Source organism: Dactylosporangium sp. McL0621, from assembly GCF_049995355.1.
In the GTDB taxonomy this organism is placed as follows: domain Bacteria; phylum Actinomycetota; class Actinomycetes; order Mycobacteriales; family Micromonosporaceae; genus Dactylosporangium.
In genome coordinates this window covers 5,140,029-5,601,401 of sequence record NZ_CP188259.1, presented here as the reverse complement: position 1 = coordinate 5,601,401, position 461,373 = coordinate 5,140,029, and the positions used below count along the sequence as shown (strand labels likewise).

General features: G+C 72.0%; 311 protein-coding genes, 10 pseudogenes and 1 riboswitch (2 of these 322 running past the window's edge). Of the genes and pseudogenes, 149 read left to right on the top strand and 172 right to left on the bottom strand.

Features of this window, described 5'->3' with window-relative positions; translation table 11 throughout:
* The 9 genes from ACPPVO_RS26445 to ACPPVO_RS26405 all read right to left on the bottom strand — a co-directional run.
* Nucleotides 1-55, bottom strand: partial view of a GPW/gp25 family protein gene (locus tag ACPPVO_RS26445; RefSeq protein WP_426513837.1) — the 5' end (the start) only. The gene continues 335 nt to the left of window position 1, outside the view; only the first 55 of its 390 coding nucleotides appear in the window; its start codon is at nt 53-55; its stop codon lies beyond the left edge, outside the window.
* Nucleotides 56-67: 12 nt separating this feature from the next.
* Complete coding sequence (locus ACPPVO_RS26440) at nt 68-412, bottom strand: hypothetical protein (protein WP_426513836.1); 345 nt, start codon at nt 410-412, stop codon at nt 68-70.
* A 12-nt stretch (nt 413-424) separates the two neighbouring features.
* On the bottom strand, nt 425-2,059 hold the full coding sequence (locus ACPPVO_RS26435) for a phage baseplate assembly protein V (RefSeq protein ID WP_426513835.1): 1,635 nt from the start codon (nt 2,057-2,059) through the stop codon (nt 425-427).
* Nucleotides 2,056-2,802 carry a LysM peptidoglycan-binding domain-containing protein gene (locus ACPPVO_RS26430; protein ID WP_426513834.1) on the bottom strand — a complete coding sequence of 249 codons (747 nt, stop codon included), beginning with the start codon at nt 2,800-2,802 and terminating at the stop codon, nt 2,056-2,058. The genes ACPPVO_RS26435 and ACPPVO_RS26430 overlap by 4 nt, the downstream gene beginning before the upstream one ends.
* Before the next feature lies 1 nt (nt 2,803).
* Nucleotides 2,804-3,616: an eCIS core domain-containing protein gene (locus ACPPVO_RS26425; protein ID WP_426513833.1), complete on the bottom strand. Its 813-nt coding sequence runs from the start codon at nt 3,614-3,616 to the stop codon at nt 2,804-2,806.
* Nucleotides 3,617-3,773: 157 nt separating this feature from the next.
* Nucleotides 3,774-4,139: a hypothetical protein gene (locus ACPPVO_RS26420; RefSeq protein ID WP_426513832.1), complete on the bottom strand. Its 366-nt coding sequence runs from the start codon at nt 4,137-4,139 to the stop codon at nt 3,774-3,776.
* Nucleotides 4,140-4,141: 2 nt separating this feature from the next.
* Nucleotides 4,142-4,588, bottom strand: coding sequence for a phage tail protein (locus tag ACPPVO_RS26415; RefSeq protein WP_360385632.1), 447 nt, complete (start codon nt 4,586-4,588; stop codon nt 4,142-4,144).
* Between the two features lie 3 nt (nt 4,589-4,591).
* The gene (locus ACPPVO_RS26410) at nt 4,592-5,737 is read right to left on the bottom strand and encodes a phage tail sheath family protein (protein ID WP_426513831.1); all 1,146 of its coding nucleotides are present in this window, start codon (nt 5,735-5,737) and stop codon (nt 4,592-4,594) included.
* 48 nt (nt 5,738-5,785) lie between these two features.
* The gene (locus ACPPVO_RS26405) at nt 5,786-6,610 is read right to left on the bottom strand and encodes a Pvc16 family protein (RefSeq protein ID WP_426513830.1); all 825 of its coding nucleotides are present in this window, start codon (nt 6,608-6,610) and stop codon (nt 5,786-5,788) included.
* Between the two features lie 309 nt (nt 6,611-6,919).
* On the opposite strand from ACPPVO_RS26405, the gene ACPPVO_RS26400 reads away from it, so the two are divergent.
* The 8 genes from ACPPVO_RS26400 to ACPPVO_RS26365 all read left to right on the top strand — a co-directional run bounded on the left by ACPPVO_RS26400 (nt 6,920) and on the right by ACPPVO_RS26365 (nt 15,336).
* On the top strand, nt 6,920-7,708 hold the full coding sequence (locus ACPPVO_RS26400) for an AfsR/SARP family transcriptional regulator (protein ID WP_426513829.1): 789 nt from the start codon (nt 6,920-6,922) through the stop codon (nt 7,706-7,708).
* A gap of 157 nt (nt 7,709-7,865) precedes the next feature.
* Nucleotides 7,866-9,482 carry an MOSC domain-containing protein gene (locus ACPPVO_RS26395; RefSeq protein ID WP_426513828.1) on the top strand — a complete coding sequence of 539 codons (1,617 nt, stop codon included), beginning with the start codon at nt 7,866-7,868 and terminating at the stop codon, nt 9,480-9,482.
* A 265-nt stretch (nt 9,483-9,747) separates the two neighbouring features.
* The gene (locus tag ACPPVO_RS26390; RefSeq protein ID WP_426513827.1) at nt 9,748-10,497 is read left to right on the top strand and encodes a hypothetical protein; all 750 of its coding nucleotides are present in this window, start codon (nt 9,748-9,750) and stop codon (nt 10,495-10,497) included.
* 165 nt (nt 10,498-10,662) lie between these two features.
* On the top strand, nt 10,663-11,475 hold the full coding sequence (locus tag ACPPVO_RS26385; protein WP_426513826.1) for a polysaccharide deacetylase family protein: 813 nt from the start codon (nt 10,663-10,665) through the stop codon (nt 11,473-11,475).
* A gap of 30 nt (nt 11,476-11,505) precedes the next feature.
* A complete protein-coding gene (locus ACPPVO_RS26380; protein ID WP_426513825.1) occupies nt 11,506-11,718 on the top strand; it encodes a hypothetical protein in 213 nt (70 codons plus the stop codon).
* A 27-nt stretch (nt 11,719-11,745) separates the two neighbouring features.
* Nucleotides 11,746-12,954: a M20 metallopeptidase family protein gene (locus ACPPVO_RS26375; RefSeq protein WP_426513824.1), complete on the top strand. Its 1,209-nt coding sequence runs from the start codon at nt 11,746-11,748 to the stop codon at nt 12,952-12,954.
* On the top strand, nt 12,947-14,584 hold the full coding sequence (locus ACPPVO_RS26370; protein WP_426513823.1) for an acyltransferase: 1,638 nt from the start codon (nt 12,947-12,949) through the stop codon (nt 14,582-14,584). The genes ACPPVO_RS26375 and ACPPVO_RS26370 overlap by 8 nt, the downstream gene beginning before the upstream one ends.
* A 5-nt stretch (nt 14,585-14,589) precedes the next feature.
* The gene (locus ACPPVO_RS26365; RefSeq protein ID WP_426513822.1) at nt 14,590-15,336 is read left to right on the top strand and encodes a class I SAM-dependent methyltransferase; all 747 of its coding nucleotides are present in this window, start codon (nt 14,590-14,592) and stop codon (nt 15,334-15,336) included.
* A gap of 166 nt (nt 15,337-15,502) precedes the next feature.
* Here the strand turns inward: ACPPVO_RS26365 and ACPPVO_RS26360 are convergent, their stop codons facing one another.
* Nucleotides 15,503-16,156: a TetR family transcriptional regulator gene (locus tag ACPPVO_RS26360; RefSeq protein WP_426513821.1), complete on the bottom strand. Its 654-nt coding sequence runs from the start codon at nt 16,154-16,156 to the stop codon at nt 15,503-15,505.
* A gap of 443 nt (nt 16,157-16,599) precedes the next feature.
* On the opposite strand from ACPPVO_RS26360, the gene ACPPVO_RS26355 reads away from it, so the two are divergent.
* Nucleotides 16,600-17,070: a nucleoside deaminase gene (locus ACPPVO_RS26355; RefSeq protein ID WP_426513820.1), complete on the top strand. Its 471-nt coding sequence runs from the start codon at nt 16,600-16,602 to the stop codon at nt 17,068-17,070.
* A 30-nt stretch (nt 17,071-17,100) separates the two neighbouring features.
* On the opposite strand, the gene ACPPVO_RS26350 is transcribed toward ACPPVO_RS26355, so the two are convergent.
* Both ACPPVO_RS26350 and ACPPVO_RS26345 read right to left on the bottom strand, forming a co-directional pair.
* Nucleotides 17,101-17,475 carry a RidA family protein gene (locus ACPPVO_RS26350; protein ID WP_426513819.1) on the bottom strand — a complete coding sequence of 125 codons (375 nt, stop codon included), beginning with the start codon at nt 17,473-17,475 and terminating at the stop codon, nt 17,101-17,103.
* A complete protein-coding gene (locus ACPPVO_RS26345) occupies nt 17,456-18,034 on the bottom strand; it encodes a helix-turn-helix domain-containing protein (protein WP_426513818.1) in 579 nt (192 codons plus the stop codon). The genes ACPPVO_RS26350 and ACPPVO_RS26345 overlap by 20 nt, the downstream gene beginning before the upstream one ends.
* 97 nt (nt 18,035-18,131) lie before the next feature.
* Here ACPPVO_RS26345 and ACPPVO_RS26340 point away from each other — a divergent pair, with 97 nt between their 5' ends.
* Together ACPPVO_RS26340 and ACPPVO_RS26335 are read left to right on the top strand one after the other, a co-directional pair.
* Complete coding sequence (locus ACPPVO_RS26340) at nt 18,132-19,148, top strand: methyl-accepting chemotaxis protein (protein ID WP_426513817.1); 1,017 nt, start codon at nt 18,132-18,134, stop codon at nt 19,146-19,148.
* A gap of 175 nt (nt 19,149-19,323) precedes the next feature.
* Complete coding sequence (locus tag ACPPVO_RS26335) at nt 19,324-20,085, top strand: ATP-binding protein (RefSeq protein WP_426513816.1); 762 nt, start codon at nt 19,324-19,326, stop codon at nt 20,083-20,085.
* A 9-nt stretch (nt 20,086-20,094) separates the two neighbouring features.
* Here the strand turns inward: ACPPVO_RS26335 and ACPPVO_RS26330 are convergent, their stop codons facing one another.
* Nucleotides 20,095-22,317 (bottom strand): MMPL family transporter, encoded by a 2,223-nt coding sequence (locus ACPPVO_RS26330; RefSeq protein ID WP_426513815.1) that lies wholly within the window; start codon nt 22,315-22,317, stop codon nt 20,095-20,097.
* A gap of 99 nt (nt 22,318-22,416) precedes the next feature.
* On the opposite strand from ACPPVO_RS26330, the pseudogene ACPPVO_RS26325 reads away from it, so the two are divergent.
* The 5 genes and pseudogenes from ACPPVO_RS26325 to ACPPVO_RS26305 all read left to right on the top strand — a co-directional run.
* Nucleotides 22,417-22,755, top strand: a pseudogene (locus tag ACPPVO_RS26325) (ArsR/SmtB family transcription factor); the annotation flags it as partial.
* A gap of 21 nt (nt 22,756-22,776) precedes the next feature.
* Nucleotides 22,777-23,241, top strand: coding sequence for an SRPBCC family protein (locus tag ACPPVO_RS26320; protein WP_426514698.1), 465 nt, complete (start codon nt 22,777-22,779; stop codon nt 23,239-23,241).
* On the top strand, nt 23,241-23,906 hold the full coding sequence (locus ACPPVO_RS26315; RefSeq protein ID WP_426513814.1) for a dihydrofolate reductase family protein: 666 nt from the start codon (nt 23,241-23,243) through the stop codon (nt 23,904-23,906). The genes ACPPVO_RS26320 and ACPPVO_RS26315 overlap by 1 nt, the downstream gene beginning before the upstream one ends.
* 110 nt (nt 23,907-24,016) lie before the next feature.
* Complete coding sequence (locus tag ACPPVO_RS26310; RefSeq protein WP_426513813.1) at nt 24,017-24,337, top strand: hypothetical protein; 321 nt, start codon at nt 24,017-24,019, stop codon at nt 24,335-24,337.
* A gap of 4 nt (nt 24,338-24,341) precedes the next feature.
* Nucleotides 24,342-24,854: a tetratricopeptide repeat protein gene (locus tag ACPPVO_RS26305; RefSeq protein ID WP_426513812.1), complete on the top strand. Its 513-nt coding sequence runs from the start codon at nt 24,342-24,344 to the stop codon at nt 24,852-24,854.
* 3 nt (nt 24,855-24,857) lie between these two features.
* On the opposite strand, the gene ACPPVO_RS26300 is transcribed toward ACPPVO_RS26305, so the two are convergent.
* From ACPPVO_RS26300 to ACPPVO_RS26260, 9 genes and pseudogenes are all read right to left on the bottom strand, one after another.
* A complete protein-coding gene (locus tag ACPPVO_RS26300; protein ID WP_360385592.1) occupies nt 24,858-25,085 on the bottom strand; it encodes a DivIVA domain-containing protein in 228 nt (75 codons plus the stop codon).
* 52 nt (nt 25,086-25,137) lie between these two features.
* Nucleotides 25,138-25,305: a DUF2278 family protein gene (locus ACPPVO_RS26295; RefSeq protein WP_426513811.1), complete on the bottom strand. Its 168-nt coding sequence runs from the start codon at nt 25,303-25,305 to the stop codon at nt 25,138-25,140.
* A gap of 9 nt (nt 25,306-25,314) precedes the next feature.
* Complete coding sequence (gene yidD, locus ACPPVO_RS26290) at nt 25,315-25,734, bottom strand: membrane protein insertion efficiency factor YidD (protein ID WP_426513810.1); 420 nt, start codon at nt 25,732-25,734, stop codon at nt 25,315-25,317.
* Nucleotides 25,735-25,767: 33 nt separating this feature from the next.
* Nucleotides 25,768-26,802 carry a LacI family DNA-binding transcriptional regulator gene (locus ACPPVO_RS26285; protein WP_426513809.1) on the bottom strand — a complete coding sequence of 345 codons (1,035 nt, stop codon included), beginning with the start codon at nt 26,800-26,802 and terminating at the stop codon, nt 25,768-25,770.
* 4 nt (nt 26,803-26,806) lie between these two features.
* Complete coding sequence (locus tag ACPPVO_RS26280; protein ID WP_426513808.1) at nt 26,807-27,202, bottom strand: hypothetical protein; 396 nt, start codon at nt 27,200-27,202, stop codon at nt 26,807-26,809.
* A gap of 121 nt (nt 27,203-27,323) precedes the next feature.
* Nucleotides 27,324-27,938 (bottom strand): annotated as a pseudogene (locus tag ACPPVO_RS26275) (family 43 glycosylhydrolase); the annotation flags it as partial.
* 32 nt (nt 27,939-27,970) lie between these two features.
* Nucleotides 27,971-29,458 carry a DUF6297 family protein gene (locus tag ACPPVO_RS26270; protein ID WP_426513807.1) on the bottom strand — a complete coding sequence of 496 codons (1,488 nt, stop codon included), beginning with the start codon at nt 29,456-29,458 and terminating at the stop codon, nt 27,971-27,973.
* Nucleotides 29,455-30,078 carry an ABC transporter ATP-binding protein gene (locus ACPPVO_RS26265; protein WP_426514697.1) on the bottom strand — a complete coding sequence of 208 codons (624 nt, stop codon included), beginning with the start codon at nt 30,076-30,078 and terminating at the stop codon, nt 29,455-29,457. The genes ACPPVO_RS26270 and ACPPVO_RS26265 overlap by 4 nt, the downstream gene beginning before the upstream one ends.
* An 18-nt stretch (nt 30,079-30,096) precedes the next feature.
* The gene (locus ACPPVO_RS26260; RefSeq protein WP_426513806.1) at nt 30,097-30,870 is read right to left on the bottom strand and encodes a hypothetical protein; all 774 of its coding nucleotides are present in this window, start codon (nt 30,868-30,870) and stop codon (nt 30,097-30,099) included.
* A gap of 146 nt (nt 30,871-31,016) precedes the next feature.
* Here ACPPVO_RS26260 and ACPPVO_RS26255 point away from each other — a divergent pair, with 146 nt between their 5' ends.
* Nucleotides 31,017-31,541 carry an NAD(P)(+) transhydrogenase (Re/Si-specific) subunit beta gene (locus ACPPVO_RS26255; RefSeq protein WP_426513805.1) on the top strand — a complete coding sequence of 175 codons (525 nt, stop codon included), beginning with the start codon at nt 31,017-31,019 and terminating at the stop codon, nt 31,539-31,541.
* Between the two features lie 25 nt (nt 31,542-31,566).
* Here the strand turns inward: ACPPVO_RS26255 and ACPPVO_RS26250 are convergent.
* The 5 genes and pseudogenes from ACPPVO_RS26250 to ACPPVO_RS26230 all read right to left on the bottom strand — a co-directional run.
* Nucleotides 31,567-31,899: pseudogene (locus ACPPVO_RS26250) on the bottom strand (universal stress protein); the annotation flags it as partial.
* The gene (locus tag ACPPVO_RS26245; RefSeq protein ID WP_426513804.1) at nt 31,815-32,897 is read right to left on the bottom strand and encodes a slipin family protein; all 1,083 of its coding nucleotides are present in this window, start codon (nt 32,895-32,897) and stop codon (nt 31,815-31,817) included. The gene ACPPVO_RS26245 and the pseudogene ACPPVO_RS26250, both read right to left, overlap by 85 nt.
* A 64-nt stretch (nt 32,898-32,961) precedes the next feature.
* Nucleotides 32,962-34,542: a wax ester/triacylglycerol synthase domain-containing protein gene (locus tag ACPPVO_RS26240; RefSeq protein WP_426513803.1), complete on the bottom strand. Its 1,581-nt coding sequence runs from the start codon at nt 34,540-34,542 to the stop codon at nt 32,962-32,964.
* Between the two features lie 73 nt (nt 34,543-34,615).
* Nucleotides 34,616-35,824: a sensor histidine kinase gene (locus ACPPVO_RS26235; RefSeq protein ID WP_426513802.1), complete on the bottom strand. Its 1,209-nt coding sequence runs from the start codon at nt 35,822-35,824 to the stop codon at nt 34,616-34,618.
* A complete protein-coding gene (locus ACPPVO_RS26230) occupies nt 35,821-36,480 on the bottom strand; it encodes a response regulator transcription factor (RefSeq protein WP_426513801.1) in 660 nt (219 codons plus the stop codon). The genes ACPPVO_RS26235 and ACPPVO_RS26230 overlap by 4 nt, the downstream gene beginning before the upstream one ends.
* Nucleotides 36,481-36,576: 96 nt before the next feature.
* On the opposite strand from ACPPVO_RS26230, the gene ACPPVO_RS26225 reads away from it, so the two are divergent.
* From ACPPVO_RS26225 to ACPPVO_RS26215, 3 genes are all read left to right on the top strand, one after another.
* A complete protein-coding gene (locus ACPPVO_RS26225; RefSeq protein WP_426513800.1) occupies nt 36,577-37,059 on the top strand; it encodes a DUF2231 domain-containing protein in 483 nt (160 codons plus the stop codon).
* Nucleotides 37,060-37,180: 121 nt separating this feature from the next.
* On the top strand, nt 37,181-37,645 hold the full coding sequence (locus ACPPVO_RS26220) for an FMN-binding protein (RefSeq protein WP_426513799.1): 465 nt from the start codon (nt 37,181-37,183) through the stop codon (nt 37,643-37,645).
* Between the two features lie 45 nt (nt 37,646-37,690).
* Nucleotides 37,691-40,291, top strand: a complete 2,601-nt coding sequence (locus ACPPVO_RS26215; RefSeq protein WP_426513798.1) for a cation-translocating P-type ATPase — start codon at nt 37,691-37,693, stop codon at nt 40,289-40,291.
* A 127-nt stretch (nt 40,292-40,418) separates the two neighbouring features.
* Here the strand turns inward: ACPPVO_RS26215 and ACPPVO_RS26210 are convergent, their stop codons facing one another.
* The 3 genes from ACPPVO_RS26210 to ACPPVO_RS26200 form a co-directional block, all read right to left on the bottom strand.
* Nucleotides 40,419-41,327, bottom strand: a complete 909-nt coding sequence (locus tag ACPPVO_RS26210) for a universal stress protein (RefSeq protein ID WP_426513797.1) — start codon at nt 41,325-41,327, stop codon at nt 40,419-40,421.
* A gap of 17 nt (nt 41,328-41,344) precedes the next feature.
* On the bottom strand, nt 41,345-42,004 hold the full coding sequence (locus ACPPVO_RS26205) for a CBS domain-containing protein (protein ID WP_426513796.1): 660 nt from the start codon (nt 42,002-42,004) through the stop codon (nt 41,345-41,347).
* A 195-nt stretch (nt 42,005-42,199) separates the two neighbouring features.
* Complete coding sequence (locus ACPPVO_RS26200; protein ID WP_426513795.1) at nt 42,200-42,955, bottom strand: hypothetical protein; 756 nt, start codon at nt 42,953-42,955, stop codon at nt 42,200-42,202.
* Between the two features lie 222 nt (nt 42,956-43,177).
* Between ACPPVO_RS26200 and gap the strand changes: the two genes are divergently transcribed.
* From gap to ACPPVO_RS26185, 3 genes are read left to right on the top strand one after another with little or no spacing between them, the layout of a single operon-like run.
* Nucleotides 43,178-44,200 carry a type I glyceraldehyde-3-phosphate dehydrogenase gene (gap, locus tag ACPPVO_RS26195; protein WP_426513794.1) on the top strand — a complete coding sequence of 341 codons (1,023 nt, stop codon included), beginning with the start codon at nt 43,178-43,180 and terminating at the stop codon, nt 44,198-44,200.
* Between the two features lie 59 nt (nt 44,201-44,259).
* Nucleotides 44,260-45,606: a GAF domain-containing protein gene (locus ACPPVO_RS26190; RefSeq protein WP_426513793.1), complete on the top strand. Its 1,347-nt coding sequence runs from the start codon at nt 44,260-44,262 to the stop codon at nt 45,604-45,606.
* A 14-nt stretch (nt 45,607-45,620) separates the two neighbouring features.
* Nucleotides 45,621-45,797 (top strand): hypothetical protein, encoded by a 177-nt coding sequence (locus tag ACPPVO_RS26185; RefSeq protein ID WP_426513792.1) that lies wholly within the window; start codon nt 45,621-45,623, stop codon nt 45,795-45,797.
* 4 nt (nt 45,798-45,801) lie between these two features.
* Here ACPPVO_RS26185 and pflA read toward each other — a convergent pair whose 3' ends face one another.
* Entirely contained in the window at nt 45,802-46,530 is a 729-nt protein-coding gene (gene pflA, locus ACPPVO_RS26180; protein ID WP_426513791.1) for a pyruvate formate-lyase-activating protein, read from the bottom strand.
* Entirely contained in the window at nt 46,527-48,785 is a 2,259-nt protein-coding gene (gene pflB / locus ACPPVO_RS26175) for a formate C-acetyltransferase (protein ID WP_426513790.1), read from the bottom strand. The genes pflA and pflB overlap by 4 nt, the downstream gene beginning before the upstream one ends.
* 133 nt (nt 48,786-48,918) lie before the next feature.
* Here pflB and ppdK point away from each other — a divergent pair, with 133 nt between their 5' ends.
* The 4 genes from ppdK to ACPPVO_RS26155 all read left to right on the top strand — a co-directional run bounded on the left by ppdK (nt 48,919) and on the right by ACPPVO_RS26155 (nt 53,469).
* Nucleotides 48,919-51,534, top strand: coding sequence for a pyruvate, phosphate dikinase (ppdK, locus tag ACPPVO_RS26170; protein WP_426513789.1), 2,616 nt, complete (start codon nt 48,919-48,921; stop codon nt 51,532-51,534).
* Nucleotides 51,535-51,630: 96 nt separating this feature from the next.
* On the top strand, nt 51,631-52,497 hold the full coding sequence (locus tag ACPPVO_RS26165) for a universal stress protein (protein ID WP_426513788.1): 867 nt from the start codon (nt 51,631-51,633) through the stop codon (nt 52,495-52,497).
* Between the two features lie 328 nt (nt 52,498-52,825).
* Nucleotides 52,826-53,203, top strand: a complete 378-nt coding sequence (locus ACPPVO_RS26160) for an HPF/RaiA family ribosome-associated protein (protein ID WP_426513787.1) — start codon at nt 52,826-52,828, stop codon at nt 53,201-53,203.
* 38 nt (nt 53,204-53,241) lie between these two features.
* On the top strand, nt 53,242-53,469 hold the full coding sequence (locus ACPPVO_RS26155) for an SHOCT domain-containing protein (RefSeq protein WP_426513786.1): 228 nt from the start codon (nt 53,242-53,244) through the stop codon (nt 53,467-53,469).
* A 138-nt stretch (nt 53,470-53,607) separates the two neighbouring features.
* Here the strand turns inward: ACPPVO_RS26155 and ACPPVO_RS26150 are convergent, their stop codons facing one another.
* Together ACPPVO_RS26150 and adhE are read right to left on the bottom strand one after the other, a co-directional pair.
* Nucleotides 53,608-54,588 (bottom strand): Acg family FMN-binding oxidoreductase, encoded by a 981-nt coding sequence (locus ACPPVO_RS26150; RefSeq protein WP_426513785.1) that lies wholly within the window; start codon nt 54,586-54,588, stop codon nt 53,608-53,610.
* Complete coding sequence (gene adhE / locus ACPPVO_RS26145; RefSeq protein WP_426513784.1) at nt 54,566-57,223, bottom strand: bifunctional acetaldehyde-CoA/alcohol dehydrogenase; 2,658 nt, start codon at nt 57,221-57,223, stop codon at nt 54,566-54,568. Before adhE ends, ACPPVO_RS26150 begins: the two co-directional genes overlap by 23 nt.
* Before the next feature lie 219 nt (nt 57,224-57,442).
* Here adhE and ACPPVO_RS26140 point away from each other — a divergent pair, with 219 nt between their 5' ends.
* Nucleotides 57,443-58,426 (top strand): Acg family FMN-binding oxidoreductase, encoded by a 984-nt coding sequence (locus ACPPVO_RS26140; RefSeq protein WP_426513783.1) that lies wholly within the window; start codon nt 57,443-57,445, stop codon nt 58,424-58,426.
* A complete protein-coding gene (locus ACPPVO_RS26135; protein WP_426513782.1) occupies nt 58,414-59,646 on the top strand; it encodes an acetyl-CoA hydrolase/transferase family protein in 1,233 nt (410 codons plus the stop codon). The genes ACPPVO_RS26140 and ACPPVO_RS26135 overlap by 13 nt, the downstream gene beginning before the upstream one ends.
* Before the next feature lie 15 nt (nt 59,647-59,661).
* Here ACPPVO_RS26135 and ACPPVO_RS26130 read toward each other — a convergent pair whose 3' ends face one another.
* Nucleotides 59,662-60,348, bottom strand: a complete 687-nt coding sequence (locus ACPPVO_RS26130) for a CBS domain-containing protein (RefSeq protein WP_426513781.1) — start codon at nt 60,346-60,348, stop codon at nt 59,662-59,664.
* Nucleotides 60,349-60,517: 169 nt separating this feature from the next.
* Here ACPPVO_RS26130 and ACPPVO_RS26125 point away from each other — a divergent pair, with 169 nt between their 5' ends.
* From ACPPVO_RS26125 to ACPPVO_RS26115, 3 genes are all read left to right on the top strand, one after another.
* On the top strand, nt 60,518-61,339 hold the full coding sequence (locus tag ACPPVO_RS26125; RefSeq protein WP_426513780.1) for a universal stress protein: 822 nt from the start codon (nt 60,518-60,520) through the stop codon (nt 61,337-61,339).
* A gap of 74 nt (nt 61,340-61,413) precedes the next feature.
* Nucleotides 61,414-62,505 carry an erythromycin esterase family protein gene (locus tag ACPPVO_RS26120; RefSeq protein ID WP_426513779.1) on the top strand — a complete coding sequence of 364 codons (1,092 nt, stop codon included), beginning with the start codon at nt 61,414-61,416 and terminating at the stop codon, nt 62,503-62,505.
* On the top strand, nt 62,502-63,173 hold the full coding sequence (locus ACPPVO_RS26115) for a hypothetical protein (RefSeq protein ID WP_426513778.1): 672 nt from the start codon (nt 62,502-62,504) through the stop codon (nt 63,171-63,173). The genes ACPPVO_RS26120 and ACPPVO_RS26115 overlap by 4 nt, the downstream gene beginning before the upstream one ends.
* Before the next feature lie 5 nt (nt 63,174-63,178).
* On the opposite strand, the gene ACPPVO_RS26110 is transcribed toward ACPPVO_RS26115, so the two are convergent.
* A complete protein-coding gene (locus ACPPVO_RS26110) occupies nt 63,179-63,547 on the bottom strand; it encodes a hypothetical protein (protein WP_426513777.1) in 369 nt (122 codons plus the stop codon).
* On the bottom strand, nt 63,544-63,789 hold the full coding sequence (locus ACPPVO_RS26105; RefSeq protein ID WP_426513776.1) for a chromate resistance protein ChrB domain-containing protein: 246 nt from the start codon (nt 63,787-63,789) through the stop codon (nt 63,544-63,546). The genes ACPPVO_RS26110 and ACPPVO_RS26105 overlap by 4 nt, the downstream gene beginning before the upstream one ends.
* 86 nt (nt 63,790-63,875) lie before the next feature.
* On the opposite strand from ACPPVO_RS26105, the gene chrA reads away from it, so the two are divergent.
* The 4 genes from chrA to ACPPVO_RS26085 are packed head-to-tail and all read left to right on the top strand — an operon-like array spanning nt 63,876 to nt 66,687.
* On the top strand, nt 63,876-65,228 hold the full coding sequence (chrA, locus tag ACPPVO_RS26100) for a chromate efflux transporter (RefSeq protein ID WP_426513775.1): 1,353 nt from the start codon (nt 63,876-63,878) through the stop codon (nt 65,226-65,228).
* A 51-nt stretch (nt 65,229-65,279) separates the two neighbouring features.
* Nucleotides 65,280-65,708: a hypothetical protein gene (locus tag ACPPVO_RS26095; protein WP_426513774.1), complete on the top strand. Its 429-nt coding sequence runs from the start codon at nt 65,280-65,282 to the stop codon at nt 65,706-65,708.
* Nucleotides 65,705-66,259, top strand: coding sequence for a Chromate resistance protein ChrB (locus ACPPVO_RS26090; RefSeq protein ID WP_426513773.1), 555 nt, complete (start codon nt 65,705-65,707; stop codon nt 66,257-66,259). The genes ACPPVO_RS26095 and ACPPVO_RS26090 overlap by 4 nt, the downstream gene beginning before the upstream one ends.
* Nucleotides 66,256-66,687, top strand: coding sequence for a chromate resistance protein ChrB domain-containing protein (locus tag ACPPVO_RS26085; RefSeq protein ID WP_426513772.1), 432 nt, complete (start codon nt 66,256-66,258; stop codon nt 66,685-66,687). Before ACPPVO_RS26090 ends, ACPPVO_RS26085 begins: the two co-directional genes overlap by 4 nt.
* A 56-nt stretch (nt 66,688-66,743) precedes the next feature.
* Here the strand turns inward: ACPPVO_RS26085 and ACPPVO_RS26080 are convergent, their stop codons facing one another.
* The 3 genes from ACPPVO_RS26080 to ACPPVO_RS26070 all read right to left on the bottom strand — a co-directional run bounded on the left by ACPPVO_RS26080 (nt 66,744) and on the right by ACPPVO_RS26070 (nt 69,139).
* Complete coding sequence (locus tag ACPPVO_RS26080) at nt 66,744-67,853, bottom strand: methyl-accepting chemotaxis protein (RefSeq protein ID WP_426513771.1); 1,110 nt, start codon at nt 67,851-67,853, stop codon at nt 66,744-66,746.
* Complete coding sequence (locus tag ACPPVO_RS26075; RefSeq protein WP_426513770.1) at nt 67,850-68,344, bottom strand: Tar ligand binding domain-containing protein; 495 nt, start codon at nt 68,342-68,344, stop codon at nt 67,850-67,852. Before ACPPVO_RS26075 ends, ACPPVO_RS26080 begins: the two co-directional genes overlap by 4 nt.
* Before the next feature lie 243 nt (nt 68,345-68,587).
* On the bottom strand, nt 68,588-69,139 hold the full coding sequence (locus tag ACPPVO_RS26070; protein WP_426513769.1) for a TetR/AcrR family transcriptional regulator: 552 nt from the start codon (nt 69,137-69,139) through the stop codon (nt 68,588-68,590).
* An 83-nt stretch (nt 69,140-69,222) separates the two neighbouring features.
* On the opposite strand from ACPPVO_RS26070, the gene ACPPVO_RS26065 reads away from it, so the two are divergent.
* The 3 genes from ACPPVO_RS26065 (at nt 69,223) to ACPPVO_RS26055 (ending at nt 71,937) form a co-directional block, all read left to right on the top strand.
* On the top strand, nt 69,223-70,086 hold the full coding sequence (locus tag ACPPVO_RS26065; RefSeq protein WP_426513768.1) for an SDR family NAD(P)-dependent oxidoreductase: 864 nt from the start codon (nt 69,223-69,225) through the stop codon (nt 70,084-70,086).
* Nucleotides 70,087-70,092: 6 nt separating this feature from the next.
* Nucleotides 70,093-70,674, top strand: a complete 582-nt coding sequence (locus tag ACPPVO_RS26060) for an O-methyltransferase (protein WP_426513767.1) — start codon at nt 70,093-70,095, stop codon at nt 70,672-70,674.
* 138 nt (nt 70,675-70,812) lie between these two features.
* Nucleotides 70,813-71,937 carry a serine hydrolase domain-containing protein gene (locus ACPPVO_RS26055; RefSeq protein ID WP_426513766.1) on the top strand — a complete coding sequence of 375 codons (1,125 nt, stop codon included), beginning with the start codon at nt 70,813-70,815 and terminating at the stop codon, nt 71,935-71,937.
* A 1-nt stretch (nt 71,938) separates the two neighbouring features.
* Here ACPPVO_RS26055 and ACPPVO_RS26050 read toward each other — a convergent pair whose 3' ends face one another.
* From ACPPVO_RS26050 to ACPPVO_RS26040, 3 genes are read right to left on the bottom strand one after another with little or no spacing between them, the layout of a single operon-like run.
* Nucleotides 71,939-72,907, bottom strand: coding sequence for an aldo/keto reductase (locus tag ACPPVO_RS26050; protein WP_426513765.1), 969 nt, complete (start codon nt 72,905-72,907; stop codon nt 71,939-71,941).
* 49 nt (nt 72,908-72,956) lie between these two features.
* On the bottom strand, nt 72,957-73,262 hold the full coding sequence (locus ACPPVO_RS26045) for a hypothetical protein (protein ID WP_426513764.1): 306 nt from the start codon (nt 73,260-73,262) through the stop codon (nt 72,957-72,959).
* On the bottom strand, nt 73,259-74,374 hold the full coding sequence (locus ACPPVO_RS26040) for a hypothetical protein (protein WP_426513763.1): 1,116 nt from the start codon (nt 74,372-74,374) through the stop codon (nt 73,259-73,261). Before ACPPVO_RS26040 ends, ACPPVO_RS26045 begins: the two co-directional genes overlap by 4 nt.
* 105 nt (nt 74,375-74,479) lie before the next feature.
* On the opposite strand from ACPPVO_RS26040, the pseudogene ACPPVO_RS26035 reads away from it, so the two are divergent.
* The 3 genes and pseudogenes from ACPPVO_RS26035 to ACPPVO_RS26025 all read left to right on the top strand — a co-directional run.
* Nucleotides 74,480-75,577, top strand: a pseudogene (locus tag ACPPVO_RS26035) (BTAD domain-containing putative transcriptional regulator); the annotation flags it as partial.
* A 235-nt stretch (nt 75,578-75,812) separates the two neighbouring features.
* The gene (locus ACPPVO_RS26030) at nt 75,813-77,240 is read left to right on the top strand and encodes a tetratricopeptide repeat protein (RefSeq protein ID WP_426513762.1); all 1,428 of its coding nucleotides are present in this window, start codon (nt 75,813-75,815) and stop codon (nt 77,238-77,240) included.
* 26 nt (nt 77,241-77,266) lie between these two features.
* Complete coding sequence (locus ACPPVO_RS26025; protein WP_426513761.1) at nt 77,267-78,352, top strand: DUF6461 domain-containing protein; 1,086 nt, start codon at nt 77,267-77,269, stop codon at nt 78,350-78,352.
* Here ACPPVO_RS26025 and ACPPVO_RS26020 read toward each other — a convergent pair.
* Nucleotides 78,349-78,924 carry a helix-turn-helix domain-containing protein gene (locus tag ACPPVO_RS26020; protein ID WP_426514696.1) on the bottom strand — a complete coding sequence of 192 codons (576 nt, stop codon included), beginning with the start codon at nt 78,922-78,924 and terminating at the stop codon, nt 78,349-78,351. The two genes, ACPPVO_RS26025 and ACPPVO_RS26020, sit on opposite strands and share 4 nt — an antisense overlap.
* A gap of 86 nt (nt 78,925-79,010) precedes the next feature.
* Here ACPPVO_RS26020 and ACPPVO_RS26015 point away from each other — a divergent pair, with 86 nt between their 5' ends.
* Genes ACPPVO_RS26015 through ACPPVO_RS26005 form a run of 3 tightly spaced genes read left to right on the top strand, consistent with a single transcriptional unit; the run spans nt 79,011 to nt 80,681 of the window.
* Entirely contained in the window at nt 79,011-79,946 is a 936-nt protein-coding gene (locus tag ACPPVO_RS26015; RefSeq protein ID WP_426513760.1) for an NAD(P)/FAD-dependent oxidoreductase, read from the top strand.
* Between the two features lie 10 nt (nt 79,947-79,956).
* Nucleotides 79,957-80,223: a hypothetical protein gene (locus tag ACPPVO_RS26010; protein ID WP_426513759.1), complete on the top strand. Its 267-nt coding sequence runs from the start codon at nt 79,957-79,959 to the stop codon at nt 80,221-80,223.
* Between the two features lie 56 nt (nt 80,224-80,279).
* Nucleotides 80,280-80,681: a DUF6855 family protein gene (locus tag ACPPVO_RS26005; protein WP_426513758.1), complete on the top strand. Its 402-nt coding sequence runs from the start codon at nt 80,280-80,282 to the stop codon at nt 80,679-80,681.
* A gap of 24 nt (nt 80,682-80,705) precedes the next feature.
* Here the strand turns inward: ACPPVO_RS26005 and ACPPVO_RS26000 are convergent, their stop codons facing one another.
* The 3 genes from ACPPVO_RS26000 to ACPPVO_RS25990 all read right to left on the bottom strand — a co-directional run bounded on the left by ACPPVO_RS26000 (nt 80,706) and on the right by ACPPVO_RS25990 (nt 83,806).
* The gene (locus ACPPVO_RS26000; RefSeq protein ID WP_426513757.1) at nt 80,706-81,077 is read right to left on the bottom strand and encodes a DUF1330 domain-containing protein; all 372 of its coding nucleotides are present in this window, start codon (nt 81,075-81,077) and stop codon (nt 80,706-80,708) included.
* A 41-nt stretch (nt 81,078-81,118) separates the two neighbouring features.
* The gene (locus ACPPVO_RS25995) at nt 81,119-82,063 is read right to left on the bottom strand and encodes a sodium:calcium antiporter (protein ID WP_426513756.1); all 945 of its coding nucleotides are present in this window, start codon (nt 82,061-82,063) and stop codon (nt 81,119-81,121) included.
* Nucleotides 82,064-82,168: 105 nt separating this feature from the next.
* Complete coding sequence (locus tag ACPPVO_RS25990) at nt 82,169-83,806, bottom strand: FAD-dependent oxidoreductase (RefSeq protein ID WP_426513755.1); 1,638 nt, start codon at nt 83,804-83,806, stop codon at nt 82,169-82,171.
* A gap of 44 nt (nt 83,807-83,850) precedes the next feature.
* Here ACPPVO_RS25990 and ACPPVO_RS25985 point away from each other — a divergent pair, with 44 nt between their 5' ends.
* Genes ACPPVO_RS25985 through ACPPVO_RS25975 form a run of 3 tightly spaced genes read left to right on the top strand, consistent with a single transcriptional unit; the run spans nt 83,851 to nt 85,732 of the window.
* Complete coding sequence (locus ACPPVO_RS25985; RefSeq protein ID WP_426513754.1) at nt 83,851-84,759, top strand: NAD-dependent epimerase/dehydratase family protein; 909 nt, start codon at nt 83,851-83,853, stop codon at nt 84,757-84,759.
* Nucleotides 84,760-84,771: 12 nt separating this feature from the next.
* Nucleotides 84,772-85,212, top strand: a complete 441-nt coding sequence (locus ACPPVO_RS25980) for a VOC family protein (protein ID WP_426513753.1) — start codon at nt 84,772-84,774, stop codon at nt 85,210-85,212.
* Nucleotides 85,213-85,261: 49 nt separating this feature from the next.
* A complete protein-coding gene (locus ACPPVO_RS25975) occupies nt 85,262-85,732 on the top strand; it encodes a hypothetical protein (protein WP_426513752.1) in 471 nt (156 codons plus the stop codon).
* 3 nt (nt 85,733-85,735) lie between these two features.
* On the opposite strand, the gene ACPPVO_RS25970 is transcribed toward ACPPVO_RS25975, so the two are convergent.
* Together ACPPVO_RS25970 and ACPPVO_RS25965 are read right to left on the bottom strand one after the other, a co-directional pair.
* Entirely contained in the window at nt 85,736-86,377 is a 642-nt protein-coding gene (locus ACPPVO_RS25970) for a response regulator (protein ID WP_426513751.1), read from the bottom strand.
* The gene (locus ACPPVO_RS25965; protein ID WP_426513750.1) at nt 86,377-88,242 is read right to left on the bottom strand and encodes a sensor histidine kinase; all 1,866 of its coding nucleotides are present in this window, start codon (nt 88,240-88,242) and stop codon (nt 86,377-86,379) included. Before ACPPVO_RS25965 ends, ACPPVO_RS25970 begins: the two co-directional genes overlap by 1 nt.
* Nucleotides 88,243-88,377: 135 nt before the next feature.
* Between ACPPVO_RS25965 and ACPPVO_RS25960 the strand changes: the two genes are divergently transcribed.
* Complete coding sequence (locus ACPPVO_RS25960) at nt 88,378-88,671, top strand: hypothetical protein (protein ID WP_426513749.1); 294 nt, start codon at nt 88,378-88,380, stop codon at nt 88,669-88,671.
* Between the two features lie 182 nt (nt 88,672-88,853).
* Here the strand turns inward: ACPPVO_RS25960 and ACPPVO_RS25955 are convergent, their stop codons facing one another.
* Complete coding sequence (locus tag ACPPVO_RS25955; protein WP_426513748.1) at nt 88,854-89,255, bottom strand: cold-shock protein; 402 nt, start codon at nt 89,253-89,255, stop codon at nt 88,854-88,856.
* Between the two features lie 727 nt (nt 89,256-89,982).
* Between ACPPVO_RS25955 and ACPPVO_RS25950 the strand changes: the two genes are divergently transcribed.
* From ACPPVO_RS25950 to ACPPVO_RS25940, 3 genes are all read left to right on the top strand, one after another.
* On the top strand, nt 89,983-90,579 hold the full coding sequence (locus tag ACPPVO_RS25950; RefSeq protein WP_426513747.1) for a nitroreductase family protein: 597 nt from the start codon (nt 89,983-89,985) through the stop codon (nt 90,577-90,579).
* Nucleotides 90,580-91,063: 484 nt separating this feature from the next.
* Nucleotides 91,064-91,861 (top strand): AfsR/SARP family transcriptional regulator, encoded by a 798-nt coding sequence (locus ACPPVO_RS25945; protein WP_426513746.1) that lies wholly within the window; start codon nt 91,064-91,066, stop codon nt 91,859-91,861.
* Nucleotides 91,862-92,493: 632 nt separating this feature from the next.
* Nucleotides 92,494-94,083 carry an MBL fold metallo-hydrolase gene (locus ACPPVO_RS25940; RefSeq protein WP_426513745.1) on the top strand — a complete coding sequence of 530 codons (1,590 nt, stop codon included), beginning with the start codon at nt 92,494-92,496 and terminating at the stop codon, nt 94,081-94,083.
* A 38-nt stretch (nt 94,084-94,121) separates the two neighbouring features.
* Here the strand turns inward: ACPPVO_RS25940 and ACPPVO_RS25935 are convergent, their stop codons facing one another.
* The 5 genes from ACPPVO_RS25935 to ACPPVO_RS25915 form a co-directional block, all read right to left on the bottom strand.
* A complete protein-coding gene (locus ACPPVO_RS25935; RefSeq protein WP_426513744.1) occupies nt 94,122-95,117 on the bottom strand; it encodes a helix-turn-helix domain-containing protein in 996 nt (331 codons plus the stop codon).
* A gap of 177 nt (nt 95,118-95,294) precedes the next feature.
* Entirely contained in the window at nt 95,295-95,993 is a 699-nt protein-coding gene (locus ACPPVO_RS25930; RefSeq protein ID WP_360394500.1) for a response regulator transcription factor, read from the bottom strand.
* A 37-nt stretch (nt 95,994-96,030) separates the two neighbouring features.
* The gene (locus tag ACPPVO_RS25925) at nt 96,031-98,742 is read right to left on the bottom strand and encodes an aminotransferase class I/II-fold pyridoxal phosphate-dependent enzyme (RefSeq protein ID WP_426513743.1); all 2,712 of its coding nucleotides are present in this window, start codon (nt 98,740-98,742) and stop codon (nt 96,031-96,033) included.
* Complete coding sequence (gene hppD, locus ACPPVO_RS25920; protein ID WP_426513742.1) at nt 98,739-99,755, bottom strand: 4-hydroxyphenylpyruvate dioxygenase; 1,017 nt, start codon at nt 99,753-99,755, stop codon at nt 98,739-98,741. Before hppD ends, ACPPVO_RS25925 begins: the two co-directional genes overlap by 4 nt.
* Nucleotides 99,756-100,466: 711 nt before the next feature.
* Nucleotides 100,467-164,288, bottom strand: a complete 63,822-nt coding sequence (locus tag ACPPVO_RS25915; RefSeq protein ID WP_426513741.1) for a non-ribosomal peptide synthase/polyketide synthase — start codon at nt 164,286-164,288, stop codon at nt 100,467-100,469.
* Nucleotides 164,289-164,549: 261 nt separating this feature from the next.
* On the opposite strand from ACPPVO_RS25915, the gene ACPPVO_RS25910 reads away from it, so the two are divergent.
* The gene (locus ACPPVO_RS25910) at nt 164,550-165,080 is read left to right on the top strand and encodes a hypothetical protein (RefSeq protein WP_426513740.1); all 531 of its coding nucleotides are present in this window, start codon (nt 164,550-164,552) and stop codon (nt 165,078-165,080) included.
* A 292-nt stretch (nt 165,081-165,372) separates the two neighbouring features.
* Here the strand turns inward: ACPPVO_RS25910 and ACPPVO_RS25905 are convergent, their stop codons facing one another.
* Nucleotides 165,373-205,737, bottom strand: coding sequence for a non-ribosomal peptide synthase/polyketide synthase (locus ACPPVO_RS25905; protein WP_426513739.1), 40,365 nt, complete (start codon nt 205,735-205,737; stop codon nt 165,373-165,375).
* Nucleotides 205,738-206,174: 437 nt separating this feature from the next.
* Here ACPPVO_RS25905 and ACPPVO_RS25900 point away from each other — a divergent pair, with 437 nt between their 5' ends.
* From ACPPVO_RS25900 to ACPPVO_RS25890, 3 genes are all read left to right on the top strand, one after another.
* Nucleotides 206,175-207,665 (top strand): tryptophan 7-halogenase, encoded by a 1,491-nt coding sequence (locus ACPPVO_RS25900; RefSeq protein WP_426513738.1) that lies wholly within the window; start codon nt 206,175-206,177, stop codon nt 207,663-207,665.
* A gap of 152 nt (nt 207,666-207,817) precedes the next feature.
* Nucleotides 207,818-208,897 carry a peptidoglycan-binding protein gene (locus ACPPVO_RS25895; RefSeq protein ID WP_426513737.1) on the top strand — a complete coding sequence of 360 codons (1,080 nt, stop codon included), beginning with the start codon at nt 207,818-207,820 and terminating at the stop codon, nt 208,895-208,897.
* Complete coding sequence (locus ACPPVO_RS25890) at nt 208,884-210,083, top strand: ABC transporter permease (RefSeq protein ID WP_426513736.1); 1,200 nt, start codon at nt 208,884-208,886, stop codon at nt 210,081-210,083. The genes ACPPVO_RS25895 and ACPPVO_RS25890 overlap by 14 nt, the downstream gene beginning before the upstream one ends.
* Nucleotides 210,084-210,135: 52 nt before the next feature.
* Here the strand turns inward: ACPPVO_RS25890 and ACPPVO_RS25885 are convergent, their stop codons facing one another.
* Together ACPPVO_RS25885 and ACPPVO_RS25880 are read right to left on the bottom strand one after the other, a co-directional pair.
* Nucleotides 210,136-211,215: a peptidoglycan-binding protein gene (locus ACPPVO_RS25885; RefSeq protein ID WP_426513735.1), complete on the bottom strand. Its 1,080-nt coding sequence runs from the start codon at nt 211,213-211,215 to the stop codon at nt 210,136-210,138.
* Between the two features lie 226 nt (nt 211,216-211,441).
* Nucleotides 211,442-211,996 carry a hypothetical protein gene (locus ACPPVO_RS25880; RefSeq protein WP_426513734.1) on the bottom strand — a complete coding sequence of 185 codons (555 nt, stop codon included), beginning with the start codon at nt 211,994-211,996 and terminating at the stop codon, nt 211,442-211,444.
* A 196-nt stretch (nt 211,997-212,192) separates the two neighbouring features.
* Here ACPPVO_RS25880 and ACPPVO_RS25875 point away from each other — a divergent pair, with 196 nt between their 5' ends.
* On the top strand, nt 212,193-213,524 hold the full coding sequence (locus tag ACPPVO_RS25875) for a cation:proton antiporter (protein WP_426513733.1): 1,332 nt from the start codon (nt 212,193-212,195) through the stop codon (nt 213,522-213,524).
* Between the two features lie 9 nt (nt 213,525-213,533).
* On the opposite strand, the gene dpgB (ACPPVO_RS25870) is transcribed toward ACPPVO_RS25875, so the two are convergent.
* The 7 genes from dpgB (ACPPVO_RS25870) to ACPPVO_RS25840 all read right to left on the bottom strand — a co-directional run bounded on the left by dpgB (ACPPVO_RS25870) (nt 213,534) and on the right by ACPPVO_RS25840 (nt 221,800).
* The gene (gene dpgB, locus ACPPVO_RS25870) at nt 213,534-214,214 is read right to left on the bottom strand and encodes an enoyl-CoA-hydratase DpgB (protein ID WP_426513732.1); all 681 of its coding nucleotides are present in this window, start codon (nt 214,212-214,214) and stop codon (nt 213,534-213,536) included.
* 121 nt (nt 214,215-214,335) lie between these two features.
* On the bottom strand, nt 214,336-215,337 hold the full coding sequence (gntD, locus tag ACPPVO_RS25865) for a guanitoxin biosynthesis L-enduracididine beta-hydroxylase GntD (protein WP_426513731.1): 1,002 nt from the start codon (nt 215,335-215,337) through the stop codon (nt 214,336-214,338).
* A gap of 405 nt (nt 215,338-215,742) precedes the next feature.
* Nucleotides 215,743-216,858 carry a capreomycidine synthase gene (vioD, locus tag ACPPVO_RS25860; RefSeq protein WP_426513730.1) on the bottom strand — a complete coding sequence of 372 codons (1,116 nt, stop codon included), beginning with the start codon at nt 216,856-216,858 and terminating at the stop codon, nt 215,743-215,745.
* Nucleotides 216,855-217,670, bottom strand: a complete 816-nt coding sequence (locus ACPPVO_RS25855) for an alpha/beta fold hydrolase (protein WP_426513729.1) — start codon at nt 217,668-217,670, stop codon at nt 216,855-216,857. The genes vioD and ACPPVO_RS25855 overlap by 4 nt, the downstream gene beginning before the upstream one ends.
* 12 nt (nt 217,671-217,682) lie before the next feature.
* Entirely contained in the window at nt 217,683-217,904 is a 222-nt protein-coding gene (locus ACPPVO_RS25850) for an MbtH family protein (protein WP_360390730.1), read from the bottom strand.
* A gap of 315 nt (nt 217,905-218,219) precedes the next feature.
* The gene (locus tag ACPPVO_RS25845) at nt 218,220-220,109 is read right to left on the bottom strand and encodes an ABC transporter ATP-binding protein (RefSeq protein ID WP_426513728.1); all 1,890 of its coding nucleotides are present in this window, start codon (nt 220,107-220,109) and stop codon (nt 218,220-218,222) included.
* A gap of 155 nt (nt 220,110-220,264) precedes the next feature.
* Nucleotides 220,265-221,800, bottom strand: coding sequence for a HAMP domain-containing protein (locus ACPPVO_RS25840; RefSeq protein WP_426513727.1), 1,536 nt, complete (start codon nt 221,798-221,800; stop codon nt 220,265-220,267).
* Nucleotides 221,801-221,968: 168 nt separating this feature from the next.
* On the opposite strand from ACPPVO_RS25840, the gene ACPPVO_RS25835 reads away from it, so the two are divergent.
* The gene (locus ACPPVO_RS25835) at nt 221,969-223,558 is read left to right on the top strand and encodes an MBL fold metallo-hydrolase (RefSeq protein ID WP_426513726.1); all 1,590 of its coding nucleotides are present in this window, start codon (nt 221,969-221,971) and stop codon (nt 223,556-223,558) included.
* A 3-nt stretch (nt 223,559-223,561) separates the two neighbouring features.
* Here ACPPVO_RS25835 and dpgD read toward each other — a convergent pair whose 3' ends face one another.
* From dpgD to ACPPVO_RS25795, 8 genes are all read right to left on the bottom strand, one after another.
* The gene (dpgD, locus tag ACPPVO_RS25830) at nt 223,562-224,377 is read right to left on the bottom strand and encodes an enoyl-CoA-hydratase DpgD (protein WP_426513725.1); all 816 of its coding nucleotides are present in this window, start codon (nt 224,375-224,377) and stop codon (nt 223,562-223,564) included.
* 85 nt (nt 224,378-224,462) lie between these two features.
* A complete protein-coding gene (gene dpgC / locus ACPPVO_RS25825; RefSeq protein ID WP_426513724.1) occupies nt 224,463-225,737 on the bottom strand; it encodes a (3,5-dihydroxyphenyl)acetyl-CoA 1,2-dioxygenase DpgC in 1,275 nt (424 codons plus the stop codon).
* Nucleotides 225,734-226,390, bottom strand: coding sequence for an enoyl-CoA-hydratase DpgB (dpgB, locus tag ACPPVO_RS25820; protein ID WP_426513723.1), 657 nt, complete (start codon nt 226,388-226,390; stop codon nt 225,734-225,736). Before dpgB (ACPPVO_RS25820) ends, dpgC begins: the two co-directional genes overlap by 4 nt.
* Nucleotides 226,384-227,577: a 3,5-dihydroxyphenylacetyl-CoA synthase DpgA gene (dpgA, locus tag ACPPVO_RS25815; RefSeq protein WP_426513722.1), complete on the bottom strand. Its 1,194-nt coding sequence runs from the start codon at nt 227,575-227,577 to the stop codon at nt 226,384-226,386. Before dpgA ends, dpgB (ACPPVO_RS25820) begins: the two co-directional genes overlap by 7 nt.
* A gap of 87 nt (nt 227,578-227,664) precedes the next feature.
* Nucleotides 227,665-228,483: an alpha/beta fold hydrolase gene (locus ACPPVO_RS25810; RefSeq protein WP_360390708.1), complete on the bottom strand. Its 819-nt coding sequence runs from the start codon at nt 228,481-228,483 to the stop codon at nt 227,665-227,667.
* Between the two features lie 7 nt (nt 228,484-228,490).
* Entirely contained in the window at nt 228,491-228,712 is a 222-nt protein-coding gene (locus ACPPVO_RS25805) for an MbtH family protein (protein ID WP_426513721.1), read from the bottom strand.
* A gap of 20 nt (nt 228,713-228,732) precedes the next feature.
* Nucleotides 228,733-230,316, bottom strand: coding sequence for an MBL fold metallo-hydrolase (locus ACPPVO_RS25800; protein WP_426513720.1), 1,584 nt, complete (start codon nt 230,314-230,316; stop codon nt 228,733-228,735).
* A gap of 110 nt (nt 230,317-230,426) precedes the next feature.
* Complete coding sequence (locus ACPPVO_RS25795) at nt 230,427-231,401, bottom strand: ParB/RepB/Spo0J family partition protein (protein WP_426513719.1); 975 nt, start codon at nt 231,399-231,401, stop codon at nt 230,427-230,429.
* Between the two features lie 191 nt (nt 231,402-231,592).
* Here ACPPVO_RS25795 and ACPPVO_RS25790 point away from each other — a divergent pair, with 191 nt between their 5' ends.
* Nucleotides 231,593-232,258: an ABC transporter ATP-binding protein gene (locus ACPPVO_RS25790; RefSeq protein WP_360390698.1), complete on the top strand. Its 666-nt coding sequence runs from the start codon at nt 231,593-231,595 to the stop codon at nt 232,256-232,258.
* Nucleotides 232,259-232,316: 58 nt separating this feature from the next.
* Nucleotides 232,317-233,069, top strand: coding sequence for a cyclase family protein (locus ACPPVO_RS25785; RefSeq protein ID WP_426513718.1), 753 nt, complete (start codon nt 232,317-232,319; stop codon nt 233,067-233,069).
* A gap of 175 nt (nt 233,070-233,244) precedes the next feature.
* Here the strand turns inward: ACPPVO_RS25785 and ACPPVO_RS25780 are convergent, their stop codons facing one another.
* From ACPPVO_RS25780 to ACPPVO_RS25770, 3 genes are all read right to left on the bottom strand, one after another.
* Nucleotides 233,245-234,174: a M56 family metallopeptidase gene (locus tag ACPPVO_RS25780; protein ID WP_426513717.1), complete on the bottom strand. Its 930-nt coding sequence runs from the start codon at nt 234,172-234,174 to the stop codon at nt 233,245-233,247.
* Nucleotides 234,175-234,259: 85 nt separating this feature from the next.
* Nucleotides 234,260-234,646 carry a BlaI/MecI/CopY family transcriptional regulator gene (locus ACPPVO_RS25775; RefSeq protein WP_426513716.1) on the bottom strand — a complete coding sequence of 129 codons (387 nt, stop codon included), beginning with the start codon at nt 234,644-234,646 and terminating at the stop codon, nt 234,260-234,262.
* Nucleotides 234,647-234,714: 68 nt separating this feature from the next.
* A complete protein-coding gene (locus tag ACPPVO_RS25770; protein WP_426513715.1) occupies nt 234,715-235,686 on the bottom strand; it encodes a ParB N-terminal domain-containing protein in 972 nt (323 codons plus the stop codon).
* A gap of 560 nt (nt 235,687-236,246) precedes the next feature.
* Between ACPPVO_RS25770 and ACPPVO_RS25765 the strand changes: the two genes are divergently transcribed.
* Nucleotides 236,247-237,692: a hypothetical protein gene (locus ACPPVO_RS25765; RefSeq protein WP_426513714.1), complete on the top strand. Its 1,446-nt coding sequence runs from the start codon at nt 236,247-236,249 to the stop codon at nt 237,690-237,692.
* Between the two features lie 160 nt (nt 237,693-237,852).
* Here the strand turns inward: ACPPVO_RS25765 and ACPPVO_RS25760 are convergent, their stop codons facing one another.
* From ACPPVO_RS25760 to ACPPVO_RS25735, 6 genes are all read right to left on the bottom strand, one after another.
* Nucleotides 237,853-238,290, bottom strand: coding sequence for an SRPBCC family protein (locus tag ACPPVO_RS25760; protein WP_426513713.1), 438 nt, complete (start codon nt 238,288-238,290; stop codon nt 237,853-237,855).
* Nucleotides 238,287-238,643, bottom strand: coding sequence for an ArsR/SmtB family transcription factor (locus ACPPVO_RS25755; protein ID WP_426513712.1), 357 nt, complete (start codon nt 238,641-238,643; stop codon nt 238,287-238,289). The genes ACPPVO_RS25760 and ACPPVO_RS25755 overlap by 4 nt, the downstream gene beginning before the upstream one ends.
* A 12-nt stretch (nt 238,644-238,655) precedes the next feature.
* The gene (locus ACPPVO_RS25750) at nt 238,656-239,096 is read right to left on the bottom strand and encodes an SRPBCC family protein (RefSeq protein ID WP_426513711.1); all 441 of its coding nucleotides are present in this window, start codon (nt 239,094-239,096) and stop codon (nt 238,656-238,658) included.
* A gap of 662 nt (nt 239,097-239,758) precedes the next feature.
* Nucleotides 239,759-239,986, bottom strand: coding sequence for an anti-sigma factor family protein (locus ACPPVO_RS25745; protein WP_426513710.1), 228 nt, complete (start codon nt 239,984-239,986; stop codon nt 239,759-239,761).
* Nucleotides 239,986-240,615 carry an RNA polymerase sigma factor gene (locus ACPPVO_RS25740; RefSeq protein WP_426513709.1) on the bottom strand — a complete coding sequence of 210 codons (630 nt, stop codon included), beginning with the start codon at nt 240,613-240,615 and terminating at the stop codon, nt 239,986-239,988. Before ACPPVO_RS25740 ends, ACPPVO_RS25745 begins: the two co-directional genes overlap by 1 nt.
* Nucleotides 240,616-240,683: 68 nt before the next feature.
* Nucleotides 240,684-241,394 carry a flavodoxin family protein gene (locus ACPPVO_RS25735; RefSeq protein WP_360390671.1) on the bottom strand — a complete coding sequence of 237 codons (711 nt, stop codon included), beginning with the start codon at nt 241,392-241,394 and terminating at the stop codon, nt 240,684-240,686.
* A 45-nt stretch (nt 241,395-241,439) separates the two neighbouring features.
* On the opposite strand from ACPPVO_RS25735, the gene ACPPVO_RS25730 reads away from it, so the two are divergent.
* The 3 genes from ACPPVO_RS25730 (at nt 241,440) to ACPPVO_RS25720 (ending at nt 243,109) form a co-directional block, all read left to right on the top strand.
* Nucleotides 241,440-241,754, top strand: coding sequence for a hypothetical protein (locus ACPPVO_RS25730; RefSeq protein ID WP_426513708.1), 315 nt, complete (start codon nt 241,440-241,442; stop codon nt 241,752-241,754).
* Complete coding sequence (locus tag ACPPVO_RS25725) at nt 241,751-242,203, top strand: hypothetical protein (protein WP_426513707.1); 453 nt, start codon at nt 241,751-241,753, stop codon at nt 242,201-242,203. Before ACPPVO_RS25730 ends, ACPPVO_RS25725 begins: the two co-directional genes overlap by 4 nt.
* Nucleotides 242,204-242,275: 72 nt before the next feature.
* Nucleotides 242,276-243,109, top strand: coding sequence for a GNAT family N-acetyltransferase (locus tag ACPPVO_RS25720; protein ID WP_426513706.1), 834 nt, complete (start codon nt 242,276-242,278; stop codon nt 243,107-243,109).
* Between the two features lie 109 nt (nt 243,110-243,218).
* On the opposite strand, the gene ACPPVO_RS25715 is transcribed toward ACPPVO_RS25720, so the two are convergent.
* Entirely contained in the window at nt 243,219-243,779 is a 561-nt protein-coding gene (locus ACPPVO_RS25715; RefSeq protein ID WP_426513705.1) for a TetR/AcrR family transcriptional regulator, read from the bottom strand.
* Between the two features lie 37 nt (nt 243,780-243,816).
* Here ACPPVO_RS25715 and ACPPVO_RS25710 point away from each other — a divergent pair, with 37 nt between their 5' ends.
* The 4 genes from ACPPVO_RS25710 (at nt 243,817) to ACPPVO_RS25695 (ending at nt 249,003) form a co-directional block, all read left to right on the top strand.
* Complete coding sequence (locus ACPPVO_RS25710; RefSeq protein WP_426513704.1) at nt 243,817-244,902, top strand: epoxide hydrolase family protein; 1,086 nt, start codon at nt 243,817-243,819, stop codon at nt 244,900-244,902.
* Between the two features lie 208 nt (nt 244,903-245,110).
* Entirely contained in the window at nt 245,111-246,211 is a 1,101-nt protein-coding gene (locus ACPPVO_RS25705) for a glycosyltransferase (RefSeq protein WP_426513703.1), read from the top strand.
* Nucleotides 246,212-246,257: 46 nt separating this feature from the next.
* The gene (locus ACPPVO_RS25700) at nt 246,258-247,391 is read left to right on the top strand and encodes a glycosyltransferase (protein ID WP_426513702.1); all 1,134 of its coding nucleotides are present in this window, start codon (nt 246,258-246,260) and stop codon (nt 247,389-247,391) included.
* 94 nt (nt 247,392-247,485) lie between these two features.
* Nucleotides 247,486-249,003 carry a protein kinase domain-containing protein gene (locus ACPPVO_RS25695; RefSeq protein WP_426513701.1) on the top strand — a complete coding sequence of 506 codons (1,518 nt, stop codon included), beginning with the start codon at nt 247,486-247,488 and terminating at the stop codon, nt 249,001-249,003.
* A 12-nt stretch (nt 249,004-249,015) separates the two neighbouring features.
* Here the strand turns inward: ACPPVO_RS25695 and ACPPVO_RS25690 are convergent, their stop codons facing one another.
* The 3 genes from ACPPVO_RS25690 to ACPPVO_RS25680 all read right to left on the bottom strand — a co-directional run bounded on the left by ACPPVO_RS25690 (nt 249,016) and on the right by ACPPVO_RS25680 (nt 256,508).
* The gene (locus ACPPVO_RS25690) at nt 249,016-249,993 is read right to left on the bottom strand and encodes a S66 peptidase family protein (protein WP_426514695.1); all 978 of its coding nucleotides are present in this window, start codon (nt 249,991-249,993) and stop codon (nt 249,016-249,018) included.
* A gap of 273 nt (nt 249,994-250,266) precedes the next feature.
* Nucleotides 250,267-250,980, bottom strand: a complete 714-nt coding sequence (locus tag ACPPVO_RS25685) for a hypothetical protein (RefSeq protein WP_426513700.1) — start codon at nt 250,978-250,980, stop codon at nt 250,267-250,269.
* 17 nt (nt 250,981-250,997) lie between these two features.
* Nucleotides 250,998-256,508, bottom strand: coding sequence for a trypsin-like peptidase domain-containing protein (locus tag ACPPVO_RS25680; RefSeq protein WP_426513699.1), 5,511 nt, complete (start codon nt 256,506-256,508; stop codon nt 250,998-251,000).
* Between the two features lie 209 nt (nt 256,509-256,717).
* On the opposite strand from ACPPVO_RS25680, the gene ACPPVO_RS25675 reads away from it, so the two are divergent.
* Nucleotides 256,718-257,026, top strand: coding sequence for a trypco2 family protein (locus tag ACPPVO_RS25675; protein ID WP_426513698.1), 309 nt, complete (start codon nt 256,718-256,720; stop codon nt 257,024-257,026).
* Nucleotides 257,027-257,190: 164 nt separating this feature from the next.
* Nucleotides 257,191-261,108, top strand: coding sequence for a hypothetical protein (locus tag ACPPVO_RS25670; protein WP_426513697.1), 3,918 nt, complete (start codon nt 257,191-257,193; stop codon nt 261,106-261,108).
* Between the two features lie 28 nt (nt 261,109-261,136).
* On the opposite strand, the gene ACPPVO_RS25665 is transcribed toward ACPPVO_RS25670, so the two are convergent.
* Nucleotides 261,137-261,304 (bottom strand): hypothetical protein, encoded by a 168-nt coding sequence (locus ACPPVO_RS25665; RefSeq protein WP_426513696.1) that lies wholly within the window; start codon nt 261,302-261,304, stop codon nt 261,137-261,139.
* Between the two features lie 82 nt (nt 261,305-261,386).
* Here ACPPVO_RS25665 and ACPPVO_RS25660 point away from each other — a divergent pair, with 82 nt between their 5' ends.
* Nucleotides 261,387-262,346, top strand: a complete 960-nt coding sequence (locus ACPPVO_RS25660; RefSeq protein WP_426513695.1) for a GlxA family transcriptional regulator — start codon at nt 261,387-261,389, stop codon at nt 262,344-262,346.
* A 10-nt stretch (nt 262,347-262,356) separates the two neighbouring features.
* Here the strand turns inward: ACPPVO_RS25660 and ACPPVO_RS25655 are convergent, their stop codons facing one another.
* Nucleotides 262,357-262,932, bottom strand: a complete 576-nt coding sequence (locus ACPPVO_RS25655; RefSeq protein ID WP_426513694.1) for a TetR/AcrR family transcriptional regulator — start codon at nt 262,930-262,932, stop codon at nt 262,357-262,359.
* A 124-nt stretch (nt 262,933-263,056) separates the two neighbouring features.
* On the opposite strand from ACPPVO_RS25655, the gene ACPPVO_RS25650 reads away from it, so the two are divergent.
* The 4 genes from ACPPVO_RS25650 (at nt 263,057) to ACPPVO_RS25635 (ending at nt 265,928) form a co-directional block, all read left to right on the top strand.
* Nucleotides 263,057-263,848 (top strand): SDR family oxidoreductase, encoded by a 792-nt coding sequence (locus ACPPVO_RS25650; protein WP_426513693.1) that lies wholly within the window; start codon nt 263,057-263,059, stop codon nt 263,846-263,848.
* A gap of 85 nt (nt 263,849-263,933) precedes the next feature.
* The gene (locus tag ACPPVO_RS25645) at nt 263,934-264,902 is read left to right on the top strand and encodes a DMT family transporter (protein WP_426513692.1); all 969 of its coding nucleotides are present in this window, start codon (nt 263,934-263,936) and stop codon (nt 264,900-264,902) included.
* Nucleotides 264,899-265,399, top strand: a complete 501-nt coding sequence (locus ACPPVO_RS25640; RefSeq protein ID WP_426513691.1) for a GNAT family N-acetyltransferase — start codon at nt 264,899-264,901, stop codon at nt 265,397-265,399. Before ACPPVO_RS25645 ends, ACPPVO_RS25640 begins: the two co-directional genes overlap by 4 nt.
* Nucleotides 265,400-265,406: 7 nt before the next feature.
* Entirely contained in the window at nt 265,407-265,928 is a 522-nt protein-coding gene (locus ACPPVO_RS25635) for a CGNR zinc finger domain-containing protein (RefSeq protein WP_426513690.1), read from the top strand.
* A gap of 22 nt (nt 265,929-265,950) precedes the next feature.
* Here the strand turns inward: ACPPVO_RS25635 and ACPPVO_RS25630 are convergent, their stop codons facing one another.
* From ACPPVO_RS25630 to ACPPVO_RS25620, 3 genes are all read right to left on the bottom strand, one after another.
* A complete protein-coding gene (locus ACPPVO_RS25630; RefSeq protein WP_426513689.1) occupies nt 265,951-266,595 on the bottom strand; it encodes an SIMPL domain-containing protein in 645 nt (214 codons plus the stop codon).
* A 59-nt stretch (nt 266,596-266,654) separates the two neighbouring features.
* The gene (locus ACPPVO_RS25625) at nt 266,655-267,497 is read right to left on the bottom strand and encodes a zinc-binding dehydrogenase (protein ID WP_426513688.1); all 843 of its coding nucleotides are present in this window, start codon (nt 267,495-267,497) and stop codon (nt 266,655-266,657) included.
* Between the two features lie 120 nt (nt 267,498-267,617).
* Complete coding sequence (locus ACPPVO_RS25620) at nt 267,618-268,493, bottom strand: sensor histidine kinase (RefSeq protein WP_426513687.1); 876 nt, start codon at nt 268,491-268,493, stop codon at nt 267,618-267,620.
* Between ACPPVO_RS25620 and ACPPVO_RS25615 the strand changes: the two genes are divergently transcribed.
* The 5 genes and pseudogenes from ACPPVO_RS25615 (at nt 268,449) to ACPPVO_RS25595 (ending at nt 275,143) form a co-directional block, all read left to right on the top strand.
* Nucleotides 268,449-269,060 carry a histidine kinase dimerization/phospho-acceptor domain-containing protein gene (locus tag ACPPVO_RS25615; RefSeq protein ID WP_426513686.1) on the top strand — a complete coding sequence of 204 codons (612 nt, stop codon included), beginning with the start codon at nt 268,449-268,451 and terminating at the stop codon, nt 269,058-269,060. The genes ACPPVO_RS25620 and ACPPVO_RS25615 overlap by 45 nt on opposite strands.
* A 21-nt stretch (nt 269,061-269,081) precedes the next feature.
* On the top strand, nt 269,082-269,219 hold the full coding sequence (locus ACPPVO_RS25610; protein ID WP_426513685.1) for an ATP-binding protein: 138 nt from the start codon (nt 269,082-269,084) through the stop codon (nt 269,217-269,219).
* Between the two features lie 210 nt (nt 269,220-269,429).
* Nucleotides 269,430-269,747 (top strand): annotated as a pseudogene (locus tag ACPPVO_RS25605) (WD40 repeat domain-containing protein); the annotation flags it as partial.
* A gap of 679 nt (nt 269,748-270,426) precedes the next feature.
* Nucleotides 270,427-273,306, top strand: a complete 2,880-nt coding sequence (locus ACPPVO_RS25600) for a P-loop NTPase fold protein (RefSeq protein WP_426513684.1) — start codon at nt 270,427-270,429, stop codon at nt 273,304-273,306.
* Between the two features lie 163 nt (nt 273,307-273,469).
* Nucleotides 273,470-275,143 carry a glycoside hydrolase family 27 protein gene (locus ACPPVO_RS25595; protein ID WP_426513683.1) on the top strand — a complete coding sequence of 558 codons (1,674 nt, stop codon included), beginning with the start codon at nt 273,470-273,472 and terminating at the stop codon, nt 275,141-275,143.
* A 244-nt stretch (nt 275,144-275,387) separates the two neighbouring features.
* Here the strand turns inward: ACPPVO_RS25595 and ACPPVO_RS25590 are convergent, their stop codons facing one another.
* Nucleotides 275,388-275,810, bottom strand: a complete 423-nt coding sequence (locus tag ACPPVO_RS25590) for an NUDIX hydrolase (protein ID WP_360390616.1) — start codon at nt 275,808-275,810, stop codon at nt 275,388-275,390.
* 138 nt (nt 275,811-275,948) lie between these two features.
* On the opposite strand from ACPPVO_RS25590, the gene ACPPVO_RS25585 reads away from it, so the two are divergent.
* The 3 genes from ACPPVO_RS25585 to ACPPVO_RS25575 are packed head-to-tail and all read left to right on the top strand — an operon-like array spanning nt 275,949 to nt 279,921.
* On the top strand, nt 275,949-276,257 hold the full coding sequence (locus ACPPVO_RS25585) for a hypothetical protein (protein WP_426513682.1): 309 nt from the start codon (nt 275,949-275,951) through the stop codon (nt 276,255-276,257).
* Nucleotides 276,254-277,558: an alpha/beta hydrolase gene (locus ACPPVO_RS25580; protein ID WP_426513681.1), complete on the top strand. Its 1,305-nt coding sequence runs from the start codon at nt 276,254-276,256 to the stop codon at nt 277,556-277,558. Before ACPPVO_RS25585 ends, ACPPVO_RS25580 begins: the two co-directional genes overlap by 4 nt.
* Nucleotides 277,555-279,921: a bifunctional lysylphosphatidylglycerol flippase/synthetase MprF gene (locus tag ACPPVO_RS25575; RefSeq protein ID WP_426513680.1), complete on the top strand. Its 2,367-nt coding sequence runs from the start codon at nt 277,555-277,557 to the stop codon at nt 279,919-279,921. The genes ACPPVO_RS25580 and ACPPVO_RS25575 overlap by 4 nt, the downstream gene beginning before the upstream one ends.
* Nucleotides 279,922-279,931: 10 nt before the next feature.
* Here ACPPVO_RS25575 and ACPPVO_RS25570 read toward each other — a convergent pair whose 3' ends face one another.
* Nucleotides 279,932-280,423 carry a tetratricopeptide repeat protein gene (locus tag ACPPVO_RS25570; RefSeq protein ID WP_426513679.1) on the bottom strand — a complete coding sequence of 164 codons (492 nt, stop codon included), beginning with the start codon at nt 280,421-280,423 and terminating at the stop codon, nt 279,932-279,934.
* A gap of 156 nt (nt 280,424-280,579) precedes the next feature.
* Between ACPPVO_RS25570 and ACPPVO_RS25565 the strand changes: the two genes are divergently transcribed.
* Nucleotides 280,580-280,936, top strand: coding sequence for a hypothetical protein (locus ACPPVO_RS25565; RefSeq protein ID WP_426513678.1), 357 nt, complete (start codon nt 280,580-280,582; stop codon nt 280,934-280,936).
* Nucleotides 280,937-281,101: 165 nt separating this feature from the next.
* Here the strand turns inward: ACPPVO_RS25565 and ACPPVO_RS25560 are convergent, their stop codons facing one another.
* Entirely contained in the window at nt 281,102-281,770 is a 669-nt protein-coding gene (locus ACPPVO_RS25560) for a response regulator transcription factor (protein ID WP_426513677.1), read from the bottom strand.
* A 5-nt stretch (nt 281,771-281,775) separates the two neighbouring features.
* Complete coding sequence (locus ACPPVO_RS25555) at nt 281,776-284,160, bottom strand: ricin-type beta-trefoil lectin domain protein (protein WP_426514694.1); 2,385 nt, start codon at nt 284,158-284,160, stop codon at nt 281,776-281,778.
* A 358-nt stretch (nt 284,161-284,518) separates the two neighbouring features.
* On the opposite strand from ACPPVO_RS25555, the gene chvE reads away from it, so the two are divergent.
* The 6 genes from chvE to ACPPVO_RS25525 all read left to right on the top strand — a co-directional run bounded on the left by chvE (nt 284,519) and on the right by ACPPVO_RS25525 (nt 291,173).
* Nucleotides 284,519-285,637 carry a multiple monosaccharide ABC transporter substrate-binding protein gene (gene chvE / locus ACPPVO_RS25550; RefSeq protein ID WP_426513676.1) on the top strand — a complete coding sequence of 373 codons (1,119 nt, stop codon included), beginning with the start codon at nt 284,519-284,521 and terminating at the stop codon, nt 285,635-285,637.
* A gap of 197 nt (nt 285,638-285,834) precedes the next feature.
* Entirely contained in the window at nt 285,835-287,409 is a 1,575-nt protein-coding gene (locus tag ACPPVO_RS25545) for a sigma-70 family RNA polymerase sigma factor (RefSeq protein ID WP_426513675.1), read from the top strand.
* A 91-nt stretch (nt 287,410-287,500) separates the two neighbouring features.
* On the top strand, nt 287,501-288,535 hold the full coding sequence (locus tag ACPPVO_RS25540) for a zinc-dependent alcohol dehydrogenase (RefSeq protein ID WP_426513674.1): 1,035 nt from the start codon (nt 287,501-287,503) through the stop codon (nt 288,533-288,535).
* Nucleotides 288,532-289,293: a 2-dehydro-3-deoxy-D-gluconate 5-dehydrogenase KduD gene (kduD, locus tag ACPPVO_RS25535; RefSeq protein WP_426513673.1), complete on the top strand. Its 762-nt coding sequence runs from the start codon at nt 288,532-288,534 to the stop codon at nt 289,291-289,293. The genes ACPPVO_RS25540 and kduD overlap by 4 nt, the downstream gene beginning before the upstream one ends.
* Nucleotides 289,290-290,294 (top strand): aldo/keto reductase, encoded by a 1,005-nt coding sequence (locus ACPPVO_RS25530; protein WP_426513672.1) that lies wholly within the window; start codon nt 289,290-289,292, stop codon nt 290,292-290,294. The genes kduD and ACPPVO_RS25530 overlap by 4 nt, the downstream gene beginning before the upstream one ends.
* 108 nt (nt 290,295-290,402) lie before the next feature.
* Entirely contained in the window at nt 290,403-291,173 is a 771-nt protein-coding gene (locus ACPPVO_RS25525; protein WP_426513671.1) for a FadR/GntR family transcriptional regulator, read from the top strand.
* An 18-nt stretch (nt 291,174-291,191) separates the two neighbouring features.
* Here ACPPVO_RS25525 and ACPPVO_RS25520 read toward each other — a convergent pair whose 3' ends face one another.
* From ACPPVO_RS25520 to ACPPVO_RS25500, 5 genes are read right to left on the bottom strand one after another with little or no spacing between them, the layout of a single operon-like run.
* Nucleotides 291,192-292,481 (bottom strand): ROK family protein, encoded by a 1,290-nt coding sequence (locus ACPPVO_RS25520; protein WP_426513670.1) that lies wholly within the window; start codon nt 292,479-292,481, stop codon nt 291,192-291,194.
* A 1-nt stretch (nt 292,482) separates the two neighbouring features.
* Nucleotides 292,483-293,679: a mandelate racemase/muconate lactonizing enzyme family protein gene (locus ACPPVO_RS25515; RefSeq protein WP_426513669.1), complete on the bottom strand. Its 1,197-nt coding sequence runs from the start codon at nt 293,677-293,679 to the stop codon at nt 292,483-292,485.
* Nucleotides 293,676-294,503 carry a carbohydrate ABC transporter permease gene (locus tag ACPPVO_RS25510; protein ID WP_426513668.1) on the bottom strand — a complete coding sequence of 276 codons (828 nt, stop codon included), beginning with the start codon at nt 294,501-294,503 and terminating at the stop codon, nt 293,676-293,678. The genes ACPPVO_RS25515 and ACPPVO_RS25510 overlap by 4 nt, the downstream gene beginning before the upstream one ends.
* The gene (locus ACPPVO_RS25505) at nt 294,503-295,492 is read right to left on the bottom strand and encodes a carbohydrate ABC transporter permease (protein WP_426513667.1); all 990 of its coding nucleotides are present in this window, start codon (nt 295,490-295,492) and stop codon (nt 294,503-294,505) included. The genes ACPPVO_RS25510 and ACPPVO_RS25505 overlap by 1 nt, the downstream gene beginning before the upstream one ends.
* A 3-nt stretch (nt 295,493-295,495) precedes the next feature.
* Entirely contained in the window at nt 295,496-296,764 is a 1,269-nt protein-coding gene (locus ACPPVO_RS25500) for an ABC transporter substrate-binding protein (protein WP_426513666.1), read from the bottom strand.
* A gap of 148 nt (nt 296,765-296,912) precedes the next feature.
* Between ACPPVO_RS25500 and ACPPVO_RS25495 the strand changes: the two genes are divergently transcribed.
* Nucleotides 296,913-297,683: a FadR/GntR family transcriptional regulator gene (locus ACPPVO_RS25495; protein ID WP_426513665.1), complete on the top strand. Its 771-nt coding sequence runs from the start codon at nt 296,913-296,915 to the stop codon at nt 297,681-297,683.
* Between the two features lie 79 nt (nt 297,684-297,762).
* On the opposite strand, the gene ACPPVO_RS25490 is transcribed toward ACPPVO_RS25495, so the two are convergent.
* Nucleotides 297,763-299,082: a cellulose binding domain-containing protein gene (locus ACPPVO_RS25490; RefSeq protein WP_426513664.1), complete on the bottom strand. Its 1,320-nt coding sequence runs from the start codon at nt 299,080-299,082 to the stop codon at nt 297,763-297,765.
* An 82-nt stretch (nt 299,083-299,164) separates the two neighbouring features.
* Nucleotides 299,165-301,603, bottom strand: coding sequence for a non-reducing end alpha-L-arabinofuranosidase family hydrolase (locus tag ACPPVO_RS25485; RefSeq protein ID WP_426513663.1), 2,439 nt, complete (start codon nt 301,601-301,603; stop codon nt 299,165-299,167).
* 409 nt (nt 301,604-302,012) lie between these two features.
* Here ACPPVO_RS25485 and ACPPVO_RS25480 point away from each other — a divergent pair, with 409 nt between their 5' ends.
* Nucleotides 302,013-302,714, top strand: coding sequence for a FadR/GntR family transcriptional regulator (locus ACPPVO_RS25480; protein WP_426513662.1), 702 nt, complete (start codon nt 302,013-302,015; stop codon nt 302,712-302,714).
* Here the strand turns inward: ACPPVO_RS25480 and ACPPVO_RS25475 are convergent.
* The 5 genes from ACPPVO_RS25475 to ACPPVO_RS25455 form a co-directional block, all read right to left on the bottom strand.
* Nucleotides 302,650-303,567: an amidohydrolase family protein gene (locus ACPPVO_RS25475; RefSeq protein WP_426513661.1), complete on the bottom strand. Its 918-nt coding sequence runs from the start codon at nt 303,565-303,567 to the stop codon at nt 302,650-302,652. The two genes, ACPPVO_RS25480 and ACPPVO_RS25475, sit on opposite strands and share 65 nt — an antisense overlap.
* On the bottom strand, nt 303,564-304,871 hold the full coding sequence (locus ACPPVO_RS25470) for an enolase C-terminal domain-like protein (protein WP_426513660.1): 1,308 nt from the start codon (nt 304,869-304,871) through the stop codon (nt 303,564-303,566). The genes ACPPVO_RS25475 and ACPPVO_RS25470 overlap by 4 nt, the downstream gene beginning before the upstream one ends.
* Nucleotides 304,872-304,934: 63 nt before the next feature.
* The gene (locus tag ACPPVO_RS25465) at nt 304,935-305,960 is read right to left on the bottom strand and encodes an ABC transporter permease (protein WP_426513659.1); all 1,026 of its coding nucleotides are present in this window, start codon (nt 305,958-305,960) and stop codon (nt 304,935-304,937) included.
* The gene (locus ACPPVO_RS25460; protein WP_426513658.1) at nt 305,947-307,488 is read right to left on the bottom strand and encodes a sugar ABC transporter ATP-binding protein; all 1,542 of its coding nucleotides are present in this window, start codon (nt 307,486-307,488) and stop codon (nt 305,947-305,949) included. Before ACPPVO_RS25460 ends, ACPPVO_RS25465 begins: the two co-directional genes overlap by 14 nt.
* Nucleotides 307,485-308,561: a sugar ABC transporter substrate-binding protein gene (locus tag ACPPVO_RS25455; RefSeq protein WP_426513657.1), complete on the bottom strand. Its 1,077-nt coding sequence runs from the start codon at nt 308,559-308,561 to the stop codon at nt 307,485-307,487. The genes ACPPVO_RS25460 and ACPPVO_RS25455 overlap by 4 nt, the downstream gene beginning before the upstream one ends.
* Nucleotides 308,562-308,832: 271 nt before the next feature.
* Between ACPPVO_RS25455 and ACPPVO_RS25450 the strand changes: the two genes are divergently transcribed.
* From ACPPVO_RS25450 to ACPPVO_RS25440, 3 genes are read left to right on the top strand one after another with little or no spacing between them, the layout of a single operon-like run.
* The gene (locus ACPPVO_RS25450) at nt 308,833-309,870 is read left to right on the top strand and encodes an ABC transporter permease (protein WP_426513656.1); all 1,038 of its coding nucleotides are present in this window, start codon (nt 308,833-308,835) and stop codon (nt 309,868-309,870) included.
* The gene (locus tag ACPPVO_RS25445; protein ID WP_426513655.1) at nt 309,867-310,634 is read left to right on the top strand and encodes an ATP-binding cassette domain-containing protein; all 768 of its coding nucleotides are present in this window, start codon (nt 309,867-309,869) and stop codon (nt 310,632-310,634) included. The genes ACPPVO_RS25450 and ACPPVO_RS25445 overlap by 4 nt, the downstream gene beginning before the upstream one ends.
* A 34-nt stretch (nt 310,635-310,668) precedes the next feature.
* A complete protein-coding gene (locus ACPPVO_RS25440) occupies nt 310,669-311,598 on the top strand; it encodes a sugar ABC transporter substrate-binding protein (protein WP_426513654.1) in 930 nt (309 codons plus the stop codon).
* 66 nt (nt 311,599-311,664) lie between these two features.
* Here ACPPVO_RS25440 and ACPPVO_RS25435 read toward each other — a convergent pair whose 3' ends face one another.
* The 3 genes from ACPPVO_RS25435 to ACPPVO_RS25425 form a co-directional block, all read right to left on the bottom strand.
* Nucleotides 311,665-313,488: a family 43 glycosylhydrolase gene (locus ACPPVO_RS25435; RefSeq protein WP_426513653.1), complete on the bottom strand. Its 1,824-nt coding sequence runs from the start codon at nt 313,486-313,488 to the stop codon at nt 311,665-311,667.
* A gap of 64 nt (nt 313,489-313,552) precedes the next feature.
* Nucleotides 313,553-314,848, bottom strand: coding sequence for a ricin-type beta-trefoil lectin domain protein (locus tag ACPPVO_RS25430; protein ID WP_426514693.1), 1,296 nt, complete (start codon nt 314,846-314,848; stop codon nt 313,553-313,555).
* 240 nt (nt 314,849-315,088) lie between these two features.
* Nucleotides 315,089-316,297 carry an ROK family protein gene (locus ACPPVO_RS25425; RefSeq protein WP_426513652.1) on the bottom strand — a complete coding sequence of 403 codons (1,209 nt, stop codon included), beginning with the start codon at nt 316,295-316,297 and terminating at the stop codon, nt 315,089-315,091.
* A gap of 95 nt (nt 316,298-316,392) precedes the next feature.
* Here ACPPVO_RS25425 and ACPPVO_RS25420 point away from each other — a divergent pair, with 95 nt between their 5' ends.
* The 4 genes from ACPPVO_RS25420 to ACPPVO_RS25405 are packed head-to-tail and all read left to right on the top strand — an operon-like array spanning nt 316,393 to nt 320,199.
* A complete protein-coding gene (locus ACPPVO_RS25420; protein WP_426513651.1) occupies nt 316,393-317,460 on the top strand; it encodes a sugar ABC transporter substrate-binding protein in 1,068 nt (355 codons plus the stop codon).
* Complete coding sequence (locus ACPPVO_RS25415; protein WP_426513650.1) at nt 317,460-318,179, top strand: ATP-binding cassette domain-containing protein; 720 nt, start codon at nt 317,460-317,462, stop codon at nt 318,177-318,179. The genes ACPPVO_RS25420 and ACPPVO_RS25415 overlap by 1 nt, the downstream gene beginning before the upstream one ends.
* Nucleotides 318,176-319,315, top strand: coding sequence for a sugar ABC transporter permease (locus tag ACPPVO_RS25410; protein WP_426513649.1), 1,140 nt, complete (start codon nt 318,176-318,178; stop codon nt 319,313-319,315). Before ACPPVO_RS25415 ends, ACPPVO_RS25410 begins: the two co-directional genes overlap by 4 nt.
* Nucleotides 319,312-320,199 carry an ROK family protein gene (locus ACPPVO_RS25405; RefSeq protein ID WP_426513648.1) on the top strand — a complete coding sequence of 296 codons (888 nt, stop codon included), beginning with the start codon at nt 319,312-319,314 and terminating at the stop codon, nt 320,197-320,199. Before ACPPVO_RS25410 ends, ACPPVO_RS25405 begins: the two co-directional genes overlap by 4 nt.
* A gap of 11 nt (nt 320,200-320,210) precedes the next feature.
* On the opposite strand, the gene ACPPVO_RS25400 is transcribed toward ACPPVO_RS25405, so the two are convergent.
* The gene (locus ACPPVO_RS25400) at nt 320,211-320,558 is read right to left on the bottom strand and encodes an ArsR/SmtB family transcription factor (protein ID WP_426513647.1); all 348 of its coding nucleotides are present in this window, start codon (nt 320,556-320,558) and stop codon (nt 320,211-320,213) included.
* Nucleotides 320,559-320,723: 165 nt separating this feature from the next.
* On the opposite strand from ACPPVO_RS25400, the gene ACPPVO_RS25395 reads away from it, so the two are divergent.
* Complete coding sequence (locus ACPPVO_RS25395) at nt 320,724-322,427, top strand: SulP family inorganic anion transporter (RefSeq protein ID WP_426513646.1); 1,704 nt, start codon at nt 320,724-320,726, stop codon at nt 322,425-322,427.
* Nucleotides 322,428-322,603: 176 nt separating this feature from the next.
* Here the strand turns inward: ACPPVO_RS25395 and ACPPVO_RS25390 are convergent, their stop codons facing one another.
* The 4 genes from ACPPVO_RS25390 to ACPPVO_RS25375 all read right to left on the bottom strand — a co-directional run bounded on the left by ACPPVO_RS25390 (nt 322,604) and on the right by ACPPVO_RS25375 (nt 326,626).
* Complete coding sequence (locus ACPPVO_RS25390; RefSeq protein WP_426513645.1) at nt 322,604-322,951, bottom strand: hypothetical protein; 348 nt, start codon at nt 322,949-322,951, stop codon at nt 322,604-322,606.
* 251 nt (nt 322,952-323,202) lie between these two features.
* Nucleotides 323,203-325,398 carry an FtsX-like permease family protein gene (locus ACPPVO_RS25385; RefSeq protein ID WP_426513644.1) on the bottom strand — a complete coding sequence of 732 codons (2,196 nt, stop codon included), beginning with the start codon at nt 325,396-325,398 and terminating at the stop codon, nt 323,203-323,205.
* Complete coding sequence (locus ACPPVO_RS25380) at nt 325,395-326,105, bottom strand: ABC transporter ATP-binding protein (protein WP_426513643.1); 711 nt, start codon at nt 326,103-326,105, stop codon at nt 325,395-325,397. Before ACPPVO_RS25380 ends, ACPPVO_RS25385 begins: the two co-directional genes overlap by 4 nt.
* Nucleotides 326,102-326,626: a PadR family transcriptional regulator gene (locus tag ACPPVO_RS25375; protein WP_426513642.1), complete on the bottom strand. Its 525-nt coding sequence runs from the start codon at nt 326,624-326,626 to the stop codon at nt 326,102-326,104. The genes ACPPVO_RS25380 and ACPPVO_RS25375 overlap by 4 nt, the downstream gene beginning before the upstream one ends.
* A 124-nt stretch (nt 326,627-326,750) precedes the next feature.
* Here ACPPVO_RS25375 and ACPPVO_RS25370 point away from each other — a divergent pair, with 124 nt between their 5' ends.
* The gene (locus ACPPVO_RS25370; protein WP_426513641.1) at nt 326,751-327,842 is read left to right on the top strand and encodes an SDR family NAD(P)-dependent oxidoreductase; all 1,092 of its coding nucleotides are present in this window, start codon (nt 326,751-326,753) and stop codon (nt 327,840-327,842) included.
* A 481-nt stretch (nt 327,843-328,323) separates the two neighbouring features.
* Here the strand turns inward: ACPPVO_RS25370 and ACPPVO_RS25365 are convergent, their stop codons facing one another.
* Together ACPPVO_RS25365 and ACPPVO_RS25360 are read right to left on the bottom strand one after the other, a co-directional pair.
* Nucleotides 328,324-329,805, bottom strand: a complete 1,482-nt coding sequence (locus ACPPVO_RS25365) for an endo-1,4-beta-xylanase (RefSeq protein WP_426513640.1) — start codon at nt 329,803-329,805, stop codon at nt 328,324-328,326.
* A 309-nt stretch (nt 329,806-330,114) separates the two neighbouring features.
* The gene (locus tag ACPPVO_RS25360; RefSeq protein ID WP_426514692.1) at nt 330,115-332,391 is read right to left on the bottom strand and encodes a beta-L-arabinofuranosidase domain-containing protein; all 2,277 of its coding nucleotides are present in this window, start codon (nt 332,389-332,391) and stop codon (nt 330,115-330,117) included.
* Between the two features lie 453 nt (nt 332,392-332,844).
* Here ACPPVO_RS25360 and ACPPVO_RS25355 point away from each other — a divergent pair, with 453 nt between their 5' ends.
* The 3 genes from ACPPVO_RS25355 to ACPPVO_RS25345 are packed head-to-tail and all read left to right on the top strand — an operon-like array spanning nt 332,845 to nt 336,552.
* A complete protein-coding gene (locus tag ACPPVO_RS25355; RefSeq protein WP_426513639.1) occupies nt 332,845-334,323 on the top strand; it encodes an MFS transporter in 1,479 nt (492 codons plus the stop codon).
* Nucleotides 334,320-335,231, top strand: a complete 912-nt coding sequence (locus ACPPVO_RS25350) for a hypothetical protein (protein ID WP_426513638.1) — start codon at nt 334,320-334,322, stop codon at nt 335,229-335,231. The genes ACPPVO_RS25355 and ACPPVO_RS25350 overlap by 4 nt, the downstream gene beginning before the upstream one ends.
* 1 nt (nt 335,232) lies before the next feature.
* Complete coding sequence (locus tag ACPPVO_RS25345; RefSeq protein ID WP_426513637.1) at nt 335,233-336,552, top strand: SGNH/GDSL hydrolase family protein; 1,320 nt, start codon at nt 335,233-335,235, stop codon at nt 336,550-336,552.
* Here ACPPVO_RS25345 and ACPPVO_RS25340 read toward each other — a convergent pair.
* The gene (locus ACPPVO_RS25340; protein WP_426513636.1) at nt 336,497-336,961 is read right to left on the bottom strand and encodes a MarR family winged helix-turn-helix transcriptional regulator; all 465 of its coding nucleotides are present in this window, start codon (nt 336,959-336,961) and stop codon (nt 336,497-336,499) included. The two genes, ACPPVO_RS25345 and ACPPVO_RS25340, sit on opposite strands and share 56 nt — an antisense overlap.
* Before the next feature lie 57 nt (nt 336,962-337,018).
* Between ACPPVO_RS25340 and ACPPVO_RS25335 the strand changes: the two genes are divergently transcribed.
* The gene (locus ACPPVO_RS25335; RefSeq protein ID WP_426513635.1) at nt 337,019-337,675 is read left to right on the top strand and encodes a hypothetical protein; all 657 of its coding nucleotides are present in this window, start codon (nt 337,019-337,021) and stop codon (nt 337,673-337,675) included.
* 49 nt (nt 337,676-337,724) lie between these two features.
* On the opposite strand, the gene atzF is transcribed toward ACPPVO_RS25335, so the two are convergent.
* From atzF to ACPPVO_RS25310, 5 genes are read right to left on the bottom strand one after another with little or no spacing between them, the layout of a single operon-like run.
* Nucleotides 337,725-339,398, bottom strand: coding sequence for an allophanate hydrolase (atzF, locus tag ACPPVO_RS25330; RefSeq protein WP_426513634.1), 1,674 nt, complete (start codon nt 339,396-339,398; stop codon nt 337,725-337,727).
* Nucleotides 339,395-342,889 carry a 5-oxoprolinase/urea amidolyase family protein gene (locus tag ACPPVO_RS25325; RefSeq protein WP_426513633.1) on the bottom strand — a complete coding sequence of 1,165 codons (3,495 nt, stop codon included), beginning with the start codon at nt 342,887-342,889 and terminating at the stop codon, nt 339,395-339,397. The genes atzF and ACPPVO_RS25325 overlap by 4 nt, the downstream gene beginning before the upstream one ends.
* A 4-nt stretch (nt 342,890-342,893) precedes the next feature.
* Nucleotides 342,894-343,535: an urea amidolyase associated protein UAAP2 gene (locus ACPPVO_RS25320; RefSeq protein WP_426513632.1), complete on the bottom strand. Its 642-nt coding sequence runs from the start codon at nt 343,533-343,535 to the stop codon at nt 342,894-342,896.
* Nucleotides 343,532-344,329 carry an urea amidolyase associated protein UAAP1 gene (locus tag ACPPVO_RS25315; RefSeq protein WP_426513631.1) on the bottom strand — a complete coding sequence of 266 codons (798 nt, stop codon included), beginning with the start codon at nt 344,327-344,329 and terminating at the stop codon, nt 343,532-343,534. The genes ACPPVO_RS25320 and ACPPVO_RS25315 overlap by 4 nt, the downstream gene beginning before the upstream one ends.
* Nucleotides 344,326-345,903, bottom strand: coding sequence for an amino acid permease (locus ACPPVO_RS25310; RefSeq protein ID WP_426513630.1), 1,578 nt, complete (start codon nt 345,901-345,903; stop codon nt 344,326-344,328). Before ACPPVO_RS25310 ends, ACPPVO_RS25315 begins: the two co-directional genes overlap by 4 nt.
* Before the next feature lie 190 nt (nt 345,904-346,093).
* Between ACPPVO_RS25310 and ACPPVO_RS25305 the strand changes: the two genes are divergently transcribed.
* Nucleotides 346,094-346,708 carry a TetR/AcrR family transcriptional regulator gene (locus ACPPVO_RS25305; protein ID WP_426513629.1) on the top strand — a complete coding sequence of 205 codons (615 nt, stop codon included), beginning with the start codon at nt 346,094-346,096 and terminating at the stop codon, nt 346,706-346,708.
* A gap of 105 nt (nt 346,709-346,813) precedes the next feature.
* On the opposite strand, the pseudogene ACPPVO_RS25300 reads toward ACPPVO_RS25305, so the two are convergent.
* The 11 genes and pseudogenes from ACPPVO_RS25300 to ACPPVO_RS25250 all read right to left on the bottom strand — a co-directional run.
* A pseudogene (locus ACPPVO_RS25300) lies at nt 346,814-346,900 on the bottom strand (SAM-dependent methyltransferase); the annotation flags it as partial.
* Between the two features lie 12 nt (nt 346,901-346,912).
* Complete coding sequence (gene clpB, locus ACPPVO_RS25295) at nt 346,913-349,549, bottom strand: ATP-dependent chaperone ClpB (protein WP_426513628.1); 2,637 nt, start codon at nt 349,547-349,549, stop codon at nt 346,913-346,915.
* Complete coding sequence (locus ACPPVO_RS25290; protein ID WP_426513627.1) at nt 349,540-349,830, bottom strand: chaperone modulator CbpM; 291 nt, start codon at nt 349,828-349,830, stop codon at nt 349,540-349,542. The genes clpB and ACPPVO_RS25290 overlap by 10 nt, the downstream gene beginning before the upstream one ends.
* Nucleotides 349,827-350,798, bottom strand: coding sequence for a DnaJ C-terminal domain-containing protein (locus ACPPVO_RS25285; RefSeq protein WP_426513626.1), 972 nt, complete (start codon nt 350,796-350,798; stop codon nt 349,827-349,829). Before ACPPVO_RS25285 ends, ACPPVO_RS25290 begins: the two co-directional genes overlap by 4 nt.
* Complete coding sequence (locus ACPPVO_RS25280) at nt 350,788-351,381, bottom strand: nucleotide exchange factor GrpE (protein ID WP_426513625.1); 594 nt, start codon at nt 351,379-351,381, stop codon at nt 350,788-350,790. Before ACPPVO_RS25280 ends, ACPPVO_RS25285 begins: the two co-directional genes overlap by 11 nt.
* Nucleotides 351,382-351,384: 3 nt before the next feature.
* Nucleotides 351,385-353,280 (bottom strand): molecular chaperone DnaK, encoded by a 1,896-nt coding sequence (gene dnaK, locus ACPPVO_RS25275; protein ID WP_426513624.1) that lies wholly within the window; start codon nt 353,278-353,280, stop codon nt 351,385-351,387.
* 209 nt (nt 353,281-353,489) lie between these two features.
* Nucleotides 353,490-354,170 carry an Hsp20/alpha crystallin family protein gene (locus tag ACPPVO_RS25270; RefSeq protein ID WP_426513623.1) on the bottom strand — a complete coding sequence of 227 codons (681 nt, stop codon included), beginning with the start codon at nt 354,168-354,170 and terminating at the stop codon, nt 353,490-353,492.
* 198 nt (nt 354,171-354,368) lie between these two features.
* Complete coding sequence (locus ACPPVO_RS25265; protein ID WP_426513622.1) at nt 354,369-355,052, bottom strand: BON domain-containing protein; 684 nt, start codon at nt 355,050-355,052, stop codon at nt 354,369-354,371.
* A 90-nt stretch (nt 355,053-355,142) separates the two neighbouring features.
* Nucleotides 355,143-356,813, bottom strand: a complete 1,671-nt coding sequence (locus tag ACPPVO_RS25260) for an FAD-dependent oxidoreductase (protein ID WP_426513621.1) — start codon at nt 356,811-356,813, stop codon at nt 355,143-355,145.
* 61 nt (nt 356,814-356,874) lie between these two features.
* Entirely contained in the window at nt 356,875-358,014 is a 1,140-nt protein-coding gene (locus ACPPVO_RS25255; RefSeq protein WP_426513620.1) for a glutathione-independent formaldehyde dehydrogenase, read from the bottom strand.
* Nucleotides 358,015-358,201: 187 nt separating this feature from the next.
* Nucleotides 358,202-358,645, bottom strand: a complete 444-nt coding sequence (locus ACPPVO_RS25250) for a DUF1931 family protein (RefSeq protein WP_426513619.1) — start codon at nt 358,643-358,645, stop codon at nt 358,202-358,204.
* Between the two features lie 196 nt (nt 358,646-358,841).
* Here ACPPVO_RS25250 and ACPPVO_RS25245 point away from each other — a divergent pair, with 196 nt between their 5' ends.
* Nucleotides 358,842-360,692, top strand: coding sequence for a glycoside hydrolase family 15 protein (locus ACPPVO_RS25245; protein WP_426513618.1), 1,851 nt, complete (start codon nt 358,842-358,844; stop codon nt 360,690-360,692).
* A 131-nt stretch (nt 360,693-360,823) separates the two neighbouring features.
* Here ACPPVO_RS25245 and ACPPVO_RS25240 read toward each other — a convergent pair whose 3' ends face one another.
* The 6 genes from ACPPVO_RS25240 to ACPPVO_RS25215 form a co-directional block, all read right to left on the bottom strand.
* Nucleotides 360,824-361,255, bottom strand: coding sequence for a DUF2267 domain-containing protein (locus tag ACPPVO_RS25240; RefSeq protein ID WP_426513617.1), 432 nt, complete (start codon nt 361,253-361,255; stop codon nt 360,824-360,826).
* 108 nt (nt 361,256-361,363) lie between these two features.
* Nucleotides 361,364-362,401, bottom strand: a complete 1,038-nt coding sequence (locus ACPPVO_RS25235; protein ID WP_426513616.1) for a hypothetical protein — start codon at nt 362,399-362,401, stop codon at nt 361,364-361,366.
* Nucleotides 362,402-362,430: 29 nt separating this feature from the next.
* Nucleotides 362,431-362,991 carry a DsbA family protein gene (locus ACPPVO_RS25230; RefSeq protein WP_426513615.1) on the bottom strand — a complete coding sequence of 187 codons (561 nt, stop codon included), beginning with the start codon at nt 362,989-362,991 and terminating at the stop codon, nt 362,431-362,433.
* Nucleotides 362,988-363,584, bottom strand: a complete 597-nt coding sequence (locus ACPPVO_RS25225; RefSeq protein WP_426513614.1) for a redoxin domain-containing protein — start codon at nt 363,582-363,584, stop codon at nt 362,988-362,990. The genes ACPPVO_RS25230 and ACPPVO_RS25225 overlap by 4 nt, the downstream gene beginning before the upstream one ends.
* A gap of 114 nt (nt 363,585-363,698) precedes the next feature.
* A complete protein-coding gene (gene trxA / locus ACPPVO_RS25220) occupies nt 363,699-364,133 on the bottom strand; it encodes a thioredoxin (RefSeq protein ID WP_426513613.1) in 435 nt (144 codons plus the stop codon).
* A gap of 119 nt (nt 364,134-364,252) precedes the next feature.
* Nucleotides 364,253-365,104, bottom strand: a complete 852-nt coding sequence (locus ACPPVO_RS25215) for an aldo/keto reductase (protein ID WP_426513612.1) — start codon at nt 365,102-365,104, stop codon at nt 364,253-364,255.
* A 106-nt stretch (nt 365,105-365,210) separates the two neighbouring features.
* On the opposite strand from ACPPVO_RS25215, the gene ACPPVO_RS25210 reads away from it, so the two are divergent.
* From ACPPVO_RS25210 to ACPPVO_RS25200, 3 genes are all read left to right on the top strand, one after another.
* Entirely contained in the window at nt 365,211-366,635 is a 1,425-nt protein-coding gene (locus ACPPVO_RS25210; protein WP_426513611.1) for an NAD-dependent succinate-semialdehyde dehydrogenase, read from the top strand.
* A 118-nt stretch (nt 366,636-366,753) separates the two neighbouring features.
* Entirely contained in the window at nt 366,754-367,887 is a 1,134-nt protein-coding gene (locus tag ACPPVO_RS25205) for a hypothetical protein (RefSeq protein WP_426513610.1), read from the top strand.
* A 106-nt stretch (nt 367,888-367,993) separates the two neighbouring features.
* Nucleotides 367,994-368,566 carry a general stress protein gene (locus ACPPVO_RS25200; RefSeq protein ID WP_426513609.1) on the top strand — a complete coding sequence of 191 codons (573 nt, stop codon included), beginning with the start codon at nt 367,994-367,996 and terminating at the stop codon, nt 368,564-368,566.
* Between the two features lie 442 nt (nt 368,567-369,008).
* Here the strand turns inward: ACPPVO_RS25200 and ACPPVO_RS25195 are convergent, their stop codons facing one another.
* Both ACPPVO_RS25195 and ACPPVO_RS25190 read right to left on the bottom strand, forming a co-directional pair.
* A complete protein-coding gene (locus ACPPVO_RS25195) occupies nt 369,009-369,689 on the bottom strand; it encodes a response regulator transcription factor (RefSeq protein WP_426513608.1) in 681 nt (226 codons plus the stop codon).
* A 477-nt stretch (nt 369,690-370,166) separates the two neighbouring features.
* Nucleotides 370,167-371,393, bottom strand: coding sequence for a glycoside hydrolase family 6 protein (locus tag ACPPVO_RS25190; protein WP_426513607.1), 1,227 nt, complete (start codon nt 371,391-371,393; stop codon nt 370,167-370,169).
* 1,204 nt (nt 371,394-372,597) lie between these two features.
* On the opposite strand from ACPPVO_RS25190, the gene ACPPVO_RS25185 reads away from it, so the two are divergent.
* The 6 genes from ACPPVO_RS25185 to ACPPVO_RS25160 all read left to right on the top strand — a co-directional run bounded on the left by ACPPVO_RS25185 (nt 372,598) and on the right by ACPPVO_RS25160 (nt 382,177).
* Nucleotides 372,598-372,810, top strand: coding sequence for a hypothetical protein (locus tag ACPPVO_RS25185; protein WP_426513606.1), 213 nt, complete (start codon nt 372,598-372,600; stop codon nt 372,808-372,810).
* Between the two features lie 245 nt (nt 372,811-373,055).
* On the top strand, nt 373,056-375,449 hold the full coding sequence (locus ACPPVO_RS25180) for a ricin-type beta-trefoil lectin domain protein (protein ID WP_426513605.1): 2,394 nt from the start codon (nt 373,056-373,058) through the stop codon (nt 375,447-375,449).
* Between the two features lie 220 nt (nt 375,450-375,669).
* Nucleotides 375,670-376,116 (top strand): Hsp20/alpha crystallin family protein, encoded by a 447-nt coding sequence (locus ACPPVO_RS25175; RefSeq protein WP_426513604.1) that lies wholly within the window; start codon nt 375,670-375,672, stop codon nt 376,114-376,116.
* Between the two features lie 56 nt (nt 376,117-376,172).
* Nucleotides 376,173-376,376, top strand: a complete 204-nt coding sequence (locus ACPPVO_RS25170) for a hypothetical protein (protein ID WP_426513603.1) — start codon at nt 376,173-376,175, stop codon at nt 376,374-376,376.
* 132 nt (nt 376,377-376,508) lie between these two features.
* Nucleotides 376,509-379,397: a hypothetical protein gene (locus tag ACPPVO_RS25165; protein WP_426513602.1), complete on the top strand. Its 2,889-nt coding sequence runs from the start codon at nt 376,509-376,511 to the stop codon at nt 379,395-379,397.
* Nucleotides 379,385-382,177 carry a hypothetical protein gene (locus ACPPVO_RS25160; protein WP_426513601.1) on the top strand — a complete coding sequence of 931 codons (2,793 nt, stop codon included), beginning with the start codon at nt 379,385-379,387 and terminating at the stop codon, nt 382,175-382,177. Before ACPPVO_RS25165 ends, ACPPVO_RS25160 begins: the two co-directional genes overlap by 13 nt.
* Nucleotides 382,178-382,228: 51 nt before the next feature.
* Here the strand turns inward: ACPPVO_RS25160 and ACPPVO_RS25155 are convergent, their stop codons facing one another.
* Nucleotides 382,229-383,077, bottom strand: coding sequence for an SDR family NAD(P)-dependent oxidoreductase (locus tag ACPPVO_RS25155; RefSeq protein ID WP_426513600.1), 849 nt, complete (start codon nt 383,075-383,077; stop codon nt 382,229-382,231).
* Between the two features lie 150 nt (nt 383,078-383,227).
* On the opposite strand from ACPPVO_RS25155, the gene ACPPVO_RS25150 reads away from it, so the two are divergent.
* The 3 genes from ACPPVO_RS25150 to ACPPVO_RS25140 all read left to right on the top strand — a co-directional run bounded on the left by ACPPVO_RS25150 (nt 383,228) and on the right by ACPPVO_RS25140 (nt 387,807).
* A complete protein-coding gene (locus ACPPVO_RS25150) occupies nt 383,228-384,820 on the top strand; it encodes an FAD-dependent oxidoreductase (protein WP_426513599.1) in 1,593 nt (530 codons plus the stop codon).
* 42 nt (nt 384,821-384,862) lie between these two features.
* The gene (locus ACPPVO_RS25145) at nt 384,863-386,119 is read left to right on the top strand and encodes a cytochrome P450 (protein WP_426513598.1); all 1,257 of its coding nucleotides are present in this window, start codon (nt 384,863-384,865) and stop codon (nt 386,117-386,119) included.
* A gap of 200 nt (nt 386,120-386,319) precedes the next feature.
* Entirely contained in the window at nt 386,320-387,807 is a 1,488-nt protein-coding gene (locus ACPPVO_RS25140) for a GAF domain-containing protein (protein ID WP_426513597.1), read from the top strand.
* Between the two features lie 3 nt (nt 387,808-387,810).
* Here the strand turns inward: ACPPVO_RS25140 and ACPPVO_RS25135 are convergent, their stop codons facing one another.
* The 5 genes from ACPPVO_RS25135 to ACPPVO_RS25115 all read right to left on the bottom strand — a co-directional run bounded on the left by ACPPVO_RS25135 (nt 387,811) and on the right by ACPPVO_RS25115 (nt 394,307).
* On the bottom strand, nt 387,811-389,304 hold the full coding sequence (locus ACPPVO_RS25135; protein ID WP_426513596.1) for a bifunctional 3-(3-hydroxy-phenyl)propionate/3-hydroxycinnamic acid hydroxylase: 1,494 nt from the start codon (nt 389,302-389,304) through the stop codon (nt 387,811-387,813).
* Nucleotides 389,305-389,377: 73 nt separating this feature from the next.
* Nucleotides 389,378-391,267, bottom strand: coding sequence for an acyl-CoA synthetase (locus tag ACPPVO_RS25130; protein ID WP_426513595.1), 1,890 nt, complete (start codon nt 391,265-391,267; stop codon nt 389,378-389,380).
* Nucleotides 391,264-392,202: a fumarylacetoacetate hydrolase family protein gene (locus ACPPVO_RS25125; protein WP_426513594.1), complete on the bottom strand. Its 939-nt coding sequence runs from the start codon at nt 392,200-392,202 to the stop codon at nt 391,264-391,266. The genes ACPPVO_RS25130 and ACPPVO_RS25125 overlap by 4 nt, the downstream gene beginning before the upstream one ends.
* Complete coding sequence (locus ACPPVO_RS25120; RefSeq protein ID WP_426513593.1) at nt 392,199-393,332, bottom strand: VOC family protein; 1,134 nt, start codon at nt 393,330-393,332, stop codon at nt 392,199-392,201. The genes ACPPVO_RS25125 and ACPPVO_RS25120 overlap by 4 nt, the downstream gene beginning before the upstream one ends.
* Before the next feature lie 339 nt (nt 393,333-393,671).
* On the bottom strand, nt 393,672-394,307 hold the full coding sequence (locus ACPPVO_RS25115; RefSeq protein WP_426513592.1) for a TetR/AcrR family transcriptional regulator: 636 nt from the start codon (nt 394,305-394,307) through the stop codon (nt 393,672-393,674).
* Between the two features lie 144 nt (nt 394,308-394,451).
* On the opposite strand from ACPPVO_RS25115, the gene ACPPVO_RS25110 reads away from it, so the two are divergent.
* The 3 genes from ACPPVO_RS25110 to ACPPVO_RS25100 all read left to right on the top strand — a co-directional run bounded on the left by ACPPVO_RS25110 (nt 394,452) and on the right by ACPPVO_RS25100 (nt 398,192).
* Nucleotides 394,452-395,381: a quinone oxidoreductase family protein gene (locus ACPPVO_RS25110; RefSeq protein ID WP_426513591.1), complete on the top strand. Its 930-nt coding sequence runs from the start codon at nt 394,452-394,454 to the stop codon at nt 395,379-395,381.
* A 200-nt stretch (nt 395,382-395,581) separates the two neighbouring features.
* Entirely contained in the window at nt 395,582-397,282 is a 1,701-nt protein-coding gene (locus tag ACPPVO_RS25105) for an FAD-dependent oxidoreductase (RefSeq protein ID WP_426513590.1), read from the top strand.
* Nucleotides 397,283-397,355: 73 nt separating this feature from the next.
* A complete protein-coding gene (locus ACPPVO_RS25100; RefSeq protein WP_426513589.1) occupies nt 397,356-398,192 on the top strand; it encodes a class II glutamine amidotransferase in 837 nt (278 codons plus the stop codon).
* 57 nt (nt 398,193-398,249) lie between these two features.
* Here the strand turns inward: ACPPVO_RS25100 and ACPPVO_RS25095 are convergent, their stop codons facing one another.
* Nucleotides 398,250-399,647, bottom strand: a complete 1,398-nt coding sequence (locus tag ACPPVO_RS25095) for an FAD-dependent oxidoreductase (RefSeq protein WP_426513588.1) — start codon at nt 399,645-399,647, stop codon at nt 398,250-398,252.
* A 310-nt stretch (nt 399,648-399,957) separates the two neighbouring features.
* Between ACPPVO_RS25095 and ACPPVO_RS25090 the strand changes: the two genes are divergently transcribed.
* Genes ACPPVO_RS25090 through ACPPVO_RS25080 form a run of 3 tightly spaced genes read left to right on the top strand, consistent with a single transcriptional unit; the run spans nt 399,958 to nt 404,244 of the window.
* Nucleotides 399,958-402,576, top strand: coding sequence for a LuxR C-terminal-related transcriptional regulator (locus ACPPVO_RS25090; protein ID WP_426513587.1), 2,619 nt, complete (start codon nt 399,958-399,960; stop codon nt 402,574-402,576).
* Nucleotides 402,573-402,977, top strand: a complete 405-nt coding sequence (locus ACPPVO_RS25085; protein WP_426513586.1) for a globin domain-containing protein — start codon at nt 402,573-402,575, stop codon at nt 402,975-402,977. The genes ACPPVO_RS25090 and ACPPVO_RS25085 overlap by 4 nt, the downstream gene beginning before the upstream one ends.
* A gap of 58 nt (nt 402,978-403,035) precedes the next feature.
* Nucleotides 403,036-404,244: a cysteine desulfurase-like protein gene (locus tag ACPPVO_RS25080; RefSeq protein WP_426513585.1), complete on the top strand. Its 1,209-nt coding sequence runs from the start codon at nt 403,036-403,038 to the stop codon at nt 404,242-404,244.
* Nucleotides 404,245-404,403: 159 nt separating this feature from the next.
* Here ACPPVO_RS25080 and ACPPVO_RS25075 read toward each other — a convergent pair whose 3' ends face one another.
* Nucleotides 404,404-405,369, bottom strand: a complete 966-nt coding sequence (locus ACPPVO_RS25075; protein WP_426513584.1) for a helix-turn-helix transcriptional regulator — start codon at nt 405,367-405,369, stop codon at nt 404,404-404,406.
* A 92-nt stretch (nt 405,370-405,461) separates the two neighbouring features.
* Between ACPPVO_RS25075 and ACPPVO_RS25070 the strand changes: the two genes are divergently transcribed.
* From ACPPVO_RS25070 to ACPPVO_RS25060, 3 genes are all read left to right on the top strand, one after another.
* Nucleotides 405,462-405,833: a VOC family protein gene (locus tag ACPPVO_RS25070; RefSeq protein ID WP_426513583.1), complete on the top strand. Its 372-nt coding sequence runs from the start codon at nt 405,462-405,464 to the stop codon at nt 405,831-405,833.
* Nucleotides 405,834-406,280: 447 nt separating this feature from the next.
* Complete coding sequence (locus ACPPVO_RS25065) at nt 406,281-407,546, top strand: MFS transporter (RefSeq protein ID WP_426513582.1); 1,266 nt, start codon at nt 406,281-406,283, stop codon at nt 407,544-407,546.
* An 8-nt stretch (nt 407,547-407,554) separates the two neighbouring features.
* Nucleotides 407,555-409,045, top strand: a complete 1,491-nt coding sequence (locus ACPPVO_RS25060) for a DNA-3-methyladenine glycosylase 2 family protein (protein ID WP_426513581.1) — start codon at nt 407,555-407,557, stop codon at nt 409,043-409,045.
* Between the two features lie 324 nt (nt 409,046-409,369).
* On the opposite strand, the gene ACPPVO_RS25055 is transcribed toward ACPPVO_RS25060, so the two are convergent.
* The 4 genes from ACPPVO_RS25055 to ACPPVO_RS25040 form a co-directional block, all read right to left on the bottom strand.
* A complete protein-coding gene (locus ACPPVO_RS25055; protein ID WP_426513580.1) occupies nt 409,370-409,750 on the bottom strand; it encodes a class I SAM-dependent methyltransferase in 381 nt (126 codons plus the stop codon).
* Complete coding sequence (locus ACPPVO_RS25050; protein WP_426513579.1) at nt 409,747-410,754, bottom strand: S66 peptidase family protein; 1,008 nt, start codon at nt 410,752-410,754, stop codon at nt 409,747-409,749. Before ACPPVO_RS25050 ends, ACPPVO_RS25055 begins: the two co-directional genes overlap by 4 nt.
* Before the next feature lie 158 nt (nt 410,755-410,912).
* Entirely contained in the window at nt 410,913-411,809 is an 897-nt protein-coding gene (locus ACPPVO_RS25045) for a LysR substrate-binding domain-containing protein (protein WP_426513578.1), read from the bottom strand.
* Nucleotides 411,810-411,870: 61 nt separating this feature from the next.
* The gene (locus ACPPVO_RS25040) at nt 411,871-412,293 is read right to left on the bottom strand and encodes a hypothetical protein (protein ID WP_426513577.1); all 423 of its coding nucleotides are present in this window, start codon (nt 412,291-412,293) and stop codon (nt 411,871-411,873) included.
* A gap of 108 nt (nt 412,294-412,401) precedes the next feature.
* Between ACPPVO_RS25040 and ACPPVO_RS25035 the strand changes: the two genes are divergently transcribed.
* Nucleotides 412,402-412,941 (top strand): TetR/AcrR family transcriptional regulator, encoded by a 540-nt coding sequence (locus ACPPVO_RS25035; RefSeq protein WP_426513576.1) that lies wholly within the window; start codon nt 412,402-412,404, stop codon nt 412,939-412,941.
* Nucleotides 412,942-412,980: 39 nt separating this feature from the next.
* On the opposite strand, the gene ACPPVO_RS25030 is transcribed toward ACPPVO_RS25035, so the two are convergent.
* A complete protein-coding gene (locus ACPPVO_RS25030) occupies nt 412,981-413,586 on the bottom strand; it encodes a response regulator (RefSeq protein WP_426513575.1) in 606 nt (201 codons plus the stop codon).
* Nucleotides 413,583-415,403 carry a sensor histidine kinase gene (locus tag ACPPVO_RS25025; RefSeq protein WP_426513574.1) on the bottom strand — a complete coding sequence of 607 codons (1,821 nt, stop codon included), beginning with the start codon at nt 415,401-415,403 and terminating at the stop codon, nt 413,583-413,585. Before ACPPVO_RS25025 ends, ACPPVO_RS25030 begins: the two co-directional genes overlap by 4 nt.
* Before the next feature lie 233 nt (nt 415,404-415,636).
* Between ACPPVO_RS25025 and ACPPVO_RS25020 the strand changes: the two genes are divergently transcribed.
* Nucleotides 415,637-416,200, top strand: coding sequence for a permease (locus tag ACPPVO_RS25020; RefSeq protein ID WP_426513573.1), 564 nt, complete (start codon nt 415,637-415,639; stop codon nt 416,198-416,200).
* Nucleotides 416,201-416,276: 76 nt separating this feature from the next.
* Here the strand turns inward: ACPPVO_RS25020 and ACPPVO_RS25015 are convergent, their stop codons facing one another.
* The 3 genes from ACPPVO_RS25015 to ACPPVO_RS25005 form a co-directional block, all read right to left on the bottom strand.
* Complete coding sequence (locus ACPPVO_RS25015; protein ID WP_426514691.1) at nt 416,277-417,473, bottom strand: SGNH/GDSL hydrolase family protein; 1,197 nt, start codon at nt 417,471-417,473, stop codon at nt 416,277-416,279.
* 82 nt (nt 417,474-417,555) lie between these two features.
* A complete protein-coding gene (locus ACPPVO_RS25010; protein ID WP_426513572.1) occupies nt 417,556-418,422 on the bottom strand; it encodes a hemerythrin domain-containing protein in 867 nt (288 codons plus the stop codon).
* A gap of 3 nt (nt 418,423-418,425) precedes the next feature.
* Nucleotides 418,426-418,887, bottom strand: a complete 462-nt coding sequence (locus tag ACPPVO_RS25005; RefSeq protein ID WP_426513571.1) for a carboxymuconolactone decarboxylase family protein — start codon at nt 418,885-418,887, stop codon at nt 418,426-418,428.
* A 111-nt stretch (nt 418,888-418,998) separates the two neighbouring features.
* On the opposite strand from ACPPVO_RS25005, the gene ACPPVO_RS25000 reads away from it, so the two are divergent.
* Nucleotides 418,999-419,436 (top strand): LysR substrate-binding domain-containing protein, encoded by a 438-nt coding sequence (locus ACPPVO_RS25000; protein WP_426513570.1) that lies wholly within the window; start codon nt 418,999-419,001, stop codon nt 419,434-419,436.
* Between the two features lie 161 nt (nt 419,437-419,597).
* Here ACPPVO_RS25000 and ACPPVO_RS24995 read toward each other — a convergent pair whose 3' ends face one another.
* Genes ACPPVO_RS24995 through ACPPVO_RS24970 form a run of 6 tightly spaced genes read right to left on the bottom strand, consistent with a single transcriptional unit; the run spans nt 419,598 to nt 427,075 of the window.
* A complete protein-coding gene (locus ACPPVO_RS24995) occupies nt 419,598-421,277 on the bottom strand; it encodes a right-handed parallel beta-helix repeat-containing protein (RefSeq protein ID WP_426513569.1) in 1,680 nt (559 codons plus the stop codon).
* Nucleotides 421,274-422,377, bottom strand: a complete 1,104-nt coding sequence (locus ACPPVO_RS24990) for a mandelate racemase/muconate lactonizing enzyme family protein (RefSeq protein WP_360391531.1) — start codon at nt 422,375-422,377, stop codon at nt 421,274-421,276. Before ACPPVO_RS24990 ends, ACPPVO_RS24995 begins: the two co-directional genes overlap by 4 nt.
* Entirely contained in the window at nt 422,374-424,038 is a 1,665-nt protein-coding gene (locus ACPPVO_RS24985; protein WP_426513568.1) for an ABC transporter substrate-binding protein, read from the bottom strand. Before ACPPVO_RS24985 ends, ACPPVO_RS24990 begins: the two co-directional genes overlap by 4 nt.
* Nucleotides 424,039-424,070: 32 nt before the next feature.
* Entirely contained in the window at nt 424,071-424,958 is an 888-nt protein-coding gene (locus tag ACPPVO_RS24980; protein ID WP_426513567.1) for a carbohydrate ABC transporter permease, read from the bottom strand.
* Nucleotides 424,955-425,893 carry an ABC transporter permease gene (locus ACPPVO_RS24975; RefSeq protein ID WP_426513566.1) on the bottom strand — a complete coding sequence of 313 codons (939 nt, stop codon included), beginning with the start codon at nt 425,891-425,893 and terminating at the stop codon, nt 424,955-424,957. The genes ACPPVO_RS24980 and ACPPVO_RS24975 overlap by 4 nt, the downstream gene beginning before the upstream one ends.
* A gap of 15 nt (nt 425,894-425,908) precedes the next feature.
* Nucleotides 425,909-427,075, bottom strand: coding sequence for an ROK family transcriptional regulator (locus tag ACPPVO_RS24970; protein ID WP_426513565.1), 1,167 nt, complete (start codon nt 427,073-427,075; stop codon nt 425,909-425,911).
* Nucleotides 427,076-427,200: 125 nt separating this feature from the next.
* On the opposite strand from ACPPVO_RS24970, the gene ACPPVO_RS24965 reads away from it, so the two are divergent.
* The 3 genes from ACPPVO_RS24965 to ACPPVO_RS24955 are packed head-to-tail and all read left to right on the top strand — an operon-like array spanning nt 427,201 to nt 432,657.
* On the top strand, nt 427,201-429,285 hold the full coding sequence (locus tag ACPPVO_RS24965) for an alpha-galactosidase (protein ID WP_426513564.1): 2,085 nt from the start codon (nt 427,201-427,203) through the stop codon (nt 429,283-429,285).
* Nucleotides 429,286-429,295: 10 nt separating this feature from the next.
* Nucleotides 429,296-430,261, top strand: coding sequence for an acetylxylan esterase (locus tag ACPPVO_RS24960; RefSeq protein WP_426513563.1), 966 nt, complete (start codon nt 429,296-429,298; stop codon nt 430,259-430,261).
* Nucleotides 430,258-432,657 carry a glycosyl hydrolase family 95 catalytic domain-containing protein gene (locus ACPPVO_RS24955; protein ID WP_426513562.1) on the top strand — a complete coding sequence of 800 codons (2,400 nt, stop codon included), beginning with the start codon at nt 430,258-430,260 and terminating at the stop codon, nt 432,655-432,657. Before ACPPVO_RS24960 ends, ACPPVO_RS24955 begins: the two co-directional genes overlap by 4 nt.
* On the opposite strand, the gene ACPPVO_RS24950 is transcribed toward ACPPVO_RS24955, so the two are convergent.
* Nucleotides 432,631-432,996, bottom strand: a complete 366-nt coding sequence (locus ACPPVO_RS24950; protein ID WP_426513561.1) for a DeoR family transcriptional regulator — start codon at nt 432,994-432,996, stop codon at nt 432,631-432,633. The two genes, ACPPVO_RS24955 and ACPPVO_RS24950, sit on opposite strands and share 27 nt — an antisense overlap.
* A gap of 139 nt (nt 432,997-433,135) precedes the next feature.
* Between ACPPVO_RS24950 and ACPPVO_RS24945 the strand changes: the two genes are divergently transcribed.
* Nucleotides 433,136-435,568: a X2-like carbohydrate binding domain-containing protein gene (locus tag ACPPVO_RS24945; protein WP_426513560.1), complete on the top strand. Its 2,433-nt coding sequence runs from the start codon at nt 433,136-433,138 to the stop codon at nt 435,566-435,568.
* 480 nt (nt 435,569-436,048) lie between these two features.
* Here the strand turns inward: ACPPVO_RS24945 and ACPPVO_RS24940 are convergent.
* A pseudogene (locus tag ACPPVO_RS24940) lies at nt 436,049-436,303 on the bottom strand (IS701 family transposase); the annotation flags it as partial.
* A 258-nt stretch (nt 436,304-436,561) separates the two neighbouring features.
* Between ACPPVO_RS24940 and ACPPVO_RS24935 the strand changes: the two are divergent.
* The 3 genes and pseudogenes from ACPPVO_RS24935 to ACPPVO_RS24925 all read left to right on the top strand — a co-directional run.
* Entirely contained in the window at nt 436,562-437,005 is a 444-nt protein-coding gene (locus ACPPVO_RS24935) for a winged helix-turn-helix domain-containing protein (protein WP_426513559.1), read from the top strand.
* Nucleotides 436,906-437,496 (top strand): IS630 family transposase, encoded by a 591-nt coding sequence (locus ACPPVO_RS24930; protein WP_426513558.1) that lies wholly within the window; start codon nt 436,906-436,908, stop codon nt 437,494-437,496. Before ACPPVO_RS24935 ends, ACPPVO_RS24930 begins: the two co-directional genes overlap by 100 nt.
* Nucleotides 437,464-437,684: riboswitch (cobalamin riboswitch) on the top strand. (Overlaps the previous gene by 33 nt.)
* 60 nt (nt 437,685-437,744) lie before the next feature.
* Nucleotides 437,745-438,729 (top strand): annotated as a pseudogene (locus tag ACPPVO_RS24925) (hypothetical protein); the annotation flags it as partial.
* 168 nt (nt 438,730-438,897) lie between these two features.
* Here the strand turns inward: ACPPVO_RS24925 and ACPPVO_RS24920 are convergent.
* Both ACPPVO_RS24920 and ACPPVO_RS24915 read right to left on the bottom strand, forming a co-directional pair.
* Nucleotides 438,898-439,563 (bottom strand): response regulator, encoded by a 666-nt coding sequence (locus ACPPVO_RS24920; RefSeq protein WP_426513557.1) that lies wholly within the window; start codon nt 439,561-439,563, stop codon nt 438,898-438,900.
* A complete protein-coding gene (locus ACPPVO_RS24915; protein ID WP_426513556.1) occupies nt 439,560-440,681 on the bottom strand; it encodes a sensor histidine kinase in 1,122 nt (373 codons plus the stop codon). Before ACPPVO_RS24915 ends, ACPPVO_RS24920 begins: the two co-directional genes overlap by 4 nt.
* Nucleotides 440,682-440,855: 174 nt before the next feature.
* Between ACPPVO_RS24915 and ACPPVO_RS24910 the strand changes: the two genes are divergently transcribed.
* The 3 genes from ACPPVO_RS24910 to ACPPVO_RS24900 all read left to right on the top strand — a co-directional run bounded on the left by ACPPVO_RS24910 (nt 440,856) and on the right by ACPPVO_RS24900 (nt 443,169).
* Nucleotides 440,856-441,590, top strand: coding sequence for an ATP-binding cassette domain-containing protein (locus ACPPVO_RS24910; protein ID WP_426513555.1), 735 nt, complete (start codon nt 440,856-440,858; stop codon nt 441,588-441,590).
* The gene (locus ACPPVO_RS24905; RefSeq protein WP_426513554.1) at nt 441,587-442,639 is read left to right on the top strand and encodes an ABC transporter permease; all 1,053 of its coding nucleotides are present in this window, start codon (nt 441,587-441,589) and stop codon (nt 442,637-442,639) included. The genes ACPPVO_RS24910 and ACPPVO_RS24905 overlap by 4 nt, the downstream gene beginning before the upstream one ends.
* A 209-nt stretch (nt 442,640-442,848) precedes the next feature.
* A complete protein-coding gene (locus ACPPVO_RS24900) occupies nt 442,849-443,169 on the top strand; it encodes a hypothetical protein (RefSeq protein ID WP_426513553.1) in 321 nt (106 codons plus the stop codon).
* Nucleotides 443,170-443,452: 283 nt separating this feature from the next.
* Here the strand turns inward: ACPPVO_RS24900 and ACPPVO_RS24895 are convergent.
* Nucleotides 443,453-444,029, bottom strand: a pseudogene (locus tag ACPPVO_RS24895) (transposase); the annotation flags it as partial.
* Between the two features lie 262 nt (nt 444,030-444,291).
* Here ACPPVO_RS24895 and ACPPVO_RS24890 point away from each other — a divergent pair.
* From ACPPVO_RS24890 to ACPPVO_RS24875, 4 genes are all read left to right on the top strand, one after another.
* Entirely contained in the window at nt 444,292-446,073 is a 1,782-nt protein-coding gene (locus ACPPVO_RS24890; RefSeq protein WP_426513552.1) for a choice-of-anchor D domain-containing protein, read from the top strand.
* A 51-nt stretch (nt 446,074-446,124) separates the two neighbouring features.
* The gene (locus ACPPVO_RS24885) at nt 446,125-446,610 is read left to right on the top strand and encodes a hypothetical protein (protein WP_426513551.1); all 486 of its coding nucleotides are present in this window, start codon (nt 446,125-446,127) and stop codon (nt 446,608-446,610) included.
* A 70-nt stretch (nt 446,611-446,680) separates the two neighbouring features.
* Complete coding sequence (locus ACPPVO_RS24880; RefSeq protein ID WP_426513550.1) at nt 446,681-449,626, top strand: helix-turn-helix transcriptional regulator; 2,946 nt, start codon at nt 446,681-446,683, stop codon at nt 449,624-449,626.
* Nucleotides 449,627-449,784: 158 nt separating this feature from the next.
* Nucleotides 449,785-450,572, top strand: a protein-coding gene (locus ACPPVO_RS24875) for an IS5 family transposase (protein ID WP_426514666.1) whose coding sequence is annotated in 2 segments (ribosomal slippage) — nt 449,785-450,118 and nt 450,118-450,572 — 789 coding nt in all. Because the reading frame shifts where the segments join, the coding sequence is not laid out codon by codon here.
* 117 nt (nt 450,573-450,689) lie between these two features.
* Here the strand turns inward: ACPPVO_RS24875 and ACPPVO_RS24870 are convergent.
* Nucleotides 450,690-451,757 carry an IS110 family transposase gene (locus ACPPVO_RS24870; protein WP_426513549.1) on the bottom strand — a complete coding sequence of 356 codons (1,068 nt, stop codon included), beginning with the start codon at nt 451,755-451,757 and terminating at the stop codon, nt 450,690-450,692.
* 248 nt (nt 451,758-452,005) lie between these two features.
* Nucleotides 452,006-452,839 (bottom strand): annotated as a pseudogene (locus tag ACPPVO_RS24865) (IS5 family transposase); the annotation flags it as partial.
* Nucleotides 452,840-453,120: 281 nt separating this feature from the next.
* On the opposite strand from ACPPVO_RS24865, the gene ACPPVO_RS24860 reads away from it, so the two are divergent.
* The 4 genes from ACPPVO_RS24860 to ACPPVO_RS24845 all read left to right on the top strand — a co-directional run.
* Nucleotides 453,121-454,251, top strand: a complete 1,131-nt coding sequence (locus ACPPVO_RS24860) for an IS701 family transposase (RefSeq protein ID WP_426514690.1) — start codon at nt 453,121-453,123, stop codon at nt 454,249-454,251.
* A gap of 732 nt (nt 454,252-454,983) precedes the next feature.
* Nucleotides 454,984-456,747 (top strand): ricin-type beta-trefoil lectin domain protein, encoded by a 1,764-nt coding sequence (locus ACPPVO_RS24855; protein ID WP_426513548.1) that lies wholly within the window; start codon nt 454,984-454,986, stop codon nt 456,745-456,747.
* 58 nt (nt 456,748-456,805) lie between these two features.
* Nucleotides 456,806-457,156, top strand: coding sequence for a hypothetical protein (locus ACPPVO_RS24850; protein ID WP_426513547.1), 351 nt, complete (start codon nt 456,806-456,808; stop codon nt 457,154-457,156).
* A gap of 935 nt (nt 457,157-458,091) precedes the next feature.
* Nucleotides 458,092-461,373: the 5' portion of a hypothetical protein gene (locus ACPPVO_RS24845; protein ID WP_426513546.1), read on the top strand. 819 nt of this gene lie beyond the right edge of the window; only the first 3,282 of its 4,101 coding nucleotides appear in the window; it begins with the start codon at nt 458,092-458,094; its stop codon lies off the right edge, out of view.

The following is a 461,373-nucleotide window of genomic DNA, read 5'->3' as shown; positions in this document are numbered from 1 at the left end:
CGATCCCCACTTGCAACGGGTACGTCATGCCCCGCCCGTAGAACTCAGCGTTCATCGTTCTCCCTCGTCACTGTGCGGTCAGCTTCGTCTGGTCGGCCGTCGCCGGCGTTCTCAGCAGCTGGAAGACTCCCGCGACCACCCCGTTGGTCGTGCCGGCCAAGCCGTCGAGCAGGACCGGGCCGGCACCGGCGCGCAGCTTGACCGCGACCCCGCCGGTGATGCCGGTGACGTTCTTGCACGGCGTGATGCCGGTTCCGCTGTTCTTGCAGCCGATGGCGGTGTTCGTCAGCAGCGGGTCGATCCGCACCAGCACCGGGTTCGTCGCGAACCGCAGCTTCGTCTGACCGGTGAACGTCACGGCCCCGTCGTGGACACACGTCACGGTGCTGGCGGTCGTGAGGACACTTCCCATGAGGGCACGCTCCTAGCTGATGTCGACGTGGTCGCTGGTCATGACGAGCTTGGTGGCGCCGCCGGCCGCCTCGAGGCTGATCTGACCGCCCGCCGCGATGGTGAGGTTCTGGGCCGCCCTGATGGTGACCGAGCCGCTCTTCGAGTCCAGCGTGATCGTGCTGCCGCCGGCGTCGCTGACGACGACCTGGCCGGCCCCGTCGGTGTCGTCCAGCACGATCGAGTGCCCGGACCGGCTGATGATCACCCTGAGGTCGTTGTGGCCGTCGTTGCGCACCGGTGGCGGCGCCTGGGCGGTCCACAGGCTGCCCAGCACGTACGGGCGGTTCAGGTCGCCCTTGGCGAACGCGACAAGCACCTGCTCGCCCTTCTCCGGCAGCGCGTAGAAGCCGGCGGTGTCGCCGGCCATCGGTCGCGCGCACGGCGCCCAGTTGCTCACCACGTCGTCGGACAGGCCGGGATAGCTCACCTTCACGCGGCCGAGCGGGGTCTGACCGGCGGCGAGCTCGTCGTTGTCCTCGACGGTCGCCACGATGACGCCGAGGTACGGCTCGGCCGCCGCCGGCGACGGCTCGTGCAACAGCGTCCGGCGCAGCAGGGGCAGCAGGCCCGTGTGCGCGTTGCGCGCGATGTCGAACGAGGTCCAGAAGCCCTTCTCGTCGATGACGTGGCTGACCTTGCGGGCCCGGTACGTGCCGCTGAACCGTTTGCCGACGCCCTCGATCGTCACGTACTCGCCGGCCCTGAGGCCGGGCAGGCCGATGCAGGTGCCGGTGCCCTCGTACAGGCCGTCGAGCACCTCGGCGAGCAGGGCCCGGGCCAGCTCGGTGGCCGAGAAAGGGTTGTCGGCGTCGTCGCCGAGCAGCGCCTGGCGGGTCAGCGACGCCAGCAGGTCGGCCGCCGACGAGCCGAGCTTCTCCAGCAGGTTGTTCCGGTCGACGTCCCCGGCGAGCGCGATGCCGACCATCGTCTGCGCCAGTTCCTGGTTGTACCCGCGCACGACCTGCAGTCCGGCCAGCACGCCGGCGGAGACGCGCGGTGCGAACGCGGACAGGTTGCGCCCCCACTCCAGGACGCGGGCTGACGTCTGCGGCCGGGGGAACTGGAAGTGCAGGCGGTCCCACTCGACGTACACGTCGAAGAAATGCCGCTTGGCACGCTGCTTGAGGAACGCGAAGTCGGATCCGGTCTTGGACACCCGGCCGGCGAACGCCGGCGTCGGGTCGACCACCGGGACCAGCCCGTTGGCGAGCGCGAGCTCCGCCGCGATGAGGCTGTCGGAGGTGTCGGCGAAGCTCGTGGGCGCCGGCTGCCGGCGGCGCATGCGGTGCGAGCGGTCGGCCCCCTTGATGACCACGGTCGGCGGCCCGTCCGGCGGGAACGACGGCTCGATCGCCGTGATCTCGCCGAGCAGCGCCGGTTCCAGCGCCGTGCCGTACCCGATGTGGATCTCGATCTCCTTGCCGAAGTCGAACAGCGCCGAGTCGAGCACGGCGTTGTCCGGGTTGCGCAGGACGAGCGCGAAGCTCCCGGCGACGTCGAGGTCGGTCGTGACGGCCAGCCGAGTCACCTGGGCGGCGATGTCGGCGGCCAGGGTGAGGCCGGCGATCCGGACGGCGAAGCGCGGCGCGAAGAACGGTTCGGTCATGGCTGGCCCCGCCCGGGGGACACCGGGCCGGCGCCGGCCGGCGCCGGAATGACCAGCGGCTGGCCGGTCCGCAGTGCGAACGGGTCGTCGAGGTTGTTGGCCTGTGCGATCTCCCGCCACCGGGCCGGGTCGCCGAGGAGCGCGGCGGCCAGGCCGCTGAGCGTGTCGCCGCCGCTCACCACGTGGATGGTGTGGGTGGTGATGCCGGCGGCCGTACCGGCCGCGTTGACGGCGCCGGACAGCACGGGCGAGCCGAAGAACACGCCCTGCTCGGTGCGCAGGTCGATCCGCACGAACTCGTGCAGCTTGACCGACAGCGTCGAGCGGACCGGCGTACCGTCGCGCAGGAACATGGTGAACCGCTGGGCCGCCTCGACCAGGACGCACTGGAACTGCAGCCGGCCCATGGAGAACAGCAGCACCGGCGGCGCCTGGGTCTGCGGCGCGACATCGAGCAGGGCGACGATGGGCGCGGTGTGCGCCCGCACGTCCTCGCCGGTCTCGTACGAGTCGAAGAACAGGTCCATGCTCAGCGTGCGCGCCCGGCCCCGGATGTACTGCACCGGCGACGCGTTGAGCCCGGGCACCGGGATCTCGGCGAACGCGTTGCCCTGGTCGAGCACCAGCTCCTCCGGGTTGTACATCACCGGTAGGCCGGCGCCGGTGGTGGTGTTGACGAGCAGCGCCTTGGCCAGTCCGTTGCCGGCTGGCACAGGCGCGGCCGCGAACCGCGGCTGGGTCATCTCAACCTCCTCGCTCGAACTCGTCGCGCAACTGCCCGATCAGGTCTCGCAGCAGCCCCGCCTTCAACGCCTCCAGGTCCAGCGCCGCGCCGCCCGAGGACGGCAGCGTGCGATCGGCCGACGCGGTCATCGGGCGGGACACGGCGTACCCGGCCGGCGCGGCGACCGGGTCGGGCGCCGGGCCGAGGGCGTGTGCCGCGACCGGTTGCGCCGCGGGTTCCGCATGTCCACCGTGGGCCGTCGGGAGTGGACCGGGCATCGGCGCCCGCGGCACGTCCGGCGCCAGGGCTCGCTCCTCCCGCGCCAGCGCGAGCCGCTCCTCCTCGCCCGCCCCGCCGGTGGTCGCCCGCCGCCACGCGGCACCCGGCCGCATCCGCTCGACGACGTGGGTCGCCTCGTGCACGAGCAGCGCGAAGCCGCGCGGCTCCCGCGGCCGGAGCTTCCCGGCCCGGAAGTACACGTCGTTGCCGACGCTCACCGCGTCGGCCCGGTGGGCGCGGGCCCGGGCATCGGCCGCGTCGTCGTCGTGGACCCGGACGGCCCCGGCGGTGTCGCCGACGAGCGGTCGCAGGCGGGCGGTCACGTCGGCCGGCAGCGCCCGCCCGGTCTTCGTGGGTGGGACGGCCGGGCGTTCGGGCGTCGTCTCCCGGCGGTGAAACCGGGGGCCGGCCGGCGACGGCAGCTGCCCGAGGTGGTCGAGCAGCACGCCGAGAGGCTCCGCCCACGGGAAGGCGAGATCGTGGCGGCCGGCGATCCGGCGGCCGAGGCCGTCGAGCCGCCGTCCCAGCGTGTCGGGCTCGGTTCGGGCGCTCACCGTACGCCCGCCGCTTCCTGCTCCTCAACCACGCTGGTGACCTCGCGCAGCCAGCGCAGCCGCTCGGTGTGGTCGAGCTCGAGCAGTTCGCCGAGGGTCCAGGGGACGTACCGTCCCAGCAGCGCTATCTCCCGGTAGACCCGGTCCGTGGGATAGCCTACGATTCCCCCAAGATCGGCACCTCCACCTCGTGCCGCTCGTCGCACTGCGGGCAGCGCACCGACATCACCCGCGGGGCCAGGCCGTTGATCCGGTTGTAGAGCTCCTGCAGGTACGTCAGGTCCTCGGAGAACAGCCCCTCGATGACACCCGGGTTGATCTCGGCCACCCCGCCGAGCTTCGTCACGACCCGCGAGAGCAGGACGACGATGAGGTACGCCGGCCAGCCCTGCACGCGCGGGTCCTTGAGCGGATAGATCTCGTCGGCCGCCGTGGCGAGCCGCATCGTCCCCGCGCGATGCAGGTTGCCGGCGCCGTCGATGTAGCCCTTGGGCAGCTCGAACGCAAAATCGGTGACCAGCATCGTCAGGCCCTCGTCAGACCCTCGTGCGCCAGGACGAGCGTGTCGATGGCGATGTCGTTGCCCTTGCCGCTGAACGTCGGGCCCTCCCACCGCGTCGGCCAGGCGCGCACGAAGTTCCAGCGCACGACCTCGGTGTGGTTGGTCAGGTCGAACACGACGATCGAGCCGTTCTTGCGTGCGACGATGCCGTCGACGATCTGCTGGCGCCAGTCCCACAGCTCGGTGGAGCTGGTGAGGCCCCACTTCAGCGTGATGTCGGTGTACGTGGTCTTGCCGGGAAGCTTGCGGACGGTCGTGTTGTCGCCGCCCTCCCGGGTCTCGATGATCTCGGTCGTCGAGCCGAGCCCGCTGCAGTCCGTGAAGCTGGCTTGCGCGATGCCGCTTTCGTTGAGCTCCACGAGGAAGTTGAAGTTCCGGTACGGATCGATGAGCTGTCCGGTCTGTGGCATCTCCTAGCCCTCCTCCACCCGCGCGCCGCCGTCCCAGATGCCGATGCGCGCGATGACGTACTCGGCCGGGCGGACCGGCGCCAATCCGATTTCGACGATGACCTGGCCCAGGGCCCGGGTCGGCGCGGGGTTGAGCTCGTCGTCGATCTTGACGTAGAACGCCTCGCCCGGGGTCCGGCCGAACAGCGCTCCGGACTGCCAGACCCGCGTGAGGAACTCGGTGATCGAGCGCTCCAGCCCCTTCCACAGCGCAAGGTTGTTCGGCTCGAAGACCGCCCAGCGCACGCCCGACTGGATGGAGTCCTCGACGTACGAGAAGAGCCGGCGCACATTGACGTACCGCCACGGCGTACCGTCGGTCAGCGTCCGGGCGCCCCAGACGAGCGGCGGCCGGCCGGGAAACATCCGCAGCGCGTTGATCCCGCCGTGGTTGAGTGCGCCCTGCTCGGTGTCGTTGAGCTTGTACGTGAGGTCGAGCGCGCCGCGCAGCGGTTCGTTGGCCGGAGCTTTGTGCACGCCCCGCTGCCCGTCGCTGCGGGCGAACACGCCGGCGATGTGCCCCGACGGCGGCTTGGCGAGCGTGGCGGTCGAGCCGGCCGCGGCCGCCGGGTCCCGGATGACGATCCACGGCCAGTACAGCCCGGCGAAGCCGTTCTTGGACAGCAGGCCCGCCCGCTGCTTCTGCAACGGGCCGTCGTTCTTGAGCGGCAGCTGGTCGAGCGCGCCGTCGAGGATCGCGAAGCGGTCGCCCATCGTCTCGCAGTGCGTGATGACCGTGGCCTGCAGGGCCGGATCGACCAGGCCGGGCACGGCGACCAGGCTCACGTCGGGCTGCCGGGTGAGCCGGTCGAGCGCCGCCGGCAGGCCGGTCGAATCCTTGATCGGCACGACGTAGCAGAAGCTGCCGCCGTTGTCGAAGAAGCCGCGGACCGCGAACGGCAGGCTCAGCGTGTTGTCGAATCCGCCGAACACGGTGGTGTACTGCGTCCAGTTGGTGATCGCGACCGGCACACCGAGCGCATCGTTGCTCACCGCCGCGACCACCGTGCCGATCAACGCCGGAGTGCTCGTGCCGGCTCCGGCGATCGGGCCCGCCGGGGTGATCTCCTCGATGTAGACGCCCGGCGCCTTGCTCTCATAGTCGACCATCGACCGTCCCTTCGGTTCGGGTCATCGGATTGGTAGTCATCGCGGGAATCAGGTGTCGGTCAGGATCACGTTGTGCAGCTGACTGTCGGCCGCATACGTGATCGCCGTGTGGACGTCGGGGTGGCCGGCCCGCGCCACGACCAGGTCGTACGGGCCGAACGCCAGGCCGGGGAAGCCGAACCGGCCGTCCGGCCCGACGTTCTGGCTGAGCCCGCGGCCGGCCAGCGAGACGGTCGCCCCGCCGACCGGGGCCAGGCCCGCGTCGACGACCCGGCCGAACAGGACCGCATCGGTCAGGGAGGCCGGCTCCACCCGGACCGCCTGTACGAGCGGCAGTTCCCCGGCGTCGTCGATGGGCTGCATGGCGATCGTGACCGTGAGCGAGAAGGTAGGTCGCGGCGCGATCCCCAACGCGCTCCAGAACTGCCCGTCGCTGCGGTCCTCGTTGAGCTGGGCCGCCATCGACGGCAGCGGGTACGGCTGCGGCGGGTCCGCGAGGCCGCCCCGCAGGAAGCCGCCGCCGATCAGAGGGAACCGGTTCAGCCACAGCAGCGCGGACCCGAGCAGCCGGTGCTCCTCCTGCGCCCGCAGCGCGCCGGCCTTCGGGGACCAGGTCGTGATCAGGTACGTGCAGTTCATGCGCAGTGGCGGAGTCCGCCGCACGGCACCGTCGCCGACCCTCTCGACGAACGGCGCGGGGTCCCGCAGGGTGCGGTTCTCCTGCACCTCGTAGAGGAACAGGCTGACGGTCGGGCGGGGCGGCCGGAAGTCCTTGTCAGGCGTTTCGAAGCTGACGTCGGCATCGCGCACGTCAGCCGGGGCGGCCGGATCGCCGAGCACCGCCCTGAGGGTGGCGTCGAGATCATTGAACATTTCCATCACCCCATTCCGGCCCAGCGGGATTTCGTCCCCGCTCACCAGGCTGCAACCCGGTTGTGGACGAAATTGCTGCGGGAATGTGGATGGCCCCGGACGCGACCCGATGTTCCATCCCGTGCCGATGCCTGTCCCGGAATGTCCCCGACTCCACTGTGGACAGAACCTTTTCGCAGCCCGGCGCCGGTTCCCTGGCACAAGCGATGGCATTGCACCGACGGGAAGACGGCAGAACGGTCGACAGACCGTCCGGCCCGCAAGCATCCTGGCCGACAGATTCGCATTCTGCCAGGGGGAGGTCGTGCGATGCTGCGGTTGCTCGGGCCGGTCGAGATCCGCGCGGAGTCGGGGTGGCTGGCCGCCGGCTCGCCGCGCCAGCGCCTGGTGCTTGCCGCGCTGGCGGTCGACGCCGGACGGACCGTGTCCCTCGACGCGCTGGTCGACCGGGTCTGGGGACCCGAGCCGCCGCCGAACGTGCGCCGGACCGTGCACTCCTACATCGCGCGGGCGCGCCGGGCGCTGGAGCGGATGCCGGCCGGGGCCGGCGGTCCGGTGCGGGTCGTCAATGCCGGCGGGGGGTACCGGCTGGACATCGACCCGGAGCGGGTCGACCTGCACCGGTTCCGGCGGCTGGTCGGCCAGGCGCGGGCCATGGTCGCCGCGGCGCCGCGGGGCGCCGCACTGCGCGAGGCTGTCGGGCTGTGGCGCGGCGACCCGCTGATCGGCCTCGACGGCTCATGGGTGGAGCGGGTCCGCCGGTCGTGGCGGCACGAGTGGGTGTCCGCCGTCGTCGCCTGGGCCGAGACCGAGCTCGCGGCCGGCGATCCCGGCGACGCACGGGGCGTGGTCACCGACCTGGTGGCCGAGTTCCCGCTCGACGAGTCGCTGGCCGGCGTGCTCATGAAGCTGCTCGCCGCGGGCGGGCGCAAGGCCGAGGCGCTGGAGCACTACACGGCGATCCGCGACCGGCTGGCCGACGAGCTGGGCATCGACCCGGGCCCGCAGTTGCGGGCCGTCCACCGGGCGCTGCTCCGGGGCGAGCTCGACCCGGCCGGCCACGACCAGGCACAGGTGGTGACGTCGTCGGCTCCCTGAGCCGCGCCGCGTGCGCGGCCGTGGGCTCACCCGCGGGGGTGGTACCGCCCGGGCTCGCGGGCTGGGAAGGTGTCGGGGTGACCGTCCCACCGCCAGGCAGGACCACCGATCGTGTGCTCACTCGGGCGCAATGACAGGTAACGGTCTGCTACGGTCCGTGAACGTCGGGCAACCCAAGGACGTGGCGTGGCAGGGGCGCACGGTGTTCACCGGCGTCTGGAAGCACCCGGTCGACGGCCCGGTCCGGGCGCGCCGGCTCAACCTGGACGGCGACGGCCAGGGCGACACAGCGGGGCACGGCGGCGAGCAGCGGGCCGTGCTGGTGTACCAGCTCGACTCCTACCGGTACTGGCAGCAGCATCTGGGCCTGGGTGACGACTTCGGGCAGTTCGGTGAGAACTTCACCGTCGACGGGCTGCCCGACGACGAGGTGTGCATCGGCGACCGGTACCGCATCGGCGACGCCGAGTTCGAGGTCACCCAGCCCCGCGTCACCTGCTACCGCGTCGGGATGCGCCTCGGCGTGCCCGAGATGGCCGCGCTGCTCGTCGCGCACCACCGCCCCGGCTTCTACATGCGCGTCATCCGCGAGGGCCACGTGCAGGCCGGCGACGCCATCGAGCGGACCGCCCGGGGCCCGATCACGGTGGCCGAGACCGACGCGCTGCTGTACCTGCCGAACCGCGACCTCGACCGGGTGCGCCTGGCCGCCGGCGTCCCCGCGCTGAGCCCCGGCTGGCAGGGCTCGTTCCGCGACATGCTCAGCCCGAAGACCGCCGCCACGGTGGCGTGGGACGGCTTCCGGCCGCTGCGCGTCACCCGCGTGATCCCCGAGAACGCGACGGTGACGTCGATCCACCTCGCGGGCCCACCCCGAACGGCGGCCCTCCCCGGCCAGTACCTCACCGTGCGCCTCCCGAGCGGCGCGGTCCGCAGCTACTCGATCTCGGACGACGCGTACCGCATCACGGTGAAGCGCGAACCGCACGGGGCGGCGAGCCGGTACCTGACAAACGAGCTGCGCCCCGGCACGACCCTGGACGTCGCCGCCCCCCGCGGCGACTTCGTCCTCGAGGACGGCCCGGACCCGGTGCTGCTGATCTCGGCCGGCATCGGCCTCACCCCGGTCCTGGCGATGCTGCACCACCTGGCGTCCGGCCCGAGCCCGCGGCCGGTCCGCTGGATCCACGCCGCCCGCAGCCCGCGCGAGCACCCGCTCGCCGCCGAGGTCACGGCCCTGCTCGCCACCCTGCCCGACGCGAGCGAGCACGTCTTCTACAGCGCCACCGGCGGCCGCCTGAACGCCGAGCGCCTGACCGCCCTGGCGGTACCCGCGACCGCGACGGCCTACGTGTGCGGCCCGGACGCGTTCATGGCCGACATGCACACCGCCCTGACGAGCGCGGGCCTGCCCGCGGACCGCATCCGCACCGAGCTGTTCACCGCCCGCCCCAGCCTCAACCCGGGCCTGGCCGACCGCCCCGCCCGCGCCCCGCACCCGCCGCCGGGCGAGCCGGGCGACGGACCCCGGGTGACGTTCGCCCGGAGCGGGATTTCGGCCGCGGTACCGCCGGCGCAGAGCATCCTGGACCTCGCCGACGCGTGCGACGTGCCGACGCGCTGGAGCTGCCGCACCGGCGTCTGCCACACGTGCGAGACGCCCCTGCTGTCGGGCTCGATCACCTACGCCCCGGCCCCGCTGGAGCCCCCGGCCGCCGGCTCGGTGCTGATCTGCTGCTCCCGCCCCACCACCGACGTGGTGCTCGACATGTAGACGCGGAATGGATCAGGCTTTCGGCCGCGCTTTCGGTTGCGCCGGTGGAGTCGATCACTGGTGCGCGAACGGTAGCGTGCGGCAGCGTGGTCGAGGATTTCGCGACGGAGGTCCGGCTCGGGGTATGGCTGGACCAGGCGGTCCCGGCGGCCGGCGCCCCCGACGAGCTGGACGCGACCGGCAACGTGCCGGCATCGGGGTACCGCGCCGGCGCCTGCGGCACCAGGAGCCGATCAGCATCGATTGGGTCGTCGACCTCGACGCGATGCCTGAGCCCGCGGCCCGGCCAGCACGCGCCCGCCTTGCGCCCGACCTCTACCGCAATGACGTCGACCAGGTGGCCCGCGTCCAGCTGGCGGCGCCCAACGGGCAGCTGGTGATCCTCGGGCCGCCGGGGTCGGGCAAGAGCACCGCGCTGCTGCTGCTGATGGAGAAGCTGCTGCGCCAGTCCGCCCGGCTGCCGGTGCTGCTCTCGCTGGCCGGCTGGGAGCCGTCGGTGGAGTCGCTCGACGACTGGATCGTCCGCCGCATCAGCGAGCAGTACCGGTCGGCCCGGTCCGGCCCCGACCACCTGCGGGCGCTGGCGGGCGGGTTCGCCGCTCCGGTCTGCGGCGCGTGGGCCGGCGGCGTGTTCGGCGCGCTCGGCGGGGTGACGCTGCGGCGGCGGTACGATCCCATGGCCGGCATGCTGTTGGCGGTCGGCGCCGGCACGCTGCTCGGGGCGGGGGTCGGATGGCTGGCCGGCGGGGCGGTCGACGGCCTTCTGGTCACGACCGCGACCGGAACGGGCCTCGGCCTCTGCTTCGGGGTCGCGACCGCGCTGGCCAACACGTCGTCGGGCTGGTACCTCACGACGCTGCTGCTGCTCGGCGCCCGCGGCCGGTTCCCGTTCCGGCTGCTGCGGTTCCTCCGCGTCGCCTACCGGAAGGGGCTCCTGCGCCGGCAGGGCTCGGTGTACCAGTTCCGGCACGTCGTGCTGCAGGAGTGGGCGCTGGAGTTCAGCGATGGGCGCTGACGGCGGCGTCCGGGGTGGGCCGGCTCGGCCGGGGAGAGCAGGATCAGGGACATGGGCAAGGCCACCTATCGGCCGCGGCGCGCCCGATCAAAGTGGGATCGTCGACGCAACCCAAGCGCACCCGTGCGACGTCTGGTAAATGTGCGTCTGGGGACCAAGGGGCCGGTGGCCGGAGTATTGATCGCCGCGGCAGTGCTCCTGCTGGGCACGACCGCCCGCGACAGCGAGCACGTCAACCGGGCCGCGAGCCCGGCGCCGCCGGCGGCGTCGGCCGTCCCGGTGGCCGCCGCGCCGCCTTCGGCCAGCCCCACGCCCTCGGCCAGCCCGTCGGCGCCGCCGGTCTTCCACACCGGCACCGGCCCGGCCGGCTCGTTCCTGATGACGGGCACCCCGGCGGTCGCGCTGACCTTCGACGACGGCCCGGACCCGATCAACACCCCGGCGCTGCTCGCCCTGCTGCGGGAGCGTCACATCCACGCCACGTTCTGCATGGTCGGCTTCCGCGTCCGGGACCGCCCGGACCTCGTGCGGCAGATCTACGCCGACGGCCACACCCTGTGCAACCACTCCTGGCAGCACCTGCTGAACCTGGCCCACCGCGACGACGCCTACATCGACTGGGACCTGAAGCACACCAACGACATGATCCACGCCGCGGTGGGGGCCGACGCGCCGATCCGGTACTTCCGCGCGCCCGGCGGCAACTTCACGCCCGCCCTCGTGGCGAAGGCGCGCGCGCTGGGCATGGACTCGATCTACTGGGACGTCGACCCGCGGGACTGGGAGCACACCCACGACTCGGGCGCGTCGGCGCACATCAGCCGCGTGATCGGCGACATCCAGCACAACACGCGCCCGGGCTCGATCGTGCTGTCGCACGACAACGGACAACCGAACACCATCACGGTGTACCAGCATCTGCTGCCCTGGCTCCAGGAGCGCTTCACCCTCGAAGGCCTCCCCGCTGCGGGACTGTGAGCCACAGGTACAGCGGCGGCAGGACGAGCCGTGCTGCGGCAGCGCCTTGCCGGCCGCGAGCGCGACGTGCTCGCGGCGGTGCTCACCGCCTGGCTGGTGTTCGTGCGTGCCCTCGTGGTCGACTGGCTGGCCGACGGTACCGTCGCCCGGAGCGAACTGCGCGCCATCTCCGTCGGCGCGCTCATGGGCGCGCTCGGTAGGGATAACCCTCTACTGTCGACTATGGACGGCCATGATGTGTGACGGCCCGCGCTTCGCCAGGCTTGACGCATGCCAATCACCCGCCGCGCCGTCCTCGGCGCCGCCGCCGCATCCGCGTTCGTTCCCGTGCTCGGCCGGGGCGGCGACGCCGACGACCTGATCCGGCTGCGCCGCGATCTGCACAGTCATCCCGAGCTCTCCGGCCAGGAGGCCTACACGGCCGGCGTGGTCGCGCGGCGGCTGCGCGCGGCCGGGCTCGAGGTCACCGCCGGCATCGGCGGGCACGGCGTCGTCGGGGTGCTCCGCGGCGGCGGCCGGGGCCGGACCGTCGCCTATCGCGCCGACATGGATGCGGTACCCGCACAGGGCCAGATCCCCGCCGGAGCCTCCGCCGCGCACGTGTGCGGCCACGACATCCACACGACGGTCGGCGTCGGCGTGGCCGAGGCCCTGGCCCGGCAGCGCCGCCGGCTCGCGGGCACCGTCGTCTTCGTCTTCCAGCCCGGCGAGGAGTCGCTCACGGGCGCGGCCGCGATGCTCGCCGATCACGTGCTGGAGCACACCCGCCCGCAGGAGATCCACGCCCTGCACTGCGGCCCGTTCCCGGTCGGGCAGTTCGCCGTCATGCCCGGGTTCGGTCTGCCCGGCCAGGACCACGCGACGGTCACGCTGACCGGGCCCGGCGCGGCCGACCGGGCGACGGGGCTCGCCGCCGCGATCAACGCGCTCGGCACCGTGGGCCTGCCCGCGAGCCCGGCGCAGATGGAGCGGCTCGTCGCCGACGTGCAGATCCCGCACGGCCCGTACGCCGAGTTCGTGTTCATGCGGGCGGCCGCCGCCGGGGAGCGGGTCCAGGTGTCGTACCGCTGCTGGCCCGAGGCCCGCTGGACCGCCCTGCGCGCCGACGTCGGGCGGCTCGCCGCGGCGGCCGGGCCGGCCACGGTGGAGTACCCCGGCGACCCGTTCCCGGCGATGGTCGTCCCCCCGGCGGACGGCGAGGCGCTGGCCCGGTACCTGCGCCGGACGAACGGCCGCGACCGTGTCGTCGGGCTGCACGCCGCGCTGCCGTACAACGGCGAGGACTTCGCGCTGTTCCTGCGGCGGCTGCCGGGCACCTACACGTTCCTCGGCGTACGCCGGCCGGGCGCCTCGATCGAGACCGCCTTCCCGCACTTCGGCGCCTTCGACCCGGACGAGCGCGCGATCGCCCACGGCGTGCGCGCCATGGCCGGGTGGCTCGCGCACCGGGCGGTCGGCGACCATGGTGACCATGGATGACTCCGGAGCGCACGACCGGCACCGCTTCGACTACGCGCCGTGGTCGTTCGCGGCCGAGGCGGCGGAGGAGGACCGGGAGCGCCAGCGGGTACGGCAGGAGGCACTCGGGCGGCGGCCGGGGCACCGCATCGGCGCGGAGTGCTTCGTCTCCGAGCTGGCGTCGATCGCCAACGACGAGCTGGAGCTGGGCGAGCGCAGCTACATCGCGGCGTACGCGTACGTGAGCGGCACCCTGCACACCGGCCGCGACTGCTCCGTCAACCCGTACGCGGTGGTGCGCGGCACGATCCGCCTCGGCACCGCCGTCCGCGTCGGCGCGCACACGTCGCTGCTCGGGTTCAACCACGGCTTCGCCGACCCCGAGGTCGAGGTGTTCCGCCAGCCCATGGGCAGCCTCGGCATCACGATCGGCGACGACGTGTGGATCGGCTCGCACGTCCTGGTCCTCGACGGCGTGACGGTCGGCGACCGCGCGGTCCTCGCGGCCGGGGCCGTCGTCACCAAGGACGTGCCCGCGGGCGCGGTCGTGGGCGGCAACCCGGCGAAGGTGCTCAAGTGGCGCGTCCGGCCGACGTTCGACAGCGACGTGGCACGGTTCGCCGACGCCGCCCGGTCGCGGGCCACCGCGATCCTCGACCGCTGCTTCGGCGACGACGGGCTGTTCCGCGACACGCCGGGGGCGCCGCCGACCGTGCGGGCCCAGTGCGACGCGATCGAGATCGCCGACCTGCTGCTGGAGACCGCGCCGCCGCAGCTGGACTTCCACGACCAGGTCGAGCGGCTGCAGGGCTGGCAGGACCCGGAGACCGGCATGGTCGGGCCCCTGAACCCGGACGGGAGCCAGCGGCCGCCGGAGCCGGGCCTGTTCGACCCCGGCGCCGACTACCACGTGCTCTGCGTCGGGTACGCCCTCGACCTGCTCGGCGCCCGCTTCCCCCACCCGATCCGGGTCGTCGCGGACGCCGAGCCGCAGGAGATCCTCTTCGGGCTGCGGAGCCGGCCGTGGTGGACGGACACCTGGGCGTCCGGGCACTGGGTGGACGTGCTGGCCACCGCGATGTACCGCAACCAGGAGCTCGGCGAGCCGGGCCGCCCCGGCGCGGTCGAGACGCTGTTCGGCTGGCTGCTGGCCAACGCCGACCCGAACACGGGCATGTGGGGCTCGCCCCGGCCCGACGACGGTCTGCTGCAGGTCGTCAACGGCTTCTACCGCGCCTCGCGGGGCAGCTTCGCGCAGTTCGGACTGCCGGTGCCGTACCCGGAGCGCGTCATCGACACCGTCCTGCGCCACGCCCGCGACGGGCGCGTCACCCGCCCGGAGCGCCAGAACGCGTGCAACATCCTCGACATCGCGCACCCGCTGTGGCTGACGCGGCACACCGGGTACCGCCACGAGGAGGTGGACGCGCTGGCCCGCACGCTGCTGCGGGACGCGCTCGGCCACTGGACGGAGGGCCTGGGCTTCGGCTTCCGCGCCCCGCACCGCGACGCCGCCGGCGACCAGGCGACCGTCCCGGGCCTGCAGGGCACCGAGATGTGGCTCGCCATCGTCTGGCTCCTGGCCGACCTGACCGGCCAGGCGGACCGCCTCGGCTACCGCCCGCGCGGCGTCCACCGCGCGGGCGGATGACCGCCATGGACTCCTCGACCCGGCGGAACCGGGCCATCTGGGAGGCGGCGGCGCGCAAGTACGTCGACGAGCACGACGAGCTGCTGGAGGAGGCGCGCACCGGCTCGTCGCTCTTCCCCGCCGAGGCCGCGCTGCTCGAGCCGCTGCTGCGGGACGGGCCTCTGGTGGTACACCTGCAGAGCGGCCACGGCCTCGACGACATCGCCCTGGTCCGGGCGGGCGCCCGCCGCGTGGTCGGCGTGGACTACAGCGCCACCACCGCCGGGGCGGCCCAGCGCCGGGCCGACGCCCTGGGGTTCGCGTGCACCTACGTGGTGGCCGCGCTGCCGGGCGCGCCGCTGGCCGACGGGTGCGCCGGCCTGGTGTACACCGGCAAGGGCGCCCTGATCTGGCAGCCCGACATCGCGGCGTGGGCCCGCGACGCGGCGCGCCTGCTCCGCCCGGGCGGACACCTGTTCGTGTACGAGGAGCACCCGGCGCATCCACTGTGGACGTGGGACCTGGACGAGCCCCGCATCCGCGGCGACCGCGGCTACTTCGACCGCAGCTACCTCAGCGACACCTTCCCCGGCGTCGGGGCGACGGTGTGGCTGTGGACGCTGGGCGAGATCGTGACCGCGGTGGTCGCGGCGGGGCTGACGGTCCGGCATCTGTCGGAGTACGCGGAACCGTTCTGGCGCGCGGGCGGCCTCGACGCCGCCGCCTTCCGCGGCCGCCTGCCGAACGCGTTCGCGCTCGTCTGCTCGCGCTGAGCCGTCACGCCTCGCTGAGCCATCACGCCTCGCTGAGCCGTCACGCCTCGCTGAGCCATCACGCCTCGCTGAGCCATCACGCCTCGCTGAGCCGTCACGCCTCGCTGAGCCATCACGCCTCGCTGAGCCGTCGCGCTTCGGTGAGCCGTCACGCCTCGGTGAGCCGTCACGCTTCGCCGGGCCGGAGCAGGACGGCGACGAGGTCGGACAGCGGCTCGGTGAGGTCCTGCTCGGTGGCGGCGACGAGCGGCTGGACGCCCATGGACGAGCGCAGCAGCGTCATGCCCAGGGCCGCCGCCAGCAGGATCTGGGCCCGCAGCAGCGCCGCCCGGTCGCCGGGCGGATGACCGCCGGCCGCGGTCGCCATCCGCTCGGTGATCGTGTGCACGAAGTCACGGCGGATGGCGTCGGCCCGGCCGTCGCCGGAGGACCGCAACAGCAGCAGGAGCATGTCGGGCAGGCGCCCGTCGTGGGCGGAGCTCGCGATCCGGTGCGCCATCGCGGGCGCGACGGCCGCGACGGACGTGTTGTCGGATTCGCGGCGCAGATCGGTGACCGCGGCGGCCAGGCAGGCCTCGAACAGCCCCTCCTTGGACGTGAAGTACCGGTTGATGAGCGCGACGTTCACGCCCGCCTCGTCGGCGATGTCCCGGACCGTCGTGGACGAGTAGCCGTCGCGGGCGAACCGGCCGATCGCCACGTCGAGCAGGGCCTGCCGGGTCTGCTCGGCGTTGCGGCGGCGGCGCACCGGCGCGGAGCCACCCGGCGCGCGGCCACCGGGTTCGGCGGGGACCGCCGCGTTCTGACCTGCTCGTGCCACTGCTCGTCCTCTCGTCCGCAAGCAGCGTAACGCGACCGAATCCCCGTAGTAAACAACCGCTTACTTCCGGCCGCATCGGGAGGCCGCCTCGGTGGTCGGGCTGGCCCTGCTCTCCACCGCCACGGTCGGGCCGCCGGCCCGGCGCACTCACCGGCCTGGCACGTCGTGCCGCCGGTCGGGATGCTCGCCGTGCTGCTCGGCGTCCTCGCGCTGCTGCGGCGGCGCTCGGCCAGGCCACCAGGGCGGCCGGCCACCAGGGCCGCCGGCCACCAGGGCCGCCGGTCGCGCACCGCCGCCGGTGGCGGTGGCGGTGGGCCGCCCGGCTGCACGAGGAGGCCCACAACGTCGCCGCCGTGGCGCGGGCCGTCAGCGTGGGGCGGCTCCCGCGGAGCTGCACGTCCCCTTCGTCCACCACGGCCGGAGCTGGCGTTACGCTTTCTGACGTGCTCACCGCCGCCGATCGGGCGTACCTGGAGCGGGCCGTCGCCCTCGCCCGCGAGGCCCGCGAGCGCGGCGACCACCCGTTCGGCGCGCTCCTCGCCGCGCCCGGCGGCACGGTGCTCGAGGCGCGCAACAGCGTCGTCACCGGTGCCGACCCGACCGGGCACGCCGAGACCAACCTGGTGCGGCTCGCCGCGGGCCTGGACCGGGCGACGCTGAGCGGCAGCACGCTGTACACCAGCACCGAGCCGTGCGCGATGTGCTCCGGCGCCATCTACTGGTCGGGCATCGGCCGGGTGGTGTTCGCGCTCTCCGAGGCCGACCTGGCCTCGATGGTCGCGGAAGAGGAGGGTGTACCGCCGCTGCGCCTGCCCTGCCGCGAGGTCTTCGCCCGCGGCGGCCGCCCGATCGCCGTCGAGGGCCCGGTCCCGCTGCCCGGCGCGGTCGCCGTCCACGAGGGCTTCTGGGCCTGACCGGGCGCTCAGCCCCGAGGGCCCCGAGGGCTACGCGACGGCGACAGCCTCGATCTCCAGCAGCCACTCCTCGGCGTAGATGTCCGCGATGATGATGGTGATCGCCGGGCGGTGCTCGCCCAGGACCTCGGCGCGGATGCGGGCGTTGGCCTCGCGGTGGCGGCGGTCGGACAGGTACGTCGTGATCTTCGCGAGGTTGCCGTAGCCCAGGCTCGCCGCGGCCAGGACCGTGCCGATGTTCGCCCAGACCAGGCGGCACTGGGAGTCGAAGTCCTCCGGGACCTCGCCCCACGGGACCTGGCCGCTGACGTAGACGGTGCGCTCGGCGCCGGTCACCAGGGTGCCGTGGGTGTAGTTGCCCGTCGGTTCGGGCAGGGCGGACGGGTCAAGGGCGGTGATCGTCACCGGAGCTCCTGACGCTCATGGCGGTGTAGTAGACACACTCGGTGCCGCCAGGGTTGGCGAAGGCGTGGGTGCGGTCGGACTCGTAGTACAGGGCGTCGCCGGGGCCGAGGCGGTGCTCGGCGCCGTCCAGGGCCACGGTCAGCTCGCCGGACTCGACCGCGACGTACTCGCGCGATCCGGCGGCGTGGGCGGCGAAGGTACCGATGGAGACGCCCGCGGCCACGTGGGTGCGGATGAGCTCGAACTCGACGCCCGGCAGCACCGGCGACAGGATGCGCCGCTGCCAGCCGTCGGGGTGGTCGATGGCGTGCTGCTCGCCGCGGCGCAGGAGGATCGCGCGGGCCGGGCGGTCCTCGCCGAGCAGCCGCGCCACGGTGGTGCCCAGGGCGGTCGCGAGGCGGGCGAGCACGAGGACCGTCGGCGACCGGGCGCCGCGCTCCACGTCGGAGATCATGCTGCGGCTGACCCCGCTCGCCGTGGCCAGGTGCTCGAGGCTGAGCCCGCGGGCCTGGCGCAGGTCGCGCAGCCGCCCGCCCAGCGCCGCGACGATCTCGTCCATGCCGTCCAGCATAGCGGAAAAAGTTCCGCTATAGCGGAGCCCCTTAACTCGGCCGGGCGCCGCCGACAGGTCATACGACGAGGACGGGGGTCTGCGCATGGCGTGGGGACGGGGAGCGAAGGACACGGCCGGATCGGGCGCCACGACGGCGTACGACACGAGCCCGGCGTCCGTGGTCGCGGAGCGGGACGCGCTCCGAGCCGAGGTCGCGCAGCTGCGCGAGCACCAGTCGGCGGCCCTGGAGCGGTTCGAGCTGATGACCGACGCGGCCGGGATCGGCCTGTGGGACATGGACGTCGTCGCCGACGATCCGGTGAACCCGAACAACACGTTCAACTGGTCCCAGGACTTCCGGCGCATGCTCGGCTTCAGCGACGAGCGCGACTTCCCGAACATCCTCAGCAGCTGGTCGTCGCGCCTGCACGCCGAGGACGTGGACCGCGTGGTCACCGCGTTCATGAACCACCTCAACGACCGGACCGGCCGGATCCCGTACAACATCGAGTACCGGCTGGCGCTCAAGGACGGCAGCTACCGCTGGTTCCGGGCGACCGGGGCGACGAAGCGGGACCGCCAAGGGACGCCCCTGCGCGTCGCGGGCGCGCTGTTCGACATCGACAACGAGAAGAACCTCATGGCCACCGCCGAGCACCAGCTCACCCAGCCGACCGCGTCGGCGGCGCGGCTCGGGCAGGTCAGCCGCGAGCTCAGCGAGGCCGTGACGGCGGCCGCCGCGCGGGCCGACGAGGCCGCCGCGACGATCGGCCGGCTCGACGCCAGCAGCATCGAGATCGGCAACGTCGGCAAGCTCATCACGAGCATCGCGGCCCAGACCAACCTGCTGGCCCTCAACGCCACGATCGAGGCGGCCCGGGCCGGCGACGCGGGCAAGGGCTTCGCCGTCGTCGCGGGCGAGGTCAAGGAGCTGTCCACCGAGACCGGGCAGGCGACCGAGCAGATCGAGGTGCAGATCAAGGAGATCCGGACGCAGACCGGCGAGGCCGTGAAGAGCATCCAGCAGATCAACGCCACGATGGCGACGCTGCGCTCGACCCAGGAGGCCGTCGACTCCCTCGTGCGGGAGCAGACCGTGTCGGTACCGGGGCGGCGTTAGGCATTTGCGGGGCCTCACTCGTTGGCCGTCATGCGAACGGTCATCTTGTGCAACGCACCGCCTGCAACTTTCGCTTTCTGATTGCGTAGTTCGCTCAGCGACCGGAGCATATCGATGGACAGCGCGCCAACCAGCTGACCAAATCGGGCCGGACTACTGTGCGAGGACATCCGACATGCTGCAAGCAGCGGTTACCGTGCGCGACATCGTCGATCTGGCCGTGGTCGAGATCGTGGCCCGGGGCCGGTGGACCTGGCGGCTGCGGGTCGATCTGCTGGCCGCGGTCCGCAAGGCGCTGGCCCAGCAGCCGCGCGCGCTGGTGCTCGACGTCGGGGGCCTGCTGGACGTCGACCGCGCGCTGACCCCGACGGTGCTGCTGGCCGAGCAGCAGGGCGCCGTGCAACGTCCTCCGGTACCACTCGTCGTCGTCGGCGGTGCGGACCACGTGGCCCGGCTGCACGCCAGCGGCGTGGCCAGCCGGGTCCCCATCCACCGGGACCGGGCGGTGGCCGTGCACCAGCTCGCGGGCACCACGCCGCCGTTCGGGCGGGCCCGCCTGCACCTGCAGCCCACCGTGCTGTCCCCGTCGGAGGCCCGCAACCTCGTCGACGACACCTGCCGCGCCTGGGGCCTGGTCAGCCTGTTGTACCCGGCCCGCCTCGTCATGTCCGAGCTGGCCACGAACGCGGTGGAGCACGCGGGCACCCCGTTCACCGTGACGATGACGCGCCGGGCCGCCGACCTGGTGCACCTCGCCGTGGAGGACGAGGTGCCGACCCTGCCGCGGATGCGCGTCTGGCCCAAGGAGGTCACGGTGACGCCGGCGATGCGCGGCAACGGCCTGCGCCTCGTGGCCGGGGCGGCGACGGCCTGGGGCTGCGACCGTACCGCCCGCGGCAAGGTGGTCTGGGCCACCCTGCGCGCGCGGCCGGTGTGAACGGGGATCTCAGCCGGCCGGCACCTCGACCGGCTCGGTGTCGACCGGCTCCGGCTCCGGCGCGACCGTCGAGCCGAGCACGCTGAGCAGGGCCGGGGCGAGCAGCGACCGTACGACGAACGCGTCGATCAGCACCCCGACGGACAGCGCGAACGCCAGCTCCCGGAACGGCCGCAGCGGCACGATGAGCAGCAGGCCGAAGCTCACCGCCAGGGTGAACGCGGCCGTGCGGATCGCCCGCGCCGAGTGCGGCAGGGTCAGGGCCAGGGCCTCGCGCAGCGGCCGGGTGCGGGCCTCGCGCCAGGCCGGGCCGATGCCGAAGATGTTGTAGTCGGAGCCGAGCGCGACAAGCAGCACCGCCGCCGCGAACGGCACGTAGAACGTCAGCCCGTCGGCGCCGAACACGTCCTGGAACAGCCACGTGGTGAGCCCGAGGGTGGCCCCGATCGCCAGGACGCTGCACGCGAGCAGCCCGATCGGCGCGAGCAGGGCCCGCATGAACAGCATCAGGAACAGCAGGTTGGCCAGCAGCGCGGCGATCGCGATCCGGCCCAGGTCGTGGGTCGTCTGGTCGACGATGACCCGGGCGACCGCGGTGTCGCCGCCGAGGCTCGCCTGCACGCCGTCCAGCCCGGCCGCGGACAGCAGGCCCGGCAGGTCGCGGTCGAGCCGGTTCAGCGTCTGCACGGCCCGAGCCCCGAGCGGCTCGTCGGCGAGGATCAGCACGTAGCGGGCGGCGGCGCCGTCGGAGGAGCGGAAGACGTCGTAGCCCTTCGGCAGGTTGGGCGTGGTCGGGCCGAGCACGGCGGCGACGCCGGGCTCGCGGGCGAGGGCCTGCTGCAGCTTCCCGAGCTCGGCCTCGCGGCCGCCGACCGCGTTGCCTTCCAGGAGTACCTCCGTGGGCGAGAGGATCCCGTCGGCGAACCCGGTCTCGGCGGCGGTCGCGGCGGCCCGTGCGGGGCGGTCCGCCGGCAGCGCCTCGACGAACGACACCCCGAGCTTGATGTGCGCCAGCGGCAGCGCGGCCACGACCAGCCCCGCCGTGCACACCAGCAGCATCGGCAGCGCGAACCAGCGCCGGGTCAGCAGCCGCGCCCACCAGCGGCCGCCGGCGGGCGCGCTCACCGGCGGTTCGGTGGGTGCGGTACGCCGCAGCGGTGACCAGAACGCCGCCCGGCCCAGGATCGCCAGCAGCGCCGGGACGAGCGTGACGGCCACGAGCACGCCGATGAGGATGGCCAGGGCCATGCCCGGGCCGAACGCGCGGAACGCGGGCGAGCCGGCCACGATCAGGGCCCCGGTGCCGGCGGCCGCGGTCAGCCCGGCGGTGGCGATGATCGGCGTGAACCGGGCGGTCGCCTGCCGGGCCGCGTCGAGCCGTGTCTCGCCGGCGGCCAGCGCGCGCCGGACCGCCGAGAGGTAGAACACGACGTAGTCGGTGACGACGCCGAGCAGCAGCGCGACGAGCAGCGGCTGGGTTTCCTGCGGCACCGGTACCCCGAGCTTCAGCGCCAGCGCCCCGCCGACGTGCAGGGTCAGCAGGGTCGCGGCGCCGGCCACCGTGAGCGCCACCAGCGGGGCGACGATCGAGCGGAACGCGACGGCGACGATGAGGAACACCGCCGCGATGGTGATCAGCTCCAGCCGCGACACCGACGACTGCACGATCCGCGCCTGCTCGACGCGGGCCGGTACCGACCCGGTGATGCCCACGACCTGGTCGTCGGCATCGTAGTGCGCGGCGACGAACCGCTCCGCGGCCTTGACCTGCCCCGCGAAGTTGACGCTGGGGTCGGTGAACAGCAGCGTCACGATCGTGGTGCCGTCCTCGGCCGAGCCCGGGAACAGCCCGAGGGTGTTCATGACGGGAACAGCCGCCCGGATGGGACCGGCGTCGGTGTACGTCCCGTCGCTGACCGCCTGCGCCCGCTCGATCGCATCGGCCTGCGTCTGCCGCGGCAGCCCCTGCGGGTTGCGCTGCACCACCGCGACCCGGCTGAGCAGCGGGAACCCGAACTTGTCGAACGAGCGCAGCTCGCTGCGGATCGCCGGGTTGTCGGTGGAGACGAGCTGCTCCAGGTCGCTGCCGCCCTGCCCGACGGCCGGCAGGTAGATCACCGAGGCCACGGCCGCCGCCGCCCACCCGCCGACCACGAGCCACCGCAACGCCACGACGAGGGTGGCGTACGCCCGCGGCAACAAGCTCGGCCGCCACCTGCTGCGCATCTCCATGCCCCGCGTTGTGCCCATCCATCGACGCGCGAAAACGGCCATGTCCCGTTCGTGCGAACTCACGGTTGACGCATTCCGTTATAGGCATATGATTGCGCCATGGCACGAGCGGCGACGACCTCGGACACGTTCAACGCGATCGCCGAGCCGCAGCGGCGGGACATCCTCGTGCTGCTGCGGGGCGGCGAGCGGGCCGTGACCGCGCTGGCGCGGGACCTGGGGATGAGCCAGCCCCAGGCGTCCAAGCATCTGCGGGTGCTCCGCGAGGTCGGGCTGGTGCGCGTCCGCGAGGCGGGCAAGCAGCGGCTGTACGGCCTGGACGCCCGCGGGCTGCGGCCGGTCCACGAGTGGGTGGGCGGCTTCGAGAAATTCTGGAACGAGACCTTCGACCGAATGGACGAGTACGTGCGAAGTCTGAAACAAGGCGGGGCCGGGGAAACCACCGCGGACCGCGAGATCGTGCTCTCCCGGGCCATCGGCGCCCCCCGGGAGCTGGTGTTCGAGGTGTTCACACAGGTCCGGCACCTGTCGCAGTGGTGGGGACCGGCAGGGTTCACGACCACGACGCGGTCCTTCGAGTTCCGCGTCGGCGGGGACTGGGACTTCGTGATGCACGGGCCGGACGGGACCGACTACCAGGAGTGGATCACCTGGACCGAGATCGTGCCGCCGGAGCGGATCGCGCTGGTGCACGGCGAGTCCCGGGACGATCCCAACGCCTTCGAGTCGGTCCTGACCTTCGAGCCGGCCGGCGAGGAGACCCGGATCGTGATGCGCACGGTGTTCCCCACCAAGGAGCTCCGGCAGGAGGCGGTGGAGAAATACCACGCGATCGAGGGCGGCCGGCAGACGCTGGACAACCTGGCGGCCTACGTCGCCGAGCTCACCGGGAACGAGACCATACCGAAGGGAACGCAGAGCTGATGGCCGGAAAGGTGTTCTTCAGCGTGACGATGTCGCTCGACGGGTTCATGGCGCCGGAGACGGTGCCCGTCGAGCTCGCCTTCTCGCCCGCCGGTCAGAGCGACCCGGGGGTCCAGCGCTGGATGACGAAGTGGTCGGAGCTGCAGGCGTGGCTGTTCCCGCAGCGGTGGTTCCGGGAGAACCTCAAGCTCGGCGAGGGCGGCGAGGAAGGTGTCGACAACGACGTCGCCCGGGCGACGTACGAGCGCACCGGCGTGAGCGTCATGGGCAAGCGGATGTTCGACGGCGGCGAACTCGCCTGGCCGGAGGAGGCGCCGTTCCACACCCCGGTGTTCGTCGTCACCCACACCCGGCGTGAGCCGTGGGAGCGGCCGGGCGGCACCACCTTCCACTTCGTCAACGACGGCATCGCCAGCGCCCTCGAACAGGCCCGCGAGGCCGCCGGTGACCGCGACATCCGCATCGCCGGCGGCGGCGAGACGATCCAGGAGTACCTGGACGCCGGCCTGATCGACGAGTTCTCGATCACCCTCGCGCCCGTGCTGTTCGGCACCGGCATCCGCCTGTTCGACCGCGTGGACCGCGACCGCATCTCTCTCGAGCAGACCCGCTCGGACGCGTCGTCCCGGGTGACCCACCTGACCTACACCGTCGGGAAGCGGTAGCCGGCGGCGCAATATCGGCGGCCCCCGGGGCAACCCGGGGGTGCCGGGCCGGAAACCCGGGAAGCTCTTCCCGATGCCGGCGCACGGCCTCGGACGGCAGCCTCGATGGTATGTCAAACCTTGTTCGCCGCGCCGGATCCGCCCTCGTCGTCATGGTCGCCGCCCTCGTCGCCGGGGGCGGGGCCGCGGCCGGCTCGCCGCCTCCGCCGGAGGGGTCCGGCCCGCCCGCGCGCACGGTCGTCGTCGCTGTGCCCGACCGCGATCGCGACGCCGAGGTCCTGCACCTGTTCGTGGCGGCCACGGCCGGGGCGCTCCTCGCGGGGCTGCTGCGGCGCCGGCCGCCGCCGACGTCCGGGCCCGGGCCCGGGCCCGGGGTGATCATCGATCTCGACCCCGGCCGCCGGCTCGCCGGCGGCGTCGGGCAGCCTTGATCGCATGAGTACGTGGGAGCAGCGGGTGCAGGGCGCGTGGGCGTCGATCGACGAGTACGAGGGGCGCGAGGATGCGTTCCGGGCGCTGATCGACGGCCTGGCCGGCGAGCGGCCCGCGGGCGATCCCGTCGCCGCGTTCGAGCGGGCCAGTGCGTGGGACTCGACCGGGCACTCCGACCGGGCCGTCCCGCTGTACCAGGAGGCGCTCGCGGGCGGGCTGGGCGGGTACCGGCGCCGCCGGGCCGTGATCCAGATGTCCAGCTCGCTGCGCAACGTCGGGCGGGTCGAGCAGGCCGTCGGGCTGCTCGAGGCCGAGCGCGCCGTCGACCCGGCCACGCTCGACGAGCCGACGCGGGGTCTCGCCGACGCGGTCAGCGCGACGCTCGCGCTGTGCCTGGCCGACACCGGGCGGGAGCGGGAGGCGGTGTCGGTCGCCGTCGCGGCGCTCGCCCCGCACCTGCCGCGCTACCAGCGCTCGATGGCCAACTACGCGCGCCGGCTGGTCGAACCGCAGTAGGTTTCAGTCGCGGTCGTCCGGGCGGCCCTTGGCGATGCGGCGCAGGTAGTGGTCGACCTCCTGCTTGTTGTACCCCCGCATCGAGGTGTGGAAGGTGACGGCCTGGGCCTCGGCGCGGGCCTCGGCCACCCGGGCCGGATCACCGGAGGCGATGGCGGGGTTGGCCTTGTCCACGAACGCGTCGACCTCGGTGCGCTCGTAGCCGCGGAACTCATTCGCGAAGTGCGTCATACCTGCGAGTGTGCGCCTGCCCCACCCGAAGCGCACACACCGTCCGGCAAGGTCACGCCGGATGGCCCCGGTCGTCGGTGTGGAACGACTGCGACGTGAACTTGTTCTGGAACACCTCGTAGCGGCCGTCGGGGCGCTCGACCATGGTCACGCCGTCCTGCCAGGGGCCGTTTTCGTCGTACCACTGGCTGTCCGCCGGATCGCCCTGACATGCCGTCATTGTGCCGTGTTACGGCACCGGGTCGTGGGTGCCCCGCGGGGTCGACGGGTTGCAGCGCTTGATCCGCGCGGCGGTCAGGCGCGAGCCCTCGACGAGGCCGTAGCGGCGCACCGCCTCCAGCCCGTAGTTGCTGCACGACGGGGTCTGCCGGCACCGGAAGGGCAGATGCGGCGACAGGAACCGCTGGTAGCCGCGGATCGCCACCACGCCCGCGCGGCCCGGGCCACTGGTGCGGCGCCGGGGCGGGCGGGTCGGGGCCGCGATCGCCATCATCGTCAGCAGCGAGCCCAGCATGAACGGGTTGCAGTCGCAGCCGTCGCAGCCGTCGCAGCCGTCGCAGAAGTCGAGGTCGAAGTCGCAGCCGCTGAGGTCACAGTCGGACCAGCCCTGCCACCAACGCCGCCTCGGGTTCGTCACCGCCTCGTCCACGCCCGGCATTGTGCCCAGCGGCGGCGGCGGTGATCAAGACCGCTGTACCGGATCGGACAACGGGCCGGTGCTCCCCCGGACCTTCAGCGTTGTGGCGAGCTCGACGCCCAGCTGCGGCGGCTGCTCGCCGCGGCCGAGGGCGAGCGCGAGCTCGGTAGCGGCCACCGCCATCTCGATCAGCGGCTGGTGCACGGTCGTCAGCGGCGGGTCCATCAGGGCGGCCACCGGCAGGTCGTCGAAGCCGACCACGCTGAGGTCGCCGGGGATGCGCAGGCCCCGCTCGCGGGCGGCCTGGTACACCCCGAGGGCCTGCAGGTCGTTGGCCGCGAACACCGCGGTGGGCCGGTCCGGCCGCGCGAGCAGCTCCCGCCCCGCCGCGAGGCCGCCCTCGAGGGAGAGCTCGGCCCGCACCAGCAGGGCCGGGTCGGCCGGCAGGCGCTCGGCGTCGAGGGCCGAGCGGTAGCCGTCGAGGCGCGCGCGGCAGTACAGCACCTGGTCCGGGCCGCCCACCATGGCGATGCGGCGGTGGCCCAGGCCCGCGAGGTGGCGGGTGGCCGCGCGCCCGCCGGACCAGTTCGTGGCGCCGACGAAAGGTACATCGTCGGGCAGCTCGTTCATCGGGTCGAAGACGACGAACGGGATGCCGCGGGCCCGCAGCTGGTCGCGCTGCTCCTGGGTGAGCTGGGCCACCGTGACCACGCACGCCGGGCGGCGCTCGATCGCGTCGTCGATCCAGTAGCGGATGGCGCTGCCCTGCGGGCCGAACTCGGTCAGCACGACGCCGACGTGGTGCTTGCGGGCGACCCGCTGCACGCCGCGGATGATCTCGGTGCCCCACAGGTGCTCGAGCTGCTCGAACACCAGCTCCATCAGGTCGCCGCGGTTGGGCGGGGCCGGGCGGCGGTACCCGAACTCGTTGACGAGCGCCTCGACGCGGGCCCGGGTCTCGGCGGCCACGCCCGAACGCCCGTTGATCACCTTCGAGACGGTCGGCACTGACACACCGGCGGTCTCGGCGATGTAGGCGATCGTCACCGGCGTGGACGGGTCGGCCCGCGTCGAATCCATCCGGTCAGGATAGGCGCTCATACTCGAACCAGTCCGCGTGCACGGTGCCCTGGGCGGCGTACAGACCGATGACCCGGCCCGTGAATCCGCCGGCGACCTCGGTCGACAGGTAGCGCCCGTCGAGCGTGGCCAGGGCGGCGAAGATACCGTCGGACCACTCCACGCCGATGGTCAGGCGGTCCGGGCCGTCGCGCGGGTCGTCGAGGTCCGCCGGCGCGGCCACGTCGATCCGCAGCACCACGGGGCCGGCCGGGATCGGGCGGCTCGCCACCAGGGTGCGCAGCGGGCCGATCCGGGCGAGCACCCCGACGGTGCCGCGGGCGGCCTCGATCGCGTAGTGGTGGCGCTCGTCGAGCCGGACGGCCAGGCCGCCGCGCCCCTCCCCCGGGTCGAACCGCACCCGGACCCGGCAGGACAGGTGCTGCTGGCGCCGGCCGACGAAGGTGACCCCGAGCTCGTCGAGCGCCGTCGCCGGCCCGCAGGGTCAGCCAGCCGGGGCGCTCCTTGGTGGTGCACTGCTCGGCCGCGCGCCGGCGGGGCGAGATCCAGCGCGGGTGCAGCTCGGCGTCGTCGAAGTCGTCGCGGGCCGGCTCGGCCGCCTGCGGGCGCAGCGGCCAGGGCGGGGCCGGCAGCTCCAGCGGCACCTCGTCGACGACCGGCCAGCCGCCGGCCCAGCGCACCGGGGCGAGGTACGTCTCCCGGCCCAGCACGTGCCAGCCGGGGGTGCCGCCGTGCGGGCGCACCCCGAGCAGCACCATCCACCACGAGCCGTCGGGCGCCTGCACCAGGTCGGCGTGGCCGGTGTTCTGGATCGGGTGGTCGAGGCCGCGGTGGGTCGCGATCGGGTTGTCCGGGCACGGCTCGAACGGGCCGGCCGGGGTCGGGCCGCGGGCGATGGAGACCGCGTGGCCGCGCTCGGTGCCGCCCTCGGCCAGCAGGAGGTACCAGTATTCGCCGATGCGGTACAGGTGCGGCGCCTCCGGGGCCTTCGCCCCCGGCGAGCCGGACCAGATCCGGCGCGGCTCGCCCAGCACCCGCCCGCTGTGCGGGTCGAGGCGCACCTGCGAGACGCCGGCGACCGTGCAGTAGCAGGTGCCGTCGTCGTCCCAGGCGAGGTCCGGGTCGATGCCCGGCACGCCCGGCAGCGGGATCGGAAACTTTCAGAAAGTCAGGGGCGGCGGGCGGCGATGATCATCGCCGCGACCGCGCCGACCGAGAACGGCAGCTGGTTCGCCAGCGCCGCCTGCGGGTGCCGGGTCACGATCGCCAGCAGCGCCGGCCACAGCGCCAGCACGGCGACGTCGACGCCGCCGGCGAGCCACATGAGCAGGCCGGTCGGCATCGTCCCGGCCGGCGACACCAGCGGGGCGATGTCGTGGCGGACCTGGCGGCGCCGGGCCGAGCGCAGCGCGCCGGCGGCCAGGCCCGGGCCGGCGCACACGCCGAGCAGCGCCCACGGGCCGAGGCCGCCGCCGGACTGGGCACCGACCGCGGTCATCGCGATCGTGGACCACACGGTGCACAGCAGGACCGGTACCGCGACCCGGCCGGTGAACAGCTGCCCGTCGGTCAGGCCCAGCAGCCGGGCCAGGGTCGGGTCGTCGCGGTCGCGGCGGGCGTTCGCGGTGCCGGCGGCGGCCGCGACCACCCCGGCCAGCAGCCACGCGCCGGCGATCACCCAGCGCGACACCGGCAGCCCGGTCGCGAGCACCGGCACGGTCGTCAGCGCGCCGGCCAGCAGCAGCCGCACCGGTGAACGGGCCACCAGCAGCGCGTCCTGGCCGGTGACGGCGAGCCGGCCCCTCAGGCGCGGCAGGCGGTCGGGGCCGAGCCGGCGGCCGCGCCAGCGCCGCTCCTCGGCCGCGCGCGAGGCGAGGCCCGGGTCCAGGGTGACGAAGACGGCGGTGGCCGCGCCGCTGCTCTGCGCGGCGTCGGTGAGGTTGGCGAGGGTGTAGGACCTCAGGCGGTACCACAGCGGAAACGGCACCCCGAAGGCCGCGGCGGCGACGAGGACCGCCACCCAGGTGTGCCGGCCGGCGAGCAGCGGCCAGCCCCACGGGCCGGTCGCGGCGACGGCGCCGACCGGGGTGCCGGTGGCGGCGAGGACCCCGACCGCGGCGGCCGTGATCGCGAGGACCGTGGCGGCGGCGGAGAGGCGGCGGGCCGGGCGGCGGCTCGCGGACTGCACGAGCGCCGCGGCCCCGACGACCAGCACCCCGCCGGCGACCGCGGCGACGAGCACCGCGGCCGCGCCGGTGGTGGACAGCGTCAGGGTGAGCAGGCCCTGCGCGAGCCCGGCCAGCAGCCCCAGCCCGAGCACCTGCGCCGCCGCCGGGGCGAGCAGCGGCCGCCGGTCCAGCGGGGCGGTGAACAGCCACTGCAGCGCGGGCGCCGACGTCGACACCGGGCCGAGCGCGGCCGCCGCCGCCAGCAGCGCCGCGCACCAGGCCAGCCCGGCGGCGAGCACGACGCCCTCGCGGACCCCGGCCGGGGCCGCCGTCTGGCCACTGAGGACGGAGCGCACCTGGGCCCAGATCATGTACCCGACCATCGCCGCGAGCAGCACGAGGGTGTACACGGTCTCGAACCGGTCGGACGCGTCGCCGTGGGCCCGCTGCCGCTTGCGGATCCAGCGGCGAACGCTGGTCGAGGTCATTCTTCGTCGACCCAGTCGTGCCCGAGCTCGATGACCTCGCAGCCGGCGGTGACCGTCGGGTCGTGGGAGGCGAGCAGCGCGGCGCCGCCCCGGCCGAGGTACTCGTCGAGCAGCGCCGCGACGGTCCCCCGGCCCTCCTGGTCGAGGTGGCGCTCCGGCTCGTCGAGCAGCAGCAGCCGGCTCGGGCGGTCGAGCACCATGGCGAGCGCGAGGCGCTGGCGCTGCCCGGAGGAGAGGCTGCCCGGCGAGGCGTCGGCGAACCCGTCGACGCCGAGGCGCCCGGCGAGCTCGCCGTCGGCGAACCAGTCCGTGCCGACCGGGGCGTTGGCCAGCCGGACCAGGGTCAGGTGCTCGCGCGCGGACAGCCCCGGATACCAGGCGGGCGGCTCGAGCAGCGAGGCCACGGCCCGGCGGAACCCGGCGCCGCGCTCGTCGACCGGCTCGCCGCCGACGAGCACCGTGCCGTCGGTGGGCTCGAGCAGCCCGGCCACACAGCGCAGCACCGTGGACTTGCCGATGCCGTTGGGGCCGCGCAGGGCGACGGCCTCGCCCGCCTCAAGCGTGAGGCTCAGCTCCTCGATGACGACCCGGTCCCCGTACCCGACCTTGAGCCGGTCCATGGTCAGCACCGGCCGAGTCTACGGCCGCATGGCCCGGCGGTCGCCCTCGTAGGCCTCGGCGACCCGCTCGACTCTGTCCTCGTCGGTGATACTGAGCACGGTGAGCGCGATCATCCGCACGCCGAGCGCCGCCACCGTGATGAAGATCAGCGTGAGCGGCGGCGCGCCGGACGCGTCGTCGACGGTCTCGGAGAGATCGACCGTCACCTCACCGGCCATCATGTACTGCGCCACGGTCATGACCGCCGCCACCACCAGGATCGGCATCGCCATCGCCCACCGCTCGGTCGCCCCGGTCGCCAGCCACACCCCGACGGCGATGATCGCGGTCAGGCCGGCCGAGACCGCGACCACGTCCGGCACGTCGATCGAGGTGACGTACCCGGACCGCGCCGACAGCACCGACTGCACGACCATCCCCGAGGCCAGCAGGCCGACCGTGACCCCGGCGCAGATCGTCCACAGCGTCCGCGGCCAGGCCGCGGCGACGCCGAGCACGGCGACGGCAATGACCATCGCGCCGATGGTCAGCAGGAGACCCGGGGCGAGGTAGAACTGCACCCGGTCGTCGCGCAGGTGCACGGCGGTGGCGAGCACGAACAGCGCGTCGTCGCGCGCGGTCTCGATCAGGCCCCAGGCGGCGCCGAAGACGAGCAGCGCCCGGTTGCCTGTCGAACGGCGCGCGTCGGCCATGCGAACCAGGCAGAACACGGTCAGCACGAGGCCGATGCCGTTGGCGAGGAAGACTCCGAGGACGTACCACGGGCTGTAGACGACAGTGACTTCGGTCATCCTTCTCCAGTCAGTACGCCACCCTCGGCCGCGCAGCTTACCGGGCGCGCGGGCGCGGCCATCTGGAGGGTGGCCACCTGGCCGATAAGCCGATACGGCGCACACCGGCGGCACCGGTACGCCGGGTCAGCCCCGACGATGTGGCAATGCCGCTGGCCTACGCCGACCGCGTGGTATTCGTGCCCGGCTACGGCCGGACCGCCGCCCAGGCCCGGCGGCAGGCGGCCGAGCTCGGCGAGCTGCTGCAGGAACGCGGCGTCGCGGTCAGCTATGCGATCCACCCGGTCGCCGGGCGGATGCCCGGCCACATGAACGTCCTGCTGGCGGAGGCCGACGTGCCGTACCCGCAGATGCTGGAGCTGCGGGAGGCCAACGAGGAGCTCGGCCGGGCCGACGTGGCCCTGGTGATCGGGGCCAACGACGTGACGAATCCCGCCGCGCACCACCCGGGCAACGCCGTCTCCGGGATGCCGGTCCTCGACGTCGTCAAGGCGCAGAACGTCGTGGTGATCAAGCGATCCATGGGCCACGGATACGCCGGGATCGACAACGAGCTGTACACCGATCCGCGCACCGGCATGTGCTTCGCCGACGCGAGGGCCGGCCTCGGCGCGATCGCCGCGGCCGCACCGCGCCGCGGACGACCAGGACCGGGGAGCCGCCGTACATGACGACCTGACCGGCGGTCGAGCCCAGCTGCCGGTCGGCGAACCCGCCCAGCCCGCGGCGGCCGACAACGGTCAGGGCCGCCCCGCGCGAGGCGGCGAGCAGCGCGACCGCCGACGGGCCGGCGGCCACCTCGGTCCGGATGGCCAGCTCCGGGTGGCGCAGCGCGGCCAGGCCGGCCGCTTCGGCCACGACATCCCCGGGGTCCTCGGGCGTACGGCCCAGCGCGGGCAGGTCGTAAACCGGCGGAACGGTCCAGCCGTCGGCGTGGACGATCTTCAGCGCGGCGCCGCGGCCGGCGGCCTCAGCGGCGGCGACGCCGACGGCGGTGAGTGCGCACCGTCCGCCGTCGACGCCGACCACCACATCCACCGGCCGCGCGATCGACGCCGCCACGTCAGCTCTTGGCCGGAACGGCGCGCGGAGCGGGCACGGTCGCGGCCAGCGGGCCGGGTGGCGGACGCCTCACGGGCAGCGGACCCCTCACGGGCAGCGGACGCCTCACGGGCAGCGGACCCCTCACGGGCAGCGGACCCCTCACGGGCAGCGGACCCCTCGCGGGCAGCGGACGCCTCACGGGCAGCGGACGCCTCACGGGCAGCGGACGCCTCACGGGCCAGGAAGGAGCCGAGCTCGCCGATGGTGCTCATCAGCGGGGCCGGGAACACCACTGTCGTGTTCTTGTCCACGCCGATCTCGACCATGCTCTGCAGGTTGCGCAGCTGCAGCGCGAGCGGGTGGGCCATCATCGTGTCCGAGGCCTCCCCCAGCGCCGCCGCGGCGAGCGACTCGCCCTCGGCGTTGATGATCTTCGCGCGCTTCTCCCGCTCGGCCTCGGCCTGCCTGGCCATCGCCCGCTTCATGCTGTCGGGCAGCTGGATGTCCTTGAGCTCGACCAGCGTGACCTCCACGCCCCACTCCACGGTGATGACGTCGAGGATCTCGCGGATGTCGACGTTGATCCGGTCGGTCTCGGCGAGCGTCTCGTCCAGCGAGTGCTGGCCGACGACCTTGCGCAGTGTCGTCTGGGCGATCTGGTTGATCGCGGCGCGCACGTTCTCGATCGCCACGACGGACTTGACCGCGTCGACGACGCGGAAGTACGCGACGGCGGACACGTCGACGCTGACGTTGTCGCGCGTGATGATGCCCTGCGACTGGATCGGCATCGTGACGATCCGCAGGGAAACCCGGTGCATCTGGTCGATGATCGGGATCAGCAGCCGCAGCCCCGGCGCGCGCGAGCCGACGACACGGCCGAGGCGGAAGACCACGCCCCGCTCGTACTGCTTGACGATGCGGACGGACAGCACCGCGACCACGAGGATCACGGCCGCGGCGACGATGAGCACGGTGTTCATGGCCACGCTCCCTTGCGTGTTGCACCGGACCGGGCGGTGTGCGCCGGTCCCACCGATCCCAGCGTCACGCGCCGGATGACCCGGCGGCAGGGCCGAACGTCCCGACGCGCGTGCCGTTGCCGGAGGCGGCGGAGCGCAGGGTGTGCCACTCCCGTCGCATGCCGGCCAGCACGACCGGAAGGTCCGGGACCCGGTCGCGGTCCGCGATCGCGGTGATGATCAGCTCGCCGGCGTAGGACAGGGCGAGGAACGCGATGGTCAGGTTGCCGGCGATGGCCCCGATCGGCAGCAGATACAGCACCGGTGTGCCGAGGGCGACGATCGGGGCGGGCGGTCCGGGCAGGTTGCTCTCGACCAGGTTCACCATGCGCTGGGTGCGGCTCATCCGCCGGGCCAGCCCGGCGCGGGCCGCGAGCACCATGCAGTGCTGCTGGGCGATGGCCGCCTGCTCGCGCTTGGCCCGGGTGGTCGCGGCCGCTACAGCCCGCAGCCGCGCACCGGGGTCCGTCCCGCCCAGTCGCAGGCGGACGATGATGCTGCCGTTTTGGTTGCCGTACGCCGCCGGCTCGCCCGGTTCGCGCAGCGAGACCGCCACCGCGACCCGCAGCGCGACGCCCTCGACCGGCTCGCCCCGCGTCTGCAGCAGGCTGCGCAGGCCGCCGCCGATCAGGCCGAGAATCACGTCGTTGACCTTGCCGCCGGCGTCGTGCGCCACCGCCCTCGCCTCGGCCAGGGCGAGCCGGATCACGCCCAGTCGCCGCCCGGCCCCGATCGGCGCGTTCAACGAGGTCCGCGGCGCGGACCGGGTCTGCCGCAGTGCACGCCAGACCGCCCGCGGCGAGCGCCGTGCCCCGGGCCCCACGGCCCGCCGACGCGAGCGGGCCGCCGACGGCACGGGCACGGCAGCGGCCGACGACGGCGTGGGCCCGGCCAGTCGACGCGAGCGGGCCGCCAACGGCGTGGGCACGGCAGCGGCCGACGACGGCGTGGGCCCGGCCAGTCGACGCGAGCGGGCCGCCAACGGCGTGGGCACGGCAGCGGCCGACGACGGCGTGGGCCCGGCCAGTCGACGCGAGCGGGCCGCCAACGGCGTGGGCACGGCAGCGGCCGACGACGGCGTGGGCCCGGCCAGTCGACGCGAGCGCGCCGCCAACGGCGTGGGCACGGCAGCGGCCGACGACGGGTCCAGCAGCGTGCCGATGATCCGCATCGCCGCCATGCCGTCGCCGATCGCGTGGTGCAGCGCCACGACCAGGGCCAGCCGCCGCTCGGGCAGCCCGGTCACCACCCAGACGCGCCACAGCGGCCGGGACCGGTCCAGCGGTACCGCCATGAGCCCGGCCGTCAGCCGCAGCAGCTCGGCCTCGCCGCCGGGCGGCTCGACCGCGACCGGTACGACGTGCTCCTCGACGCGGAAATCGGGGTCGTCCACCCACCGCGGGCGGCGGGCGGACCGGCTCACGACCTGCCGCAGGCGCGGCACCGCCCGGACACCGTCGAGGATGCGGGCCCGGATGTCCGCCAGTGGAGGGTGACCGTCCAGCAACGCCACCACACCGACGTGCATCGGGGTGTCGGGCGCCTCGACCGCCAGGCTGGTCAGGTCGAACGCGCTGAGCCGGTCGAGCGCACGGGCAGCCGCCATGCCCCCACCCTCGCCCCCGGACTCGGTGCATGACAGGGCGAGCGGTCCCGTCACGGGAGGACGTTCGGCCCGCTCACCCCGACGCCGGAAGGCGGATCGTGAACGTGGCGCCGCCGCCGGGTGCGCCGTCCGCCTCGATGGTGCCGCCGTGGCCGGTGACGACCTCACGGGCGAGGGCCAGGCCGAGGCCGAAGCGGCGGTGGTCGTCGTGGCCGCGCGCGAAGCGGTCGAACAGGCGTTTCGCGTCGGCCGGGTCGAGGCCGGCGCCGTCGTCGCGGACCACGACCTCCACGCGGGGCGGGGAGTCCAGCCGGCCGAGCTCGACGCCGATGTGACCGCCGTGCGGGGTGTGGCTGAGGGCGTTGTCGATCAGGGCGGTGAGGACGCGGCGCAGGGCCGCTTCCCGTCCGTGGGTGACGGAGGGCCGCTCGGGGTCGGCCCGCAGCGCGATCTCGACGTGCTGGGAGCGGGCGCGCTCCTGGAAGCCGGCGACGACGGCGTCGGCCAGCACACCGAGATCGACCTCCGCGCCGGCCTCCGTGCGATCGGTCAGGTGGGTGGACAGCAGCAGGTCCTCGACGATCTCGCCGAGCTGCCGCGTCCCGGCGACGAGACGGTCGATGTCGGGCGCCATGTCCGCGGCCGCGACGCCGGCCCGCAGATCGTGCTCGAGCAGCTGGGCGCGGGTGTGCAGCTGGGCGATCGGGGTGCGCAGCTCGTGACTGGCGTCGGCGACGAAGCGGCGCTGCCGGGCCAGGGCGTCACCGAGCGGCGCGGTGGCCCGGCGGGCGAGCAGCCGGCCCGCGACGACGGCGGCGGCGAGCCCGAGCAGCTCCGCCGGGCCGAGGGCGGCGAGCAGGCGGCGGGTCTCGGCGTGCGACGCGGCGAGGCTGCCCACGACCTGGATGGTGGAGGTCCCATGGCGGCGGGTGACCAGCAGGTAGTCGCCGATCCGGCTCTGTTCGGCCGGGCCGCCGGCGCGGACCCGGTCCAGCGCCGCACGGTCGGGGAACCCCGGCGGCGCGTCGTCGGTGGCGGTGAGCGCGCCGCCGGCGTCCAGCCGGAAGATCCAGCTGCCGGCGGGCGGGTCGACGACGTCCTCCTCGGTGGCCGCCGTCTGCTGGATGGACGCGGCGAGGGCGGCCCGCTCCTCACGGGACACCACGTAGAGCGCGACGGCGCCGACGGCGAGCAGGATCAGGGCGATCACCACCGTGTGCCGCACGGCCAGGGTGCGCCGTGCGCGGCGGACGAGCTCCTCGTCGGGATCGGGCCGGGTCACAGGCGGCCGAGCCGGTAGCCGGTGCCACGGACGGTGGTCACCACGGCCGCGCCGAGCTTGCGGCGCAGGTAGTGCACGTACGTGTCGGCCAGCGTGTCGGTACCGGACTCCGGAAAGACCCGTGCGGTGATCTCCCGGCGGCTGAACACCCGGCTCGGGTGCTCGGCGAACAGGCGCAGCAGGTCGCTCTCCCGGCCGGACAGCGTCGTGGCCGTGCCGTCCTCGGCGTGCACCGTGCGGGTGATCAGATCGAACTCGGCGGTGCCGACGGCGATGACGTGCCCGGCCGGGGCCGGCGGCCGGCGCAGCAGCACCCGGACCCGGGCCAGCAGCTCGTCGAGGTCGAAGGGCTTGACCACGTAGTCCTCGGCACCCCCGTCGAGCCCGGCGACGCGGTCGGCGACGGTACCGAGCGCGGTGAGCATCAGCGCGGGGGCCTGCACGCCGCTGCGGCGCAGCCGGGCCAGCAGGTCGAGGCCCTCGATCGCCGGCAGGCCGCGGTCGAGGATCAGCAGGTCGTAGCCGCGGGTGAGGGCCCGGTGCAGTCCGGCCTGCCCGTCGCCGGCCAGATCGGTCGTGTACCCGGCGTTGCCGAACGCGCGCACGAGGAGCTCACCGAGCTCCCGGTCGTCCTCGACGACGAGCACACGGGTCACGCTCCCACTCTCACAGGCGCGGGATTGGAGAACTCGAAGAATCGGATTCCTAATCTTGCCTCGTCACTGTTCACCGGCTCTCGACGGGGATCGTTCATGAACACACTCAACGGCCTGCCCGCGCACGTCCTGCTCGTGCACGGCGTCGTCGTGCTCCTGCCGCTGTCGGCCCTGCTGCTCGTGCTGACCTCGGTGTGGCCCGCCGCCCGCCGCCGGCTGGCCGGTCCGAACGCCGTGCTGGCCGTGCTGGTGGTACTGCTCGTGCCGCTGACCACGGACGCGGGTGAGTGGCTGGAACGACGCGTGCCGAGCAGCGAGCTCGTGCGCAACCACGCCGAGCTCGGCGACACCGCGATCTTCTACGCCGTTCCGGTCGCCGTGCTGGCGCTGGTCGTCTGGTGGCGCGACCGCGAGGCCCGCGTGACCTCCGGCCGCCGGACGTACCTCGCCCCGCTGTCGGTCGCCGTGACGGGTGTTGTGGTGGTGCTCGCCCTGGTCGTCGCGGCGGCCGGCGTCTACGGCATGTACCGCATCGGCGACTCCGGGGCCAGGGCCGCCTGGACCTCCGGGCATAGCTGAGCTGAGGGGAGTTTTCAGGCTGCCCGCAGCCGGTTCACAGGTTTCCTGCCGATGGTTGCTGTCATGACGACACCTCGCCGCTGGACCTCGACCGAACCCTTCGCCTGGTAGGAGCCGCCCCGTGCGACGCATCACCCTCTGGATACTGTCCACCCTCGCCGCGGTCGTCCTGCTGTTCAGCTACCGCACCAGCCTCGGTGCCGCCACGCCCACGACCACCACCGCCGCCACCGGCGCAGGCACCACCGGGAACAGCGACACGGCCAGCACCGGTCCCACCACCGGCGAAACCGGCACCACCGCGTCGGGAAAGACCTACCAGGGCTCGGTCGCGTCCACCCGCTGGGGCGACGTCCAGGTCAGCATCACCGTCGCCGACGGCAAGATCACCGCCGTGTCCGTGCCCGTCTATCCCAACAGCAACGGCAAGGACAAGCAGATCAACGCCCGCGCCCTGCCGATTCTCACCCGGGAGACCATCAGCGCGCAGAGCGCCGACATCGACACTGTCTCCGGTGCCACCGTCACCAGCGACGGCTACATCGAGTCCCTGCAGGCCGCCCTGGACGCCGCCCACGTGGGGTGACCTTCGGCCCTGCCCGGCCGCACCCCGGCGCGGAACAGTGGAACGATGGTCGCTTCGTCAGCAACCGCCGTCGCCGGACTGTCCACCGCCGAGGTCACCGAGCGGCAGCGCCGCTACGGCCCCAACGAACTGCCCGCCCCGCGCCCGCCCTCGGTCACCGGCCGCATCCTCACGCAGCTGCGCGATCCGCTCGTACTGGTCCTGCTCGCCGCCGCGGTGATCACCGCGCTCCTGCGCGACTTCAGCGACCTGGCGGTCATCCTGCTCGTCATCGTGCTCAACACGACCGTCGGTGTGGTCCAGGAGATCCGCGCCGACCGCGCGGTGGCGGCGCTGCGGCGCATGGCCGCCCCGGCCGCCCGGGTCCGGCGCGACGGCGCCGATGTCACGATCCCGGCGGCGCAGCTCGTGCCGGGCGACGTCGTGCGGGTCGAGGCCGGCGACATCGTCCCGGCCGACCTGCGCCTCCTCGAGGCGGTCCGGCTCAGCGTCGACGAGGCGGCGCTGACCGGCGAGTCGGTGCCGGTGGCGCGGGACGCCGGGGAGGAGCTTTCCGCCGGTACCGTCGCCGCCACCGGACGGGCCGTCGGCGAGGTGAGCCGCACCGGCGCCGACAGCGCGCTGGGTCGCATCGCCGCCCTGGTGGCCGGGCAGCCCCGCCGCGCGACCCCGCTGCAGCGCCGCCTGGCCGGCCTCGGCCGCGTGCTGGCGTTCGCGGCCGCCGGGCTGTCCGCGGTCGTCCTCGCCGTCGGCGTCGCCCGGGGCCAGCCGCTCGGCGAGATGCTGCTGGCGGCGGTCAGCCTCACCGTGGCCGCCGTGCCGGAGTCGCTGCCGGCCGTGGTGACGCTCGCCCTCGCGCTCGGCGCCCACCGCATGGCCCGCCAGGCGGCGATCGTGCGGCGCCTGCCGGCGGTGGAGACGCTCGGCTCGGTCACCGTCCTGGCCACCGACAAGACCGGCACCCTGACCGAGGGCGTCATGGCCGTCGACCGGCTCGTGCTGCCGGACGGCACCGCGGTCACCCTGACCGGCCGCGGCTACGACCCGGCGGGTTCCGCCGAGCCCGCTGCGGGCCCGGACACGCGGCGGCTCGCCGAGGCGATGGTGCTCTGCAACGACGCCGCGCTCGCGGCGCCCGGGGCCGACCAGCCGCTGTGGCGTGCGGTCGGGGACCCGATGGAGGCCGCGCTGCTGGTCGCGGGGGCGCGCTGCGGTGTGCCGGCGGACCTGCGCGAGCGGCTCCCCCGCGTCGGCGAGGTGCCGTTCGACGCGACCCGGCGCCGGATGACCACGGTGCACCGCCATCCCGCGGGCGGACACGTGGTCGCGTGCAAGGGCGCGCCCGACGTCCTGCTCGCGCCCGGCGGACCGGTACGCATCGACGACGACGGGCGGCACCGGGCCCTCGACGCCGCGGCCGAGCTGTCCCGGGCCGGCTACCGCGTGCTGGCCGTCGCCGGCGCCCGGCGCGACGAATCCGGAGCCGAGCACGACCTGGACCTGCTCGGCCTGGTCGCGCTGGCGGACCCGGTGCGCGCGGAGACGGCCGACACCGTGGCCGCCTTCCGCGAGGCCGGCATCGAGCTCGTCCTCATCACCGGCGACCACCCGGCGACGGCCGCCGCCATCGCCGAGCGGGTCGGCCTCACCGCCGGCCCGGCCCGGGTCGCGCTCGGCGACGACGCCGCCGCCGCGGACCTGCGCACCGAGGTGTTCGCCCGCACCGGCCCGGAGCAGAAGCTCACCATCATCGGCCGCCTGCAGCACAGCGGCGCCGTCGTCGCGATGACCGGCGACGGGGTCAACGACGCGCCGGCCCTGCGCCGGGCCGACATCGGGGTCGCGATGGGCCGCGGCGGCACCGAGGCCGCGCGCCAGGCCGCCGACCTGGTCCTCGCCGACGACAACCTCGCGACCATCGGGCGGGCGGTGCGCGAGGGCCGGCGCATATACGCCAACATCCGCCGGTTCCTGGTGTACGCGCTCTCGGGCGGCACCGCCGAGGTGCTCATCATGCTCGCCGGGCCGTGGATCGGCCTGCCCGTACCGCTGCTGCCGGCCCAGATCCTGTGGATCAACATGAACACCCACGGCCTGCCGGGCGTCGCCCTCGGCGGCGAGCCCGCCGAGGACGGACTCATGCACCGCCCGCCGCGCCGGCCCGGCGAGGCGATCCTGGGCGGTCTCGCGGCGCGCATCGCCATCAGCGGCTCGCTCATCACCGCGGCCGCCCTCGGCGCCGCGCTCCTGGCCCGGCACGCCGGCGGCCCCTGGCAGAGCGTCCTGTTCACGGTGCTCGGCCTGGCCCAGCTCGGCGTTGCCCTCGCCGTGCGCGTCCGGGGCGCCCGCGAGCGCAACTGGGGCCTGGACGCCGCCGTCGCGCTGTCGCTGGCGCTGCAGCTCGGCGCGCTTTGGCTGCCGTGGCTGCGCGACCTGCTCGGCACCGAGGCGCTGAGCCTGCCGCAGTTCGCCGCGGCGGCCGGGTTCGCGGCCGTGCCGGGTCTGGTCACGCTCCTGCTGGTCCGGCGGCGGCGCGGGGCCGAACGGGCCGGACGACCCGCCGCCGGGGGTCGCACGCCCTACGCGCCGCCGGCCGCGACGGCGTGTGATGAGGGTGCAACGACGCCGGAAGGAGGCGTGAGATGAGCACGACCAGCAGGCTCTTCCCGCTGGACCTGATGCAGCTGCCGAACACCCTGTTCGGGGTGCAGGCCGTCCGCGTCGAGGAGTACACCGACGGCGACATCGATGACGATGGCTGACACCCTGAGCCTTACGAACGACGAGTGCCCGGCCCCGGGTCATCCGGCCTCCCCGCGGGAGCCGTCGGGCCAGGGTCGGCCCGGCGTGTGTGGCGCCGCGAGGGGCGCACCACGGCCACGGGGCACGCGGCGTTGCGGACGAGGACCTCGGGCAGCCGTCCCGCCGGGCCGGGATCGACTCGGCCCCGGTCCCACTCACCGACGACGACCAGGCCGGCCTCGACGGAGGCGTCGAGCAGCCGGGCGACCGGGTCCAGGCCGGCCAGCACGTCGATGGCGACCGGCACGTCGGCGAAGGCGGCGCGCCAGCCCGCGACCGCCTCGCTGACCGCGCGCCGAGCCGTGGCGTCGTCCGGCCAGCGTCCGCCGTCGACCGGGCGGACGCAGCAGATCCGCAGGCCCGAGCCGCGCCACTGGGCCGCCGCGAACGCGTACGGCACCGCCGGCGATTCCGGGTCGGCCGGGTCGAAGCCGACCACGACCTCGCCGTGCTCGGGCAGCTGCGGACCGACGACCACCACCGGGCAGTTCGCGCCGGCCGCCACCCGCGCCGTGGTCGAGCCCGCGGGCGAGCGGCGGCCGGGGTGCAGCCCGCTGCGGCCCACCACCAGCAGGCCGGCGGACCGGGATGCGCGCAGCAGGGCGGCGGCGGGTCCGGACTCGGTCACCGCGGCCCGGACATCCAGGCCCGGGTAGGCGCGCCGGAGATCCTTGCGGACCGCGTCGATGAGCGCACGCGGGGCCAGGGCGTCATCGGCGGCGATGCCCGGCGGCAACAGCAGCGCGTAGTCGGCGACCGGCAGCCGGGCGTGCACCAGGCGCAGGGGCCGGTGCTCCGCGGCCGCCTCGGCCGCGGCGAGCCGGGCCGCCGCCAGCGAGGCGTCGGACCCGTCGACCCCGGCGACGATTCTGCTGAGCATCGCACCCCTCCTGGCAGTCAGACGTCGAAGGTGTACCGGCGCTGCAGCGTGGTGTCGTCGAAGGCCCACTCGAGCTCGTCGGTGACGCCCACGACGCCGTCGAGGGCCCGGGTCAGCCGGGCCGCGATCTGCGCGGTGCTGCGCCGGTCGACCTTGCCCGTGAGCGTCACGTGACCGTCCGCCACGACGACGGCGACCTCGATCGGGTCGAGCCAGAGGACGCCGAGCAGCACACCGTCCACGACGTCGGCCCGGATCTCGTCGTCCGTGCGCAGGTAACGGCGCAGCAGGTCGCGACGGGCCACGACGCCCACCAGCTTGCCCGCGTCGTCCAGGACAGGCAGGCGCTTGATGTCGTGGCGCTCCATGAGCTGGGCCGCCGTCGTCAGCGGGACCGACGCGAGCACGGTGACGGCGGGGCTCGTCATGAGCTCCGCGGCCGTCTCGCCGGTGGCCTTCTCCTTGGCCTGGCGGGACCGGCGGCGCTCGAACAGCGCCGGGTGCACGTCCGCGCCGTTGAACTCGACCTTGTGCAGCAGGTCGGCCTCCGACACGACCCCGATCACCCGCCCGTCGTCGTCGACCACGGGCACGGCGCTGACACCCATGTCCACGAGCAGGTCCGCGACCTGCTTGTAGCCCAGGCCGGGCGAGACCGTGACCACGGTCGTGCTCATCACATCACGTACTAGCAGCGGGCGCATCGCCTGCTCCCTTCTCCTGTCTCCTCCCACCACCGTGGTCCTCCCGCCCGCCCGGCACACGGGCTGAAGGTCCCGCCCGCGCCGGGCCGGCCTCCCTGTCTTCGCCGCCGCCGTCGCCGCTGCACTGGATGCATGAACCGCGATCTGGTCGGGCCACGGGAGATCACGTCACGGGGCGGACCGATGCGGCGAGGCCGTGAGCGTTCCGATCCGGCCGGCGATGCCGAGACCGAGCACCACCGCGGGCCCGTCCGGACCCGGCTCCGCCACGAATCGCTCCACCGAGGTGACCAGGCCGGCGGCGGTCGCGGTGAGCAGTACCGCGGACGTCGCCTCGCCGGCGGCCAGCCAGTCGCGGCGCGTGTCCCCGGCGGCTCCGACCACGAAGTAGCGGCCCGGGTGCCCGGGCAACGCCCAGGACGGTGGGTCCGCGATGGGGCGCAGCGTGGCGCCGAACCGCGCGGCGACGTCTTCCAGCGTCGTGACGTGGTCCGGCCCGAGCCGGGTGTCGGCGAACGAGCGCCGGTCGGTGCGCCGGACGGCGATGGCCCGGTGGAGCCGGTCGTCGCGGCGGCGGCGCGGAGCCGGTCCGGTGTACCGCACGACGGCGAGCAGGCCGGGGTCGCGCTCGTCCGGCAGCCGCTGCACCGCGGCTGCGGCGCCGCCGGACGCCAGCGTGACCAGAGCGTGGTGCAGCGCGGCGCCGCAACCGACCGCGACCAGGCGCCCGTCGATGTCGCCCGGCACCCGGCTCCGGTCGTCCTCGAGCAGCGCGGCCCGGTCGCCGTCGATCCGCCAGCGCCACGGCTGGCTGTCGCCGGCCGACGGCGCTTCCTGGGAAACCATGGCGGCCCGCATGAGCAGGTGCCCGGAGTCGCTCGTGCGTGCCGCCGGCGTGCGGTCGATGTACTGGATCGCCACCATGGCGCGCTCCCGATGCGTTCGGTCCGATTCGGCCCTACCACCGTGCCGCCCGATCGCGGTGGCGTGCAGGGGCGAAGGTCCCGATGCCGGCCGGGATGGGTCTCGCCCGTGACCTCGGCCCGTGCCGGAGGTGACCTTCGGCCCGTGCGCGCCGTGCGGCCGCGGGGAGACGGTGAAGGGGCGGGACGGATGAGCCCCGCGCCGCGCTGCTGGGAGGATGTCATGACCTACCGAATCGCCATCAACGGCTTCGGCCGGATCGGCCGGGACGTTGTCCGGGGTCTCGTCGAGCGCAAGCTGCTCGGAGGCCAGATCACGCTGGTCGCGATAAACGACCTGTTCGACACGGCGAGCCTGGCGCACCTGCTGCAGTACGACTCCACGTTCGGCCGGCTGCGGGCCACGGTCGACGTCGACCCGTCCGGCAGTGGCTTCAGCGTCGGCGGGCAGTACATCGAGGTGCTCCGCCAGCGCGATCCCGCGTTCCTGCCGTGGGCCGACCTCGACGTGGACCTGGTCATCGAGTCCACCGGGCGCTTCCGCGGCCGCGAGGACGCCGCCATCCACCTCAAGGCCGGCGCGCGCAAGGTGCTCATCTCCGCGCCGGGCAAGGACGTCGACGCGACGATCGTGCTCGGCGTGAACGGCGCCGCGTACGACCCGGACCTGCACGACGTCGTCTCCGCCGCGTCCTGCACCACGAACTGCGCCGCGCCGATGGCCCAGGTGCTGCACAACGCCTTCGGCATCGAGCAGGGCATGCTGACCACGGTGCACGCGTACACCAACGACCAGGTCGTGCTCGACGCCCCGCACAAGGACCCGCGCCGCGGCCGTACCGCCGCCACGAACATCATCCCGACCAGCACCGGCGCGGCCAAGGCGATCGGCCTGGTGCTGCCCGCGCTCGCCGGGAAACTCGGCGGCGTCGCCCTGCGGGTGCCGGTCGAGAACGGCTCGATGACCGACCTGACCGTCCGGCTGGCCCAGCCCGCCACCGTCGAGCAGGTCAACGCCGCCTTCGCCGCGGCCGCGGCGGGGCCGCTCGCGGGCATCCTGCGCTACAGCGACGCACCGCTGGTGTCCCGCGACATCATCGGCGATCCGGCGTCCTGCGTCTTCGACTCCGGCCTGACCGCCGCCGACGGGCACCTGGTGAAGGTCTTCGGCTGGTACGACAACGAGTGGGGCTACACCAACCGCCTCCTCGACCTCGCTCTGCTGTTCGCCGGCGCCGACCGGTAAGGCCACTTGACGCTCCCGCCTCCCGGGCGGGCACACTGTTGCCGACGACGGGAGGCGGGATGAGCAAGACCGGGGGCAGCGGCCGGGACGGCGCGGAGGTCCCATTCGTCGCCGATGCGCGCCTCGAGCTCGACGAGCTGCTCGAGCAGCTGGTCGAGCGCATCCGCGACGTGCAGAACACCCAGGGCCGGCTACGTGGGCTGCTCCGGGCCAACCTCGACATCGCCCAGGGCGTGGACCTGGAGCAGGTGCTGCGCCAGATCGTTTCGGCGTCGCGGCAGCTGGTCGACGCCCGCTATGCGGCGCTCGGCGTGGTGCAGGACGGCCACCTGGCCCGCTTCCTGCACGAGGGCATGGACCCGGCGATCGTCGGGCGCATCGGCGGCCTGCCGGAGGGCAAGGGACTGCTCGGCGCCCTCGTGGACGACCCGCAGCCCATCCGGCTCGCCGAGATCGCCGAGCACCCGGCATCGGCCGGGTTCCCGGAGGACCATCCGCCGATGCACAGCTTCCTCGGGGTACCGATCCGGGTCCGCGACCGCGTCTTCGGCCACCTCTACCTGGCCGAGAAGCAGGGCGCGGCCGAGTTCAGCCGCGACGACGAGGAGGTCGCCAAGGCGCTCGCCGGCGCGGCCGGGGTCGCCATCGAGAACGCCACGCTGTTCGACGAGGCCCGCCGGCGCCGCGACTGGCAGGAGGCGATGACCGCGGTCACCACCGACCTGCTCCGGGGCGCCGACCGCGACCAGTCGGTGCGCTGCCTGGCCGACTGTGCGCTGCAGGCGTCGGGCGCGGACGGCGCGGCCTTCACCGCGCCGCCCGGCGACCCGGCGTCCGAGCCGCGCGTGACGCTCGGCTTCGGCCTGCTGGAGCCATGGCACGGCCGTTCCGTGTCGCCGGTCGGCACCTTGGCCGAGAGTGTGCTCGACAGCGGCGTGCCGGCTCTCGTGACGGACCCGGCCGGCGACCCGCGCACCGCCGCCGAGCCCGGCGCCGTGCCCCAGCTGGGTTCGATGATGGCCGCCCCGGTGGCCGGCAACCACGGCCTGCACGGCGTGCTCACCATCGCCCACCGCCGTGGCTCCGACCGCTTCGAGGGCGCCGACCTCGAACAGTTCGCGGCGTTCGCCGTGCACGCCGGCCTGGTGCTGGACGTCGCGGCGCTGCGCCGGGAGAACGAGCAGATCCAGGCGCTGGAGGATCGGCAGCGCATCGCCACCGAACTGCAGGACACCCTGATCCGGGACCTGTTCGCGCTCGGGCTGTCACTGCAGGGTGTTGCCGCCCGCAACACCAACCCGGACACCCGGGCCGGTCTCGCGGCCGGCGTCGACGACCTGGACCGCATCATCCGGGCGGTGCGCACCGCGGTGTTCGCGATGGAGCCGCGGCCCGACCGGGACTGACCCGCGTCTTGCGTGTGACGTTACGTCACTCCCTGCTCGGCCCGCTGCTCGGGGTGCCGGAGGCGCTGTCCGGCCTCGGCCCGTTCGCGCAGCACGGGTGGCCCGGCCTGATCGCCCTCGCGGCGGTCGCGGTCGTGACCGCCGGCGCCGGGCTCGCCGGCGTTGCCCGCCGTGACCTGCGCATCGGCTGAGGTGTCACACGGCCTTCAGGCCGGCCTCGCGGAACTGGGCGCGCACCCGCTCCACGAGGCCGGGGCCCGGCGCCGGGGTGTCGCGCAGCGGGAACCGCAGGCCCAGCCGCTCGTACTTCGCCGCGCCGAGTTTGTGGAAGGGCAGGACGTCGACGCGTTCGATGTTGCCCAGGTCCGCGGCGAACCCGGCCAGGGCCTGCACGTCGTCGGGGTTGTCGGTGTGGCCGGGCACCAGGACGTACCGTAGCCAGACCGGCGTGCCCCGCTCGGCCAGGCGGCGGGCGAAGGTCAGGGTCGGGGCGAGCTCGCCACCGGTCAGCCGGCGGTATCCGGCCGGGTCCCAGCACTTGATGTCCAGCAGGACGAGGCCGGTCAGGTCGAGCAGCGTGTCGTCGGCGCGGACGCCGAGCGCGCCCGAGGTGTCCAGGGCCGTGTGCAGGTCCAGGCCCCGGGCGCCGGCGAACAGCGCCCGGGTGAAGGTCGGCTGGAGCAGGGGCTCGCCGCCGCTGGCGGTGAGGCCGCCGCCGGCCGCGCGCAGGAAGCCCGCGAAGCCGGCCACCGTCGACAGTAGATCCTCCACAGTCGACGAGGTGCCGTCGCGCATGTGCCAGGTGTCCGGGTTCTGGCAGTACAGGCAGCGCAGCGGGCAGCCTGACAGGAAGGCGACGAAGCGGGTCCCGGGACCGTCCACGCCGGTGGACAGGTCCCAGGAATGCAGCCGGCCGGTGGTCATCGCGCGCCGTGGAAGGTGCGGCCGAGGACGTCCCGCTGCTGCTCCGCGGTCAGCTTGACGAAGTTCACCGCGTACCCGGAGACGCGGATCGTCAGCTGCGGGTACCGCTCGGGGTGCGCCATCGCGTCCAGCAGCGTCTCGCGGTTCAGCACGTTGACGTTGAGGTGGAACCCGCCGGCGCCCATGTACGCGTCGAGCAGCCCGGCGAGGTTCGCGGCCCGCTCCCCGTCGGCGCGGCCGAGCCCGTCGGGCGTCACCGTGCTGGTGAGGGAGATGCCGTCGCGCGCGGCGGCGTAGGGCAGCTTCGCCACCGACAGGGCCGAGGCGGCCATGCCGTGCACGTCGCGGCCGTTCATCGGGTTGGCCCCGGGCGCGAACGGCTCGCCGGCGCGGCGGCCGTCGGGCGTGTTGCCGGTGTGCTTGCCGTACACCACGTTCGAGGTGATGGTGAGCACCGACTGGGTGTGGACGGCGTCGCGGTAGGCCGGGTGGCGGCGCACCTTCCGCATGAAGGCCTCGACCAGCCAGACCGCGATGGCGTCGGCGCGGTCGTCGCCGTTGCCGTACGCCGGGTACTCCCCCTCGACCCGGTAGTCCACGACGAGGCCGGTCTCGTCGCGCACGGGGCGGACGGTGGCGTACCGGATCGCCGCGAGGCTGTCCGCCGCGACCGACAGGCCCGCGATGCCGCACGCCAGGAACCGGCGCACCGGGTAGTCGTGCAGAGCCATCTCGAGGCGCTCGTACGCGTACTTGTCGTGCATGTAGTGGATGATGTTCAGCGCGTCGACGTAGGTGCGGGCGAGCCAGTCCAGGGTGCGGTCGTAGGCGGCGCGCACGGTGTCGTAGTCGAGCACCTCCCCGGCCACCGGCGGGGTCGCAGGGGCCACCTGCGCGCCGGACATCTCGTCGCGGCCGCCGTTGATCGCGTACAGCAGCGCCTTTGCCACATTCACGCGGGCGCCGAAGAACTGCATGTCCTTGCCGACCCGCATGGCCGAGACGCAGCACGCGATCGCCGTGTCGTCATCGCTGTACTGCCGCAGCAGGTCGTCGTTCTCGTACTGGATCGCGCTGGTGTCCAGCGAGACCTTCGCGCAGAAGCGCTTGAACGGCTCCGGCAGGGCCGGCGACCACAGCACCGTGAGGTTGGGCTCCGGCGCCGGGCCCAGGTTGTACAGCGTCTGCAGGTACCGGTACGACGTCCGCGTCACCAGCGTGGTCCCGTCGCCGCCCATGCCGCCGATCGACTCCGTCACCCACGTGGGGTCGCCGGAGAACAGCTGGTCGTACTCGGGCGTGCGCAGGAAGCGGATGATGCGCAGCTTGATGACGAAGTCGTCGACCAGCTCCTGCGCCCCGGCCTCGCTCAGCGTGCCGTCGGCGAGGTCGCGCTCGAGGTACACGTCGAGGAAGGTCGAGGTGCGCCCGAGCGACATCGCGGCGCCGTTCTGCTCCTTGGTGGCGGCGAGGTAGCCGAAGTACAGCCACTGGATCGCCTCGCGGGCGGTCCGGGCCGGCTTCGCGATGTCGTACCCGTAGGAGGCCGCCATCGCCTTGAGCTCGGCCAGCGCGCGCAGCTGCTCGGCCAGCTCCTCCCGGTCGCGCACCACGTCCTCGGTGGCCGCGTGGTGGTCCAGCGAGGCCTTCTCGCGCCGCTTGTCCTCGACGAGGAAGTCCACGCCGTAGAGCGCCACCCGCCGGTAGTCGCCGATGATGCGGCCGCGGCCGTAGGCGTCGGGCAGCCCGGTGATGATGCCGGCCTTGCGGGCCGCGAGGATCTGCGGCGTGTAGGCGTCGAACACGGCGTCGTTGTGGGTCTTGCGGTACCGGGTGAAGAACTCCTCCACGACCGGGTCGAGCTCGTAGCCGTACGCGCGCAGGCCGTTCTTGACCATGCGCAGGCCGCCGGCGGGCATGATGCCCCGGCGCAGCGGTGCATCCGTCTGCAGCCCGACGATCAGCTCCCGGTCCCGGTCGATGTACCCCGGTGCGTGGGAGGTGATCGAGGCGGGCGTGCTCGCGTCGACGTCGTAGACGCCACGTTCGCGCTCCGCCGGGAACATCGCCATGAGCAGGCCCCAGACGTGGGTGGTCCGCTCGGTCGGGCCGGCGAGGAATGCCCCGTCGCCCTCGTAGGGCTGGACGTTGGCGCGGATGAAGCCGGCGACATCGACCTCGTCGCGCCACGGCCCGCCGCGGAATCCACGCCAGGCGACGAGTTCGGTGTTCGCGGGAAGGCTCATGGTGGTCATGCCCCAAGCGTCGTCCGTCCCCGCCCGTGCGGGCAGGGCCGAAGTCCCTCAGTCCCCGGGCCCTCGGCCCTACGCGCGCGACCCGGGGATGCCTAGCTTCGGGAGCGACACCACAACGACGTGGAGGTGCGCCGTGACCAAATTCGTCTACGACTTCGCCGAGGGCGGGCGGGACCTCAAGGACCTGCTCGGCGGCAAGGGCGGCAACCTCGCCGAGATGGCGGGTCTGGGCCTGCCTGTGCCGCCCGGCTTCACGATCACGACCGACGCGTGCCGGGCCTACCTACGCACCGGCCGCGAGCCGTTCGGCCTCGCGGACGAGATCGCGCTGCACCTGGAGGGCCTGGAGCGCCAGGCCGGCCGGCGCCTCGGCGATCCGGCCGACCCGCTGCTGGTCTCGGTGCGATCCGGCGCCAAGTTCTCCATGCCCGGCATGATGGAGACCATTCTCAACGTCGGCCTCACCGACGCCACCGTCGGCGGTCTCGCCGCCCGGGCCGGCGACGAGCGCTTCGCCTGGGACTCCTACCGCCGGCTCATCCAGATGTTCGGCAAGACGGTCCGGGGTGTGCCGGGCGAGGTGTTCGAGCACGCGCTCGACGAGGCCAGGACCGAGGCCGGCGCCGCCGACGACACCGGGCTGGACGCCGAGGCGCTGCGCGGGCTCGTCGAGCGGTACAAGCACATCTTCACCGCCCACACCGCCGAGGAGTTCCCGCAGGACCCGCACGAGCAGCTCCGGCAGGCCGTCCGGGCCGTGTTCGACTCCTGGAACGCCGAGCGGGCCGTGCTGTACCGCCGCCAGGAGCGCATCCCCTCGGACCTCGGCACCGCCGTGAACGTGGTCGCCATGGTCTTCGGCAACCTCGGCGGCGACTCCGGCACCGGCGTCGCTTTCACCCGCGACCCAGCCACCGGCGAGCGCGGCGTGTACGGCGACTACCTCGCCAACGCCCAGGGCGAGGACGTCGTGGCCGGCATCCGCAACACCATGCCGCTGCAGGACCTCGAGCAGCGCGACAAGGCCAGCTACGACGAGCTGATGTCGATCATGTCCACGCTCGAGGAGCACTACAAGGACCTGTGCGACATCGAGTTCACCATCGAGCGCGGCAAGCTCTGGATGCTGCAGACCCGCGTCGGCAAGCGCACCGCGGCGGCCGCGTTCGTGATCGCGGCGCAGCTCGTCGACGAGGGCGTCATCGACCTCGACGAGGCGCTGAGCCGGGTGACGGGCGCGCAGCTGGCCCAGCTGATGTTCCCCGCCTTCGACCTCTCGGGCGCGCCGCGGCGGGTCGGGTCCGGGGTGGCCGCCTCCCCCGGCGCGGCGGTGGGCGTCGCCGTGTTCGACGCGCACCGCGCGGCCGAGGTCGCCGCGGACGGCACGCCGGTCATCCTGGTCCGCCGCGAAACCAACCCCGACGACCTGCCCGGCATGATCGCCGCGCAGGGCATCCTCACCAGCCGGGGCGGCAAGACCTCGCACGCCGCCGTCGTGGCCCGCGGGATGGGCAAGACGTGCGTGTGCGGGGCGTCGCTGGACGTCGACCTGCACGAGGGCGACCTGCTGAGCGTCGACGGCACCGCCGGCGCGGTCTACCTCGGCGCGGTGCCCGTGCAGCCCTCGCCCGTCGTGCGCTACTTCGAGGGGACCCTGTCCCCCGACGCCGATCCGCTGATCCGGGCGGTCGACCGGCTGCTGACCCACGCGGACAAGCGTCGCCGGCTGGCGGTGCGGGCCAACGCCGACACCGGCGAGGACGCGGCCCGGGCCCGGCGCTTCGGCGCGCAGGGCATCGGCCTGTGCCGCACCGAGCACATGTTCCTCGGCGAGCGCCGCGCCCTCGTCGAACGGCTCATCCTGGCCCGCACCACCGAACAGCGCGAGGCCGCCCTGGCCGAGCTGCTGCCGCTGCAGCGCGACGACTTCACCGACCTGTTCCGCGAGATGGCCGGACTACCGGTGACCGTACGGCTGATCGACCCGCCCCTGCACGAGTTCCTCCCGCCGCTGGAGGACCTCGCGGTGAAGGTCGCCGTGGCCGAGGAGCGCGGCGAGGACCCGGGCCACGACCGCGAGCTGCTCGACGCGGTCCACCGCATGCACGAGGAGAACCCGATGCTGGGCCTGCGCGGCGTGCGCCTCGGCCTGGTCATCCCCGGCCTCTTCGCCGTGCAGGTCCGGGCGATCGCCGAGGCGGCCGCGCTGGTGCCGGGGGCCCGGGCGGAGATCATGGTGCCGCTCGTCGGGGCGGTGCAGGAACTGGAGGCCGTACGCGAGGAGGCCCGGCGGCTGCTGACCGAGCTCGGCGTCGAGGCCCGCATCGGCACGATGATCGAGGTGCCGCGGGCCGCGCTCACGGCCGGCGAGATCGCGCGCGCCGCGGACTTCTTCTCGTTCGGCACCAACGACCTGACCCAGATGGGCTGGGGGTTCTCCCGCGACGACGTCGAAGGGGCCTTCTTCTCCCGGTACCTCGAGCTGGGCATCTTCGGCGTCTCGCCGTTCGAGTCCATCGACCGCGACGGCGTCGGCCGGCTCATCCGCATCGCCGTGGCCGAGGGCCGCGCTGCCCGCCCGGACCTGCACATCGGGGTCTGCGGCGAGCACGGCGGCGACCCCGACTCGATCCGCTTCTTCCACGACGCCGGGCTCGACTACGTGTCCTGCTCGCCGTTCCGCGTGCCGGTCGCCCGGCTCGAGGCCGGCCGCAGCGCGGTCGTCGCCGCCGGCTCCGACACCCGCTGAGAACGGGTCCTTGGACCCGCTGGGTGACACCGATGGTCCCTGGCCGCAGGAGCGCGCCGGGCCGAGCCTGAAGCCAGGGACAATCGAGGAGGAGCGATGAGCACCAACACCAACCCCCTGCGGATCGTCGTCGGCTACGACGGGTCCGAGGAGGCCCGCCAGGCGGTGGAGTGGGCCGCGGACGAGGCCGAGCGCACCGGCGTGCAGCTGCAGATCGTCAACGCCTACCAGGTTCTGTGGCCGGGCGCGTACTACGCCACCTTCACCGAGCAGACGGGCGCCGCCCAGGAGGCCGCCCAGAAGCTCGTCGGCGGGATCGCCGAGCGGATCCGCGCCCGGGGCACCGGCATCGACGTCGTCGGCCTGAGCGTGGATGCGCCGCCCGCGTCGACCCTGCTGGACCTCGGCGACACCGGCGCCCGGCTGCTCGTCGTCGGCAACCGCGGCTCCGGCGGGCTGACCAACCTGTTCATGGGCTCGGTCAGCCAGCAGGTCGCCACGCACGCACGCGTCCCCGTCGCCGTCGTGCGCGGGCGGACCGCTGTGACGTACGGGCCGGTCGTGGTCGGGGTCGACGGCTCCGCCTCCGGCGAGGACGCGCTCGGCCTGGCGTTCGCGGCCGCCCGGGCCCGGGGGGTCGAGCTGGTCGCGATCCGCGCCCACCTCACCCCGGCTCAGCCGTCGCTGCCGGTGGGGGACGTCGAGGAGTACGAGCGGGCGGCGCTGGACGCGTCGCTGGCCCCGTGGCGGCAGCAGTACCCCGACGTCAAGGTCGAGGCCCTCGTCACCGCCGGGCGCGCGGCGAAGGTCCTGATCGGCGTCTCGCACACCGCCCAGCTCGTCGTCGTCGGCAGCCGCGGCCACGGCGGGTTCGCCGGCCTGCTCGTCGGCTCCGTCGGACAGCAGCTCATGCACCACGCCGAGTGCCCGGTGCTCATCGCACACGAGCGCCGGGACGCATGACCGATCGCCACCGCGCCGCCGCGGTGAAGGGAGCAGCGCGATGAGCACCGCATCCGAACAACCTGGCGCGGTGCCCGTCGCGCAGGATCCGCGGGAACCGGTCGGCCTGCTCATGCGGGACCTGCGCTGCGGTCCGCGCGGCCTTGCGCGGCCGACCGCCGGCGGCTTGTGTACGGCCCGAACGAGCTCACCGGCGCGGCGGACGGCGGTGGTGGCGCGAACTGGTGCGCCAGCTCGTCCATCCGCGCCGGGTGGACGACCGGCACGGGACCACTGTCCCCGAACGCGGGTCGCAAGACCCTGCCCGAAGGCCCGCGACGGAGATCAAATGATCTCAGGCGGTCGGATCTCCACCGCCGGCCCGTTCGGCGAAAGGACGACGACGATGTCCCGCACCCACGACGAGGTCGAGATCAACGTGCAGCTGCAGCCGGGGATGGAGCCGCAGATCCAGCGCTACGCCCGGGAGAAGGTCACCGCGGTCCTCGGTCACACCGCCCGGCCGGTGCTCTTCGCGCGGGTCCGGCTGGACCGGATCGCCAACCCCGCGGCCGTCCGGCCGGTGAAGGCCCGCGCGGAGATCGACGTCAACGGCCGGGTACTGCACGCCGAGGCGTGCGCCGACACCCCGTACGAGGCCCTCGACCTGCTGCAGGACCGCCTGCAGGCGCGCCTGGACCGGCGGGACACCCACGAACACCGGTAGCCGTCGAGGTGCGGCGGCGACATCTGGAGGAGGTCACGATGATGTGGCATCACTACTACGCAATGATGGGCTTCCCGATGGGCGGCCTGGTGCTGACGCTGCTGGTGTTCCTGGCGGCCGCCGGCGTGGTCGTCTACGCCCTGCGCCGCCCCGGTTCGCCGGACAGCGGCCGGGACGCCGCGGCGATCCTCGCGGAGCGCTACGCCCGCGGTGAGATCGACGATGAGGAGTACCACCGCCGCCTGAACCGCCTGCGCACGTCCTGACCCGGAAATACCGGCGCCGCCGCGGGACCTTCCCGCGGCGGCGCCGTGCGGGGCGGACGCCGCCGGGCACGCCCCGTCGGAGCGGACATGAATGTGCGGCGCGGACCGGTCGGGTCCGCGCCGCTGTTCGCACGTCGTTCAGGATTGTCCGGGGAGTCCGATGATGTCGGTACCGGAGCGGCGCACGGCCGGTGGTACCGGTTCGCTGTCGGGCACCGGCACGCCGAGACGCAGCGCGATCGCCGGGTGGCCCGCGCCGAGCAGGCGGCCCAGGGCCTGCCGTACCGGCTCGACCTCGATCACCTCGCTGATCGGCGACGCGGCCAGGCCGCGGGCGGTAAGCGTCAGCCAGACGTCCGACAGCGCCTCCCCGGCCGCGACCCAGTCCCGCGGCTCATCGCCGTCGATGGCCAGCACCACGTACACGGTCCCGCGGTCGCTGCCCGGGCCCGGGTCCAGCGCCGCCGGTACGGCCACGGCGAAGTCCCGGGGCGCGATCCGGCGGTCGGTGGGTCCGGTGACGCTGCGGGGCGAGACGCCGTCGCGGTCCGGCCGCGTGCGGGTGGTCCACTTCTGCACGTCGTCGCGCATCGCGGGGTCGGCGCGTTCGAACGCGCCGGCGTGGTCGACCGCGGCGGCCAGGGCGGCCAGCTGGTCGTAGTGCAGCAGGTGCAGGCGCACGCCGTGGCGTTCGGCGGCGAAGCGGAGCTCGGCGAGGATCGCGCCGGCCGGTCGGGCGTCGGCGAACGGGCGCCGGTCGGTGCGCCGGCGGTAGATGGCCCGGTACAGCAGGTCGTGCGGCTCGCACGGGGAGCCCTGCCGCACCTGGGCCACCAGATCCGGCCGGTGCCGGTCCGGCAGCACGGTGATGTCGGCCGCGTAGCCGGCGGCCAGCAGTGCGACCGCGGCGTGGTGCAGCGCGGTGCCGCAGCTGAGCAGCAGGAGGCGGCCGTGGGGGTCGAGGCCGTCCAGCCGGCGGGTGTGGTCGGCCCACAGCTCGCCGTGGTTGCCGGTCAGCCGCCAGCGCCAGGGCTGGGTGTTGAAGATGGACGGGGCGCGCAGGGCCGCGATCGACGCCTCCGCGACCTGGTCGATCTCAGCTCGTCCGGGGGTTGTCATGACCCGCTCCTTCCCCGCCGTAGTAGGCGGTCCGCATGATCTCGCGCAGGTCGGCCAGCATCGGCATGCGCGGGTTGGCCGGGGCGCACTGGTCGAGGTACGCGTTCATCGCCTGCTGCGGCAGCGCCTCCAGGAACGCCTGCTCGTCGACGCCGGCCGCTTGGAACGACGGCTCGATGCCGACGTCGGCGCGGAGCCGCTCCACCGCCCGGGCGTAGGACTCGACGCCCTCCTCGGGCGTGGCCGCGGGCAGGCCGAGCATCCGGGCGATGTCCTGGAAGCGCTCCGGGGCCACGTACCGCTCGTACTTCGGCCACGAGTTGAGCCTCGCCGGCACCTTGCCGTTGTGCCGGATGACGTGCGGCAGCAGCAGCGCGTTCGTGCGGCCGTGCGCGACGTGGAACGTCGCCCCGAGCGTGTGGGCCAGCGCGTGCACGATGCCCAGGAACGCGTTGCCGAACGCCATGCCGGCGATGGAGCCGGCGTTGTGCATCTTCTCGCGGGCCACCGGGTCGGCCGCGCCGCGGTGCACGGCCGCGGGCAGGTTCTCGAAGATCAGCCGGATCGCGTGCAGGGCCAGGCCGTCGGTGTAGTCGCTGGCGTACACGGACACGTACGCCTCGGTGGCGTGGGTGAGCGCGTCGAAGCCGCTGTCGGCGGTGACGGCCGGCGGCAGGTCGGCGGTGAGCACCGGGTCGACGATTGCGACGCTCGGGGTGAGGGCGTAGTCCGCCAGGGGGTACTTCAGGCCGGTCTTCGTGTCGGTGATGACCGCGAACGGCGTGATCTCCGCGCCGGTGCCCGAGGTGGTCGGGATGCACACCAGGCGGGCGAGCCGGCCGAGGGTCGGGAAGGTGAAGGCGCGCTTGCGGATGTCGAAGAACTTCTCCCGCATGTCGGCGAACTCGGTGCCCGGGTGCTCGTACAGCAGCCACATGACCTTGGCTGCGTCCATCGGCGAGCCGCCGCCGAGCGCGATGATCGTGTCCGGCCGGAACTGGTGCATCAGCTCGGCGCCGCGCTCGACGGTGGCCATCGTCGGCTCGGGTTCGATGTTGTCCAGGATCTGGACAGTGACCGGGTTCGCGCCGGCCCGCAGCGCCGTGCGGATCCGGTCGACGTACCCGAGCCGGGTCATCGTCGGGTCGGTCACGATTGTCACCCGGTGGACGTCGGGCATGTCGGTGAGGTACCGGATCGCGTTCGGCTCGAAGTAGATCTTCGGCGGGATCTTGAACCATTGCAGGTTGTTCGTCCGCCGCCCGACCCGCTTGATGTTGAGCAGGTTGACCGCCGAGACGTTGCCCGACACCGAGTTGCGCCCGTAGCTGCCGCAGCCGAGCGTGAGGGAGGGCAGGAAGGCGTTGTAGACGTCGCCGATCCCGCCCTGCGACGACGGCGAGTTCCAGATGATGCGAACGGCCTTCACGCGCCGGCCGTACTCCTCGGCCACATCGGCCGCGGCGGTGTGGATGACGGCGCTGTGGCCGAGCCCGTCGAGCTCGACCATCTCCTGGGCCAGGCGGAACCCGTCCTCCCGGGAGCCGGCCCGCAGTACGGCCAGGACCGGGCAGAGCTTCTCCCGGGTCAGCGGCTCCTGGGCGCCGACCTCGGCGACGGGCACGAGGATGACCGACGTGTCCTCGGCGACCGCGAACCCGGCCTGCGCGGCGATCCAGGCCGCGGACCGGCCGACGACGTCGGGGTTGACCCGCGGGCCGTCGCCGAAGATGAGCCGCTCCAGCCGCCGCTTCTCCTCGGGCGTGGCCACGTGCGCGTGCAGCCGCTCGAACTGTGCGAGAGCCTCCTCCTCGATCGCCTCGTCGAGGATGACGGCCTGCTCCGAGGCGCAGATCATGCCGTTGTCGAACGTCTTGGACACCACGATGTCGTGGACCGCGCGCACCACGTCCGCGCTGCGCTCGATGTACGCGGGAACGTTGCCCGGCCCGACGCCGAGCGTCGGCTTGCCGGCCGAGTAGGCGGCCCGGACCATGCCGCCGCCCCCGGTGGCCAGGATGACGGCCACGCCGGGGTGGGCCATGAGCGCCTGGGTCGCCTCGATCGACGGCTGCTCGACCCACTGGATGCAGTGCCGGGGCGCGCCGGCGGCCACGGCGGCGTCGCGCACGATCCGGGCCGCCTCGGCGCTGCAGCGCTGGGCCGACGGGTGGAAGGCGAAGACGACCGGGTTGCGGGTCTTGAGCGCGATGAGCGCCTTGAACACCGTCGTGGAGGTCGGGTTCGTCACCGGCGTGACGGCGCAGACGACGCCGACCGGGTCGGCGATCTCGACGATGCCGTCGATCTCGTTGCGCGCCACCACCCCGACCGTGCGCAGCCCGGCGAGACTGTGGGCGATGTGCTCGGAGGCGAAGACGTTCTTCACCGCCTTGTCCTCGAACACGCCGCGGCCGGTCTCCTCGATGGCCAGCTCGGCGAGGCGGCCGTGCGCGCTCAGGGCGGCCACCGACGCCTTCTTCACGATGTGGTCGATGCGTTCCTGGTCGAGTCCGGTGTACCCGTCCAGCGCGCCCAGCGCCCGGAGAACCACGCGGTCGATCGCGGCCGCGGTGTCCTCGACACTCAGCTCGAGCTCGGCGGGCGTCGGGGCAAGCGTCCCGGTCACCGTCATCACATCCCTTCTCGGCGGCACGGATCGGTCGATCCACCTTCGATCGTTCGCCCTGCCGGCCCGGCCCCCCAGGGCCACCGGTCCCGCGCGGTTCCGCCTTTGGTCCCGAACCCCGGCCGCGGCCGGACCGGCCCCCGGGATCGGGACTATCGGCCCTGTCCGCGTCGGGCCGAATCCGCCACCGTCGGAGGGGCATCCGCCGCTGGAGGTGACGACACCATGTCCGAGCAGCTGTCGGACCGGACGACCGCCGCGTGCCTGCACGCCGCCGTCGCCGCACCCTCGATGCACAACACCCAGCCGTGGCGGTTCCGGTTCGACGGGTCCGGGTTCGACGTGTACGACGACGCCGAGCGCGCCCTCCCGGCCACCGATCCCGCGGGCCGCGCCCTGCACATCAGCGTCGGGGCGGCCGTGTGCAACCTGCGGCTCGCGCTCGCCGCCGACGGCTGGGTCTCGCGGCTGGAACGGCCGGCGACCGCCGGCGGGCCGGTGCGCGTGGTGCCGGTCGCCACCCGCGATCCGAGCCCGGACATCGAGGCCCTCGCCCTGGCGATCAACCGCCGCCGGACCAACCGCGGCCCCTACGACGACGCCGCCGTGCCCGGGGCCGTGCTCGAGGCGCTGCGCCGGGCCGCCGCCGGCGGGAGCACCCGGCTCGTCGTGCTCGACCCGGTGCGCCGCGGCGCGGTGCTGGCCATCACCCAGGCCGCCGATGCCTGGCAGCGGACCGATCCGCGGTACCGGCGGGAGCTCGCCCGGTGGACCAGCGAACGCGGCGACCGGCGCGACGGCGTGCTCGCCCCCTGGTTCGGGCCCCGCGCGACGACCGCGGGCCTGCCGCTGCGGGACTTCGGGCTCGCGCTGCCCCGGCTGTCGCGGGAGGCGGCCCGTTTCGAGCGGCACCCGACGCTCGTCGTCCTGCACGCCCGCGGCGATACCCCCGAAGCCTGGCTCGACGCCGGTGGTGCCCTGCAGCGCGTGCTGCTCACCGCCACCCTGCACGGCCTGGCCGTCCAGCCGATGACCCAGGCGCTCGAGGTGGCACACCTGCGCCGGATGCTCGCCGCGCCCGGCGGGGTCTGGCATCCGCAGATGATCCTGCGCGTCGGCTACGGCGGCCCCGTCGAGGCGAGCCGCCGACGGCCGCTGCGAACGTTCCTGCTGCATTCCCATCGGAGGGAGAACCCATGCGAACGGTGAGCGAGACCGAGTTCGGCCACATCCTCGGCGCGCTGCCCGGTGTGCCGAGGATCGTCGCGAGCGGCAACTTCGCCGCGCCGGCGCGGCTGCTGGCCATCGCCGACGCGAGCATCGCCGAGTTCCGGCTCGTGATGCTCAACGCCCAGCCCGGCATCCCGGACCGGGAGGGCGTCGTCCACGAGACGTCGTTCGTCGGGCCGGGCATGCGGGGTGGTGCGCGGCTGCGGTACTTCCCCTGCCGCCTTTCGCTCGTCCCCGACCTGCTGCGCCAGCGCCTCGTACCGGACGTCGTCCTGCTGCACACGTCGCCGGCCTCGGGCGGCGCGGTGAGCCTCGGCGTCGAGGTCAACGTGCTGCCCGCCGCGGTCGAGGCGGTCCGCGCCCGCGGCGGCATCGTCGTGGCCCAGGCCAACCCGCACATGCCGGTCACGTACGGCGACGCTCAGCTGCCGGTCGAGGCGGTCGACTACCTCGTCGAGGCCGGGGAGCCCCTGGCCACGCACGCCCCGGCCGCGCCCGACGCCACGTCGCGGACCATCGGCGAGCGGGTGGCGGCATTGGTACCGCAGCAGGCCACCCTGCAGCTCGGCATCGGCGCCATCCCCGACGCCACCCTCGAGGCGCTGCGGCACCGGCGCGGGCTGCGCGTCTGGTCGGAGATGTTCACCGACGGCGCCCTGGCCCTGGAGAAGGCCGGCGCGCTCGACGCCGACACCCCGGTCACCGCGTCGTTCTGCTTCGGCTCCGAGGAGCTCTACGACTGGATCGACCGCAACCCCCGGGTGCGGATGCTGCGCACGGAGAAGACAAACGATCCGGCCGCGATCGCCGCGCACCCGGGCCTCATGAGCATCAACAGCGCCCTGCAGGTCGACCTGTTCGCCCAGGCCAACGCGAGCCGCGTCGGCGCCCGGACCCACTCCGGCTTCGGCGGTCAGACGGACTTCATCGTCGGGGCGATGCACTCCGCGGGCGGCCACGCGATCATCGCGCTGCGCTCGTGGCACCCGAAGGCGGACGTGTCGGCGGTCGTGCCGCTGCTGTCCGGGCCGGTGACGTCGTTCCAGCACAGCTACATCGTCACCGAGCAGGGTACCGCCCAGATCTGGGGCCGCGACTCGGTGGAGCAGGCGCAGGAGATTCTCGACCACGCCGCCCACCCGGGCGTGCGCGACTCGCTGCTGGACGCGGGACGGCGCCTGGGTCTGCCCCTGCGCTGACGCCGTCCCGGCCCTTCAGAACATGACCGGCGCCTGGTACGGGCGCGCCTCGTCCTCGAGCACCGCCGACAGGTGGCTCACCACGTCGACCACGCCGTCGATGCGCTCGATCCGGCGGGTCAGCGACGGGATGACGGAGGCGCGCTCGACCTGGCCCAGCAGCGTCACGACGCCGTCATCGACCTCGGCCCGCAGCTGCGTGGCCTCCACGCCGGGCAGGCCGTCGGCGGCCTCGGCGAGGATGTCGCGGTGGATGGCCTCGTCCGTGCGCAGAAAGACCTTCAGCAGATCGCGGCGTGTCACCATGCCGACCAGCCGGCCGAGGTCGTCCACGACGGGCAGCCGCTTGAGCCCGGCCGCCTCCATGATCCGCGCCGCGGCCGGCAGTGACGCGCCACCCGTGATCGTCACGGCCGGCGCGTGCATCAGGTCGCCGGCCGCGGTGGCGTGCGCCTTGCCGCGCGCCTGGCGGGTGTGCCGGGCCTCGAACAGCCGGACCCGGTCGTCGTCGCCGGCGAACTCAATCTTCGCCATCAGGTCGGCCGACGACACCACCCCGACCACCCGGTCGAAGGCGTCGACCACCGGCAGCGCGTTCACCCCGTGCGCCTCGAGCAAATCGACGATCTCCTTGAACGGTGTGTCCTCCTGGACCGACACCGCGCCGACGGTCATCACGTCGGCAACGTCCCAGCGGCTCATCACAGGCCTCCTTCGCCCGGTAGTCCGATCGTCACGGTCCGAACGTATGACCGCCCGGCGCGCCCGCACAGGGTCTAACGGCACGTGCCGGGCGAGCCGTAGGCCCCTGGTTGCGGCGGCGTGGGCGTGCGACGTTCGAGGCAGATCCGAGCGGATGCGGGAGGCGGCCATGAACGGCATCGACGAAGTGATCGTGGGCATCGACGGCACCGCGGCCGGTGATGCGGCGGTGAGCTGGGCCGCGGACGAGGCGGTGAGCCGCGCGGCCCGTCTGCGAATCGTGTACGTCCGGTCCGAGGAGCCGGTCGCCGGGTCGTACGTCGAACGGGTGGCCGAGGCGACCCGCGCGCGGCACACCGGCCTGCCCGTGACCGCCGAGGTCGTCGCCGGTGGCGCGACCGAGGTGCTCACCCGCCTGGCCCGCGACGCCGAGCTGACCGTCGTCGGCTGTCACGAGCGCACCGCCCTGGCCGAGGCGCTGCACGGCGCCACCGGCACCCGGGTGGCGATGCGCGCGCCCGGCCCCGTCGCGGTCGTCCGCGGCCGCCCCGACGCCGAGGGCCCGGTCGTCGTCGGCGTCGACGGCTCGCACCACGACAACCGGCTGCTGGCCGTCGCGTTCGAGTTCGCGGCCCGGCGCGGCGCCGAGGTCGTGGCCGTCCGCGTCCTGGCGCCGCCGGCCGCGCCGTGGGGCATCGGCATCCCGCCGCTGGTCCCCAACGCGATACAGGGCCGCACGAACCTGCTCCAGGATCTCACCGACGACGTGCAGCGCTGGCACGACAAGTACCCGACGGTGCCCGCCACGGCCCGCGTGCCCGGCGGCGACCCGGCCGGTGTGCTGCTGGACGCGTCCGGCGAGGCGCGGCTGCTCGTGCTCGGCGGCCGGCCGCACGGGCCGGCGTCGGCGCTGCTCGCCGACTCGGTGGGCCACCGCCTGCTCTACCACGCCGCCTGCCCGCTGCTGTTCGTGCATACATCCGTGGTTTGAGACTTCGACGCGCACCCACGCGGCGAGTTCCGGCTCAACCTTCAACCGTTGTTACAGCGGTACGATCCGCATGTATGACGTTTGTTCCGGACTCCTGTGAGCTGCTCGCGTTCGGCGAGCCGACGCACTTCGAAGAGGCCTTTCCCCGCAAGCGCAACGAGCTGTTCGCCGAGCTGGCCGGGCGCGGCTTCCGCACGATCGCGCTCGAGATCGACCGCGTGGCCGCGCTCATCGTCGACGACTACGTGCGCGACGGGGTCGGCGACCTCGAGACCGTGCTGCGCGACGGGTTCTCGCACGAGTGGGGCCGGCTGGAGGCCAACCGCGAGCTGGTCGTGTGGATGCGGGAGCACAACGAGGCCCGGCCGCCGCACGAGCGGCTGTCGCTGCAGGGCTTCGACGCGCCCACCGAGAACATGAGCGCGCCGAGCCCGCGCGGCTACATGGAGTACACCCGCGGGTATCTGGGCTTGAAAATCGGCATCGACGGGCTGGCCGGCGACGACGAGCGGTGGTCGCGCACCGAGGCCGTGCTCGATCCGGCGATGTCGCCGGGCGCCACCCCCGAGGCCGGGCGGCTGCGGATGATCGCCGACGACATGCTGACCGAGCTGCACATGCGCGGGCCGGAGCTGATCGCGGCCACGTCCGCCGCGGCCTGGCGCCGGGCGCGGATCCGGCTCACGGCCGGAATTGCGCTGCTGCGGTACCACCGCGCCTGCGCCGTCGCCGACCCCGACCGCAGCACGCGGGTCTCGCGGCTGATGGCCGTGCGCGACGTGCTCATCGCCGAGAACCTGCTCGACCTGCGGGACACCCCGGCCTTGCTGTTCGGCCACAACTCCCACCTGCGCCGCGGCCCGAGCCGCTGGGCGATCGGCGACCTGGAGCTGGTGTGGAGCGGCGCCGGCTCGATCGTCGCCCCGCTGCTGGGCGAGCGGTACCACGTCATCGCCGGCAGCCTCGGCTCGAGCGCGGCCAAGGGTCTCGGCGCGCCGGACCCGGACACGTACGAGGGGCGCCTGAGGCCGGGCCTGACCGAGGCGGCCGCGGTTCCCGCCGCCCGCACCCGCACCGACGTCGAGCCGCGGCAGGGCTACCTGCCGCTGGACGCCGAGACCATCGCCGGGGTCGATGCGATCCTGCACATACCATCGTCACCGTGATCGAGCGGGTGGTGGATGGTCTCGTCGGCGTCTCCGTCGAGGGCCTCCTGGACGTGACGAAGGCCGTGACGATGATCCTCGCCCTGCCGCAGGCGGCGGCCGGGCGCGTCGACGCGCTCGCCGTGCCGAGCGGCCAGGGCGAGCACTGGCGCCTGGCGCACGCGATCCGGCTGTGGGAGGCGGGCCCGCACCTGCGCCGGCTGCTGCTCGCGACGACCAACGCGGCCGAGGCCACGTACGTCGAGCTGACCCTCGACCACCTGCGCGGCCTCGGTCTGCGCCGCACCGGGGGCGTGCACATCCAGCCCGAGCCGGCGGCCCACACCGGCGCGCAGGCGGTGTGGATCGCCGAGCAGGTGCGGGCGCACGGCCTCGCGAGCCTGGCGCTGGCCGTGTCGCCGTACCACCTGCCGCGCGCGTACCTCACGGTCCTCAGGGAGCTGGACCGCGCCGGCGTACGCATCCCGTTGATCCCGGTCCCGGTGGCGGTGGCCCCGCACCGGCGCGTCCCGGAGACCGGCGCGACGGCGTACGACCTGGTGCCGGGCGAGGTGCAGCGCATCCTGACGTACGCCGGCGAGGGCCGGCTCGCGACGCCGGCGGAGCTCGCGGACTACCTGCGCTGGCTCTGGGACACCCACGAGTCCCTGCTGCTGGGCGGGGCGTGACCGGCTCAGTACAGGTACACGTCCACGAGAAACGCCGCCAGCCCGGCCAGCATCGACAGCGCGACGACGCGGCGGGCCGGCGCGGTGGCGTGGGCACCGAAGCCCAGGACGATGGCGGTAACGGCAATGGTGAAGACCCCGGAGCCGGTGTCCTGCCAGCTGGCCGGCATGACGGCGATCGGGGCGTCGGTGAAGAACGTGGCGGCGTGGGTGGCGCGCAGGATCGCATTCCAGGCGATCGGACCCGCGAAGGCGCCCACGGCCGCGCCGGCCCCGGCCGGGAGCCGGGCACCCCGGTCGGCGGCCGCCACCAGGAGGCCGCCGAACAGCGCGGACAATGCTGCGCCGTAAAGAATCGCCGTCCAGCTGATCATGCCGCGGCCTGCGCTGTCCGACGCCGGCAGTGCTCGTAGAGCGCGTCGTAAACGAACAGCCCGCGCTCCAGCAGGCGCTGGTCCTCGGTCTCGACGTCGGCGCCGGCAGCGCCGATCGCGCGCACCGCCGCGCCGGACGGATGGGACCCGACGATTTCGGCTTCGTGGTCGATGAACCGGCGGATGAGCCAGGGACAGGCGATCCGGTCGACCTTCGGGCGTTCTCGTGTGACCCACTGCATGGCGGCACCTCCCGCGGCGGCAACCCCGCCATCCTACCGCCAATGTAACCGTGGTTGCATTAGGATGACCGGAAGAGGGTGTGGGCATGCGGGCGGACGCCGAGGACGGGCCGGTGGCGGTGCGGGATGTGGTGCCGCTGCGGCAGGCGGTGCGTGCGTGGGCGCTGATCTCGCTGCAGACGTTCGGCGGCCCGGCCGGGCAGATCGCGGTCATGCAGCGGCACCTCGTCGACGAGAAGCGGTGGATCGGGCAGCGGCGCTTCCTGCACGCGCTGAACTACTGCATGCTCCTGCCCGGACCTGAGGCGCAACAGCTGGCGATCTACGTCGGCTGGCTGCTCAACGGCACCGCCGGCGGGCTCCTCGCCGGCACCCTGTTCGTTCTGCCGGGCGTGCTGGCCCTGCTCGCACTCTCGATGGTGTACGTCGGATTCGGCACGACGACCGTGGTCACGGCGGTGTTCGCCGGCCTCGGCCCGGCCGTGGTGATGATCGTGGCCCAGGCGGTGTGGCGCGTCGGCCGGCGGGCGTTGCACAACCGGGTCCTCGTCGGCTTCGCCGCGGCGGCGTTCGCCGCCCTCGCCGTGTTCGGGGTGCCGTTCCCGATCGTCATCGTCGCGGCGGCCGTCGCCGGATGGGCCCTGCACCGGGTCCGGCCGGGCCTCGTCGCGGCGAGCGGCCACGCGGAACGGGCAGACGGGCCGAGTCCCCTGATTCCCGACGACGCCCTGCACCAGGCGCCGCCGTCCGGCCGCCGGACGGCGATCATCCTCGGCGTGGGCCTGGTCCTGTGGTCCGCGCCACCGGCCGCGGCCGCGGCCCTCGGCGGGCCCGGCAGCGTGCTCACCCAGCAGGGAGTGTTCTTCTCCGGCACCGCGGTGGTCACCTTCGGCGGCGCGTACGCGGTGCTCGCCTACGTCGCGCAGCGGGCGGTCGAGCACTATGCATGGCTGTCCAGCGGCGACATGGTCCACGGCCTGGCCCTCGCCGAGACGACTCCCGGCCCGCTGATCATGGTGGTGCAGTTCGTGGCGTTCCTCGGCGCCTACCACCACCCCGGCGGCCTGAACCCCTGGCTGGCCGGCGTCCTCGGCTCGCTGCTGACCACGTGGGTGACGTTCGTGCCATGCTTCCTGTTCGTCCTGCTGGGCGCCCCCTACGTGGAGCGGCTGCGCGGCAACCACGCCCTGTCCGCGGCGCTGACCGGCATTACGGCCGCGGTCGTCGGCGTGATCGCAAACCTCGGCCTGTACTTCGCGCTGCACACCCTGTTCGCCGCGAACCGGGCCATCACGGCCGGCCCGGTGCACGCTGTGGTCCCGGAGCTGGGCTCGCTGCGCCCGGCCGCGCTGGCGGTCGCCCTCGTGGCCGGACTGCTGGTGTCTCGGCCTTGCCGCCGGTCTCGCCGGCTTCGCGGGTTCCTGAAGTCCTGCTTGTGATGTAACCATGGTTACCGAGAGTCTGAGGTTGTCCCGGTGGAGCTGAGACCCATGACACACGGCGAGTCACACCCGCAGCCGGCCGCGGCCGCACCGGGCGGGCGGGTGGTGCTGTTCGTCTGCCCGCACGGCGCGGGGAAGAGCCGCATCGCGCAGGCGTACTTCGACGCCCTCCACGTCGGCGGCTGGCGCGCCGTCTCGGCCGGCACGCGGCCGCAGGCCACCGTCAGCGCCCACGCCGCGCGGCTGCTGGCCGGCACCCGGGCCGCCGCCGCGCTCGACGCCGGGCTGCCGCGGCCCGTCTCGGCGGTCCCGGACCCGGACCTCGTCGTCGCGATCGACTGCGACGAGCCCCCGATCCCCGGCGCGGTCAGCTGGCGGCTGCGGCACCAGGCGTTCGACACGCCGCTGCGTGACGAGATCCACGACCTCGTCACCGCGCTCGCCGCCGAGCTGACGGCACGCGGGACGCGCTCGTGAGCGCCGTCGGCGCGGGGCAGTGGGTGCTGCTGTCGTACCGCATCCCCCGGGAGCCCTCCAGCCCGCGCATCGCGGTGTGGCGCAAGCTCGACCGGCTCGGCGTCGCCCGCATCGGCGACGGCCTGGTCGCCCTGCCCGCCGACGCCCGCACCCGCGAACAACTCGACTGGATCGCCGAGGAGATCACCGACGCCGGCGGCACCGCCGCCATCTGGCTGGCCACCCCCGCGAGCACCGACCACGAACGCGACCTCGCCGCAGCGATGCAGCACGCCCGCGCCGCCGAGTACCGGTCCGTCCTGACCGCCGCCGCCCGGGCCGCCGCCGAACCTGCGGCGGAGCGAGCCAGAACCGCACGACGGCTGCGCGACGAACTGCGCCGCATCGACCGCCGCGACTTCTTCCCACCGGCCGACCGCGATCTCGCCCACGCCGCCGTCGCCGCCCTCACCACCGAAACGCACGGCACCACCGCGCCGGACAGCACCACGGCACCGGACAGCACCACGGCCGAGATGCCAACCGGCCGAGGTCGCCGGAGCCGGCCATGAGGTGGGCCACCCGCGCCGGCGTACACGTCGACCGCGTCGCCTGCGCCTGGCTCATCCGCCGCCACATCGACCCCGACGCCGAGTTCCACTTCGTCGACCCGGGCCAGACCGCCCCCGACGACGCCACCGCCTTCGACATGCGCGGCGCCGAGCTCGGCCACCACGGCGGCGACTGCAGCTTCGAGACCATCCTGCGCCGGTACGAACTCACCGACCCCGTCCTGTGGAAACTCGCCGAACTCATCCACGAGGCCGACCTCGACGACGAACGCTTCGACGCCCCCGAAGCCGCCGGCCTCGACGTCATCCTCCGCGGCCTGTCCATGCTCAACGACGACCAGGAAATGCTCCGCGTCGGCGGCGCGATCCTCGACGGACTCCACGAGTACCACCGCCGCCGGCTCCTCCTCGGCCGCGAACCCGCCTGACCGGACCCCGCGTCGCTGTCGCCGTCGAACGCGTCCCACCCCTGCTACGGCCGCGTTCAGTACCTGAACGTTGCGACCAGACCGGACAGCTCGGTCGACATGCGGGCGAGCTCGTTGGTGGCCTGCTGGGACTCGGTGACGCCGTGGCTGGTGACCCGCGAGGCCTCGGCGACGCCGGTGATGTTGGCGGCGATCTCGCCCACGCCGGAGGCGGCCTCGGCGACGCTGCGGCTCATCTCCGACGTCGTGGCGGTCTGCTGCTCGACCGCGGAGGCGATGGTCGTCTGGTAGTCGCTGATCCGGGCGATCACCTGCGAGATCTGCTCGATGGCGTTTACCGCGCCGCCAGTGTCGGCCTGGATCGCCTCGACCCGGCGGGCGATGTCCTCGGTGGCCCGGGCCGTCTCCTGGGCCAGGTCCTTGACCTCGGAGGCGACGACCGCGAAGCCCTTCCCGTCGTCCCCGGCCCGAGCGGCCTCGATCGTCGCGTTGAGCGCCAGCAGGTTCGTCTGCTCCGCGATCTGCGTGATGACCTTGACGACGTTGCCGATCTCGGCGGAGGACTCGCCGAGCTTGCTCATCGTCGACGACGCCGCGGCCGCGGCGGCCACCGCCTCGACCACGACCCGCGCGGCCTCGGAGGCGTTCTGCGAGATCTCCCGGATCGACGCGCCCATCTCCTCGCTGCCGGACGAGACGGTGTCGACGCTGCGCGAGACCTGTTCGGCCGCGGCCGACACGGCCTGGGCCTGCACCGAGGTCTCCTCGGCCGACGACGAGATCTGCGTGGTGACCCCCGACATCTGCTCGGCCGCGCCGGCCAGCGAGGTCGCCGAGCCGTCGATCGTCAGCACCGTCTGGCGCAGCCGGGCCAGCGCGTTGTCCAGCGACCGGCCCATGCGGCCGGGCTCGTCGTCCGACGCCAGGCCGGTGGTCGCGGTGAGGTCGCCGCGCTCCAGTGCCTCGCACACCGTCCGGACCCGGTCCAGGGCCCGGATGACGCCCCGGGCGACGATGAGGCCGAACGCCAGGGCGAGGACGATGCCCACCGCCAGCAGGACGATCGAGATGGTACGGCTGCGCTGGTAGGCGCTGCGCGCGGACGCGGCCGACTTCGCGGCGTCGGCCGACTCGGCCGAGAACAGCGCCGCGATGTCCGTGTTCATCGTCGTGAGCAGTGGTGCGATCTCGGTGTCCCGGGTGGTCTGCCAGGACACATGTCGTTGGCCGCCCCGGCCACGAGCTGCTTGGTCCTGGCGATCTGCACCCAGGTCCGGTACTTGGACATGAGCTCGTCGATCAGCTTCGGCTCGCCGGCCGGGCCGGTGCCGCGGTAGGCCGCCACCGCCGCCTCGAAGTTGCTCAGGTCCTGCAGGAACGAGTCGGTGTACTTGGCGACGGTCGGCGCGTCCTGGGAGACGGCCTGGTTCGCCAGGTCGATGCGCGCCTGGTAGAAGGAGCCCCGGATCTGCGCGATCGCGGTCACGCTGGCCACGTTGTTGGAGTAGATGCGCTGCGCCATCGCGCTCGCGTTGGACAGCGCCACCAAGCCGGTGACGCCCACCGCCAGCGCGACCGCCGCGGCGACGCCGATCGCGGTGAGGATCTTCAGCCGGACACTGAGATTGGCGAACCAACCGCGGGAAGCTGCAGCCACCGGAACCTCCACGGCGCCCGTAGTCTCAGCTCACCCCACGGTACAAAAGCGGATCTTCCTCGCGGTACAAATCCCCAAATCTAGGGGCTGTATCGAAGTGGGGGTCGGAGCGAGGCGAGGCTCAGGCGTCGGCTGGGGCCGCGCCGGGCGCGCCCCGATACCGGGGTTGTATCGGGGTGACCGCTACGGTTCCCGGCGGCGTCTGAGTCCGCCGCAGCCCGGCCATCCACTTCGATACAGCCCCTAGGCGGCTCGCAGGCCGGCCAGGAGGATGTCGAGGTAGCGGTCCTCGGCGCCGGAGTCCGCGCCCGCGGCGACCGCGTGCTGCAGACCGCAGATCAGCCGGCGTACGTCGTCGGCGGTGACGTCCGGCCGGATGGCGCCGCCCGCGCGGGCGCGGGCCAGGATCGTCTGCACCGCGCCGCCGAGCTGGGTCGTCAGGTCGGTCGTCGCGGCCAGGCACGCGGGCTGGGCCGAGGACAGCACCGCGGCCAGGGCCGGATCGTCGCGCAGCAGGCGCAGGCCGTTGCGCAGCAGGGCCGCGAAGCCGGCCGCGGGGTCCGGGTCGGCCGCACCCGCCTCGGCGTCCGCGACAAGCGTGCCCAGGCTCTCGGCCGCGAGGGCCTCCAGCAGCGCCTGGCGGTTCGGGAAGTGCCGGTACGCGGTGCCGACGCCCACCCCGGCGTCCTTGGCGATCGCGTTCATCGGCAGGTCGAGGTCGCCGCCGCGGACGCGCTCGCGGGCCGCGGCGAGCATCTGGCCGCGCACGCGGGCGGAGTCTGCGCGCAAGGTCACACTTAGAGGATAACTCATCCGCTGCGTGCTACCGTTCGGATCGCAGCGGATAATCTATCCGCTCCCGACGAGGGGACGGCATCATGGACCAGACCGGACGTACCGCAATCGTCACCGGGGCCGGCAGCGGGCTCGGCCAGGTCGTCGCGCGGCAGCTCGCCGCGCGCGGGGCGCACGTCATCGCGGCCGTACGCAACCCGGCGCGGGCGGCCGAGTTCGAGGCGTGGCCGCTCGACCTGCTCGACCTCGACTCGGTACGCGCGTTCGCCGCGCGGGTGCACGCCGAGGGCCGCGAGATCGACGTGCTCGTCAACAACGCCGGCATCGGCAACCGGCCGCGGGAGCTGAGCCCGCAGGGCTTCGAGAGCACGTTCGCCACCAACTTCCTCGGCCACTTCGCGCTCACCGGCCTGCTGCTCGACCGGATGCGCACCGACGGCCGGGCGCGGATCGTGCATGTGGGCTCCAACTTGTACCGCCACATGAAGAAACTGGATCTGGACGACCTCGCGGCCGAGCGCGGCTTCTCGAAGGGCCGCGCCTACGTCGGCTCGAAGCTCGCCACGCTCGTGTTCGGCCTCGAGCTCGACCGGCGCCTTCAGGCCGCCGGGCGCCCGATCCGGAGCCTCGTCGCGCACCCGGGCCTGGCCGACACCCCGATGAACGCGAACCTGCCGAGCCGCGCCGGCCGCGCCTTCATGGCCCTGGCCAAGGCGGCGATCGGCCGGCCCGCCGAGCGCGGCGCGATCCCGCTGCTCTACGCGGCCACCGACCCGGGCGCCCGCGCCGGCGTCTTCCTCGGCCCGCACCTGCGCCGGTCCGACGACACCGTCTACGCCGACCCGATCGTCGCGCCCGCGACCGACCCGGCCCTCGCCGAGCGCCTGTGGCGCGTCGCGCAAACCGCGACCGGCGTCGATATGCGGCTCGATCTGCAGCTATCGTGAGTCACCATGGACGCGGCCCTGCAGAAGCTGCTCGACGAGCTGTACGCCGACGGCGTCGCGTTCGACGCGACCCAGAACGACCGCCTGCTGACCCGCCGCAACCTCGAGCCCGCGAGCGCCGGGCTGCTGTGGTCCCTCGCGCAGATCACGGGCGCGCGGGAGGCGGTCGAGATCGGGACGTCCAACGGGTACTCCACGATCTGGCTCGCCGACGCGCTGGCCCGCACCGGCGGGCGCCTCACGAGCGTCGACGTGACCCCCGACCCGGCCGCCGATGAGAACCTCGTGCGGGCCGGGCTGCGCGAGAGCGTACGGCTGCACCGGGCCGACGGCGGGCAGTACCTCGGCAGCCTGCCCGACGCGGCCGTCGACCTGCTCTTCCTCGACGCCGAGCGGACCGAGTACCCGCGCTGGTGGCCGCATCCCCTGCGTGTGCTGCGCCCCGGCGGCCTGATCGTCATCGACAACGTCCTGTCCCACCCGGGCGAGGTCGCCGCGTTCCTCTCGCTGCTGCGGGACGAGCCGGCGCTGAGCGGCCGCACCGTCGACATCGGCAAGGGCCTGCACCTGGCGTGGCGCGTCGGCTGAGTGCCGCGCGGGCCCGCCCGGCGCTCGGCCGCACGGCGCCGTGTGATCGCGCGAGGTACAGCCTGCACTACCCCGATCGGCCAGTACGCTGCATCGCCGCCGGGCGTGTTCGCTCATAGCGTTCGATGTATGCCAACGATGACACGCAATCGCCGAATGATCCTGGTGGCGGCCGGCGCGTCGGCCGTGCTCGCCGGGGCCGGAGCCGCCGTGCCCGCCGCGTTCGCGGGGCCCGCTCGGGACACCGCCCAGCAGCAGCTCGACCACCTCGTGCAGGCCGACGGGTTCCCGGGCGCGCTCGCGTCCGTCCGCGGGGCCGACGGGCGCGTCCGGGAGTACACCTCCGGGCGTGGGGTCCCGGCCAACGGGCAGGTCCGCATCGGCAGCAACACGAAGACCTTCACCGCCGTCGTCGTGCTCCAGCTCGTCGGCGAGGGGAAGATCGACCTCGACCAGACGGTCGAGCACTACCTGCCCGGCATCGTGCGCGGCAACGGCAACGACGGGGCCCGCATCACCGTGCACCAGCTGCTGCAGCAGACCAGCGGCCTGCCCGACTACGACGACGTCCTGTTCACCAGGCCCGAGGACCTGGTCGGGCTGAGCCACGCGTACTTCGAGCCGCGCCGGCTCATCGACGCGGCGCTCACGAAGCCGCCGGGCTTCGCGCCCGGGACGCAGTGGGAGTACAGCAACACGAACTATGTCCTCGCCGGGCTCATCGCCGAGCGGGTCGCCCAGCGGCCAATCGGCGAGGAGATCACCCGGCGCATCATCGAGCCGCTGCGGCTGCGCGACACGTACTGGCCGGGCGTCGGCGAGCAGCGCCTGCGGGGCCGGCATCCGCAGGGGTACGTCGCCGTCGCCCCCGGCGCCCCGTGGGTCGACGTCACCGAGATGGACCCGTCGCTGGGCTGGTCGGCCGGGCAGCTGGTCTCGACCCCGGCCGACCTGCGCGCGTTCCTGGAGGCGCTCGTCGCCGGAAAGCTGCTCGAGCCGGCGCAGCAGAAGGCGATGATGACCACCGTCCCGGCGGCCGCCTTCGAGCCGACCGAGCACTGGGACTACGGTCTCGGCCTCGCCCGCCACGCGCTGCCGTGCGGCGGCGACGCCTGGGGCCACGGCGGCGACATCCAGGGCTTCGAGACGCGCAACCTCGTCACCACGGACGGCCGCAGCGCCGTGGTCGCGGTGACCGGCCTGCCCACGACCGAGCAGATGGTCGCCGACGTGTCGAACGCCGTGGACGCGGCTCTGTGCTGAGTCACCGCTCGGCGTAGGGATCGGCCCACTCGTACCGGTCCGGCTCATCGAGGCGCTCCAGCTGGCGGGGGGTCAGCTGGAGCGCCACGCCGTCGAGGGCCGCGTCGAGTTGGTGGAGCTTGCTGCCGCCGAGCATCGGGCGCAGGCCGCGGCTCAGCAGCCAGGCGAGCACCACCTGGCCCCGGGCCGCGCCGGTCTCGGCGGCGACCGCGTCGAGGGCGGCGAGCCGGGCCGTGTTGCCCGGGTGGTCGTACACCGCGGGGATGGCCTTCTCCGGGTTGTCGTAGGCGCCGGAGAGCAGCGGCGTGTACGCCCACACGTCCATCCCGTGCTCGGCGGCGTGGTCGGCCTGCTCGTCGCTGAGCACGCCGAAGCGGTGCACGACGCCGGGTGGGAGCGTTCCCGGCCGCGGGCGCAGGTAGGACGCGTTGAGCTGGAGCGCGTCGAACGGCGTGGCCCCGATCGCACGGGCGTGCGCACGGCCGCGCTCGACCAGCCACGCCGGGAAGTTCGACACGCCGAACCGGTCCGCGGCCAGGCCCGCGAGCGCCTCCACGGTCTCCTCGATCGGCACCGACCGGTCCTCCCGGTGCAGCCACAGCAGGTCGACCCGGTCGATCCCGAGCCGGTCGAGACTGCCGGCGAACGCATCGTGTACCGCCGCCGCGGAGAGCCCCTCCCGGCGCGCCGGCCACGACCCGGGCTCGATCGGCTCGGCCCCGAGCTTGGTGGCGATCCGGACCCGCGCCCGCACGCCGGGCCGGGCCGCGAGCCAGCGCCCGAGCACCCGCTCGCTGCCGCCGCCCCGGCCGTCGGCACTGGCCCAGAACGCGTAGCAGTCGGCGGTGTCGATCCACACGCCACCCCGCTCGACGAACCGGTCCAGCAGCGCGAACGATGTCGCCTCGTCGATGGTGGTACCGAACATCATCGCCCCGAGCACGAGCGGGGACGGCGTCGCGTCACTCATGCGGCCGACCCTGCCACCTGGAGCGCACTCCAGGTCAAGCGCGCGGTGTCTACAGGTGCGGAAGATGGATCGGCGGCGGGACGGCGTGCTGGATCCGATCGCGCACGGCGTTGCGCGCGCGCTCGGACGCTTCCGGCGAAGTGCCGACGGCACACACCGCGATCCAGGTACCCCCGCCGTTCTCGTACGGAGCGACGGTGACGGTCACGACGCAGTCGCCCCGTCCGCCGATCGCGAGATACGGCTCGTCGGTCGTCCACACCTCGAAACGCTCCCCCTGCAGGGCCTGCAGGGCGAGATACCGGCACAGCTCCGCCGGGTCGCCCCGGTCGAACGTCCCCCAGTTGGTGATCATTTCAGCGCCGTCCCATCGTCCGGTACCCAGAGTTCGGCCACACGGTCCGCGAGGTCGGCGACGCACAGGTGGTCCGGCCGGCCGTGAACCTCGGGATGCACGAAGCGCCCGCGGTCCCCGGCGGGCTTCTCCTCCTCGACGACGATCCGGTTGGCCCGCGCGAACGGGTCCTGCCGCACCCCCGTGAGCTGCCAGCTGACCTCGAGGCCCGGCTCGCCGCCGCCGATCCGGAACCGGTTGTCCCGCATCTTCGCGGCGATGTAGACCGGCGCGTGGCGCCCGATGCAGGTCAGCTGGTACCTGAAGTCGGTGTTCAGCGCCTCGCACCACTCCGGCAGGAGCACCGTGGCCTCGCCCCGCTCGTCGAGCTCGACGAGCCCGTCGTAGATGTTCTTCATGTCCGTCGACTCGACGCCGGAGTGGTTGAGGTACTTGTTGTCCGGGTCCAGCGGATGGTCGATCCGGAACGCGAGGGCGCCCTTCGTGAGCGTTCCCGACACCTTCACGTCGCCGCGGAAACTGCCGGCGATCGGCCCGCTGGCCAGGATTCCGATGTTGGTCCCGGCGAAGACGCCACCGGCGGCGCCGTTGCCCCAGACGCCGTAGTTGCCGTTGCTCTTGCCGACCACGCCGTGCACGGAGCCGCTCTCGCCGTACACGCCGTAGCCGCCCGCGCTCACGCCCTGCACGCCGTTGCCGTTGTTCGAATGGCCGGCGACCCCCGGGCCCCCGCGCCCCCCGCCGGCGTTGTCGCCGTACACCCCGCTGGCGCCGGAGTTGCTCGTGTACCCCGCGACCCCGTTGAGCGCGCCGCGGCCCAGCACCCCGTCCGATCGGCTGCTGGTGCCCAGCACGCCGGGGTCGAACTCGCCCCGTCCCTCGACCCCGAGGTTGCCGATCCCCAGAACTCCGTGGTTCAGCCCTTCCGCGCGGATCGCGTCGCCGCCCCGGTTCGAACCGCCCGGTGCGAACACATGAATTCCGTCGGCCGAGCCGCCGACGTCGTTGATCTTCAGGACGAAGTCGTTCGTAAAACTCTCATACGCGCTGTGCCCGACGATCTCCGTGCCGTTGTACGCCTGGTTGGTGCTTTCCAGCGAAAGGTCCGACACTCCCACCACCTCTTCTCGACGCCCGTACCGAGCCTGGACCCGGCCGGTGGGTCACGATGTTGTCGAAATGTTGTCGCCGGGCCTCACGATGGATCTGGTGATGTGATGGAGATCCGTCTGCTCGGACCGGTCGAGCTGGTGGGCCCGGCCGCCGTGCCGCTCGGGCCGCCCCAGCGCCGGGCCGTCTTCGCGGCGCTCGCCTATGACGTGCGCCGGGTCCTGACGGCCGAGACCCTCGTGGACCGGGTCTGGGGCGACCGGCCGCCGGACGGCGCCCGCCGTGCGCTGCACGCGCACATCGCACGGCTGCGACGGGTCCTCGAGCCGCTGGACCCCGCCGGCACGGTCGGGATCCGCCGGCAGTCCGGCGGGTACGTGCTCGACGCCCGGCCCGAACTCGTGGACCTGCACCGTTCGGCGGCGCTGGCCGAGCAGGCCGCGCGCGACCGGCCGCCCGGCGGGGACCGGGTCGGGCCGCTGCGCGAGGCGCTGCGGCTCTGGCGCGGTACGCCGCTGGCCGGGGTGCCCGGCGACTGGGCCGCACACGTCCGGCACGACCTGCGGCAGCAGCGCCTCGAGCTGGCCATCCGCTGGGCCCAGGCCGAGCTCGCGGCCGGCGACCCGGCCGCGGTCCTCACCCCGCTGCGCCGGCTCGTCACCGAGCACCCGCTGGTCGAGCCGCTGACCGCGCTGCTGATGCGGGCGTTGTCGGCCCTGAACCGGACCCCGGAGGCGCTGGACTGCTACGCGGCGACCCGCGACCGGCTGCTCGCCGAGCTGGGCGCCGACCCGGGCCGGGCACTGCGTGAGGTGTACCGCGGCATCCTCCGCGCCGGCCACGCGCCCCCGCCGGAGACCGCCACGGCACCCGCCGCCGGGCCGGCGCAGCTGCCGATGGACGTGCCCGGGTTCGTGGCCCGCGAGGCCGAGCTCGCCCGCCTCGACGCGATCCTCGCCGACGAGGCGGCGATGCGCGCGACGCCGCGGGTGGTCGTGATCTCCGGCATGCCCGGCAGCGGAAAGTCCGCCCTGGCCCTGCACTGGGCGCACCGCATGCGCGCCGCCTTCCCGGACGGGCAGCTCCACGTCAACCTGCACGGGTTCGACCCGCGGCGCCCGCCCGCCGACCCCGACGCCGCCGTGCGCGGCTTCCTGGACGCCTTCCGGGTGCCCGCGGGCGAGGTCCCGGCGACCGCCGAGGCCCGGTCCGCGCTGCTGCGCAGCCTGCTCGCCGATCGGCGGGTCCTGCTGGTGCTCGACAACGCCCGCGACGTCGGCCAGGTGCGTCCGCTGCTGCCCGGGGGGCCGGGCTGCGTCGTCCTGGTGACCAGCCGCCATCGGCTCAGTGGGCTCGTCGCCCGCGAGGGGGGCCTGCCCGCTGGTCCTGGGTCCGCTGGCGGATGCCGGAGCGCGGTCGCTGCTGGAGTACCGCATCGGCGTGCAACGTGCGGCCGCGGAGCCGGAGCCGCTGCACGAGATCGTCGCCCGCTGCGCCGGCCTGCCGCTGGCCCTGAGCATCGTCGCCGCGCGCGCCGCCCTGCAGCCGCACCTGCCGCTGTCCGCGTTCGCCGGCGGGCTGCGCGGCGCGGCCGGCGGCCTGACCGCGTTCGCCGACGACGACCCGGCCGTCGACGTCCGCGCGGTGTTCTCGTGGTCGTTCGACCTCGTGCCGCCCGCCGCCGCCCGGCTGTTCCGCCTGCTCGGCCTGCACCCGGGCCCGGACCTCACCGTCCCGGCCGCCGCCGGCCTGGCCGGGGTGACGCCGGACGCCGCCGGGCGCATGCTGGCCACCCTCGCCCGCGCTCACCTCGTGGACGAGCATCGCGCCGGCCGGTACACCCTGCACGATCTGCTCCGTGCCTACGCGGCCGAACAGATCGCGGCCCGTCCGGCCGGCGAGCGCGACGGGGCCCGCCGGCGCATCCACGACCACCACCTGCACTCGGCGTGCGCGGCCGCGGCGCGTCTCGGCCCACAGCGTGACCCCATCGCCGCCGGCGCGCCGGCCGAGGGCGTGACCCCCGAACGGTTCGCCGGCCTGGCCGCCGCCATGACCTGGTTCGACGCCGAGCACGAGGTCCTGACGGCGGCGATCGCGCAGGCGTACGACCTCGGCCTCGACGTCCTCTGCTGGCAGCTGGCCTGGGCCGTCGACACCTTCCTCGAACGGCGCGGCCGCTGGCACCAGAGCCTGGCCGTGCAGACCCTCGCCCTGCGGGCCGCGACGCGCGCCGCCGACCGGGCCGGGCAGGCCCGCGCGCACGGCGCGGTCTCCCGGGCCCACGGACGGCTCGGCCGCGTCCACGGCCGCCGCGACCACATCGACGCCGCCGGCGTCCATCTCGACCACGCGACCGCGCTGTTCACCGCCCTCGGCGACGACGCCGGCGTGGCCCACATGCACCGCATCAGATCGGGGCGCGCGGCGAACGAAGGGGACTCCGCGGCCGCCATCGCCCACGCCCGTGAGGCGCTGCGGTTGTACCGCCGGGTGCGCGACCGGGGCGGCGAAGCGGACGCGCTCAACCTCATCGGCTGGTACCACGCGGAGCTCGGCGACCAGGCCGCCGGCCTCACCCACTGCGAGCAGGCGCTGGAGCTGTACGCGGACGGCAACGACCCGTGGGGCCGGTCCGCGACCCTGGACAGCATCGCGTACGCCAAGCACCGCCTCGGCCGGCACACCGAGGCCATCGACGTCTTCGGTCAGGCCCTGGAGATCATGCATGCGATCGGCGATCGGCGCGCCGAGGCCGCCATCCTCGGCCGGCTGGGCGACGCCCACGACGCGGCCGGGCACCCCGGCGACGCGGCCGACGCCCGCCGGGCCGCCCGGTCCCTCCTGGCCGAACTGACCACCGGCTGACCGGTTCGGCCCGATATCCTGCGATGATGACGGACGGGTTGGAGCGGGCGGTCGAGCTCTGCGAGGCGCTCGGGGAGATCTTCTGCCTGACGTTCGTGCGGGGCCTCGACGCCCGCGAGGCACTGACCCGGATGGGCGCGTACCCGGACACGTTCGCGGAGCTGAGCCCCGAGGAGATGTACGAGCGGCAGAGCTCGTTCGACGCCGGCTATCCGAGCCTCGCCGGCGCCGTCACCCGGGACGGCTGGACGGTGTGCCTCGAGCCGGACGGCTTCGAGTGCGCCGGCCCGCTGCTGGCCACCGTCTCGCACGGCACCGAGGCGGTGTCGGTGCTGCGCCACGACTACGCGTCGCCCCGCTTCACCTACGCCGTCGACGGCGAGGAGGTGACCGGGTTCGATCCCGGCTATCCGCACGAGTTCTGGGGCACCGACCCCGGCCGCCTGACCGCGCAGCTGCACGCGGTGGGCCTCGGACCGATCGCCCCCGCCGACGAGGGCCCCGACGAACCGGTCGCCCGGGCCGTGCTCCTGGCCGCCACCATCGCCGGCGGCCTGCCCAGCCCGGACGCCTTGACCGGCCCGATGCTGTCGGCCCAGTTCGACCCGTGGTTCACCGCGGCCCGCCCGAGCGGCGGCTCCCTGTCACCGGACCCGTTCGGGCAGCGTCCGCAGCGGGCCGAGCTCGTCGCGGCCGTCGACGCCGCCAGCCCGGAGGCGAAGCGGGCCGTGGCCGTCGCGGAGGCCCGCCGCATCGCCGGGCTGCTGCGGGTCGCCGACGCGCCCGGTCTCGCCGACACGCTCGCCGCCGCCGAGGCCGGCCGGTTCCCCGGGGTACCGGTGGCGTCGCCGCTCGGCCGCGAGGTCCGCGGCTGGCTGCGGTACGCCACGACCGCCGGTCAGTCCCTCAACGACCACGCCGGCCAACGGATGACCGACGCCGACCGGCAACGGGGCTACCTGTTCGGCTGGTTCACCCTGGCCCTGCGCGGCGCGCTGTACCCCGACCCGGACATCGCGGTGCGGACGGCGCTCTATCCCCTCAGCACCGGCCCGGCTCCTCTCACCGATCCGGCCGCCCACGCGGCCGTCGTGGCCGGCCTGGCCCGCTAGCACGGAGACTCCGTCCGGACGTTCATGCGTTCGCCGGGCCGCACGAAGATGCTGAGGATCTCGACGGGCCCGTCGCCCGTGCTGCCGAACCAGTGCGGCTCCTGGGTGTCGAACTCGGCGACCTCGCCGGCGTCGAGGGTCCAGTCCCGGCGGCCGACGACGAGCCGCATGCGCCCGGACAGGACATAGATCCATTCGTGTCCGTCGTGCGCCCGCGGCTCCGGGTCGGCCTTCCCGGCCGGGATGACGATCTTCCACGCCTGCACGCCGTCGGGTTGCCGGGTCAGCGGGATGACCGTCCGGCCTTTGAGGAGCCCGGGTTTGAGGCGGATTCGCGGGTCGCCGACCTCGGGGGCGCCGACGAGGTCGTCCAGCGGCACCCGGTACGCCAGCGACAACGCGAGCAGGATTTCCAGGGTCGGCCGGCGTTGCCCGTTCTCGAGCCGCGACAGCGTGCTCTTCGAGATGCCCGTGATCTCCGCGAGGCCGGTCAGGGTGATCCGGCGCTGGGCGCGGAGTCCCTTGAGCCGGGACCCGACCTGGTCGAGCGCGACGGCGATCGCCGTGGGCATGTCCTGCACGGGGTCTATCCCACGCCGGTTTCCCGGAAACAGCAACTTTCGTTGGCCGGCGGCCGGGATGGCTCGAACCTGGTGACATGACTTACGACGTAGCCGTCATCGGTGGCGGCGCCGCGGGGTTGTCCGCGGCACTCGTGCTCTCCCGGGCTCGGCGCAAGGTCCTCGTGGTGGACGCGGGCATGCCGCGCAACGCGCCGGCCGCTCACATGCACGGCTACCTGTCGCGCGACGGTACGCCACCCATGGAGCTGCTGGCGGCGGGCCGTCGCGAGGTGCGGGGCTACGGCGGTGAGATCATCGCCGGTACCGTCACCGCGGTCACGCCGGGCCGGGACGGATTCTCGCTCGTCCTCGCCGGTGAGGGGCCCATCCGGGCCCGGCAGCTCCTGGTCACGACCGGCCTGCGCGACGAGCTTCCGGACCTCCCGGGGCTTCGGGACCGATGGGGCCGCGACGTCCTGCACTGCCCGTACTGTCACGGCCACGAGGTCCGCGACCGCCGGCTCGGCGTTCTCGGGGTGACGCCGGCGGCGGTACGGTACGCGCAGATCGTCCGGCAGTGGACCGACGACCTCGTCTATCTCAGCCCGCCCGGCACGCTGGCCGCCGCCCAGCGCACCCGGCTGGCGGCCCGCGGCATCGAGGTCGTCGAGGGCACCGTCGAGCGACTGGTCGTCGCGGACGATCGCCTGCGCGGTGTGCGGCTGGACGACGGGCGTGACGTACCTTGCGACGCCTTGTTCGTGCCGCCCCGGTTCGTGCCCAACAACCGCCTCCTCGTCGGTCTCGGCTGTGCCACCGACGGCGACGGCTGGATCGCCACGGACGCCACCGGCCGCACCTCCGTCCCCGGCGTCTGGGCCGCCGGCAACGTCACCGACCCTCGCGCCCAGGTCATCACCGCCGCCGGGGCCGGCTCCGCGGCCGCCGTCGCCATCAACGCCGACCTCGTGGACCAGGACGTGGACAACGCCGTCCGCGCCGCCGCGACCATCGGCGCCGTCACCTCCTGAAGGAGTCACCATGGCCTCCGCGCCGAACGCCCCGTCCGCCGGGACGCGCCCGCCGACCAAGCACGAGCTGGCCGCGATGATCTGGCTGGCCGTGTTCCCGACCCTCACCGTACTGAATCTGGTGCTCGGTCGCTGGCTCGCCCCGATGTCACCCGTCCTGCGTACCTTCGTGCTGGCCACGATCGCCGTGCCGATCGTCATCTACGGCCTGATGCCACAGCTGCACCGGCTGCGCGGCCGCGTGCTCGGCGGTAGGGGAACCCGGCCACCCAGGTAGTCGTATCTCGGCCGTTCCGGCCCGGGTGCCCCGCCGGTCGACCTACAGTCGCGGTCATGGCGGCTGGCACGAAGGACGACCCGTGGGTACTGCGTACCCCGCCCGGGTCCTCGGAGTACACGATGTACCGCGACGAGGCCGCCGACCCGCCGGCGCTCGTGTGCCAGGTCGGCTCGACGCGTTTGACCTATCAGCTCCGGGCGATCGAGGACCTGCACGCCTGGCTGCGGGAGCAGGACGACTGGGTGCCGCTCGGCGCGGCGGACGAGAACAAGCCGGCCGCCGACGGCACGGTGGAGGCATGGGGCCGGTCGCCGGGCAACCCGGTCGGCGGCTGGTACGGGCTGCGCAAGGGCTACCGCGGCCGGTTCGGGATGTACCTGCCGCCGCTGCTGGAGGAGCTCGGCCGGGCCGAGCTGACCCACGACGCGCGGAACAACCGGATGCGCGCGATCTGACCGGGCCCTACGACGCCCGGCCGCTCACGCGCCGCCCCATGGCCGTGTCGGCTGGAGCACCGCCTCGCGCAGGGCGCGGCTGCGAAGGTGGGTGATCTGCTGGTACTCGGGGTCGGCGACCAGCCGGCTGAACGCCCGCCGGTTCGGGTACCGCACCAGCAGCACCGCGTCCCACTGCTGACCGTCCTCGGCGACGAGGGCGGGCCCGCCGTCGCCGGCGTAGACGACTTCGGCCCCGTACCGCGGTGCGATGGTCCGGCTGAAGGCGCGGGCGTACTCCTGGTACAGCGCACGGCCGCCCTCGGCGAACCGCAGCAGGTTGAGCATCACCACCGGCTCGTCGGGGTCCTCGGCCAGGAAGGCGGCGAAGTCCGGGCCGGTCGGGTCGACAGCCATGCGCACGAGTGTATGCGTGCGAGGTGCCGGACGAGGCGTGGTCACCCGATCAGCGGCAGCGTCATCGCGTAGGCGACCAGCAACAGCGCCGCCTCGATCCGGGTCACCCGGTACCGCCGGTACAGCACCAGCCAGGACACCAGCGTCACCGCGACCATCGCGGCGAGAACCGGGTAGCCGAGCCGCGCGGGCTCCCCGCGCCCGGCCAGGCCGACCAGGCCGCCGCCGGCCACGCTGTTGAACAGGTTGCTGCCCAGCAGGTTGCCGACCAGGAGATCACCGTCGCCGCGCCGTTGTGCCTGCACGGCCGTGAACAGCTCCGGGAGCGATGTCCCGAACGCGACGACCGTCAAGCCGATCACCGCCGGCGCTACGCCGAGGCCGCCCGCCACCACGGCGGCGCCCCAGGTGAGCAGCTGGGCCCCGCCGAGCGTGGCGGCCAGCCCGAGGATCGTCCGTACGGCCTCGAGGGACTTCCGGGCCGGCCGCGCCCCGGAGTCCAGGAACGACCCGACCTCGGCCGGCATCGGGTCGTCGGCTCCGGCCCGTGCAGTGCGCAGCACCAGCACGGTCGCCCCTACCGTCGCCAGGGCGAGGACCGCACCCGCGGCCCGGCCGAGGCCGACGAACGCGGCTACCGCGAACAGCAGCACCCCGGCGACGGCGAACGGCGCCTCCCGGCGCGGCACGGACGATCGCACGGCGATCGGCCGGACCAGGCCGGCGATACCCAGGATGAGCGTGAGATTGATGATGTTCGAGCCCACGAGATTGCCCAGGGCGAGGTCGGCATGACCGTGGGCGGCGGCGAGCGTGGAGACCACGAACTCCGGTGCGCTCGTGCCGAGCCCGATGATCACGACACCGACGACGATCGGCGCGACACCGTACCGGCGGGCCAGGCGGCCGGCGCCGACCACGAGCTGGTCGGCGCCCGCGGTCAGGATGAGCAGGCCGGCCAGCACGGCCGCCAGCGATGTTGTCACGGGCTCGTCCCCCACCTCGTCGGGCAGCGTATGACCTGCCGCCGACCAGGCTTCCCGGCACACCGGGTCTCACGGTAGCGCCGCGCCGCAAGGCATCGCCCAGCGTCAGGCCGCGGCGAGGAAGGCGTGCACCGCGGAGATGACCACCGATCCCTCCCCGACGGCGGAGGCGACCCGCTTGACCGAGCCGGCGCGGACGTCGCCGACGGCGAACAGGCCCGGCACCGACGTCTCGAACGCCCCGTGCGTCGCCACGAAGCCCTTGTCGTCGAGCTCGACGCCCGCGTCGCGCAGCCAGCCGGTACGCGGGACCGCGCCGATCATCAGGAACAGCCCGCCGGCCTCGACGTCGACGTCCCGGTGCGCGATCCCGTCCCGCCAGGTGAGGTGGGTCAGCCGGTCCTCGCCGCGCGCGGCGGCCAGTTCCGACCGGGGGTGGACGGTGATCCGTTCGTGGTGGGTCAGCCGTTGCGCGAGGTAGCTGGACATGGTCTCCGTGAGGTCGTCGCGGCGGATGAGGACGTGGACGCGGTTCGCGTGCCGGGTGAGGAACAGGGCGGCCTGGCCCGCCGAGTTGGCCCCGCCCACGACGACCACGTCCCGGCCGAGGCAGGCGCGGGCCTCGATCTCGGTGGCGGCGTAGTAGACGCCCCGCCCTTCCAGGTCGGCGACGCCGGGGAGGTGCGCCAGCCGCCGGTACCGCACGCCGCTCGCGACGACCACGGCGCGCGCGGCGACGCCGGTCTGGTCGTCCAGCCGGACGAGGAACCCGTCGGGGCCGCGCGACAACCCGGTGACCGAGCGGGGACAGACGAGCCGGGCCCCGAACTTCACCGCCTGTACCATCGCCGACCGGGCCAGTTCGCGGCCGGAGATCCCCCGCGGGAAGCCCAGGTAGTTCTCGATCCGCGACGAGGTGCCGGCCTGCCCGCCCGGGGCGACGTCGTCGACGAGCACGACGTCGAGGCCCTCGGAGGCGCCGTAGACGGCCGCGGCCAGGCCCGCCGGCCCGGCCCCGACGACGAGCAGGTCGCACCAGGCGTGGTCGGCGAGCCCGCCGAGGTCGAGTCCGACGGCGGTGGCCAGGTCGCGGGCCGTCGGCTCGGTCAGGACCTGCCCCTGCCCCGTCACCACGGCCGCGCCCGCCGCCGGGAGCGCGCACGTCGCCGCGAGGTCGGTCCACGCGGGCGCGTCGGAGCGCAGTACCAGCCGGTAGGGCACATGGTTGCGCTCGGCGAACTCCTGCAGCCGGCGCAGGCGGACGTCGTCGTCGCCGGCGAGGACCAGGCCGCCCTCGCCCCACCGCGACAGCATGCGCCGGCGGGCGTCGAACGCGGACAGCAGCACGTCGCCGAGCTCCACCGCGGTCGCGATGATGCGGCGCAGGTCCGCGACCCCCACCCGCAGCAGCGTGGTACCGGCCATGGCGACGCCGGCGAGGAAGGCCGGCTGCCCCATCAGCATGCCGAGCTCGCCGACGAAGTCGCCGGGCTCCACCACGACCACGACCCGGTCGTCGCGCCGGTCCACGAGGCAGACCCCGCCGGCGAGGACGACGTACAGGTCGTACGGCTCGCCGCCGTCCCACAGGATCTCGCCCGGTTCCGCGGAGACCACCCGGCCCGCCGCTTCCAGCAGCCGCCGGTCGTCCTCGCCGAACTGCGGCCAGGACTCGGCGTCGACGCCGTCGGCGCGCCGCGAGGAGTAGCGCGTCCGCTCGTCGGGGGCTGGTGCGCTGCTCATCGGGCTCCTCCAAAGGTTCGGCACCTGGGCCTAGAGTAAAGCCCATGATCCTCGTGACCGGCGGCCTGGGCATGATCGGCGCGCACACCGCCCGGGCGCTCGTCGACCTGGGGCACGAGGTCGTGGTCACCGCCCACCGCCGGGCCGGCGTACCGTCATTCCTCGCCGGCAAGGTCGCCGTGGAGCCGCTCGACGTCACCGACCGCGACGCCTTCCTCGCCCTCGCCGACCGGCACGACATCGGCGACATCGTCCACCTAGCCGGCTCCATCCCCGGCGAGAACCCGGTCGACTACTTCCGCGCCGACACGACCGGCCTGCTCAACGCGCTCGACGCCGCCCGCACCTGGGGTGTGCGCCGCTTCGTGGTGGCCGGCAGCCTCGGCGTGTACCTCGGCCGCACCGAGATCCCGTGGCACGAGGAGCTTGCGCTGCCCGCCGCGGAGTCGCCGCATCCGATCATCGCGTTCAAGAAGGCCGTCGAGCCGCTGACCCTCGACGGCCTGCGCGGCACCGGCGTGCAGCCGGTCGTCCTGCGCATCGGCAGCGTCTGGGGACCGCTGATGGATCCGGAGTCGCCGTTCAACCCCATGATGCCGTACCTCAACGCCGTCCTCCGCGGCGAGCGGCCCGCGCCCCGGTACGCCGGCGACGGCGGCGACAGCTGCTACGCGCCCGACGCCGGCCGCGCGATCGCCCTGCTGACGACCGCGCCGGCGCTGCGGCACCGGATCTACAACGTGTCCAGCGGCCGGCGGACCACGAACCGCGACCTGGCCGCCGCCCTCGAGGCGATCGTCCCCGGCCTGCGCCTCGAGCTGCGCCCCGGCGCCGGCGGCGACCCGTACCTCGACATCACCCGGCTCACCGCGGACACCGGCTTCACGCCCGCGTTCGACATCGCCGCGGCCGTCGCCGACTACGTCGCGTGGCGCGCCGCCAACCCACGCTGAAGGAGATCGCCCGTGGCAATCCGGCGAATGGACAACGTACTCATCGTGGTCGAGGACCTCGACGCCGTCATCGCGTTCTTCGTCGAGCTCGGCATGGAGCTGGAGGGCAAGGGGCCGGTCGAGGGGCCCTGGGTGGAGCGCGTCATCGGCGTCTCGGATGTCCGGCAGGACGTCGCCATGCTGCGGATTCCGGGCGCCCCCGGCCGCATCGAGCTGGCGCAGTTCCACCAGCCGGCCGCGATCCGCGCCGAGCCGAAGGTCGCCCCGGCGAACACGCTGGGCATCCGCCGGGTCATGTTCGCCGTCGACGACATCGACGAGGTCGTCGCCCGCCTGCGCGGCCACGGCGCCGAGCTCGTCGGCGAGGTGGTGCGGTTCGAGGACATCTACCGGCTCTGCTACCTCCGCGGTCCCGAGGGCATCATCGTCGGGCTGGCCGAAGAGCTCGGCTGAGGCGCGGCGCACGCTGTCCGCGGGGCCGCGCGGTACGTACCATGGGGGCGTGAAGCGCGGCGTTCGCGTCCTGCGTTCGCGCAAGTGGAACCTGGTGGCCGTCCTGGCGCTGCTGGGTTTCGCCGTGCTGTGCGGCGCGCTCGGCATCTTCGAGGACCCGGGCGCCGCCGATCACGACACCGGCCTGGTCATCTGGGGCGCCGGCGCGCTGCTGTGCCTCGCCGGCGCGGTCCGCGTGTCGATGGTCGGCGTGATCCCGACCGCGACGGGGCTCAAGGTCCGCGAGCTGCTGTCCACGACCTACCTGCCCTGGGAGTGGCTGTCGCACGCGGATGTGCGGGCCAACCACCAGCGGATGACGTCCGGCCCGACGCTGTACAACCCGACGATCCACTATGTCGTCCCGCCGCAGCGCGACCGTCTGACGGTCACCGTCACGGCGCTCGGCGCGTACCGCCGCGGGGTGGCCCAGGCCTGGGCGAACGACCTGAACGCGATGATCCGCCAGCACAAGGGCTGAGGGCTAGGCCGGCGCGATGTAGGCGAGCACGGCCAGCACCCGGCGGTGGCTCTCCCCCGTGTCGAGGATGCGCAGCTTCTGGAAGATGGTGCGCATGTGGCTCTCCACCGTGCGCTCGCCGAGGTGCAGCCGCGCCGCGACCGCCAGGTTCGAGTGGCCCTCCGCCACCAGCGCGAGGACCTCGCGCTCCCGCTCGCTGAGCAGCGCCAGCGGGTCGTCGCGGCGGCCCGGGGCCAGCAGCGCGCCCACCACGTCGGGGTCGAGGGCCGAGCCGCCCCCGGCCACCCGGCGCACCGCGTCGAGGAAGTCGTCGACGCGCAGGACGCGGTCCTTGAGCAGGTACCCGAAGCCGCCCGAAGCGACCAGGGACACCGAGTGGCGGGTCTCCACGTGCTGGGACAGCAGGATCATCGGCAGGCCGGGGTGGGTCTCGCGCAGCTGCCGGGCGGCCCGCGCGCCGTCGTCGGTCATCGTCGGCGGCATCCGGATGTCGATGACGGCGAGGTCGGGCGCCTGCTCGTCGACGGCCCGCAGCAGCGCATCGGCGTCGCCGACCGCGGCCGCGACCTCGTGCCCCGCGTCGGTGAGCAGGCGGATGATGCCCTCGCGGAAGAGCACCGAGTCGTCGGCCAGCACGATGCGCATCAGTTCTCCTCCGGGAGTACGGCGCCGGGAATTCGGACCTCGATGCGCGTGCCGCCGCCGGGCGGGCTGTCGACCCGCAGGGTGCCGCCCAGCGACGCCACCCGGTCCCGCACGGCGGTCAGGTCACCGGCGCCGCCGACGCCGTCGTCGGCGACCGCGGCCAGCAGGGCGCCGTCGTCCGTCGGGGCCACGGTGACGTCGACGCAGCCGGCCCCGGCGTGCTTGAGGGCGTTCGCCCACGCCTCGGCGACCGCGAAGTAGACGGTCGTCCCGACGGCCTCGGTGGTCCGCACGTCGGCCACCCGGACCCGCACGTCCAGCGGGGCGTCGGCGACCAGGGCCCGCACCGCCGCGGGCAGCCCGTCGTCGAGCCGGCTCGGGCGCAGGCCGTGCGCAAGCTGACGCAGCTCGGCGATTGTCGCCTCGAGCGCCTCAACGGCAAGATCGAGGTCACGGTACGCGGGGCTGTCCGCCGCGAGCCCGCGCTGGGTGGAGCGCAGGCGCATGCCGACGCTGACGATCCGCTGCTGCGCGCCGTCGTGCAGGTCCCGTTCGAGCCGCCGGCGCTCGGCCGCGCCCGCCTGCAACAGCCGGGCCCGGCTGTCGCGCACGTCGCGCAGGGCCTCGCGCAGCTCCAGCCGCAGCCGGCTGACCTCGATCGGCAGCCGGGCGGCGAGCGCGAGCTCCCGGGCCCGGCGCAGGCGGCGCGGCGAACCGGCCGACAGCACCAGCTCGCCGACGTCGGTGGCGCCGGAGCGCAGCGGCACCACCCGGCCGGGCTCGCCGCCGACGGGGTCGGGCGTACCGTCGAGGCGGACGAACGCGTCGCGGCCGGGCAGGCGCAGCCGCAGCCGCAGCCCGGGATCGCCCAGCACCGAGCGGAACACGTCCTCGGCCCGCTCCGGTTCGGCCGCGCCGTCGCGCACCTGCTGCACGAAGCGCTGCACGCGGGCCTCGCCCACGTACCGGTCGCGGTCGACGAACCGCCCGACGAGCGTGTTGAGCCGCCGGTGCATGGGCAGCAGCACGAGGGCGGTACCGAACGCGGCGGCGGCGGTGCCGAGCCGGCGATCGGGCACGGCCTCGCCGATCAGGGTCACCGCGAGCGCGAACACCCCGGCCGACCCGAGCGTGGTGAGCACCCAGGCCAGAGTCGAGCCGATGAGCCGGTCGATGTCGAGCAGGTCGTGCTGCAGTACCGCCACCACGATCGCGGCCGGCAGCGCCAGCAGCAGCGCCGCGAACAGCCCGAGGTACGCGAACCCGGGCGGCGCCCCCAGCCCCTGCGCGACCCAGCCGGCGGCCTGCAGGATCGGCACACTCAGCGCGCCGAGCATCAGCCAGCGCACCCGCTGCCGGGTCGTATCGTCGCCCCGGCGGTAGTGCACGATGAGCGCGGTGACGGCCGCGGCGAGCGCGGCGAGCACGACCGCGTACCCGGTGAGCGCCAGCGGCAGCCAGTACCGCCCGTTCATCAGCTCCGACGACAGCAGCGCGTGCACGTACACCCCGGCGGCGACGCAGCCCGCGGGCACGAGCCGCCAGCGCCGCCCGGTCGGCAGCCCCGACGGGAAGACCAGGCACAGCGCCACGAAGCCGGCAAGGTTCCAGACCCAGGCGCCCCCGCCGAACCGCCCCCACTCCTGCATCCAGAACGCGGCCGCCGGCGCCGCCCCGACCCAGGCCAGGGCCGGCCCGACGGGGCTGTCGGGCGCGCGCCGCCCGAGCAGCGCACCCAGGGCGACCGGAACGGCCAGTAGCGAGCCGATCACGGCCAGCACGAACGGACCGTCGCCCCCGGCGCCGCTGAGGGCCTGCCCGACCACGCCGGCCAGGTAGACCGCCACGGGCAGCAGGACCGGCACGGGTCCATCATGACCGAGCGCTCGGCCCGGAGTCATCCGAGCTGGCACGCAATGCCCATCCGGGCCGCTTCCCGGTGCGGGCCTGGAGGCCCTCCGCTACGGTGCCGCCGAAGAATCCCTGGCATGGAACTCATTGTGATGCTCGTCCTGCCGCTCCCGATCGGCTTCTTCGTCCGGCGGCGTGTTGCGGCTTTCGTCGCTTATGTGGGCGTTCACGGGTTCGTCTTCACTTTCCAGACCGCGGTACTGCTGGCGGCCTGGGTCAGGGGCGATACCTCGGCATTCCCGGCGAATCCCACCACGGCGGACATGGTGCCTTACGCGGTCGTGAACGCGATCATCTTCGGGGCCGGCCTCGGGCTGGTGTGGCTGGGCCACCGCCTGGCGACCCGGCGCCGCGACCGGCGGCCGGTAGACCTGGCCGCGTGAGGCGGGTGCCAGTCAGCCTGGCGGCGTTTCAGCCTGGCGGCGTTGAACGCCTAGTTCTTGGCGGTCCTGCGCCGCAATCGCCGCCCGGTCCGCGTCGCCACGTGAGGCGGCCCGCGGTCACCCTGACGACCCCGAGCCGCGACCGCCGATCAGTCGATCTCACCACCTGAGGCGGCCCGCGGTCAGCTCTCTACCCAGCCGTGGGCGCGCGCGTGGTCGACAAGCTTCGTCCGCACCTGCACGACCTGAGCCGCGGTGAGCGTCGACACGTGCTGGAGCAATACCTCGGTCACCTCCGTGCGAAACTGGGCCGCGGTGAGCACGTCGCACAGCGCTTCGTCATCACCAGAGGTCGTCCGGCCCTTCGGCTCGACCGGAGCCTCCTCCAGCAGCCGGACGGCCGACACCTTGGGGCCACGCTCGCCGTACTCCGCCTCAAACTCCACATGCAGCCCGGGATGCACCTGGTGCCGACGCTCGCCGAAGTCATTGGCGTGCACGAACACATCATCACCACCACCGGCCGGCGCGATGAATCCATAGCCGCGGATCTCGTCGTACCGCAGGATCGTACCCACCGCCACAACAACCACCCCTTATGTCCGCCGGAACGCGGCATCAGGTGTAGCACCGGACGTGGGCACTCGGCACGGACGCGCCAGGGCCACCCCAGCCCGCCACCAGCGGAACCCCGAGCGGTGGTGGGGGCGACCTACCCCGTGCCGTGCGCTCCCCCGTGCGTGCCCCGTGCCGTGCGTGCGTGCCCCGTGCCGTGCGTGCGTGCCCCGTGCCGTGCGTGCGTGCCCCGTGCCGTGCGTGTGTGCCCCATGCCGTGCGTGCCCGTGCCGTGCGTGCCCCGTCCCACACCGTGCCGTGCCGCCCCGTCCCACACCGTGCCGTGCCGCCCCGTCCCGTGCCGTGCCGTGCCGTGCCGCCCCGTCCCATACCGTGCCGTGCCGTGCCGTGCCGTGCGCGCCCCGTGCCGTGCGCGCCCCGTGCCGTGCGCGCCCCGTGCCGTGCGCGCCAAGTGCCGTGCCGTGCGTGCCCGTGCCGTGCACCAGCCATGCGATCCCGCTACGTCGTGCCGTGCGTGCGTTGCCGGTTGGCCGGGCAGCGCGATCGTGGCAGACCTCTGGGAGGTGGCGCGCCGGTGGTGCCCGGTTGTCGGGCCGCTGGCCGTACGTTGCCGGGCCGGCGCGGGCGGTGCCAGGCTCGGGCGGCCTGGTCGTCGGGCGGCTGGCCGTGCTTTGCCGGGCCGGCCCCCGCTGGTGCCAGGCTCGGCCGCCGGCATCCATCGCGACCGGCCTCGGCGTGGACATCGACCGACGGGAGTCACCCGGCATGGACGTGCTGACCGCGATGCTGACTCGCCGCAGCCAGCACCGGCTGACCGAGCCCGCGCCCGACAACGGGGAGTTCGCCGAGCTGCTCGCGATCGCGGCGACCGCGCCCGACCACGGGCAGCTGCGGCCGTGGCGCTGGTTACTCGTGCGCGGGGCGGGCCGCGACGCGCTCGGCGAGTGTTTCGCCGCGGACGTCGACGCCGCTCGGGCCGGCGACGCGGCCGCGAAGCCGTTGCGCGCACCGCTGCTGGCGACGCTCGTGTTCCAGCCCCGGCCGGGCCACCGCGTGCCGGAGTGGGAGCAGCTCGCGGCGACGAGCCTGATGAGTCACGCAATGATGCTGCTGTTGCACGAGCGCGGGTACGGCAGCATCTGGCGCACGGGTTCGCACACGGACTCGCCGGCCGTACGGGCGCTGCTGGGACTGGGGCCGGACGAGCGTGCGCTGGGCTGGCTGTACATCGGCAGCCCGATCAACGGCCGACTGCTGCCGCCGCGAACACTGCCGGACGTCGCCGAAAAGGTCACCGCCCTGCGGCATCACGCGAGCGTCGACGCATCCTGACCGGGTCGCCGAGCAGCATCATCGACGCAACCCGACCATCTCACCGGCACCGTCGCCTGCCTGGCCGGGTCGCCGGACTGCACAGGCCACTCGCAGTGTCACCGAGCGCGGCGCCGGCATCAAGTCATCGCACGCGCGCGGACGTACAGCGGGTGTCCGACTGATGCATGCGACGCAGTCGCACACCCCGCCGCCGGGGACCGGAACTGGTCGTACTGGACGGTGAAAAAACCCATCGATACGATTCCCGGCGACAGGCAGAGATCACGGGGACCTCAACGGGGAAACATCAATCACCGGCGCACCTCGTCCCGCCGGACGGGCACGGTGCCGCCGACGCTGCAGAACCAACACGACCGCCGGACACCCCGGCGGTCGCGCCGTGCCGTCGACACAACAGACGGTGCGGCCCACTCCCGCTGACGCCCCGCGCGCCATGCACGGCGCCCACGCCGCCTCGGCCACTCTGAAAGCGGGAGCTTCGATGCCCTTGCACTTCGCCATCCTCGGCAGCCTCGAGATCCGGACCGCGGATCAGAACATTCGCATCACCGCGCCCAAACAGCGCGCCGTGCTCGCCGCCTTACTGCTCAACCCCAACCACGACGTGACCACCGACCAGCTCATCCGCTACACCTGGGACCACCGGCCGCCCGCCACGGCCCAGACCACCATTCAGTCCTATATCTACCGCCTCCGGCAACTGCTCAAACCCATTCCCGACGTCACCTTGCAGACGAACATCGACAGCTACGCCCTGCACGCCGATCCCGACACCATCGACCTGCACCACTTCCACCAGCACATCTGCGACGCCGGCGTACACGCCGAGACCGGTGAACTCCAGGCCACCGCGACCAACTTGCGACGGGCCCTCGGCCTCTGGCGGGGCAACGCACTGACCGGCATCCCGGGCGACACGATCACGCAGCAGGCCACGATCCTCAACAACGAGCGGATCACCGCCTACGAGGAGCTGTTCGACACCGAGATCACCCTCGGCCACGCGCGCAGCATCATCTCCGAGCTGCACAAGACCGTTGCCAACCACCCGTACCACGAGCTCTTCCGAGCCCAGCTCATGCACGCCCTGTACGCCTCCGGCCGTCAGACCGAGGCCCTGCAGCACTACGCACACTTCCGCCGCCGGCTTCGCGACACCCTCGGTATCGAGCCCGGCGCCGAGCTGCAGCACCTCCACCGCGCCGTGCTCAACCACACGGCGCCCGCTGACATCACCGCGCCGGCGCGACTGCGCACGACCCAGATTCCCATCTGCTGAGCCGCGCACCGATCCTCACACCGCCGTCGCCCGGTTGTGCATTCCACGCCAGCCGGGCGCCAGCATGCCGCAACCGGCACGGTTTGGAACGGTCACGGCACAGCACACGGCGTCGCACCACGGGCACGCACGGCGCACCACGGGCCCACACGGGAGGGCACGGCGCACGCACGGCACGGTGTGCACGGCACGGCGCACGGCACGGCACGGCACGGCACGGCACGGCACGGCACGGCATATGCACAGCACGCGCGCAGCTAAACGGCCCGGCACGGCACGGCGTATGCACGGCACGCGCGCAGTTAAACGGCGCGGCACGGCCTCGCACGGCGCGGCACGGCCTCGCACGGCACGGCGCGGCACATGGACAACGGCACGGCGCGCACGGGACACCGCCGGCATGGCTCAGCACGGGCATGCGCGGGCACGGTCCAACTGCGCGGCGCGCGGCAGTTGGACGGTCGGGGTGGAGCCGCGTTGGCGCGCCGATCGTGAGCCACTAGACCGGCCTCCGGCGAGGTGCCGCACATGGTCGTGGCAGCGGCATCATGACTCTCGCGGCGGCCGGACCGCTGCGCGTTTCCGCGTCCCGCCGTGCGGGCCGACCGTTCCCGAGATGGAGGGAGCCCACCATGGGCTTGCCCGACGAGCCGGTGTTCCTGCGATCCAACGCCATCATCGAGCCGCTGGTCGATCGATTCTTCGCCTGGATGCACATCGTCGCGCCGGTCCAGGCGTCGATGAACCTGGCCAACCTGCAGGTGCCGCTGCTCGAGTCGTACGTACAGAACCCGCAGGTGCACCTGGCCGCCAGCAACAACCCGGCGCTGCGCGGCGGCTACTTCGTGAACATCGAGGAGTCCCGCAGCAACGAGGTCGCCGAACTGCTCGACGGCATCAAACGCGACCGCGCCGACATGCTCGCCTTCGCCGCCGCGGTCGCCGAGGCCGAGGCCATGCTCGAGCAGCAGGCCAGCGGCTTCGACCTGACGCCCTTCTACCCCAAGCTCCCGTCGGCGCTCAACGGCCTCGTCGAGCTGGCGTACGACACGAACAACCAGGCCTCGATGCGGTACATCGAACCGCTCGTCTACACCAGCCCGGTGTACGACCGCGGGCGGCAGTCGGTCCAGCTGTCCCTCGACACGGGGGTCGAGCGCCCGTTCATCCTGAGCACGCCGCGCCTGCCGATGCCCGGCGTCCTCGACCTGCCGCTGCACTTCGGCCACCCCGGCCTCGACACCCTGTTCGCCGCACGCACCGCACCGACCACCCTCGGCCGGCTGCGGGAAGCGCTCGAGCTCAACGACGCGCAGGCCGCGCAGCTCGCCACGCTGCTGTCCGACGCGCCCAGCCTCTCCCCCGACCGGCACATCGAAAACGGCGGGCGCATCCGGTACTTCGGCCACGCCTGCCTCGTCCTGCAGACGCCCGACGTCGCCATCGTCACAGACCCGTTCATCAGCACGGACAACCGGCACGGCGACCGCTACACCCTCGACGACCTGCCCGACCGCATCGACTACGTCCTCATCACCCACGGCCACCAGGACCACATCGTCCTCGAGACGCTGATCGCCCTGCGCGGCCGGATCGGCGCCGTCGTCGTGCCGCGGTCCTCGCGGGGGAACCTGTGCGACCCGTCGATCGGCCTGTACCTCAAGGCGATCGGGTTCAACGTCATCGAGGTCGACGACTTCGACGAGGTACCCTTCGAAGGCGGCCGGATCGTCGCCACACCGTTCCTGGGCGAGCACTCCGACCTCGACATCCGGGCGAAGTCCACGTTCCTGGTGCAGCTGGCCGGCGCCACCGCGTTCATCGGGGCCGACTCGTCCGGCATCGACCCGGTGTTGTACCGCTACATCAAGGGCCACCTCGGCAAGGTGGACATGGCGTTCCTCGGCATGGAGTGCGACGGGGCCCCGTTGACGTGGCTGTACCAGGGGCTGCTGACCCGTCCGGTGACGAAGAAGATGAGCGACTCCCGCAAGCTGTCCGGCTCCAACGCCAAGCAGGCGGCCGACATCATGCGCGAGCTCGATGCCGACGAGGCCTACATCTACGCCATGGGCGAGGAGAGCTGGCAGGGGCACGTCATGGCGACGACGTACACCGAGGACACGTACCAGCTCAAGCAGATCGACGAGTTCATCGGCTGGTGCACCGACAACGGCATCACCGCCGAGCACCTGTTCAACCAGCGTGAGTGGCGCTGGTAGCACACTGTTGGTCGAGGGCCGGCGGGATTCGCCGGCCTTCAATCGGTACCGATGCCCTCGCGTTCCAGGCGATCCGCCAGCCGCAGCCATTCGTCGGCGCACGAGCGGGCGACGTTGGCGATGAGGTACGTGCAGTGCGGGGGCACCTTGTCCATGACCTCGAGCCGCTCCTCCGAGTGGATGGCCCGCGAGAGTATCCAGCGCAGCAGCTGCCGGCCCGAGTCGCTGAAACGCAGCGCCGGATCGTTCTGCAGGCCCTGCAGCATCGCGGCGAGATCCGGGCCGTCCGGCGACGTCACCGCCGGGCGGCCCGCCTTCGCGTTGCGCCGCTGACGAGCCGGCGGCACCGCATCCTCGCCCCGCTCCAGGCGGCGCCGGACGTCGCGGACGGTCGACGGCGAGACCCCGGCCTCGCGGGCCACCTCCCGCAGCGACGCACCGGGACGCTCGCGGATGATGTGCGCGGCCCGGAGCCGGCCTCCGGCACCGTCGAGGGGGCGCACCCGGCCGTCGCGGCCGGTGCGGGCCCGTACCTCGCTGTCGGACTGGATCCGCAGGCGACGCCGGATGTTGGCGACCGTGCGGGCGCCGAGCCCGGCGGCGGCGGCGATGGCCCGGTCGGACCAGCCGGGCGCGGCGGCGATGATCCGCTCGGCGGCCCGGGAGCGGTCGGCGAGCGACAGCGGCAGCCCGTGCGCGATGTTGCTCTGCACGGCGAGGACGAACGCCTCCTGCTCACTGCCGTCGAAGTAGCGGACCTCGATGAGCTCGTCGCCGCGCAGGACCGCGGCCCCCAGCCGGTGCATCCCGTCGATGACCCGCATCGTGGGACGGTGCACGATAATCGGCGGGAAGCGGGCGTCGATGCGGGCCAGCATCCGCGTGTGCTCGACGTCCTCGCCGAGCTGGCGGGGCGTGTCGGCGGGGCGTAACGAGCGGACCGGTAACCATTCGGGCTCGGACAGCTCGGTCGGGCCGGGGTCGTCCGGCGCTCGATGTCCGGGCAGCAACTGCAGAAACGGCGGCTGTTCCAAGGCGGCTCCCCGAAGCTCGTTCTTCCTTGGCCGAACCGGGTGGCTGTGTACAACTGCGTCGCCGACGCTGTTGGACGCCCGCCGCCCACTCGCTCAATGGTAGACGGCCACCCGGCGCATCGATACGATTCCGATCGGTAAAAGCGGACTTGAACGCCGTCGACTCGGCCGCGCCGCTCAGTCGCCGGACGGGTCGCGCAACGCGTCCCCGAGCGGCACCAGGCCGTGCTGGAGCCCGAAGATGGCGGCCTGGGTACGGTCCTGAAGGTCGAGCTTCATCAGAATGCTCGACACGTGCGACTTCACGGTCTGCTCCCCCAGCGACAGCGAGCGCGCGATCTCGCGGTTGGAGCGGCCCCGGGACAGCTCGACGAGCACGTCGCGCTCCCGGGCCGAGAGCCGCTCGAGGGGCCCGTCGCGGTCCTGTTCGCGCCACCGCCGCACGAGCGCGGCGGCGACGTTCGGGGTGAGCACGCTGCCGCCGGTGGCCGCGGCCCGCACGGCCTCGATGACCCGGTCGGCGGTCGTGGTCTTGGGGAGGTACGACAAAGCGCCGGCGCGCACCGCCTCGATCGCTTTGTGCTCGTCGGAGTACGACGTCAGGACGATGACCCCCGGTCGGTGCTCCTCGCCGCGCAGCGCGTGCAGTACCCCGAGCCCGTCCAGCCCGGGCATGACCATGTCGAGCAGCACCACGTCCGGGCGCGTGCGGCGGATCTCGGCGAGCGCGGCCGTGCCGTCGGCGGCCTCGCCCACGACCTCGAGGCCGGGCTCCTGGGCCAGCATGAACCGCAGGCCCTGCCGGACGACCTCGTGGTCGTCGACGATCAGCACCTTGACCATGCCGCCGCGCTCCTTCGCCGGTCCGTGCACCACCGGCCTCCAGAGTAACGAGCCCGGCGGCATACTCCGCTCAGGCCGCCTCCGACTCGATGAACCGGGCCAGGCGTCCGATGCCCTCCTCGATCTCTTCGGGCGTCAAATAGCTGGTCGAGAGGCGGATGGCCCGATCGCCGCCGCCGCCCGGGTAGAAGTACGACATCGGCGTCCACAGCACGGCGAACCGTTCGGCCGACCGTGCGAGGGCGGCGTTGTCGGCGATGAAAGGCACGGTGACGCTGAGGAAGAAGCCGCCGGTGGGCCGGTTCCAGGACACCCCCAGGGCCTCGCGCCGGGCGGCGGGCAGCCGCCGGTCGAGCTGCTCCAGCACGAGCCGCATCGACTCGCCGTAGTGCTCGGCCGGGGCCGCGTTGAGGTCGGTGACCCGCCCCCCGGCCGACAGCAGCGCACCGGCGACGGCCGCCTGACTCAGCGGCGACGTGTTCACGGTGACCATGCTCTTGATCTTCGCGAGCTCGTCGGCGAGGAGCCCGCCGCCCTCGACCGCCTGGTCGGCCACGACGAAGCCGACACGGGCGCCGGGGAACACGGTCTTGGAGAACGAGCCGAGGTGCACGACCCGCCGCGCGGAGTCCAGGGCCTTCAGGGTCGGCAGCTGGGCGCCCGGGCTCACCAGGCGATACGGGCTGTCCTCGATGATCAGGATGTCGTACCGCGCCGCAAGCTCCAGCAACGCGTGCCGCGCCGCCAGCGGCACGGTGGTTCCGGCCGGATTGGAATGGTCCGGGATGACGTAGAACGCCCGCGGCCGCCGGCCCAGCGCCAGCTGCGCCTCGATCGCGGCGGCGACGTCGGCCGGCTCCAGTCCCGCGGGCCGCTCGACGACGGGCACGACGTCGACGTCGAGGATGCGCGCGGCGCCGCTGATGCCGACGTAGCACGGGCTGGACACGAGCAGCACGTCCCGGGGCCCGCTGATCAGGGCCCGGACCACGAGCAGCATCGCCTCCTGTGCGCCGACGGTGACGACGATCGACTCGGGCGGCACGTCGATGCCCTCGTCGGCTTGCAGCGACCCGGCGATGATCTCGCGGATCTGCCCGGCGGTCGGCCCGTACTGGTACATCACCGACCGGATCTGCTCGGGCGACCGGCCCTGCTCCTGCAGGTGTACCAGGTAACGCCGCACGTGGGCGACGATGTCCTCGGTGTTGAAGAACTTGTCGTGCGGCCGGCCGGGCGCGAACGAGATCGCGTCCGGGTGGCGCAGGGCGATCTCGTTGAGGAAGTTCATCGTGTCCATGAGCGGGTCGGACAGGCTGGGATGCAGCTCGGCCCGGCGCAGCACGGCCGGCGCAGGCCCGACGACCGTGCCGGGTTGCGACTCATCCCCGTGCCGCACAGCCACCTCGGGCACAACGACCGTGCCGGTGTACGACTCGTCTCCGTGCCGCACGGCTGCCCCGGCCACGGCCACCGTGCGTGACTCATCCCCGTGCCGCACAGCCGCCTTGGGCACGACGACCGTGCCGGGTTGCGACTCATCCCCGTGCGGCACGGCCGCCTTGGGCACGACAACCGTGCCGGGTTGCGACTCATCCCCGTGCGGCACGGCCGCCTTGGGCACGACAACCGTGCTGGGATGCGACTCATCCCCGTGCGGCACGGTGGGCACAGGCTCGACGACCGTGCTGGGATGCGACTCATCCCCGTGCCGCACGGTCGGCTCGGGCGGGGCGGTGGTCGTCACGGTGTCGGGGCCGGCGGTGTCGAGGTCAGACAGGCCCGCCAGGGTCATGGCGTCCAGGGTCTCCTCGCGCAGGATCTCCAGCATCCGCGCCACCCCGTCCTGCGCGCCGGCCGCGAGCCCGTGCAGCACGGGCCGGCCGATGAGCACGGCGTCGGCGCCGAGGGCGCGGGCGGCGATGATGTCGGCACCGTGGCGTACGCCGCCGTCCAGCAGCAGCGGGCACTTGCCCCGGGTCGCCGCGGCCACCTCGGGCAGCGCGTCCAGGGTCGGCGGCGCGCCGTCGAGCTGCCGGCCGCCGTGGTTGGACACGATGATGCCGTCGACGCCGGCGGTCAGTGCCCGCTCCGCGTCGGCGCCGGTGAGGACGCCCTTGACGAGGACCGGCAGCGACGTGACGCCGCGCAGCCAGTCCACGATGCCCCAGTCCAGGCCGGGGTCGAGCTCGGCCCGGGCGTGCCCGCTCGGCGACGCGTAGTCGCCCGCGGGCAGGTTCGCCGGGCGGATGTGCGGCGGCAGCCGGAACCCGTTGCGCTCGTCGCGCAGCCGGCGCCCGAGGTGCGGCGTGTCGGCGGTGACGACCAGCGCGTCGAACCCCGCGGCCTCGGCCCGGCGCACGAGGGCGGTGGTGGTGTTGCGGTCGCGGAAGCAGTACACCTGCAGCCACAACGGCGCCGTCGCGGCCTCCGCGAGCTCCTCGAACGTGCGCCCGGCGAAGGTGCTGACGACGACCGGCACCCCGGCCGCGCCCGCGGCCCGCACGGTGGCGAGCTCCCCCTCGGGATGGGCCAGGGTCTGGTACGCCAGCGGTGCGACCCCGAACGGCACGGCCCAGCGCCGTCCCAGGATCGTCGTGTCGAGCCGGGGCGTCCCGGCGGCGGTGAGCACGGTCGGGCGCAGCCACGTGCGCTCGAACGCGGCCCGGTTCCCGGCCAGCGTGCGCTCCTGGCCGGCGCCGCCCTCGATGAAGTCCCAGATCGCCGGGTCGAGCCGCCGGCGCGCATCGGCCGCCAGATCGGCGAGGTTCAGCGCGGTCACTCCGCGACGATCCGATCTTCCCGTTCGACGGCCTCGTACAGCGCACGGATGTTGGCGCTGCCGAACCCGCGTGCGCCGCGCCGCTGGATGAGCTCGTAGAACAGCGTGTTGCGGGAGTGCGGCGACCGAGTGAAGAGCTGCAGCAGGTACCCCCACTCGTCCCGGTCGGCCAGCACGTTCGTGTCGCGCAGGTCGGCGATCTCGACCGACATCTCACGGAGCCGGTCGCTGAGTGCGTCGTAGTAGGCGCCCGGCGTGGTCAGGAAGTCCACGCCCCGGCCGCGGAAGTCGCGCACGGCCGGCACGATCTCGTCCACCAGGAACGCCAGGTGCTGCACGCCCGGCCCCGCGTTGCGGTCGAGGAACGCGTCGAGCTGGCCGGCCTCGCGGTTCGTCACCGGCTCCAGGAACGTGAAAGTGGCGGTGGCGGCCAGGTTCCGGGCGACGATCGAGTCCATCGCCTGGTTGCCGACCTCGATGAATTCGCTGGAGTACCGTTCGAAGCCGAACGCCGCGATGTAGTGCTCGACGCGCTCGTGCAGGTCGCCGGCGTCGAGTACGACCGCGATGTGGTCCAGCGCCCGAATGTGCGGGCTCCGTTCGGCATCGGCCCGACGCGCCGCCCGCGCGGCCGGCGTCCAGGGCAGGCTGGCGGGTGCGTACCGCGTGGACTCGGGCAGCAGACTGTGCCGAACGGATCCGAACGCCGCAACGGCGTTCTCACCGACGGCCCGTGCCCCCGCCGCGAGCGCCCGCTCCCGGGTCGCGGCAACGTCGTCACAGATGAACGCGATGTCGGCGACACCGTCACCGTGCCGTTCCAGAAACTCTGCGGCGACGTCCCCCTCGGTGACGATCAGCCGCACGTCGCCGCGCTGCAGCAGAGACGACTCAGCGCGCGACGATCGCGCCCGGGCCATGTCAGCAAAGTCGAGGGCGGAGACGAAGTAGTCGACGAGCTCTTCCCGCTCAGTCGCGTAAAGCTCGATGTGACCGATGCGCAGGACGGTCATGAACTGCTCCCGTGGGATTCGTTCGGCCCGCGGCGGCTCGGCCGTCGCCGCGCTCGATGCGCGGCCGGCCGTTCCGCCGCCGTCCTACCGGTGGCGGTCCGGGTCCGCGGTCTGATGGCGCGATCAGGCTCGCATCCACGGCGAAGGAGCGGCAATGCGCCACCATCGGCGCGCCACCCCTGCCCCACGCCCCCGCGGGACGCGGCTCAGCACCGTGCTTTCACACGCCTCCGGCGGCCGGGTCGGGACTTCTCCTCCGGGTCCGCGGCGGGCTTTACCTCCAGGCCCGCGGCGGACTTTTACCTCCGGGCCCGCGGCGGACCCTGACCTCCAGCTCCGCGGCGGACCTCTACCTCCAGCTCCGCGTCGGACCTTGCCTCCGGGGCCACGACGGGCCGACACCACGACTCCAACATTCTGGCGACATGACAGCACGGCCGAACACAGTACGGACCGAGCCGGCATCCCGAAGCCCACAGCCCGACGACGACACGAGCACGGTCCAAGGCGAGCCGGCACCTGGAACCTGCGGCACGCCCACGAAACCGCGCACCGTCCACGGCGAGCCGGCGCCCTAGAAACCGCGGCCTGGCCACGAAATCAGGCACGGCGCAAGGCATGCCTGCGGCCTGACCACCAAACAGGCAGAGTCCGCGGCAGTCCGGCACCGCGGGCCCCGCCGCTCGGTCACACCACGACGGGGCCGGACGCTCAGAGCTCGAACTCCTCCAGCTCCTCGTCACCACCACCGGTGCCGACCATCGCCCGCTTGACCACCCCGGCGAGTCCGGCCACGGTTGGCGCGTCAAAGAGCGCCGCAACGGGCAGCTCGACGTCGAATACCGCCCGAATGCGAGTCACCACCTGGGTCGCGAGCAGGGAGTGGCCGCCGAGCTCGAAGAAGTTGTCGTGTACGCCGACCCGCTCAACCCCGAGCACCTCACTCCAGATCGCCGCGAGCTGCTCCTCGGCGGGTGTCCGCGGCGCCACGAACCCACCCGCAAGCTCAGGCCGGCTCTGATCGGGCGCAGGCAGCGCCGCCCGGTCGAGCTTCCCATTGGCGGTGAGCGGGATCGCGGTGAGTTCAACGAACACGGCCGGGACCATGTGCTCCGGCAGCCGCCCAGCCAGGAACGTCCGCAGATCGGCAACGGACGGCATCCCATCGTCCGCGACCAGGTACCCGACCAGCCGCTGCCCATCAGCCACCACAACCGCCGCAGTCACGGAAGGATGTGCGAGCAGCGCGGCCTGGACCTCACCGGGCTCGATCCGATACCCACGAACCTTCACCTGATCATCCGCACGGCCCAGGAACGCAATCAGCCCATCCGGGCGCCGCACCACAACATCCCCGGTCCGATACAGCCGCAACCCACCGGCCGCGGCCACGAACCGTTCCGCGGTCAGTTCCGGCCGGCCCCGATACCCGCGGGCCAGCCCTGCACCACCCACGTACAACTCGCCCCGCACACCAACGGGCACCGGCCGCAGGAACCGGTCCAGCACGTGCAGGCGGATGTTCGGCAGCGGTGAGCCGATCGGCACGACCGTGCCGTGCAGCACATCATCGGTGAGCCGCACGGTCGCCACACCAACCGTCGTCTCGGTCGGCCCGTAATGGTTCACGGCACGACCCGCCAGCTCCCGAGCCACCTCAACCGGCGTGGCCTCACCGCCCAGGATCAACGCCCGAGCCGGCCGGACCCGCGACACACCCAGACCCAGCAGATGCGACGGCACAATCTTCACGTAATCGATCGCATGCTCAGTCAGATAGGCATCGACCAGATCCGGATCGGTGACGATCGCCGGGTCCACGAAATGCAGACACCCACCGGTCGTCAACGCCGTGAACAGCATCGTGTTACCGAAGTCCGTGGTCGGCGGCTGCAACAGTGCATACGACGCGCCCGGCTCACCAATCCCCAACCGGGACGGCACACCCGTGACGTAGTTCAACAATCCCCGGTGCGTCACCTGCACAGCCTTCGGGCGGCCCGTGGAACCGGATGTGAACATCACGTACGCGACACGGTCCAGATGCGACACCACCGTGCCCAGCACGGTATCCGGCACGGTCTGCAACAGCGGATCATCCAACAGCACGGTCCGCAACCGGCCCACCGGCAGATCACCGATCGCATCCGCCGTGCCGACCAGGACCGACACACCCGCCTCAACCAGCATGAACGCCGACCGCTGCGCCGGCTGGGAACCATCCAACGTGACATACGCACCGCCCGCCGCCCACACGGCCAGGACCGACACCACGAAATCGGCACCCGAATCAGTCGCCAGACCCACCACCGACTCCGGGCCCACACCCACCGAACGCAGCAAATGCGCGAGACGGTTCGAGCGGCTCACGATCTCGGCGAACGTCCACGACTCACCGCCCGAAACCACCGCCGTCGCATCCGAGGCCCGGACCAGCTCATGGATGCCCGAGATCTGCGGCAGGTCCGCATCCGTGTCGTTCCAGGTGTCCAGCTGCTGCGCAGCCTCGAGGTCCACTTCGGACAGGTGGAGTTCCGCGCTCCCCGCGACCGTTGCGAGCAGTTGCTGGAAGTGGGTGATCATGCGGCGGATTGTCGGCTCGTCGAACAGTCTGGTCGCGTAGTGCAGCGAGCCCTTCAGGCCGCCGCTGCGTTCGGACATGATCAGGCGTAGGTCGAACTTGGCGTGGGCGGCACGTGCGGGGCCGTCGATGCCGTCGCCGTCGTTCTCGTCCGCGTCGCCCGCGGCGAAGTAGTTGTAGAGGACCTGGAACAGCGGGGTCCGGGAGCGGTCCCGGTCTGTGACCAGCTCGTCGACCAGGCGCTCGAACGGCACGTCCTGGTGTGCGAAGGCCTCCAACGTTCCCGTGCGCACCCGGGTCAGCAGCTCGGCGAAGGTCGGGTCGCCGGACAGGTCCGTGCGGAGTACCAGCGTGTTGACGAAGTACCCGATCAGACCCTCAATCTCGGCCCGGTTGCGGTTGGCGATGGGTGTGCCGACGACGATGTCGTCCTGACCGGAGTACCGCTGCAGCAGTAGCGTGTAGGCGCCGAACAGCGTCATGAACCTCGATGCGCCAGCGCCCCGGGACAGTTCGTGGAGTCGCTCGGCGATGTCGTCCGGCACGGCGAAGTCGATGATCGCCCCGTCCGAGGTTCGCACGGCCGGGCGCGGGTGGTCGGTCGGCAGGTCCAGCACGGGCGCGCCGGTCAGTCGTGTGCGCCAGAAGCCCAGTTGCTCTTCGAGTACGTCGCCGGTGAGCCAGTTGCGCTGCCACAGGGCGTAGTCGGCGTACTGCACGGGCAGCGGGGGCAGCTCGGCGCCCGCGTACAGGGCCTCGAGCTCGCGGCGCAGCACGCCGTCGGACCATTCGTCGCCGACCGCGTGGTGCATCGTCAGGGCGAGCATGTGCTCGTCGTCGCCGGCCCGCAGCAGCGAAGCCCGCCACAGCCAGCCCGCGGCCAGGTCGAACGGCACCACCGCGTCGGCGGCGAGCCACTCCTCGACGCCGCCGGCGGACAGGTCCACGACCGGCAGGTCGAAGTCGATCGGCGCGTCCACGACCTGCGCCGGTACCCCGTCCGGGCCGGCGACCAGCCGCGTGCGCAGGACTTCGTGGCGTGCCACGAGCCCGCGCAGCGCCGCCGCGAGCGCGTCGACGTTCAGGTCACCGACGAGCCGGATCCGGAACGGCATGTTGTACTCGACCGAGTCCGGCTCGAGCTGCGCCAGGAACCACAGCCGCTGCTGTGCGAACGACAACGGCAGCTCCCGGTCGCGCGGCACCGGCACGAGCGGAGGCGCCGCGGGACCGGCCGAGGAGCCTTCGATCACCGCGGCCAACCGAGCCACGGTGGGCGCATCGAACACGGCGGCGACTGGTACCTCAACCCCGAACACACTCCGCACCCGCGACACGACCTGCGTCGCGAGCAGCGAATGCCCGCCGAGGGCAAAGAAGTCGTCGGACGCCCCGACGCGGTCGACGCCGAGCAGCTCGCCCCAGAGCCCGGCCAGCACCTCCTGCACGGGCCCAACGGGTGCCACGTACACGCCCCCGACGGGCAACTGCACCCCATCCAGCACCTGCCGATCGACTTTCCCGTTCCGGTTCAACGGCAACGACGTCAACTCGACGAACACCGACGGCACCATGTACTCCGGCAACCGTGCGCCCACCCCGAGTCGCAACGCCTCAACGGCAAGCGACTCACCCTGAGCCGGTACGACATACGCCACGAGACGCCCGTCATCCGCCACCACAACGGCGTCCGCCACACCCGGCAGCGCCCGGAGCGTGGCCTCAACCTCGCCCGGCTCCACCCGGAACCCGCGCACCTTCACCTGATCATCGGCACGGCCGACGAACTCGAGCACACCGTCGGCCCGCCACCGTGCAACATCCCCGGACCGGTACAACCGCGACCCGCACGGCCCAGCGACGAACCGCTCAGCGGTCAGCTCGGGACGTCCCACATACCCCCGTGCAAGACCAACACCACCGATGTACATCTCACCCGGCACACCAACCGGGACCGCACGGAGACTGGGGTCGAACACATGCACCTGCACATTGCCCAGCGGCGCCCCAATCGGCGGCGCCACCTCCACCCCAGCGTCGACAACGCCGGCGGTCGCCATCACGGTCGCCTCAGTCGGACCGTACGTATTCACCAACCGCACCCGACCGGCCCACCGACCCGCCAACTGCCCGGTCAGCCGCTCCGCACCCAACACCCACGTCCGCACACCAGCCACCGCATCCGGATCGAGCTGGGCCAGCAGGGACGGCACCACACTCGCGGACCGCACCCCGGACCGTGCCAGCAACGCCGACGGCTCAGCCCGCTCCCCCTCCGTGGCCACCACCAGCATCCCACCCGCCGACAGCACGGCGGCCAGGTCGAACACCGCGGCGTCGAACGAGAACGACGCGAACTGCAACACCACACCGTCCGCACCCAGCACCGGACCGAGCTGCGACACGAGGTTCACGACACCGGCGTGTTGCACCAGCACACCCTTCGGCACACCCGTGGACCCAGAGGTGTAGATGACGTACGCCGCCTGCCCACCCCGCACGGTCGGCAGCACACCCTCATACCGGGGTATGACCAACCCAGGTTCGAGGACCAGAGCCGCGCCAGCATCAGCCACCATGAACTCCAGCCGCTCCGCCGGATACGACGGATCCAACGGCAGATACGCCGCACCAGCCCGCCACACCCCGAGCACCGCCACCACAAACTCGACACCCCGATCAAACCGCAGCCCGATGACAGATTCCGGGCCGACACCTGAACCCAGCAGATAGCCGGCCACATCAGCCGCCCGCTGCCACAACTCGCTATAGGTCAGGGCTGTGTCACCGGCACGGACCGCCACCGCAGCCGGATCCCGGGACGCGATCAAATCCAGCACAGTCTCGACCGGGGGCAGCACAGTCACCGTGTCATTCCACCGTGCCAACGCCGCCGTCTCGACCGCAGTCAGCAACGGCACCTCCGACAGACGACGACCCGCATCCCCGGCCACCGCCGCCAACACCTGCTGGAAATGCCCAACCAACCGCACCATCCGCGCCTCATCGAACAACGCCGTGCTGAACTGCACGGCCCCGACCAACTCGGCCCCGGCCTCGACCACCGCCACCGACAGGTCGGCCTTCACCGCCGCCGGCCGCGGCGCCGGGTCGATCTCCCGTTCCTCGTCATCCCCGGTCGCGTAGTTGAACAGCACCTGGAACAGCGGCGTCCGGGAGCGATCCCGGTCCACCCCAAGCGCATCCACCAAATGCTCGAACGGCACATCCTGATGCGCATACGCATCCAACGTCCCAGCCCGCACCCGGCCCACCAACTCCGCGAACGTCGGATCACCGGACAAGTCCGTGCGCAACACCAACGTGTTCACGAAGAACCCGATCAGACCCTCGACCTCCGCACGGTTCCGGTTCGCGATCGGCGTACCGATCACGACGTCATCCTGACCGGCGTACCGCGACAACAGCACATTGAACGCCGCAAACACCGTCATGAACATCGACGCCCCCGCGTCACGGGCCACCGCACGCAGACCCGACGCCACCAAAGCCGGCACCGCAAACTCCATCACCGCACCGACACTCGACCGCAACGCCGGACGAAGTCGATCCGCCGGCAACTCCAGCACCGGCGCACCATCAAGACGGTCGCGCCAGAAGTCGAGCTGCCGTTCCAGGACGCCTCCGGTGAGCCATTGCCGCTGCCAGATGGCGAAGTCCGCGTACTGCAAGGGCAGCGGGGCCAACTCGTCGCCGCGGTACAGCGCATCGAGCTCGCGCCGGAGAATCCCCGCCGACCACTCGTCGCCCACGGCGTGGTGCATCGTCAGCGCCAGAATGTGTTCGTCGGCCGCGATTCGCAGCAACGTCGCCCGCCACAGCCAGCCCGCCGCGAGGTCGAACGGCACCGCGGCGTCCGCGGCCAGCCACGCCTCGGCGTCCTCGGCGGGCATGTCGAGGACCGGCACGTCGAAGGCGAAAGGCGCTTCGACCACCTGCACCGGTACACCGTCATCGCCCGCCACCAGCCGCGTGCGCAACACCTCGTGCCGCTCCACGAGGCCGCGCAACGCCGCGACCAGCGCGGGCACGTCCAGGTCGCCGACGAGCCGGATGCGCGCCGGGAGGTTGTACTCGGGCGAGGCCGGGTCCAGCTGGGCCAGGAACCACAGGCGCTGCTGCGCGAACGACAACGGCAGCCGCTGTTCCCGCGAAACCGGCACGATCGGCGGCCCCGCGTCGGCCTGGGCGGAGGCCGCGTCGACGGCCTCGGCCAGCTCGGCGACTGTCGGCGCGTCGAACAGTGTGGCCACGGCGACGTCGACGCCGAAGACGGCCCGCACGCGGGACATGACCAGCGTCGCCAACAGCGAGTGCCCGCCGAGGCTGAAGAAGTCGTCGTGCGCGCCGACCCGCTCCACGTCGAGCACCTCGGCCCAGATGTCGGCCAGGCGCCGTTGTACGGGTCCGGTCGGCGGTACGTACTCGCCGGCCGAGGCCAGCGGCAGCCCGTCGAGCGGCGGCAGCGCGGCGCGGTCGACCTTGCCGTTGCGGTTCAGCGGCAGGGCTGCGAGCTCGACGAACACGGTCGGCACCATGTACTCCGGGAGCCCGACCTGCGCGTGCGCACGCAACGACTCCACGGGCGGCATTCCTCCCGCATCAACGGGTACAACATAGGCCACCAAACGGCGGGTCGCGTCCTCGCCGTCGGCGACGACGACGACGTCACCGACGCCGGCGTGGCCACGCAGCACGTGCTCGATCTCGCCCGGCTCGACCCGGAACCCACGGACCTTCACCTGCTCGTCGGCCCGGCCCACGAACTCCAGCCGCCCGTCGGAGCGCCAGCGCACGACATCCCCGGTCCGGTACCAGCGGTCGCCGTCCGGCCCGGCCACGAACCGCTCGGCCGTCAGGTCGGGTCGCCCCCGATACCCGCGGGCGAGCCCGGGACCGCCGATGTACAGCTCGCCGGCCACGCCGACGGGTACCTCGTTCAGGAACCGGTCCACGACCACCAACCGCGACCCACCGAACGGCACGCCGATCGGTGGGCGGGCCGCCGTGCCGTCGACGTCACCGGCTGAGGCGCACACGGCCGCCTCGGTCGGGCCGTAACCGTTCACGAGCCGGTACCGCGACCAGGCGGCGGCGACCCGGCCGTCGAGCGGTTCGCCAGCGCTCAAGAGGATCCGGAGCCCGTGAAGGTCTTCCGGATTCAGCGTGGCGAGCAGCGACGGCGGCAGGGTCGCCATGTGTACGCCCTCGGCCCGCACGAGCGCGGCGAGCGCGGCCGGGTCGTCACGGTGGTGCTCGTCGGCGATGACCAGCCGGCCGCCGGCGGCGAGCGCCAGGCACAGGTCGTGCACGGACGCGTCGAAGCCGAACGAGGCGAACTGCAGCACGCCGTCGCCGGCGCCGAGGCCGTACAGCGCACGCTGCCCGGTGACAAGACTCATCATCCCGCGGTGGGTCACCTGCACACCCTTGGGACGGCCGGTCGAGCCGGAGGTGAACAGCACGTACGCGACGTGATCGGGCCGGGCCGGGCGATCGGGCGCCTCGACCGGCTGGGCCGCGACGAGCGCCTCGGTCACCGGGTCGTCGAGCACGACGATCGTTCGGACCCGGCCGACCGGCAGCACGTCGATGCTGTCCTCGGTGCCGACGACCACGCCGACGCCCCCGTCGGCGAGCATCAAAGACAAGCGATTGATGGGGTACTCCGGGTCGAGCGGCAAGTACGCGCCGCCCGCCTGCCACACGGCGAGCACGGCGGTGACGAACTCGACGCCGCGGGGCAGGCAGATGGCGACAACCACCTCGGGGCCGACACCGATGGACCGCAGGTGGTGGGCGAGCCGGTTGGCCGCGGCGGTCAGCTCGGCGTACGACATCGTGCGCTCGCCGAAGCGGACCGCCTCCGCGCCGGGGGTCGCGGCGGCCCAGCCGGCGATCAGCGCCGGGACGAGCTCGGCCCCGGCCGTGCGGGCGGTCGGCGCGCCCCACGAACGCAGGGCGGCGCGCTCGGCGCCGGTGAGCAGTGGCAGGCTCGACAGCCGGCAGTCACGGTCCCCGGCGGCCGCGGCGGCGAGCCCGACGAAGTGCCGCGCGAGCCGCTCGATCCGGTCATGGTCGAAAAGCTGGCTGCTGTACTCGATCGTGCCCGTCAGCCCGCCGGCCTCCTCGGTCAGGATGAGCCGCAGGTCCATGCCGCCGACCACGCCCTCGAGGGCGGTCTGCGCCCCGTCGGCGCTTTCGTCCTCGTCGTCGTCGGCCGTGTAGTAGTTGAACAGCACCTGGTACAGCGGCGACCGGGAGCGCTCACGGTGCACGCCGAGCAGGTCGAGGAGCTGCTCGAACGGCACATCCTGGTGCGCGTACGCCTCGAGCGTGCCCGTGCGGACGCGGCCGAGCAGCTCGGTGAACGTCGGGTCGCCGGACAGGTCCGTGCGCAGCACGAGGCTGTTGATGAAGAACCCGATGAGCCCCTCGGTCTCGGCCCGGTTGCGCCCGGCGATCGGCGTGCCGACGACGATGTCGTCCTGCCCGGAGTACCGGCCGAGCAGCGCGGTGAAGGCCGCGAACGTGGTCATGAACATCGACGCGCCCGTGTCGCGCGACAGTGCACGCAGCCCGTCGGCGAGGTCCGCGGGGATGCGGAAATCGTGCCGCCCGGCCCCGACGGCCCGCACGGCCGGGCGCGGCCGGTCGGTGGGCAGCTCGAGCGTGGGCGCGCCGGCGAGCCTCTCGCGCCAGAAGCCGAGCTGCGCGTCGAGGACGTCGCCGGTGAGCCACTGGCGCTGCCAGACGGCGAAGTCGGCGTACTGCACGGGCAGCGGCGGCAGGTCGGCCGGCACCCCGTCGCGCGCCGCCGTGTACAGCACGGCGAGTTCACGGCGCAGAATCTGCGCCGACCACTCGTCGCTGACCACATGATGCTTGGCGATGGCGAGGATGTGCTCGTGCTCGCCCAGCCGCAGCAGCGAAGCCCGGAACAGCGGCCCGGCGGCCAGGTCGAACGGCACCCGCCGGTCCCGGTCGAGCCACGCCTCGGCCGCCGCGGCGGGATCGGCCTCGCGGGTGAGGTCAACGACCGGAAGGTCAAACGCCACGGCAGGATCGATCACCTGGTACGGCACCCCGTCCACCCCGGCAACGAGCCGCGTCCGCAGTACCTCGTGCCGTGCGGCCAGCCCCCCGAGCGCGGCCGCGAGCGCGTCGACGTCGAGGTCACCGGCGAGGTGGATGGGCACGGGCGTGTTGTAGTCGGTCGAGTCCGGCTCGAGCTGAGCCAGAACCCAGAGCCCCTGCTGCGAGAACGACAACGGCAGCGGTTCATCCCGGCTCACGGGCACGATGGGCGCCCCACCGATACCCGGCGCAGCCCCTTCAACCGCGATCGCCAGCCCAGCGATCGTCGGTTCGTCGAACAATGCGGCAACGGGCAGCTCCGCGTCGAACACCGCCCGGATCCGCGACACCACCTGGGTCGCGAGCAGCGAGTGGCCGCCGAGCTCGAAGAAGTTGTCGTGCACCCCGACGCGGTCGACCCCGAGCACCTCGCCCCAGATCGCCGCGAGCTGTTCCTCAACGGGCGTACGCGGTGCCACGAACCCACCGCCGAGCTCGGGCCGACTCTGATCCGGCGCGGGGAGCGCCGCGCGGTCGAGCTTCCCATTGGCGGTGAGCGGGATGGCGGTGAGCTCGACGAACACGGCCGGGATCATCTGCTCCGGCAGCCGCCCGGCCAGGAACGCCCGCAGCTCACCAACCGACGGCATCCCATCCTCCGCCACCAGATACCCGACCAGCCGCTGCCCGTCAGCAACCACAACCGCGGCGGTCACGGCCGGGTGCGCGAGCAACGCCGCCTGGACCTCACCGGGCTCGATCCGATACCCACGAACCTTCACCTGATCGTCGGCACGGCCGAGGAACGCAATCAGCCCATCCGGACGACGCACCACCACGTCCCCGGTCCGATACAGCCGCTGTCCACCCTCGGTAGCGACGAACCGTTCCGCGGTCAGTTCGGGCCGGGCCCGATACCCCCGGGCCAGCCCTGCACCACCCACATACAACTCGCCGCGCACCCCGACCGGCACGGGCCGCAGCGACCGGTCCAGCACATGCAGGCGGATGTTCGGCAGTGGTGAACCGATCGGCACCACCCCTCGGTCGAGCACATCCTCGGTCAGCCGCACAGTGGCCACACCAACCGTCGTCTCGGTCGGCCCGTAGTGGTTGGCGGCACGACCGGCCAGTTCCCGAGCCACCTCGACGGGCGTGGCTTCACCGCCCAGGATCAACGCCCGGGCCGGACGGACCCGGGACACGCCCAGACCCATCAGGTGCGACGGGACGATCTTCACGTAGTCGATCGCATGCTCGGTCAGGTAGGCGTCGACCAGGTCCGGGTCGGTGACGATCGCCGGGTCCACAAAGTGCAGACACCCACCGGTCGTCAACGCCGTGAACAGCATCGTGTTACCGAAGTCCGTCGTCGGCGGCTGCAACAGTGCATACGACCGGCCCGGCTCGCCGATGCCCAACCGGGACGGCACACCCGTGACGTAATTGAGCAGGCCGCGGTGGGTTACCTGCACAGCCTTCGGGCGGCCGGTGGAACCGGATGTGAACATCACGTACGCGACCCGGTCCAGATGCGACACCACCGTGCCCAGGGCCGTGTCAGGCACGGTCTGCAACAGCGGGTCATCCAGCAGCACGGTCCGCAACCGGCCGACCGGCAGATCACCGATCGCGTCCGCCGAGCCGACCAGGACCGACACACCCGCCTCAGCCAGCATGAACGCCGACCGCTGCGCCGGCTGAGAACCATCCAGAGTCACATAGGCACCGCCCGCCGCCCACACCGCCAACACCGCGACGACGAAGTCGGCACCTGCGTCGGTCGCCAGACCGACCACCGACTCCGGGCCCACACCCACCGAACGCAGCAGATGCGCCAGACGGTTCGCCCGGCTCACAATCTCCGCGAACGTCCACGACTCGCCACCAGCCACCACCGCGGTCGCATCCGACGCGTGCACCAACTCATGGACACCCGACACAGCCGGCAGATCGGCCGCCGTGTCGTTCCAGTCGGTCAGCTCAGCCGTGCCCAGCCCCACCTCAGACAGCCGCACAGTCGCATCCCGGGCCACCGCCGCCAGCAACTCCTGGAAATGCCCAATCAACCGGCGGATCGTCGACTCGTCGAACAACCTCGTCGCGTAATGGAACGCACCGACCAGACCGTCGCCCCGCTCGGACACCATCAGGCGCAGGTCGAACTTGGCCAGGGCCTCGCGGGCACGGTCGTCGACCGCCTCGTCTTCGTCGGACTCGGCGGTGTCGAAGTAGTTGAACAACACCTGGAACAGCGGCGTCCGGGAGCGGTCCCGGTCCGTGACCAGCTCGTCGACCAGGCGCTCGAACGGCACGTCCTGGTGCGCGAACGCCTCCAGTGCTGTGTTCCGCACACGGGCCAGTAGCGCGGCGAAGGTGGGGTCGCCGGAGAGGTCCGTGCGGAGTACCAGCGTGTTGACGAAGTACCCGATCAGACCCTCGATCTCGGCCCGGTTGCGGTTGGCGATGGGTGTGCCGACGACGATGTCGTCCTGGCCGGAGTACCGCTGCAGCAGTAGTGCATAGGCCCCGAGCACGGTCATGAACATGGAGGAGCCGGATGCACGGGACACCGTGCGCAGTGCCGCCGCCACGTCGTCGGGGATCGCGAAGTCGATGACCGCGCCCTCCGAGGAGCGAACCGCCGGGCGCGGATAGTCGGTCGGCAGATCCAGCACGGGCGCACCCGCCAACCGCCGCCGCCAGTACCCGACCTGCTCCTCCAGCACCGCCCCGGCCAGCCACGTGCGCTGCCACACGGCGAAGTCCGCGTACTGCACGGGCAGTGGGTCGAGCACGGTCCCGGCGTACAACGCGGCGAGTTCCCGGCGCAGGATGCCGTCGGACCACTCGTCACCGATCACGTGATGCATCGCCAGCGCCAGCATGTGCTCGCCGGGCGCGACGCGCAGGAGCGTGGCCCGCAACGGCGGCGCCGCGGCCAGGTTGAACGGCACGGTGGCGTCCTGGGTGATCCAGTCGTGCGCCGACCGCTCGACCACCGTGAGCTCGAACGGCGCGGCCGGCTCGATCACCTGGTACGGCACCCCGTCGGCCCCGGCCACCAGCCGCGTCCGCAGTACCTCGTGCCGCTCCACCAGCCGCCGCAGCGCCTCCGCCAGCCGGGCCACATCGACGTCGCCCGGCAACGGGATCAGGATCGGCATGTTGTACTCGACCGAGTCGGGCTCGAGCTGCGCGAGGAACCAAAGCCGTTGCTGCGCAAACGACAACGGCAACGCGACGTCCCGCCCAGCCGGCTTGACGGGCGGCGCCGTCAACCCAGGTGTAGCCGCAGCGATAGCCGCCGCAAGACCAACGATCGTCGGTGCGTCAAACATGGCATCGACGGGCACCTCGACCCCGAACGCGACCCGCACGCGCGACAACACCTGCGTCGCCAGCAGCGAATGCCCACCGAGGGTGAAGAAGTCGTCGTGCACACCGATCCGCTCAACCCCGAGCAGCGTGGTCCAGATCCCGGCAAGCACCTCCTGCACGGGCCCGGCGGGCGCCACGAACGAGACCCCGACCGGCAACTGCACCCCGTCGAGTGCGCCGCGGTCCACCTTCCCGTTCCGGTTGCGCGGCAACGCCGCCAGCTCAACGAACACTCCCGGCACCATGTACTCCGGCAGCCGCGACCCCACCCACACCCGCAGCTCTTCCACCACCAACACCGCACCATCGGCCGGCACCACATAGGCGATCAGGCGCCCGTCATCGGCCACCACTACGGCGTCCGCGACACTCGACGCAGCCCGGAGCGTGGCCTCCACCTCGCCCGGCTCAACCCGGAACCCACGGACCTTCACCTGATCGTCTGCACGACCGACGAACTCCAGCACACCGTCGGCACGCCACCGTGCAACATCACCGGACCGGTACAACCGCGAACCGCCCGGCCCGGCGACAAACCGCTCCGCCGTCAACTCCGGACGACCCACATACCCCCGCGCCAGACCCACACCACCGATGAAAATCTCCCCCGGCACACCAACTGGGACAGCACGGAGACTGTTGTCCAACACGTGCACCTGCACATTGCCCAACGGCCCACCAATCGGCGGATCCCCCACCGCATCCCCGGCACAGTCCATCGTGGTCGCCAGCACAGACACCTCAGTCGGCCCATAGGCGTTGAACACCCGCGCCCCCACCGACCACGCCCGCGCCAACTCACCACTGACCCGCTCGGACCCGACAATCCACGACCCGACACCCGGCACCTCCGCCGGGTCGAGCTGGGACAACAACGACGGCACCACACTGGCCGCCGTGACGCCCGCCGAGCGGATCAACGCCGCGAGCGCCCGCGGTTCGGCACGCTCGGCCGCAGACGCCATCACCAACGTCCCGCCCACGGTCAGCACACCAGCCAGGTCGATGACCGCGGCGTCGAACGAGAACGACGCGAACTGCAACGCCACCGCACCCAGCTTTGGTGCGATCTGCACGGCCAGGTTCAGCACGCCGGTGTGCGGCACGACGACGCCCTTCGGCACACCCGTCGACCCAGACGTGTAAATGACATACGCCGCCTGCCCACCCCGCACAGCCGGGAGCACACCGTCGTACGACGGCAGCTCAAGACCGGCCTCCAAAATCAGCACCGCACCCGCGTCGGCCACCATGAACGACAGCCGCTCGGCCGGGAACTCCGGGTCCAGGGGCAGGTACGCCGCACCCGCCCGCCACACACCCAGCACGGCCGCAACAAAATCGACGGACCGCTCCAGACGCAAACCCACCACCGAGTCCGGATCCACACCCGAGGCAAGCAGATACCCGGCCACATCCGCCGAACGCTGCCACAACTCGCCATAAGTCAGTGCTGCGTCACCGGCACGGACCGCCACCGCCCCCGGATCCTGGGACGCGATCAGATCCAGCACAGTCTCGGCACGGGGCAGCACGGTCGCCGTGTCATTCCACCGTGCCAAGTCCGCCAACTCCGCGGACGTGAGCACAGGCAGCCCGGACAGACGACGACCCGCGTCCGCGGCAACCGCCGCAAGCAAGGCACGGAAATGACCGACCATGCGAATCATCCGAGCGTCGTCGAACAGGGCCGTGCTGTACCGCAGCGACCCGAGAAGTCCATCCCCGACCTCGTCCACGGCCATGGACAGGTCGAACTTCACCCGTACCGGCGTGGGCTCACCTGTGACCTCGGGCAGCTCCTCGCCGGCCGACTCGGCGGCGACGTAGTTGAACAGCACCTGGAACAGCGGGGTCCGCGAGAGGTCACGCCGCACGCCGAGCTCGTCGACGAGTTGCTCGAACGGCAGGTCCTGATTCGCGTACGCGGCCAGGGTCTCAGTCCGCACCCGGCCCACCAGCTCGGCGACAGTCGGGTCGCCGGACAGGTCCGTGCGAAGCACCAGTGTGTTGACGAAGAAGCCGATCAGGCCCTCGATCTCCGACCGGTTCCGGTTCGCGATCGGTGTGCCGACGACGATGTCGTCCTGGCCGGAGTACCGGCCGAGGAGCGCCGCGAACACGGCGTAGACGGTCATGAACATGGATGCGCCGGCGGCCCGCGACACCGCACGCAGGCCCTCGACCACGTCGGCGGACACCACGAACTCGATGGCGGAGCCGTCGCCGTCGGGCCGCGGCGGCCGGGGGCGGTCGGCGGGCAGTTCGAGCGCGGGCGCGTCCTCGAGGTGTCCGCGCCAGTAGGCGAGCTGCCCGTCGAGGACCTCGCCGGTGAGCCAGCGGCGCTGCCAGACGGCGAAGTCGGCGTACTGCACGGGTAGCGGAGCCAGCTCCGCGCCCGTGTACAGCGCGTCGAGCTCCCGCCGCAGAATGCCGGCCGACCACTCGTCGCCCACCACGTGATGCATCGTCAGGGAGAGCACATGCTCGTCCGGGGCGAGGCGCAGCAGCGTGGCGCGCAGCAGCGGCCCCGCCGCGAGGTCGAACGGCGCAATGGCATCGGCGGCCAGCCACGCTTCCGCGGCGGCCGGCCCGTCGGCGGAAAGGTCGACGACGGGCACGAGGAACTCAGCCGGCGGGTCGATCACCTGGTACGGGACCCCGTCCGCCCCGGCCACGAGCCGCGTCCGCAGCACCTCGTGCCGCGCGACAAGGGCTCCGAGCGCGGCCCACAGCGCCTCGACCGACAGCCCGTCGCCGCTGAACCGGATCGGCATCGGAAGGTTGAACTGCGCCGCCCCGTCCAGCTGTGCGAGGAACCAGAGCCGCTGCTGTGCGAACGACAGCGGCAGCGCACGGTCCCGCCCGACCGGCACAATCGCCGCCGTGCCATTCCCAGGCCCGGCCGTGTCAACGACAGCCGCCAGCCCGGCCACCGTCGGCGCGTCGAACAGTGCGGCAACCGGTACCTCAACGCCGAACACGCTCCGAATCCGTGACACCACCCGCGTGGCGAGTAGCGAATGCCCACCGAGCGCAAAGAAGTCGTCGAACACCCCGACCCGCTCAACCCCGAGCACCGCACCCCAGACCTCAGCGATCGCCTCTTCGACGGGCGTGCGGGGCGCCATGTACTCTCCGGTCACCGCAGGCGCGTCGGGCGCCGGGAGCGCCTTCCGGTCGACCTTCCCGTTCGCATTGAGCGGCAGCGAGGTCATCTCCACGAACACGGCCGGCACCATGTAGTCCGGCAGCCGCTCCCGCAACCCGTCAACGGAGTGCTGACCCACCACGTACGCGACCAGCCGCGAGCCGTCGGCGACCACCACGGCCGCCGACACACCGGCCTGGTCACGGATCGCGGCCTCGACCTCGCCGAGCTCGATCCGGAACCCGCGGACCTTCACCTGGAAGTCCGCACGGCCCAGGAACTCCGGCCGACCGTCAGACCGCCACCGTGCCAGGTCGCCGGTCCGATAGAGCCGTGTGCCGTCCCGGTCCGCGACGAACCGTTCGGCCGTCAGCTCCGGACGACCCAGATAGCCGCGGGCCACACCAGCACCGCCGATGTACAACTCACCGACCACACCAGCGGGGACTTCACGCAGTGAGGCGTCCAGGACGTACCAGCGCGTCCCGGCGATCGGCGAACCCAACGTGACCGGCGCGCCGGCCGTGACCTGATCGACTGCGGACCACACGGTGGTCTCGGTCGGGCCGTACATGTTCCAGACCGTCCCGGCACGCTGCACCAACGAAGCCGCCAAACCCAAAGGCAGCGCCTCACCACCACACAAGACCCGCAGCCCTGGGGAACCGGCCCAGCCGTCCTCGACCAGCATCTGCCACGTCGCCGGCGTCGCCTGCAACACCGACACACCATGCTCGCCGATCAGCTCGGCCAGCCTGTGCGGTGCACGGACCTCGTCCCGGTCCGCCACTACCACCCGTGCACCCCGGATCAGGGGCAGCCACAGCTCCAAACCGGCGATATCGAACCCGAACGTCGTCACCGCCAGCAGCACGTCATCCGCAGAGAGGCCGGGACGCACAGCCATCGCGCCCAGGAATGACGCCAGGTTGCCGTGCGAAACCGTGACACCCTTCGGCCGGCCCGTCGACCCTGAGGTGTACATGACGTAGGCGGCCTGCGACGGCGTCACAGGCACCGGTGGCGCGTCGACCGGCTGGATCTCGCCGAGCGGGCTGTCCAGCACGACCTGGGCGCCACTGTCGGCCAGGATGTACGAGAGACGTTCCGACGGCAGTTCCGGGTCCAACGGCAGATAGGTGCCGCCGGCCTGCCACACGGCCAGCGCGGCCACCGCGAAGTCCGGGCCGCGGTCCAACCGCAGACCGACAATCGACTCGGTACCCACACCCTGGGCCGTCAACCGTGCCGCCAGACCGCCCGCACGGCGCCACAACTCCCGGTACGTCAACGACTGCACGGCCACCGCATCCGGCGTGACCGCCGCACGGGCCGCGACCAGCTCATGCACAGCGCCCGACCACGGCACGGCCGGGCCACCGTCCGACCAAATCGCCAGGTCGGCCGCCTCCGCAACACTCAGCAACGGCACCTGCGACAAGCGACGACCCGCATCCGCGGCCACCGCGGCCAAGACCTGCTGGAAGTGGCCGATCAACCGCACGATCCGCGCGTCGTCGAACAGCGCCGTGCTGTAGTGCACGGCGCCGACCAGCCCGTCGCCGGACTCGGTCAGCGTGACCGAGAGATCGAACTGGACCGGCACGGGCTCGGGCTCGGACTGGCCGGCGGCCAGGACGCGCCCGCCGTCCTCGGTGGCGTAGTTGAACAGGACCTGGAAGAGCGGGGTCCGGGAGCGGTCCCGGGGCACGCCGAGCGCGTCCACGAGGTGTTCGAACGGCAGGTCCTGGTGGGCGTGGGCGGCTAGGGTGCCGGCGCGCACGCGGGCGAGGAGCTCGTCGAAGGTCGGGTCGCCCGACAGGTCGGTGCGCAGGACGAGGGTGTTCACGAAGAGGCCGATGAGGCCCTCGATCTCGGACCGGTTGCGGTTGGCGATCGGTGTACCGATGGCGATGTCATTCTGGCCGGTGTACCGCCCCAGGAGGAGCGAGAAGGCAGACAGCGCCGTCATGAACATCGAGGCGCCGGCCGTGCGTGAGACCGCACGCAGGGCCTCGGTCACGCCGGCGGGGACGGCGAAGTCGATCGCCGCGCCGGCGTTGGAACGCCGGGACGGGCGCGGGCGGTCCGTCGGCAGCTCCAGCACGGGCAGGCCGTCGAGGCGCCCGCGCCAGTAGTCGAGCTGGCCGCGCAGGACGTCGCCGGTGAGCCAGGCGCGCTGCCAGACGGCGAAGTCGGCGTACTGGACCGGGAGCGGCGGCAGCTCGGCCTCCCCGGCGTACAGCGCCCAAAGTTCGTCGTGCAGGATCCCGGCCGACCAGTCGTCGCTGATGACGTGGTGCAGGACGAGCGCCAACACGTGCCGGTCGGCGGCGACGCGGAGCAGGGTGGCTCGCAGCGGTACGCCGGCGGCCAGGTCGAACGGCGCCACCGCGTCCCGGGCCAGCCAGGCGCGCGCGGCCGCCTCGCTGTCGTCCTCGGTGGAGAGGTCGACGAAGGGCAGCTCGAACGGCGTCGGCGGCTCGATCACCTGGTACGGCTCGCCGTCGGCGTCGGCGGCGAAGCGGGTCCGCAGGGTCTCGTGCCGGGTGGTCAGGGCGCCCAGCGCCGCGGTCAGTGCCGGCCGTGACAGTTCGCCGTCGAAGCCGATCGGCATGGGCAGGTTGTACTCGGCTGAACCGGGATCCAACTGTGCGAGGAACCAGAGCCGCTGCTGTGCGAACGACAGCGGCAGCGCACGGTCCCGCCCAACCGGCACAATCGCCGCCGTGCCGGTCCCAGGCCGGGCTGTGTCAACCGCAGCCGCGAGCCCAGCCACCGTCGGCGCGTCGAACAGTGCGGCAACGGGTACCTCGACGCCGAACAGGCCTCGAATGCGTGACACCACCCGGGTCGCGAGCAGCGAATGCCCACCGAGCGCGAAGAAATCGTCGAACAATCCCACCCGCTCGACGCCCAGGACCGCACCCCAGACTCCAGCAACTGCCTCCTCGACCACCGTGCGCGGCGCCACATACTCGCCGGCGACGGGCGCATCGGGCGCGGGTAGGGCGTTCCGGTCGACCTTCCCGTTCGCGTTCAACGGCAACGAGGTCATCTCCACAAAGACGGAGGGCACCATGTAGTCCGGCAGCCGCTCCCGCAACCCGTCGACCGAGCACTGACCCACCACGTAAGCGACCAGCCGCGCGCCGTCGGCCACCACCACGGCCGCCGACACACCCGCCTGATCACGGATCGCAGCCTCAACCTCGCCGAGCTCGATCCGGAACCCGCGCACCTTCACCTGGAAATCCGCCCGGCCCAGGAACTCCGGCCGACCATCAGACCGCCACCGCGCCAGATCGCCGGTCCGATAGAGCCGTGTACCGTCCCGGTCCGCGACGAACCGCTCGGCCGTCAGCTCCGGACGACCCAGATACCCGCGGGCCACACCAGCACCACCGATGTACAACTCACCGACCACACCAGCGGGGACTTCACGCAGTGAGGCGTCCAGGACGTACCAGCGCGTCCCGGCGATCGGCGAACCCAACGTGACCGGCGCACCCGCGGTGACCTCGTCGACCGCGGACCACACAGTCGTCTCCGTCGGGCCGTACATGTTCCACACCGTCCTAGCCCGCTGCACCAACGAAGCCGCCAAACCCAAAGGCAGCGCCTCACCACCACACAGGACCCGCAGCCCCGGGGAACCGGCCCAGCCGTCCTCGACCAGCATCTGCCAGGTGGCCGGGGTCGCCTGCATCACCGACACACCGTGCTCGCCGATCAGCTCAGCCAGCCTGTGCGGTGCACGGACCTCGTCCCGGTCCGCGACTACCACCCGTGCACCCCGGATCAGGGGCAGCCACAGCTCCAAACCCGCGATATCGAACCCGAACGTCGTCACCGCCAGCAACACATCATCCGCAGAGAGGCCGGGACGCACGGCCATCGCGCCCAGGAATGACGCCAGGTTGCCGTGCGAAACCGTGACACCCTTCGGCCGGCCCGTCGACCCCGAGGTGTAGATCACGTAGGCGGCCTGCGCCGGCGACACAGGCACCGGCGGCGCGTCCAACAGTTCGACCTCGCCCAGCGGACTGTCCAACACGACCTGGGCGCCACTGTCGGCCAGGATGTACGAGAGACGTTCCGACGGCAGTTCCGGGTCCAACGGCAGATACGCACCACCGGCCTGCCACACCGCCAACGCCGCCACCGCAAAGTCCGAGCCGCGGTCCAACCGCAGACCGACAACCGACTCGGTACCCACACCCTGGGCCGTCAACCGTGCGGCCAGACCAGCCGCACGGCGCCACAACTCCCGGTAGCTCAGCGACTGCACGGCCACCGCATCCGGTGTCGCCGCCGCACGGGCCGCGACCAACTCGTGCACCGCACCGGTCCACGGCACGGCCGGGCCGCCGTCGCTCCAGCCGGTCAGCTCGTGCACCTCGGGATCGGTCAGCAGCGCCACCTGCGACAAACGGCGATCGGCGTCCGCGGCGAGCTCGGCCAGGACCTGCTGGAAGTGGCGCACGAACCGGATCATGCGGGCGTCGTCGAAGAGGGCGGTCGCGTACTGCACCGACCCGACCAGCGCACCGTCCGCCTCCACGACCGAGACCGACACGTCGTAGCGCACGGGCATGGGCTCCGGCCGCGGCTCGGCGGTCGGCTCCCATCCGCCGAAGCGGCCGCGGCCGTCGTCGCTGTCGTAGTTGAACAGGACCTGGAACAGCGGGGTCCGGGAGCGGTCCCGGGGCACGCCGAGCGCGTCGACGAGGTGTTCGAACGGCAGCTCCTGGTGCGCGTACGCGGCGAGGGTTCCCGTCCGGACACGGCCGAGCAGCTCGGCCAGGGTCGGGTCGCCGGACAGGTCGGTGCGCAGCGCGAGGGTGTTGAGGAAGAAGCCGATGAGGCCCTCGGTCTCGGCGCGGGTGCGGCCGGCGATCGGGGTGCCGACGACGATGTCGTCCTGGCCGGAGTACCGGCCGAGGAGCACGGTGAAGGCCGACAGCACGGTCATGAACATCGACGCACCGCCGTCGCGGGCGACGGCGCGCAGGCGGTCGGCGACCTCGGCCGGGACGGCGAAGTCGATGCTCGCGCCGTCGCCGGTCCGCACGGCCGGTCGCGGACGGTCGGTCGGCAGTTCGAGTGTCGGCACGCCGTCGAGGTGGCCGCGCCAGTGGTCCAGCTGGGTCGCGAGGACGTCGCCGGTGAGCCGGGCCCGCTGCCAGACGGCGAAGTCGGCGTACTGCACGGGCAGCGGCTCGAGCACGGCACCCGCGTACAACGCGTCGAGCTCGCGGCGCAGGATGCCGAAGGACCACTCGTCGGCGACGACGTGGTGCATGGCGAGGGCCAGGATGTGCTCGTCCGGGGCGAGCCGCAGCAGCGTGGCCCGGAACAGCGGCCCGGCCGCGAGGTCGAACGGCACCGCCGCGTCAGAAGCCAGCCAGGCCTCCGCCTCTGCGGCGTCCGACATGTCCAGGAGCGGGAGAACGATGTCGGTCGCCGGATCGATGACCTGGTACGGCTCGCCGTCGGCGCCGGCGACCAGCCGTGTGCGCAGCACCTCGTGCCGCGCGACCAGAGCGTTCAGCGCGGCCTGGAGCGCGTCGGCGTCGAGGGCGCCCGAGAACGGGATCGTCGCCGGCGTGTTGTACTCGATCGACCCCGGATCGAGCTGCGCGAGGAACCAAAGCCGCTGCTGGGCAAAGGACAGCGGCAACGGAACGTCCCGGCCCACCGGCACGACCGGCGCCGCCTGTACCCCGGGCGCGGCCGCATCGACGACCGCCGCAAGCTGCGCAACCGTCGGCGCATCAAACACGGCGGCCACCGGAATCTCCACCCCGAACACCTGCCGCACCCGCGACACGACCTGGGTGGCCAGCAGCGAGTGCCCACCGAGTGCGAAGAAGTCGTCGTGTACCCCGACCTGCGACACCCGCAGCAGCCCGCCCCACACCCCAGCCAGCAACTCCTCCACCGACGTCCGCGGCGCCACAAAGCCGTCAACCTCCGCCCGCACCCCAGCCAGCGCGCCCCGATCGACCTTCCCGTTCGGCGTCAACGGCAGCACATCCAGGCCCATGAAAACCGCCGGCACCATGTACGACGGCAACCGCGAACCCAGGAACGCCCGCAACTCCTCCACCGGCGGCACGGTCGGCACCACGTACGCCACCAACCGATCCAGCTCATCGGCGACAACCACAGCAGCGTCGATCGAGGGATGCCGGGTCAGCGCGAACTCGACCTCACCAGGCTCGATCCGATACCCACGCACCTTCACCTGCTCGTCGGCCCGCCCAAGGAACTCCAGGGCGTCCCCGACACGGCGCACACGGTCCCCGGTCCGATACCACCGCGACCCGCCAGGCGCCGCAACAAACCGCGATGCCGTCAGCGAGGGCCGACCCAGATACCCCCGGGACACCCCGACCCCGCCGAGGAACAGCTCCCCAGCAACGCCCAACGGCACAGGCCGCAGCACGGCGTCCAACACCTGCAACTCAACCCCCGGCAACGGCCCACCAATCGGCGCCGGCCCCACCCCATCGTCAAACAGTTCACAGAACGTGGAATCAACGGAAGCCTCCGTGACCCCGTACGCCGTGAGCACACGAACCCCCAGCACCCGCTGTGCCCGGGCCACCGACTCGAGCCGCCACACGTCGATGGTGACGACGACCAGGCGCAGATCCGGCAGTCCGAGACCGGTCCGCTCGACGTAAGAGACCAGCTCATCGACATGACGGGGCGCGGACTCGAACGCCTCGACCCGGGCCGTCGTGAGCAACTCATGCCACGTGGCGGTGTCGAGCTGGGCGCCGACCTCGCCGATCACGAGGGTGCCCCCGGCCGCGAGGGCGCGCACCACATCACCCGTGAACACATCAAAACTGGCGCTGGCCAGCGTCAGCCACGAATGCCCGGTGAACTGTGCCGCCGACCAACCAGCGAACACTCCCAGCAGCGCACTGTGCGGCACGACCGTGCCTTTTGGCGTGCCGGTGGACCCAGATGTGTAAATGACACAGGCCGCCTGTGCGGGATGCACGGTCGCCGTGAACGGATCCCCGTACTCGACCGCGGAAACCACAACCGACACACCGGCGTCCGCGACCATGAACTCCAAGCGGTCCGAAGGGTACGAAGGATCCAGCGCCAGATACGCAGCACCGGCCTTCCACACACCCAGCATCGCCACAACCAGGTCCACACCCCGCGGCAGCTGCAGACCCACCACCGACTCCGCACCCACACCCCGTGCGACGAGCCAACCAGCGAACCGCGCCGCCCGCGCATCCAACTCCGCGAACGTCAACGACACATCACCAGCCCGCACCGCCACCGAAGACGACGACGCCGGCACCAACTCGTGCACACCCCCGACCGCCGGCACCGTCACACCGTTGGCGTTCCACGCACGCAGGGCGCGATCCTCGGCCACCGTGAGCATCGGCAGGCTCGACAGCCGGGCATCGGGCGCGGCGGCGACCGCGGCCAGCACCACGTTGAGGTGGCGAATGAGCCGGCGGATCGTCGATTCCTCGAAAAGCTGGGTGCTGTACTCGATGCTGCCCGTCAGCCCCCCGCCGCTCTCGGTCACGACCAGACCCAGGTCGTAGATGGCCGGGGCCGGCACGGGCTCGTCGACCGGCGCGGACGCGACGCCGTCGAGACGGGCGTAGTTGAACAGCACCTGGAACAGCGGCGTGCGGGACCGGTCGCGCGGCCCGCCGAGCGCGTCGACGAGGTGTTCGAACGGGACGTCCTGGTGCGCGTACCCGGAAAGGGTCTCGGTGCGCACACGGCCCAGCAGCTCGGCGAAGGTGGGGTCGTCGGACAGATCGGTCCGCAGGACCAGCGAGTTGACGAAGAAGCCGATGAGCCCCTCGATCTCGGCCCGGTTCCGGTTCGCGATCGGGGCGCCGACGACGATGTCGCGCTGGCCGGTGTACCGGCCGAGGAGCGTCGTGAACGCGGACAGCACGGTCATGAACATGGTGGCGCCGGCCGCGGCGGACGCGGCCCGCAGGCCGTCGGCGACCTCGGCCGGGATGGCGAACTCGAGGGCGGCGCCGGTGCTGCTGCGGACCGGCGGCCGGGGGTGGTCGGTGGGCAGCTCCAGGGTCGGGGCGCCGGCGAGGCGGTCGCGCCAGTAGGCGAGGCGGTGCTCGAGGGCGTCGCCGGTGAGCCAGCGGCGCTGCCAGGCGGCGAAGTCGGCGTACTGCACCGGCAGCGCGCGCAGCGTCGCCTCCGGGTCGGCGTGGAGGGCGTCGAACTCGTCGCGGAGGATGCCGGCGGACCATTCGTCGCTGACGACGTGGTGGGTGGCCACCGCGAGGATGTGCTCGTCCGGGGCGAGGCGCAGCAGCGTGGCCCGGAACAGCGGGCCGGCGGCCAGGTCGAACGGCACGAGCGCGTCGGCGGCCTGCCAGGCGCGGGCCGCGGCGGCCGGGTCGGGCTCGGCGGTGAGGTCGACGACGGGCAGGTCGAACGGGGCGGGCGCGTCCACGACCTGGTGCGGCACGCCGTCGGCGTCGGCGACGAGCCGGGTGCGCAGGGTCTCGTGCCGCGTCACGAGGGCGGTGAGCGCGCGGGCGACGGCGGCGGGGTCGGCGGCGCCCAGGTGGATCGCGAGCGGCGTGTTGTACTCGGCCGAGCCCGGCTCGAGCTGGGCCAGGAACCACAGGCGCTGCTGGGCGTAGGACAACGGCAGCGGCCGGCCCCGATCGGCGAGCCCGATGGCGGGAGCGCCGGTGTCCAACAAGTCGGTGGACAGGAGCGAGCCGAGCCCGGCTACGGTCGGCGCGTCGAACACGGCGGCGACCGGCACCTCCACCCCGAACACGGCCCGGATCCGCGACACCAGCTGGGTCGCGAGCAGCGAGTGCCCGCCGAGGGAGAAGAAGTCGTCGTCCGCGCCGACGCGTTCGACGCCGAGCAGCTCCGACCAGACCCCGGCCAGCAGCTCCTGCACCGGCCCGTCGGGCGCGACGTACGCTCCCCCGGCGGCGAGCTGCCGCCCGTCCGGCGCGGGCAGCGCGCCCCGGTCGAGCTTGCCGTTGCGGTTGAGCGGCAGCGCGGTCAGCTCGACGAAGACCGATGGCACCATGTACTGCGGCAGCCGCCCCCCGAGCCACCCGCGCAGCACGTCGGCGGCCGGCGCCTCGGCCCCGGCCGGCACGACGTAGGCGACGAGCCGCCCGTCGCCGGCGATGACGGCCGCGTCGCGGATGCCGTCGTGGGCGCGCAGGGCGGCCTCGACCTCGCCGGGCTCGACCCGGAACCCGCGCACCTTCACCTGCGTGTCGGCCCGGCCCACGAACTCCAGCTGCCCGTCGGCGCGCCAGCGGGCGACGTCGCCGGAGCGGTACAACCGCGATCCGTCGGCGGCGACCGGGTCGGCCACGAACCGTTCGGCGGTCAGGTCCGGGCGGCCGGCGTACCCGCGGGCGACGCCGACGCCGCCGATGAACACCTCGCCGGGCACGCCGACCGGGACGGGGTTGAGGTGCCGGTCGAGGACCTGGACCCGCACGTTGCCCAGCGGGGCGCCGATCGGCGGGGCCGCCTCGGCGTCGGTGATGGCGGGCCCGACGGTGGCCATGACCGTGGCCTCGGTCGGGCCGTAGGTGTTGACGAGCCGGACGCGGCCGGCCCAGCGGGCGGCGAGCTGCGCGCTGAGCCGCTCGGCGCCGAGGACCCAGGTGTCCACCCCGGCGACCTCGTCCGGGTCGAGCTGGGCCAGCAGGGACGGCACGACGCTCGCCGAGCGCACCTCGGCCGCGTCGACCAGCCGGGCCAGGGCACGGGGCTCGGCACGGTCGGCGGCGGTGGCGATGACGAGGGTACCGCCGCAGGACAGCACGGCCGCGAGGTCCAGCACGGCGGCGTCGAAGCCGAAGGAGGCGAACTGCAGCACGGCGCGTTCGGCGCCGAGTACCGGGCCGAGCTCGGTGACGAGGTTGACGAGGCTGGCGTGGGCGACGACGACGCCCTTCGGCACGCCGGTCGAGCCGGAGGTGTAGATGACGTACGCCGCCTGGGCGCCGCCGACGGCCGGGAGCTCGCCCGGGTGGGCCGGCAGGTCGAGGTCGTCGAGCCAGGTGACGGCCATGCCGACGTCGGCCGCGACGGCCCGCTGGGCGAGCACGACCGACGCGCCGCCGTCGGCGGCCATGAACGCGAGGCGCTCGGCCGGGTAGTCGGGGTCCAGCGGCAGGTACGCGGCGCCGGCCCGCCACACGGCCAGCACGGCGGTCACGAAGTCGACGCCGCGGCCCAGGCAGAGGCCGACGACCGACTCGGTGCCGACGCCGACGCCGAGGAGGTACCCGGCGAGGTCGGCCGAGCGCCGCCACAGTTCCCCGTACGTCAGCGTCGCCTCGCCGCAGCGCACGGCCACCGCGCCCGGTTCGGCCCGGACCCGGTCGGCGATGAGCTCGGCGACCGTCTCCACGGCGGGCAGCGCGGAGGTGGTGTCGTTCCAGCCGGCCAGCTCGCCCTGCTCGCGCTCGGTGAGGATCGGCAGGTCCGACACGTGGCGGCCGATGTCGGCGGAGACCGCGGCGAGCAGCTGCTGGAAGTGGCCGATGAGGCGCGCCATCCGCGCCTCGTCGAACAGTGCGGTGCTGTACTGCACGGAGCCGATCAGCCCGGCCGGGAACTCGAACACGGTCATCGACAGGTCGAACTTGGCCGGCAGGGCCACCGCACCGGGCCGGGCGGCGGGCAGCTCGCCGCTGCCGGTGGCGTAGTTGAACAGCACCTGGAACAGCGGGGTCCGGGAGCGGTCCCGGTCCACGCCGAGCTCGTCGACCAGCTGCTCGAACGGCACGTCCTGGTGCGCGAACCCGGCGAGGGTCTCCGCGCGCACACGGCCCAGCAGCTCGGCGAACGTGGGGTCGCCGGACAGGTCCGTGCGGAGGACCAGCGTGTTGACGAAGAACCCGATGAGGCCCTCGATCTCGGCCCGGTTCCGGTTGGCGATCGGTGTGCCGACGACGATGTCATCCTGGCCGGCGTACCGCCCGAGGAGGACGTTGAACGCGGCGAACACCGTCATGAACATGGAGACGGCGGCCCCGCGGGAGGCGGCGCGCAGCCCGTCGGCGACGGCGGCCGGGACCACGAACTCGAGGGACGCGCCGGCGCTGGAGCGCTGCGCGGGCCGCGGCCGGTCGGCGGGCAGCTCCAGCACGGGGGCGTCGGCGAGCCGGTCGCGCCAGTACCCGACCTGGCCGGCGAGGACGTCGCCGGTGAGCCACCGCCGCTGCCAGACGGCGAAGTCGGCGTACTGCACCGGCAGCGGGGCCAGGCGCGGCTCGGTGCCGGTGCGGGCGGCGTCGTAGAGGGCGTCGAGCTCCCGGTCGAGGATCTCCTCGGACCATTCGTCGGCGACGACGTGGTGCATGGCGATGGCCAGCACGTGCTCGTCGGGGCCGAGGCGCAGCAGGGTGGCCCGGAACAGCGGCTCGGAGGCGAGGTCGAAGGGGGTCGCGGCGTCGGCGTCGAGCCAGGCGTCGGCGGCCGCCTGCGGGTCGGCGGCGCCGGCGAGGTCGACGAGCGGCAGCGCGACGGGCGCGGGCGGGTCGATGACCTGCTGCGGTACACCATCGGGGCCCGCAACGAGCCGGGTGCGCAGGACCTCGTGCCGGGCGACGAGTGCCTCGACGGCGGCGCGCAGGGCCTCGGTGTCGAGGGGGCCGCGGAAGCGCACGGGCATGGGGGCGTTGTACTCGGCCGAGCCGGGGTCGAGCTGGTCGAGGAACCACAGCCGCTGCTGGGCGAAGGACAGCGGCAGCGGCAGCGTCCGGTCGGCGGGTTCGATCGCTGGTGCGGCGGTCGCGGGCCGCGGCCCGTCGACGACGGCGGCGAGCCGGGCGACGGTCGGCGCGTCGAACACCGCGGCGACCGGGATCTCCGCCCCGATGGTGCGGCGCACGCGGGACACGACCTGGGTGGCCAGCAGCGAGTGCCCGCCGAGGGCGAAGAAGTCGTCGTGCACGCCGACGCGCGGCACGCCGAGCAGCTCGCCCCAGATGCCGGCCAGGAGGTCCTCGACGGCGGTCCGGGGGGCCACGAACTCGCTGCCGGCCTGGGCGCGCCGGCCGGCGAGGGCACCCCGGTCGACCTTGCCGTTGGGCGTCAGCGGCAGCCCGTCGAGCTCGACGAACACGGCCGGGATCAGGTGGGCCGGGAGCCGGTCGCCGAGGAAGGCCCGCAGCTGCTCGACCGGCGGTACCGCGGGCATCAGGTAGGCCACGAGCCGGTCGAGCTCGTCGGCGACCACGACGGCCGTGTCGATCGCCGGGTGCTGGGTCAGGGTGTACTCGACCTCGCCGGGCTCGATCCGGTAGCCGCGCACCTTCAGCTGGTCGTCGGCGCGGCCGAGGAACTCCAGGCCGCCGCGCATGCGGCGGACGCGGTCGCCCGTGCGGTACAACCGGGATCCATCGGCTGTGAAGGGATCCGCGACGAACCGTTCACCGGTCAGGGCCGGCCGGTCGAGGTAGCCGCGGGTGAGGGCGGCGCCGCCGATGTAGAGCTCGCCCGCGACACCGCGCGGGACGGGCCGCAGGTTGCGGTTCAGCACGTGCAGGCGCACGCCGGGCAGTGGGCCGCCGATCGGGGCGGGCCCGGTCGCGCCGACGCGGTCGGTCACATCGCAGTAGGTGGAGTCGACGGTGGCCTCGGTGACGCCGTAGGCGGTGAGGATCCGCGTGCGCGGGCCCAGGACGCGCCGGGCCCGGGCGGCGGACTCGAGCCGCCACACGTCGGTGGTGACGACGACGAGCCGCAGGTCGGGCAGGGCGTGTCCGGTGCGCTCGACGTGCTCGACGAGCTCGTCGACGTAGCGGGGCGCGGACTCGAACGCCTCGACGCGGGCGGTGGTGAGCAGCTCGTGCCAGGCGGCGGTGTCGAGCTGGGCGCCGACGTCGCCGATGACGAGGGTGCCGCCGGCGGCGAGGGCGCGCACCAGGTCGCCGGTGAACACGTCGAAGCCGGCGCTGGCCAGCGTCAGCCACGACAGGCGGTCGGCGGCGGTGAAGTGTGACGCGGCCCAGCCGTCGAAGACGCCGAGCAGGGCATCGTGCGGTACGACCGTGCCTTTCGGCCGGCCCGTGGAGCCCGACGTGTAGATGACGCAGGCAGCCTGGTACGGGTGCACGGGCGCGGTGAACGGCACGGTGCCGGTGTCGACGGCGTCGATCACGACCTGGACGCCGGCGTCGGCGATCATGTACTCGAGCCGCTCGGCCGGGTACTCGGGATCCAGGGGCAGGTAGGCGCCGCCGGCCTTCCACACGCCGAGCATGGCCACGACGAGGTCCACGCCGCGCGGCAGCCGCAGGCCGACGACCGACTCGGGGCCGACGCCCCGGTCGCGCAGCCGGCCCGCGAACCGGGCCGCACGGTCGTCCAGCTCCGCGAAGGTGAGCCGGTCGTGGCCGGCCCGCACGGCGAGGGCGTCCGCGGTGGCGGCCGCGGCGGCGGCGATCAGGGCCGGCACGCTCGCCGGGACCGTGTCGGCCCAGTCGTCGAGCCCGTCCTGCTCCTCGTCGGTCATCATCGGCAGCTCCGACAGGGGCAGCTGCGGCGTCTCGGCCGCGGCCCGCAGCAGGGTGGTGAGGTGCCCGATGAGGCGCCGGGCGGTGGCCTCGTCGAACAGCTCGCTGCTGTACTCGACCCAGCCGATCAGCCCCGCCTCGGTCTCACCGATGTTCATGGTCAGGTCGTAGATCGCCGGCACGGTCAGCGTCTCCTCGCGCTGGTCCCGCACGGCCCCGTCGATGCGCGCGTAGTTGAACAACACCTGGAACAGCGGGGTCCGGGAGCGGTCCCGGGCCGCGCCGAGCTCGTCGACGAGCTGCTCGAACGGCACGTCCTGGTTCGCGTACGCCTCGAGCGTGCCGGCCCGGACGCGGGCGAGCAGCTCCGTGAACGTCGGGTCGCCGGACAGGTCCGTGCGCAGCACGAGCGTGTTCACGAAGAAGCCGATGAGACCCTCGGTCTCGGCCCGGTTGCGCCCGGCGACGGGGGTGCCGACGACGATGTCGTCCTGCCCGCAGTACCGGCCGAGCAGCACTTCAAAGGCGCCGAGCACGGTCATGAACATCGATGCGCCAGCCGACCGTGACAATGTCCGCAGTCCGGCGGTGACGTCGTCGGGCACGGTGAACTCGACGACCGCTCCGGCGCTGGAGCGCACGGGGCGGCGGGGCCGGTCCGTCGGCAGGTCCAGCTCGGGCAGGCCGGCGAGGCGCTCGCGCCAGTAGCCCAGCTGCGCGTCGAGGACGTCGCCGGTGAGCCAGCCGCGCTGCCAGACGGCGAAGTCGGCGTACTGCACGGGCAGCGGCGGCAGCGCCGGCTCGGTCTCCGCGCACGCCGCGTCGTAGAGGGCGTCGAGGTCGCGGTCGAGGATGCGCGCCGACCACTCGTCGCCGGCCACGTGGTGCATGGCCAGCGCGAGCACGTGCTCGTCGGGCGCAAGGCGCAGGAGGCTGGCCCGGAACACGGGCCCGGCGGCGAGGTCGAACGGTGTCGCCGCGTCGGCGGCGAGCCACTCGTCGGCCGCGGCGAACGGCTCGTCGTCGTCGGACAGGTCCACGATGGACAGTTCGAACGGCGCCGGCGGGTCGATGACCTGGTACGGCACGCCGTCCTCGCCGGCGACGAGCCGGGTGCGCAGCGCCTCGTGGCGGGCGACGAGCGCCTCCAGGGCGCGCCGCATCGCCTCGGGCGACAGGTCGTCGCCGCGCAGCCGGATGGGCATCGGCAGGGTGTACTCGGCGGAGCCGGGGTCGAGCTGGGCGAGGAACCACAGCCGCTGCTGGGCGAACGACAGCGGCAACGGCCGGTCGCGGTCCACGGGCGTGATCGGCGCCGCGGCCGCACCGCGGGACAGGCCGTCGACGACGGCGGCGAGCCCGGCGAGGGTCGGCGCGTCGAACAGCGCCGAGACCGGCAGCTCGGCGCCGAGCACGGCCCGCACGCGGGACGCCACCTGGGTCGCCAGCAGCGAGTGCCCGCCGAGGGCGAAGAAGTTGTCGCCGGCGCCGACGCGTTCGACGCCGAGCAGCTCGGCCCAGACACCGGCGAGCAGCTCCTGCACGGGCCCGTTCGGGGCCGTGTAGTCGCCGCCGGCGGCGAGCTGCCGGCCGTCGGGCGCGGGCAGCGCGGCCCGGTCCACCTTGCCGTTGCGGTTCATCGGCATCGACGTCACCTCCATGAAAACCGACGGAACCATGTACTCCGGCAGCCGTGCTCCGAGCCGTGCGCGCAGCTCCGCCACGGCCGGCACCTCGTCTCCGGCCGGCACCACGTACGCGACCAGCCGCTCGCCGGCGGCGAGCACGACCGCGTCGCGGATCCCCTCGTGGGCGCGCAGCGCGGCCTCGATCTCGCCGGGCTCGATGCGGAACCCGCGGATCTTCACCTGGTCGTCGGCGCGGCCCAGGTACTCCAGGCCCCCGTCGGCGAGCCGGCGGGCGACGTCGCCCGTGCGGTACAACCGCGATCCGTCGCCGGCCAGGGGGTCCGCCACGAACCGTTCCGCGGTGAGGGCGGCCCGGCCCACGTAGCCGCGGGCGAGCCCGGCGCCGCCGACGAACAGTTCGCCCGGCACGCCGTCCGGGACCGGGCGCAGCGACCGGTCGAGCACGTGCACGGACAGGTCGGGCAGGCCGACGCCGATGACGCTGCCGTGCGCCTGGGCGGCGGTGACCGGGTCGAGTCCCAGGTATGACACGTGCACGGTCGTCTCGGTGATGCCGTACATGTTGACCAGCAGCGGCGTGCCGCTCAGACCTTCGCCGGCAACCGCGGGGTGGGCGGCGTCCGCGGGCGCCAGGAGGACCGGGTCGAGCGCCTCGCCGCCTGGGTGGGCGGCGTCCGCGGGCGCCAGGCGGACCGGGTCGAGCGCCTCGCCGCCTGGGTGGGCGGCGTACCAGGGCGCCAGGCGGCCCGGGTCGAGCGCCTCGCCGCCGAACACGACGTAGCGCAGGGCGAGCGGCAGGCCCGGCCGCTGCTCGTCGGCGGCCATGAACGCGGCGAACGCCGACGGGGTCTGGCTCAGCACGGTGACCTGTTCGTCGGAGACCAGCTGCAGGAACTCGGCCGGCCCGCGGGTCACCGCCCACGGCACGACGACGAGCCGGCCGCCGTGCGCGAGCGCGCCCCACAGCTCCCAGACGGAGAAGTCGAACGCGAACGAGTGGAACAGGGTCCACACGTCCGACGGGCCGAACGTGAACCACCGGCGGGCGGCGGTGAGCAGCCGCACGAGGTTGCCGTGCGGCACGGCGACACCCTTGGGCCGGCCGGTCGACCCGGAGGTGTAGATGACGTACGCGAGCTGGCGCGGGTCGTGCACACGGTCCAGCGGCCCGTCGTCGTACCGTGCGAGCTCGGCCTCGTCGAGGGTCACTACCTCGAGCCCGGCGTATGCGGGGCCTTCGCCGACGAGCACCGTGGCGCCGCTGTCGCGCAGCATGTACTCCAGCCGCTCCGCCGGGTAGTCCGGGTCCAGCGGCAGGTAGGCGCCGCCGGCCTTCCAGACCGCGAGGGGCGCGACCGCCATATCGGCGCCGCGGGGCAGGCACAGCCCGACGACCGTGTCGGGCCCGACGCCGGCCGCGACCAGCCGCCGCGCCAGGCGGTTCGCCCGCGCCTCCAGCTCGGCGTAGGTGAGCGCGTCGCCGCCGGCCGTGACCGCCGTCGCGCCGGGGCGCAGCCGGGCCTGTTCGGCGATCCAGACGTGCACACCATTGACCGGGATTTCGGGTGTACCGGCACAAGCCCGCGCCGTGATGCGCCGCTCCTCGGCCGGGCTGAGCACGGGCAGCTCCGACACGTGCCGCCCGGCGGTCCCGGCGGCGGCCGCGGCGAGCTCGAGCAGCGAGCCGACCATCCGCTCGATCGTCGCCCGGTCCCACAGCGCCGTGCTGTACAGCAGCGCGCCCTCGGCCCCGCCGCCGGCCGCCTCGCCGAGCGTCAGCGACAGGTCGAACTTGATCGGCAGCACCGGCGACCCGGGCACCCCCGAGTCCGGCTCGCCCGTGAGCTCCCCGGCCGCCATGTAGTTGAACAGCACCTGGAACAGCGGCGTCCGGGAGCGGTCCCGGTCCGTGACCAGCTCGTCGACCAGCCGCTCGAACGGCACGTCCTGGTGCGCGTACGCCCCGAGGCTCGCGGCCCGGACCCGCCCGAGCAGCTCCGTGAACGTTGGGTCCCCGGCGACGCTGGTGCGCAGCACGAGCGTGTTGACGAAGAACCCGATCAGGCCCTCGGTCTCGGCCCGGTTGCGGTTGGCGACCGGCGTGCCGACGACGATGTCATCCTGACCGGACCAGCGGTGCAGCAGCACGGTGAAGAGCCCGAGCATGGCCATGTACATGGACGCCCCGGCCCCGCGCGCCGCGGCGCGCAGCCCCTCGACCGTCTCGGCCGGCAGCCGGAACCGCACGAGGTCGCCGGCGGTGTCGCGCTGCGCGGGCCGCGGCCGGTCGGTCGGCAGTTCGAGCGCCGGCGCCCCGTCGAGCCGCCGTCGCCAGTAGTCCAGCTGCCCGCCGAGCGCGTCGCCGGTGAGCCACTGCCGCTGCCAGGCCGCGAAGTCCGCGTACTGCACCGGCAGCGGCGCCAGGTCGTCCCCGTCGTACAGCGCGGCGAGTTCCCGGCGCAGGATGCCATCGGACCATTCGTCACCGATCACGTGATGCATGGCCAGCGCCAGCACCTGCTCCCCGGGCGCGACGCGCAGCAGCGTGGCCCGCAACGGCGGCGCCGCGGCCAGATCGAACGGCACCCGGGCATCCCCGGCGAGCCACTCCTCGACCGACCCGTCCACGACGGGCAGGTCAACCGGCCCGGCCGGCTCGATCACCTGGTACGGCACCCCGTCGGCCCCGGCGACCAGCCGCGTCCGCAGTACCTCGTGCCGCTCCACCAGCCGCCGCAACGCCCCAGCCAGCCCGGCCACGTCAACGTCGCCCGGCACCGGGATCAGGATCGGCATGTTGTACTCGACCGAGTCCGGCTCGAGCTGCGCCAGGAACCACAACCGCTGCTGCGCAAACGACAACGGCAACGCCACGTCCCGCCCAACCGGCGCAACCGGCGGTGCCGTCAACCCCGGAGTGGCGGCCGCGATAGCCGTAGCCAGCCCGTCGATGGTGGGTGCGTCAAACATGGCATCGACGGGCACCTCGACCCCGAACGCGACCCGCACGCGCGACAACACCTGCGTCGCCAGCAGCGAATGCCCACCGAGGGTGAAGAAGTCGTCGTGCACACCGATCCGCTCAACCCCGAGCAGTCCGGTCCAGATCCCGGCAAGCACCTCCTGGACGGCCCCGGACGGCGCCACAAATTCCACTCCAACCGGCAGCTGCACCCCGACCAGCGCGCTCCGGTCCACCTTCCCGTTGGCGTTCCGCGGCAGGGCCGCCAGCTCAACGAACACCCCCGGCACCATGTACTCCGGCAGCCGAGCCCCCACCCACACCCGCAGCTCTTCTACCACCAGCACCGCGTCGCCGGCCGGCACAACGTAGGCGATCAGGCGCCCGTCCTCGGCCACCACAACGGCATCCGCGACACTCGACGAAGCCCGCAACGTGGCCTCAACCTCGCCCGGCTCAACCCGGAACCCGCGGACCTTCACCTGATCATCTGCACGACCGACGAACTCCAGCACACCGTCGGCACGCCACCGTGCAACATCACCGGACCGGTACAACCGCGAACCGCCCGGCCCGGCGACAAACCGCTCCGCCGTCAACTCCGGACGACCCACATACCCCCGCGCCAGACCCACACCACCGATGAAAATCTCCCCCGGCACACCAACTGGGACAGCACGGAGACTGTTGTCCAACACGTGCACCTGCACATTGCCCAACGGCCCACCAATCGGCGGATCCCCCACCGCATCCCCGGCACAGTCCATCGTGGTCGCCAGCACAGACACCTCAGTCGGCCCGTACGCGTTGAACACCCGCGCCCCCACCGACCACAACCGCGCCAACTCACCACTCACCCGCTCCGACCCGACAATCCACGACCCAACACCCGGCACCTCCGCCGGGTCGAGCTGGGACAACAACGACGGCACCACACTCGCCGCCGTAACACCCTCGGCCCGGATCAACGCCGCCAACGCCCGCGGCTCGGCACGCTCGGCCGCAGACGCCATCACCAACGTCCCACCCACGGTCAGCACACCAGCCAGATCAATGACCGCGGCGTCGAACGAGAACGACGCGAACTGCAACGCCACACGGCCCAGCTTCGGTGCGATCTGCACGGCCAGGTTCAGCACGCCGGTGTGCGGCACAACGACGCCCTTCGGCACACCCGTCGACCCAGACGTGTAGATAACATACGCCGCCTGCCCACCCCGCACAGCCGGGAGCACGGCGTCATACCTGGGCATGACCACCCCAGGTTCCAGCACCACCGCCGCACCCGCATCCGCCACCATGAACGACAGCCGGTCCGCCGGGAACTCCGGATCCAGGGGCAGATACGCCGCACCCGCCCGCCACACACCCAGGACCGACGCCACAAAGTCGGCGGTACGGTCCAGACGCAGGCCCACCACCGAATCCGGGCCCACACCCGAGGCCAGGAGATACCCGGCCACATCAGCGGAACGCTGCCACAACTCGCCATAGGTCAGCTCGGTGTCACCGGCACGGACCGCCACCGCCCCCGGATCCTGGGACGCGATCAGATCCAGCACAGTCTCGGCACGGGGCAGCACGGTCGCCGTGTCATTCCACCGTGCCAAGTCCGCCACCTCCGCGGACGTGAGCACAGGCAGCCCGGACAGACGACGACCCGCGTCCGCGGCAACCGCCGCCAGCAACTCCCGGAAATGACCGACCAGACGGGTCATCCGGGCGTCGTCGAACAGGGTCGTGCTGTAGCGCAGCCGGCCGGCCAGCCCGGCGCCGGCCTCGAGCAGGACGACGGACAGGTCGAACTTCACCGGCACCGCGACCGGCGCGGACGGCTGGTCCGGCAGGTCGGCGTCCCAGCGCTGCCCATCGGCGGCGGCGTAGTTGAACAGCACCTGGAACAGCGGCGACCGGGAGCGCTCACGGTGCACCCCGAGCTGGTCGACGAGCTGCTCGAACGGCAGGTCCTGGTGCGCGTACGCGGCCAGGGTCTCACCCCGTACCCGGCCCAGCAGCTCGGCGAACGTCGGATCGCCGGACAGGTCGGCCCGGAGCACGAGCGTGTTGACGAAGAAGCCGATCAGGCCCTCGATCTCAGACCGGTTCCGGTTGGCGATCGGTGTGCCGACGACGACGTCATCCTGGCCGGCGTACCGCCCGAGGATGACACTGAACGCCGCGTACACCGTCATGAACATCGACACCCCGGCGGCCCGCGACAAGGCACGCAGCCCCGTGACCGTGTCGGCCGGGATCGCGAACTCGATCGCGGCGCCGACACTGGAGCGGATCGCCGGGCGGGGCCGGTCGGTCGGCAGGTTCAGCGCGGGCGCGCCGTCGAGCCGGGCACGCCAGTACTCGAGCTGGTCGCGCAGGATCTCGTCGGTGAGCCAGCGGCGCTGCCACACGGCGAAGTCGGCGTACTGCACGGGCAGTGGGGCCAGGTCGAGGCCCTGGTAGAGCGCGTCGAGCTCGTGGCGCAGGATGCGCTCGGACCAGTCGTCGATGACGAGGTGGTGCATGGCGAGCGCAAGGATGTGCGCGCCCGTGCCGAGCCGCAGCAGCGACGCCCGCAGCAGCGCCCCGGCGGCCAGGTCGAACGGCACCTGCCGGTCGGCGGCGAGCCACGCCTCGGCGGCGGCCTCCGGGTCGTCCTCTGTGGACAGGTCGACGATCGCCAGCGCGAACTCCGCCGGCGGGTCGACAACCTGGCGTGGTACGCCGTCCGCGTCGGCAACGAGCCGCGTGCGCAGCACCTCCTGCCGCGCGACGAGCGCCTGGAGCGCCGCCCGCAGCGCCTCGACGTCGAGCTCACCGTCGTACCGGATCGTGGTCGGCGCGTTGTACTCGGCCGAGTTCGGCTCGAGCTGCGCCAGGAACCAAAGCCGCTGCTGCGCGAACGACAGCGGCAACGGCTGCTCACGATCGGCGGGCGTGATGGGCGGCGCGACGGCGCTGTCCTGCGACGCCCCGACGAGCGCCCCCAGCCGCCCGACGGTCGGCGCGTCGAAGACCGCCGCAACGGGTACCTCAACGCCGAACACATTCCGCACCCGGGACGCGACCTGGGTGGCGAGCAGCGAATGCCCACCCAGCGCGAAGAAGTCATCGTGCACACCGACCCGGTCGACGCCGAGCAGCTCCCCCCACACCCCGGCGAGCACCTCTTCGACAGCGTTCCGCGGCGCCACGAAGCCACCAACCTCAGCCCGCACCCCCGCCAACGCCCCCCGATCGACCTTCCCGTTCGGCGTCAACGGCAGCACATCCAGCGCCACAAACACCGCAGGAATCATGTACTCAGGCAGCCGCACCCCAAGGAACGCCCGCAACTCCTCAACCGGCGGCACAGCCGGCACCACAAACGCCACCAACCGATCCAGCTCATCAGCAACCACGACAGCGGCATCAACCGAAGGATGCCGAGTCAACGCGAACTCGACCTCACCCGGCTCAATCCGATACCCACGCACCTTCACCTGCACATCGGCCCGCCCAAGGAACTCCAACGCATCCCCAACACGACGCACCCGATCCCCGGTCCGATACCACCGCGACCCACCAGCCGCCGCAACAAACCGCGATGCGGTCAACGAGGGTTGGCCCACATAACCCCGGGTGACACCCACGCCACCGACGAACAGCTCACCCACCGCACCCAACGGCACGGGCCGCAGCACGGCGTCCAACACCTGCACCTCAACCCCAGGCAACGGCCCACCAACCGGCGCCGGCCCCACCCCATCGCCGAACACCTCACAGAACGTCGAATCAACGGAAGCCTCCGTGACCCCGTACGCCGTCAGCACCCGCACCCCCAGCACCCGCCGTGCCCGGGCCACCGACTCGAGCCGCCACACGTCAGTGGTCACCACGACCAGACGCAGATCCGGCAGTCCGAAGCCGGTCCGCTCAACGTAGGAGACCAGCTCATCGACGTACCGGGGCGCGGACTCGAACGCCTCGACCCGGGCGGTGGCAAGCAGCCCGTGCCAGGCCGCAGTGTCGAGCTGAGCGCCGACGTCACCGATGACGAGGGTGCCCCCGGCCGCAAGCGCACGGACCACATCACCCGTGAACACATCAAAGCTGGCACTGGCCAGGGTCAGCCACGACAGACCCTGCGTGAAGTGGGTCGCCGACCAGCCGCCGAGCACACCCAACAGCGCACTGTGCGGCACAACCGTGCCTTTTGGCACACCCGTAGACCCGGATGTGTAAATGACACAGGCCGCCTGGGCCGGATGCACAGCCGCCGTGAACGGATCGCCGTACTCCACCGTGTCGACCACCACCGACACACCGGCATCCGCAACCATGAACTCCAGGCGCTCAACCGGATACGACGGGTCCAACGCCAGATACGCCGCGCCAGCCCTCCACACACCCAGCATCGCCACGACCAGGTCCACACCGCGCGGCAACCGCAGGCCGACCACCGATTCCGCACCGACACCCCGTGCGGCGAGCCAGCCCGCGAACCGCGCCGCCCGCGAGTCCAGCTCCGCGAACGTCAACGACGAACCACCAGCCCGCACCGCCACCGCCGACGAAGACGTCGGCACCAGTTCGTGCACACCCCCGACCGACGGCCGCTCCAACCGGTCGCCGCGCCACGTCCCCGTCGTCCGCATCGGCAGCTCGGACAGCCGCGTGCGGGGCGCCAGCGCCGACAGCAGCGACGTGAAGTGCTCGATGAGCCGGCGGATCGTCGAAACGTCGAACAACTCGGTGCTGAACTGCACGCCGCCGACGAGGTCGGTCGCGGTTTCGCCGACGATGAAGCTGAGGTCGTACACCGCCGGCACCTCGACCACGGTGTCGTCGACCGGCCCGGCGTCGCCGTCGATGCGGCCGTAGTTGAAGAGCACCTGGAACAGCGGGCTCCGGGAGCGGTCCCGGGGTGTGCCGAGCGCGTCGACCAGCGACTCGAACGGCATGTCCTGGTGCTCGAACGCGCCCAGGGTTTCGGTGCGGACCCGGCCGAGCAGCTCCTCGAAGGTCGGGTCGCCGGAGAGGTCGGTCCGGAGCACGAGCGTGTTCACGAAGAACCCGATGAGCCCCTCGATCTCGGCACGGTTCCGGTTGGCGATCGGCGTACCGACGACGATGTCATCCTGGCCCGCGTACCGGGAAAGCAGCACGTTGAGGGTGGCGAAGACCGTCATGAACATCGAAACCCCGGCCGCGGCCGACATGGCCCGCAGCCGGTCCGCGACCTCGGCCGGGATCGCGAAGTCGATGACCGCGCCGGCGCTGGTGCGCTGGGCGGGGCGGGGCCGGTCGGCCGGCAGTTCGAGCACGGGAGCGCCGTCGAGGCGGCCGCGCCAGTACGCGACCTGGTCCTCGAGTACCTCCCCGGTGAGCCACTGCCGCTGCCAGGCGGCGAAGTCCGCGTACTGCACGGCCAGCGGGGCCAGCTCGGCGCCGGCGTGGAGCGCCTCGAGCTCCCGGCGCAGGATCGCGTCGGACCATTCGTCGCTGATGACGTGGTGCATGACCAGGCCGAGAATGTGTTCGGTCGTACCGAGCCGCAGCAGCGTCGCCCGCAGCAGCGGCCCGCTCGCCAGGTCGAACGGGACCCGCCGGGCGGCGGCCAGCCAGGCATCGGCCGCGGCTTCGGGATCGTCCTGCGTGGACAGGTCGACCGTCGGCAGCGCGAACGGTGCCGGCGGGTCGATGACCTGGTGCGGTACACCGTCGGCATCCGCCACGAGCCGGGTCCGCAACACCTCGTGCCGCGCGACGAGCGCCTCGAGCGCCGCGCGCAGCCCGTCGGCGGAGAGCTCGCCGGAGAACCGAATGGGCGCCGGAAGGTTGTACTCCACGGAGTCGGGTTCGAGCTGCGCGAGGAACCACAACCGCTGCTGGGCGAACGACAACGGCAACGGCTGCCCCCGATCGGCCACCCCGATCGCGTTCGCGACTGCGGGCTGGGCCGCCTCGATGAACGCCGACAACCCCGCCACCGTCGGATTGTCGAACAGCACCGCCACCGGCACCTCAACCCCGAACAGACCGCGCACCCGCGACAACACCTGCGTCGCCAGCAGCGAATGCCCACCCAACGTGAAGAACGAGTCGAACACGCCGACCCGGTCCACCCCCAGCACGTCAACCCAAACCTGGGCCACACCGTGCTGCACGGGACCAACCGGCGCCACGAACTCGACGCCGGACGCGACCCCCGTCACGGCCGGGAGCGCCGCCCGGTCCACCTTCCCGTTGCGGGTGACGGGCAGTTCCAGCAGCTCGACAAAGATCCCCGGCACCATGTACTCGGGCAGCCGCTGCCCGGCCCACGCCCGCAACACCTCAGCGGCGGGCACACCGACGGCGACGTCGGCCGGGACGACGTACGCCACCAGCCGCTGCTCATCGGCGACCACCACCACATCACCGACACCGGGATGCGACCGGATTCCGGCCTCAACCTCACCCGGCTCGATCCGGAACCCACGCACCTTCACCTGTGCATCAGCACGGCCCACAAACTCCAGACGCCCATCCGCCTGCCACCGCACCACATCACCGGTCCGATACCACCGCTCACCGTCCGGCCCGGCCACAAACCGCTCCGCCGTCAACTCCGGCCGCCCCCGATACCCCCGCGCAAGACCAGGACCACCCACCAACAACTCACCGGCCACCCCGACCGGCACCCGGTTCAGGAACCGATCCACCACCAGGAGCCGCGACCCGCCGAACGGCACACCAATCGACGGCCCACCATCAACATCGACCGACGCCACCACCGTCACCTCAGTCGGCCCATACGCATTCAACAACCGCCGACTCGACGACCACAACCCCGCCAACTGCCCATCCAGACGCTCACCACCACTGATCAACACCCCCAACCCCGGCATCCCAGCCGGATCCAGCAACGCCAGCAACGACGGCGGCAACAACGCCACCTCCACCCCAGCCCCGTCAACCAACCCCGCCAACCGCCCCGGATCCGTACGATCCTCCTCGGCCGCGATCACCAAACGCCCACCAAACCCGAGCGCGAGACACACATCCCACACCGAAGCGTCAAACCCGAACGACGCAAACAACAACACAGCCAGCGGCGGTACCGCCCCACCGAACACCGCCCGCTGCCCCGCCAACAGACACACCAACCCGCGATGCGTAATCTGCACACCCTTCGGCCGACCCGTCGACCCCGACGTGAACAACACATACGCCACCTGATCCGGGACCCGGCCCACCGCCGGCGGCGTCACAGGCTGCCCCGACAGCAACACCTGCGTCACCGCGTCATCCAGCACCACCGTGCGGACCTGCCCGACCGGCAAATCCCCCACCGTGTCGTCCGAACCGACCAACACCTGCACACCACCATCGGCCAGCATCACCGCCAGCCGCTCCACCGGATGCTCCGGATCCAACGGCACATACGCCCCACCCGCCTGCCACACCGCCAGCACCGCCACCACAAACTCCACCCCGCGCGGCAAACACACCCCCACCACAACCTCGGTCCCGACACCCAACGCCCGCAGGAAATGCGCCAGCCGGTTCACCCGCTCCCACAACACCGCATACGTCACAACCTCATCACCGAACCGGACCGCCTCCGCATCCGGCGTCCGCACCACCCAGCCCGCCACCAGATCCGGCAACAACTCCACCCGCGCAAGATCCGCCGTACTCTCCGCCCACTGCGCCACCGCCAACCGCTCCGCACCCGTCAGGAGCCGAACAGTCGACAACCGAATGTCCGAGTCCTGCACGACCGCCGACGCCAGCTCGGCGAAATGCGCAGCCAGACGCTGCATTCGCTCACGATCGAACAATGCGGCGCTGTACTCGACCGTGCCGGCCAGACCGCCGTCCTGCTCGGCGAGGATGAAGCGGAGGTCGACGCCGCCGATGACGTACTCGTCGGCGCCGTCCTCGGCGACGGTGAGCGTGTCGGACGGCGTGCCGGTGTCGGTGAAGTAGTTGAAGAGCACCTGGAAGATCGGGCTGCGCGAGCGGTGCCGCTCGACCCCGAGCTCGTCGACGAGCTGCTCGAACGGCACGTCCTGGTGCGCGTACGCGGCCAGTGTCTCGGCCCGCACCCGGCCCAGCAGCTCCGTGAACGTCGGGTCGCCCGACAGGTCGGTGCGCAGGGCGAGGGTGTTGACGAAGAACCCGATGAGCCCCTCGGTTTCGGCCCGGTTACGGTTGGCGATGGGGGTGCCGACGACGATGTCGTCCTGGCCGGAGTACCGGCCGAGCAGCACCGTGAGCACGCCGAACACCGTCATGAACATCGAAACGCCCGCCGCTCGCGCCACCTCGCGCAGCCCGTCGACCAGTTCGGCCGGGAGCTGGAACTCGACCCGGGTACCGGCGGCGGAACGCACGGACGGCCGGGGCCGGTCGGCCGGCAGCTCGAGCACGGGCGCGTCGGCGAGCCGCGCGCGCCAGAAGCCGAGCTGCGCGTCGAGGACCTCGCCGGTGAGCCACTGGCGCTGCCAGACGGCGAAGTCCGCGTACTGCACGGGCAACGGGTCGAGCTCGGCCCCCGCGTACAGCGCGGCGAGCTCCCGGCGCAGGATGTCGGCCGACCACTCGTCGCTCACGACATGGTGCTTGGCGATCGCCAGCACGTGCTCGTCGGCCCTGATCCGCAGCAACGTGGCCCGGAACAGCGGCCCGGCGGCCATGTCGAACGCCACGCGCCGGTCGGCGGCCAGCCAGGCTTCGGCCGCGGCCACCGGATCGGCCGCGCCGGAAAGATCCACGAACGGCAGATCGAACGCCGTGGCCGGATCAACAACCTGACGCGGTACCCCATCCGAGTCCGCCACGAGCCGCGTGCGCAGTACCTCGTGCCGGGCAACGAGCGCGCCGAGCGCCGCCTGCAGCGCGGTGGCGTCGAGCTCCCCGGGCAGCCGCAGCGCGACCGGCGTGTGGTACTCGATCGAGTCCGGCTCGAGCTGCGCCAGGAACCACAGCCGCTGCTGCGCAAACGACAACGGCAGCGGCTCATCCCGGCTCACCGGCACAATGGGCGCCACATTCGTACCGGGCGAGGCCCCCTCAACCGCAACGGCGAGCCCGGCAATCGTAGGTTCGTCGAACAATGCCGCAACGGGCAGCTCCACCCCGAACACGGCCCGGACACGGGACACGACCTGGGTAGCGAGCAGCGAGTGGCCGCCGAGCTCAAAGAAGTTGTCGTGCACCCCGACCCGGTCAACCCCGAGCACCTCGCCCCAGACCCCGGCCAGCAACTCCTCGGCGGGTGTGGCCGGTGCGACAAACCCACCCGCAAGCTCAGGCCGGCTCTGATCGGGCGCAGGCAGCGCCGCCCGGTCGAGCTTCCCATTGGCGGTGAGCGGGATCGCGGTGAGTTCAACGAACACGGCCGGGACCATGTGCTCCGGCAGCCGCCCGGCCAGGAACGTCCGCAGCTCACCAACCGACGGCATCTCATCAGAGGGCACCAGATACCCGACGAGCCGCTGCCCATCAGCCACCACAACCGCCGCGGACACAGCGGGATGCGCGAGCAACGCGGCTTGGACCTCGCCGGGCTCGATCCGATACCCACGAACCTTCACCTGATCATCCGCACGGCCCAGGAACGCAATCAGCCCATCCGGGCGTCGCACCACAACATCCCCGGTCCGATACAGCCGCAACCCACCGGGCGCAGCCACAAACCGTTCCGCGGTCAGCTCCGGCCGGCCCCGATACCCGCGGGCCAGCCCTGCACCACCCACATACAACTCACCGCGTACCCCGATCGGCACGGGCCGCAACGACCGGTCCAGCACATGCAGCCGGATGTTCGGCAGCGGCGAACCGATCGGCACCACCGTGCCGTGCAGCACATCATCGGTGAGCCGCACGGTCGCCACACCAACCGTCGTCTCGGTCGGCCCGTAATGGTTCACGGCACGACCCGCCAGCTCCCGAGCCACCTCAACCGGCGTGGCCTCACCGCCCAGGATCAACGCCCGAGCCGGCCGGACCCGCGACACACCCAGACCCAGCAGATGCGACGGCACAATCTTCACGTAGTCGATCGCATGCTCGGTCAGGTAGGCGTCGACCAGATCCGGATCGGTGACGATCGCCGGGTCCACAAAGTGCAGACATCCGCCGGTCGTCAACGCCGTGAACAGCATCGTGTTGCCGAAGTCCGTGGTCGGGGGCTGCAACAGTGCATACGACGCGCCCGGTTCACCGATGCCCAACCGGGACGGCACACCCGTGACGTAGTTCAGCAGGCCGCGATGGGTTACCTGCACGGCCTTCGGGCGGCCCGTGGAACCGGATGTGAACATGACGTACGCGACACGGTCCAGATGTGACACCACCGTGCCCGGCACGGTGTCGGGCACGGTCTGCAACAGCGGATCGTCCAGCAGCACGGTGCGCAACCGGCCGACCGGGAGGTCACCGATCCTGTCCGCCGTGCCGACCAGGACCGACACACCCGCCTCAACCAGCATGAACGCCGACCGCTGCGCCGGCTGGGAACCATCCAACGTGACGTACGCACCGCCGGCTGCCCACACGGCCAACACCGACACCACGAAGTCGGCACCTGAGTCCGTCGCCAGACCCACCACCGACTCCGGGCCCACACCCACCGAACGCAGCAAATGCGCCAGACGGTTCGAGCGGCTCACGATCTCGGCGAACGTCCACGACTCACCGCCCGAAACCACCGCGATCGCATCCGACGGCCGGACCAGCTCGTGGATGCCCGACACAGCGGGTAGATCGGCCGCCGTGTCGTTCCAGTCGCTCAACTCGGCCGTGTCTACGGTCACTTCCGACAGCCGGATGCTCGCGTCCCGGGCCACCGCCGACATGAGCTGCTGGAAGTGGGTGATCATTCGGCGGATTGTCGACTCGTCGAACAGTCTGGTCGCGTAGTGGAACGCGCCCTCCAGGCCCGTGCCGTGCTCGGACACGATCAGGCGCAGGTCGAACTTCACCTGTACGTCGCGGGCCTGGCCGAACTGGTCGTCCGGGGAGTCGTCCGCTGTCTCCTCGGCGGTGACGTAGTTGAACAGGGCCTGGAACAGTGGGGTCCGGGAGCGGTCCCGGTCCGTGACCAGCTCGTCGACCAGGCGCTCGAACGGCACGTCCTGGTGTGCGTAGCCGGCGAGGGTTTCGGTCCGCACACGGCCGAGCAGTTCGGTGAAGGTGGGGTCGCCGGACAGGTCCGTGCGGAGTACCAGGGTGTTGATGAAGTACCCGATCAGGCCCTCGATCTCGGCCCGGTTCCGGTTCGCGATCGGGGTGCCGACGGTGATGTCGTCCTGGCCGGACCAGCGGTTGAGCAGCATGACGTACGCGCTGAAGAGGGTCATGAACATCGACGCGCCCGAGCCGCGGGACACTGTGCGCAGTGCCGCCGCCACGTCGTCGGGGATCGCGAAGTCGATGACCGCGCCCTCCGAGGAGCGAACCGCCGGCCGCGGATGATCCGTCGGCAGATCCAGCACGGGCGCACCCGCCAACCGCCGCCGCCAGTACCCGACCTGCTCCTCCAGCACCGCCCCGGCCAGCCACGTGCGCTGCCACACGGCGAAGTCCGCGTACTGCACGGGCAGTGGATCGAGCACGGCCCCGGCGCACAGGTCCGCCAGCTCGCCGCGCAGGATCCGGTCCGACCACTCGTCGCCGGCCACGTGATGCATCGCCAGCGCCAGCACGTGCTCCCCGGGCGCGACGCGCAGCAGCGTGGCCCGCAACGGCGGCGCCGCGGCCAGGTCGAACGGCACGAGCGCGTCGGCCGCCAGCCACTCCTCGACCGACTTGTCGACGATCGGCAGGTCGAAGTCCCGGGCCGGCTCGATCACCTGGTACGGCACGCCGTCGGCCCCGGCGACCAGCCGCGTCCGCAGTACCTCGTGCCGCTCCACCAGCCGCCGCAACGCCCCAGCCAGCCCGGCCACGTCAACGTCGCCCGGCACCGGGATCAGGATCGGCATGTTGTACTCGACCGAGTCCGGCTCGAGCTGCGCCAGGAACCACAACCGTTGCTGCGCAAACGACAACGGCAACGCCACGTCCCGCCCAACCGGCGCAACCGGCGGCGCCGTCAACCCCGGAGTAGCGGCCGCGATAGCCGTAGCCAGCCCATCGATGGTGGGTGCATCGAACAGCGCCTCAACCGGCACCTCGACCCCGAACGCGACCCGCACGCGCGACAACACCTGCGTCGCCAGCAGCGAATGCCCGCCGAGCGAGAAGAAGTCATCATGCACACCGATCCGCTCAACCCCGAGCAGTCCGGTCCAAATCCCGGCAAGCACCTCCTGCACAGGACCGGCGGGCGCCACGAATGAGACCCCGACCGGCAGCTGCACCCCGACCAGCGCCTTCCGATCCACCTTCCCGTTGGCGTTCCGCGGCAGGGCCGCCAGCTCAACGAACACCCCCGGCACCATGTACTCCGGCAGCCGAGCCCCCACCCAAACCCGCAACGCCTCAACAGACAGCGACTCGTTCCCGGCCGGCACCACATACGCGACCAGGCGCCCGTCCTCGGCCACCACCACCGCATCCGCGACACTCGACGAAGCCCGCAGCGTTGCCTCCACCTCGCCCGGCTCGACCCGGAACCCACGGACCTTCACCTGATCATCGGCACGACCGACGAACTCCAGCACACCGTCCGCCCGCCACCGTGCAACATCCCCGGACCGGTACAACCGCGAACCGCCCGGCCCGGCGACAAACCGTTCCGCCGTCAACTCCGGACGACCCACATACCCTCGTGCCAGACCCACACCACCGATGAAAATCTCCCCCGGCACACCGACCGGCACAGGGTTCAGCACGGCATCCAGCACATGCACCTGCACATTGCCCAGCGGCCCGCCGATTGGCGGATCCCCCGCTGCGTCGCCGGCACAGTCCATCGTGGTCGCCAGCACGGACACCTCAGTCGGGCCGTAGGCGTTGAACACCCGCGCCCCCACCGACCACGACCGCGCCAATGCACCACTCACCCGCTCCGACCCGACAATCCACGACCCAACACCCGGCACCTCCGCCGGGTCGAGCTGGGACAACAGCGACGGCACCACACTCGCCGCCGTAACACCCTCGGCCCGGATCAACGCCGCCAACGCCCGCGGCTCCGCACGCTCGGCCGCCGACGCCATCACCAACGTCCCACCCACGGTCAGCACACCAGCCAGGTCAATGACCGCGGCGTCGAACGAGAACGACGCGAACTGCAACGCCACACGGCCCAGCTTCGGTGCGATCTGCACGGCCAGGTTGAGCACACCCGCGTGTGGCACAACGACGCCCTTCGGCACACCGGTCGACCCAGACGTGTAGATGACGTACGCCGCCTGCCCACCCCGCACAGCCGGGAGCACGGCGTCATACCTGGGCATGACCACGCCCGGTTCCAGCACGAGCACCGCACCCGCATCGGCCACCATGAACGCCAGCCGGTCCGGCGGGAACTCCGGATCCAGGGGCAGATACGCCGCACCAGCCCGCCACACACCCAGGACCGACGCCACAAAGTCGGCGGTACGGTCCAGGCGTAGACCCACCACCGAGTCCGGGCCTACCCCCGAGGCCAGGAGATACCCGGCCACATCCGCCGAACGCTGCCACAACTCGCCATAGGTCAGCTCGGTGTCACCGGCACGGACCGCCACCGCCCCCGGATCCTGGGACGCGATCAGATCCAGCACAGTCTCGGCACGGGGCAGCACGGTCGCCGTGTCATTCCACCGTGCGAAATCGGCCACCTCAGCCGGGGTGAGCACAGGCAGCTGGGACAGACGACGGCCTGCGTCCATGGCCACTGCCGCCAGCACGGCACGGAAGTGACCGACCATGCGAATCATCCGGGCGTCGTCGAACAGGGCCGTGCTGTACCGCAGCGCGGCCCGCAGCCCGTCCCCCACCTCGTCCACGGCGATCGACAGGTCGAACTTGACCGGCGTCGACTCCGGCTCGCCCACCACGTCCGGCAGCGCCGAGGCCGGGCCCCGGCCGTCGGCGGCGACGTAGTTGAAGAGCACCTGGAACAGCGGTGTACGCGACAGGTCGCGCCGCACGCCGAGCTCGTCGACGAGCTGTTCGAACGGGACGTCCTGGTGCGCGTACCCGGCGAGGGTCTCGGTCCGTACGCGGCCCAGCAGCTCCGCAAAGGTCGGGTCGCCGGACAGGTCCGCCCGGAGGACCAGTGTGTTGACGAAGAAGCCGATCAGGCCTTCGATCTCGGCACGGGTGCGGTTGGCGATGGGCGTGCCGATCACGAAGTCGTCCTGGCCCGAGTAGCGGCCGAGCAGGACCGTGAACGCTCCCAGCACCGTCATGAACATGGACACGCCGGCGTCCTGGGACACCGCACGGAGGCCGTCGACGACGTCGGCGGGTACGACGAACTCGATGGCCGCGCCCTCGCTGGAGCGGTGTGCGGGCCGGGGCCGGTCGGTCGGCAGCTCCAGGGCGGGCACGTCGGCCAGGCGGCGGCGCCAGTAGGCGAGCTGGCCGTCGAGGACCTCGCCGGTGAGCCAGCGGCGCTGCCAGACGGCGAAGTCGGCGTACTGGACCGGCAGCGGCGCCAGCGGCTCCCCGGCGAGCAGGGCGGAGAGCTCCCGCCGCAGGATGCCGACCGACCACTCGTCGGCGACGACGTGGTGCATGGCGAGGGCCAGGATGTGCTCGTCCGGCCCGAGCCGCAGCAGCGTGGCCCGGAACAGCGGCCCGGCCGCGAGGTCGAACGGCACCGCCGCATCAAGAGCCAGCCACGCCTCCGCCTCCGCAGAGTCCGAAATGTCCAGGACGGGAAGAACGAAGTCCGGCGCCGGATCGATCACCTGGTACGGCACACCGTCCGCACCGGCGACCAGCCGGGTCCGCAGGACCTCGTGCCGCGCGACGAGTGACCCGAGCGCGGCCCGCACGGTCTCGACCGACAGGCCGCCGAACGGGATCACGGCCCGCATGTTGTACTCGGCCGCCCCGTCCAGCTGCGCGAGGAACCACAGCCGCTGCTGGGCAAACGACAGCGGCAACGCCACATCCCGCCCGACCGGAACAACCGGCGGCACCTGCACCCCGGGCGCCGCGCCGTCGACCACGGCCGCGAGCCGCGCAACCGTCGGCGCATCGAACACGGCGGCCACCGGAATCTCGACGCCGAACACGTCCCGCACCCGCGACACGACCTGTGTCGCCAGCAGCGAGTGCCCACCAAGCGCAAAGAAATCGTCGTGTACCCCGACCTGCGACACCCGAAGCAGCCCGCCCCACACCCCAGCCAGCAACTCCTCCACCGACGTCCGCGGCGCCACAAAGCCGTCAACCTCCGCCCGCACCCCAGCCAGCGCGCCCCGATCGACCTTCCCGTTCGGCGTCAACGGCAGCACATCCAGGCCCATGAAAACCGCCGGCACCATGTACGACGGCAACCGCGAACCCAGGAACGCCCGCAACTCCTCCACCGGCGGCACGGCCGGCACCACATACGCCACCAACCGATCCAGCTCATCCGCAACAACCACGGCAGCGTCGATCGAAGGATGCCGGGTCAGCGCGAACTCGACCTCACCAGGCTCAATGCGGTACCCACGCACCTTCACCTGCGAGTCGGCCCGCCCAAGGAACTCCAACCCAGCGGCCGTGCGCCGCACACGGTCCCCGGTCCGATACCACCGCGACCCGCCAGCCGCCGCAACAAACCGCGACGCCGTCAACGACGGCTGACCCACATAACCCCGGGTGACACCCACGCCACCGACGAACAGCTCACCCACCGCACCCAACGGCACAGGCCGCAGCACGGCGTCCAACACCTGCAACTCAACCCCAGGCAACGGCCCACCAATCGGCGCCGGCCCCACCCCATCGTCAAACAGTTCACAGAACGTGGAATCAACGGAAGCCTCCGTGACCCCGTACGCCGTGAGCACACGAACCCCCAGCACACGCTGTGCCCGGGCCACCGACTCGAGCCGCCACACGTCGGTGGTGACGACGACCAGGCGCAGATCCGGCAGCTCGAGGCCAGTCTGTTCGACGTAGGAGACCAACTCGTCGACGTACCGGGGCGCGGACTCGAACGCCTCGACCCGGGCCGTCGTGAGCAACCCGTGCCAGGCGGCAGTGTCGAGCTGAGCGCCGACCTCGCCGATCACGAGAGTGCCCCCAGCGGCGAGCGCGCGCACCACATCACCCGTGAACACATCAAAACTGGCGCTGGCCAGCGTCAACCACGAATGCCCGGTGAACCCCACCGCCGACCAGCCGCCGAGCACCCCCAACAGCGCACTGTGCGGCACGACCGTGCCTTTCGGCACACCCGTCGACCCAGATGTGTAAATGACACAGGCCGCCTGGGCCGAATGCACGGTCGCCGTGAACGGATCCCCATACTCCACCGCCGAGACCACAACCGACACGCCCGCATCCGCGACCATGAACTCCAGCCGCTCGACCGGATACGAAGGATCCAGCGCCAGATACGCAGCACCGGCCTTCCACACACCCAGCATCGCCACAACCAGGTCCACACCCCGTGGCAGCTGCAGACCCACCACCGACTCCGCACCCACACCCCGTGCGACGAGCCAACCAGCGAACCGCGCCGCCCGCGCATCCAACTCCGCGAACGTCAACGACACATCACCAGCCCGCACCGCCACCGCAGACGACGACGTCGGGAACAGCTCGTGCACACCCCCGACCGCCGGCAACGCGAGCGCAGCACCACGCCAAGGCGCCGAAGACAGCAGCGGAAGCCGAGACAGCGCACGGCCAGGAGTAGCCGCCACCGCGGCCAGCACGGCACCGAGGTGGGCCACGATCTGCCGCGCCGTCGCCTCCGTGAAGAGCTCCGTGCTGTACTGCACCTCCCCGACCAGCCCGACGTCGTACTCGTTGAAGCTCACACTGAGGTCGTAGACCGCCGGCATCGGGTCCGCCGCCCCGTTGACCGCCGGCGCGACGCCCTCGTGACGGCCGTAGTCGAACAGCACCTGGAACAGCGGCGTCCGGGAGCGGTCCCGGGGCACGCCGAGGGCGTCGACGAGCTGTTCGAAGGGGAGGTCCTGGTTCGCGTACGCGGCCAGGGTCCCGGCGCGCACCCGCCCGAGCAGCTCGGCGAAGGTGGGGTCGCCGGACAGGTCCGTGCGGAGGACCAGCGTGTTGACGAAGAAGCCGATGAGGCTCTCGATCTCGGCCCGGTTCCGGTTCGCGATCGGCGTGCCGACGACGATGTCGCTCTGGCCGGTGTACCGCTCGAGCAGCACCGTGAAGGCGCCGAACAGGGTCATGAACATCGACGCCCGGCCTTCGCGGGCCAGGCCGCGCAGCCCGTCGATGACGTTGGCCGGCACGGCGAACTCGATGACGGCGCCGGCGCTGCCGCGCACGGCCGGGCGGGGGCGGTCGGTCGGCAGCTCCAGTGCGGGCGCGCCGTCGAGGCGGCGGCGCCAGTAGGCCAGCTGCCCGTCGAGGACGTCGCCGGTGAGCCACTGCCGTTGCCAGGCCGCGAAGTCCGCGTACTGGACCGGCTGCGGCGCCAGTGTCTCCCCGACGAGCAGGGCCGAGAGCTCCCGCCGCAGGATGCCTTCGGACCATTCGTCGCCGAGCACGTGGTGCATGGCCAGCGCCAGGAACGGGCCCGCCGGCAGCAGGGCGGCCCGCATCGGGGGCGCCGCCGCCAGGTCGAACGGCATCCGGGCCGGCCCGGACAGCCACTCCTCGACCGAACCGTCGAGCACGGGCAGGTCGATCGGGCCGGCCGGCTCGATCACCTGGTGCGGCAGGCCGTCCGGGCCGGCGACGAGCCGGGTCCGCAGCACCTCGTGCCGCTCCACCAGCTGCCGCAGCGCGCCGGCCACGTCGGCGTCGTCGGGCACCGGGATGACGATCGGCATGTTGTACTCGGCCGAGTCCGGCTCCAGCTGGTTCAGGAACCACAGCCGCTGCTGGGCGAAGGACAGCGGCAGCCGGCGGTCGCGCCCGACCGGCACGATCGGCGGGGCGGCCACGCCCGGCGCGGCGGCGTCGACGGCGGCGGCGAGGCCGGCGACGGTCGGGGCGTCGAACACGGCGGCGACGGGTACCTCGACGCCGAGGGCCGCGCGGATGCGGGACACGACGCGGGTGGCCAGCAGCGAGTGGCCGCCGAGGGCGAAGAAGTTGTCGTCGGCGCCGACGCGTTCGGCGCCGAGGATGTCGGCCCAGACGGCGGCGAGGAGCTCCTGGACGGGGCCGGCCGGGGCGACGTACTCGCCGACGGGCGCGGGGCCGGGCGCGGGCAGGGCGGCGCGGTCGACCTTGCCGTTGCGGTTGAGCGGCAGCGACGTCAGCTCCACGAACACCGACGGCACCATGTACTCGGGCAGCCGCTCCCGCAGCCCTTCCACGGAGCACTCGCCGACGACGTAGGCGACCAGGCGTGAACCGTCGGCAACCACGGCCGCCGCGGATACGCCCGCCTGTTCGCGGATCGCGGCCTCGACCTCGCCGGGCTCGATGCGGTAGCCGCGGATCTTGACCTGGGTGTCGGCCCGGCCGAGGTACTCCAGCTCGCCGTCGGGCCGGCGGCGTACGAGGTCGCCGCTGCGGTACACCCGGGATCCGTCTGTTGCGAAGGGATCGGCGATGAACCGCTCGGCGGTGAGGTCGGGGCGGCCGAGGTAGCCGCGGGCGACGCCGGCGCCGCCGATCAGCAGCTCGCCCGCGACGCCGGACGGGACCGGGTTCAGGGCGCGGTCGACGACGTAGAGGCGGGTGTTGGCGATCGGCCGGCCGATGGGGACGGCCCCGGTGACCGGGTCGCCGGCGGTGAGCTCGAAGACGCAGCAGCCGACGACGGTCTCGGTGGGGCCGTACTCGTTGACGATGACGGTGCCGGGCGCGTGCTCGAGCCAGGGGCCGACCTCGGCGGCGGTGAGGGCCTCGCCGCCGACGACGAGGCGGCGGGCGGCCGCGGCCAGCTGCGGCGGGGTCAGCAGGTCGGCGAGGGCGCGCAGGTGGGCCGGGGTGAGCTTGGCCAGGCCGAAGCCGCCGGGGTCGCGGACGGTGTCGACGAGCCCGTCGATGCCGTCGTCGGCGGCGACCATGACGGCGGTGGCGCCGGCGACGAGCGGGACGAGCAGGCTGGTGACGGTGAGGTCGAAGCCGAGGGACGAGTGCACGGGCGCGTCGCCGGCTTCGTAGGCGCGGGCGGCCCAGGCGAGGTAGTTGACGAGGCCGTGGTGGGTGATCTGGACGCCCTTGGGACGCCCGGTCGAGCCGGACGTGTACATCACGTAGGCGAGCTGACCGGGGTGGACGTCGACGGCGGGCGCGCCGGCCGGTTCCGCGTCGAGGGCCGCGCGGACCGCGGGGTCGTCGAGCACCACCGCGTTGCGGCCGCCGGCGACGGTGGCGGCGTGGCCGATGACGACGGTCGCGCCGCTGTCGGCGACCATGTCGGCGCGCCGCCGCTCGGGGTGGCCGGGGTCCAGGGGCAGGTAGGCGCCGCCGGCCTTCCACACGGCGAGCAGGGCGACGGCGACGTCGATGCCGCGCGGCAGGCACAGGCCGACGACCGACTCCCGGCCGACGCCCAGGCCGCGCAGGTGGTGGGCGAGCTGGTTGGCGCGCCGTTCGAGCTCGGCGTAGACGACGACCTCGGTCCCGGCGCGCACGGCGGGGCGGCCGGGCCCGGCGGCGGCCGCGGCGGCGATGAGCTCGTGGGCGCCGGCGACGGCGGGCAGCGGCGCGGCGGTGGCGTTGTCCCGCTCGAGCAGCCGGGTCCGTTCGGCCGCGGTGAGCAGCGGCAGGGCCGACAACGGGCGGGACGGGGCGGCGGCCACGGCGGCGAGCAGCACCTTGAGGTGCTCGACGAGGCGGCGGACGGTGGCGGCGTCGAAGAGCGCGCTGCTGTACTCGACCTCGCCGGTCAGCCCGCCGTCGCCCTCGAGGAGGACGAGCCGCAGGTCGTACTTGGCGCGGATGGTGTCGCGGCGGCGCTGCCAGGCGTCGTCGGTCGTGGGCTGGAAGTCGAACGCGGCCTGGAACAGCGGGGTGCGGGACCGGTCGCGCTCGACGCCGAGGCCGTCGACGAGCTGTTCGAACGGCAGGTCCTGGTGGTCGTAGGCGGCGAGGGTGGCGGCGCGGACGCGGCCGAGGAGCTCGGCGAAGGTGGGGTCGCCGGACAGGTCGGTCCGCAGCACCAGCGTGTTGACGAAGAACCCGATGAGGCCCTCCGTCTCGGCCCGGTTGCGGTTGGCGATGGGGGTGCCGACGACGATGTCGTCCTGGCCGGTGTAGCGGGCCAGCAGGGCGGTCCAGGCGCCGAGCAGGGTCATGAACAGGGTGGCCCCGCTGGCGGCGGCGACGGCGCGCAGGCCCTGCGTGGTCGCCGCCGGCAGTGCGAACTCGACGATCGCGCCGGCGCTGGCGCGGATCGCGGGCCGCGGCCGGTCGGTGGGCAGGTCGAGCACGGCGGCGCCGGCGAGGCGGTCGCGCCAGTAGCCGAGCTGGCGGTCGAGGACCTCGCCGGTCAGCCAGGTGCGCTGCCAGGCGGCGAAGTCGGCGTACTGCACCGGCAGCGGGGCCAGCTCGATCCCCTGGTACAGCGCGGCGAGCTCGCGGCGCAGGATGCCGTCGGACCACCAGTCGCCGGCGACGTGGTGCATGGTGAGGGCGAGCACGTGCTCCTCGGGGGCGAGGCGCAGCAGAGTGGCCCGCAGCAGCGGACCGGCGGCGAGGTCGAAGGGCGCGTCGGCGTCGGCGGCGAGCCACGCGTCGGCGGCCGCGGCCGGGTCGTCGTGCCCGGACAGGTCGACCAGCGGCGGCGCCATCGGGGCCGGCGGGTCGACGACCTGGTGCGGCTCGCCGGCGTCGTCGGTGACGAGCCGGGTGCGCAGCACCTCGTGCCGGGCGACGAGGGCGGTCAGGGCGGCGCCGAGCGCGGCGGTGTCCAGCGGGCCGGGCAGCCGGATCGGGGCGGGCATGATGTACTCCGCGGACCCGGGCTCGAGCTGGTCGAGGAACCACAGCCGCTGCTGCGCGAACGACAGCGGCAGCGGCCGGTCCCGGCCGACGGGCACGATCGGCGGGGCGACCGCGCCCGGGGCGGCGGCGTCGACGGCGGCGGCGAGACCGGCGACGGTCGGAGTGTCGAAAAGCGCCTTCACCGGTACCTCGACCGCGAGCGCCGAGCGCACCCGCGACACGATCTGCGTGGCGAGCAGCGAATGCCCGCCGAGGGCGAAGAAGTCGTCGTGCACGCCGACCCGGTCCACGCCGAGCAGCTCGCCCCAAACCTCGGCGAGGAGCTCCTGGACGGGCCCCTCCGGCGCGGCGTACGCGCGGTCGAGCTCCGGCCGCAGCCCGTCCGGCGCCGGCAGCGCGGCCCGGTCGACCTTGCCGCTGGCGTTCAGCGGCAACGCGGTCAGCTCGACGAAGACCGACGGCACCATGTACTCGGGCAGCCGGAAACCCAGGAACCGCCGCAGCTCCGGCACCGTGGGCATCTCGTACCCGGCCGGCTTGACGTAGGCGACGAGCCGGTCCTGGGCGCCGAGGACGACGGCCGCGGCGACGCCCGGATGCGCGCCGAGGACGGCCTCGATCTCGCCGGGCTCGACCCGGAAGCCGCGGACCTTCACCTGCAGGTCGGCCCGGCCGAGGAACAGCAGCTGCCCGTCGGCGCGCCAGAGCGCGACGTCGCCGGTCCGGTACCACCGCGCCCCGCCGGGCCCGGCGACGAACCGTTCCGCCGTCAGCTCCGGCCGGCCGCCGTAGCCGCGGGCGAGCCCGGTGCCGCCGATGTACAGCTCCCCCGGCACGCCGGGCGGCACGGGCCGCAGCGACCGGTCGAGCACGAGCAGCCGGGTGTTCCAGATCGGCGCGCCGATCGGCAGCTGGGCCGCGTCCGACGACCGCGGCACCGCGAACCACGACACGTCGATCGACGCCTCGGTCGGGCCGTACAGGTTCTCCACCGTCGCCGACGGGTGCCGGTCGTAGAACGTGGCCACGTCGGGGCCCGGCAGCGCCTCGCCGCTGCACACCACGAGCCGCAGCGACGCCAGCCCGTCCGGCCACGGCGCCCGCACGAACTCGCGGAACAGCGACGGCACGAAGTGCAGCACGGACACCCGCGCCGAGGACACCAGCCCGGCCAGGTACTCCACGTCGCCGTGCCGGCCCGGCTCGGCCATCACCACGCAGCCGCCGGCGGTCAGCGGCCACACCAGCTCCCACACCGACACGTCGAACGTGATCGCGGTCTTGTGCAGCACCCGCTCGCCGGCCGCGAGGCCGTACCGGTCCTGCATCCACGCGACCCGGTTCGCCAGGCCGCCGTGCTGCGACAGCACCGCCTTCGGGCGCCCGGTCGAACCCGACGTGTAGATCAGGTACGCCAGCTGGTCCGGCCGCGCCTCGGCCTCGACCGGCCCGGCGGGCAGGCCGCCGTCGTCGCGGATCACGGGGCCGGGGAACCGGTCGTCGCCGATGACCGCCCGGGCGCCGCTGTCCGCGACGAGGTCCAGCAGCCGCTGCAGCGGGTAGCCCGGGTCCAGCGGCAGGTACACCCCGCCCGCGCGCCAGATCGCCCACACCGCGACCAGCAGCTCGACGCCGCGGTCCAGGCACACCCCGACGACCGACTCGCGGCCGACGCCGTGCGCGGCCAGCTGCCGCGCCATCCGGTTCACCCGCGCATCGAGCTCGGCGTAGGTCAGCGACTCGGCGCCGGACACCACCGCGAGCGCGCCGGGCCGCTCGGCGACCTGCCGCGCGAACTGCGACAGCACCCCGCCGGACCACGGCTGCGGTACCGCCGTCGCGTTCCACGACTCCAGGAGCGCCTCGTCCGGCTCCGTCAGCATCGGCACCTGCGACAGGCGCAGGCCGGCGTCGGCGGCGACCGCGGCGAGGACCGTGCCGAGGTGCGCGGCGAGGCGTTCGACGGTGGCGCGGTCGAAGAGCGCCTCGCTGTACTCGACCAGCCCGACGAGGCCGTCGGCCCGCTCCGCGAAGCGCAGGTTGAGGTCGAACTGCGAGTCGGGGATGCGCACCGGGAACGGCTCCGTGCTCGCGCCGGGCAGCCAGACGCGCTCGTCGCCGATGCGGTCCATCGTGAACAGCACCTGGAACAGCGGGTTGCGGTCGCGCCGGCGCACCGGCTGCACGGCCTGGACCACCTGCTCGAACGGCACGTCCTGGTGCGCGTAGGCGCCCAGGGCGGTGCGCCGGACGCGCTCGAGGAGCTCGGCGAAGGTCGGGTCGCCGGACAGGTCGGTGCGCAGCACGAGCATGTTGACGAAGAAGCCGACGATGTCCTCGACCTCGGCGCGGTCGCGGCCGGCGAACGGGCTGCCGACGACGACGTCCTCCTGGCCGCTGTAGCGGGCCAGCACGGCGTTGAAGGCGGCGAGGAGGGTCATGTACATGGTGGCGCCGGCGCGGCGGGCGACCTCGCGCAGTGCGGGCAGGACCTCGGCGGGCACGGTGAACTCGACGAGGCTCGTCTCCGGCGTCCACTCGGCGGGCCGGGGCCGGTCGGTCGGCAGCTCGAGGACGGGGGCGCCGGCGAGCTGCTCGCGCCAGTAGCCCAGCTGGCGGGCCAGGGCGTCGCCGCCGAGGGAGCGGCGCTGCCAGGCGGCGTAGTCGGCGTACTGCAGCGCCATCGCCGGCAGCCGGGCGGGCGTGCCGGTGCGGGCGGCGTCGTAGAGGGCGGCGAGGTCGCGGCGCAACACGAGGGCGGACCACTCGTCGGAGGCGATGTGGTGCCAGCGCAGGCCGAGCACGTGCTCGCCGTCGCCGAGGCGGATGAGGCGCGCCCGCAGCAGCGGGCCGGCGGACAGGTCGAGGCGCTCCACGGCGTCGGCGTCGAGCCGGGCGCGGGCGGCCGCGCGGGGGTCGGGCGCGTCGCTGAGGTCGTCGACGCGCAGGTCGAATCCGGACGGCGGGTCCACGATCTGGTAGCCGCGGCCGTCGTCGCCGTCGACGAGCCGGGTGCGCAGCATCTCGTGGCGCTCGGCGAGGGCGTCCAGGGCCGCCCGCAGCGCGGCGACGTCGAGCTCGCCGCGGACGAGGACGGCCTCGATGTTATGGTACTCGATCGAATCGGGGTCGAGGCGCGTCAGGAAGTACAACCGCTGCTGTGCAAACGACAGCGGCAGGGGGCCGGTCCGCGGGACCGGGGCGGGGGCCGGTGCCTCGACCCGGGCGGCGCCGCGCTCCACGATCCGGGCCAGGCCCGCGACCGTCGGGTGGTCGAAGATCGTGACGAGCGACAGCTCGACGTCGAGGGCCGCGCGGATGCGCGAGGCGACCTGGGTGGCCAGCAGCGAGTGGCCGCCGATCTCGAAGAAGTTGTCGTCGGTGCCGACCTCGTCGAGGCCCAGGACCCCGGCCCAGATGCCGGCCAGGATCTCCTCGGTCGGGGTGCGCGGGACGCGGTACTGCTCGGCGAGGTCGGGCCGGACGGTGTCGGGGGCCGGCAGGGCGCGTCGGTCGGTCTTGCCGTTGGGGGTCAGCGGGAGCTCGTCGAGGCGCACGAACGCGGACGGCAGCATGTGCTCGGGCAGGGTCCGGGCGAGGTGCGCGCGCAGGTCCCCGACCGGTGGGAGGCCGGCGGTGGCGTCGGCGGCGACGAGGTACGCCACGAGCCGCGCTTCGCCGCCGTCGGCGCGGGCCACGACGGTGGCGGCCGCGACCCCGGCGTGTTCGAGCAGTGCCCGCTCGACCTCGCTGGTCTCGATCCGGAAGCCGCGGATCTTCACCTGGTCGTCGGCGCGGCCGAGGAACTCGATGCGCCCGTCGTTGCGGCGGCGCACGCGGTCGCCGGTGCGGTACAGCCGGCCGCCGTCGGCTCCGAACGGGTCGGCGACGAACCGCTCGGCGGTGAGGTCGGGGCGGTTGCCGTAGCCGCGGGCGAGGGCGGGACCGGCGACGTACAGCTCGCCGGCCGCGCCGACCGGGACCGGCTCCAGCGACGGCCCGGCGACGTACAGGCGGAGGTTCGGCAACGCGTGGCCGAGGGTGAGGGGCCCGTCGCCGAGGACGGTGGTGGCGACGCCGATGGTGGTCTCGGTCGGGCCGTAGTGGTTGACCACGGCGCGCTCCCCGGCCGCGGCCAGCACGTCGGCGACGAGCGTTGCGGGGGCGGCCTCGCCGCCGAGGACGAGGGTGCGGGCGGGCAGGAGGCCGCCGATGCCGGTCTGGCGGGCGAGGGCGGCCAGGTGGGACGGGACGATCTTGAGGTAGTCGATGTCGTGCTCGGCGATGTAGGCGGCGATCGCCGCGGCGTCGGTGGCGATGTCGTGGCCGGGGGCGTGCAGGGTGCCGCCGGTGGCGAGGCTGACGAACATCGTGGTGTTGCCGAGGTCGGTGGCGATCGGCTGCAGGAGCAGGTACCGGTGGCCGGCGCCGCCGAGGCGGGCCGGGCCGGCGACCGCGTGGACGTAGTTGAGGACGCCGCGGTGGGTGACCCAGACGCCCTTGGGGCGGCCGGTCGAGCCGGAGGTGTAGATGACGTACGCGGGCTGGTCGGGTCGCACGGTCACGCCGGGCGCGACCGCGGGCTCGGCGGCGATCGCGGCGGCGGTGAACGGGTCGTCGACCGCGACGGTACGCAGGCGGCCGGCGGGCAGCTCGTCGAGGGCGTCGCGGGTGCCGACGACCACCATGGCCCCGCTGTCGCGCAGCATGTACGCGAGCCGCTGCGGCGGGTACCCGGTGTCCAGCGGCAGGTAGGCGCCGCCGGCCTTCCACACGGCCAGCAGCGCGACGACGGCGTCCGGCCCGGCGCCGAGGCAGAGCCCGACGACGGTCTCCGGCCCGGCGCCGAGGCGGCGCAGGTGCTGGGCGAGCCGGTTCGCCCTTCGGTCCAGCTCGCCGTAGCCGAGCGCGATCCCGCCGGCGACGACGGCGGTCGCGTCCTCCCCGGCCCGGGCGGCGATCAGCTCGTGCAGGCCGCCGACGGCCGGCACGGGCACGGCGGTGGCGTTCCACCCGTCCAGCTCGCGGCGCTCGGCCGCGGTGGTGCGGGGCAGGCGCGACAGCGGCGCGGCCGGGTCGGCGACGACCGCGGCCAGCAGCATGAGCAGCCGGTCGCACCAGCGCCGCATGGTGGCCTCGTCGAACAGCGCGGTGCTGTACTCGATCGCGCCCGACAGCCCGCCGTCGACGTCGTCGAAGATGAGCCGCAGGTCGAACTTGATCGAGATCGGCGACGGGATCTTCGCCAGGGTGATGCCGACGGCCGACTCGACCGGCGCGGCGGCCCCGCCGACGTCGCCCTGGTTGTAGTTGAACAGCACCTGGAAGATCGGGGTGCGGGACCGGTCGCGCTCGTCGACGAGCGCGTCGACGAGACGCTCGAACGGCAGGTCCTGGTGGGCGTACGCGTCCAGGGCCACGCGCCGGATGCGCCCGACGAGCTCGGCGAAGGTGGGGTCGCCGGACAGGTCGGCCCGCAGCACCAGGGCGTTGACGAAGAACCCGATGAGGTCCTCCGTCTCGGCGCGGTTGCGGTTGGCGATGGGCGTGCCGGCCACGATGTCGTCCTGGCCGCTGTACTGGGCCAGCAGCACGGAGTACACGCTGAACAGCGTCATGAACGTGGTCGCGCCGGCGTCGCGGGCCAGCGCCCGCAGGCCGGCCGTCACCTCGGGCGGCACCGTGAACTCCACGCGGGCGCCGGCCGAGGAGCGCACCGGCGGCCGCGGCCGGTCGGTGGGGATCTGCAGCGCGGGGGCGCCGGCGAGCCGCTCCCGCCAGAAGTCCAGCTGCCGGCGCAGGACGTCGCCGCTGAGCCACTGCCGCTGCCAGACGGCGAAGTCGGCGTACTGCACGCCCAGCGGCGGCAGCGGCGACGGCCGGCCCTCGTGGTAGGCCCGGTAGAGGGCGGTCAGCTCCCGGTGCAGCAGCCCGACGGACCACTCGTCGGACACCACGTGGTGCGAGCACAGGCTGAGCACGTGGTCGCCGTCGCCGAGGCGCAGCAGCCGGGCGCGCAGGAGCGGCCCCCGGGCGAGGTCGAACGGCTCGACGGCGTCGGCGGCGACCCAGGCCCGGGCGGCGGCCTCCGGGTCGGCCTTCCCGCCTTCGGCATCGGCCTTCCGGCCTTCGGCATCGGCCTTCCCGTCTTCGGCATCGGCCTCCCCGCCTTCGGCATCGGCCGTATTGCTGAGGTCGGTCAGCACGAGACCCACGCCGGTGGCGTCGTCGATGACCTGGTACGCGCGGCCGTCCGCGTCGCCGAGCAGCCGCGTGCGCAGCACCTCGTGGCGGCCGGCGATGGTGTCGAGCGCGGCGCGCAGCGCGTCGACGTCGAGCGGCCCGCTGATGCGCAGGGCGAGGGGCTCGTTGTACTCGGCCGAGTCCGGCTCGAGCTGGTGCAGGAACCACATCCGCTGCTGGGCGAACGACAGCGGCAGCTCGCCGTCGCGGGGCACGGCCACGATCGGCGGCGCCACCTCGCCGCCGTCCGCGCCGTCGACGAGCGCGGCGAGCCGCTCAATCGTCGGGCCCTCGAACAGCGCGGCGAGCTCGAGCTCGACCCGGAAGCGGTTGCGCACCCGGGACATGACCTGGGTGGCCAGCAGCGAGTGGCCGCCGAGGTCGAAGAAGTCGTCGGTGACGCCGATGCGCTCCACGCCCAGCAGCGCCGTCCACAGCTCGGCGAGGGCGGTCTCGGTCGGGGTCCGCGGCGCCTGGAAGCTCGCGGCCAGCTCGGGCCGCTCGGCCTGCGGGTCGGGCAGGGCGCGGCGGTCGACCTTGCCGTTGGGGTTCAGCGGGATGACGGGCAGCACGACGTACGCCGACGGGACGAGGTAATCGGGGAGCCGATGGCGCAGGAACGCCCGGATCTCGCTCGCGCCCGGGGCCGGCTCGGCGACGAGGTAGGCGATGAGGCGGCGGTCGGAGGCCTCGCCGCGCGCGACGACGACGGCGTCGGTGATTGCCGGGTGGGCGAGCAGCGCCGCCTCGACCTCGCCGGGCTCGATCCGCACGCCGCGGACCTTCACCTGCTGGTCGATGCGGCCGAGGTACTCCATCTGCCCGTCGGTGCGCCAGCGGACGAGGTCGCCGCTGCGGTACATGCGGGCACCGCCGCCGCTGAACGGGTCGGCGACGAACCGCTCGGCGGACAGGGCGGCCCGGCCCGAGTAGCCGCGGCCGACGCCGACGCCGGCGATGTACAGCTCGCCGGGCACGCCGACGGCGGCCGGGCGCAGGTTCGCGTCGAGCACGAAGGTGCGGACATTGCCGATGGGCCGGCCGATCGGCGGCAGGCCGGTGTCGCCGCGCTCGCAGATCGCCGACGACGCCTCGATCGACGCCTCCGTCGGGCCGTACAGGTTGCCGATGACGGTGGTCGAGTTGCGGGCGTAGAAGCGCGTCACGTCCTCTGTGGACAGTGCCTCGCCGCTGCAGTACACGTAGCGCACGCCGGGCAGGTCCCCCAGCGCCGGATGCTGGGTCAGCAGCCGGAACAGCGACGGCACGCAGTGCAGCGCGGTGATCCGCCCGGACGCGAGCAGGTCGATGAGGTAGTCGAGGTCGCGGTGCCGGCCCGGCTCGGCGACGACGCACTCGCCGCCGACGACGACGGGCCAGAACAGCTCCCACACCGACGCGTCGAAGCTCAGCGGCGCCTTGTGCAGCACCCGCTCGCCCGGCCGCAGCTGCCACACCTCCTGCATCCGCACGAGCCGGTTGACCACGCCCCGGTGCCCGACGAGCACGCCCTTGGGCTGACCCGTGGAGCCGGAGGTGTAGATGACGTACGCCAGCTGGTCGGGCCGGGTCACGGCGCCCAGCGGCGTGCCCGGCTGGGCGTCGATCGACGCGCGGACGACCGGGTCGTCGATGACCGACACGGTCCCGACCCGGTCGGCGAACGCCGGGGCCCGGGCCGCGCTGCCGATCACGACGGCCGCGCCGCTGTCGGCGACCATGTACGCCAGCCGGTCCGGCGGATAGTCCGGGTCCAGCGGCAGGTAGGCGCCGCCGGCCTTCCAGATGCCCAGCAGCGCCACCACCATGTCGAGGCTGCGCTCCAGGGCGATGCCGACGACGACCTCGGGCCCGACGCCGAGCACGCGCAGGTGCCGGGCGAAGCGGTTCGCGGCGGCGTCGAGCTCGGCGTAGGTCATCGACTCGGCGCCACAGCTCGCGGCGACGTCGCCGGGGGTGCGCCGGGCCTGCGCCTCGAACAGCTCGTGCACGCCGTCCGCGTCGGCGGCCGGCACGTCGGTGTCGTTCCAGTCCCGCAGCACCAGGCGGGACTCGGCCGCGTCGAGCATGGCCAGCTCGGACAGGCGCGCCGTGGGGTCGCCGGCCAGGAGCGTGCGGAGGTGCCCGAGCAGCCGCTGGGCCGTCGTTTCGTCGAAAAGCTCGCGGCGGTACCGCAACAGAGCCTCGTCGCCGTGACTGACCAGCGCCACGTCGGGGGCCGCGACTCCCTCGTCGGCCGTCAGTACCTCGCATTCGAGCCCGCCGGCCCACCGGCCCGCCCCGAGCCGCCGCTCGCGGGCGCCGGGCGCGTCGAACACGACCTGAAACGAAGGCCGCCGACCGGCTCCGTCCCGGTCGGCGGCGCCCTCTCGCAGGCGTTGGACAAGATCCTCGAGGCGTGGATCGTCGGACAGGTCGGCGCGCAGCGCTCTGAGCTCGCCGGTGTCCGGGTCCGCGACGCCGATGGTGAGGTCGGACTGCCCGGCGTACCGGCCGAGCAGGACCACGAAGGCGGCCAGAACGGTGTCGCGGCCGGCGCCCAGCGGCGGGTCGGCCCGGACCTCGGCGATGCTCGGGTCCCGGCCCGCGGAGCGCGGATGGTCGGTGGTGAGCTCGAGGGTGTACCGCGGCGCGGCGGCGGCGGGCTCGACGCTGGCCGCGGCGTCGGCGGCGTGCTCGACGCTGGCCGCAGCGGCCTCGGTGTCGGCGCGCTCGACGCTGGCCGCGGCGTCGGCGGCAGCGTGCTCGACGCTGGCCGCGGCGGCAGCGTGCTCGACGCTGGCCGCGGCGTTGGCGGCGCGCTCGACGGTCTGCCCGGCTCGGGCGGCGGCGTAGGCGGCGGCGATCCCGCCGTGGTCCCCCGCGAGCTCCAGGCGGTGGACGCCCGGCCCCTCGGCCTCGAGGACCGCTCCCGTCTCCAGCACCGACATGAGGGCGGGAACATCCAGGTCGCCCGTCAGTCGCAGTACGGTCCGCATGGCAAACTCCAATGCTGGCACGGAAACGTTTGCCGGAGGCTCACGCCGCCGACGTTCCGCCGGGATCAACCAGCATCGGGCCGTGGCGTCGGAGTCCCCGCCCACCGGTCACCCACACTGGCATGCACCCGGGGCCGGGGACAGGGACCACCACAACGCCGTCAGCGCGGCCCCATCCGCTCTCCATCTCCCTCGAAATCGGGTTGGCCGCGGCTACCTTTGGGGGAAGCGGATCCGGCCCCGGTCGCCGACTGTTGCAGCATGAGAACCCGTATGCTCGCCGTGGCGGGCGCAGCGATCGTCGCCTTGGCCGGCTGCGACTCCGGAGGCCCCGCCGCGGCGCCCTCGGCGTCGGCCGGCGGAGCGAGCCGCGAGGCGTACGTCGCGGCCGCCGAATGCATGCGCGCCAACGGTTTCCCCGACTTCCCGGACCCGGTGGAGACCAACGGCCACTGGGGCTTCCCGGCGTCCGTGAACGACCTCGTCAAACAGCCGGCCGGCGAGTGCCAGGACCAGTTCGCCCGCATCGGCGCCATCCCGGCCCGAACCCAGCGCGTGGTCAGCGCCGACGAGATGACCAAACTGCGCAAGTGGGGCGACTGCATCCGCCGCAACGGCCTGCCCAACTGGCCGGACCCGGACAGCGAGGGCACCTTCCACGTCGACTCGCCGCCGGGGGCGGACGACCCGGCGTGGCGCAAGGCGGACGACGCGTGCAGGAGTTTGGAGCCCGGCCCGATCCAGGTCGAGGCGGGTCCCGGTAGCCGGGCAAGCAAGGCCGCCGGGGGCTGATCGCCGCACTTCCCCGTTCCCCCAGCATTACTCCCGGCCCGGACCGTCCCCCGCGGTCCGGGCCCCTTGCTGTTGTCTGGGCCCTTGCTGCCGTCCGGGCCCCTTGCTGTTGTCCGGCCCCTTGCTGTTGTCCGGCCCCTTGCTGTTGTCCGGCCCCTTGCTGTTGTCCGGCCCCTTGCTGTCTGCCGCCCCGCTCGCCGGCCTCGCTACCGGCGGCCGCCGGCCCGCCCACTCACCGCTCGCTGACGGCCGCGCCCGACCGGCCCACTGCCGGCGTCCGCTCACCGGCTCGCTAACGGCGGCGGGCGGCCAACTCCTCGGCGAGCCGGCGGCCGGCGAAGCGGGGCCCCTCATCGCCCCGGATCAACGTGAAGTGAGTGCCGGGCGCCTCAACCACCTCGGCCGTCTCCGGCACGGTGGCCAACCACTGCTGCAGCGTGCCCCGGTACAGCTCCGCCTCATCCTCCCGCGGCATGAACAACACCACCCGGCCGTCATGCCGAACCTGCCGACGCAACAGCCCGATCCGGTACCGCACTCCAGCCATCCCATTGAGCACCAGCACCCGCCCGGCACGCAGCTGCGCCGGGTCCCCGGCCCGAACCGCCGCGGCACCGTCCTCCTCGAGGTTCCAAACCCGCAGCATCATCCCCTCGGCCCACGACCGGAGCGGCCGCCCTTCCGCAATCGCCGCATCAAGCTCACGCACGAGCCGAGTGAGATTCTTACGCTCCTCACGCATCTCCCGCCGACGACGCAACGGCAGGTACGGCGGCCCAACGAGAAACACCTCGGCATTACCCTCACATTGCCGAGCCATCTCGAGTGCGACATAGCCACCCATGGACCACCCGGCGAAGAGGTACGGCCCGTCCGGCTGAATCCGCCGCACCTCCTCCAGGTACGCCGCCGCCATCTCCTCGACCGTGACCAGCGGCTCCTCACCCTCGGCAAACCCGAGCGACTGCAGCCCGATAACACGCTGCCCGTCATCGAGGTGCCCGGCCAGCGCCGTGTAGTCGGTAATGCCACCGGTCCCGGAGTGAACAATGAACAGCGGCGGCCCATCGCCACCCCGCCGGATCTCGACCGCACAGCGGGGCCGCCACACTTCGCCGAGATCCCCAACGAGCGGCGCCAGCCCCGCAACGGTGGGCCGGTCAAAGAGGTCCCCGACACTGAGCTCCCGCCCAATCCCCCGGACGCGCGCCACAAGCTGCGTGGCGAGCAGCGAGTGCCCGCCGAGCTCAAAGAAGTTGTCATGCACCCCGACGCGCTCAACCCCGAGCACGTCGCGCCAAATCCCGGCGAGGAGCTCTTCGGCCGCATTACGCGGAGCAACGAACGCACGCTCAAGTTCGGGCCGACTCTGATCCGGCGCGGGGAGCGCACTGCGATCGAGCTTCCCATTGGCGGTGAGCGGAATGGCGGTGAGCTCAACAAAAACGGCCGGAATCATCTGCTCCGGCAGCCGCCCAGCGAGGAATGCCCGCAGAGAACCAACCGACGGCATCTCATCAGAGGGCACCAGATACCCGACGAGCCGCTGCCCGTCAGCAACCACAACCGCGGCCGTGACAGCCGGATGCGCGAGGAGCGCCGCCTGGACCTCACCGGGCTCGATCCGATACCCACGAACCTTCACCTGATCATCCGCACGGCCCAGGAACGCAATCAGCCCATCCGGGCGCCGCACGACGACATCCCCGGTCCGATACAGCCGCTGCCCACCCTCGGCCGCCACAAACCGTTCCGCAGTCTGTTCTGGCCGGCCCCGATACCCGCGGGCCAACCCCGCACCACCCACATAGAGCTCGCCGCGCACACCAACCGGCACGGGCCGCAGCGACCGGTCCAGCACATGCAGGCGGATGTTCGGCAGTGGCGCACCGATCGGCACGACCGTGCCGTGCAGCACCTCATCCGTGAGCCGCACGGTCGCCACACCAACCGTCGTCTCGGTCGGCCCGTAGTGGTTGGCGGCACGACCGACCAGCTCCCGAGCCACCTCGACGGGGGTGGCTTCACCGCCCAGGATCAACGCCCGGGCCGGCCGGACCCGCGACACACCCAGACCCAGCAGATGCGACGGGACGATCTTCACGTAGTCGATCGCATGCTCGGTCAGGTAGGCGTCGACCAGGTCCGGGTCGGTGACGATCGCCGGGTCGACGAAATGCAGACATCCGCCGGTCGTCAACGCCGTGAACAGCATCGTGTTGCCGAAGTCCGTCGTCGGCGGCTGCAACAGTGCATACGACCGGCCCGGCTCACCGATGCCCAACCGGGACGGCACACCCGTGACGTAATTGAGCAGGCCGCGGTGGGTTACCTGCACAGCCTTCGGGCGGCCGGTGGAACCGGATGTGAACATCACGTACGCGACCCGGTCCAGATGCGACACCACCGTGCCCAGGGCCGTGTCAGGCACGGTCTGCAACAGCGGGTCATCCAGCAGCACGGTCCGCAACCGGCCGACCGGCAGATCACCGATCGCGTCCGCCGAGCCGACCAGGACCGACACACCCGCCTCAGCCAGCATGAACGCCGAACGCTGCGCCGGCTGGGAACCATCCAACGTGACATACGCACCGCCCGCCGCCCACACGGCCAACACCGAGACGACGAAGTCGGCACCTGCGTCGGTCGCCAGACCGACCACCGACTCCGGGCCCACACCCACCGAACGCAACAGATGCGCCAGACGATTCGCCCGACTCACAATCTCCGCGAACGTCCACGACTCGCCACCAGCCACCACCGCGGTCGCATCCGACGCGTGCACCAACTCATGGACACCCGACACAGCCGGCAGATCGGCCGCCGTGTCGTTCCAGTCGGTCAGCTCAGCCGTGCCCAGCCCCACCTCAGACAGCCGCACAGTCGCATCCCGGGCCACCGCCGCCAGCAACTCCTGGAAATGCCCAATCAACCGGCGGATCGTCGACTCGTCGAACAACCTCGTCGCGTAATGGAACGCACCGACCAGACCATCACCCCGCTCGGACACGATCAGCCGCAGGTCAAACTTCGCGGTGACCTCGCGCAGCTCGCCGCCGACCGTGGCGTTGCCGTCGCCGTCATTGAAGTAGTTGAACAGGACCTGGAACAGCGGCGTCCGGGAGCGGTCCCGGTCCGTGACCAGCTCGTCCACCAGCCGCTCGAACGGCACATCCTGGTGCGCGAACGCCTCCAAGGCTGTGCGCCGCACACGGCTGAGCAACTCCGCGAACGTAGGATCGCCAGACAAGTCCGTGCGGAGTACCAGCGTGTTGATGAAGTACCCGATCAGACCCTCGATCTCGGCACGGTTCCTGTTCGCGATCGGCGTGCCGACCACGACGTCGTCCTGCCCGGAGTACCGGGCGAGCAACATCGCGTACAGGCTGAACAGCGTCATGAACATGGACGCCCCGCTGTCCCGGGAAACGGCCCGCAGCGCCGCCACGACGTCGTCCGGCATCGCGAACTCGATCACCGCACCGTCCGAGGACCGCACCGCCGGCCGCGGGTGGTCGGTCGGCAGGTCGAGCGTCGGCGCCCCGGCGAGCCGCCCGCGCCAGTAATCGAGATGCCCCTCGAGCACGTCCCCGGCGAGCCAGGCCCGCTGCCAGGCGGCAAAGTCCGCGTACTGCACCGGCAACGGCGCGAGATCCTCCCCCGCATACAACGCCTCAAGCTCCCGCCGCAACACCCCCTCAGACCACTCATCCCCAACAACGTGATGCATCGCCAACGCCAGCACATGCTCGTCGGACCCGATCCGCACCAACGTCGCCCGGAACAACGGCCCAACCGCAAGATCGAACGGCACCACCCCATCCGCGGCCAGCCAAGCCCGAGCCTCTTCCACCGAATCCACATCAACCACCGGCAACTCGAAAACCGCCGGCGGATCCACTACCTGATACGGCACACCATCAGCACCTGCGACCAACCGCGTACGCAACACCTCATGCCGCTCCACCAACCGCCCCAACGCCGACGCCAACCGCCCAACCGAAACACCCCCACCCAACCGAATCCGCAACGGCGTGTTGTACTCCACCGACCCCGCATCCAACTGCGCAAGGAACCACAACCGCTGCTGCGCAAACGACAACGGCAACGGCACATCCCGCCCAACCGGCACAATCGGTGGGGCCTGCACCCCGGGAGCCCCCGCCTCAATGACCGCCGCAAGCCGCGCCACGGTAGGCGCATCGAATACCGCCGCAACGGGTACCTCAACGGCCAGCACATTGCGGATCCGCGACACAACCTGCGTGGCGAGGAGCGAGTGCCCACCGAGCGCAAAGAAGTCGTCGTGCACCCCAACCCGCTCCACGCCGAGCAGCTCCCCCCATACCCCGGCGAGCAACTCCTCCGCCAAGGTCCGCGGCGCCACGAAGCCACCAACCTCGGCCCGCACCCCCGCCAACGCCCCCCGATCAACCTTCCCGTTCGGCGTCAACGGCAGCACATCCAGCGCCACAAACACCGCAGGAATCATGTACTCAGGCAGCCGCACCCCAAGGAACGCCCGCAACTCCTCAACCGGCGGCACAGCCGGCACCACAAACGCCACCAACCGATCCAGCTCATCGGCAACCACCACGGCAGCGTCGATCCCCGGATGCCGGGTCAGCGCAAACTCCACCTCACCCGGCTCAATCCGATACCCACGCACCTTCACCTGGACGTCAGCCCGCCCAAGGAACTCCAACGCATCCCCAACCCGACGCACCCGATCCCCGGTCCGATACCACCGCGACCCACCAGGCGCCGCCACAAACCGCTCCGCCGTCAACTCCGGCCGACCCACATAACCCCGAGTAACACCAACGCCACCGACGAACAGCTCACCCACCGCACCCAACGGCACAGGCCGCAGCACAGCATCCAACACCTGCACCTCAACCCCAGGCAACGGCCCACCAACCGGCGCCGGCCCCACCCCATCGCCGAACACCTCACAGAACGTCGAATCAACGGAAGCCTCCGTGACCCCATACGCCGTGAGCACCCGCACCCCGAGCACACGCTGCGCACGGGCCACCGACTCGAGCCGCCACACATCCGTGGTCACCACCACCAGACGCAGATCCGGCAACTCAAACCCGGTCCGCTCAACGTAGGAGACCAACTCATCCACATACCGCGGCGCCGACTCAAACGCCTCCACCCGCTCCGCAACCAACAGCGACGCCCACGACACCACATCCAACTGCGCCCCAGGCTCACCGAACACCAGGGCGCCGCCCGCAGCGAGCGACCGCACCACATCACCCGTGAACACATCAAAACTGGCACTGGCCAGGGTCAGCCACGACAGACCCTGCGTGAAGTGCGTCCCAGACCAGCCCCCGAGTACACCCAACAGCGCACTGTGCGGCACAACCGCGCCTTTTGGCACACCCGTCGACCCAGATGTGTAAATGACACAGGCCGCCTGTGCCGAATGCACAGCCACCGCCGTGAACGGATCCCCATACTCAACCGCAGAGACCACAACCGACACCCCGGCATCCGCAACCATGAACTCCAACCGCTCAACCGGATACGACGGATCCAGCGCCAGATACGCCGCGCCGGCCTTCCACACACCCACCATCGCCACAACCAAGTCCACACCCCGCGGCAACCGCAGACCCACCACCGATTCGGCACCCACACCCCGTGTGGCGAGCCAGCCCGCGAACCGCGCCGCCCGCGAGTCCAGCTCCGCGAACGTCAACGACGAACCACCAGCCCGCACCGCCACCGCCGCCGGCGTCGACACCGCGAACCCGGCCACCAGCTCGTGAACTCCGGCAACCGGCGGCCGGTCGAGCTCAGCGCCACGCCAGGACTCGACCACCGGCAGCATCGCCAGTTCGGACAGCCGCGCCCCAGGCACCAGCGCCGACAGCAACGACGTAAAGTGCCCGATCAACCGGCGGATCGTCGAAACGTCGAACAACTCGGTGCTGTACTGCACGCCGCCGACCAGCCCAGTAGGCGTCTCACCGACGATGACGGTGAGGTCGTACAGTGCCGGCGCCTCAGAAACGTCTTCGTTGACCACTCCAGGGCCGTCGATGCGCGCGTAGTTGAACAGCACCTGGAACAGCGGCGACCGGGAGCGGTCCCGGTCGGTGACCAGCTCGTCGACCAGCCGCTCGAACGGCACGTCCTGGTGCGCGTACCCGGAAAGCGTATCGGTGCGCACACGCTCAAGCAGCTGGCCGAACGTCGGGTCACCGGAAAGGTCCGTGCGGAGTACCAACGTATTGATGAAGAACCCGATCAGCCCCTCGATCTCGGCACGGTTCCGGTTCGCGATCGGCGTGCCGACGACGACGTCATCCTGACCGGCGTACCGCGACAACAAAACGTTGAACGCCGCGAACACGGTCATGAACATCGAAGCCCCGGCCTCACGGGACACGGCCCGCAGCCGATCGGCGACCTCGGCCGGCACCGCGAAGTCGATGACCGCCCCGGCGCTCGAGCGAACCGGCGGCCGCGGCCGATCGGTCGGCAGCTCCAGCACCTTCGCGCCCCCGAGACGCCCGCGCCAGTACGCCACCTGCCGCTCGAGCACCTCCCCGGTGAGCCACGTGCGTTGCCACACCGCAAAGTCCGCGTACTGCACGGCCAACGGCTCCAGCTCGACGCCGGCGTACAACGCATCGAGCTCCCGGCGCAGAATCCCGGCCGACCACTCGTCACCGACGATGTGATGCATCGCCAGCGCAAGCACATGCTCGTCCGGAGCGAGCCGCAGCAGCGTGGCCCGGAACAGCGGCCCGGCCGCCAGGTCGAACGGCACAACCGCATCGTCGGCAAGCCACTCCTCGACACCACCCGCGGACAGGTCCACCAGAGGCAGCTCAAAGTCCGCCGGCGCGTCCACCACCTGCATGGGCACCCCGTCGGGGCCGGCCACCAGCCGCGTCCGCAGTACCTCATGCCGCGCCACCAGCCCACCCAGCGCCGCCGCGACCGCCGCCGGATCGACCTCACCACGGAGCCGAATCCGAGTGGGCATGTTGTACTCGACCGAGCACGGCTCCAGCTGATCGAGGAACCACAGCCGCTGTTGTGCGAACGACAACGGCAGCCGCTGCTCCCGCGACACCGGCACAATCGCCGGCGCGCCCGGCCCCCGCACAGCTCCCTCAACAACCGCGCTCAACCCGGCGACGGTAGGCGAATCAAACACTGCGGCGACTGGTACCTCAACCCCGAACACACTCCGCACCCGCGACACGACCTGTGTAGCCAGCAGCGAATGCCCACCGAGCGCAAAGAAGTCATCGGACGCCCCGACCCGCTCAACGCCGAGCAACTCACCCCACACCCCGGCCAGCACCTCCTGCACTGGCCCGATCGGCGCCACATACACGCCCCCGACCGGCAACTGCACCCCGTCCAGCGCCTGCCGATCGACCTTCCCGTTCCGGTTCAACGGCAACGCCGCCAGCTCAACGAAGACCGACGGCACCATGTACTCCGGCACCCGGGCCCCCACAAACCCGCGCAACTCCTCCACGACCAGCGCCGCAGATCCGGCCGGCACGACATACGCCACCAGCCGCCCATCGTCGGCAATCACCACAACATCCCGAACCCCGTCGTGGCCCCGCAGCACGGCCTCAACCTCACCGGGCTCGACCCGGAACCCGCGCACCTTCACCTGGTCATCGGCACGGCCAACGAACTCGAGCACCCCATCAGCCCGCCACCGTGCAACATCCCCGGACCGATACAGCCGCGACCCGTTAGGCCCAGCAATGAACCGTTCCGCAGTCAACTCGGGACGCCCGACATACCCCCGTGCCAGACCAACACCACCGATGTACATCTCACCCGGCACACCAACCGGCACAGGACGCAACGCAGCATCCAGCACATGCACCTGCACATTACCCAGCGGCGCCCCAATCGGCGGCGCCACCTCGACACCGGCATCCACCAGCCCGGCAGTCGCCATCACGGTCGCCTCAGTCGGACCGTACGTGTTCACCAACCGCACCCGACCGGCCCACCGACCCGCCAACTGCCCGGTCAGCCGCTCCGCACCCAACACCCACGTCCCAACACCAGCCACCGCATCCGGGTCGAGCTGGGCCAGCAGGGACGGCACCACACTCGCCGACCGCACCCCCGCCCGTGCCAGCAACGCCGACGGCTCAGCCCGCTCCCCCTCCGTAGCCACCACCAGCGTCCCACCCGCGGACAGCACCGCGGCCAGGTCGAACACCGCGGCGTCGAACGAGAACGACGCGAACTGCAACACCACACCGTCCGCACCCAGCACCGGACCCAGCTGCGACACCAGGTTTACGACACCGGCATGCTGCACCAGCACACCCTTCGGCACACCCGTCGACCCAGACGTGTAGATGACATACGCCGCCTGCCCACCCCGCACGGCCGGCAGCACACCCTCATACCGGGGTATGACCAACCCAGGTTCGAGGACCAGAGCCGCGCCAGCATCGGCCACCATGAACGCCAGCCGCTCCGCCGGATACGACGGATCCAGCGGCAGATACGCCGCACCGGCCCGCCACACCCCCAGCACCGCCACCACAAACTCGACACCCCGATCAAACCGAAGCCCGATGACAGATTCCGGGCCGACACCTGAACCCAGCAGATAGCCGGCCACATCCGCCGACCGCTGCCACAACTCGCCATACGTCAACGCTGTGTCACCGGCACGGACCGCCACCGCAGCCGGATCCCGGGACGCGATCAAATCCAGCACAGTCTCGACCGGGGGCAGCACAGTCACCGTGTCATTCCACCGTGCCAACGCCGCCGTCTCGACCGCGGTCAGCAACGGCACCTCGGACAGGTGACGACCCGGATCCGCCGCCACGGCCGCCAACACCTGCTGGAAATGCCCAACCAACCGCACCATCCGCGCCTCATCGAACAACGCCGTGCTGAACTGGACCGATCCCGTCAGCCCGGTGGGGAACTCGAACACCGTCATCGAGAGGTCGAACTTGACCGGCATGGACACCGCAGCACTCCGGGCAGCGGGTTGCCGCCCCTCACCGTTCGCATAGTTGAAGAGCACCTGGAACAGCGGGGTCCGGGAGCGATCCCGGTCCACCCCGAGCGCATCCACCAAATGCTCGAACGGCACATCCTGATGCGCGTAAGCGTCCAACGTCCCAGCCCGGACCCGGCCCACCAGCTCAGCGAACGTCGGATCACCGGACAGGTCCGTGCGCAGCACCAACGTGTTGACGAAGAACCCGATCAGACCCTCGATCTCGGCACGGTTCCGGTTCGCGATCGGCGTGCCAACGACGACATCATCCTGACCGGCGTACCGCGACAGCAGCACATTGAACGCCGCGAACACCGTCATGAACATCGACGCCCCCGCGTCACGCGCCATCGCACGCAGACCTGACGCCACCCCAGCCGGCACCGCGAACTCCATCACCGCACCGGTACTCGACCGCAACGCCGGACGTTGACGATCCGCCGGCAGCTCCAGCACCGGCGCACCATCCAACCGGTCACGCCAGAACCCCAGCTGCCGCGCGAGCACCTCCCCGGTGAGCCACCGCCGCTGCCACACCGCAAAGTCCGCATACTGCACGGGCAACGGCTCCAGGACGGCACCCTCGTACAAGGCGTCGAGCTCGCGCCGGAGAATCCCCGCCGACCACTCATCGCCCACAACGTGGTGCATGGCCAGCGACAACACCTGCGTGTCCGGCCCGACCCGCACGAGCGTCGCCCGGAACAGCGGCCCAGCGCTCAGATCGAACGGCGCCGCACCATCGGCGTCCAACCACGCCCGTGCCGCCCCGTCCGGGTCCTCAGCACCGGACACGTCAACGACGGCGAGCTCCACCGGCGCCGCCGGCTCGATGATCTGGTACGGCACGCCATCAGCATCGGCAACGAGCCGCGTCCGCAGCACCTCATGCCGCGCGACCAGGGCCGTGAGCGCCGCCGCCAGCCCCTCGGCCGAGACATCCCCACCGAACCGAATCCGAGACGGCAGGTTGTACTCCACCGACCCGGGATCCAACTGTGCGAGGAACCAGAGCCGCTGCTGTGCGAACGACAGCGGCAACGCACGGTCCCGCCCAACCGGCACAATCGCCGCCGTGCCAATCCCAGGCCCCGCCGTGTCAACAACAACCGCCAGGCCGGCCACCGTCGGCGCATCGAACAACGCCGCAACCGGTACCTCAACCCCCAGCACAACGCGGATCCGCGAAACAACCCGCGTCGCCAGCAACGAATGCCCACCAAGCGCAAAGAAGTCGTCGAACACTCCAACCCGCTCAACACCCAGCACTGCAGTCCAGACGCCGGCAACCGCCTCCTCAACCACCGTCCGCGGCGCCACATACTCCCCGGTCAACGCAGGCGCGTCCGGCGCCGGGAGCGCTTTCCGGTCGACCTTCCCGTTCGCGTTCAACGGCAGCGAGGTCATCTCCACAAACACGGCCGGCACCATGTAGTCCGGCAGCCGCTCCCGCAACCCATCAACCGAGCACTCGCCCACCACATACGCGACCAGCCGCGAGCCGTCGGCCACCACCACGGCCGCCGACACACCCGCCTGGTCACGGATCGCGGCCTCGACCTCGCCGAGCTCGATCCGGAACCCGCGCACCTTCACCTGGAAATCCGCACGGCCCAGGAACTCCGGCCGACCATCAGACCGCCACCGTGCCAGATCGCCGGTCCGATAGAGCCGTGTGCCGTCCCGGTCCGCGACGAACCGCTCAGCCGTCAGCTCCGGACGACCCAGATACCCGCGGGCCACACCAGCACCACCGATGTACAACTCACCAACCACACCAGCCGGAACCTCACGCAACGACGCGTCCAGCACATACCAACGCGTCCCAGCGATCGGTACACCCAACGTGACCGGCGCGCCGGCCGTGACCTGATCGACCGCGGACCATACGGTCGTCTCGGTCGGGCCGTACATGTTCCACACCGTCCCGGCCCGCTGCACCAACGCCGCCGCCAACGACCCAGGCAGCGCCTCACCACCACACAACACCCGCAACCCCGGGGAACCCGCCCAGCCGTCCTCGACCAGCATCTGCCACGTCGCCGGGGTCGCCTGCAACACCGACACACCATGCTCGCCGATCAACTCGGCCAGCCTGTGCGGTGCACGGACCTCGTCCCGGTCCGCCACTACCACCCGTGCACCCCGGATCAGGGGCAGCCACAGCTCCAAACCGGCGATATCGAACCCGAACGTCGTCACCGCCAGCAGCACGTCATCCGCAGAGAGGCCGGGACGCACAGCCATCGCGCCCAGGAATGACGCCAGGTTGCCGTGCGAAACCGTGACACCCTTCGGCCGACCCGTCGACCCCGAGGTGTACATGACGTAGGCGGCCTGCGCCGGCGACACAGGCACCGGCGGCGCGTCCAACAGTTCGACCTCACCCAGCGGACTGTCCAACACGACCTGGGCGCCACTGTCGGCCAGAATGTACGAGAGACGTTCCGACGGCAGTTCCGGGTCCAACGGCAGATACGCACCACCGGCCTGCCACACCGCCAACGCCGCCACCGCAAAGTCCGGACCCCGGTCCAACCGCAGACCGACAACCGACTCGGTACCCACACCCTGGGCCGTCAACCGTGCCGACAAACCCGCCGCACGGCGCCACAACTCCCGATAGCTCAGCGACTGCACGGCCACCGCATCCGGTGTCGCCACCGCACGGGCCGCGACCAACTCGTGCACAGCACCGGACCAGGGCACAACCGGGCCACCAGAAGACCAGGTCGCCAGATCGGCCGCCTCCGCCACACTGAGCAACGGCACCTGCGACAGACGACGACCCGCATCCGCCGCCACCGCAGCCAAGACCTGCTGGAAGTGGCCGATCAACCGCACAATCCGGGCATCGTCGAACAATGCCGTGCTGTACTGCACCGCACCAACCAGCCCGGACCCGGACTCAACCAGCGAGACGGTCAGGTCGAAACGGACCGGCATCGGCGAAGGCCCGGTCACCCCGTCCAGCACGTCCTCGGCCCCGCGGTCCTGCGGATCGCCAGCGGAGTAGTTGAACAGCACCTGGAACAGCGGGGTCCGGGAGCGGTCCCGGTCGACGTCGAGCTCGTCGACCAGCCGCTCGAACGGCAGGTCCTGGTGCGCGTACGCACCCAGACTCTCCGCCCGCACGCGGCCGAGCAGTTCGGTGAAGGTGGGGTCACCGGACAAGTCCGTGCGCAGTACCAGTGTGTTGAGGAAATACCCGATGAGCCCCTCGATCTCGGACCGGTTCCGGTTGGCGACGGGCGTGCCGACCACGATGTCGTCCTGGCCCGTGTACCGACCGAACAGCGCCGCGGCGGCCGCGAGCGTCGTCATGAACATCGATCCACCGGCGACACGCGACACGGCGCGCAGCCCCTCGACGACCTCGGCCGGCACCGGGAACCGCACGATCGCCCCGGCGGCCGAGCGCTGCACCGGTCGCGGCCGATCGGTCGGCAGCTCCAGCGTAGGCGCGCCGGCGAGCCGCTCCCGCCAGTAGTCCAGCTGCGCGTCGAGCGCGTCCCCGGCGAGCCAGGCCCGCTGCCAGGCGGCAAAGTCCGCGTACTGCACCGGCAACGGCGCAAGCTCCTCCCCCGCATACAACGCCTCAAGCTCCCGCCGCAACACCCCCTCAGACCACTCATCCCCAACAACGTGATGCATCGCCAACGCCAGCACATGCTCGTCGGACCCGACCCGCACCAATGTCGCCCGGAACAACGGCCCGACGGCGAGGTCGAACGGCACGGCAGCGTCCGCGGCGAACCAAGCCCGAGCCTCCTCCACCAAACCAACCTCAACCACGGGCAGCTCAAACACCCCCGGCGGATCCACTACCTGATACGGCACACCATCCACACCGGCCACCAACCGCGTACGCAACACCTCATGCCGCTCCACCAACCGCCCCAACGCCGACGCCAACCGCCCAACCGAAACACCCCCACCCAACCGAATCCGCAACGGCGTGTTGTACTCCACCGACCCCGAATCCAACTGCGCAAGGAACCACAACCGCTGCTGCGCAAACGACAACGGCAACGGCACATCCCGCCCAACCGGCACAATCGGCGGCGCCTGTACGCCAGGCGCGGCGCCATCGACCACAGCCGCAAGCCGCGCGACAGTTGGCGCATCGAACACGGCCGCCACCGGGATCTCCACCCCGAACACGTCCCGTACCCGCGAGACCACCTGCGTCGCCAGCAGCGAATGCCCGCCCAGTGCGAAGAAGTCGTCGAACACGCCGACCCGCTCGGCCCCGAGCAACCCACCCCAGACGCCCGCCAGCAGTTCTTCGACCACTGTCCGCGGGGCCTCGAACCCGCCAACCTCAGCCCGCACCCCCGCCAGGGCATCACGGTCGACCTTCCCGTTGGGCGTCAACGGCAGGACGTCCAGAGCCACAAACACCGCGGGAATCATGTACTCGGGCAGCCGCGACCCCAGGAACGCCCGCAACTCATCGACCGGCGGCACCGACGGCAACACATACGCCACGAGCCGGTCGAATTCATCGGCAACGACAACGGCAGTGTCGATCCCCGGATGCCGGGTCAGCGCAAACTCCACCTCACCGGGCTCAATCCGGTACCCCCGCACCTTCACCTGGACGTCAGCCCGCCCAAGGAACTCCAACGCATCCCCAACACGACGCACCCGATCCCCAGTCCGATACCACCGCGACCCACCCTCCGCCGCCACAAACCGCTCCGCCGTCAACTCCGGCCGACCCACATAACCCCGAGTAACACCAACGCCACCGACGAACAGCTCACCCACCGCACCCAACGGCACAGGCCGCAGCACAGCATCCAACACCTGCACCTCAACCCCAGGCAACGGCCCACCAACCGGCGCCGGCCCCACCCCATCGCCGAACACCTCACAGAACGTCGAATCAACGGAAGCCTCCGTGACCCCATACGCCGTCAGCACCCGCACCCCTAGCACCCGCCGCGCACGGGCCACCGACTCCAACCGCCACACATCAGTCGTCACCACGACCAGACGCAGATCCGGCAGTTCGAACCCGGTCCGCTCAACGTAGGAGACCAGCTCGTCAACGTACCGCGGCGCAGACTCGAACGCCTCCACCCGCTCCGCAACCAGCAGCGACGCCCACGACACGACATCCAACTGCGCACCCGGCGAACCGAGCACCAACGTGCCCCCAGCGGCGAGCGCACGGACCACATCACCCGTGAACACATCAAAACTGGCACTGGCCAACGTCAACCACGACAGGCCCTCGCTGAAGTGCGTCGCGGACCAGCCGCCGAGCACACCCAACAGCGCACTGTGCGGCACAACCGCGCCTTTTGGCACACCCGTCGACCCAGATGTGTAAATGACACAGGCCGCCTGTGCCGAATGCACAGCCACCGCCGTGAACGGATCCCCATACTCGACCTCAGAAACCACAACCGACACACCGGCATCCGCAACCATGAACTCCAACCGCTCAACCGGATACGACGGATCCAGCGCCAGATACGCAGCACCGGCCTTCCACACACCCACCATCGCCACAACCAAGTCCACACCCCGCGGCAACCGCAGACCCACCACCGATTCGGCACCCACACCCCGCGCAGCAAGCCAGCCCGCGAACCGCGCCGCCCGCAAATCCAACTCCGCGAACGTCAACGACGAACCACCAGCCCGCACCGCCACCGAAGACGACGACGCCGGCAACAGCTCGTGCACACCTCCGACCGGCGGCAAGGAAAGCGCAGCACCACGCCACGGCTCAACCACAGGCAGCATCGAAAGCTCGGACAGCCGCGTCCCAGGCACCAACGCCGACAACAGCGACGTAAAGTGCCCGACCAACCGACGCACCGTCGACTCATCGAACAGCTCCGTGCTGTACTGCACCCCACCGACCAGCCCGGTAGGAGTCTCGCCGACCGTCATACTCAGGTCGTACAGCGCCGGCGCCTCCGACACCTCATCGCCGCCCGCGCCCGCGCCTCCGTCCAGCCGGGCGTAGTTGAACAGCACCTGGAACAACGGCGTCCGGGAGCGGTCCCGGGGCACGCCGAGCGCCTCGACCAGCGACTCGAACGGCACGTCCTGGTGTGCGTACCCGGAAAGCGTCTCGGTGCGCACACGCTCAAGCAGCTCGCCGAACGTCGGATCCCCGGACAGGTCCGTGCGCAACACCAGCGTGTTCACGAAGAACCCGATCAGACCTTCAACCTCAGCACGGTTCCGGTTCGCGATCGGCGTGCCAACGACGACATCATCCTGACCGGCGTACCGCGACAGCAGCACATTGAACGCCGCAAACACCGTCATGAACATCGACGCCCCAGCGTCACGCGCTACCGCACGCAGACCCGACGCCACCTCAGCCGGGATCACAAACCGAAGCGCCGCACCAGCACTGGACCGCTGCGGAGGCCGCGGCCGATCGGTCGGCAGCTCCAGCACCTTCGCGCCATCGAGACGCCCGCGCCAGTACGCCACCTGCCGGTCCAGCACATCCCCGGTCAACCAACGCCGCTGCCACACCGCAAAGTCCGCGTACTGCACCGGCAACGGCGCCAACTCGACACCCGCGTACAACGCATCGAGCTCCCGCCGCAGAATCCCGGCCGACCACTCGTCACCGACGACGTGATGCATGGCCAGCGCGAGCACGTGGCGCTCATCCCCGAGCCGCAACAGCGTGGCCCGCAACAGCGGCCCGGCGGCGAGGTCGAACGGGCGCCGCCGGTCGCGCACAACCCACGCCCGTGCGGCCGCAGCCGGATCGTCCGCGGCGGAAAGGTCGACAACCGGGAGGTCGAACGGCCCGGCGGGGTCCACGACCTGGAACGCGTTTCCGTCCCGCCCGGTGACGAGCCGTGTCCGCAGTACCTCGTGCCGCGCCACGAGCCGCCCGAGCGCGTCGGCGACAGCGGCCGGAGACACCTCGCCGGCCAGCCGGATGCTGACCGGCATGACGTAATCCACCGAGCCCGGCTCGAGCCGGTCGAGGAACCAGAGACGCTGCTGTGCGTACGACAGCGGTAGTACGCCGTCCCGCCCGGCCGGGACGATCGGCGGCGCCGACACACCGGGCGCCGCCGCCTCGACCACAGCGCTCAGACCGGCCACGGTCGGTGCGTCAAAGACAGCCGCCACTGGTACCTCGACCGCGAACACCGTGCGAATCCGTGACACGACACGGGTGGCCAGCAGCGAATGACCGCCGAGAGCGAAGAAGTCGTCGCGCGCGCCGACCTCCGCGACGCCGAGCAGCTCGCCCCAGATCCCGGCGAGCAGCTCCTGCACCGGCCCCTCCGGCGCCACATGCTCGGTGCCGAGCCGCAGCTGCCGCCCGTCGGGCGCGGGCAGGGCAGCACGGTCGACCTTGCCGTTGCGGTTCAACGGCAGCGACGTCAGCTCCACGAACACTGACGGCACCATGTACTCCGGCAGCCGCCCCGACGCCCACGCCCGCAGCTGCTCCACGCCCGGCGACTCGCCTCCCGCCGGTACCACATAAGCAACCAGACGACCGTCGCCGGCCACCACCACGACGTCCCCGACGCCGTCGTGTGCGCGCAGCACGGCCTCAACCTCGCCCGGTTCGACCCGGAACCCGCGGACCTTCACCTGTGCGTCCGCACGGCCGACGAACTCGAGCACACCGTCGGCACGCCACCGTGCAACGTCGCCGGAACGGTACAGCCGCGACCCGTCCGTGGCCAGCGGGTCGGCGACGAAGCGCTCCGCGGTCAGCTCGGGTCGTCCGGCGTACCCGCGGGCGAGCCCGACGCCGCCGATGAAGACCTCGCCCGGCACGCCGACCGGCACGGCGTTGAGGTACCGATCCAGGACCTGCACGCGCACATTGCCCAGGGGTGTGCCGATCGGCGGCGCCGCCGGGTCGCCGGCTTCGACGCGCCCGGCCGTGGCCATCACCGTGGCCTCGGTCGGGCCGTAGGTGTTGACCAGTCCGACCCTGTGCGCCCACCGTGCGGCGAGCTGTGCGCTGAGCCGTTCGGCACCGAGCACCCACGTCCCGATCCCGGCGACGTCGTCGGGGTCGAGCTGGGAAAGCAGCGATGGTACGACACTCGCCGATTGCACGCCCGTGCGCCGCACGAGCGCGGCCAATGCACGGGGTTCGGCCCGTTCGGCGGCCGTGGCGATGACGAGGGTGCCGCCCGAGGACAGCACCGACGCGAGGTCGAACACGGCCGCGTCGAACGAGAACGACGCGAACTGCAGCACGACACCGTCCGCACGCAGCACCGGGCCGAGCTGCGTCACAAGGTTGACGACGCCGCCGTGCGCGACCACCACGCCCTTCGGCACGCCCGTCGACCCGGAGGTGTAGATGACGTACGCCGCCTGGCGTCCCCGCACGGCCGGCAGCTCGCCGTCGTAGCGTGGCAGGTCGAGGCCTTCGAGCCAGGTCACGGCCATGCCGACGTCGGCGGCGACCGCGTGCTGCCCGAGCACCATCGACACCCCGCCGTCGGCGGCCATGAACGCGAGCCGGTCGGCCGGGTACGCCGGGTCGAGCGGGAGGTACGCCGCGCCCGCACGCCACACGCCGAGCACCGCGACAACGAAGTCGGCGCCGCGGTCGAGGCACAGCCCGACCACCGATTCCGCGCCCACGCCGGCGCCGAGCAGGTAGCCGGCCAGGTCCGCCGACCGTTGCCACAGCTCCCCGTACGTGAGGACGTCGTCGCCGGAACGGACCGCCACCGCGCCCGGATCGGCCTGCACACGCGCCGCGATGAGCTCGGCGACGGTCTCCACCGCGGGCAGGTCGGCCGCGGTCTCGCTCCACCCTGCCAGCTCCTGCCGTTCCAGCTCGGTCAGCACCGGTACGTCCGAGAGCCGCCGCCCCGCATCCGCCGACACGGAGGCCAGGAGCTGCTGGAAGTGCCCGATCAGCCGAACCATCCGGGCCTCGTCGAACAGCACGGTGCTGTACTGCACCTCGCCGACCAGCCCGGCACCTGCCTCAACCACCGCAACGGACAGGTCGAACTTCACGGGCATCGGCACGGACCCCGTGCGCAGCACGGGGTCGGCACTGTCACCGCCGGCGGCGTAGTTGAACAACACCTGGAACAACGGCGTCCGGGAGCGGTCCCGGTCGACGCCGAGCGCATCCACCAGGTGCTCGAACGGCACATCCTGGTGCGCGTACGCGTCTAGCGTCCCAGCCCGGACCCGGCCTACCAACTCGGCGAACGTCGGGTCCCCGGACAGGTCCGTGCGCAACACCAGCGTGTTCACGAAGAACCCGATCAGCCCCTCGATCTCGGCACGGTTCCGGTTCGCGATCGGCGTGCCGACGACGACGTCATCCTGACCGGCGTACCGCGACAGCAGCACATTGAACGCCGCAAACACGGTCATGAACATGGACGCCCCGGCGTCACGGGCCACCGTGCGCAGACCATCGGCGACTGCGGCGGGCACGGCGAACCGCAGTACAGCACCCGCACTAGAACGCCGCGCCGGCCGCGGCCGGTCCGCCGGCAACTCCAGCACCGGCACACCATCCAGCCGATCCCGCCAGTACCCCACCTGCCGGTCCAGCACCTCGCCCGTCAACCAACGCCGCTGCCACACCGCAAAGTCCGCGTACTGCACCGGCAACGGCGCCAACTCAACACCCGCATACAGCGCATCGAGCTCCCGCCGCAGGATGTCAGCCGACCACTCGTCGCTGACCACGTGGTGCTTGGCGATCGCCAGGATGTGCCTGTCGTCGCTGAGCCGCAGGAGCGTCGCCCGGAACAACGGCCCAGCCGCGAGGTCGAACGGCGCCCGCCGGTCGTCGGCGAGCCACGCCCGGGCGGCGCCGGCCGGATCGTCCGCACCCGAAAGATCCACCACCGGCAGCGCGAACGGCCCCGCCGGGTCGATCACCTGGTGTGGCGTTTCGTCGGTACCGGCGACAAGCCGGGTGCGCAACACCTCGTGCCGCCCCACAAGCCGCCCCAGCGCGCCCGTCAACGCCTCGACGTCGAGCGCGCCACCGAGGTGGATGGCGATCGGAGTGTTGTACTCAATCGAGTCCGGCTCGAGCTGCGCCAGGAACCACAGCCGCTGCTGCGCAAACGACAACGGCAACGGCTTGTCCCGGCCGACAGGCACAATGGGCGCCGCACCGACACTGGGCGAAGCCCCCTCAACCGCGATCGCCAGCCCGGCGATCGTCGGTTCGTCGAACAATGCGGCAACGGGCAGCTCCGCGTCGAACACCGCCCTGATCCGCGACACCACCTGGGTCGCGAGCAGCGAGTGCCCGCCGAGCTCGAAGAAGTTGTCGTGCACCCCGACGCGGTCGACCCCGAGCACCTCGCCCCAGATCGCCGCGAGCTGTTCCTCAACGGGCGTACGCGGTGCCACAAACCCACCGCCGAGCTCGGGCCGACTCTGATCCGGCGCGGGGAGCGCCGCCCGGTCGAGCTTCCCGTTCGCGGTGAGCGGGATGGCGGTGAGCTCGACGAACACGGCCGGAATCATGTGCTCCGGCAGCCGGCCGGCCAGGAATGCCCGCAGAGAACCAACCGACGGCATCTCATCAGAGGGCACCAGATACCCGACCAGCCGCTGCCCATCAGCAACCACAACCGCGGCCGTGACAGCCGGATGCGCGAGGAGCGCCGCCTGGACCTCGCCCGGTTCGATCCGATACCCACGAACCTTCACCTGATCATCCGCACGGCCCAGGAACGCAATCAACCCGTCCGGACGACGCACCACCACGTCCCCGGTCCGATACAGCCGCAACCCGCCGGATGCGGCCACGAACCGTTCCGCGGTCAGTTCCGGCCGGCCCCGATATCCCCGGGCCAACCCTGCACCACCCACATACAACTCACCCCGCACACCAACCGGCACCGGCCGCAATGACCGGTCCAACACGTGCAGGCGGATGTTCGGCAGTGGCGCACCGATCGGCACGACCGTGCCGTGCAGCACATCATCCGTGAGCCGCACGGTCGCCACACCAACCGTCGTCTCGGTCGGCCCGTAGTGGTTCGCCGCACGACCGGCCAGCTCCCGAGCCACCTCAACCGGCGTGGCCTCACCGCCCAGGATCAACGCCCGAGCCGGCCGGACCCGCGACACACCCAGACCCAGCAGATGCGACGGCACAATCTTCACGTAATCGATCGCATGCTCAGTCAGATAGGCATCGACCAGATCCGGATCGGTGACGATCGCCGGGTCCACGAAATGCAGACACCCACCCGTCGTCAACGCCGTGAACAGCATCGTGTTACCGAAGTCCGTCGTCGGCGGCTGCAACAACGCATACGACCGGCCCGGCTCACCGATCCCCAACCGGGACGGCACACCCGTCACATAGTTCAACAATCCCCGGTGCGTCACCTGCACAGCCTTCGGCCGGCCCGTCGAACCGGATGTGAACATCACGTACGCGACACGGTCCAGATGCGACACCACCGTGCCCAGCACGGTATCCGGCACGGTCTGCAACAGCGGATCATCCAACAGCACGGTCCGCAACCGGCCCACCGGCAGATCACCGATCGCATCCGCCGAACCCACCAGCACCGACACACCCGCCTCAGCCAACATGAACGCCGAACGCTGCGCCGGCTGAGAACCATCCAGAGTCACATAGGCACCGCCCGCCGCCCACACCGCCAGGACCGACACCACGAAGTCGGCACCCGAATCAGTCGCCAGACCCACCACCGACTCCGGACCCACACCCACCGACCGCAACAGATGGCCGAGACGATTCGCCCGGCTCACGATCTCCGCGAACGTCCACGACTCGCCACCAGCCACCACCGCCGTCGCATCCGACGGCCGGACCAGCTCATGGATGCCCGACACAGGTGGTAGATCAACCGCCGTGTCGTTCCAGTCACGGCGCTCCGCCGTCCCCAGATCCACCTCGGACAGCCGGACATCCACGTCCCGTATCACGGCCGACAGGAGCTGCTGAAGGTGGTCGATCATCCTTCTGATCGTCGACTCGTCGAACAACCTGGTCGCGTAATGGAACGCACCGACCAGACCGTCGCCGCGCTCGGACACGATCAGACGCAGGTCGAACTTGGCCGTCATCTCGCGTTGGCGGCCGCTGACCGTGCCGTCGCCGTCACCATCGTTGAAGTAGTTGAACAGCACCTGGACGAGCGGGGACCTGGAGCGGTCCCGGTCCGTGACCAGCTCGTCCACCAGCCGTTCGAACGGCACGTCCTGATGCGCGAACGCCTCCAGCGCCGTGTTGCGCACACGGGTCAGCAACTCCGCGAACGTAGGATCGTCGGACAGATCCGTGCGCAGCACCAGCGTGTTCACGAAATAGCCGATCAGGCCCTCGACCTCGGCCCGGTTCCGGTTCGCGATCGGCGTGCCCACCACGACGTCGTCCTGGCCGCAGTACCGGGCGAGCAACGTGACGTACACACTGAACAGGCTCATGAACATGGACACACCCGACTCACGCGACTGTGCGCGCAGCGCCTCGGTGACGTCGTCGGGAATCGCAAACTCGATCAAGGCGCCGTCCGACGTGCGCACCGGCGGGCGCGGGCGGTCCGTCGGCAAATCCAGGACCGGCGCGCCCGACAGCCGGGACCGCCAGTAGTCCAGCTGCGAGTCCAGCACCGCGCCCGTGAGCCAGGTGCGCTGCCAGGCGGCGAAGTCGGCGTACTGGATCGGCAGCGGCGCCAGCTCTTCACCGGCGTACAACGCCTGGAGCTCCCGGCGCAGCACGCGCTCAGACCACTCATCCCCCACGACGTGATGCATCGCGAGCGCCAGCACATGCTCGTCGGTTCCGACCCGCAGCAGCGTCGCCCGCAGCAGCGGACCCGTCGCGAGGTCGAAGGGCACCGCGGCGTCGGCGGCGAGCCACGCGCGGGCCGCGACCGCCGGATCGGCCTCGCCGGCCACGTCGACCAGCGGCAGCTCGAACGGGGCCGGCGGGTCGATCACTTGAACCGGCACACCGTCCGCGCCGGCGACCAGCCGCGTGCGCAGTACCTCGTGCCGCGCCACGAGCCGCCCGAGGGCCGCGGCCAGGTCGTCGGCCGAAACCGCGCCCTCCAGCCGGATGCGGATCGGCGTGTTGTACTCGATCGAGCCCGGGTCGAGCTGCGCCAGGAACCACAGCCGCTGCTGCGCGAACGACAACGGCAGCGCCCGGCTCCGATCGGCCGGCACCATCGGCGGCGCCGAGGCACCGGGCGTCGCGGCCCCGACGACATCAGCCAGCCCCGCAACCGTGGGTGCGTCGAACAACGCGGCAACGGGTACCTCAACGTCGAACACCGCCCGGATCCGCGAAACCACCCGGGTCGCGAGCAAGGAGTGCCCGCCAAGCGCAAAGAAGTTGTCGTACGCGCCCACCCGCTCGACCCCGAGCAAGGCCGCCCAAATCCCGGCGAGCACCTCCTGGACGGGCCCGGACGGCGCAACGTACGCAACCCCGACCGGCAACTGCACCCCGTCGAGTGCGCCGCGGTCCACCTTCCCGTTCCGGTTGCGCGGCAGGGCCGCCAGTTCGACGAATACTCCCGGCACCATGTACTCCGGCAGCCGAGCCCCCACCCACACCCGCAGCTCTTCTACCACCAGCACCGCGTCGCCGGCCGGCACAACGTAGGCGATCAGGCGCCCGTCGTCGGCCACCACTACGGCGTCCGCGACACTCGACGAAGCCCGGAGCGTGGCCTCCACCTCGCCCGGCTCGACCCGGAACCCGCGGACCTTCACCTGATCATCGGCACGACCGACGAACTCCAGCACACCGTCGGCACGCCACCGTGCAACATCACCGGACCGGTACAACCGCGAACCGCCCGGCCCGGCGACAAACCGCTCCGCCGTCAACTCCGGACGACCCACATACCCCCGCGCCAGACCCACACCACCGATGAAAATCTCCCCCGGCACACCAACTGGGACAGCACGGAGACTGTTGTCCAACACGTGCACCTGCACATTGCCCAACGGCCCACCAATCGGCGGATCCCCCACCGCATCCCCGGCACAATCCATCGTGGTCGCCAGCACAGACACCTCAGTCGGCCCGTACGCGTTGAACACCCGCGCCCCCACCGACCACAACCGCGCCAACTCACCACTCACCCGCTCCGACCCGACAATCCACGACCCAACACCCGGCACCTCCGCCGGGTCGAGCTGGGACAACAACGACGGCACCACACTCGCCGCCGTAACACCCTCGGCCCGGATCAACGCCGCCAACGCCCGCGGCTCCGCACGCTCGGCCGCAGACGCCATCACCAACGTCCCACCCACGGTCAGCACACCAGCCAGATCAATGACCGCGGCGTCGAACGAGAACGACGCAAACTGCAACGCCACACGGCCCAGCTTCGGTGCGATCTGCACGGCCAGGTTCAACACACCGGTGTGCGGCACAACGACGCCCTTCGGCACACCCGTCGACCCAGACGTGTAAATGACATACGCCGCCTGCCCACCCCGCACAGCCGGGAGCACGGCGTCATACCTGGGCACGACCACCCCAGGTTCCAGCACCACCGCCGCACCCGCATCCGCCACCATGAACGACAGCCGGTCCGCCGGGAACTCCGGATCCAGGGGCAGATACGCCGCACCCGCCCGCCACACACCCAGCACGGCCGCCACAAAGTCGGCGGTACGGTCCAGACGTAGACCAACCACCGAATCCGGGCCCACACCCGAGGCCAGGAGATACCCGGCCACATCAGCGGAACGCTGCCACAACTCGCCATAGGTCAGCTCGGTGTCACCGGCACGGACCGCCACCGCCCCCGGATCCTGGGACGCGATCAGATCCAGCACAGTCTCGGCACGGGGCAGCACGGTCGCCGTGTCATTCCACCGTGCCAAGTCCGCCACCTCCGGGGCGGTCAACATCGGCAGATCCGAAACGCGCCGGCCAGTATCGGCCGACACGGAGGCCAGGAGCTGCTGGAAGTGCCCGATCAGCCGAACCATCCGGGCCTCGTCGAACAGCACGGTGCTGTACTGCACCTCACCGACCAGCCCAGCACCTGCCTCAACCACCGCAACAGACAGGTCGAACTTCACCGGCATCGGCACGGACCCCGTGCGCAACCCCGGCTCGCCACCCTCACCAGCGGCGGCGTAGTTGAACAACACCTGGAACAACGGCGTCCGGGAGCGATCCCGGTCGACGCCGAGCGCATCCACCAGGTGCTCGAACGGCACATCCTGATGCGCATACGCGTCCAACGTCCCAGCCCGCACCCGGCCCACCAGCTCCGCGAACGTCGGGTCACCGGACAAGTCCGTGCGCAACACCAACGTGTTCACGAAGAACCCGATCAGCCCCTCGATCTCCGCACGGTTCCGGTTCGCGATCGGCGTGCCGACCACGACGTCATCCTGACCGGCGTACCGCGACAGCAGCACATTGAACGCCGCGAACACCGTCATGAACATCGACGCCCCAGCGTCACGCGCTACCGCACGCAGACCCGACGCCACCTGAGCCGGGATCACAAACCGAAGCGCCGCACCAGCACTGGACCGCTGCGGAGGCCGCGGCCGATCCGCCGGCAACTCCAGCACCGGCACACCATCCAGCCGATCCCGCCAGTACCCCACCTGCCGGTCCAGCACCTCGCCCGTCAACCAACGCCGCTGCCACACCGCAAAGTCCGCATACTGCACCGGCAACGGCGCCAACTCAACACCCGAATACAGCGCATCGAGCTCCCGCCGCAGGATGCCCGCCGACCAGGCATCTCCGACGACGTGGTGCATGGCCAGCGCCAGCACGTGCTCGTCCCCGCCGACCCGCACGAGCGTCGCCCGGAACAGCGGCCCAGCGCTCAGATCGAACGGCGCCGCACCGTCGGCGGCCAGCCAGGCCCGCGCCGCGCCCTCCGGATCGTCCGTGTCCGACAGGTCCACGACCGGCAGCACGAACGGCGCCGCCGGCTCGATCACCTGGTGCGGTACCCCATCGGCATCGGCGACCAGCCGGGTCCGCAGTACCTCATGCCGTGCGACAAGCGTGGTAAGCGCCGCCTCCAGAGCCTCGACGGAGACTTCTCCCCCGAGCCGAATCCGGGACGGGAGGTTGTACTCCACCGACCCGGGATCCAACTGTGCCAGGAACCACAGCCGCTGCTGCGCGAACGAAAGTGGCAAGGGTTCGTCCCGGCGCACGGGAACCATCGCCGCCGCGGCGATGCCCGGCCCGGCTGCGTCGATGGCAACCGCCAGCCCGGCAACGGTCGGCGCATCGAACAGCGCGGCAACAGGTACCTCGACGCCGAACACGCTCCGAATCCGTGACACGACACGGGTCGCCAGAAGCGAGTGCCCACCGAGCGCGAAGAAGTCGTCGTACGCCCCCACGCGCTCAACCCCGAGCACCGCACCCCAGACCTCGGCAACCGCCTCCTCCACGGGAGTGCGAGGCGCGACATAGTCCCCGGTAACCGCGGGCGCGTCCGGCGCCGGCAACGCCCTGCGGTCGACCTTCCCGTTCGCGTTCAGCGGCAGCGAAGTCATCTCCACAAAGACGGAGGGCACCATGTAGTCCGGCAGCCGCTCCCGCAACCCATCAACCGAGCACTGACCCACCACATACGCGACCAGCCGCGAGCCGTCGGCCACCACGACCGCCGCTGACACACCCGCCTGGTCACGCATCGCAGCTTCAACCTCGCCGAGCTCGATCCGGAACCCGCGCACCTTCACCTGGAAATCCGCACGGCCCAGGAACTCCGGCCGACCATCGGAGCGCCACCGCGCCAGATCCCCGGTCCGATAGAGCCGTGCACCGTCCCGGTCCGCGACAAACCGCTCAGCCGTCAGCTCCGGACGACCCAGATAGCCACGGGCCACACCAGCACCGCCGATGTACAACTCACCAACCACACCGGCCGGAACTTCACGCAGTGAGGCGTCCAACACATACCAACGCGTCCCCGCGATCGGCGAACCCAGCGTGACCGGGGCGCCGGCCGTGACCTCGTCGACCGCGGACCACACGGTGGTCTCGGTCGGGCCGTACATGTTCCACACCGTCCCGGCCCGCTGCACCAACGCAGCCGCCAAACCCAAGGGCAGCGCCTCACCACCACACAACACCCGCAACCGCGGCGAACCCGCCCAGCCGTCCTCGACCAGCATCTGCCACGTCGCTGGCGTCGCCTGCATCACCGACACACCATGCCGATCTATCAGCTCGGCCAAAGCATGCGGTGCACGGACCTCGTCCCGGTCCGCGACTACCACCCGTGCACCGCGGGTCAGGGGCAGCCAGATCTCCAAGCCAGCGATGTCGAACCCGAACGTCGTCACGGCCAGCAGCACGTCATCCGCAGAGAGGCCGGGACGGTCGGCCATCGCATCCAGGAACGACGCAAGGTTCCCGTGCGAAACCGTGACACCCTTCGGCCGGCCCGTCGACCCCGAGGTGTAGATCACGTACGCGGCCTGCGCCGGCGACACCGGACACGGAGCAGCATCCAGCAGTTCGACCTCACCCAGCGGACTGTCCAACACGACCTGGGCACCGCTATCAGCCAAGATGTAGGACAAGCGCTCAGCCGGCAGGTCCGGATCCAGCGGCAGATACGTACCACCGGCTTGCCACACCGCCAACGCCGCCACCGCAAAGTCCGGGCCGCGGTCCAACCGCAGACCGACAATCGACTCGGTACCCACGCCCTGGGCCGTCAACCGTGCGGCCAGACCAGCCGCACGGCGCCACAACTCCCGGTAGCTCAGCGACTGCACGGCCACCGCATCCGGTGTCGCCGCCGCACGGGCCGCGACAAGCTCATGCACCGCACCGGACCAGGGCACAACCAGGCCACCAGAAGACCAGGTCGCCAGCGTCTCGGACTCGGCCGGCGTCAAGAGCGGCACCTGCGACAGACGACGACCAGCGTCGTCCGCCACCGCGGCCAGCACCTGCTGGAAGTGGCCGATCAACCGCACAACCCGCGCATCGTCGAACAACGCCGTGCTGTACTGCACCGCACCAACCAGCCCAGACCCGGACTCGCGCAGAACAAGCGAAAGGTCGAACCGCACCGCCATCGGCGCAGGCTCGGTCACGCCCTCGATTGCGGCTCGCTCGCCATCCCCGGCGACGTAGTTGAACAGCACCTGGAACAGCGGCGTCCGGGAGCGGTCCCGGTCGACCTCGAGCTCGTCGACGAGCTGCTCGAACGGCACGTCCTGGTTCGCGTACGCGGCGAGAGTCTCGTTCCGCACCCGGCCCAGCAGCTCGGCGAACGTCGGGTCACCGGACAGGTCCGTACGGAGTACCAGCGTGTTGACGAAGAAGCCGATCAGGCCCTCGATCTCGGCCCGGTTCCGGTTCGCGATCGGTGTGCCGACGACGATGTCATCCTGGCCGGTGTACCGCCCTAGGAGCAGGGAGAAGGCGCCGAAAACCGTCATGAACATTGAGGCGGCGGCGGTACGCGAGGCTGCTCGCAGGCCCGCGACGACCTCGTCGGGCACGGCGAACCGCACGACCGCGCCCGCGCTGGAGCGCTGGGCCGGCCGCGGGCGGTCGGCGGGGAGTTCGAGCACGGGGGCGCCGGCCAGCCGCTCGCGCCAGTAGCCGAGCTGCTGGTCGAGGACCGTGCCGGTGAGCCAGGCGCGCTGCCAGACGGCGAAGTCCGCGTACTGCACCGGCAGCGGCGCCAGCTCATTCCCGGCGTACAACGCCTCGAGCTCCCGCCGCAGTACGCCCTCAGACCACTCGTCCCCCACGACGTGGTGCATGGTCAGCGCCAGGACGTGCTCGTCCGCCGCGAGCCGCAGCAGCGCCGCCCTCAGCAGCGGCCCGGTGGCCAGGTCGAACGGCACCGCCGCCTGGGCATCGATCCACGTCCGTGCGGCGCTGTGCGGATGGTCCGCATCCGAAAGGTCCACGACCCGCACGTCGAACGGCACGGGCGGGTCGATCACCTGGTACGGCACCCCGTCCGCGTCGGCGACGAGCCGTGTCCGCAGTACCTCATGCCGTGCAACCAGGGCCGTGAGTGCTGCAGCCACCGCGTCCGCCGACACGTCCCCGGCGAGCCGGATACGCGCCGGCGTGTTGTACTCCACCGAGTCCGGGTCGAACTGTGCGAGGAACCAGAGCCGCTGCTGTGCGAACGACAGCGGCAACGCACGGTCCCGTCCGACCGGCACGATCGCCGGCGCCGACGAACCCGGCGCGGCGGCCTCGATCGCCGCGGCCAGCCCGGCCACCGTCGGCGCATCGAACAACGCCGCGACCGGCACTTCGACGCCGAACAGGCCCCGAATGCGTGACACCACCCGGGTGGCGAGCAGCGAGTGCCCACCGAGCGCGAAGAAGTCGTCGAACAATCCCACGCGCGGCGCATCCAACAACTCGCCCCAGACACCGGCGAGAACCTCTTCCGCGGGCGTGCGAGGCACGACATAGTCCCCGGTCATCGCCGGCGCTTCCGGCGCCGGCAGAGCTTTCCGGTCGACCTTCCCGTTCGCGTTCAACGGCAGCGAGGTCATCTCCACAAAGACGGCCGGCACCATGTAGTCCGGCAGCCGCTCCCGCAACCCATCAACCGAGCACTCGCCCACCACGTAGGCAACCAGCCGCGCCCCATCGGCCACCACCACGGCCGCCGACACACCGGCCTGATCACGGATCGCGGCCTCGACCTCGCCGAGCTCGATCCGGAACCCGCGCACCTTCACCTGGAAATCCGCACGGCCCAGGAACTCCGGCCGACCATCAGACCGCCACCGCGCCAGGTCGCCGGTCCGATACAACCGTGTACCGTCCCGGTCCGCGACAAACCGCTCAGCCGTCAGCTCCGGACGACCCAGATAGCCACGGGCCACACCAGCACCGCCGATGTACAACTCACCGACCACACCAGCCGGAACTTCACGCAACGACGCGTCCAACACATACCAACGCGTCCCCGCGATCGGCGAACCCAACGTGACCGGCGCACCCGCGGTGACCTCGTCGACCGCGGACCACACAGTCGTCTCCGTCGGGCCGTACATGTTCCACACCGTCCCAGCCCGCTGCACCAACGCAGCCGCCAAACCCAAAGGCAGCGCCTCACCACCACACAACACCCGCAACCCCGGCGAACCCGCCCAGCCGTCCTCGACCAGCATCTGCCAGGTGGCCGGGGTCGCCTGCATCACCGACACACCATGCTCGCCGATCAGCTCAGCCAGCCTGTGCGGTGCACGGACCTCGTCCCGGTCCGCCACTACCACCCGTGCACCCCGGATCAGGGGCAGCCACAGCTCCAAACCCGCGATGTCGAACCCGAACGTCGTCACCGCCAGCAATACGTCATCCACAGAGAGGCCGGGACGCACGGCCATCGCATCCAGGAATGACGCCAGGTTGCCGTGCGAAACCGTGACACCCTTCGGCCGACCCGTCGACCCCGAGGTATAGATCACGTAAGCGGCCTGCGACGGAACAACCGGACGCGGAACGGCATCTACCAGCTCGACATCGCCGAGCGGACTATCCAGCACGACCTCGGCCCCGCTGTCGGCGAGGATGTACGACAGGCGTTCCGCCGGCAGCTCCGGATCCAGCGGCAAATATGTGCCACCGGCTTGCCACACCGCGAGCGCGGCCACCGCAAAGTCGGAGCCGCGGTCCAACCGCAGACCGACAATCGACTCAGGACCCACACCCTGGGCCGCCAGCCGTGCGGCCAGACCAGCCGCACGGCGCCACAATTCCCGGTAGCTCAGCGACTGCACGGCCACCGCATCCGGTGTGACCGCCGCACGGGCCGCGACCAGTTCGTGCACGGCACCGGACCAGGGCACAACCGGGCCACCAGAAGACCAGGTCGCCAGCGTCTCGGACTCGGCCGGCGTCAGCAGCGGCACCTGCGACAGGCGAACGCCCGCATCCGCGGCCACCGCCGCAAGCACCTGCCGGAGATGGTCGATGAGCCGGACGATCCGGGCCTCGTCGAAGAGCACGGTGCTGTACTGCACGGCGCCCACCAGCCCGGACGCCGTCTCGCGCAGCACGAGGGACAGGTCGTACTTCACGGGGAGTACGCGCGATCCCGTGTCGGCCATGGACCGCTCGTCGCCGTCGACCGTGGCGTAGTTGAACAGCACCTGGAACAGCGGCGTCCGGGAGCGGTCCCGGTCGACGCCGAGCTCGTCGACCAGCCGCTCGAACGGCACGTCCTGGTGCGCGTACGCGGCGAGGGCCTCGGCGCGGGCGCGTTCGAGCAGCTCGGCGAAGGTGGGGTCGCCGGAGAGGTCGGTTCGCAGGACGAGCGTGTTGAGGAAGTACCCGATGAGGCCTTCGATTTCGGAGCGGTTCCGGTTGGCGACCGGTGTGCCGACGACGATGTCCTCCTGGCCGGTGTACCTCCCCAGGAGGAGGGCGAACGCGGCCAGGGTGGTCATGAACATGGATGCGTCGCCGCCGCGGGTCAGCGCACGGAGGCCGGCGAACGTGTCGTCCGGGATCGCGAACCGCATGATGGCGCCGGCGCTGGAACGGTGGGCCGGGCGGGGGTGGTCGGTCGGCAGCTCGAGGGTGGGCGCGCCGTCGAGGCGGCGGCGCCAGTACGTCAGTTGCTCGTCGAGGACGTCGCCGGTGAGCCAGGCCCGCTGCCAGGCGGCGAAGTCCGCGTACTGCACGGGCAGCGGGGCCAGCTCGGCGCCGGCGTAGAGCGCCTCGAGCTCCCGGCGCAGGATCCCGGCGGACCAGTCGTCGCTGACGGCGTGGTGCATGGCGAGCATCAGCGTGTGCTCGGCGGGCCCGAGCCGCACGAGGGCGCCCCGCAGGAGCGGACCGGTCGCGAGGTCGAACGGCACGGCCGCGTACTGTGCCATCCACTCGCCGGCCGCGGCGGCCGGGTCGGGCTCGCCGGACAGGTCGACGAGCGGCAGTTCGGTCGGGAGCGGCGGGTCGATGACCTGCCGCGGTACCCCGTCGGCGTCGGCCACGAGCCGGGTCCGCAGTACCTCGTGCCGTGCCCGGAGCGCATCGAGCGCCGCGGCCAGGGCGGCGATGTCGACGCCGCCGAGCCGCATCCGGGCGGCGATGTTGTACTCGACGGAGTCGGGTTCGAGCTGCGCGAGGAACCACAACCGCTGCTGGGCGAACGACAACGGCAACGGCTGCCCCCGATCGGCCACCCCGATCGCGTTCGCGACTGCGGGCTGGGCCGCCTCGATGAACGCCGACAACCCCGCCACCGTCGGATTGTCGAACAGCACCGCCACCGGCACCTCAACCCCGAACAGACCGCGCACCCGCGACAACACCTGCGTCGCCAGCAGCGAATGCCCACCCAACGTGAAGAACGAGTCGAACACGCCGACCCGGTCCACCCCCAGCACGTCAACCCAAACCTGGGCCACACCGTGCTGCACGGCACCCGCCGGCGCCACGAACTCCACCCCGGACGCAGCGGCGGCCGCGGCCCCGTCCACCGCAGGCAACGCCGCCCGGTCCACCTTCCCGTTCCGAGTCACGGGCAGCTCGAGCAGCTCAACAAACACCCCGGGCACCATGTACTCCGGCAGCCGCTGCCCGGCCCACGCCCGCAACACCTCAACCGCCGGCACACCCACCGCAACATCGGCCGGGACGACGTACGCCACCAGCCGCTGCTCATCCGCAACCACCACCACATCACCGACGCTGGGATGCGACCGGATCGCGGCCTCAACCTCACCCGGTTCAATCCGGAACCCACGCACCTTCACCTGTGCATCAGCACGGCCCACAAACTCCAGACGCCCATCCGCCTGCCACCGCACCACATCACCGGTCCGATACCACCGCTCACCGTCCGGCCCGGCCACAAACCGCTCCGCCGTCAACTCCGGCCGCCCCCGATACCCCCGGGCAAGACCGGGACCACCGACAAGCAGCTCACCGGCCACCCCGACCGGCACCCGGTTCAGGAACCGATCCACCACCAGGAGCCGCGACCCGCCGAACGGCACACCAATCGACGGCCCACCATCAACATCGACCGACGCCACCACCGTCACCTCAGTCGGCCCATACGCATTCAACAACCGCCGACTCGACGACCACAACCCCGCCAACTGCCCATCCAGACGCTCACCACCACTAATCAACACCCCCAACCCCGGCATCCCAGCCGGATCCAGCAACGCCAGCAACGACGGCGGCAACAACGCCACCTCCACCCCAGCCCCGTCAACCAACCCCGCCAACCGCCCCGGATCCGCACGGTCCGCCTCGGCCGCGATCACCAAACGCCCACCAAACCCGAGCGCGAGACACACATCCCACACCGAAGCGTCAAACCCGAACGACGCAAACAACAACACAGCCAGCGGCGGTACCGCCCCACCGAACACCGCCCGCTGCCCCGCCAACAGACACACCAACCCGCGATGCGTAATCTGCACACCCTTCGGCCGACCCGTCGACCCCGACGTGAACAACACATACGCCACCTGATCCGGGACCCGGCCCACCGCCGGCGGCGTCACAGGCTGCCCCGACAGCAACACCTGCGTCACCGCGTCATCCAGCACCACCGTGCGGACCTGCCCGACCGGCAAATCCCCCACCGTGTCATCGGAACCGACCAACACCTGCACACCACCATCGGCCAGCATCACCGCCAGCCGCTCCACCGGATGCTCCGGATCCAACGGCACATACGCCCCACCCGCCTGCCACACCGCCAGCACCGCCACCACAAACTCCACCCCGCGCGGCAAACACACCCCCACCACAACCTCGGTCCCGACACCCAACGCCCGCAGGAAATGCGCCAGCCGGTTCACCCGCTCCCACAACACCGCATACGTCACAACCTCATCACCGAACCGGACCGCCTCCGCATCCGGCGTCCGCACCACCCAGCCCGCCACCAGATCCGGCAACAACTCCACCCGCGCAAGATCCGCCGAACTCTCCGCCCACTGCGCCACCGCCAACCGCTCCGCACCCGTCAGGAGCCCAACAGTCGACAACCGAATGTCCGAGTCCTGCACGACCGCCGACGCCAGCTCGGCGAAGTGACCGGCGAGACGCTGCATCCGCTCACGGTCGAAAACGGCCGTGCTGTACTCGATCGAGCCAACCAGGACCGTGCCGGTGTCACGGAGTGAGAACGAGAGGTCGAACTTGACCTGGGCCGAGCGGTACTCGTGACCGGCGAGGTCGGGCGTGTCGCCCGGGTCGCGGCTGCCGTCGGCGGCGAAGTAGTTGAACAGCACCTGGAACAACGGTGTGCGCGAACGGTCACGCTCGACGCCGAGCTCGTCGACGAGCTGCTCGAACGGCACGTCCTGGTGCGCGTACGCGGCCAGGGTCTCGGCCCGCACCCGGGCCAGCAGGTCGCCGAAGGTGGGGTCGCCGGCGAGATCGGTCCGGAGGACCAGGGTGTTGACGAAGTAGCCGATGAGGCCCTCGACCTCGGCCCGGTTGCGGTTCGCGATCGGTGTGCCGAGCACGACGTCATCCTGGCCTGAGTACCGCCCGAGGATGACGGCGAACGCGGCGAGCGTCGTCATGAACATCGACGCGCCGGCCGCCTGTGACAGTGCACGGAGGCCGGCGGCGGCGTCGGGCGGGATGATGAAGCTCAGCGCCGCCCCGTCGCTGGTGCGGTGGGCGGGCCGCGGCCGGTCGAGCGGGAGCTCCAGCATCGGCGCGCCGGCGAGGCGTTCCCGCCAGTAGCGCAGCTGTGCGTCGAGCACGGCGCCGGTGAGCCACGCACGCTGCCACACGGCGAAGTCCGCATACTGCACGGGCAAGGGCAAAAGCGCGGCTTCTGTACCGTTACGGCAGGCGTCGTACAACGCCTGCAGCTCGCGGTGCAGCACACCGGTCGACCACTCGTCGCTCACGACATGGTGCTTGGCGATCGCGAGCACGTGCTCGTCGGGCCAGATCCGCAGCAGCGTGGCCCGGAACAGCGGCCCGGTGGCCATGTCGAACCGCACGCGCCGATCGGCCGCGAGCCAGTCGTCCGCGGCGGCCACCGGGTCGAGCTCGCCGGAGAGGTCCACGAACGGCAGGTCGAACGGCGCCGGCGGGTCGATCACCTGGCGCGGCACCCCGTCCGAGTCCGCGACGAGCCGCGTGCGCAGCACCTCGTGCCGTGCGACCAGCCGCCCGAGCGCGTCACGCAGCGCCTCACGGTCCTGCGCACCGGTGAGGTGCACGGCGACCGGCGTGTGGTACTCGGTGGACTCGGGCTCCATCTGGGCGAGAAACCACAGCCGCTGCTGCGCGAACGACAACGGCAACGGCAGGTCCCGCCCAACCGGCACCACCGGCGGCGCAACCTCACCCGGCGTGGCCGCCTCGACCGCGAGCGTCAGCCCGGCGATCGTAGGCGTGTCGAACAACGCGGCAACGGGCAGCTCGACGTCGAACACGGCCCGGACCCGGGACACCACCTGCGTCGCGAGCAGCGAGTGCCCACCAAGCTCAAAAAAGTTGTCGTGTACCCCGACCCGCTCAACCCCAAGAATCTGCGCCCAAATCCCAGCCAACAGCTCCTCAGCCGGACTCCGCGGCGCCACGAACGCACCCTCAAGTTCCGGCCGGCTCTGATCCGGCGCAGGCAGGGCACCCCGGTCCAGCTTCCCGTTCGCGGTCAACGGGATGGCGGTGAGTTCGACGAACACGGCCGGCACCATGTGCTCCGGCAACCGCCCAGCGAGGAACGCCCGCAGCTCGGCGACGGACGGCATCCCGGCGTCCGCGTCAGCCACCAGATACCCGACCAGCCGCTGCTCCTCGGCGACCACAACCGCGGCGGTCACAGCGGGATGCGCGAGCAGCGCCGTCTGGACCTCGCCGGGCTCGATCCGATACCCACGAACCTTCACCTGATCGTCGGCACGGCCAAGGAACGCAACCAGCCCGTCCGTGCGACGCACGACAACATCGCCAGTCCGATACAGCCGCAACCCGCCGGGTGCGGCCACGAACCGTTCGGCGGTCAGCTCCGGCCGGCCCCGATACCCACGGGCCAACCCCGCACCACCCACGTACAGCTCACCGCGCACACCGACCGGCACGGGCCGCAACGACCGGTCCAGCACGTGCAGGCGGATGTTCGGCAGGGGTGCACCGATCGGCACGACCGTGCCGTGCAGCACGTCATCCGTGAGCCGCACGGTCGCCACACCAACGGTGGTCTCAGTCGGCCCATAATGATTCGCCACACGGAAATCGGCGCGCACCAGCTCACGAGCCACCTCAAGGGGGGTCGCCTCACCACCGAGGATGAGTGCCCGCACAGGACGGACCCTGGACACCCCGAGACCGGTCAGGTGGGACGGCACAATCTTCACGTAGTCGATCGCGTGCGACGTCAGATAGGCGTCGACCAGCTCCGGGTCGGTGACGATGGCCGGGTCCACGAAGTGCAGACATCCACCGGTCGTCAGCGCCGTGAACAGCATCGTGTTCCCGAAGTCGGTGGTCGGCGGTTGCAACAACGCATAGGACCGGCCCGGCTCACCGATGCCCAGCCGCGACGGCACACCGGTGACGTAGTTGAGCAGGCCGCGGTGCGTTACCTGCACGGCCTTGGGACGGCCGGTGGAGCCGGAGGTGAACATCACGTACGCGACCCGGTCCAGATGTGACACGACTGTGCGCAGCACGGTGTCGGGCATGGCCTGCAACAGCGGGTCGTCCAGCAGCACGGTCCGCAACCGGCCGACCGGGAGGTCACCGAGCACGTCCGCCGTGCCGACCAGGACCGACACACCCGCCTCAGCCAGCATGAACGCCGAACGCGGTGCTGGCTGGGAACCGTCCAACGTGACGTACGCACCGCCGGCCGACCACACGGCCAGGACCGAGACGACAAAGTCCGGGCCCGAATCAGTGGCCAGACCGACCACCGACTCCGGGCCCACACCCACCGAACGCAGCAAATGGGCCAGGCGATTCGCACGGCTCACGACCTCGGCGAACGACAGCGACTCGCCGGCCGACACCACCGCGGTCGCAGCCGACGCCCGGACCAACTCGTGGACACCCGACACAGGGGGCAGATCGGCGGCCGTGTCGTTCCAGTTGCTCTGCTCGGCCGTGTCCAGGTGCACCTCGGACAGCCGGACGTCCGCGGCCCGCGCCACCGTGGCCAGCAGCTGCTGGAAGTGGCCGATCAGGCGGCGGATCGTCGACTCGTCGAACAGTCTGGTCGCGTACTGGACGGCGCCGGTCAGGCCCGACCCGTGCTCGGACAGGATCAGGCGCAGGTCGAACTTGGCCTGGGCCTCGCGTACCTCGTCCGTGGTGGTGGTGTCGGCGTCGCCGGACGTGAAGTAGTTGAACAGGACCTGGAACAGGGGCGACCGGGAGCGGTCCCGGTCCGTGACCAGCTCGTCCACCAGGCGTTCGAAGGGTACGTCCTGGTGGGCGAACGCTTCCAGCGCCGTGTGCCGCACACGGGCGAGTAGTTCTGTGAACGTCGGGTCGCCCGAGAGGTCCGTGCGGAGGACCAGGGTGTTCACGAAGTAGCCGATCAGGCCCTCGATCTCGGCCCGGTTCCGGTTCGCGATCGGCGTGCCGACGACGATGTCGTCCTGGTTGCAGTACCGGTTCAGGAGCACGGTGTACGCGCTGAACAAGGTCATGAACATCGACGCGCCGGCGCCGCGGGACACGGTGCGCAGGGCGTCGGTGATTTCGGGTGGTACGGCGAACTCGATCACGGCGCCGTCGGAGGTGCGGACCGGGGGGCGGGGGTGGTCGGTGGGCAGGTCCAGGACCGGGGCACCGGCGAGGCGGTGGCGCCAGAAGTCCAGCTGCGACTCCAGGACCTCGCCGGCGAGCCAACTGCGCTGCCAGACGGCGAAGTCCGCGTACTGCACGGGCAGCGGCGGCAGGTCCGGCTCCGCGCCGTTGCGGCGGGCCTCGTAGAGCGCCTCGAGCTCGCGGCGGACGACCGTGACGGACCATTCGTCGCTGACGACGTGGTGCTTGGCGATGGCGAGGATGTGGTCGTCGTCGGCGAGGCGCAGCAGGGCCGTGCGGAACAGCGGGCCGGTCGACAGGTTGAACGGCCGGCGCCGGTCGGCCTGGAGCCACTCGTGGGCGGACTCGGCCGGGTTCGGCTCGCCGGACAGGTCGACGATCGGCAGGTCGATCGGCGCCGCGGGGTCGATCATCTGCTGTGGTGTGCCGTCGGGGCCGGCCACGAGCCGTGTGCGTAGTACTTCGTGCCGGGCCACCAGCCGGCCCAGGGCGTCGCGCAGCGCGTCGACGTCCTGGGGGCCGTCGAGGCGGATGGTCATCGGCGTGTTGTACTCGGTCGAGGCCGGATCGAGCTGGGCCAGGAACCACAGCCGCTGCTGCGCGAACGACAGCGGCAGCGGCTCGTCCCGGCCCACGGGCACGATCGGCGGGGCCGTGACGCCGCCCGCCGACGCCGCGTCGACCGCGAGCGTCAGCCCGGCGATCGTAGGCGTGTCGAACAACGCGGCAACGGGCAGCTCGACGTCGAACACGGCCCGGACCCGGGACACCACCTGCGTCGCGAGCAGCGAGTGCCCACCAAGCTCAAAAAAGTTGTCGTGTACCCCGACCCGCTCAACCCCAAGAATCTGCGCCCAAATCCCAGCCAACAGCTCCTCAGCCGGACTCCGCGGCGCCACGAACGCACCCTCAAGTTCCGGCCGGCTCTGATCCGGCGCAGGCAGGGCGCCCCGGTCCAGCTTCCCGTTCGCGGTGAGCGGGATGGCGGTAAGTTCGACGAACACGGCCGGCACCATGTGCTCCGGCAACCGCCCAGCGAGGAACGCCCGCAGCTCGGCGACCAACGGCATCCCACCGTCCGCGACGAGATAGCCGATCAGCCGCTGTTCATCAGCCACGACCACCGCGGCCGTCACAGCCGGATGCATGAGCAGCGCCGCCTGCACCTCACCGGGCTCGATCCGATACCCACGGACCTTCACCTGATCGTCCGCACGGCCAAGGAACGCAATCAGCCCGTCGGGACGACGCACCACGACATCCCCGGTCCGATACAGCCGCAACCCGCCGGGTGCGGCCACGAACCGTTCGGCGGTCAGCTCCGGCCGGCCCCGATACCCGCGGGCCAGGCCCGCACCACCCACATACAACTCACCCCGCACACCGACCGGCACGGGCCGCAACGACCGGTCCAAAACGTGCAGATGAGTGTTCGGCAGGGGTGCACCGATCGGCATGACCGTGCCGTGCAACACCTCATCCGTGAGCCGCACGGTCGCCACACCAACCGTCGTCTCAGTCGGCCCATAATGATTCGCCACACCGAAATCGGCGCGCACCAGCTCACGAGCCACCTCAAGCGGCGTCGCCTCACCACCGAGGACCAGCGCACGAACCGGACGGACCCGGGACACACCCAGACCGGTCAGGTGCGACGGGACGATCTTCACGTAGTCGATCGCGTGGTCGGTCAGGTAGGCGTCGACCAGGTCGGGGTCGGTGACGATCGCCGGGTCCACGAAATGCAGACACCCACCCGTCGTCAGCGCCGTGAACAGCATCGTGTTCCCGAAGTCGGTGGTCGGCGGTTGCAACAACGCATAGGACCGGCCCGGCTCACCGATGCCCAGCCGCGACGGCACACCGGTGACGTAGTTGAGCAGGCCGCGGTGCGTTACCTGCACGGCCTTGGGACGGCCGGTGGAGCCGGAGGTGAACATCACGTACGCGACCCGGTCCAGATGTGACACGACTGTGCGCAGCACGGTGTCGGGCATGGCCTGCAACAGCGGGTCGTCCAGCAGCACGGTCCGCAACCGGCCGACCGGGAGGTCACCGAGCACGTCCGCCGTGCCGACCAGGACCGACACACCCGCCTCAGCCAGCATGAACGCCGAACGCGGTGCTGGCTGGGAACCGTCCAACGTGACGTACGCACCGCCGGCCGACCACACGGCCAGGACCGAGACGACAAAGTCCGGGCCCGAATCAGTGGCCAGACCGACCACCGACTCCGGGCCCACACCCACCGAACGCAGCAAATGGGCCAGGCGATTCGCACGGCTCACGACCTCGGCGAACGACAGCGACTCGCCGCCCGAGACCACCGCGGTCGCAGCCGACGCCCGGACCAACTCGTGGACACCCGACACAGGGGGCAGATCGGCCGCCGTGTCGTTCCAGTCTCCAAGCCGTGCGGTGTCCAGGTCCACCTCGGACAGCCGCACGTCCGCGTCCCGGGCGGCCGCCGACAAGAGCTGCTGGAAGTGCCCGATCAGGCGGCGGATCGTCGACTCGTCGAACAGTCTGGTCGCGTAGTGCACGGCACCGGTCAGGCCCTGGCCCCGCTCGGCGATGATCAGCCGCAGGTCGAACTTGGCCAGGGCCTGCTCCGGCGCCATGTCGTCCGTGAGCTCGGCGCCGCCCGTGTCCTTGCCCGTGAAGTAGTTGAACAGGACCTGGAACAGCGGCGTCCGGGAGCGGTCCCGGTCCGTGACCAGCTCGTCCACCAGCCGTTCGAACGGCACGTCCTGATGCGCGAACGCCTCCAGCGCCGTGTTGCGCACACGGGTCAGCAACTCCGCGAACGTAGGATCGTCGGACAGATCCGTGCGCAACACCAGCGTGTTCACGAAATAGCCGATCAGGCCCTCGACCTCGGCCCGGTTCCGGTTCGCGATCGGCGTGCCCACCACGACGTCGTCCTGGCCGCAGTACCGGGCGAGCAACGTGACGTACACACTGAACAGGCTCATGAACATGGACACACCCGACTCGCGCGACTGTGCGCGCAGCGCCTCGGCCACCTCCGCCGGGATCGCAAACTCGATCAGCGCACCGTCGGAGGAGCGCACCGGCGGGCGCGGGCGGTCCGTCGGCAAATCCAGCACAGGCGCGCCCGACAGCCGGCCCCGCCAGTAGTCCAGCTGCGAGTCCAGCACCGCGCCCGTGAGCCAGGTGCGCTGCCAGGCGGCGAAGTCGGCGTACTGGATCGGCAGCGGGGGCAGGTCCTCGCCGGCGTACAGCGCGGCCAGCTCCCGCCGCAGGATGCCGGCCGACCACTCGTCGCTTACCGCGTGGTGCTTGGCGATCGCCAGGATCTGCTCGTCGGGGCCGGTGCGCACGAGGGTGGCGCGGAAGAGCGGGCCGGTGGCCAGGTCGAAGGGGGCGCGGCCGTCGGCGGCGAGCCAGGCCTCGGCGGCCGCGGCGGGGTCCGGCTCGCCGGACAGGTCGACGATCGGCAGGTCGAACGGGGCGGGCGGGTCGACGACCTGGTGCGGGGTGCCGTCGTCGGCGGTGACGAGCCGGGTGCGCAGCACCTCGTGGCGTTCGACCAGCGCGCCCAGGGCACGTCGCAGTGTGTCCACGGCCAGGTCGCCGCCGAACGGCAGCCGCATCGGGACGTTGTACTCCAGCGAGCCGGGCTGCAGCCGGTCCAGGAACCACAGGCGCTGTTGAGCGAAGGAGAGCGGCAGCGGCCGATCGCGGTCGACGGCGGTGATCGGCCGGGAAGCGCCGGCGTCGCGCTCGCGGAGGGCGGCGATGAGCTCGTCGCGATGCGCGCGGACCAGCCGGCGCACCTCGTCGGTCATGGCGTGCCCGGCGGCGACCGCGCGGAGCTGTCCGTCGGCGAGGTACAGTCTCACACCCCGGCCGCTGAGCTCGTTGAGCAGTTCGAATGCGGAGGCTGTCATCGCGTCGCACCGTCCTCGTCGATCGGCCGGCCCGTCGACCGGCGGTACACCCGGCGGAATGCCAGACAGAGCAGGAACCGCGGCGGCAAGGCCGGGCGCGCCGCCGCGCAGGCAGGCGAAGACTGCCGCGCGCGGGACAGGCTCGACGCTGGCACGGGCCCGGCGGTACCCGGAAGGCGTCACCAGAGCGCCGTCAGGTCAGCGCGATCGGGCCTCCAGCCGGCCAACGCCACGGCCCGGCCAGAAGCAACGAGGCGCGGCCGGAAAGCGAAGAGGCCGTAAAGCGACCGGAAGCAGAAAAGCGGCAAGGAGGCCGACTGGAGCCACGGTGGCGTGCGCGCGGGGCACAACTGGCGGAGGGTGTCGCCGCTCACCGGCCGCGTGCCACGATCGGCCCGCGAAATGGCTGGTCCGCGCGGGTGCTTGGAGGTTTACCGGTGGTGGATTCGGAAGAGTTCGACGTGATCGTAGTGGGCGGTGGTCCCGCCGGCTCGACACTGTCGTCGCTGGTGACCATGCGCGGCGGGCGTGTGCTGCTCCTGGAGAAGGAGGTGTTCCCGCGGTACCAGATCGGTGAGTCGCTGCTGCCCTCGACCGTGCACGGCGTGTGCCGCATGGTCGGCGTCACCGACGAGCTGGCCAAGGCCGGCTTCCCGGTCAAGCGGGGCGGCACCTTCCGGTGGGGCGCGCGGCCGGAGCCGTGGACGTTCTCGTTCGCCGTGTCGCCGCGGGTGGCGTCGCCGACGTCGTACGCGTACCAGGTGGAGCGGGCCAAGTTCGACAAGATCATGCTGGACAACGCCGCCCGGCTGGGGGTCGACGTCCGCCAGGGCTGCACGGTACAGGACGTGCTCGACAACGGCGAGCGGGTGCACGGGGTGCGCTTCGTCGACGCCGACGGCAACGAGCGGGTCGCCGAGGCGCGGTTCGTGGTCGACGCGTCGGGCAACACCAGCCGGCTGCACAGCCGCACGGGCGGCAGCCGCGAGTACTCCGAGTACTTCCGCAGCCTGGCCCTGTTCGGCTACTTCGAGGGCGGCAAGCGCCTGGACGAGCCGATCTCCGGCAACATCCTCTCGGTGGCGTTCGACAGCGGCTGGTTCTGGTACATCCCGCTGAGCCGGACCCTGACCAGCGTCGGCGCTGTCGTGCACCGCAGCCTGGCCGAGAAGGTCCAGGGCGACCCGGAGAAGGCCCTCGCCGCGCTGATCGCCGAGTGCCCGCTGATCAGCGAGTACCTGGAGAACGCGACCCGGGTCACCGAGGGCACCTACGGCAAGATTCGGGTGCGAAAGGATTACTCGTACCACAACACGCGCTTCTGGCGGCCCGGGCTCATCCTCATCGGCGACGCCGCGTGCTTCGTCGACCCCGTGTTCTCCTCCGGCGTCCACCTGGCGACGTACAGCGCGCTGCTCGCCGCCCGCTCGATCAACAGCATCATGGCCGGCACCGTCGAGGAGAAGCCGGCCCTGGACGAGTTCGAGGCGCGTTACCGCCGCGAGTACGGCGTGTTCTACGAGTTCCTGATGTCGTTCTACCAGATGCACCGCAACGAGGACTCGTACTTCTGGGAGGCCAAGCAGGTCACCCGCAACGAGCACCGCACCGAGTTCGAGTCGTTCGTCGAACTGGTCGCGGGGGTGTCCTCGGGCGAGTCGGCGCTCACCGACGCCGAGTCGTTCGTGCAGCACTTCAAGGAGCGCACCGAGGAGCTCGAGTCCGCGGTCGACCAGCTGATGGCCGAGAACAACGGCAGCGCCGCGATGCTCAAGTCGGCGGTCGTCAAGCAGGCGATGCACGAGGGCTCGCAGGTGCAGATGCGGGCGCTGCTGGGCGAGGACGCGGCCCAGGAGGCGCCGATGTTCCCGGGTGGCCTGACCCCGTCGCTGGACGGGCTGGGCTGGGAGTACACCGCGGCGTCGTAAGGCTGTGGCGGTACACCCCCTCAAATTTCCGGCCGGTCCGGTTACCTTTGGGGGAAGCGCCCAGGTGATGGTTCGGGCGATGGTGTCAGCATGACCGTAGTGGACTTTCCCGCCGGCGCGGCGCCGGGTCGCGCCGCGCCTGGGTGGTGGACATGAGCCGTACGACGAAGGTCGTCACCGGCGTCGCGCTGGCCGGCGTCGCCGGTGCGGCGGGGCTGGTCGTGAGCGAGCGGATGTCCCCGCCGCCGGGCCCGGCGGTGCCGACGTCGGTGAGCACGTCGACGGCGGACGTGCGGCGGGCGAACATCTCCGAGCGGCAGTTCATCTCGGGCACGCTCGGCTTCGCCGGGTCCTATGTGGTGGGTGGCGCCGGGCCGGGAACGCTCACGTGGCTGCCGGCGATCGGCACCGTGGTGCAGCGGGGCGAGGCCGCCTTCGAGGTCGATGGGCGGCGGGTGACGCTGTTGTACGGCACCCGCCCCGCCTGGCGCGACTTCGCCCCCGGCATGAGCGACGGCGTCGACGTCGAACAGCTCGAGGGGAACCTGCGCGACCTCGGCTTCGGCGCGGGCCTGCCCGTGGACCAGAAGTTCACCTCCGCGACGTCGGCCGCGATCCGCCGCTGGCAGCAGGCCACGCACGTCACCGTGACCGGGACCGTGGCGCAGGCGCAGATCTCGTTCCTGCCGACGGCGATCCGGGTCAGCGGCTTCGAGCTGAAGCTCGGCGGGCAGGTGGAGGCCGGGCGGCCGGTGGAGTACGCCACCAGCAACGAGCCGGCGGTGAACGTCGCGGCGCCGACCCAGCAGCTCGGCTGGATCAAGGTCGGCACGCCGGTGGTCGTGACTCTGCCCGACGGCAAGAGCCGCAACGGCCAGGTGGCGGGCATCGGCGCCACGACGGCGGCGGCCTCGGCGACGGGCGGCGGGCAGCCGCAGAACACGGTGGCGGTGACGGTGCGCCTCGACGGCGAGGCGACCGGGTTCGTCGACCAGGCCGGCGTGCAGGTGTGGATCGTCCGGGGCACGCACGACAAGGTGCTGACCGTGCCGATCGCCGCGCTGAACTCGGTTGCCGACGGCAGGTACGAGGTCATCGTGGTGGACGGGGCGACGACCCGGCGGATCACGGTACAGACGGGGTTGTTCGACGATTTCTCCGGGCTGGCCGAGGTCAGCGGCGACGGGCTCGCCGAGGGTCAGAAGGTGCAGGTGCCGCGTGCCGACGCATGAGGTGCCGCGCAGCGTCCTGCGCACCCGCGACCTGCTGCCGACCGGCTCGCTGGGGCTGCGCTCACGCAAGATGCGGGCGCTGCTGTCCGGGCTGGGCATCGCGATCGGCATCGCCTCGATCGTGTCGGTGCTCGGCGTGACCCGCTCCAGCCAGTCGGCGCTGCTGGCCCAGATCGACCAGCTCGGGACCAACCTGCTGACCGTGGCCAACGGCGCCGATCCGGGCGGGACGGAGCAGATCCTGCCGACGACGGCGACGCCGATGGTCCGGGAGCTGCCGCACGTCACCGGCGTCGCGCCGACCGCGAAGCTCGGGGGCGTCAACGTGTACCGCAACGACCACACTCCCGCGGGGCGCACCGGCGGCCGTTCGGTGCGGGCCTGCGACGCGTCGCTGCTAACCACATTGGACGGTTCGCTGCTGGCCGGGCGGTTCCTGGCCGACGACGAGTCGCCGGTCACGGTCCTGGGCTACTCGGCGGCCACGACGCTCGGCATCGACGACGTCAGCGGCAACGACCGGGTCTGGCTCGGCGGCCACTGGTACACCGTGGTCGGCATCCTCAAGCCGCTCACCCTCGCGCCCGAGATCGACCAGGCGGCGCTGGTGTCGTTCCGCTCGGCCGAGCATCTGCTGGGCTACAACGGGCATCCGAGCCGGCTGTACGTGCGCGCCGACACCGACAACGTCACCGACGTGGCGGGGGTGCTCGCCCCGGCGGCCAACCCGCAGGACCCGTCGCGGGTCTCGGTGAGCCGGCCGTCGGACGCGCTGACCGCCCAGCTGAAGGTCAAGGAGTCCGGGTCCGGGCTGATCCTCGGCCTCGGCGCGATCGCGTTGCTGGTCGGGGCGATCGGGATCGCGAACGTCATGGTGATCGCGGTGCTGGAGCGGCGTACCGAGATCGGGCTGCGCCGGGCGCTGGGCGCGACCCGCGGGCACGTGGCGGCGCAGTTCCTGACCGAGTCGCTGATCCTGGCCGCGGCCGGCGGCGTCGCGGGGATCGTCATCGGGGCGGGCGTCACGCTCGGCATGTCGGTCAGCCGCGGCTGGGCGACGCTCATCCCGCCCGAGGCGCTGTGGGGCGGCCTGCTGGTGTCGGTGGCGGCGGGCGCGGTGGCGGGCCTGTACCCGGCGCTGCGGGCCGCGCACCTCCCGCCGACGGACGCGCTGCGCACCGCATGAAACACGACGGCCCGCCGGATCCTCGATCCGGCGGGCCGTTCTTCGTCGTGGGTTAAGCCGTTCCCGGTGGTACCGCCACCCGCTGGCCGGCCGCGAGCCCGTCCCCGCTGACCTCGACGACACCGGTGACCTCGTCGAACAGTCCGACCTTCACCGGCACGTGGCGGGTCTGGGCGCCGTCGGCGACGAGGAGCTCGTACTGCACCTCGGGCAGCGCCCGCAGCGCCGGGATCGGCACCGCCAGCACCCGCCGGTGCGCCTGGATCGTCACCCACACCTGGACCGGCACCTCGTCGAGGACGCCGCCGATCTCGCCGGTCATCGTGATGACGACGGTGGCCGCGGCCTGGCTGCCCGAGCCCGCGTTCGCGGCGGCGCCGCCGGTGCCGGCCGGCTGCGACACGGCGCCGATGCCGGTGACCGTGCCGGGTTTGCTGGTCCCGTCCGGCAGCCGCACGACGACGCCGTCGCCGACGTGCACGCCGGCCAGCAGATTGGGCGTCAGCTGTACCGTCACCGCGCGCTGCTCGCCGGTGCCGTGCTCGACGCTCGCGCCGGGCTCGACGGGCGAGCCGGTCTTCGCGTCGGCGCCCGACACCCGCACGGTGCCGGTGAGGAACACGACCTGGCCGAGCGGGACGGTGCCGGTGACCGGCAGGCCCGAGTCCTTCTGCCAGCGGCGTACCGCCCAATAGGTGGCCGAGGTGTAGTGCTGGTCCACGGTGACGCCGGCGCCGTACCCGAGGGCCCGCAGGTTGTCCTCGAGCTGCTGCACGTCGGGCCCGTCGGCCATCCCGGACTGCATCGCCCGCCACGGTGGCCGTTCGCCGAAGAGCAGGATGACGGGCGTGCCGTCGACCTCGTAGGCCGGCTTGCCGCGGCCGACGACGGTACCCGTGGCCGGCAGCCACGTCAGGGTGCCCGGCGCGGGCGCGACGACGGTGTACGAGCCGGAGCGGCCCAGGGTTCCGCCGACCGTCTGGCGGCGCAGGACGTCGGTGGTGACGATGGGTGCGGTGGCGGCGGGGGCCTCGGCCGCGGTCGGCTGGGCGCCGCCGGACGGACGGTGCTGCAGCAGCGCGACGACGGCGCCCGCGCCGGCGACCCCGGCCAGCGCGACCCCGGTCACCACGGCTGTACGTTTGCGTTTCACCCGATCCGCCCCCGTCCGTCGGCGGGCCGGCGATGCCGAGACTGGCTCATGCTGACAGCTTCGCCCGGCGCGGGGGTGCGGCGCTTCCCCAAATAGTGGCAGGCCGGGCGGCCCATTTTGGGGACCCCGGCGGTCATCGCGACCGCCGCGGCCTCCGGAACCTCCGCGGTCATCCCGTCCGCCGCGGCCTTCGGAGCCTCCGCGGTCATCGCGCCGTCGCCAGGACGATGTCGGGGCCGCCCGCGGGCTGCAGGGTCCGGCATGGACCCGTGGCCGCCGGGCTCCACTGCTGTTCCGCGGCCGGATCGGCGAGGCGGGGCGGCAGGGCGAACGTGCCGTCCGCGCTCGGGTCGGGCCAGTCGGCGACGCCGTTGTCGCGCATGCACCTCGCGAAGGCGCGCCGCTGCTCGAGGTCGACGGCGGCGGACTTTCTCGCGCCCGGGTTGAGCTCCTCGGCGCGGCGGGCGAGGTCGGTGCACTCGCCCGGCACCGGGACGCGGCCCGCGGTGACGGGGAAGCCCCAGCCGCCGTCCGGCCCCTGCACCGGATCGGGGAAGTCGGGGTGGCCGTGGGCGCGGAAGCACTCGGAGACCTGCACGAACACGGAGGCCGGGTCGACGTCCGCGGGCAGGTCGGCCGACGCCGACGGGCGGGGGCGCGGCGGGGAGCCGGTGAGCGGGCCGGGCGCCGGGCCGGGGCCGCCGTCGCCGCACCCGCCGAGCAGCGCGGCGGCGGCCAGGCCGGCGAAGAGGGGGGACATGCGCATACGGCATCCGACCGTGCGGGCGCCGGGGCCGCCACCCCCGAAGGTAGCGCGGGGCCCACCCACTTCGAGGGAGACGCCGGCGCTGGGGTGCCGGTGGCGTTCGGTTGTCGGGGCGATGGTCGTGCGTTGTCCGGCCGTCGCGGGCGATGCCAGGCTCGGGCGCGTACACCTACGGCACGGGAGGCGGCCGATGCACAGCCCGGCATCACACGCGGAGCTCGTCACCGCGACCGCCGTAGCCGGCGTGGCGTTCATCCTCATCGCGGGCGCCTTGCTGGGCCGCCTGGCCCAGCGGTTCCGCCAGCCGGCCGTGGTCGGCGAGATCATCGGCGGCATCCTGCTCGGGCCGAGCGCGCTCGGGCTGCTGCCGGGCGACATCACCGGGCGGCTGTTCCCGGCCGAGGCGCGGCCGCTGCTGTCCGCGATCGCGCAGATCGGCCTGCTGCTGTTCATGTTCATGATCGGCTGGGAGTTCGACCTCGGGCTGCTGCGCAAGCGCCGCACGGCCGCGGCGGCGGTGTCGCTGTCCTCGGTCGTGCTCGCGTTCGGGCTCGGGGCGGGGCTGGCGGCGCTGCTGTACTCCGGGCACTCCACCGTCCACGGCCGGCACGTCTCCGGTACCGCGTTCGCGCTCTTCCTCGGCGCCGCCATGGCCATCACCGCGTTCCCGGTGCTGGCCCGCATCCTGACCGACAGCCGGCTCATGCACACCCGCGTCGGCGCGCTCGCGCTGGCCAGTGCCGCCGTCGACGACCTGCTCGCCTGGTGCGTGCTGGCGCTCGTGTCGGCGATCGCGACCGCCTCGGGCAGCGGTACCTTCGTGCAGACCCTGGCGCTCTCGCTGGCGTACGTCGCCGTGATGCTCCTCGCGGTGCGCCCGCTGCTCGCGACGCTCTTCCGGCGCCTGGTGCGGGCCAACGCGCTGCCGCACCTCATGGTGATCGTGGCCGGCGGGGTGTTCCTGAGCGCGTACGTCACCACCTGGATCGGCATCCACCCCATCTTCGGCGCCTTCCTGTTCGGCCTGGTGACCCCGCGGCAGCCGGCCGACGCGCTGCAGCTGCACCTGCGCCGGCCGCTGGGCACGGTCGGCCGGCTGCTGATGCCGGTCTTCTTCATCGTCACCGGCCTCGGCGTCGACATCGGCGGCCTGACCCGGCGCAACTACCTCGAGCTGGCGGCGATCCTGGCGGTGGCGTGCGCGGGCAAGCTCTTCGGGGCGAGCGCGCCGGCGCTGGCGATGCGGATGCCGTGGCGGCAGGTGGCGACGCTGGGGCTGCTCATGAACACGCGCGGCCTGACCGAGCTCATCATCCTCAACGCCGGCGTCAGTCTCGGCGTGCTGGACACCTCGATGTTCACCATGATGGTCATCATGGCCGTGTTCACCACCGCGCTGGTCGGCCCGCTGCTGCCGCGGCTGGGCGTGGCGCCGGCCGTCGAAGAGGTGGCGGCGCCGGAGCCGGTCCTGGTGGACGAGCCGGGGGCCCCGCCCCCCGCTCGCGGTACAGCCGCGAAATAACGCTGCCGATCAGGCCGTCGCGGTCACGCGCAGGGCGCGGTCGCAGGCGGCGAGGTGGGTGCCGAGCGCCTCGTCGTAGCCGACCGTCGGCGCGTCCAGGGCCAGCTGCCGGCGGACCGCCAGCTCCGTGCCCGACACCGCCGAGGCCCGGCCGATCGCCGCGGCCAGGGCGGCCCGCGGGTCGTCGGACATCTCGTGCACCAAGTTCAGCGCCACGGCGTCCGCGGACTCCAGGGCGCCGCCGAACAGGGCCGCCCGGCGGACCGCGGCCGCGCCCGGCGCGTGCCGGGCCAGCCGGTGCAGGGCCATCCCGGGCCAGGCCAGGCCGCCGTCGGCCGCGAGGACGAGCCGGACCGGGCCGGCCGCGATGCGATGGTCGGCGGCGAGCAGCGCGTCCAGCGCCGGGCCGCCGCAGTCGCCGGTGGCGAGCGCGATGACGGCTGCCGGCACGCGTTCCAGCCGGCGCAGGGCCTGCTCCCAGCGGCCGACGAGCTCGGTGGTGAGCCCGGCGGTCCAGCCGGGGCCGGGCACGCCGGTGACGTGCAGGACGATCACGGCGGCGCCCCCGAGGTCCTCGGCGCGCGCGCAGACGGTCGTGACGACGGCGACGGCGTCGGGGGTCAGCGGCCGGGCGCCGTCGACGACGACGGTCAGTACGGTGCCCCGGGTCGGGTGCAGCGCCGTCACCACGGTGCCACCTCGCGGTACCTCTGCATGGTTTTCGGCGTCCTTCCGCTCGGCGGTGCGAAATGCCGCGGCCCGCCGGGGCGCGCTCCAGGCGCGGCGTCCCCGGCGGGCCGGCGGGCATCGGTCAGTGGATGGCGCGGTCGGCCCGGGACGGGCGCGCGCCGCGGGACTTGCGCAGATCGGTGGTCACGTTGATCCGCTTGAGCCAGCGGTCCGTGCCGTCGTGACGGGCCTTGAACGGCTTGCGACCGTGTACCACACGGAAGTTGTCGATGAAGCAGAAGTCGCCGCCGCTGAGCACCATGTCGAACATGGCGCCGTCCATCGCCTTGACGAACGCGTCGAGCGCCCACTGGGCCTCGGGGTCCTCGTCGGGCACGACCATGAAGTACGGGTCGGCCCGGATGTACGGCTGGTTCGGGTCGCCGAACAGCACCGCCACGCGCTCGGGGTCGGCCTGCATGTCGTCGATGCCGCCGAACGCGTCGAGGTTCTGGTCGGTGTTGTTCTTGGCCAGGTGCGACTCGTCGGGCCGGATGCCGAAGCGCTCCTGCCGCAGCACCTCCCGGACCGAGTCCGACAGGTCCAGGTCGTCGATGTAGCCGACGGTCGTGGCGGCGCCGTACGGGTTGCGCAGGCACGCGAACGTCAGGAAGTCGCCGCGCAGCGGGTGGAACGCGTCCTCGGTGTGCCAGGTGAGCAGCGACTCGCTGCTGGAGCCGAGCTGCTCGTTCTCGTGGCCCTTGATCGGGATGACGTCGTGGATCAGCCGGCCGTCCTGCTGGGTGGCCCACGAGAAGGGGTGGCCGATCAGCGAGCAGTACATGACCAGCAGCAGTTCCTCGCGGTGGGCCGACGAGTGACCGGTCCGGTCCCGCCAGTGCGCCGGGGTCGGCCCGAGGCGGTCCTCGTCGACGCTGTACCCGCCGATGCTCAGCACGCCGGACATGCGCTCGAGGCGGAAGGCGTTGAGGTGGTCGCGGACCCGGTCCGGGAGCTGGTGGGCCAGGACCGTGGCCCGGTGCAGCGACTCCTCGGCGTCGAGGTGGCGCAGTTCGGTCTCGTACTGGTCGAGCAGCTCGTTGGTTTCCTTGAGCTCGGTGGAGTCGATCTCCAGTCTGTCCATGGTGATGCCATTCCTCACTCGACGGGGGGCGGAGCAATTGCTGGGAAAACGCCGTCGAGATGTTCTCGCCGGCCCGGTTTCAGAAGGGCGCGGGCAGCATTTAGCCCGACGCCTCGACATCGACATCCGCACATGTACCCTTACTTCGTGCTCTGCGCTGCCTGGCGAACGCTAATTCGCACTCCCAACCGGGCGACGGCGGCCGTTCACGGCACGACATCGTCAGTCAGAGTAAGAGCCGATCCATTCTCTCGGTGGTGAACAAACGACCGGTCGACACCCATGTTCACAGGTCCGGCGAGGCACCGGCAAGGCTCGCCAACCCCTCGCCACAGGTACACCATCGGCACTCCAGCCAAGGCCGGAGAATGCCCTCGGCGCAACCCGAAGAATTGCGTGCCGGCCTCAGCCGAACCATTCCGACAACGCCGTCGAGAATCGTTCGAGCCCCTCGACCAGGCTCGACGTCGGCCCGCCGTAGCCGAGCCGCACGTGCTCCGGCACGCCGAAGCAGGAGCCGGGGATGACCAGCACGCCGAGGCGGTTGAACAGGTCGTCGCAGAATGCGTCGGTGCTCGGCATGCCGAGCAGTTTCGGGAACGTGGCCGCGCCGCCGCCGAGCAGCTGCAGCTCGACGCGGGCGGACTCGGCGGCCGCCCAGCCGGCGACGAGGTCACGGTTGCCGCGGGCCTGGGCCAGGCGCGGGGCGAGGAACGCGTCGGCGTGCTCGAGCACGCCCAGCGCCAGCAGCTCGATGAGCGGGGCGACGTGCAGGGTGGTGTAGTCGCGGATCCGCACGCAGTCGGCGAGCAGGTCCGGCGGCGCGATGCACCAGCCGAAGCGCAGCCCGGGCAGGCCGAACGCCTTGGAGAAGGTACCGAAGTCGATGCCGCGCCCGTAGAGGGCGGAGATCGGCGGGAGAGGGTCGGCGTCGTACACCAGGGACGCGAACGCGGCGTCCCACAGCATGTAGGCGCCGGCCCCGTCGGCGATGGCGACCAGGCGGTCGAGCTCGTCGCGGGTGATGGTGGCGCCGGTCGGGTTCTGCGGGAAGTTCACGACGATCGCGCGGGTCCGGTCGGTGACGAGCTCGTCGAGCTCGTCGAGCGACGGCCGCCAGCCGTTGGCCGGGTCGATGCGCCAGGTGCGCAGCCGGCAGCCCAGCCCGGCGGCGTACTCGACGAGCAGGTGGTACCCGGGCTGCACGACCACGACCTCGTCGCCCGGGCTCAGCAGCGCCGAGAGCACCAGCGAGATCGCCTCGCTGGAGCCGTTGGTGGTCATCACCTTGTCGGGGTCGCCGTCGCCCCAGGCCTGGGCGATGACCCGGCGCAGCTCGGGGCGGCCCAGGGAGTACCCGTCGTCGAACACCAGCCGGTCGATGTCGACCGGGCGGATGCCGGTGAGCTCGCGCAGCTGCGCCATCGTGTAGGGCTCGACGCCGCTCGAGCTGATGTCGATCTGCGCCGTGAAGTAGTAGTCGCGGAGCCAGTCCTCGAGCGGGGCGGGCGACAACCTCATGCGGGTACCTCATTCTTGGCCAGGAATTCGACGATGGCCGTGTTGACCTCGGCGGGGCGCTCCAGGTAGCCGTAGTGCCCGGCCCGCGGTATCTCGACCAGGTCGCAGCCCGGGATGAGCGCGGCCACCTCGGCGCACAGGTACGGCGGCGTGACGAGGTCGTCGGCGAAGGAGATGACGCGGCAGGGCGCGGTGATGCTCCGCAGGGCCTCGCGGCGGTCGGCGGTGATGTCGACCCAGGCGTGGCCGGGCGACGGTCCGGGTCCGGCGGCGGCCTGGCGCAGCGTGTCCAGCCAGGTCGCGGAGGCCTGCGGGTCGTCGAGGGTCGCCGGGGAGAGCATCTGGAAGGCGGTGACGGCGGCCTGGTACCCCGGGGGCAGCCGCACGCCCGACTCGGACAGGGCCCGGGCCGCCTCGGCCTGGGCGACGCGCGCCGGGTCGGCACGGCCCTTGGTGGACAGCAGCACGGCACAGCGCACCAGCTCGGGCCGGCGGATCATCAGCTCCTGGGCGATCAGGGATCCCAGGGATGAGGCGACGATCCGGCACGGCCCGGCGCGGAGGGCCTCGATGAGCCCCGCGGTGTCGGCGACCATCTCCTCGAGGGTGTACCGGCCGGGCGGCGCATCGGACGGCGGGATGCCGCGGTGGTCGAAGGTGACGGCCTGGTAGCCGGCGGCGACGACGGCCGGGGTCTGGTACAGCGTCCAGGCCCGGCCGCCGGCCGAGGAGCCCATGATGAACAGCACCCGCTCGCCCTGGCCGTGCCGTTCGAAGGCGAGCCGGATGCCGTTGCTGGAGAGGTAGGGCATGACGGGCGGGCGTCACTGCCCGTCGAGGGCGAGGCGCAGGCTCTTGGGCCGCATGTCGGTCCAGGTCTTGCGCAGGTACTCGTCGCACTCCTCCTTGGAGGCGTGCACACCGGTCTCGGCCCACCCGCCGGGCACCGGGAGGTCGCCCGGCCACAGCGAGTACTGCTCCTCGTCGTTGACGAGCACCTTGAAGCGGGCCTCGGGGTTGTCGAAGTCGAAGCTGACGGTCCGCACGGCGTCCTCCCGTTGGGTTCGGTTGACGGAAACGCTCGCACGCCGTGCGGGGACCGGGCCAGAGATCGCCAGCCGGGCGTCAGGGCTGCCCCATCCGGGCGCCAACGCACGGGCCGTGCGGAGAACGCACGGGCCGTGCGGAGAACGCACGGGCCGCGCGGAGCACGGCGACCGGGCCGACTGTGCGGACACGGCACGGCCGACTGTGCGAGCACGGCACGGCCGACTGCGGGCACGGCCGGCTGTGCGGGCACGAAAACACGACTGTGCGCCGGCCCCTGCAGCCGGGACGGCGCACAGTCGGCGGTGCGGTGTCTACTCGGTTCGCGGGGCCGCCTGCAGCTCCAGGGCGGCCTCGTCGGCGCCGGTCTCGTCCGCGCGCCCCAGGTCGTCCTCGAGGAACGCGCTGGCCTGGATCGAGAAGAGCTCGGCATACAGGCCGTCGCGCGCCATCAGCTCGTTGTGGCTGCCCTGCTCCACGATCCGGCCGCCGTCCAGCACGATGATGCGGTCGGCCGTGCGCACGGTGGAGAAGCGGTGCGAGATGAGCACGACGGTCTTGTTGCGGTACAACTCGCGGACGCTGTCGAACAGGGCACGCTCGGCCCGGGCGTCCAGCGACGCGCTGGGCTCGTCCAGGATCACCAGCGGGCTGTCGCGGAAGAACGCCCGCGCCAGGGCGATGCGCTGCCACTGCCCCAGCGAGAGGTCGATGCCCTTGCCGAACTGGGGTCCAAGGATCGTCTCGTACCCCTTCGGCAGCCCGTCGAGGAACCCGGCCGCCCCCGCCGCCGCGGCCGCCGCGCGCACCTCGTCCATGTTCAGCTCGCGGCCGGTCGCGCCGAGGTGGATGTTGTCCGTGACGGTGAGGGCGTAGCGGATGAAGTCCTGGAACAGCACGGCGACCGAGGCGCGCCAGGTGTTCAGGTCGAGGTCGGCCAGGTCGGTGCCGTCGATGCGTACGGCGCCCGACTGCGGCGTGTAGAGCCCGGCGATGAGCTTGGCCAGGGTCGTCTTGCCCGAGCCGTTCTCGCCGACCAGCGCGACCACCTCGCCGGCGTTGAGCTCCAGCCCGATGTGCGACAGGGCGTCGCGGTTGGCGTCGCGGTAGCGGAAGGAGACGTCGTCGAGCTCGATGCGGCGGAACGGGCCCTCGAAGGGCCGCCCGGAGCGGTGCCGGACCAGGTCGGGCTCCAGCGCCAGGAAGTCGTTGAGGTCGCTGACCAACGGTGCGGACTCGAAGAAGCGGTTCGTCTCGTTCACCGAGTCCAGCAAGCGCTGGCCGAAGAGCAGCATAGCGGCGGCCACCGCCGCGGTCTGCGACAGCGAGAGCACGCCGCGGGCGTTGAGCACGACCAGCGCGCCCGCGGCCAGCGCCAGCACCAGGTTGCTGCCGAAGGTGGAGATCAGCGAGGCCCGCAGCTGCTTGCGCAGCGTCTGGGCGAGCATGCCGATCCGCTCGATCATCGACGTGCGCCAGCGGTCGGCGAGGTGGTCGGCGAGGTTGAAGGCGCGGATCTCCTTGGCCGGGTCGCGCAGGGTGAGCAGCTGGAAGAGGTACATCCGGCTGCGGTCGAGGTGCGCGATGCGGATGACGAACGTGAAGTAGTGGTCGCCGACCCGGGTGCCGCCGATCCACACCGGGATGGCGACGAGCAGCATGACCATCCCGATCCAGGGCTGCATCACCAGCAGCGCGACCCAGATGGAGCCGATCGTGAACAGGTTCTGCCCGATCGTGATCATGCTCTGGACCATCATCATCGGGCGGCCCACGGCCTGGCCGGCCGCGCGCTGGAGCCGGTCGTGGAACGCCGAGTCGTCGAAGTCGTCGAGCTCGGCCAGGCACGTGACCTTCAGGATCTGGCTGCTGATGTGCAGCGTCACCCGCTCGCCGATGATCTGGCGCCGGTTGTTGATGATGGAGCCGGCCACGCCCATCACGGCGTTGGCCGCGATGAACAGCACCAGGCCGACCGCGACGCCGCCGCCGGTCTCGCCGCCGGAGTCGGACTTGATGAGGCTCGCCAGCAGCTGCTGGAACTGCAGAATCAGTACCAGCACGCCGAGGGACTGGATCAGCTGCAGCGCGACCACGAGGATGAAGTCGCGCTTGCCGGCCGACCACACGAGGCGGATCGCGCCGCCGAGGAGGCGGAAGGTCGCGCGGACTCCGCGTGGACGCCGCGGCTCGTCTGGATGCATGCCGATCATTCCCCCATCGAGCAGCGTGGGCCGGCCGCTTCCGGCATGAGGGCCCGATTCTCCCACCGCCGCCGCGCGGGTCTCAAAGCCGAGCGATCGGGGGTGCAGCGCGGCCCCACTGCGCCGCGACCGCACCGAGAAACTCAGACCAGGACTCAGGCCACCGGCGAGGCCACGCGAACGGGCAGCGACACCCGCACCGTCGTGCCGCCCCCGCCGGGCGTGCTGTCGACCACCACCGTCCCGCCGAGCTCCTCGACCCGCTCGCGCATCACGTCGAGCCCCATCCCGTGCCGCCCGCCGGCCGCCGGGTCGAAGCCGCGCCCGTCGTCGCGCACGGTCAGCTCGACGCGTGAACCGGCCTCGGCCAGCCGCAGCTCGATCGCCGACGGGTCGCCGTGGCGGATCGCGTTGCCGATGCTCTCCTGGGCCACGCGGAGCACGGCGTGCTCGACCGCGGCGTCGAGGGCGACCGGGTCGAGCCGGACGTCGATGGGCACGCCGAGCCGCGCCTCGTACGTCCGGCCCAGCTGCTCCAACGCGGCGACGAGCCCGGCGTCCTCGAGCGCGATCGGCCGCAGCTCGAGCAGCAGCGCGCGCATCTCCCACATGGTGCGGGCCAGCGACTGCTCCATCGACGCGGCCTGCCCGCGCAGCGCCGACTCGGCCGGCAGCGCCTTGGCCAGCCCGGCCGCGACCATGCTGGCCGAGAACAGCTCCTGCGAGATCGAGTCGTGCAGCTCCCGGGCGATGCGGGTGCGTTCGGCGCGGCGGGCCTCGGCGCCGGCCGTGGCCTTCTGCTCGACGACGGCGGCGTCGAGGCGCTCGGCCATGGAGTTGAACGCGTGCTCCAGGCGGCCGACCTCGTCGCCGCCGGACACGGGGATGCGGACCTGCAGGTCCCCGTCGGCCATCGCCGACGTACCCTCGGCGAGCCGCCGGATGCGCCGGATCAGCGGGCCGGTGCTCAGCAGCCCGAAGAGGGCCCCGACGGGCAGCAGCAGCACGAGCGCAATGATCCCGGGCAGCGCGAACGTCTGCACGGTCGTGCCGCCCGCGGGATCGCCGGCCCCGCGGTCCGGCTGCCCGGCGAGCTGCTTGTCGGACTGCTGCCCCTCGCCGCCGGCGCCGGTCGGGGTCATCACGACATAGGCGGTACCGATGACGCGCGGGGCCGTGCCGTCGGCGCCCGTGACCCGGATCGGGGCGCTGGCCCAGTAGCTGATGCCGCCCGCCTGGTGCACCTGGCCGTCGTGCGCCTCGCCGCCGCGGGCCTCCTCCGGCACCATCGCGTCCGGGAAGCCGGACGTCGGTGCGGCGGCGGCGACACGGCCGTCGGCGCCGGCGACGACCTGGACGACGCCCTCGTCGCCCTGGGTGGTGGCGACGGCGGCGAAGCTGGGTGCGGCGACCCGGGCGAGCACGGCGTCGCCGTCACCGCCGCCGGCGACGCTCGACGCGCTGCCGGCCGCGGCCGCCAGGTTGCGCGCGATCGCCTGGGTCCGGAGCCGCCCGAGGCTCTGCTCGGCGACGACGGCCCGCTTGCGCGCCTGGGCCGCGGCGAGGTCGGCGGCCTGCAGCCGGGGCACGACGAGGGCCAGCGCGGCCGCCTCGACGAGCAGCACCGCCGCCGCCGAGACCAGCACGTACGAGGTGGCCATGCGGAAGCGCAGGCCGAGTCGCGACAGCATTGGGTTGCCTCCGGCCGCGGTAGACGTCAGCTCAGCGTACCGAGGGTGTGTCCGGACAACAGACCCGGCGCCGGTGGAGCAGCGATGGAGCGGCGATGGGCGGGGGGCCGTGCATCCGCCGGGCGGCGGCATCATGGCTGCGGGTGACCGTACTGGAGGGAGTTCGGCATGGGCTTGCCAGACGAGCCGGTGTTCCTGCGATCCAACGCCATCATCGAGCCGCTGGTCGACCGGTTCTACGCCGCGATGCACATCGTCGCGCCGGTCCAGGCGTCGATGAACCTGGCGAACGTGCACGTGCCGCTGCTCGAGTCGTACCTGCAGAACCCGCAGGTGCACCTGGCCGCCAGCAACAACCCGGCGCTGCGCGGCGGCTACTTCGTGAACATCGAGGAGTCCCGCAGCAACGAGGTCGCCGAACTGCTCGACGGCATCAAACGCGACCGCGCCGACATGCTCGCCTTCGCCGCCGCGATCGCCGACGCCGAGTCGATGCTCGAGCAGCACGCGCGGGGCTTCGACCTGACGCCGCTGTACCCGCGGCTCCCGTCGCCGCTCAACGGCCTCGTCGAGCTGGCCTACGACACCGGCAGCCAGCCGTCGATGCGGTACATCGAGCCACTCGTCTACACCAGCCCCGTCTACGACCGCGGCCGCCAGTCGGTGCAGCTGTCGCTCGACGACGGGGTGGAGCGGCCCTTCATCCTCAGCACGCCGCGCCTGCCGATGCCCGGCGTACTCGACCTGCCGCTGCAGTTCGACCACCCCGGGCTCGACGCGCTGTTCGCCGCCCGCACCACCGCGACGACCTTCGGCCGGCTGCGGGAGGCCCTGGAGCTCGACGACGGGCAGGCCGCGCAGCTCGCCACGCTGCTGTCCGACGCGCCCAGCCTCTCCCCCGACCGGCACATCGAAAACGGCGGGCGCATCCGGTACTTCGGCCACGCCTGCCTGGTCCTGCAGACGCCCGACGTCGCCATCGTCACAGACCCGTTCATCAGCACGGACAACCGGCACGGCGACCGCTACACCCTCGACGACCTGCCCGACCGCATCGACTACGTCCTCATCACCCACGGCCACCAGGACCACATCGTCCTCGAGACCCTCCTCGCGCTGCGCGGCCGCATGGGTGCCGTCGTGGTGCCGCGGTCGTCGCGGGGCAGCCTGTGCGACCCGTCGATCGGGCTGTACCTCAAGGCGATCGGGTTCAACGTCATCGAGGTCGACGACTTCGACGAGGTACCCTTCGAAGGCGGCCGGATCGCGGCCACGCCGTTCCTGGGCGAGCACGCCGACCTCGACGTCCGCGCGAAGTCCACGTTCATCGTGCAGCTGGCCGGGGCGTCGGCGTTCATCGGCGCGGACTCCTCCGGCATCGACCCCGTGCTCTACCGCTACATCCGCCGCCGGTTCGGCAAGGTGGACATGGCGTTCCTCGGCATGGAGTGCGACGGCGCGCCGCTGACGTGGGGATACCAGGGGCTGCTGACCCGCCCGGTGACGAAGAAGATGAGCGACTCGCGCCGCCTCTCGGGGTCGAACGCCAAGCAGGCGGCCGACGTCATGCGCGAGCTCGACGCCGACGAGGCCTACATCTACGCGATGGGCGAGGAGAGCTGGCAGGGCCACGTCATGGCCACGACGTACAACGAGGACACCTTCCAGCTCAAGCAGATCGACGAGTTCCTCGGCTGGTGCACCGACCAGGGCATCACCGCCGAGCACCTGTTCAACCGGCGCGAGTGGCGCTGGTAGGCCTCACCGGCCGCGCCACCGGGGCTCCCGCCGCTCGTTGAAGGCGCGGGGGCCCTCGCGCGCATCCTCGCTGTGCATGCGCCGCTGCTCCCACTCGAACCGCGTACCGAACGCCTCCTCCAGCGGCATGTCGAGGGACCGCAGCGTGGCCTCCTTGATGGCCCGCACGGCCAGCGGCGCGGCGCGCACGAGGTCGGCGGTCCACTCGGCGACGCACGCGTCGAGCCGATCCCCGGGTACCACCTCGTTGACGAGCCCGAGCCGCAGGGCGGTCGCGGCGGTGAGCCGCCGCCCGGTCAGCAGGTAGCCCATCGCGTGCTTGAGCGGGAGCTGCCGGGCCAGCCGGAACGCGCCGCCGGCGCCGGGCACGAGGCCCAGGCCCACCTCCGGCAGCGCGAAGACGGCGTGCTCGGCGGCGACGACGATGTCGCAGGCGAGGACGAGCTCGAAGCCGCCGCCGAGGGCCCATCCGTTGACGCGGGCGACGATCGGCTTGGAGAAGCCGAACCGCTCGGTGAGCCGCGGCCAGCCGGGCTGTCCGCGGCTGCCGAACGTCGTTGGCCCGGCGCCGTTGCGGTTGAGCTCGGCCCGCTCGTGCAGGTCCTGGCCGACGCAGAAGGACCGTTCGCCGGCGCCGGTGAGGACGACGACGCGCACGTCGTCGTCGGCCTCGGCATCGTCCCAGACGGACCCGAGCTCCTCGTGGGTGCGCAGGTCCATCGCGTTGAGCTTCTCGGGCCGGTCCAGGGTGACGTAGGCGACGTGGTCGCGCTTGACGTACCGCACCCGCGGGCGCTCGCCGTCCCCCGGACCGCTCATGCCGACGCCTCCGCAAGCTCCGGCGCCGGCCTGAGCTCCACCCTGTGCCCCTGATGAGCGGCCACTCCGCTCCGCTCCGTACCGCTCATGTGGCGGCGGCGAAGCGGCCGACCTTGCCGAGCACGTCGGGGCTGTAGATGCGCCGGGCCTGCTGCAGCGCGAACTCGGCCAGGTACGCCCGGAAGGCGTCCGGCGGCTCCTCGGCCTCCACCAGCATCCGCCGGTTGGCCGCGACCGCCTCGCCCCGCAGCCGGTCGGCGCAGCCAGGAACGGCCGCGTCGAGGTCCTCCTCCGGGTCGTGCACCTCGTCGACGAACAGCCGCGCGTCGGGCTCGATCACGCGGATGCGCCGGCCGAGCAGGATCACCTGCCGGGCCAGGCGGGCGCCGCCGTGGCGGGTGAGGCGCAGGTTCGCCGCGCCGGGCACGATGCCCTCCTGGGCGGCCGGCAGGCTCAGATAGGCGTCGGCGCCGGCGATGACGTGGTCGGCGGCGAGCAGCAGCTGGCAGCCGCCGCCGATGGCGAATCCGTCGACGACCGCGAGCCACGGCTTGCCGCCGGGCCGCTCCCACCATCCGCCGCCGTCGGACAGGCCGCGGTTGAGCTTGGCGATGTACCCCATCTCCCGGCGCAGCAGGAAGTCGACCAGGCCGATCCGCCCGGCGTGCAGCGCCTTGAGGTTGATGCCGGCGCTGAAGACCCGGCGGCCACGGTACCGCGGGTGCGTCATCCTCCCGCCCCGGACCACGAGCGCCTCGACGGCGGGGTCGAGCAGCGCCAGATCGACAGCCGTTTCCATGTCGTCGACCTGGCGCTCGTCCTCGGCGTTGAGGCAGTCCTCGCGGCACATGGTGAGGTGCGCGATGCCCTCGCGGCGCTCCAGCCGGACCGAGCCGAGGTCCGCCTCGCCGGCGCTGCGGTAGGCGTCCTGCGCGGCCAGCGCGCGCGGGGTGGGACGGCGCATGGCCTCCAGCAGGTGCAGGCCCTCGCGCGGCCCGCGCAGTACCGCCGCCGCGAACAGCCCCTGGTCGACCTCCCAGCCCTCCTTGGCCGCCTGCGGCCGGGCCCGGTCGGCGGCGAGCTGCTCGGGCCCGGGCACGAGCCCGGGACAGGCCTCCGCCGCCGCCGCGCACAGCTCGGCGAGCCCGAGCGACCGGGACAGCTCCCCGGTCAGCTCGGCGTAGACGGCGGCCGCGTGATGCTCCAGGAAGACACCGCGCACCCGCCGCGCGGCGGCGTGGGCCTCGGCGGCGGCCGATCGCTCCTCCGGCGTGCGCAGCGCCGGCTCCGGCAGGCCGCCGAGGATCTCGGCGGCCCGCCCGGCGGCGTCGGCCACAACGCGCTGGGCGGGGCCCGTCACGAGGATGCCTCCGCGGTGCGCCGAAGGGTGCGGTCGACGGCCGCGAGGTGCGAACCGAGCGCGTCCTCGAAGCCGGCCCCCGGGGCGTCCAGGGTCAGCTGCCGGCGGATCGCGAGCTCCGCGCCCGGTACCGTCGCCGCCCGGGCCACGGCGGCCGCGACGGCGGCACCGGGGTCGTCGGCCACCTCGTGGACGAGGTGCAGCGCCAGGGCGTCGGCGGCGGCGATCGGCGTGCCGAAGAGGACCGCCTGGCGCACCGCCGCGGCGCCGGGGGCCTGGCGGGCGAGGCGGAACAGCGCCATCCCCGGCCAGACGAGCCCGGCCTGCAGGGCGGGCACGAGCCGGGTGCCGGGCGCGGCGATGCGGTGGTCGGTGGCGAGCAGCGCGTCGAGCGCGGCGCCGCCGCAGTCGCCGGTGGCGGCCGCGACGGTGACGGCCGGCAGGCGCTCGAGGCGGCGGACCGCCTGCTCCCACCGGTTGACCAGCTTGACGGTGAGCCCGCCGAGCCAGTCGCCGTGCGGGGCACCGGTCACGTGTACCACCAGCACGCCGCCCCCGGCCGCATCCTCCGCCCGGTCGCACGCGGCGGCGAGCGCGGCAACGGTCTCGGCGGACAGCGGCCGGCCGCCGTCGATGTGCGCCGCGGTCACCATTGCACCAGCGCCGTCTCGATCGTCGAGCCGGGGCCCATCGTCATGAGCACGCCCAGGTCGCCCGGCGCGACGACGCCCTCGCGCACCAACCGCTGGTAGGAGAACAGGAAGGAGCCGCTGGAGACGTTGCCGTAGTCGCGCAGCACGCCGATGGTGTGGCGCACGTCGTGGCGGGTGAGGGCCAGGTTGACGCGGACGGCGTCGATGACCTTCTTGCCGCCGGAGTGGACCAGCCAGTGCCCGATGTCGCGGCGGCGCAGCCCGGCCCGGCCCAGCAGCCGGTCGATGACGATGCCGGCGTTGGCGCCCACCACGTACGGGATGTCCGGGTCCAGGAAGAAGCTGAACCGGTGCTGGTCGTCGTCCCAGTCGTAGCGCATGGCGTCGAAGGCGTCGGTGATGATGCGGCTGGCGAAGCCCAGCACGCGCGGGCCGGCGGCGACGGCGACCGGGCCGGCCGGGGTGTCGGCCGGCGCGCCGACGGCGGGGGCGACGACGGCCACGGCGGCCGCGCCGTCGCCGAAGAGGCTGTTGACGACGGCGGTACGCATGGTGGAGTCCATGACGTAGGCGGCGGAGCAGGCCTCGGCGCAGACCATCACCGCGACCCGGCCGGGGTTGGACTTGGCCCAGTTGGCGGTGCCGTTGAGGGCGTTGAGCCCGGCGTTGCAGCCCATGCCGACCACGTCGACGCGGTGGCAGCCGGGGTCGAGGCCGAGCTCGCGGATGAGCAGGGCGCTCAGGCCCGGGGTGAGGAAGCCGGTGGAGGTCACGCAGCACAGGTAGTCGACGTCGGCGAGGCTCAGGCCGGCGTCGGCGAGCGCGGCGCGCACGGCGCGGGCGCCCATGTCGACGGCGACGGCCTTGTGCTTGCGCAGCAGGGCGCCCTGCGGCTCGTCGTGGGTGCGGCCGTCGGGGCTGACGGGGACGGTGAGGTACCGCCGCCCGATGGCGCTGTTGGCGAAGACGGAGCGGACCTTGGGGTCGGTGATGGCGAACAGGTCCAGCAGGTCCTGCTGCGTGTAGGGGGCGCCGGCGACGGCGGTGCCGACGCCGGCCAGGACGGCCGGGGCGGGCGCGGCGGGGCCGAGCACGACGGCCGCCGGGCCCGGGGCGGGCCCGGCGGCCGGGAAGTCGTCGGGGCCGGGGAGCGTGGCGGTCGGCTTCGCGCCGATGGCAAGGGTCATCGGAAGGTCCAACCCCACATGCGCGGCTTGCTGCGCGGACGGATCACGACGGTGGTCATGGCCGGGACATCCTTTCCATAGCGGACTTCAGGCCGTTTCTTCGTGCTTGGCCAGGAACTCGAGGATCGCCGAGTTGACCTCGTCGGGCCGTTCGAGGTAACCGAAGTGCCCGGCGCGGGGAATCTCGACCAGGTCGCAGTCGGGGATGGCCTCGGCGACCTCGGCGCCCAGGTAGGGCGGCGTGACGAGGTCGTCGGCGAACGTGATGACGCGGCAGGGCACGGTGATGCCCCGCAGCCCGGGCCGGCGGTCCTCGGTCAGGTCGACCCAGTCCTGGCCGCCGCCGTAGCCCGCCGGTTCGGTCGCGGCGGCGTGGCGCAGGGTGTCCAGCCAGGCGGCGGAGGCCTGCGGGTCGTTGAGGGTGGCCGGGGAGAGCATCTCGAACGCGGCGACGCTCGCGCGGTACGCCGGCGGCAGGACGACACCGCTCTCGGTCAGCTCCCGGTAGGCGCGGGCGTGGGCGAGGCGGGCCGGGTCCGAGCGCGACTTCGTGGACATGAGCACCGCGCTGCGGACCAGGTCGGGCCGGCGCAGCGCGAGCTCCTGGGCGACGACGGCCCCCATCGAGGTACCGACGACACGGCACGGCCCCCCGATCGCCTCGATGAGTCCCTCGGTGTCGGCGATGAGGTCGGCGAGGGAGTACCGGCCGGGCGGCACGTCCGACGGCGGGATGCCGCGGTTGTCGAAGGTGACGGCCTGGTAGCCGGCGGCGACCACGGCCGGGGTCTGGTGCATCGTCCACACCCGGCCCCCGGCCGAGGAGCCCATGATGAACAGCACCCGCTCGCCCCGGCCGTACCGCTCGAAGGCTAGGCGGATGCCGTTGGTGAAGGCGTGGGGCATCCCGCCGCTACTGCCCGTCGAGGGCGAGGCGCAGGCTCTTGGGCCGCATGTCGGTCCAGGTCTTGCGCAGGTACTCGTCGCACTCCTCCTTGGAGGCGTGCACGCCCGTCTCGGCCCACCCACTGGGCACCGGCAGATCGCCCGGCCACAGCGAGTACTGCTCCTCGTCGTTGACGAGCACCTTGAAGCGGGCCTCGGGGTTGTCGAAGTCGAAACTGACGGTCCGCACCGTGTCCTCCTGTCGCCGTGCTACCAACGCCATTCACGCTGACCGAGCAGGTGCTCGGCCTTCACACCGTTGTCCGCGCACCAGCCCAGAAAGACCTCGACCTGCTGGAGCTGGTACGAGTCGGGCCGGTAGCTCGTGGCCATGATGTGCCCGAGCCACTCCTCCTCGCCCATCGCGTAGATGTAGGCCTCGCCCGCGCCGAGCTCGGTGACGATGCCGGCGGCCTGCTCGGCGTTGGAGCCCGACAGCTTGCGCGAGTCGCTCATCTTCTTCGTCACCGGCCGGGTCAGCAGCGGCTGGTACAGCCACGTCAGCGGCGCGCCGTCGCACTCCATGCCCAGGAAGGCCATGTCGGCGCGGCCGAGGTCGGCGCGCACGTAGCGGTACAGCACCGGGTCGATGCCGGAGGAGTCGGCGCCGATGAAGAACTTCTTGCCGGCGAGCTCGACCCAGTAGGTGGACTTGCCGCGGATGTCGAGGTCGCAGTGCTCGCCGAGGAACGGGGTGGCGGTCACCTTGCCGCCCGGCAGCTCGACCTCGTCGAAGTCGTCGGCCTCGATGACGTTGAAGCCGATCGTCTTGAGGTACAGCCCGATCGACGGGTCGCAGAGGTTGCCGCGCGAGGTGCGCGGCACGACGACGGCGCCGATGCGCCCGCGCAGCTGCAGCAGCGTCTCCAGCACCGTGTGGTCCTGGTGGCCGTGGGTGATCAGCGCGAGGTCGATGTGGTCGGGCAGGTCGTTGAGCAGGTACCGGCCGGTCGAGTTCGTGTCGCAGTTGATGAACGGATCGGTCAGGACGGCCGCGTCGGGCGACTGCAGCAGCACGCAGGCGTGGCCGTAGTACCGCACCCGGCCCCCGGCCTCGATGTGCCGGTCCTCGGACTGGCCCGGCGCGTCGGTGAGGAGCCGCTCGAGCTGCGCGACCTGCTCGTCGGGCACCTCCAGCGCCTCGCGCAGCCGGGCCACGGTGGTCGGGCGCAGGCGGGCCGCGAAGAGCTCGTCCAGCCCGCCGTGGCGCAGGGCCAGGTCGAGGTCGAGCTTGTCCGGCCCCGGGAGGCGGGGGGTGCTGAGGACGAACGGCCGCTCGACGCCGGGCTCGAGGGAGAGCTGCACGGACTGGCGCTGCTCGGCGTAGGCGCCGCTGCGGTACGCCAGCGGCTCCATGAACCGCACCGTGGGCTGGTTGCCGGTGTCGTAGGCGATCTCGACGACGCCGTTGAGCTCGTCGGGCAGGCGCGGGTACAGCGGCGTGAGGTCGAACCCGGCCGCCTCGTCCCGCACGAGCGCGTCGGCCCGCATGACCGCCTCGGCGAAGCGCAGCATCGGCGCCCGGTCGCGCTTGATCGCGGCGACCAGGTCGCGCACCTCGTCGGCGCGCTCCTCGGCGATGTTGATGAAGTACCCGCCGCGGAGGTCGGGGTTGTTGCTGGCGGCGACGTGCATCTGCGGCGACTGCAGGTACGACTCCAGGTTCGGCAGCTGCCGGAACGCGAGGTTCATCGAGGCCTGCACCGGCGCGACGGTGTGCAGCCAGGCGTAGAACCGGTCGACCAGCGGCTCGATGATGACATTCGGGCGCAGGAAGCGCTGCTCGTGGCTCATGGCTGCCTCTCGTTTGCCGACGGCCAACCGTCGCACGGCCCGCGGAGCCCGGACAACGCATCGCCAGCAGCGCGTCAGAGCACTTCCAGCGCGGCGCCATCGGGTGCGGATCAGGCCTGCTGGGCGCCGCGCTCCTCGAGGTCCTCGGCGAGCTGGCGCCACTCCTCGGCGCACATGCGGGCGAGGTTGGCGATGATGTACGTGCTGTGCGGCGGGACCTTGTCGGCGACGTCGACCCACTCGTCGGCCCGGATGGCGCGGGAGAACATCCAGCGCAGCAGTCCCCGGCCCGACTCGCTGAAACGCAGCGCCGGGTCGCTCTGCAGCCCCTGCAGGATGGCGCCGAGGTCGGGTCCGGCCCGTTCGTCGGTGGCGACCGGGGCGGAGCTGTCGTCGCGGCGCCGGCGTGCTGGGGGCAGCGGGTCGTCGCCGCGCTCCATCCGCAGCCGCACGTCACGCACCGTCGACGGCGAGACGCCGGCCTCGCGGGCGATCGCCCGCAGCGACGCCTCGGGGCGCTCCCGGATGAGCTCCGAGGCGCGCAGCCGTCCCTCGGCGTTGTGCACGGGCCGGGTCCGCCCGTCGCGGCCGGTCCGGGTGCGTGCCTCGTCGGCCCGGTCCTCCCGCTGCATGCGGAGCCGGAACTTGGCCACCGTGCGCGGGCCCAGGCCGACCGCGGCCGCGATCGCCCGGTCGGACCAGCCGGGATAGGACCCGATGATCCGTTCCATGGCCCGCGTGCGGTCGTCCGCCGACAGCGGCAGGCCGTGCGCGATGTTGGTCCGCACGGCCAGGACGAACGCCTCCTGCTCGGTGCCGTCGAAGTAGCGGGCCCGGACCAGGTCGTCGCCGCGCAGGCGGGCGGCGCCGAGCCGGTGCATGCCGTCGATCACCCGCATCGTGGCGCGGTGCACGATGATCGGCGGCAGCTGGGCGTCCAGCGCGGCCAGCATCGTGGTGTGCGCCGGGTCCTCGCCGGCCGTGCGCGGCGAGTCGGCGGGCAGCAGCGAGCGCACCGGGATCCACTGGACGTCCGAGCAGCCGCTGAGCGGGTCGGGCAACGAGACATCGACGTGCTGTTCCACTGCATCGCCCCATCGGTAGCAGGCCCCCCGAGCGACTTCAGCGTCGCGCCGGGGCGGGACCGGCACACCCCCGAAAAGAGGGGAATGCCGCCGCTCTTTCGGGGGAGGATCGCGGGCCCCCCGAAAGGTGGCGGGTCGGCCTTTACCTTTGGGGGATGCGCGGCCGCGCCCGTGCGGGCATTGTGGGGGCCATGGCCGTGCTCGAGCTGCGCGAGGTGCGCAAGACGTACCCCGGCGAACCGCCCGTCGAGTCCGTGCGCGGCGTCGACCTGCGGGTCGAGGCGGGCGACATGCTGGCGATCTCGGGCGCGTCCGGGTCCGGCAAGTCGACGCTGCTCAACCTGATGGCGACGCTGGACCGGCCGACCGAGGGGTCGGTGGTCATCGACGGCATGGCCGTGGAGGGCCTCAGCGACCGGCAGCTCGCCGGGGTGCGCGCGCACCGCGTCGGGGTGGTGTTCCAGCAGTTCTTCCTGCTGGAGGCGCTCGACGCGCTGGACAACGTGGCGAACGGGCTGCTGTACCGCGGGGTGCCGGCCCGGCAGCGGCGGGAGGCGGCGGAGGACGCGCTGCGGCGGGTCGGGCTCGGCCACCGGGTCCGCCACCGGGTCACGAAGCTCTCCGGCGGCGAGCGGCAGCGGGTGGCGATCGCCCGCGCTCTGGTCGGCCGGCCGGCGATCATGTTCGCCGACGAGCCGACCGGCAACCTCGACTCGAGCAACAGCCGCGAGATCATGGCCCTGCTGACCGAGCTCAACGACGGCGGCACGACCATGGTGATCATCACGCACGAGGCCGCGGTCGCCGACGCGTGCAAGCGGCAGGTCGTGATGCGCGACGGTCAGCTGGTCGCCTGAGCCGCAACGCGATCGGCGCTCCAGCGGCCCGCGAACGCCGGGCGGTACCGTGCCGCTCGTGGGTCTGATCGGCGAGACGGTGGACCTGTCCCATCCGCTGTCGCCCGCGCTGCCGCACCACCCGGACGTCGTACCGCCGAGCGTCACCACCGTCGCCGGCTTCGAGCGGGACGGCTGCTTCGCCGGCCGGTGGGACCTCGATGAGCACTCGGGCACCCACGTCGACGCTCCGGCGCACTTCGTCGCGGGCGGGGCGGCGGTCCACGCGATCGCCGCGGCCGACCTGGTGCTGCTCGCCGCGGTCGTCGACATCCGCGACCGGGTGCGGGGCGACGCCGACGCGCGGCTGGAGGTCGCGGACATCCTGGACTGGGAGCGGCGGCACGGCCCGCTGCCCGGCCCGTGTGCCGTGCTGGCGCTCACCGGCTGGGCGGAGCGGATCCACGACCGCGGCCGGTACCTCGGCCTGGACGGCGAAGGCCGCCCGCACTGGCCGGGCTTCGCCGCCGAGACGGCTCGGTTCCTGGCCGCGGACCGGCCTCAGGTGTACGCCCTGGGGATCGACACGCCGAGTCTGGACTCGGCGGCCGGGGAGCGGGCCGGGTCCGCGGTGCACCACGGCTGGCTGGGCGGGCGGCGGTACGGCGTGGAGAACCTCGCCAACCTCGAGCGGCTGCCGCCGGTCGGCGGGGTGCTGATCGTGGGCGTCCCGGCCCTCGTCGGGGCGAGCGGTGCACCGGCCCGCGTCCTGGGCCTGATTCCCGCGCCTGGCCTTCAGCCGGTCGGCGAGTCAGCCGCTTCTTCCGCCTGATTCCCGCGCCTGGCCTTCAGCCGGTCGGCGGGTCAGCCGCTTCTTCCGCCTGATCCCCGCGCCTGCCCTTCAGCCGGTCGGCGAGTCAGCCGCTTCCTCCGCCTGATCCCCACGCCTGCCCTTCAGCCGGTCGGCGAGTCAGGCGCTTCCTCCGCCTGATTCCCGCGCCTGACCTTCAGCCGGTCGGCAGCCAGGCCCGGAACAGCTCCACGAACTCGACGACCGCGACGGCCGCCACGGCGAGCGAGAGCGCCGCCACGGCCACCGCCCCGGCGACCGTCGGGCCGCCGCGGCGCAGCGGGTCCGGCGCCGGGCGTATAAGCGCCTCGACGCGGTGCAGGGTGCTGGAGCCGCCGAAGCCGAGCGCGGGCGCGGGCCCGTGGGCGGCGAGGGCCACCTTCGCGATGGTGTGCGCGACGAGCCGCCGGTCCGCGACCGTGTCGGCGGCGTCCTCGTCCGCGCTGCGCTCGACGAGCAGGCAGACGGCCGACTCGACCGGCCGCAGCAACGGGTTGACCGCCGTGGCCAGCGCGGCGAGCGTGGTCGTGCGGTCGTGGCGGCGCCACAGGTGGGCGCGCTCGTGGGCGAGCACCGCGGCCCGCTCGTGGGCGTCGAGCAGGCGCAGCATGCCGCTGGTCACCAGCACGTGGCCGCGGCGGCCGCGGGCGGGCGGCACGGCGACCGCGCGCGGGCTGTCCCAGTCGGCGACGAGCAGGCCGTCCTCGACGGGGCCGGCGGCGCGCAGCTCCCGGGCGACGGCCCAGCGGCGGCGCAGCCCGGCGGCGACGCGCCAGCCGACCCAGAGCAGCAGGGCGGTCGCGGCGACGGCGACCGGGTCCGGGACGGGCTCCGGCAGGGGGCGTCCGTTGGCGAGGGACAGCCGGCCGTACCGCTCGATCGCCGGCACGTCGTCAGCGAGCGTGGCCACGACGAGGATCAGGCACACGGCGCTGGACCCGGCGGTCACCATCGCGCCGGCCGCGAGCGCCCGTGCGGCCCGCTCGGGCCGGCCGGTGCGCGCGGCGAGGCGGGCGAGCGGCCACAGCACGGCCGACAGCAGCAGCAGCACCGGCAGCAGGATCGGGATGTGCACGAGCCAGGTCACACCCCCTCCTCGCTTCGCTCGTCGGCGGCATGCCACATGAACTGAGCCACCCGATGACCGGCCCCTCCGCTCCGCTCCGGACCGGTCATGGCGACGGCTCCCCCGGGTCGGGATCGCGCAGCAGCGCCCGCAGCAGCTCGGCGTCGTCGGGGGCCAGGTCGGCGGTGAACTGGCGCAGCACCGCCCGCCGGTCGCCGGGGCCGTCGAGCACGGCGCGCATCCGCCGGGCCGCCGCGGTGGCGCGGTCCTCGGCCGGGAAGTACTCGTGGCCGCGCCCGCCGGTCAGGTTGACGCGGCGGCGGGCCTGACCCTTCTCCAGCAGGCGGGTGAGGATCGTCAGCACGGTGTTGTACGCCAGGTCGCCGCCCAGCTGCTGCTGCACCTGGGCCGGGGACAGCGGGCCCGAGGCGGCCCACAGCACCGTCATGACATCCGACTCGAGCGAGCCCCAGGCACGCCGCTCCGCGCTCATCGGCCCGTCCCGTGGTGGCAGGTCACCGGGACACGGTACCCGGGGCGGCAACCCGGCCCCGGCCGTCGTCACGCCGGTTGGCCGGCTTGGCTCTGCAGCTCCTCGGCGATGCGCTGCCACTCGTCGGCGCAGCGGCGGGCGATGACGGCCACGACGTACGTGGCGTGCGTCGGCACGTCCCCCGCGACCTCCTGCCACTCCTCGAACCGCACGGCGCGGGTCATGAGCCAGCGCACCAGCGTCCGGCCGGACTCGTTGAACCGCAGGGCCGGGTCCTGCTGCAGGCCCTTCAGCGCCTCGTCCAGGCCGGGCCGTCCGCCGTCGCCGGTGCGGCGCCGGACGCTGCGGGTGCGCACCGGCCCCGGGGCGCCGGCGGAGGGCCGGGCCGGGACGGGCTCCTCGCCGCGGCGCAGCCGGTTGCGGACGTCCTGCGCGGTCGTCGGCGAGACGCCGGCCTTGCGGGCGACGTCCCGCAGGGATGCGTCCGGATCCTCGCGGATGGCGTCGGCGGCCCGCAGCCGGCCCACCGCGTTGTCGAGCGGGCGGCGCCGGCCGTCGCGGCCGATGCGCGCCGCGGTGTCCCGGGCGGCGTCACGGACTGCGTCGTCGGCGGCCTCGACCCGGCGGCGGATGCCGGCGACGGTGCCACCGCCGAGCCCGGCCGCCGCCGCGATCGCCCGGTCGGACCACGTCGGGTTCTCGTTGATGATGCGCTCGGCCGCGAGCATCCGGTCGCCCAGCGACAGCGGGCGGCCGTGCGCGATGTTGGACTGCACGGCCAGGACGAAGGCCTCCTGCACGGTGCCGTCGAAGAACCGGACCTCGATGGTGTCCTCGCCCCGCAGGCGGGCCGCGCCGAAGCGGTGCATGCCGTCGATGATGCGCATGGTCTCGCGGTGCACGATGACCGGCGGGAGCGCCGCGCCGGAGTCGGCGAGCATCCGGGTGTGCTCGTCGTCCTCGCCGGACAGCCGCGGCGAGTCGGCGGCCCGCAGGCTCGTGATCGGGACTCGTTCGGTCTGTGGCCCGGCCTCGGGCACAGTGCGCCGTCCACCACTGCGGGGCCCACGGCCCGTCTCAGTCGATCGGCCGACGACAGGTTGATTTCCCATATTGCCCCCGTGTTGTACAGCGCATTCACGCGGGCGGGCAGGTCCTGCACAATATTGCGAGGCCAACCTTTACGACCGCGATAACGTGCCGACACTTCATACCTGTAGTGTCGCGTCATGCTCTCAACGGGCAACGTTCAGTGTCAATAGCATCAGCAGACTCCAAGGAAACCCTCAGATCCGCGCCCGGATATGGCCACTCCATCCTACGATGCGTAGGACCAGCCGCCGCCGCGTTATCCGGGGCGGCCCGGAAACCGAACTGAGCTGGGAATACAGACGACACCGGGGCGTTCACAAAACAACGGCGGCCGAGCGCGGTGCAATTACGCGGCCGCACGGCTCCCACGATGCAGGAATTTGCGCCGAGGAATTTCGCGAGGGCAGCGTCAATCCATTGATGCTTACAGATGTGAGGATGACGGCGTGTATCAACCGCCGGGGTGACGCATCTGTCGGGGGACATCACCCGCGGACACGGAGGCATCATGGGCAACCCCAACGACTCGATCCTGCGCCTGCGCCTGTGGTCGGGCGGCCAGTTCACCGCGACCCTCGCGTCGGCCGGCCAGGACCGCTATCTGGCGATCGTCGGCGACGGCCGCGGTACGGTGCGCACCGCCACCGTCGACGGCGGCGCCTGGGCGGAGACGGCCACCCGCGCGGCGATCGGCCCGGCCGGCCCGGCGCTGCGCCGCGCGCACGTCGCGTCGATCGCCGACGGCGCGGTCGGCCGCAGCTACCTCACCACCCTGGCCACGGGCGCGGCCCGGCGGTACGACTTCACCGACAACGGCACCGCGAACGCCTCCGGCACCGGCTACCTGCGCCTGCCGGGCGCCGACGGCAAGTTCCGCACCGGCACCTCGGACGCCTTCGGCGGGAACAGCCCGTTCGCGCCCGCCGACGGGGCGGCGAAGGCGATCTCCGTCACCGAGTTCGACGACGGTGGGCGCCAGGTGGTCACGCAGACCGACGACGGGCGCACCACGCAGGTCTACGACGCCGAGGGCCGGCTGGCCTCGCAGATGCAGTTCCAGCAGGTGCCCATCGACGGCGGCAGCAGCGAGCACGTCGTCACCGAGTCGTACGACAGCTCCGGCGCGCCGACCGGGCGGCTGGAGAGCCTGCAGAACAAGTACGACGACGGCAGTTTCAACGCCCGGCAGTGGGGCCAGGACGAGCAGGGCCGCCAGTGGGAGGTCGGCATCGAGGGCCACGACGACACCGTGCGCCGCACCGAGGAGGTGACCCGCGCCGACGGTGTCGTCGAGCGGACCTCGACCGTCGTGACGACCGTCGACGGCAACACGTTCACCCAGACCGAGACGGCCGAGGACGACCGGATCACCTCGCGCGGCGAGCGGGTCACCGACGCCGACGGCAACGTGACCAGCGCCCACCGCACGGACTACAACACCGACGGCACCAGCGAGGTACGCACGCTCAAGACCGAGGACGACGGCAGCCGCAGCATCGAGACGAAGAAGCTCGACAAGGACGGCAACGAGACCAAGCTGCCGTCCGGCACCGACGACGACTGGTCACAGCCGGGCGACGAGTCGATGCAGCCGTGGCGGATGCTGGCCGACGAGGTGCTCGGCGAGTCGCTGCTGGAGCAGTCGCCCGACGACCTCGCCACCGGCATCGACGGCGCGGTCGCCGGAGAGGGCGTCGACCGGGCCGCGACCCTGCGCAACGCGATCGCCGCGCTGGGCGAGGAGGCCGCGGCGACCCGGTTCGGGACGCCGACGCTGGACATGCAGCTCGACGCGGCCACCGCGGCGACGGTCAACTCGAGCCTGGGCGACCTGAGCGATGCGGCGTCCGTGCGGACGTTCGTCGCCGACCTGGTCGCCACGGCGGGCAACCTGGCCCCGTCCCGGCGGCTGCTGGCCCCGGGTCTCGCCACGGAGAGCCTGTTCACGAGCTGACCCCGTTGCCAGGGCCGCGCCCCGTCACCACGCCGCGGTGACGGGGCGTCGCCTTGGTTGTCCTCGATGTTCTAACGCCGGGCGAAGTAGAACGCGACCACGCCGCCGATGAGCGTGCCGAGGGTGGCGATCACCGTCCCGAAGAAGCCGATCAGATCCTTCACGCGGTGGCCCGCCGGACGCGGCTGGAAGGCTCTATCCCGGCCAGGCGCCCGAACTGCTGTTGCCAGCCGGTGCGGTGCTCGTCGATGCGACCGGGGGGCACGCCACGGTGGCTCAGCACGACGATCGTGCCATCGCCGTCGGCGGTCAGTACCACCTCCACCGTCGAGCCGCCGGGCGGCAGCGACTCGCTTCCGGGGATGCCCCAGCTGAAGGCGACGCGGTGTGGCGGGTCGACGCTGGTGTAGGTGCCGCGGGCCGCGATGGTGCCGAAGTCGAGGAGGAACAGGCCGCCGGGCCGCGGGTCGAGCTCGGCCTGCTCGCCGATCCACTCGACGATGAGGGCGGCGTCGGTGAAGTAGGGGAACACGACGTCGGGCGGCGCCTTGATGCGCGTGGTCGCGACGATGACGTCGTTGTGGATCTCGGCGGTCACGGCTGCCTCTGCGGTGGTTGCGGGTGGGCGGTCTCGACGGCCTTCTTCAGCCGGCTCAGGGCGTCCGGCCAGAACTCGCTCAGCACCCGGTGTACGGGCTCGAGCGCTTCCTGACGCAGCGTGTACAGGCGGCGGACCCCGTCTCGGCGCTCGTTGAGCAGGCCGGCCTGCTTGAGGACGCCGATGTGCTGGCTGACCGCCTGCTGCGTCAGCGGGAACGCCGCCGCGATCTGCCCGGCGGCCAGCTCGGTGTGCTGAACCAGCCGCAGAATCTGCCGCCGGTGCGGGTCGGCCAGCGCGCGTAGCACCGCATCCGGCGCCTCGGGCACTGGCTGCTCCCGTTGTTCGGCCATGGAGCTAGGTTCTCAGACCCGGAACGGGGTGCCGTGGCCGGTCTCGGCGAAGCTCCGGATGCTGGCCATGAACTGCGTCCAGGCGACGACGCAGTCGTCCCAGCAGGCCAGCTGCGGGGTCAGGCCGGCGTGGCGGAACTGCAGCCGCGTGCCGTCGCCCATCGGGATGATGTCGAACTGCATGGTCGTGCCCAGCCACTCCTGCGTATGCCCGGTCGGTGCGGACCCGTCGGGCGCGATCGACTCCCAGACCACCCGGGTGGGTCCGGCTTCCAGGACCCGCATCGCGTTGGCGCCGTACGGGCCGAAGCTGGTGACGAGGGTCCCGCCCACCTCGGCATCGCCCTCGGTCGGGCCCCACCAGCGGCTGACGCCGTCGGCGGACGTGAACAGGGCCGACACGGCGGCCGGGCCGGCCGGCAGGTCCAGGACAGCGGTGAAGTCGCTTGTCACTTCGATCTCCCATTCGTCATTACAAGCATCCGCTTGTACAAGCAGATGCTTGTGAACTTAGGGTGCGGCACCGCCGCTGTCAAGGCCGCCGATCGGCCCGGCGGGCCGCGAATCCTACGAGAGGCTGACGACCGCCGCCGGACCGGTCACGGCGGCCGGATTCGCGCCTGGCAGCATCGACCGGCGTGACCGCCGGCCGGAAGCCGAGGCAGGACAGCGCGACGTCGCGCGTGCGGCGGACGGCCGCGCCGGCCACGGCCCGCGCGGCGCTGGCCGGCCTGGCCCGGCACCAGCGGCATCGCGACGACGCGGCGTGGAGCACCGCCCGGATCGTGGCCGCCAGCGTCGTCGTGTTCCTCGCGTTGACCGCGGTCGTCCTGCTCATCGCCGGCGGCGCGGGGCGGGGCGGACGGCTGCGGCTCGAGGGGCACCCGCTCGACGAGCGCGTGGGTCTGCAGCAGCAGCCGTCCGGGATGGGCCTGCATGACGGCGACCAGGCGCTCGCGGGTGCCGCGGCGAGCTCCGCCCCGGCGGCACCGAACGCGCCCAACGCGGCCGCCCTGAGCACACTGCGGCGCGATGGCGGTCAGGCTATGCCGCACGGAAGCGCCCGCGGCGGTGGCCGACCGAGCTGTAAGCAACGCGTAAGACCCGGCCCGGCGCTAGCCTTCCCAGTCGCGGAAGGCTTCCAGGAGCCGGTCGCGGGCCGGTGCCGGCAGGCCAGCGGCGGGCAGCCGGCCGAGCTCGGCGATCGTGCGGCGGATCTGCTCGAGGTACCGGTCGCAGCCTTCGCATTCGGCGAGGTGGGCGGCGAAGCGCTGCTCGGTGGCGGGGTCCAGGGCGCCCTCGAGGTAGGCCGTGACCAGCTCCACGAACTCGTCGCAGTCCATCACGCCACCTCCCCCGTCAGGTACGTCTCCAGCGCGGCCCGCAGGGCGGCCCGGCCCCGGTGCAGCAGGACCCGCTGGTTGGCCGAGGACAGCTGCAGCAGTTCGCACACCTCGTCGCTGCTGTAGCCTTCCACGTCCCGCAGGGTGACCACGATCCGCTGGCGGGGCGGCAACCCGGCCAGGGCCTGCCCGAGCTCGCGGCGGACCTCGGCGGCGAGCACCCGGTCCTCCGACGACGGCCAGGCCGGCGGATGCCGCCGCCAGTGCCCGGGGTAGGGGTCGTCGGCGTCGCGGAACCGGCTCGGCGCGACGGTCGGGGCCAGGCTGCTGAGCGGGATCGTCCGGGCGTCGCGGCCGCCGCGGGTCCGGGCCCGGTTGAGCAGGATGCGGTACACCCACGTGCGCAGCGAGGACCGCCCCTCGAAGGCGGCGACTCCCCGCAGTACACCCAGCCAGGTTTCCTGCACGACGTCCTGGGCGGCGTGCTCGTCGGCGACGAACGCCTGCGCCGCCCGGAGCAGTCCGGGCGACCAGGCGTCGATCAGCGCGGCGAACATCGCCTCGTCGCGCCCGCGCAGCCGCGCCACGATGACCGCGTCGGCCGGCAGGGCCGCATCGGCGATGGACACGAGCGCACAGTAGCGCCCGGCCGGCCCGGACCAGGCGTCGGTCTTCGGACACCAAACGTGAGCGGGCCTCAGCGGTACTCGGGGTTGGCGAAGTCGAAGCGGCAGCCGGCGTCCCACTCGCTGCGCTGGTTGCCGTGTGCGGGGATGCCGCCGGCGTCCTTGAGCATCCGGGCCAGGTGCAGCAGGTTCCACGTCATGAACGTGGTGTTGCGGTTGGTGAAGTCGTTCTGCGGGCCGCCCGAGCCGGGGTCGAGGTAGGAGGGTCCGGGGCCGGCCTCGCCGATCCAGCCGGCGTCGGCCTGCGGCGGGATGGTGTAGCCGAGGTGCTGGAGGCTGTACAGCACGTTCTGCGCGCAGTGCTTCACGCCGTCCTCGTTGCCGGTGATGAGGCAGCCGCCGACGCGGCCGTAGTACGCGTACTGCCCGGCGTCGTTGAGCAGGTGCGAGCAGGCGTAGAGCCGCTCGATGACCCGCTTCGTGGTGGAGGCGTTGTCGCCCAGCCAGATCGGCCCGGCGATGACGAGGATGTCCGCGGCGAGGACCCGCGGGTAGAGCGCCGGCCACTCGTCGGTGGCCCATCCGTGCTCGGTCATGTCGGGCCATACGCCGGTGGCGATGTCGTGGTCGATCGCGCGGATCTCCTCGACGGTCACGCCCTGCTTCTCCAGGATGCCGCGGCTGATGTCGATCAGGCCGCCGGTGTGGCTCAGCTCGGGGGACCGCTTCAGGGTGCAGTTGATGAACAGCGCGCGCAGGTCGTCGTAGCGAGTGTCGGTCATGCCCTGCAGTCCCGCCGGACCGGCCCGGCGTTACACCCCCGGCGGGTGCAGTTCTTACGAGCCGGGGGCCGGATCCTTACGGCCCGCGAAACCGGCGACCTCGTGTACGTCCTCAACGCCCGCGACGGCGGCTCCGTGCAGGGTTTCGTGCGGGTCGGCCGGACGCTGGTGAAGGTGGCCGCCTGGCACCGCTCCCTGGGCCTGGACCCGGCGGCGACGCCGGAGTTCACGCACACGCCGGGCCAGATCGCGTTCACCCCGGACGGCTCGCGGCTCCTGGTCACCACCAAGGCCGGCAGCAACGCGATCGACGCGTTCACCGTCGACCGGCGGCGGGACCGTCGGCCCGGCCGGTGGTGAACGCCGAGCCGGGCGCGGTGCCGTTCGCGGTCGCGTTCGACCGCCAGGGCCACGTCGTGGTCGCCCAGGCCGGGACGAACGCGGTCGCCTCCTACCGGTTGGATCGCGACGACACCCTGACCCGGCTCTCCAGTGTCGCGACCGGGCAGGCCGCGACGTGCTGGATCGTCGCCGCCGGCGGCGAGGTGTACGCGGCCAACGCCGGCAGCGGCAACCTCTCCGGCTATGCCACCGGGGCCGGGGGCACCCTGCCCTCGATCGGTACCTTCGCCACCGGCGCCGGCCAGGTCGACGTCGCGGCGGCCCCGGACGGCCGGTACCTCTACGCCCAGACCGGCGCGGCCGGCGGCCTGGTCGCGCTGCGGATCGGGGCCGGCGGCACGCTGACGAAGGTCGGCGAGGTGACGGTCCCGGGCGCCGCCGGTGGCGAGGGCGTCGTCGCGCTGTGACCGCCGCACCGTCGTGACGACGACACCGGGCAACCGCATCCAGCAACCGGTAAACGGCGTATGGTGGTTGCCATGTCACCGCTGTTCTGCGACACCGATCTCGGCCGGCGCATCGAGGCCGTCGAGGCCGGGTTCATCGCCGCCGCCAACGCCGCGGCCCAGCGCCGCACCGGCGGGGCCGGGTTCCTGATTCCGGTCGCCGGCGGCGTGGCCAGCTTCGCCGAACCGGACTCGCCCTGGAACAAGGTCGCCGGCCTCGGCTTCGCCGGCCGGCCGGGCGACGACGAGCTGGACGCGATCGAGCTCGAGTTCGCCGCGCGCGGCGCCCCGGTGTCGGTCGAGCTGAGCAGCCTCGCCGACCCGGCCGTCGGCGAGTGGCTGACGGGCCGCGGGTACCGCCTCGTCTCCTACGAGAACGTGCTCGGCCGGCCCGTCACCGGCGACGTGGAGCGCGTCGAACCGCCCGGCGTCGAGGTCCGCCCGAGCGGCGACGACGAGTTCGACACCTGGCTCGAGGTCGTGCTCGACGCCGTCGCGCACCCCGACACCGACGGCCTGCCGTGGCTGGAGGACTTCCCGCGCCGGATCGTCGCCGACGCCGAGCGCGACATCGCCGCCGCCGGGGCCCGCCGGTACCTCGCCCTGGTCGACGGCGTCCCGGCCGGCGGCGCGAGCATGGGCATCCGCGACGGCATCGCGCAGTTCAGCGCCGGTACCTCGCCCGCGTTCCGCCGCCGCGGGGTGCAGAGCGCGCTCCTGGCCGCCCGCCTCGCCGACGCCGCGGAGGCCGGCGTCGAGCTCGCCGCCGTCACCGCGCAGCCGGGCTCGCCGTCCCACCGCAACGTGCAACGCCGCGGCTTCGACCTGCTCTACACGAGGGCGATCCTGGTGCTGGCGGCGGCCTAGCGGCCGACATCAGCCCGGGCCGCGTGCGAGACACCGGCGTGGCCGGAAAGGCGCGCGAGACGCCGGCATCAGCCCGCGCCGCGTCCGAGACACCGGCGTGGCGCCCGCGTCAGCCGTCGGCGAGGTGCTGGATGGTGGCGCTCAGCCAGGCCTGGAGCTCGGCCGGATCACCGAGGGCCGAGCGCAGGACCCGGCGCCGGGTGGAGACGCCGAGGACGAAGGCGTCGATCGCGGCGGCCCGGCGCTGGGCGTCGATGTCGTCCAGGCCGCTGTCGCGCAGGTACCGGTACAGCGGCCGCAGTGAGTTCGTGTCGAGGAACTCGGCCAGCGCCTCCGCGGCCTCCGGGCGCTCCCCCGATGCGCGCTGCAGCACGAGCAGCGGGTCTTCGCCGGGCGCGCCGAACCAGCGCTGGACGATGCTCGCCGCGAGGCGCGCGCCCAGCCCCGAACGTTCGCCGTCGAAGGAGTTCGAGACCGGGATCGCCACCCGGGTCGCGGCCAGGAACAGGCCGTCCTTGCCGCCGAAGTAGCGGGTGATGAGGTTGGGCGACACGCCGGCCGCGTCGGCCACGCCCTTGACCGTGACCGCCGCGAAGCCGTGCTGCGCGAACTGGTCCCGCGCGTGCTCCAGGATTCGCTGCTTCGTCGCCGCCGCGTTGCGCGTCATCATGTGTACGAGCATACACATCATGTGTATCCTCGTACACATGAGTGGCGACCTGCGTGAACGACTCCGGCAGACGCGGCGCGTGGCGACCCCGTGGCGCGACGACGCGACGCGCGGCATCGGCGGAGCGGTGCTCGACGACCTGCTCGACCACTGGATCAACGGGTACGACTGGAGCGTCCACGAGCGCCGCATCGCCGCGCTGCCGTGGGCGACGGCCGGGGCCGGCGACGCAGCCCTGCGCGTGATCCACCAGCGGTCCGCGGACCCCCGGGCCCCGGTGGTCGTACTGCTGCACGGCTGGCCGGACTCGGTGCTGCGGTTCGAGCGCGTCCTGCCGTTGCTGACCGACCTGCACGTGGTGGTACCCGCGCTGCCGGGCTTCCCGTTCGCGGCCGATGACCAGCAGCCCCCGCGCGCCGCGCCGGGCATGTCCGCCAACCGGATCGCCGCGATCGTCGCGGACGCCCTCGACGAGCTCGGATACGCGCGGTACACGCTCTCCGGCGGCGACGTCGGCGGTACCGTCGCGGAGATCCTCGCGGGCGTTCACCCGCACCGGGTCGGCGCCCTGCACCTGACGAACGTCGCCCCGCTGCGCGCCCTCACGGCGGACCCGGCGACGCTCGCGCCCGACGCGGCGGCCTACCTGGCCCGGTCGGCGCAGTGGTTCCGCCGCGAGGGCGGCTACATCGCCGCCCAGTCGACGCGGCCGAACACGCTCGCCGTCGCGCTGGGCGACTCGCCCGCGGGCCTCGCGGCGTGGATCGTGGAGAAGCTGCAGGCCTGGTCCGACGGGCCCGCCTTCACCCCGGACGAGCTGCTCACCTGGGTCAACGCCTACTGGGTCACCGGTACCATCGGCACCTCGTTCGCCACCTACACCGAGCCGGCCACCCTCCCCGGCCGGATCGACGCCCCGACCGTGTTCTCCGTCTTCCCGCACGACCTCAAGCCGGAGCCGCGCAGCTACGCCGAGGCGTTCCTGAACGTCGCCGAGTACGTCGAACACCCGGCCGGCGGCCACTTCGCCGCCTGGGAACAGCCGGAGGCGTACGCCGCCGACGTGCACCGCGCGGTCAAGCTCGGCGTGCACCCGTCCGGGTCGGAGATTCGTACTCGCTGAGGAGCGGGGGTACAGTGGGGCACGGCCCTCGGGACCCCGGCGACCACCACGCACCATGACGGACAACCGTCGTGCAGCACGGTACGCCGCACACACCGATCCATTGCCTGCGGCCCCGCAGTCGTCATCGTTCGAATACTGACGTGCGTGGGCTCGCAGAGAGGGCCGCCATGTCCAGCGCCGCGCACCACATCCACGCCCCACGGTCGTGACCGGCCGTCCACGGCCGTCGTTCCGGCACCTCCAGCGGCTCAGCGACGACACCGGCCTGTTCGAGCACGCCGAGTTCAGCACTCCGCGGATCTCCCACGGCTACTGCGTCGACGACGTGGCCCGGGGCCTGCTGGTCATCTGCCGCGAGCCCGAGGCCCCGGTCGACCTGCTGCAGCTCGCCGGTCGGTACCTGGCGTTCCTCATCGACGCCCAGTCCCCCGACGGCGCGTTCCGCAACCGGCTGGGACCGGATCGCCGCTGGCAGGACAAGCCGGCCGACGGCGACTGGTGGGGGCGCGCGCTGTGGGGCCTGGGCACCGCGGCCGCGCGCAGCCCGCTGCGGGCGATGCGGGAGACCGCGCTGACGTCCTTCGAGCTGGGCGCGCATCGCCGCACCCGCTGGCCCCGCGCGATGGCGTTCGCCGCCCTCGGTGCCGCGGAGGTCCTCGCCGTGCATCCGGACCATTCGGCGGCACGATGGTTGCTGCACGACGCGGTGGTCACCATTGGTCCGGTACCGATGGATCCGGCTTGGTCCTGGCCGGAACCCAGGCTCACCTATGCCAACGCGGCGCTGGCCGAGACGCTGATCGCGGCCAGCGGCGGGGCGATGACCGACGGCCTGCGCATGCTCGGCTGGCTGCTGGACCGGGAAACCGCCGGCGGGCACCTTTCGTGTACCCCGGTCGGCGGCCGCGGCCCGCAGGACGTGGCGCCCGGGTTCGACCAGCAGCCGATCGAGGCGGCCGCGATCGCCGACGCCTGCGCGCGGGCGATGACCGTCAGCGCCGACCCGCGCTGGGAGGCGGGACTGCGCCTGGCCGTCGGCTGGTTCCTCGGGGCCAACGACGGCGCCCAGCCGATGTTCGACGCGGCGACCGGCGGCGGCCACGACGGCCTCACGGCCACGGGGCGCAACGAGAACCAGGGCGCCGAGTCCACGCTCGCGCTCCTGACCACCCTGCAACACGCCCACCGGCTCGGCATCGGCCCCGGTGGCACCCCCGGCAACGGCCCGGCGCGCAAGCCGGCGCCGCCCGCGCCGCCGCGGGTCAACGGCCAGCGGCGTGACGACGCGCCCGCATTCCAGCCGTAACGAGACCCTCGCGGTCCGAACGAGTATTCCATCGAAAGGCACATATATGGCTGTCCGCTTCGGTTTTCTCAGTACGTCTCCCCCGACACGATGTGGCCTGGCCACATTCAACGCCTCGCTGTTCGCGCACCTGACCGCCGGCGGGGCGCCCGGGGGCATCGTCCGGGTCACCACCGCCGGTGACGACCAGCGGCCCGTGGCGGGCGTGGTGCACACCTGGCCCGCCGCGAGCGTGGCCGGCTGGCTCCCCGCGGCGGCCGCGCTCAACACCTATGACGTCGCCATCGTGCAGCACGAGTACGGCATCTACCCGGGCCGCGACGGCGCCGACGTGCTGCCGCTGCTGCGCCGCCTGACGGTGCCCAGCATCGTGGTGCTGCACACGGTCCTGAGCCACCCGAGCCCGACCCAGCGGTCGCTGCTGGAGCAGATCGTGGCCAGCGCGGACGCGGCCGTCACGATGACGGACACCGCACGGGACCGGCTCCTCGCCGGCTACGCCGTGGACCCGGCGAAGATCGCGGTCATTCCGCACGGTACCGCGGACCACTCCGGCGTCCCGGTGGCCCGACGGCCCCAGCCGCACCTGCTCACCTGGGGCCTGATCGGCCCGGGCAAGGGCATCGAGTGGGCGCTGCGAGCGCTGGCCCAGCTGCAGGACATGAAGCCGGCCCCGGTCTTCACCGTCGCCGGCCGGACCCACCCGAAGGTGCTCGAGCGGCACGGCGAGGCGTACCGGGCGGACCTGTACCGCCTCGGCGCCCAGCTCGGCATCACGCATGCCGTGGACTACCAGGCGGTGTACCACGAGCAGGCCGCCCTCAGCCGCCTGATCCGCTCCGCGGACGTGGTGGTGCTGCCCTACGACTCCGTCGAGCAGGTCACGTCCGGCGTGCTCACCGAGGCCGTCGGCGCCGGGATCCCGGTGGTCGCCACCGCCTTCCCGCACGCCGTGGAACTGCTCGGCGGCGGCCGCGGCCTGCTGGTACCGCACCGCAATCCGGCGGCGCTGGCCAAGGCCGTCCGGCGGATCCTGACCGATCCGGCCCTGGCCGCCCGCCTCTCCCGGCCGCACGGGCCGACCCTGCACTGGTCGGCGGTGGCGGAGCGCTACGAGGCGCTGGCCGCCAAGCTCATCGCCGGTACCCGCTCCCCCGCCCTGGCCACGGTCGTCGGCTGAGGCGCGGGCGGCGGATTGCGCCGTCCCCTGCGCATCCCCCACGCGCAAGGGATACTCGGGGCTTCGGTGTCATCGGCGGTGACCGTGGGGGGCTGTGAGCGACGTGTGGCAGGGGCAGATCCTCGGCGGCCGTTACCGGCTGACGAGCCAGCTCGGCGCCGGTGGCATGGCGGTCGTCTGGAAGGCCCACGACGAGCTGCTCAACCGGCACGTCGCGGTCAAGATCCTCGACGCCACCCGGGCCGGGAGTCCGGCCGCCCGCCGCCGCGTCCAGGCGGAGGCCCAGGCCGCCGCCCAGCTGTCGCACCCGAACGTCACGAGCGTCTACGACTACGGCGAGGTGACCACCGGGAACGACGGCCCGGTGCCGTACGTGGTGATGGAGCTGCTGCCCGGCCGCACCCTCTCGCAGCGGCTCGCCGCCGGTGCGCTGCCGCCCCGGGTGGCGCTGCGCATCTGCGCGGAGGTCGCCGGGGCGCTGGCCGCGGCCCACGCCCGCCACCTCGTGCACCGCGACGTCAAGCCCGCGAACGTGATACTCACGCCCTCCGGGGCGAAGGTCGTCGACTTCGGCCTCGCCGCCGTCGCCGGGCAGCCCGACCTAGACGAGGAAGGGCAGCTGCTGGGCACGCCGGCCTACCTGGCCCCGGAGCGGCTCATCAACGACGAGGTCCGGCCGGCCTCCGACGTGTACGCGCTCGGGCTGCTCATCCACCGGGCGCTGACCAACCGCCTGCCCTGGCTGGCCGAGACGACGACGCAGATGATCGACGCGCACGTCTACGTCGAACCCGACCCGCTGCCGCCCGTCAGCGGGGTGCTGCCCGAGGTCAACGAGGTCTGCAACCGGTGCCTGGCCAAGGACCCCGACGCCCGGCCGAGCGCCGCCGAGGTCGCCGCCGTGCTCGCCGACGCGGCCGGGATCGTCCCGCCGCCCATCGACGATCTGCCCGAGCCGGATGCGTACCCGTCCGGGTCCGGGGACACGCCGGTCGCCACCGAGCCGGGCCCCGACGGGCAGGAGGTCGAGCCGCCGGCGACCGGGTCCGGGCCGCTGCGACGGCACCGGCGGGCGGTGGCCGCCGCCGTGGTGGGCGCGCTGGTCCTCGCCGCCGTCATCACCTCCGCGCTCGCCCTGTCCGGCGACGAGCCCGAGGCCGGGCCCCGGGCGGACGCCCAGAGCGAGGCGCCGGCGGTCTCCCCGGCGCCCTCCTCGGCCGGGCCGCCCGCACCGTCCGCCCGCCCGACGCCGAGCGCGGTCCCCGCCGGACCGGGCGCACCGGCGACCTCCGCGACCGCCGGTCCGGCGTCGCCGCCCCCCGGCCCCGTCACCACCCCGGCGGTGACGACCACGCCGCCCGAGACGCCGCCCGGGCCCGGCGCCCCCGTGCGCTCCGCCGGTGGCGTGGCGTGGGTGCTGTGCGACGGGAAGAAGGCGCAGATCGCCCGGCTGGACCTCGCCCCCGGCTACGCGACCACCCAGTACCAGCCGGGACCGGCCGACGGGGTCAAGGCCGTCCTCGACTCGGTCACGAACCGGAGCGAGATAAACGTTCGCTGCATGGAAGGAAAGCCGGCCGCGACCGTCAAGGAGACGCCGAAGAAGGCATAGCGGCCGCCGGGGTCAGCGCACGGCCGGCTCGACGGTGAGCGTGCCGGCCACCGTGTCGATCGTCGCCTTGGCCCCGATCGGCACGGTCAGCTGGCCGTTGCCGTGGCCGATGCGCAGCCCGCCGAGCACCGGCACGCCCAGGTCGGTGAGCCGGTCGGTGACCGCCTGGGCGGCGGTCCACCCGCTCGAGCCGTCACCGGCGGCGTTGAACTGCCCGATCGCGACACCGGCGATCCGGTGCAGCGCGCCGGTCCGGCGCAGCTGGGTCAGCATGCGGTCGTAGCTGTACGGCGCCTCGCCGGTGTCCTCGAAGAGGAAGATCGCGCCGTCCAGGTTCGGGAACTCGCCGCACCCCACGCTCGTCTCGATCATGGTCAGGTTGCCGCCGAGCAGCGGGCCGGACGCGACGCCCGAGCCCTTGCCGGGGAGGTTCACGGCCGAGCTCGGCTCCGCCGGGTCGCGCGCGATGACGATCGGATCGGTGGTCATGAGGGCCTTGCGCATCGACTCGACCGAGTCCGGCCCGGTGCGCGTATCCGTCCAGGTGGCGAGCGGGCCGTACAGGCTCACCAGCCGGGCCGACCGCCAGAGCTTGGCGTGCAGGACGGTCAGGTCGCTGAAGCCGATGAAGACCTTCGGGTCGCGGCGCGCGGCCGCCACGTCGAGCCCGTCGATGACGCGCTGGGTACCGTAGCCGCCGCGGGCGCCGAACACGCACCGCACGCCGGGATCGCGGAACGCCGCGTTGAGGTCGGCCAGCCGGTCGGCGTCCGTGCCGGCCAGATAGCCGCACTGGTCGTACACGTGCTCGCCGTACTCCACGACCAGCCCGAAGCTCTCCAGGATCTGCTGGCCCCGGACCAGCCGCCCGTCGCCCGGATAGGCCGGCGCGACGACACGCACCCGGTCGCCGGGCTTCAGCGCAGGCGGGTGGAGCGCCGGCCCGCGAGCCTCGGTGACCGGCTCGGCATTGGCCGGGTCACCACCCACCGCGGCGCCGAGTGCGACCCCTCCGGCGACGACCGCGCCGGAGCGCAGCAACCCGCGACGTGACACCGAGCGGCCCACTTGCTGATCCACAGTGCCTCCCTCATCCATCGACGGATGAGCATACGCGGCAACGGTTGCAGTTCTACACGATCCACCGTTCGGAGGATGCAGGTCTCGTATGATCGGGTGACGGCCAGCATCGCGGTCCACGCCGTGCCGGTCGGTGGTGACGCAGGCGTGGTGGTGGCCGGCGGCGATGCCGGTGACCGTGCGCTAGCCGGCATCGGCCTCAGACACGGTGAAAACCAGCGGCTCGGCCAGGACACGGCCACGGAACAGGTAGGCCGGGGCGACCACGAAGGACACCGTGCCGTCCGGCTCGCAGCTGGCCCAGGGCCGGCCGGCACCGTCGGCGAGCGGCTCGCCGCGCGGCACATCCTCGGCGAACGCGGCCTGCCGTACCGTGCCGGCCAGTCCGGCGGTGAGGCGGCGGGCCTGGCCGCAGGCGCCCTCGACCGCACGGCGCTCCGGCCCGGTGAGCGGATCGCCGTCCCCGCGCAGCCAGTCGGCGACGTCCTGCTCGTCGGCGCGGCCGGCGATGGTCAGCCGGACCAGCTCGCGGACCATGCGAGCCTGCGCCACCGCACCCTCGGTCCCGGGACGGGTGCCTCGGACCCGGGCCCACCGCAGGCGGGCGAGCTGGCGTAGCTGCTGGGTGATGAGGCTGTGGTACAGCTTGGCGAGGCTGTCGTGCAGCAGGTCGTCCTCGTCGAAGCCGCCGGACAGGGCGACGAGGCGGGTGCGCAGGTTCGCCGTCTCGGCCTGCAGCTCCACGATCTCGGCCTGCAGCTCCGCCAGCTTCTTCGCTCGGTCGGCCTCTTCGGCGGCCTCGATGGTCGGTGGCTCGGCCGCGGCCGGGACCTGCAGCGCGAGCAGGCGGTCACGGGTGTCAGCAGCGGCCGCGACAGCGCGGAACCAGCGGAACACGAACTCCTCCTTCGTTCTCAGACTAGATCGAGGGCCTCGGCCTGGTCCGCGTCGCCGACCGGCATGTCGACCCGGAACGTGGCCCCGGTGTCGAGCGCCGTCGCCGTGGCGGTGATGGTGGTGTCGCCGAAGACCAGGTCCAGTCGCACCTTGCGGTCCGCCGGCGGCTGCCCGACGCTGTGACTGATGTCGATCGTCGTCTCGCCGAGTTTCACGACGCCGGGCTCGGTGACGTACTGCGGGTCGGGGTCCCGGCTGGCGAAGAACGTCACCTGCAGCGTGGGCGTCTCGGCCGAGGACGGGGTGAGCACCTTGCGGTACGGCTGGTCGCGCTGGACGGCCTGGGAGCGGCGGACGGCGACCTGGAATCGGTCCCGGATCAGCTTCTGCCCGTCGGGACCCCAGATGATGTGGTGCCGGTTGTCCTCGGTTCCCTCCCGGAACCGCAGCGCCATCTGGAAGCCGTAGGTCAGCCGGGACCGGCGCTCGGTGATGAGGTTCGGGTCGTAGCAGAAGTGCACCGCGCCGTGCACCACGGCCTCCCGCGGCTCGGTCGGCCGGGCGACCTTCGCCCGGCCCTTGAGCGCATGGCTGATCCGGGCGTGCAGATAGTCGCTGGCCGAGAACCCGCCGACGAGAACGACCGTGATGGGCTCGCCCGCGACCTGCTCGTTCAGCTCGTCGAACGCGCGCCGGACCATCCGGACGATGGGGTCGACGACCGCGTCGAACAGCGCCTGCGTCTGCTCGGCGGTGGCCAGCAGGGTGCGCGGGTCGTCGTCGGCCTCGTCGATGAGGCGCTGCCGTACCGGCTTCGGCAACAGCTTCCACAGCGGTTCGGGGATGTCGATGATGGTGGCGCCCGAGACAACCGGCCGCCCGTCGTCGCCGGTGGCCACGCCCACGTGCCGCTTGACCTCTTCCCAGCGGTTCTCCACCGCATTGAGCAGGTCGCCGTGCTCCCGCTCCAGCCAGTCGAACACGTCGGGGGCGAGCCGCTGCCGCAGCAGGTTCTGCCGGAAGGCCTGGTTGATGTACTGCGAGCCGAGCGCCGCTCCGGAGCTGCCGGTGCCGATCTCGGCCAGCCGGAGCCGACCCCCGTCCATAGTGGAGGCGAATGCGGAGATGTCGATGGTGCCGCCCCCGCAGTCGACGATCATGAACCGCTGCTCGTTGCCGGTCCACCACGTCCGGCCGGGGCTCAGCCGCCCGGAGTCCAGGACGCAGTACACCGCGGCGGTCTCGGGCTCGATCGCGATGACTACCTGATCGGCGGGGCCGAGCCCGGCCTTCGCGGCGGCTTCGCGCATTGTTCGCTTCTGCGCGTCGGACCAGATCGCCGGCACGGTGATGCACCACTGGATGTCCTGCTCGGTCAGGCCCGTCTGCTTCGTCACCTGCGCGACCGCGTGTTTACGCATCTGCTCCAGGGTGGAGGCGATGAACCGGTGCACCAGCCGCTCCTTGCGGAGGTCGACGATTCCGTCGCTGCGCGTCACGTCACGGTTCGTCGGGCGGGTGCTCAGCGCCATCTTGAACGCGTGCGCGTAGCCGTGCAGGCCGAGCTCCTCGCGCTTGTACGGCGAGCTCAGCCACCACAGGGCGTGGGCCTCGTAACCCCACGCCACCGGGCGGTTCTGCTCATCGACGACCAGAGCGGACAGGTCCTTGATCGAGTCACTGGGCGCCTTGGGCCAGTTCTGCTCGTGGATGACCCGGCGGTTGCGCGGGTCGTCGTTCTCGGGGCTGACCAGCGTCCAGGCGAAGCCGCTGCCGTGCGTGCCGAAGTCGATCGCGACGACGGCCTTCGCCTTGCCGTTCCGGCCCGGTACGGCCTGGGCCTCACGGGATTCGCTGTTGTTGAGCGCCTTGGAAATCCTGAGGTCGGCCGGCACGTTGTGGTCCTTCGCGGATGGCTGCGTACCCACGGGAGCACGGCCGACGGCGGCGCGCGGCGCGGCCCCGAGCGCCTCCTCCACCTCCAGGATGCCTTCGTCGAGCGCCGCGATCTCATCGTCGTCGTCATCGATCGCAACGACGTCGAGCAGGTCGGCGCGGGCCGCACGGAAATCCGCCAGCGCCTCGGTGAGCCGGTCGTGCTTGCGCAGAAGCTTGCCTCGCACGGTCAGCGCCTGCGAACGCATACGGCGGCTCGCGTCGGCGTCGGTCAGCTCGACGAGGCGTCCGGCCCGCCGAACGGCATTGCCGCCGGCCCGCAGGGCGTCCTCGTCACGTCCGGACAGGCTCAGCGCCACCATCTCCACCATCTCAGCTCGAATCAGCTCGGCGAGGAACCGATCGGAATCTTCCGCGGCCAGGGCCTCGTAGGTGCGGCGAGCCTCGGTGGCCGGGCCGAGGGCGGCGCTGCCGTCCTCGAGATGCTCGAACATCAGGTCAACCTTCTGGATGAGCAGGTCGGCGATGAGGGCGGCCCGGGTGGGCGCCTCGATCCGGCGCATCTTGGCGATTACCGCATCGAACACCTCCACGGCGTCTCCGGCCCGCCCCGCACCGGCGAGCACGATGGCCTGAGCCGAGGCCGCGGGCAGCAGCATCGGCCAGTTGACGCTGGGTCGCTGCTGAAAGAGCTCATCGACGACTCCGGCGACGATCGAGACCTCGCGCAGCACGTCATCGTCCGGTTGCATGGCAGCCCATATGAGGCGCTGCATCACGTAGATGAAGCCGTACAGCTCGGGCGCCTCGTCGAAGAGGCGCCGCGTCCGGTCGAGCGCCTCGGCGAGATAGCGCTCGGCGGCGGCCTCGTCATAGTCCGCGACGGCGATCGCGGCGTGATGCCGGACGGTCGCACCCAACAGGCGGACGCGCTCGGCCGGCTGGTCCGGCAGGGCATCCACCGCGCCGACAGCCGCAACGGCGAGCCGGAAGGCCTCCGGCCCGTCGCCGTCCATGGAGTGCAGGGCGGCGAGCAGCGCGGTGTGCATCGCGTACTGCTCGGAGCCGAGCTCGCTCAGTTCGCGGGCCCGGGCCGACGCCCACTGGGCCCCCGAGACGTCATCCATCGTCATCGCGAGCACCGCCCGGAGCGTGAGCGCCTCCAAGGCGGCCTTCACCGGAAGCCGGTCGACCTCGGCCACTGTGGCGTCGAGCAGCTCCAGTGCCTCCAGCGGCTTGGCCGCGGCCATCAGTACCTGCGCCAGGATGTTCCGCGACTCGGCGAGGGCCGGAGCAAAATGGTCGGGATTCATGGACTCCTGGGCGGCGTCCTCGACCGCATACACCGCTCGCTGCGCCGAGTCCAGCGCACCCTCGACGTTGCCGGTGTAGGCCCGAACCAGCGACTGGGAACTGAGGATCTTGCCGAGCTGCAGGTGCCGGCTCCCCGCGGGAAGGCGGGCCGCGAAGCTCGTCATTCTTGCGGACAGCGGCAGCGCCGCGTCGGGTTGGCCCGCCCGGAGCCGCGCCAGCGTCGCCTTCTGCAGCAGGTCGATGAACGTGTCCTGGTCCTGCTCCCGCTCGGCGTACTGCGCGGCCTGTTCGTACACCGCGGCCGCCAACGCCTGCATGCGGCTCCCGAGCGGGTAGTCCAGCCGGGTCGCCGCGACCGCCGCGGCCGGCACCTGGATGATCGACAGCGCCGCGGCCAGCCGATCCGGCAGCGGGTCGGACACCGGATCCGGCGGCGCCGAGTCGATCGCGATCGCCTGCTCGAGCAGTGCCGTGAGGTGTTCGGCGAGGATCCGTTCCAGTGCCGCCGACGCCTTGCCTCGGGCCGTCGGGTACGGCGATGCGGACATCCGCAGCAGGATCTCGAGCATCCGGGAGCGGTGGGCCGGGGCGTCCGCCGCGGCGAACAGCTTGTCGACCTTGAGGTTGTCCAGCAGCCGCCGCTCGACCAGTCGCTCGCCGAGCAGGTCGGGCTGCACCGGGGGCAGGAAGCCCTCGTCGGCGTACAGCTCCCCCATCCGCTCGGCGATCGCGGTGGCCACGCCGAGCTTCTGGTTCAGCCCGTGGGCGAGCGTCAGCAGCCGTCCCGCGTCGTCGGCCGAGAACGCCTCCACCGCGGTGGCGATCGCGAAGCAGTCCTCCCGGGTGTCCCGGTTGTCGGTGAACTTGGCCAGCGCCGGCTCCCAGATCTTCGCGTCCTCGCGGGACAAGAGCTGGTCGAGCAGTTCGTACGCGCGCGCGTCCGGGTCCGTCGCGCCGTCTCCGTCCGGCTCGTCCTGCAGGTCGGCGAGTGCCTGGGCGTGCACCAGCAGCGGGGTCGGGAACGCGGCCAGGGTTCGGGACCCGACGGGTCGTTCGACGCCGCGCAGAGCGGCGAACGCGGCCGATGCCGTCGCGTAGTGCTCGGCCCGTTCGGCCTCGGTGAGCTCGTGCGCCTGGAGCTGGACGACCTCGGCCGGCTTCAGATAGTTCGTATGCATGACGGCCTTGAGCCGCTTGATGAACAGGTCCGCGGAGCGGACGAGAAACAGGATCCGGACCGGCTCCTTGCGGTCGGTGACCATGGCCGACTCGATGAACTTCGCCGCCGGCTCCGCGCTGTTGTCCACGTAGTCCTGCACCAGGAGCACGGGCATGCGCAGATTTGCCAGATCCGCGCTGACCGGCTCACTGCTGGCCTCCGCCGGACCGGCGACCCAGCCATCGGCGATCGCGCGCCGGCAGAGCTCCGCGGCCGTACGGCTCTTCCCGCTGCCCGCCGGGCCCGTGAGGACCGCGAAGCTGACCCGGGCCGTGGGCGTGGCCAGCCATTCGGCCAGCACGGCGAGCGTTTCGTGGCGGCCCATGAACGGGACCACCTGGTACTCGGCCCGCAGCGGCCTGATCCACGAGGTCAGCAGGGACTCCCGGATCGCCGCGGTCATCATCGGCGCAAAGCTGCTGACCTTGAACGCCTGGGCGGAGCCCATCCGGAACGCGAGCAGATTGCTGAGGAACTGCTGGGCGCCGCCGCCGCGCCAGCCCGCGGGCAGGGCCGCACGCAGCCGCGAGTCGGCAAGGAGCAGTCGCATCGGCACCGCCTCGAGCCGGCGGCCGCCGAAGCCGCGGTGATCGGCGACGATCACGCCGAGCATCGCGCCGCCGACGGTGAAGAGCGCCGCGCCGGAGAAGCCCGACCATCCGGCGTCGTCGACCGGAACGGCGGACGTCACGTCGACCGAGATCACGTTCCGCGCGCCGGAGAGCGGCGCGCTCATCCCGCGTATCCCCTCGGGCCTGCGTTCGTCACCCTCTCGCTGCACCCTCGGAAAACCGGTCGTGAGCACCTCGACCGGCTCGTCGACATCGTTTATCGCGATCATCGAGGTCTCGTCGGACTCGTCCCGGTGGACCCGGAGCAGCGCGACGTCGAGCGACTCGTCGTCGGGCCGGATGATCTCCGAGACCGTGAGGTCACCGCCGGTCAGCCGGGCGACCCGCAGGCCGTCCGGGCCGTCGAGGCCGTCGAGCAGGTGCCGGGCCGTGACCACCAGGCCGGGGGCGACCAGATAGCCCGAGCCCCGCCGGGGCGGGACGGCGTCCAAGCTGACGCGGACGACCTGCTCCGTGCGCTGCGCCATTACCACGCTCCCGGATCGCCGCCGCGGCGATTGACGTTCGTAAAACTGATTTGAGGGTCACGCTAGGTGCCGCTCCACGCGGAACACAGGGGACTCATCACCAGAATGCGCTGCACGTTCGGCCAAGTGCGCTGCCGTCGGCATTCCGGGTAAGGTCCATTGCCGGCGCCAATCAACTCACATTCTTCAATGTATGCCTGGGAGCCCGCATGAGACCCTCCGCCCGGGGAGAGCTGACCATCTCGGACGCCATCCATTCGTTGCGGTCACAACTGCGCGACGCGGCGGCCTGGGCCGAGGGCGAGGAGCTCACGTTCGCCCTGGACTCGGTCGAGGTGGAGCTGCAGCTGACGGTCAGCCTGGCCCGGAAGGGCGAGGCCAAGGTAAGCCTGTGGACGGTCGTCACCACCGGTGGCGACATCAACCACACCCAGGGCCAGACCCACACGGTGCGCCTGAAGCTGACCCCCCGGCCCGGCAAGAATGGAGGCAGACTGCAGCTCAGCGACGAGGACTGAATTCCCACGTCTCTTTGACGGATGGACTGCGCCGAGCGTCGACACGACGGCGTGCGCATGGCGGGAAAGGACTGACCTTAAAGTGCGCCGGCCTGGCCGGGGCGTGATGATGTCGGGCCGTCCGGGTGATCGATTGATGCGCGGAAATCGATACCGTTCATCGCATGGCCGACACGGTCCACATGTCGAACGTCCGGGGTGTTCTGGTTGGTGACGACAACGTCCAGAACAACCATTTCGGCGGAGCCGGACCGGTCGATCCGGAGGTGCTGCTGCGTCACGTACGCGAGCTGGCGCCCGCGCACCTGGAAGGACGGGACGCCGAGCTGGCCGAGCTGGCCGCGTTCTGTCGCGGCGCCGAGGCGTGCGCGCGGTGGGAGGCCGAGCCGTGGGCCGGCAAGACGGCGCTGCTCGCCACGTTCGTGCTGCACCCGCCCCAGGACGTCGATGTCCTGCACTTCTTCGTCCGCGCCGGTGAGTCGGCCTGGAACGACAGCCGTGCCTTCGCCGCGTCGCTGCACGCGCAGCTCGTCACGCACCTCGGAGCGCAGATGTCCGGTACCGATGACCCCGGCCTGTTCCAGAGCGAGGTCGCGGTCATGCTCGACCGGGCGGCGGAGCGGGCGGACGCGGCGGGTCGCCGCCTGGTGCTCGTCGTCGACGGCATCGACGAGGACCAGAGCCGCAACCGGACGCCGGTACTGCCCAGCATCGTGACGCTGCTGCCCGCGGTACCGCATCCGGCGCTCAGGATCATCCTGACCGGCCGCGAGCAGCTCGACCAGGCCACCGATCTGGTCGACACGGACCATCCCGCGCTGCGCGCCCAGGTGCGCAGGCTCAGCGGGTCGGCCCAGGCCGCCTCGATCAAGCGGACGGCCCGGCTCGAGTTCGACGTCATGACGCGCAGCGGGCAGCTGGCCGACGACCTTCTCGGGTTCACGGTCGTCTCCGAGGGCGGAATCCCGCTGGCCGACATCGCCGCGCTGGCCGAGGTCAGGGAACACCTGGTGCGTGAGTTGCTGGTGACCGTGGGAGGCCGGACCCTACGATCGACCGGGTTCCCCGACGGCGGCGAGGGATTGGTCTTCACGCACAACGACCTGCGCGAAGCCGCGATCAACGGGCTGGGCGCCGCCATGATCGCCCGGTACCGGGCCCGTGTGGCGGCCTGGGCGGCCACGTACCGCGACCGGAGGTGGCCCGGCCAGACTCCGTTCTTCCTGGCCGCCCGGTACGGCCGGATGCTCGCCGATGCCGACGACGTGGATGCACTCACCGACCTCGCCCTCGACGCCGCCCGCCACGGCATGCAACGCCGCCGGCTCGGCGGGGACGGCCCGGCGCTCGGCGAGATCGGCGACGCTCAGCGGTTGTGGTGCCGGCGGGACTCGCCCGATCTGGACCGGGTCGCCCGGCTGGCCCGCACGCGGTGGGAGCTGACCCGGCCGAACCTGTACCTGCCCGAGCACCTACCGGCAACGTGGGCCCTGCTCGGCCGCGTGCCGGAGGCGATGGCTCAGGTCGGCGCCATGGACGACGGCGAGCACCGAGCGGCCACCGAGCGCCGGCTGTTCGCGGCGCTGCTGCAGCGCGGCGACTGGGCTCGCGCCGCGGCCCTGACCGGGTCGCCGGAGGATCTCTACGTCGTCGCCCTGACCATGGCGGAGCGGGGGCTGTCCGACGGCGATGACCTCATCGCCCAGGCCGTCGCCGCCGGACTCACCGACGCGCCGATCGGCTACGCCCGGACCCGCGGCGAGGACTACGCGCGCACGCTCGATCCGGACCTCCGCGACGCCGCGTTGTTCCAGGTCGTCGGCGGGCTGGCCCAGCGGGGCGAGCTGGACGAGGCGCGCCGGGTCGCGGGCGGGATTCGCGACGAGGTGTTCCGCGCGTTCGGCCGGCTGATCGTCATCGACAACGGTGACGGGACAATCAACGAGGGGCAGTACCGCCGGATGAGCGCCCTGGCCGAGCGCAACCCGTACCTGCGGGAGGGCTTCCTCGCCACGCTCTCCCGGTGTCTGGCCCGGGCGGGGCAGATCGTGCCCGCTTGGAGGATCGTCTCGCGGGCGCTGACCGAGCCGGACGAACCCTGCCTGGACCTGGTCGGAATCCTTGCCGACAGCGGCGATTTCGACAATGCCGAGAACATCGCGCGGATAGCCGGCACGTCCGGCGCTGGCGACCTGCTGTGCGAGCGGTATGTCGACGCCGGCCAGACCGAACGGGCGCTCGCGTTCGGCCGGTCCCTGCCCGACACGACCAGACAGGCACGGGCCGCGGCCATCATCGGAGCGAAGCTCATAGCCCGGGGCGACCCGCGCGGCCGCGCGACCCTGGAGGACGCGCGGAGCCTGGCCCTCACCACCGAGAACCGCTCGCTCGCCTCCGTGGCGATCCTTTCGGCGCGCAGCGGGGACTTCGAGGCCACGCTGCGGCTCCTGCGGCTGATGCCACGGGATGAACTGATCAGCGCGGTGCATCCGATCGCCCAGGGCGGCCACGAGGTTGCGCTGCGCGCGCTCGAGCTGCTCGACGACCCGGTCGAGCGGGCCGAGGCCGCATTGACGCTCGCGGAGGCGGCCATCGCCCGCGACCGCCCCGAACTGGCCCGGCAGGCGGTGCTGCTGGCCCTCCAGGAACAGCTCACCGACGCGGAACTGGCGTTCGACGATCCGGACTTCGACCCCGCGGGCCTCGACCCCGATGACCTGGTCAACGCGTCCGAACTGCTGGCCCGGGCGGCCTGGCTGCTCGTCCGGGCCGGTGCGGCGCAGGACGCACGCCGGGTCGCGGCCCAGGCCGAGGCGGCTTCCCGGCTCGGCGATGACACGGAGTATGCCGACGTCAAGACCGGGCTGCTGGCCATCGGACTGGCCTGGCTCGGCGACCTCGCCGCCGCGGAGGACGCGGTGTTACGCATCACCGACCACCAGCCCCGCATCGAGGCGACGGCCGTCATCGCGGTCATCGCCGCGGAACAGGGAGAAGACGAGGCGGCCATCCGGCTCGCCGCCGGCATCCAGGACGACGAGGCCGGCGGGGAGACCCTGCTGGCGGTCACCGATCTGCTCGCCAAGGCCGGTCGGCTGCACAACGCCTCCCGCGCGGCGCAGCTCCTTGCGGACGGCATCGGCCGGGCCAAGGCGCTCGCGGCGGTCGCCGAGGCCTATGCCACAAGCGATCCGGAGTACGCCGAGACGCTGGCGCACCACGGGATCGCGCTGCTGACGCCGCAACGCGACATTGCCCTGGCCGAGGTGGCCGCCGCGCTCGCCGCCATCATGGTCCGGACAGGGAGTCCCGAGCAGGTCGCCGTGGTCGAGCGGCGGCTGCCGGACGGGCTTCAGCGCGCGCTGTTCCACGCCGAGCTCGCGGCCCGGGCCGGCGCCGACCACGCCCGCAAGGCGCAGCTCCTCGCGACAGAGCTGATGGATCCGCGCGACCGGGGTCTCGTCTACGCGCAACTCGTGCACGCCTGGGGCGAGCTCGGCGACGGCCCGATGGTCAGACACATGGTCGACGCCGCCGTCGACCTGGCCCGATCGGCGCCCGCCCGCAGTGACACCTGGTTCTCGTTTGCGCTGGCGTACGGCATCGAGGCGCTCTGCCGGACCGGGCAGCCCGACCGGGCGGAGCGGCTGGTCGCGGACGCGCCCCCGTCGCCGTCCGGTCGCATGCAGGTCTTTCTCGCCGCAACACTGGCCCGGGCCGGTTACGCCGATGCCGCGGAACGTGTCGCTGACGCATGTGGCGACGGGCACGATCCGGCGTGGGCGTGGAACCGGCTCGAGCCGGCCCACACCGACGTCCGGGACCTGGCGCTCGCCGAGGTATCGACCGCCTTGGCAAGGGACCCGGACCGCGCCCTGCGGATCGCCCGGCGCATCAACGCCCCGGCACAGCGTGCCGGCGCTCTCGCCGCGATCGCGCTCGATCTGTTCAAGCGCCGGCGGCCGGTGCGTGCCCGGCGGGTGCTGACCGAGGCCTGGTCACTCGGCGAATGGGAGGCGCCGCTGCAGGTGCTGGCGCAGATCGCCCCGGAGACGGCCCGCACGGTACTCGCGCAGCCCTGACATCACCCCGCGCGCGCCGGATTCTCGTTCAGTGCCGCCGCCGTTCGTGGGTGCGGCCCGTGTGGAGGCGTTCGACGTGGCCGCAGTAGCACTCGAGGTCGATCAGCACGCCGGCGTCGGTGTTGCGAAGGCTGCGGATGCGCCGCTCGGAGAGCAGGACGCGGGAACGGTGGGCCGGGCAGTCGATGACGAACATGTCCTCAGCCTGCGCCGCGGCGGCATCGGCCAACAGTGGCAGACCTGCATAGGATCGCCGATTTTCTGCCATCATGGGTGGCGTGGGTACCCCATTCACCAGCGTCGCCGCGTATGTGGCCGACGGCACCGGCGCGCTGGGCGTCGGCATCGCCAGCGAGATCTTCGGCTTCGACCGCCGGCCTCGCGGCGGCCCGGGGTTCGACTTCGCCGTCTGCGCCGACCGGCCGGGGCCGGTGACCACGGACAGCGGGCTCAAGGTGGTGATCGAGCACGGCCTGGACCGGCTCGCCGCCGCCGACCTCGTGCTGGTGACCTCCTGGGACGCGTTCGGCCTCGAGCCGTCGCCGGAGGCGCTGGCGGCGATCCGGACCGCGTACGAGCGGGGCGCGACCGTCGCCGGCTACTGCACCGGCACTTACGTGCTGGCCGCGGCCGGGCTGCTGGACGGGCGGCGGGCCACCACGCACTGGCGGTGGGCCGCGGCCATGGCGGAGCGATTTCCCGCCGTCGCGGTGCTGCCGGAGGTGCTCTACGTCGACGAGGGCCGGGTCGTCACCGGGGCGGGCGGCGCGGCGGGCGTCGACATGTGCCTGTATCTGCTGCGCCGCGAGTACGGCGCCTCCGTGGCCAACGAGATCGCCCGCGACATGGTCGTGCCGCCCCACCGCGACGGCGGCCAGGCCCAGTACGTGGCGGCGCCGGTACCGGTCGACTGCGACGACGAAAGGCTGGCCGGGGTGCTCGCCTGGGCCCGCGACCACCTGGACGGCCCGTTGACGGTGGAGACGCTGGCCACCCGGGCGCTGATGAGCCAGCGCTCGTTCGCCCGCCGCTTCACGGCCGCCACGGGCTCGACGCCGCACGCCTGGGTGCTCAGCCAGCGGCTGAACCGCGCGGAGGAGCTGCTGGAGACGGCCGGCCTGTCGATCGAGGAGGTCGCCCGGCGCGTCGGCTTCGGCACCGCCGCGACCCTGCGTGAGCAGTTCGTCCGCCGCCGCGGCGTGCCGCCCCGCGACTACCGCAAGGCCTTCTCGAGCTGACGGAGCGGCGTCAGGAGACCGCCGCCCGCACCACGTCCTCGGCGAAGGCCACCGCCGCGGCCGCGCTGCCCCGGTTGCCCAGCGCCGCGCCGTTGGTGTTGGCGCCGTCGATGATGAGGGCGAGCCGATCGGCCAGCGCCTTCGGATCGGCCGCGCCGGCTCGCTCGGCCAGGTCCAGGAGCAGGTCCTGGACGACGGTGAAGTGCCGCACCGCCACCGGGTGGACGGGGTGGGCGGCGTCGGGGAACTCGGCGTGCGTGTTGTGCACCGGGCAGCCCCGGTACCCGGGCGCGGTCGCGTGCTCCACCGTGGTGCGCACGATCGCGACGAGCTGAGCCGCCGGGTCGTCCGGGAACGGCGCCGTCGCGGCCTCGATCATCGCCGTCCAGGCGTCGCGGCACCGCCCGAGATAGGCCACCACGAGCTCGTCCTTGGTCGCGAACTCGCGGTACAGCAGGTTCTTGCCGCAGCCGAGCTCGTCGATGACCTGCTGCAGGCCGACGGCGTGCACGCCGTACGTGTCGAAGAGCCGCGTCGCGGCATCGAGAATCCGCTGCCGTGCGGTCGGGTCCGGTCTGCGTGCCATGGCTGCCTCCGCCGACCATCATAACGGACTGATTGGTCCGCCATCCTTGACAGCCCGGGCGCGGCGTTGCCAGACTCGGACCGATCGGTCCCGGACCGTTCGGTCCCGCTTGAAGGGGTACACCATGGATCTGCAGCTTTCCGGCAAGACCGCCGTCGTCACCGGCGGCAGCAAGGGCATCGGCCTCGAGGTCGTCCGCACCCTCCTGAGCGAGGGCATGCGCGTCGTGACCGGGTCCCGCACCATCACGGACGGCCTGCGTGCCACCGCCGCCGTCCCGGTCGCCGTCGATCTGTCCACACCGGACGGTCCGGCCACACTCATCGACCGCGCCCTGGCCGAACTGGGCGGGATCGACGTGCTGGTCAACAACGTGGGCATCGGCGACGCCGCCGACGTGGCCCAGGGCGCCCTGCTCAACCTCGTCGACCTGCCCGACAGCGCCTGGCAGCACACGTTCGACCTGCACTTCTACACCGCGCTCCGAGCCACTCGCGCGGCTTTGCCGAGCCTCATCGAGCGCCGCGGTACCGTCATCAACGTCTCCTCGGCCGGCGCCCGCCTGGTCACCGCCGGGCCCGTCGACTACAACGTCGCCAAGGCCGCGCTCAACGCGCTGACCAAGGTGATCGCCGAGCAGTTCGGCCCGCAGGGCGTCCGGGCGATCACCGTCGCCCCCGGGCCGGTGTCCACCGGCGTCTGGACCGACCCGGACGGCTTCATCGCGCACGTCGCCGCGCAGCAGGGCCTCCCCCACGACGCCTTCGCCAAGCAGCTGATGGCCACGCTCGGCGCGTCGACCGGCCGGCTGAGCACACCCGCGGAGGTCGCCCGGCTGATCGCGTTCGCCGCCTCGCCGAACAACATCACCGGCGCCGAGTACCTTATCGACGGCGGGGTGGTGAAGAGCGCCTGACGTTTATCGGTTGACGCCTCGGCTAACCGATGTAACCGTTACGGTGGTTACGTCGCCGGATGGTGGCGGGGAATGGAGGCGCCGGGTGGCACCGCACAGTTCCGGCGAGGCGGCGATCCTGCTCTCGTCGGCCGTGTACGGCATCAGCGCCACCGTGTCGGTGGTCGCGCTGGACGCGGTGCGCCCGGCCGACCTCCTGGCCGTCGAGCTCATCGGCGCCGCCGCGGTGCTCCTCGGCGTCGCGGCGGCGCGCGGGCGGCTGCGGCGGCGCGGCGCCGTGCGGAACCTGCTCCTCGGCAGCCTGTTCCCCGGCGCGACGTTCCTGCTGGCCGACCTCGGGCTGGCGCGCACGAGCGCGTCCAGCGGCAGCCTGCTCGTGGCCGTCGACCCGTTGCTCTCCGTGCTGCTGGCCGTCGTCGTGCTCGGTGAACGGCTGCGCGGCCGGGCCGCCGCCGCGCTCGGCATCGGCCTCGCCGGCAGCGTCCTCGTGGCGCTCGGGCCCGGCGCCGGCGGTACCGACGCCGGCTCTTCCACCGGCAACCTCCTGGTGCTCGGCGCCGTCGCGGCGGGTGCGGTCTTCCTGGTCGCCAGCCGCCGCTACAGCGCGGACGACGACGGCGACGGCTTCGGCGCCGGGGCCTGGCAGACGGCCGGCGGCGCGCTGAGCACGGCGCCGTTCGTCATCGCCTCCTGGAGCGGCGGCGGCAGCCGGCTGGCCACGGCGGGCGTCGCGGCGTGGACGGCGTGCATCGGCGTGGTGCTGTGCGGCGCGGTCGCCGGCGTCGCCTACAACCGCGGCATCGGCCGCGTGCCCGCCGCCCGGGCCGGGCAGCTGATGAACCTGACGCCGGTCGTCGGTACCCTGACCGCGGTCGTGTTCCTCGGCGACCGCCCGACCCTGCCGCAGCTGGCGGGCGGCGCGGCCATCCTCGCCGGCCTGGCCCTGTTCCTGCACACCACACCGAGCCCGCCCGACGACCCGCCCGGCCTTGCGGCGCCGGCCACCGCCGGTACAGCCGACCTGAACCTACCCGCCGTCGGAGGTGCCACGTGACCATCCCGGTCCGCTGCATTGCGGTCGCCGGCGTGGCGGCGGAGCGGCTGGTGCCGATCCTGCACGACGCCGAGGAGGACGACGAACGCATCCGGTCCGCGCTGCGCGACCCTTCCTGCCAGGCCTACGCGGCCCTGGACGGCGACGAGCCGGTCGGCGCGGCCGTGGTCCGCTGGGACGATCGGGAGCCCAGCGAGATCCTCTACATCGCGGTCGCCGCCGGCCGCCGGGGCACGGGCCTGGGCCGGCGGATCATCGCCGCGATCCTCGAGGAGCTGCCCGGGCACGGCCGGGAGCTGCTCGTCGGCACGGCCAACTGCGCGCTGGACAACATCGCCTTCTACCAGAAGTGCGGCTTCCGGATGCACTCGGTCAAGCGCGACTTCTTCGACTACATCCAGCCGCCGCTGCGCGAGCACGGGATCATCATGCGCGACATGATCGTGTTCGGCTACGACACCGGCGACGCGTCCGAGCAACCGGTGAAGCGCGTATAGTGGTTGCGTGGACGACGAGGAGCTGCTCATCGCGGTGGCCAACACCGCGCACGGCGCCGACGACGAGCTCGCCGACGGCCGGTCGGTGCGGCAGTGGTGGCAGGGCCTGGGCGGCCGGAGCGCGCCGCGGTCGGCCGACGCCGAGGCGGTCGCGCTCCTGCGCACCCTGCGGGCCGTGATCCGCGCCCTGGCGCTGCGGAACAACGGCATCGACAGCGCCGTGGACGCCGCCGCCCTGGACGGCCTCACGCTCCGGCCGGACCTGGGCGGCGGCGCTGCGGGACTGCGCGCCGATGCCGCCGGCGACCTCGCCCGCGACATCGGCGCCGCCACCGTCACGGCGTTGCTGCGCGCCTCCGCCCGCCCGTCGTGGCCGCGGCTGAAGGCGTGCCGGGGCGAGGACTGCCGGTGGGTGTTCCTCGACGGCTCCCGCAACACCTCCCGCCGCTGGTGCGACATGGCGGCCTGCGGCAACCGGGCCAAGTCCACGGCGTTTCGCAGCCGGCACCGCGGTACCGACGAAACGTGAGGCGGGACGCGAGCCGCCCGGATCAGTCCCGGGCGAACGCGTAGCCCACGATCACCGCCGCCGACACGATGATGTGGCCCGGCGCGAGGTCCGCCTCGAGGGCGTCGACGCTGCTCGCGGAGTGGCTGCGGTACCGCTGCGTATACGGCGAGTCCGAGTCGACGTCCTCGACGTGCAGGACGGCGCCGAGGCGCACGCCCGCCTCCTGCGCGTACAGCTCCGCCTTGCCCCGCGCCGCCGCGACCGCGCGCCGGCGGGCGGCGGCCCGCAGTTCGCGCTTCGTGGTGACATCGAAGTCGACGGCCTCGAGCTCGTTCGCCCCGGCCGCCACCACGTCGACGAGCAACGGCTCGACGTCGTCCAGATTGCCCGACTCAACGGCAAAGGCGGCCTGGCAGCGGTACCCGACCGGCCGATTCGTCCCGTCGACGTACTCCGTCGCCGTCTTGAGGTCGAGCCGCGACGACTGCACGTCCCCGTCCGCGACCCCGTGCTCGCGCAACGCGGCCCGCACCGCCCGGACCGCGCCGCGGGTCTCCGCGAACGCACCGGCCGGACTCTGCTCGATCCGCACGATCTTGAACCGGACCCGCACCAGATCCGGCATGGCCTTCACGCTCGCCGCGCCGAACGTGGCGATCCCCCATGGACGCTCAACCATCTGCATGCGGCGATGCTAGACACGCGACCCGAAGCGGATGGACTCCTCCGGTCGCCCGGTTTTCGCTACGGCACGAAGACGATGCGGTCGTCCGTCTCGGCCGTCCACGCCGGGCCGACCTCGGCGAGCGGCACCGCGCGGGCCCGCACGTCGAGAGCGCCCTCCGCCACCGCTACCGCCAGCCCCGGCAGCTCCGCGATGAAGTCGCGGGCGGGGACCGAGCCGATCCCGCTGCCGACGATCTGCAGCCGGGCCGAGCCCAGCGCGACCGACGGCACCGGCGCGGTCGCACCGCCCACCGACCCGATCTGGATCCAGGTCAGCGGGGCGGCGCGGTCCTTGCGGGCGGTGAGCATCGGGACCATGGCGCCGGCCACGGCCTCGCCCCAGACGTAGTCGACTACGACGTCGACGTCCGCCGCCTGCTCGAGACGGTCCAGCGTGCACGTCTCGTCGGCGCCCAGGGCGCGCAGTGCCTCGAGGCGCGCCGCGTCCCGCCCGGCGGCGATGACGTGCGCGGCTCCGAACAGCTTCGCGACCTGTACCGCCATCCGCCCGGCGTTCCCGGTGGCGCCGATGACGAGGACGCGCTGACCCGGGGCGAACTCGATACGGCGGCGCAGCGCCACCCAGGAGGACATCCCGGGGTTCATCGCGGCGGCGATGCGGACCGGGTCGACGCCGTCCGGCAGCACCACGCTGCGGCGGACGTCGATCACGGTCCGCTCCGCGAACGTCCCGAGCTTCGTGTCGTCGAGGGCGACGTAGCGCAGCCGCCCGGACCCGTCGCGCACGACACCGTCGGCGCCCGGCACGAGCGGGAACGTGCCGCTGCTGCTGTAGTGCGCGCCGGTGGCCTTGGCCCGGGTCAGGTGGTGCAGGCCGGCCGCGAGCACCTCCACGACCATCTCGTTGTCGTCGGCCGCGATCGGCTCCGGCTGAGCGTCAGCGTTGCGCGGTCGAGCCGCAGGGCGTGCGGCTGCCCGTGCGGGTCGACGCCCCGTTGGTCGCGGTGACCCGGAACGCGCCTACTGAACCGGAAAATGGTCGGCCCGGGCGTGCGCCGCCGCCGGCTGACCGCGGCGGCCGTCGCGCGGCACCCGCAGGACGAACCGGCCGCCGTGGGGCTGGTTCGGTGTGTAGCTGATGTCCAGCCCGCCGGCTTCGGCGAGCCGGGCGACGAGGTACAGGCCGAGGCCGGTGCCGGGTTTGGTGGTGGCGACGCCGCGGCCGGCGCGGGTGAACCGGTCGAACAGGTGCGGTACGAACTCGTCGGGAACGCCTTCGCCGGCATCGCGCACCTCGACCCGGATGTGGTCCTTGTCGTTGACCACGACGACCTCGACCGGCGGGGCGCCGTACTTGGTGGCGTTGCCGAGGAGGTTGCCGATGATCAGCTGGAGGTGGGCCGGGTCGGCCAGGCCGATCGTCTCGTCGGGGGCGGTCGCGGCGATCGGCTGGCCGTTCGTCGCGGTGTGCGTGGTCACCGCCTCGCGGACCGCGTGGGCGATGTCCAGGCGCAGGGGCCGGGCCACCAGCGCCCCGGCGTCCAGCTGCGCCAGCGTGAGGACCTCGGTGACCAGCCCGGCGGCGCGGTGCCCGGCGGCGGTCATCCGCTGCACGTACAGCTGCTTGTCCTGCTCGACGACGCCGTCCCAGTCGTCGAGCAGGACCTCGCCGAAGGTCACCACGGTCGTCAGCGGGGTGCGCACGTCGTGGCTGAGCATGGCCATGAAGTCGTGCACCTGGGCGTTGGCGCGCTGCAGCGCGGTGGCGCGTTCGTCCAGCTCGACGAGGTGCTGCTGCCGGTCGCGCTCCAGAGCGCGCTGGGCCGTGACGTCGATGACCTGGATCGCGACGTGCTGCGGCCGACCGGCCTGGTCGTGCAGACCGAACGGGAGCACCTGATCGCGCAGGCCGGACGCGACGCCAGCGAACGCCGGTTGCAGCACGCGCGCCGGCTGGAGAGCCTCGGCCAGCTCGCCGGCGGCGTGGCCCACGACTTCAACAACATCCTGGCCGTCATCAGCAACTACACCGCGATGGTCCTCGCGACGCTGGACAGCCCGGCGCCGGACCCGGGCGACCTGGCCGACGCCCGCACCGACCTGGGCCAGGTCAGCCGGGCCGCGGAGCGGGCCGCCCGGCTGACCAAGCAGTTGCTGGCGTTCGGCCGGCGCGACATCACCCAGGCCACCGTGCTGAGCCTCAACCACGTCATCGGTGACGTCGAGCAGATGCTGCGCCGTTCCCTCGGCGAGCACATCCACCTGATCACCGGCGTGGACCGCCGGCTGTGGCCGGTCCACGCCGACGCCGGCCAGCTCGAACAGATCCTGGTGAACCTGGCCGTCAACGCCCGCGACGCCATGCCCGGCGGCGGCACGCTGTCCATCGACACCAGCAACGCCCGGCTCGGCGACGACGACGTCGCCGGCACGCCCTGCAGTCCGGCCGGTACATCCGCCTGAGGGTCCGACACCGGCAGCGGCATGCCGCCGGAAGTGATCGAACGTGCCTTCGAACCGTTCTTCACCACCAAACCGAAGGGCTCCGGCACGGGCCTCGGACTGGCCACCGTGTACGGCATCGCCGCCGCTGCTCCATCGCCGCAGCAACGCGGTGAGTAGCGCGACGCCGGCGCGATCCTTCGCCAGCACGTCGTCTTCGGTGTCCGCCGCCGGCGCCGGTCTGACCGGCAAGACCGGCGCCTGGTCCGCCGCCACGGTCGGCATGTCCCGCGGAGGCGCCGGCGGCTACCGACATCGACGCGCAGGGCGGCGATAATCGACGTAGCCGCCGACCGCCGCGGCGGCATCGAGGACGGTTGGGAGCGCCAGGTGGTTGACTCGACACCGTTCGCCGGCCATGCGGGACCGGTCCGGGCCGTAGCCCTCGCGCCGGGCGGCGACCGCCTGTTCACGGCGGGACACGACGGCGTCGCCCGGTTGTGGAGCATCTCCGGCGGCCGGTTGATCCGGGCCTTCGGCGGCCACGACCGCCATCTCAACGCCGTCGCGGTGACGCCCGACGGCTCGACCCTGCTCACCGCCGGCTTCGACCGGGTCGTACGCGTATGGGACGTCGACTCGGGCGCGCTGCGCCAGACGATGGCCGCGCACGAGCGTGAGGTCCGTGCGGTCGCGATCTTCCCTGACGGCGCCACGGCCGTGAGCGCCGGATTCGATGGCGTGCCGCTGGTGTGGGACATCGCGTCCGGTACCGTCCGGCACCGCCTCGGTGCCGTGAAACCGGAGGAGGACTTCCTCCCGGTCCGGGAGCCGATGGGCATCGGCGCGGTCGCGGTCGCGCACGACGGCGAGTGGCTGCTGACGCTCCGCTTCGACGGGACCGTCGAACGGTGGGACACGGTGACCGGTCAGCTCGCGTTCACCGCCGAGCATTGCGCGAGACCGTTCGGCGAGTTCATCCTCGGGCCGGACCAGATCCTGATCGGTTCGCTGCTGATCGCGCCCGACGACGGCTGGTTCCTGACCGGCAACGCGTCGAGCTTCGAACCGATCTCCAGTCACGCCGACGGGTCGCCTCCGGCATCGCAATTCGGCGCGTTCGGCGTCTTCGACACCACCGACGGCCGTCTGCTGGCCCTGAGCGAGGAGCTGCCCGCGAACGTGTACGCGGCCGCCCTGGCCGACGGCGGCGACACCGTCGTCACCGTCGACGGCCGGTTGCAGGTGAGCACCTGGGACCGCCGCGGCGGCCGGGTGACGTCGGCCGTCGCGGCGGAGACGACCGGGGCCCACGGCGACCTCCACGCCGTCGCGGTCACCGCCGACGGCGCCCGGATCGTAACGGCCGGCGACGACGGGACCGCGCGTGCTCCACCGGACCACCGGCGCCGCCGAGCAGGTATTCGACGCCGGCGGTCCGGGCGGCCGCATCAACGACGTCGCGATCACGCACGACGGCGAACACGTCGTCACGGCCGGCAACGACGGCATCGCGCGGGTCTGGGACCTGACGACCGGAACCCCGGTCAGCGAGTTCCGCGGACACCGGGGCTGGATCCGCCGGGTCCTGATCACTCCGGAAGACGCCCGGGTGCTGACGATCGGACACGACTACACCGCCCAGATCTGGAACCGGTTCACGGGCGAGCAGGTGCGCACGGTGCGATCGGGCGGCAAGACGTTCCTGACCGGGCCGGTGTCCGACGACGGACGGCAGTTCGCAACGGTCGACGCCAACGGCAACGTCGTCCGATGGTCGTTGTCGACAGGAACGGCCGTCGCGACCGCGGACACGTCGCAAGCGAGCATCGCGGCCGTCGCGTATCTGCCCGGCGGGAACGGCATCGCCTATCTCGACCACGAAACGCTCAACATCGACTTCGGCGCCGACGCCCCACCGCGGGAGATCGACATCAGCTCACGGAGCCGGTGTCTCGCGGTCTCCGCGGACCGTCGCCACGTGTGGGTCGGCCTGGACCGGAGCGGTCCCGACCTGATCGATGTCGACGCCGGGACCGTCGAGCGGAGCCATGCCTCGCCCGCCGGGTCGCTGAGCCTCGCGCTGACGCCGGACGAGAGCGTCCTCGTCACCGGCGGCTGGGACGGCGACGTCGCCATCCGCGACACCGCCGTCGGCGACGCCTTCGCCACCGTACCGGCCCATACCGGACCGGTGACGGGACTCGCCATCATGCCCGACGGAGCCGAGTTCGTCAGCGTCGGGCACGACGGGGCGATCCGGGTGTGGGACCGGGCCGGGCGACCCCTGCGCGGCACGGCGAGCGCGGGCGCCTCCGAGCGGCTCGCCAGCCCGCGCAGCGACGCTCCGAGCGCCGTCGACCTGCTCGGCGTCGGCCGGGACGTTCGGGCCCTGGCCACACTGATCGCCGCGGCCAACACGACACCGCCGGTGTCGATCGCGCTGCTCGGGCCGTGGGGGGCCGGCAAGTCCAGCCTGATGCTGCAGGTCGAGGCCGAGGTGTACCGTCTCGCCGGTTCGGCGGTCGGGCGGCCGCGGACGTCGGCGTTCGTCAGCAACGTGGCGCAGGTGCGGTTCAACGCCTGGCACTTCAGCGACGACAAGGTCTGGACCGGGCTCGTCGGCCAGCTGTTCCGCACACTCGCCGGCGGCGAGCCGGTGGCTCCGGCGGGAGCACCGGGCGCAGCGGGGAGCCCGAGCGAACGACTGCACCAGGCCGAGGCCGAGCGGGCCACGGTCGGGGCGGCACTGGAGGCGCTGGATGCCGAGAACGGCAGCGGGCGCCGATGGCGGGTCCGGAGCCGCGCGATCGCCCGGCAGGTCCGCCGTCGGCTGCCGGTGATCGGCGGCGGCGCCGTCCTCGCCGCTGCCGGGGGCGTGGCCTGGCACGAGGTCCAGTCGGCGTGGCCGGCCGTGCTGGGCCTGGCCGCGGTCGCCGGGGCGGTGGCCAGCGCGTGGCGAGCGGTCCGCAGCGGCCTGCACCGCGCGGAGGAGCTCCTGAACGTCGAGCGCGAGCACCTGCAACGGCGCCGGGCCGAGCTCGACGACGCCGTCGGCCTGCTGCAGGAGGAGGTCGTGCGCACCGACCCGGAGGTGCGGCTGCGGGAGTTCCTGGCCGATCAGGCCAACGGTGGCGGCTACACGGCCTACCGGGGCATCCTGGCCCGGGTCAGCGACGACCTGCAGCAACTGAGCCGGCGGCTGCACGATGCCTACGACGCCTGGTCCAGCGGCGGCTCCAAGCGACGACCGCCGCTGCAGCGCATCGTGTTGTACGTCGACGACCTCGACCGCTGCGTCCCCGCCCGGGTCGTGGAAACGCTGCAGGCCCTGCACCTGCTGCTGACCGAGCCGCTGTTCATCGTCGTGGTCGCGGTCGACCCCCAGTGGCTGCTGCGCTGCCTCGACCAGCACCACCGGCAGCTCTTCCCCGGCTCGCCCATGAGCACCGCCCGGCATCTCGACTACCTCGACAAGATCTTCCAGATCCCGTACGCGCTGCCGCCGATGGACGAACGGGCCGGCGCTTACCTGCGGGCCCTGGTCGAACCACTCGGCCGCCGCGATGTGGGTGACCCGCCGCCCGCAGTGGCAACGCCGGCCGGCACACCCACGTCCGGCTCGGCCGCGTCACCGTCACCGTCACCGTCACCGTCACCGTCACCGTCACCGTCACCGTCACCGGAGACGATGCCGGCGGCCTCGGCACCGGTTGACGCACCGCCGGAGACTCCGGACGCGATCCAGGTCGAGCCGGATGCGGGCGACCCGCCGCCCGAGATGCGCGAGCTTCGGCTCCGGACCGCCGAGGTCGAGTTCATTCCGCGGCTCGCCCCGTTGCTGCCGACGCCACGGGCCGGAAAAAAGCTGGTGAACCTGTACCGGCTGATCCGCAACGGCATCGACGACGGCGCGCTGGTCGCCTTCCTCGGCGACCCCGTGCACGGCGGCGCGTACCAGGCCGTGCTGGTACTGCTGGCGATCATCGTCGGGCGGCCGGGCAGCGGCGGCGTGCTCCTCGCCGGGATCGGGCGGGCCGGCGAGGACGCCGCCGACATCGTCGAGGTCATACGCCGCCTGGCCACCGGGACGGCGGGCGACGCACCGGTCGAGCAGCGCGCGGCGCTGGGCGCGATCGCCGATGCCGTGGCCCAGATCGCCCCGAAGGGCACCGCCGGACGGAACACGGCGCACTACCGGACCTGGATGCCGGCCGTCGCCCGGCTCAGCTTCTACACGCAGTCCTTGTTCACCGCGCCACCGTGAACGCACGGCGTTCTGTGAGCGATCACTTCAACGACCGGGCGTACGAATCGAAGCATTGACATCAACTGGTGTGAGCGCTAACACTAGGTTGCTCCCGGCCGCAGTGACCATGCGTCGGTCACCCCGCCAACGCGGCCGGCGTACGCAGCCGAAGGAGATCGCCATGGGGATCGTCGGGTTCAGGCCAGGGCGTACGCGCGCCGTCGTGGCGGGTGCGCTCATCGCCCTCGCCGCGCTGGCCACCGCCGTCAGCGCCGGCCAGGCCACCGCCGTCGCCGCACCCGCCGCGGCCGCGGCCGCGGTGGTCAGCGCTCCCCCGATGGGCTGGGCGTCGTGGAACACGTTCGCCGCGCAGATCAACGCCAACGTCATCAAGGCGCAGGCCGACGCGATGGTCTCCTCGGGCCTCAAGGACGCCGGATACCAGTACGTCAACATCGACGAGGGCTGGTGGCAGGGCACCCGCGACGGGGCCGGCAACATCGTCGTCGACACGAACGAGTGGCCCGGCGGCATGAAGGCGATCGCCGACTACATCCACAGCAAGGGCCTGAAGGCCGGCATCTACACCGACGCCGGGCGCGACGGCTGCGGCTACTACTTCCCCACCGGCCGCCCCGCCGCGCCCGGGTCCGGCAGCGAGGGCCACTACGACCAGGACTTCCTGCAGTTCTCCCAGTGGGGCTTCGACTTCGTGAAGGTGGACTGGTGCGGCGGTGACGCGGAAGGGCTCAACGCGCGCAACGCGTACCAGGCGATCAGCGACTCGATCGGGCGGGCCACCGCGCAGACCGGCCGGCCGATGGTGCTGTCGATCTGCAACTGGGGCCGGCAGAACCCCTGGGACTGGGCGCCGGGGATGTCGAGCATGTGGCGCACCAGCGCGGACATCATCTACTTCGGCGAGAGCCCGTCGATGGACCGGGTGCTGACGAACTTCGACGCCGCGCAGCACCCCACGGCGCAGTCCGCCGGCCACTACAACGACCCGGACATGCTCATCGCCGGGATGCCCGGCTTCACCGCCGCGCAGAACCGGACCCACGTCGGCATGTGGGCCATCTCGGGGGCCCCGCTGCTGGCCGGCAACAACCTCACCCAGATGAGCAGTGACACCCGCGCGATCCTGACCAATCGCGAGGTCATCGCGGTGGACCAGGACTCGCTGGGCCGCCAGGGCACGAGGGTGGCCGAGGATCAGACGGGCCGCCAGGTGTACAGCAAGACGCTGTCCGGCTCCGGACGCCGGGCGGTGCTGCTGCTCAACCGCACCGGCTCGGCCGGCAACATCACCGTTCGCTGGTCGGACCTCGGCCTGACGGGCTCGGCCACCGTACGCAACCTGTGGACCGCCACGGACGCCGGCAGCTTCAGCGGCAGCTACACCACCTCGGTCCCGGCGCACGAGGCGGTCCTGCTCACCGTGGCCGGCACCGACGGCAGCAGCCCGGCGGGCGTCTCGATCGTGGGTACCCAGTCCGGCCGCTGCATCGACATCAACAACTCGAGCACCACCAACGGCACGCAGGCGCAGCTGTGGGACTGCGGCGGCCAGGCCAATCAGAAGTGGACGTACACCTCAGGCAAGCAGCTCATGATCTACGGCAACAAGTGCCTGGACGCGTACAACAAAGGCACCACCAACGGCACGACCGTCGTGATCTGGGACTGCAACGGACAGACGAACCAGCAATGGAACGTCAACACCAACGGGACCATCACCGGCGTGCAGTCCGGCCTGTGCGTGGACGCCTCCGGCGCGGCGACCGCCAACGGCACAAAGATCATCTTGTGGACCTGCGGCAACGGTACCAACCAGAGGTGGACGCTGCGGTAAGCGCGTCCGGGCACGTCAGCGACTGAGCAGCGTATCCGGCTTGACGACCAGTGCGTCGTCAAGCCGGGCAGATCGTTCTCCACGACCCGGCCGGAAACCCGGTCGAGCTCTTCCAACCAGCCGGCAGCGCGTGACCGGCGAACGCCGCGCCGGGCTGCACAGCGTCCGGGCCGACGAGTTCGTCGCTTGCATGCGAGCGCTCAGTTCGAAACTCGTCGGCAACGGGCGTTCGCGGCCCGGGACCTCACCCGCGCAACAGGCCGGCGAGGCCGTGCGGGTACAGCGGCCGGTCCGCGCCGAAGCCGCCCAGCGGACGCCACATGACCTTCGTGCCGCGGTCGTCGAGGATCTCGCCGACCGCATCGCGTTCGTAGAGGGCAGCGTCGGCCAGGCGGCAGCCGAAGACGAACACGATCTCGTGCCCGGCGCCGCCGAAGGCCTGGAAGATGTTCTCCAGCACCCCGAGCAGGCGCACGTCGAGCAGCCCCACGCCGAGCTCCTCGCGCATCTCCCGGTGCACCGCCGCCTCGGCCGTCTCGCCGAACTCGATGCCGCCGCCCAACGGCCGGTAGAAGGTCTGGTGCTTCGTCGCGTCGTGGTACTCGAACACGAGCAGATCGTCGCCGCGGCGCGGCACGGCGAGCGCGATCGGGCGGATGGCAGGCATGCGCCGACGCTACCCGAGCCGCTCACAGTCCGTCACCGTGCTGGGCGTGTGCGACGACCCCGGTTTCATCCACGGAACCGAACGGCGCCGCTCGGTCGTCTATCAAACGGGACGGCCAAACCGGGGACAGGAGTCGGCGTGCGCACACGGTACGTAGCGGGATTACTGGGGATCGCCGTGGCGCTGGGCATGGCGATCGACCTGAGCGTGAGCGTCGACGGCGCGAACGCGCCCGAGTTCGTGCGTACCGACCACACCACCGCGGCGTGTGCGGCCCCCACGCCCGCGCCGCGCTGCCGCCGGCCGGCGTGCTCGCCCGCCGATCCGGCGGCCCAGCGGCGGTTCCGGCGGCACTGCCGCCCGGGCCGGCCGCCGCACCCGCGCGAGGCGTCGACCCCGGGCCGGCCGCCGGTCGCCGCCACGTCGACCAGCACGGGCCGCCGGTGAGGTCGCCGCTGGAGTGGTCGCTGCTGCACGGCTGGCTACCGGTCACCATCTGTCTCGCCGCGGCGGGCGGGGCGACGCTGCTGCTGCAGGCGGTGGTGCACGGGCGGGTCCGCCGCGGGCTCGCGGCGGCCGGGATCGCCGTCGCCCTCGCCGCCGGCGGAGGATGGCTCGTCGACCACGTGTGGCGGCCCTTCCCCGATCCCCTGCCGGTGACGGTGCTCGCCCGGGTCGCGTTCGGGTTGACCGGCATCGGGCTGGCCGTCGTCGCCTGGCCGCGGACCGGCCGGCGGCGGGTCGTGGCGGTGCTGGCCGCCGCCGCCACCGTGCTCGGCGCCGCCACGGCCGTCAACGCCTTCTACGGCCAGTTCAGCACCGTGCGCGCCGCCCTCGGCGTGCGCCCGGAGAACATGATCGGGATCGACGACATGGCACCGCACGGGGTCACGGCGACCGGGGCCGCCGCCGATCAGCCGCTGGCCGCGGTGTGGCACCGGCCGCCGGAACTGGCCACGAGCGGGCGGCTGCTGAACGCGGCGATCCCGGGCGAGCGGTCCGGCTTCGCCGCAAGGCCGGCCTGGGTGTACCTGCCGCCCGCCTACCTCGCCGCCGAGCGCGCCGTGCTGCCGGTGCTGATCCTGCTGTCCGGGCAGCCGGGCAGCCCGCGGGACTGGATCGACGGCGGGCGGGTCGACCGGGTCATGGACGACTTCGCCCGCGCGCACGACGGCCTCGCGCCGCTGGTCGTGATGCCCGACGCCCTCGGCTCCCTCGTCGCCAACCCGCTGTGCCTGGACTCGCGCCTGGGCAACGTCGAGACGTACCTCAGCGAGGACGTCCCGGCGTGGGTCCGCGCCCATTTCGACGTCGACCCGTCGTACCGGCACTGGGCCGTCGGCGGCTACTCCTACGGCGGCACCTGCTCGCTGCAGCTGGGGGTGCGCCGGCCCGATCGGTACCCCACGCTGCTGGACATCTCCGGCCAGCGCGAGCCCACGCTCGGCGACCGGGCCGGGACCGTCGCGGCCGCGTTCGGCGGCGACGCGGCGGCGTTCGTGCGGGTCAACCCGCTCGACATCCTGGCCGGGCAGCGCTTCGCGGGCAGCGAGGCGCTGCTCGTCTCCGGGCTGGACGACGCGGAGTACGGGCCGCAGCAGCGGCTCGTCCGGGCCGCGTGCGAGCGGGCCGGGATGACCGTGCGGTGGTGGGAGCTGCCCGGCGGGCACTCGTGGCAGGTGTGGGGCGCCGGCCTGGTCGCCGGGCTGCCGCGGCTGGCCGTCCGGATGGGCATCACCGCCGCATGATCCGCTCGCTGCTGCGCTCCGCGCCCTTCAGCACCGCGCTGCTGCTCGCGATCTGGCTGGCCGCGGCGGCCGCCGCGGGCGGGCTCGGGCACTGGACGCCGCTGTACAGCCAGGATCTGCGCGGGTACGCGGCCGCCACCCTCGCCGTCGTCGCGCTCGCGTTCCCGGTGGAGCGGCGGATCGGCACCCTGCGCGCCGTCGCCGGCTGGGCGGCGGTCGAGCTCACGGCGGTACCACTGGCGCTGTTGCTGTTGACCGCGCCATCCGGGAACGGTTGGTGGATTCCGGCGCCCGACGGGGCGCTGGTGGTCGGGCCGGTGCCCGCGACCGTCGGGCTGGCCCTCGCCGGGACCGCCGCGCTGACGCCGTTGTGGCGCCGGCGGCTGCGGCTGGTGGCCGTGGTCGCGCTGGCGATGCTGGTGCTGTACGCGGGCCGCCCCATCGACCTGGTGGTCTTCGTCGCGGGGCTCGCCGGGCTGCTCCTCGGCCGGCTGCTGCGGCCCGGCGGGGCACCGGCCGCCGGGCCGCCGACCCGCCCGGAGATCCGGGTACAGCTGGCGCTCGTGGTCGCGGCCGGCGCGGTGGGGCCGGTCGCGGCGACGCTCATCGCGCGGCCTTCCGGGCCGCTGGCGGCGCTGCGGTACGTCGTGCTCGCCCTGCCGCCCGGGCTCGCCGACGTCGATGCCGCCTGCGGGGAGCCGGAGCTGGCCGAGCAGTGCCACGCCATGGTGGCCCAGCTGCGCGACACCGGGCTGGGGCCGGCGCTGCTGTCGGTGCTGCCGGTCGTGCTGCTGCTGCTCGCCGCCGAGGGCCTGCGGCGCGGGCGGCGCTTCGCGCTGCGCCTGGCCGTGGTCACCAACCTCGTCCTGGCCGGCCTGGCCGCGCTGGCCTTCGACGTGGTACCGCAGCGGCTCGACGCGTCGGAGTTCCAGCCGCCCGAGGACCTGTCGATCGCCGCCGCCGTCCTGCAGCCGCTGCTCGTCGCCGTCCTGCTGATGTTCTTCCGCGGCCGGTTCCGGCTGGTGCCGCCACGCCGGCGCCACCGGGCGCTGTGGCTGCTCGGCGTGGGCGGCCCGGTGGTCGCCGCGGTCGCGTACCTCGCCGGCGGGTACCTGCTGCGCCGGCAGTTCGACCCGGTGCCGTCGTTCGGGGGGCTGCTGGCCGACCTGCCGCGGCGGTTCCTGCCGGTCGGCTACCTCGACCTGTTCCCGCCCGCGTTCGTGCCGCGCGAGGCCCCGGCGCGGGTGCTGCACGGCTGGATCGGTACGGCGGCGTGGCTGGCGCTGCTCACCGGGATCGCCCGGTCCTACCTCGGCGACGAGCCGGCCGCGGCCGACGGCGACGCGGCCCGGGCCCGCCGGCTGCTTGTCGAGTTCGGCGGCGACCCGCTGTCCTACATGGTCACCTGGCGCGGCAACAGCTACTGGTTCAGCGAGGACGGGCGGGCCGTGCTGGCGTACCGCGTCATCTCGTCCGTCGCCCTCACCCTCGGCGGCCCGGTCGGTGATCCCGCCGCGCACGCCGCCGCCCTGACCGAGTACAGCCGGTACTGCCTCGAGCGCGGCTGGACGCCGTGCTTCTACGGCATCACCGACCGGTGCGCCGACGGGCTGCGCGACCACGGCTGGGGCCTGCTCGAGGTGGCCCAGGAGACCATCCTGCCCCTGGCCGGGCTGGAGTTCCGGGGCCGGCGGTGGCAGGATGTGCGCACCGCGCTCAACCGGGCCGGCCGCGAGGGCATCGAGGCGCGGTGGTACCGCTTCAACCAGGCCCCGCCCGAGATCGCCGGACAGGTGCGCGACGTCTCCGACGCCTGGGTGGTGGCCAAGGGCATGCCGGAGATGGGGTTCACCCTCGGCGGCGTCGACGAGCTGTGCGACGACGAGGTGCGGTGCCTGCTCGCCGTCGACGGCGCCGGCCGGGTGCACGCCGTCACCAGTTGGCTTCCGGTGTACCGCGACGGCGGCGTCGTGGGCTGGACGCTGGACCTGATGCGCCGCCGCCCGGACTGCTTCAACGGCGTCATGGAGCTGCTGATCGCCTCCGCCGCCCTGCGCTGCCAGGCGGAGGGCGCGGAGTTCCTGAGCCTGTCCGGGGCCCCGCTCGCCCGCCGCACCGCGCCGCCCCCGGACGGGCTGGCCCCGCTGCTGCACCGGCTCGGCGGCGCGCTCGAGCCGGTCTACGGCTTCCGCTCCCTGCTGGCGTTCAAGGCGAAGTTCCAGCCGGAGCACCGGCCGCTGCTGCTGGCGTACCCGGACTCGGCCGCCCTGCCGACCATCGGCAACGCCGTGACGCGCGCCTACCTGCCGCGGGTCACCCCCGCCCAGGCCGTGCGCCTGCTCCGCCAGCTGCTGCGCCGCTGACCGACCCGGGTCAGTGTTCCGGACGTTGCCAGGTGCGGTACTTGAAGCCGCCCGGTCCGCGGCCGTCGGCGACGTTGACGTCGTCGTCGGAGGGTTGCAGCGCGTCGTCCGCCGCGACCTGCATCATCGCGGCCAGGTTGCGGGCGGCGAGCGGGGCCTGGACGGGGTGGCCGGAGGCGATCGCGGCCTCGAACGCCGTGCGGGCCCCGGCGAGGTCGCCGAGCGCGGTGAACAGGACGAACCCGAGGTTGACGGCGGCCTTCGGGGTGAACTCCGGATGCTGCTGGGCGATCGCGGTGCGGTACGCCGCCACGGCCGCGCTGTTGTCGCCGTGGCGCTGGTACAGGGTGCCGAGGTTGAACCAGGCGTTCGCGGTGTGGTCGGGGTGACCGGCGTCGATGGCGGCCCGGTACGACCGTTCGGCCGCGGCCCGGTCGTCGCGGGCGGCCGCCGCGGCGCCGGCCCGCAGCAGCGCGACGGGGTCGGGTACGTGCTCGGACATGGCGGCCTCCGTTCGTCGGGTACCGCAGCACCGTCGCGCACTCCCGCCGCCGCGGTCCAATACGGATTTGGTGGGCGTCGATAAGGCGGCCTTATCGACCGAGGCCGCGCAGACAAGCTTGCGCCGATCGACGCCGTACCTACTAGTATGTACGGCGTGGATGAGCATGAGCTGCCGCCGATCACGCGCACGGTAGTGCTGGACGAACCGCTGGCGACGCCGCAGCACACGCATCGGGTCGAGGTCCGCCGGATCGTCATCCCGCCGGACCGCGCGGCCGGGCTGCACGTGCACAACGGCCCCGTGTTCGGCAGCATCGAGACCGGCTCCGCCGTCTACCAGATCGAGGGAGAGCCGGCGGCGGTACTGCGCCCCGGCGACGTGTTCTACGAGCCGGAGGGGGCCCGGATCGCGCGCTTCGACGCCGAGCGCGAGGGCGTGACGTTCCTCGGCTACTTCCTGCTCGGCGACGGCCAGCAGGCGGCGATCGAGTTCCCCGACGCGGAGGCTTGACCTTCACACAGATGTGGAGCTTCTACGGTCGGATCATGAACATGCGCGCACTGGTACAGCGGTCCGGCCGAGGGCCGGACGACCTGGCCCTCGCCGCCGACGTGCCCCGGCGGGCCGGCCGCGTCGCCCTCGACCCGCGGCGCTAGCGGGGCGGCGGCATGTGGCTCAGCCCGGGTGGACGCGGCTCATCCACCACACCACCGCCTCGCCGCGGCCGCTCACCCCGAGCTTCAGATAGATCTGGCTGACGCTGTTGCGGACCGTCTTCTCGGCGAGGGCCAGCCGCCGCGCGATCGCCGGGTTGGCCTCGCCGGTCACGAGCAGCTTCATGATGTCCAGCTCGCGCGGCGTCAGGACCGGCCGGGCCGGCTCGACGCCGACGCCCGTCTGCAGGTGGTCGACCACGGCGGCCAGGGGGCCCGGGGAGAGCCGGCTGTGCCCGGCCGCCGTCGCCCGCACCGCGTCGAGCAGGTCGGACCGGGTGTACTGCCCGTCGACGAGGATACTGCGCACGCCCGAACGCAGGACGGTCAGCACGTCGCCCGGGCCGATCGCGGGGGTGACGGCGAGCACCGGCGGCCGGGGCCGCGGCAGCACGGCCAGGGCGGCCAGGTCCGTCACGGTGTCCGGCGTCGCCAGGACGACCAGGTTCACGCCCGCACCGTCGCCGTCGAGAAGATCGGCCGGCTGCCGCACCACCACGCTGTCCACGGCCGGGCGGATGAGCTCGCCAAGTGCGTGACCGCCGACCACCAGGGCCGTGACGACGCACGGCGCGGGGAGGTCCGCCCGCCCCGCGGCCGGGCGAACCTCCGACACCGGTTCGTGGCGCACTCGCGTCAGCTCCGGGTCCACTTCTGGTTGGCCGCCCCGAGGCAGTCCCAGATCTGTACCTTCGTGCCGTTGGCGGTGCCGTTGGCGCTGACGTCGAGGCACTTGTTCGCGCCGACCGCCGTGACGGTGCCGTCACTGCCCAGCCGGTACTGCTGGTTCGTCTGGCCGTTGCAGTCCCAGATCTCGACCGCGGTGCCGTTGGCCGTGCCGCGGCCGGTCACGTCCAGGCACTTGGCGCCGCCGTAGACCCGCAGCTCACCCGCCGCGGTCAGGGTGAACTGCTGGTTCGTTCCGCCGTGGCAGTCCCAGATCTCGGCGAGCGCCCCGTTGCTCTGCGACGCGCCGGCGATGTCGAGGCACCGGTTGGAGGCCTGGCCGCGCAGTGCGAAGGCGTCGCTCGGCGGCGTGCTCCCGACGCCGGCCGCGGCCATGACGGCGCGCGCGCCGCTCGGCCAGTTGCCGCCGGTCACCACGACCGTGCCGGAGTTGGTGTTGCCCCGGGAGCCGGTGGTGACGTTTGTGGTACTGCTGGTGGTCCAGTTGCCGGTCAGCGTCAGGTTGCCGGTGTTGTTGTTCGCCCAGGCCTGGGTGTACGCCCAGGTGCCGATGTTGTCGAGGACGTTGTTCGCGGCGGAGACGTAGCGCGAGCCCTCGTCGAAGTACATGCCGAGCCAGCCGTTGGTGTTGCGGAAGTAGTTCTGGTTGACCGTCGTGCCCGGGCTGGCCGAGAGGTTGTAGAACGCACCGCCGTCGGTCATCTGCTGCACGACGTCGTGGACGTAGTTCGCCGTGACGCGGTTGTTGGCCGCGACGGTCGGCGTCGTGTACTTCGGCTGGTAGTTGTAGAGGCCGCGATCGACGTAGTCCTGGCTGCCGCCGGGGTCGTTGGCGCCCCAGCCGTAGCCGATCGCGATGCCGGTGTACGGCAGGTTGTAGACCTCGTTGTTCGCGATCGACGATCCGGCCGTGTAGGTCATCAGCAGCCCGGCGTGGCTGCGGTAGTCGAGCGCGACGTCGTGGATGACGTTGTTGCTGACCGCGATGCCGCTGTTGGTCATCCGCGCGTCGCTGGGGTGATGGGCGTCGGCCTGGACGCCGCCGACGACGATCCCGCCCGCCGCGAGGGTGTCGAACGTGTTGCCGGTGACGGTGATGTTGCTGGCGCCGAGGCCGACGCCGGTGCCGTTGGCGTTGGCGTCGTTGCCGATGCCGAGCCCGACCTGGCCGAGGTTGGTGTACCGGTTGCCGGCGAAGGTGATGGCGGTGGCCGCCGACACCTGCACCGCGGCCGGCATCTGGCGCCAGCCGGGCCGGGTCGCCTCGAACAGCTGGCAGCCCGACTGGCACGACGTCAGCGCGTCGGCCGGCCGGTTCCAGGCGCCGTAGATGTAGGCGCCGGTCTGCTGGTCGGCGTAGCCCTGGTTACTGCTGGGCTGCAGCCAGCTGGTGTTGGCGAACTGCAGGCCGGTGAAGGTCAGGTTGTGTGCGGGCGCCGCATAGGTGCCGCCGACGCGCAGCAGCGACTCCAGGCGCGGCAGCTCGACGTCGGCGGTGGCCATGTCCTGCCCGGCGAGGGGCTTGTAGTAGAGGGTGCCGGCGGCGGTGTCGAGGTACCACTCGCCTGCGCTGTCCAGGAACTCTCGGGCGTTGGCGAGGTACAGCGGGCCGGCCCGGAAGGGCTTGCTGAGCGTGTCGTAACCCCACGTGTTGTTGTTCCACGCGGGCTGCTGCATCGTGAGCGTGTTGTTGGCGATCGTCTGTACCGGCACGTAGCGGTCGGTGAACGAGTCGACGGACTCGACCTCGACGCGGCTCTTGTTGGCGAGGTTGTTGAGGTACGACAGCGCGCCGTTGGTGAAGCTGAGCCCCGTCGCCGAGGCGGTGAAGTCGCCGCGGTTGACCTGGGTGCGCGCGCGTGTGGCGAGGCGGCCGTCGACGTACAGCTGCCGGGTGTCGAAACCGGTGCCGACGGCGGCCCGCCAGATGTTCTGCCCGGAGTCCGCCACCGTCCAGCCGGTCACCTTCTGCCCGCCGGAGACGATCGGTTTGGCGCCCGCCGCGGCCTGCCACAACACCGTGTGGCCGTTGGTGCCGGAGTCCGCGCCGGTGAAGGTGAGCGGCGCGCCGAGGGTGTAGGTGCCGCCGGTGAGCTGCACGACGATGTCGCCGGTCATCGACGGCGCGCTCGCCCGGACGGCGGCCTGGGCCTGGGTGAGCGAGCACGGCTGCGCGGACGAGCACGAGGTGCCCGAGCCGCTCGGCGACACGACGAGCGTGGTCATGACGGCGGCCGCGGCCGGGGGCGCGAGTGCGGCGAGGGTCGCGGCCGCCACGAGACCGGCGGCCGCCGCGCTCACGGCGGTGGCGAGTCGATGGTGGTTTCGCAACATGGGCACGGCGGTGCTCCTTCGCAAGGGGCGGGGTCCAGTGGCGGTTGGCCCGTGCCGCGGTTCGTGGCGGTCGACGGCGTTGGGCGCCAACGCCTGCGCGGTCCGCGACGCCCGGGAGACCTCACGCTAGGGCGTCATACGTCATACGTCAATATTTCAAGCCGCCTTTCAAGTATTGGTTTCCAGCATTCCATCAACGCAAAAGTGTTATGCACATGGAGGTCCTGGAGTCGCGTTTTGAAATGCGCGTCAACCGTTCCCGTTATGAATCCGTTATGCACAATTCAGCCGCGATCCCGGTAAGTTCGCGGCCGTAACAAACCCCACTCCCGACCATTACCGAAAGGAGGCGTCGAAGTTGTCGAAGACACTCCGGCTCCTGGCTGCCACCGCTCTGGCCGCCGTGCTGGCCACGACGTCGGCCTGCAGTGACACCCGCAAGGACGACACCACCGGTGGCGGTGACAGCGGTCCCGCGCTGGTCGGTATCGCCATGCCGACCCGCAGCCTGGAGCGCTGGAACAACGACGGCGCCCACCTCGAGGACCTGTTGAAGAAGGCTGGGTACAAGACCTCGCTGCAGTACGCGGACAACAAGGTCGACCAGCAGATCACCCAGCTCCAGAACATGATCAACGACAAGGCGAAGATCCTGGTCATCGCGTCGATCGACGGGACGGCCCTGGCCCCGGTGCTGCAGCAGGCCGCGGACAAGAAGGTCAAGGTCATCGCGTACGACCGGCTGATCAACTCCAGCCCGAACGTGGACTACTACGCGACGTTCGACAACTACAAGGTCGGGCAGCTGCAGGGCCAGTTCATCGTGTCCAAGCTCGGCCTGGACGCGGGCAAGGGCCCGTTCAACCTCGAGCCGTTCGCGGGCTCCTCCGACGACAACAACGCCAAGTTCTTCTTCGCCGGCGCCTGGGACGTGCTCAAGCAGTACGTCGACAGCGGCAAGCTCGTCATCCCGTCGGGGAAGAAGCTGGCCAGCAACGACGACTGGAAGACGGTCTCGATCAACGGCTGGAAGACCGAGACGGCCCAGGCCGAGATGGACAACCGGCTGAACTCGTTCTACACCGGCGGCAAGAAGGTCGACGTCGTGCTGTCGCCGAACGACTCCCTGGCCCTGGGTATCGCGCAGTCGCTGGACTCCCACGGGTACAAGCCCGGCGGTGACTGGCCGCTGCTCACCGGGCAGGACGCCGACCTGGCCAACACCAAGAACATCCTGGCCGGCAAGCAGTCCATGACGGTCTGGAAGGACACCCGCACCCTCGGCGACCAGGTCGCGAAGATGGTCGACGCGATCAACAAGGGCACCGCGGTGGAGACCAACGACACCAAGACGTACAACAACGGCGTCAAGGTCGTGCCCTCCTACCTCCTCCCACCGGTCGTGGTCACCAAGGACGACGTGAAGTCGAAGCTGGTCGACTCCGGCTTCTTCAAGGCCTCCGACCTGGGCCTGTAACACCATTCGCCGGCTCCCGTCCGTCCGCGCGACGGACCGGAGCCGGCGATGGTTTTTGTGTTATGCGCGCCGGCCCGCCATGGTCGCACCGGACGCTTCTTGACGCGGTGCTCGATCGTCGAGCACAGTCGACGTCCACGGTGGGACGACGACCGGCCCGGGCGCCGTCGTTCGGGCTTTGTGAGTGCGATGTGAGAGTGGGAACGACCAGCGCGGCCGATCCGAGCCTCGTGGAGGCCGCCCGGGCGGGCGACCGGCGCGCCCTGGACGAACTCGTGGCCGTCAGCCTGCCCGTGGTGTACACCATCGTCCACCGGGCCATGGGCGAGCATGCCGACGCCGACGACGTCGTGCAGGACACCATGCTGCGGATGGTGCGGCAGCTGCCGTCGCTGCACAGCGCGCAGCGCTACCGGGCCTGGCTGGCCGCGATCGCGGTACACCAGGTGAGCACCCACCTGCAGCACCGCAAGGTTGCCGACCGGCGCTGCGCCCCGTTGGCCGACGCCGAGACCGTCGAGGACCCGGCCGCGCCGTTCGAGGAGCTGACGGCCCTGCGGATGATGCTCGCGCAACAGCGCCGCCTGGCGCAGCGGGCGGCCCGCTGGCTCGACCCGCAGGACCGGGCGCTGCTGTCGCTGTGGTGGCTGGAGGTCAGTGGCGAGCTGACCCGCGGCGAGCTGGCCGACGCCCTGCACGTCAGCATCGCGCACGCCGGCGTGCGCGTCCAGCGCCTGCGCCGGCAGCTCGACCTGAGCCGGGAGATCGTGGCCGCGCTGGAGGCCGAGCCACGCTGTGCCCGGCTCGACGCCGCGGTGACCGGGTGGGACGGCACGCCGGACCCACTCTGGCGCAAGCGCATCGCGCGCCACACCCGCTCGTGCGCCGTCTGCGGCCGTGCCGCGTCCGGCCTGATCGCCCCGGAACGGCTGCTCGCCGGGCTGGCACTCCTGCCGGTGCCGGTCGGGTTCGCGGCCGCCCTGCTGGGCAAGACGGCGCTCGGCGCCGTGAGCGGGACGGCCGCCGCCGCGAACGCGGCCATCGCGGCACCCGCCACGGCCGGCGCCACGGCCGCGACCGGGGCGCTCGGCAAGCTGCTGCAGACGTTGCTGGCGCATCCGGTGGCCGTGGCGGTCGCTGGGGCCGTGACGGCCGGCGCCGTGGTCACGGTGGCGATCCTGCCCTCGCCGGACCCGCCGTCGGCCGGCCTGGCCGCCGCGCTGGCCTCGGCCTCCGCGGCCCGCGCGAGCACCGGCTCGGCCCTGGCCCCGTCGCCGGCAACGCCGCCACGCACGAGCGCCGCCGCCCCGTCGGCCGCGCGCACGCAGCCGCTCACGCCCGGCCGGTCCGTGTCCGTGGAGTCGGCCGACGCGCCGGGCCGGTTCGTCACGGCCGTCGACGGCCTGGGCGTCCTCGCCCCGCTCGGGTCGGCCAGCGCCGAAGCCCCGCGGCGGCAGGCCACCTTCGCCGTGGTCGCCGGCCTTGCCGACCCCGGCTGCCTCTCGTTCCGCGGCGCCGATGGCGGATATCTGCGTCATGCGTCCTGGCGCCTGCGGCTCAACCAGGACCAGGGAACGCCACTGTTCCGCGGTGATGCGACCTTCTGCCCGCGTCCGGGCGCGGTCCGCGACTCGATCCTGCTGGAGTCCTCCAACTACCCGGGCTGGTTCCTGCACCGCCGGGGCGAGGAACTCTGGGTGGACCAGTCGGACCACAGCGGGTCCTTCCTCGCCGAAAGCTCCTTCTGGACCCGCGCCCCGCTCCGCCCGTGAGACCGCCCGTCCGGCGTTGACGTAAGACATCATACGAGTTACCTTTCGAGCGCGGTGCGCCTGGGCGCCGTGGACAACGAAGGTGGGCAGCATGTCGATGCAAGCAGTCGTCTACCGCGCCGCGCGCCGCGTCGAGGTCGAGGACCGAACCGCCGCGGAACCCGGGCCCGGCGAGGTGCGCATCGCCGTCGCCTTCACCGGCATCTGCGGCACGGACCTGCACATCTTCCACGGCGACATGGACGCCCGGGTCGGCACCGGGGCCGTGCTGGGCCACGAGATGTCGGGGCGGATCGACGCCATCGGGCCCGGCGTGACCGGCTGGTCGATCGGGCAGCCGGTCACCGTGATGCCGACCCTCTCCTGTGGACACTGCCCGGCCTGCCGGCGGGGCAACGCGCACATCTGCCACAACCTGAAGTTCCTCGGCATCGACTCCCCCGGCGCCATGCAGTCGCTGTGGAACGTGCCGGCCGATCTCGTGCTGGCCCTTCCCGACGAGCTGCCGCTGGACCACGCGGCGCTCGTCGAGCCCGTCTCGGTGGCCGTGCACGACGTCCGGCGGGCCGGTGTGTCCTCCGGCGACCACGTCGTGGTGGTCGGCGGCGGGCCGATCGGCACGCTCATCGCGATCGTCGCGCAACGCGAGGGGGCCCGCGTCGTCCTGGTCGAGCCTGACCCGTTCCGCCGCTCGGTCGCGGCCGAGCTCGGCATCGAGGCCCTCGACCCGGCGGCCGTCGACGTCATCGCGGCGACCGACGAGCACACCGCCGGCGCCGGGGCCGACATCGCCTTCGAGGTCTCCGGATCGTCCGGCGGCGTCGAGACCGCGGTCCAGGTCCTCGCCACCCGCGGACGGCTCGTCATGGTGGCCATCCATCCGCAGCCCCGGGCGGTGAGCCTGCACCGGGTCTTCTGGCGCGAGCTGGAGCTGTTCGGCGCGCGCCTCTACGAGCGGCGGGACGTGACCGCGGCCATCGAGCTCGTCGCCACGGGCGCCGTGCCCGCCGACCGCCTCATCTCACGCATCGAGCCGGTCGCGGCCGTCGACGCCGCCTTTGCCGCGCTCGAGTCGGGCGGCCGCGTCATGAAGGTCCTCATCGACTGGCGGGAGCTGGGCCGGTGACCGCCCTGTTCGACCTCTCCGGGCGCCTCGCCGTCGTCACCGGGGCCCGGCGCGGCATCGGCCTGGCCATCGCGGAGGCGCTCGCCGTGGCCGGGGCCGACATCATCGGCGTCTCCGCCCAGCTCGAACCGGCCGGAAGCGAGGTCGAGCGGCGTGTGCGCGCCACGGGTCGCGGCTTCACCGCGCTCCGCGCGGACTTCGCGGATCGGGCCGCCGTACACCGGCTCGCCGACGAGCTCAACGCGCTCGGCCCGATCGACATCCTGGTCAACAACGCCGGAACCATCGCCCGGATGCCGGCGGCCGAGCACCCCGACGAGCTGTGGGACCGTGTCCTGGAGGTCAACCTCAGCAGCCAGTTCGTCCTCAGTCGCGCCGTCGGCCGCGAGATGGTCCGGCGCGGCCACGGAAAGATCATCTTCACCGCGTCGCTGCTGAGCTTCCAGGGTGGCATCAACGTCCCCGGCTACACTGCCGCCAAGTCCGCGGTCGCCGGGCTCACCAAGGCGCTCGCCAACGAGTGGGCGGCCCACGGCGTGAACGTCAACGCGATCGCGCCGGGCTATGTCGCCACCGACAACACGCAGGCACTGCGCGACGACGAGGCCCGCAGCCGAGCCATCCTGGAGCGGATCCCGGCCGGCCGCTGGGGCCGCCCCGACGACCTGGCCGGCGCCGCGGTGTTCCTCGCCGCCCCGGCCTCGGACTACGTCAACGGCATCGTGCTGCCGGTCGACGGCGGCTGGCTGGGTCGATGACGGCGATCGCCGGGCCGGCCCGGCCGCTCCCCCGCCGGCCGGCGGTGCGCCTGACCGGGCTGGGCTTCGGGGCCGCCCAGGGCGGCAACCTGTACCACGCGACGAGCGACGAGACGTTCCACGCCGCCGTGCAGGCCGCCTGGGACAACGGGATCCGCTACTTCGACACCGCGCCGCACTACGGCCTCGGGCTGTCCGAACGCCGGCTGGGCGCCGCGCTGCGCACCCGGCCCCGCGACTCCTATGTGCTCTCCACGAAGGTCGGACGGCTGCTGGTGCCGTCACCGCAGACCGCGCACCGGCGCGACCCGGAGGGCTTCGACGTCCCGGCCGACCAGCGCCGGGAGTGGGACTTCAGCCGCGACGGCGTCCGCCGCTCACTGGAGGCGAGCCTGCAACGGACCGGTCTGGACCGCATCGACATCGTGTACCTGCACGACCCCGACGAGCACTGGGAGCAAGCGGCGAAGCAGGCCGTACCCGCCCTGACGGAACTGCGTGACCAGGGCGTCATCGGAGCCGTCGGGGCCGGCATGAACCAGTCCGCGCTGCTCACCCGGTTCGTCCGGGAGACCGACATCGACCTGGTCATGTGCGCCGGCCGGTACACGCTGCTGGAACAGGGCGCCACGGACGATCTCCTGCCGGCCGCGTCCGACGCCGGGGTCGGCGTCGTCATCGCCGGCGTCTACAACTCCGGGCTGCTCGCGCTGGACCAGCCGCCGGCCGACGCCATGTACGACTACGCGCCGGCCCCGGCGGAGCTCATCGACCGCGCGCGGCGCATCGCCGCGGTCTGCGAGGCCCACGGTGTGCACCTGCCCGCGGCCGCGCTCGCCTTCGTCCGGACCCATCCGGCGGTCGTGTCGACCGTCGTGGGCCTGCGCACGCCGGTCGAGGTGGGCGAGACGCGGCAACGGGCGGCCGCCGCCGTGCCGGACGCCTTGTGGACGGCGCTGCGGGCCGCCGGGCTCCTGCGGTCGCCGGACGACCGCGGTTAGTCGAGCGCATCCGACTACGGTCATTGGTAATACGTCCGATGTCCCCCGGCCGGGCGTAGACTGCTGGCACGTCGTCACGCCGGCTGCGGCGTGCAACCGGGAGGGCCCATGACGACATCCCGAACCGAGCCGGCCGGCCCCATCACGCCGCCGGCGTGGGCGCGGCGCCCGGCCAACCTCGGCAAGGCGGTCACCGCCGAGCTCGTCGATCGCATCGTGCGCGGGCTGCACCCGCCCGGCACACCCCTGCCCCCGGAGCCGGCGCTGTGCGAGACGTTCTCCGTCAGCCGCACCGTGATCCGCGAGGCGATGAAGGTGCTGCAGGAGAAGGGCCTGGTGCAGGTCCGGCAGGGCAGCGGCACCGTCGTCACCCCGCCGACGCGCTGGAACATCCTCGACGAGCTGGTCCTGGCCGCCACCATCGCCGAGGACTCGACGCTCGGCGTCCTCGACGACCTGGTCGTGACCCGGCGCCTGCTGGAGTCGGACATGGCCAACGTCGCCGCGCGCCTGGCCGACGAGCCGACCGTCGAGCGACTCCGCGCGATGGTCGACCGCATGGACGAGCTCGTCGATGACCACGTGACGTACGAGGAGCACGACCGCGTCTTCCACGACACGATCATGGAAGCGTCCGGGAACCGCATCGCCCGCGGCGTCGTGAAGGCCCTCGAGAGCCAGGTCATCCACACGGCCCGCTACGTCGGGCGCACCGACCGCAGCCTGTGCATCGCGTCGAACCTCGGCCATCGCCGCGTCTGCGAGCGCATCGCCGCCCGCGACCCCGAGGGCGCCGCCACCGCGATGTTCACGCACATCACCGACGCGTGGCTCGTGCGCCGCGGGGGCCCGAGCGACCCCGCGCGCCTGCAACGGTAGCGACGGGCCCGGGCCGGGTCAGTCCGCCTCCGCCTGAGTCCCGCGACTGCGGGGAGGACGAGCCTCGAGGGTCACCGCCGTGGGATCGTCGATCACGCGCTCGATCATGACACTCGCCCCGCCGCGGGCGGCGGCGGTGAAGCCCAGATGCGACGCGACGAAGTGGCAGCGTGCGGCGGGGCCGGCGACGGCCAGGCGGGCGAGGGTCGCCTGCGCCGGAGGGATCAGGTGGTCGGCCAGTTCGGCGAAGTACCCGCCGAGCACGATGACCCGAGGGTTGAACAGATTGCCCAGGATCGCGCCGCCGTGCCCGAGCCACCGGCCGATGTCCGCGACGGCCTCGGCGACGATCGGGTCACCGGCGGCGAGACGCTGCAAGATCTCCGTGACGCGCTCCTGCGGGCCGAGGACCGGGCCAGGGCGGCGGCCGTCTCCGGCGCCGGGCGGGACGCGGCGGATCAGCGCCGCCAGGCCGACCTTGGTCTCCCAGCAGCCCAACCGGCCGCAGCCGCACCGGTCGCCGCCCGGATCGACCGGCAGGTGACCGACCTCGCCGCCGAAGCCGTCGGCGCCGCGCAGCAACCGGCCGCCGACGATCACGCCGCCGCCGACGCCGACCGCACCGGTGATGTAGACCAGGTCGTCGGTGCCGGCCGCGACACCCGCGTGTTGCTCCGCAACAGCGGCGAGGTTGGCGTCGTTGTCGACGCCGACCCACAGACTCCCCGGGAGGCCGCCGGCAAGCCGGGCGGTGAGCGGCACGTCGCGCCATCCGAGGTTGGGTGCCAGGACGACCACGCCACGGGCGACGTCCACAAGGCCCGGCACCGCGACCGTGAGCCCGACCGGGGCGATGCCGCGGCGCCCCATCTCGGCCAGGCCGCGCCGCGCCACCCGGGTGAGGTCGTCGAGGCTGCGTCCGACGTCGGAGTGCGTCGCGTCGAACCCCACCCGCTGCTCGATCACGGTCCGCCCGGCGAGGTCACTGCCGTACACGGCCAGGTAGTCGACGTTAATCTCGACACCGACCGCGCCGACGTCGGGGCTCAGCGCGATACCGCGCCCCGGCCGCCGGTCGCCGTCGGACCGCCGCACATCGACGTCGCGCACCAGCCGCCGGGCGAGCAGCTCGTCGACCAGGCTGGAGACGGTCGCCTTGGACAGCCCGGTGGCGGCGGCGAGCGCGACGCGGGAGTGCGGGCCGTTGGTACGCAGGTGCCGCAGCAGGTGGGTCAGGTTGACGCGACGCAGGGCGAGCCGATCCGTCGGGTCGTGCGCCGAACCGGCGCCGGCGCGCGGCCGGCCCATGTCACCGGACCGCGGGCTGACGCGGTGTCGCGGTGCCCCGTGCCCCGTCCGCGGCGCCCAGCAGCCGCCGCCCGGCCTCCTCCGGCCGGACGTTCGGACTGTCCGCCTCGGCCGTGTTCGACCGCTGGGTGGATGCGACGATCACGTGCTCGTCCACCGTGACACCCAGGCCGGGCGACTCGCCCAGGACGAAGACGCCGTCCTCGACCTCCAGGTCGACGGACACCCCGACCGGCGGCCGCAGGTCCTGCAACTCGCTGGTCAGGTGGTTGGGCACCGACGTCGCGGCGTGCAGCAGCGCCATCGGCGTGGTGCCGATCGGGCTGACCGGCAGGTCGTATGCGTGCGCCAGGGCGGCCACCCGCAGAAAGTGCGTGACGCCCCAGACCGAGGCCGTCTGCACGACGTCGACCGCGCCGGCGGCCACCAGCGGGCGGAACTGTTCGAGCCCGGTCAGGTTCTCACCGGTGGCGACCGCGGCGCGGACCCCGCGGCTGACCGTCGCGAGACCGTCGGCGTCCCAGCGGCGCACCGGCTCCTCGACCCAGATCAGGTCCAGGGCCTGTTCGATCTCGCCGATGTGCCGGACCGCCTGCTTGCGGTTCCAGCACTCGTTGGCGTCCAGCATCAGGCCCGGCCGCCGTACGTGTCCGGGCTCGGCAAGCACCTGACGCACCAGGCCCAGGCGGTGTTTGTCGCGCTCGACGTCGAGGCCGCCCTTGAGCTTGGCCGCCTGGATCCCGCGCTCGGCGTACTCCCGGTAGACCGCGACGAGCTGCTCGTCGGTCAGGCCGATGTCAAGGCCGGAGGCGTAGGCGGCCACCGTGCGGTCGCGGCCGCCCAGCAGGCGCCAGAGCGGCTGGCCCGCCGCCTGGGCCTTGATGTCCCACAGGGCGCTGTCCAGCGCCCCGATCGTGCCGAACACGCGGCCCGCGTGGCCGGCCTTGAAGGTCTGGCGCAGCATCCGGTCGTACAGGGCCGTCACGGCCCGGGGATCCTCGCCCTCGATGGCGGCGAAGACGGCGTCGATGTCGAGGTGCGGTCCCAGGCCGACGCCGGTGATGCCCTCGTCGGTGTCCACCATGACGATCGGAACCGAGGTGACCCCGTCGGCGAAGACGCCGTTGGCGTCACCGACCGGCCGGCCCCACTCATGGACGGTCGTCAGCGTGCGATAGCCGGTGATGCGCAATGTCACCCTTTCATGGAGCCGGCGGTGACGCCGTCGACGATCTGACGCTGGAGGAACAGGTAGGTCAGCAGCACCGGCACCGCGGCGATCAGCACGCCGGCGGCGAACGTCGGGATGTTGGCCGAGTACTGCCCGCGCAGCGACGTGACCCCGACCATCAGCGTCCGGTGTTCGGGCGAGGGCATCAGGAGCAGTGCGATGATCACGTCGTTCCAGCAGAACAACGCGTTGAGAATGCCCACCGACAGCAGCGCCGGCCGGCCGATCGGCAGCATGATGCGCCGGTACACGCCGTAGAGCGTGTTCCCGTCGATCCTCGCCGCGTCGATGATCTCCGGCGGGACCGTCCGGTAGTAGCTCGTCATCAGGAAGATCGTGAACGGCAGGAACTGCGCGACGTAGGCGAGGATCAGCCCCGGATACGTGTCGACGAGCCCGCTGCCGTCCATGACCCGGGCGAGCGGGACCATGATGACCTGGAACGGAATGAACAGCGCGGCCAGGAAGACCAGCGACAGCGTCGCGGAGCCGCGGAACCGCACCCGGCTGAGCGCGAACCCGGCCATGGAGCCGAGCAGCAGCAGGAGGATCACGGCGGAGGCCACGACGATGAGCGAGTTGAGGAAGTACCGGTCCATGCCGGCACTGCTCCACGCCGTGGCGACGTTGTCCCAGCGCAGCGATTCGGCCAGCGAGAACCGGTCGAGGATGTACTCGCGCCGGGTCTGCATCGCGACATTGGCGGTGAACAGCAAGGGGTAGACGGTGGCCAGGGCCAGCAGCGTCATCAGCGCGGCGACCAGCCATCGGCCCACTCGGGCCTGTGCCATCAGTCCTCCTTTCCACTACGGCGCAGCAGCGCGATCTGGAGCAGGCCGACGACCAGCATGACCAGGAAGAGCACCGTCGAAGCGGCCGACGCGAGCGCCGGGCGGCTCATCTGCCCCTGCTGGATCCAGATGTAGTACTCGGGCAGATAGGTCGAGCCCTCGGGCCCGCCGGCCGTCATGACGTACAGCAGGCCGAACATCGAGGTCAGCATGCCGATCATCGTGGTGACGAAGACGAACTGAATGGTGCGGGACAGGCCCGGGACGATCACGTGCCGGATGGTCTGCGGCAACGACGCGCCGTCGACCCGGGCGGCGTCCAGCAGCGCGGGGTCGAGCGTGGCGAAGCCGGCGAGGAACACCACCAGGGCCATGCCGAAGGTGCCCCAGATGTGCACGGCGACGACGCTGTACATGGCGATGTCCGGATCGCCGAGCCAGTCCACCGGCGCGATGCCCACCCCCTTGAGCGCCTCGTTCAGCGGCCCGTCGATCGCCAGCAGCATGTTGAAGATCGCGCCGATGATGACCGGCGAAAGCACCGCGGGAAAGAAGTAGGTGCTGCGGAAGAACCGGTGGCCCGGCACGCGGAGGTGGATGAAGGTGGCGAGCAGGCCGGGTATCGCCACCGCCACCGGCAGCAGCAGCACCAACAGCCCGACGTTGCGCAGGGCGGTCCGGAACAGCGGGTCGTGCAGGAGCGTCGCGTAGTTGTCGAGGCCGACGGCCGCTCCGTCGCGATCGGCGTCCCCGGTGAAGGAGAAGTTGACGCCGAGCAGCAGGGGCCACCACCGCAGCGTCACGATGATCAGGAGAGCCGGTGCCACGAGGATGTACGGAGCCAGGCGTTCGGCGCGGGCTCCGCCGTCCTGGCGCCGGCCGGTGCGCGGGCCGCCCTCGGCGCCGGGCAGTTGCCGTGCGGCCGGCGCCTGGTCGTTCCGCCCGGCCGACGCCGGGCGGAACGATGACAGAGAACCTCGGAAGGACACTGATCAACCCGTCTTGTCGGACTCGGCGAGTTGCTTCATTGCGTCGTCGACGGTGACCGATCCGCTGAGGAGCGCTTGCGACAGGCGGCCCATCAGATCCTGCGTCTTGGCCGACAGGGCGACATGCAGCGCGGGCTTGCCCGACTTGATCTCGGATACGATCTTGGTGAGCGCCGGTCCGCCGTTCGACAGGTCGAGCGTCGTGTCGGCGGGGACCGACCCGGCGTCGTTGGAGTAGGCCTTCAGCGCCTCGGCCGAGGTCAGCGACCGCACCAGGTCCGCGGCCAGCTTCGGGTCCTTCGTCCACTTGGCGACGCCGTAGCCGACGCCGCCGTCATAGCCGATGAGCGGCGTGGCGCCGGGGTTGATGACCGGCGACAGCATCACGCCGACCTTCGCCGGCGTCAGGAACTCGTTGAAGTCCTTCCAGGCCCCGACGTCGGACATCAGGCCCAGGACGTGCGAGGACTTGCCGCCCTGGAACAGTCCGAACATGTCCATGAACATCGGCGTGGAGTTGGCCCCGTCGGTGTTCAGGCCGGCGTCGCCGGCCTCCTTCCACAGCTGGAAGATCTTCTTGACGTCGGGCGACTCCCAGTTGCGCTTGCCCGCGATCCAGTCGGTGTACTCCTGCGGCGTCAGGATCCCGGGGCCGAAGCTCGACATGAAGAACTGGATGCCGTAGCCCTCTTTGTTGCCCATCGCCAGGCACTTCGCGCCGGTCGCCTTGGTGATGGCGGCACAGTTGCTGAGGAACTCGGCCCAGGTCGTGGCCGGCTTGTCCGGGTTGAGTCCGGCCTTCTCGTACAGCGCCTTGTTGTAGTAGATCGGGTGGCCCTGCAGGGTGATCGGCGCGGCGTAGATCTTGTTGTTCTTGCTGAACGCCTCCCAGCCCGCGAGCCGGCTCTTGTCGGCGGCGACGTACTCGTCGAGCGCGACGAGCGAGTCGACGCGGTCACGAAGCTGCCCGCCCCCGTTGAACAGCATCACATCGGGACCCTTACCAGCCTGGATGGCCGAACCGAGCAGCGTGTAGTACTGATCGAAGGGCTGCGCCACGAACTCCACGGTGACATTGGGGTGCTGCTTGGCGAAGTCGGCCTTCGCCTTCGCGACGTAGTTGGCCGCGTTCGCGTCACTGGACTTCCAGTCCCACACCACCAGCTTGCCGGCCGCACCAGTGTCGGCGGACTTCGACCCACCGGCGCTGCCACAGCCGGAAAGCCCCAGCACCGCTATCAGGACGGCCGACCATAACGCTCGCTGCTTCATGGCTGATCACTCTCCAAGAGGGGTGTCCGGGCGACGGGGCGCTCCGGGTGAACGGAAACGTAACTCGTATGACGTTTGACGTCAACACGCTGCCGTACGGTGGTAGCCAAGTCGTGACGGTCGCGGCGTCGCGCCACCCGGAGGGCACATGACGACATCACAGGACACCACCACCGGCGTCGCCGCGCCTCCGGCCTGGGCGCGGCGCCCGGCCAACCTGGGCCGGGCGATCACCGCGGAGCTGGTCGACCGCATCGTGCGCGGGCTGCACCCACCGGGCTCACCACTGCCGCCCGAGCCGGCGCTGTGCGAGACCTTCGGAGTGAGCCGGACCGTGGTCCGGGAGGCGGTGAAGATCCTGCAGGAGAAGGGGCTGGTGCAGGTCCGGCAGGGCACCGGGACGATCGTCACCGCGCCGACGACGTGGAACATGCTCGACGAGCTCGTCCTGGCCGCGGCCATCGCCGAGGACGAGACCCTGGCCATCCTGGACGACCTCGTCGTCACCCGGCGCCTGCTCGAGTCGGACATGGCCAACGTGGCCGCCCGCCTGGCCGATCAGGACACCGTCGAGCAGCTGGGCCGCCTGGTGGACCTGATGGACAACCTGGTGGGCGACCACGACAGCTACGCGGAGCACGACCGCGCCTTTCACGACGTGATCATGCAGGCGTCCGGCAACCGCATCGCGCGGGGCGTGGTCAAGTCATTGGAAAGCCAGGTCTTCCATACCGCTCGCTACGTCGGACGCACCGAACGGGCGCTGCGCATCGCGTCCAACCAGGGCCACCGGCGCGTCTACGAACGCATCGCCGCGCACGACCCCGAGGGCGCCGCCGAGGCGATGTTCACGCACATCACCGACGCCTGGCTCGTCCGCCGCGGCGGACCCGGCGGGCCGGCCCGCCTGCAGCGGTAGGAGCCCATCGACCCGGGCCCGCGCACAAACCCGCCTCGCAGGCCGCCGCGGAGGCGGCCTGCGAGGCGGCATACCTCGGTCAGGGACTGGCGCAGGTGACGTTGCCGGGTGGTGCGGCGCTGCTGCCGGTCGCGACGAACCCGAAGGTGGTCGTGGCGTTCGCGCCGACGGTGCCGTTGTAGTTGGCGTTCCTGACCGTGATGTTGCCGGTGGACGCCGTGTTGACGCCGCCCCAGAGACTGCTGATCGCCTGGTCGCCGGTCAGGGTCAGGCGCACGGTCCAGCCGTTGAGCGCGGTGGAGCCGTTGTTGGCGATGACGACCTCGCCCTGGAAGCCGCCGGGCCAGGCGTTGACGGCCCGGTAGGTGGCGGTACAGGTGCCGGGCTGGCCACTGGCCGGAGGGGAGCTCGGCGGCGGGGAACTCGGCGGCGGGGAGCTCGGCGGCGCGCTGCTCGGCGGGGTGGACGACGGCGGAGGCGAGCTCGGCGGGACCGTGTTCTCGAACTGCGCGAAGAACTTCCAGATCTCCCCGGACGTCCACGTTCGGGCGTCGTTGGGGCTGCCCGACCCGTCGACCGGGCTCGGGGTGTGGTCGCCGTCGAACGCCGCCCATTGGACCGGGTAACCCGGCCGGCACCCGGTGTAGGTGGTGGTGATGTGGGTCAGGCTGCCCTGAGCCGGCTCGCGCGGGCTCTGGGGCGTACAACCGTTGTTCCGCACGAACGTGTCGCGCAGGGACCGACCGTTGCTGATGTTCAGGACGCTGTCGTGGATGCCGTGGATGCCGAAGTAGGCGACGGGCTGGGTGCCGCCGTTGCATCCGCTGAGGTTGGCGCCGGACAGCACGGCGACGGCACGGAACACCGTCGGGCGGGCACAGGCGATCGCGTAGCTCATGGCGCCGCCGTAGCTCCAGCCCAGGGCGAAGAGCTGCGTCGTGTCGACACAGAGGCCGCCCTCGATCAGCCTGGTCAGATCGTCCACAAGGGTCAGATCCTGGCCGTTGGTGTTGGCCCAGCCGTTGTTGATGCCCTGCGGGGCCACGAAGATCGTGCCGTTGTTGGACAGCGGCTGCAGTCCGTAGTACCCGGCCGAGGAGACCGCGCCGGCGGAGCCGTTCAGCCAGTGCAGCCCGAAGACCAGCCGGTACGGGTGGCTGTTGTTGTAGTTGTCCGGGACTCTCAGGATGTACGTCCGGCTCTGGCCGCTGCTCTGGATCGTGTGCGTGCCGCTGGTGAGCGTCGGAGCCTTGCCGCATCCGGCGGTCGCCGCCAGCGCGCCATTGGTCGCGGCGGCCGCGGTTCCACCGCCGCCGCCGGTCAGGGCCGGCCCGGCGGTGACCGCGACGAGGATCGCCGCGACCGCGATGGCCGGCAGGAGGATTCTGCGCCTCGGCATCGAGCACCTTACCTTTCCTCAGATCGACGTTCACGTGTCCGGTGCCGGTGCCGGCACCGGACACGTGCGAGCGGTTACGCGCCTAGCGCTGCAGGGTCAGCACGCCCGGCCGCCACGGCAGCAGGTTGTAGTCGCCCCCGGCGCTGGGGTTCTTGCCCTGGTAGAGGAACTGCAGGTTGCACGGATCGATGGTCTTGGTCTGGTCGGGGTTGTTGCGGACCAGGTCACCGTGGCTGATGTCGTTGGTCCAGCTCGCGCCGCTGTTGGCCTTGCCGGCGAAGGGGTTGCTCTCGGTTGCGGCCTGCGGGGTCCACGAACCGCTCAGGCTGCTGGACGTGAAGGAGCGGAAGTAGCGGCCCTGGCTGCCGATCGCCTCGACGATCATCAGGTACTGGTTCTGGCCCTGGACCTTGTAGACCTCGACCGCCTCGAACAGGTTGTACTGCGAGTCGCTCATGACCGTGGTGTAGCTGGAGCCGAAGTTGCCCGGGAAGTTCCCGATCGGCATGCTCGCCCGGTAGATGTTGCCGTTGTCACCGGCGAAGAACAGGTACATGTTCTGGCCGTCGCCGATGAGCGTCTGGTCGATCACGCCGGTGCCGGAGCCGGAGATGCTGCCGGTGAACAGCGCCTGCGGTGCGGACCAGCCGTTGGCGTTGGTCGGGTCGCTGGAGGTCTTGTAGTTGAACGCGTTCGGCCCCCACTGGTACGCCAGCACCCAGATGTTCTTCGGGGCGAAGTAGAACAGCGTGGGCGCGACCGTGCCCTGGCTCATCCCGGTCTGGGTGGCCGAGCCCATGTCGGACCAGTTGGTGAAGAGGCTGAAGTTCATCGAGCCGTACGACCCGCCGCTCGACACGTCCGAGCCGTAGACCAGGTGCTTGCCGTTGTAGACGACGTTGGTGAAGTCCTTGAGCGACACCCACCCGTTCTGCGGGTTCGCCAGCGCACCCGTCGACGACCAGTGGTACGACGACGGCAGCGAGCACGACGTGCCCGGCGAGGACGGGGGCGGCGAGGACGGGGGCGGTGAGGTCGGGCCGCCGAGCGAGACCAGCCTGAACTGCTGGTTGGCCTGCCCGCTGCAGTCGTACAGCTGGACCTGCTGCCCGTTGGCGGTGCCCCACACGTCCAGGCACCGTCCGGACTGCGCGCCGGTGATGGTGCCGTTGGAGTTGACGTTCCACTGCTGGTTGCCGCCGCCGTTGCAGTCCCAGATGATGATGGCCGTGCCGTTGGCGGTGCCCGCGCCGCTGGCGTCGAGGCACTTGTTCCCGTACACCTGCAGCTGCTTGGCGGAGGTGTACGTCCACTGCTGGTTGGACTGGCCGTGGCAGTCGTACAGCTGCACCCGCGTGCCGTTGCTCTGTGTCGCGTTCGGCACGTCGATGCACCGGCCCGACTGCGATCCCACGATCTCGTTGGTGCCGCCCGCCGGGGTGGTCGGGTTGCCCGGGGTCGTCGGCGGCGGAGTGGTCGGGTTGGCGGCGTTGAGGGCGTTGAGGACCGAGGTGTACGCGGCCTTCTTGTTGCCGCCGCCGTCGAACAGCAGCGGGCTCTCGCTGGACCGCCACGAGTCGCTGTCGCGCACGCCCCACACGGTGATGCCCACGCAGCGGGGCACGTTCATGCAGGCCTGGGTCAGCCCGGCGTACTGCGACGTCGACGCGTTCGTCACGTCGACCTCGGTCAGGGCCACGTCCACGCCCAGCGCGGCGAAGCTCGACAGGGTCGTCTGGAAGTTGCTGGGCAGTGAGCTGCCGCCGGTGAAGTGGGTCTGCAGCCCGACGCAGTCGATCGGCACGCCCCGCGACTTGAAGTCACGGATCATGTTGTAGACGCCCTGCGTCTTGGCGTACGACCAGTTCTCGATGTTGTAGTCGTTGTAGCACAGCTTCACCGACGGGTCGGCGGTGCGCGCGGTGCGGAGCGCCACCTCGATCCAGTCGTTGCCGGTGCCCTGCAGGTTCGACTGCCGGCGGCTGCCGTCCTCGTTGAACGCCTCGTTGACCACGTCCCAGTAGGCGAGCTTGCCCTTGTAGTGGCCCACGACGCCGTTGATGTGGTCGATCATCGCCTGGCGCAGGGTGGAGCCGGACAGGCTCTGCATCCACCCGGGCTGCTGCCCGTGCCACGCCAGGGTGTGGCCGCGGACCTTCATGCCGCGCTGGGTGGCCCAGTTGTAGATCTGGTCACCGGAGCTGAAGTTGAACTGGCCCCGCTGGGGCTCGGTCGCGTCGGGCTTCATCTCGTTCTCGGCGGTCACCATGTTGAACTCGCGCCCGGCGATGGTGGTGTACGTCGAGTCGCCGAGCCGGCCCGCCGCGATCGCGGTGCCGAAGTACCGTCCCGACTGCGCGGCCGCCGCACCCAGCGTGCTCGCTGCCGCGTTCGCCGACGGCATCATCGTCGCGGCCGTGGCGACCGCCACGACACCGACCACGCCGGCGATCAGCGCTCTGACGGACAGTGATCGCTTCCGCCGGGTCCCGCCCCGCGGGGCGGAGGGGCTTGCATCCACCTTGGTCTCCCTATCTCCGGTAATAAATACGTCGCGTTAGCGCTAACATTTTCGGCTGCGCCTAAGAACGCGAGGCTGCCAGACCCCTGCAGAACATTCAAGTAAATCGACGCCATATTTCGACTCGACCGGGTCATGCAGGATGCGCCAGTGACGTATATACGCAGGTAGAAGGAAGGAGGAAGGCCAGGGATACCGAATCTGACGCGGGGCCCATCCCCGAAAATTTCGCGCACGACTCGACGATCGCCCCGTTCATAACGGTTTCTTGAAAGCGATTTCCGCTGCTGTTTCGAAAATGACCACGGCTTCGCAATGCCGACGATTGTCGGCGACGATGTCAGCCCGCTCCGGGCGGCACCGAGCGCCCACCGCTCCGGCAAACATCTGATGTATCTATAGTTGGGACGTGGCACTGACCGACGAAGCGATCGCGAAGATTCGAAGCATGATCCAGAGCGGAGAGCTGCCGCCGGGTGCCAGGCTGCCCCCCGAGCCGCAGCTCGCCGTGCAGATCGGCCTCTCGCGCAGCGGCGTACGTGAGGCCGTGAAGGTGCTGGAGTCGGCCCGCGTGCTCGACGTCCGCCGCGGCGACGGCACCTATGTCACAAGCCTTGCCCCCCGGCTGCTGCTGGAGGGGCTCGGCCTCGCGGTGGAGCTGCTGCAGGACGACACCCTGCTCGAGGTGGTGGAGGTCCGCCGCATGCTCGAGCCGGTGGCGACGGGCATGGCGGCGTTGCGCATGACCGACGACGACCTCGACGAGCTCGCCCGGATCCTTGACGACATGCGCTCGGCCGCCGACGACCACGAGAAGCTCATCCAGTTCGACACCGCGTTTCACCGCACCGTCGTCGCGGCCACCGGCAACGAGACGCTCACGTCGCTACTGGACGGGCTGTCCGGGCGTACCGTGCGGGCCCGGGTCTGGCGCGGGCTGATCCAGAACGACTCCGCGCACACCACCATCGAGGAGCACCACGCGATCTACCTGGCGCTGCGGGCCCGAGACCAGTTGCTGGCCCACGCCGCCGCATTGCTACACGTCAACACCTCGGAGGCGTGGCTGCGGACGGTGCTGGCGGCCCGGGCCGAGCGGGAACCGTCGTAGGGCCCGGCACGGGGAGACCGTAGGTCCGCACCGCCGTACCCCCCAGGATCTGGTCCAGATCCGGCCCGGGCAGCGGGGGCAGCGCCTCGGACATGGCCCGCAGCACGCTGTGGTAGTCGGCGACGAGCAGGCACACCGGCCAGTCGGAGCCGAACATCAGACGTTCCGGGCCGAACTCCTCGACCGCCACGGCCACGAAGGGATGCAGGTCCTCGGGCGACCAGCCCGGGCCGGCCTCGGTGACCATTCCGGACAGCTTGGCGGCGACGTTCGCGTTGCCGGCCAGCGCCGCGAACGGCCCGCGCCACCGCCGCAGGCCGGCCTCGCCCTCGTCGATGCGGGGCTTGCCGAGGTGGTCGAGCACGAACTGCAGCTGCGGCACCGCCCGAGCGGCGCGGGCCGCCGCGGGCAGCTGGTCGGCCCGGATCACCAGGTCGAAGACGAGGCCGGCGTCGGCAACGGCGGCCAGGCCGCGCCGCACGTCGGGCCGGTCCAGGTAGTCCGGGTCGGCCTCGCCCTGCACCTGCGAGCGCACACCGACGAGCAGCTCTCCCCCGCGTGCGCGGCGGTAGCCCGCCAGCGTGGCGGCGACGTCGGCGGCGGCGACGTCGGCCCACGCCACGACGCCGGCGATCGGGCCGGTGTCCGCGGCGTAGCCGAGGAACTCGGCCGCCTCGTCGGTGTGGCAACGGCCTCCTTCGACCAGGACCGTGGCCTCGACGCCGGTCGACGCCAGCTCGGCGGTCAGGTCGGCGGGGGTGAAGGGCCGCCGGATGCGTTCCAGTCCGGGCTCGGCCAGCCATTGGTAGCCGCGTTCCGGGCGCCATAGATGGTGGTGCGCGTCGACGATCACGCCGCCACCGCCGTGGCCCACTCCGGGCCGTCCGGGAAGCGGTAGGCGGCCAGCGAGGCCGGAACCATCTCGGCGCTCATGCCCGCCGCCGCCGGGGCGAGGTACCGTCCGCGGCGGATGCGGACCGGGTCGGCAAAGTGCTCGTGCAGGTGGTCGACGTACTCGATGTACCGGTCCTCGGTGGTCCCGCTGACCGCCAGGTAGTCGAACATGGCCAGGTGCTGCACCAGCTCGCACAGCCCGACGCCACCCGCGTGCGGGCAGACCGGCACGCCGAACTTGGCCGCGAGCAGCAGGATGGCGAGGTTCTCGTTGACGCCGCCGACCCGGCAGGCGTCGATCTGCACCACGTCGACGGCGCCCGCCTGCAGCAGTTGCTTGAACATCACCGCGTTGTGCACGTGTTCGCCGGTGGCCACCTTGATCGGGGCGAGCGCACGGCGGACCGCGGCGTGCCCGAGCACGTCGTCCGGCGACGTCGGCTCCTCGATCCAGTACGGATCGAAGGTGCTCAGCTCGTGCATCCAGTCGGTGGCGTCCGCAACGCCCCAGATCTGGTTGGCGTCCACGGCGATACGCACCTGCGGGCCGACGGCATCGCGGGCGATGCCCAGGCGGCGCACATCGTCGGCCAGGTCCGCGCCAACCTTGAGCTTGATGAGGTGGTAGCCGTCCGCCACGGCCTCCTTGCACAGACGGGCCAGCTTCTCGTCGTCATACCCGAGCCAGCCGGGCGTGGTGGTGTACGCCGGATAGCCCTCGCGGAGGAGATGTTCCTCGCGCTCGGCCCGGCCGCCGGCGGCGGACCGCAGCAGCGCGAGAGCCTCGTCCTCGGTGAGCGCGTCGCGGAGGTAACGGAAGTCGATCTGCGCCACCACCTGCTCCGGCGTGAGGTCCGCCAGGTGCTTCCACAGCGGCCGGCCCGCGCGTCGCGCGGCCAGGTCCCACACGGCGTTGACCAGGCCGCCCGCGGCCATGTGCACGACGCCCTTGGCCGGGCCGAGCCAGCGGATCTGACTGTCGCCGATGAGCTGGCGGGCCAGCGCCCCCGGATCGGCCACGAGCTCGTCGACCGGCCGGCCGACGACCATGCCGGCCAGGGAGCGCAGCGCGGCGACCTGGATCTCCGTGCCACGCCCGACGGTGAACACCAGTCCGTACCCCTCCGCGCCCGCGGTGGTGCGCAGCACGACATAGGCGGCGGAGTAGTCCGGGAAGGGGTTCATCGCGTCGGACCCGTCGCGGTGCCGTGAAGTCGGGAACCGCACGTCGAGGGCGTCCACGGACAAGATGCGCTCAGTCACCGATGCTCCTCGGAGTTGGCGGCGCCGCGTGGCGGCGCCCCGGAATGGGACGTTGGGGTGGGATCACGTCTGTGCCTTGCCGCCGGTGACGCGGGAGACCACGAGCGCCACCAGGATGACCGCGCCGTTGAGGAAGTTCGTCCACTGGGCGGGCACGCCGGCCAGGGTCAGCACATTAATGATCATGAACAGCAGCAGCACCCCGGTGAAGGCTCCGAAGATGGTGCCCTTGCCGCCGTTGAGACTGACGCCGCCGATCACCGCCGCCGCGAACACCTGGAAGATGGCGCCGCTGCCCTGCGCGGCCGGCACCGCCGCCAGCCGGCCGCTGATGAGCAGCCCCGCCAGGGCCGCCAGCATGCCGGCCACGACGAGGGTCAGCCACAGGATGCGGTCGGTGCGGATACCGGCCGCGCGGGCGGCGTCGACGTTGCCGCCGATCGCGTAGAGCGCGCGCCCGGGCCGGGTGTAGCCGAGCACCACGATGCCGGCGGCGAACAGCAGCAGCGATATCCAGACCGACGCCGGCACGCCCAGCCACTCGGCGGAGCCGAGGTACCGCATGGACTCGGGCAGGGCGAAGAACGTCTTGCCGCCGGAGATGCCGGTCAGCAGGCCCCGCAGCACGATCAGCATGCCGAGCGTGACGACGAACCCGTTGAGGCCGAAGCGCACGATGAGCAGCCCGTTGAACGCCCCGACGAGCGCACCGACGAGCAGCACGACCGGCACCGCCCACGCGGCCGGCAGTGCGTGCACGCCGAGGCCGTGGGTGACGGCCGGGTCGACGATGAGCCAGGCGGCCAGACCGGGGGCGAGCCCGAACGTGGACTCCAGCGACAGGTCCATCTTGCCGGTGATGAGCACGATGGTCTCGGCGAGGACGACGATGGAGATCTCCGACATGCTCTGCAGCACGTTGATGACGTTGTCGGAGCTGAGGAACACCGGGTTGACGATGAATCCGACGATCGCGACGGCGACGATTGCCGGCACCAGCGCCAGGTCGCGCAGGCGGGCGACGAACGGCCCCCGGCGTGTGAGCACGGGCGGCGGCGCTGACACGGCCGCCGTCTCAGACGTGGTCAAGATCGACTCCTTCCATGGCGGCCACCAGGTCGTTGTCGGCCCAGCCGGACTCCAGCTCGGCCACGACCCGGCCTCGGAACATCACCAGGACCCGGTCGCAGATGCGCAGGTCGTCGAGCTCGTCGGAGACCACGAGCACCGCGGTGCCGCGGTGGCGGACGTCTTCGACGACGCCGAGGAGGGTCTCCTTGGAGCGCACATCGACGCCGGCGGTCGGCGTGACGAGGATCAACAGCTTGGGCTCGCCGGCCAGGGCGCGGGCCATGACGGCCTTCTGCTGGTTCCCGCCGGACAGGTCGCGGACCGGCACGTGCGGGCCGTCGGCCTTGATCGCCAGGTCGGCGATGGCGCGCCGGGCCAGGGCGTCGCGGCGGGCCGGCGACAGCAGGCCGCCGCGCCGGATGCGTTCCGGCACGGTCATCGTGACGTTCTCCGCGATCGACAACAGCGGGATGAAGCCTTCGCGGTGGCGGTCCTGCGGCACGAGCCCGACCCCGGCGTCGAGGGCGTCCGGCACGCTGCCGGGGCGTAGGACCCGCCCGTCGACGGTGACGGTCCCGGCGGCGGGGCGGGCCAGCCCGACGATCGCCTCGGCCACCTCGACCTTGCCGCTGCCTCCGCCGCCGGCGATGCCGACGACCTCGCCGGACCTGGCCGCCAGCGACAGCCCGGCCCCCGACCGCGTCACGAGATCCCGCACGGACAGCAGGACCGGGGCATCCACCGGCCGCTGCCGCTGGGCCGCCTCGGGCAGGCTCACGTCCTCGCCGGTCATCGCCGCCACCAGCGCCTCACGGCGAAGGCCGGCCACGGGTGCCGTGACGATGTGCCGCGCGTCGCGCAGGACCGTCACCCGGTCGCAGAGCTCAAAGATCTCCTGCAGGTGGTGGCTGATGAACAGGAACGTCACCCCCTGCGCGCGCAGCGCGCGGACCCGGTCGAACAGCCGGTTGATCCCGGCGGCGTCGAGCTGCGCGGTCGGCTCGTCGAGGATGATGAACCGCGCGCCGAAGGACAGCGCCCGCGCGATCTCCACGAACTGCCGCTGCTCCACCGACAGGGTCGAGGCCGGCCGGCGGACGTCGACGTCGACCGACCACTCGGCCAGCAGCCGCTCCGCCTCGCGGCGCAGCAGGCCCCACCGGATGAGCCGGCCCGGACCGCGGGCGTGCCGGTTGAGGAAGAGGTTCTCGGCCACGGCCAGCGTCGGGATGATGGTCGACTTCTGGTACACGCACGCAACCAGCTGCCGCCAGGCGTCCCGGTCGCCGAGCGGCGGCGCCGGCCGGCCGTCGAAGGCGACGGCCCCCTCGTCCGGGGCCTGCAGCCCGGTCAGGATGCTCACCAGGGTCGACTTGCCCGCCCCGTTTCGCCCGACCAGGGCGTGCGCCTCGCCCCGCCGGACGACGATGCCCGCGTCCGCCAGCGCGACCGTGGAGCCGAACCGTTTGCCGATGTTCACCGCTTCCACGACGGGCCGGTCGGCGCCGGCCGGCCCGTCGATGGGGTCCAGCGTTGTGGAGCTCATGCGTTGTTGCCCCAGAGGGTACTGTCGTCGAACTTCGTCGTGGGCCGGCCGCCGATGTTCCCGCCGTCGAGGGTCACGAGCGGCGCCGCGAGCTGGTCCTCCAGCACGCCGTCACGGACCTGGATGATGACGCTGCCGTGGTCGGTGGGGCCCGGCTGGAACGTCTTGCCCTCGATCGCGGCCTTGACGTAGTACAGGCCGTACTTGGCGAACAGGTCGGCCGGCTGGCTCACCGTGGCGTCGATGAGGCCGGCCTTGATGTCCTTGAGCTCCTCGGGTATCCCGTCGTTGGACACGACGAAGACGTGCTTCGGGTCGGTCGCGGGCACCTGCAGGCCGCGCTGCTTGAGGATCTGCAGCGTGCCCGACAGCGCGAACGAGGACTCCATGTAGACGCCCTTGATGTCCGGGTCGGACGTGAAGCGCGTCTGCAGCTTCGTCGCGGCCACGTCGCCCTTCCAGTCGGTGGCCTCACCGAACACCGTGATGCCGGGGAAGTCCTTCTTCATGCACTCGTTGAACGCCTCGGTGCGGTCGCGGCCGTTGATCGAGTCCAGACCGCCCTCGAGCATGACGACCTTGCCCTTGCCCCCGAGCTTGGTGCCCAGGAACTGGCAGGCGTTCGTACCGTAGGCGCGGTTGTCGGCGCGCACCACCATGAACACCTTGCCGGTGTCGGGCCGGGTGTCGATCGTGACGACCGGGATCTTCTTGGCCGCGAGCTGCTCCAGCGTCGGGGCGATCGCCGCGGTGTCCTGCGGCGCCATCACGACGCCCTTGACCCCCTGGCTCTGGAACGTCTGCACGTTGGAGATGAGGGCGGCGATGTCGTTCTGCGAGTTGGTGGTCTTCAGCTGGACGCCCAGGTCCTTGGCCGACTGCGGCACGTACTTGATGTAGGAGTTCCAGAAGTCGGTGTCCGAGCGCGGGTAGTCCACGCCGATCAGCGGCGCCGAGGCGCCCGTGCCGTCCCCGGTCGACGAGGACGGGTCGTTCTTGCTACAGCCGGCGGTCAGCATCGCGGTGCCCAGCACCGCCGTCAAACCCAGGCCGAGAAAAGCTTTGCGGTTCACCGGGTCTCCTTGTCGTGGTCGCGCTCGATGACGCGGCTCGCGGCGCGCCAGACATCCTGCGGGAGGGGTCTTCGATGGCGTGGCGGGCGCGAGACATCTGACGTTAGGACGAACTTCCGGCACCCGTCAATATGACGTGCTGGTCGTTATGGCCGATTGTTTCCGGATTTGGGCGGGGTATCTGGTCGTCGACGTTGACGATTGAGTCCGACCGGCGTATCAAACATCTCATCACTGGCGTCCCGCCCGACGCATGACGAAGGAGTAGCCGATGGCGCTCCGCACCGCTCCTGACCCCCTCGCCTCCACCGGACCTCCGCGGCCGGGACGGGCCGACGGGGCAAGGGCCGCCCTCGCCCTGATCCGCACCGGCCCGCTGTTGATGCTCGTCGCGATCGTCGCCGTGGCCGCGGCGCTGTCGCCGTTCTTCCTCACCACCCGCAATCTCGGCAACGTGCTCGCCCAGAGCGCCGTCATCGCGGTGCTGGCGATCGCGCAGCTGCTGGTCATCATCACGCGCGGCATCGACCTGTCGGTCGGCTCGACCGTCGCGCTCGCCGCGGTCGTCGGCGCGCTGGTGTTCGAGGCGGTGCCGTCGGCGGCGCTCGTCGTGCTGGCGATGCTCGGCACGGGGCTGGCCGTCGGCACCGTCAACGGTGTGGCACTGGTCTGGGGCCGGCTGCCGCACCCGTTCATCGTCACGCTCGCCACGCTCAGCATCGCCCACGGCCTGGCGCTGTGGCTCGCCGGCGGCCAGCCGCACCGGGGCATGCCGCAGATCATCCAGCTGGTCGGCGGGGAGTCGCTCGGCTGGCTGCCCTACTCGACCCTGCTGGTCGCCGCGCTCGCCCTCGCGGTACTGCTGCTGACGACCCGGCTCGTGTGGGGCCGGTGGATCTACGCGGTCGGCGGTAACCCCGACGCCGCGCGGCGGGCCGCGATCCCGGTCAACGGCGTGCTGGTCTCGGTGTACGTCATGAGCGGCCTGGCCGCCGGCATCGCCGCGTTCATCACGGCGGGCCGGCTCAACGCCGGCTCGCCGACGTTCGGCGAGCTGGCCGAGCTCGACGCCATCGCCGCAGTGGTCATCGGCGGGGCGAGCTTCCTCGGCGGCCGCGGCTCGGTGGCCAACGCGCTGATCGGCGCGCTCATGATCGGCGTGATCCGCAACGCGATGAACCTGCTCAACGTCGACGCGTTCATCCAGCCGATCGTCATCGGCGCGGTGATCCTGCTGGCGGTCGAGCTCGACGTGATCCGCGGCTCGCTGGAGCGCCGCTTCCAGGTGATACGTGCGGTGCGGGCATGAACGGGACCGCCGCCGGCACGGTACCGGCCTTACGCATCACCGGGGCCACCAAGCGCTTCGGCGCCGTGCTGGCGCTGGACTCGGTCGACCTCGAGGTCGCGCACGGGGAGGTCCTCGCCCTGCTCGGCGACAACGGCGCGGGCAAGTCGACGCTCATCAAATGCATCAGCGGGGTACATCGGCTCGACGACGGCACCGTCGAGATCGACGGCTCGGTGGTCGAGATCGGCACCCCGGCGGACGCCCGCGCGGCCGGTATCGAGACCGTCTATCAGGACCTCGCGCTCTTCGACAACCTCGACCCGGCGGCCAACTTCTACGCCGGCCGCGAGGACGCCCGGCCGCACTGGCTGCCGCGCGGCCTGCGGGTGCTGCGGCGGCGATCCATGGCCGACGCCACCGCCGAGGTGCTCAACCGGCTGCAGGTCAGCCTGCCCGACCGGCATGCCGGCGTCGGGCTGCTCTCCGGCGGCCAGCGGCAGGCCATCGCGGTCGCCCGGGCCGCCGCGTTCGCCGCCGGGATCGTCATCCTCGACGAACCCACCGCGGCGCTGGGGCTGCGGGAGTCCCGCCGCGTGCTCGACCTGATCCTGCGGCTGCGCGACGAGGGCCGGGCGGTCGTCGTCGTGTCGCACGCGATGGACCACGTCATGGAGATCGCCGACCGTGCCGTCGTGCTGCGTCGGGGCCGCAAGGCCGGCGAGGCCGTCCCGACGCCGCAGCACCAGCAGCAGATCGTCTCCCTCATCGTCGGCGGGTCCTGACCCGCCCGCCAGAGGCACACCGAAGGGAACCCCCATGCAACGCACCGTTGGCTTTGCCGTGCTCGCGGCGGCGCTCCTGGTACCGCTGGCCGCATGTGGCGACGACGCCGCCCCCGGTGGCGGCACGTCCGCCGTGAAGGTCGGGCTCATCACGAAGTTCCCCGTCGACTTCTACGACACGATGGTCGACGCGGTGAAGCAGTACGACGCCGCGCACGCCGACGTCGAGGTCATCTACGGCCAGGGCAAGAGCGGCACCGACGACGAGGGCGAGATCGCCATCATCGAGAACATGATCACGCAGGGCGTGAAGGCGATCGCGATCACCCCGAGCAGCCCGAACGTGCAGGGCGCGCTGGACAAGGCGGTGAAGGCCGGCATCAAGGTCGTACTCGTCGACAACGACATCCCCGGCTGGTCGGGCAAGTCGTCGGTCGTGGCGACGGACAACCTCGCCGGCGGCAAGCTCGCCGGGCAGTGGCTGGCCAAGCAGTTGCCGCCGGGCGCCACCATCGCCATCCTGCAGGGCCGGCTCGGCAACCCGTCTCTGGACGACCGGGTCAAGGGGCTGAAGGACGGCCTCGGCGGCGCCGCGAAGGTGGTCGCGGAGCCGGCGACGGACTGCGACGAGACCAAGGGCCTCAACGCCGCGCAGGACATCCTCACCGCCAACCCGGACGTCACCGCCATCTACGGCGCGTGCGGCCCGCCCATCACCGGGGCCCTGCAGGCGGTCAAGGCGGCCGGCAAGAAGCCCGTCGTCGTCGGCTTCGACGCCTCCCCGGGCGAGCTCAAGGCCATCGAGGCCGGCGACGAGGCCGCGTCGGTGGCCCAGTTCCCGGCCAAGATGGGCTCGCTGGGCATCGAGACCGCCGTCGCCGCGGCCAAGGGCCAGCCGGTCCAGCCGACCGTCGACACCGGCACGGAGATGGTGACGAAGGACAACGTCGCCAAGTTCAAGTAGCCGTTCGCGGGCCCGGCCGTGGCCGGGCCCGCGGGCGTCGAGACTGTGCCCTGATCAGCGAGGTGATCAGCGCGGCGTGAAGTCCTGGTTGGTGGCGGAGGCGTTCTTGCACTGCCACTGGTCGAGCTGCTGTCCGAGCGTGCTGTTGGCGCCGTACACGTCCAGGCACAGGCCGCTGTTGCGGTTCTTGAAGGAGTACGAGCCGTCGGACTGCTGGACCGGAAGCCAGAGGCTGTTCGGCGCGCTGTTGGGTACCTGCTGGATGACGTTCGGGACGCCGGCGGCGGTGGAGCTGTTGGCCACGGCCACGTCGTAGCCCGAGTGCTGCGCCTGCAGCCGGCCGTAGCCGTCCGCGACCGGCACGAACTGGAACTGCTGGTTGGGCTGACCGTTGCACGTCCACTGGGTGACCGCCGCGCCGGCCGCCGTGGACGTGCCGCTCACGTCGAGACAGAGGCCGTTGTTGGCGATCGCGAGCCGGTGATAGCCGGTCGGGTAGCCCACCGGCTGGCTGGGCCCGGCCGCGAACTGCCACCAGTTGAGGTTGAACAGCGACCCGCTGCCGCCCGCGAACCGAAGGTACAGGTCGTGGGTTCCGGTCGCGTTGCTGACCGGGCACGAGACCGTGGTCCACGTCTGCCAGCCGCCGGTGCCGGACACGTTGCACGTGCCGACGAGGGTGCCCGTCGCACTGTCCAGATGCGCCTCGATCCGGCCGCCGCTGGCACCTGAAGCCACTCGGGCGCTGAGCGAGCCGGCACCGGTACCGAACGCGACGCCCTTGACCTTGACGTAGTCGCCGTTCTCGATCCAACCGACGTTCATCCCGCCCTCGCTGGCGGGCTCGGTCTCGATGCCGCTGCCCCAGGCGATGGTCTCGGCCTCCTGGCGCACGTACGGGTCAAGCGTGCCGACCTGCGGCGCCCCGGTCGTGGTCATGTTGATGGTCGGGAAGGTGCCGTCGGCGTTGTAGTTGAACTTCTCCACGGCGACCGAGCGGGTGTAGCCGCCGCCGCCCGGCAAGGCGCCGTTGTGGTAGAAGAAGTACGAGCCGCCGTTGAAGTCGATGACGCCGGGGTGGTTGGTGAAGCTGCTGCCCTGCGTCGGCATGATGGTGCCGCGGTAGGTCCATGGCCCCGTGGGTGACGGCGCCGTGGAGTAGGCGATGAACTCGGAGCAGCACTTCGCCGCGAACACCATGTAGTACAAGTTGTTGCGCTTGTAGAACCAGGGCCCCTCCTCGTACAGCGTCGGCCGGTTGGCGTCCCCGGCGCGGGTCCCGAACCCCGCGGTGGTGAGCGGAATCTGCGTCGGGCTGCCCGAGTACGACGTCATGTCGGCGTTGAGCTTCACGTACCACAGATGGGGGTTGCCGTAGAACAGGTACGCCTGGCCGTCGTCGTCGATGTACACGGTGGGGTCGATCTCGGCGTTCTGGATCAGCGGCCGGCCGAGCGCGTCGTGGAAGGGCCCGGTGGGGCTGTCGGCGACCCCCACGCCGATCGCCTGGGCGCCGTTGGCCATCCGCACCGGGACGTACCAGTAGAACTTCCCGTTGCGTTGCACGGCCTGCCCGGCCCACGCGTCCGAGCTCGCCCAGCTGAACGTGGACAGGCTCATCGGCGAGCCGTGGTCGGTCCAGTTCACCATGTCGGCCGACGACCAGACCCGCCAGTCGCGCATCGTGAAGTAGGTCGAGCCGTCTTCGTCGTGGCCGGTGTATAGGTACACCCGGCCGTTGTAGACCAGCGGCGCCGGGTCGGCGGTGTAGACGTGTTGCACGATCGGGTTGTCCGCCTTGGCCACGCCCGGCAGCAACGCCGTGAGACAGAACAGGACCGTCGCCAACGCGACCGCGCGCCTCGAGCGAAGTCGAGATGTGGATGTCATGGTGCCGCTCCCCTATCCGGCCGGGACATGAACAGTGGTGTCGCCGGCGCCGCCGGTCTTTCGGTCAGCTGCGCAGGTTCCATTGCTGGTTGGAACCGCCATGGCAGGTCCAGAGTTGAAGCTTCGTGCCGTTGGCCGTGCCGGCGCCGCTGGCGTCCACGCACAGTCCGGACTGGACGCCGGTGATGGAGCCGTTGGCGCCCAGGCTCCACTGCTGGTTGGCCTGGCCGTTGCAGTCCCAGATGACGACGGCGGTGCCCGTGCCCGTGCCTTGGCCGCTGGCGTCCAGGCACTTGTTGCCGTACACCATCAGCTGCCGGCCGGTGGTGTAGGTCCAGCGCTGGTTGGTCCCGCCGTGGCAGTCCCACAGCTGCACCTGCGTGCCGTTCGTCGTGGCGGAGCCGGGCACGTCGATGCAGCGACCCGACGCCGCACCCGCGATCATGACGTTCGACTGGCCGACCGGCGGGCTGCTGCTCGACGGGGGCGGGCTCGACGGCGGGGTGCTGGCGAACGAGGAGATGAACCGCCAGGCCTCGCCCTTGGTCCACGTCCGGACGCCGTCGTCACAGCCGGAGCATCCGTCGACCGGGCCGGGCCCGTGGCCGCCGTCGAATGCGGCCCACTGCACCGGATAGCCGGCGCGGCAGGAGTAGGCGGTGGTGATGTGCCGGCCGCTGCCCGGCGCCGGCTCCGCGGGAGTCTGCGGTGTGCAGCCGTTGTTGCGCACGAACGTGTCGCGCAGCGCCCGTCCGTTGCTGATGTTGAGGACGTTGTCGGAGACGCCGTGAATCCCGAAGTACCCGATCGGCTGGGTGCCGCCGCTGCAGCCGGACAGGTTCGCGCCGGAGTACACGACGACCGCCCGGAAGACGGTGGCCCGGCCGCACGCGATGGCGTAGCTCATCCCGCCGCCGTAGCTGAACCCCATGGCGAACAGCTGCGTGGTGTCGACGCAGAGATCGTTCTCGATCATCCGCACCATGTCGTCGGTGAAGGTGATGTCCTGGCCGTTGGTGTTGGCCCAGCCGTTGCCGATGCCCTGCGGGGCGACCAGGATGGCGCTGTTGCCGGACTGCTCCTGCATGCCGTAGTAGGACCACGCGGTGCCGCTGGTCCCACCGGAGGAGACGTCCTGCATGGTGCCGCCGCGCCAGTGGTACCCGAAGATCAGGCGGTACGGGCGCGTGGTGCTGTAGCCGTCGGGAATCCGCAGGATGAAGCTGCGGCTCTGGCCACTGCTCTGGATGGTGTACGAGCCGCTGCGCAGTGTGGGGGTCTTGCCGCAACCGGCTGTCGTCGCCGCGGATGCGGACGGAACCGTCGCCGTCATGACGGCGAGCGTTCCCGCGGCGACCATGGCGACCGCGCCGAGCACCGCGACCCACCGGGGAACCAGACGTCTTCTCACAACTGTGACTCCTTTGTTTGGGAGCGAATGACCCGCCCTTCGGAGGTGCGCGAATCGGAACATAGGTCGTATGACGTATGGTGTCAAGCGACGAAGCCCATCGATGGCTGGATGCGCCGCGACTTCGGAAAGTTTCACGACCGCGGACACGGCCACACCACGCCCGCCGGCCGCGGGCGAAAGAGCGGCTCAGCCGGCGGCGGCCTGCAGGACGAGGTCGCGGGCGTCGTTCAGGCCGACCGCCAGGGCGCCCAGCAGGACCGCGTCCGTGCCCAGCTTGGACACCTCGATGCGGGGCGGGCGCAGGGCGACCAGGTCGCGCAGACGTTCCGCGATCGGGGTCGTGAGCAGGTCGCCCGGCTGGCCGCCGACGCCGCCGCCCAGGACGACGAGCTCCGGGTCCAGGACCGCGGTGATGCCGGCCAGGGCGTGGCTGAGGTGATCGACCTCGCGGGCCACGGCGCGGCGGGCCGTCTCGTCGCCCGCGCGGGCGGCGTCGAAGACGTCCTTCGCGGTCTCCACGCTCGGCAGGCCCAGGCGGCGGGCCATCGCCACCACGCCGTCGGCCGAGGCGACGGACTCGAACAGGCCGCGGCGGCGGGCGGCGGGCTGGTCGGCGAGCGGGTCGTCCTCGCCCACCGGGAGGTAGCCGATCTCGCCGGCCGCGCCGCGGAAGCCGCGGTACAGCTTGCCGTCGATGATGATGCCCATGCCCGTGCCGGTGCCGACCGACACGTAGACGAAGTGGCGCACGCCGCGGCCCAGGCCGTAGGTGGCCTCGCCGACGGCGGCGAGGTCGATGTCGTTCTCCACCACGTAGGTGCGGCCGGCGATGCCGGCCAGGCGTTCGACGCTGCCGCGGCGGTTCCAGCCGGGCAGGTTCGGCGCCAGGTGCAGGGCGCGGGTGGCCTTGTCGTGGATGCCCGGGGTACCGAAGACGGAAAGGGTGATGTCGTCGCGGCGGATGCCGGCCGCGGACGCCAGCTCGTCGGCCAGGCTGGTCAACTGGGCGACGAGGTCCTTGGCGCGCAGGCTGCGCGACGGGGAGTCCTGGCGGGCCACGATCCGGCCGACGAGGTCGGCGAGGGCGACGCGGACGTAGGAACGGCCGACGTCCACCGCGTACACCCAGCCGGCCTCGGGGCGCACCTCGTAGAGCACCGCGGAACGGCCGGCCGCCCCGGCGCGCAGGCCGACCTGGCGCAGCAGCCCGGCCCGCTCCAGGTTGGTCAGGGCCACGGCCACGGTCGGCTTGGACAGGCCGGTGTACTGGGCCAGCTCGGGGCGCGAGACGGCGCCGCGCCGGAAGGTCTCGGCGAACACGGCGCGCTCGTTCATCACCCGCAGCACGCTGGTCGTGCTGGCGGTGGCGGCCTGCCTGTCGGTGATGCTCTGCACGGTGTACAGCCTGCCACAAGCTTTCAGAAAGGTCCTTTATCAATTTCGTAAAGGTCCTTGCCAAGCGCGGCGGACAGGGTCGACGATTTCCAGCCATGAGAACCAGATGGTTCGTGGCCGTGCTGACCGCCGTGGCGGTCCTGGCCGGCGGTTGCGGAGGCAACGCCGGCAACCAGCAGTCGAAGGACGCGCCGACGATCGCGCTGTTCCTGCCCGAGTCCAAGACGACCCGCTACGAGGCGTTCGACCGGCCGCTGTTCGAGGCCAAGGTCAAGACCCTCTGCGCCGCGTGCAAGGTGCTGTACTTCAACGCCGACCAGGACGCCGCCAAGCAGCAGCAGCAGGTCGAGGCCGCGCTCACCCAGGGCGCCGACGTGCTGGTCCTCGACGCCGTCGACGCCGGCGCGGTGGCCTCGCTGGTCAACCAGGCCAAGCAGAAGAAGATCCCGGTCCTCGCCTACGACCGGCTCATCTCCGGCATCACGTACGAGTACTACGTCTCGTTCGACAACGTCCGCGTCGGCGAGATGCAGGGGCAGGCCCTGCTGGACGCGATGGCCAAGACCGGCAAGACGGGCCAGATCGTCATGATCAACGGGGCGCCGACCGACCCCAGCTCCGCCGACTACAAGAAGGGCGCGCACAACGTCCTGGACGGCAAGGCGCAGATCGGCCGCGAGTACGACACCCCCGACTGGAGCCCCGACAAGGCCCAGCAGGAGATGGAGCAGGCCATCACGGCCCTCGGCCGCGACACCGTCGTCGGGGTCCTGTCGGCCAACGACGGCATGGCCGGCGGCGCCATCGCCGCGATGAAGCGTGCCGGCTACGCCACCCTGCCGCCGATCACCGGGCAGGACGCCGAGCTCGCCGCGGTGCAGCGAATCCTCACCGGCGAGCAGTACATGACCATCTATCTCGACATCCGCCAGGAGGCCGAGAAGTCCGCCGAGCTCGCGGTCGCGCTCGGCCGTGGCGAGCACCCGGCCGCGCCGACGAAGGTGAACAACGGCACGGGTGACATCCCCACCGTCCTGCTGTCCCCGACGGCGGTCACCGCCGACAAGGTCAAGGACACGATCGTCAAGGACGGGTTCTACAAGGCGTCGGAGATCTGCACCGGTGCCGTCGCGACCGCCTGCACCAAGGCGGGAATTCAGTAGTGCTCGCCGCCACCGATGTCAGCAAGCGCTACGGCGCGGTCCAGGCTCTCGACAGCGTGAGCCTGGACCTGCCGGCCGGGCAGGTCGTCGCGCTCGTCGGCGACAACGGCGCCGGCAAGTCGACCCTCGTCAAGGTGCTGTCCGGCGTCGTCGCGCCGGACGGCGGGGCCCTCGAGCTCGACGGCCACGCGGCGCGCATCGCCAACCCGCACGACGCCCAGCGCCTCGGCGTGTCGACCGTCCATCAGGACCTCGCGCTGTGCGAGAACCTCGACGTCGTCGGCAACCTGTTCCTCGGCGCCGAGCGGCATCGGTTCAGCCTGCTGTCGCACATCCGGATGGAACGCGCCGCCCGCGACCTGCTGGCGTCGCTCGACGTGCGCATCCGCGACATCCGGGTGCCGGTCGCGTCGCTGTCCGGCGGCCAGCGCCAGTCGGTGGCGATCGCCCGCGCGCTGATCGGCGAGCCCCGGGTCGTCATCCTGGACGAGCCCACCGCCGCGCTCGGCGTCGAGCAGACCGCCCAGGTCCTCGGGCTCATCCGGCGGCTGCGCGATCGGGGCCTCGCCGTGCTCGTCATCTCGCACAACCTCGCCGACGTCCGCGCCGTCAGCGACCGCATCGCGGTGCTGCGCCTCGGCCGCAACGCCGGCGAGTTCGTCACCGCCGACACCACGCCCGAGGCCGTCGTCGCCGCGATCACCGGGAGCGCCGCATGAACCGTCTCCGGACGACCGACCTCGGGTCCTGGCCCGTCGCCGGCGGCCTCGTCCTCATCGCGATCGTCTTCGGCTCGCTCAACGAGCACTTCCTGTCCGCCGAGAACCTCGCCAACCTCGCCCTGCAGATGGCCGCCACCGGCACCATCGCGCTGGGGGTCATCATGGTGATCCTGCTCGGCGAGATCGACCTGTCGGCCGGCTCCGTCAGCGGCCTCTGCGCGGTCGTCATGACGATCCTGTCGGTCCGCCACGGCTGGAACCCGGTCGCCGCGGTCGCCGTCGCCCTCGCCGTGGCCGCCGGCATCGGACTGCTGCACGGGTGGATGTTCACAAGGCTGCGGATGCCGTCCTTCGTCGTCACCCTGGCCGGACTCATCGGATGGCAAGGGCTGATGTTGTACCTGCTGGGCCGGGGCGGCACCATCAACCTCCCGTTCGACGGTTTCATCGCCGGGCTCGCCGACACCTGGCTGCCCCCGTGGGCGGCGTGGACGCTCGCCGCCGCGATCGTCGGTGGCTGGACGGCCGGCTCGCTCCGGCACCGGTACAACCGCCGCGCCGCGGACCTGCCGGTCGGCCCGGCCGGGTGGCTGGCGCTGCGGCTGGGCGGGCTGGCCGCCGCGCTCGCCGTCGCGGTGACGGTGCTGTCGGCCGATCGCGGGGTACCACTGCTGCTGGTGCTCTTCGGCGCCCTCGTCGTTGCACTCGACCTGATGCTGCGCCACACCGTCTTCGGCCGGCACATGTACGCCGTCGGCGGCAACGCCGAGGCGGCCCGCCGCGCCGGCATCGGCGTCACCCGCATCCGGGTGCTCGCCTTCACCGCCTCCGCGATGCTCGCCGCGGCCGGCGGCATCCTCGCCGCCAGCCGGCTCGCCGCCGTCAACCAGAGCTCCGGCGGCAGCGACACCCTGCTCATGGCGATCGCCGCCGCGGTCATCGGCGGCGCGTCGCTCTTCGGCGGGCGCGGCCGCGCCTACGCCGCGCTGCTCGGCATCCTCGTCATCCAGTCGATCACCAACGGCATGCTGCTGCTCAACGTCGACTCCTCGGTGCGGTACATGGTGACCGCCGGCGTCCTCGCCGTCGCCGTCGCGATCGACTCGCTCGCCCGGCCGGGCCGCCCGCGGTGACGGGACAGGTTCTCGCCATCGACTTCGGCGGCACCAAGGTCGCCCTCGCCGTGGCGGACGCCGGCACGGCCGAGGCCCGCCCCCACAACACCGTGCGCCTCGACACCCGGGCCGCGGAGGGCACCGCCCAGGTCGTCGCCCGGGCCCTGGCCGCCGCCCGGGACCTCGTCGCCGACCCGGTCGCCGTCGGCGTCTCCACGTTCGGCGTCGTCCGCGACGGCGCCGTCCGTCTCGCCCCCAATGTCCCCGGCTGGGACGGGCTGCGGCTGCCCGGCCTGCTCGCGGCCGCGTTCGGCGGCGTGCCGCTCGCGGTCGACAACGACGTCAACGCGGGCGCCGCCGCCGAGCTGCGGTGGGGGGCGCTGCGGGGCGTCGACACGGCGCTGTACGTCAACGTCGGCACCGGCCTCGCCGCCGCCCTCGTCGCCGGCGGCCGGGTGCTGCCGGGCGCCAACGGCGCCGCCGGTGAGATCGGCTACCTTCGCGATGCGCCCGGCGCCGCCGCGTTCGCCGACGGCCGCGCACCGCTCGAGGAGGCCGTGTCCGGCAGTGCCCTGGCCCGTCGCGGCTCGGCCCTGCTCGGCCGGCCGGTCACCGCCGCGGAGCTGTTCGCGCTGTACCCCGACCCGGCCGTCGCCGCCCTGCTCGACGACGCCCTGGAGGTGCTCGCCCGGACCGTCGCCAACCTCAGCGTCGTCCTCGACCCGCAGCGGGTCATCCTGGCCGGCGGCCTCATGGGCGCGGCCGAGCACATCCTGCCCCGGATCTCGGCCGCCCTGACCCGCGCGGTGCCGTTCCCGCCGGCGCTGGCCGCCGCCCGCTTCGTCGACGACGCGCCGCTGCTCGGCGCGCTGTCCGCGGCCCTGGACCTCGCCGCTGCGTGACTCCCGGCTGGCTAGGCCGGGGGCTCCGACTCGCTTTGGGCGCGGAGTCCGTCCAGCAGACCCTCACGATCGCTGAGGAGGGATCCGAGGATACGTCGCCCGACGGCGAGCAGGTCGGCCACGTCGGTGGTGCTCAGCGCGTACATCACCAGGGAGCCGTCGCGGTAGGAGGTGACGACCCCGGCCCGCCGCAGGACCGCCAGCTGCTGCGAGAGGTTCGACGCCTCGACGTCGATCTCGTCCAAGAGGTCGCGGACGGGCCGCGGACCGTGCTGCAACAGCTCCAGCACCCGGATCCGCACCGGGTGGCCGAGGGTGCGGAACAGCTCCGCCTTCGCCTGATACAGCGGTACCGACATACCTCGTCCGCCCCGGCCCCGCGTCATCGCAGCAACGCTAGCAGCCCGTGCAGGCGGGTTCCGCCGGCACGAGTGCGGCGCCACGACTCCGCCCCACTGACTTGCAGACTTTCGCAACTGCTAAAGTCTGCAATTGAGAAGAACCGGTGCGGCGGAGGTGATGGCATGGCGGTCCGCCCGCCGGCTGTGCGCCGCGCCGCCGTCCGGGTCGGCGGCCTGTTGCCGCGGCCCTCGGACTGGACGATGGCGCGCCGCACCCTGCGCCGGGACCTGCCGGCCGGGCTTGCGGTAGCCGTGGTGGCGTTGCCGCTCGCCCTCGCCTTCGGCGTCTCCTCGGGGCTCGGCGCCGGTGCGGGTCTCGTGACCGCCGTCGTCGCCGGAGCGGTGGCCGCCGTCTTCGGCGGTTCGAATCTGCAGGTGTCCGGGCCCACCGGCGCGATGACCGTCGTGCTCGTGCCGGTGGTCGCGGCCTTCGGGCCGACCGGCGTGCTGATGGTCGGGGCGATGGCCGGCGCGATCCTGATCGTCCTCGCGCTGGCGCGGGTCGGGCGATACGTGCGGTACCTGCCGGCCCCGGTGATCGAAGGGTTCACCGCCGGGATCGCCGTGGTGATCGCGCTGCAGCAGGTGCCGGCCGCGCTCGGGGTCGCCGACGCGCACGGCGTCAAGGTCTGGGCCGTCGCCGCCGACGCTGTGGTGCGCTTCATGGCCGATCCCGCGCCCGCACCGGTACTGACGGCTCTCGGCGTTGCCGCCGCGATGCTGATCGGCGGTCGCTGGCGTCGGCAGCTGCCGTGGTCGCTCATCGCGGTCGCCGCGGCGACAGCCCTCGCCGCGCTCCTGCATGCCGACGTCGCCCGCATCGGCGCACTGCCGGGGCTGCCCGGCCCGTCGCTGAGCTTCCTCGACCTGCACGCCGTGTCACGGCTGGCCCCGTCCGCGCTGGCGGTGGCCGCCCTCGCCGCGCTGGAGAGCCTGCTGTGCGCCACGGTCGCCGACGCCATGAGCGTCGGTCAGCGTCACGATCCCGACCGGGAACTCTTCGGTCAGGGCATGGCCAATCTCGTCGTCCCGATCTTCGGCGGCGTTCCGGCCACCGCGGCGATCGCGCGGACCGCGGTCAACGTCCGGGCGGGTGCCGCCTCGAGGCTGGCGGCCCTCACCCACGCCGCTGTACTGGCCGGCATCGTCCTCGCCGCTGCGCCCCTCGTCGCCGGTATTCCGCTGGCGGCGCTCGCCGGGGTGCTGCTCGCCACCGCGATCCGGATGGTCGAGGCCAGCGCGCTGCTGGCGCTTGCCCGTTCGACCCGCGGCGACGCCCTCGTGCTGGGCCTCACCTTCGTGGTCACCGTCGCCGTCGACCTCGTCAGCGCGGTCGCGGTCGGGCTCGGCGTGGCCGTCGTACTGGCGTTGCGTGCCGTGGCCCGCACCGCGCGGCTGGAACAGGTCCCGCTCGACACCGCCAACCACAGCGACGAAGAGCGTCGGTTGCTGAGCGACCACATCGTCGCCTACCGGCTCGACGGTCCGCTCTTCTTCGCCGCCGCGCACCACTTCCTGCTGGAGCTCGCCGAGGTCGCCGACGTGCGGGTGGTCATCCTGCGCATGTCGCGCGTCACGACCGTCGACGCGACCGGCGCGCGCGTGCTGGGCGACGCCGTTGCCCGGCTCCGCCATCGCGGCATCACCGTCCTGCTGTCGGGTGTCTCCGGCCGCCACGACCAGGTGCTGACCGCCCTCGGCATCGGCGACGACCTGCCCCGCTTCCCCGACACGCCCGCCGCCATCGCCCATGCCCGAGTACACCTGCAGCAAGGACACGCGGCCTCACACGGCGACGCCACCGCCACGGCCGCCGACCGCCACTGACCCACCGCGGGATACCGGCGACCCGGCCGAGCGGGGCCCCTCGGACGCGCGGCATCACGGCGCCGCCTCAATCCCGCCTCGACGGCACGGCCCGCGCGGTTTCCGGCGTTCGTCGCCGGCGTGCCCAGTAGGGCGATTGCGCCAGGTCGATGGCGGCCCCGCCCGCGCACGATCGATCAGTACGCGCCCACGTTGCGCCGGCAACGGCGGCGGCCGTGGCCGTCGTGGCGTGGCGGCCGGGGCCCGGCGGAGATCACGTACAGCCGATGGGCCATGACGCGCAGCAGGTCGGCGAGGTCGGCTCGATCGCCGCCCCACCGCATCGCCTGCACGTCGCGGAGCGCGGCGAGCAGCATCGGGCCGTGCTCGCCCCACAGCGGCGCGTCCCGCTCGATCCGCAAGGCGAACCTGAGCAGATCGCCGTCCTCGGTGGCCGCAGGCATCCGCTCGTCGTCCACGGCGGGCAGCAGCCCGCGGGTCACCATGAGGAAGGCGGCCCACGCCGTTCGCTGCGCTGCCGGCATGCTGGCACCGACCTCCCCCAGGAGCATGACGTCGCCTGCGCGCACGAAGGAAGCGGCCTGCACTCTTCCCGTTCCGGATGCCGCTCCAGGCGAGTTGCAAACATCTGCAATTTATCATGCCTGCATGCGCTCGCGGGCGCGCAGTGTCAGGTAGGTCAACGGGCTTCTGACCGGTCGCCCGATGTGGGCTGCCCACCGATCGGGGGCGATCGCCATGCCTGGACCGCGTCCATCGTCATCGCGTTCCGCGGCTATTCGAAGCGGGCGTTCTGCAGCGACGAGATACGGCGCAGCGGGAAGGTGGCGGTGGTGGCCAAGGCGAGCGCGGCGGCCAGGCCGGCGGCGAGTGTCCACCAGTAGCCGGCTTGGGGTGGTTGCCAGGCGATGTGGTTGACCCGGAGCACGTCGGCCGCGACGCCGAGCCCGAGCAGGACGCTGACGGCCGAGATGCCGATGAGCGGGGCGGCGATCTCGATAATGAGCACCCGGGACAGATCGCGGGGTTGCATGCCGGCCAGGCGCAGCAGCGCAAAGGGCCGTTTGCGCTCGATCAGGCCGCCGGCGACGGCCACCGCGACGCTGAACCCCGCGATCACCAACGTGACAAGCAGGACGGCATTGGCGATGTGCGTCATCTGGTCGGCCTGGTGATGGTTATGGCCTTTGAGCTCCCCCAGCGTCCACGGCAGCGTGGGCGTGCTGCCGGAGATCGCCGCTTCGATGGTGGTCCGTACCGTCTCCAGGGCCGCCGGGCTGCCGTCGGTGACGACCAGGAGCCCAAGCATCGGCAGTGAGTCGTCGTCGGTGGCGGTTTCGGTGTGCATGTCGCCGAGGTCGCCGCCGGCGAGGCCGCGCGCGTCGATTGACACGACACCGGCCGGGTCTGGGCAGGCGGCGAGCCCGGCCGCTCGCATGTTGGCGCAGCGGGTGAGGACCCGTCCGGGATCGTTGCGGTCGGACGGCCGAAAGCCGGCATTGGCGCGCAGATCGATGACGGCGACGACTCCGGTGATGTCGTGCAGCTGTACGAGCAGCGGGTTGGTTCGTCCTGCGGGCAGCGGCTCGGCGCCCTTGTCGGTGAACTGGGTGCCGACGGTGCCGGCCGGGAACGCGATACGGCCCGGGTCCGGCAGCTGGGCGATGGTGGCCGCGGACAGCGTGCTGATGAGCGTGACGAGGAAGACGGCGAGGACGAGACCGTTAATCGAGCGGAACCTGCCGGACGGATCCGCCGCGAGGCGATGCCCGGCCAGCATCGTCGCCGCGCGCCGGCTCGTCCAGATCAGCACCTTGCCGACACCGGTGGTCAGCCAGGGCCCGATGATCACGACGCCCGCGACGAGCAGCGCCATGACCGCCGCAAGCAGCCACACAACGCTGTCACCGGACGTGTCGGCCAGGATCGGCAGGGTGGCGACGAAGCCCACGACGCCGGCCGAAAGCGGGATCACGCGCCACCATGCGGCCTGTTTCGGTGGTGCTTTGCGGACCACGCCCAGGGGCGACACGTGCACGGTGCGAAGCGACAAGACCGCGGCCAGCGCGCTGAGGACCGGCACACCGAGACCGATCAGCAGCCCCGAGGACCAGGTGAGGTGCAGATCCGAGGTGAAGAACGGCGATCCGTCGAGATTGACCCGGGCGGCGTAAGGGCGGGCAGCGGTGAACGCGGCGAAGCCGAGCGCGCAGCCACACAGCGCGGACACCACCGCCTCGACCGCGGCCACGGTGCGGATCTGCCGTGGCAACGCGCCGATCAGGCGCATCGCCGCCAGCCGCTGCTCGCGCCGGGCGGCGGCCAGGCGGGTGGCGGTGGCAATGAGGACGAAGATCGGCACCAGCAGCGCCGACGCGCCGATACCGATGATGATGCGCCCGTACCGGGTGGGCGCCGCCCGGCGGGGCTGGCTCTCGATGCTGCGGACCTGGATCACGCCCGGCTCGCCGTTGAGCTGAGCGGGGTCCGACCCGACGAACACCACGAGGGAGTCCGGAGCTTGCAGCGCGGCCTGACCGATCGTGGTGACGACCCGGCCCGGGAAGCGATCGGCGAGCTGACGAGCCGGGACCTGGGCCATCAGGCTTTGCAGCGCGGGCGACACCGCCAGCTCGCCCGGGCCGGGTAGCCGGGTGAGGCCCGGTGGCACCGGACTGCGTGGCCCCAGCGCCGCCACATCGACGCACAGCACGTCCCGCCCGTCGTAGCCGTCGTCACGGATCCGCCACAACAGCGGGTCGGTCATGCGCTCATCCTGGGCCGGGCGGACATTGTGCGACGAGGTGTCGGTCCACCCGTTGCGCGCTTCGTGCGCCTGGAACGCCGGCAGTGTCACCGCCGCCAGCAGGAGCAGTACGACGCCGAGGCCGACGCCGGCCGCGGTTGCCACGAGCCGGATCAGCTGCTCGCGTCCGCCCGCGAACGCCAGCCGCAACGCCAGGCCGATCATCGTGCGCTCATCTCGTCGCGCCCTGTTGCCGGCGCAAAGGGGTCTTCGGACGTCTTGCCGTCGCTGACGAGGACGTCCCGGTCCGCGCAGGCCGCGACACGGGCGTCGTGCGTCACCAGTACCACGGTCGCATCCTGCTCCCGGGCTGCGGCTACGAGCAGGTCCATCACCATCTCCCCGGCCAGGGAGTCCAGTGACCCGGTCGGCTCATCGGCGAACACGACCGCCGGTCGGCCGACGAGCGCACGCGCCACGGCGACGCGCTGCGCCTGACCGCCGGACAGCTCACCCGGCCGGCGCCGATGCAGTCCGCTCAGGTCGAGGCGGTCGAGCACCGCGGTCGCCGCCTCGCGGGCCGCCCGCTGGGACTTGCGGGCGAGCAGCAGCGGAAGCATGACGTTCTGCAGCACCGGAAGCTCCGGAACGAGTTGCCCGAACTGGAACACGAAGCCGAATTTGTCCCGGCGGACCAGTGTGCGCTCACGTTCGGACATGGCACTGAGCCGGCGGCCGTCGAACACGACGTCGCCGCTGTCGGGGCGGAGAATGCCGGCCAGGCAGTGCAGGAGCGTCGACTTCCCGGAACCGCTCGGTCCCATGATCGCCAGCACCTCTCCTGGGACCACGCTCAGGTCGGCGTTGCACAGGGCCGGCGTGGACCCGAACGTCTTCGTGATCGCGTGCGCGGCCAGAATCGGTGCGCTCATCGGGCGAACTCCTTCTTGAGCTGATTGAGCCGGGCCGAGGTCAACTCGATCCAGCGCAGGTCCGCGTCCAGGTGAAACAGGCCGTAGTCGGCCAGCAGCGCCGTGCTGAGCCGATCGGACATGCGCAGGGCATTCAGCTCCCGCATACGCGCGAGGTGCGTCTTGCGTTGGGCGTCGAGATAGGCTTTGGCCGGCCGGCCCGACATCAGCGCGAGGACGACCTTGACGAACAGCACCGCCTGCAGATGCGGGTCCGGCTGTTCGGGCGAACCGAGCCACTGCTCGAGCCGATCGACCCCGGTGGGCGTGATGACGTACCGCTTCCGGTCCGGCCCACCCCCCGGCACGAGCCCCTCGATGGCGATGTGCCCATCTCGCTCCAGCCGCGACAGCGTTCCGTAGACCTGCCCGATCGGCAACGCGCGGCCACCGCCGAACATCGCGTCGTAGTCGCGCTTGAGCTCATATCCGTGACTGGGCTCGGCCTCGAGCAGACCCAGCAGGGTCGTGGGTACGTTCACGCGCCGACTATAACCCGAGAGAGTACACTCAGGTAATACCTAAGGTTGCTGTTTAGCGTCCGCCACAGCAGCCGTCACCCGGCGGGGCGGTGATTCGTCGCAGCCCTGCGCGCCGTGGCGGGCGATGGCGGTGACAGAGCCCCCGGGGCCGTCCCGGACCGGGCCGCATCCACCACCAGCCGGTGCCCCGACCGAGCGGTGGGCCGCGCTCACGGACGGGGCGGTGATTCGTCGCCGCGGTTCACGACAGCCTCGATCGCGCTGCTCATCCAACCGCCGGCGCCGACAGCGCCCATCGACTGCCGCGCACCTGGATCGGAGTGGAGGATCGCCCCGACGCGGCCGCCCGCTCCGCCCGGTCCCGGATCGCCACAGACAGCCGGGAGTGTCGTATGTGGTCGATAGCATGCCACCCGTGGACCGGAGGATCGCATTGGTAACCGGCGCGAGTCGGGGCGTGGGACGCGGCATCGCAGTAGCCCTCGGCGGCGCTGGATGGACGGTTTGGGTTACGGCCCGATCCAATCGGGTGGCGGGATCGACATCACACCTTCCGGGCACGGTGGAGGAGACCGCGCAGGCGGTCACCGCAGCCGGTGGACGCGGCATCGGCGTGCTCTGCGATCACCGCGACGACGAACAGATCCAGGCCGTCGTCCGTCGGATCGAGGCCGCGTCCGGTGAACTGCACCTGCTGGTCAACAACGCCTGGGCAGGGTACGAGCGACTCAACGCAGGACAGTGGACCGAGTGGAACGCGCCGTTCTGGCAGCAGCCCCTCGGACTGTGGGACTCGATGTTCGACGGCGGCGTCCGCACCCACTACGTCACCAGCGTGCTGTGCGCGCCACTGCTGCGGCGCACTCCCGCAAGCGTGATCGTCACGGTGTCGATGGAGGTCGGCGCCTCCCACGACCCAGCGTACGGCGTCGCCTACAGCGCTGCAAAGGCAGCCGACGACCGCCTCGCCATGGCGATGGCCAAGCAACTCGCGGCCGACGGTGTCGCCTCGGTTGCGGTCTATCCGGGCCTGGTGCGCACGGAGGGCGTCATGCAGTTCGCCGCCCACCTGGACCTGTCGGCCTCGCAGTCGCCGGAAGGTGTCGGTCGCGTGATCGCCGACCTCGCCGTCGATCCGCGGCTCATGTCGATCACCGGACAGGCCCTCCATGTCGCGGACCTGGCCCGCCGCTACGGGGTCAACGTCACCGACTGACAGGTGGACTGCCACTCGAGCGACACTCGACGCGCGCCGCGATCGACGTCGACCCCGTGGTCGGCTTGGCGGATCAGCCCGTCCATGTACGGGTGCCGGACCTGCAAGCCCGCGAGGCGGTCACAGTGGCGGGCCGACGATGCGGTCCCCACGCGGCGCCGGTTCAGGCTGGCTGGCGATGATGCGGGCGCGGCAGCCTGCTCGAACTCCGCCAAGCCGATCGGCGCTGGCGGTTCAACGGTTCGTCCCGCGGGAGTCGTCGGTCGCAGCCGGCGGTGCCGTCCGCCTTCACGGGTGACCACACAGGAGGCACATCTTCGACACACGACATGGACGGGCTCGCGTGCGATGCTGACGAAAACTCGCCACACCGCTGCGGAAGGCGGCGTCGGCTCGGCCGATCGCGACGGCGCAGGGCCCGGAGCCGGTGGCTCCGGGCCCTGTCAGCGTCCTGACGCGCCGGCCCGCTTCGTGCCGTCGGTCAGGGGCTGGCGCACGAGATGTTGCCGGGCGCCGCGTTGGTGCTCCCGTTGACCAGGAAGCCGAAGGTCGTCGAGGCGTTCGCGCCGACGGATCCGTTGTACGTGGCATTGCGGACGCTGATCGTGCCGGTGGTGCCGGTGTTGATGCCGTTCCAAATGTTGGCCATGGTCTGCCCGCCGGCCAGCGTCAGGTGCACGGTCCAGCCGTTGAGCGTGGCGGAGCCGTTGTTGGCCACGGTCACCTCGCCCTGGAAGCCGCCGCCCCAGCTGTTGATCATGCGGAACGTCGCGGTGCAGGCGCCCGGCTGGCCGGAGGCGGGCGGCGAGCTGCTCGGCGGGGCACTGCTCGGCGGGCTGCTGCTCGGCGGGGCACTGCTCGGCGGGTTGCTGCTCGGCGGGGAACTGCTCGGTGACGTGTTCGTGCCCGGCACCATGGTCGAGGCGGCGTTCAGCGCGTTGAGGACCGAGGTGTACGCGGGCTTGGGGTTGCTGTTGCGGTCGAACAGCAGCGGGTTCTCGCTGCCGCGCCAGGAGTCACTGTCCCGAATGCCCCACGTCGTGATGCCGACGCAGCGGGGGACGTTCGTGCAGGCCTGGGTCAGGCCCTGGTACTGGCTGGTCGAGGCGTTGGTGACGTCGGCCTCGGTCAGGGCCACGTCCACGCCCAGCGCCGCGAAGCTCGACAGCGTGGTCTGGAAGTTGCCGGGCAGTGAGCTGCCGCCGGTGAAGTGGGTCTGCAGCCCGACGCAGTCGATCGGCACGCCGCGGGACTTGAAGTCCTGGATCATGCGGTACACGCCCTGCGTCTTGCCGTACGACCAGTTCTCGATGTTGTAGTCGTTGTAGCACAGCTTCACCGACGGGTCGGCGGTGCGCGCGGCGCGGAACGCGGCCTCGATCCAGTCGTTGCCGGTGGCCTGCAGGTTGGACTGGCGGCGGCTGCCGTCCTCGTTGAAGGCCTCGTTGACCACGTCCCAGTAGGCGAGCTTGCCCTTGTAGTGCGCCATGACCCCGTTGATGTGCTCGATCATCGCGGCGCGCAGGCTGCTGCCGCTGAGGCTCCCCCAGAACCTCGGCTGCTGCGCGTGCCAGGCGAGGGTGTGGCCCCGCACCCGCATGCCGTGCTGGGTGGCCCAGTTGTAGATCGCATCGCCGGCCCGGAAGTCGAACTGGCCGCTGTTGGGTTCGGTCGCGTCGGGCTTCATCTCGTTGACGGCCGTCATCATGTCGAACTCGCGGTTGGCGATCGTGAGGAAGCCCGAGTCGCTGAGGCGGTCTCCACCCATGGCGGCGCCGAAGTACCGGCCGCTGCGCTCGGCGGCCGCCTTCAAGGTGGTCCCGGGTGGGCTGTTGAGATCGGCGTGGGCGAATGTGGCAATGGCCACCGAGGACACGGCGACCACCACGCCGCAGAGGCCGCCGAGAAGAAGTCTGGTGCGACCGCCCTTATGGCGTTTCGGTCGATCGGGAACGTCTTTCATCGGTGCGCTTCCTCCTCGAGGTTCTGTCTGCATCGTTGCCGCGCGCGGCGTGGAGCCGGTCGACGGCTGCGCGGTCAACGACAGGAGCGCGAGGCTCGCGCTTGGGCGGTCACCCGGGAGGCAACGCCGTGCATCCGTTGCGTTGAGCGCTCCCTCGTCGGGACGGCGCGGGTGGCGAGGATCTTCACCACCCGCGAGAACGTATTTCGTATGATGACTGCTGTCAATGTCCAGATATCGAACGCTATGGAATAGGCGGCCGAGTGCCTGTAAGTTCCACGCGCCGCGCGGGAGCGTGGGCCCGGGCGTTCAGGCGTTGCGGACGAGTCGCCACCGGTTGTCCGTGGTCCCGTTGTCGGAGTCCTGAACCGCGAAGGCGCCGTTGGCGGTGGAGTTGTTCTGGATGGCCAGCAGCTTGCCGCTGTTGACGTTGCGAATCTTGTACGTCCCGTCGCCCTGGTCGAGCAGCGTCCATCGGTGGTCGGCGGTGCCGTTGTCGGCCCATTGCAGGACGGTCGCGTTGTCAGCGGTGGACATGTTCTGCACGCCCAGGACCTTGCCGCTGTTGACGTTGCGGAACCGGACCGCGGTGCCGTCGGTCACCATTTCCCAGTTGTGGTCGGCGGTACCGTTGTCGGTCCACTGCAGCGCCAGGCCGCCGTCGGCGGTGGACATGTTCTGCACGCCCAGCACGAGCCCACTGGCGGCGTTGACGAGGCGGTAGCTGCCACCTCCGGAACTCTGGCCGTTCGTGGCCCAGTAGACGGTGTAGTTGAAGCCCTGCGCGTCGTAGAACGGGCCCAGGTTGACGGTCGAACTGTTCGCGGTGGCGGTGAAGGCCAGTGTGCTGTTCGAGGTGCGGACGACCGACGATGCAGCCAGCGCCGGCAGGGACGAGAGTGTGCTGTTGCCGTAGTTGCCGGCGAGCACGGCCGGGCCGTAGGTGAGGGCGACGACGTTGGGGTTGTCGTTGGTGGGGCGGGCGACCACCTGCATGGGCAGCCGGACGGTGACCGTGTCGCCGGACGCCCACGAGCGGGTGATCGTGGCGTAGCCACCGGCAGTGGTGGCGACGCTCTGGGCCACGCCGTTGACGCTGATCGTGGCGCCGGTGGCCCAGGCGGGGATCCGGATGCGGATCGACCACGCGTCGCTCACGCCGCCGGTGATCTGCAGCGTGGTGGTGTCGGTCACCGGGTACGAGGTGGTCTGGGTGACGGTGATCCCGCGTTGACTCCAGTTCAGTACCGATGGCATGAACAGGTTCACCGTCAGCGTGGTGCCGTTGTAGAAGTAGATCGAGTCCATCAGCTTGGTGTTGATCTCGATGCCCGTGCCCTGGCAGCACCAGAAGCTGTTGTAGTCGGTGCTCCACGTGCCGCCGCCCCACGCCGGGCCCACGCCGCGCCGGCCGCCGGGTTTGAGCGGCGTGAAGTAGGTGATGTGCCCGTGGGCATCGGCCGGGTTCTGCGCGCCGATGACGTGGTTGAGCAGCGCCCGTTCGTAGAAGTCGAAGTAGGCGGCGTTGTCGGGGTTGAGCAGCCACAGCTCGCGGGTCAGTTTGAGCATGTTGTAGGAGTTGCAGTGCTCGCACGTGTCGTTGGCGAGGTAGCCGGCGATCGCGTTGGGCGGCCGGAAGTGCTCGGCCTGGCTGTTGCCGCCGATCACGTATGTGTGGGCGTTGACGGTGAAGTTCCACGCGTTGGCGGCGATGTCCCGGTAGCGCGTGGTGCCGGTGGCCTTGTACTCGCGGGCCGCGCCCACCCACTTGGGGATGTTGGTGTTCGCGTGCTGCCCGTTGAGCTGGTCCTGATTGGACGCCAGCGGGTTGAACGCCGCGGCGTGGTCGAACCGCTGGGCGGTGGCGAGCCAGCGGGCATCGCCGGTCTGCTGGTAGAGGTCCGTCAGCACGGCGTTCATCCCGCCGAATTCGGTGTTCAGGACCGTCTGCATCTGGCTGTAGCTCAGCCGGCCGGTACGCCAGTCGACCCAGCCGGCGAGCCGCAGCAGCACGTCGCGGGCCTGTGTGCTGCCCACGTAGCGCCACACGTCCAGCAGGCCCGCCAGGGTCTTGTGGATGCAGTAGTACGACACGCTGACCGCTTGACCGGCCTCGAGACCGTTGAAGTCGGACTCCGGGAAGCCAGACAGATAGCCGGTGTTGAACCCGGCGGCGCCGTTGTTGGCCTGACACTTCGCCAGCTCGGCGACCATGGAGTTCGCCTTGTCCCGGCACACCGTGTCGCCGAGCACGGCGTAGGCCTGAGCCCAGGCGGACAGGAAGTGGCCCTGCATGTGGGTGCGGAACGGGAAGTTCGGGGCGTCCCAGCCACCGTTCGCCGCGGCGCCGTTCGTCGACAGCCGGTGGTTGGCCCGGAAGTTGTACAGCAACCGGTCCACATCGACGAACCGCAGGTACGACAACGTCCGGTTCTGATTGTCCAGCCATCGGCTGGCCGTCAACCGCACCTGCCCCAGGTCGAACGCGTACGCCGACACGCCGATGTCAGCGCGGACCGGCGCCACCGACGCCTCCGCGCTCCGGACGTCCACGACGCCGGCCGTCGCGGCGACACCGGCCACCATGCCGCCGCCGGTCGCCTGCAACAACCGACGGCGACTCAGGGGTATTGAAAACACATGAACCTCCTGGAAGAACCGGGACACACCGGCACGGCGAATTGTTAGCGCTCACATCGTGTTCCGGAACGATCCGCCGAACAAGATGGCAGGGCTCGAGCGCCGGACCCCGAAAACCGCCTGATGTACCCCGCAAAATGGTCGTTCGGCAGCATATGCACAGCTCAGCTCGGTCGTCCGGTAACCCGTGAGGTCTCCCGGAAAGTCGGCATCGGATGTGAAAGTTTCGACGCCACCCTTACTCGGCAGCGTTACGAGACCGACTCCGCGGGGTTGCGATCACATCGGCAGCGGCGCGCCCACCGCGACCTCGCTCGTCGCCGCCGGCCGCGCCTGTGTTGGCAACGCCAACATTCGTGCTATGTTGGCTGGACCAACACTTGTCGGAGGGTTCGGAACATGCAGGCAGTGGACGGGCGCATCGCGCTGGCCACGACGAAGGGCCGAGCGATCCTGCTCACGCTCTGCGCCGTGGCGTTCCTCGACTTCGTCGACGCATCGATCACCAACGTGGCGTTGCCGCACATCCGCGACGCCCTGGGCTTCTCCGTACAGGGCCTGCAGTGGGTCCCGAGCGGTTACCTGCTCACCTACGGCGGCTTCATGCTGCTCGGCGGCCGGCTCGCCGACCTGCTCGGCCGGCGCCGGGTCCTCATCGCCGGCACCGTGCTGGTCGGCCTGTCGTCCCTCGTCGGCGGCTTCGCCGGGAGCGCGGCGGTCTTCGTCGGCGCGCGCCTGGCCCAGGGGCTCGGTGCCGCCCTGATGCTCCCGTCCGCCCTGGCGATGCTGACGACGACGTTCACCGCCGCCAAGGACCGGCGCACGGCGCTGGGCGTGTGGGGCGCCGTCGCCGGCCTTTCCTCGGCCGCGGGCATCCTGCTCGGCGGCATCCTGGCCGAGGGGCCGGGCTGGCGGTGGGTCATGTTCGTCAACCCGATCGCCTGCCTGCTCATCATCCCGGCCGTGCTCGCGGCGCTGCCGGCCGGCCGATCGCGCGGGCTCGGCTCCGGCTTCGACGCCCTCGGCGGCGCCCTGCTGACCGGCGGGATGCTGTTGCTGGTGTTCGCCCTGGTGAAGGCCCCCGACCAGGGCTGGGACGCCCCGGCGACCTGGCTCGAACTGGCGGGCGCCGCGGTGCTGCTGACCGGGTTCGTCCGCAACGAGCGGCTCGTGGCCAAGCCGATCCTGCCGCTGGACATCTTCAAGGTCCGCGGGCTGGCCGCGGCGAACGTCACCGGCCTGATCGGCTTCGGCGGGATGCTCGCAATGTTCTTCTTCCTGACCCTGTACATGCAGTACGTCCTGGGCTACCGCCCGGTCGCGGCCGGCGCCGCGTACCTGCCGCTGACGTTCGGCGTCGGCATCTCCTCCGGCGTCGGCGCGAAGCTGATGGAGCGGTTCGGCTCGCGGGCGACCGTCTCGGCCGGCGCGGTCATCGCCGCGGCCGGGCTCCTGCTGCTGGCGCGCGTCCCGGTCGGCGGCTCGTACGTGTCGGACATCCTGCCCGGCATCCTGCTGATGTCACTGGGCATCGGGCCGGTGTTCGTCGGCGTCAGCTCCGCCGCCAACGCCGGGGTGGCGCCCGACCGCGCAGGCCTCGCGGCCGCCATCATGACCTCGACCCAGCAGGTCGGCGGCGGGCTCGGGCTGGCCGTGCTGTCCGCGGTCGGGACGGCCCGGACCACGCACCTGCTCGCCGCCGGCGCGGCCGCCGGCGCCGCGTCGGCGGGCGGCATCCGCTGGGCGCTCTTCGTCGGGGGCCTGTTCGCGCTGTGCGCGGCCGTCGTGGCCCTGCGTCTGCCCGACATCCGCGAGCCGGCCGGCGAGGCCCAGGCCGGCGACGCGCGGCCCGAGCCGGCGACGGCGGAGTCACGATGAGGCGCCGCACCCGGCTCTGGCTGGCCCTGCTGCTCGCCCCGGCCGCCCTGCTCGCCGTCCCGGTCGGCGTGGCCACGGCGTCTCCGCCGCGGGACAAGTACCTCGGCCGGTGGAACTACGACCAGCCGGACCCGGCCACCGGAAACAACATCGCCGTGCTGGCGTGCCCGGACGGCGGGGTCGCCTGCAACCACAACCCGGACCTGCCGTTGCCGCTGAGCATCCCCCAGGTCGGCTGGATCGACTTCACCCCGGGCCCGCGCGGGACCGTCTACGGGCACACCGACCAGGGATGCACCTGGAACTTCTCCGTGTCGGGCGTGGGCCTGGAGCTGTCGTCGCCGACCCAGCTGTGTTTCAACGCGACCATCGGCCAGTACTACAGCATCAAGCAGTGGTCGGTCCAGGTCGACGGCGACGCCGAACGCGAGCAGATCGTCTCGCAGAGCATCCAGCCCAACGGCGACATCCTGTACACCACGATGAACTTCGGCACCAAGGGCCGGCCCTCGCGGCACCGCGCCACCGGCGCCCCGGTGAATCGGTTCACCGGCTCGTTCACCCACGACCCGTTCAGCTTCCGGACGCTGACCAACGTCACCGTCACCGACAAGGGCGGCGCCGCGCAGGAGACCGGCGTGGTGCGGATCGAGCGCGCGGGCGGCGACCGGATCGTCGCGCGCACCCCTGACGGCTGCCGCTGGGCGCTACGCGTGCAGGGCAACACCGCGGAGCTGCTCGACCCGGCCACCCAGAGCTGCCAGGTCGGCGAGAACACGCGGTCGCTGCGCTACTGGGCGCTTGTCACCGACGACGGACGGCACCTCAGCGGCTTCCGGTCCGGGTACACGTTCGCGCAGGGCCTGACCAACGAGTACACCTTCATCAATGCACTGAGCAGGAGCTGACGTGCGCGCGCAGCAGAAGACCGCGATCGCCGGAGCCGTCATCGTGGCCTCGGCGGTCCTGACCGCCTCGGCCGCCGGCGCGGCCCCGCCCGGGCCCGGCACCCGCTGGAGCGGTGTGTGGGCGGCCTCGATGATCGCCGCGGCCCCCCCGCCGTTCGGGCAGGGGCCGGCCAACTGGTCCGTGGACGGGTTCGCCGACCAGTCCGTCCGGCAGGTCGTCCGCGTCAGCCGGGGCGGGTCGGGCGTGCGGATCCGACTGTCCAATGTGTACGGCACTACGCCCCTGCGCCTGGCCGGTGCCTCGATCGGCGTCGCGGGCGACGGGGCGGCGGTGCGGCCGGAGACGATCCACGCGCTGACCTTCGACCGGTCGCGCTCGACGGTGGTGCCGCCCGGTGGGGAGGCGGCGTCGGACGCCGTCCGCATGCGGGTCGCGCCACTGCAGCGCTTGTCCGTCACGCTGTACTTCGCCCGGCCGACCGGGCCGGCGACCTTCCACCTGCGCTCGTTCGCGACGTCCTACAGGGCTGTCGGCGACCACCGGCGCGACGAGGGCGCGGCCGCGTTCGCGGAGACGACGACCTCCTGGTACTACCTGACCGGTGTCGACGTGGCCGGGGCCACGGATCGAGGCGGCGGCGGTGCGGTCGTCGCGTTCGGCGACTCGATCACGGACGGGGCCGTTTCGACGACGGACGCCGACCACCGCTACCCGGACGAGCTCGCCGACCGGCTGGTCGCCGCCGGGCGCCCGATCGGCGTGCTCAATGCGGGCATCGCGACCAACCAGGTGCTCGGCACCTTCCCGGGTGGCGGCGCGAGCGCCCTCGACCGGTTCCGCCGCGACGCGCTCGAACAGCCGGGCGTGCGGTGCGTGATCCTCCTGGAGGGCATCAACGACATCGCCATCAGCACGCTGACCACGGGCGAGCCGGTGAGCGCGGCGGCGCTCGTCGACGGATACCGGGCCCTGATCGACGCGGCTCACCGGCGCGGCATCCGCGTCGTCGGCGCGACGCTCATGCCGACCAAGGGGGCCGCGATCCCGGCTTACTACACCGAGCACGGCGAGGCGGTCCGCACGGCCGTCAACGAATGGATCCGCGGCGGCGGGGGCTTCGACGCCGTCGTCGACCTGGACCGCGTGTTCGCCGATCCGGCTGATCCGGACCGGATGCGGGCGGAGTTCGACAGCGGGGACGGCGTGCATCCCAACGACGCGGGCATGCGGGCCATCGCCGGGGCGATCGCCGCGTCGCCGGGGTTCATCCGCGCGGCGACTGGTCCTCGGCCGCAAGCAGCTTCGTCATCAGGGCGATGAACTGGCGCCGCTGCGCGTCCGTCAGCGGCCCCAGGACGCGCTCCTGGACGTCGTCGATGACCTGGTCGAGCTCCAGAAGCTGTTCGAGGCCGGCCGGGGTGATGGTGACGATGTTGCGCCGCTTGTGCTCCGGGTCGACCGAGCGCTCGACGAGCCCGCGCGACTCGAGCTCCGACAGCGCCCCCGTGACGTCGCTGCGGTCGATCCCGGTCCCGCGGCCCAGGTCCGCCTGGCTGGCCGGGCCGAACTCCTCGAGCGCGGCCAGGAGGCGGTAGTGGTAGCTACGCAGGCCGCGGCCGGACGCCTCGAACCCGGCGGCCAGCAGACCCGACGACCGGGCGAACGTCCGGCTGATGAGCCAGGTCGGACGGTCCCCGACACGGGCGGGCAGGCTCGGCGGGTGTTCCATGACCAGATTTTACCAGTTGTTGGGATTACCAACATCACACCAGTAGGAGGCCACCGCATGTCCCGACGAGTCCTCATCATCGGCCGCAGCCCCGGCGTCATTCTCGACGCCGCCGAGATCCTCCGCGGCCGGGGCTTCCACGCCGACGCGACCAACCAGTTCGACGAGGTCATGACGCAGTACGACACCGCGAGCCTCGACATCGTCGTCTTCGGCGGCATGGTGCCGCCCGGCACCAAGCAGTATCTCCGGGAGGAAATCACCAAGGACAACGAGCGCGTCACGTTCGTGCAGGGGTTCGGCGGCATCGCCGGCCTCATCGCCGCCCAGGTCCAGGCGGCCGTGTCGGGTTCCGCGGATGACGGCGCGGTGGCGTACGACGCGGCACGGCGGTCGGTGCGCCTCACCCTGCCCGAGCCGGCCCGGGTTGTCGTCGAGGCCTGGTGGGGTACCTCGTTCGCGCCGCCCGAGCCGACGAGCACCTCCCTGCGCGTGCTCGACGCCCGGTTCGAGGCCGGGGACCACGTCGTCCCGCTGCCCGACGCGGTGCCGGCCGTGGCGTCGTTCGTGACCGTGTCCGCCGGAGCAACCGTCCGCGCGTTCACAGTCGGTGCGATGCCGGAGGCGGTCACCCGCCTGGTGCCGACGGGCGACCCGGCACAGCCACCCGCGCTCCCGGCCGTCCGGGCGGTAGCGACCCACAGCTTCGGCTGACCGACCCGGGCTCCGCGCCGCCCGGCCCGTCACCGACCGTCGAGCGTGGTCATCGGCTCTCCTGAAGGGATGTCAGGTAGGCGCGCCAGCCGCCGTGGGCGGTGATGTCGGGGGCGTCATCGACAGCCACGGCTTCACACAGGAAGCCGGTGACGGTCGATCCGCCCTCGAGGCGCACCTTTCCCAGGACCATGGGGGTGGGCAGAGCGGCCAGGAACGGGCCGAGTGCGGCCGGCGGCAGTTCCCACAGCTCGCCTTCGATGGCGGCGCCCCCGTCGGTGACGCGGACCAGTCCCGGTTTCGGTGGATCGGTAACCAGGGCGTGCAGCCGATAGTCCGGTGCGGTGCGGACCTGGCGGAGCAGGCGGCCACCCGCCTGGGTGAGTTGGTGGTTGAGCGGCTGTCCGGTCAGGTGCCCGCCGACCACCATCATCGGCAGTCCCCGGTTGTCCGCGGCCGCCGGGGCTTCGCCGACCAGCAGCGCGGCGATGTCGCGGGCGACCGCATCGGCGAAGCCGCGCGCGATGACCTGGACGCCGAAGTTGGTGGCGCCGGCCTCGCCGGCCGGCACGGCGACAGCGCTGAGGCCGAAGAGGTTGCAGAAGTTGGTGTAGGTGCCGACGGTGGCGTTGACACCGATCGGATCGGCGGTGACCTCGGCGATCGTCGGGTGGATCGGGGCGGTCGGCAGCAGGAGCGCGTCGGCGTCACCCCATTCGGTCATGGCCTCACGGCGCAGGTGCGTCAGCTTTTCGGTGTCGGCGACGAGGACGTGGGCCGGGATGTCGCGGGCGGCGCTGATGATCGCCCGGACGGTCGGGTCGATCTCGCCGGGGTGCCCGTCGATGAAGGCGCCGACGGCGGCGTACCGTTCGGCGACGAACCCGCCGTTGTAGAGCAGTTTCGCGGCGGCGAGGAACGGCGCCAGCCGGATCGGCCGCAGCCGGGCGCCGTGGGTCTCGAGGGCCTTCGCGGCCTGCTCGAACGCGTCGAGCCACGCCGGTGACAGGCCGGTCAGCTCGTCGCGGTCCGGCACCGCGACGATCGGGTGCGGCGGCGCCGCGAGCGGTGCGTCCGCCGGGTACACCGGATCGCTCATGAGGCCGATGGCCCGGGCTCCTTCGGCGACGGTACGGGCGAAGACGGTGACGCAGTCGAAGCTGCGGCAGGCCGGCACCACCCCGTCGGTGGGGACGAGCCCCGGTGTCGGCTTGATCCCGACGATGCCCTGGAACGCGGCGGGCACCCGGCCGGAGCCGGCGGTGTCGGTACCGAGGGCCAGGTCGGCGATGCCGAGCGCGACGGCCACCGCGGAGCCGGAGCTGGAACCGCCGGCGACCCGGGCGGGGTCGCGCACGTCGCGGACCGCGCCGTACGGGCTGCGCGTGCCGACCAGGCCGGTGGCGAACTGGTCCAGATTGGTCTTGCCCAGGATCAGCGCACCGGCGTCGACGAGGCGCTGCACGGCCGGGGCGCTGCGTTCGGGCCGGTAGGTGTACGCCGGACAGCCCGCCGTGGTGGGCAGGCCCGCGACGTCGATGTTGTCCTTGACCCCGACGAGCTGCCCGGCCAGCGGCAGGTGCTCTCCAGCGGCGAGGCGGGCCTCCACGGCGGCGGCGTCGGCGAGCACCTCGCGCTCAGGGCGCAGTGTGATCCACGCTTCGGGTCGTTCGCCGAGGGCGAGGCGTGTGTAGGCGGCACGGACGCGGTCGGTCGGTTTCACGCAAGCACCACCAGGGGACTGCCCGGAGCGACCTGCGTTCCGGGATTGACGAGGATGTCGGTGACCGTCCCGGCCTGCGGTGCGGTGATGACGCTCTCCAGTTTCATCGCTTCCAGGGCGAGCAGCGGCTGTCCTGCGGCCACGCGGTCGCCGGGGCGCACGTCGACACGCCACACGCTGGCGACGAACGGGGCCTGCACGAGCGCGCCGCCCTCCGGCACGGACACTGCTCCGGCGGCGGGCGGCGCCTCCGGTTCGGGGCGGGGGTCGAACTCACCGGCCGCGGCCCAGGCTTCGCGTTCGGTACCGAACGCCGCGGCCTGCTTCGCACGGAAGGCGGCGATCGAGACGGCGTTGTCGGCCAGGAAAGTCTCGTGGTCGGCGAGACGGAAGGTGCCGTCGTCGATGCGCAGCCGGTGCCGCCCGGCGGCGACGTCGGCGCGCAGGTCGAGCAGCTCCTCCGCGCCGACCGGGTACCACTGGATGCGGTCGAAGTGGCGCAGCAGCCACGGGTCGCCGGCCTCTCGCTGCCAGCGGGACCAGACCTGCACGGTACGGCCGACGAACTGGTAGCCGCCGGGGCCTTCCATGCCGTAGATGCACAGGTAGGCACCGCCGATGCCGACGGCGTTCTCCGGGGTCCAGGTGCGGGCCGGGTTGTACTTCGTCGTGACGAGCCGGTGCCGCGGGTCGAGCGGGGTGGCGACCGGTGCGCCGAGGTAGACGTCACCGAGGCCGAGGACCAGGTAGCTGGCGTCGTAGACGGTGCGGTACACGTCGTCGACCGACGCCAGGCCGTTGACCCGGCGAATGAACTCGATGTTCCACGGGCACCACGGGGCGTCGTCGCGGACACCGTTGATGTAGCGGGCGATGGCCTCGCGGGTGGCCGGGTCGTCCCAGGACAGCGGGAGGTGCACGGTCCGGCTGGGCACGGCCAGGTCGCGGGTGGCGGGCAGGTCGGCCTGCAGCGCGCGGACCAGTCCGAGGAGCTTGCGCACCGGCAGCCGGGCCGGGTCGACGTGGACCTGCAGCGAGCGGATGCCCGGGGTGAGGTCGACGATGCCGTTGAGGCCCTCGGCGCGCAGCCGGTCCATCAGGGCGTGGGCGCGCATCCGCAGGCCGAGGTCGAGGGTCATTGGGCCGTACTCGATGAGCAGGTTGTCGTCGCCGGAGCGCCGGTAGGTGACATCCTCGTCGCGGGCCAGGATGCCGTCGTCGGCTGGTTGCAGCAGCGGTGTGAAGTCGAGGTCGGACACGGGCACGAAGCGCACGGTGTCGCCGGGGGCGAGCTGGCCGAGCTTCCACCGGTCGGCGGTGATGACGGTGGCCGGGCAGACGAACCCGCCGAGGCTCGGGCCGTCCGGGCCGAGCAGGATCGGTACGTCGCCGGTGAAGTCGACGGCGCCGACCGAGTACGGGGTGTCGTGAATGTTCGACGGGTGCAGCCCCGCCTCGGCGCCGTCGGTGCGCGCCCACCGCGGCTTCGGGCCGACGAGCCGGACGCCGGTGCGCGCGGAGTTGAAGTGCACCTGCCACTGCGCGGCGTAGAACGCGTCGATGTCCTCGCGGGTGAAGAACTCGGGGGCGGCGTGCGGCCCTTCGGTCACCTTGATCTGCCAGTCACTACGGATCACCGGCCGCCGCGCCGCCGCAACGGCAGCGGCGGCCACTCCGGTCGGCGGTACGGTGCGCAGGACGTCGCCCAGGCGCAGGGCCCGGCCGCCGTGCCCGCCGAACTGCCCGAGGGTGAACGTCGCCGCACTGCCCAGGTACGCCGGGACGTCGAGCCCACCGGCGAAGAGCACATAGGCGCGCAGGCCGCCGCCGGTCGCCCGACCCACGTCGAGGACCGAGCCGGCGGGCACCCGTACCGGCTCCCAGCGGGGCACCGCGACGCCGTCGACGGTGACCGGCACCGCCGCTCCGGTGACGCAGATGGTGGTGTCGGCCGTGCAGCGCAGCGCCGGCCCGTCGACGGTGCACTCCAGGCCGGGGGCGCCTTCTGGGTTGCCGAGCGCCTCGTTGCCGAGCCGGAACGACAGGTCGTCCATCGGCCCGGACGGTGGCACGCCGACCTCCCACAGCCCGGTGCGACCCGGCCAGTCCTGCACGGTCGTCAGGGTGCCGGCCCGTTCCACGACGACGCGCGGCTCCGTGTCGTGCACGCCGGCGAGGGTCGCGGTCGAGTGCCGGGCGGCGAGCACATCGCCGTGGCCGGTCGCCGCCCGCAACAGGCCGAGGTTCGTCTCGATGCCGTCGACGCGAGTGGCGGTCAGGGCGCGGCGCAGGTTGGCGAACGCCTCGTCGCGGGTCGACCCGGTCACGACCACCTTCGCGAGCATCGGGTCGTACGCCGTGCTCACCTCGGTTCCGGCCTCGACCCAGCCGTCGACCCGCACGCCCGCCGGGAACTCCACGTTGGTGATGAGGCCCGCGCTGGGCCGGTGGTCCTGGGTGGGGTCCTCGGCGTAGACGCGGGCCTCCACGGCCGCGCCGGCACCGGCCCGGCGGGGGGTGTCCAGGACGGTGTCGTCGCCCTGGGCCAGGCGCAGCATCCACTCGACCAGGTCGACCCCGAGGACTTCCTCGGTGACCGGGTGCTCGACCTGGAGGCGCGCGTTGACCTCGAGGAAGGATGCCTGTTCGCGTTCGGCGTCGTAGACGAATTCGACGGTACCGGCCGACCGGTAGCTCACGGACGCGCACAGGGCCGCCGCCGAGGTGTGCAGCCGCTCGCGGACCTCGTCGGACAGCCCGGGCGCGGGCGCCTCCTCGATCACCTTCTGGTTGCGGCGTTGCAGGCTGCAGTCGCGGTCGCCGAGCGCGACGACGCGGCCATGGCCGTCGCCGAAGACCTGTACCTCGACGTGGCGGGCCCGCTGGACGAAGCGCTCCAGGAAGACGCCGCCGCTGCCGAAACTGGCCACGGCGAGGCGTTCCACGCGGTCATAGGCGGCGGTGAGCTCGGCCGGCGTGTGGCACGCCTGCATGCCGATGCCGCCGCCACCACCGGTTGCCTTGACCATCACCGGGTAGCCGATCCGGTCGGCGGCGGCGAGGGCCTCCTCGAGGCCGGACAGCAGACCGGTGCCCTCGATCATCGGTACGCCGGCCGCACGGGCCAGCTCGCGCGCGGTGTGCTTGGCGCCGAAGGCGGTGAGCTGAGCGGGTGTCGGCCCGACGAAGGCGAGCCCGGCCGCTTCCACGGCGGTGGCGAAGGGCCCGTCCTCGGAGAGGAATCCGTAACCGGGGTGCACCGCACCGGCGCCGCTGGCCAGCGCCGCGTCGAGAACGCGGTCGACCACCAGGTAGCTCTGCCGGGCCGGGGCCGGCCCGAGCCGCACGGCCTGGTCGGCCAGGCGCACGTGCGGGGCACCGCGGTCCGGGTCGGAGAAGACCGCGACCGTCTTGAGGCCGAGCCTGGCGGCGGTGCGGATGATGCGGCAGGCGATCTCGCCGCGGTTGGCGACCAGAAGGGTGTCGAACACGCGGCTACTCCCCGGTGACGATCATGCGGACCGGCGTCGGATCGAAGCCGTTGCACGGGTTGTTGATCTGCGGGCAGTTCGACACCAGGACCAGCACGTCCAGCTCGGCGCGCAGCGCGACACGCAGGCCGGGGGCGGAGATGCCGTCGACGATGCCGAGGCTGCCGTCCGGGTCGACCGGCACGTTCATGTACCAGTTGATATTGCTGACCAGGTCGCGTTTGCCGAGTCCCCAGCGGGCGCCCTCGATCAGGAAGTTCTCCACGCAGGCGTGCTGGTGCTTGGTGTGCTGCCCGTAGCGCAGGGTGTTCGATTCGCGGCTGCAGGCGCCGCCGACGGTGTCGTGCCGGCCCACCTCGTCGCCGACGACGGTCATCAGCGCCCGGCCTTCGTTGGAGCGCAGCACGCTGCCGGTGGTCAGGAAGATGCCGCCCTGCGCGGCGATCGTGTCCGGCGCCGAATAGCGTTCGCCGGTGTCGTCGGCGTTGTAGAGCAGGCAGTCGACGGCCTGGTTGCCGTGCAGGTCCACAATGGTCAGGACCTGGCCGCGGCGCACGATCGCCGACCAGGGCGCGCGGGCCGCGACGGTCTCGTCCAGCACGGTCCGGCCGCCGACCAGAGCCGGTGATGCGGCGGCGGTGGTCATGCGATCCCCCGGGCGGTGAGGTATTCCGCGGTGTTGAGCAACGCGCGCTCGCCTTCGGGCGACCGCGACCACAAGGCGTCGGTGGGCGCGGTGGCCGGGCCGGGCCGGGCCTCTATGCGTGCCGGCGTGCAGGTGTACGCCTCGCGCGGATCGAGCGGGTGCGGCACGTTGGCCAGCAGGACGATCAGCGGCATCTCGGCGCGCAGCTCGACCGTCGCCCCGGCCCCGGCTGACCCGAGCCAGGTGAACGCGCCGTCGTCGCCGACGCGTACCCCCTGGAAGAACGAGATGCTCGGCGGCAGGTCCCGGCGGGTCAGGCCGTGTTTGGCGGCGGCCAGGGTGAACAGCTCCCGCCCGGCCGGCGTCGGGCTGTGCGGCGAGCCGTCGCCGTACCTGCCGGTGTTGCTGGTGAGTGTCGAGGTACCGCAGAAGGTGTCCGAACGGTCCTGGGCGCCGGCCGTCACCGAGGCGAGGACGCGGCCCTGGTCGGACAGCAGCAGGTGACCCTCGCCGACGTAAGCCTGCCACAGGACTTTGACGGTGTCGGCGACGTTGAGGCGCTCCCACGGCTCGTCGGCGTTGAACAGCAGTACCGACACGCAGGCGTCGCCGTACAGGTCGGTCAGTCGCAGCGTGGTGCCGCGGGCCAGCCGCTTGCCGGCGTAGCCGCCGCCCGGGACGGTCTCGGCCCAGCTGAGGCCGTCACCGGCCGGGACGGTGGGCATGCATTCCACGACGGTGCCGCCCTGGGCGCGCGCGTGTTCGCGCGCGCCGGCCGTGGTGGCGGTGCTCATGCGGTCTCCCCCGCGGCGACGGGCGCCGTGAAGTTCAGCTGCGGGTGCGGGGCCGTGCTCCGGGCGCGGTAGCGCAGGTAGGCCGCGGCTCCGGCGAGCAGGGTGGCGCCGACGAACAGCAGCGAGAAGTAGTGCAGGTACCAGTGGGCGCCGGCCGGGTCGTAGACCTCCGGCCGGGGCCAGCCGAGGTTGAGGATCATGCCGATGCCGTAGAGGACGGCCAGGGCGTTGACGACGATGCCGAACCGGCCGAGGGAGAACAGCTTGCCGCCGCGCTCGGTGGCGGCGGCTTCCTCGCTGCCCGGCCAGCCTTTGCTGCGCCGGACGAGCAGCGGGATCGTCACCAGGGCGTAGGCGATGTAGAGCATGACGATGCAGACGCTCGTCAGAGCGGTGAACAGGGCGGGCTGGCCGATGTTGACCAGCAGGACCGCGGCCGCGCCGACACCGACGACGATCGCCGGCAACGCCGGGGTACCGGTGCGGGGGTTGACCTTGCTGAGCGCGCCGGAGAACGGCAGGACGCCGTCACGCGCCATCGAGAAGATCATCCGGCTGCCGGCGGTCTGGATCGCCAGGGTGCAGACCGCGACCGCGATCGCCACGTCGATCAGCAGGATCCGGCCGCCGGTCGCACCGAGGCGGCTCGTCAGCACGTACGGCAGGCCCTCGGTGGCCAGCCGGCCATCGGTCAGGCTCGGCGCGGCCATCAATGCGACGAGCAGCATCAGGCCGCCGCCGATACCGGAGGCGGCGAGCGCCCGCAGGATCGTCCGCGGTGCGACGTGCCGGGGGTCGCGGGTCTCCTCGCTGAGCTCGCCGGCGCTGTCGAAACCGACCACCACGTACGCGGCCATCAGCGCCGACACCAGGAACGGACCGACGTAGGACAGGCCGCTGCCCAAACCGCCGGTATTGAAGACGACGCCCGGTCCCCGCTCGATGTTGAACAGCAACAGGATCACGACGGCCGCCACACCGATGATCTCCAGGGTCACGCCGGCGCTGTTGATGATCGCCATGAACCGGACGCCGATGATGTTCACCACCGTGGTCAACGCGATCAGGATGGACCCGAGGACGACGGCGTTTGTCGCACCGCTGGTGGAGGTGAGCGCGGGATCGCCGCCGACGAGCTGGAATCCCGACCAGATCTGCGGGAGCACGACCTGCAGGGCGATCGCGGCGGCGGCGACCGTCACGATCTGCGCGACGATCATGACCCAGCCGGCGAACCAGCCGATCATGGCGTTCGACAACCGCCGCGACCACTGGTAGATGCAGCCGGAGAGCGGATAGCGGGCGGCCAGCTCGGCGAAGTTGAGCGCCACCATGAACTGGCCGGCGAAGACCAGGGGCCAGGTCCAGAAGAAGGCCGGGCCGCCGAAGGAGAAACCGAAGGCGAAGAGCTGGAAGACCGTCGTGAGGATCGAGACGAAGGAGAACCCGGCGGCGAACGACGCGTAGCTGCCGATACTGCGGCGCAGTTCGGGTACGTAGCCGAAACCGCGCAGGTCCACGGCGTCGGCTCGGTCGCTCGCCGGCGGTGTCGCCAGGGTGGGGGAAGTAGACAAGACCGCCTCCTCGATGCAGGCGGCGGCGGGTGCTGACCGCCCCGCCGCCCGAATACCTGTCGGCTGACAGATTTGTCGACGTGAGATCGACGGTCGTTTCTCGCCCGTAAACCTTCGATTGCCGGATGTGTCGGCGCGGTTACGTCGCCGCCGGTCGACCGGGACGTCGACGGCGTGGGACGATGCGAGCGTGAGCTCCGCACCTTCAGTCGGTCGTCCCCGCTCCGGAGCCCGGCGCCTGCCTGTCGGCACGGCGCGGGAAGAGATTCTCGACGCCGCAGCCGAGCTCTTCGCCGAACGCGGGTACGCCGCCACCTCGACCCGCATGATCGCCGAGATGGTAGGGGTGCGGCAGGCCTCGCTCTACTACCACTTCAGCACCAAGGAACAGATCCTCGCCGAGCTGCTCGAGTCCACCGTCCGCCCGTCCCTCGCCTACGCCGGGCAGCTCGCCCTGGAAGCGCTCAGCCCCGCCGAAGCACTGCAGGCGCTCGTCCGGTACGACGTCGGGATTCTGCTCGGTGCACGATGGAACGTCGGCATCCTGTACGCGCTGCCCGAGATCGCGACCGAACCGTTCACCCGCTTCCGCGCCGAACGCGAGCAGCTCAGGATCGCGTACCGCCGGCTGGTCGCCGCCGTCGCGGGCGCCGCTCCGGCGCACGCTGAGGTGACCGGCGACCTGGTCTTCGGCATGGTGGAGAGCGTCATCGGCATGCGCCGGGACCTGCCGGCACTGCCGCCGCCGGAGCAGCTCGAACAATCGGTGGCCGCGGCGGCACTACGCCTGGCCAGCACCTCCTGAGCCGGGCGGCCGCTTCCGGCGGGTGGCCCAGCGGCGCGGCCGGACGATCCGCTACGCAGGCTCCGACGCCACGGGTGGCGTGCTGTCCTCGAAGACCAATGCGCTCAACGAGAACCAGCACACCGCCCCGGCCGGCGACGCATCCGCAAACGGCAGCTTGCGCAGGTCGGCGACCTCGTACGCGAAGCCCGGACCCCGACCCGTTCAGGCGGCCGCCGAGACCGTCGCCGGCTCGTTGGTCCAGTCGATGTCGATCCCGTCGGGCCCTCGGTCGACGGTGATGGTGGCGCCGTCGAGGATGTCGCCGGTCAGCAGCGTGCGGGCGATGCGGGTCTCGACCTCCCGCTGCAGGAAGCGGCGCAGCGGGCGGGCGCCGAAGACCGGGTCGAATCCGGCCTCCGCGATGAAGCGCCGGGCGGCCTCGGTGACCTCGACGGTGGTCCGCCGGTCGGCGAGGCGGGCGCGGAGGTTGTCGAGGAGCAGGTCGACGATCCGCTCGATCTCCGGCAGGGTCAGCGGCTTGAAGAGCACCGTCTCGTCGATGCGGTTGAGGAACTCCGGGCGGAAGTATTCGCGCAGCGCCGTCATGACCGCGGCGCGGGCCTGGTCGGTGAGCTGCCCGTCCGTGGTGACGCCCTGCAGGAGGTGCTGCGACCCGAGGTTGCTCGTCATGATGATGACGGTGTTACGGAAGTCGACGGTGCGTCCCTGTGCGTCGGTGAGCCGTCCGTCGTCGAGCAGCTGCAGTAGCGTGTTGAACACGTCGGCGTGGGCCTTCTCGATCTCGTCGAGCAGCACGACCGAGTAGGGCTTGCGGCGCACCGCCTCCGTCAGCTGTCCGCCCTCCTCGTATCCGACGTAGCCGGGCGGCGCCCCGACGAGCCGGGAGACGGTGTGCCGTTCCTGGTACTCGCTCATGTCGAGCCGGACCAGGTTGTCCTCGGTGTCGAACAGCGCCGCGGCGAGCGTCTTGGCCAGCTCCGTCTTGCCGACGCCGGTGGGGCCGAGGAACAGGAACGAGCCGATCGGGCGGCGCGGGTCCTTGATGCCGGAGCGGGCGCGGATGACGGCGTCGGCGACGAGCTGAACGGCCTCGTCCTGGCCGATGACGCGCTCGTGCAGGATGTCCTCCAGGCGCAGCAGCTTGTCCCGCTCCCCCTCCAGCAGCCGGCTGACCGGGATGCCGGTCCAGCGGCCCACGATCCCGGCGATCTCGTCGGGCGTGACGACCTCGCGCAGCAGCCGTCGGCCACCCTGCTTGGCGGTGAGCCGCTCCTCCTCGGCGCGTAGCCGGCGTTGCAGCTCCGGCAGCTTGCCCAGGCGCAGCTCCGCGGCGCGGTCGAGGTCGTAGCGGCGTTCGGCCGCCTCCGCTTCCCGGCGGATCCGCTCGACGTCCTCGCGCAGGCCCTGCACCTTGCGGATCGCCTGGCGTTCGGCGTTCCACTGGGCGCGCATCGCGTCGACCTCGCCGCGCACGTCGGCGATCTCCCGGCGGATCTGGTCCAGCCGGGCGGTACTGGCCGGGTCGTCCTCCTTGGACAGTGCGGCCTCCTCCATCTCCAGCCGCAGCAGGCGCCGGGCGGCCTCGTCGAGCTCGGCCGGCTGCGAGTCGATCTCGGTGCGCAGCATCGCGCAGGCCTCGTCGACGAGGTCGATCGCCTTGTCCGGCAGGAACCGGTCGGCGATGTAGCGGTGGGACAGCTGGACCGCGGCGATGAGCGCGCCGTCCTGGATGCGCACGCCGTGGAACACCTCGAGGCGCTCGCGCAGGCCGCGCAGGATGGTGACCGCGTCGTCCGGGCCGGGCTCCGGCACCACGATGGGCTGGACCCGGCGTTCGAACGCCGCGTCCTTCTCGATGTGCTTGCGGTACTCGTCGAGGGTGGTCGCCCCGACCATGCGCAGCTCGCCGCGGGCGAGCATCGGCTTGAGCATGTTGCCGGCGTCCATCGACCCCTCGGCGGCCCCGGCGCCCAGCACCGTGTGCAGCTCGTCGACGAACAGCAGAATCCGGCCCTGCGCGGCGGTCACCTCGGCGAGCACGGCCTTGAGTCGCTCCTCGAACTCGCCGCGGTACTTGGCCCCGGCGACGAGCGAGCCCATGTCGAGCGCGAAGATCGTCTTGTCGCGCAGTCCTTCCGGCACGTCGTTGTCGACGATCCGTTGGGCGAGGCCCTCGACGATCGCGGTCTTACCGACGCCGGGGTCACCGATGAGGACGGGGTTGTTCTTCGTTTTGCGCGACACGATCTGTACGACGCGGCGGATCTCCTCGTCGCGGCCGATGACGGGGTCGAGCCGCCCGGCGCGGGCGTCGGCGACGAGGTCCCGGCCGTACTTGGTGAGGGCCTCGTAGGCGGTCTCCGGGTTCGCGGAGGTGACCCGCTGCGCCCCGCGCAGCTCGGTGAGCTGGTTGAGCAGCCGCTCCCGGGTGACGCCGAGGTCGTGCAGGGCCCGGCCCGCGTCGGTGGAGCCGCCCTCGTCGACGAGGGCCAGGAGCAGGTGCTCGACGGAGATGTACTCGTCCTTGAGCCGGCCGGCCTCGCGATCGGCCGCCTCGAGGTCCGCGGCGAGCCGGCGGGTGACGCTCAGCTGGCCGGGCTGCGCGCCGGGGCCGGTCACGCTCGGCCGGCGCTGCAGGTCACGTTCGATGCGTTCGCGCAGCTGCTCGACGTCGACACCCAGGCCGGTGAGCAGCCGCACCGCGACACCGTCGGGCTGCTCGAGCAGGCCGAGCAGCAGGTGCTCGCCGTCGACGTCGGTGTGGCCGTGCCGCATCGCTTTCGTTTGGGCGTCGTGCAGCGCCTGCTGCGACTTCTCGGTGAGTCGGTTCAGGTCCATGTCCGCCTCCTGAGTTGCGCCTCGAGTTCGTCGATGCGGGTGAGGAGGTCGAGCACGATGCCGACCGCCTCGTAGTTCAGCGGCAGCCCGGCGTGCAGCCGGCGGATCCGGGCGAGCCGGACGAGCTGCGTCCGGGCGAACCAGCGGTCGCCGAGTTCGTCGACGTACGGCTCCAACAGGCCGAGCGCGACCAGCCGGGAGATCAGGTCCGGGTGCAGGCCGGCGGCGGCGGCGAACGCGTCCGTGGACAGGTAGGGGCGGCGCACCAAGGCGTATGTCATCGGTCACCTCTCGGGTTGTACGACGACACCGTCGCCAGCTCCTCGAACAGTCGTCGCTCGGCGTCGCTCGGCTGCGCCGGCACCATGATCTTGATCTCGGCGTAGAGGTCGCCGGGGGAGCCGCGCGGGTTCGGCAGTCCCCGGCCGCGTAGCCGCAGCCGCCGCCCCGACGACGTGCCGGGTGGGACGTCGACCCGAACGGGGCCGCCGGGTGTCTCGACCGGCACCGTGGCGCCGAGTGCCGCCTCCCACGGCGCCACCGGGGTCTCCACGGTGATGTCCCGGCCGCTGAGCTTGTACCGGGGGTGCGGCGCGATGTGCACCACCAGGTACAGGTCGCCGGGCGACCCGCCGCGAGCACCGGCGGAGCCCTGCCCCGCGAGCCGGATCCGCTGCCCGTCGATGACCCCGGCCGGGATGTTGACCTCGTACTCGCGGGTGCGGCCGGCGCCGCCGGCCAGCGTGATCCGGCGCCGACCGCCGTGGTAGGCGTCCTCGACACTGATGGTGATCTCGGCTTCGGTGTCGGCGCCGGGAACCGCCCCGCGTCCGAAACTATCCCCGCCGCCGCCCGGTACGCCGCCCGCCCGGCCGCCGAAGATGCTGCCGAGCAGGTCCTCGATGTCGACCTCCTCGCCGAAGCCGCCCGGACCGCCGAAACCGGCGCCCGGGCCGGTGTACCCGGCGCCGGCCGACGCGCGCGGCCGCGCCCCGGCCCGCTGGTCGACGTCGTCGGGCACCTGCCGCCACTGGGCGCCGAACCGGTCGTACTTGCGGCGGCTCTTCGGATCCGAGAGCACGTCGTAGGCCTCGGTGACGTCCTTGAACCGGTCCTCGGCACCCGGCTCCTTGTTGACGTCCGGGTGGTTGCGGCGGGCCAGCGTGCGGTACGCGCGCTGGATCTCCTCCGCGGTCGCGGTCCGGGGGACACCAAGGACCTCGTAGAAATCGCGTCGGTCAGCCACCATCGGTTCCCCGATCCGCGTCCGATCCGTCGGAGTCCACGCCACCGCCACCGCCACCACTGGCGCCGGCGCGGGCCACGGCCACGACGGCCGGGCGCAACAGCAGCGTGTCGCCGCCGTAGCCCGGGCGGATGACCCGCACGATCGTGCCGGCGGGCACGCCCGGCTCCTCGACCGCCTCGGCCGCCTCGTGCCGGGCCGGGTCGAAAGGCTCGCCGACCGCGCCGACCGGGCCGAAGCCGAGGCGGGCCAGGACGTCTGCGGCCTGGTCCCTGACCTGCGCCACGCCTTCCACGATCGCCTCGGGGTCCGCACCGGCGTGACGCAGCGCGAGGTCGAGGTTGTCCAGCACGGGCAGCCACGCCGCGGCGACCCGCTGCCGCTCGGTGGCGACCCGTTCGGCGGCCGTCCGTTCAGCTCGTTTTCGGGCGTTGTCGGCGTCGGCGATCGCCCGCTGCGCGCGCTGCCGCACCTCGGTCACAGCCGGGTCTTCCGGCTCGGCCGCCCCCTCGGTCTCCGGCCGGGTCGCCCATTGGGCCGGCTCGTCGGAAGCGGCGTTGATCCGCTCGCCGTTCGGCTCGGCCATGGCTCACCCTCCGCTGAAGTCGGCGTCGATGACGTCATCGGCCGGGGCCGACCCGCCAGACTGCCCGGCCGCCTGCCCCGCGGTCTGTCCCTCACCGGCCTGCTGCTGCGCGGTGGACTGCAGCGCGAACAGGATCTGCCGAAGATCGTTGGTGAGGTCCTGCACCCGGTCCATCGGCGCCTGCCCGTCGACGGCCTGCCGGGCCTCCTGCACGAGCATCCCGGCGCGGGCCCGCTCATGCTCGGGGACCTGATCGCCGAGCTCGTCGAGGCGGCGCTGCACCTGGTGCGCGACGCTGTCCAGCTCGTTGCGGGCGTCGATTTCGCCCCGCAGCTGCTGGTCCGCGGCGCGGTGCTGCTCGGCCTCACGAACCAGCCGTTCGACCTCGGCAGAGTCCAGGGTGCCGCTCTCGGTGACGGTGATCTGCTGCTGCGCGCCGGTGTCCTTGTCGCGTGCGGACACGTTGAGGATGCCGTTGGCGTCGACGTCGTAGGTGACCTCGACCTGCGGCTCGCCGCGCGGCGCCGGGCGGATGTTCTCCAGCCGCATCCGGCCGAGTACCCGGTTGTCCGCGGCCCGTTCCCGCTCGCCCTGCAGCACCACCACGTCGACGGCCGGCTGGTTGTCCTGCGCCGTGGAGAACGTCTCGGTGCGGCGGGTCGGGATGGTCGTGTTGCGCTCGATGACCTTCGTCATCAGCCCGCCGAGGGTCTCCACGCCCAGCGACAGCGGGGTGACGTCGAGCAGCACGACGTCGCGGACGTCGCCCTTGAGCACGCCGGCCTGGAGCGCGGCGCCGAGCGCGACGACCTCGTCCGGGTTCACCGTCATGTTGGGTTCCTTGCCGCCGGTGAGCCGGCGGACCAGTGCCTGTACGGCCGGCATCCGGGTCGCGCCGCCGACGAGGATGACCTCGTCGAGGTCGTCGGCCTTGACGCCGGCGTCGCTCATCGCCTGCCGCACCGGGCCGTTGGTGCGCTCCAGCAGGTCATGGGTGAGCTCCTCGAACGTCGAGCGGGTGACCGTCGTCGTGAGGTGCTTCGGGCCGGACGCGTCGGCGGTGATGAACGGCAGGTTCACCTGGGTCTGCGTCACCGACGACAGCTCGATCTTCGCCCGCTCGGCGGCCTCGGTCAGCCGCTGCAGCGCCTGCGGGTCCTGTCGCAGGTCGATGCCCTGCTCCTTGCGGAACTCGTCGGCGAGGTGGTCGACCAGGCGGTGGTCGAAGTTGTCGCCGCCCAGGTGCGTGTCGCCGGACGTGGAGCGGACCTCGACGACGCCGTCGCCTACATCGAGGATGCTCACGTCGAATGTGCCGCCGCCGAGGTCGAAGACGAGGACCGTCTCATGGCCCTTCTTGTCCAGGCCGTAGGCGAGGGCGGCCGCGGTCGGCTCGTTGATGATCCGCAGCACCTCGAGGCCGGCGATCCGGCCGGCGTCCTTGGTGGCCTGCCGCTGGGCGTCGTTGAAGTACGCCGGGACGGTGATGACGGCCTCGGTGACCTTCTCGCCGAGGTACTTCGCGGCGTCATCGGCGAGCTTGCGCAGGATCTGCGCGGAGACCTCCTCCGGCGAGACCTGCTTGCCCCGGATGTCGAACCGGACCATCCCGTCGGGCCCGGGTACGACGTCGTACGTGACCGTCCTGGCCTCTTCGGTGATCTCGTCGAACTTCCGGCCGATGAACCGCTTCGCGGAGTACACGGTGCCCTTGGGGTTCAGCACCGACTGCCGCCTGGCGAGCTGACCGACGAGCCGCTCACCGGTGTCGGTGTACGCGACGACCGACGGCGTGGTCCGGCTGCCCTCCGAATTCGCGATCACCGTGGGCTGGCCACCCTCGAACGCGGCGATCACCGAATTGGTCGTACCCAAATCGATACCTACAGCTCTGGCCATGACCGGCTCCTTTCGGGATACGGCTGATGCGTCGCCGAAAGCCTGCCGCGTGCGCAGCCGGCCAGCTTCCTCCGGCGCAGATGAGTGACGCTCTGGCGAAGCTCCGGCCGGCTCGTGAGCACCACGGCCGCATGGCGTGCGCCACGTCGACCGGGTGCCCTCGCGCCGTTCCTTCGCCGTTGGCCGATGCGATCAGTGGTACCGCCCGGTCAGCTCCGCTGGCCCGGGTTCGGCCCACCCCGCGGCCGCCCGGGGGACTGTTGCCCGCTGGGCTGCTGGGTGCCCTGGCTGGCCTGCTGGGTGCCCTGGCTCTGCTGGGTGCCCTGGCTCGCCTGCTGGTTCATGCGCTGACCGCTCTGGCCCGTCTGCTGCTGGCCCGTCTGCTGCTGGCCCTGCTGGTCCCCCTGCGCCTGGATCTCGATCCGGCGCGGTTGCGCGTCCCTGGCCTTCGGGACCGTGACCGTGAGCACGCCGTTGCTGTAGGCGGCCTGCACCCGATCGCTGTCGATGTCGCTGGGCAGGTCGATCATGTACTCGAACTCACCGGTCCGACGCCCCTGGCGACGTACGACGCCGCCGCGGCTGAGCTCCTCGAACGCCCCGGAGATCCGCAGCTCCTCGCCTCGCATCTCGAGACTGACGTCCTGCGGGTTCACGCTCGGCAGGTCGACGTCGACGACATAGGCGTCCTCGGTCTCCTCCACGTCGACCGGCGGCGACCAGCCGGCCGAGCCGGCGATCCCGGTCTCACCGCCGATGAGCGACTGGATGAGCTGACCGAACCTGTTGTTGAGCTCGTCCACCTCGCGGCGTGGGTCCCAGCGGTATGCCGGCGCGCCGGCCGGCAACCCGCCGCGGCGCTGCCGGGACGAGAAGGGTGCGAGTGTCATCGTGATCGGTTTCCTTTCCGAGCGCGGTCTGTGGCGTTTCCCCAACGGTTGTTCGGACGCGGGTGTATCCACTTCCCTTGTCCCGGATGACCGCCGGGCCGGTGCTCGACGTGCGTCGTCAGGCATCACCGCCCTTTCCGGACCCGATGGGTCGCGGTCGGCCCCGCGAGCACGATCGCGTCTGCGGGGCGACCCACCTCACCCGGTGATGACGATGCGGTTCTCGACGGCGGTCACGCCCGGCGCCGACCAGGCGGCCCGTTCGGCCTCCTCGCGCTCCGCCCACGACCGGACCTGGCCGGTGAGCACGACCTTGTCGTTCTGCACGTCGACGTTCACGTGCTCGGCGTCGGTCTCGGCGCTGCGCACCAGTGCCTCCTCGATCCGCGTGCGCAGGTCTTTCGGCGACGGCTGCGTCCGCGGACGCGGACGTACCGAGAGGAGGTTCGTCACTCCACGCACACCGGGCAGGTTGTCCACGGCGCGTTCCGCGGCCCGGCGCTGATGCTCCCACTCGACCTCGCCACGCAGCGTGACCCAGCCTTTCGATACCGTCACCTCGACGTGCTCGACCGGGACGAACGCGTCCCATTCCAACGCGCGGACCGCTGACGCGGCGATCTCGGAGTCCGGCAGCTGCGCCGCGATCGGCAACCTGACCTCGATGTCGTTGGCGACCGCCTTCACCCCGCGGATCCGGTGCACCGCACGCTCGGCGGCCCATTTCTTCGGGTAGCCGTCGACCCATCCGGCCAGTGTCACCACGCCGTCGTGGACTCCGACCGCTATCGCGTTGGGCTGCAGGCGGGGATCCCATCGCAGTTCCTCGACCACGTCCCGCTCGATGTCGGCGTCGGCGCGCGTGAAGGTTGCGGTACTCATGTCTGCTCCTTCCGTGCCGCTCGTTCGGTACTGCTCCTTCCGTCGGACCACGTTCAACGATTTTCAACCCAATGGCACGAGCGCCGGTGGCTACGTGAGGGTGGCCGCGGTGGCATCGGCGGCGCGGCCGGTGCTCTGCAGGTGCTTCCACACCAGCTGCACCGCCGCGGCGCCTTCGCCCACGGCCGAGGTGACCCGCTTGATCGACCCACTGCGGACGTCACCGGCGGCGAACACGCCGGGCAGGCTCGTCTGCAGCAGAGGCCGTCCCTGTCGGCCCGGCTCGTCGTCGTCCGGGCCGGTGAGGATGAAGCCGTCCTCGTCGGTGGCGACCTGACCGCCCAGCCAATCGATGCACGGCTGCGCGCCGATGAAGACGAACAGCGCACGGGCGGGAAGCTCCCGGCGCTGCCCGGTGCGCTCGTCCTGCACCACGAGCCGTTCGAGTGTGTCGCCGCCGAGCAGCTCGCACACCTCGGTACGGAGGTGCGTCTCAACGCCCGGTGTCGTCTCGATCCGATCAATCAGGTAACGCGACATGGTCTCAGCAAGGTCCCTGCGGGCCAGCAGGTGCACGACCCGTGTATACCTCGACAGGAACAGCGCTGCCTGACCCGCCGAGTTCCCGCCGCCCACGACCGCGACCGGGTCGTCGCGGCAGATCAACGCCTCCGACAGGGTCGCCGCGTAGTACACGCTTGGCGCTTCGAACTCTTCGAACCGCGCAACGTCGAGCTTGCGGTACCGGACGCCGGTCGCGACCAGGACGGTCCGGGCCGTGACCTCCCCGCCGTTGTCGAGTTCGATGACGTAGTTGCCGTCCCGTTCCCGCAGACCGCACGCCCGAGCCGGCACACTGAACCGGGCGCCGAACTTCTCCGCCTGCACGACCGCCCGCTCGGCCAGTTCCCCGCCGGAGATCCCGGCGGGGAAACCGGGATAGTTCTCGATCTGCGACGATCGGCCGGCCTGACCGCCGGTGGCGAACTCGTCGAGAGCGACCGTCACCAGACCCTCCGAGGCGCCGTAGACGGCGGCGGCAAGGCCTGCCGGGCCGGCCCCGACGACGGCGAGGTCGCACACCGTTGCGCCAGGTCCGGGCGCGGGCAGGCCCACCGCGTGGGCCAGCTCCGCGTTGCTCGGATTCCGCAGCACCTGCCCGGTCGGGCAGATCACCACCGGGGTCTCCTCCGGTCGCACGTGCAGCCCGCGCAGCAGCGTCTCGGCGTCCTGGTCCTTCTCCAGGTTGACCCATTGGTAGGGAATGCGGTTGCGAGCGGCGAACTCGCGCAGCCGCCGGTCGTCGGGCGAGAAGCGGGATCCGACGATCCGCAGCCCGGCGCCGTGGCCGATGAGCAGGGAACGGCGGATCAGGTACGCCTTCAGGATCAGGTCACCGAGGGTGGAGTCCTGGGCGACAACGGCCTTGAGACGGTCGACGGGCACCCTGAGGACTTCGCCGGGTTCGCGCACCTGCGCGGTGCAGAAGGCCGCCTGGCCGGTGATCAGGCTCAGCTCACCCAGAAATCGCTTCGGGCCGTGAACGGCGATGACACGTTCGTCACCGCCGAACCCGTCGACATCGGCCACCTTGCCGGCGAGCACTACGAAGAAGTCGTAGTGCTCCTCACCCTCCCTGATGAGTACCTCGCCGGTCCGCGTGAGGTGGCGTTGCCCGTCGCCGGCAAGGGCCTGGATATGGGCGTCATCCAGGTACGGGTCGGCCCCGTCACGGTTCGGCGTCTCGGCCAGCATCTTCATGTTCACCTCCGACGGCAGGTTGCGAGCTACCCGAGGCGGCGTCCGCAAACCCTTGTGCGCGTCAGAGGTCCGGGTGCATGATCACCTTCGTCCAGCCGCGTTCACGCTCGTCGAAGTGCTCGTAGCCCTCCGGGGCCCGGTTCAGCGGCAGCTCGTGCGACACGATGTACGACGGCCGTGCCTTGTCCTGCATGATGAGGTTGAGCAGCGGCCGATTGTACGCCTTGACGTTGCACTGTCCGGTCGCCATCGTCTGGCCCTTCGTCCAGAACTTGCCGTAGTCGAAGGCGACCTTCCCCTGCTTGAACAGCTGATCGGGGCTGCCGGGGTCCTCGGGTGTGTATACGCCGACGACGCCGATGGTGCCGGCGAACTTGACGGTCTGCACGAGGGCGTTCACCGTCATCTCCGGGTGCTCCCGCCCGGACGGGTCGTGGGCCTGGTAGCCGACGCACTCGCAGCCGCGGTCCGCGCCGACGCCGTCCGTCTCCTCCATCACCCGCTCGGCCACGTCCTCCTTGGAGGCGTCGATCGGGATCGCACCGATCTTCGCGGCGAGCTCCAGGCGGTCCTGATGCTGATCGACCACCATGATCTTGGCGGCGTTCTTGATCGTCGCCGAGAGCGCGGCCATCTGACCCACCGGCCCGGCGCCGTAGATGACCACCGAGTCGCCGGGCTGCACGCAGGCGAGCTGCGTCGCGTGCCAGCCGGTCGGGAAGATGTCGGACAGCATCACGTAGTCGCGCTGCCGGTCCCGGTCGCGGGCGTTCTCCGGCAGCACCAGGCAGTTGAAGTCCGCGAAGGGCACCCGCAGCATCTCGGCCTGACCGCCGTTGTACGGGCCCATGCCGGCGAAGCCGTACGCGGCGCCGGCCATGTCCGGGTCCGGGTTCGTCCGCAGGCAGAATGCGGTGAGGCCGTGCTCGCAGTTCGCGCAGTGCCCACAGGAGATGTTGAACGGCAGGCACACCATGTCACCGACGCGGACCTTGTCCACGCCCTCCCCCACCTCGACGACCTCGCCGAGGTTCTCGTGGCCGAGAATCCGGCCGCTCTCCATGTCGGTGCGGCCCTCGAACATGTGCAGATCCGAGCCGCAGATGTTGGTGGTGGTGATCCGGACCAGAACGTCCTGCGGGTGCTCGATGCGCGGGTCCGGCACGTCCTTGACCGCGACAGTGCGCGGTCCCTCGTACACGACAGCTTTCATAGCCACGCACTACCCGGCCGGTCGGCGCCGAACTGACCAGCCGGGCGAACCGCGGGGTCAGCTCGTCTGCTCCCGGTCGGTAGGTAATCCGGCCAGCAGGGGCCGGAGCGCCTCCCGCACCTCGGCGCGCTCGAATTGATGTCACCCGCAAGGCCGAAGCGCTGGCTCATCACCTTCAGAGCAGGAGGTTGAATGTCCGCAGCGCCCGGTCCCAGTGTGCCGTCTGCGGGTTCTTCAGCTCCGGGTCCATGATCTTGAAGGTACGCGCGAGCGCAACGCTCAGGCCACCGACGATGTCCGGCAGCCCGCGCTCGGTATCCTCGCCGAGCGCCAGATCCAGCGGCGGCCGGGCGGTGCGCGCGTCCAGGACAGGGCGCAGTTCGATCTCCTCGTCCAGCTTCCGGAACTCGTGGATGCGCTCCTGCAGGCCCTTCGTTACTGGCACGTCCTGGGGCGCGATAACGTCGCGACCGTTCGCCTTCGCCTTCGCCTGTGCGATAAGCAACAGGTCGTAGACCTTCTCGTCGACGAAGTCGTCGTACCGTTTCAGGTCGCTCTTATCCACGTCCAGGCTCGCGGCCGCCCGGAAGAAGCGCTCAAACCGCTCGATGGCCTGCACCGGCATTCCGGTACCTCCTGTTCTGTCGAGTTGTCGGGTGCTACCCGCAATCCAGCCGCGCATGCCCACGGGACCAACGGGCACTTCGGGGTCGCGGCGGGGGCGGGTGCCCGCACACGCGCGGGCATCATGCCCAGTGCCCGCATCACCCTGGCGGGAGGGTATGGATCGTCCCGGGCCGGGCAACGCTTGCAGGATGTGCGCGTCTTCGTTTCCGCCGATCGAGTCGTACGGGTTCCTGTCCGACTGCGAGACGACCGCACTCGTCGCGCCCGGCGGAAACGTGGAGTGGCTGTGCCTGCCGCGGCTCGACTCGCCCAGCGTCTTCGGCGCGGTCCTCGACCGGGGCGCCGGCGGATTCCGCGTGGGGCCCGCGGACATCATGGTGCCGGCAGCCCGCCGGTATCTGCCGGGCACCATGGTGCTGGAGACCAGCTGGGGCACGCCGACCGGCTGGCTCATCGTCTGCGACGTCCTGCTCATGGGCCCCTGGCATCATGACACCGAGCGGTCCCCGACGCACCGCCGCGCGCCGACCGACTACGACGCCGAGCACGTGCTGCTGCGTACGATCCGTTGCGTCAACGGTGAGGTGCAGCTCAACCTGGACTGTGAGCCGATCTTCGGCTACGGCCGGCTGCCGGGGCGCTGGGAGTACCCGGGCTCGGATTACCACCAGGGCCTCTGCCGCGCTGATGGCAGCGACATCCAGCTGCGGCTCACCACCGATCTGCGGATCGGCTTCGAGGCGACCCGCGCGGTCGGCCGGACCCTGATGAAGGACGGCGATCGGCGGTTCTGCGCGCTGTCGTGGACCGCGCACGAGCCGCCGCGCGACTGCGACGACGCCCAGGCGCGGCTGGTCTGGACCGCCCACCACTGGCAGCATTGGCTGGCCCGGGGCAGGTTCCCGGACCATCCTTTCCGGGCGCACCTGGAGCGCAGCGCGCTGACCCTGAAGGGGCTGAGCTACGCCCCGACCGGTGCGCTCGCCGCGGCGGCCACCACCTCCCTGCCGGAGACCCCCGGCGGCGAGCGCAACTTCGACTACCGGTACAGCTGGATCCGCGACTCCTCGTTCGCGCTGTGGGCCCTGAACACGCTCGGCCTCACCTGGGAGGCCGATGACTACCGCCGGTTCATCACCGAGATCGCCGGCCGGTACATCGACCTGCAGGTCATGTACGGCGTCGGTGGCGAACGTGACCTCACCGAGTACACCCTGGAGCATCTGCACGGCTACCAGGGCGCGCGCCCGGTGCGGGTCGGCAACGACGCGTTCCAGCATCACCAGCACGATGTATGGGGCGCGATGGTGGACTCGGTGTACCTGCACACCAAGACCCGCGACCGGCTCGAGGACCGGCTGTGGCAGGTGCTGGTGCACCAGGTGGAGAGCGCCGCGAAGCACTGGCGCGAACCGGACCGCGGCATCTGGGAGGTGCGCGGCGAGCCGCGGCATTTCACATCGTCGAAGGTGATGTGCTGGGTGGCGCTGGACCGGGGCGCCCGCCTGGCCCGGCTGCGCGAGGAGTGGGACCGCGCCGAGCAGTGGCAACAGATCGCTGATGAGATCCACGCCGACATCCTGGCCAACGGCGTCGACGAGCGCGGCGTGTTCAAGCAGGACTACGACACCGGCACGCTCGACGCCTCGCTGCTGCTGGTGCCGCTGGTCCGCTTCCTGCCGCCGGACGACCCGCGGGTCCGGGCGACCGTGCTGGCCATCGCCGACGAGCTCACCGTCAACGACCTTGTGCTGCGGTACCGCACCGAGACCACCGACGACGGCTTCACGGGCGACGAGGGCGCGTTCGCGGTGTGCTCGTTCTGGCTGGTATCCGCCTTGGTGGAGATCGGCGAGGCGGAGCGTGGCCGGCGGCTGTGCTGCAAGCTGCTGTCCTTCGCCGGGCCGCTCGGACTGTACGCCGAGCAGATCCAATCCGACAGCGGCCGGCACCTCGGCAACTTCCCGCAGGCGCTCACCCACCTGGCCCTCATCAACGCCGTCTTCCACGTCATCCGCAACGACGAGGCGTGCCCCTGACCGCCGGCGCCCGCACCCGCTGGACGGCAACCGCGCGTCGAGCATGCCGCGCAGATGCGCCACGGCGGTCTCGAGCGCGGAGGGCTGGTAGTCGCTCCACGCGTCCCGGCTTCGGTCGGTGCCGTGATCTATCAGGGCAGCACGGCGGCGAGCTGCTTGGGCAGGCTGCCCTTGACGTCCGCCCACTCGGCCGCGGTGCCGTATCGCTTCAGCGCGTTGAGCACGACGGTGATGAGTTGCTCGATACCGCCCTCGACGTCGAACGGGAACTCCTGCCGCACGCGGGCCTCGAACTCGGCACGGTGCATTTTCACCGGCACCCGGCTCGGGTCCCAGCCGTCGTAGTAGATGCCGCGGACCAGCATCGGCAGCTGCGCCGCGAGTTGTGCGGACTCGTCGACCGGCAGGCGGTCGCGCAGGGCGTGCAGCACCGCTCTGAGCGCGGCGTACGACTGGGTGCGCCGCGTCTTGGGCCACCCGAACTCCTGCTCAATGTCGCGCAACAACCGGTTTGTCTTGTCCACGGTGGTGTCGAATGAGTCGTAGCCCGTACCGCCACTCATGGGTCCTCCTCCGGGTAGGTCGACGCGTGCACTACCCAGCACCTGTGCGGCCATGCCGACGACACGGCCCGCACAGGTTTGGCAGCCGCGGTGGACAGAGCCGTACGCTCAGCTCCGGCGCTCATCGATGATGTCGTCCGGCTGGTAGCTGTACGCTGCCTCCCGGACCGATTCGTCGCTCTCCAGGCCGGCGCCCAGTGCGCCGCCGATCGTGGCCACCGAGGACGCCAACCAGGCGATGTCCAGGAAATCACCGGTGCCGGCCGGACGGCCGAGAGCGTCGGTCAACCCAGCCTCGGGCACCAGCAGCAGTACGCCGCCAAGCGCCAGCACGAGCAGCGCCAAATAGAGTGCGAGCACGCCGATCACCACGGTCAACACGGTGACCAGGTTGAACAGGACCACCTGTCCCCCTGCGGGCGACTTGCGGGCCGCGCTCGACGGTGCGCGCTCCCACAACGAGGCGCCCACGATGATGGTCACCACGACCGCGAGCACCGCGCCCGCGCTGAGCAGGGCCAGTCGCACCTGGCTGTATTCCACCGCGAGCCGCCAGATGTCGCTGGTGACCAGCGCGAAAACCCCGGCGGTGATCGCTGCGACGAGCGCCTTCGACAGCCCGATCGTCAGCCGCCACGGCCGGTTGGCGCGCAGCATGCCAAGCAGGAGGCGCAGATGTCCGGTCACCACACCGGCGACCAGGCCGATGCCACCGTGGTCGGCTCGTGCCGCGCCGCCGAACTGGCGGGCGGTGTGCTCGTCGTCCCCGGCGAACAGGGCGGTCACGAGCCGGACGGTCGTCTCGCGAGCGCGGCCGACCACGGCGATCGGGCCGAGCGCCGGAAGCGACAGTACCGCGACCGAATGGGTGGCGCTGGCGTGCGCGACGACCGGCCTCCGGGACCTCTGCAATGGCAGATCGGTCAAGCACACCGTGAGTTGCCAGCCCTCGTGCAACATGAGGCGGCGGGCGGCGTCGATCAGCTGTGACAGGTCGGCGGGGCGCTCGACAAGCCGATCGATGATGACGCGAACGGTCCACGCAACGCCCGGCGAACCGCGAGAGAGCATGTCCGGAAGCTGGTCAACGACCTGGCGGGCCAATTCCGCCGCCGATCCGGGCGACGCGACCAGCCCGACAATCACCGGGTCAGCCTCGGCCAGCGCCGTCGGCGTCAGCGTTCGGCGTCCGCGGCGGCCTCGTCGACGGCGAATTCCAGCTCCGCCAGCGAGTACCCGCCGTCGTGCCGGCCGCCGTTGATGAAGAACGTGGGCGTGCCGTTGACCCCGCTGTGCACCCCGCCGATGAAGTCCGAACGGACCTTGTCGAAGTACTGGTGGCCGCGGATCGCCGCCGCGATCGCCTCGTCGTCGAGCCCCACCTCCGCCGCGCCCGCGGGGATGGTCCCCGCGTCGAGCTCATCCTGGTGTTCGAAGAGCCAGTCGTGCATCTGCCAGAAGCGGTGCTTGGCGCCGGCCGCCTCGGCGGCTTCCGCCGCCATCTCCGCGTACGGGTGGACGTTCGTCAGTGGGAAGTGCCGATACGCGAACCGGACCGCGCCCTGCCGCCGGCGCAGCAGCTCACCGACGATCGGGCGTGCCCGCGCGCAGTACGGGCACTGGTAGTCGCCGTACTCGACGAGCGTGACCGGCGCGTCGACGGGTCCGAGCGTGTGATCGCGGTCCGTGACCGGTACGACGAGCCGGGCACTGGCACTCTGCAGCGGCGTTGTCATGGCGTCTGGTCCTCCTGCTCATCTCGGCGCGCCTGGTTCGCCTCGCGGCGCCCGGCGACCTGCTCGGCCGTGTCCGCATCCCGATGGGCATCCGGCCGCATCTGCGCCCCCTGGCGCTGGGCGGACAGGTCCTCCAGCGCGTTGAGGATGCCATCCGCGCCCGGGTTCAGCCCGCGCGGCGAAAGGTCGCTCCAGAACACCACGCCTTCGGGGTCGATCACATACAGCGCGCGTTCGGCGACGCCGTCATCGTCGGAGTACGCCCCGTACCGCTGGGCCACGTCACCCTTCGGGTGGAAGTCGGACAGCAGCGGGAACCGTATGGCCCGGTTTTCGGCGAACGCCCGGTGGCACCACACGCCGTCGACCGAGATGCCCACCGGGATGGCGTTGTAGCGGGCAAACTCGGGTAGTACCGCCTGGTACAGCGCCATCTGGTCGCCGCAGACCGGGCTCCAGTCCGCCGGATAGAACGCGAGCACCACCGGCCCACCCCGCAGCTCCGACAACGCCAGGTGCTGGTCGGGCGTGCTCGGCAGCATGAAGTCCGGCGCCCGTTGACCCGGCGACAGCAGCCCTTGTTCCCTCGACATGGCACAACCGTCGGCGCGCTCGGGGTGGGACCGGACCACCCACCCAAGGTGGACGGCCCGCGGCCACACCGACGACACACGAACGCGCAGCAACGAGCGTCCGCGCCGGGATGATCAGCGGATGCCCGCAAGGGTCGACTCGGCCCATTGCCGCAACGCAGGCGCGGGCGCGGCGCCGGACTTGCGCTCGAGGACCTTCCCGTCGTGCATGATCAGCATTGTCGGCACCGCCTTCACGTCGAAGCGCCGGGACAGGTTCGGAGCGGCGTCCACGTCGACCTTGACGAGCTTCACCTTGCCGGCAAGCTCCCGGGCGACCTGCTCCAGGGCGGGCGTCACCATGCGGCAAGGCCCGCACCAGGTCGCCCACAGGTCGACCACCACCGGGAGGGCCGACTGCTCGACCACTGCGGCGAACGTTTGGTCGGTCGCGTCGGCGATCCACGGCAGGGGCTGATGGCAGTTGCCACACCGCGGGACGCCGGGGGACGCCCCGGGGACGCGGTTCCGGCGCCCGCAGTGCGAGCAGACGACTATCTCACCGCTCATGCGCGGGGCCTACCCGCGGCCGTGGCGGTCATGCAGGTTTGCGCCCACGCTGGATCCCCGGCGTGGGCGCAAAGACCGGCCGGGTGCCCGGCACGAGAATCTCGGCGCGGTGATCGAGCTCAGAGCACCTCGAGCGGAGCGGGGCCGTCCGGCGGGGGGAACGCGCGGTCCAGGTCGGCGAAGTCCTCGGCGGTGAGTCGCAGGTCCAGCGCGGCACGATTCTCCGCGGTGTGCTCCGGGTAGGCGGCCTTCGGGATCGTGGTGATCCCGTCCTGGCGGATCACCCACGCGAGCGCTACCTGCCCCGGGGTGACGCCGTGCCGCTCGGCGACGGCGATGACCGCCGGATGGCGCAGGACGGTTCCCCGGTGGTCGAACGGCGCATAGGCCATGACCGTCAGCCCGGACTGCTGGCACGCCGGCAGCAGATCCCACTCGATGCCGCGACGGGCCAGGTTGTACAGCACCTGGTCGGTCTGCGCGGCGTGACCGTCGGGCACCGCGGTGACCTCCAGCAGGTCGGTGGTGTCGAAGTTGCTGACTCCCCAGAACCGGATCTTGCCCTGCTGCTGCAGCAGCGTGAACGCCTCGACGGTCTCCTCGACGGGCACCGGGCCGGGCCAATGCAGCAGGTACAGGTCGATGTGATCGGTCCTCAGCCGGTGCAGGCTGCGGTCGCAGGCCTCGATCGCGCCCGCCCGGTGGGCGTTGTCCGGCAGGACCTTCGTCACCAGGAACACCTCGTCGCGACGGCCGAAGACCGCGTCTCCGACGAGCCGTTCGGCGGCACCGTCGCCGTACATCTCAGCGGTGTCGATGAGGGTCATCTCGAGGTCGAGGCCCAGCCGCAGCGCGGTGAGCTCCTCGTCGCGGCGCATCGCGTCCTCACCGAGGCCCCACGTTCCCTGCCCCAGTACCGGAATCTGTTCACCGGCCGGCAGTTCCACCATCCGCATGCTCAACGTCTTCATCGCCGCGCACTACCTCGCCCCCTGGCGGGCAAACCCCCGGGCTGGTTGAGGCTGCGCTCGCGGGGTAGGAGTCGCGGTTTCCAACCGTTGCGCGAGGGAGGAACCCATGCCCACGTCCTCCGCCGTCCGGCACAGCCCGATCGCCACCGTCAACCCCTACAACAACCAGCTCGTCCGTGAGTTCCCGCCGATGAGCCCGGAGGCCGTCGACGACGCGGCGCAGCGCGCCCACCACGCATTCCAGTCCTGGCGCCGGGTCGGCGTCGACGAACGGGCCGCTCTGGTCGGGCGGGCCGCACGGCTGCTCCGCGAGCGCGGCGAGGAACTGGCCCAGCTGGTGACGCTGGAGATGGGCAAGCTCATCGGGCACAGCCGCGCCGAGATGGACTTGTCCGCGAGGATCCTGCAGTACTGCGCCGATGAGGGACCGGAGCTGCTCGCCGACGAGCCGTTGGAGCTCGACGGCGGGTCGGCCGCCGTCGTCAACGATCCGCTCGGCGTGATCGTGGGCGCCCAGCCTTGGAACTTCCCGGTGTACCAGGTGGTGCGATTCGCCGGACCGAATCTGGTGCTGGGCAACACGGTCCTGCTCAAGCACGCGAGCAACACCCCGCAGTCGGCGCTCGCCATGGAGCGGCTGTTCATCGACGCGGGAATACCGCAGGGGGTGTACACCAACCTGCTGATCACCGGCTCCGAGGTCGATCGCGTCGTGGAACTCAACGCCGTGCGCGGCGCGTCGCTGACCGGCAGCGAGCGCGGCGGCGCCAGCGTCGGGGCCGCCGCCGGGCGCAACATGAAGAAGAGCGTCCTGGAACTGGGCGGCAGCGACCCGTTCGTCGTTCTCGACGGCGACAACCTCGACCACACCGTCGATGCGGCCATGGCGGGGCGTATGCACAACATGGGCCAGAGCTGCGTGAGCGCGAAGCGGATGATCGTGATGTCCGGCGCGTTCGACCGGTTCGTGACCGCGTTGGCCCAGCGTATGCGCGTGCTGCGGCCCGGTGATCCCGCCGACGAGGCCACCTCGCTTGCGCCGCTGTCCTCGGAGCGAGCCGCCGAGAAGCTGTCGGACCAGGTCCTTGATGCCCTCGACAAGGGCGCCGTCGCGGTGGTCGGTGGCGGGCGGGTCGATCGCCCCGGCGCATTCATGCAACCCACGGTCCTCATCGGCGTGACCCCGAGCATGCGCGCTTACCACGAGGAACTGTTCGGTCCGGTCGCCGTCGTCCATCGGGTGCACAGCGACGACGAGGCGGTTACGGTCGCCAACGACTCGCCCTACGGCCTCGGCGGTGCCGTGTTCGGCACCGATCCGGCGCGGGCCCGGTCGGTCGCACGCCGGATCGACAGCGGGATGGTGTGGATCAACCATCCGACGTCGTCCGAGCCGCACCTGCCCTTCGGCGGCATCAAACTTTCCGGATACGGAAGGGAGCTGTCCTCCATCGGCTTCAAGGAGTTCGCCAACCGGAAGCTGGTCGTGACCATGCCGGCGGACACGCCCATCACCGACGCGCTCGGCTGACGGGCGCCGCTTCCGTCGAAATGCCGCCGCCGGCGCGGTTGGACGGTACCGATCCGGGTACGTACGGCTGACTCTCCGCGACCCCCTACGCGCCGTCCGACACCGGAGGGAGCTTCGCATGATCTCCCAGGACCTCGTCAATCGACTCATCCGCTTCCAGGGAGGCCGTTTCCCGGTGATCTCGATGTACCTCGGGATCGGGCCGGACAAGTCCGCTCACAGCCAGGTTGCCAGCCTGCTGCATCAGGTCGCACCGCTGAGCGAGGACATGTCGCTGGAGCACGACGTGCGGCTGTCGGTACGGGCCGACCTGCAACGCATCGAAGACGTCGCCCACGAGGAGCGGCTGCAACCAGGTGGCCTCGGCATCTTCGCCAGCAACGGCAACGGACTGTTCGAGCAGGTCTCGCTGCCCCGGCCGGTCCGGGACCGCGTCGTGGTGGACGCGACGCCGTGGGTCCGCCCGATGCTGGCGGTCCTCGACGAGTACCACCGCATGTGTGTGGCGCTGGTGGACAAGGCCTGGGCGCAGGTCTGGTGCCTGTACCTGGGCGAGATGCGGGAGATCACCCAGATCAAGGACCCGGCGCTGCGCAAGCCCAACTTCGCCGCCGGCATGGCGGAGTACCGGGTCCGCAACAAGGCCGACGAGCTGAGCAAGCACCACTACCGGCGGGTCGGTTCCGTGCTCGACGAGCTGCTGCGCAGCGAAGGCTTCGACGTCATCGCCCTGGGCGGGCATCCGGACGAGATGACGGCCGTCACCGGCTTCCTGTCCCGCGACGTGGCCTCCCGGGTGGCCGGGACCTTCACGGTCGACCCGGGCACCGCTACCGCGGCCGACATCCGGCACAGCGCCGAGGCCATCCTGGAGCGCTACGAGCGCCACGAGGAAGAGCGGCTGGTCGGCGAGATCTTCGAGGCGGCCGCGGCGGGCCGGCCCGCCGCGATCGGGCTGGAGCCGTGCCTCTGGGCCGGCTCCGTGGCCGCCGTGCAACATCTGGTGATCGACGAGGGTGCGGCCGTGCCCGGTGTGGTCTGCGACGAGTCGGGCTGGCTGGGAGCCTCCGGCCGGCAGTGCCCGCTGTGCGGGCGGCCCACCCGGGAGACGCCGGACGTCCTTGATGAGCTGGCCGAATTCGTCGTCGACGAGGGCGGCGCGGTGAAACATGTCGCGGACAACTCGCAGCTGCGCCCGCACCGTGTCGCGGCGGCACTGCGCTTCCCGCTCCCGCCCGCCCCACAGCTCTGAGCCGCGCCGCTCACGTCGCGGAATGCGGCTGTCTCGCCCCGACCGACCGGCGACAGGCGGGAGATCAAGAGATCGGAGAACGGTCCCGATACGACAGGAGCACGTCATGACCAGCTCGAATCGCAACGCTTTCAGCTTGCGCAACAACGACACCATGCCGCGCGGGCCGTCAGGCGTCCGCCCGGCCGCCCGCGACGAGACGGCCGCCGGCGGCCGCACCGGGACCGGACAGGCCACCATCGCGGTCGCCAGCTACCCCGACTACGCCGCCGCACAACGCGCCGTCGACTTCCTCTCCGACAACAAGTTCCCGGTCGACCGCGTCCGGATCGTCGGCTCCGACCTGCGACTGGTCGAACAGGTACACGGCCGGCTGACGACCGGCCGGGCGGCACTGGCCGGCGCCGGCACCGGCGCATGGTTCGGTCTCCTGATCGGCATCCTGCTCGGCGCGTTCGCCGTCGGCGCCTGGTGGCGGGTCCTGCTCTTCGCGGTCGTCGCCGGCGTCGTGTGGGGCGCCGTCTTCGGCGCAATCGCCCACGCCATGACCGGAGGCCAGCGCGACTTCACCTCCACCCCGACACTGCAAGCCGACCACTACACCCTCATCGTCGACGCCGACGTGGCCGACCAGGCCCGCGAGATGCTCAGCCGGCTGCCGACCGACTCACGCAGCTAGGGGCTGTACCGAAGTGGGGGTCGGGCGCGCCCCGATACCGGGGTTGTACGGTTCCCGGCGGCGTCTGAGTCCGCCGCAGCCCGGCCATCCACTTCGATACAGCCCCTAGCTCCGCCGCGCACGCGACCCGCGCCGTCGTTCGCCGGGCGGGTCGCCGCGGTGTGGTGGACCGAAGCTGGGCCGGGAGCAGGGCGATCGAGCAGCAGCGGCCCCGGCTGCCCGGCGATGGCCCGGGCGGTCATGACCGCGTCGGCGTTGTAGGCGGTCGTCGCGTCGTTGATGCGCAGCGCCGCCGGCCGCTGTCGAGGCCGGGAAACGCGCCGCCCGACACGAGCACGTCACCTGCAGTGCCGCCCCAGACGGTAACGATGCCAATGTTGCAGTGGGAGCTGCGGGTCAGGCCGGTGTCGGTGAACCTGGTCGTCCCGGCGCCGGTGGTGGTTCAGGGGAGGTACTTGTAGCCGATCCCGCGGACGGTGACGAGGTGTCGCGGTGCTGCCGGGTCGGGTTCGATCTTGGCGCGGAGCCGCTTGACGTGGACATTGAGGGTGTTGCTGTCATCGTCCACGCTATCCCAGACGGCGCCGAGGAGCTGGTCGCGGGCAAGCGTGCGCCCGGGGTTGCGTACGAAGGTCTCGAGGAGCTGAAACTCCTTGAGCGGCAGGTCGAGCGGTCGTCCGGTAAGGGTGGCGGTATGCGCGGCCGGGTCGAGCGCGATCGGTCCGGCCGCGATAACCGCGGGATGGCGTCGGGCGGTGGCTGCGCAACGGCGCAGCAGGGCACGGATGCGGGCGACGAGTTCGCGCAGGCCGTAGGGCTTGGCGAGGTAGTCATCGGCGCCGCGGTCCAGGGCGGCGACGGCGGCGTCCTCACGGTCGTTGCCGGCGCCGATGATGAGGATGCCGGCGTCGGAGCGCGCCCGCAGGGTCAGACACAGGTCGAGGCCGGTCATGTCCGGCAGGGTCTGGTCGAGCAGGATCATGTCCGCGCCGCGCCGGTCGAACTCGCGCAGTGCGTCGGCGGCCGTCGTGCACGTGCTGACGTCGAAGCCCTCGCGCCGCAGCAGAGCGGCCAGCGCGGCAGCAGAGGACGAGTTGTCCTCGACGAGCAGCAGCCGGGGCAAGGCTCAGACGCCTCCCTCCGGCGTTGCGGCATGATCGTGACCGTTCACTGTCTCAGGCCATCATGCCGGTGGTGTGTCCGGACCGTCACGTTTTGCGGGCGCCGCGGCAATTGGTCGATCTGCGAGGCCGGACCCCTGCAGAGTCAGCCGTGGCGTGCCGCGAGTGAGGGGCCGGTCAAGACTGAGCCGCGACCGTAGGCTGACGGGAAGGGGCCCGTCTGGCATCGCCGCGCAGATCGTCTCCGGGATCGGTTCCTCGGCGGCGGGCTCATCTTTCGTGCGCCGCGACGCCGTGCGGGGGCTGACCAACGCGACGGTGATCCGGCTGACGGCCGCCGTCGGGCGGCGAACGATGCCGGGGTGAGCTCAGCTCGTACGCGCGAGCCGGAGCTACGAGCCGAAGGCGTCGGGGCCGACGTGACGGCATCATGCGAGCCGGGGCGCAGACCGTCTTCGGTCCGCGCCCCGGACGATCGGTCAAGAGGCGGTGCAGCTCAGAGTCGGCGTCGTGACATTGCCGGTTCCGGTGAAGCCGAACTGCGTCGAACTGCCCGCGCCGAGCGAGCCGTTGTACGACACGTTGCGCACCGTGACGCTGGAGCCGCTGGTGGTGAGCGTGCCGTTCCAGAGCTGGGTGATCGACTGTCCGTTCGCGAGCGTCCAGGTCACCGTCCAGTTGCTGATCGGCGACGCCCCGGCGGTGACCGTGACGTTGCCCTGGAATCCGCCCTGCCAGGAGCCGATGGTCTGGTACGTCGCACTGCACGCACCGCCACCACCGCCGGACGAGCGGCTCGGCGACGGTGACGCGCTCGGCGAGCGGGACGCCGACGGCGAGCCCGACGGCGAGGCCGATGGGGAGCTGGAGCGGCTGGCCGACGGCGAGGCGGTCGGGGACCCGGCCGGCGGGTACGGCGCGCTGGCGGCCAGGCTGTAGGCAAGGCCGGCCTGGAAGCTTCCGGCGGCGTAGCTGCAGCCGTCAGCCTCGCCCGGAGGCTTGATCCACAGATATCCGTCGACGTTGGCGTCGCCCGTGTTCAGCGTCGGATAGTTGCCGATCCGGCGGTCGCTGTTGTCGTCGGCGCACCAGTCGCCGGCCACGCCACCGTTGCGACTGGTGTCGATGACCTGGTGCTTGCCGCTGATGCCACGGCCCTGCAGGTACGAGATGATCGACCGGCCGTAGGCGAGTTCGTTCCCCAGCGGCTGGAAGTTCGAGACGTTCGTGAAGAATCCGTCCGCGTACTGGACGCCGGCGGAGGCCAGTCGCGATCCCTGTTCCGACGCGGAGTTCCAGGCGGAATGGCCGCCGTCGAGGTACACCTTGGCGTTCGGGTTCGCCGCCTTCAGCGTCTGCACACCGGTACTGATCGCCTGGTCGCGCTGCTGGATCTCGGTGCCGCTCAAGCACGTCTGCAGGGCCAGCGCGTCGGTCTCCATGATCACGATGACGGTACGGCTGCCGAGGCCCCTGGCGTACCCCGAGATCCACTGCTGGTACTGGTTGAGGTCGGGGGCGCCCCCGGCGCTCGCCCCGCCGCAGTCGCGGTTCGGGATCGCGTAGGCCGTCAACACGGGTACCTGGTTCACGGCGTTGGCCGCGCTCACGAACGAGGACACCTCGGATTGCACGGTGGACAGGTTGAAGTTCGCCATCCAGCGCGCCTGCGACTGACTGGCGACCTTGTCGCGGATGACGGGCATGCGCGAGTCGTTCGGATTCGCCGAGACCCAGCGAACGACCTGCGAGTCAGGGTCGCGGTAGAGGGTGCCGGAAAGCGTTCCCGCCGAGGCTGAGCCGGTCACGAACCAGCCAGCGGCGAAGGCGACGCATGCCGACGCTGCCGCGGCGGCTACAAGTCGGCGCCGACGGAGGCGACGTATGGTCACGGAGACTCCTTCAGTACATGACATCGATTCCCGTCGAGCGATAGGGGATGGTGTCATCATCGCCAGCAGCCCGCGCATGGTCTACTCCAGCGACCTGCGCGAGCGTGCGGCCAGCGGAACCGCGTGAAACATCCACCTCCGCAGCCCGGGCGTCCCGCCCTCCGCGGTCAAATCCGCCTCTGACAAGCGAGTTCCGGCTGCAAGGGCCCGCGGGCGTGGTGGAGCGGTGCGCCCCGCGGAGGGCGACGTTGTGGCGGGACCCACCGCGGCGCCAGGCCCATGGCGTTGCGGCGTCGGCCCGTGGACCCATCGCCTTTCGGCGACGCCGGGACCGAGCTTGATGGCAGGGACGCGAGCAAGGCCGTCGTCCGGGCGTTCATCGACGCCTGGAACACCCGCGACTTCGACCCGTTCATCGCCTTGATGGGCGCGACCACGCGGTGCTCCACGTCGGCGGTGTCGACGTTCCCTGTGACCCGGCGGGAACCCGTGCGATCGCCGAGGAGTGGACCACGGCGTTCCCTGATTGTCGGTTCCAACTCCTGGAGCTGATCGCTGAACGTGACCGAGTCGTCGCCCACATGCCGTACACGGCGGCCGGAAGGACGCATCGGTCGAGGTCATGACCAGGTTCCGCTCCTCAGCCGAAGGGTCCATCGTCCTCGACATTTCCGGCCGATAACCCGCCGGTACCATCGACCTCCCCCAGCACCCGAACGTTCCTTCCGAGGAACTGCCCAGGCTCCTTACGATGCAGATGCACGTGCATCCGAACGCGCTTGGCCGGGTCGGAGGGAGGACGCCGATGGCTGGCGACGAATCCTGGGGCCGCGTGGCAGCGGGTACGGCCGGGAGCGGCCGGACGCGTCGCACTGTCCACCGTCGGCTTGCCGCCGCGGCTGGACGTCCCGCAGGCCTTCCCGAGCGGCCCGGTCCGGCACCAGGTGACTGCGCTGGTTCTGCTCACCCCGCTGCCGCCGGCCGGCACGGAGACGTTCCGCGCCGATGTGGCCCGGCCATGACGGACGCCTTCGTCATCCTCACCCTGGCCGAGAACGACTACCTGTACGGCACGGGGACGATCACCATCCGGGTGCGGCGAATGCACAGCGGAGCACTGATCTCGTACCACGACGAAGCCTGGTACGAGATCCACGGCGTGCAACTGGGCCGCGCCGGCCGGGAGCTCGGCGAACGCACCGTGCTGGTCCGCGCCGCCCGGCTGCGCTGATACTGCCGATATCCGCCGCTGGTGCGACGAGCACGGCGTACCACAGCTCTAGGACGCCCGCCCGCCGCTCGATCGAGGATCGCCCGGCGCGGTCGCCGTTCGGCGGGCCGACCGCCGCGAACCCGGAAAGTTTCACGCTCGCGCGACGGCGCGCAACCGCCCTACCCAATCGAAATTGACCAATGAATCGCGCCGACCTAACGTAAGACGTCTGATGTATCCGGACGACGGAGAGGCTAGATCAGATGTTGCAAAGAGCGAATCGCCGGCGCGTGCGCGTAGCGGTCGCGATCGGCATTGCGTTGACGGCCGCAAGCGTGCTGGTGGGATTCCCGTCCGCCGCACAGGCCGCGACGTCGATCACGATCAACGGCTCGTCGGGCGGCCGGGTGTTCGACGGCGTCGGCGCGGTCAGCGGCGGCGGTGGCAACAGCCGGCTGCTGGTCGACTACCCGGAGCCCCAGCGCAGCGACATCCTCGACTACCTGTTCAAGCCCGGCTACGGCGCGGCGATGCAGGTCCTCAAGGTGGAGATCGGCGGGGACACCAACTCGACGTCGGGCGCCGAGCCGAGCCACGAGCACACGCGGGGCAGTGTCAACTGCAACCGGGGCTACGAGTGGTGGTTGATGGAGCAGGCCAAGGCCCGCAATCCCAACATCAACCTGGTGGGCCTGGCGTGGGGCGCCCCCGGCTGGATCGGCAACGGCAACTTCTGGTCCAACGACTCGATCGACTACCTCCTGGCCTGGCTGGACTGCGCCGGCACGCACGGGCTGACGATCAACTACCTCGGTGGCTGGAACGAGAAGGGCTACAACGCCACCTGGTACAAGAACCTGCGCTCCGCCTTGAACTCGCGCGGGTACACCGGCGTGAAGCTCGTGGCGTCCGACGACTTCGGGTGGGCCGCCGCCGACGAGTCGCTGCGTGACCCGGCGTTCGCCAGCGCCGTGTCGGTCTTCGGCAGCCACTACGTCTGCGGGTACCGCAGCTCGCAGGCCAGCTGCCCGAGCTCCAGCAACGCCGTCGCGACCGGCAAGGCGCTGTGGGCCAGTGAGAACGGCTCCGACGACTACAACGCCGGCGCGCCGGCACTCGCCCGCGGCGTCAACCGCGGCTACATCGACGGGAAGATGACCGCCTACATCAACTGGCCCGTCATCGCCGCCATCACCCCCAACATTCCCTGGGCCACCACCGGCGTGGCCGTGGCGCAGCAGCCGTGGTCGGGCTACTACTCCCTCGGCAAGAGCGCCTGGGTGATGGCGCAGACCACCCAGTTCACCGCCCCGGGCTGGCGTTACCTCGACAGCTCGAGCGGCTACATCGGTGGCAACCGCAACAACGGCAGCTACGTCTCGCTCAGGTCGGCCGGCAACGGCGACTACAGCACCATCGTCGAGACCATGGACGCCACCGCGGCGCAGACGCTCAACTTCAGCGTCGCCGGCGGGCTGTCGACCGGCACCGTGCACGTATGGTCCACCAACGTCCGGTCCAGCAACCCGGCCGACAACTTCGTGCGCGGCGCCGACATCACGCCGTCCGGCGGAGCCTTCTCGCTCACCGTCCAGCCCGGCTACGTGTACAGCATCACGACCACCAGCGGGCAGGGCAAGGGCGCCGCGGCCAGTCCCGCGCAGGGCAACCTGCGGCTGCCGTACAGCGACAACTTCGACGGCTACGCGACCGGCCGCGAGGCGAAGTACCTCATGGATCAGCAGGGCTCCTTCGAAATCACCGGGTGCGGGGGCGGCCACACCGGACAGTGCGTCCGCCAGATGTCGGAGCAGGCGCCCATCTACTGGACGTCCGGCCACGCCGAGCCCTTCGCCCTGCTGGGCGACCTGACCTGGCGCAACTACACCGTCTCGTCGGACGTCATGCTGGAGAAGTCCGGCTACGCGCAGCTCATCGGCCGCGGCAACACCTACAACCACCAGGGCCCGCAGAACCTCAACGGCTACTACTTCCGCGTCTCCGACACCGGCGCGTGGTCCATCCTGAGCAACAACACCAGCGGCAACTGGCGGACGTTGGCCAGCGGTACGACGGCGGCGCTGGGCATCGGGCGCTGGCACTCGCTGTCGCTCACGCTGAACGGCAGCGCCCTCAGCGCCGCCATCGACGGCACCACCGTCGGCAGCGTCTCGGACTCCACCTGGGTGGCCGGCCAGATCGGCTACGGCACCGGCCAGGGCGTGACCGCACAGTTCGACAACCTGTCCGTCACCGCGGCCGGCGGCTCGAGCGGCCCCACCGGCGAGCTGCGCGGCGCCGGCGCCAACCGATGCCTGGACGTCAACGGGGCCAGCCAGACCGACGGTGCCGCTGTGCAGATCTGGGACTGCAACGGCGGGGCCAACCAGCAGTGGACGCTCACGTCGAGCAACCAGCTGACGGTGTACGGCAACAAGTGCCTGGAAGTGCCCGGCACCACGTCGGGCACCCGCGCCCGGATCTGGACCTGCAACGGCGGGGCCAACCAGCAGTGGCGGCTGAACGCCGACGGCACGATCGTGGCCGTCGGCTCGGGTCTGTGCCTGGACGTCAACGGCGCCGGCACCGCCAATGGCTCCGCCGTGCAGATCTGGACCTGCAACGGCGGGACCAACCAGCAGTGGATTCGCGGCTGACACCCTGAAGTGCGATCCGACGCACGGGATGCGCCCCTGGGGCCGGCCGGCAGTTGCCGGCCCCGGGGGCGCACGGCCATTGGCGTCTCCGGAGGCGATACTGCCGTCGGGCGACCGTGTCATCGTCGCGTTGACGATTCGCTTGTCGTCGGAACGACGACATGGTACAAGAAAGATATCGCGCATTGACACGTCCGTCGAGTTCAGGAGGTGGCCAGTCATGTTGATGCGCAGCGAACCTTTCGTGGAGGTCCAGCGCCTCGCTCAGCACCTGTTCGGCACGTCCCCGAACGGAACGTGGACGCATCCGGCGGCGATGCCGGCGGATGCCTACCGCAGCGGCGACGAGTTCGTGATCGCCTTCGACCTGCCGGGCGTGGACCAGGATGCCATCGACATCGACGTCGAGCGCAACCTGCTGACCGTCCGCGCCGAACGCCGCCCGGTCGATCCGGGCGAGGGCGCTCAGGTGGTGCTCTCGGAGCGGCCGCTCGGCGTCTTCTCCCGCCAGATGTTCCTCGGCGACGCCCTCGACACCGACAACATCCAGGCGACGTACCACAACGGCGTGCTGGCATTGCGGATCCCGATCCGGGAGAAGGCGAAGCCCCGCAAGATCACCGTCGCGGACCGCACCGGACCGGAGCAGAAGGTCCTTCGCAGCTGACCTCGTCCCGCCGCAGCAATCGAGCGGCACACCCGCACCGAAGGGGGTGATCGGTGATGCCGGGACCGCGCACCGGGCTGTCGCCGGAATGGGACCGCGGATTCGACGCCATGTTCGCTGAGCTCGTCAGCCGCGACACCGACTTCGTCGATACAGAATTCGCGTCCCTCACCGAAGCGAACTGGCCGGCATCGGCCGGCGGCCAACCACCGGCATCCGAGACGACGACCGGACACCGAACGAACAACCAGCCCACCTGACCATCACGCCCGCCGGCCGCAGCGCACGCTCGGCCGGCGGGCACCCGCTCCCCCGTCGGCCGACGCGCGACCGGATTGCCTGCAGCCGGATCGTCCATACACTGATCCGGTGAATCGGAGGCTGCACGGCGAATGCTCGCGCTGATCTGTCGGGCGCTCGTCGCCCGCCGAGTGGTGTCCGCGGCCATGTTCCTGCTCGCCACGCTGGTCACCACCGCGCTGAGCCTCGCGCCCTGGTACACGTCGCGGGCGGTCGACACCGCCACCGCCGCGCGCATCGCCGCCACCCCGCAGGCGCAGCGCACCGTCTCCGCGAACAGCAAGGTCTCGGTCGACCTGGCCGGAGCGACGGTGCTGCAGACGTTCGCGGCCTCCGCCCAGCGCGCCCTGGCGCTGCCGGTCGAGGGCCAAGCGGCCGGCATCGAGCTGGCCGCAACGGTCACCGCCGGTGACCGGCGACTGCTCATCCCGCTGCGGTACCGCGAGGAGCTGTGCGCCAACGCCGTCGTCGACGGGCACTGTCCGCAGGCGACCGGCGACGTGGTCCTCAGCGGGCAGAGCGCCGAGCGGCTCGGCGTACGCGTCGGCGACACCCTCGAGGTGTCCACCGGGCCCGCCTCGGCGCCGCGGCCGCTCCGGCTGGTCGGCATCTACCGGCCGGCCGAACCGCTGTCGTGGTACTGGGCCACGGCCACCGACGCCGCCTGGACGACGTTCGACACAGTGGCCGCCGCCGGTGCCACCGTCCGGGCCACCTTCGACGCGATGCTCAGTCCGCCGGTGTTCACCCACGACGGTGACCTCGCGCCCGCGATCGACCGCATCCATCGCGTACCGCTCCAGGTCAGCACCACCGGCGGGGCGCTCGCCGAGCGGATCGCCGCCGACCGGCGGGCCGTCGAGCGCGGCGTGCTCGTCGCCGCCGTGCAGCTGGCCGTCATCGGCTGGCTGGCGATGACGATCGCCGCGCGGTATGCCGCGGAGGAGCGCCGGTTCGACGCCGCGCAGCTCGCGCTGCGGGGCGCACGGCGCTGGCGGGTGCTGGTGGCCACGAGCGGGCAGAGCGGCGTGCCGCTTGCGGCCGGGGTCGTGGTCGGCGGCCTGGTCGGGGCCCTCACCGGCGGCCTGGACCGGCTGCCGATCGCCGGCGGCGTCCTGGCGGCCGCGCTGGCCGCCGCGGTGCTCGCCGACTGGCGGACCACCCGGCTGCCGGTCGAGCGGCTCCTGCACACCGCGACCCCGAAACCGCCGCGGCTGGGCGCGGCCGTCGTCGAGGTGTGCGTGCTCGCGCTCGCCGGGGCGAGCACCTACCAGAGCCTCGCGACGAGCGACACGATCGGCGTGCAACTGTTCGCCCCGGCGCTGCTGGCCGCGTCGGCGGCGATCCTCGTGGGCCGGCTCCTGGTGCCCGCCGCGACGGCCGTCGGCCGCTCGGCGCTCGTGACCGGACGGCTCGCGGCCGGGTTCGGCGCGCTGCTGCTGGCGCGGCGCTCCTCGGCGTACCGCATGCTGCCCCTGCTCGCCGCGGCCAGCTGTCTGTTCATGCTCGCCGCCCAGGACTGGGCCGAGGCCCGCGACGCCCGGCACCAGCGCTCTCAGGTCGAGGTGGGCGGCCGGCGGGTGCTCACCGTCGCCCCGGGCGACCGGGTCCGCCTGCTCAATGCGGTCCGCTCGGCCGACCCGGGCGGCCACGAGGCGATGGCCGTCGTCGCCGCGGCCGGCCCGGCCGGCGAGCCGGTGCTCGCGGTCGACTCGCCCCGGCTGCCGTATGTGCTCGCCGCGCCGGCGGCCCTGGACAGCCGCCGGCTGCGACCGGCGGCCCCGGCGCCGATCACGTTCGCCGGCACCAGCCTCACGCTGGCGGCGAGCGTACCGGCCGCGGACGCGCTGCCCGACGTCGGTGCCCACCCACCGACCGGACCACCGGTGCTGCTGGCCACGCTCGTCGTCGCCGCCACCGGCCTGCCGGTGACCGCCCGGTTCGCGCCCGTCGAAGGCGCGGGTGGCACGGTCGGCGCGAGCGTGCCGGACTGCCGTAACGGGTGCCGGCTCGTCTCGTTCGAGCTCGTCGGTGGCCGGGCGGTCGAGCTGCGCCAGCTCGACGCCGACGGCCAGGCCGTGATCACGCCGGCCGTCTTCGCCGACCCCGGCCGCTGGCGCACCGGCGCCGGCAACATCGCCGCGACCGTCAGCATGCGCTCGTACGACGGGCGGCTCGCCCTCGCCGCCGTCACGGCCGGCCTGTCGAAGCTGCCGATCGACGACCGGCTCTACGTCGTCGACGCGCCCGTGCCGCTGCCGGTCGCGGTGGCCGGACGGCTGCCCGAGCCCGACGGGCGGGGCACCGGCACGCTCGACCCCTTCGGGAGCCGGGCCGTGCCCGTCGAACCATTCGCCGTACCGCTCCTGCCGGGCATCGGCACGCGCGGGATCCTCGTCGACCTCGAGTACGCCGAGCGGGTCGCCGGCGGCGCTCCGAGCGCCGAACGGCAGCAGGTGTGGCTCGCCCCCGGCGCGCCGGCCGACCTCACCGACCGGCTCCGCGCCGCAGGGCTGACCATCGTCGGCGAGGATTCGGTCGACGCGGCCGATGCCCGGCAGGCGCGGTTCGGCCCGGCGGCGGCGGCGCGCTTCGGCCTGCTGATGGGCCTGCTCGGGCTGGTTGCCGCCGCGATCGCGCTCGTGGTCATTGCGGCCGTCCAGCGCCGTGCCCGCAGCGACGAGTTCGTGGCCCTGCGCCGCCAGGGTGTGCCGGCCCGGGCGCTGAGCGCCGCCGGGCGCTGGGCCGCGCTGGTCCCGACCGTGCTGGCTGCGCTGACGGCCGCGCTCATCGCCACCGTGGCCCGCGTGCTGACCCATTCGCCGGTGCCGGTGTTCACCGACGGCTGGCCCGACCGGGCCGCCGCCCCGAGCGTGCGCGCACTCGCGCTGCTCGTCGGCGTGGCGGTCATCGCGGCGCTGTTCGCCGCCTGCGCGCTGGCCCCGCAGTACCACCGAAGCGGGCGGCGATGGCGGCGCTGATGCTGGCGATGCTGCGTGCCCGGCGCGGCCAGGCCCTGACCCTGTGGCTCCTCGCCGTGCTGGCCACGGCCGCCGCGGTGGCGGCGCCGATCTACCTCACCGCGATCGACCGGGCGGTGGTCGCCGGAGAGGTCGAGCACGCCAGCAACGCCGAGCGCACGGTGTGGGTGTCGGCACCGGTCGAGCGTGCCTCGGGTGGTGCGATGCCCGACGAGTTCGAGCGGCTCGCCGCCGGGAAGGTGCAGCTGGACGGGTTCGTCAGCGTGTTCAGCACGGAGTTCCTGGCGATGCCGGCCGGCCGGGACACCGCCGGCAGCGACCAGGTCCGCCGCATCGCCTTCCGCGAGGACCTGTGCGCGCACGTGGTCGTCGTGGCCGGGCGGTGCCTGATGGGCGGCGGTGAGACGGTCCTCACCAAGGCTGCCGCCGAGCGACTCGGGCTCGCCGTCGGCGACCGGGTGAACAACCAGGCCACCACGTTCAACAGCGCGCTCAACACGTTCGTCCCCGCCGGCCAGTCGTGGACGATGACGATCGTCGGGCTGGTCGCGGCACGCGACCCGGCCGAGCTGTACTGGGGGCGGGCCACCCGCAGCGAGCAGGACTACCAGAACGACCCGATGTACGTCGCGCGCAACACGCTCGCCGGCACCGACCACCCGCGCGAACTGCAGTCGTTCGAAGCCTCCGCGACCGACGGCGCCATCACCATCGACCGGCTGGCGGCGCTGCGCGGGTGGCTCGCCGCCGCGGCCGAGGACGACGACAACGGACGCGTCAGCGTCAGCACGTCGCTGCCTGACCTGCTCGACCGCATCGACCGGAGCCGCGAGCAGGCCCACCGCGTCATGCCGCTGGCCGCGATCCCCGTCGTGGTCCTCGCCTGGGCGGTGATCCTCTTCGCGGTCGCCAACGCCGCCCGCGCGCACCGCCACGAGTACGGCGTCGTCGCGCTGCGGGGCGTACCGAGGCGGGTCCTGTGGTGGCTCGCGGCCGGGGAGACGATCCTCGCCGTGCTCGCCGGTGCGCCGGTCGGCCTGCTCGTGGGCCGGCTGCTCGTCGGCGCGGCCGCACCGGCCCCGGCCCACCTGGACGCGGCCGTGCTCCCCTACGCCGGGATCGCCGTCCTCGGGGCGCTGCTCGCCGGCCTCGCCGTCCAGCTGCGGACCGTCAGCGCGCCCGTCGTCGCGCTGCTGCGCGAGGTGGACCGCGGCTCCGCCCGGGTGCCGACACTGGCCCTGGAGACCCTTGTCGTCCTGCTCGCCGCGGCCGCGGTGTTCCAGCGCCGCAGCGGCGTGCTGACCGGGGTCACGCTCGTCGCCCCGGCACTGGTCATCGCCGCGCTCGCGCTGGTCGCGGCGCGGCTGCTGCGGCCGCTGGCGTCCCGGCTGGCCGGGCGCAGCCTGCGCCGCGGCGCCCTGGTCCGCTCGCTCACCGCGTTCCGGCTGGCCCGACGGCCGGCCGCGCAACGGCTTCTGGTCCTGCTCGTCGTGGCGTTCGGCTCGCTCGGCTTCGCCGGCCTCGAAACCGTTGTCGCCGACCGCGACCAGCAGTACCGGGCCGAGCTGACCGTTGGCGCACCAACCGTGCTCTCGATCGGCCAGACCACCCGGACCGAGCTGCTGAAGGCCACCCGGACGGCCGACCCGGACGGCCGCTATGCGATGGCGGCCGTCCCGATCCAGGCCGTGAGCGCGAACCTGCCGTCGTCCCTCGCCGTCGACTCGACGCGGCTCGCCGCCGTGGCCTACTGGCCCGCCGACTACTCGTCCGAGCCGGTGTCGGCGCTCGCCTCGCGGCTCCGGCCGGCGGCAGGTACCGGCCTGACGCTCACCGGTGCCACCGTGGACCTCGACCTGACCGCCGTTGACCTCGCGGGCCGGCCGGCGACGGTGACGGCGCTCGTCGCGCCGGCCGGCGGCGTCCAGCGGGCCGAGGTCAGCTTCGGGTCCCTGTCGCTCGGCCGGCACGTGTACACCGCACCGTCGCCGGCCTGCACCGCCGGCTGCCGGCTCGTCTCGTTGCAGTTCGGGCTGCCGAACTATCTCGGACCGCCGGTCCGGCTCACGCTGCACGCGATCCAGGGAACGCCGTTCGGCGTCGACTGGCGGATGCCGTCCGGGGCGACCGCCACCGCCACCGGCGACGGGCTCGGGGTCACACTGCCGCCGTCACCGCGCCGCGAGGCCGGCAGCCTGCTGCCGCCCGACGTACCGCCCGCCCTCCCGCTGGTGTCGACGGGCCCGCTGCCGCCGGACGGCGCCTACGCCTCCTTCGACGGAGCGGTCGGCGCCGCCGTCGTCGGGCACGCCGAGCGGCTGCCCCGGCTCGGCCGGCGCGGCACGCTCGTCGACCTGGAGGCCGCCGACCGGGCGGCGCCCGGCTCGGAGCTCACCGACCTCGGCGAGGTGTGGCTCGCCCGCGACGCCCCGCCGTCGATCGCCGCGGCGCTCACCGCCGCCGGGCTGACCATCGTCGGGCGGCGCGCCGTCGCCGACGAACGCGCCGTCCTGGCCCGGGCCGGTTCGGCGCTGGCCCTGCGCTTCTTCGTCCTCGCCGGAATGCTTTCGGTGCTGCTCGGCGTTGCGGGGCTGGCCGTCACGACCATCACCGCGCCGCGTGGCGAGCTCGCACCGCTGCGCATCCAAGGCCTGCCGGCCCGCGTAACCCGCCGGGTCGCATGGTGGTCCCCGGCGGCGCTCGTCATCGCCGCGTTGCCCCTCGGCGCCGTCTGCGCCGTTGCGGCGTGGCTGCTCCTCGGCACCGCCGTACCCCAATAGCGCGAGGCCACCTCGGCGCCACACCCGGCGGCTGCCTCCCGGCCGGCAGCGTCACACCTGGTTCTGCCCGCCGTCGACATACAGGTTCGATCCGGTCACGAACGAGCTCTGATCCGAGGCGAGGAACGCCACCATGTCGGCGACCTCTTCCGGCCGTCCCATCCGGCCCATCGGTACCTGCTCCGTCAGGTCGGACTTGAGCTGGGCGACGCGTTCCGCGTCGGGGGCCAGACCCTCGATGCCGGGAGTGTCGATCGGGCCCGGTGCGACGGCGTTGACCCGGATGTTGCGGGCCCTGAGTTCGTTGGCCCAGGTGCGTACAAAGGAGCGCAGAGCAGCCTTCGACGCGGAGTACACCCCGAACGACGCCTCGCCCCGGTCGGCCGCCGTCGAAGCGTTCACGATGACCGACGCGCCGTCGTTGAGCAGCGGGAGGGCCTTCTGCACGGTGAACAGCACGCCCTTGACGTTGATGTCGAAAATCTTGTCGATGTGCTGCTCGTCGACCTGCTCCAGCGTGGCGTACGAGCCGACACCGGCATTCGCGAAGAGCACGTCCACCCGGCGACCCTGCTCGCCGACCGTTGCGTAGAGCCGGTCGAGGTCGGCCAGATTCGATACGTCCGCCTGAACACCTGTCGCGTTGGCGCCGATGTCCGAAACGGCATCGTGGAGTTGCTCCTCGCGCCGTCCGACGACGAAGACGTGGGCGCCGTCCGCGGCGAGGCGCCGCGCCGACGCGAGACCGATACCCGTGGTGCCACCGGTGACGACCGCGGTCTTGCCGGCAAGCTTGGTCATGAGTACTCCCCTGCGGCGAATATGCGATGCATCGTGTGTCGCGGTGCGGTACTGCAGCGCGCAGGCCTGTGGGAGCCGCAAGCCTGCGTCGTCGGACACGTGCTTGAGGGCGACCAGGGACCAATACCCGTGAGGGCCCGGCCTATGCCGGCGTCGCCCGGCCCTTCCGGTGGGCCCACCTCCGCCCGAGAATGGTGTTCACCACCTGGGATGAGGCGGGCTTGCCGGCGGTCGTCCTAGCGTAGGACCATGCGACTGGTGGTCGATCTGACCCGGTGCCAGGGGTACGGGCAGTGTGTCTTTGCCGCGCCCGGGGTGTTCCGGATGCACGGCGACGAAGCGCTGCTCTACGAGCCGAACCCGGACGACGCACAGCGGGAGAAGGTCCTGCGAGCGGCAGCGGCATGTCCGGTGCGGGCAATCGTGCTGGATCCGCGACCGCCGGAGGCGACCGCGGCCGCCGCCGGGACGCGACCCGCCAAGACGCCCACCGGCGTGGAACGGATCGTGATCGTCGGTGCGTCCCTGGCCGGACTGCGCGCTGCGGACACCCTTCGCCGCGAAGGCTTCACCGGGTCGTTGACGCTGATCGGCGACGAGCCCGACAAGGCGTACGACCGGGTGCCGCTGTCCAAACAGGTGCTGATCGGATGGGTGCCGGCGCAGCACACGGCGCTGCCCCGCGGTGAAGGGCTGGACGCGGACTGGCGGCTCGGGCAGCCGGCCGTCGGGCTGGACCGGCGCAACAAGCGGGTGCTGCTCGCCGACGGCGAGGCGGTGCCCTTCGACCGGCTGCTGATCGCGACCGGGGTGCGAGCCCGGCCCTGGCACAACGCCGACGAGGCGAAGCTGGACGGCGTGTTCACGGTACGCGCCCGCGCAGACGCGGCCGGGCTGCGGCAGCGGCTGGCGGCCGGACCGGGGCACGTGCTGGTGGTCGGCGGCGGGTTTATCGGCAGCGAGGTCGCCTCGGACTGCCGCGAGCTGGGCCTGCCCGTCACTGTCGTCGACCGTGGACCGGCACCGCTGGCCGGCGCGCTGGGCGCCGCGGTCGGCCGGGTCGCGGCCCAGATGCAGCGCGACGCCGGCGTCGACCTCCGCAGCGGCACGTCGGTGCTCGCGTTGGAAGGCGACCGGGACGAGCGTGTTCGCCGGGCGCGGCTGTCGGACGGCAGCACGCTGGACGTCGACGTGGCCGTCGCGGCCCTGGGTAGCGAGCGAAACGTCGAATGGCTCCAGGGGTCGGGTCTGGCCGCCGGTCACTGGGGTGTGGCCTGTGACGCAGGCTGTCGTGTGTTTGACGTCAACGGCGTGGTGACCGACGACATCTTCGTCGCCGGTGACGTGGCCCGATTCCCACACCCGCTCTACGAGTATCAGTTCATGGCCCTGGAGCATTGGGGGAACGCCGTCGACCAGGCCGAGATCGCGGCGCACAACATGATCGGCACCGGGCCGGACCGTTGGGCGCACCTCGCCCTGCCGGTGTTCTGGTCCACCCAGTTCGGCACCGAGATCAAGTCGATCGGGGTTCCCACGTTCGCCGACGAGATCGTCGTCACGCAAGGCTCCGCGGCCGATCGCCGGTTCGTGGCCGCGTACGGCCGCCGCGGCCGTATCACCGCGGCGGTCGCCTTCGACCACGGGATGTGGCTCGACTTCTACCGCGACCTGATCGAGCAGGCCGCACCGTTCCCGCCGCGGATGCGCACCGTCGACCCGTCGCCCACTCGGCAGCCGGTGCCCGTGGAGATGCGGCCGGAGCCGTCCTTCCAGGCCACGGTGGTGCTCACCGGCCACCAACCGAGCGAGCGCCGCGCGGTGCTCGTGCACAGCGGCTGAGCGTCGCCGGGATCGTCGATCAAGGACGGGAAGGAAACCGTGATGGCAGCGGCCAGCGTATTCGAGCAGATCCTGGACCCCACGCACCGGGCGGATCCGTACCCCTTGTACCGGGAGTTGCGCAAGACCCCGGTCGTCCGCGAGACCGACGGCAGTTTCGTGGTCAGCAGATACCGCGACATCGCCGCGTTGCTGCACGACCCTCGGGCCAGCTCGCGCGAGGTCGTCACGCTGCCGGGTTTCATCTCGAAGGATTCGCCGGAACATGACCGCATCCGCAAGGTGATCGGCCGGCACTACGGCCCGCCGCACACGCCCGAGCGCATCGACAGCATGTCGGGCGACCTGCTTGACGTGGTGACCGGGTTGATCGACCGTCTGGCCGGCAGGACCGAGGTCGACCTGGTGGACGACTTCGCCTACGCACTGCCCGTGACGGCGATCTGCCGCCTGCTCGGTGTGCCGCTGGAGGACGAACCCCGGTTCCACGCCTGGGCCGACGCCATCGTCGAGGGAGTCGATCCGCAAGCCAGGGACGAGCCGGCACGTCGTAAGGGTGCTGCCGCCGTTGCCGAGATGAGCGGCTACTTCGACACATTGCTCGACGCTCATCGTGCGACGCCGGGCCAGGATCTGCTCTCGGCGATGATCACTGACGCGCACACCTGGGAAGGAATGTCGCGGTCGGAGTTGCTGTCCAACGCCTGCCTGCTGCTGGTGGCCGGGCACGAAACCACCGTCAACCTCATCGCCAACGGGATGCTGACGCTGCTGCGCCACCCGGAGATGCTCGACCGCATCCGCCGGGAACCCGACTTCGTCATCCTCACGGTCGAGGAGCTGCTGCGCTATGAACCGCCGGTACACATCCTGATCCGCAAGGCACTGGACGACATCGACACCACCGGCGTCACAATCCCGGCCGGCGCGACAATCCGGCTGGTCCTTGCTTCCGGCAGCCGGGACCCCGACCACGTGCGCGAACCGGATCGGTTCGATCCGGACCGCCACGATCTGCAGCGGATGGACTTCCTCCCCGACGAGAGCCAGCACCTGGGCTTCGGCGGCGGCGTCCACCACTGCTTCGGTGCGCCGCTGGCCCGGTTGGAGACCCAGATCGCGCTCACCGAGTTGGCCCGGCGGCTGGAGCATCCCCGCCTGCTCGCCGATCCGCCACCGTACCGGCCCAATCCTGTCCTCCGCGGTCCACGACACCTGCCCGTCGCCCTCGACGGGGTCCGCATGGCCGAGGATCGCCGCACACGAGGCACCACCGGGCTCGTGGAGTCGGTCTCCTGAGGAGGCCGGGCCGGAAGACTGACTCGGACCCTATGGAACCCAGGCCGGAATGCAGCGCTGACGAGCTGAGGTGGCTCGCCGACGAACAGGCGTCGATGCGGCGGATCGCGATGCTCGTCGCGCGGGGATCGCCGTCGCCGGTGGTGTTCGCGACGGTCGCCGAAGAGGTGGCCCGCCTACTGGACGCCGAGTCCGCGGCCGTGGCCCGGTACGACGCCGACGGCGCTGTACCGGTCGGCGTCTGGGATCCGGCCGGCAACGCCGCAGCGACCGGCGACCGGATCCCGTTCGGTGGACAGGACGTTACCGCGCGGGTCCACGAGACCGGCCGACCGGCGCGGATCGACCGGCGCCGCGCCGACGACGCCCACGCAGCAGCCACCGCTGCGCACGGCGACGCCGCTCGGTCGGAGCTCGGCGTGCCGATCACCGTCGAGGGCCGCCTCTGGGGAACGGTGGTTGCGTGGTCGCCGCGCGAGGCGGGCATTCCCGCCGACGCGGAGGGCAGCCTGACGGATTTCGCCGACCTTGTCGCGGTCACGATCGCCAGAGCCGAAGCGCACGACAAGCTTCTCCAAGTCGCCGAAGAGCAGGCCGCGCTGCGCCGGGTGGCGACCCTTGTCGCCCAGGGGGTGGGCCCGGAGCTGGTGTTCGCCGCGGTGGCCGAGGAGGTCGGCGCGCTCTTCGACGCCGACACTACGGTGATCGTGCGGTTCGAGCCGGACGGGGAGGCGACCCTGATGGGACGCGCCGGCTGCATCGAGCTCGAATCGGGAGCGCGCCGGAAGCTCGACGAGCGCGCCCCCCAAACGCCCGTGCGCGAGACCGGCCACCCCGTCCGCTTCGATGTGGACGACCCGGCGTCGCCGGGCGTTCCCGCAGGCGCCCGGGCGGAAGGAATCCGCTCCGCCGTCGACGTACCGATCCCGGTCGAGGGTCGCATCTGGGGCACGATCGGCGTCGGCTCCCGAGGCCGGCGGTTTCCGGCAGACACCGAGCACCGGCTGCACGAATACACCGACCTGATCGCACAGGCGATCGCGAACGCCGAGGCGCGCAGCGAACTGGCACAGACCCGCGCGCGTCTCGTCGCCACCGCCGACGCAACGCGCCGACGCATCGAGCGGGACCTGCACGACGGAGCCCAGCAACGGCTGGTATCGCTGGGGCTGCAGGTGCGGGCGGCGCAGTCCGCGTTCGGTGCGGAGCTCGACGGCATCGCGACCGGGCTGACCGAGGCGCTGGACGAGCTGCGCGAGATCGCGCACGGAATCCACCCCGCGATCCTCGCCGAAGGCGGTCTGGTTCCCGCCCTCAGGGCGCTCGCCCGCCGGTCGTCCGTGCCTGTGGAGCTGAACATGCAGACGTCAGTACGGCTGCCCGAGGTGCTCGAGGCCAGCGCGTACTACGTGGTCGCCGAGGGGCTGACCAATGTGGCCAAGCACGCGCAGGCCTCCGCCGCCACGGTCACCGTCGAGGTCGTCGGCCAGCAGGTACGTGTTTCGGTCCGCGACGACGGTACCGGCGGGGCGACCTTCACCGGCAGCGGCCTGGCCGGCCTCAAGCAACGCGTCGAGATGCTCGGCGGACGGATCTCCCTTGACAGTCAGCCCGGGGCCGGGACGACCCTGCAGGCAGAGCTGCCGCTCACCGTGGCCGACGGCGGCATCGGCACGAGCTCCGCATGACCCTCACGGCAGGGCGGCGCCCAGGCCCCGCAGGTCGCGCCGGGCACGCATCACCGTGCCGTCCGGGCGCACGACGGCGGCGCATGCGCCGCCTTGCATCAGCCACTGGTGCAGTTGACTGCCGGGTGGGGCGGCGACCATCACCGCGCCGCGCCGTTCGATCTCGGCTCGTTGCGCAGCGGACGGCACGATGGACGTGACCAAGGCAAACCGGCCCGCTGCCACGTCGTCGAAACGGCCGGCGCCCTCGACGACCGCGTTCGGGCACAGCGTGCCCGCCAGGCTGCGGCGCAGCCGTTGCCGCAGCACCAGGGCGGATCGGCGCAGCGCCGGTGTCGTGCTGTGCATGACCTTCTGCCTGAGGCCGGGTATCAGGCGCCACCGTGGCGTCACCACGCGGCGGATGATGTTGCCGAGCCGGCCGCCGCCCGTCATCGCGGTGCCGAGCAGTATCGCCAGCCTGATCATGGCGCGAGCGTGGGCCTGGCGCTCGATCTGGTAGGTGTCGAGCACAGTGTCCGGCAGGGTCCCGTCGAGCACCCCGGCGAGTTTCCAGGCGAGGTTCATCGCGTCGCGCAGCCCGGCGGACATGCCTTGACCGATGAACGGCGGGGTGAGGTGGGCGGCGTCGCCGAGCAGAAACACTCGCCGGTCGCGCCACCGGTCGGCGACCTGCCCGCGGAAGGTGTACTCGGCCACCCGCAGGATGTGCAGCTCCTCGGCCGGGGTGTCTCCGGTCCACGGCATGATCAGCGGACGCAGGTGGGTGATGTCGCGGTAGTCCTCGTCCGTCTCACCCGGCGTCAGGCGGAACTCCCATCGGTAGCGGGTCCTCCCGACACGCATGTACGTGGCCGCGCGGACGGGATCGCAGACCTGATGGACGCCTTCCCAATGGCCAAGGTCGACGTCGGTGGCCACGTCTACGACGAGCCAACGCTGCGTGAACCGCAGGTCCTGCATCGTGGCGCCGACCGCGGCCCTGGTGAGGCTGCTGGCGCCGTCGCAGCCCAGGACATAGTCGGCGACGACGTGGTACCGCGTGCCGGTGGTCCGGTCGGTGACGTCGACCCGCACGCCGCCGGCCTGCTGGGTGAGCGCGGTGACCTCGGTGCCGCCGCGCAGGGTCACGCTGCTGTACCGCCGCAGGTTCCCGCGCAGGATCGCTTCCAGCTCGGGCTGGTCGAACATGCTTCCCTCGGGATAGCCGTGCCGACCGTGCTCGCCGTCGCGCCGGAACTCGGCCAGCACCCGCATGCTGCGGTCGACGAGCCGCAGCCCCCGGTGCGGCCTGGAGATCGCGGCGAACTCCTCGCGCAGCCCGAGGCGCGCGAGGATACGGTGGACCTCGTCGTCGAGGGCGACCGCACGCGGCTGCGGGTAGACCGACTCCCACCGCTCCAGCAGCAGGCACTCGACGCCGTACTGGCCCAGCAGCGTCGCGGCGGTGAGCCCCGTCGGGCCCGCGCCGACGATGACCACGCACACCGCGCTCACCGCGTCGCACCGAAATGGAGCGTCAGGTGGACGTTGAGCAATCCGGTCACCGCGAGAGCGGCATCCGTCCGTGTCATGACAGCACCACCAATCGCCATCCGACGGCATAACGATCAACGACGGCCTTGACGGCCGCGACGTCGGCGGACGGAGAGACCTTCACGGTGGCGACGATGGCGCTGTCCTCGATCATCGCTTCGACATCGCGCACCCCGGCGATCTCGTCGAGCGCGGCGAGGAGCTCCCGACGGGTGGCGTCCGTCCGCAGCGCGAGCTTGTACAGCTTGCCCACGGCGGTGACGGGTAACGCGTCGAGGACCGTCACGGCCTTGGGTGCCGCGGCAGGGTCCGATACCCGCTCGCGTGCCCACTCACGCAGGTCGTCCCCGGTGACCGCAGCACCGGGCGCAAGGGTGACGTAGGCGACGGGTACCTCGCCGGCGTAGGCGTCGGGGCGCCCGACCGCGCCGGCCGCGGTGACCTCGGCGTGGGCCAGCAGCGCGTCCTCGATGACGGCGGGGTCGATGTTGTGCCCGCCGCGGATGATGAGGTCCTTGGCCCGGCCGGCGAGGTAGACGAAGCCATCGCCGTCGATGCCCGCGAGGTCACCGGTGTCCAGCCAGCCGTCGACCAGCTTGCCGAGGCCGTCCAGGACGTGGCCGTTCTCGCCGCGGCCGATCACGTAGCCGGCGAAGACGCAGGGGCCGCCGATCACCAGCAGGCCGATCTCACCGGCGGGCAGGTCCTCCCAGGACCCGTCCGCCGCGGGACGGACCACCCGCATCGGCTGGTACGGCAGGCGCTGCCCGACCGCCCGCGGCCGCGGCGCGTCCGGGAAGCTGCGCGCACTCGCGCAGGTCGCCTCGGTCAGCCCGTACCCCTCGACCAGGCTCGTTCCGGTATGGGCCTGGAAGCCGTTGCGCACCGCGGTGGGCAGCGGCGCGGCGCCCACCATCGGCCACCGCAAGCTGCTGATGTCGGCGTCGACCGGGCGATGCGCCAGCGTGGTGTACACGGTGGGTACGGCGCTCATGGCGGCGATCCGATAGTGCTCGACGATCTTCCAGAACTCGCCGTACAGGGCAGGATCCCGATAGCCGGGCGGACCGGCCCACACCACCGTCTGCCCCTTGAACAGCGGCGCGAGCAGGGTGACGACGAGTGCGTTGACATGGAACAGCGGAAGGGCCGCGAAGACCACCGTCTCCGGGTCGAACAGGTTGCCGGCGGCCAACATCCACGCGTCGACGACCTCGTTGGCGTGCGTGTGCGCGGCCAGTTTCGGGGCACCGGTGGTGCCGCCGGTGTGGAACATCGCGGCAAGATCCGATGAGCGGGGCGGGTCACCCTCGAACGCCGACGGGTCCATGGCTGCGGCCAGCTCGCCGAGGTAGCCGCTGCGTACGCCGTCGACGGCGGGCAGCGGCGCGGGCGTGCCGGCGGCGCCGGTGGGCCGCAGTACGAGGATCGTGTCGAGCAGGCCGTCGCGGGCGAGCGCCTGCGCGGTGTCCCAGATGTCCGGCGCGAGGTCGGGGCCGGCCGTGACCAGCACACGGGCACCGGAACGCCGGAACAGTTCGGCGAGGTGGTGCCGGGACAGGCCGCCGCCCAGCGGCGCCGCGATCCCGGCGAGCTGCGCGGCCAGCGTCGCGATGATCAGCTCGGCGCAGTTCGGTGCCATCAGGGCGACCACGTCACCGCGCCGCACCCCGAAGTCGCGGAGCAGGTTGGCGTATTGGTGGACGTCGCGCAGAAGCTCGGCGAAGGTGCGGCGCACCGGTTCCCGCCAGCGGGTGGCGTCGGGCAGGACGTTGACCGCCGTACGGTCCGGCCAGCGGTTCGCCGCCCGCGCGAGCAGCGCATACGTCGATTCGGGCAGGCCCCGTGCCTCGAGCGGTACGGCTTCGATCGTGGCCAGGTCGTCGGGCGTGGCGTAGTCGGGCCACAGCAGGTCTTCGGTCATCGGGCGTACTTCACGACCGTGCGCTGCCGGCCGAGGTCGATCGCGTCGTCGTCGGTGGCGATCGCGGTCTCGACGACGTCGCCGTCCTGAAGATACCGAGCGTTGCGGGCCTGGCCGCGGAAGAAGAGCTTCCATTTCACCGCGGGCGGCAGCAGCGAGACGAGGAACATGACCGGCTTCGGCGGGGCGCTCAGGGCGGTCCCGACTGGCGTGCCGGTCAGCAGCAGGTCGCCGGGGTCGAGTCGCTGGAAGCGGGTCAGCGCCTGCAGCGTCTGGAGGGGCTGGTAGATCATGTCGGCGGCCGTCATGTCCTGCCGGAGTTCGCCGTTGACCCGCAGCTGCAGCCGCAGGTCGGTGAACCGCTTGAGCTCGTCGGCATCGAGCAGCACCAGCGCGGGGCCGACCGGGGTGAACGTGGGGTACGACTTGGCCTCGTAGAACTGGGTCTGCGGAAGCTGGACGTCCCGTGCCGAGATGTCGTTGGTGATCACCAGGCCCGCGACGTAGTCGGCGACGTTGTCCGCGGTGACGGTCGTGCCGACGGGCATCTGCCGGCCGAGGACGAGCCCGATCTCCGCCTCGTAGTCCAGCAGCCGCACGTGGCTGGGGCGGACCACGTCGTCGAACGGGCCGCTGATCGAGCCCGACGTTTTGCGGAAGAATGTCAACGGGACCGTCTCGGGATTGCCGTTCGTGTCCCTGACGTGCGAGGCGAAGTTCGTCATCTGGGCCACGACGCGGCAGGGCGCCGTCACCGGGGAGACCAGGGCGAGGGCGTCGACCGGGACAGTGTCCCCGCTCGTCGTGGCCGCGAGGATCGCCGGCCGGTCGGCCAGCAGCCCGGCGGTGGTCGTGGCCACGGTGTTCACCTTGGCGGCGCCGGTGGGGGTGAGCACCCACCAGGCATCGGCGGTACGGAGGACGGACATGCTCATGAGGTGGCTACTTTCAGCAGGCCGCGGAGGCGGTCGAGGTCGAACTCGTTGTCCTGGCGCAGCGCGCCGATGACGGCGCGAAGCTCGCGAAACGCCTCCCGGCCCGGTTTGAGGCCGAGGAAGTCCCTGCTCGCGGGCGGCCCCCACTGGGCAAGCCCGGAGGCGCTCATCGGCGCCCAGCCCGGCTCGAGCGTGCAGTCGAACAGGTCGCCGTCGCTGAAGTGCTCGACGAGGAAGCCGTCCGGGTCGCGCCAGTAGTCGAAGAGCTGGCTGCCCTGGATATGCCGGCCGATCCCCCAGGACCGCTGGTAGCCCCGCTCGAGCAGGTACTGCCCGCCGGCGGCCAGCGCGTCGAGGTCGGCGACTTGGTAGGCCGAGTGCACGTAACGGTTGGCCGGCCCGAGGACCATCGCGAGTGTGTGGTGATCGGTGGGCGTGCTGCCGCGGTCGCAGCGGATGAAGCTCATGACCGGGCCGCGCTCGCGCTGCCCCTGGTAGTAGAGGAAGTCGCTGACGATCAGGCCCAGGTGCTCGAGGTACCAGTCGAGTGTCTGGAGGTACTTCGTGGTCTGCAGCACGACGTGACCGAGCCGCTGCACCGCAGCCGGCTCCCGCGGCGGCCGTTGGGTGGCGTTCACGCGCGCTACGTCGTGCCCGACGTTGAACGCCAGCGGCCGCTGGGCGGGTAGCGCGGGGAGTTCGTGCGTGTCAGCGACGACGCGGACCCGCACGCCGCTCGGGTCGAGCAGCTCCACACCCACCCCACCCAGGCTCTCCGGCAGCGCGGCGACCGTCCTGCTCGTGGCGTCCGCGAGCCGCAGTACGTCGGCGGGATCGGCAGCCTGGAAGGCCGCGCCGGCGAACCGCGACCGGCCGCCCCGGCGGACGAGCACGCAGGGGGCACCCGCGTCGGTCCCCCGCAGCAGCAGCTCATCAGCGGTCCGCAGCGACGCGGTGAAGCCGAAGGCCCGGGCGAACACCTCAGCCCGGCCGAGATCGGGCTTCTCGAACTCCAGCCAGGCCAGGTCGTGCACCTTGACGACCGGGTTACGAGCTCTCCCCGGGTGCTCGCTGCGCAGGGCGCCCTGCTCGCTGTGCAGACCGGTGTGCGGGTCATGTCGGTCGACCACCGTGACCTCCCCTCTTCGTGAAACTGACGAAATCTTCACTTCCGAGGGCAGCGTCAGTCAAGTACCTCTTTCCTGGCCGCTCAGGTGATCAGCTGGGACGGCAACGGCCGGGCCGGCTCAGCACGGGAACGCCGGCGCAGGAAGCACGATCACCGGGTGCGAAGCCCGGGCACAGTGCCGCGACGGCCGGCGGCACGAGGACCGTGATCTGGTTGAGCAGTGGCGGCACGCACCGCAACGGAGCCTTCGCCGGTGACCCCAGCACCGCTCCGGATGACGGTGGCCGCCCAGGCCACCCGCGGGGCCGGTTCGGCGCGCCGGCCCGACCGCGGTCCGCGCTCAGGCGAGGTCGGGTAGCGGTCGCCGGCAGATGTCGTGGGCCTGGCCGGCGGGCAGGCCCAGCATGCGGAGCAGGTCTTCGGTGACCTGGTCGGTGGCTTGCGCGTCGTCGCGTTCCGGGTGGTCGTGCAGCAGTTGGCCGAGGCACAACGCGGCGCCGGCCACGACGGTCATGGCCAGTTCCGGGTCGCGCACGCTGAAGCGTCCAGCGCGCATGCCGTCTTCGATGTCGCGGCGGGCCCGCGGCGCGAGTCCGCGGTCAGAGGCGGCCAAGGCCAGGCCGTTGGCCAGCAGGACCTTGCTCAGCTCGGGACTGCGCCGGTGGAGGCGCCCGGTCAGGCGGAAGCTCTGGGCGAAGACGTGGGCCGGGTCGTCGAGATCCTGGGTCAACTCGTCGAGCAGGGCACCGTGGCGTTCGAAGGCGTCCTCCACGGCGGCGTCGAAGAGCTGTTCCCTGCTGTCGAAGTGGTTGTAGAACGAGCCCATGCCCACGTCCGCGGTCTGGGTGAGCTCGAGGATCGGCACGTTGAGCTTCCCGGCGGCCATGAAGGTCTGGGCGGCCCGCACCAGCGCGGCCCGGGTGCGGGCCTTGCGCCGTTCCAGCCGGTTCGGCGTACTGCTGGTCGGCTGAGCCATGCGGCGTACTCCCGTGCAGGTCGTCGTCGCCCGCCACCTTACCAGCGATCTTCAGCGGTGAGGAAATCGTCAGCAAGGCCAGACTGACGCTAGGCTCGTGAGTGACGATTTCGTCAACAACGTTTGATCGAACGGAGCCCCACTATGTACGCGGCCGTCGTCCACGAATTCGCCTCGCCGCCGCACCACGAGGAGATTCCCGATCCGCAGCTCGCCGACGGTACGGTGCTCGCCCGCGTGGAGGCGAGCGCCGTGCACCAGATCGTCCGGTTGATCGCGTCCGGCCGGCACTACAGCGGCGCGGTGCGGCCACCGTTCGTGCCCGGCATCGACGGCATCGTGCGGCTGCCGGACGGCCGGCGCGTCTACACCGGCGGATTGCCGCCGCCGAACGGCATGCTCGCCGAGCTCGCCGCCGTACGGCCGCAGGGCATCGCGGTCCCCGACGGGTTGAGCTCCGCCGTGGCGGCCGCGATCGTGAACCCGGCGCAGTCGTCGTGGCTGCCGCTCACCGCCCACCTCACGCCCGGCGCCACGGTGCTCGTGCTCGGCGCCACGGGTGTCTCCGGTTCCCTCGCGGTACAGGCAGCCCGCCTCAAAGGCGCCGCAAGGGTGATCGCCGCCGGCCGCAACGCCGCGGGGCTGCAGCGCTGCCGCGAGCTCGGCGCCGACGCCGCCGTCGAACTCGGCGACGGATTCGCCGACCGCCTGCGCCACGCCGCACCCGACGGCGTCGACCTGGTGCTGGACTACCTGTGGGGCCCTGCCGCGCTCGCCGCCCTCGCCGCCCTCGACAAGCTCGTCACACCGTCGTGGCGCGAGACGCGGTGGCTGCAGATCGGATCGGCCGCAGGCGCGTCGATCGAGTTCGATGCGGCCCTGGTGCGCAGCCGTAACCTCCGACTCAGCGGACACGGCATCGGCAGCGGCGATCCGGCCGCCGCGCTCCCGGCGATCGCGGAGGTGCTGCAGGCCGCGGCCGAGGGACGGCTCACGATTGACCTCGAGACCGTTCCCCTGCGCGACATCGAGCGGACCTGGGGCCGGCGCGCCCGCCTGGTGTACGAGCCGTAATACACAGACCGGTTCCCGGGTCACGCGTCACCGATGCCGGTAGCGCTGAGGCGGGGACGATGTCGTCCCGGCGGAACGTCTCCGGCGCCGCGAACACGCCGTCGCGAACCACGACCTCACCCGGCGTGAGCGAACGGTTGGTGGGCGGGACCACGGGTATGCATGCGGGGTTTGCCGTACTCAGGCAAGGGGGAAACGCGATGAGCGAGCAAGCTCCGCCGGTGCTGTTGCTGGTCGGCGGCGAACGCGAGCGACTCGGCGCGCTGCGGCAGGCACTCGATCGGCGCTTCGGCGCCGACTACCGCGTCCTCACGGAGACCGCCCCGGAGCGGGCGCTGTCCGCACTGGCCCGGCTGAGGGACCGCGACGAGCAGGTCGCGGTGCTTGTCGCGGACCTGGCTCTGCCGGGCATGACCGGCGAGGAGTTCCTGCGGCGAGCCCACGAGCTGCACCCCTTCGCCCGCCGGGCGCTGGCGGCGCCGATCTTCGACCGCCCGGCCGAACAGGCGATCTTCCGCGCGATGGCGCTCGGGCGGGTGGACATGATCCTGGTCCGACCGTGGGACCCGGCCGAGCATTGGCTGTACCCCCGCATCGGCTTGATGCTCGACGAGTGGGTCCATGAGACCCAGCCTTTCGGGGTCAACGCGATGCGGATCGTCGCGGAACCGGGCGCGCCGCGCAGCCATGCGTTGCACGACCTGCTCTACCGCAACGCCGTCCCGTTCCAGACGTTCTCGCCCAGCTCGCCGGAGGGCCGGCGCCTGCTCGACACGGCCGGCCGGGACGAGCGGCGGCTGCCGGTCTGCGTCTACTTCGACGGGCGGGTGCAGGCCGACCCGTCGGTGCCGCAGATCGCCGAAATGCTGGGGTTCCACAGCCGACCCCAGGCCGGGCACTACGACATGATCGTCATCGGAGCCGGCCCCGCCGGCCTGTCAGCCGCTCTGTCCGGCGCCTCGGAGGGACTGCGCACCTTGCTGGTCGAGCCGCAAACGGTCGGCGGGCAGGCCGGCACCACGTCGATGATCCGCAACTTCCTCGGCTTTCCGTTCGGCGTCAGCGGCAAGATGCTCACCACCCTCGCCCGCGGCCAGGCGCTGCTGTTCGGCGCCGAGCTGGTTTTTGACCGCGCCGTAGGCCTCCACACACCCGGCCAACCGCACCTGGTCACGCTGGCATCCGGCAGCGAGGTGACCGGCGACGCCGTCGTGCTGAGCATGGGCGTGCGGTACCGCCGGCTGGGCGCGCCCGGCGTCGAGGACCTGCTCGGTGCCGGCGTCTTCTACGGCGCCGCGCTGTGCGAGGCACCGGCCACTCGGGGCCAGTCCATCTACGTCGTCGGCGCCGGCAACTCGGCCGGCCAAGCCGCCGTCCATCTCGCGCGGTTCGCTGAGCACGTCACCCTCCTGGTCCGCGGGAACTCGCTGTCCACCACCATGTCGACGTACCTCATCGAGCAGATCAGCGCGCGTCCGAACATCACGGTCCGCGCCGACATGCAGGTCGTCGGCGCCGCCGGCGCCGGGAGGCTGGAGCAGCTCACCCTGTATGACGCGGCCGTCCGGCGCACCGAGACGGTCGCCGCATCGGCGCTGTTCATCCTCATCGGCTCCCAGCCCGGTACCGACTGGCTGCCCGCCGCACTCATGCGAGACCCAGCCGGCTTCCTCCTCACCGGGCCGGACCTCGTGGCCAACCGGCATCTCTCCACCAGTTGGCCGTTGACCCGCCCTCCGCTGCCGATGGAGACCAGCGTCCCCGGTGTATTCGCCGCCGGCGACGCGCGCCACGGATCCACGAAACGCGTGGCGGCAGCCGTCGGTGAGGGTGTCGCCGCGGTGCAGTTCGCCCACCGGCACTTCGAGGACCTCGCCGAGCAGCGGCCGGCAAGTCGGTAGGTGCGCCCGAGGCGGCCGACGCGGCTGCGGCCGAGTCAGACTCGTGTTGTAGGGACGATGATCGGAGGCGGCGATGTGTCGGTGGCTCGCGTACTCGGGCTCGCCACTTCTGCTCGAGGAGATGCTCTACAAGCCGGAACATTCGCTGATCGACCAGAGCCGCCACGCCCGCCTCGGCGTGGACACCACCAACGGCGACGGGTTCGGGGTCGGCTGGTACGGCGTGGGCGATGTCCCCGGGCTGTTCCGCGCCGTCGGCCCGGCGTGGAGCGACCGTAACCTCCGCGAGCTGGCCGCCCATGTCAGCTCGCCGCTGTTCCTGGCGCACGTGCGCTCCTCGACCGGAACGGCGGTCCAGCAGACCAACTGCCACCCGTTCCGGTACGAGCGGTGGCTCTGGATGCACAACGGCTCCATCGCCCGGTTCGCCACGTTGAGACGCGACCTCATGCTGGCCGTCGACCCCGAGTTCTTCCCCGCGATCGAAGGGTCCACCGACTCCGAACTGATGTTTCTCCTGGCGCTCACCTTCGGCCTGCGCGACGACCCACCCGGCGCGGTGGCCCGCATGGTCGGCTTCGTCGAGGCCGTCGCGCGCCGGCACAACGTCGCGGACCCGGTACAGATGACCGTCGCCACGTCCGACGGATCGACGGTCTGGGCGTTCCGGTACTCCACGCGGCACGAATCCCGGTCGCTGTTCTACAGCACCGAGACCCGGTGCCTGCGCATGCTCCACCCGGAAATTCCCACGCTCCGGCTGGTATCGGACGGGTCCCGGCTGATCGTCTCCGAACCGCTGGGCGACCTGCCGGGCGTCTGGAACGAGGTGCCGGAGTCGACCTGCAGCGTCATCACGGACGGACAGGACGTGATCCAAGCCTTCCGCCCGGAGCCGCCGAAACGGTGATCGCCAACCGCCGGCCAACGGACCGGTTCGAATGGGGGTGCGACAGCCGTTGCTCGCTCACCGCAGTACCTTACTTTCACCGCGATGCGGCAGGACGACGGCGTCGACCCCGGCGGCCGGCACCATGGGAGCGGGGCGGCGGCCCCGCAGGACGCGGGCCACGATCGCCGGGGCGAACAGGGTCGGCGGCGCGGCCACCAGGTTGGCGACCCGCAGAAACGCCCGGCCGACCACCGGGTCGTGCTCCGCGGCGCGGTAGACCCGGCCGATGTACGCGTTGATGAGCTTCGTCTTGCGCGTGCGTACCCCGTCGACGTGGGCGAAGCGCAGGTCTCCGCCGACGGCGATCTCCCACGGTGCCTGGAGCAGCCGCGCCGTCCGGGCGTAGAACCGCCGCGGCAGGCCCTGGCGTCCGCGGGCCAGGCAGTCGCGCAGGGCCAGGGCCTCGGCGGCGGCGACGGTCATGCCCTGCCCGTACGCCGGGTTGAACGAGCACACCGCGTCGCCGACCGACACGAAACCCTCGGGCAGCCGGGTGAGCCGCTCGTAGCGGCGCCGGACGCTGACGGGCAGCCGCATCCGGTGCGGCGGGCCCAGCGGCTCCGCACCCGAGATCAGGTCGTGCACCCGTCGATCGGGCAGCCGGCCGGCGAAGGCGACGAACTCGTCGACCTCGCTCGGCAGCGTGATGCCCGGACCGCAGCCGAGGAGGGTGACCTGTCGGCGGTCGCCCTCGACATCGATGGCCACGACTCCGTAGGGCTGGCCCGGCCACGGACTCTGCACGATCGCGGCGTGCGGCGCGTCGCCGGTCGTCCGGCGGAACTCGCGCGTCACGTACACCATGTTCGCGTCGATCGTCTCCTCGGGCGCCGGGTCGTAACCGAGCATGGTCAGCCACGCCGGGCCCCGGTTGCCGCGCCCGGTCGCGTCGACGACGAGGTCGGCGTCGATCCGGTGCACGGCGCCGCCCTTCGGCAGCACCTCAGCTCCGGTGACCCGGGCCTGGTCCGGCGTGCTCAGCAGGCCGACGGCCTCGTGCTGGGCCCGGATCTCGACGTTCGGCAGCGCCGCGACCCGGGCTCGGACGTAGCCCTCGATCGCGGGACGGCTCAGGCACAGGCCCCGCAGCCCCGACTCGGCGTTGCGCAGCGGGCGCCCGTCGCTGATCCAGAGGATGTCGCGCTGGATGTCGACCGCGACGCCGCCCAGCCCCGCGGCGTCGGCCGAGAAACCGTCGAACAGCTCGGTCAACGCCGCGTGACCGGCGGCGAGCAGGCCGTGCCCGTGCTCGCCCTGCGGCACGCAGCGCCGCGGCACCGCCGCCTCCGGCAGTTCGTCCCGATCTACCACCGTCACCTTGGCGAACGCGTCGCTGAGCACCCGGGTGGCGAGCAACCCTGAGATACTGGCGCCCAGTACGACGGCGTGGCCGGAGCGGTCCCTGCTTGCCATGGTGGCTCTCCCCTGCATCGGTGGCGAGCCGACTGCCCGCCGTACCTGAAGCACAACCCGGACCGGGCTCCTCGCGCCTGAGCAACGATTGCTCAGGTTCGTCGGTCGCCGAACCGACTACTCAGCCGCGCTGTCGGGTTTCGTCCAGTCCGGGCCAGACCGGCCGTGTCATGCTGATCGGCATGGCGCACGGCCGATGCGTGTCGCGGCTGCGCCGGCCGGGTCGCCCCACAGTGGACGGTCGCTCGGCCCCGGTGGCGGGTCCGGACGGGTGGTGTCGGTGGGCAGTGCCGTAACTGCGTGGCCGTTCGTGAGCCGGCACCGGGAGCTGGAGCGCATCGCCGATGCCCTGGCCGAGTCCGACCACGGCGCGGTGATCATCACCGGCCGCTCGGGGGTGGGCAAGTCGCGGCTGGCGCGGGAGGCGCTGCGGCGCGCCCGCGACGACGGATGGCCGGTGCTGCACGTGGCGGTCTCCGTCGCCGCGGCCGCGATCCCGCTCTCGGCGGTCGCGGCGCTGCTGCCGGCCGGCGCCGGGCTCGACGATCCGGTCGCGCTCCTCGTCGCGTGCCTCGACCACCTGCGCACGACGCTCGGCGGGCAACGGGTGGTGGTCGGCGTCGATGATGCGGACCTGCTGGATCCGGCATCGACGGTACTGCTGGGCCACCTGCTCCAGCAGCGCGCCATCTTCGTGGTGGCGACGGTGGCGACCCCGGCCGCGCCGCCGGAGCCGCTCGACGCGCTGTGGCGGGCCGGGCACGCCACCCGCATCGAGCTCGGCGCGCTCGATCGCGGCGCCTGCGAGCGGCTGCTGCACCTGAGCCTGCTCGGCCCGGTGACGGCCCCGGCCGCGCTGGCGTTGTGGGACGCCAGTCAGGGCAACGTGCTGTACCTCCGGGAGCTCGTCCTCGGGGCCCTCGAGGACGGCGCGCTGGTCGGCACCGGCGGGGTGTGGGCGTTGCGCGCCCCGCTGCGGCCGGGCGCCGGGGTGGCCGCCATCGTCCGGCGCCGGCTGGCCGACCTCCCCGCGCACGACCGGCAGGTGCTGGACCTGCTGGCCGTCTGCGGTCCGCTCGGCGCCGACGACATGGCGGAGCAGTTCCCAGCGGCCGACCTGCCCGGGCTCGAGGCCCGCGAATGGATCATGGTGCGCGTGGACGGGCGCCGACACCAGATCGCGCTGGCCCATCCGCTGCACGGCGCGATCCTCCGCGAGGGCATCCCGACGCTGGCCGCCCGGCGGATGCTGCTCGACCAGATCGACCGTGTCGTCGCCCACGGCGCCCGGCGGGCGGCCGATCCGCTGCAGCTGGCGACGTGGCGGCTGGACGCGACGGGCGCCGGCGATGCGGCGCTGCTGGCCGAGGCCGCGGTCGCCGCCCGGGCCGCGCGCGACAACGCGCGGGCCAAGCGGCTGGCCGGCGCGGTCCTGCAGACCGAGCGGCACCTTCGCGCGAGCATCGTGCTGGCCGAGACGCTGGTGGACGAGGGAGACCCGGCCGGGGCCGAGGCGGTGCTGGCCGCCGCGGACGACCCGGCCGCGGACCCAGAGATCTACGCCGCCTGGGCGGTGACCCGCAGCCTGAACCTGGCGTACCGGCTCGGCCGCCTCGACGACGCCGGCCGGAGCCTGCAGGCCGCGGCCGATGTTGTGGGACCCGCCCACGACGGACGGCTCCTCGCCACGCGGGCGATGCTGTCGGCGTACGCCGGGCGGCCGCGCGAGGCGCTCGAACTGGTGAACTCGGTCGATCCGCCCGGCCGCGACGCCGGGCCGACCGCACCGCGCAGCCAGTCACTGGCCTGGCACGTCCGCTCGGCGAGCCTGGCCGAGCTCGGCCGGCTGGACGAGGCCGAGGAGCTGTGCCGGCTGGCGCACACCCGGCCGGAGCTGGAAGACGCGGGGCCACCAGCGGCGGTGCATCTCTCGGTGCTGGCCACGGTGTTGGACCTGCGCGGGCAGTTCGGCGCCGCGCTGGACGCCTGCGCCCAGGGACAGGAGGAGGCCGTCGCGGCCGGGGACCGGTCCCTGAGCGCAGTGTTCGCGGCCATCGCGGGCTGGACGCAGCTCGACCGGGGCGACGTCGCAGCGGCTATCGTCGCGTTCCGGGCGGCACTGAGCGAGACCGGGCCGATCGCCACCTCCGATGCGGTCCGCGGTCCGGTGGCCGGCCTGGTGATGGCGACCGCGCTGGCCGGGGCCGTGGACCGGCCGGCGTTGGAGCGGTTGACCGCCGGCCTCGACGCCGCCGCATTCGACACGGCAGGCCCGGTCATCCAGCAGCAGCGGGCCCTGGCCTGGGTCGAGGCCCAGCACGGCAACGTGCCGGCCGCGTTGACCCGGCTGGTCCGCGTGGCCGAGCGGTGCGCGCAGGTCGGTGCGTACACGCGCGAGTTTCGGCTCCTGCACGACGTGGTCCGGCTCGGCCGGCCCGAGATCGTGCTGGAACGCCTCCGCGAGCTGCCGTGGGCCAGCGAGATGACCGTGACGGTGCGGGCACACGCCGAGGCCGCCGTCCGCGGCGACGGTACCGGGTTGCTCACGGCCGCGCACCGCTACGCCGACCTGGACGCGCTGCTCGCCGCCGCCGAGACCGCCACCCACGCCGCCGCCGCGGGCGACGGGCGGCTCCGGTCGCGAGCCGGCGTGCTGGCCACGCAGTGGCTGGCCCGATGCCCGGACGTGCGCACTCCGGGCCTGCTGCGGCCGGTGACCACGTCGCCGCTGAGCACCCGCGAACGCGAGATCGCGGTCCTGGCCGCGAAGGGCCATGCCAGCCGGGCGATCGCCGATCAGCTGTTCCTGTCGATACGGACGGTCAACAACCATCTGCAGAGCGCGTACACCAAGCTCGGGGTCTCCAACCGCGGCGAACTCGCCGCTGCGCTGCGACTCGGGTCGGCGCCGGAGGAGGACGTGAGATGACACCGGAGCAGGTGGACCTGGTGCTGGAGGGCATCGAGCGGATGCGGCCGCGGCTGTCGCAGGTCGCCGACGCCTTCTACGCCGAACTGTTCGACCGTCACCCGGACCTGCGCCCGATGTTCCCGGCCGACCTGACCCGCCAGCGCGCCAAGTTCGCCAGCGAGCTGCACGCCCTGGTGGTGGCCCTGCCCGACCTTCCGGCGTTCCTCGACAGTGCCGCCCGTCTCGGCAACCGCCACGCCGGCTACGGCGTCCGGGTGGCCCACTACAACCAGGTCCGCACCGTCCTCATCGCCACGATCGCCGCCGAAATGGGGCCGGCGTGGACGGAGCAGCACGAACACGCCTGGACGGTCGCCTACGACATGATCACCGAGGCGATGCTGCTCAACCGCCGTTGAGCAACGCCGTCAACGCATGGCACTGGACAACGGCGGCGCGGCCTGTCAGAACGATCATATGACGTTCGATGTGGCCGCGCTCCGCCGCCAGTTCCCCGCCCTCGACACCGGGATCGCCTACTTCGACGGGCCCGGGGGCACGCAGACGCCCCGGGCCGTCGGCGCCGCCATCGCCGGCACGTTGACCGGGCCGCTGTCCAACCGCGGGCGCACCGGGCCGTCCCAGCGCAACGCCGACGACGCCGTGACCGCGTTCCGGGCCGCCTACGCCGACCTGCTCGGCGTGCCCGCGGCCGGGGTCGTCTACGGGCGCAGCGCGACACAGCTGACGTACGACTTCTCCCGCATCATCGCCCGGACCTGGCAGCCTGGGGACGAGGTGGTCGTGACCCGCCTCGACCACGACTGCAACGTACGGCCGTGGGTGCAGGCGGCCGAGCGGGCCGGCGCCGTCGTGCGCTGGATCGACTTCGACCCGGTGACATCCGAGACCGACCCGGACTCGGTCGCCGCGGCGATCACCGAGCGAACCCGGCTCGTGGCCGTCACCGGCGCGTCGAACCTCATCGGTACCCGCCCACCCGTGCGCGCCATCGCCGACACCGCCCACGCCGCGGGCGCCCTTGTGTACGTCGACGGCGTGCACCTGGCCGCGCACGCCCTCATCGACGTGGCCGAGCTGGGCGCGGACCTGTTCGTCTGCTCACCGTACAAGCTGCTCGGCCCGCACTGCGGGGTGCTCGGCGCGGCCCCGGCGCTGCTGGAGACGCTGCGCCCCGACAAGCTGCGGCCGGCCACCGACGACGTGCCTGAACGGTTCGAGCTGGGCACGCTGCCGTACGAAATCATGGCCGGCGCGACCGCCGCCGTGGACTTCATCGCCGGCCTGGCTCCCGGCGGGACGACGGACCGCCGGGAACGGCTGCGCCACTCGTGGCACGCGGTCGAGGTACACGAGACACGGCTTTTGCGTTTGCTCGAGGCCGGGCTGGCCGAGCTCGACGTGGTCGTGCATTCCCGCGCCGCCGAGCGCACGCCCACGCTGTTGCTCACCCTGCCCGGCCGGCGGACCTGGGACGCGTTCGAGTTCCTCGCCGCACGCGACGTGCTGGCGCCGGCCGGTTCGTTCTACGCCTACGAGCCGTTCCGCCGCCTCGCCGTGCCCGACGAGCACGGGCTGCGCCTGGGCCTGGCCCCGTACACCGACGAGGAGGACATCGCCCGCCTGCTCGACGGGCTGCGGGCCTTCATTGTCCTGTCCGCCTGAAGGCTTCGGATGATCAAGGCTGCGACCTGCGATCCGAAAGGTAGGTCCGGAAGGTTGGGGTGCGAGTTGTTCGGACCTACTTTTCGGAATCGAATGATCTTGTTTTTCAGAGTGGGTGCGCGGCGGTGCGGGTGAGTGAGGACAACTAGGTGTTGCTGGTCAGGACGTTGGTGACGGCGCATAGTGGTGGGCAAGGTTGGTGGCGAGGGCGCGGAGGTGAGCCCTGGCTTCGGCGGGGCCGTGCACAGTGATGGCGTCCCCGAACGGCAGCAATGCTCGCACGTCCTCCAGATGCAGGAAGCGAATTGTTACCTTGTGGCCGGTGGCGGATTCTTCATGGTCGTCCCGGACGAGTCGTAGGCCAAAAATCCGTTGCGCTCGCTCGATCTGGGTCTGGTCGATGGTGGCGTTGACCTCTATCGCGTGGCTGCGTGCCCACTGATCAATGAGCGCTGCAGCGACGGTGGCCAGGGTCTGGTTCTCGCGCCTCCGTCGTGGCTGGTCGAGTTCTTTCCACGTCGTGATCCGTTCGAGTCGGTACATCCGTGGCACTCGGGCACAGTCGGCGACGAGATACCAGACGCCGGCCTTGGCGAACAGCCCATAGGGATCCACGACCAGGTCGCGTGGGCATGGCTCGCGTGGGCTGTCGTACTCGATCCGTAGCTGGCGACCTCGCCGCACTGAGCCGATCAGCGAAGCCGGAGTCGTGCCGGAAGCTCGTGTCTGGAGCCAGGGGCGGCTGTCCACGTGCACTACGTCGGTGAGCGGCAGGAGCTCATGAACTCGACGTGACTGTGTAGCGGCGATCTTGGCGAGCGCGCGCCGGCTTTCGACCGATGCGTTGAGCTCCGCGCGTTGCTTTTCATCCAGCCCAATGAGCGAGAGATGATCACGCTCGCCAGGCGTAAGTCGCGCGAGGTCGAGCCCAGACCCGGGCAGCATGGTCACGCCACCGAGACGGCCCCGGTGCGCGGTCACCGGCAGACCGGCGTCGCGGAGCCAGTTCAGGTCCCGGGTGATGGTTCGCAGGGAAACCCCGAGCGCCGAGGCAAGTTCCTGTGTGGTCGCGCCATCCCTCGATTCGAGGAGCAGCATCAGGGCGAAGAAACGGTCTGGGGTCACACACCAAGTTTTTCAGGAATTGCGACACGATGCGGCGCATATTCCGGCCAGGCTGGTGGATGCGTACCTACGACCTGTGAGAAGGAACAACCATGACCACCACATCCGTCGTGTCCATCGTCTATGTGAACGACGCTCCCGCCGCAGCCCGTTTCTACGGCGACCTCCTTGGCATGAGCCCTTCGTTCGAGACTCCGGGATACATCACCTTCGACCTCGGGCCAGGCGCTGACCTCGGTCTGTGGTCTGGCCAGTTCGAGGATCTGTCGCCGGACGTCCCGCGTACCAGTGAGGTTTGCCTGGCCATCGACGGCGGCGGACCCGACGAGGTCAACGCGATCTTCAAGCAGTGGCAGTCCAAGGGCGTCACGATCCTGCACGAGCCTCATGACGCGGGGTTCGGGCTGACCTTCCTCGCAGCCGATCCTGACGGGAACCGTATCCGGGTCGCACCGAAGGACTGAAAGGCCACAGTGCGGCAGGCGCGCACGACAGGTGTCGCGCCTGCCGTCGTCTGACTTCGAGAGGACGACGAGTGCCTGTCAATCCCTCAAAGCGTGGAGGACTCCTTTATGCGGCTTCGGCTACCGCGGTGACGTGGTGACCGGCGGCGGCGAGGGTCGCGGCGACCGGGGTGCCGCAGCCGCATCCCAGGTCCAGGACGGTGGCGCCGGCCGGGATGCGGCGTTGTTGTCCGATCCCGTCGAACCCTGCGAACGGACAGGGGGCTGAGCTGCGGCTCGCAGTGTAGGTCTGACCAACGTGGCCCCGGATTTGGTCAGTCTTATCTTGCGGATTCCGTGGATCTTGGCTTGGTGTGACTTTCAGAGATGGTTGTCACCGTGCCGGCCGGATCGAGTTGGCCGATTTCCGCCAGCAGCACCGGGCGGCGCGCCTGAATCATGGGACGCGTGATCGACAAGGGCGGGTCTCCGCTGAGCGATATCGCGTTCCGCCGGGTGTGGATCGGGGCCACCGTGTCGGCGGCCGGGGACGCGGCGAGTTGGGTCGCGTTGGTGGCGTACGCGTTGGGGTTGGCGCACGGCAGCGTGGCCACCCTGGCCGCGCTCTATACCGCGCCGGTGGCCGTCGGTGGATTGGTCGCCGGCTGGGCCCTGGACCGGTATGACCGCCGATGGCTGCTCGTGGCGGACAGCCTGCTACGGGCGGCGGTGTTCGGCACGGTCCCGCTCGCCGCGGCGTGGGGCGGTTTGACGGCAATCCAGCTCTACCTGGTCGCTGCGGTGTACGGGCTGCTGAAGATGACCAGTCTGGCCGGCTTCCCGGCGTTGATTCCCCAACTGGTACCAGCAGGGCAGCTCACGGCGGCCAACGCCTTGGAGTCAGTGAGCTTCGGGGTCGCCGGCTTGGTCGGCGCGGTGGGCGCCGGTGTCGCGGTGGCCACGGTCGGGCCCGGGTACGTGGTGGCCTTCGACGTGCTGAGCTATGTGATTTTCGCGCTGTGCCTGCTCGGCACACGAATCGGCCGGCGGCCCACGCGGGCGGTCGCCGAGCCGGCCACTGCGGCCCGCCCTGGCGGTGGGCTGGGGCCGGTGCTGCGTCTGGTGGTCCGCGAGCCGGTGCTGCGCGATACCACGATCATGTTCGCACTGTTCAACATCGGCGAGGGCGCCCTTCTGGTGGTGCTGCCGGAGCGCGCGGTCGAGTACGGGCTCGGCGCGGGCGGGTACGGCTACCTGGTGGCCGCCGTGACCGGCGGCGAACTGCTCGCCGCGCTGGTTCTGCTGCGCCGGCCCTGGCGGCCGTCGCTGACGCACTCTGTGGTGGTCGCCTCGATCGTGGCTGCGGTGACCGTACTCGCCGTGCTGGCTCCGTCCCCTGGGTTGGCCGTCGTTGGCCTGGTCGGGCTGGGCGGCTGCGCAGCGGCGATGACCACCTGGGCGCAGACGCTGCGGATGGCCGCCGCCCCGGCCGGTGTGCACGGGCGGTTGTTCGCGCTGCTGCGTACGCTGATGCAGGCCACGCCGCCGCTGGGTGCCGGGTTGGCCGCGCTGACCCTGCGGCACGGCGTCGCCACCACGATGCTGGCGGTCTGCGCGCTGATGGCGGTGCCCGCTCTGGCCTTCTTCCGGGACCTCGCCGCGGCCGGCGCACGGTTCGCCATCGACGGCGCGACAGACGAACCCGCCCCGGCCGGCCCCGGCGATCCGGCATGATCGAAGGGATGGACCTTGACTTCGAGCGCTGCTACCAGGCCACCAGCAGCCGCGATCCGCGCTTCGACGGCTGGTTCATCGTCGGCGTGCGCACCACCGGGATCTACTGCCGGCCGAGCTGCCCCTCGCCGGTCTGCCCCAAGCCGGCCAACGTCACCTTCTACCGGACCGCCGCTGCCGCTCAACTCGCCGGGCTGCGCGCCTGCAAGCGATGCCGCCCGGACGCGGTGCCCGGATCGCCGGAGTGGAACACCCGGGCTGACGTAGTCGGTCGGGCGATGCGGCTGATCGCCGATGGCGTGGTGGACCGGGAAGGGGTACCCGGGCTTGCTCGGCAACTCGCGGTCAGTGCCCGGCAGCTGCACCGGCTGCTGGTCGAGGCGGTCGGTGCCCCGCCGCTCGCCCTGGCCCGCTCCCAGCGGGCGTACCAGGCACGGCTGCTCGTCGAGACCACCGGGATGCCGCTGGGCGAAGTGGCCTTCGCCGCCGGCTTCGCCAGCATCCGCCAGTTCAACGACACCCTCCGCGAGATCTTCGACGCCACGCCGTCGCAGCTGCGTACCGCGGTCCGCCGCCACAGCGACCCGCACCCCGGCGGCGGCCTCACGCTCCGGCTGGCCGTCCGGCCGCCCTACGACCCATACGGAGTGGTCGAGTGGCTGGCGGCCCGCGCGCTGCCCGGCATCGAAGAGTACGCCGACGCCACGTACCGACGCGTCCTGCGGCTACCCGGCGGCCCCGGCACCGTCACGCTGCGCCCCGCATCCGACCACGTGCTGGCGACCTTCAAGCTGGCCACTGTGGCGGACCTGGGCGCCGCCGTGGCCCGCTGCCGACACCTGCTCGACCTGGACGCCGACCCGGCCAGCTACCTGCCCGTGCTGGCCGCCGATCCCGCCCTCGCATCGCTGACCAAAGCGGTGCCCGGGCTGCGGCTACCCGGCACAGTGGACGGCGCCGAAACAGCGCTGCGCACCGTGCTCGGCATCCACACGCGGACCGTGGTCGCGGCGCTGGCCGATCCATTACCCAGTCCCGACGGTGGGCTGACCCACACGTTTCCCGAGCCCGCAGCCATCGCCGACCTTTCGCTGCCCACGGCAACGGCGAACACCCTGCGGGCAATGGCACAGCGGCTGGCCAGCGGCGAGCTACGCCTGGACGAGGGAGCCGACCGGCTCCTGGCCCGTCGCGTCCTGCTCGCCGTACCCGGTCTTCGACCTGGCCAAGTCGAAGACCTCATGCTGCACGCGCTCGGCGATCCAGACGCCTTCCCCGCCGCCGACCGCACGTTGCGCTCGGCGGCCAAAGCACACGGGCTGCCCGTCGACACGACCGGCCTCACCCGGCGCGCCGACCGGTGGCGGCCGTGGCGCGGCTACGCGGCCCACCTGCTGTGGCGCGCCAGCCGGACCCCAACAACGTCAAGAAACCTCGACAGCTGTCCGATCCAGTCTCAGGTTGCGAGCGACCAGTGCGCTGACCTGTGGGGTCGTTAGGTGAATCCGACCGAGGTGGGCTGGGGTTTGGTCAGACTTACCTTGCGGATTCGGTTGATCATGGTTGCTGGGACGCGGGGTATTAGCGAGGGCGACGGGCCCAGAACAGTTGGTGGCCGCTGTTGTCCTCCGGCACGAACTCTTCGGACTCGGTGCGTAGACCGGCCTGAAGGATCCACCGGCGGTAGGTGTCCGCGTCGACGTGGCTCCACCACATCGGGGCTGAGCCACCTAGCCAGTTCTCTTCGGTTCCGGTCCACGCTGAGGCGCCAGTGGTGACGAGCAGTAGGCCGCCGGGCCGGAGCCAGGCGGCGATTCGCGAAATCAGATGTGGCTGTTCGTCGAGCGGCATGTGAATAGCGCGTAGAGACAGACGACGGCGTCAAAAGTCTGGTCCGGGAAAGAGACCTGGTTGGCGTCGGCGTGCAGGAATGTGGCGTTGGGAACGAGTTGCCGGGCGCGGGTGATCTGGACCTCGCTGAGGTCGATACCTGTGACGCGGTGACCGCCGTTGGCCAGCGTTGCGGCGACCGGGATTCCGCAGCCGCAACCCAGGTCCAGGACGCTGGCGCCGACCGGTAGTTGGCGTTGCAGGGCCGCCAGCCAGGGCCCGTACTCGACCGGGTTGTCGTCGTCGCGGCGGTAGAGGTGGGACACGGCGTCGTAGCCATGCCGAACGATGTCGGTCGGATCCGGTGGGTTCACCGCAGACGCGGCCGTACCGCTGGTTCGAGCAGCGACAATGTCCGCTGCTGCGCGTCGAGGCCGACGCGGATGCCGACCGGCATCGGCAGATTCGGGCCGGCATGTCCGAACTCGACGTTGCCCAGGACCGGGATGTCACGGTCGCCGAGGACGTCGAGGACTATCTCGGCCAGGGTTGGCGCCGCGTCGGGCGCCTCAAGTCCAATGATCTCGCGCGGAATGCCCACGACCATGCCGGCGATTCGATCGAGAATGCCGCAGTGTCGCAGCACGTGCAGATAGCTCCACACATACGAGGCCAGGCCGCCCATCTCCTCCCAGAACAACACCGCGCCGTCGAACCATTCGAGCGGCACCGCGAAACGCGTAGCCTGCGCCAGCGCGATGCGATTGATCACCCCGCCGATCAGCCGACCTTCGGCACGCCCGGCACGCCAGCACTCCCACGACGAGCTCGCAGGCAGCGCACCGATCGCCTCGGTACCGGTCAGCAACCTGGAGTAGAGCTTCTCGAGTTCCGCTTGGCGCGTCACCGGCGCAGCCTGCCAGTGGCCGCCGAAGCCAGGGGTGGCCATGTCGGCATGGAACCCGACCAGGCCCGTGCGCGCATAAAGCACCAGATGCAGCAACGAGATGTCGCTGTAGCCAAGAATCGGCTTGGGGTCAGCCCTGATCGCCTCGACGTCGATCAGGTCGAGGTAGCCGAGCGCCGTCTGGCCGCCGTCATTCGCGATGATCGCGCGCACCTCAGGATCACGCAGAAGACCATTGAGCTCCCCGGCGATCTCCGCCGGCGAAGCCGCGCTCCACCAATGGTGCCGCCCTACTTCGAGCAGCGGTGCCCGACGCACGCGGAATCCCATCCGTTCGAGCACGACCACCGCCTGCTCGACGTTGGACTCGTAAGCCGCAGGGAGCGGCCCGGACAGCGATGCGATAACGACGAGATCTCCGGGCCTCAGGGCACGAGGTCGAAGCAGTTGAGGCAGCGCAGAGCCGGTCACCGACGCAGTATCCCGACACACGCAACAACACGCTCCACATTTACCGATTGACCGCTCAGCAGGCCTAGCCCGCACAGCCCTGGGGGTCCCAACACGTGAGCCGACCCGGCGGAAACCGTCTCCGTTGCCGGCGGCGGAACCGGGCCGGCCGCCACGAGTCATTCGGCCGGGGTAAGGGGTCCGAGGTCCCGGATGGTCCGGGCGAGGGCGCGGATGAGGTCGTTCTCCGACTCGCTGCGCCACACCGCCGCGTACGCCAGCGGGGCGATGTCCCGGATGGGCAGGTAGGCGATGTCCGGGCGGGGCGAGTACCGGATCATGTGGATCGGATAGGGCGTGACGATCTCCCCGGTGCTGATCAGGGCCAGGACTTCCTCGTTGTTGGCGACGAGAAGGCTGCGCTCGATTCTGCGGCCGCCCGGGCTGTAGGGCGGGATGTAGGCGTCGAACCAGTATTCGGGTGCGATTCCAGCGGTGGGAAGGCGGTAGTCGCTGACCATCTCCAGGGTGACCGAGGCGCGCCGGGTGAGCTCGTGCCCGGCCGCCACCGCGAGGATCCGGGGCTCGGCGATCAGGACCGGCCCCACGGTGATGTCGGGTTCCTCGACGGGAAGCCAGCTGACCAGAACGTCAACGTCACCGCGGCGGAGCCCGGCGAACGAGTCGATGAAGGGCGCGTGCCGGATTCGCAGCTTCCACTGTGGATGGCGCGACCGGAACGTCTCCCAGTAGGGCCGGAAGTCGTGGGCGTTGACGGGCAGCATGCCGACGCGGAGGACCGCCGTGATGCCCTGGGCGGCCAGGCGGGCGCGTTCCAGCGTGTCGCGCAGCCCGGCGTACACCGGCTGCAGGTCGTCGCGCAGTTGCCGGCCGAACGGGGTCAGGTGGATCTGACGGCGGTTGGCCCGGTCGAACAACTGGGCGCCGAGGCGCCGTTCCTGGCGGCTGATCGCCTGGCTGACCCGGGCCTGGGACACGTGCAGCCGAGCGGCGGTCCGGCCGAAGTGCAGCTCCTCGGCCAGGGTGAGGAACATTTCGATGTCCCGCAGCTCCACCCGTACCCCTCATCCGCTTCTGTTCGACCGCACCGACGCTTTCGTGCGGGCGCGGCACTCGCTATGTGGCCGGACCGACATCACCGTGCATTCCGCCGGCGGCGGCGAGCATCCAGCGCCAGCGGCGGAGCTGAAGAATGCAGGCCGCCAGCGACGCCACGACCACGACCGACGCCACGACGGTCGGCCAGGCCGCGAAGGCCGCCACGCAGGCGGCGACCGGCTGGAGCAGCTCGAGCGCGATCGCCGGCCGGGCCGGGATCGAGACCGGATTCTTCTGCTTCTTGGCCCCGGGCATGCCGAACACCGTCGGCAGGCCGATCAGCAGGACGTCAGCCAGTACGGCGAGCCAGATTGCATGGGGTGCGAGCGCCCAGGGCGCGGCCACCCACGCGATGATCTCGACCAGGAACCGCGGCGCGGACACGCTCAGCGGGTCCGCGGCGGTGGCGCTGTGCGCCGGCTGGCCGTGCTCGGTGCTCATGTGGACCGGCTTTCGTCTGTTCAACCCGGTTCTCCCCCATCCTAACAGCGTTAGGCTAGGTACCCTAACATCGTTAGGATGGGGCCCGGAAGGGGAGTGGGAGTGCCGATGGCGACCCGAGTGCTTGATCGACTCACGCCCCGGGCACGGGAGATCGTGCAGGTCGCGCGAGAGCTCCTGGAACGGGAGGGCTCGGCCGCGCTGTCGATGCGCCGCCTCGGTGACGAGATCGGGATACGCGCCTCCTCGATCTACGAACACCTGCGCGACAAGGAAGCGCTGGAGTCCGCGCTGATCTCGCTGGGCTTCGAGGAACAAGCCGAACTGTTCGCCCGGGCCGCCGAGGGATCCACCGACCCGATCGGCGCCCTCGCCGCCGCCTACCGTGATTTCGCGCGCCACCAGCCGAACCTGTACCGGCTGATGACCGAACGGGCGCTACGGCGCGAGCTGCTCACGCCCGGCGTCGAGGAGGCGGCCATGATGCCGCTGTTCCAGGCGACCGGCGGCGACCGCGAACGGGCGAGGGCCATCTGGGCCTTCGCGCACGGGATGGCGATCCTCGAGCTGAACCGCCGATTCCCGCCCGGCGCGGACCTCGACACCACGTGGCGCAAGGGAATCGAGGGGTTCCGCAGCGCACCCTGACGCCTGCCGGCCGCGCGCAGGGAGCGGCGCCGGCCGGGTTCAGAGCCAGCCCGTCTCCGTCGCGATACGGATCGCGTCGACCCGGTTACGCGCGTTGAGCTTCGTCACCGTCGACGTGAGGTGGTTGCGGACGGTACCGACGGACAGGTGCAGGCGCTGGGCGATCTCGGCGGCGGACGCGCCGGACGCGGCCAACCGCAGGACCTCGGCCTCCCGGCCGGTGAGCGGGTTTCCGGGCGTCTCCCAGGCGATCAGCGCCAATTGCGGGTCGATCACCCGCTGGCCGGCCGCGAGCCGCCGGATGGCGTCGGTCAGGTGTTCCGGCGCGGCGTCCTTGAGCAGGAAGCCGGTGATCTGCGCCTCGAGCGCGCGGCGCAGATCACCGGGGCGGGCCACCCCGGTCACCAGCAGCGATCGGCACCGGGGAAGCTTGGCGCGTAGTTCGATGGCCGCGCTGAGCCCGTCGAGGCCGGGCAGGTTCAGATCCAGCACGGCCACGTCCGGCTGCGCGGCGAGCGCCGTCGGGACGATCGCGGTGCCGGTGTGTACCTGCGCGACGACGTCGATGTCGGGTTCGAGGCGCAGCAGGGCGACGAACGCGCCGCGTATCAGATGCTGGTCCTCGGCCAGGAGCACCTTGATCACAGCGGGTCCCGCACGGCCACATCGTGCGAACCGGCGGCCACCGCACGCAGGTCGGCCGCCGCGGCGCGGGCGAGGCTCTGGGCCGTCGCCAGCCGCTGCGCGGGCAGGGGCTGCCCGTTCGGGGCGAGCGTGCGCAGGGCCTCGCGCAGCCGCTCGTCGAGCCGGCCGCCGAGCGTGTCGGCGAAGCGCAGGCGCTCCTTCGCCACCGCCGTCGCGGCGAGCCCGGTCCGGGCCCGCGCGAGCGCGGCGGTGAGCAGCGGCAGCTGCACCAGGGCGAACAAGGCGACCGCGTCGTCGATGTCGGCGGCGAGGTGGTAGACCACCGTCGCCGCGGGTGTCACGCCGGTGACGGCGAGCAGCACCTCGGCGGCCAGGATCGCACCGGCGCCCAGCCAGCGCGTCCGGCCGTGGAACAGCAACAGCACGCTCCCGCCGACGTAGTGCCGCGCCGCCCACGCGTCGGCCGAATAGTGCAGCAACGGCGCGTACGCGAGCAGCACCTGCGCGGCGAACACCAGGCGCCATCCGGTCGGCCGCCCGCCGGTCGGCCGGGGCCGGCACAGGTGGCCGACGCAGGCGCCGAATGCGAGGGCCAGCACCAGGAACGGCGCATCGATGCGCTCGGGGAAGGTGAACATGACGGCGAACATCGCGGCGAGCGCGGCGACGCCGACCGCCGGCACGAACGGGGTGGCCGGTCCGGCACCGGCGTGGCGGCGCGCGGGTACCCGCACGTCGAGGGTGAAGACACCGCCGTCGTTCGTTGCGCCCAGGGTGCCGCCCAGCGCCGCGACCCGGCCGGTGAGGCTGGCCAGCCCGGTGCCAGGAACCGGGTTCGCCGTCGCCGTCGCCGTCGCCGCGCCGTCGTTGGCGACGACCAGGCGGACCGCGCGCCGGTCCACCGTGAGCGCGATCGAGCAGCGCCGGGCCGTGCTGTGCCGCACGACGTTGGTGGCCGCCTCGCGCAGCACGGTGGCGAGTACCAGGTCGACCTCACGGGGCAGCGTCGGCGCATCCCGCGGCGCGTCGAACTCGATACCCGCCGCCGACAGCAGCGCACCGGCCGCCGCGCACTCGGCGGTGAAGCTCAGCTCCGGCCGCTCGGCGGTGAGCAGGCGTGCCTCCGCCAGCGCCGCGCGGGCGTGCGCCCGGGCCTCGGCCAGCTCCTCCTCGGCGCGCCGGCCGTCACCGCGCCGAGCCAGCTCGATCTTGAGTACCAGCGCGGACAGCCGAAAGCCGAGCACGTCGTGCGCGTCGTTGAGCAGCCGCCGGCGCTCGCGGGCCACTTCGATGGCGGCCAGACGCGCCTCGGTCACCGGAAGGTCGGTCGCGAGCCGGTGCAGCCACGCCATCGCGTACAGCAGGAAGCCGACGGCCGCGACGGTGAGCAGCGTGTACACCTGCGCGCGCACCGACTGGTCGTACGCCCAGGACAGCGGCAGCGTAGAGACCGACACCGCCGCGTAGCAGAGCCAGGAGTACGGCGGGCGCAGGCGCACGAGGCAGGAACCGGCGAGGAACACGCTGAGCCCCCACAGCGTCGGAACCTCGGGCCACAGCGCGACGGGCAGGTAGGTCAGTACCACCTGGGCGCACAGTAACCAGCCGGACCGGCGGGTGGTGCCGAGCATGGTCGGCACGAGCAGACCGGCGTGTGCGGCGAGGACCGCGAGACCGGCGACGGCGGCCGCCGCCGAGCGCGCCGAGACGACCAGGTCGACGGCGATCAGCCCGAAGTACGCGCAGATCAACACGGTGACGACCACCTGGGCGAGGCGTGGCGCCACGATCTCGGGCCGGCCGGCAGGCACTGCCATCATCACACCCCCCGGCATGTGATGATCTCATGCCTCGACCCGTGAAAAAGCCCACGGTAAGGCGGCCCGGCGGGCGTGACAACCTCATGCCCACGGTCATGATCACGGCACTGGTACGGCCCGTTGCGACGCGCGACGCTACGCGGCATGGACTTCATCCAGTTTTTGATGCTATTTGTCGGCCTTTGCGGGTGGCTGGACCACTGGGCGTCCGCAAAGACGGAGGCCGGCCGATGATGGCGGGGCACTTCGGCCTGGCCGCCACGGTCAAGGCCGCCGCGCCCAGGACGCCGCTGTGGGCGCTCATGCTCGGTACGCAACTGCTCGACGTCGTGTTCGTGGTGCTGCTGCTCGCCGGTGGCATCGAGAGCCTGACCTCGGTCACCGACGGCACCTACGGCGAGGCCCTGATCCACGCATACTGGACCCACTCGCTGATCGGCGCGGCCGTCCTGTCACTCGGGTACGGCGCGTTCGGCGCGTGGCGCTGGGGCCGCAGCGCCGGGCTCGTCCTCGGGTCGGTGGCGTTCAGCCACTGGCTGCTGGATCTCCTCGTACACCGGGCCGACCTGCCGATCCTGCCCGGCAACGCCGGCGACCTGCCGCTGCTGGGTCTCGGCCTGTGGCGCACCCCGTGGGCGAGCGCGGCCGTCGAACTGGCGCTGGTGCTGGTCGGCGCGGTCGCCTACGCCAGGTCGATCCGCGCCCGCGCGCCGCTCACCCGCCGCAGCGCCATAGCCGCCGCGACGATGGCCGTCGCGCTCGCCGCCGAGCTGGCGGTGGACATCCTGACCTGAGCCGCGGCACCGGGCCGGACACAGGCGTATGGCCCGCCAGGGGCGGGCCATACGCGGACGGTGACGGCTCGGTGCGTTACAGCGACCGCGGGTCGACGGCGTCGGCCATCGCCCGGTAGCCGGCGGGGTTCGGGTGGAGGTGGTCTCCGCTGTCGTAGGCCGGCCGGAAGCGGTCGGGGTCGGCCGGGTCGGCGACGGCGCGCTCGAAGTCGACGACGGCGTCGAAGTCGCAGCCGGTACGGATCCATGCGTTGACTTCGTCGCGGGTCTGCTCGGCCTCGCCGGACAGGTTCGCGGGCAGCAGGGTACCGCCGACGACCCTGACGTGCCGGTCGTGGGCGGCGCGGATGAGTTGCCGGTAGCCGGCGATCAGGTCGGCGGCGCTGACCTTGACCGCCGGTGTGGTGCACGGTGTGGGGTCCTGCATGCCGAGGAGGATGTCGTTGATGCCTTCGAGCACGATGACGGTCTTCACGTGGGACTGGTCGAGCACGTCCCAGCGGATGCGGGTGACGCCCCGCTCGCCGAGGCAGGCCGAGTCGTTGAGCAGGCGGTTGCCGGCGATGCCGAGGTTGAGCACCGCTCGCCGGCCGCCGAGGTGGCGTGCGAGGGCGTCCGGGTAGCGATCGTCGGCGTCGAGGGTGGCGGCGTATCCGTCGGTGATGGAGTCACCGAAGGCGGCCACCGCGGCGCCGCCGCCGCGGACGTCCACGCCGGAGAGGTAGAACCAGGAGCTGTTGGTTTCGGTGTACGCGCTCGCGTCGGTGTCGCGGGTGTGGTCGCCGGTGGCCCGGTAGGCGGTCGCCTGGGCAAGGTTGTGGTAGGTGGCGGGGCCGGTGACGTCGTGGAAGTACAGCGTCACCGTGAGCCGTTCGCCGGCCTCGACCGGCAGCGGGACCGGGTCGCTGGCGGTATGCCCGCCGGCGGAAATACTCGCCGTGGTGGCGAGCGCGAAGGTCAGCGGCCGCACCGTGTGCGCCTGCACGCCGGCGCCGGTGCCGGCCTTGGCCACGGTCGCGCCGGTCAGCCGCAGCGGGCCGCTGCCGTAGGCGTTCGACAGCCGGATCCGCAGTTGCGGGCCGCCGGCGGTGACGCGCACGACCTGGCGTACCGATTGGTCGGCGAAGCCGTGCTCGGCCCAGGTGGGGTACCAGACGTCGGGCGAGGGCTGCTGGACCGCTGTGGCCCAGGCCGCGCTCCACCCGCCGGGCTCGGCGTGGGCGGCCGCCGGCACCGGCGCCAGGGCGGCGAGCAGCGCGGCGACGGTCATCATGTTCACGGGTGCGTCTCCTATGCGGTACATGGAAAGCGAGGCCCGGCAGCGGTGGCGCTGCCGGGCGGTCGTCGGGCGGCGGTCAGCGTTCGTCGACGATCTCGCCGTTCTGGACCGATGCGTCGTGGGTCAGCGCGAGGGTCGCGCCGACCAGCGGGAACCCGGCGGCGCCGGCGAGCGCGGCCGCCATCTGCTCAGCCGACTGCCACCGCCACGCGTCGGTGTAGGTGCCGTCCTCGTGCCGGGTCAGCCGGGCCTCGAGCAGGCCCGGGTTGCCGGCGCGGATCCCGGCGATCAGGTTGGCCCGCTGGGCCAGCAGCTGCTCCAGGTTGGCGGGGTCGACGCGGTAGGTGTGGATGCGCACAGTGCTCACGATGTTGCTCTCCTTGGTTGTTGTTGTTGCCGTGTGGTCGGGCCACCGTCGTTGGTGGCACGCACGTCGTGGCGGTTCGAGCAGCCGCGGCGCGTCCGCGCCGGCCAGGGCGGCGTGGATGTGCTCGAACCGCTGCCACTGCCCGGCCGTCACCGTCGCCTGGATCAGGGGCAGGGCCCGCCGCTCCTCGTGGTCGAGGTGCCCGCACACGCCGACGACGAGCGCGTCGACGAGGTCGCCGAGGCCGACCGCGTCCAGGTCGGCGACCGCGGCGTCGATGGTCGTGATGAGCTGGTCGATGCCGGCGTGTTCGGCCTCCATCGCCTCCAGCAGCACCAGGTCGCCCGGCCGGCCGGCGAGGGCGCGGCGCATCGGCGGCCACAGCGCCCGGTCCTCGGCGGTGTGGTGGATCCGCAGGGCCCGTTTGAACAGCTGCCACCCGGCGGCGGCCGGCCGGATCCGTCCGGGATCGTCACCGACGCGGACGGTGAGCCTCGCCAGGTGTGCGGCCTGCCGACGCAGCGCGTGATGCATCGCGTACATCGCCGTCAGGTCGAGCCCGCCACCGGAGGGCACCGGTCAGGTCCAGCTCGCGCCGGCCGGCTCCTTGATGGTGGCGTTGATCCGGTTGAAGAGGTTGGTGACCGCGACCATCAGGATGATGGCCGAGATCTGCCGTTCGTCGAAGTTGTCGGCCGCGGCGTCCCAGATGTCGTCCGGGACCGCGTCGCCGGACCGGTCGGCGAGCCGGGTGGCGGCCTCGGTGAGGGCGAGGGCGGCCCGCTCGGCGTCGTTGAAGAACGGCGTCTCCCGCCACGCGGCCAGGGTCGCCAGCCGATCGTCGGTCTCGCCGGCCTTCCGGGCCCCTTGGACGCCGGCGTACACGCACGCGCTGCACCCGTTGATCTGGCTGGCCCGCAGGTGGACCAGTTCCAACAGCTGCTGCGGTACACCACCTTGGTGCATCGCCTTGTACAGGTTCTGGATGCCTTTCATCGCATCCGGTAGCACCATCGCCGGGTTCTTCATCCTGGCTTGCACGAGTGCGTCTCCTTCGGGCGGACGGGTGTCGGTCGCGTCAAGCCTCGGACAGCGCCACGGTCTGGATCAACGCCGAACATGCGTATGATCCGATAACCCAGCGGTTATCTCGTGGACGGGGGCGTGGTGTGGAGCTGCGCGACATCGAGATCTTCCTGGTGCTCGCGGAGGAACTGCACTTCGGCCGGACCGCGCGACTCGATCAGCCGGGAGGACTTCGCCGACCTGACCGTCGTCGCACACCGATCACCGATCCCGGCCTACATGGAGGAGGTGTTCCAGCCCTTCCACACCCCGTCCGGCCGCCCTGTCCGGCGGGGAACGGTGATCACCAACTGGGACGACCACCTCAAGGCCGTCAGTGCCGGACAGGCCGTCATGGCCACCACGGCCGAGGCCGCCCGCTTCTACCCATGGCCCGACCTGCTGCACCTGCCGATCCGCGACGCACCTCCCGTCGAGTGGGCGCTCGTGTGGCGCACCCCTGACGAGAGTCCGCTCATCCGAGCCTTCGCCCAGGTCGCCCGCGAGCTCCATGACGCCGGCTGACCCGGCGACCCGTTATAAGCCTGGCGTTATCACACCCATACGGGCTTCGGCGTTGATCCCGGCTGCCCGCAGCTGCGGACCGCGGCCACGGCAGTTGGTATTTGCACTGCTCCGCGACGAACCTGCTCGGCCCTCGGGAACGTGCCCGCCGCGGCGTCTCGTCAGGTGAGGTCGGAGCAGGTCCGCAGTATGACATCGGGGCCCTGCGCGCCGCGCCGCGCGACGGCGTTGTCGCGGAAGTGGATGCCGCGCGTGCATTTCGCGTCGAGGGCGGGCGAACCGTTGAGCACGAACCGGTTGTCCGTCACGACGACGCCGCTATGGACCGGATGCTCGCCGTCGCACCGGGTGTTGCGCGGGTCGAGGAGGATCGCCGGGCCGCCCGGTTCGATGAACTCGTTGCCGCGGATCGTCAGGTCGTGCACCGGCCCGGACTCCCACCATTCGTCGGCATCGCCGGAGACGTAGATGGCGGCCATGCCGGTGCGCTCGAAGCGGTTGCCCTCGATGAGCACGGCGCGCCGGGTGGTCACGAGCACCCCGCGCGTGGGGATGTTGCGAAACGTGTTGCCGGCGATCAGCACGCTCGGCGTCCGGGTGACGTTCTCCACCGCGGTCCGCCCGGCCAGGGCGCCCGGAAGGTCCGCGTCGACGGTCACGACCATGGTGCGCAGCGGCCGGTCGTGGGCGCGGCCGCTCGGCTGGCGCACGGCGCTGACCGTGGCGGAGCCGACCGGCTGCAGCGTGGCGCGGTCGACGAGCTCGATCCGGTCGGCGGGCGAGAATTGCGCGAAGCCGGCCGTCTCGGCGTGTGGGTACTCCAGCTCGATCGTGCGGGGGTCCGGCTGCCCGGTGACCCGCAGGTAGCTGCCGTGGACGTTGATCGCGTCGTCGTGCGGCCCGTCGAAGCTGCAGTCGCGCACGACCGCGCGTCCCGAGCAGCCGCAGAACTGCACGAAGTCGGCGAAGCCGGCGCTGTGCCGGCCGCTGCCCGGCGGGGGCTGGAACTGGCAGCCCTCGAGGGTGACGTCCCGGCTCGTCTGGGCGACCACGCCGAATCCGTGCAGGAAGCGAAACCGCAGCCGCAGCAGCGTCACGCCGGAGCTGTCGAGCACGACGCCGCCGGGGTGGTCGCGGGTCGTGGGCCGCATCGAGTAGACGAGTCCCAGGTCGGCCGGCTCATCGTCGTGCTCGTAGTCGATGCGCAGGTCGCGCTCGCCCACCGACCGGATCGACCGGACACGCTCGAAGAGGGGATTCGGGCCGCGCCAGGTCCGCTGCCGGACCGGATCGTGGATCTGGGTGTACTCCAGCGCATCGCGCCCGGACCAGGCGAGCGCGCCCGAGCGGAGCGTCTCTCCGTGCCAGCGGATCGAGGTACCGTCGATGCGGAACAGCGTGGCTGGTGGGACGCGGATCACCCGGTGGGCGGGGCCCGCGCCGACCACGGTGGCGTCGACGACCGTCGGCACGGCGGCGTCGAACTCGAGCCCCTCGATGCGCACGTGCCGCGAGTCGATGACGGCGAAGGCCGTCTGCAGCCCGTGCAGGACGAGGCGGGCGCCCTCCCCCGCGATGACGAGGTCGTCCGTGTCCTGGACGAGCAGCGCGATCGTCTTGACGCGGTGCCGCGGGTCGTCTCCCACCGTGTTGGAGACGTAGAGCTCGCGGCGCTGCGCGTCGTCCGGCCACAGGTGGTAGTCGCCCGGCGGGAAGCGCAGCACCACCGGGCCCGCCTCGGCCGCCGCCGCGCGCAGCGCGGCCCGGACCGCGGGCGTGGCGTCGGCGTGGTGCTGGCCGGGGTGCGCGCCGAAGTCGGTGACGTCGAGCAGCGCCGTCACGCGACGCGCCGGTCGTCGATCGCGTCCCGGTCCCAGTCGATGCCGAGCCCGGCGACGCCCGGCGCGAGCGCATGGCCGTCGACGACGGTGACCTCGGACCGGGTCACCGCCCGCAGCTGCGGGATGTGCTCGACGTAGCGGCCGTTGGGCACGGCGGCGCACAGGCTCACGTGCAGCTCCATGAGGAAGTGCGGGCACACCGCGACGTTGCACGCCTCGGCGAGGTGGGCGACCTTCAGCCAGGGGGTGATCCCGCCGATCCGGGCGACGTCGACCTGGACGATCCCGGCCGCCTGGCGGCGCACGTACTCGGCGAACTGCCCGATCGAGTACATCGACTCGCCGACCGCGATCGGGATGCTGGTCGAGCGGGCGAGCAGCTCGTGCCCGGCGACGTCGTCGGCGGGCAGCGGCTCCTCGAACCACGCGGGCCCGTACGGTTCCAGCAGCCGCGCCCGGCGGATCGCCTCCGCCGCGGTGAGCGACTGGTTGGCGTCGACCATCACGTCGAGCCGGTCGCCGACGGCGGCGCGGACCGCGGCGATCCGCTCGGCGTCCTCGGCCGGGTCGGGCTTGCCGACCTTCAGCTTCACGCCCCGCCAGCCGGCCGCCCGGGCCGCCGTGGCCCCGGCGACCAGCTCGTCGGTGCTCAGGTGCAGCCAGCCGCCGTCGGTGTCGTAGAGCGGAACGCGGTCCCTGGTCCCGCCGGCCAGCACCCACAGGGGCAGGCCGGCGGCCCGGGCGCGCAGGTCCCACAGCGCGGTGTCGACGGCGGCCAGGGCCAGCGACGTGATCGCGCCGACGGCCGTGGCCCGGGTGCCGGCGTAGAGCTCCCGCCAGACCGCCTCCACCCGGGCCGCGTCCTGGCCGATCAGGCGGGGCACCAGGTGGTCGCGCAGGAGCGCGAGCACGGCGGTGCCGCCGCTGCCGATGGTGTACGAGTAGCCGGTGCCCAGCCGCCCGTCGCCGGTGCGGACCTCGACGAAGACCGTCTCCTGCTTGACGAACGCCTGCACCGCGTCGGTGCGGACGGTCTCGACGGCGATGTCGATCAGGTACGCCTCGGCGTGCGTCACGGTGTCGGCCGGGCTCCGGGTCACTTCTGGGCCTTGTACCGGTCGTAGTCCTTCTGGTTCAGCTCGAGGTACCGCTTCAGGCCGACGCCGTCGAGGCCCTTGACGTAGGCGTCCCAGTCGGTGTCGATGTTCTTCGACCCGGTGATGAAGGCCAGCTCCCCCTGGGAGACGTAGTTGTCCAGGTTGGTCTTCAGCGTCGCGATCTCGGCGCTGACGGCCGGGTCGGTCCAGACCGAGACGGTCGGGAAGAACTGCGCCTTGTCGTCGTGTCCCTCGTAGAGCTTGGTCGCCTGGAACAGCCGCCGCTCGTAGCCGGCCTCGGCGTAGATGTCCATCGGCACCACGGCGGCGTTGCGGTAGGCCAGCGTCAGGTTGTACTGCGCCATCGAGTCCCACGAGAGGTTCTTGGGTGCCTCCGAGCCCGGCGTGCGCTTGTACTGCGGCTGCACGCTGTTGTCGAGCGCGACGTCCCCGGTGCCGGGCTTGGTCCAGCCCACGCCCTCCGGGCCCATCACCGCGGTGTCGGTGCCCTCGGTCGTGTAGATGTAGTCGAGCATCTTGATCGCCGCGACCTGTGCCTCCTTGCTGGCCTTGTTGGTCAGCAGGAAGGTGAAGGTGCTGGAGCTCGGGTAGTTCAGCCCGCTGTAGTTCTTCCCGCCCGGCCCGGTCAGCGGCGGCGCTGCGTCGTACTGCTTGTCGCGGCCGTCCTTGGAGCCGAGGTTCACGAAGATGGCCGGGTGCAGCAGCGGCGCCGAGCCGATCATGACGGCGTCCTTGTTGTTGCCGATCGCCTGCAGCGCCTCGGCGTTCTGGGTGAACGCGGCCTGGTCGATGAGACCCTCCGCGAAGAGCGAGTGGATGTACTTCAGTCCCTCCCGCCAGTCCGCCGTGTTCACCGGCGTGCTCACCTTGTCGCCGTTGAGCGTGAGCAGCCCCAGCCCGCCGTTGTTGGCGCCGGCCGGCGGGTAGGCGAACGCGCCCATCAGGTAGTCGATCAGGTGGCCGTCCTGCACGTCGGCGGTCATCGGGATCTCGTCGGCCTTGCCGTTGCCGTTGGGGTCCTGCGTCTTGAACGCCCGCAGGACCGTGCGCAGTTCCTCGGTGGTCTTCGGCACGGGCAGGTTGAGCTTCTTCAGCCAGGCGCTGTTGATCCACAGCTTGTTCGGGTAGCTGCAGTGGAAGCAGTCCGACCACTGCGGCAGGGCGTAGATGTGCCCGTCGGGCGCCGTCGACATCGCCTTGAGCGTCTGGTTGGTGTCCAGCGCCTTCTGGATGTTCGGCGCGTTCTCCTTGATCAGGGTCTCCAGCGGCACGGCGACGCCCTGCTTGCCGAGCTTGAGCACGTCGGCCTGGGAGAAGCCGTCCACCCACGGGATCAGCATGAACAGGTCCGGATAGTCGCCGCTGGCCAGCGCGATCTGGCGCTTCTCCTTGGCCGGCCCGGCGTCGAACGTCGTCGTCTGCCAGCGGAACTGGATCTTGAACTTGTCGCTCATCACCTTCGTGACGGGGTTGGTGTCGAGGTTCAGGTCCGCGTTGGCGGGCGCGAACGTGTCGATGATGATCTTGCCGTCGGCGCCGTACTCGGCCTTGGCGGCGTCGTTCTTGGCGTCGGACGTGCAGCCCGCGGCGAGCAGCGCCGAGGCGATCGTGACTGTGGCAAGCGTTTTCCTGAGGGGGTGCATGCGGGAGTTCCCTTCAAACGTGAGGGTTGTTGCTAGCCCTTGACGGCGCCGACCATCACGCCCTTGGTGAAGTGGCGGGCGATGAACGGGTAGATGAGCAGCACGGGCAGGCTCGACACGACGATGAGGGCGTACTTGAGCACGTTGGCGAGCTGCTGCTGTGCGAGCAGCTGCGCCGCGTCCGTCGCGCCGACGCCGCGCTGGTTGAGGATGAGCAGGTTGCGGAGCACGATCTGCAGCGGATAGAGATCGGGGTCCTTGAGGTAGATCAGCGCGTCGAAGTAGGTGTTCCACTGGAAGATCGCGTACATCAGCGCGAGCACCGCCAGCAGTGGCTTGGACAGCGGCAGCACGACCGACCACAGGTACCGCAGCTCGCTCGCCCCGTCGATCATCGCCGCCTCGTGGAGGTCGTCCGGAATCGAGTTCGCGAAGAAGGTGCGGGCGATGATGACCTGCCAGACGCCGATCGCGTTGGGCAGCAGCAGCGCCCAGCGGGTGTTGAGCAGGCCGAGGTCGTGGACGACCAGGTACGTCGGGATCAGACCGCCCGAGAACAGCATCGTGAAGATGAGGGCGGTCATCAGCACGTTGCGCCCGAAGAACGTCCGGCGCGACAACGGGTAGGCGGTGGCCACGGTCAGCGTGACGCTGATCAGCGTGCCGGCGGTGGCGTAGATCAGCGAGTTGGCGTAGCCGCGCAGCAGCTGCGGGTTGGTCAGGGCCTCCCGGTAGGCCCGCAGCGAGAAATCGACCGGCCAGAAGGACACCCGGCCCGCGGAGACGGCACTGGCGCTGCTGAACGAGCTGGCGAGGATATAGATCATCGGCAGCAGGACCAGCGCCAGCAGTACCGCCAGCATGATCGTGACGACGACCAGGAACACGCGGTCCCGGAACGGCTCGCGAATCGTCTTCATCCCCACAACCCCTTGCCGGTGATCCGCTTGGCGGCGACGTTGACGAACAGCAGCAGGCAGAGGTTGACCATCGAGTTGAACAGCCCGACGGCGGTGGCCATGCTGAAGTCCGCGTTGAGCAGGCCGGTCTTGTAGACGTACGTCGGGATGATCTCCGACTGCTCCAGGTTCAGCGAGTTCTGCAGCAGGTAGGCCTTCTCGAACCCGATCGCCATCGTGTTGCCGACGCCGAGCACCAGGACGACCACCGCGGTGGGCATGATGCCCGGCAGGTCGACGTTCCAGATCCGTTGCAGGCGGCCGGCACCGTCGATCTTGGCCGCCTCGTGCAGCGCCGGATCGATGCCGGCCAGCGCGGCCATGTAGATGACGGCCGAGTAGCCCGCCGTCTGCCACACGTCGGACCAGACGTAGATGTGCCGGAAGTACGTCGGGTCGCCGAGGAAGTCGATCGGCGCGATCCCGAACAGCCCGAGCCCGTCGTTCACGACCCCGATCCGCGGCGACAGCACGAGGATCGTCATCGAGACCACCACGACGGTCGAGATGAAGTAGGGGGCGTAGGTGGCCATCTGCACCGTGCGCTTGAACCAGCCGTCGCCGACCTCGTTGAGCCCGATCGCCAGCAGAATCGGGATCGGGAAGCTCGCCAGCACCAGGTAGAACGCCAGGACGAAGGTGTTCTTCAGCAGCGTGCCGAAGACCGGGTTGCTGAAGAACAGCTCGAAGTTCTTGAACCCGACCCAGTCGCTGCCCCACGGGCCCTGGATGACGTTGTAGTCCTTGAACGCGATCACGGCGTTGCTGATCGGGATGTACTTGAAGATGATGAAGTACGCCAGCGGCACGGTCAGCAGCAGGTACAGCTGCCAGTGCCGCCGCCAGGACCGCTGCGCCTCGGCCCAGCGGCTGCGCCTGCGAGGCGGCGAGCTCATGGTCACCCCTCCCGCTCAGGCGACGACGAGCGACTGGATGCTCACCGCGGCCGCGCCGCGGGCCCATTCCTCGAAGGGCAGCGGACGGATGGACAGTGGACAGTTGACGGCGGCGCCGAACGCCTGGCGCTCGAAGCCGGCGCGGATGTGCGCCTCGAACAGGTCGTAGGCGGCCAGCCCCTCGCCCGAGACGACGATGTGGGCGGGACCGACGAGGTTCGCAACGGCCGCGATCCCGGAGCCGATCGCGCTGCCGGCGCGGGCGAAGACCGCGCCGACCCGCTCGTCGCCGGCGCGGGCCAGGGCCACCGCGTCGTCGATGGTGAGCTCGGGAAGGCCGGCGGACTCCCGGGCCTGCCGGACGATGGCCTCCGTGCCGGCGATGGCCTCGACGCAGCCGCGGCCGCCGCAGTGACAGTCGGGGCCGCCGGCGTCGACGGCGATGTGGCCGACCTCGCCGGCCACCCCGAACGAGCCGGAGACCAGCCGGCCGTGCACGACCAGGCCGCAGCCGATGCCGGTGCCGACGGTGACCAGGGCGAAGGACTCGGCCCCGACGCCCTCGCCGAACCAGTGCTCGGCGGCGGTCAGCGCCTTGACGTCGTTCTCTACCGTGACGGCGAGGCCGGTGAGGCGGGCCGCCTGCTCGCCCAGCGGCACGTTGTACCAGTGCAGGAACGGCGAGTAGCGGACCTGGCCGGTGGTGCGGTCCACGTCGCCGGAGATGGCCAGGCCCATCCGGCGGGTGCGCGAGCGGTAGTCGCCGTGTTCGTCGAGCAGCCCGTCGACGAGCCGGCCGACGTCGGCCAGGACCCCTTCGACGCTCGGGTCGCTCAGCGGCAGGTGGGCCGCGGCCCGCACGTCCGCGCGGAGGTCGCAGACCACGCCGATGAGCTCGTCCGCGGTGATCTTCACGCCGACGAAGAACTCGCGGTCCGCCTGGACCGCGAGGGGGCTGGCCGGGCGTCCGGCGCCCTCCCCCGTCCGCTCGGTCGCGGGCAGCTCGTACAGGTAGCCCATGTCGATGAGCGGGCGCGCGGCCTTGGTGACGGCGGCGGAGGACAGCCCGAGCCGGCGCGCCAGGGTGACCCGGCTCAGCGGACCCTCGGTCAGCACTGCCGTGAATACCGCGGTTGCGGCCGGGGCCGCGGCCAGCGAGGTGGTACCGATCTCGGGAAACATAGGCGAAACGTAGAATCAATAATTAACTTCGTCAAGTATTGATTTCGCCCGCCACGCCGACCTACGCTCGGCGGCACTCAGCGGCCCCGCGGCCGCGCGCGCCGAACCGAGGACCTGATGCTCCCGTGCTGTTCGACCCCGCTCACCGCCTGTGGCTGCTGCGCGGCCCGACCACGTCGTACGCCGTCCGGCTCGCCGAGGACGACAGCGTGCGCCACGTCCACTGGGGTGCTCCACTGACACTAGCCCAGGCCACCCAGGTGGCCGAGCGCGCCGCACCGGCGGCGAGCAGCTTCGAGGCGGTGGCCGGGGTCGACGAGTTGGCGGTGGAGGGCGGCGCCCGGTTCGGCCCGCCCAGCCTGCTCGTGCGCTTCGCCGACGGCACCCGGGCCGTCGAATGGCGCTACGCGGGCCACGACGCCGACGGCGAGCAGCTGCGCATCCACCTGCGCGACCGGCACTATCCGCTGCGGGTGACCCTGCACTACCGGATGCCCGCCGGCACCGACGTGATCGAGCGGTGGACGACCGTCGAGAACCCCGACGACGGGGCCGCGATCACGATCCTGCGCTGCGACTCGGCCGCCTGGGCGGTTCCGCATCGCCCGGCGTACCGGATGAGCCACCTCACCGGCGGCTGGAACAGCGAGTTCCAGCTCCGGCGCACCGAGGTGCCCGTCGCCGAGACCGTCCTGACCAGCCGGCGCGGCATCACCAGCCACCACGCCAACCCGTGGCTGGCCGTCGACGACGGCACCGCCGGGGAGGAGCACGGCGAGGTCTGGAGCACCGCGCTGGCCTGGAGCGGCAGCTGGCGGATCACCCTGCACCGCGACCCGTTCGGCCGGACCACGTGGACGGGCGGCTTCGGCCACGAGGGGCTCAGCTGGTCACTCGCGCCCGGCGAGACGCTGCAGACCCCCGTGTTCGCCGGCCTCTACACGGCGGGCGGGTTCGGCTCGGCCAGCCGCGCCTGGCACGGCTACGTCCGTGGGCACGTGCTGCCCCATCCCGGCGAGACCCGGCCCGTGCTCTACAACTCGTGGGAGGCGACCGGCTTCAACGTCGACGAGGCCGGGCAGCTGGCCCTCGCGGCCCGTGCCGCCGCCCTCGGCGTCGAGCTCTTCGTGACCGACGACGGCTGGTTCGGCGACCGCAACAGCGAACGGGCCGGCCTCGGGGACTGGGTGCCCAACCGGGTCCGCTTTCCCGCCGGGCTGGGCCCGCTCGCCGCGCAGGTGCGCCTGCTCGGCATGCGCTTCGGGCTGTGGGTCGAGCCGGAGATGGTCAACCCCGACAGCGACCTCTACCGGGCGCACCCGGACTGGGTGCTGCACATGGCCAACCGCGATCGCACCGAGATGCGTCACCAGCTCGTGCTCAACCTGGCCCGCCCGGACGCGGCCGAGTGGACCCACGCGTGGCTCGACCGGCTGGTGCGCGAGCACCAGATCGACTTCCTCAAGTGGGACGCCAACCGCCCGTTCACCGAGGCCGGATGGCCCGGCCACGCCGACCCCGACCGGCTGTGGATCGGGCACACCCGCGCCGTCTACCGGATCATGGACCGATTGCGGGCCGACCACCCGGGGCTGCGCATCGAGGCGTGCGCCGGCGGGGGCGGCCGGGCGGACCTGGGCATCCTGGCCCGGACCGACCAGGTGTGGGCCTCGGACAACACCGACCCGGTCGACCGCATCGGCATCCAGCACGGGTTCAGCCAGCTCTACCCGGCCCAGGTCATGGGCGCGTGGGTCACCGACAGCCCCAACCCGGCCACCGCGCGGCGCACCCCGCTGCGGTTCCGCTTCCACGTCGCCATGGCCGGCGCCCTGGGCATCGGCGGCGACCTCACCGCCTGGACCGAGGACGAGCTGATGGAGGCCGCCGAGCTGGTGGCCGCGTACAAGGAGGCCCGAACGGTGATCCAGCACGGCACGCCCTTCCGGCTGCGCGGCGACGGCACGCTCACCGCGGTCGAGTACCGCCACGAGAACGAGCACGTCGTCCTCGCCTGGTGCCCCACCCGCCGGTTCGGCCACCAGCCCGCACCCCTGCACCTGGCCGCCGTCCAGGCCGACGCCGTCTACCGCAACCGGGACACCGGAGCCACCCATCCCGGCGCCCTGCTGCTGTACTCCGGGCTCCCCCTCGACCTGCCCCCGGGCGATCACGCCAGCGCCCTCGTACGCCTGCAACGACTGAGTTAGGAAGGACACCGTGGCCCACTTCGACCTGCCCCTCGAGCAGCTGCGCGCGTACCGCCCTCACCGCGCCGAGCCGGACGACTTCGACGCGTTCTGGCACGCGACGCTGTCCGCCGCGGCCGAGCACGACCTGGCGCCGCAGTTCACGCGCTACGACGCCCTGTTGCCCGGGGTACACGTGCACGATGTCCGGTTCGCCGGCCACGACGGACAGCGGGTGGCGGGCTGGTTCCTCACGCCCGCGACCTTCTCCGGGCCGCTGCCCTGCGTCGTGCAGTTCATCGGCTACGGCGGCGGCCGGGGCCGGCCGCACGAGTGGCTGCTGTGGCCCGCGGCCGGCTACGCGGTCCTCGTCGTGGACTCCCGCGGTCAGGGCGACGGGGACACCCCCGACCTGCCGGGCGGCGACACCCCCCACCACACCGGCCTGCTCACCCGCGGCGTGCTGAGCCCCGAGCAGTACTACTACCGCAGGCTGTTCACCGACGCGGTCCGGGCGGTGGACGCGGCTGCCACCCGCCCGGACGTGGACACCGACCAGATCATCGTCGCCGGCGCCAGCCAGGGCGGCGGCATCGCCCAGGCCGTCGCCGGCCTGCACCCCCGGGTCCGGGCCGCCCTCATCGACGTACCGTTCCTCACCCACTTCCGGCGCGCCACCGAGATTACCGACGCCTACCCCTACCGGGAACTGGCCGACTTCTGCGCGACGAACCGGGACCGGACCGAGCAGGTCTTCGACACGCTGGCGTACTTCGACGGCGTACACCTCGCGGCCCGGGCCACCGCGCCGGCGCTGTACTCGGTGGCGCTGATGGACGCGGTCTGCCCGCCGTCCACCGTCTTCGCCGCGTACAACCACTACGCCGGCCCGAAGGACATCACGATCTGGCCCTACAACGGGCACGAGGGCGGCGCCACGTTCCAGGCGCCGATCCAGCTGCGCTGGCTGCGCGACCTACTGGCAGGTGGGGCATGACCGGCGACCTCGTGCTGGCCTGGCCGCGGCCGGCGGCGAGCTGGTTCGAGGCGATCCCCGTCGGCAACGGCCGCCTCGGGGCCATGGTCTTCGGCGGCGTGCAGCGCAGCCGGTTCCAGGTCAACGACTCGACAGTCTGGTCCGGGACGCCGGCCGGCCCCGCGATCGGGCTGGCCGAGGTCCTCGCGGCGGGCGCGGGTCCGCGGCGGCTCGCCGAGGTGCGCCAGGCCATCCGCGGGGAGGACTACCGCCGGGCCGAGGCGCTGCTCATGTCGTTCGAGGGCCGCTACAGCCAGGAGTACCTGCCGTTCGTGGACCTGTCGATGTCGCTGGCCGCCGGACCGGGCGCGACCTACCGGGGCCGGACGCTGAACCTCGACACCGGCGTCGTCGCCGAGACGATCGACCTCGGCGACGGGCGCACCGTCGAACGGCGCACCTGGGCGAGCCGGCCGGCGCAGGCGCTGTGCGTCTCGGTCACGGTCGACGGCGGTACCGCGGACCTGAGCCTCGAGCTGTCCTCGCCCCTGCGCGTCGTGTACCGCGCAACGACCCCCGCGGGCATCGTCGTGGGCGTCGAGGTGCCCCTCGACGGCGCGCCGCGGCACGAGGAGGGCGTCAAGGATCCGCTGCGGTACGCCGAGCCCGGCACCGGCGGCTACGACCCGTTCGCCGCGGCCGCCGTCCGCATCGACACCGACGGCACCGTGGACGTGACCGGCGGCACCTGGTCCGTGCGCGGCATGACGCGCGCCCTCGTGACCCTGTCGAGCGCCACCGCCGCGGGCGACTTCTGGACGAACTCGCCACCCGCGGGCCGCAGACAGCACCTCGACGACGCGGCGCGGCGGGCCGCGGCGGCCCTCCGGACCCACGATTGCGACCTGCGTGACCTGCTCGGCGGCACGCGCCTCACGGTCGGGCCTCGCCGCGGCGGTACGCTCGACGTCGCCCGGGACGTCCTGGGCGGCACCGACGACGCCCTCGTCGCGACGGTCATGTTCCAGCTGGGCCGCTACCTGCTCGCGTCGGCGTCCCGCCCGGGCGGCGGCCCGCCGGCCAACCTGCAGGGCCTGTGGAACGCCGAGCTTCGCCCCGCCTGGTCGTCGAACTACACGCTCAACATCAACACGGAGATGAACTACTGGGGCGCCGAGCCCGCCGGCCTGAGCGAATGCCACCAGCCCCTGTTCGAGCTCATCGACCGTCTCGCGGTAACCGGGCGCGAGGTGAGCCGGCACCTCTACGGCGCCCGGGGCTGGGTGGCCCACCACAACACCGACATGTGGGGCTGGGCCCTGCCCGTCGGGATGGGGCACGGCAACCCCTCGTGGGCGATCTGGATGATGGGTGGCGTCTGGCTGACCCAGCACCTCTGGGACCACTTCGACTTCACCCAGGACACCGGCTTCCTGCGCGAGCGGGCCTGGCCGCTGATGCGCGGCTGCGCGGAGTTCTGCCTGGACTGGCTGGTCGACGACGGAGCCGGCCGGCTGGACACCATCCCCTCCACGTCGCCGGAGAACGCCTTCATCTCCCGCCACGGCACCGCCGAGTCCCTGTCGTACTCCACCACCATGGACATCGCGCTCATCCATGCCCTGTTCACGCGCTGCCTCGACGCGGCCGAACGCTTGGGACAGGCCGACGACCCGGTATGCCGGGAGATCCGCGACGCGCTGCCACGGCTGCGCCCACCGGCGATCACCGCCGACGGCCGGCTGCAGGAATGGGTCCACGACCATCCGGAGCAGGACCCCGTCCACCGGCACATGTCCCAGATGGTGACGGTCTACCCCCTCGGCCAGATCGACCCGGAGCTCACACCGGACCTCGCCGCGGCCGCCGCACGGCTGCTCGACTCCCGCGGGCCCGGCGCGATGGGATGGTCGTGGGCCTGGAAGATCGCGCTGCGGGCCCGGCTCGGCGACGCCCGGACGGCCCGGGAGCTCCTCCTGGAGGCGACCCGCCCGTTCGACGGCGACTCGACGACCGACGCGCCGGTCGACGGCTCGCGCTGGGGCGGCCTGCTGCCCAACCTCCTCAGCACCCACCCGCCGTTCCAGATCGACGGCAACTACGGGCTCATGGCCGCGATCCTGGAGCTGGTCGTGCAGAGCCACGGCGGCGTGATCCGCCTGCTCCCGGCCCTCCCGGCGCAGTGGCCCGACGGCTCGGCCCGGGGCGTGCGGTGCCGCGGCGGGTGGAGCGTCGACCTCGCGTGGCAGGGGGGCCGGCTCGCCTCGCTGACGGTCCGCGGCGGCCACCCGACCGGCACCCGGACGGCCGTGATCCGCCACGGCGGGCGAACCGTCGAGCTGGCCGTCCACGCGGGCGAGGAGGTCCACCTCGGAGCGGAGCTGGCTGAGCTAGTGCGATCCGCGACGAAGGCTTGACCGGTTACAAGCCGCGAGCGCCTGCCGGAGAATCGCCTGGACCGAGTCGAGGTCCCCGTAGCTGAGCTGGCGGGACAGTCCCGCGAGGTGCGCGCGGACCTCGACCAGTGCATCGCGCGGCGCGACCGGCCGGGTCGCGCCGCCCCGGATGCGCTGCAGGGCGCCGGCGCCGGCCAGGAGGCCCAGGTCGCGGTTGACCGTGGAGTTCGACGCGCCGGTGGCGTCGCGGATCTCGCGGGTGGTCACGTACTCCTGTTCGGCGAGCAGCCCCAGGATCTGCCGGTGGCGGCTCGCGGCCAGGACCGGTTCGTCGGGGTCGAACGGCGCGGCGGGCATCATCGTCCTCGCTTGGCGTTGCGGCAGTACCGGCCTGAGCCGCCGGGTGCCTGCTGATGCTGATGGTGCCGCCGAGCGTAGGTCCGCCGGTTCGCGGAAATCAATACTTGACGAAGTTAATTATTGCTTCTACGTTCCCGCTATGTTTCCGGACGCCGTGAGGTCACCGTTACGAACCCGTTCCGCGGCCGCCGTCCTGGCCGCCGCGCTGCTCGCGCTGACCGGCGCGAGCGCCCGCCCGGCGCAGGCCGCGCCGCCATCTGATCCGACGAGCCAGGCGCCGGCGACCGCCGACCCGTGGGCCACCCGGCCGTACATGGGCTGGAGCAGCTACAGCATGCAGGTGTACTCCGGGAACTCGAAGTGGATCACCGGCGACCAGCTCGTCCGGCAGTCCGACGCGATGCACGCCAAGCTGCAGCGGTACGGCTACGACTACATCAACGTCGATGCCGGCTGGAACGACGGGGTCGACGCCAACGGCCGGCCGAAGCCCAGCGCCACGCTCTACCCACAGGGTCTGCAGAAGGTCATCGACCACGTCCACGCGAACGGCCAGAAGTTCGGGCTGTACATGATCCCGGGCATCTCACCGGACGTCTACAACGCGAACCTGCCGATCGCCGGCGCGTCCGGCTGCACGACGCACGACATCGTCGCGCAGCCGCCGCGCCCCTCCGACTACTGGCACATCGGCTACAAGATCGACTTCTCGAACCCGTGCTCGCAGCGGTACATCGACTCGATCGTCGAGCTCTTCGGCCAGTGGGGCGTCAACTTCGTCAAGTTCGACAGCGTCACCCCCGGCTCCGGGGTGAGCGACCTGTCGCTCGACGCCCGCGACGACGTCGCCGCCTGGTCCTCGGCGCTCAAGGCCCGCAAGATCTGGTTCGAGCTGTCGTGGGCGGTCGACCCGAAGTACGCCGACTACTGGCGGTCCAAGGCCAACGGCTGGCGGGTCGAGTGGGACGTCGAGTGCTACTGCGCCAACGACGCGCTCACGAAGTGGGAGAACATCGCCCGGCTCTTCCCCGACGTGGCAGCCTGGTGGCGCAACGGCGGCAACGGCGGGTGGAACGACCTCGACTCGCTCGACGTCGGCAACGGCACCATGGACGGCCTGACCCGCGACGAGCGGCAGACCGCGACGACGCTGTGGGCGATCTCCGCCGCGCCGATGTACATCGGCAACGACCTGACGAACCTCGACTCCTACGGGCTGAGCCTGCTCACCAACCCGGAGGTGATCGGCGTCGACCAGGGCGGGACCCCGGCGCGGCCGGTCTCGACGGCGACGCAGCAGCAGGTCTGGTACGCGCTCAACGCCGACGGCAGCTACACCGTCGCGCTGTTCAACCTCGGCCGCACCGAGAAGGACGTCACGGCGAACTGGACGGACCTGGGCCTCACCGGCGCCGCCACCGTGCGCGACCTGTGGGCGCACCAGGACCTCGGCCGCTTCACCGGCCGGTTCACCGCCGCAGGGGTACCGATCCACGGCGTACGGCTGCTCAGGGTGACCCCGCAGCCCGGCGCCACCGTCGCCGTCAACGACGACGCCCTGCGGGTCGGCTACAGCGGCGAATGGACCCGCGACGGCGTCGCCGCCACCGCGCAGCCGCTCACCCTGACCGTGACCGACACCGGCACCCCCGCCCCGCCCTCGACGACCGGCCCGGTCCGCACGATCACCCACGACGACACCGACCCGGGCATCGCCTACGTGGGATCGTGGTCGCAGAGCACCGGCCGCGGGCTCGGCGACTACAGCGACGGCGTGCACTACACCGAGCGCGACGGCGACTCGTTCCTGTACACCTTCCAGGGCACCGGCGTCTCCTATCTCACCGAGCTGGACACCTCGCAGGGCAACGTCGACATCTACATCGACAACCAGCTCATGAAGACCGTGAACACCGGCCGCGACCCGGGCCAGCCCCGCCTCGCGCAGCAGACCGTGTACACCGTGAACGACCTGCCCAACGGCAGCCACACGCTCAAGGCCGTCAAGAAGTCCGGCGCCTTCATGCTGCTCGACCGGATCGACGTGCTCCAGCCGAGCCTCATCGACCCGCCGACGGCGTCGTTCGACACGAAGGCCCCGGCGGACGTGCAGGTGCGGCTCCTGCGCAGCGGCAGCGAGCTCACCGGCGTCTCGCGCGGCGGCACCGCCCTCAGGCAGGGCACCGACTACACCCTGTCGGGTTCGACCGTGACCCTGCGCTCGGCGTACCTCGCCGGGCTCCCGCTCGGCGCGGCGCAGCTGGACTTCGCGTTCCGCGGCGACTACCTCGACGACGTGCACGCCACCACGCACAACGGCGACGCCGTCTCGTACACCTTCCGGGGCACCGGCCTCGACTGGATCACGGCCACCGCCCCCGACCAGGGCCTCGTCGACATCTACATCGACGGCAAGCTCGCCAAGCGCGTGGACACCCACGGTGACGCACGGGCAACACAGCAGCAGGTGTACAGCGTCGCCGGTCTCGGCAACGGGCAGCACACCTTCCGGGCCGTGAAGGCGTCGGGCGATGTGATGCGCACCGACGTCATCCGCTACACGACCCGATGATCCGCAGGAGGGCCGGACGCCACCGCGGCGTCCGGCCGTCCACCGCACCTTCGGCGACGTCCGACCGACCTTCGAAGTGCGGCGAGTACGAGTCCGAACGTGCCGTAGAGCGCGCTCGTGTGGCTGAGCCGGGCGGAGACGAATCGTGCGCCTACGGTCTGCAATGCCATCCAGGCGGTCCCGGCGATCAGCCCGCCGGCGACGACTTGGCGCACGGACAGCGAGGTGTTCCAGGTGCCGAGCCGGGAGGAGCACATGCGCCGGCACTCCCATCGGGCGACCGGTTTCGAGGTCGAGGCGGAGCGCCGGGCGTACACGCTCGCCGCGACCGCTCCCGAGGTCGCGCACCTGCTGCCGGCCGGTGCCCGCTCGGGGCACCCGCTGCCGGCCGGTGCCCCCCGAACGAACGTTGAGCGGCGGTCAGCCGGGCAGGATCGCGGAGTACTCCCGCGGCAGCTGCGCCACCGTGTCGCGGTACTCCTTCTCCACCACGTAACCGCGCACATCGTCGCGGACCGCGTCGCGGTCCCAGCCAGGGCTGCACAGCAACTCCTGCATACCGTCCGGCGAACCATCACCAGCCTGCTCCGCCAGGGTCCACCCATTACGCCGTTCCAACGGCGCCAACAACCCCCGCACATAAGCGAACGCTCGCTTCCGCGGCTCCACCCGCCCGAACCGCCCCGCGACCAGCGCGAACAGATCCTCAAGCGCAGCGTTCCACGACTCCACCACCCCAACACTGACCACAATGGATACTAGCGATCCACGACCGACCACTACAAAACGCCGTCGCAGTATTAAAGATCTTTCGATATTGAGGTGAGTCGTTGCGGGCTGATCGTGTTGCCGGGTACGAGAATCGGTGGCATGTCGGTCTCTGCACAGCCGGCGGGTCGGCGTGGTGCCGCTCGTCTGGATGTTGATGTGTTGCGGCAGCGCCGGATTCGGGCGGCGGAGTTGTTCGAGGACGGCGCGCGGCAGGCCGATGTGGTGACGCAACTGGGGGTCTCTGCGCAGACCGCGTCGCGGTGGCATCGGGCGTGGCGGGCCGGCGGCCGGGAGGCCCTGACCGGCGCGCAGCGACTGGGGCGTACGCCGCGGCTGTCGGACGAGCAACTGTCCGAAGTGGAGTCGGCACTGCTGGCCGGGCCGAAGGCCAGCGGGTTCGGCACCGACCTGTGGACCCTCGCCCGGGTGGCGGACGTGATCGAACGGGTCACCAGCGTGCGGTACGGGCCGACGCAGACCTGGACAATCCTGCGGCAGCGCCTCGGCTGGACCCGGCAGCGCCCGGCCCGGCGGGCCGTCGAACGGGACGACGCAGCGATCGAAGCGTGGGTCAAGCAGGACTGGCCCAGGATCAAAAGGGGGCCCGGCGACGGGGAGCGTGGATCTGTTTCCAGGACGAGAGCGGCTTCTCGCTCCTGCCCGTAGTCCGCGGCACCTGGGCACCGCGCGGGCAGACACCCGTGTTGCGGCACCGGTTCTCCTGGTCGCGGATGTCCATGGCCGGTGTGCTGGCCTACCGGCCCGACCGCTCCCGGGCCAAGCTGATCTTCCAGACCAAACCCGGCAGCTACAACACCGAAAGCCTCATCACGTTCCTCACCCAGCTGCGCCGGCACCTGCGCGGCAAGCCGATCGTGCTGATCTGGGACGGGCTGTCCGCGCACCGGTCCAAGGACATGAAGGCATGGCTGGCCACCCAGCAGCACTGGCTGACCGTCGAAGCACTGCCCGGCTACGCCCACGACCTCAACCCCATGGAACTGGTCTGGGGCAACCTCAAAGCCACCGAACTGGCCAACCTGTGCCCCGACATCCTCAACGACGCCGACACCGCCGTCCACACCGGCCTGCACCGGATCGGCAGCAGCTACCAACTGTGCTTCAACTTCCTCGACCACACCGGCCTACGTCTCTGACCATCACTCAAATACCGAAAGATCTTTAAGAGGGAATCCGGTGCAGAACCGGGACTGCCCGCAGCGGTGAGTGGGAACGAAAGCCGTCAACAAAGCACTGGGCCACACGGCCTGGGAAGCGACGGCCGGTAGGTGACCTTTCGGTCGCGCCCACGAGTCCGAAGACCTGCCCGCGCTGCGCACACCGCCGGTGTGCGCCGCCGACGACCTCTCGGGCGGGTCAGGGCGGAAGCGGTACGGCCGCCCTTTTGGGCCGTATCCCTGCCTCCCTCCTTCCCGAGCGCCGTCGGGCACTTCGAGGGAACGAAACGTCTGGTGGCTCCTGCATTCGGGCAGAGCACCGTGCTCGGCTACCCACGCATCGGCGGGAACCGGGAACTGAAGACAGGCCGTCGAGGCGTACTGGGCGGCCGGGAAGATCGACGCCGCCGCGCTGGGACAGACCGCGGCCGGGTTGCGGGCCGAGGTCTGGCAGACGCTGCGCGACGCCGGGGTTGGCCGCGATCCCGTCCAACACGTTCTCGTACTACGACCACGTCCTGGACACCGCCGTCGCCGTCGGCGCGGTCCCGGCATGCTTCGCCCGGCTCGGCCGGTCCGAGCTGGACACATACTTCGCGATGGCCCGCGGCGTCGACGCCGAGCCGGCGCTGGAGCTGACGAAGTGGTTCGACACCAACTACCACTACCTGGTGCCGAGATCGGCCCGGACACCGCGTTCGCGGCCAATCCGGTCAAGGCCCTCGGCGAGATCGCCGAGGCCGCCGCCCTGGGCATCGCCACCCGGCCGGTGCTGCTCGGCCCGGCCACGTTTCTGCTCCTGGCCAAGGGCGAGGACCCGTTCGCCCGCCTCGACGACCTCGTCGAGGTCTACGCGCAAATCCTCGCCGTCCTGGCCGCCACCGGCGTCGCCTGGGTACAGCTGGACGAGCGCGCCTACGTCGCCGACCGCACCCCGGAGGAGATCGACGGGCTACGCCCGCCTACACCCGCCTTGGCGAGCTCACCGACCGGCCGCAGATCTTCGTCGCCACGTACTTCGGCGACCTTGGTGACGCTCTGTCGGCGCTGCTGGCCAACTCGGTCGAGGCGATCGGTGTGGACCTCGTCGCCGGGCCCGGCAACCTCGACCGGCTCGCCGCCGCAGGCCACTCCCCGCGCGTGCCGTCCCACGAGGAGGTCGTCCAGGCGCTGCGGCGAGCAGTCGCGGCCGTCCCGGCCCGACGCCTGTGGGTCAATCCCGACTGCGGCCTGAAGACCCGCGGCTATGCCGAGGTCGAGGCGTCACTGTTGCACTTTTGTCGCGGCCGTCGCCGAGGTCCGCGCGAGCTGATCGTCCGCATTCCCGGGCGGTCGCGCGTCGCTGCGGCGGGCCGGCACGTTCAGCCCGAAGTGACCGCGTCAGTCGGTCGTCGGGCGGACCAGGCCGGTGTTGTACGCGGCGATGACGAGCTGGGCCCGGTCGCGGGCGGCGAGCTTCATCAGCAGCCGGCTGACGTGGGCCTTCGCGGTGGACAGGCTGACATGCAGGTGCGCGGCGATCTCGGCGTTGGACAGGCCGAGGCCGACCAGGGTCAGCACCTCCCGCTCCCGGTCGGTGGTGTTGTCCAGGTCGGCGACCGGCTGCCGGCCGGGCTCCGGGCGGCGGACGAACTCCTCGATGAGCCGCCGGGTGACGCTCGGCGCGAGCAATGACTCGCCGGAGGCGACGACGCGGATCGCGGTGAGCAGGTCGGCCGGGCGGGTGTCCTTGAGCAGGAAGCCGCTGGCGCCGTTGCGGAGGGCGGCGAAGACGTACTCGTCGACGTCGAACGTGGTGAGGATGATGACCCTCACCGCGGCGAGGTTCGGCCGGGTGCAGATCTGCCGGGTCGCCTCGATTCCGTCCAGGCCGGGCATCCGGACGTCCATGAGCACGACGTCGGGCCGTTCCCGGGCCGCGAGGTCGACCGCGTCGGCGCCAGTGGCGGCCTCGCCGACGGCGGTGAGGTCGGGCGCGGTGTCGACCAGGACCCGGATGCTGCCGCGGACCAGCGTCTGGTCGTCGGCGACCACCACGCGGATCACGCGGCCTCCGCCCGGGGGATCGCGAACGTGGCGACGACCTGGAAGCCCGGGCGGTCGGGCGACGGGCCGGCCTGCAGGGTCCCGCCGTACATGCGGGTCCGCTCCCGCATCCCGGTGATGCCGTGGCCGGCAGCGGCGGCTCCGCCCCGTCCCTCGTCGCTCACCCGCACCGTGACCAGGGACGGGCCGCGGTCGATGCACACCCGGCAGCGATCGGTCGCGGCGTGCTTGATGACATTGGTGACGGCCTCCTGCACGACACGATAAGCGGCCAGATCCACGCCGGCGGGCAGCCCGCCCGGCTCGCCGGTGACCTCCAGGGCGACGTGGACGCCGGCGGTGGCGGCCTGGGCGACCAGCGCCGGCACGTCGGCGAGGCCCGGGGCCGGCCGGGCCGGTTCCTCCGGATCGCGCAGCACCCCGAGCAGCGCCCGCATCTCCTGCAGCGCGGCCCGGCTCATCTCCTCGATGGAGGCCAGCGCCCGGCGCGCCTCCTCGGGGCGTTCGGCGGCCACGTGGTTGGCCACACCGGACTGCAGCGCGATCACGCTCATCGAGTGGGCGACAACGTCGTGCAGCTCGCGCGCGATCCGCAGGCGCTCGTCGGTCAGCCGGCGCTCGGCCCGCTGCTCGTTGTGCAGGCGCTGATGCTGTACCGCATAGCCGATGACCCACGCGATCGACACCAGCAGCGCGCCCTCCAACAGCGATCCGACCCGGTTCGGGCCGGGCCGGGCCAGCGGGGCGGCGACGACGCCGACCGCGCCGGCGAGCAAGGTGCCGGCCAGCACCCACAGCGCCACGCGGCGGGGGAAGCGCAGCGGGATCAGGTACATCACGAAGGCGACCACCACCCACGGCAGCGGGAACGCGCCTGCGCCCAGGGCGACCGGCCCGGCGAGCAGCGCGACGCCGAGCGCGACCACTGGCCGCCGGCGCCGCAGCGCCCCGGCGGCCAGCGCCGCCGCCAGGCCGGCCCAGAACGCCCAGGATGGCCCCTGCGGCCCGGCCGCCGCCCGCGTCGGCACCGCGGAGCCGACCAGCAGTACCAGCGCGGTCACGCAGTCGATCGCAACCCACTGCGCGGCGCTGAGGCGATCGGTCGGGTGGAGCCGCATACGGATCACGCTAACGCCCCGCGCGGTTCGGTGTCGTCGGACCACGGACCGATGCCGTGGGGTGTACTCCAGGCTGAACGGCGGCGCGAAAGTCCGGACCCGGGCCCGACGACGGGCGCAGCGCCCGCGGCGCACGGTGGTACCGACGACACCGACGGCAAGGAGGACCCCACGATGACGGCTGCCATCGACGCCCGCGGCCTGGGCAAGCGCTACCAGGGCCGGTGGGCCCTGCAGGAATGCACGATGTCGATCCCGGCCGGGCACGTGGTCGGGCTCGTCGGGCCCAACGGCGCCGGCAAGAGCACGCTGGTGAACCTCGCGGTCGGGCTGCTCGCCCCGACCGGTGGCACCGTGCGCGTGTTCGGCGGGCCGCCCGGGGCGAGCCGGGCCCGGATCGGGTTCGTCGCCCAGGACGCGCCGCTGTACGCCGGGCTGTCGGTCGCCGACCATCTCACCCTGGGCGCGCGGCTCAACCCCGCCTGGGATCCGGCGTACGCCGCCGGCCGCGTGCGGCGGCTGGGACTGGACCGCCGCCGGCGGGCCGGGCGCCTGTCCGGCGGGCAGCGCGCGCAGCTCGCGCTGACGCTGGCCCTGGCCAAGCGCCCGGACCTGCTCGTGCTCGACGAACCGGTGGCCAGCCTCGACCCGCTGGCCCGGCGCGACTTCCTCGACGACCTGGCCGGGGCGGTCGCCGCCCGGGCCGCGAGCGTCGTGCTGTCCTCGCACCTCGTGACCGACCTGGAGCGGATCTGCGACCACCTGATCGTCCTCGGCGCCGGCCGGGTGCAGCTGGCCGGGCGCATCGCCGACCTGCTCGCCACCCGGCCGGACGGCACGACGCTGGAGGACCTCGTCCTGACCACGCTGCGCCGAGTCCGGCCCGCCGAAACGGAGACCATCGCATGATCTGGCTGACCTGGCGACGGTTCCGCGCCCAGGCCTGGGCCGCGCTCGGCGGCCTGGCCGCGCTCGTCGCCGTCCTCGCCGTCACCGGGCCGCGCCTCGCCCATCTGCACGCAAGCAGCGGCCTGGACACCTGCGCCGCCGCCGGCGACTGCACCGCCGCGCAGCGCGCGTTCGCCGCCGGGGTCAAGGCCGACGACGTGTACCCGCTGGTGTTCTTCGCCGGGATCGCGCTGGTGTACCTCGCGCCGGTGCTGATTGGCCTGTTCTGGGGGGCGCCGCTGCTCGCCCGGGAACTCGAGGCGGGCACGCTCCGCCTGGTGTGGACCCAGAGCGTCGGCCGCGTCCGCTGGCTGGCCGTCATGCTCGGCCTGGCCGGCGGGGCCGCGTTGCTGGTCACCGCCCTGCTCAGCTGGGCGATCACCCGGTGGTCCGGCCCCATCGACCACGCCGACGGCCTGCCCGGCGCGGACCAGGGCCTCGACCTGCCCAACCGGTTCATACCGCTGCTGTTCGGCGCGCGCGACCTCGCCCCGGTCGGCTACGCCGCGTTCGCCTTCACCGTCGGCGTCGCCGCCGGCGCGCTGGTGCGCCGGACCGTCCCGGCCATGGCGGTCACGCTCGCCGTCCTCGCCGCCGTGCAGCTGATCGTCCCCACCGTCGTCCGCGAGCACTACCGCCCCGCGCAGACCGCCCTGGTGCCGCTCACCCTCGATGCTGGCAAGCCCCAGGCGATCACGATCGACGGCGGGAGCCTGACGGTGTCCACCCCGGTCAGCATCCCCGGTGGCTGGATCGTCTCGGTCCGAACCGTCGACCCGGCCGGCCGGCCGTTCACCGGGCCGGCCCCGGCGATCTGCCTCGACCGGGCCAGCACCCCGACCGCCTGCGACGACGCGATCAACCAGCTGCACCTGCAGCAGCTCGTCGCCTACCAGCCCGGGACGCGCTACTGGCAGTTCCAGTGGTACGAGACATCCGCCTACGTGCTCCTGGCGCTGTTGCTGTCGGGCGCCCTGCTCCGCAACGTCCGGCGCCTACGCCCGGTCTGAGGCGCCCGGACGCACGGCGACGTCCTCCTGTGGGCCGGGGGCGCCGGTGTTCAACTCGGCACCAGATGTATTTCCAACCGTCGATCAATTGTCCTGCGCATGGAATCGCGTTTTCGGGCCGGGCTTCTCGGCGCCGTCCTGGCGCTCGCCGGGGAGCGGTCGTCTCGGGTGGTGGGGCGGCCGGTGCGGCCACACCGTCGCAGTTCACGGTGGTCAATGGGGCAATCTGGACCGCCACCGGTACACCGGTGCCCGCCTCCGGCACGCACGCCTCGCTCTGGGCCAACTCCAGCTACGCCACCACCACGATCCAGGGCGCGGGGCGGGTGCAGATCGGGGACATAGGCGACAACTGCGAGGGGTGGCCCACCGTCGATGTGACCGTCGCCGGGCGCACCACGATCGTCAGCGCCACGCAGTACGGGACGTATCGGGTCGGTCCGGCCTGGCCGGCCGGCATCCACGACGTGAAGATCCAGCTCGTCCGGTCAGGATGCCGAGCCGGACGCAGCTGCCGGCGTTCGCGGTAGCGCGCAGGGTTCACGGTCGCCGCGCCCGACCGTCCACTCACGACAGACCGGGGTTACGCGCCGTCGCTACAGTCCTCCGGACGGCGGCGCCAGGAGAGCCGCCACGCGCCGTACGGTTGCGGAGCCGTCGAATCCAAGGCCGTCCGGGTCTAATACTGCAACGGCACTTGGGTTCTTCGTTGCCAGTGACATTGCTGGGCTTGCCACCGGCGGCGGCGTCGGAACAGTGACCAGGCGATGGTGTGGTCGTTGTCTGGGTGGCGGCTGTTGAGGAGCGCGCCGATCAGGCGGCGGGCTTCGGGGACGGTGATCGCGATGAGCTGGTCACGGTTGGTGCTGGTTCCCCTTTTTGGTGTTCGGCGGCGCGGACTGCGGCGAGCCAGGCCAGGGCGAGCATCGATGGGTGATGTGGCGTACCAGCCGCGCCAGGTGCGGACCTGGTAGTGGTCCAGGCCGGTTTCCTGTTTGGCTTGCTTGAAGCATTCCTCGACTGGCCAGCGGCGGCCGGCGACCCAGGTCAGGGTGGCGAGGGTGGTGCGCCGCGGGGCGTAGCAGATGTAGTAGGCGATCTTGGTTGGGTCGGTGATGCTGCGTCTGGCGAGGAGCCAGTGCCCGCGCCCGGGTGTCCACCACGGCCGGATCGGCAACGCCCGCCCCGCCACACTGGCATACGCCAGGAACACGCCAATCTGGCAGTTGCCGATCTTGCCGCTCGTCCCGGTGTACTGCCGCTGCACTCCCGCCGAGGTCCTGCCCTTCTTGACGAATCCGGTTGCGTCGACGACCAGCACCCCGCGAGGATCGCCGATCGCCGCGAGCACACCCGAACGAACCTCGTCACGGACCGCCGCACGGTCGAAACACGGACTGCACAACAACCCCTATCCGCCCGACTGAACCAGTGCGAGAACCCCAAGAAGTACTCCCGAAAATCCTCGTCCCAGCCCTCGACCTGCTCAACCGTCACCACACCCGGCAAGCGACCCACAACCACACGAGGTAGCGACCCGCCGTTGCAGTACTAAGGCGGCCGCCGGGCCGGAATACGGCAGGTGCCTCATGTGCGCCGGGCCTCCTTAGGCGCACGGTGGAGCGGTATCCGGGGTATCGATGGGAGCGATCATGATTGAGTGGCAGCCGCGGCGCCGCGCGGCTCGGCACGGGCGAGCGGCCGGCACGGTCCTGTGCCTCGTCGCCGGCATCCTGGCCGTCGCGGCGGGGCGGGCGGACGCGGCGAGCCTGGCGCCCCAGGTGTACCTGGACGCTCGCACCGGCGCCGACACCAATGCCTGCACCGCCGCCGCGCCGTGCGCGTCGCTCGGCCGGGCGCTCGCGAGGGTCGCACCGGGCGGCGTGATCCGGCTCGCCGCGGGCATCTACGCCGGTACGACGGTGGTGCCCGCCGGGTCGAACGTGACGATCGCGGGCGCGGGCGCGACGACGACCTCGCTGCACGGCATGCTGGCCGGCACCGTGCTCACCGTGCCGGCCACGGCGACGGTCCGGCTCGTCGACGTCACCGTGTTCGGCGGCAAGAGCGCCGGGGACGGCGGTGGCATCGCGAACCGGGGGGACCTGACCCTGCAACGCGCCCGGGTCAGCTTCAACAACGCGGTGCGCGGTGCCGGCGTCTTCAGCGACGCCGGCAGCCGGCTCACCGTCGTGGACAGCCGCGTCGACACCAACCAGGCCGGCGCCCCCGACCAGACCGGCGTCGGCGGGGGCATCTTGTTCGCCGGCGGCACGCTGTCGGTCAGCGGTTCCACCGTGGATGACAACACCGTGCTCGCCGGGGGCCGAGGGGCGGGCCTGACCGTGGCCGATTCGGTCACGGCGAGCATCACCAACTCCACCATCACCCGCAACCTCGGCGCCGAGCGGGGCGGCGGCATCGAGTCGGGCGGCGCGCAGCTGACGCTGCGGCATGTCACCATCACCGCCAACAGCGGCCGGACCGCGGGAAACTTCTTCATGGGGTGGACGACCGTGCTCGCCTCCGTGATCGCCGACAACACGGGTCAGAACTGCGTCCGGTACATGTACGCCGACAACGGCAGCGCATACGACGTCGCCACCGACGACACGTGTCAGTTCCTGCGGAGCTCGACGGTGACCGCGCCCGCGAACGTCACCGGCACCCTGCAGGACAACGGCGGCTCGACGCCGACGCACCTGCTGCCCTACGACAGCGCCGCGCGCGGTGCCGTCCCGATCGGCAGCGGTCTGTGCGAGGGCACCGACCAGCGCGGCCGGCCGTGGCGCAGCCCCGGCGCGAGCGGCTGCGACGCCGGCGCGGTGCAGTCCCCGCCGGACCTGCAGCCGTCCGCCGCCGAGCTGGACTTCGGGATGCACGGCGTCGGCGAGCACGCCACCGCGACCGCCACCGTCACCAACGCCGGCCCCGCTGCGGTCCGGCTGGGCACGGTCACCGCCACCGCGGGCTACCAGGTCACCGGCCGCTGCGACACCGACGCGGTCGCACCCGGTCAGAGCTGCGCCCTCCAGCTGCAGCTCACGACGGTCCTGGGGCCCTCCGAGGGAACCCTGAACGTCGACTACTACGACGCGGAGACCCGCCACACCGTGACGATCTCCCTCGACGGCGCCGGCACCGACGTGCCCGTCAACGTGACCCCGCCGGCCATCACCGCCGAGCCCCACCCCGGCGTCACGGTGGCCGCCGACCCCGGCCGATGGGCCGGCCTGCAACCGATGGACCTGCGGTACGAGTGGTGGCGCTGCGACAACGACGGCGCCGACAACTGCACCGAGCTGCTCGGCACCGAAGCGACCTACACCCCGACCGACGCCGACCTGTACTGGCAGCTCCGCCTGAAGGTCATCGCCGGCAACGCGGCCGGGGTGCGGGCGGCCGACGGCACCGGCCGGATCGTGACCGCCTGACCCGCACCGCCGGATCGTCCTGTTCCCACCCACCATCCACAAGGGAGTGTCATGAGGAAGTCATCGGCCGTGGTCGCGTCGGCGACCGGCATCGGCGCGCTGCTGGCCGGGGCCACCGCGTACGCCGCCTTCAACACCGTCACCTCGGTCAGCACGACGCACCAGGCGGCGACGGTGACGCCGCTGACGGTCGTGTCGACCGACACCGACTACGAGGGCGACCAGACCGCGCTCTGGCCGGGCCACCCCGCCGACGTGCTGATCACGGTGGCCAACGCCAACGAGGTGCCGGTCAGGATCGTGCACATCAACACGGTCCAGTGGGCCCCCAGCCCGTCCTGCAAAGACCTCGGCTACTACGAGATCCGCACCAACGACCTGGCCACCGGCCAGATCGTGCCGGCCCGCACCGCGAGCGGGCCCGGACAGCTGACGCTCCGGCTGGCCGGTGCGGTCACCCTCTCGGCCACGGCACCCGACAGCTGCCAGGGCACCAAGGTGACCGTCAACTGGACGGTCGCAGGCGAGACCGCATGAGCCTCGTCGCGCGAGGATGAGTCCTTTGTCCGATAGTGCCGTGGTACGGATCGGCAATAGGGTATTTGCCGTGAGCCACGAACTGGTCAGCCCCGTCCTGGTCGGTCGCCGCGACGAGCTGGTCCGGCTGCGGTCGCTGCTCGACCAGGCGATCGGGGGCGAGCCGGCGGTGGCGCTGCTCGCCGGTGAGGCGGGTGTCGGCAAGACCCGGCTGGTCCAGGAGATCACCCGGGTCGCGTCCGAGCGTGGGGTGCGGGTGCTCAGCGGCGGCTGTGCGGAGCTCGGCGGGGAGGGCGTTCCGCTCGCGCCGCTGGTCGACGTCCTGCGTGCGGTGGCGCGCTCCACCCCGGCCGACGATCTGGACCGCTGTTTCGGTGCGGCCCGTCGTGAGTTCGCGCGGCTGTTGCCGGAGCTGGATCCGCAGGCCGCGGGCGCGCCGGTGCGGGAGGGCTCGGCGGCGCAGTTGCGGGAGCACGTCCTGGCGCTGATCACGCGGCTCACGGCCGGGCGGCCGATGCTGCTGGTCGTGGAGGATCTGCACTGGGCCGACCGCTCCACCCGGGACCTGGTGGTGTTCCTGGTCCAGACGCTGCGCGAGCTGGGTGTGCTGCTGGTGCTGACGTACCGCTCCGACGAGCTGCACCGCCGCCATCCGCTGCGCCCGGTGGTCACCGCCTGGGAACGGGTCCGGATCGTCGAACGCATCGACGTGGAGCGGTTCAGCCGGGCCGAGGTCGCCGCCCAGCTGCACGCGATCCGGCATAGCGCGCCGACCGCCCAGTTCATCGATGTGGTGTTCCGGCGGTCGCAGGGCAATGCGTTCCTGGTCGAGGAGGTCCTGGCCGCCGCGGACGGCGGTGCCGGCGCGGGCGACATCTCGCCGTCGCTGCGCGATGTGCTCCTGGCCCGGACCGAGACCGTGTCCGACGCGGCCCAGCGGGTCCTGCGAACGGCCGCCGCAGCCGGTCCGCGGGTGGCGGACCGGCTCCTCGCGGCGGTGGCCGGGATGCCGGAGTCCGAGCTGTATCCCGCGTTGCGGGAGGCGGTCGAGCACCACCTGCTCGTGGTCGACGACAGCGGTCGCGGCTACACGTTCCGTCATGCGTTGACCCGTGACGCGCTCTACGACGACATGCTGCCCGGCGAGCGGGTCCGGTTGCACACCGCCTACGGCGAGGCTTTGTCGCACGATCCGAAGCTGCTCGACGATGACCGCGGCGTCGCGGCGACCCTGGCGCATCACTGGTACGCCGCGCTGGACCTGCCCCGGGCCCTGTCCGCGTCGGTGCAGGCGGGCCGGCAGGCCGGCGCCGGGTACACCCCGGCCGAGGCGTTGCGCCACCTGGAGCGGGCGTTGCAGATCTGGCCCCGGGTCCCCGACGCAGCCGAATGCGCCGGCCTGGACTGGACCCATCTGAGTCTCCTGGCCGCCGAGGCCGCGTGGGGCGCGGGCGAGTCCGGCCGTGCGCTGTCCATCGTGGACCAGGTGCTGACCGACAGCGGGCTCGTCACCGACCCGCTGCGCCGCGCCCAGGTGATCGAGCGCAGGGCCAACGTCCTGCGCACGCTGGGCCGGGACGAGGAGGCCGCCGGCCAGCTCCGCGAGGCGCTGGCGCTGCTGCCGGCCCAGCCGATGACCACCACCCACGCCGTGGTGCTGGCGTCGCTGGCCAACTCCCTCATGCGCATCGACGAGGTCCGGCAGGGCCAAGAGATCGCCCGCAGCGCGGTGCAGGCGGCCGTTGCGGCCGGCGCACCCGCCCAGCAGGCGGACGCGCTGATCACCCTCGGCAGCGCCTCCGCCTACCTGGGCGATCCGCAGTCCGGACTCGCCGCGTTGCGGGACGGGCTCGCCCTCGCCGACCGCCTCGACCTGCACCAGGTGGCGCTGCGCGGCTACACCAACCTGTCGGACTGCCTGGAGCTGCTGGGCCGGCACGCCGAGGCCGCCGAGATCGCCACCGCCGGCATCACCCTGGCCACCCAGGTCGGTCACGCCCGCTCGATCGGGGCGATGCTGGTCGGCAACCTGGCCGAGCCGCTGCTGCGGATCGGCCGTTGGCGGGAGAGCCTCGATCTGATCACCGAGTCGCTCGCCGACGACCCCGACGGCGTCTTCGCCAGCGGGCTCCTACTGCTCCGCGGCGAGCTGCGGCTGTGGCAGGGCGACGCCGACGCGGCCGCCCACGACGTCCGGGAGGCCCGCCGCCAGCTCGGCGGCGGCACGGAGATCCAGTTCACCGCCCCGATGGTGTACATCGAGGCCGAGCTGGCCCGCGCCCGCGGCGACCTCGACGACGCCCGGGAACGCGTCCGGGCCTCGCTGGCCGGGCCGGTCACCGGTTTCGGGGTGCGGTACGCGTGGCCCCTGCTGTGGCTCGGCCTGCGCATCGAGGCCGACGCCGCCACGCCCGGCGCCGCGGACAGCGCCCGGCGGCGCGAGACCCTGCACGCCCTGGCCGGCGCGCTGCGGGCCGGCACACCACCCGCCCGGGCCTACCAGTCCCTGATCGCCGCCGAGACCGCACGCCTCGACGGCCGGGACGAGGTCGGCGCCTGGCGCGCCGCGGCCGCCGCGACGGAGGCCGCCGAAGAGGCGTATCCCCGCTGCTACAGCCTCTTCCGCCTCGCGGAGGCCGAGGCCGCCGACCCGACGACCGGTCCGGAGGCGGCCACCGCCACCGCGGTGCGGGGGCTGCGCCTCGCCGTCGAACTGGCCGCCGGCACCGCCGACGACATCCGCGCCCTGGCCCGCCGCGCCCGCCTGCGGATCGAGCCGCCCGCGCCCAGCCCGTCCGCGGCTCGCTCCGACCTCCCGATCCAGCTCACCGGCCGGGAACGCGAGGTCCTCGCCCTGGTCGTGGAGGGCCGCTCCAACGGCCAGATCGCCGGCGAGCTGTACATCAGCCCCAAGACGGCCAGCGTCCACGTCTCCAACATCCTGGCCAAACTGGGCGTCTCCACCCGCACCGAGGCCGCCACGGTCGCCCACCGCAACGGCCTGCTGAGCACCTGACCGCCTAGTGCGGCAACGGCACGCAGCAGCGCACGAGTCGACACGCCAAGTGCCGTTGCAGTACTAACAAGTCCTAACAGAATGATCTAGGGACTTCCGTCCTTTGTGGACGATGATCTATAGTGTCGACCGTGCGGAAGGGCGAGCAGCCACCATGGATGGTGCCGGACGGGTTGTGGGAGCGGATCGAGCCGCTGTTGCCCCGGCACCCGCGGCGGTTGCGTAACCCCGGGCGGAAACGGGTGCCGGACCGGCAGGTGCTGTGCGGGATTCTGTTCGTGCTGTACACGGCGATCCCGTGGGAGTTCCTGCCGCAGGAGTTGGGCTTCGGGTCTGGGATGACCTGCTGGCGGCGGCTGGCCGAGTGGCACGAGGCCGGGGTCTGGCAACGTCTGCACGAGCTCCTGCTGGCCGAGCTACGCGCCGCGGACAAGCTCGACTGGTCCAAGGCGGTGATCGACGGCTCGCATGTGCGGGCCCTGAAGGGCGGCCCAAAACCGGACCGAGCCCGGTCGACCGCGCCAAGACCGGCTCGAAACACCACGTCATCACCGACGGCGCGGGCATCCCACTCGCCGTCAGCCTGACCGGCGGCAACCGCCACGACGTCACGCAGCTCCTGCCGTTGATCGACGCCATCCCGCCGATACGTGGCAAACGCGGCCGGCCCCGCCGACGCCCCGACAGCCTGTACGCCGACCGGGCCTACGACTTCGACATCTACCGCGACCGGGTCCGCGATCAGGGCATCACCCCCTACTTCGCCCGCCGCGGCGTCGAGCACGGCTCCGGGCTGGGCGTTCACCGCTGGGTGGTCGAGCAGACGGTCGCGCTGCTGCACTGGTTCCGCCGCCTCCGCATCCGCTGGGAGATCCGCGACGACATCCACGAAGCGTTCATGAGCCTCGCCTGCTCCATCATCTGCTACCGCCGACTCATCAAGTGATCATTCTGTTAGGACTTGTAAGGCGTGTTTGGTAAGCCGGGTCAGAGCCATTCGTTGATCGCGCTGATGGTGACGGCGGCTTGGTAGCGAACGGCGAGTTTGATGCCCCTATGGATGTCAAGCGGTTGAAGGCTGAGTTCGCGTGATCAGCTGGAAGAGCTCACGGGCGATGTAACGCTTGAGGCAACGGATGGCTTCGCGCCTGGTTTTGCCTTCGGCGGTGCGTCGTTGGATGTAGGTCTGGGTGCGATGGTCCCAGCGGAGCCTGGCGATGGTGATGGTGTAGAGGGCGGAGTTTGCGCGGCGGTCGCCGCCTCGGTTGAGGCGGCGGCGTTGGGTTTTGCCGGATGAGGCTTCGATCGGGCTGACGCCGCAGAGGGCGGCGAAAGCGGCCTCACTGGACATGCGCTCAGGGTTGTCGCCGGCGGCCAGGAGGAGTGCGCCGGCGGTGTCCGGCCCGACGCCGTATTGCTGGAGCAGGGTTGGTGTGTGCGTGTCGATCGCTTCGGTGATTCGAGCGGTGGGATTTTCGATTTCGGTGGTGAGGTGGATGGTCCGGGCCGCGAGCAACTGCAGGGTGTAGGCGGCTGCGGATGCTGGGTCATTTGGTGTGGCGGTGCTCAGTTGCGCGCATCGGCGGACGAGTTTGGGGATACTGAGCCCGGACAGCAGGTCGCGCAGTGCTGGGTCGGCGCGGATCAGGACGGCTTTGAGTTGGTTGATCGCCTGGGTGCGGGACTTGGTTGCGGAGTCTTTCGCCAGCCGGAACATGCGCAGCATCTCGACTGGGCCGTCGCTGGACTTGGCCCGGGTCGTGGCCCGGCCGGACAGCACGGCACGGGCTGCGGCTTCGGCGTCGATGGCATCGGTCTTGCCGCGGCGGCGCCGTTCGCCGCGGTCGGGCTGGTTGACCTCAATTACCTCGACACCGGCTTGGAGCAGGTGCCGGGTCAGTGCGATGCCGTAGGAACCGGTGCACTCGACGCCGGCTCGGCGGACTCGTCCGAAGGTCCGTGCCCACTCGAGCAGTTGCCGATAGCCGACCGTGGTGGTCGGGAACGCGTTGGTGCCGGCGATTGCGCCCATCGGGGTGAGGACTGCAGCCACGTGCACGTCCTTGTGCGTGCCCACGCCGAGAACAACATCGGCGTCGTGCGCGTGACTGCTGGCAGTGAGGTCCGGCATGCTAGACACGGTCGGTCGGCTCCTGAGGGCTCGGGAACGGATGGGCCGTCACCGGGCCGGCAGGGCGGTCAGGACTGTGATGGTGCCTTGTTCGCAGCAAGGCCCCTATTGAGACACGTCGGCCGGTCCGGTGGCAGGACGTCGTCTCGGAGCTTCAGTCGACAGATCAAACTCAGGGCACGCAGGTTCCGGCCTGTCGTATCGCGGGTCAGACCGAAGCTCCGAAACGACCCATCAATATCCTCACAGTCGTACCTGGTTGCCATGCCGCGGTTGCGTTTGAGCTGGTTGATGCCGCACTCCACAGCGTGGCGCTGCTTGTAGGTCTCGGGGTCGAAGGCGGGTGGGCGGCCACCTTTCGACCCGAGCTTGCGTCGGTTCGCTGCGTGGTCGGCCTTGATCGGGATCGTCGCCCGGATCCCCTGGCGGCACAGGTAGGCACGGTTCGCCTTCCCCGCGTACGCCTTGTCGGCCAGGACTCGGTCGGGCCGGGTCCGCGGCCGGCCAGGGCCGAGGCGGGGCACTCGGATGCCCCGCAGGACCGGTACGAACTGTGGGCTGTCACCACGATGCCCGGCGGTCAGCAGCAGCGACAACACCTTGCGGCCCTGCTCGCACGCGAAGTGGACCTTCGTGGTCCGCCCGCCCCGTGACCGACCCAACGCGTGATCGTCCGGTTCCGTGTCCACCCCACCAGGCGGTTCCTTCTGCGAGCCACCGTCACGGCGCGCGCCAGCGGCGTGCTGGTGCGCCCGGACGCTGGTGGAATCGACGCTGACGTCCCACCGGATCCGGCCCGCGGCGTCGGCGTGCGCCTGCAAAGCGGTCAGCACCATCTGCCAGGTGCCGTCGCGTTGCCAGCGGCGGAACAACCAGTACAACGTCTGCCACGGCCCATACGCCGCCGGCACATCACGCCACGGCGCGCCGACCCGGACCCGCCACCGGATCCCATCGATCAATTGCCGCCTGCTCCACTTCAGCGGCCTACCCAGCACCGACACCGCAGGCAGCAGCGGCGCGAGCGCCGCCCACTGCGCGTCGGTAAGGTCATGCCGCCTCGTCACCGCTATGGTGTCCACGAGGTCTCCGGAATTTGGTGCGTCTTGGTCGATACACCAGATACCGGAGACCTCGCCGTCTATCGATCACCGCCACGCCGACACATGGCCGGCGATCGACATCCACTTACCAAACACGCCTTAGTACTCCAGCCGCACTTCCATTCGTGACGTCTATGCAGGTGGGGGGCGTTATGAGCGTGTTGGCCGGACCGGAGCAGGCTCGTTGATCGTCCTATGTAGACTGGCGCCTCGTGTCGATTGCGGCGGTTCCCGGTTGGCTGTCCGGCTTTGATGATCTGATGGCGGTTCTTGCGCCGCGGTTCGGTCGGGTGGAGCCGCGCCGTCAGGCGCGTAGTTACCTCCTCGGGTTGCTGTCGCCTTTGGCGGACAAGAACGGCTGGACCCTGGCCGAGGCAGCGGGTGACCGGACGCCGGACAAGATGCAGCGGCTGCTCAACGCTGCCTGCTGGGACGCGGACGCGGTCCGGGACGATCTGCGCGGCTATACCGCCGAACAGGTCGGTCACCCGGACGGGGTGCTCATTGTGGATGAGACCGGGTTCGTGAAGAAGGGCGTCCGGTCCGCGGGTGTGCAGCGGCAGTACTCGGGCACGGCCGGCCGGGTCGAGAACTGCCAGCTCGGGGTGTTCCTGGCCTATGCCAGCCCGCGGGGCCGGCTGCTGCTGGACCGTGAGCTCTATCTGCCTCGCACCTGGTGCGACGATCTGCCGCGCCGTCGGGATGCGGGCATCGGCGACGAGGTCCGCTTCGCGACCAAGCCGGCGCTGGGCCTGGGGATGCTCGCTCGCACGATGGACGCCGGTCTGCCCGCGAAGTGGGTCACCGCGGATGAGGCATACGGCAAGGACGCGAAGTTCCGGCACTGGCTGCAGCAACGCCGGACCGGATATGTCCTGGCCGTGGCGAAGAACCAGAGGATCCCGACTGAGCGCGGCAGCGCCCGCGCCGACGCTGCGCCGGTACTGGCGTGGAAACGGCGTAGCTGCGGCGATGGCGTCAAAGGTCCACGCCTGTACGACTGGGCCGTCGCTACCCTGCCCGACACCGGCACCGCCGAACACGGCCACGCCCGCTGGCTGCTGGTCCGGCGCAACATCACCAAACCCACCGAACTGGCCTACTACCTGTGTTACGGCCCCGCCGATACCACCGACGAGGAACTGATCAGGGTCGCCGGGACACGCTGGGCGATCGAGGAGTGCTTCCAGACATCGAAGAACGAGGTCGGTCTTGACCACTATCAGGTTCGCCGTTACGACGCCTGGTACCGCCACATAACTCTCGTTATGGTGGCCCACGCGTTCCTCGCTGTCACCGCCACGAACGCCGAAAAGGGGGCGATGAGCCAGAACGGGACGGCCTCATCCGCCTCACCCTCGGTGAGGTCCGACGTCTCCTGGCACACCTGATCGCGGTAGTTCGGCCCGTTGATCATATCGATCGATGGTCACGATGGCGAAGGCGTCACCAATTCAGAGCAAGAACCAGCCACTACCAGCGAAGACTCGGGCTACTTGAAGTGCGGCTGGAGTATTAGGAGCAGCAGGTCCAGGTCGAGCTCGTTGATCATGTTGCTGATGTGCCGGTTGGCGCCCACGCCGGCGCTGAGGCGATCCGCCAGCGGTACCAGGACGTGCTGCAGAGGTCGGCGACGACACGTTCCGCGAAGACGCGCACCAACCCACACCCGGCAACGGACCGCCGTCGCCGCCGTCCTGTCACGTCCACCGCGGTCGAGCCGGTGGAGCAGCGGTGTTTTGTCGAGCGACTTCCGACTGGCGACTGTCGTAACGCATTTCCGCCCCATTATCAGCGGTCAATGCCCATTGCAGTGATGTTTCGGCTGCGTTATGTTAACGCTCACATCACGAAGCCATTGTCGGCGAGCGTGGCGCGTCGGCATTTGCGGCGACCGGAGGTCCGCCGCGGCGTCCGACAGTGACCCGACCGCCCTGGCTCCGTAGTTCGTGCACCGGGACAACCCACACCCCTCGGTGGCGATCAGGCCACTCACGCCGGAAGGGAAGATCATGAAACCGAGTACCCGCGCGGTCCGAGCGGCGATCGCTGCTGCGCTGGCTGGCGCCCTCGGCACAGCAACCATCGCGCTGGTGTCATCGTCCGCCTCGGCTGATTCAGCCGTGACCGTTCAGAAGTGGCTGACCACCAGCAATCTGAGCAGCCGGCTGGCCGCCCAGCCGAATCTCAGCTTCACCACGAACTCCGCCGCCGCCACCATCACCGTCGACGACACGACCACGTATCAGACGATGGCCGGGTTCGGGGCCGCGATGACCGACACGTCGGCCTGGCTCATCTCGACGAAGCTCAGCGCCAGCAACCACACCCAGCTGATGGGCGCGTTGTTCAGCCCGACCAACGGGATCGGGATGAGTTGGGTACGGGTGCCGATGGGAGCGTCGGACTTCTCCGCGACCGCGCAGCCGTACTCGTACGACGACATGCCCTCCGGCCAGACCGACCCGACGCTGGCCCAGTTCTCCATCTCGCATGACCTGTCGTACATCATTCCGGACCTCAAGGAAGCAGCGCAGCTCAATCCGGCGCTGAAGCTGATGGCCAACCCGTGGAGCCCGCCGGGCTGGATGAAGGCCAACGGCCAGATGAGCAACGTCAACGGAGCCGGCACTCTACTGAGTAGCAGCTACGCCCCGCTCGCGAACTACTTCGTGAAGTTCCTCCAGGCCTATGCCGCCCAAGGCGTGAACATCTACGCCATCACGCCGCAGAACGAGCCGGGTTACAGCGGCAGCTACCCGAACATGAACTTCAGCGAGGCCAATGAAGCGGCCTTCCTCGCCAACAATCTCGGACCGGCACTGAACCAGGCGGGTCTGCATCCGGTCGTCCTCGGGGTCGACTTCAACACCAACGTGATGAGCAATTTCGGTGTGCCGCTGTTGAACGACGCCACCGCCGCCCAGTACCTCGCCGGTACCGCCTGGCACTGCTACGCGGGCAACCTCGGCGCCCTGGGTACCATGCACAGCAGCTTCCCGACCAAGGACGTCTACGAAACCGAGTGTTCCAGCGGTATCGCCCCGCAGTCGACGGCCGAGACCTTCATCCAGAGCACCCGCAACTGGGCGAAGGCGGCGACGATGTGGAACATCGCCGAGGACACCAACAACGGTCCGGTCATCTCCGGCGGCTGCGGCGCCTGCACCCCGATGGTCACGATCAACCAGAGCACCGGCGCCATCACCTACAATCTCGACTACTACGTCATCGGCCACTTCAGCAAGTTCGTCGTACCAGGGGCCCAGCGCATCGCCTCCACCACCACCGCGTCCCTCAACGACGTCGCGTTCCGCAACCCGGACGGGTCGGAGGTCCTGGTCGTCGACAACACCTCGACGGCACAGCAATCGTTCACCACGAGCTGGCACGGACAGTCCTTCACCGACAGCCTCCCGGCCAAGGGCGTCGCCACCTATACCTGGAACCCGGGTATCACCACCCCACCGTCCAGCCCGCCGCCCTCCTCCACCCCGCCGCCCTCCACCACCACCATCGTCGGTCAGGGGTCGGGCAAGTGCCTGGACGACCGCGGCAACCCGGCAAACGGCATCCAGCAGTACATCTGGACGTGCACCACCGGCAATGCCAACCAGCAGTACACCTACACGAGCGCCCTCCAGCTCCAGATCGCCGGGAAGTGCCTGGGCGCCGCCGGCAACGGCACCACCAACGGAACCCAGGTCATCACCTACACCTGCAACAGCACCCCCAGTCAGGTGTGGCACCTGAACAGCGACGGGACCATCACCAACGGACTGTCTGGGCTCTGTCTGGACGTGAGCGGCAAGGGCACCGCCGACGGGACCGTGGTGCAGCTCTGGTCCTGTAACGGTGGGAGCAACCAGAAGTGGACCCGGCGGTAGCTGACCACCGCCTTGCCGCTACCCTGCAGGCGCCTGTCGCGGTGCCTGCAGGGTAGCGATGTTTTCAGGCGACTGCCTTGACCAAGACCGCGACGCCAGCACCACGCTGGCCGGTGGCCGGGAAGTCCTCGCAGCGGGCGAGATCGCTTTCGCTGCCGTCGGATCCGGATGGCGCGTAGTCCAGGTAACCAACCAGTCGACCGGCTACTGCCCCGATCCGGATTCCTGGTCGGCCGTTGCCGAAGCGCTCGATCGAGTCGGTGTACCGCATCCAGACGACTTCACCGATAAGGTCATATTCCGGCGCTGCCTGGCGTGCGGCGACCGCAACGTCGTGCAGGACAACGACTCCACCTGTGCCCAGTGCGACAGCCCCCTGCCCCCGCAGTGGAACTTCGCGTCGAACTGATCAGCAGGTTCCGCAGCGCCCGGCACTTCCACCGACACGCCAACGTCCACCCACCAGAACCAGCCGCTTGATCAGGTGGGCGGACATGTCGCCGTTGGTACGCGGTGGCGGCTCGACCTCGTCACCGACTATGACCAGCCTCGGCGAGGCCGAGGCGTCCTGTCGTGCCGAATTGAACGCATTCGATCTTGTGTTCTGGTTCTGGGTCCGGTGTATGAGCCGGGCGTTGGACGCAGTGACCTGGACCGGCTGTGGGTGTGATCAAGGGGTGCGCGGGTAACTCCAGGCGGCGTTGTGAACATCCAACGACCGCCGCAGCGGAGTTGCGCCTGTCGACGTGGACCCGCCCACCACAGGTGACATGGATTGGGAGGGGTCCCCGCACCTGATCTCGTCGGTGGCCGGGCTCGCCCTGGCCGGGCAGAGGTGATGATGTCGTCGCCCTCAGCCGCCCCCGCACCCAGGGGGTACGCAATGGGTTCGCGGACGATGTCGCCGACGTTCAGCTCGTCGCGGTGTGGCACCGATGTGCTGGTACGGCTCGACGTGCAGTGACACTTCCCAGCTGGCGCCTTGGTCGTTCGCGGCGAACCTTGGGTGTCGTGCACCTGACAGGTGTTGTGGGTATTACGCCATAGTCGCCCCCGAGCGCGGGGTGGACGCTCCCCGGTAGTGGCCCACGTCCGGTGCCACCGACCGGAAGGCACTCCGATGATCCGCATCACAGGGGCTGTGTGGCTTGCTCGGCTGCCAAGTGATCCCGGCGGTCGGCGCCAACGAGTCCGCGTTCCCGGCCACCGGCATGCCGCGCTGCCTGATGGACCCGGCCCGCGGGCTGCGAGATTTACGCCTGGGTCTAGATCGATGCACTGGTGGTCCGGTGACCTCGACGCCACGCCGGCTACGGATGCCGCCGGTTGGGCCCGGTGTGGTCGATGAGCGACCTCGGACCGGCGGTCCTGGTCATCGGATCCCGCGGGGATGACCGGTGCGTGGACGGGACTGTCCTGGCGCCTGGGGTCCATCTGCTGTGGAGCATCGAGCCCGGGCTCGGTTTCCCGGTCGGCGGGTACGACGTGGCCCGGCGGGCGCACCAGGCGCCGGAGTGGTTGGCGGTGTCGTTCGAGCAGGCCGGCCGGCCGGAGTCGGGGCTGACCTGGTCCTGGGGGTCGTTCACCCTCGCGGTCTCGGCCGGGCCGATCAGGCTGGATCCGGCCGCCTGCCGCCCGGTGGTCGGCCTCGCGCTGCCCGGTGCCCGTACCCTCACCGTCGGATGCCGCGAGTCCGCGGTGGCTGTACGTGCCTCCGGCACCGGTACGCCGCCGGTGATCGAGGTGACCGGACCGGCTGCCGGACCGGATGCCGTACTGGCCCGGCGAACCGCCGACGCGACCGCCACCGGCTGGTCGGTTGAGCTGTGGGCCACGGGTATCACCGCCGCCCGGATCAATGGCGAGGACCTCGTCGTGTGCACGTTGGACTTTGGGCTGGCCGGTCTGTGGGAGGGTTGGCGACCGTTGACCAGCAGTCCGATACTGCTGCCGCTGGTACCACCGGGCAGCCGCAACCAGCTCGACCTGGTCGACGACCGGGCGGCGACGGTGACCCGGGCCAGGTCCCGGCTTCCCGGCGGCCTGCCGACCGGGGTCGCTGATCAACTGGCCGCCGACTTCGCCGAGCTGCCCCGAGCCGCCGTGGAGTTGCTGCTGCGCGAGGGTCCCGGCGCCCGGCTGCCGGCAACGGCCGCGTCGTCGACAGCGGCCGGGGCGGCGCCACGGCTCGGGCTTGCGGTCACGACGGTGCTCGCGCTGGCCGCTCTCGACCCGGACGTGTCCCGGATGCTGGGTCTGACCTTTCGCGACCCTGACGTGATCGGCCGCTGGGACTACCGGGTGGTGGCGCACTACGGCCCGGTACCCGGTCCGGGGGTTGTCACCGGGTTCGACACCGTGCTTCCGGGGACGATCGGTGGTGGGGTGCTGCGGGCCGGTGAGCTGACCGTGGCGGGCAGCGGCGGGCTGGAGGTGCTGGCCGCGCCGGACGGATCGCAGGGTGCCGTGCTGCGGGTACAGCGGCCACTGCCGGGTGCCCCGGCCGGGTTGATCCTGCCGGCGGGGACCAGGTCGGTCCGGCTGCGCCTGGCGGCGCCGGCGGGTGCGGACGGGATCGTCTTCACCGCCGCGCGGGGCAGCCTGCCCGTCGCCTCGGTCACCGGCGACGCGGGCCAGCAGGTTGCGATCGAGGATGCCGGCGGATTCGACATCGTGACGTGGACCGAAGGACCGCTGGAGCTGGTCGAGGTGGAGGTGTCCGACACCGCCGGGCCGGTCGGCGATCAGGCGGGGTACGCGTGGAACGTGTCCGCTGCCGACCGCACACCGGCCGGTGCCATGTCCGTTGTGGACGTTGGCGCCGATGCCGACGTGGCCCAGCCGGGCCCGGACGGCCGGTTGCCGGCCTCGGCCGGGGTCATTGGCCTTGACTGGCAGGTGGCCGGCGACATCCGGGACGCGGGGCTGCCGGTGCGGGCGCAGGTGGCCCTCTCGCCGCGTGGTGACTCGGATGCGCCGGCCGCGCACGGCCCGTTCACCGTGGTCGGAGCGGACCGGCCGCCGCTGGCCGTGGCCCGCGACCGCGATGCGACGGGCCCGTGGCCCGGTCCCGCCGTGCCGCAGCGGTGGACCCACACGGTCGAGAACCCGGGCTGGTACGCGGTACGGGTCCGGGGTATCGACGCGTTCGGCCGACTCGGACCGTGGACCGGCGAACGTACCGTGCAGGTCGACCACGCGCCGACGCCCGGCGCGCCCGAGGCGATGACCGCCGGCTACCTCGACCCGGCCGACCCGACCCTGTCCGAGGCTGATCGGGCCCTGTGCGGCGCCACGGCGGGTGTGCTGGCCGGCTGGACCTGGCCGGCCGGGCGGCGGCTGGCCGCCCCGGCGGTCGAGGCCACCGGCGAGTTCCGCGTCTACCTACGCCGCGGTGACCCGAACGTGCTTTCCGGCACCGTCATCGAGGCCACCCGCGACGGTGACCGCAGCCACCTGGGTACCGACCTGGACTGGCCGGGCCCGGCTGACGCCCTCACCGGCCAGCTCCTGCGGCTGGGTTCGGTCTCCTACCCGATCCTCGGCCACGGCAGCGGTACCGGCATCAGCGTCGATGTCGCCCACCTGGCCGCCCCGCTGTCGCGCCCGGGTACTGGCCCGTGCAGCATCACCCTGTCCCCGGCCGTCGGACGGTACGTGGGCTTCGGCCGGCCGGCCGATTTCGACCTGCGCGCCGCCATCACCCCCGCCCAGCTGCCGGTACCGGTCACCGCGACGCTCACCGCGGTCGTGACGTCGGCCGACGGGGCCGAGGTGACCCTATCCGAACCGGTTGACCTGGCGATCAGCGGGCCCGCGACGCCGGACTTGACCGTGACCCCGGTCGCGGGACTGCTCTTGTCGCACGGGGTCGCCTACCCGGTGCTCACCCAGAACCACGGGTCCGCGGTCGTCGGCATCGGCGTGGCCGCGCGGTACGACAGCGGCGTCACACTGCCGGCTGTCGGGGACCGGTGCACGGTGTGGGCCGGCGCCCGGTACCAGCTGTGGCTGCCCGGGGCGACGCTGGTACCCGAAGCCGGCGAGGCGTTCGCGGTCGGCTTCGCAGGCGTTGCCGCGTCCGACGGCGATCCGGCGGTGGCCGACGACCCGCGCTGGGCGGCGCCCCGGCGCGGTGGGCTGGGCGCGCGGCCGGGCCGGGAAGGGCCGACCGGGCGGGCCGCCCGGCTGGCGGTCCCGCACCGGGTACCCCCACCGGCGTTGCCGGTGACCCGGCCGCCGGACATCGACGGCGACCTGCCAGCGGTGCAGGCCGAGCCGGCGGACTGGTACGGGCGGGCCCGCTGGGCAGTACCGCTGGCGGCGGTCGGTGGCGTGGTCGGGTACCGGGTGCTGCGGACCAGCACCGCCGCGCTGTTCGCCTACGACCTGTCGCTGCGCCGCACCGGCCGCGGGCCGTACGCCGACGGCCCGTTCCCCGACGACGCCGGGTCGCTGCCGTGGCTGGCGCAGGAGCATCCGTCCGTGACCCTCGCCGATCTAGCCGCCGATCCGGCCACGCTGCCGGCGGATGTCGCCGCCGAGGTGGCGGTTGCGTGGCGGGACTGGTCGGCCTGGTACTACCCGCGGTTGAGCAACCGGGCCGTGATGAACCTGGCCGACCTG

Excerpts from the sequence above, each read along its gene's own strand:
- ACPPVO_RS25895 (WP_426513737.1), top strand. The coding sequence starts at position 207,818 with ATGAGCCGTACGACGAAGGTCGTCACCGGCGTCGCGCTGGCCGGCGTC.
- ACPPVO_RS26065 (WP_426513768.1), top strand. The coding sequence starts at position 69,223 with ATGGACCAGACCGGACGTACCGCAATCGTCACCGGGGCCGGCAGCGGG.
- trxA (WP_426513613.1), bottom strand. The coding sequence starts at position 364,133 with ATGAGCGGTGAGATAGTCGTCTGCTCGCACTGCGGGCGCCGGAACCGC.
- ACPPVO_RS24955 (WP_426513562.1), top strand. The coding sequence starts at position 430,258 with ATGACCGGCGACCTCGTGCTGGCCTGGCCGCGGCCGGCGGCGAGCTGG.
- ACPPVO_RS25940 (WP_426513745.1), top strand. The coding sequence starts at position 92,494 with ATGGGCTTGCCCGACGAGCCGGTGTTCCTGCGATCCAACGCCATCATC.
- ACPPVO_RS25320 (WP_426513632.1), bottom strand. The coding sequence starts at position 343,535 with ATGACCACCGCCGCCGCATCACCGGCTCTGGTCGGCGGCCGGACCGTG.
- ACPPVO_RS25555 (WP_426514694.1), bottom strand. The coding sequence starts at position 284,160 with ATGTTGCGAAACCACCATCGACTCGCCACCGCCGTGAGCGCGGCGGCC.
- ACPPVO_RS25450 (WP_426513656.1), top strand. The coding sequence starts at position 308,833 with ATGGCGCTCCGCACCGCTCCTGACCCCCTCGCCTCCACCGGACCTCCG.
- ACPPVO_RS25530 (WP_426513672.1), top strand. The coding sequence starts at position 289,290 with ATGACGGCGATCGCCGGGCCGGCCCGGCCGCTCCCCCGCCGGCCGGCG.
- ACPPVO_RS25510 (WP_426513668.1), bottom strand. The coding sequence starts at position 294,503 with ATGGCACAGGCCCGAGTGGGCCGATGGCTGGTCGCCGCGCTGATGACG.
- ACPPVO_RS25420 (WP_426513651.1), top strand. The coding sequence starts at position 316,393 with ATGAGAACCAGATGGTTCGTGGCCGTGCTGACCGCCGTGGCGGTCCTG.
- ACPPVO_RS25095 (WP_426513588.1), bottom strand. The coding sequence starts at position 399,647 with ATGGCAAGCAGGGACCGCTCCGGCCACGCCGTCGTACTGGGCGCCAGT.
- ACPPVO_RS25790 (WP_360390698.1), top strand. The coding sequence starts at position 231,593 with ATGGCCGTGCTCGAGCTGCGCGAGGTGCGCAAGACGTACCCCGGCGAA.
- ACPPVO_RS25675 (WP_426513698.1), top strand. The coding sequence starts at position 256,718 with ATGAGACCCTCCGCCCGGGGAGAGCTGACCATCTCGGACGCCATCCAT.
- ACPPVO_RS25160 (WP_426513601.1), top strand. The coding sequence starts at position 379,385 with ATGGCGGCGCTGATGCTGGCGATGCTGCGTGCCCGGCGCGGCCAGGCC.
- ACPPVO_RS25240 (WP_426513617.1), bottom strand. The coding sequence starts at position 361,255 with ATGAGTGGCGGTACGGGCTACGACTCATTCGACACCACCGTGGACAAG.
- ACPPVO_RS25915 (WP_426513741.1), bottom strand. The coding sequence starts at position 164,288 with ATGCGGACCGTACTGCGACTGACGGGCGACCTGGATGTTCCCGCCCTC.
- ACPPVO_RS25245 (WP_426513618.1), top strand. The coding sequence starts at position 358,842 with ATGTGCGCGTCTTCGTTTCCGCCGATCGAGTCGTACGGGTTCCTGTCC.
- ACPPVO_RS26005 (WP_426513758.1), top strand. The coding sequence starts at position 80,280 with ATGGCGGCTGGCACGAAGGACGACCCGTGGGTACTGCGTACCCCGCCC.
- vioD (WP_426513730.1), bottom strand. The coding sequence starts at position 216,858 with ATGAGGTTGTCGCCCGCCCCGCTCGAGGACTGGCTCCGCGACTACTAC.
- dpgA (WP_426513722.1), bottom strand. The coding sequence starts at position 227,577 with ATGACCCTTGCCATCGGCGCGAAGCCGACCGCCACGCTCCCCGGCCCC.
- ACPPVO_RS26310 (WP_426513813.1), top strand. The coding sequence starts at position 24,017 with ATGTCAAACCTTGTTCGCCGCGCCGGATCCGCCCTCGTCGTCATGGTC.
- ACPPVO_RS25170 (WP_426513603.1), top strand. The coding sequence starts at position 376,173 with ATGCCGGGACCGCGCACCGGGCTGTCGCCGGAATGGGACCGCGGATTC.
- ACPPVO_RS25630 (WP_426513689.1), bottom strand. The coding sequence starts at position 266,595 with ATGCAGATGGTTGAGCGTCCATGGGGGATCGCCACGTTCGGCGCGGCG.
- ACPPVO_RS25115 (WP_426513592.1), bottom strand. The coding sequence starts at position 394,307 with ATGGCTCAGCCGACCAGCAGTACGCCGAACCGGCTGGAACGGCGCAAG.
- ACPPVO_RS25970 (WP_426513751.1), bottom strand. The coding sequence starts at position 86,377 with ATGCGCATCGTGCTGGCCGACGACTCGGTGCTCTTCCGCGAGGGCATC.
- ACPPVO_RS25680 (WP_426513699.1), bottom strand. The coding sequence starts at position 256,508 with ATGGCGCAGCGCACGGAGCAGGTCGTCCGCGTCAGCTTGGACGCCGTC.
- ACPPVO_RS25040 (WP_426513577.1), bottom strand. The coding sequence starts at position 412,293 with ATGAGCACCGAGCACGGCCAGCCGGCGCACAGCGCCACCGCCGCGGAC.
- dnaK (WP_426513624.1), bottom strand. The coding sequence starts at position 353,280 with ATGGCCAGAGCTGTAGGTATCGATTTGGGTACGACCAATTCGGTGATC.
- ACPPVO_RS25060 (WP_426513581.1), top strand. The coding sequence starts at position 407,555 with ATGGACCTTGACTTCGAGCGCTGCTACCAGGCCACCAGCAGCCGCGAT.
- ACPPVO_RS25125 (WP_426513594.1), bottom strand. The coding sequence starts at position 392,202 with ATGAGCATGTCCGTCCTCCGTACCGCCGATGCCTGGTGGGTGCTCACC.
- ACPPVO_RS26045 (WP_426513764.1), bottom strand. The coding sequence starts at position 73,262 with ATGATCACCAACTGGGGGACGTTCGACCGGGGCGACCCGGCGGAGCTG.
- ACPPVO_RS24950 (WP_426513561.1), bottom strand. The coding sequence starts at position 432,996 with ATGATGCCCGCCGCGCCGTTCGACCCCGACGAACCGGTCCTGGCCGCG.
- ACPPVO_RS24870 (WP_426513549.1), bottom strand. The coding sequence starts at position 451,757 with ATGCCGGACCTCACTGCCAGCAGTCACGCGCACGACGCCGATGTTGTT.
- ACPPVO_RS26190 (WP_426513793.1), top strand. The coding sequence starts at position 44,260 with ATGAGCAAGACCGGGGGCAGCGGCCGGGACGGCGCGGAGGTCCCATTC.
- ACPPVO_RS25855 (WP_426513729.1), bottom strand. The coding sequence starts at position 217,670 with ATGCCCTACCTCTCCAGCAACGGCATCCGGCTCGCCTTCGAACGGCAC.
- ACPPVO_RS26335 (WP_426513816.1), top strand. The coding sequence starts at position 19,324 with ATGCTGCAAGCAGCGGTTACCGTGCGCGACATCGTCGATCTGGCCGTG.
- ACPPVO_RS25990 (WP_426513755.1), bottom strand. The coding sequence starts at position 83,806 with ATGAGCAGCGCACCAGCCCCCGACGAGCGGACGCGCTACTCCTCGCGG.
- ACPPVO_RS25180 (WP_426513605.1), top strand. The coding sequence starts at position 373,056 with ATGTTGCAAAGAGCGAATCGCCGGCGCGTGCGCGTAGCGGTCGCGATC.
- ACPPVO_RS25025 (WP_426513574.1), bottom strand. The coding sequence starts at position 415,403 with ATGGCAGTGCCTGCCGGCCGGCCCGAGATCGTGGCGCCACGCCTCGCC.
- ACPPVO_RS25070 (WP_426513583.1), top strand. The coding sequence starts at position 405,462 with ATGACCACCACATCCGTCGTGTCCATCGTCTATGTGAACGACGCTCCC.
- ACPPVO_RS26085 (WP_426513772.1), top strand. The coding sequence starts at position 66,256 with ATGAGGTGGGCCACCCGCGCCGGCGTACACGTCGACCGCGTCGCCTGC.
- ACPPVO_RS25625 (WP_426513688.1), bottom strand. The coding sequence starts at position 267,497 with ATGGTCGTGGAGGTGCTCGCGGCCGGCCTGCACCACCTGACCCGGGCC.
- ACPPVO_RS26105 (WP_426513776.1), bottom strand. The coding sequence starts at position 63,789 with ATGCAGTGGGTCACACGAGAACGCCCGAAGGTCGACCGGATCGCCTGT.
- ACPPVO_RS26295 (WP_426513811.1), bottom strand. The coding sequence starts at position 25,305 with ATGACGGCATGTCAGGGCGATCCGGCGGACAGCCAGTGGTACGACGAA.
- ACPPVO_RS25765 (WP_426513714.1), top strand. The coding sequence starts at position 236,247 with ATGGGCAACCCCAACGACTCGATCCTGCGCCTGCGCCTGTGGTCGGGC.
- ACPPVO_RS26285 (WP_426513809.1), bottom strand. The coding sequence starts at position 26,802 with ATGGATTCGACGCGGGCCGACCCGTCCACGCCGGTGACGATCGCCTAC.
- ACPPVO_RS25610 (WP_426513685.1), top strand. The coding sequence starts at position 269,082 with ATGCCGCCGGAAGTGATCGAACGTGCCTTCGAACCGTTCTTCACCACC.
- ACPPVO_RS26150 (WP_426513785.1), bottom strand. The coding sequence starts at position 54,588 with ATGACAACCCCCGGACGAGCTGAGATCGACCAGGTCGCGGAGGCGTCG.
- ACPPVO_RS25810 (WP_360390708.1), bottom strand. The coding sequence starts at position 228,483 with ATGCCCCACGCCTTCACCAACGGCATCCGCCTAGCCTTCGAGCGGTAC.
- pflA (WP_426513791.1), bottom strand. The coding sequence starts at position 46,530 with ATGACCACCGGCCGGCTGCATTCCTGGGACCTGTCCACCGGCGTGGAC.
- ACPPVO_RS25390 (WP_426513645.1), bottom strand. The coding sequence starts at position 322,951 with ATGCCGGCAGCGCAGCGAACGGCGTGGGCCGCCTTCCTCATGGTGACC.
- ACPPVO_RS26010 (WP_426513759.1), top strand. The coding sequence starts at position 79,957 with ATGGCCTCCGCGCCGAACGCCCCGTCCGCCGGGACGCGCCCGCCGACC.
- ACPPVO_RS25200 (WP_426513609.1), top strand. The coding sequence starts at position 367,994 with ATGACCAGCTCGAATCGCAACGCTTTCAGCTTGCGCAACAACGACACC.
- ACPPVO_RS24860 (WP_426514690.1), top strand. The coding sequence starts at position 453,121 with ATGGCGGTTCTTGCGCCGCGGTTCGGTCGGGTGGAGCCGCGCCGTCAG.
- ACPPVO_RS26210 (WP_426513797.1), bottom strand. The coding sequence starts at position 41,327 with ATGCTCAGCAGAATCGTCGCCGGGGTCGACGGGTCCGACGCCTCGCTG.
- ACPPVO_RS25280 (WP_426513625.1), bottom strand. The coding sequence starts at position 351,381 with ATGGCCGAGCCGAACGGCGAGCGGATCAACGCCGCTTCCGACGAGCCG.
- ACPPVO_RS26255 (WP_426513805.1), top strand. The coding sequence starts at position 31,017 with ATGCCGCTGGCCTACGCCGACCGCGTGGTATTCGTGCCCGGCTACGGC.
- ACPPVO_RS26340 (WP_426513817.1), top strand. The coding sequence starts at position 18,132 with ATGGCGTGGGGACGGGGAGCGAAGGACACGGCCGGATCGGGCGCCACG.
- ACPPVO_RS26390 (WP_426513827.1), top strand. The coding sequence starts at position 9,748 with ATGCCTGAGCCCGCGGCCCGGCCAGCACGCGCCCGCCTTGCGCCCGAC.
- ACPPVO_RS25570 (WP_426513679.1), bottom strand. The coding sequence starts at position 280,423 with ATGTCCGAGCACGTACCCGACCCCGTCGCGCTGCTGCGGGCCGGCGCC.
- ACPPVO_RS25500 (WP_426513666.1), bottom strand. The coding sequence starts at position 296,764 with ATGAAGCAGCGAGCGTTATGGTCGGCCGTCCTGATAGCGGTGCTGGGG.
- ACPPVO_RS26205 (WP_426513796.1), bottom strand. The coding sequence starts at position 42,004 with ATGAGCACGACCGTGGTCACGGTCTCGCCCGGCCTGGGCTACAAGCAG.
- ACPPVO_RS26270 (WP_426513807.1), bottom strand. The coding sequence starts at position 29,458 with ATGACCTCGACCAGCGTTCGCCGCTGGATCCGCAAGCGGCAGCGGGCC.
- ACPPVO_RS24890 (WP_426513552.1), top strand. The coding sequence starts at position 444,292 with ATGATTGAGTGGCAGCCGCGGCGCCGCGCGGCTCGGCACGGGCGAGCG.
- ACPPVO_RS26260 (WP_426513806.1), bottom strand. The coding sequence starts at position 30,870 with ATGACCGAAGTCACTGTCGTCTACAGCCCGTGGTACGTCCTCGGAGTC.
- ACPPVO_RS25100 (WP_426513589.1), top strand. The coding sequence starts at position 397,356 with ATGTGTCGGTGGCTCGCGTACTCGGGCTCGCCACTTCTGCTCGAGGAG.
- ACPPVO_RS25880 (WP_426513734.1), bottom strand. The coding sequence starts at position 211,996 with ATGTCCCCCCTCTTCGCCGGCCTGGCCGCCGCCGCGCTGCTCGGCGGG.
- ACPPVO_RS25985 (WP_426513754.1), top strand. The coding sequence starts at position 83,851 with ATGATCCTCGTGACCGGCGGCCTGGGCATGATCGGCGCGCACACCGCC.
- ACPPVO_RS26315 (WP_426513814.1), top strand. The coding sequence starts at position 23,241 with ATGGCCGGAAAGGTGTTCTTCAGCGTGACGATGTCGCTCGACGGGTTC.
- ACPPVO_RS25105 (WP_426513590.1), top strand. The coding sequence starts at position 395,582 with ATGAGCGAGCAAGCTCCGCCGGTGCTGTTGCTGGTCGGCGGCGAACGC.
- ACPPVO_RS26120 (WP_426513779.1), top strand. The coding sequence starts at position 61,414 with ATGACGTTTGTTCCGGACTCCTGTGAGCTGCTCGCGTTCGGCGAGCCG.
- ACPPVO_RS26300 (WP_360385592.1), bottom strand. The coding sequence starts at position 25,085 with ATGACGCACTTCGCGAATGAGTTCCGCGGCTACGAGCGCACCGAGGTC.
- ACPPVO_RS26165 (WP_426513788.1), top strand. The coding sequence starts at position 51,631 with ATGAGCACCAACACCAACCCCCTGCGGATCGTCGTCGGCTACGACGGG.
- ACPPVO_RS25315 (WP_426513631.1), bottom strand. The coding sequence starts at position 344,329 with ATGAGCACCGCCACCACGGCCGGCGCGCGCGAACACGCGCGCGCCCAG.
- ACPPVO_RS25655 (WP_426513694.1), bottom strand. The coding sequence starts at position 262,932 with ATGGCACGCAGACCGGACCCGACCGCACGGCAGCGGATTCTCGATGCC.
- ACPPVO_RS26410 (WP_426513831.1), bottom strand. The coding sequence starts at position 5,737 with ATGGTCGACTATGAGAGCAAGGCGCCGGGCGTCTACATCGAGGAGATC.
- ACPPVO_RS26330 (WP_426513815.1), bottom strand. The coding sequence starts at position 22,317 with ATGGAGATGCGCAGCAGGTGGCGGCCGAGCTTGTTGCCGCGGGCGTAC.
- ACPPVO_RS25945 (WP_426513746.1), top strand. The coding sequence starts at position 91,064 with ATGCCCTTGCACTTCGCCATCCTCGGCAGCCTCGAGATCCGGACCGCG.
- ACPPVO_RS25840 (WP_426513727.1), bottom strand. The coding sequence starts at position 221,800 with ATGCTGTCGCGACTCGGCCTGCGCTTCCGCATGGCCACCTCGTACGTG.
- ACPPVO_RS25910 (WP_426513740.1), top strand. The coding sequence starts at position 164,550 with ATGAGAACCCGTATGCTCGCCGTGGCGGGCGCAGCGATCGTCGCCTTG.
- ACPPVO_RS25130 (WP_426513595.1), bottom strand. The coding sequence starts at position 391,267 with ATGACCGAAGACCTGCTGTGGCCCGACTACGCCACGCCCGACGACCTG.
- ACPPVO_RS26415 (WP_360385632.1), bottom strand. The coding sequence starts at position 4,588 with ATGCCACAGACCGGACAGCTCATCGATCCGTACCGGAACTTCAACTTC.
- ACPPVO_RS26130 (WP_426513781.1), bottom strand. The coding sequence starts at position 60,348 with ATGAGCCGCTGGGACGTTGCCGACGTGATGACCGTCGGCGCGGTGTCG.
- ACPPVO_RS24915 (WP_426513556.1), bottom strand. The coding sequence starts at position 440,681 with ATGCGGCTCCACCCGACCGATCGCCTCAGCGCCGCGCAGTGGGTTGCG.
- ACPPVO_RS24910 (WP_426513555.1), top strand. The coding sequence starts at position 440,856 with ATGACGGCTGCCATCGACGCCCGCGGCCTGGGCAAGCGCTACCAGGGC.
- pflB (WP_426513790.1), bottom strand. The coding sequence starts at position 48,785 with ATGACCACCATGAGCCTTCCCGCGAACACCGAACTCGTCGCCTGGCGT.
- gntD (WP_426513731.1), bottom strand. The coding sequence starts at position 215,337 with ATGGACAGACTGGAGATCGACTCCACCGAGCTCAAGGAAACCAACGAG.
- ACPPVO_RS26160 (WP_426513787.1), top strand. The coding sequence starts at position 52,826 with ATGATCTCAGGCGGTCGGATCTCCACCGCCGGCCCGTTCGGCGAAAGG.
- ACPPVO_RS26435 (WP_426513835.1), bottom strand. The coding sequence starts at position 2,059 with ATGACCGAACCGTTCTTCGCGCCGCGCTTCGCCGTCCGGATCGCCGGC.
- ACPPVO_RS26080 (WP_426513771.1), bottom strand. The coding sequence starts at position 67,853 with ATGAACACGGACATCGCGGCGCTGTTCTCGGCCGAGTCGGCCGACGCC.
- ACPPVO_RS25020 (WP_426513573.1), top strand. The coding sequence starts at position 415,637 with ATGATGGCGGGGCACTTCGGCCTGGCCGCCACGGTCAAGGCCGCCGCG.
- ACPPVO_RS26440 (WP_426513836.1), bottom strand. The coding sequence starts at position 412 with ATGGGAAGTGTCCTCACGACCGCCAGCACCGTGACGTGTGTCCACGAC.
- ACPPVO_RS25445 (WP_426513655.1), top strand. The coding sequence starts at position 309,867 with ATGAACGGGACCGCCGCCGGCACGGTACCGGCCTTACGCATCACCGGG.
- ACPPVO_RS26240 (WP_426513803.1), bottom strand. The coding sequence starts at position 34,542 with ATGGCGGCTGCCCGTGCGCTCGACCGGCTCAGCGCGTTCGACCTGACC.
- ACPPVO_RS25875 (WP_426513733.1), top strand. The coding sequence starts at position 212,193 with ATGCACAGCCCGGCATCACACGCGGAGCTCGTCACCGCGACCGCCGTA.
- ACPPVO_RS26420 (WP_426513832.1), bottom strand. The coding sequence starts at position 4,139 with ATGCTGGTCACCGATTTTGCGTTCGAGCTGCCCAAGGGCTACATCGAC.
- ACPPVO_RS25190 (WP_426513607.1), bottom strand. The coding sequence starts at position 371,393 with ATGCCCGTCATCCGCGACAAGGTCGCCAGTCAGTCGCAGGCGCGCTGG.
- ACPPVO_RS25335 (WP_426513635.1), top strand. The coding sequence starts at position 337,019 with ATGTCCCGACGAGTCCTCATCATCGGCCGCAGCCCCGGCGTCATTCTC.
- ACPPVO_RS25835 (WP_426513726.1), top strand. The coding sequence starts at position 221,969 with ATGGGCTTGCCAGACGAGCCGGTGTTCCTGCGATCCAACGCCATCATC.
- ACPPVO_RS25395 (WP_426513646.1), top strand. The coding sequence starts at position 320,724 with ATGGCGGTCCGCCCGCCGGCTGTGCGCCGCGCCGCCGTCCGGGTCGGC.
- ACPPVO_RS26265 (WP_426514697.1), bottom strand. The coding sequence starts at position 30,078 with ATGGACCGGCTCAAGGTCGGGTACGGGGACCGGGTCGTCATCGAGGAG.
- ACPPVO_RS25665 (WP_426513696.1), bottom strand. The coding sequence starts at position 261,304 with ATGTTCGTCATCGACTGCCCGGCCCACCGTTCCCGCGTCCTGCTCTCC.
- ACPPVO_RS25370 (WP_426513641.1), top strand. The coding sequence starts at position 326,751 with ATGGCGGTGACAGAGCCCCCGGGGCCGTCCCGGACCGGGCCGCATCCA.
- ACPPVO_RS24970 (WP_426513565.1), bottom strand. The coding sequence starts at position 427,075 with ATGTTTCCCGAGATCGGTACCACCTCGCTGGCCGCGGCCCCGGCCGCA.
- ACPPVO_RS26345 (WP_426513818.1), bottom strand. The coding sequence starts at position 18,034 with ATGGACGAGATCGTCGCGGCGCTGGGCGGGCGGCTGCGCGACCTGCGC.
- ACPPVO_RS26140 (WP_426513783.1), top strand. The coding sequence starts at position 57,443 with ATGTCCGAGCAGCTGTCGGACCGGACGACCGCCGCGTGCCTGCACGCC.
- ACPPVO_RS26020 (WP_426514696.1), bottom strand. The coding sequence starts at position 78,924 with ATGCCCACGGCGATCGCCGTCGCGCTCGACCAGGTCGGGTCCCGGCTC.
- ACPPVO_RS26095 (WP_426513774.1), top strand. The coding sequence starts at position 65,280 with ATGACACACGGCGAGTCACACCCGCAGCCGGCCGCGGCCGCACCGGGC.
- ACPPVO_RS26055 (WP_426513766.1), top strand. The coding sequence starts at position 70,813 with ATGACACGCAATCGCCGAATGATCCTGGTGGCGGCCGGCGCGTCGGCC.
- ACPPVO_RS25210 (WP_426513611.1), top strand. The coding sequence starts at position 365,211 with ATGCCCACGTCCTCCGCCGTCCGGCACAGCCCGATCGCCACCGTCAAC.
- ACPPVO_RS26050 (WP_426513765.1), bottom strand. The coding sequence starts at position 72,907 with ATGAGTGACGCGACGCCGTCCCCGCTCGTGCTCGGGGCGATGATGTTC.
- ACPPVO_RS25215 (WP_426513612.1), bottom strand. The coding sequence starts at position 365,104 with ATGAAGACGTTGAGCATGCGGATGGTGGAACTGCCGGCCGGTGAACAG.
- ACPPVO_RS26305 (WP_426513812.1), top strand. The coding sequence starts at position 24,342 with ATGAGTACGTGGGAGCAGCGGGTGCAGGGCGCGTGGGCGTCGATCGAC.
- ACPPVO_RS24945 (WP_426513560.1), top strand. The coding sequence starts at position 433,136 with ATGTTTCCGGACGCCGTGAGGTCACCGTTACGAACCCGTTCCGCGGCC.
- ACPPVO_RS25650 (WP_426513693.1), top strand. The coding sequence starts at position 263,057 with ATGGATCTGCAGCTTTCCGGCAAGACCGCCGTCGTCACCGGCGGCAGC.
- hppD (WP_426513742.1), bottom strand. The coding sequence starts at position 99,755 with ATGACCGTCCTGCGCATCGGTCACATCGAGCTTTACGCGACTGAGCGG.
- ACPPVO_RS25285 (WP_426513626.1), bottom strand. The coding sequence starts at position 350,798 with ATGGTGGCTGACCGACGCGATTTCTACGAGGTCCTTGGTGTCCCCCGG.
- ACPPVO_RS25905 (WP_426513739.1), bottom strand. The coding sequence starts at position 205,737 with ATGACAGCCTCCGCATTCGAACTGCTCAACGAGCTCAGCGGCCGGGGT.
- ACPPVO_RS25015 (WP_426514691.1), bottom strand. The coding sequence starts at position 417,473 with ATGATGACCGTCGCCGCGCTGCTCGCCGCCCTGGCGCCGGTGCCGGCG.
- ACPPVO_RS25735 (WP_360390671.1), bottom strand. The coding sequence starts at position 241,394 with ATGACCGACACTCGCTACGACGACCTGCGCGCGCTGTTCATCAACTGC.
- ACPPVO_RS25355 (WP_426513639.1), top strand. The coding sequence starts at position 332,845 with ATGCAGGCAGTGGACGGGCGCATCGCGCTGGCCACGACGAAGGGCCGA.
- ACPPVO_RS25490 (WP_426513664.1), bottom strand. The coding sequence starts at position 299,082 with ATGCCGAGGCGCAGAATCCTCCTGCCGGCCATCGCGGTCGCGGCGATC.
- ACPPVO_RS25110 (WP_426513591.1), top strand. The coding sequence starts at position 394,452 with ATGTACGCGGCCGTCGTCCACGAATTCGCCTCGCCGCCGCACCACGAG.
- ACPPVO_RS25035 (WP_426513576.1), top strand. The coding sequence starts at position 412,402 with ATGGCGACCCGAGTGCTTGATCGACTCACGCCCCGGGCACGGGAGATC.
- ACPPVO_RS26225 (WP_426513800.1), top strand. The coding sequence starts at position 36,577 with ATGAACACACTCAACGGCCTGCCCGCGCACGTCCTGCTCGTGCACGGC.
- ACPPVO_RS26025 (WP_426513761.1), top strand. The coding sequence starts at position 77,267 with ATGACGGACGGGTTGGAGCGGGCGGTCGAGCTCTGCGAGGCGCTCGGG.
- dpgD (WP_426513725.1), bottom strand. The coding sequence starts at position 224,377 with ATGAGCGGTCCGGGGGACGGCGAGCGCCCGCGGGTGCGGTACGTCAAG.
- ACPPVO_RS25350 (WP_426513638.1), top strand. The coding sequence starts at position 334,320 with ATGAGGCGCCGCACCCGGCTCTGGCTGGCCCTGCTGCTCGCCCCGGCC.
- ACPPVO_RS26370 (WP_426513823.1), top strand. The coding sequence starts at position 12,947 with ATGGATGACTCCGGAGCGCACGACCGGCACCGCTTCGACTACGCGCCG.
- ACPPVO_RS25440 (WP_426513654.1), top strand. The coding sequence starts at position 310,669 with ATGCAACGCACCGTTGGCTTTGCCGTGCTCGCGGCGGCGCTCCTGGTA.
- ACPPVO_RS25385 (WP_426513644.1), bottom strand. The coding sequence starts at position 325,398 with ATGATCGGCCTGGCGTTGCGGCTGGCGTTCGCGGGCGGACGCGAGCAG.
- ACPPVO_RS25495 (WP_426513665.1), top strand. The coding sequence starts at position 296,913 with ATGACGACATCACAGGACACCACCACCGGCGTCGCCGCGCCTCCGGCC.
- ACPPVO_RS25080 (WP_426513585.1), top strand. The coding sequence starts at position 403,036 with ATGACGTTCGATGTGGCCGCGCTCCGCCGCCAGTTCCCCGCCCTCGAC.
- ACPPVO_RS25380 (WP_426513643.1), bottom strand. The coding sequence starts at position 326,105 with ATGAGCGCACCGATTCTGGCCGCGCACGCGATCACGAAGACGTTCGGG.
- ACPPVO_RS25410 (WP_426513649.1), top strand. The coding sequence starts at position 318,176 with ATGAACCGTCTCCGGACGACCGACCTCGGGTCCTGGCCCGTCGCCGGC.
- ACPPVO_RS26430 (WP_426513834.1), bottom strand. The coding sequence starts at position 2,802 with ATGACCCAGCCGCGGTTCGCGGCCGCGCCTGTGCCAGCCGGCAACGGA.
- ACPPVO_RS26365 (WP_426513822.1), top strand. The coding sequence starts at position 14,590 with ATGGACTCCTCGACCCGGCGGAACCGGGCCATCTGGGAGGCGGCGGCG.
- ACPPVO_RS25520 (WP_426513670.1), bottom strand. The coding sequence starts at position 292,481 with ATGGGCCGGCCGCGCGCCGGCGCCGGTTCGGCGCACGACCCGACGGAT.
- ACPPVO_RS25185 (WP_426513606.1), top strand. The coding sequence starts at position 372,598 with ATGACGGACGCCTTCGTCATCCTCACCCTGGCCGAGAACGACTACCTG.
- ACPPVO_RS26400 (WP_426513829.1), top strand. The coding sequence starts at position 6,920 with ATGCTGCGGTTGCTCGGGCCGGTCGAGATCCGCGCGGAGTCGGGGTGG.
- ACPPVO_RS24850 (WP_426513547.1), top strand. The coding sequence starts at position 456,806 with ATGTTTTCAGGCGACTGCCTTGACCAAGACCGCGACGCCAGCACCACG.
- ACPPVO_RS25290 (WP_426513627.1), bottom strand. The coding sequence starts at position 349,830 with ATGACATACGCCTTGGTGCGCCGCCCCTACCTGTCCACGGACGCGTTC.
- ACPPVO_RS25340 (WP_426513636.1), bottom strand. The coding sequence starts at position 336,961 with ATGGAACACCCGCCGAGCCTGCCCGCCCGTGTCGGGGACCGTCCGACC.
- ACPPVO_RS25745 (WP_426513710.1), bottom strand. The coding sequence starts at position 239,986 with ATGGACTGCGACGAGTTCGTGGAGCTGGTCACGGCCTACCTCGAGGGC.
- ACPPVO_RS25720 (WP_426513706.1), top strand. The coding sequence starts at position 242,276 with ATGTCACCGCTGTTCTGCGACACCGATCTCGGCCGGCGCATCGAGGCC.
- ACPPVO_RS25165 (WP_426513602.1), top strand. The coding sequence starts at position 376,509 with ATGCTCGCGCTGATCTGTCGGGCGCTCGTCGCCCGCCGAGTGGTGTCC.
- ACPPVO_RS24975 (WP_426513566.1), bottom strand. The coding sequence starts at position 425,893 with ATGAGCTCGCCGCCTCGCAGGCGCAGCCGCTGGGCCGAGGCGCAGCGG.
- ACPPVO_RS25150 (WP_426513599.1), top strand. The coding sequence starts at position 383,228 with ATGCGACTGGTGGTCGATCTGACCCGGTGCCAGGGGTACGGGCAGTGT.
- ACPPVO_RS25775 (WP_426513716.1), bottom strand. The coding sequence starts at position 234,646 with ATGAGCGCGGAGCGGCGTGCCTGGGGCTCGCTCGAGTCGGATGTCATG.
- ACPPVO_RS26200 (WP_426513795.1), bottom strand. The coding sequence starts at position 42,955 with ATGGTGGCGATCCAGTACATCGACCGCACGCCGGCGGCACGCACGAGC.
- ACPPVO_RS24905 (WP_426513554.1), top strand. The coding sequence starts at position 441,587 with ATGATCTGGCTGACCTGGCGACGGTTCCGCGCCCAGGCCTGGGCCGCG.
- ACPPVO_RS25360 (WP_426514692.1), bottom strand. The coding sequence starts at position 332,391 with ATGGTGGCCGGTGTCGCCGCGACGGCCGGCGTCGTGGACGTCCGGAGC.
- dpgB (WP_426513723.1), bottom strand. The coding sequence starts at position 226,390 with ATGGTGACCGCGGCGCACATCGACGGCGGCCGGCCGCTGTCCGCCGAG.
- ACPPVO_RS26110 (WP_426513777.1), bottom strand. The coding sequence starts at position 63,547 with ATGATCAGCTGGACGGCGATTCTTTACGGCGCAGCATTGTCCGCGCTG.
- ACPPVO_RS25365 (WP_426513640.1), bottom strand. The coding sequence starts at position 329,805 with ATGAAAGACGTTCCCGATCGACCGAAACGCCATAAGGGCGGTCGCACC.
- ACPPVO_RS25595 (WP_426513683.1), top strand. The coding sequence starts at position 273,470 with ATGGGGATCGTCGGGTTCAGGCCAGGGCGTACGCGCGCCGTCGTGGCG.
- ACPPVO_RS25540 (WP_426513674.1), top strand. The coding sequence starts at position 287,501 with ATGTCGATGCAAGCAGTCGTCTACCGCGCCGCGCGCCGCGTCGAGGTC.
- ACPPVO_RS25430 (WP_426514693.1), bottom strand. The coding sequence starts at position 314,848 with ATGGTCGCCGCGGGAACGCTCGCCGTCATGACGGCGACGGTTCCGTCC.
- ACPPVO_RS25145 (WP_426513598.1), top strand. The coding sequence starts at position 384,863 with ATGGCAGCGGCCAGCGTATTCGAGCAGATCCTGGACCCCACGCACCGG.
- ACPPVO_RS24980 (WP_426513567.1), bottom strand. The coding sequence starts at position 424,958 with ATGAAGACGATTCGCGAGCCGTTCCGGGACCGCGTGTTCCTGGTCGTC.
- ACPPVO_RS26000 (WP_426513757.1), bottom strand. The coding sequence starts at position 81,077 with ATGGCTGTCGACCCGACCGGCCCGGACTTCGCCGCCTTCCTGGCCGAG.
- ACPPVO_RS25175 (WP_426513604.1), top strand. The coding sequence starts at position 375,670 with ATGTTGATGCGCAGCGAACCTTTCGTGGAGGTCCAGCGCCTCGCTCAG.
- ACPPVO_RS25460 (WP_426513658.1), bottom strand. The coding sequence starts at position 307,488 with ATGAGCTCCACAACGCTGGACCCCATCGACGGGCCGGCCGGCGCCGAC.
- ACPPVO_RS26405 (WP_426513830.1), bottom strand. The coding sequence starts at position 6,610 with ATGTTCAATGATCTCGACGCCACCCTCAGGGCGGTGCTCGGCGATCCG.
- ACPPVO_RS25700 (WP_426513702.1), top strand. The coding sequence starts at position 246,258 with ATGGCTGTCCGCTTCGGTTTTCTCAGTACGTCTCCCCCGACACGATGT.
- ACPPVO_RS26155 (WP_426513786.1), top strand. The coding sequence starts at position 53,242 with ATGATGTGGCATCACTACTACGCAATGATGGGCTTCCCGATGGGCGGC.
- gap (WP_426513794.1), top strand. The coding sequence starts at position 43,178 with ATGACCTACCGAATCGCCATCAACGGCTTCGGCCGGATCGGCCGGGAC.
- ACPPVO_RS25270 (WP_426513623.1), bottom strand. The coding sequence starts at position 354,170 with ATGACACTCGCACCCTTCTCGTCCCGGCAGCGCCGCGGCGGGTTGCCG.
- ACPPVO_RS25260 (WP_426513621.1), bottom strand. The coding sequence starts at position 356,813 with ATGAAGATGCTGGCCGAGACGCCGAACCGTGACGGGGCCGACCCGTAC.
- ACPPVO_RS26215 (WP_426513798.1), top strand. The coding sequence starts at position 37,691 with ATGGTCGCTTCGTCAGCAACCGCCGTCGCCGGACTGTCCACCGCCGAG.
- ACPPVO_RS26125 (WP_426513780.1), top strand. The coding sequence starts at position 60,518 with ATGAACGGCATCGACGAAGTGATCGTGGGCATCGACGGCACCGCGGCC.
- ACPPVO_RS25205 (WP_426513610.1), top strand. The coding sequence starts at position 366,754 with ATGATCTCCCAGGACCTCGTCAATCGACTCATCCGCTTCCAGGGAGGC.
- clpB (WP_426513628.1), bottom strand. The coding sequence starts at position 349,549 with ATGGACCTGAACCGACTCACCGAGAAGTCGCAGCAGGCGCTGCACGAC.
- ACPPVO_RS25755 (WP_426513712.1), bottom strand. The coding sequence starts at position 238,643 with ATGGCCGAACAACGGGAGCAGCCAGTGCCCGAGGCGCCGGATGCGGTG.
- ACPPVO_RS25590 (WP_360390616.1), bottom strand. The coding sequence starts at position 275,810 with ATGCCTGCCATCCGCCCGATCGCGCTCGCCGTGCCGCGCCGCGGCGAC.
- ACPPVO_RS25230 (WP_426513615.1), bottom strand. The coding sequence starts at position 362,991 with ATGACAACGCCGCTGCAGAGTGCCAGTGCCCGGCTCGTCGTACCGGTC.
- ACPPVO_RS25085 (WP_426513586.1), top strand. The coding sequence starts at position 402,573 with ATGACACCGGAGCAGGTGGACCTGGTGCTGGAGGGCATCGAGCGGATG.
- ACPPVO_RS25575 (WP_426513680.1), top strand. The coding sequence starts at position 277,555 with ATGATCCGCTCGCTGCTGCGCTCCGCGCCCTTCAGCACCGCGCTGCTG.
- ACPPVO_RS25265 (WP_426513622.1), bottom strand. The coding sequence starts at position 355,052 with ATGAGTACCGCAACCTTCACGCGCGCCGACGCCGACATCGAGCGGGAC.
- ACPPVO_RS26135 (WP_426513782.1), top strand. The coding sequence starts at position 58,414 with ATGCGAACGGTGAGCGAGACCGAGTTCGGCCACATCCTCGGCGCGCTG.
- adhE (WP_426513784.1), bottom strand. The coding sequence starts at position 57,223 with ATGACGGTGACCGGGACGCTTGCCCCGACGCCCGCCGAGCTCGAGCTG.
- ACPPVO_RS25400 (WP_426513647.1), bottom strand. The coding sequence starts at position 320,558 with ATGTCGGTACCGCTGTATCAGGCGAAGGCGGAGCTGTTCCGCACCCTC.
- ACPPVO_RS26015 (WP_426513760.1), top strand. The coding sequence starts at position 79,011 with ATGACTTACGACGTAGCCGTCATCGGTGGCGGCGCCGCGGGGTTGTCC.
- chrA (WP_426513775.1), top strand. The coding sequence starts at position 63,876 with ATGCGGGCGGACGCCGAGGACGGGCCGGTGGCGGTGCGGGATGTGGTG.
- ACPPVO_RS25435 (WP_426513653.1), bottom strand. The coding sequence starts at position 313,488 with ATGACATCCACATCTCGACTTCGCTCGAGGCGCGCGGTCGCGTTGGCG.
- ACPPVO_RS26060 (WP_426513767.1), top strand. The coding sequence starts at position 70,093 with ATGGACGCGGCCCTGCAGAAGCTGCTCGACGAGCTGTACGCCGACGGC.
- ACPPVO_RS25715 (WP_426513705.1), bottom strand. The coding sequence starts at position 243,779 with ATGATGACGCGCAACGCGGCGGCGACGAAGCAGCGAATCCTGGAGCAC.
- ACPPVO_RS25670 (WP_426513697.1), top strand. The coding sequence starts at position 257,191 with ATGGCCGACACGGTCCACATGTCGAACGTCCGGGGTGTTCTGGTTGGT.
- ACPPVO_RS25225 (WP_426513614.1), bottom strand. The coding sequence starts at position 363,584 with ATGTCGAGGGAACAAGGGCTGCTGTCGCCGGGTCAACGGGCGCCGGAC.
- ACPPVO_RS26375 (WP_426513824.1), top strand. The coding sequence starts at position 11,746 with ATGCCAATCACCCGCCGCGCCGTCCTCGGCGCCGCCGCCGCATCCGCG.
- ACPPVO_RS24985 (WP_426513568.1), bottom strand. The coding sequence starts at position 424,038 with ATGCACCCCCTCAGGAAAACGCTTGCCACAGTCACGATCGCCTCGGCG.
- ACPPVO_RS25525 (WP_426513671.1), top strand. The coding sequence starts at position 290,403 with ATGACGACATCCCGAACCGAGCCGGCCGGCCCCATCACGCCGCCGGCG.
- ACPPVO_RS24885 (WP_426513551.1), top strand. The coding sequence starts at position 446,125 with ATGAGGAAGTCATCGGCCGTGGTCGCGTCGGCGACCGGCATCGGCGCG.
- ACPPVO_RS25800 (WP_426513720.1), bottom strand. The coding sequence starts at position 230,316 with ATGAGCCACGAGCAGCGCTTCCTGCGCCCGAATGTCATCATCGAGCCG.
- ACPPVO_RS26245 (WP_426513804.1), bottom strand. The coding sequence starts at position 32,897 with ATGAACACCGTGCTCATCGTCGCCGCGGCCGTGATCCTCGTGGTCGCG.
- ACPPVO_RS25710 (WP_426513704.1), top strand. The coding sequence starts at position 243,817 with ATGAGTGGCGACCTGCGTGAACGACTCCGGCAGACGCGGCGCGTGGCG.
- ACPPVO_RS25845 (WP_426513728.1), bottom strand. The coding sequence starts at position 220,109 with ATGCATCCAGACGAGCCGCGGCGTCCACGCGGAGTCCGCGCGACCTTC.